Source organism: Stenotrophomonas lactitubi, assembly GCF_002803515.1.
GTDB classification, from domain to species: Bacteria; Pseudomonadota; Gammaproteobacteria; order Xanthomonadales; family Xanthomonadaceae; genus Stenotrophomonas; species Stenotrophomonas lactitubi.
Map to the genome: position 1 here is coordinate 958,302 of NZ_PHQX01000001.1, position 446,588 is coordinate 1,404,889.

Below are 446,588 nucleotides of genomic sequence, written 5' to 3' on the forward strand. Positions count from 1 at the left end.
GGTGACGGCTGGAACCGTAGTGAACTGGATGACCTGCTGCCCCCGGGCCCACCGGTCGAGGCGGCCGTGCTGGCCGGCATCGTCCCGCGCGCCAACGGTGCGCAGGTGATCCTGACCCGGCGTACCGAAACCCTGCGGCAACATGGTGGCCAGGTCGGTTTTCCCGGTGGCCGTACCGAGCCGGATGATCGTGATGCGCTGGCCGCAGCACTGCGCGAAAGCCAGGAAGAAATCGCATTGGCGCCGACGCAGGTGCAGGCACTGGGTTATCTCGATCCGTTCGTGACCATCACCGGCTACCGGGTAACCCCGGTGGTGGCGGTGATCGATCCGGATTTCGTGGCGGTACCGCAGCCCAGCGAAGTGGCCGAGGTGTTCGAAGTGCCGCTGGACTATCTGATGGCCGCCGGCAACCTGCGCCAGGTCGAAATCAACCATCGCGGCCGCGTCCGCCATGTCCTCGAATACGGCTGGCCCGGCCAGCGCATCTGGGGCGCCACTGCGGCCATCCTGTACAACCTGCGTCGCCGCCTGGAGCAAGTGCAATGAAGCGGACCGATCCGCCGTGGACCACCCTCGTCGATGTTGCGACCCTGGCTGCGGTGCTGGGCGATGGGGTACGCGTGGTCGATGCCCGCGCGACCGCAAGCACTGCCGTACGCGTGGTCGATGCACGTGCATCGCTCGCCGATCCGCAGGCGGGCAATGGCCTCTATGCGCAGGGACACATTCCCGGTGCGGTGCATGCCGATCTCAACCGCGACCTGTCCGACCTGACGCGGGTCGGACATGGGCGCCACCCGTTGCCGGACAGCGATGCGTTCGCCACACGGCTGGGGCAATGGGGCATCGGCCCCGACACGCAGGTGGTGGTGTATGACGGCAGCGATGGCAGCATGGCCGCTGCGCGACTGTGGTGGCTGCTGCGCCTGATCGGGCACACGAAGGTGGCTGTCCTTGATGGCGGCATCGCTGCCTGGCAGACCGCCGGCCAGCCGCTGGCGACCGGCAGCAGCGAGGTCGCGGCGTTGCCCGCATATCCGGGGCGTTTCGATACCAGCCAGATTGCCAGCGTCGAAGAGGTCGAGTCGCGCCTGAAGCATGCTCCGGGCTGGCTGGTCGACGCCCGCGCAGGCGAGCGTTTCCGTGGCGAGGTGGAGCCGCTGGACCCGGTCGCCGGCCATGTGCCGGGGGCAGTCAATCGACCGTTCGCATTGAACGTGATGGACGGCCGACTGCGCGACGCACAGGAACTGCGCGCCGAACTGCAGGGCGTGATCGGCAACCAGGACCCGCAGCGCGTGGTCCTGATGTGTGGCTCGGGTGTGACCGCCTGCCATCTGCTGCTGGCGATGGAAAGTGCGGGCCTGTCCGGCGCGCGCATCTATGCCGATTCCTGGAGTGGCTGGGTCAGCGACAGCAGTCGCCCGGTGGCTACCGGCGCCTGAGCGAAGCGGGCAGATCGATTTGACGTTCATCCACGCATGGCGTGGATCTACTGGCCACCGGTTCATATCCGGGGCAGAGCCCCCTGAGTCAGGGGGCGGCCGCGAAGCGGCGGGGGTGTGGGAGCTGGTAAGCGGGGCCCGCGGTTCGCGCAGCGAAGCGTGGGAGCGACAGCGCGTATGCGATGGCGTGCACCCAGGGCGCAGCCCTGCCGATCACCCCAGCGGCTGCAGCGGCACCTTGGCCAGGATCCGCTGCCACGGGAACAACGGGCCCGGATCGCGCTTGCGCGCCACGGTCACGGCCGGGTCGTCACTGGCAGGTACCTGCTCCAGGTCCAGCTGGTCGTGGCCGGCGATCTGCCGTAGCGAGGGGTACTGCAGCACCAGCGCCTGCAGCAACCGCTCCAACGCCAGCAGCTGCGCTTCGGTGTAGGGCTCGTCCATCGCCTGGTGGCGGCTGTCGAGCCAGTGCGGGTAGCGCCCCGAATTGACCAGTTCGATGCCCACCGAATCGGCATTCATGCCGCGCACGTGGTGGGCGATGCGCTCCGGCGCCACGTACTGCACCACGCTGCCGTCGCGGTCGATGTAGAAATGCCCGCTGTTGCCGGCACCGCTGTCGTACAGCACGCGCTCGCCGTACTCCCGGGCAGTCGCCAGGTCGGGCAGTTCGGTGCAGTGGATCACCACCATCGCCAGGCTGGATGGATCGCGCACGGGCAGGCGGTCGTGGTAGGGCAGCGGCTGCAGCTGCAGGCCGGGCAGGAGCGGGTTGGGCATGCGGCGATGCTAGCATTGCCGAATGAAACTGCCTTCCTTTCTGCTGTCGGTCCGCTCCGTGGGAGCGCACGCATGAGCCGCGGTCACTGCATCCTGTCGCACGGCTTCGAGAGCGGCCCGGAGGCGACCAAGGTCGCCGCCCTGGCCGAGGTCGCCGAGCGCCTGGGCTGGACCCATGAACGCCCCGATTACACCGACCTGGACGCGATGAGCGAGGTCAGCCGCGTTGGTGACGTGCGCACCCGCCTGCAGCGCCTGATCGAGCGCACTGCCGCTGCTGCCGCGCAGGGGCCGGTGGTGCTGGCCGGCTCCAGCCTGGGCGCTTACATCTCGGCCATCGCCTCGCTGCAGGTACCGGTGGCCGGTCTGTTCCTGATGGTGCCGCCCACCACCATGGGCCCGATGCCGGCGCTGGATGCCGCACCGGTGCCGACCACGGTGGTGCAGGCCTGGCATGACGAGGTGGTGCCCGCCGCCGGGGTCATCGCCTGGGCGCAGGCGCGCTCGGCGCAGCTGCTGCTGGTGGACGACGGCCATCGCCTGGAGCACCACGTCGAGGCCTCCGCGCAGGCCTTCGAGCGCCTGCTGCGGCAGCTGTGAAGCCCGGGCGCACGGCGCGCCCGCCCGCATTGACTACAATGGCAGCCCCGCCGCCCCCGGCGCGGGCCTGCCGGCCGTGCCTACGGCCCTCCCTTCCGAATGGCCCGGCTCCCTGCCGCGCCTGACCACCTGCGAACCGATCCCGTGAAATTTTTTGTCTCCTGCGCCAAGGGCCTGGAATACCTGCTTGCCGATGAGCTGTCGGCCCTCGGCCTGGAAAAGGCCACTGCCACCATCGCCGGCGTCAATGCCGATGGCGAACTGGAGCAGGCGCTGCGGATCGTCATGTGGTCGCGGCTGGCCAGCCGCGTACTGTGGCCGATCGACGAATTCGAATGCCCGGACGAGCAGGCGCTGTATGACGGCGTGCGCGCGCTGCCTTGGCACGAACACATCAAGCCGGAGATGACCTTGGCGGTGGACGCGCACGTGTCCGGCGACAAGATCACCCATGCCCGTTTTGCCGCGCAGCGGATCAAGGACGCCATCGTCGACCGCATGCGTGACGAAGGGCTCGAGCGCCCCTCGGTCAACACCGATCTGCCGGATGTGCGCGTCAACCTGTCGCTGCGCAAGGGCCGCGCCTCGCTGTCGATCGACCTCGGTGGTGGCCCGCTGCACCGCCGTGGCTGGCGCGGTGCTGCCCATGACGCGCCGTTGAAGGAAAACCTGGCTGCCGCGCTGCTGATGCGTGCACAGTGGCCGCGCCTGCATGCTGCCGGTGGCGGCCTGCTGGACCCGATGTGCGGCAGCGGCACCCTGCTGATTGAAGGCGCGCTGATGGCCGCCGACGTCGCTCCCGGCCTGATGCGCCATGGCAGCCTGCCGCCGAGCCGCTGGCTGGGCTTCGACAAGGCGGCCTGGAAAACCATCCAGAGCGAAGCGCGTGATCGCGAAGCGGCCGGCTTGGCCGCGCTGAAGCCGGTCGTCCACGGCAGCGACATCGACCCGGTGGCGATCCAGGCGGCACGCGAGAACGCGGAAGTGGCCGGCGTCGCCCATGCCATCCGCTTCACCCGCGCCGATGTGGCCGACCTGCCCACCCCGGAGCAGGAGATCGGCGCGGTGGTCTGCAACCCGCCGTATGACGAGCGCCTGGCCGCCGATCCGGCGCTGTATCGCAAGCTGGGCAATGCCCTGCAGAAGGCGGTGCCGCAGTGGCGCGCCAGCCTGCTGTGCGGCAATGACGAACTGGCCTTCGCTACCGGCCTGCGTGCGGGCAAGAAGTACCAGATGTTCAATGGTGCACTGGAATGTGCACTGATCGTCTGTGACCCGATTGCGGTGCCGGGTCGCGATCCGGCACAGGTGCGCGAGCTGAGCGAAGGCGCGCAGATGGTGGCCAATCGCCTGCGCAAGAACCTGAAGAAGTTCAAGAGCTGGCGCGCGCGCGAAGGCATCACCTGTTTCCGCGCCTACGATGCCGATCTGCCGGAATACGCAGCGGCCATCGACGTGTACGAAGAGGATGGAGGTCAACGCCGCACGTTCCTGCACGTGCAGGAGTACGCCGCACCGGCGGCGATTCCCGAGAACGACGTGCGCCGTCGCCGCAATGAACTGCTGGCCGCTGCGCGCGAGGTGTTCGGCGTACCGCCGGAACAGGTGTCGATGAAGTCGCGCGAACGTGGCAAGGGCGGCAGCAAGTACGGCCGTTTCGAGCAGCGTGATGAGTTCCTCGTGGTACGCGAGAACAACGCGCTGCTGCAGGTGAACCTGTTCGATTACCTTGATACCGGCCTGTTCCTCGACCATCGCCCGCTGCGTCGCCTGATGGCCGAGCAGGCGCGCGGCAAGCGTTTCCTCAACCTGTTCTGCTACACCGGCGTGGCCAGCGTGCAGGCGGCGGTGGCCGGTGCGGCCAGCACCACCAGCGTCGACCTGTCGGCCACCTACCTGCAGTGGTGCTACGACAACCTGGCCTTGAACGGGCAGGGCGGCAATCAGCACCTGCTGGTGCAGGCCGATGCAATGGCATGGCTGGAAGGCGATCGCGGCCAGTACGACGTGATCTTCTGCGACCCGCCGACGTTCTCCAACTCGGCCCGCGCCGAGGACTTCGACGTGCAGCGCGAACAGGTGAAGATGCTGCGTGCCGCCGTCGCACGACTGGCGCCGGGTGGCGTGCTGTACTTCTCCAACAACTTCCGCCGCTTCAAGCTGGAAGAGAACGCCATCGCCGAATTCGCCCAATGCCGCGAGATCAGCGCCAGCACCATCGGCCCGGATTTCGAGCGCAACGCACGCATCCATCGTGCGTGGGAGCTGAAGCGCCTGGCGTGAACCGACGTCTGGGGTCGGATCCCCTGCGCCTAGCGCAGGGGCTCTGACCCCATCAAGGTCGGTAGATCCACGCCATATGTCGATGGCGGTACGTACCTGGGGTCAGAGCCCTTGCGCTGCACGCAAGGGATCCGACCCCGGCGGCTTCTGCTACAACAACGCCACCACCAACCCGATTACCGGCAGCGCGACCGCCAGCGGTGCGATCCATTTCGGCCGGTACGGATACAGCGCGAACGCCAGCACGATGCCACCCAGCGTAAGCGCGCCGAGCCACAGCACCGGGCCCATCGCCCAGCCCTGGTCGACCACGCACAGGGCGAACGCCACGGTCAGCAGCACCCAGCCCAGCACCCGCCATTGCATGCGCCGTACCGGTGACGCCGCTGCCTTGCCGTGCAGTTCCTGCTGGTGCTTTTCCATCGCCAGCGACAGCGCGGTGAACGCTGTGAACGACAACCCCAGTACCAGCAGCATCATGCGCTGGCCTCCGCTTCCACTGCATCGGCCGGTGCCTTCGTCGCTGCAGTGGCCGCCGCGCGCTTCTTCTTCTCGGCGGCACTCAGCGGCGGCGTCCAGCGCTGCATGCGCCAGCCGCACAGGGCCAGCATCGCGCCGAAGGCGATCATCGACAGATCGAAACCGGCCAATGCCCAGTCACCGTTGAACAGGGTCACGCCCAGGTGCGCGTGGGTGGTCAGCGCGTTCACTACCGGGATCAGCGCGAACGCGGCCGCGCCGATGTACAGCTGCCACGCCCACATCATCCGCTTGGGCCAGATGAAGGCCGCCAGCAGCGACGCGCCCCACGCGTAGAAGAATACGTTCGCCTCGGCGTTGGAGCGCTCGGCCAGGCCCAGCGGCAGCAGCCGGTTGCCCCAGAAATAGGCGGCAAAGGCGATCGGCAGGCCGGCCACGGCGCCGATGTTCAGTGCATCGACCAGGCGCAGGCCGAAGCCGGTGCGACCGCTCTTGGCATGCTTCGGACGCTCCTTCACCGCCCACAGCACCACGCCGCTGGCCACCATCAGGCAGCCGGTGAGGCCGGACAGGAAGAACAGGGCGCGTACGCCCCAATCGGCGAAGCGTGCCAGGTGCAGGCCATACAGCACGCCACGGGTGGCGGTGGCGCCACCGGAAGGCGGGGTTTCCTGCAGCAGCGCGCCACTGACCATGTCGTAGCGCAGCGCGGGCGTATCGATGGACAAACGCTTGCCGTCGCGCTGGCGGATGTCGATCACCGCATTGGCAGCACCGGGGTTGGCAACGCTGAAACCAGCGACCTCGGTTCCGTGCCAGTGCGTGCGGGCACTGTCCAACAGCTGCCGCAGCGGTAGCGGTGCAGCCTTGCCTTCGGCGGGCGCGGTGACTTCGGGCAGGCCACCGAAGGCCTCCGCGTAGAAGGCATCCTGGTCGGTACCGTAGGCCGCGTTCACTCCCCACGGCAGGTACATGATCATCAACGTGACGATGCCGGTGTAGGTGATCATCGCGTGGTAGGGCAGGGCCATCACCGCGCTGACGTTGTGGAAGTCCAGCCAGGAGCGCAGGCTCTTGTCTTTCCGGAAGGTGAAGAAGTCCTTGAAGATCTTCTTGTGGGTGATCACGCCGGTGATGATCGCCACCAGCATGAACATCGCGCAGAAGCCCACCAGGTAGCGCGCCCACAGTACCGGGATGTAATGCAGGTCGAAGTGCAGGCGGTAGAAGAAGTCGCCGCCACGGGTCTCGCGGGCCTTCAGCTCGGTGCCGGTGTTGGGGTCCAGGGTGGCATCGCCGAAGGCGCCGCGGCGTCCCTTGCTCGGATCGGCCAGTGCCTCTGGCAACCGCCAGAACATCTGCATGGCCGGATTGCGCGGCTGCGGCAGGGTGACGAACCAGCTCTCGGCCTGTGGTGCATTGGCCAGCAGGTAGTCGGCCGCGCGCTGCGCCGCTTCGTCGGTGCTGACCGTGCTGCGCGGCAGTTCCGGGCGCATCCAGCGGCTGATTTCCTCGCGGTAGTAGCTGGCGGTGCCGGCCATGAAGATCAGCAGCAGCAGCCAGCCGACCAGCAGGCCGGTCCAGGTGTGCAGCCAGGCCATGGATTGGCGGAATCCATTCTTCATGCCCACGCTCCCAGCAGGCGCGAAACGCCGGCCATCAGCAGGGTGGGGGCGAGAATGCCGACCCAGGCGCGCAGCGCACTGCGGGTGGCGAACGCCCACAGCGCCGCACAGGCGGCGACCAGGATCGCCAGCAGCATGCCGGTCAGTACGGCCTGGCCGCGCGCGCCCGGCAGTGCCAGCGCGCAGAACACGGTGGTCATCGAGGCAAGCGCGTAGCCGCCGAAGATGGCGGCCAGCGATCGGGACAGCACGCCCCATCGCGGGTTGGCGAAGAAGGTGCTGGGGCGGGGGCTGGCGGTTGCGGGCGAGCGGTCCACGGCGGTCCTGCAGGTTGAATGAAAGAGGACCGGCGCACCGAAGCGCGCCGGGGTTGGCCATCCGTGGCCGGGGCCGGTCGCAGAACCGGCGCCATCCATCAGATCGTCAGAGCTTCCAGCGCAGCGTCATCATCACGTTGCGCGGTTCGCCCCAGTACACGCCGTCGTAGAAACCGACGCGGTTGTAGTACTTCTTGTCCAGCAGGTTGTTCACGTTCACCTGGGCGCTGAAGTTCTCGTTGAAGCGATAGCCGGCCGACAGGTTGAGCAGGTAGATGTCACCCTGTTCGATCGCCACGCGGTCGCGCTTGCCGCTGACCAGGAAGTCCTCGCGCGGCTTGTTGCTCAGGCTCCAGATGCCGCTCTGCCAGGTCGCGCCGCCACCAATCCAGAAGCGGCCTTCGGCACCACCCGGGCGCCAGCTGGCGTTGAGGCGGAACAGATCGACCGGAACGGTGGTGTTCTGGCGAACGCCCAGCGCATTGCGGCTGACGGTGTGGGTGAACCCGGTCGACAGGTTCCAGTGCTCGCCCAGGCTGCCCTGCGCTTCGATTTCCCAGCCCTTCACCTTGTTACCCTTGCCGGTGGAGCGGTAAGCGCTGATGCCACCGGGCAACGAGTTTTCCGGCACCGAATCATCCAGCTCGGCGACGTTGTCCTTCTCGCCCTTGAACACCGCGACCGAGGTGTTGAGCAGGCCATCGAAGAACTCGGCCTTGAGTCCGGCTTCCCACATGTCACCGACGACCGGTTCGAGGTAGTTGTTGGCCTTGTCGCGGTAATTCTGCGGCTGGAAGATGTCGGTGTAGCTGACGTAGCCGCTGAAGTAACGGTTGAAGTCGTAGATGAAGCCCGCGTACGGGGTGAGCGAGTCGTCCGGCTTGTAGCCACCGCGGGTGGTACCGGTCAGGCGGCCGGCGGCGTCGTGGGTGTAGTTCCAGCTGCGCGTTTCCCAGCTGCCGTAGCGGGCGCCGAGCACGGCGGTCAGCGGCTCGGCCAGCTGCAGGCGTGCGGCCAGGTAGGCGGCACGCTGGCGCAGTTCGTCTTCCGAGGCGAGATAGCCCAGGCGGGTGACCTGCAGCGGCGCGACGTCGCCGTTCCAGCTGCGCCAGTCCGGCACACGTTCGTAGTTGGCCGGATAAGCGGCGGTTTCACTCGCAGGCACTTCGCCCTTGCGCACCGACTGGCCGAAGCCGAACACCAGCTCGTGTTCGCGGCCGAACAACTGGAACGGACCGCCGACGTTGAAGTCGAACACCTGCATGTCGCCGTTTTCACCGAAGCTGCCGACGAAGGCAGAGATGCCACTGCCATCGGCACGCGGGTAACCGGACGCGCCGTACCAGACCGCGCCGTCGGTCTCGCGCTTGGAGCGGGTGTAGGCGAATTTCGCGGCCCAGCCATGGCCCAGCTGCTGTTCGAGGCGGGCGAACGCGCTTTTTTCGATGATCGGCCAGCTGCTCCAGCGCGCCGACAGGTTGGTCGAGCGCGGCAGGTTGGCCGGCTTGCCATCGGCGCCCCAGTACGGCACCACGCCCCAGGTCACGCCCGTAGTGCGCGGCGACTGGTACTCGTAGCCGGCTTCCAGCAGGGTGGTGTCGGTGATGTCGGCCTGGACGATGCCGTAGAAGACGTCCTTGTCCAGCTTGTACACATCGCGGAACGAATCGCTCTGCTGCTTGGCAGCGACCACGCGGGCGCGGATGCGGCCATCCAGGGCGATGGGACCGCCGAGGTCGGCTTCCAGGCGCTGGTTGCCCCAGCGGCCGAGCGTCAGGTTGGCGCTCATCTGGAACGTATCGGTGGGGCGCTTGCGGACGAAGTTGATGGTGCCCGACGGATCACCGGCACCGGTGGTCAGGCCGGTGGCACCACGCACCACTTCGATGCGGTCGTAGATCACGCTGTCGGTGTTGGTCTTGATGTAGCCACCGAAGGTGTTGAGCATGCCATCGACCTGGAAATTGGTGATGTTGTACCCGCGCGAAACGTAGTTGATGCGTTCGCTGTCGGTGACCGACACCGCTACGCCGGTGACCTGGCCCATCACATCGGACAGGGAGAACAGGCCCATGTCGTCCAGCCGCTGCCGGGTCACCACGGTCATCGACTGCGGGGTGTGACGCAGTGACAGGCCGAGCTTGGTTGCGGTGCTGGCCCGCTTGACGGTGTAGCTGTCGGCAATGTCGCCATCGGCAGTGACCTGGACGGTGTCCAGGGTGCGCGCAGAGGGGTCGGCAGAACCTTCCTCAGCGTGTGCCAGCGGTGCGATCAACAGTGCGGTCACGGCCAGGGCCAGCAGGGTTGGACGGGGAGTAGTCAGGAGCGATGCCATCGGTGCGATTCCATGCAGGACAAAAAACAGGCGATGGCAAACGCACCCATGGCAGCCATGCGCTCCGCGCACGTCGCCCAGCGTGATTCCCATCGACGGTGCGCCACCTGCGGCAGGCAGGCGACCCAGTGGTCGGGGGATGTACACGGGCGAAGGGGCGGGTGGGCGCGTGCTTCCGTGCCCCGCTTGGCTAAGCGTACAACCGATCAGTAAATGATAGGCATTCGCATTTCGTTAAGCAAGCGTGACAGCCTCGGTCATCCACGCATGGCGCTGATACAACGAGATCGAGGGACACTGTCGAAGGCGGGGCGCTGTGGGGTTGCGGGGTGTGAGCCGCATGGATGCGGCGACCAAGCCCCCAGGGACGGGTTCACGGCGGCCCCGCAACCCCACAGCTCCCCGCCATCCCGCAGGAAACCAGCTGTGGCTGTTGCTCTGGCTCCGGCCTCTGCGGGTGCCGGGCGCAGCCCGGCCGGGAACCCATCTCAGAAACGGAACAACACCGTCGCCGCATGCAGCAGCAGGCCGATCAGGCCGCCGACCAGGGTGCCGTTGAAGCGGATGAACTGCAGGTCACGGCCCACGCTCAGTTCCAGCTGCTCGACCAGGTGGCGCTCGTCCCAGCTCTTCACGGTCTGCGCGATATGGGTGGTGACGCCCTCGCGCAGGCGCCCGGTGAGGCGCTGTGCGCCTTCCAGCAGGTGCTGGTTCAACGCCTCGCGCAACGCCGGGTCCGATTGCAGGCTGTCGCCCAGCGAGGCCAGGCTGCGCTGCAGATGGCCGACCAGTGCCGAATCCTCGCGCTGCAGATCGCCACGCAGGCTGGCCTGGATGCGCGACCACAGGCCCTGTACGTACTCCTGCAGGGCAGGGTGGTCGATCATTTCCTGCTTGAGCTGCTCGATGCGCTCGGCCAGTGCCGGGTCTTCGCGCAGGCGCTGCACGTAGTTGCCCAGCCACTGCTCGTAATCCTGGCGCAGCGGATGCTGCGGCTCGGCCAGCACCTGCTGCAGTTCTTCCAGCACCGCCCGTGCCAGGCGTTCGGCAAGGTTGTCGCCGATCTCATCGATCGGCTTGATCCAGTTCACCGTGCTCGACAGCGTCGGCCATTCGCGCTGGATGTAGCGCACGATCAGCTGCGAAGCGCGTTCCTTCACTTCCGGCTGTTCCAGCCAACGCCCCAACCGTTGCAGGCCTTCGTCCAGCACCCGCTGGTGGCGGCCATCGGCGGTCAGCAGGCCCAGCAGTTCGCCGGCGGTGGCCGCGGCATTCCACTGCCGCAGCTGCTGCACCACGAAGCTGTGCAGCTGCCGTCGCACCGCAGCTTCATCGAAGAAGTCCAGCGCCTGCAGTGCCCAGCCACGGGCCATGTCGGCCAGCATCCGTGACCGCGCGGGATCGGCCAGCCAGCTGCCGAGGCGGCTGGCCGGGTCGAACACCTGCAGCTTGGCCAGCAGCACCGTCGGTTCCAGGAACTGGTCGCGCACGAACAGGGCCAGGCTGTCGCCGATGCGTTCCTTGCTGCGCGGAATGATCGCCGTATGCGGAATCGGCAGGCCCATCGGCCGCCGGAACAGGGCGACTACCGCGAACCAGTCCGCGAGTGCGCCGACGGCGGCAGCCTCGCAGAAGGCCGAGACCCAGGCCCAGATGCCGCGCTCACCCTGCCAGTGGCTGACCGCGAAGCCGGCCAGCATCAACAGCAACAGGCCAAGGGCGAGGGCTTTCAGGCGCCGCAGCTGAGCGCGGCGCGGATCGATGGCAGACGTCATGCCTGAAGTCTACCCGCAGGCCGGTGACGCCTACCTGTAGAGCCGAGCCCATGCTCGGCTGCTCTTTGCCGCGCGCAAGGCAGCCGAGCATGGGCTCGGCTCTACAGCGGCGTGACGCGATCGGTTACAGCGCTTCCAGCTGCTTGCGCAGGTGGGCCAGCTGTGCGCGCAGGGTGTCGTTCTCGCGGGTCAGGTTCACCACGCGACGGCGCAGCGCCGGGGCATCCTCGCCCAGCTGCTCCAGCGCAGCCAGTACCTCGGCATCGCGGCTGGCGATCTCATCCTCGTTGGCTTCTTCGAAGTCCATTTCCGGCGACTCCGTTTCCGGCTTCGGCGCGCGCGGCTTGCGCTTGGATTCACGCACACGCTTTGCAGCCTGCTTCAGCTCATCCTTGCCACCGGCAGCAGCGGCGCGCTGCTCTTCTTCCGGCAGGTCAGCCACGGCAGCAGCGGCGCTGATCGAGATCATGCCGGCCTTCACCGCTTCCACCACCTCGGCGGCGGCCTGGGCGTGGATGCGCTCGATCATGCCGACCTGGCTGGTGCTCAGCTTGGCTTCGCGGGCCAGTTCGGCACGGCTGATCTTCGGCGCCGGTTCCCACGGCGGGCTGTCCTCGCCGGCCTCGTCGGCAGGCTCGGCGGTGCCATCACTTTCCCGCTGCAGCTGCGCCTGCTCGACCTGCTTGCGCGCGGACAGGATGTCGCGCTTGCGCAGGGCCAGCACGCCGCGCTGGAAATCGGAGACGCTGCGCCGGCCCAGGTGCTGCTCGATCATCCACAGGTGCACGTCTTCCATGCTCTGGAAGCGGGTGTTCTGCACGGTATTGAACGGCAGGCCATGCTTCTGGCAGATGCCGTAACGGTTGTGTCCATCCACCAGCACCTCGCCCCACAGCACCAGCGCATCGCGGCAGCCTTCGGCGAGGATGCTGCGCTCCAGCGCCTCGTGTTCGTCCGCGGTGAGCGGGTCGATGTAGGCCTTGAGTTCTTCTTTGACGACGATGTTCATGGGCACGGCAACGGACAGGAGCGGAACCGCCCATTGTACCCGCTCGCCACCACCGCCCCGACCTCAGGCGGTGGCCCGGATCATCTCGCCCAGGGTGTCGGTGATCTGGTCGATCTGTGCCTTGTCCACGATCAATGGAGGTGACAACGCGATGATGTCGCCGGTACAGCGCACCAGCAGGCGCCCGTCGTGGAAGCAGCGGCGGAACACCTCGTAGCCACGGCTGCCGGGGGCGTCCTTGCGCGGCGCCAGCTCCACCGCACCGACCAGGCCGAAGTTGCGGATGTCGATCACGTTCGGCAGCCCCTGCAGGGCATGCAGGCGCTCCTGCCAGTACTCGCCCAGTTCGATGGCACGCTCGAACAGGCGTTCCTCGGCGTAGACGTCCAGCGTGGCCAGCGCCGCCGCGCAGGCCAACGGGTGGCCCGAATAGGTATAGCCATGGAACAGCTCGATGGCCTGTGGCGGACCCTGCATGAAGCTGGCATGCACGCTGTCGCCGACCAGCACGCCACCCAGCGGCACCGCGCCGTTGCTGGCGCCCTTGGCAAAGGTCAGCAGATCCGGGGTGACCCCGAAACGCTGTGCGGCGAATGCCATGCCGACCCGGCCGAACCCGGTGATGACTTCATCGAACACCAGCAGGATGCCGTGCTGGTCGCAGATCTCGCGCAGGCGCTGCAGATACCCCGGTGCCGGCAGGATCACACCGGCCGACCCAGCAATGGGCTCGACGAACACGGCGGCAATGGTGGAGGGATCGTGCAGGGCGATCAGCCGTTCCAGATCGTCGGCCAGCTCGGCCCCCTGGCGCGGCAGGCCCTTGCTGAAGGCATTGCGTGACAGGTCCAGCGTATGCCGCAGGTAGTCCACGCCGCCCAGCTGCAGGCCGAACTGGCGGCGGTTGTTGGGCAGCCCGCCCAAGGCCATGCCGCCGAAGCCGACCCCGTGGTAGGCCTTCTCGCGGCTGATGAAACGCGTGCGTTGGCCTTCGCCACGCAGGCGGTGGTGGGCCAGCACGATCTTCATCGCCGAATCCACTGCCTCCGAGCCCGAGCTGGTGAAGAACACGTGGTTCAGCCCGGCCGGAGCCAGCGCCGCCAGTCGCTGCGCCAGGGCGAAGGCCGGCGGCGAACCCATCTGGAAGGCGGGCGAGTAATCGAGCGTGGCGGCCTGCTCGGCGATCGCGTCGACGATGCGCCGGCGCGCATGCCCTGCATTGCAGCACCACAGGCCAGCGGTGCCATCAAGGATGGCGCGCCCATCCACGTCTTCGTAGTGCATGCCCTCGGCGCGTACCAGCATGCGCGGCGCGCCCTTGTACTGGCGGTTGGCAGTGAACGGCATCCAGTACGCGTCCAGTGAATCGGGGCGCTGGGTGGCCAGGTCGTGCAGGTCGCTTGCAGGGGTTTTCATGCCGGCTCCATCGGGTCCGATGGTTGTGACTCTAGCGCAGCCGCGTCACGGATCTGTCGGCAGGCATGGCCGGGCGCTACCGTTCGGGCCTCGACCTTGTGGTAGCGCCGGGCCATGCCCGGCGAGCGCGCAGCGCGGTCGATCACGGTGGGGTCGCGGCCGCGCCGGTATAAACAAGGATCGTTGATTGCTGGAGCGACCCATGACCCACTTCCCCGACCGCAGCCACTGGCAGGCCCTGTCCAGCCGCGTGGCGATTCCCGGGCAAGCGTTCATCGATGGCCGCTACGTGGATGCCGCCAGCGGCGCGCGCTTTGACTGCATCAGCCCGATCGACGGGCGCGTACTGGGCGCAGTGGCCGACTGTGACGCGCAGGACGTGGACCGTGCGGTGGCCTCGGCGCGCCGCGCGTTCGAGGCAGGCCACTGGTCGCAGGCCAGCCCCGCCCATCGCAAGCGCGTGCTGCTGGCACTGGCCGCGCTGGTGGAGACGCATGCTGATGAGCTGGCTCTGCTGGAAACGCTGGACATGGGCAAGCCGATCCGCGATGCGCGCCGCATCGACCTGCCCGGCGTGGTGCGCTGCCTGACCTGGACCGCCGAAGCGGTGGACAAGCTGTACGGTGAAATCGCGCCCACCGGCCCGCACGAGCTGGGCCTGGTGACACGCGAGGCCGCAGGCGTGGTGGCGGCCATCGTGCCGTGGAATTTTCCGCTGCTGATGGCCTGCTGGAAGATCGCGCCGGCCTTGGCGATGGGAAATTCGGTGGTGCTCAAGCCCTCCGAGCGCTCGCCGCTGAGTGCGTTGCGGCTGGCCGTACTGGCGGCCGAAGCGGGATTGCCCGAGGGCGTACTGAACGTGCTGCCGGGCCACGGTTCACGCGTGGGTGAGCCGCTTGCCCTGCACATGGATGTGGACGTGCTGGCCTTCACCGGCTCCACCGCTACCGGCGCGAAGCTGCTGGAGTACGCCGGCCGTTCCAACCTCAAGCGGGTGTGGCTGGAATGTGGTGGCAAGAGCCCGCACGTGGTGTTCGCCGATGCGCCGGACCTGGATGCGGCGGCCAAGGGCGTGGCGCAGGGCATCTTCTTCAACCAGGGTGAGGTATGCACGGCCGGTTCGCGGTTGCTGGTGCAGCGTTCGATCCGCGATGACTTCGTGCACCAGGTGATCGCCTATGGCCAGCGCATGCAGCCCCGCCATCCGCTGGAGGCAGATGCCCCGATGGGGGCGTTGGTCGATGCCGCGCACGTGGACAAGGTGCTGGCCGACATCGCCCGCGCCGAAGCCGATGGCGCGCGGCTGTTGCTGGGCGGCCAGCGTGCCGAGGTGGAGGCGGGCGGTTGCTATGTGCAGCCGACGGTGTTCGACCAGGTGCGGCCGGAGCAGGCGCTGGCCCGCGAGGAAGTGTTCGGCCCGGTGCTGGCGGTGCTTGGCTTCGACGACGAAGCCGAGGCCGTGCGCGTGGCCAACGACAGCCGCTACGGGCTGGCCGCCGGCCTGTGGACGCGGGATCTCGGTCGCGCCCATCGCGTGGCCCGCCAACTGCGTGCGGGCAGCGTATGGGTGAACGGCTGGGACGGCGGTGACATGACGGCGCCGTTCGGCGGCTACAAGCAGTCCGGCAACGGCCGCGACAAATCGCTGCACGCCTTCGACAAGTACAGCGAGATGAAGGCCACCTGGATCCAGTTGTAGCGCCGCGCCGCGCCGCGCCCGGCTGCCTTTGGTAGACGCCAACCTTGGTTGGCGCCGGGCAGATTCATCCACGCATGGCGTGGATCTACTGTAGAGGCGGCATGGTGGGATTCATCCACGCAGAAAGAATTCGTTGGCGTCGGTGTCGCCTGAAACCATTGCCCCGGGGGGACCGCCAAGCGTGGCAGAATCGGTCGATCCGCCGTTACCCGCCTTGCCGATGTCGACGATCACCGCTGCCGCGCCACCCGTGAATTCTCCCCGCCGTGTCCTGCTGGCCAGCCTGATCGGTACCACCATCGAGTTCTTCGACTTCTACATCTACGCCACCGCCGCGGTGCTGGTGTTCCCGCACCTGTTCTTCCCGGAAAGCAGTGACCAGGCCGCATTGCTGCAGTCGCTGGCGACCTTCGCGGTGGCCTTCATCGCGCGCCCGGTCGGCTCGGCGGTGTTCGGCCACTTCGGTGACCGTATCGGCCGCAAGGCCACACTGGTGGCTGCATTGCTGACCATGGGCCTGTCCACGGTCGCCATCGGCCTGCTGCCGACCCATGCGCAGATCGGCCTGTGGGCGCCGGCGCTGCTGGCCCTGTGCCGCTTCGGCCAAGGTCTGGGCCTGGGAGGCGAGTGGGGTGGGGCGGTGCTGCTGGCCACCGAAAACGCACCGCCGGGCAAGCGCGCCTGGTACGGCATGTTCCCGCAGCTGGGTGCACCGATCGGTTTCCTGCTTTCGGCAGGCATCTTCCTGCTGCTCGGCCGCTGCCTGGGCCAGGACGATTTCCTGCAATGGGGCTGGCGTATTCCGTTCGTGGCCAGCGCACTGCTGGTCGGCCTGGGCCTGTGGGTGCGCCTGAACATCCACGAGACGCCGGATTTCAAGCGCGCGCTGGAGCGCAAGGCACCGGTGCGCCTGCCGATGTGGACCGTGCTGCGCGACCATCCGCTGCCGATGTTGCTGGGCACGCTGGGTGCGTTCGCCACCTTCGTGCTGTTCTACCTGATGACAGTGTTCAGCCTCGGCCACGGCACCGCCGTGCTGGGCTACAGCCGCGAACAGTTCCTGCTGATGCAGATGGTGGCGATGCTGTTCTTCGCCGCCGGTATCCCGCTGTCGGCACGTTACGGCGACCGCTGGGGGACGCGCCGCACGATGGCCATCGCCAGTCTGCTGATCATCGGCTTCGGCGTGCTGTTCGCACCGCTGTTCCAGCCCGGCAGCCCGTGGCTGGTGCTGACGTTCCTGTGCCTGGGCCTGTTCCTGATGGGGCTGACCTATGGCCCCTGCGGCACCTTCCTGGCCGAGATCTACCCGGTGGAGGTGCGCTACACCGGCGCCTCGCTGTCGTTCAACCTGGCGGGCATTCTTGGTGCAGCGCCGGCGCCGTACCTGGCTACCTGGCTGGCCGAGCGCTACGGGCTGGTCGCGGTCGGCTACTACCTGTGCCTGACCGCGGTGGTCACGTTGTGTGCGCTGCTGGCGCTGCAGCGCCGCCAGCACTGATCAGCCGAAGAAGCGCTTGAGCGTGCGGCCCAGCCAGCCGCCGCTCTGGTGTTCGCGGGCAAACTGGTTCAGGTGCTGCTTGACCTGTTCGGCATAGGCCTGGTCGTCGCCGCGGATGTGGTTGAACAGCCAGCGCGAGAGCATGGTGCGCAGTTCGTCACTGATGTCCTCGCCGGCCTGGAAGCGCATGCGGTATTCCGATACCCGCTTGATGAAGACCTCATGCACACGTTTGTGCGCGGCGCAGAACGGATAGCCCGCTTCCTCCATCAGCTCTTCTTCGAATGCGAAGTGCGACATGGTGTAGTCCACCACCTCGTCGATCACTTCGCCCACTGCGGCGCGCTGCAGGCTGGTCTGCGCCACGTGCAGGTGGTTGAGCATTTCGATGATGCGGCGGTGTTGTTGATCGATCACATCGATGCCGATGTTCAGATCGTCCTGCCAGACCAGTAGTGCCATCCCCGGCTCCCCTTCATGCGTATGTCGGGGCCGACTGTAGAGCCGCCGCGCCGGGGCGGCGTTGATCTGGATCAAAGCATGCCGGTCAGGACAGCGCAGCCTCGCGCGGACGCAACGGGCTGGCCACCGTGGTGCAGCTGACCCGGTTGCGGCCGCCGGCCTTGGCCAGGTACAGCTGGCGATCGGCCTCGGAAATCAACCGGTGCAGTGCATCGCGCTGCGGCCGCAGGCAGCACAGGCCGATGCTGACCGTCATGCGCAGGGTGGCGCTGCCGATGTCCACTTCCAGCGCGGCGATGCGCTGGCGCAGCTCCTCGAAATAGAGCAGCGCTTCGTCCTGTTCCATGTCCGGCACCAGCAGGCAGAATTCCTCGCCGCCGAAGCGCGCGATCAGGTCCTGGCTGCGCGCGTGGTCGCCGACGGCACGGGCTACCGCACGCAGCGCATCGTCGCCGGCTTCGTGGCCGTGGGTGTCGTTGATGTGTTTGAAATGGTCGATGTCGATCATCGCCACCGCCACGCACTGGCCATGCAACTGCAGTTGCGGCAGCTGGCGCTGGCTCTGTTCCAGGAAGCAGCGGCGGTTGGGCAGGCCGGTGAGGAAATCGCGGGTGGCCAGGTCCTGCAGCGTGCCGATCAGCTCCAGCTGGTCGACGTTCTGCGACACACGGCAGAAGAACTCTTCGCGCGAGAAGGGCTTGCGCAGGAAGTCATTGGCGCCGTTCTTCAGGAAACGCGGGATCAGCGACGCATCGGTATTGCCGGAAATGCCGATCACCGCCACCTTGTCGCGCGAACGCAGGGTGCGCAGGCGACGGGTGAACTCCACGCCCTGCATGCCCGGCATTTCCTGGTCGACCACGGCCAGGCGGATCGCCGGGTGGGCCTCGATCGCCGCCAGGCCTTCGTTGCCATCGGCCGCTTCGTACACCTCGTGACCGTACATGCGCAGCAGGGCGGCGGCATAGCCACGCGCGGACGGCGAGTCGTCCACCACCAGCGCGGCGATGCGCCGGTTGCGCTCCAGGCGCTGCACCAGCCAGACCAGGTAATCGATGCTGCCCGGGGTGTTCTTCAGTACGTAGTCGATGATCTGCTGCTGCAGCACTCGCTTGCGCAGGTCCTCGTCATACACACCGCTGACCACCACGGTGGGCAGGTTGCGCTTGAGGAAGAACTCGACCACCGCGTCGCGGTCACCATCGGCCAGCACCAGCCCGGTCAGGACCAGGAACCAGCCGTCCTCGGTGCTGAGCAGCCGGTCGGCCTCGGCCAGCGAGCTGGCCACCACCACCGGCAGCTCCAGGCGTTGTTCGATTGCCTCCCGCAGCATGCCGGTGAACGCGCGCGAGTTTTCCACCAGCAGGATCCGCTGAGGCAGGGGATCGGTCAGGTCGCCATCCAGAGCGGCCTGCGACAGGACGGGCATGATGCGGTGGCTCATGTGGGAAAGTCTTGGCACGGATAGCGGCGGTTTCGGGCGTAACTTTAGGACGAAAACGTCCATGCCCGTCGCTTGGCCAATTGATTGGACAGGAAGCGGTTAGTATCTGCTGGAGGTTCCCGACGTTAACTTCGACCTGGAGGTCATTGTGCGATTTTCATGTTTTGGTGCGGCTACTGGATTTCTGATGCTTGCCGCTGCCCCGGCAATCGCGGGCGGTCCGTCGGATTTCCATGGAAAGCCGTTGGCTACGGCTGGATTGGGGCAGGCCAGTCCGGCCGCGATCAATCTCAGCCAGGACCCCAGCTGGCAGCTGTATGGATTCCAGCGTGACGGCATCACCTATCTGCAGGTGAATGACCTGCTCGGAAACGTACAGCTGATCATCGGCAATGCAGGGGGTACCTACTGGGTACTGCCGGCAGGGAACAATGCGGCCCGGGTTTCGCTGCCCCAGCAGCAGATCCAGATACCAGCAGGTGCCAGCCGCTCGCAGATCTACAGTGGCAGTGATTTCTCGCTGGTGCGTTATCGCAGTGGCGGCGACGTCATCTGGTCGGTGGAAACACCGTAAAGACGGTGAAGTGCGCAGCGGCGTCGGGATCTCCCACGCCGCTGCGTTTGCCGCGATGGATGTGGCCGAAGCGCGATATGCGGCAAGGGAGGCCCTCGGCGGATACCGGCCGTCAGGTCTGGGTCTGCGAGTTTCCCTGCCCGAAGGCCGTCACGTGATCCATTGGGTTGAACGACGCCAGGCCGAGGGCAGCGGAATCACCCGTTTCCACCATCGCCATCCGTATCCGGTTCCGATGGCACTGCACCGTTCCGCCATAAGCAATCGTCCGGCCAGCCAAGCGCTCCACTGTGGCGGTGACGGTGGACGGTGCCAGGCTGCGATATGAATCCAGCAGTGCGACCGTCATCAGGATGCCGCGGCGTCCGCCTGCCTGGCCGCAACGCACGCGGATGCGGATCTGGCCTGATTCACTGTTGATCAACAGCGAAACGGCATCGGTGAGGGCGCGATAGGCGGCCAGCTGCAGGCCGACACTGAGCTGACAGGGATCGCCGAGCAGGCGAGGGCGCATCACTCGATGGCTCAGGTCCCAGGTTTCACGTACGCCGCCGGCCTGGAGGGCGACATAGAGCCCAAGATGTTCCAGCGCAGCGGGGTAGACCATGCTGGTCTGTTCCCGGAACTGTCGCGAATGGACCGAAGCCATGTGCAGGAGACTGTTCGCTATCGTGGGATGGCCCTGAGCATTGAGCCAGTTCACCACCTCGCTGAGCGAGGTGTCGATTCCGTCCCCCAGCTTCCTCAGGTGCCGGGCGCGCTCGCGCAGATCAAGCTCGCTTGCCACCAGTGAATTACGCGCATGCTTGAGCGCATCTTTTTCACCCACTTCGCCCAGTCTCGAACGGTGGTAGTAGTGGGTGATGCGCGAGCCCAGCACCAGCAGCGCAGCGCCGGTGACCGCCATGATCTGCTGGGTTGCGAAGGCGGCTGGATCGAACGCACCCGTGTAGGGGCTGGGCGTGGTCAGGCCAATGATCAGGTTGAGCGAGGGCACGCCGATCGCCGCACCTCGCCAGCCGTACAGGCAGGTAAGCACGACGACCGGCAGCGCCATCAGCAGCTGCATCGACGTCTTGGCGTTGACTTCGTCCAGGGGCAGCTGTGCGGCATACAGGCCAATCATCGCCATCAGCGTCAGGGCAGCGAGTGCAGGCGGGGCGAAACCCGACGTCCAGCGGGCGTTGCTGGTCCGTCGTGTCCACAATAATGCGAGTGGCGCAAGGGTCAGAATGCCGATGAAGTCGCCGACGACCAAGCGCGCGATGCTGGCAAGAACCGGCATCTCCGGTGGTGTCGGCCACAGAAGGTGTGCCAGCACCAGATTGAGCGCCGTGACCACCAGCGCCGACGCCGCCGCGACTGAAATCAGCCACGCGTTCTTCGTGTTCAGCATCATCTTCCGGTGCAGATGCACGATCAGCATCACGGCAGGCATCAACAGTGCCGAACCCAGCACGATCCAGGCCAGCCCATACTTCTCGATCATTGGCACGCGCATCTGCGCAAAGTAGGCATATTCGCCCAGCAGCAGATATGGCCACCAGCGAGGGGGGAACAACAACACTGCAGCGACGCGGACGCCGGCAGGCAGATAGAACTGGTCGAGCGACAACTGGCGCGACGCCCAGCATGCGACGGCGTACAGCAGCGCAAGGACCAGCCCCGCCGGGCGGATACGCAACTTCAACTGCAGGCCTTCATTCCACCAGTTCAATCGCACTACCCCTTCACAGTACGTTCCCTGTCAGCATCCATTCGCCGCGGGACCCGGTTCTTACCGACGGTATCGACACACGTTCGATTATGCAATCGCCTCAGTGGTCTGCCCGACAAGTGGGAAAGTCATCACATGATTACCTGCGGCGACGAGTTTCACAGTTTTCGGGGGACGGTATATTCAGCTCGCTTCCCGATGACTCACCACAGCGCATCCCGCAGTTTGTACCAGGACATGGCCGCTACCAGCAGCGGCATGCGCAGCAGGCGTCCGCCGGGGAAGGGCGCATGCTGCAGGCGCTGGAACACGTCCAGACGCTCGCTCTGGCCCGCAATCGCGGCGGCGATGACCTCGCCGGCCAGTCCGGCCGCTGCCACACCGTGGCCGGAGAAGCCCTGCGCGAAGTACAGATTTCCATCCAGCCTGCCCCAGTGCGGGGCGCGGTTGCGGGTGATATCCACGTAACCGCCCCAGACCTGCTGCAGCGGAATGTCGGCCAACTGCGGGAACACCTGGTGCATGCGCCGCTGCATCACCCGGTGCAGGCCGGGCGGGGGCAGCGCGGAATAGCTGGCACGGCCGCCGAACAACAGGCGGTGGTCATGGCTGAGGCGGAAATAGTCCAGCGCCCAGGCGGTATCGGAGACCGCCATGTTGTTGCCGATCAGGGCCTGTGCGCGCTCGGCACCCAGCGGCGCGCTGGCGCCGATATACGTTCCGACCGGCATGATGCGCCGTTCCAGCTCAGGCACCAGCCCCTGCAGCAGGGCGTTGCCGGCCACCACCAGCTGCGGCGCGCGCACGCTGCCGTGGTCGGTATGCAGCACCGCGTGTGCACCACGTTGAATGCGCGTTACCGGCGACTGTTCGTGGATGACCACGCCGGCCGCGCGCGCGGCATCGGCCAGCCCACGGGCGTAGGCCAGCGGATGCAGGTGCGCGCTGAGCGGGTCGAACATCGCCGCGCGGTAGCGCGGGCTGTCCAGCTGCATGCGCAGGGTATCGCGCGGCCACCACTGCATCGGGTAGTCGTAGTGCTGTTGCAGATGCTCGCAGTTGGCGCGCAGGTCCTGCTCGTGGCGTGCGCGGATGGCGACGCTGGCGTGGCCCTGCACCCAATGGCAATCGATGCCATGCCGGTCGATGCGCGCGCGCATCGCCTGTACCGCGTCACGCGACCAGTCGAACAGGTGGCGTGCATCGTCCCGGCCGAGCTGGCGTTCCAGCTCGTCCACCTCACACCCGTAGCCCACCAGCGCCTGGCCACCATTGCGGCCAGAGGCTCCCCAGCCGATCCGTTGTGCCTCCAGCAGCACCACCCGCTGGCCGCGCAGGGCCAGTTCCAGTGCGGCGGTGAGGCCGGTATAGCCGGCGCCCAGTACCGCTACATCGGCCTGCAGCTCACCGCGCAGTGGCGGCAACGCGGGCGTTTCGGGCAGGCTGCTGGCGTACCAGCTGGGCGGGAAGGCGGCGCTCACCGGCGGCCTCGCAGAAGCGGGAAAGGGCGTCGGAGCGGGGGAGGACGGTCGGGCTTCACGCCGATAGTTTGGCCCAAGCGGAGCGCCCGTGGTGTGAGGGCAGCGGCTTGCCGTTGCCAGTGCCGGGCGGGTAACGTGATTGCACGCCAAGGAGTTTTCCCATGCGCCGCCTGCCCTGGGTGGGCCTGCCCACCGACAGCACCGTGCTCGGCCATCATCGTTTCGCGGTGGCCGGGGAAAAATATGTGCGTGCCTTGGTTGACGCTGCGCAGGCAACGCCACTGGTGCTGCCGAGCCTGCAGCCGCCGCTGCCGGCACGCGACTGGTTGCAGGGCCTGGACGGCCTGCTGTTGACCGGCGCGGTCAGCAACATCGAGCCGCAGCATTACGAAGGGGGCCGCACCTGGGAGGGCAACCTGCACGACACGGCCCGCGATGCCACGGCGTTCGCCCTGCTGCACGAGGCGCTGGCGATGGATCTGCCGGTGCTGGCAATCTGCCGCGGATTCCAGGAATTGAATGTGGCGCTCGGCGGCACGCTTCATCCGCAGGTGCATGCGGTGCCTGGCCTGACCGATCATCGTGAAGACCCGCAGGCGCCGGTGGAGGTCCAGTATGGGCCCGCTCATGCGATCACCCTGGCCGATGGCGGTTGGCTGGCACAGTGGTCTGCCGGCGATCGGGTACAGGTCAATTCGGTGCACGGGCAGGGCATCGCGAGACTGGCCGAAGGCCTGCAGATCGAGGCCCGGGCCGATGATGGCCTGGTCGAAGCGGCACGCAGCCAGCGCCATCGATTCGTGCTCGGCGTACAGTGGCATCCCGAGTGGCGTGTGATGCAGACGCCGTTCTATCACGCTATTTTCCGTGCGTTCGGCCAAGCTTGCCGGCAGCACCAACAGAATCGACTGGAATCCCCATGAGTTCGCGAACGCGCCCGCGCAAGACGGCTACGCCCACGCCACCGCAGGAAAGCAGCCTGCTGCGCTGGCTGAAGGAGCGGCGCATCACCGAGGTCGAATGCCTGGTTCCGGACATCACCGGCAATGCGCGTGGCAAGATCATCCCGGCCGACAAGTTCTCGCACGATTACGGCACGCGTTTGCCGGAGGGCATCTTCGCGACAACCGTCACCGGCGAATTCCCGGACGACTACTACGACCTGACCTCGCCGTCGGACTCGGACATGATCCTGCGCCCCGACCCGGACACGGTGCGCATGGTGCCGTGGGCAACCGATCCGACCGCGCAGGTCATCCACGACTGCTACACCAAGAACGGCGAGCCACACGAACTGGCCCCGCGCAACGTGCTGCGCCGGGTGCTGGATGCCTACACCGAGCTCGGCCTGCGACCGGTGGTTGCGCCCGAGCTGGAGTTCTTCCTGGTGCAGAAGAACACCGATCCGGATTTCCCGCTGCTGCCCCCGGCTGGCCGCTCGGGGCGCCCGGAAACGGCGCGGCAGTCGTACTCGATCGACGCGGTCAACGAGTTCGACCCGATCCTCGACCTGATGTACGACTACTGCGATGCGATGAAGCTGGACGTGGACACGCTGATCCACGAATCCGGCGCGGCGCAGCTGGAGGTCAACTTCACCCACGCCAACGCGATGGATCTGGCCGACCAGGTGTTCCTGTTCAAGCGCACCATGCGCGAGTCGGCGATGCGCCACGGGGTGTATGCCACCTTCCTGGCCAAGCCGATGGAGAACGAGCCGGGTAGTGCGATGCACATCCACCAGAGCCTGCTGCGGATCAGTGATGGCCAGAACGTGTTCACCGGCGAGCACGGCGGTGAGGATTTCAGCCCGCTGTTCGCCCACTACCTGGCCGGCCTGCAGAAGTATGTGCCGATGGCCATGGCGTTCTTCGCGCCGAACGTGAATTCCTACCGGCGCCTGGTGTTCGGCGAAGTCTCGCCGAGCAACGTGCACTGGGGCTTCGACAATCGCACCTGCGGCCTGCGGGTACCGCTGGATACGCCGGAAAACATGCGGGTGGAAAGCCGCTTCGCCGGTTCCGATGCCAACCCTTACCTGGCGATGGCCGCAACCCTGGCCTGTGGCCTGCTCGGCATCCGCGAGCGCCTCGCGCCGGATGCACCGGTGACCGGCAGCGCCAAGGAGCTGGGCTACGACCTGCCGCGTTCGCTGGGTGAAGCGCTGGACGGGCTGGAGCAGTGCAGCGAGCTGCAGGCATTGCTGGGCGAGCGCTTCTGCCGCGCCTACATCTCGGTCAAGCGCAAGGAATACGAGACCTTCTTCCGTGTGATCAGTTCGTGGGAGCGCGAGTTCCTGCTGCTGAACGTGTGAAGGCCGCGAATAGAAAAATCCGTCGCCGGGGGGTAGGCTGGCACCCGTCGCCGGCCCGGCCGGCCCCCCTTTCCGCATTCTGGAGCACCCGATGAAGCTGCGTATCCTCACGCTCGGCCTGGCCTCCGCCATGCTTTCCGCCTGTGGCGGCGGCAACGGCGGCGGACAGGACAGCAAGGTCCTGAACGTCTACAACTACAGCGACTACATCGCCGAAGACACCATCCCGAACTTCGAGAAGCAGAGCGGGATCAAGGTCACCTACGATGTGTTCGACAGTGACGAGATGGTCGAGACCAAGCTGCTGGCCGGCAACAGCGGCTACGACGTGGTGGTGCCGACGCTGAACTTCTTCGGCCGGCAGATCCAGGCCGGTGTGTTCCTGCCGCTGGACAAGTCGAAGATCCCGAACCTGGCCAACCTCGACCCGGCGGTGATGAAGCGCATCGCCACCCAGGATCCGGGCAACCAGTACGGCGTGCCGTACATGATCGGCACCACCGGCATCGGCTACAACGTGGACATGCTGAAGGAGCGTTTCGGTGGCAGCGCCGACATCGCCAACAGCTGGGACCTGGTGTTCAAGCCGGAAAACATCAGCAAGATGAAGGACTGCGGCGTGACCATCCTGGACACGCCGGCGGACATGATTCCGATCGCGCTGCACTACCTCGGCCTGGATCCGCACAGCGGCGATCCGGCCGACCTGCAGAAGGCGGCCGACCTGCTGAAGTCGATCCGTCCGTACGTGCAGAACTTCCACTCCTCGCAGTACGTCGGCTCGCTGGCCAACGGCGGCACCTGCTTGGTGGTGGGCTGGTCGGGTGACATCATCCAGGCCCGCGACCGCGCGGCCGAAGCCAGCAATGGCGTGCACGTGGCCTATTCGATTCCCAAGGAAGGCGCGCCGCAGTGGTTCGACATGCTGGCGATTCCGAAGGATGCCAAGCATCCGGAAGCGGCCTACGCGTTCATCAACTACCTGCTGGAACCGAAGGTGGCCGCGGCCAACACCAACTTCATCCACTACGGCAACCCGGTCCCGACTGCGACCCCGCTGGTGGACGAGGCAATCCGCACCGACCCGACCATCTATCCGCCGGCCGACGTGGCCGAGAAAATGTTCACCTATTCGATCAACACGCCGGAGACCGACAAGCTCTACACCCGGCTGTGGACCGAGGTGAAGACCGGCAGGTAAGGGCCGGCTGGCAGGTGGGTGCCGGCCGTTGGTCGGCACGCTTTCCCGGCAGGGCCGACCAACGGTCGGCACCCACCAGATCTGCAGATCCCCCCGGCCCGGTGGGTGCCGCCCGTCGGCCGGCACGCACTTGCGGCCCCCGGCCGTTAGAATGGCGGCCGCTGTCCACCGCCCGCTCCCGGAGCCCCCATGCCCGTTGAAGCCCAGCCGGAAGCCGCCGTCGTCGAAGCGACCGGTGTGCCCGGCTATCTCTCCATTCGTGATCTGCGCAAGGAATTCGATGGCTTCGTCGCCGTCGATGACGTCAACCTGGATGTCCGCAAGGGCGAGATATTCGCCCTGCTGGGCGGCTCGGGCAGCGGCAAATCGACCCTGCTGCGCTGCCTCGGTGGCTTCGAGACGCCCACCAAGGGCAGCATCACCGTCGATGGCCAGCGGATGGATGCACTGCCGCCGTACCAGCGGCCGGTCAACATGATGTTCCAGTCCTACGCCCTGTTCCCGCATATGACCGTGGAGCAGAACATCGCCTTCGGCCTGAAGCAGGATGGACTGGGCCGCGAGGCCATCGGCAAGCGGGTGGGCGAGATGCTCGACCTGGTGCAGATGGGCCACCTGGGCAAGCGCAAGCCGCACCAGTTGTCCGGCGGCCAGCAGCAGCGCGTGGCGCTGGCGCGGTCGCTGGCCAAGGGGCCCAAGCTGTTGCTGCTGGACGAACCGATGGGCGCGCTGGACAAGAAGCTGCGCTCGCAGATGCAGCTGGAGCTGGTCAGCATCATCGAATCCTCGGGCGTGACCTGCGTGATGGTCACCCACGACCAGGAAGAGGCGATGACCATGGCCACGCGCATCGCGGTGATGGACGCCGGCTGGATCCAGCAGGTCGGCAAGCCCGACGAGGTCTACGAGCAGCCGGCCAACCGCTTCGTCGCCGAGTTCATCGGTTCGGTGAACCTGTTCGACGGCGTGATCGACGAGGACCTGCCCGAATACGTGACCGTGCGCTCGCCGCTGTTCCCGGCGCCGGTCTACATCGCCCACGGCATCACCTGTTATGAAGGGCAGCCGGTCGCGTTCGCGCTGCGCCCGGAGAAGGTGATGATCGGCAAGGACGAGCCGGAAGGGCACACCAACAAGGCGCAGGGCGTGATCGAGGACATCGCCTACTTCGGCAGCCATTCGGTCTACCACGTGCGCCTGCCCAGTGGTGCCAAGGTGCTGGCCAACTTCGCCAACTCGCAGCGCTGGGCCAGCGATGGCCTGACCTGGGGCGACGAGGTGTGGGTGCACTGGCGTGACAACGACGGCGTGGTGCTGACCTCATGAGCACGGCGGGCCTGAAGCGCTGGCTGCCGGGCACGCGTGCCACGGTCATCGGCATTCCGTACCTGTGGCTGCTGCTGTTCTTCGCCGTGCCGTTCCTGATCGTGCTGATGATCAGTTTCTCGCACAGCCGGGTCGGCTCGCCGCCGTATACCTGGTTGCTGCAGTACGTCGATGGCGGCCTTTCACTGAAGCTCAACCTCGAGAACTACCTGGCGCTGTTCCGCGATTCGATCTACGCGCAGGCGTTCCTGAGCTCGATCAAGATCGCCGCGATCTCGACCTTCCTCACGTTGCTGATCGGCTATCCGATGGCCTATGCCATCGCCCGCCTGTCGCCGGCCGCGCGCAACGTGGCGATGATGCTGGTGGTGCTGCCGTCGTGGACTTCGTTCCTGATCCGCGTCTATGCCTGGAAGGCGATCCTGGACCGCAACGGCCTGCTCGACCAGTTCCTGCAGTACACCGGCCTGCAGACGCTGATGACCAACATGGGCCTGCCCAAGCTGCAGCTGATCGATACCCCGACCGCCGCCTATATCGGCATCGTGTACTGCTATCTGCCGTTCATGGTGCTGCCGCTGTACGCCAACCTGGTCAAGCATGACCACCGCCTGCTGGAAGCGGCCTACGATCTCGGTGCCAAGCCGTGGCAGGCGTTCCTGCGCATCACCCTGCCGCTGTCGAAGGCGGGCATCATCGCCGGCTGCATGCTGGTGATGATTCCGGCGATCGGCGAGTTCGTGATCCCGGAAATGCTCGGTGGCTCGGAAACGCTGATGGTCGGTCGCCAGCTGTGGAACGAGTTCTTCAACAACCGCAACTGGCCGGGCGCCTCAGCGATGGCAGTGGCGATGATCCTGTTGCTGCTGGTGCCGATCCTGCTGTTCAACCGATCCCAGCAGCGACTGCTGGAAGGGAAGCAGGCATGAGCCCGCGTTCTGCCAAAGGCCTGGGGCTGGGCGTGCTGCTGCTCGGCTTCGCCTTCCTGTACCTGCCGATCCTGCTGCTGATGTTCTATTCGTTCAACAGCTCGCGGTTGGCCATGGTCTGGGCCGGGTTCTCCACCCGCGCTTACAGCGATCTGTTTGCCGACCGCGCGCTGATGGATGCGATGTGGACCAGCCTGGTGGTCGCGTTCTGGACCGCCTGTACCGCCACCGTGCTCGGCACGCTGGCGGCGATGGTGATGACCCGCTTCAAGCGCTTCCGCGGCAAGCCGTTTTTCGGTGCGCTGGTGACCGCGCCGCTGGTGATGCCGGACGTGATCCTCGGCTTCTCGCTGATGGCGCTGCTGGCGTCGATGGGCGCGATTCCGGGCTTCCCGGCGCGCGGCCTGGCCACCATCTGGATCGCCCACGTCACCTTCACCCTGTGCTTCGTCACCGTGGTGGTGTCCTCGCGCCTGCAGGAGATGGACCTGTCGCTGGAAGAGGCGGCGATGGATCTCGGCGCGAGCCGGCTGACCGTGTTCGGCCGCATCACCCTGCCGATCATCGCGCCGGCACTAGTGGCCGGCTGGCTGCTCGCCTTCACCCTGTCGCTGGATGACGTAGTGGTGGCCAGCTTCGTCGCCACGCCGGGCTCGACCACGCTGCCGATGAAGGTGTTCGCCTCGGTGCGCATGGGCATCAGCCCGAAGATCAATGCGCTGGCCACGCTGCTGGTATCGGCGGTGTCGATTGCTGCGGTGATCGGCTGGTACATCAATGCGCGTGCCGAGAAGCGACGCCAGCGCGATCTGCAGCTGGCACGCCAGGACAACGGCTGAGCCAGCAACATCCGGCTCACGGCGGCCGGCGCACAATGGGGGTCACCCTGATGGAGACCCCCAATGACCGTCGAGATCATCAACCCGGCCACCGGCCAGGTGACCTACCGCCATGAGCTGATGGACGCCGCTGCCATCGAGCGGCGCCTGCAGGCGGCAGCCGATGCATTCCCGCGCTGGGCCGAGCGCTCGCTGCAGGAACGTGGGGCGATCCTCAAGCAGATCGCTGGCCAGCTGCGTGCGCGCCGCGACGACCTGCAGCAGGCCATGACCAGCGAAATGGGCAAGCTGAAGGCCGAAGCCCTGGCCGAGGTGGAAAAGTGCGCGAGCACCTGTGAGTTCTATGCCGACCACGCTGCCGACTACCTGAAGCCGCAACTGATCGATACCGAGGCACAGCGCAGCTACGTGCGCTATGAGCCGATCGGCTGCGTGTTCGCGGTGATGCCGTGGAATTTCCCGATCTGGCAGGTGTTCCGCTTCCTTGCTCCGGCGTTCATGGCCGGCAACGTGGCGCTGCTCAAGCACGCCAGCAACGTGCCGCAGTGCGCCGACCTGATCCTGGCGGTATGCCGCGATGGCGGCCTGCCTGACGGCGTGTTCGACGTACTGCACATCGACAACGACCAGGCTGCCGAGGTGCTACGCGACGCACGGGTGAAAGCCGTGACCCTGACCGGCAGCGAGCGGGCAGGGCGCTCGATTGCGTCCAACGCTGGCAGCCAGTTGAAGAAGTCGGTGATGGAGCTGGGCGGCAGCGACGCCTTCGTGGTGCTCGATGATGCCGACCTGGACAAGGCGGTGGCCGCCGCGGTGAAGTCGCGCTTCGACAACAGTGGCCAGACCTGCATTGCCGCCAAGCGGTTCATCGTGGTGGACGCGGTGGCCGATGAATTCACCCGGCGCTTCGTCGAGGCCGCGGGCGAGCGCCAGTATGGTGACCCGAACGAGCGCGGCACCACGCTGGCGCCGATGGCCCGTGCCGACCTGCGCGACGAACTGCACAAGCAGGTGCAGGCCAGCGTCGCCAAAGGCGCCCGCGTGCTGATCGGCGGCGAACCGGTGGCTGGCAGCCACGCCGGCTATCCGGCCAGCGTGCTCGACCAGGTGGGGCCAGGCATGCCGGCCTACGACGAAGAACTGTTCGGGCCGGTCGCCGCCGTCATCCGGGTCAAGGATGAAGCCGAGGCGCTGCGCGTGGCCAACGACACCCGTTTCGGCCTCGGTGGCAGCGTGTGGACGCGTGACCCGGTGCGCGGTGAGTCCTTCGCCCAGCGCATGGAATGCGGCGCGGCGTTCGTCAACGCCATCGTCAAGAGCGACGCGCGGTTGCCGTTCGGCGGCAGCAAGGAATCAGGTTTCGGCCGCGAACTGGCCGACCACGGCATCCATGAGTTCATGAACATCAAGACCATCTACGTGGCTTGATGGATCGTCCAATGCGCCACGACCAACGGTCGTGGCCTACCGGTCTGGTGGGTATCGACCGTTGGTCGATACGCCTTTACTACAACCACTTCACCCGCTTGAACAGCCGGTACAGGCCGACGCAGATGCCACCGACTCCGACGATCATCAGCGGGTAGGCCCACGGCTGGTTCAATTCCGGCATGTGGCTGAAATTCATGCCATACCAGCTGGTGATCAACGTCGGCGCGGCCAGCAGCGCGGCCCATGCACCCAGTCGCTTCACCGTCTCGCCCTGGGCCAGCGTCACCAGTGACAGGTTCACGCTCAAGGCCGTGCCCAGCATCTCGCGCAGGGTGTCGATCACATCGCTGATGCGTACCGCATGGTCGTGCACGTCGCGGATATACAGCTTCACTTCGTCCGGGAACAGTTCGCCCTGATAGCGGCGCAGCTGCGCCAGTACATCCTGCAGTGGCGCCACTGCCATCCGCATCTTGTTCAACTCGCGCTTGAGCTCATACAGGCGCACAACGGTGCTGCGCTTGTAGCTGTCGGCGAAGATGTCCTTCTCCAGCAGTTCCAGGGTGTCGCGGAAACGGTTGGTGATGGGCAGGTAGTTGTCCACCACGAAGTCGGCCACGGCGTACAGGCAGTACGACGGCCCCATCTTCAGCAGTTGTGGTTCGCGCTCGACGCGTGCGCGCACCGGCGCGTACGACAGCGAGGCGCCATGGCGCACGGTCACCAGGAACCGTGGGCCGAGGAAGGCATGGGTTTCGCCGTACTGGATGCGCTCGTCGACCATCTGCGCGGTGGTCACCACCACGAACAACGAGTTGCCGTAGGCCTCCACCTTGGGGCGCTGGTGCGCGTTGCGTGCATCCTCGACCGCCAGGTCGTGCAGGCAGAATTCTTCCTGCAGCTTCAGCAGTACGTCTTCGTTCGGGTCGTACAGGCCGACCCAGACGAAACCGTTGTTGCTGGCGATGACATCGCTGATGGCATCCAGGCTGATGTCGTGGCGTTTGCCGTCGTCATCGTAGTGGACGCAGTTGATGACGCAGGTGGGATTGGCTGCGGCGGAGGCGGCAGCAGGGGCGGGCAATGAGGCGGGCAATGACATGCCCGCCATCGTGCGTCAGTGCTGCGTTTCCGACAAGTGAGGACGGCGCCCCAGCACCCAGGCCAATGCAGCGTGGACCGGCAGCAGCAGCACGATCCACTGCACGTTGTACTGCGCCTGCAGGCTCAGCCAGTGCAGCACCAGCGCGGCCACGGCCTGCACCGCCACCAGCCACAGCACGATCCTGAACATGCGACCGGGCACGCGCCGCCGCAGCAGGCTGATCGCCCCCGGCAACAACAGCAGGCACAGCGGCGAGAGCAGCAGCAGGTTGCGGTTGGCCCAGGCGGCGTAGTGCGTGCTGAAGCCCCACAGGAACACCAGCAGGCCACCGGCGATCGTGCACAGCAGCCACAGCGGCAAGGCCAGGCCGGCCAGCAGGCGCGGACGGTTGCGCAGCGCCAGCACGCCCGCCGCGATCACCAGGCCACACAGCAGCCACGGCCACCAGCGGCGCGCGAACTCCTTCGGCTCAGGGTCGATGCGGTGCGGCAGCAGTTCCTGCTCGGACTGCACCAGCGGGCGGCCGTCACTATTGCGGGCTTGGCGCAGGGCATCGGCCAGGCGCATCGGCACGAACGCTTCCTGCCAGCGCGACAGCGGCTGGTCGGCAAACGGGCCCAGGCCGATATCGAAGCCCAGCCACATCCACGGGGCAGGGGACGCCAGCCGTACCGACTCGCTGCGATAGGTGTTGCCGCGTGAGCGGCCCGACAGCTGTGAATGCAACCCACCGCCAAGTGCCTTGTCCAGCGTGTCGCGCACCATCGTCGCGCAGTTGGCGGTGTAGTAATCGTAGTGGTAGCGCGCGTTTTCCGGCTTGGCCCGTTCGGCCAGGTCGGCGGCCAGCGAGCGTGCCTGGTCAGGGGTGATATCCAGCCACTGTACGCTGGCACCGCGGCCGGTCTCGTCGTAGTACGACAGGTCCTGCTGCAGCGGCAGGGCCACCAGGTAATACATCATGTCGCCGCGCACGAAGCGGCCGATGAAATCCTGTTCGGACGGATCGAAGTAGCCGAAGTTGTACGAGATCGCCTCGCCGCTCACCGGGTCCAGCACGACGATCGCATCGTGGCCGAAGCGCTCGAAGAACACGGTGCCCGGCTGCATGGTGACCACGCCGACACGCGGGGCAGGGGCATCGCTGGCCGTCGGAACGGTCGGCGCCGCCGCCTGCGCGAACGCAGCCAGTGGCAGGGCGGTGGCCAGCAGGCACAACGCCAGCCACAGGGTCAGGATCAGGCCACGGTGTTTCAAGCGTCGTCCTGCGCGTCCGGTGCCAGCACCGTTACATGGAAAGCCTGGACCCGGCGCGCATCGGCGCGGGCCACACGGAACATGAAACGGTCCAGCGCCAGCTCATCGCCGACTTCCGGCAGATGGCCGACGGCTTCGGTCACCAGGCCGCCGATGGTGTCGTAGTCCTCATCGGAGAAGGTGGCACCGAAGCGCTCGTTGAAATCACCGATCGGCGTGAGCGCATCCACCACGTACTGGCCATCGGCCTGGATGGCGATCTGCGCCGAGAAATCCTCGGCCTCGTCGTGTTCGTCGTCGATGTCGCCGACGATCTGCTCCAGCACGTCTTCGATGGTGACCAGGCCGGCGACGCCGCCGTACTCGTCCACCACGATCGCCATGTGGTTGCGCGACAGGCGGAACTCCTTCAACAGCACGTTGAGCTTCTTCGCTTCCGGAATCAGCACCGCCGGGCGCAGCAGTTCACGTACGTTGCCCGGACCATTGTCGGCAACCACGCCGCGCAGCAGGTCCTTGGCCAGCAGCACGCCGAGGATGTCGTCCTTGTTCTCGCCATGCACCGGGAAGCGCGAATGGCCGGACTCGACCACCTGCTTCATCAGCTCCAGGAAGGGCGCCTCCACCGGCAGCGAGACCATCTGCGAACGCGAGATCATCACGTCGCCCACGGTCAGCTCGGCTACCGAAATGGCACCTTCCATCATCTTCAGGGTATCGGCGGCGATCAACCCTTCTTCCTGCGCGGTGTGCAGGACAGCGACCAGCTCGTCGCGGGTGTGGGGTTCGCCGGAAAAAGCGGACGTCAGGCGTTCAAGCCAGCCGCGCTTCTTTTCACTGTGCTCCACGGAGGAGCTACTACTGTCGTCTTCTGACATCTCTGGAAAAAAGGCACCCGGCAGGCCGGGCGATGGCTCCAGTCTAGCAGGATGTGGGGGCCTGTCAGTGACCCTCGCCAGCCGGGGCGGCGGCGGCCGGGCCCTCGCCCTCGGCCGGCAGGTCCAGGCTGTAGGTGCAGCCGGCCAGGGTCTTGCCCGGGTGGCTGGCGACGGTGGATACGCTGAGGATGATCGACTCGATCTGTGCCTCGCCGGACTTCGGGTCGGTCACATCGCGGCTGACCAGCTCGCGCCCGGCCATGAACTTGCCGTCCTGGTCGTAGCCGGTCTCCAGGGCCAACTGCGTGGCCAGCGGCCGCGGGTCGGACTGGTCGAGCACGGCCATGATGCTGGCGCCGGCCACGGCCACGCGCTCGGTCTGCTGGCCGAACACGGTGATCGGGCTGGCCAGCCGGTACTCGCTCATGAACTGGTTGCCCTGCGGCAGCGGCTGCAGGCCGTGGGCCACCGCCTTCAGCGGATCGGCCAGCAGGGGTGCCAGCGCGGCATGCTCGGGCACGCCCTGGCGGCACTCGATCAGTGCAGGCAGGTCCAGCGGCGCGGCGGAAGCGGTGGCGGCAAGCAGGAGCGGCAGGAGCAGGAAGGTACGCAGCAGCACAAGCGAGGTTCCGTGGTAGAGCCGAGCCCGTGCTCGGCTGCTTTTGGGTCGGGTCTGCGGGGCGCAGGGCGTACCACGGCCGAGCATGGGCTCGGTCACGCAGCGCCTGGCCAGGTGTCAGCGCTCGCCGGCGTAGGGATCGTCGATGCCGAGCTCGGCCAGGATCTCGCGCTCCAGCTGTTCCATCGCCTCGGCTTCCTTGTCGTCCTCGTGGTCCCAGCCGAGCAGGTGCAGCACGCCGTGCACGGTCAGGTGCGCGTAGTGGGCATTGAGCGCCTTGCTCTGCTCGTCGGCTTCACGGGCCACTACCGGCGCGCAGATCACCAGGTCGCCCAGCAGCGGGAACTTGACGCCCTTGGGCAGGCCCTCCGGCACGTCCGCCGGGAAGCTGAGCACGTTGGTAGCGTAGTCCTTGCCCCGGTAATGCCGGTTCAGGGATTGGCCTTCCTTGCTGTCGACCACGCGGATGGCGAGGTCGGCCTCGCGGATGCGACCCTTCAGTGCGGCCGCGACCCACTTGCGGAAGCTGACGGCCGAGGGCAGGCCGGCACGCGGCAGGGCATAGCTGACGGCGACATCCAGTCGCACGGGACCACGGGTCATGGAGTCGCTCCAGGTTGGATCTGATGCAGGTCGCGGCGGTCGTAGGCGCTGACGATGCGCGCCACCAGCGGGTGGCGGACCACGTCGCGGGCTTCGAAGAAGGTGAAGCTGACGCCCTCCACATCGCGCAGTACGTCGATGGCATCGCGCAGGCCCGACTTCACATGCTTGGGCAGGTCGGTCTGGGTCAGATCGCCGGTGACCACGGCAGTCGAGCCGAAGCCCAGTCGGGTCAGGAACATCTTCATCTGTTCGATGGTGGTGTTCTGCGCTTCGTCCAGGATCACGAACGCATCGTTGAGCGTGCGGCCGCGCATGTAGGCCAGCGGCGCAATCTCGATGACGTTCTTTTCCAGCAGCTTGAGCACTTTTTCCACGCCCAGCATTTCATACAGGGCGTCGTACAGCGGTCGCAGATACGGGTCGACCTTCTGGCTCAGGTCGCCGGGCAGGAAGCCCAGCTTCTCGCCGGCCTCAACCGCCGGACGCACCAGGATCAGGCGCTGCACACGCGATTCGTTCAGTGCTTCCACCGCGCTGGCCACGGCCAGGAAGGTCTTGCCGGTACCGGCCGGGCCGATGCCGAAGTTGATGTCGTGGCTGACGATCTGGTGCAGATAGCGGCTCTGGTTGGAACCGCGCCCGCGCACGGTTCCGCGCTTGACCTTGATTGCCACGTCCTGCGCTTCGTAGGAGCGATCGGCGATCTGTTCGATGTTCGCCGCGTTCAGGCGCAGGTGGATGCCGTGGCTGTCGAAGGTGGTCTCGGCGGCCTCTTCATACAGCGCCTCGATCAGCTTCTGCGCCTCTGCACTGGCTTCAGTCGGGCCGCTGATACGGAACACGAAGCCGCGGTTGGCGATTTCCACGCCAAGCTTCAGTTCGATCTGGCGAAGGTGGCCGTCGAACGGGCCGCACAGGTTGGCCAGCTGCGCGTTGTCTTCCGGCGACAGGGTGAAGTCTCGATGCTCGATGCTTTTCATTGCTTGGGGTGGGGCGGGGTCGCCGTCCACCGCGATGGCGTCAGGGACGACAAGGGTAACGCGCAAGGCGGCAGGACGACAGTTCTCCACACCGGGTGTGGACCGGCGCCGAAGAAACCTGTGGATAGTCCTTCGCAGCGCTTGTGCCACAAGGAAGATGATGCGGTGGTGAAAATTGCGCCAGTGCCCGCGGGGTTCTCCACATGTGGTGTGGACGGTGTTGCAGCGAACCTGTGGATAGGTGGCAGCGAGCCTTGCGGCAGTGGCGTTGCCGGCGGGTGATCAATTATTGACCAGCCCTGTTCTGGATCATTGCGGGTGCACAGGGAGCATGGCACCGTGGCGCCATCGGAGGAGGTGGCGCATGGCCGTGGGCACGTGGATGCGCAGGATGGGGCTGCTGGGCAGCTGCCTGCTGGCGGGCTGCGGCGAAGCACCGCCGGCGGCACTGGGTACGCTTGAATGGGACCGGATCAGCGTGCCCGCACCGGCGGCGGAAGTGATCAGTGCCGTTGACGTGCGCGAAGGGCAGGCGGTCAAGGCCGGCGCGCTGCTGATGCGCCTGGATCCTGCCCGTGGCGCCGCCCAGTTCGACGCCGCACAGGCCGAAACCGCCCGCGTGCAGGCGCAGCTTGAAGAACTGCAGGTGGGCCCGCGTCCTGAGCAGATCGCCCAAGCGCAGGCACAGCTCACGGCGCTGCGCGCGCAGGCGGCTGAAGCCACTGCGTACTACCGCCGGGTGCAACCGCTGGCCCGCCAGAGGCTGGTCGCTGCTGCCGACCTGGACCGGGCCCGCGCGGCCGCCGACAACGCCGTGGCCAGCGTGCGCGCTGCCGAACAGGCGTGGCTGGAGCTGCAGCGCGGCAACCGTCGTGAGGACATTGCCCAGGGCCAGGCCGCCTCCCGGGCAACGCAGGCACAGGAGGTGGTGCAGGCCGTCAACCTGCAGAAGCTGCAGCTGCGTGCGCCGCGCGATGGCGTGGTCGATGCGTTGCCGTACCGGCAGGGCGACCAGGCACCGATCGGTGCGCCATTGGTGGTGATGCTGGTGGGCGAACGCCCCTATGCGCGCGTGTATCTGCCGCAGCCATTGCGCCTGCGGGTGAAGGTGGGGCAGGGAGCGCAGGTGCAGCTGGATGGTGCCAACACCGTGCTGAAGGGGCATGTGCGGTCGATCCGCAGCGACCCTTCCTTTACGCCGTATTACGCGCTGACCGGTGATGACGTCTCGCGGCTGAGCTACCTGGCCGAGATCGAGCTGGACGACAGTGCCGACATGCAGGCGCTGCCCGCCGGGCTGCCGGTGCAGGTGCGCTTCTGAATCCTGTCGATGACATTGCCGTGCGTGCGCAGGGCCTGAGCCGCCGTTTCGGCGAGCTGCTGGCAGTGGACAACGTCGATCTGCAGGTGCCGCGAGGGCAGGTATACGGCTTCCTCGGCCCGAACGGCTCAGGCAAGTCGACCACCATCCGCATGCTGTGCGGACTGCTTGAACCAAGCGCTGGCGAGATCGAAGTGCTGGGCCTGGCGATCCCGGCACAGGCCGAAGCGCTGCGCCGCCGCATCGGCTACATGACCCAGCGCTTTTCGTTGTACGAAGACCTGTCGGTGCGGGAGAACCTGGAATTCCTGGCCGCCATCCAGGATCTACCGAGGGCGCAAGCACGGCAACGGGTCGACGTGCTGCTGCAGCAGTACCGTCTGCAGGACCGCCAGGTGCAGTTGGCCGGCACCCTCAGCGGCGGGCAGAAGCAGCGGCTGGCGCTGGCCGGTGCGGTGATCCATGCGCCGGAACTGCTGTTCCTCGATGAGCCGACCAGTGCGGTCGATCCTGAGTCGCGGCGCGATTTCTGGGAGGCGCTGTTCGAACTCGCCGATGCCGGCACCACGGTGCTGGTGTCCACCCACTACATGGACGAGGCCGAACGCTGCCATCGGCTGGCGATCCTAGATCGCGGTGCCCTGGTGGCCGATGGAACCCCGGCCGAGCTGTGCGCGCAGCTGCAGGGCCGTACCCTGAAGGTCACCGCCTCGCAGCCCCGGCAGGCCAGCCGCGCGCTGGCGGCGTTGCCGGGTGTGCTCAGCGTGGCCCAGATCGGCACCGAACTGCGCGTGCTGTGCAGCGAGGGTGCGGCCGATACCAGCGTGTTGGCGCAGGCACTTGCCGCCGCCGATCCGCAGGCCAGCATCGAACCGGTGGCACCCAACCTGGAAGACGTATTCGTTGCCGCCACCCGTGGCCGTGGTCGGGAGCCGGCCGCATGAGCGTGCGACGGCTATGGGCGATCATGCTCAAGGAGCTGCGGCAACTGCGCCGTGACCGCATCACCTTGGCGATGATCGTTGGCATCCCGGTGATGCAGCTGCTGCTGTTCGGCTATGCGATCAACCTCAACCTGCGGCACCTGGATGCCGGTATCGCCGATCAGGCCAACAGTGCGGCGTCGCGCGCGCTGGTACAGGACATGGTCGCCACCGGCGTGATCACGCCGCGCGCGCAGGCCTATACGCCCGATCAACTGATGGAGGCGTTGCGACGGGGCCGGATCAGCGTGGGCATCGTCATTCCCTCCGATTTCGAGCGACGCCGCTACGAAGGCCGCGAAGCGGTGCAGGTGCTGGTCGACGGCAGCGACACGGTGGTGCAGAGTGCGGCGATCCAGCTGGCGCAGGTGCCGCTGGACACGCGTCCGGCCAGCAACGCGCGACCACTGCGCGAAGGCAGCATCGCCAGCGGGCAGGTGAGCGTCATCAGTTTCTACAACCCGCAACGGCGCTCAGCGGTGAACATTGTGCCCGGCCTGATCGGGGTGATCCTGACCATGACCCTGGTGATGTTCACCGCAGTGGCGGTGGTACGCGAACGCGAGCGCGGCAACATGGAACTGCTGATCGCCACGCCGGTATCGCGCAGCGAACTGATGGTCGGCAAGGTGTTGCCCTATGCGGCGATCGGTCTGCTGCAGACCACGCTGGTGCTGCTGCTGGGAACCTGGTTGTTCGAGGTTCCGATCCGCGGCAGCCTGGTTGATGTCTATCTGGCCGCGGTGCTGCTGGTGCTGGCCAACCTCGCACTGGGCCTGTTGATTTCAACGCGCGCGCGGTCGCAGTTCCAGGCCATGCAGATGACCCTGTTCCTGTTCCTGCCGTCGATCCTGCTGTCGGGTTTCATGTTTCCGTTCGCCGGCATGCCCAGGCCGGTGCAGTGGCTGGCGGAAGTACTGCCGCTCACCCATTTCCTGCGCCTGGTGCGCGGCATCATGCTGCGCGGGGCCTCGCTGTGGGAGCTGTGGCCGGACGCACTGGCAATGCTGGTGTTCATCGTGGCGATGATGACCCTGGCCATCCTGCGCTTCCGCAAGCGCCTGGATTGAAGCATGCCGACCAACGGTCGGCATCCACACAGTAGGTGCCGACCGTTGGTCGGCATCAACTGCGGTGAGTGCCGACCGCTGGCCGGCATCAATTGCGGTGGGTGCCGACCGTTGGTCGGCACACCTTATTCCGCCACCACGCGGCCGCGCAGCGAATTGGTCAGCGCTTCAGTGATCACCACGTCCACGAACTGGCCGATCAGGCGCGGGTGCGCCGGGAAGTTCACCGAACGCATGTTCTCGGTCTTGCCGGTCAGTTCATTCGGGTTCTTGCGTGAAGGGCCTTCCACCAGCACGGCCTGTACGCTGCCAACCATCCTTTCGGAGATGCTCGCAGCGTGTGCATTGATGCGTTCCTGCAGGCGCGACAGGCGTGCATGCTTCTCCGCATCGCTGATCGTGTCTTCCAGGTCCGCTGCCGGCGTGCCCGGGCGACGCGAATAGATGAAGGAGAAGCTGTGATCGAAGCCGATGTCCTCGATCAGTTTCATGGTCTTCTCGAAATCCGCATCGGTCTCGCCGGGGAAACCGACGATGAAGTCCGAACTGATCGAGATGTCCGGGCGGACCGCACGCAGCTTGCGGATCTTCGACTTGAATTCCAGTGCGGTGTAACCGCGCTTCATCGCTGATAGCACGCGGTCGCTGCCAGCCTGCACCGGCAGGTGCAGGAAGTTGGCCAGCTGCGGCACATCGCGGAACGCATCGATCAGCGAATCGCTGAACTCCAGCGGGTGCGAGGTGGTGAAGCGGATGCGGCCAACGCCATCGATCTCGGCGATGGTGCGGATCAGCAGGCCGAGGTCGGCGAACTCGCCGTCGCCATACGGCCCGCGGTAGGCGTTGACGTTCTGGCCGAGCAGGTTGATCTCGCGCACGCCCTGCGAAGCAAGCTGTGCCACTTCCACCACCACGTCCTCGAACGGGCGGCTGACTTCGGTACCGCGCGTGTAGGGCACCACGCAGAACGAGCAGTACTTGGAGCAGCCTTCCATGATCGACACGAACGCCGACGCGCCATCGGCACGTGGTTCGGGCATGCGATCGAACTTCTCGATTTCCGGGAAGCTGATGTCCACCTGTGGGCGCTGCTGTTCGCGGCGGGCGCGGATCAGTTCCGGCAGGCGATGCAGCGTCTGCGGGCCGAACACCAGGTCGACGAACGGCGCACGCTTGATGATCGCCTCGCCTTCCTGCGACGCCACGCAACCGCCGACGCCGATGATGACCTCACGGCCCTGGTTCTTCAGGCTCTTCCAGATGCCCAGCTGGCTGAACACCTTCTCCTGCGCCTTTTCGCGGATCGAGCAGGTGTTGACCAGGATGACGTCGGCGTCCTCGGGGCGATCGGTCAGTTCCAGGCCATCACTGGCGGCGAGCACGTCGGCCATCTTGGCCGAGTCGTACTCGTTCATCTGGCAACCGTGGGTCTTGATGTACAGCTTGCCTTTCACCTGGTCGGGCTTGCGCGGACCGGCGGGCAGGGCAACGAGCGGGGTACCGCCCGGCGTGGCGGGCGGAAAGACGTCTGGCGTCCCGGTCATGGCGCTTAATCCATTCGGGTGGCGGGAAAGGGGGCGATTCTACCCGCATCCCGTCGCGCTCGCCCTGCACAACGCCAACGGCGCCGCGCTGCGCGCTCGCGGGGCATGGCCCCGCGCTACCCGTATCCCGCGCCGTTCGGTAGCGCCGGCCCGTGCCCGGCGAGTGCCCTTACGCCGCGATCAGCTCCGCATCGATCTGCCGCGAACGATCAAACGCGGTCAGCGCACTCATCCGTTCGATGTAGGCGGCCGTCGCCGGTGCTGGCTGCACCAGGCCGAACGCACTGGTCCATGCCAGTGCATTGCCCCACAACACGTCTGCCGCACTCATCACCTCGCCCAGCAGGTACGGCCCCTGCGCCAGCTGTGCTTCGATCACCTGCAGCACCGTATCGGCGTCGTTGTAGGGCGACATCGCATGCGGCGGCGGGTCGCGACGCATCGCCCGGTCGATCATCGCCGGTTCGAAGCAGGCGCCGTAGAAGGCCATCCAGCGCAGATAGGGGCCGCGCAGGGCGTCGCCGATCGGCGGCGCCAGCCCGGCTTCCGGGTACAGGTCGGCCAGGTACAGGTAGATCGCCACCTGCTCGGTCACCAGGGCGCCGTTGTGCACGATGGCCGGCACCTTGCCCATCGGATTGATCGCCAGATAGGCCGGGGCCAGGTTGGCGCCAGCCTTCAGGTCCAGCACCTGCATGCGGTAGTCGGCGCCCAGTGCTTCAAGCAGGGCCACCGCGCCGCTCGAGCGTGAACGGGCGGCGTGATAGAGGGTGATCTGGCGTGACGTCATGGCATTGCTCCTTGCAGGTGGTGGTGAAGTGGGGGCCATCCTGGGGCACAATTGCGGACGACTTCTGTCCGCGATCCGTCATGCGCCATACCGCCCATCGCCTGCTTCGCCTGATCTCGCTGCTGCAGGCCCGCCGCCACTGGTCCGGTGCCGAGCTCGCCGAGCGCATGGGGGTGGATCGGCGCAGCATCCGTCGCGATGTCGAACGCCTGCGCGAGCTGGGATATCCGGTGCAGGCGTCGGCCGGCGTAGGCGGGGGCTACCGGCTGGGCGCGGGGGCACCGGTGCTGCCGATGCTGCTGGACGAGGAAGAGGCCACCACGCTGGCGATTGCCCTGCGTGCGGCCTCGGCCACGGTCTCCGGCATCGACGACACCGCACGCGGCCTGCTGTCCAAGCTCGACCCGCTGGTGCCGGCGCGTCGCCGCCAGCAGGCCGGCGAAGTGCATGCGGCCACTGCGACCCTGTCCGATCTGCCATCCACCGATGCGCGCCTGCTCGGGCGGCTGGCCCAGCACTGCCGGCAGGCCGCGCGGCTGGCCTTCGAATACCGCAGCGCGCAGGACGCGGTGACGCAACGGCAAGTCGAGGCCCAGCACCTGGTCAACTACGGGCGGCGCTGGTATCTGCTGGCCTGGGACCTGGGCCGGCAGGACTGGCGCACGCTGCGCGTGGACCGGATGGGCGCTGTGCGGCCTCTGCCCGAGCCTGGCCTGCACCGGCGAACCCCGGCGCCGCCCGATGTGATGGTGCGGCAGGCGGTCAGCCAGGCGCCGTTCGCGCTGCAGGCCATCCTGCGCCTGGCCGGCAGTGAAGCGGAGCTGGCCGGCCGCATTCCGCCCTGGTGCGGCGTGCTCGAGGCTGACGGCGCAGACCATTGTCTGTTGCGGATGGGTGCGGAAAGCCGCGGCATGATGCTGGCGCAGATTCTCAGCCTGGATCGCCTGCCGGTGGCACTGTGGACCACGCCGGCCGAGCTGCGCGAGGAGCTGGCCCAGCGTCTGACCGGGCTCAGCCAGGTACTGGCCGTGCCCGCGGTCACGGTCTGAGCCGTCGCCCTTGGCAAGCCGCAGCGAAGCTGGGACACTCGCGGCCATGAAGGGGAGACTGGGGACAACGGCGATCATCATCGCTGCGCTGACCGCTGCGCCGGCCAGCGCCGGCACCCTGTACAAGTGCCTTGGCGCCGACGGGGTCACCAGCTATGTCAGCAAGCGGGTGGCCGGTGCCCAATGCAGCACCATCAGCTACACCCGCAGCGCAGGCAGGGCGGTGCGTGCCCCGGTCGCCACTTCGGTGCCGGTGCCAGCACCTGCTGCAGTGGTGGCCAGTGCCGAGCGTAATCCGGTCGCGGTTGCCGCCAGCGCTGCCAGTCCCGCTGTCGCACCGACTCCGGTACCCGCGGCAGCGTCCACGCCGGCCGCTCCACGCGGCGGCAAGATGGTCAGCGGCCAGGTCTATTCGTACATGCAGGACGGGGTGCGCCACTACACCAGTGCACGCCCGACCCAGGTCGCCAACCTCGGCCCGGTGCGGACCATCCGCTACAGCTTCATGGAGCGCTGCTACGCCTGCGGGGTCAATCCACGCGTCGATTTCGGCAGCGTGCGCCTGAACACCACGGCCTTCCAGAGCGAGATCACCTCGGCTGCACGCGAATTCGGGGTGGAAGAAGCGGTGGTACGCGCGATCATCCACGCCGAATCGGCGTACAACCCGACCGCGCTCAGCCGTGCCGGTGCGCAGGGCCTGATGCAGCTGATGCCGCCCACCGCCGCACGCTTCGGCGTCAGCGATTCCTACGACGCCGGGCAGAACATCCGTGGCGGCGTGCAGTACCTGGCGTGGTTGTTGAAGCGCTTCAAAGGTGATCTGACCCTGGCCGCGGCCGGTTACAACGCCGGCGAAGGCGCGGTCGATCGCCATGGAGGCGTGCCACCCTACAGCGAGACCCAGTATTACGTGCGAAGGGTAGGGCAGCTGGCCGAGCGCTACCGCACCGCCCTGACCCACCAGTAGGTGCCGACCGTTGGTCGGCACACCTTCAAGCGGGTAGGTGCCAACTGTCAGTCGGCACACCTTGAAAAGAGTTGTTGCAATGCGTTGTGTGGCGCGCGACGGTTCCGCTACACTCGACCGAGATTCAATGCGGCTCTGGCCCCCACCGGAACCGCTGGCAGCCTTAAAGCTACCTAATCAATATCGGAGTGCCGGATGGCCAACGATGGGGTACACGATCCAGTCAACACCGGACGTCGGCGTTTTCTTACTGCCACCACAGCCGTGGTGGGCGCCGTCGGCGTCGGATTCACCGCAGTTCCTTTCATCAAATCCTGGAACCCCAGTGCCCGCGCCAAGCTTGCCGGCGCACCGGTGGTGGCCGACATCAGCGCCCTGCAGGAAGGCCAACGCCTGATCGTGGAATGGCGTGGCCAGCCGATCTGGATCGTCAAACGGTCCAAGGCGATCCTCGATGCGCTGCATGGGCTGGATGGCCGCTTGAAGGACCCAGAGTCCGGCGAGAAGGACCAGCAGCCGGAGTACGTGCTCAAGCAGAACCCCGAGCTGCGCTCGATCAAGCCCGAGATCTCGGTGCTGGTCGGTCTGTGCACGCACCTGGGCTGCTCGCCGGAAATGGTGGGTGAAATCCGCCCCGAGCCCTACGACCCACAGTGGAAGGGCGGCTATTTCTGCCCCTGCCACAAGTCGCGCTTCGACATGTCCGGCCGCGTCTTCAAGGACGTGCCCGCACCCATCAACCTGAAGGTGCCCGCGCACCACTACCAGGACGACAACACCATCATCATCGGTGTCGATCCGCAGGGGGCTGCCTGATGTCCAACATCCTCAGCCGTACCGCCACCGGCGTGGCCGACTGGGTCAATGCCCGCGCGCCGGGGTTGATGCCGATCTACCGCAAGCATGTCAGCGAGTACTACGCGCCAAAGAACTTCAACATCTGGTACTACTTCGGCTCGCTGGCGCTGCTGGTGCTGGTCAACCAGATCGTCACCGGCATCTTCCTGACCATGCACTACAAGACGAATGCCGCCGAAGCATTCGCCTCCATCGAATACATCATGCGTGACGTGGAGTGGGGCTGGCTGATCCGCTACATGCACTCCACGGGTGCCTCGCTGTTCTTCATCGTGGTCTACCTGCACATGTTCCGCGGGCTGCTGTATGGCAGCTACCAGAAGCCACGTGAACTGGTGTGGATCCTGGGCATGCTGATCTACCTGGTGCTGATGGCCGAAGCCTTCATGGGCTACGTGCTGCCGTGGGGCCAGATGTCGTTCTGGGGCGCCAAGGTGATCATCTCGCTCTTCGGCGCCATTCCAGTGATCGGCAACGGCCTCACCGAATGGATCATGGGCGATTACCTGCCCAGCGACGCCACGCTCAACCGCTTCTTCGCACTGCACGTGATCGCGCTGCCGCTGGTGCTGCTGCTGCTGGTGGTGCTGCACCTGGGTGCGCTGCATGAAGTGGGATCGAACAACCCCGATGGCGTGGAGATCAAGAAGGGGCCGAAGGGCAACCGCTGGTCACCGAACGCGCCGACCGACGGCATTCCGTTCCATCCCTATTACACGCTCAAGGATGGCGTCGGTGCGGGCTTCCTGCTGATCATCGCGGCCTTCATCATCTTCTTTGCGCCGGCCTTCGGTGGCCTGTTCCTGGAACACGACAACTTCACCGAAGCCAACCGCCTGGTCACCCCCGAGCACATCAAGCCGGTCTGGTACTACACGCCGTACTACGCGATGTTGCGGGTGGTGCCGAACAAGCTGGGCGGCGTGATCGTGATGTTCTCGGCCATCGCCATCCTGTTCCTGGTGCCCTGGCTCGACCGCGCCAAGGTCAAGTCCTACCGCTACCGCGGCTGGCTGTCGCGCGGCCTGCTGGGCATGTTCGTGGTGTGCTTCGCGTGGTTGATGGTGATCGGCTCCGGTCCTGGTACCGATGCGCACGAGACCTATGTCGGGCGGGTGCTGACCTTCCTGTACTTCGCCTTCTTCATCACCATGCCGATATGGACAAGGCTGGACAAGACCAAGCCGGTACCGGAAAGGGTGACCACGCATGACTGAGCGCTGGATGGTCCGGCTGGCCCTGGCGGCCGCCCTGATGCTGGGCAGTACCCTGGCAATGGCCGCCGAGGGCGGCACCAAGCTGCTGCAGGCCGGCAACGACCTGGGTGACCGGGCGTCGCTGCAGCGCGGCGCCCAGCTGTACATGAACTACTGCAGCGGTTGCCACGCATTGAAGTACCTGCGCTATTCGCGGATGGGCGAGGACCTGGGGCTGAGCGAGGAAGAGGTGATGAACAACCTCAACTTCACCGGCTCGGCGGTCGGCGATCCCGTGCCCGTGGCGATGCCCAAGGAGCAGGCCGAAAAGTGGTTCGGCAAGATGCCGCCCGACCTGAGCCTGATTTCGCGGGTACGCGGCAGCGACTGGATCTACACCTACCTGAAGTCGTTCTACCTGGACAGCAGCCGCCCGCTGGGCTGGAACAACGCGCTGTTCGCCAATGCATCCATGCCCAATCCGTTGTGGGAGATGCAGGGCCTGCAGCACGCAGTGCATGGCAAGGCCGAAGCGCCGGGCATGGACCCGCCGGTGACCGGCCTGCGCATTGAAAGTCCGGGCTCGGTCGATGCGGGCCAGTACGACCAGGCCGTGCGCGACATCACCAACTTCCTCGAATACGCCGGCGAACCGGCCGCGCTGAAGCGGCAGCAGCTCGGTGTCTGGGTGATCCTGTTCCTGGCCCTGCTGACCTTCCTGGTGTACCTGTTGAAGAAGGAATACTGGAAGGACGTGCACTGATCCAGAGCCGGCCATTGCATCGGGCCTATTGGCTTTTGTGATGGTCGGTTGCACACTCGGGGAGGAGTCGACCGCCAGCACGGTGCTGGCGGCGCCGATGCGGCAGGCGGTCTCCTGTCGTAGGAGAGCCTTTGATGGCGGCGAGCGTACGCATGCGCAATACACTGACGCTGTTTTCCTCGAACGACGATGTACTGTGCCACCGTGTGCGCCTGGTGCTGGCGGCCAAGGGCGTGAGCTTCGACTTCGTTCCGGTCGATCCACAGAACCCGCCGGAAGACCTGATCGATCTCAATCCGTACCATTCGGTGCCGACCCTGGTCGAGCGCGAGCTGGTGCTGTATGCCGCGTCGGTGGTCAGCGAGTATCTGGACGAGCGCTATCCGCACCCGCCGCTGATGCCGGTTGACCCGCTGTCGCGCGCGCGCATCCGCCTGGCCATGCTGCGTATCGAGCATGACTGGGTGCCGCAGGTGCAGGCGATCCAGCTGGGCAACAAGACCCAGGCCGAGGCAGGGCGCAAGCGGCTGAAGGAACTGCTGACGGCCTCGCTGCCGTTGTTCAAGGCCAGCAAGTTCTTCCTCAACCCGGAAATGAGCCTGGCCGACTGCGCGATGGCGCCGATCATCTGGCGCCTGCAATCGCTGGATGTGCCGTTGCCGAAGGACAGCAAGGCCATCGAGGACTACGGCAACCGGATTTTCCGCCACCCTGGTTTCGTTCGCAGCCTTACCGATCAGGAAAAGAAACTGCGCGATCTGCCGGGCTGATCCGGTATCCGCTTTCCCGTCTGCACGCCGACCGGCGTGCAGGCGATCCGCCCCGGCAGGGGCGTCGGGCGCTACACTTCACGCATGACCGAAGACTTCTTCCACATGACCAGCCACCGCCCGTATCTGTTGCGGGCTCTGGTGGAATGGATCAACGACAACCAGCTGACTCCGCACATCCTGGTCGACGCCGGCGTTCCCGGCGTGCAGGTTCCGCCTTCGGCCGTCAAGGACGGCCGGGTGGTGCTCAACATCGCCGAGCGCGCAGTCGTGCGGCTGGTGATCGACAACGAGTCGGTGAGCTTCTCGGCGCGCTTCTCCGGCACCAGCTATCCGGTGCAGGTGCCGATCAGCGCGGTGCTGGCGGTGTATGCGCGCGAGACCGGGCAGGGCATGGCGCTGCCGGACGACATTCCCGGTGGCGAGCCGGCGCAGGCCAGTGATGAGCTGCTGCACGACGATGAGCAGACGCCGCCTGACGACACGCCGCCCGCTGGTCCGCCGCCCAAGGGCCGCCCGACCCTGCGCGTGGTCAAGTAGTTTCCGCAGCTTTACATCCACGCATGGCGTGGATCTACCGGCGCGCTGTCCAGTAGATCCACGCCATGCGTGGATGATCTTGCTTACACATCCTCGGCATCTTCGTTGTCCGCACGGATCTGGCTGATCCGCGCTGCACCCGGGCCGGTGAAGGAAATCAGCTGGTCGCCGCGCAGCACCATGCGGCCGACATGGCGATCCACGCATGGCGTGGATCTACCGGCGCGCTGTCCAGTAGATCCACGCCATGCGTGGATGATCTTGCTTACACATCCTCGGCATCTTCGTTGTCCGCACGGATCTGGCTGATCCGCGCCGCACCCGGGCCGGTGAAGGAAATCAGCTGGTCGCCGCGCAGCACCATGCGGCCGACATGGCGATCGATGCCGTCGTAGGAATACTCGAACTTGAAGGTGCGCTCGAAACCGAGCCGGCCATCTTCCCCGCGCGACAGCCGCAGACCCGTGGCGTGCACCGCCTGGTCCAGCCACTGCACATCGGCGGCACGGCAGGCATTGCGGCCCAGTTCAACCGCACGTTCGGCGGCCGAACGCGCGGCGTTCCAGAAGAAGTAGACGATACCGCCGGCAATCAGCAGGATCAGCAGGGTGGGCATGGCTTCAGCCGTGAGGTGTCGATCCGCCAAAGATGGCGACGAATGGCGGCCGGATCAAGCGGCATCTGCTCAGCGATCGCTGCCAGGCTCCGTTGCCGGCTGCAGCGGCACCGATGTCGGTGCAGCGGGTGCCGGCGGAGGCGGTGCAACCCGCGGTGCAGTGGCATTCAACTGCAGCAGTGCGGCCCAGTCCTGTCGGTTGAAGCTGCACTCGTCCTCACGACCCGGTGTGCAGGTCGGGTCGATGCCGGTGGTGTCGCGCTCGCGCGGCGGCGGCAGCTTGATCATGCCGGTGCGATCCAGTTGCAGCAGGCGCATCGCCACGGTGTTCATGACGTTGCCGCCCACCAGGTAAAGCGTCTGGTCGCCACCGAGGTTGGCCGCCACCACCACTTCGCAATGCGACTTCCAATGGCCGACCGAGCCGTTGCCCAAAGCCTGCACCAGCCCGCTGTAGCTGAGTGTGCTGCTGCGGTCACGCAGGAAGCACAGCAGGTCGCCCGGTGCCGGCTTGGCGGTGGCCGGGTCCACCAGGCGGTAGGGCACGCCGGAAGGGCCGGCCTGGTAGGCGGCGCGGATGTAGTCGATATGGCGTGGGGAACTGTTGAAGCCGGGTACGCCGGCACGCACCATCACCCAGGAAATGAACGCCGCTGACCATGGATTGTCGATCAGGAACGCGCGGCAATCGCTGTCGGTGTAGCGCGATCCCAACGGGGCCAGGCAGCTGCTGGCACCCGGCTGGCTGCCCAATGCATTCAGCGTGCCGCTTTCGCGCCAGTAGCTGCTGACCCGTTGCCAGGCGATCAGGCCGTTGTCGGCCAGATGATCGCTCTCGGCTTCGGTGACACTGAGGCTGGCGGCGCGGCCGTCACGGTCGATGAAGGGGCGGAACCAGAGGCGATGCTCGTTGCAGGCAGTGTTGCGGATGGCGATCGCCAACGGGCTCAGGCCGAAACGCGGGGGTACATCGCAGGCTTCGACGGCGGCGGCCGAGAAGGGCGCTGCGGCCAGCAGCAGGCAGGCAGGCAAGAGCATCCGGCGCATGCGCGGCTCCTGTGGGGGATGGTCGCAGCGTCGCAGCGCTGTTGTGAACGCTGGGTGTGAGAGCGGTAGTGCCGGCCGCTGGCCGGCAACATCACGATCCGCGAATCCACCCTCAACCTGGCGGTGGACCCAGCTTCAACGACAGATCAATGGCCTGCACGTGCTTGGTCAGGCCGCCGATGGAAATGCAGTCCACGCCATCTTCAGCGATCGAACGCAGGCCGCCGAGGCCGACGCTGCCGGACACTTCCAGAGGAATGCGGCCTTCGGTGATGCGCACCGCTTCGCGCCGCAGCTCCGGGCTGAAGTCGTCCAGCAGGATGCGTTCACAGCCGGCCTGCAGCGCCTGCCGCAGCTGTTCCAGGTCCTCGACCTCGACCACCAGTGGCAGTTGCGGCCATTGCCGGCGGGCGGCCGACACCGCGGCAGCCAGTGAACCGGCCGCGCGGATGTGGTTCTCCTTCAGCATCACCGTGTCGTACAGGCCGAAGCGATGGTTGTCACCGCCGCCGCAACGCACCGCGTACTTCTGCGCCAGGCGCAGGCCGGGCAGGGTCTTGCGGGTATCGAGGATGCGCGTGCCTGTCCCTTCCACCGCAGCCACATAGCGGGCTGTGGTGGTGGCGGTGCCGGACAGGGTCTGCAGGAAATTCAGCGAGGTGCGTTCGGCGCTGACCAGACTGCGGCTGCGCCCATGCAGCAGCGCCAGCACGGTACCGGCGCTGACATGGTCGCCTTCGGCTACCCGCCACTCGATCTGCACGTTGGCATCGAGCGCGCGATGGGTGGCATCGAACCACGGGCGGCCCGCGATCACCGCATCCTGCTTGCACAGCAGGTAGGCGCTGTCGGGCTGGTCGGGCAGCAGGGCGGCGGTAACGTCACCGCTGCCCAGGTCCTCGGCCAACGCGCGCGCGACATCGGCCGCGACGACGGCTGGATCCGGCGTCGGCAGCGCGTTCATGCGGTCGGGAAGTCGGCGATCTGTGCGGTCGGGATGGCCTCTTCGGCCAGCAGCACCGGAATACCGTCGTCGACGCGGAATACCTGCTTGCGGTCGCGGGTGACCAGGGCTTCGCGCAGTGGCTGCGCCAGCGGGTTGCCATCGGCGCGGTTGACGGAACCGGCGGCGATCGCCCGGTTGAGGGCTTCCAGGCCCTTGCCATCCAGCAGGGACAGGGGCTGGCGGGTATCGGGCGACACCAGCAGGTCGAGCAGCTTGCGATCCATGGTTCTTCGTCTTGCGTGGAAGATGGCTAGAATACGTCTTTAAGGCAGGTGACGGCCAATGACCCCCAACCCGATCGCGCCGCTTGTCGGCATCGTCATGGGTTCCCGCTCCGACTGGGAAACCATGCAGCACGCCGCCCAGAAGCTTGAAGCTCTGGGTGTTCCGTTCGAAGTGAAGGTGGTGTCCGCGCATCGGACGCCGGATGTGTTGTTCAGTTATGCCGAGCAGGCGGGTTCGCGCGGGCTGCGCGCGATCATTGCCGGCGCCGGCGGTGCCGCGCACCTGCCGGGCATGATCGCGGCCAAGACCGCGGTGCCGGTGCTGGGCGTGCCGGTGCAGTCCAAGGCCCTCAATGGCATGGATTCGCTGCTGTCGATCGTGCAGATGCCGGCCGGCATCCCGGTCGCCACCTTCGCCATCGGCAATGCCGGCGCCTCCAATGCCGCGCTGTTCGCCGCGGCGATGCTGGCCAGCGACCAGCCGGCGATCGGCCAGGCGCTCGATGCTTTCCGCGCGCGCCAGACCGAAGACGTGATGGCCCACGACGATCCGCGCCAATGAGCCTGACCGTCGGCATCCTCGGCGGCGGTCAGCTCGCCCGCATGATGGTCCTGGCTGGTGCGCCGCTGGGACTGCGCTTCGAACTGTACGATCCGGCGGCCGATGCCTGCAGCGGCCCGCTGGCGCCGCTCACCGTCGGCGCATTCGATGATCGGCAGGCGCTGGCGGACTTCGCTGCCAAAGTCGATGTGGTGACTTTCGATTTCGAGAACGTGCCGGCTGATAGCGCGCAATGGCTGGCCGACCGCGTGCCGGTCTACCCGCCGCCGTCGGCGCTGGCCGTGGCCCAGGACCGGTTGAGCGAGAAGACCCTGTTCCAGCAGCTGGGTATCCCGCTGCCGGCGTTCGCCGATATCCGCAGCCGCGACGAACTGGCCGCCAAGGCCGCCGAATTCGGTCTGCCGTGCATCCTCAAGACCCGCCGCCTGGGCTACGACGGCAAGGGCCAGTTCCGCCTGCGCAGCGAAGCGGACATCGATGCGGCTTGGCAGGCGCTGGGTGCGCAGGTCGAGCGCACCGGCCTGATCCTCGAGGGCTTCGTCGCCTTCCAGCGCGAAGTCAGCGTGGTGGCCGTGCGCGGTCGCGATGGCAGCTTCCAGGCCTGGCCGGTCACCGGCAACTGGCATGTGGACGGTGTGCTTTCGGCCAGCGTGGCACCGGCGGTGCTGTCCGCTGCCGAGCACGAAGCGGCGATCGGCTATGCCCAGCGTGTCGCCGAGCACCTGCAGTACGTGGGTGTGTTCGCGTTGGAGCTGTTCTGCCGCGACGGTGAACTGCTGGCCAACGAGATGGCGCCGCGTGTGCACAACTCCGGTCACTGGACCATCGAAGGCAGCGAAACCTCGCAGTTCGAGAACCACCTGCGCGCGGTGCTCGGTCTGCCGCTGGGCAGTACCCGCATGCTTGGCCATGCCTGCATGCTGAACTGGCTGGGGGCGATGCCTGACCCGACGCCGGTGCTGCAGCAGGCCAGCGGCCATTGGCACGACTACGGCAAGGAATCGCGTGATGGCCGTAAGGTCGGTCACGCCACCCTGCGCGATGATGATGCCGGTGCACTGGCGGATGCGTTGGTGCAGGTTGGGCTGGAACTGGACCGTCAGGCCCAGGTGGCTCCAGCGGTGCACGCGCTGCGCAACGGCTGATCAAACGGGGCCGGCCGGCGGACGCCGCTGATCCAGGTAGTGCCGGCCGCTGGCCGGCAATGCCCACCAAGGTGGGCAGCTACCAGAGCGGTGCCCACCAAGGTAGGCATCCACCACGGCATGGCGTGATGCCGGTAGCGCCGGGCGATGCTCGTCCGTATCAGCGCAGCTGGCTCTCGGCGAACTCCCAGTTCACCAGTTGCCAGAATGCTTCCAGATAACGCGCACGATCATTCTGGTAGTCGGTGTAGTACGCGTGCTCCCAGACATCGCAGCACAGCAGTGGCGTGCTGTCGCCGGTGAGCGGCGTGCCCGCGTTGCGCGTCGCCTGCAGGCCGAGCTGCCCACCCGGGTGCTGTACCAGCCATACCCAGCCGGAGCCGAACAGGCCAAGCGCGGTCCGGTTGAACTCTTCGCGAAGACGCTGGCCGTCGCCGAACTGGCGTTTGACCAGTTCGCCCAGGCGGCCCTGCGGTTCGCCACCGCCACGCGGGCGCAGGCACTGCCAGTAGAAGCCGTGGTTCCAGGCCTGGGCAGCGGCATCGAACAGCGCGCCCTGGGCGTGGCGGACGATGTCCTCCAGCATGGCTTCTTCCCATTCGGTGCCGACGATGGCGGCATTGACCGCGTCGACGTAGGCGCGATGGTGGCGGCTGTGATGCAGTTCCACGGTCTGTGCCGACAGGTGCGGCTGCAGGGACGAGGGCAGGTAGGGCAGGGCGGGCAATTCGACGGGCATGGACAGGTTCGTGGCCAGGGGGCGGCGGCAGCCGGTACCATCGGCTTACAATGGGGGCTACCGTGGGCAGTCTAGCCGACCATCACGGTTGGTTTGTCCGGCGACGCAAGGAGTGAGGTGTGGCGGTAATGCAGCAAATCCAGGCCGAGGTGGATCGTTACCCGCTCGTGCTGTTCATGAAGGGCACCCCGCAATACCCCATGTGCGGCTATTCCAGCCGCGCCGTGCAGGCCTTGATGGCCGCAGGCGCCGTGGCGCTGCGCACGGTCAATGTGCTGGAAGAGCCCGAGATCCGCGCCAACCTGCCGCGCTTCTCCAATCTGCCCACCTTCCCGCAGCTGTTCATCAACGGTGAGTTGATCGGCGGCTGTGACATCGTCATGGAACTGTTCGAAGCCGGCGAGCTCAAGCGCATCGTCGAAGAGGCTGCGCAGGGATGAGCGCCTGGCCATCGACGTCACCGGCAGACGGGGCGCTCGATGGCCGCCCGTTGCAGGATCGCGTGGTGCTCGTTGCCGGCGCCGGTGGTGGGCTGGGGAGTGCCGCCGCTGTGGCTGCCGCCGAGGCGGGAGCGACCGTGGTCCTGCTGGGGCGCAAGCCACGACGGCTGGACCGGGTCTACGCCCAGGTGCAGGCGGTCGGGCCGGAACCCCTGTTGTACCCGTTGGACCTGGAAGGTGCAGGTCCTGACGACTATGCCGAACTGGCCCAGGCCGTGGCGCAGGAGCTGGGACGTCTTGATGGCCTGCTGGTCTGTGCAGCGCACTTTCCCGGCCTGACCCCGTTCGAGCTGGCCGACCCGGCCAGTTTCGCCCGTGCCGTGCACGTCACCCTGACCGCTCCTGCCTGGCTGGCCCAGGCCTGCCTGCCGTTGCTGCGCCAGCGTGAAGACGCGGCACTGGTATTCACCGTGGATGCCCCTGAGCGGGTGGGGCAGGCGTACTGGGGCGGCTATGGCGCCGCCCAGCACGGTCTGCGCGGGCTGATCGGCAGCCTGCATGACGAGCTGGCCCGCAGCCCGGTGCGGGTAAGTGGCCTTTACCCCGGCCCCTTGCGTACTGCCCTGCGGGCGCGGGCCTATTCGATCGACCAGGACCCGGCCGCGCGTGGCCCGGAGGCTGCCGCTGCGGCGGCCGTGACCCTGTTGTCCCACGCTGGACAGGCGTGGCGGGGGCAGGTGTTCGATGCGGGCAATCCGCCATCGACGGGTGAAGACGTTCGTAAAGCGGAATGAAGATCCCGTCACGATAGCGTTGCGATCCGGTGCCGTTTGTCGCACAACCGTCACATTGAAAGCGTAGCGTGTTAATCTAGTGTTAACCGTTGCGGCAGCTGCCGTTCACGGTAGGGAACCCCAGATAAATGTCCGAACAGCCGCCCGCAAGGCTGCTTGGATGCGCTTTTTTCCGCCATCGCCAACTCGCATCGAGGCTACCGAACAATGACTCACCCATTCCGGATGTCCAAGCTCACCCTTGGTCTCGTGGCTGCGCTCGCCGCCGCTCCCGCCTTCGCCCAGAGCACCTCTGCCGGTGTCGGCGGCCAGGTCGTGTCCCGCGCCGGCCAGCCCGTCGCCGGTGCTGAAGTCACCATCACCCACACCGAGTCGGGCACCGTTTCGCGTGCCACCACCGATGCGGCGGGTCGTTACAACGCGCGCGGCCTGCGCGTGGGCGGTCCGTACTCGATCACCATCACCAAGCCGGGTGAAGGCACCAAGACCGAAGATGGCGTCTACCTGGGCGTGAACCAGACCGGCACCATCAACGCCACCTTGGCCGGCGACCTCGCCGCGACCAACCTGGACACCGTGCAGGTCACCGCTGTCGGCGGCGGCTCGGAAGTGTTCAGCGCCACCAAGATGGGTTCGGGCACCAACATCAGCCAGCAGCAGATCGAAGTTGCGCCGTCCATCGGCGGCAACATCCAGGATCTGATGCGTCTGGATCCGCGCGTGACCTTTATCGATCGCGCCTCGGGCTCGATCTCGGCCGGCGGCCAGAACCCGCGCTTCAACTCGATCAGCATCGACGGCGTTTCGGCCAGCGATACCTTCGGCCTGGAAGGCAACAACATGCCGACCCGCCGCCAGCCGGTCGCGATGGAAGCCATCGAAGCGCTGGACATCAACCTGTCCAACTACGACGTCAGCATCGCTGCCGCTGCCGGCGCCACCGTCAACGCGGTGACCAAGTCGGGTACCAATGAATTCCACGGTTCGGTGTACGGCACCTACCGTGACGGCGACTGGTTCGGTGACAACCCGGAAGGCCAGCCGTTCAAGGGCTTCACCAAGGAAGAAACCTACGGCATGACCTTGGGCGGTCCGATTATCAAGGACAAGCTGTTCTTCTTCGCCAACTACGAAAAGTTCAAGCAGGCCGCGCCGGGCGCCGACCTGAGCGGAACCGCGCTGGGTAAGGCCAATGCGCAGTTCACCATGGCCGACGTGACCCGCGCGCAGCAGATCGCGCAGGGCTACGGCATCAACGCCGGTGGCCTGGAAAGCAACGGCGACACGGAGATGGAAGAGTACGCGCTGAAGCTGGACTGGAACATCAGCGAAAACCACCGTGCCAACATCCGTTACAGCAAGATCGACCAGAGCAAGCTGCGCATCAACGGCATGACCACCAGCTCTGCCTCGCTGAGCTCGTACTGGTACCAGCATGACAAGACCAACGAGAGCTACGTCGCCCAGCTGTTCAGCGACTGGACCTCGAACTTCTCGACCGAACTGAAGGCCTCGTACCGCGAGTACTCGGCGATCCGCAACGTGTCCACCGATGCGCCGAGCATCCGCATCTTCTTCGGCGGCAACCAGGGTTCGCCGTCGGGTGACTCGCTGTACCTGGGTACCGAAGTCAACTCGCAGAACAACATCCTGGAAACCAAGGCGTGGAACTACTACGCCGCCGGTACATGGACCCTGGGCAACCACGATGTCAAGTTCGGTGCGTCGTACGACACCAACGACATCTACAACTACTTCGGCGCCAACTCGTGGGGTGCCTACACCTTCTACGGTCTGGACAACTTCGCCGCTGGCCGCTGGAGCAGCTACAACTACAATCCGGAGCGTACCCCGGGCTCGATTCCGGCTGACTACAAGTTCAGCAACCTGGCCCTGTTCGTGCAGGACACCTGGTATGTCAACAACAATCTGACCCTGACCCTGGGCGTGCGTGGCGACCGTGCTGACACCAGTCCGGCCCCAGCCTACAACGCTGCGGCGTCGACGTTCTTCGGTCGCAACAACAGCGATGTGCTGAGCAACAAGTTCCTGATCCAGCCGCGCTTCGGTTTCAACTACACCTTCGACAGCGAGCGCCCGACCCAGCTGCGCGGTGGCGTGGGCCTGTTCCAGGGTGATGCCCCGCAGGTGTGGCTGAGCAACAGCTATTCGGCGACCGGCTTCAACAATTCGGTCTACGCTTACACCTCCAACAACCCGGCGCTGCCGTTCAACCCGAACAAGGACAGCCAGCCGGTCCCGACCACCCCGGGCTCGAATCGTCAGAACGTCAACTTCGTCGGCAGCGACTTCAACATGCCGTCGGTGTACAAGGCCAACCTGGCCTTCGACCATGAGACCCCGTGGTACGGCATCGTGGCTTCGGCCGAGCTGCTGGTCACCAAGGTGAAGGACGCGCTGTACTACAAGAACCTGAACCTGGGTCCGGTGCAGCAGCTGGGTCCGGACGGCCGTGCGCTCTACTACGCAGCGGCACGCAACGGCAACCTCTGGACCAATAACGACGCACGCGCCGGGCGTAATGGTGCCTACGACTCGGTGTACGAAATCGCCAACACCGACAAGGGCCGTACCTCGCAGTTCACCGTGTCGTTGAGCAAGCCGTGGTCGGAAGCCAGCGACTGGTCCTGGAACATCGGCTACACCTACACCGACGCCACCGAAGTGGGCTCGCTGACCAGCTCCACCGCCAGCTCGGGCTGGGGCTACCAGTACGCCTTCAACGCCAACAGCGAAACCGAGAACACCTCGCGCTACGAGATCCGCGACCGCCTGTCGGGCTCGCTGAACTGGAAGCACAAGTTCTTCGGCGACTACGAAACCAAGGTGGGCCTGGTGTACGAAGGCCGTAGCGGCCGTCCGTACAGCTACGTCTACGTCAACGACGCCAACGGCGACAGCCGTAGTGCGAACGACCTGTTCTACGTGCCGAACCGGGGCGATGTGCTGTTCGGTGACATCAACAAGGACACCGGTCGGTTCACCGCCAACCCGGAAATGGAGAAGTCGTTCTACGAGTGGCTGGCCGCCAACCCGCAGCTGGCCAAGTATGCGGGTAGCTACGCTCCGGCCAACCAGTTCCGTACCGGCTGGATCAACACCTTCGACATCCGTATCAGCCAGCAGCTGCCGGGCTTCATGAAGGGTCACAAGTCGGAAGTGTGGCTGGACATCCAGAACGTCGGCAACATGCTGAACAAGAAGTGGGGCAACATCTACGACTACGGCTTCTTTGCCGATGCGCGTGTGGCCACCCTGCAGGGCATGAAGGACGGCAAGTACGTGTACAACTTCCGCGGCGCTGACCTGCCGGCGGTGGCAAACAATGACGCAGACGGCTTTGATGTCGGTGTGTCGCAGTGGTCGCTGCAGCTGGGCTTCCGCTACCAGTTCTGATGAACTGACGTAGCAACAGCTGTGCACGGAAACGGCCGGGGAAACCCGGCCGTTTTCCGTTCAGGCGAAAGTCCTTGCGGGGGTGCCTGCATCGGCGTAGCATCCAGACACGTGCGCGGCGCAGATGCCGCCGAAGCGGTCCCGAAGCGGCGAACGCGGGACGCACCTATCCAACGGTCGGGCTTCCCGGCCGTTTTGCTTTTTAAGGGGGCGGCAGTACAGTCGGACACCTTAAAGGAAGCAGAAAAGTGGATATGACAACGAACGAAAAGGCAGCGCGGACGCTGCCGGTGCAGGACGCGCGGATCTACCCGCGTGGTGGCCTGGATGTGCTGTCGCGGGCTGAGGTTGCGCGCTTGCGCGATGCCTCCGGCGGCGGCATGCACGAGCTGCTGCGCCGCTGCGCGCTGGCCGTGCTGACCAGTGGCAGTGCTTCCGATGATCCGCGCGCGGCGCGCGATCTCTATCCCGACTTCGACATCCAGGTGGCGCAGCAGGATCGCGGCGTGCGCATCGACCTGGCCAATGCGCCGGCGATGGCGTTCGTCGATGGCGAAATCATCCGCGGTGTCGCCGAACTGTTGTTTGCGGTGGTCCGCGACCTGGCCTACATGGCCATCGAGATGGGCCCGGCCTACGCGGCCGAGCTGGAGTCGTCCGAGGGCATCACCAATGCGGTGTTCGGACTGCTGCGCAACGCGCGCATCCTCAACCCGGGTGACCCGAATCTGGTGGTCTGCTGGGGCGGCCACTCGATCTCGCGCGACGAGTACCTGTACACCAAGCAGGTCGGTTACGAGCTGGGCCTGCGCGGCCTGGACATCTGCACCGGCTGCGGCCCGGGCGCGATGAAGGGCCCGATGAAGGGCGCCACCATCGCCCATGCCAAGCAGCGCCGGACGGTGACGCGCTACATCGGCCTGACCGAGCCGGGCATCATCGCCGCCGAGTCGCCGAACCCGATCGTCAACCACCTGGTGATCATGCCGGACATCGAGAAGCGCCTTGAGGCCTTCGTCCGCATCGGCCACGGCATCATCGTGTTCGCCGGTGGCGTGGGTACCGCCGAGGAGATCCTGTACCTGCTCGGCATCCTGCTGCGCGAGGAGAACAAGGATCTGCCGTTCCCGCTGATCCTGACCGGCCCGACCGTGGCCGCGCCGTACTTCGAGCAGATCGACCGCTTCATCCGCCTGACCCTGGGCGACGCCGCGGCCGAGCGCTACGAAATCGTCATCGGCGATCCGGTGGCGGTAGCCAAGAAAATGTCGGCCGGCATCAAGCGCGTGCGTGAGCATCGCTTGGCACAGAAGGATTCGTTCTTCTTCAACTGGTCCATCGAGATTCCGTGGGAATACCAGCAGCCGTTCGTGCCGACCCACGAAGCGATGGCGGCGCTGGACCTGCACCACGGCCGTGCACCGCACGCGCTGGCAGCCGACCTGCGCCGGGCCTTCTCGGGCATCGTCGCCGGCAACGTGAAGGAAGACGGCATGCGCCGCATCGAGGAGTTCGGGCCGTTCCAGATCCATGGCGACCCCGACATGATGCAGGCCCTGGACGCGCTGCTGCGTGCCTTCGTCGAGCAGCGCCGGATGAAGATCTCCGGCGAGTACCAGCCCTGCTACCAGGTGCTGGCGTAAGCCAGGCGAGGGCAGCTGGACGGCGCGGCGGGGACCGCGCCGGACCGGCCGGGGCAGGGCGGGTCGTCAAGCCTTTGACGCCCGTCGCCCGGATCTGACCGTTCATCCTGCCGCCGCTTGCCGGCGGCAGGCCGGTGCGCCATCGTGGCCACCAACACGCTGGGGAGCGTCCAATGTCATCGCGCCGGTCCAATGGCTTCACGCTGGTCGAACTGATGGTCACCATTGCGGTGGTCGCCATTCTCGGCACCATTGCGTTTCCGAGCTTCCAGAGCACGATCCGCTCCAACCGGATCGCTACCGCCGGCAATGAAATCACCGGCCTGTTGTCGCTCGCCCGCAGCGAAGCGGTCCGTAACAAGAGGGGAGGCGGCATCTGCGGCAGCTCCAACGGCACCAGCTGCGATAACTCCTGGTCCTCGGGCATGCTGGCCTGGGCCGACGTCAATGGCGATGGCAGCAAGGGCAGCGGTGAAACCGTGCTCCGTTTCGTCGCCGTCAGCGCAGATTCGGTCACGGTCACCGGTCCGGGTGCCGTGGTCAGCTTCGACAACCGGGGGCGACGCCGCGCGGCCACGACCCAGGAAATCGTGCTGCAGCCGGTCAAGTGCGGCAGCGATACCCTTCGGCGCACCCTGACCATCAACGCGGCTGGCCAGATCACTTCCACCAAGGCTGCCTGCCAATGACCCGTCGTCTCCCTTCTTTTTCGCGGCGGCAGGCGGGTTTCAGCTTGCTCGAAGTGCTGATCGCCATCCTCGTACTCGCGTTCGGCCTGCTGGGCTTCGCCCTGCTGCAGACCATGAATGTACGTTTCGTGCAGAGCTCGAACTACCGTACGCAGGCGACCAACCTGGCTTATGACCTGCTCGACCAGATGCGCAGCAACCGCTACCAGGCCGGTTGGTACACCAATGCCGCGTTCGCAGCCAATTCGATCAAGGCCAGCAGCTGCACTCGTGTCTTGGGTGCTGACCAGGGTGTGGCCAGCAACATCACCCGCTGGCAGTGCCAGGTCGTGCAGGCGCTTGGCGAAGGCGCGAGCGCCACCGTGCAGAACGCCAATGGTCGGGTAACGGTGGGCATCACCTGGGGAGATCAGCGCTGGGATCCCCAGAATCCGGATGCACAGACCACCTTCACTCTGGTGTCGCAGCTATGAGTTGCTCTCCTTCATTCCGCCGCCAGGCGGCCGGCCTCTCGCTCATCGAAATGATGGTGGCCATGGTCATTGGCCTGGTGCTGATGCTGGGTGTGGTGCAGGTGTTCCTTGCTTCCCGCGTTGCGTCGCGGCTGGCTGAAGGCAATGCCCGGGCCCAGGAAAATGGCCGCTTTGCCCTGGAGTTCCTGCAGCGTGACATCCGCATGGCGGGCCACTTCGGCTGCGTGAACGACCAAGCGCATTTCGTCCGTGGTGAGGGCGATCCGACCGTTGACACTGGTGCGGTCACCGGTTCAGGGGATCCGCTGGATTTCAGCGTCAGCATCCAAGGTTATGAAGCACCCAACACCGCACCGGGAGCCACCCTGACACTGGGTGCCGGCTGGGCGACGCCGACCGGTCTGCCTGCGGCGATCACCGCGCTCAAACCACGCGGTGGCAGCGACATCCTGGTGCTGCGCTACCTGGCCAGCGAAGGTGTGCCGGTAACCTCGCTGCTGCCGAGCGCCAACAGCGTGGTGGGCTTCGACGGTACCGCCGGGACGCGCCTCCTCGAGGGGGGCGTCAGCGCCCCCAATCTGTTCGGCGTGGCCGACTGCAGCCACGTCAATGTGTTCAAGGGCACATACGCCGCAGGAAAAGTGACTGCCGCAGGCTCCAACCTGAACCGCTACACGGTGCAACCCACCGGCCAGACCATGATCTATCGAGCCGAATCGGTGGTGTACTTCGTGGGGACCTCGGGCACCACCGGTGAACCGGCGTTGATGCGCGCTCGTTCCGATGGCAACAACGGTTACAGCGCAGCCGAGGAGCTCGTTGAGGGCATCGAGAGCATGCAGTTGCTGTTCGGTCTGGACAGCAATGCCGACATCACATCTGCCTCGCCGCCGACCGGCAACATCACGACGCAGGCCATCGCCAGTGGCGTGACCACCGCGCCAATGCCGCAGGCGCCGGACAGTGGCGGCGTGTCGGCCAGGTGCAGGTCGGCATCCTGGCCCGCAGCCCTCAACCTTCCCAGGCCGAGGCGCCGACCGACGCAGTCAACTATCCGCGTGCGCTGGGCGTGGGCTTCGCGCCGGCGGCGCAGAGCGATACACGCTACCGCGCCACCTACGAATCCACCATCGCCCTGCGCAATCGCCTCTTCGGGAACTGACGCCATGAACACTCGACCCCGTATGCGTCCGATGCCGCGCCAGCAGCGCGGTGCCGTGCTGTATGTGGCGCTGATCATGCTGATCCTGCTGGCGCTGATCGGTATCGCTGGCATGCAGGTGGCGGGCATGCAGGAAAAGATGGCCGCCAACTACCGTGCGACCAACGTCGCCTTCCAGAACGCGGAGGGTGTGACCCGGCGCAGCGAGATGGCGATCGAGAGCATCGCCAACCGTACAGCCGCCGCCAGCAATGCGCCCCTGGTGGCGACCGATATCCAGGAAAACTGCGACATCGCCTTCGATCCGGTGGCCTGGGGGCGCGCGCGCCCGCTGACGACTGCCCAGGCAGTCAACGTGCGTCGCATCGATTCCTGCGTCATCGGTGGCGGGTCACTGTCGATGGGCAAGCCGCTCGACCCGGTTACTCCGATCTACCAGATCACCACCTTCGCCACCGATACCCCGACGGACTCCTCGTCTACGGCATCGGTCGATACCATCTTCAAGCTCTGAGGCCGCCGGCATGTCCCGTCGTACTTCCCGGATCATCGCCGCGTCCGCGCTCGCCATGCTTGGTGCCGGCGGCTACTTCGCCTACAACCTGTTCGCCGCACAGGGGCAGGGTGACCTGGCGCAGGCGCCGCTGAACAACACTACGTCGATCCAGCCAGCCTTCATCATGGCAGTGGATGATTCCAACTCGATGACGTTCGAGCGCATCTTCCGCGGTGGCGACGGCCGGATGCAGTGGAATGGAAGCAGCTTCTTCAGCTCGGCCGGCGTGTTCTACAACGTGGGCGAGGGTTGCTCGAACAACTCCACCGATTGCTATCTCTACCTGTTCCCGCATTCGAACTTCAATACGTCCTACTCGCCCGGGCGCGCCATTCCTCCGATCGATGCGTTCGGTTTTGCCCGCTCGCCGACCTACAACGCCGGTTACTACAATCCGGCGGTGACTTATGAGCCGTGGAGTCTGCCGCAGCGTGATGCCAACAACGCCACTCTCTGGCAGCCGGCGTCCTTCGGTGCGGCGCGCGTGGATCCGCGCGATTCGACGTTGTATGGCAGTGATTTCTACACGGGCTACAACACGGTGTACGACCTTGCCTACCGGCAGGTCAATGGTGAAGCCTTCCAGTTCCTGAGCGGCATGACCATTCCGTCCGGTACCCGATACCGTTCCAACGGCCGCAGCTGCAATTCGAACAGCAGCAATGGCCTGCCCAGCTCCGGCAACAACTGGACCAATCTGGGCAGTGACGTGACGGTGCGTGCGGACTGCACGGTGCAGATCGCCTACGTGCCAGCCACCTTCTACCTGCCGGTCGATCAGGCCGCGCCCGCAGGCTATCTCACCAGCGATGCCAACCGGCCGATCGTCAGCGACGCCTGTGGCCCCGGCTGCAACATGCGCCGGTACCAGATCCTGCCGGAGAACTACGGAGCAAATACGACGCAGCTGGCGGATGCGCAGAAGAACTTCGCCAACTGGTTCCAGTACCACCGCAACCGCATCCTGTCGATGGTGGGTTCGTCCTCGCATGCCATGTTCGGCGTGGAGAACATGCGGGTGGGTTACTTCACCATCAACAACCGCCAGGACGTGACGATGTATGACGTCGCGACCCAGCGTCCAGATCTATTCGGGCAGATCTACCGGCTCAAGCCCAACGGCGGTACGCCGAACCGTCAGGCCGTGGCTTTCCTGGGCGAGCAGTTCCGCCGTACCGACGCCGGGGCTCCGGTGATCCGCGCCTGCCAGAAGAACGGCGGAATGCTGTTCACCGACGGCTACACCAACGTCAACAACTCTGCTGGCGGTTACGGCAACGCTGACTCGGCAGGCGGCACCCACTTCCCCGGTGCGCCCTTTGCTGATGGCTACAGCAATACCATCGCCGATATTGCCGCTTCCTATTACGCAGGGCCCTCGACGCCATTGCGGTCGGGTAGCAGTTTCCAGGCCGGGCTCGTGCCCGTGCCGGAGCAGTGCAAATCGCTCAGCCAGACGTCGCCGGACTGGAAGCGCCTGGACTGCCAGACCAACCTGCACATGAACTTCTACGGCGTCACTCTCGGTGCACAGGGCCTGATTTACGAGGTCAACCAGGCCGCGACCAGTGATCCTTACGCCAATCCGCCAAGCTGGAATTCCAATGGCGATCCGCTCAGTGATGACGATGGCCGCGTGATCGATGAACTTTGGCATGCGGCGATCAACAGCCGTGGTGAATTCATCAACGCGAAGACGCCCTCGGACGTGACAGATGCAATGCGTCGTGTGCTCTCTGCGGTCGGTTCGGGTTCCTCGCCGTCCGGCACGTTTGCCCTCAGCGGCGCGCGTATCGGCGCCGGTTCGCTGACGGTCACACCGATGTACGACGTGCAGAACAATGGCACGGACTGGTACAGCCGCCTGACGGCAAGCAGTGTGTCGGTGAATCCGACCACCCGTGAAGCCCAGTATTCGACGATGTGGGAGGCCAGTGCGCAGATTCCGGCCGCTGCTGCACGCAACGTGTATTTCGACGATGGCAGCAGCGTGCGTAGATTTGACACCAGCACGGTTACGCTGGCTGGGCTGTGTGGGCTGTCCAATAGTCTGTATCCGTCACAGTCGATCTGTACGACGGCCAACCTGACGGCGCTGGGGGCCACTGCCGCATCGGCAGCCAATTATCTTCTGGGCGATACCTCGGGCGAGGTGCGCAACAACGGCAAACTGCGCGACCGTACCACCGTGCTGGGCGACATCGTCAATTCGACCCCGGTCATCAGTGCCCCGGTCGACGACTTCGGCTACCGGGCCCTGGGCGGTACGCTGGCCTCCAGCTACATCACCTACCTGAACTCCAAGCGTTCCAACAATCGCTATGTGGTCTATGCGGGCGCCAATGACGGCATGCTGCACGCCTTCGATGGCGGAATGGACGCGGCGGGTACCACCGGCGGCAATGGTGGTCGCGAACTGTTCGGCTACATCCCGGCCACGTCTTACGGGCACATGGGCAACCTGCTGCTGCCGTATGACCCGGCCAAGAAGAACGCACAGCCGTTCGTCCACAAATACTTCGTGGATGGGCCGCTGACCGTTGGCGATACTTTCTATGGCACGTCCTGGCACACGACACTGGTGGGGAGTACCGGTGCCGGTGGTCGCGGTGTATTCGCGCTGGATGTGACCACGCCGGGCAGCTTCGCGGCCGGTAATCGCCTCTGGGAGATCAACGATCTGGCGGGTGATGCGGCCGTCCGCGCCAACATCGGACACGTTCTGGGCAAGCCGGTGATCGTGCCGGTACGTGCAGCCGATGGCACGGTCAGCTGGAAGGCAATCTTCGGCAACGGCTATTCCAGTGCCAGTGGCAAAGCGGTGCTGTTCGTGGTCGACATCGGCACCGGCGCGCCCACGGTGCGCATGATCGAGGCCAGCGAAGCCAACTCGACGATTGCCGGGCGCAATGGCCTTGGCAACGTCGTGGTCCTTGATCGTGTCAACAATCTGGTCACTGACCCGGCAACGGGTGCGCCGGCGCGCGTGCGCGACGGATACGCCGATACCGTGTACGCGGCCGACCTGAAGGGCGCAGTGTGGAAGTTCGATCTGCTGTCCAGTGCCACCTCGGTGACCGTGCCGGTGTTCACTACCGGTACTTTCGTACAGAGCGGCTCGACCTATCGCCAGCCCATCACCGGCGGCCTGCAGGTTGCGTCGGGTGAAGCAGGGGGCGTGCTGGTGATGTTCGGCACCGGTAGCTTCTCGTTCAACGATGACACCTTGCCGGTGTCCTATACGCAGGTCCAGAGCCTCTATGGGTTCAACGACCAGGTCAATGGCGCGGTGACCACGACGTTGACGCGTGCCAACCTGACCTCCAATTCCGTGGTGACCAGCGGCAGCTCACGTACGCTGCAGGTGGGTACGCGACCGGCAGCGTCGGTCGGCTGGTATGTGGATCTTCCGGCCGGTGAACGCTCGGTAGGCTATCCGGAGCTCGCCTCGGGCATCCTGTTCATCCCGACCTACGCGCCACAGGAAGTCACCAGCGGCTGCAGCACCTCGGGTGCGAACTGGCTATTTGGCCTGAATCCCCGCAGTGGCATCGCCGGGCTCTCCGGCGCCCGTTCGGGGTCTCCAACGGGCATCTCGGCAGCCTCGGGCACCGCGGCGATCGCGTTGGCAACCTCGGGTACCGCACCGATCAAGGATGTGGGCGTGTCCGTCGTGCCGCGCCTGCAACCGCCCACCAATCCAGGCAGTGGCGCCGAGGTTCCGGGTGTGCCGCCGGGAGCGGGTTGCTGGATGGCTGTCAGCGTTTCCGGCGCTCCCCCCCTGTACGTACCGTATCCCTGTGGCCGCCAGTCCTGGCGCCAGATCCAGTAAGCAATGGAGATTCCCGCGATGTCACCGAGTCTTTCCCGGATGCCGGCCCCCCGTTCCCTGCTGGCGCGTGCGCCCGGATTCACCCTGATCGAGCTGATGATCGTAGTGGCCGTGGTGGCCATCCTGGCAGCCGTGGCCTATCCGTCCTACGCCGACCAGGTGCGGAAGTCGCGCCGGGCACAGGCCAAGGCGGACCTGGTGGAATACGCGCAGTCGGCCGAGCGTTCGCACACCACCAACAACACGTATGCCAATTTCCGTTTCAGCAATGGAGCGACCTCCATCCAGTCGCCGCGCGAAGGCGGGACGGCGTACTACACCGTCAGCATCCAGGCGGCGCAGGGGACGTTCACATTGACGGCGGCTCCGCAGGGTACGCAGACCAAGGACAAATGCGGCACGCTCACCGTGAACCAGGCCAATGTGAAGACGCCGGCCGCGTCGACGGTGGCCGGCTGCTGGTGATGGCTGCGTGGGGTGTTGCATCTCTGTGAATCAGCTACTAGAATGCGCGTCCCCGCCCGAATAGCTCAGCCGGTTAGAGCACTTGACTGTTAATCAGGGGGTCGTTGGTTCGAGTCCAACTTCGGGCGCCAGATCCTGCAGAAGCCGCGAGAAATCGCGGCTTCTGCTTTTCTGCGGGCACGCGATGGCAGGGTGAGCGCGGCGCAGTTCAGCAAGGTGCCTGTTCGGTCGAGCGTAGCGAGCGTACGCGGCCGGTGTTGCTGACCACGACTTCAGCACGTATCTGCCCATGCTGGCAGATAACGATGCGGGCGTTGCTGCCTGCACTGCGTCCATTCGCGCGGAACACGATCTGTGGACGGCCATGGGTGGCAAACGCACTCAGTGAGCGGTGGCTGTCCAGTACCCTGGCGGCCAGTGGTTCAGGCGCCGACGCCTCTGCGCCGCGCCAGCGCTCCGGAAGAAGCAACCAGCCGCGACCCCAGTTGTCTCCACAGGTGCGGCCGTCGTCGCTGGGGCAGGCCACAACGCCTTGGCGACGCTCAAGCGCGGTGCTGCGTGCCAGATTCATCGCGCTGTGCAACTGCAGCCGCAACTGATCCGATCGCAGGCGATCCAACATGTCGCTGGCCGGAGCGAACGCCACGCTCGCGAGAATTGCCAAGACGGCAACAGTGACCAGTATTTCCGTGAGGGTATGGCCGCGAAGTCGGGACATCTGCATGGCGGGGTCCAAAGGCTGGCAAGTACCCAGCCTCCGCTGCGCCGCGGGGTTCCGCTATCGGTGCACCCCCTTCCCTGAATCAGAATCTCCATCAACCGGCCGTCACCAATGCGGCCGCTATACTCAACCTTCCCGAGACCTGGCAGCACCATGAGCGACAGTTTTCAACTTGTCTCGCCGTATTCGCCGGCGGGCGACCAGCCCGATGCCATCGCCAAGCTGACCAGCAATTTCGAGGCTGGCGTGGCCAAGCAGACCCTGCTGGGCGTGACCGGCTCGGGCAAGACCTACACCATCGCCAACGTCATCCAGCAGATCCAGAAGCCGACGCTGATCATGGCGCCGAACAAGACCCTGGCAGCGCAGCTGTACGGTGAGTTCAAGGCGTTCTTCCCGCACAACGCGGTGGAGTACTTCGTCAGCTATTACGACTACTACCAGCCGGAAGCCTACGTGCCGTCGTCGGACACCTTCATCGAGAAGGACAGTTCGATCAACGAGCACATCGAGCAGATGCGGCTGGCGGCGACCAAGACCCTGCTGTCGCGACCGGATGCGATCGTGGTGGCGACCGTTTCGGCCATCTACGGTCTGGGCGCACCGGAAGACTACCTGTCGCTGCGCTTGATCCTGTCCAAGGGCGAGCGCATCGACCAGCGCGACCTGATCAATCACCTGACCCAGCTGCAGTACACGCGCAATGAATACGAGCTGCAGCGCGGCACCTTCCGCGTGCGCGGTGAAGTGATCGACGTATTCCCGGCAGAATCGGACAGTGAAGCCCTGCGCATCGAACTGTTCGATGGCGAAGTCGAGAAGATCACGATGTTCGATCCGCTCACCGGCGAGACCATGCGCAACCTGATGCGCTTCACGGTGTACCCGAAGACCCACTACGCCACCACGCGCGAACGGGTGCTGGCAGCGGTGGAGACCATCAAGGTCGAGCTGAAGGAGCGGCTGGAACAGCTGTACGCGCAGAACAAGCTGGTCGAGGCGCAGCGCCTGGCCCAACGCACCCAGTTCGACCTCGAAATGATGGCCGAAGTGGGCTTCTGCAATGGCATCGAGAACTACTCGCGGCACTTGACCGGCAAGAACGCGGGCGAGCCGCCGCCGACCCTGTTCGATTACCTGCCGGCCGATGCGTTGCTGGTGATCGACGAATCGCATGTGACCATTCCGCAGATCGGCGCTATGTTCAAGGGCGACCGTTCGCGCAAGGAAACCCTGGTCGAGTTCGGCTTCCGCTTGCCGTCGGCGCTGGACAACCGTCCGCTGCGCTTCGAGGAATGGGAAGCGCGCTGCCCGCGCAGCATCTACGTGTCGGCGACGCCGGGCCCTTACGAATTCCGTGAGGCTGGCGAAGACATGGCCGAGCTGGTGGTGCGCCCGACCGGCCTGATCGATCCGGTGGTGGAGATCCGCCCGGTCGGCACCCAGGTCGATGATCTGATGAGCGAGGCCAACGAGCGGATCAAGGCCGGTGATCGCGTGCTGGTCACCACCCTGACCAAGCGCATGGCCGAGAACCTCACCGAGTACCTGACCGAGCACGGTATCCGCGTGCGCTATCTGCACTCGGATATCGATACCGTCGAGCGCGTGGAGATCATCCGCGACCTGCGCCTGGGCAAGTTCGATGTGCTGGTCGGCATCAACCTGCTGCGCGAAGGGCTGGACATGCCCGAGGTCTCACTGGTGGCGATCCTGGATGCGGACAAGGAGGGCTTCCTGCGCTCGACTGGTTCGTTGATCCAGACCATCGGCCGTGCGGCCCGCAACGTACGCGGCAAGGCGATCCTGTATGCGGACAGGATCACCCGTTCGATGCAGGCAGCGATTGACGAGACCGACCGTCGTCGCGCCAAGCAGGTCGAGTACAACCAGGAACACGGCATCATTCCGCGCTCGGTCCTGCGGCCGATTGTCGATGTGCTGGAGGGCGCGCGCTCGGATGCTGCCGAGAAGGAAGCCAAGAAGGGCAAGGGCAAGGGCCGTTCCGGTGTGGCCGAAGACACGGCCGACTACCGTTCGCTCAGTCCGGCGCAGCTGGCCGCTCGCCTCAAGGCGCTGGAGCAGCGGATGTACCAGCATGCCAAGGACCTGGAATTCGAGGATGCCGCCCGGGTCCGCGACCAGATCAGGCAGCTGAAGGAAGCCAGCCTGGGCTGAACGCGGTAAAGCGGCTTTTCTTCACAAAAGTATTGCGCTTGCCGGTCGTCGCCCGTAATATACGCGGCCTGCACCGACGCAATCGCGGCGCTGCAGAAGCAACAAACGGGCGGTTAGCTCAGCGGTAGAGCACTACCTTGACATGGTAGGGGTCACAGGTTCGAACCCTGTACCGCCCACCACGAAGTCCCCCAGGGGGCGTCGTGAGCATGAAAAGCCCGGCCCTGGCGCCGGGTTTTTACGTAGAAGCACCAGCCTGCGGGCTGTACGGAATTTTTGGGCGGTTAGCTCAGCGGTAGAGCACTACCTTGACATGGTAGGGGTCACAGGTTCGAACCCTGTACCGCCCACCACCGGTTCCCGGCATCGCCGGAGCAGCGGTGGACACGATGAAAGCCGGCCTTGGGCCGGTTTTTTTGTGCCTGCAATTCGCGCTCGTCTGCGCCTGGCCGGTTGCTGTCATCGTCAACCGCGTTGCTCGACACTGGCGCTGCGCTGCAGCTGCCAATGACCATCCACGCGCTGCCACAGCTGCATGAGGCCCCGGGAGTGCGTTTGCCCGCGCTGTCCCGCAGGCGCTTCAGCGTGCACGCGACCATGGGCCACCTGCAGTACGCGGTCCGCACTCAAGCGCAGGATCTGCACGCTCTGGCTGTCCGTCTGGCCGTGCGTGTCTGGCTCGCTGGCGGCACGCTGGGCATCGGCCTGCAGGATCTGCAATCGCAGCGAATCGCTTCCGTTGTCGGCGTCACGGTTGCATAGACCGGCCATCAACAGCAGCAATGCAAGCATCGGCATGGCACGGTGCTCCGGAGAAGGGAGTCCAGCGTTGCACTGCGGCCTGTGGTGTGAAACCGGTATCCGACGAAGGCGGGAAAAGTGCGTGCCAACGAGAGCCAGCAAGGATGAATCCGGGCTGGGTCGGGGCAGCTGCAGGTCACTGCCATGAAAAAGGCCGGGCCGCCTGTGAAGGCAGTCCGGCCCGTTTGCCCGGAAGTGACCCCGTTGGCCGGGAAGCCTGGGCTCAGGTCACGACATGGCTGGAACCTTCAAGCAGGCTCAGAGCGGATCGCAGCACAGGCGAGGGCCGGACCAATGCCCTGAACCGCCATACGGACAACCCGGGGTGAACTCGCAGCCCGGTGCGAACCCGGCCTTGGCCGGCGTGGCGAAGGCCTGAGCGGCACCGAATGACATGGCGGCAACCACGACGATGCCGGCAATGGACGAGAACAGCTTTTTCTTTCCGATCATCTGTATCTCCTTTGCAGAGCGTCGAGGTGGATCACATGGGATCGCAGCAGACCAGCAGGCCGTGAGAGCCGGCATTGCCGTACGGGCAGCTGGGATGTTCCTTGCAGCCCGGTGCGAAGCCGGTCTTCACTGGAGTGGCGAAGGCCTGAGCGGCACCGAATGACATGGCGGCAACCACGACGATGCCGGCAATGGACGAGAACAGTTTCTTCTTTCCGATCATGTGTATCTCCTTGGAATGGCGATGGAACATGAGGTCACCGCTTGCGGGGCGGTGTCGAAGCGGAATCAGTTGGCGACGCAGCAGATGCGCGTGCCGCCGGCGCGGCCATTGCCGCCGAACATGCACCCGGGGGTATCCACGCAGCCTGGCGCAAAGCCGGTCTTCACCGGTGTGGCGAAGGCCTGTGCGGCACCGAATGACATTGCAGCAACGATGACGATACCGGCGACGGACGAGAACAGCGTTTTCTTCCCGATCATGTGTATCTCCTTCAGTTGGTGTGGCTTCCCGGATTCATTGCGTTGGCGACGGCCTGCACCGTCTCTGTGTCGAGCTGGCCGACATGCTTGTAGGCGACGCTGCCATCTGCGGCGAGCACCATCAGCATCGGTGTCAGCGTGGCGCGGTAGCGCTTGGAGACCTCGCCCTGATCGTCGACGGCGATCGGAAACGCCAGCGCGTGTTTGCCGGCGTACGCGGCAAGCTGATCGTAGGGTGGCAAGCCGACACCGATCAGTTCGGCGCTGCCACGCGCCGCCGCGATCTGCTGCAGTTGCGGCACCGAGGCCAGGCAGTAGCGGCAGGCGGTAGAGAAGAAGTAGAGGATCTGCGGAACGGCGCGGGCGCCACCGATATCGACATGGGCCTGCTGCGTCGTCCGCAGCGTCAACAGTTCAGGCCGGGTGCCGATTGCAGGACCATGTGCATCCAGCTGGGTCTGCTGCAGTTGCGCCGCCATCTGTTCGTTGACCTGCCGCAACTGGCGGTTCTGCCAGGAGAGCATGATGACCAGTGCGGCCAGCAGCAGGGCGACTACGGGAAACAGTGCACGCTTGAGCATCGATCATCCTTGAACGCCGCGTTGCATCGACCATACCGGAAACAGCAACAGGAATGTCAAGCTTTTGTATCATCGGTGACGCAGTTCCCAAACCACAGGACGCCACCATGAGTGACCATGCTCCCGTTTCACGGCCGAACCCGATCATCGATCTGCTGTTCGGCGGCAACATGCTGGAAGGCACCTTCAAAGCGGTGGTGTGGGTCGCACTTTTGTCTGCGGTTCTGGCCTGGACAACCTTCCGCTGACGGAATGCTCAGGCAGCAGTGAAGGCCTGCCGCAGGCTGCGCAGCGTTGCCTGCCGATACTCGGCCGCGCACGGCTCGCCCATCTCCAGTTCCTGCAGGCGCAGGCCGACCAGGGTCATCGACAGGGCATAGCCGCGCGCCGCATCGGCAGCGCGCGACAGGCCAAGTGCACGTCGGGTCAGTGCATCGACATGATCCATGTCCGGCAGCAGGCCGAGGTAGGCGCGCTCGGCGCTGTCCAGATCCGGTGCGCGCAGGATCGCGTTGGCATCGGCGGTGGGGGTGACGGCGGCCATGCGGGATCCTTGTTGTCCGTGGGGCGGATGCTGGTTCGGTCAGAACGCGCGCATCAGCGAGATGAAAGCGGATGTCTGGCTGCTGCGTCGTGCCATCGGGCTGTCCTCGACGGCATCACCGAACCACTGGTTGGCGACCACGCCTGTCGCGCGCCATTTCGTACCCAGTGGCGTGCTGACCGCGATCTGCAGGCTCGGCGAGGTGGCACTGCCGGGTTTGTAGGCTGCCAGCCCGGAGCGCAGGGCCTCCTCGTCGCTGATGCCGTAGTAGTAGTCGAGCAGGCGTGCGCTGGAATGCACCACGCCCACGCGCGGCGCCCAGGTGAAGCGACCGGCCTGGATCGGATAGCTGTAGTGCAGGCTTGATTCAACACCGCCGCCATGCCCGCTCACTTCGCGCTTCACGCTGGCCGCCACCGCGCCCCAGTCCGCACTGTAGTCGGCGTTGATGCCGACCATTGCCGACATCTGCCGGCTGTGCAGGCGGCGCAGCTGCGGATCGTTCACGTCGTCGGTCTTGAAGCGCAACGTGTAGGGCGTAGCCACGGCCGACACGCGCAGGCCATCGGCCTTGTAGAGGTTCATGCCGAGCGAGCCAGGGCTGGCGAAGAAGCGCTTGCCCTGCCAGGACAGCGCCGGCAGCACCAGCGGCTTGTCGTCATAGTGCGCGTAGGCGCCGGTGGTCGCGCCGAAGGTGATGCCGGCCTGCACGCCCGGGCGCTGTTCCTGCGCGTTTGCCAGCAGCGGCGTGGAGAGAACGACGGTGCACAGCAGGGGGCGCAGCAGGGCGGGGGGCAGCGAGGTCATCAACGTACTACTTTGCGGGGATGGCGGTGCATGCTGCGCGCACAACATTGTCGGAACATTGCGCAGGCGCAATCTGCTGCATCGGCGCCACTTGCACGCCGAAGGCACTATGATCGGCTCCGTTTCCGGTTGCCGAGCCCCCGATGCGCATTCTCCTGGTCGAAGATGATCCCGATCTCTCGCGAGCCCTGCAGTCCGGGCTGGAGCGCCAGGGGGTGGTCGCCGACGTGGTTGGCAGCCTGGCCGAGGCGGCGCTCGCCCTGCGTGAGCCGGTGCACCAGCTGATGCTGCTTGATCGGCAGCTGCCGGACGGTGATGGCGTGGGTTTCGTGGCGACCGCCCGTGCCCTGCGGCCGAATCTGGCGGTGATCATGCTCACCGCCAAGGGGGGGCTGTCAGACAAGGTGGAGGGGCTGGATGTCGGTGCCGATGACTACCTGGTCAAGCCGGTAGCGATCGAAGAGCTGATGGCGCGGATCCGCGCCGTATCGCGTCGACCGTCGGCGATGGTGACCCCCCGGTTGCGGCTGGGCCGGCTGGAGTTTGATTTCGAATCGCTGCAGGCGCAGGTGGATGGACAGCCGGTGGCACTGCCACGGCGGCAGGTACTGGTGCTGCAGGCGCTGGCGATGCGGCAGGGTCGTACGGTCACCCGCAGTGCGCTGGAAGCGGCGGTGTACGGGTTTGATGATGAGATCCAGTCCAATGCGCTCGACGCGCATATCTCCAAGCTGCGCAAGGCGCTGCAGCAGGCCGGCGCAGGCGTGGAGATCCACGTGATCCGTGGCGTCGGCTACCTGCTGGCGGAGGCCTGAGATGGCACGACCAATCCGTTCGATCACGCTGGGTCTGGCATGGCGGTTGTTCCTGGCGCAGGCCTTCACGGTGTTGTTCGCCGTGGTTGCGTTGATCCTGACGTGGGGCGACAAGGACACCTGGGGCATGGACATGTTCATGGCCGAGAGCGCGGCCAACGCCGTGCACAGCGAAGGCGGCCGGCTGGTGCTGGATGAAGCACGCTGGCAGAAGCTCGATGCGCGTGCCGGTGGCAACCTGTGGTTCGCGGCGGTCGACGATCGCGGCGCATGGCTGCAGCGCGGCACGCTGCCTGCCATTCACGCGCCGCTGTTGGCCCGCCTGCCGACACTGGGTGCCACCGAGCTGGGGTCGCTGGTACCGCCGTACCTGGACGTGGCCCGGGTGATGATCCGCAACGAGGACGGCCGCCGCATCACGGTGATGGTGGGCGGGGCGCCGAAGGGCGGCCTGCTGGATGGCGCGTTGATGGTGCTGCGGTTGATCGGCCTGTGGTTCTTCCTGCCGTTGATCGTGGTCACGCTGCTGGTGATGCCGACGGTGATCCATCGGGCCATGCGTGGCGTGCGCCGGTCGGCGCAGCAGGCCAAGGAGCTGGATATCGGCCAGCCCGGCGCGCGCCTGGACGCGCAGCTGGTGTCGACCGAGGTGGCGCCTCTGGTCGAAGCGTTCAACGATGCGATCGACAAGGTGCAGCAGGGCTACGCAGCACGCGACAAGTTCCTGGCCGATGCGGCGCATGAACTGCGGGTGCCGATTGCGGTGGTGCAGGCGCGCTTGTCGCAGTTGCCGCAGGGGGAGCTGAAATCGCAGTTGCTGACCGATGTCGCCCGTCTCGGCAACGTCGCCGAGCACCTGCTCGACCTGCAACGCCTGGACAGGAACATCGCCGCGTTGCAGCGGCTGGACCTGGCGCATGTCGTGCGCGAAGCGGCCGCCGACCTCGCGCCGCTGGTCGTTGGCGCCGGCTATGGCTTCGAAGTGGATGCGCCGGAAACGCCGGTATGGATCCATGGCGATGGCCTGGCCCTGGGCAGGGTGATCGCCAACCTGGTGCACAACGCCATCGTCCACGGCGGCGGGCGCGGCACCATCTGCGTGCGTCTGGACCGGCAGGGCCTGCTGGAAGTCAGCGATCAGGGCGCCGGTGTGCCGGTCGGTGACCGCGAGGCGATCTTCGAGCCGTTCCATCGCCTGCGCGCCGCCGGCAGCGGCAGCGGCCTTGGCCTGCATCTGGTCAAGGAAATCGTGCAGCACCACGGCGGCACGGTGAGCGTGGGCGAGGCTGTCGGGGGCGGCGCCAGTTTCCGGGTCAACTTCCACCGCGGCAGCGTGCGGCGCTAGTGGGGCGCTGACAGAAGCACACGGCGTTGCCTGATGGTTGCGTGAGGCTGCTCCTCGGCACGCTGTGGCGATGGTTGTCGACCGGACTCCGTCGCCCTTGCTGGGCCCCGCATGCGCTGCCGCTCTGGTCATTGGCGCGTTGGCCTGCGTGCTGTTGCCGGCGTTGCCACCGCTATGGGCATCTGTTCCGGCCGCCGCCGTGGCTGCGCTGGGCTGGGTGCTGCGCTGGCGCGGGCGCGCGGCGGCTGCGCTGCTGTTCGGCCTGACCTGGACGTGCTGCCATGGGTATTGGGCACTGCAGGCGCAGCTGCCGGCCGGTGCTGCTGCGCAGGATGTGCTTGTCCGGGGTCAGGTTGTCGACCTGCCGAAGCAAGCGCCTGGATACACCCGGTTCGAGTTCCGGGTCGATGCGTCCGATGCGATACCGACGCTGCGTGGCAAGCGGCTGCAGGTGCTCTGGCACGCGCCCCGGGGCGGGCCGGCCGACGCCGGGACTGATCAGAGACATCGCCTGCACGCTGGCGCGGACTGGCAGTTGTCACTACGCGTGCGACCGCCACGCTCACGCATCAACCCGGGTGGCTTCGATGGCGAACGGCATGCGCTGCTGCGTGGGCTGGCAGCGAGTGGCAACGTGCGTGATGCCCACACTACGCGGCAGCTGCGTCCTGCACATGGTCTGCCCGCCTGGCGCGAGCGCACCAGTGCGGCCATCGCCAGGCAGATCGCACATCCCTCGGCGCGGTTCATCCAGGCTCTGGCGCTGGGCGATACGCGTGGCCTGTCCGATATCGACTGGGCGCAGCTGCGCGCGCTGGGCCTGACCCATCTGATCGCGATTTCCGGCTTTCATGTCGGTCTGGCGGCAGGCTTCGCCGCATTGCTGTGTTCTGTTCTCTGGCGATCCTGGCCGGGGCTTGCCGGGTTCTGGCCACGACCGCAGGCGGCGGCCTGCGCGGCGGCGGTGGCAGCGGCCGGCTATGCCGTTGTTGCGGGCAGCGAGCTGCCGACCGTGCGCACCGCGTTGATGATCGCGGTGGTCGCTCTGGCGCGTGTCGTCCGCCGTCCGGTGACGGTGGCACAGGGCTTGGCGCTTGCCGCGCTGGCGATGCTGTTGCCGGCCCCGCTGTCGGTGCTGTCTGCGGGCTTCTGGCTCAGTTTCGGCGGCGTCCTGTGGTTGTTGTGGTGCCTGCCACAGGGACGGCCGAAGGGGTTCGCCGCAATGCTGCGCGGCGCTCTGGCAGGACAGGGGGTGGCCAGCGTCGCTCTGCTGCCGCTGGCAGTGGCGCTGTTTGGCGGCACCGCACGGCTGGGGCCGCTGGTGAACCTGCCGGTCATTCCGCTGTGGAGCCTGCTGGTAGTGCCTTTGGCTCTGCTGGGAACCGCTCTGGAGGCCCTGCGCAGCGGAGCAGGGCAGTGGCCCTGGCGCGCGGCAGCCTGGGTGTTCGATGCCAGTTGGCAGCTGATGCAGCCGTTGGCCGAGCACCCCCAGGCGATGTGGTGGCTGGCGCAGGGGCCCGCCTGGGCGCTGCCGGCGGCGTTGCTGGGGGTGTTCTGGTGGCTGTTGCCACGTGGTGCTGGCGCGGTGCTCGCCGGGTCATTGTTGTGCCTGCCGTTGCTGTGGTCGGCACGATCGGCGCCCCAGCAGGGCGAGCTGGAACTGGTGGTGCACGATGTCGGCCAGGGCACGGCGGTGCTGCTGCGGACCGCCCACCACGCACTCTGGTACGACGTCGGCCCGCCCGCAGGCAGCGAAGGCGAGGAGCGGATGCTGCTGCCGACGTTGCGCGCGTTGGGACAGGTGCCGCCGGCGCGGGTGATGATCAGTCACGACCACCTGGACCACAGCGGCAACCTTGCAGCGCTGCGCCGGCAGCTGCCGGGTCTGCAGGTGCTGGCGCCACGGGGCAGTGCGATTGCCAGTGCCGGCACCTGCCAAGCGGGGCTGCGCTGGCAATGGGACGGGGTGGATTTCCGGGTGCTGCACCCGCCCGCTTTGCCTGCAGTTCCCGCGAAGGGCGCCGACAACGAGGCCAGTTGCGTGCTGCGGGTTGCCGGCACACACGGGGTGGTGCTGCTGCCCGGCGACATCGGCCGGCAGGGCGAGCAGGCCCTGCTGCAGGGCGCTGCCAATGCGCTGCGTGCGGACGTGGTGCTGGTGCCCCATCACGGCAGCGGAGGCAGCTCCACTGGGGCTTGGGTGAAGGCGGTGGCGCCGCAGCTGGCGCTGGTCTCGGCCGGGCACCAGAACCGTTTTGGCCACCCGAAGCGTGACGTGGTGCAGCGCTGGCAGGCGGCCGGCGCCGAAGTGCTGTCCACCGCCGAGTCCGGCGCGATCCGCATATGGCTTGGCGCACAAGGCCTGCAGCTGCGTGAACAGCGTATCCACGCAGCCCGGTGGTGGGATGCCGCTGGGCGGGCACGGTCGGCTGCTATCCTATCGCCGATCGAACAAGCGGCCGTTGGGCCGGAGGGTTGAAACGTGTGGGAACTGGTCAAGGCCGGTGGCTGGCCGATGGTGCCGCTGCTGCTGTTGGGCGTACTGGCTTTGGCGATCGTCCTGGAGCGTTTCTGGTCCCTGCGGCGTAACGAGGTGCTGCCGCCTGGCCTGGGCCAGGAAGTGCGCAACTGGGCCGCGCGCGGCAAGCTCGACCCGGCGCACCTGCAGACCCTGCGGGCCAATTCACCGTTGGGCGCCCTGCTGGCCGCCGCATTGGAAGCGCGCAACCGCCCGCGCGACCAGATCCGCGAGCGCATCGAAGACACCGGTCGCCACCTGGTGCACCGCATGGAGCGTTTCCTCAACGCGCTGGGCACCATCGCCTCGGCCGGCCCGCTGCTGGGCCTGCTCGGCACCGTGGTCGGCATGATCCAGATGTTCCTGGGCATCCTCGACCACGGCGTGGGTGATGTGAACCAGCTTGCCGGCGGTATCGGCAAGGCGCTGGTGTGCACCGCCACCGGCATGATCGTGGCGATCCCGGCGCTGATGTTCCACCGCTTCTTCAAGGGCCGCATCCACGGCTACGTGGTGGAGATGGAGCAGGAAGCCAGTGCATTGCTGGATACGCTGGATGGCCGCCCCGGGGTGATGACCCCGGCTCCTGCCGCGCGCGCGTCCTCCGCCGCCACGGCAAAGGCCTGATCGATGCGTATCGGCAACGACCGGTCCCAGGATGAACCGCATATCGATCTTGTCCCGCTGATCGACGTCATCCTGGTGCTGATCATCTTCTTCGTGGTCACCACCACCTTCGATGCGCGATCAACCCTGCAGGTGCAGCTGCCGACCGCCAGCCAGCAGCAGACCAACGAGCCGCCGCGCTCGCTGAGCGTGCTGATCAACGCTGACGGTCGCTACTTCGTCAACGATCAGGAAGTACTGCGCAGCGATGTCGGGTCGGTCAAGCAGACGATCGCCGCCGTCGCTGGCAGCGATCGCGAACAGACCGTGCTGCTGCGTGCCGACGCACGCGCTCCTTACCAGGCCGTGGTCACCGCGCAGGATGCGCTGGGCCAGCTCGGCTTCCGTCGTATCGCCATTGCAACAGCGCCAGAGGTGCGTCCATGAGTTCCCATCACGCGCCAGTGTGGCCGATCTACAAACGTCTGCTGGGCTATACCCGCACCTACTGGGTGTTCATGGTTGGCGCGGTCATCGCGATGGTGGTCGAAGCGCTGGCCGGCTATCACTTCACCAAGTTGATGGAGCCGCTGGTCAACGAAGGCTTCGTCGATCCGCAGCCCCGCGCGGCAGTGGTGCTGCCGCTCACCATCCTCGGCCTGTTCCTGATGCGCAGCGTGGCGACCTGGGTCAGCGACTACACGCTGGCCAAGACCGGCCGCAGCGTGGTCCGCGACCTGCGCGAACAGGTGCTGCAGAAGTACCTGCACCTGCCGTCCTCGCACTTCGACGCCGAAGCGACGCCGGTGATGGTCAGCCGCCTGAACTTCGATACCGAACAGGTCACCCAGGCCAGTGCCGACGCGCTGAAGACCGTGGTCGCCGATACCCTGACCATCATCGCCATGCTGGCGGTGATGCTGCAGATGAGCGTCAAGGTGACCCTGGCGATGCTGGTGGTGGTGCCGCTGATCGGCGTGATCGTCTCCTACGTGGGCAAGCGCTACCGGCGTATCAGCCGCGGCATCCAGGACGGCATGGGCACCATGGCGCAGACTGCCGAGCAGTCGCTGGCCGCGCAGCAGGAAGTGAAGGTGCACGGCACCCAGCAGCACGAGATCTCGCGTTACTCGCGCCTGGCCAACCGCATGCTGGCACTGAACATGAAGGTGGAAGTGACCCGCGCGGCCGCCTCCAGCGTGGTCCAGTTCCTGGCGGCGCTGGCGCTGGCAGTCATCGTCTGGGTGTCCACCCGCGAGGCACTGGCCGGCAAACTCAATGCGGGCCAGTTCATGGGCCTGATGACCTCGATGATGGCCATCATTCCGTCGCTGCGCCGGCTGACCAGCGTGCAGACCTCGATCTCGCGCGGCGTGGCCGCTGCCGAGCGCCTGTTCGGCATCATCGACATGCCGGTCGAGCGCGACGACGGCAAGCATGCGGTGCAGCGCGTACGCGGCGAACTGGCGTTCGAGCACGTAATGCTGCGTTACCGCGAAGACAGCGGCATCGCCCTGGACGACATCAGCTTCGTTGCCAGGCCGGGTACGGTCACCGCCATCGTCGGTCGTTCCGGCAGCGGCAAGACCAGCCTGATCCGGTTGGTACCGCGCTTCTACGAACCCAACGGTGGCCGCATCCTGCTTGACGGCGTCGCCCTGGATGACTATCCGCTGGCCGATCTGCGCAGGCAGGTGGCCATCGTCGGCCAGAAGGTGATGCTGTTCGACGACACCATCGCGGCCAACATCGCCTACGGCATGGATGCAACCGACGAGCAGATCCGCGCTGCGGCCGAAGCGGCCAATGCCTGGGAGTTCATCGCACGCATGCCGCAGCAGCTGCAGACGCCGGTGGGCGAGAACGGTGCGCTGCTGTCCGGCGGCCAGCGTCAGCGCCTGGCGATCGCCCGCGCGATCCTGCGCGATGCACCGATCCTGATCCTGGACGAGGCGACCGCGGCGCTGGACAACGAATCCGAGCGCCTGGTGCAGGATGCGCTGCAGCGCTTGATGCCCGAGCGCACCACGCTGGTGATCGCGCACCGCTTGTCGACCATCGAGCATGCCGACCAGGTGCTGGTGATGGACCATGGCCGCATCGTTGAACGTGGCACCCATCAGGAACTGCTGTCGATGGGTGGCCTGTACCAGCACCTGCACAACATGCAGTTCCGCGAAAGGCAGGACTGATGGCGGGCAAAGGTACCCAGACCCCGCCGTACTGGTATGACGGCAGCCCGGTTCCGTGGCCGATGCGATTGCTGGCACCGCTGTACGCTGGCGTCACCGCGCTGCGCCGGCGCCTGTACCGGCGTGGCTGGCGCAAGCGCCATGCACTGGCTGTGCCTGTCATCGTGGTCGGCAACATCACCGCCGGTGGCACCGGCAAGACGCCGCTGACCATCGCCCTGGTCGAGCGCCTGCGCGCAGCGGGTTGGAAGCCCGGTGTGGCCAGTCGCGGCTATGGCCGCGAAGAAGCGGACAAGGCACGTTGGGTGGAAGCCGATACGCCGACGGCCCTTGGTGGTGACGAGCCGGTGCTGATCGCCTGGAAAACCGGCGTGCCGGTACGCGTGGACAGCGATCGCGTGGCGGCGGGCAAGGCGCTGATCGCCGCCGGCTGCGACGTGATCGTCTGCGATGACGGCCTGCAGCACTACCGGCTGGCGCGCGACATCGAAATCGAGGTGGTCGATGCCCAGCGTCGCTATGGCAATGGACGGATGATTCCGGCCGGCCCACTGCGCGAGCCGGTCAGCCGCGCCGCCGAATGCGATTTCCGTGTGGTCAACCTTGGCCAGGCGGATGAAGCGACGGCTGCCCAGGCCTGCGGCTTCGGCCAATGGCCGATGGCCCTGAACATCGACAGTGCACAACCACTGGCTGGTGGACGGGCGCGTCCGCTCTCGTACTTCGCGGGCCAGCGCGTGCATGCCGTGGCCGGCATCGCCCATCCACAGCGCTTCTTCGACATGCTGCGCGCGCGTGCGATCGGTGTGGTGCCGCATGCCTTCGCCGACCATCACGCCTACCAGCCGCAGGACCTGTCCTTTGGCAGCCAGTTGCCGGTGCTGATGACCGAAAAGGATGCCGTGAAGTGCCGCGCGTTCGCCAACGACTGGCAGTACGCCGTGCCGCTGCGTGCCGAGATGCCCGCTGCTTTCTGGATCGCGTTGACCGATCGCCTGGACAAGCTGCGACCGAACTGAGGGGCCGTGCGGCGCTTGCAAATGCACGCCGCCGGCCGCATTCCTGCTGTATCGCGCCTGCCGAGTACCGCCCGCATGACCGACTTCGTTGTTGCCATCCCGGCCCGCTACGCCGCTTCGCGGCTGCCGGGCAAGCCGCTGCGCCTGCTGGGCGGAGAGCCCATGGTGCTGCATGTGGCCCGCCGCGCGCTGCAGGCCGGCGCGGGTGAGGTATGGGTCGCCACTGACGACCAGCGCATTGCCGACGCCTTGTCCGGCCTGGAAGAAGTGAAGGTGGCGATGACCGCGGCTTCGCATGCCTCCGGCACCGATCGCCTGGCCGAATGCGCGCGCATCGCCGGCTGGGCGGATGACACCGTCGTGGTCAACCTGCAGGGCGATGAGCCGTTCGCACCCGCCGCCGGCATCCGCGCCGTGGCAGCGGCACTGGTGGAAGGCAGCGCGCCGATGTCGACCCTGGCCACGCCGGTCGAGGACGCGCACACGCTGTTCGACCCGAACGTGGTCAAGCTGGTGCGCAACGTGCGCAACGAGGCCATGTACTTCAGCCGTGCGCCGATCGCCTGGCACCGTGATGGCTTCGCCCGCAGCCGCGAGACCCTGCCCGAGGGCCACCAGTGGCTGCGCCACATAGGCATCTATGGCTACCGAGCCGGCTTCCTGCAGCAGTTCGCCTCGATGCCGCCGGGCACGCTGGAACAGGTGGAATCGCTGGAGCAGTTGCGCGTGCTGGAAGCGGGCTACCCGATCGCCGTGGCGATCTCGCCTGAACCCTTCCCGCCGGGCATCGACACCCCTGAAGACCTGCGGCGCGCCGAAACGCTGCTGCAGGCGATGGCGGCGCGATGAAGCTGCTGGTCGTCTGCCTCGGCAACATCTGCCGCTCGCCGATGGCCGAAGGCGCGCTGCGCGCCCGCCTGGATGCCTCGGCGCTGGCCGGGCGGGTGCAGGTCGATTCGGCCGGTACCGGCGACTGGCATGTGGGCCAGCCACCCGACCGGCGTGCGATTGCGTGCGCAGCCGGGCATGGCGTGGACCTCGGCGGCTTGCGCGCGCGGCAGCTGCAGCCACAGGACTTCGACGCCTTCGACTGGATCCTGTGCGCCGACGAGGCCAATCTGCGTGATGCCGCGCGCCTTGCCACCGCCGCCCAGCGCGAGCGCCTGGCGCTGTACCTGCCGTGGTCGGGCGGGCAGGGCGAACGCGCGATTCCCGACCCCTATACCGGTGGCAGTGATCATTTCGAGCAGGTCTGGTCGCTGGTCGACGCCGCTGCCGAACGTACCGTGGCACGCCTGTTGCATCACGCCCACTCCGGCATAATCGGGCCATGAACATCCAGCCCGTCCCGGACCTGCCCGAGTTCGCCGCCTGGCTCAATGCCGCGCCCTGCACCCTGACCGAACTGCGTGGCCGGCCGGTCGCGCTGTTGTTCGTCAACGCGGCTTCCGCGTGGAGCGCGCAACGGCTGGCCGAGTTCAGCCAGTGGCTGTCACGCCACCCCGGCAAGTTGCAACCCCTGGTGCTGCAGGTACCGCGTTTCGATTTCGAGCGTGATGCCACGGCTGCGTTGAAACTGCTGCGCCGCCAGGGCCTGACCATGCCGGTGCTGCTCGATGCCGATTGGGATGGATGGCGCCGCTTCGGTGTCACCGCCTGGCCGACCATGGTGTTGCTGGACGCGCAGGGGCGCGAACAGCAGCGATTGATCGGCCAGGGCGTGCCCGGCGAGCTGGAGCGGGCCCTGAATGCCCTTTGCGAGGGTGCGCCGTCGGCCCCTTCGCGCGGCGGCAGCGAACTGCACCCCGAGCCGCGCCAGGCGCTGCGATTCCCCATGGGGCTGGCCGTGAACCAGGAACGGCTGTACATCGCCGACAGTGGCCACCACCGCATTCTGGAATGCAGTCATGGCGGCCGTGTGCTGCGTCAGTTCGGCCTGGGCACCGCCGACTTCATGGACGGCAATCTCGCCGAAGCCGCTTTCCACCGGCCGCAGGCGCTGGCGCTGGAGCGCGAGTCGCTGTACGTGGCCGACACCGGCAACCACGCCGTGCGCCGCATCAACCTGCTGACCGGCCTGGTCGACACCCTGTGCGGCAACGGTCGTCCGGGTGCTCCCGAGGAAGGGCCGGTGGCGCAGCCTCGGCAGGTGTCGCTGGATCATCCGGTTGGCCTGGCCATCGCCGAAAACCAGCTGCACATCGCCATGGCCGGCGACAACCGCATCTGGAGCTATCACCTCGGCCAGCGCAGCCTGCAGTGGCGTGCCGGCAGCGGCGCCATCGACGAGCGCGACGGCAGTGGCCACCTGGCCGCGTTCGCCCAGCCCACCGCCGTGGCCGTGGTCCAGCAGGTGCTGTACGTGGCCGACGCGCTGGGGTCTTCGGTCCGTTCGCTGCAGCTGCGCGGCGATCTGGTGCAGACCCTGGTCGGGCAGGGCACCTGGCGTTTCGGTGAAGACGATGGCCCGCGCGCGCAGGCCAGCCTGCAGTTCCCGCAGGCGATCGCGTTGAGCCCGGATGCGCCGTTGCTGTGGATCGCCGATACCGGCAATGGCCGCCTGCGCACGTTGCGCCTGGGCGGCGGCGAACTGACCACCCAGCCATTGCCGCGGCGCCTGCACGGCCCGGCCGGCCTGGCCGTCGGTGCCGGTGCCGTATGGATCGCCGAGACAGATTCCCACACCGTACTGCGTCTGGACCCTGACAGCGGCGTACTCAGCGAAGTGCCGATCAGCGAATGACCGTTGTTCCCGTCCCGTCCTTCGATGGCAAGGCATTCGCGGCCCAGCTGAGTACCGCCCCGGGCGTGTACCGCATGTACGCGGCCGACGATACGCTGTTGTACGTCGGCAAGGCCCGTGCGCTGCGCAACCGCGTAGGCAGCTATTTCAACGGCAGTCCGAAGAACGCGCGCATCATGTCGATGCTCTCGCAGATCGTGCGCATGGACGTGACCGTGACGCGCTCGGAAGCCGAAGCGCTGCTGCTGGAAAACCAGCTGATCAAATCACTGTCGCCGCGCTACAACGTATCCCTGCGCGACGACAAGACCTATCCGCATGTGCTGCTGACCCGCGAGGACTGGCCGCGCATCGCCCTGCATCGTGGCCCGCGCGCCATTCCTGGGCGCTATTTCGGGCCGTATCCGGGCGTCACCGCGGTGCGCGAGACGCTGAACCTGATGCACAAGCTGTTCAAGCTGCGCAGCTGCGAAGACAGCGTGTTCCGCAACCGCTCGCGGCCCTGCCTGCAGTATCAGATCGGGCGCTGCAGCGCGCCCTGCGTGGAACTGGTGCCGGCCGCAGACTATGCCGAGTCGGTGCGCCGCGCGGCGATGTTCCTGGAGGGCAAGAGCGATGAGCTGACCCGGGAGCTGGGCGAGCAGATGCAGGCCGCCAGCGAGGCGCTGGAATTCGAGCAGGCCGCGCGCCTGCGTGATCTGATCACGTCGTTGCGCAGCATGCAGACCCGCCAGTACGTGGACGGCCGTGCGGCCGACCTGGACGTGTTGGCGGTAGCCATGCAGGGCTCGCAGGCCTGCGTGATGCTGCTGGCCTTCCGTGATGGTCGCAACCTGGGCACCCGTCCGTTCTTTCCCCGCACCAACGGCGAGGAAAGTCCGGACGAAGTGCTGGCGGCCTTTGTTTCGCAGTACTACATCGAATTCGAGCCACCGCGCGAGATCCTGCTCGACCGCGAAATTCCTGATGCCGACTTGATTGGTTCGGCGCTGTCGGCCTCGGCCGAGCGCAAGGTGCAGTTGAAGTGGAACGTCCGTGGCGAGCGCGCCGGCTACCTGGAACTTGCCAGCCGCAACGCGCAGTTGACCCTGGCGACCGAGATCAACAGCCGCACCGCGCAGCACGCCCGTAGCGAAGCACTGCGGGTAATGCTGGGGTTGGCCGAACCGGTCAAGCGAGTGGAATGTTTCGACATCAGCCACACCATGGGTGAAGCCACCGTGGCCTCGTGCGTGGTGTTCGACGCCGCCGGCCCGGTGCGCGCGCAGTACCGCCGTTTCAACATCAGCGGCATCGAGCCGGGCGATGACTACGCCGCGATGCGCCAGGCCATCGACCGCCGCTTCCGCCGCGCCGTGGAAGAGCAGGGCGTGCTGCCGGACGTGCTGCTGATCGACGGTGGCGCCGGCCAGCTGGCACAGGCGCAGGCGGCGCTGGCCGATCTGGGCGTGGAAGGCGTGCTGCTGGTGGGTGTGGCCAAGGGGGTGGAACGCCGTGCCGGCCACGAAGCCCTGGTGATGCCCGATGGTCGCGAACTGCGCCCGGGTGCGGCCGATCCTGCTCTGCAGTTCATCCAGCAGGTGCGCGACGAAGCGCACCGCTTCGCCATCACCGGCCATCGCGGGCGCCGGCAGAAGGCCCGGATGACCAGCAAACTGGAAGACATCCCCGGCATCGGGCCGCGCCGGCGCGCCAGCCTGCTGAAGCATTTCGGCGGCCTGGTCGGCCTGAAAGCCGCCGGAGAAGCGGAAATCGCCAAGGTGGAAGGCATCAATGACGCCCTCGCGGCGCGCATCTACGCTAACCTGCACGGGTTGGCCGCGCCGGATCCGGCCGAGTAGAGAGAGAATAAAGCAGCATGACGTTGACCCTGCCCACCTGGCTGACCCTGTTGCGGATCGTGATGATCCCGGTGCTGGTGCTGGTGTTCTACCTGCCCTACACCTGGACCAACTTCGCATCGGCGGCGATCTTCGGCCTGGCCGCGATCACCGACTGGCTCGATGGCTGGATCGCGCGTCGCTACGGCCTGGAGTCGGCGTTCGGCGCCTTCCTCGACCCGGTCGCGGACAAGCTGATGGTGGCAGTGGCGTTGTTCCTGATCGTGCAGGGGCATCCGACCCCGTGGATGGCGTTCTGGGCGGCGGTGATCGTCGGCCGCGAGATCGCGGTGTCGGCGCTGCGCGAGTGGATGGCCGAACTCGGCCAGCGCGCCAAAGTGCGCGTGGCGATGATCGGCAAGGTCAAGACTACTGCGCAGATGGTCGCGCTGCTGTGCCTGCTGTATTCGGTGGCGCCCAACGTGCCGATCAACGACATCTGGATGGGCCCGCCGGTATTCCATATCGGCGACTGGACCCTGGCCATTGCCGCAGTGCTGACCCTGTGGTCGGGCCTGCAGTACCTGCACGCCGCCTGGCCCAGCCTGCGTGACGACGAGCGCGCCGCGCGCGAGCGTTCGCGGCAGAAGAAGCTGGGCAACGGCTGAGGAACTACCGGTGTCGGCTCCCTTTCCGCAGGAAAGGGCTCTGACACCAGGGACACCTCCATCCACGCATGGCGTGGATCTACTGGGTATGCGTTCTACGCGGGATCCCTCATCCACGCATGGCGTGGATCTACTGGGCATGCGTTTTACGCGGGATCCCTCATCCACGCATGGCGTGGATCTACTGGGTATGCGTTCTACGCGGGATCCCTCATCCACGCGTGGCGTGGATCTACGGGAATGTGGGTCTGCGGTAGATCCACGCCATGCGTGGATACGCAATGTCGGCCGCCCCGCAAATTCCTGAAAAAAAGCGCTTGACGCAATCCTTGGAATAGGTAAAATTTCGCCTCCCAAGCGGGAATAGCTCAGTTGGTAGAGCGCAACCTTGCCAAGGTTGAGGTCGCGAGTTCGAGTCTCGTTTCCCGCTCCAAATTCAAGAAAAGCGCTCCCGAAAGGGGGCGTTTTTCGTTTGCGTCCAGCGCGCTTCATACCCACTTCACCGCCACTCCATCGCCTCACCATTCGGAGGCTCGATGCTGCATCTCCCTTCTCAAGTGGTGATGCCGCGATGCCTCACACTCCCGCTGCCTACGACTACGACGTGATCATCGTCGGCGCCAGTTTTGCAGGTGCTGCCTGCGCACTCGCCGCCGCCCAGTACGGCCTGCGCGTCTGCGTGCTCGAACGCAAAGCTGACCCCGGCGAGCGCCTGCATACCACCGGCATCGTGGTGAAGGAGGCCATGCAGCACACCTGGCTTGGTCGCATGCCCGAACAGCTGGTGCAGCGCGTGGCGCGCGTGCGCCTGTACGCACCGAACCTGCGCAATGTGTTGCTGGCCGCACCGGGCTACTACTTCCTCACCACCGATACACCGAACCTGATGCGCTGGCTGGCCAGCGAACTGCGCGCCAGCGGCGTGGACCTGCGGCTCCAGCAGTCGTTTACCGGAGCTTGCCGCGACGGCGACGCATGGCAGGTTGAAGGGGTGGGGCGCACCGCGTATCTGGTCGGCGCTGACGGTGCACGATCGCGTGTCGCGCAGCGCATCGGCCTGGGCCAGGTGCGCGACAACCTGTACGGCGTCGAGCGCGAGTTTGCCGGCGTGCAGCTGCCGGAAGGCGACGCCTTGCACTGCTTCGTCAGCCGCCGCTTCGCACCCGGCTACATCGGCTGGGCCGCGCAGAATCCTACCGGTGTGCAGGTGGGGCTGGCGCTGCGCCACGATCCCGAACATGTCCGTTCGCCGGATATCGAGGGTTTCCTTGAACATGTGCGCGACGTGGTAGGCCTTCCTCGCTCGGCCGAGGCTGCCGGCACCCGCGCGGGGCTGGTGCCCTGCGGGTTGCCGGATGGCCCGATCACTGCGCCGGGCGTGATCCTTACCGGTGATGCGGCGGGTGTTGTCTCGCCGTTGTCGGCCGGCGGCATCCACTCGTCATGGCGGCATGGCTGGGCAGTCGGAGATGCAATCGGCCTGCATCGGCGCGGCAAGGGGCCAGCCGCCGAGCAGGTGGCGCGACAGGCGGCGCCCACCTTTCACCGCAAGCGCGTACTGCGCTGGGCCATGGACCATCTGCAGCGGGACTGGCCGGTCGACGCGCTGCTGTGTACCGGCCCGGTGCGCCGGCTGGCCGAACAGATCTACTTCCACCGACGGGGCGTTCGGGCCTGACCCGGAAGCTGAACGCTGGCCGGTAAAAGGGCTGCAGAATCCTGTTGACGCCGTGCAGCAATATCGACACAATAGCGCTCCTTCGACGCAGGTCGAACGGAATCTGCGGGAATAGCTCAGTTGGTAGAGCGCAACCTTGCCAAGGTTGAGGTCGCGAGTTCGAGTCTCGTTTCCCGCTCCAGATTCAAGAAGAACGCTCCCGAAAGGGGGCGTTTTTCGTTTTGCGCGCCGCCATCCGGATACAGCCTCGCTAGCGGGGGATGCCCCGGCTCGCACTGCACCAGGTGCGCACGTCCGCACGGTCGAAGCCGGCGCAGGTGTTTTTCCGCGGGATGTACAGATAAGGCGCGTCGGCCTGGTAGGTGAAGTGGTAGTAGTAGGTCCGGTCCTGGCCATACAGCCAGTAGTTCGACGAGCCGTTGTTGATCACGTAGGGCTCGAAGGAAAAGATCGACGACTGCGCGGGAATGAAGTTGCTGCGGTCCATCAGCAGCATGGTCGCGTTCGATGCCAGTGGCGTGGCCAGGCAGATCGCCATCGTGCCCACGACAAGCACGGCCATGAAGATGCCGAGCGCGCGGCAAGGACTTAATTTCAAGCGTATAGCCTGCCGGTAGGAGCGTTCAGGCCAATGTGCCGCAGCGCCCGCGAACAGTCCAGCGTTCAGCTTCGCGGCGCCCGTGAAAGGCTGGGGAAAGGCCGAGGGTTCGCAATGCAGGCACCGCATACGCGCTGTAACGCAGCTCCGACTGATTCTCCATGTCCACTCCACAATCGCGGCGTAGCCTCCTCGGCTTCTCTCTCCACGAAGGTGGGCGGGTGGCCAGTTGTTTCACTTTCACCGCGGCGTCCGTCAAACGGTATGCCGCGCTCCCGCGCATCATCGTAGCTGCCGGGGCGGTGCTGACCAGCACGATGCTGGCAGGTTGCATGTCGGTGCCGGTTCCCGATCTGCCCGATCGCACTCCAGTGGTCTGGAATCAAGCCGCCCCTGCGCAGGGCGTCGCGGTCGATGCGCGGCAGTGGTGGAAGGTGCTGGCCGATGCGCGCTTGAACGCACTGGTGGAAGAGGCGATCGCCGGCAATCTGGACCTGCAGCAGGCCACGCTGCGGCTGCAGGCGGTGCGTCTGGTGTCGGGCACCGCCGATGCGCGCTTCCGTCCGGAGATAACGGCCAGTGCAAAGCAGGTGCAGGACGCCGCCGCGGTCGACACTTACTTCCACGCCGGTGTCGAAGCGATCTGGGATCTTGGCTTGTTTGGCGCAGCGGAAAGTGCCCGATTGAGCGCGCAGGCGGCCAACGGAAATGCAGAAGCACTGCGCAATGCCGCACAGGTGGCGGTGATCGCAGATGTAGTGCGCAGCTATCTGGATCTTTCCGTCGCGCAGGCGCAGGCGGATCTGTTGGGCAAGCAACAGGCCGTTGACGCACGCGGCGAGCAACTGGGGCTGGTGCGGCAGCGCCTGCATCTGGACGAGCCTGGCGAACTGGATCGTCTGCGTGCGCGGCAGGCTGCCACACGCGCTGCCATTGCGCAGGCGGATGAAAACGCAGGCAACGCCGCGCGTGCGCTGGCGCTGCTGCTGGGGCGCGATGGGCCGGATCCGGCCTGGAATGCCTACCGCACGCCACCGCACTTGAGCACCTTCACCCTGCAGCAGGTGCCGGCTGATCTGCTACGCCATCGCCCGCAGATCCTGCTGGCCGAGGCCGATGTGCTGCAGGCCACCGCCGAAAAGGGCAGCGCACGCGCGGCGATGTTCCCGAAACTGAGCCTGGGCGGCTCCATCCTGTACGCCTACAACCTCACCCAGAACGCACGCTCCAACTCCGATTCCAGCCCATCGATCGGTCCCTACATCGACATTCCGCTGTGGGATTGGGGCCAGCGGCGCGCGCGCTACCAGTCCGACGACAAGCAGCTGGATGCGGCGTTGCTGGGCTATCGCAAAGCCGTGCTGCAAGGCGTGGCTGAAGTGGAAGGCGCATTGGGCAGCCTGGCCCGCCAGGACAGCAGCATCCAATCGCTGCAGGTGGCCGATGAAACTGCCCGGCAGCAGGTCGCGCGACAGGCCCGGCAGGTGCAGCTTGGCCTCTCCAGTGAGTTCGACGGGCTGGAAAGCCAGCGTGCGGCGTTGTCCGCGCATGCCGATCTGATTGGTGCGCAGGGTGCGCGCGTGCTCGCCTTCGCATCGCTGTATCGCGCAGTGGGCGGCGCACCCTTGCCGGTCGAGCCAGAAGGCGACGCGCAATGATCGCGCTTGCCCGCAAAACGCTGGTTTACGAGTGGCGCAGGTTCCTGCCGGTGGTGCTGGCCATGTGTTTCGCCGGTGTGCTGCTGATCGTGCAGGCAGCGCTGGTGCTGGGCATCTTCGGCACCGCTGCGATCTACGTGAAGGCATCGACCGCCGATGTCTGGGCTGGCTTTGCCGGTACGCAGAGCGTGAACTACGGCCATGCGATCAGCGCGGATGTTGAAAGCCGGCTGCGCATGGACCCGGATGTCACCCGCGTCGAGCCGTACGAATGGGTCGATGGCGAGTGGCGCTCCAGCGCGCAGGGTACCGGCAACGTGTCGGTGTACCTGTCCGGCATCTCGACGGCGAACGACGCGATGATGTTCTCGCGCATCCTTTCGCCTGACCTGCGTGCGCAGTTGCGCGAACCCGGGGCGGTGATCGTCGACAGCGCCGACCTGGACACGCTGGGCGTTGATCTGCGCAGCAACCAGGCCTGGATCAACGGCAAGGCCGTGCGTGTGGTCGCCGCGCAACCCGGCCTGCGTGGTCTTGGCGGCGTCAACGTGCTGGCATCACTGGATACCGCGCGTGCCATCGCCGGAACCGACCCGCATGAAGGCAGCACCTATTTCGTGGCGGGCACGCGATCCCCGGAGCTGGCCGGTCGCGTGCGCGATCGCCTCAACGATTCAACGGGCCGCGCTACGCCTGTCGAATTCTGGACGGCCCCGGAGTTTGCCAGCCGCTCGCAGCAGTACTGGCTGTTCGACACCGGTGCCGGCATCGCGGTGCTGTTCATGGCGGTCATCGTCTGCTTCGTCGGCGCGGTGATCACCAACCAGTCCTTCGCGGCGGTGGTGGCCGGGTCGGTACGCGAGTACGCCACGCTCAACGCGCTCGGTGCAGGCCGCTACGCGCTGGCGCGGGTGGTGTTCGAACAGGCCGTACTGATCGGCGGCGTCGGCATGCTGCTGGCCGCAGCCTTCAGCACGGTGGTGCTGTTGGCGGCGCAGACCCAGCGCGTGCCGGTACAGCTCACGCCGATGGTGGTTCTCGGCTGCGTGGCGCTGGTCGCGGTGATGGCCATGCTGTCGAGCATCATGGCGGTGCGCAGCGTCGTCCGTTCCGATCCATCGTTGCTGTTGCGTTGAGGGGCGACCGATGAAAAACACCTCCATCACGTCCCCGACCCTGCGTGCCGACGCACTGGAAAAGGGCTTCGTGTCCGGCGATGTGCACGTTCCCGTGCTGCGTGGCCTGTCACTGGACATCTATCCTGGCGAACTGACCCTGGTGTCGGGTCCCTCCGGCTGCGGCAAGAGCACGCTGCTGTCGCTGATGTCCGGACTCTCCACGCCCGATGGCGGCCGCGTGCATGCGCTTGGCCAGGACGTCAGCCATATGACCCGCAGTGAGGTGGAGCGCTTCCGCCTGCATCATGTTGGTTTCGTGTTCCAGGGCTTCAATCTGTTCCCGGCGCTGACCGCGCTGGAGCAGGTGCAGCTGCCGTTGGGCTATCGCGGCATGCGCAACCGTGACAGCGAGCCGCTGGCGCGGCAGGCGCTGGACGAGGTCGGTCTCTCGCATCGCAGCCACATGCGCCCGGCGCAGCTGTCCGGCGGCGAAAAGCAGCGCGTGGCGGTTGCCCGTGCGTTCGCCAAGTCACCAACGCTGATCTTCGCCGATGAGCCCACCAGTGCACTGGACGCCGAGAACGGCCAGCGCGTGATCGACATCCTGCACCGCTATGCACGCGCACATCAGGCCACGGTGTTGTGCGTAAGCCACGATCCACGCCTGATCCGCCATGCGGATCGGGTGATCGCCATGGAAGACGGCACGGTCCGCGATGACCGCCGCCAGAACGAAACCGTAGAGCCCAACCGATGACCAGAATGCCGCCGTTGTTCTCCCTCAGCATCTCCTTGGGCGCGGCATTGCTGCTGGGTGCCTGCAGCAAGGACGCACCCGTACCCGCACAGCCGGCCGCATCCACGTCCACCAGCGTGGACAAGGTGGCCGTCGCCCGCGGCATCATCGATGTGGAAGGCGGCCTGATTGCACTGGTCCCAGCAATGGATGGTTCGGTCAGCACCGCGCCGGTGAAGGAAGGGGCGGTGGTCCGCAAGGGCGATGTCCTGCTCACCGTGGATGGCGCACTGCTTGAACAGGAAGTAGGCATGGCCAACGCCGATCTCGCGCTGGCTACCGACCGACTGAAGGGCAGCCAGGCACAGCTGCGCGAGCTGGAGCGCAACGCCACGCGTCTTGCCACCGGCGCCAGCGAAGGCGTCTCTTCCAACCAGCAGGCCGACGCGGCAAAGCAGCAGCTGGCTGGCGTTCGCGCCGATGTCGATGTGGCTGGGGCGCAGGTCGAGATGGCCCAGCACAAGCTGGAGCACGCCAGGCTCAAGCTGCGGCAGATGTCGCTGACCGCGCCGGATTCCGGCACCGTGATTGGCCAGGTGCCGGGCGTCGGGGCATTCGTGCAGGCCGGCAAGCCGGCGATTTCATTGCTGCCGGCGCGGCCCCTGCAGGTGCGCGCTGAGTTGAGCGCCGCCTATGCCGATGCAGTGCAGGTGGGCATGCGCGCGACGGTGGTGATCGATAGCGATGGCACCGAGGGCAAGCCGCTGCCGGTGGCACGCGTGGTCCGCATCAGCCCGGTGTTCGCACCGGCACGGCTGCCGGAGGATGCAGGGCGCGGCGTGGCCAAGGTGGTGGAGTGCGTGCTGGAGTTCGAGAGTGCGGCAAAGGCGCGCGTCGGCCAGCACGTGCGGGTGGAGTTCCGGAAGTAACTGCGCCGCTCTCTATGAGTCTCTATGAGCGCGCGCGGGCTGCCTGCTTCCTTCTGGCCAATGCCCGCCACGCACTGACCAGCGACACCACGCACAGCGCCAGCAGCAACCCCACGTCCAGAAGCAGCAACCACAGCAGGTGCATTCCCTGTACCGGGGGCTGGTGCATCATCGATGCCAGCCACGGGAAGGTCCACGCCAGCAGCAGCACGACGGCGATCAGCAGTCGCAGCCACAAGCGATCGAACTTCCAGGGGCGCACGATCAGCGCAGCGATCACCAGCTCGACCGTACTCAACAGCGCGAACACGACAACGCTGCTGGTGGGGTAGGGCAGGGTTCCGCCATTGAAGTGCCGCAACATCCAGTAGTCCGGCGTGAAGCCTGCATTGACCAGTGCAGCGATCACCGCCAGCCAGGTGAGGGCGACAAGGAGCCAGAACAGGCGGACATGGCGAGGTCTCGTGGCCGGGTTCATCGGGTAGGCTGGCTGTTGACGGCGTGAAGGAATTTCGACACAATAGCGCTCCTTCGACGCAGGTCGGAGAATCTGCGGGAATAGCTCAGTTGGTAGAGCGCAACCTTGCCAAGGTTGAGGTCGCGAGTTCGAGTCTCGTTTCCCGCTCCAAATTATGATCTACAGACTTCTACTGACGTCTGTAAGTCATTGAAAAAAGGGGCTTCGGCCCCTTTTTCCATTCCAGCGAGCGCCACGGAAATCCACCCACAGCTACCGTTTTTGAGTGACCAATTGAGGCACAAGAATACGGGTGGGACGGCTACCGGATAGTTGCTGGGGCTGAGCGGGAACCATGACGAGCATAGGGCCTAAGTCATTACTTAGGAGCCTCGAAATGGCACTCTCTGATCTGACCGTCCGGCAGGCAAGAACCACCGGAAAACGCTACACCCTCTCCGATAATGACTGCCTGGGCCTGATGGTCTCTGCTGCAGGCGGTAAGTCGTGGATGTTTCGCTACTACTGGCTGGGCAAGCAAAAACGTATGTCCCTGGGCGGATATCCTGCCCTCAGCTTGCGCGAGGCCCGCGCCGAGCGGGATAAGGCCCAAGCCCTGCTTGCCAGGGGGGTTGATCCGCAAATCGAGCGTGACCAGCGCCGGCACGCGGCCAAATTGGCGGGTGAATACACCTTTAGGAACGTTTTTGATGCCTGGGTCGAGCATCGCCGCAAGGAACTCAAGGAAGGCCGCCAGAGCACCCTGTCGCAGATTCTGCGCATCTTCAACAAGGACGTGCTGCCCGCCTTAGGGAAGATGTCGATCTACGACATTCGCCGCCCTCAGCTCCTGGGAGTTCTGGCGGCGATCGAGAAGCGCAAAGCGTTCACCACCGCCGAGAAGGTTCGCACCTGGTTCAACCAGATGTTCCGCTATGCCTTGGTCGTTGCCGAGGGCTTGGAGGTCAACCCTGCTGCTGACCTGGATGTGGTGGCCGAACCCAAGCCCCCGGTGACCCACAATCCCTATCTGCACCTGCCCGAGATGCCCGAGTTCCTTCAGAAGCTTCGGCTCTACACCCCCCGCGGCTGGCAGACCCAGCTTGGTGTGCGGCTGCTGTTGTTAACTGGGGTGCGGACGGGCGAATTGCGGCTGGCCGAGCCTGAGCAGTTCGACCTCGACCGCGGCTTGTGGATCATCCCGCCACAATTCGTCAAGCAGCTCCAGGACGAAATGCGCAAGGCCGGTAAGCGGCCGCAGGACGTGCCGCCCTACATCGTGCCCCTCTCTCTGCAGGCCATCGAGATCGTGCGCTATCTTCTGAGCGCGATGCGGCCGGCGCAGAAGTACTTGTTGGCTCATACCAGCGAACTCAAGAAGCGCATCAGCGAAAATACGCTGAACAAGGCCTTGCAGCTCATGGGTTACGAGGGGCGCCTGACCGGGCACGGCATCCGCGGCACCATCTCGACGGCGCTCAACGAAATCGGCTATCCGAAAATTTGGGTGGATGCACAGCTATCGCACTCCGACCCCAACAAGGTCAGCTCGGCCTACAACCACGCCAAATACGTGGAGCCGAGGCGCCGGATGATGCAGGACTGGGCCGATCGCCTCGACCTGCTCGAACAGGGCGAGGTAGAAGCTGCGAGCGCACACCTGACCATCCGCATCGATGGGGTGCCTGCGATGGCAGAAGTGGAAGAGGCGGTGGGTGCGGCCCCCATCGTGGCCGAGCCCCCTGTGCCCGGCGTGCAGTCCCTTGTCGCAACGCCCATTGTCGTCACTTCGAGCAGCGGCGGAATCACGTTCCGGAGACTGTCGCATCTGCCGCCGCCTCCGGTGCATGTCCCAGAGCCGGAAGTGTCCGCGATCCAGCGCGAGCGCGAGGAAATGCTGGCTATCTATGAGTCGCCGAACAGCCTGCCGGTCCCGTTGTTCGGCAAGCTGGCCGGGAAGTCCAAGGACCAGATCAACCGCGAACTGAAAGCCGGAAAGTTGCTGGCTATCAGCCTTGGCAATCGGGGACAGCGTGTTCCGGACTGGCAACTGGTGCCGCTCAAACACAGGCTGGCCCAGGTGCTCATGAACCAGTGCCCGCACGCGGATTCTTGGGGACTTTACCGCATGCTGACCCAGCCGCACCCTGACCTGGGCGATCGCGCCGCCATCGATGCGGTCACGCCGACCAACGTGCCGGCGATCGTACGGGTCATCATGGGCGACTACCAGCATCACGAGGATGTGCCCAAGGCCGTCGCCCCGCAGCCCGTCCCGGAAGATGTGCGGCAGAGCGTTCGTAGGCTAGTGGACAGCGCTGTGGTGATCGAGGGAACCTAATCCACGGGTCAGCCTATGGCCGGGATGACGCTTCCGGCCGTAGGCCCATCACCTTGCACCTTCCCCAGCAATCTGTAGCGCTCTACGCTCGAACCGCTTGGCAGCAGAATCGGCTTGCGCGTGGGGCCGTTGGAGGTACGTCACGATATTGTAGGGGCCATCGGCGAGCGGTCGCATGCCGATCCCCCATTGATGGGCACGCTCGATGCGCGATTGCGCGCATACGCCGATGCCGTAGCCGGATGAGACCCACAGCGCCATCATCTCGAATGAAGTTGCAGACAGGATGTTCTCTTGGTCCACTGGCATGAGGGAGGCCAACCTCTCGTCCAGCAAGGGGCAAGCCTCCACCCGCCAGCGATAGATTGGATAATCCTGAAGATCTGAGATGGTGAGCTTCGCCTGGTTAACTAAGCGGGACCGCGGTGGTATCGCAACGGCCATGCTTTCGCACCATAGCCTCCGGCTACTCGTCAGGTGATCCCCCGCACCGCTAAGAGATAGTCCCGCGTCGTAGCGGCCCTCCTGCAGGCCCGTCATCAACTCTTGATCCGAAACTTCACGCACGGCCATCGCGACGCCCGGCTCCTGCGCTCGCTGCAGTGCAAGCAGCGCCGACAGCCGTGAAGACGGTACACCTGGCGCTATGGCGAGTGTGAAATTCGGGGGCGGACTGATGACGTCATGCATGGATACCCCCAAAGAGGCGGCGGGAGGGGATCGAAAAGATCTACCGACATCATACTAAAGAGATATCTTTAACGTGGTTAAAGATCAGTGATTCCATGACGCTTCTGCGAATGCAGAAGCGCACTATTCGGCCTGGACGGCCCGCCGGAGTAACCACCTATGAGTCCGCACCGGCGTTGGCGTTCGGGCAAGCGGTGCGAGCCGCTCGCCTGGATCAGGGGATTGCTCAGGATGAGTTCGCGGGCTTGGCGGGGATCGCGCGTTCGCACATGGGCAAGATTGAGCGCGGCGAGCACATGCCGACACTCGCTCTCATTCTAAAAATTTCCCTGGCTCTCAAGATCAGCTCGGCCGAACTGATGACGGCCACGGAGCGCAACCTCTACCTTCAGGGCGATGCGTGACGCCGGGTGTGGCGCAGGCGCCGTAGCTAATCGCTCTTTGGCGAACGCAAACGCTCGATGAAGCGCTCTACGGGAACGGATAGTCCGCTACCGCCTTCGGGCCGAAGCAGGTAGGTGATGATGACGGCCGAATCGAGCGCCAACGGCCGGATCACCACGTCGGGACGTTGGCATACCGCGATTCGGGTCGCCGTTGCGAAGCCGATGCCGTAACCAGCTCCGACCAACGTGAGCATCATGTCCAGCGACGAGACATGCTCAACGATGGTGGACTCGCGCTCCAGGGGATGTAGCAGCCGGGTCAATTCGCGGCAGTAGCCCTCGCAAAGCTGCGGATCGCACATCACCAGCGGGTAACTCACGAGTTCACGTAGCGACACTTCCTTGTGGGCCAGCAACGGGTGCCGGATCGGCAAGGTCACCACCAGCGGGTCCTGCCAGATGGGCTCCGTCACCAGTCCGTCGCCGACGTCCGCAGTGTGTGCGAAACCGATCGCGAAGTCGCCGGATCGCAGCCCCCGCAACTGTTCCGCCAGGGTGACCTCGGAGAGCCGTATTTCGATCTCCGGCTCCTCCTGGCGGCACAGGGCAAGAAGTGCAGACAGCCGCGGGTCGATGGCGCCATCGGAGATGGCGATGCGCACGCTGCCTCTTAGGCCTGCGGCGATCGCCCTGACGTTTTCTCGTGCCTGCTCCAGGTTGGTGAACAGCCGGCGAATGTCCTGAAGGAAGGTGGTACCCGCTGGCGTCAACCGCGTTCCCCGCCGATCGCGGTCAAAGAGCAGCACCCCCAGTTCGTCTTCCAATTCCTTGATCGTGCGGGACAGCGGCGGCTGCTCGATGTGCAAGCGCTCCGCAGCACGGGTGAAATGCAGCTCTTCGGCGAGAGCCACGAAGCAGCGCAAATGACGAAGTTCCATGGGCACGTCCTTCAGCAATCCTGGTCATTGGGTTGGCCACGGCGCATTGCTGCCGAAGTGCGCTTAGAGGGGGCGAGGTAGTGCTGGGTCCCTCTTCAGGGCGAGGAAAAAGGCCATCGGTGTATCTGAATAAGAATACATATGTTCATGTATTAACTCAAGTCAAGAGTGGTAGCAACTGTTTCGGAACGTGACGCCGAACCCAACCCGCTCAATGCTTGAGCGGCTAAGGCCGTACTGACGCCAAAGTAGCGCGAGCCCACAGAGGGGCTCGCGAGATGTAGGACCGAAGGCGCTCTGCCTTCATGGAAAAGCCCAAATCAGGCCGGGTTGATTTCCAACGAGCCACGGTTGATCTGGTCGCGTTCCATCGACTCGAACAAGGCGCCGAAGTTTCCTTCGCCGAAGCCCTCGCGGTAGTTGCCCTTGCGCTCGATGAACTCGAAGAACACCGGGCCAAGCAGCGGCTCGGAGAATATCTGCAGCAGCAGGCGGGGCTGGCCGCCTTCGGTCGTGCCGTCGAGCAGAATGCCGCGCGCCTGCAACTCGGGCACGGGCTGGCCATGGCCGGGCAGGCGCTTTTCCAAGTTTGCGTAATAGATGTCGTTGGGGGCGGTCAGCAGCGGGATACCGGCCATCTGCACGCGGTCGAGCGCATCGAGTAGGTTGTCGCACAGCAGGGCGATGTGCTGGATGCCCTCGCCGCTGAACTGCATCAAGAATTCCTCAATCTGGCCGCCGCCCTGGCGTGCTTCCTCGTTCAGCGGGATGCGGATCAGGCCGTCCGGCGCGCTCATCGCCTTGGAAGCCAGGCCGGTGTACTCGCCGTTGATGTCGAAGTAGCGGATCTCCTGGAAGTTGAAGAACTTCGTGTAGAAGTCGGCCCAGTACGTCATGCGGCCGCGATAGACGTTGTGTGTGAGGTGATCGACGATCGAGAAGCCGTGGCCTTTGGGACGGCGATCCACACCGGGTAGGAATTCGAAGTCGATGTCGTAGATGGACTTGCCGTCCTCGAAGCGATCGATCAGGTACAGCGGCGCGCCGCCGATGCCCTTGATCGCCGGTAGGCGCAACTCCATCGGGCCAGTGGGAATGTCCATCGGCTGCGCGCCCAGCTCCAGCGCGCGGTGGTAGGCCTTGTGCGAATCCTTGACGCAGAACGCCAGCCCGCAGGGGCTGGGGCCGTGCTCGCCCGCGAAATACGCCGCCTGGCTTTTAGGCTCGCGGTTGACGATGAAGTTGATGTCGCCCTGGCGGTAGAGCGATACGTCCTTGGAGCGATGCCGGGCCACCTCGGTGAAGCCGAGCTTCTCGAACAGCGGCTCCAGCACGCCGGGCGTCGGCGAGGCGAACTCGACGAATTCAAAGCCGCACAGGCCCATCGGGTTGTCAAAAAGGTCGGTCATCAGGGGTGTCTCTCTTGGGTTTGGGGTGGAAATCTGGACACCCTAGATGGTAAGAAAAAGCCCGCACATCATTTCTGCAAAATCAATTGCAAATAGACTTCTTGATGCCTGATTCCTGCGTGGTGAAAGAAATGAGCACAGAAATAGTCCTTGATGGTACGGATAGACGCCTTATTGATGCATTGCAACGCAATGGAAGGTCCACCTTCGACGAACTGGCCGAACACGCAAGCCTGTCGTCCTCGGCCACGCTGAGGCGGGTGCGCCGCCTCGAAGAGGCTGGCGTCATCGCCGGCTATGTGGCCCTGGTGCACCCCGAACGCATCGGCCTCACCCTCACGGCCTACCTGAACGTGCGCCTCGAAAAGCACTCTGATTCGCACAAGCGCAACCCCATGGACGTGTTCCGCGCGTCGGTTCAGAACTGGCCCGAGGTGGTGGAGTGCCACGCGCTGACCGGCGACATGGACTACCTGTTGCGGGTGGTCGTCAGAGATATGGCCCACTACTCCCGCTTCGTGCTCGATACGCTGCTCAAGCACCCCAGCGTGCAAGACTGCAAGACCAGCTTCGTGCTGGACCGCGTGAAGAGCACCACGGCCTTGCCCCTATGAACATTCGGCAGGTTGGTGTGGCGGGGATGCAAATAGCGCTTGACCTTCCAACCGTGGCAAGGATCAAACTTTAAGCATCCCAACCCGAAAGGAGTTTTCCATGCAATTCCATCTCGAAGACATGACCTGCGGCGGCTGCGCCCGCACTGTGACGAAAACGATCCAAACGATCGACCCCAACGCCAAGATCGTTACGGACCCGCCGACCCGCCGTGTCGAGGTCCAGACCTCGGCCTCGCAAGAGCAGATCGCCGCGGCCCTGAGCGAAGCTGGCTTCCCGCCGCGCGCGCAGTAACACCGCGTCGTGGCCGGCATGCACACAGGACGGCCGATGCGAGCACGTGCGCTGCGCCATATCTGGCGCGGCGCTCAGTGCATCCCAAGGTAGGCGACCTTGGCCCACATCCACAGGGCCATCGCCACCATCATCAGGTTCTCGGTCAGGGACACGAAGTCCAGCGGCACGTTGCTGTCCCCGCCCACGCAGGCGCACTTGAGTTCCCGGCGATCGACATAGACCGCCTTGAAAACCGACACGGCCCCGACGGTCCCGATGAACAGCGCCAACGGAATCGACACCCACATCCCCACGCCCGCGACCATCAGGACGCCTGCGATGGCCTCCGCGAACGGGTAGAAATAGGCATACCGAACCCAGCGCTTGGCCAGCAGGTCGTAGTTGAGGAACATCGTCGCGAAGCCGTCCACGTCCTTGAGCTTCTGCAGCGCCAGGAGACACATGGCAAAGGCCACGAGCCACTCTGCCGCCTGAATGCTCCAGAGCTGGCCGAAGGCCGCCCAGCTCGCCGCCAGCGCCATCGCGGCCGCCATGGCGAACAGCGCGATCACAGGGGTGTAGGTCACGGCGTTCTTGTCCTTCACGGACATGCCGAAGAATTTGCGTAGGTCGTCGTAGCCGCCCACGCGCCGCCCGTTTATGAAGACCTGGGGCGTGGTCTCGACGCCATGCTCCTTCTTGAACGCATCCGTCTGCTCGCGGCTCGCCAAGTGTTTGTCCTCGACCTCGTAGCCCTTGCGTTTGAGCAGATCGAGCGACTTCAGCCCGTAGGGGCAGGTATGGCCGGGCATGACCATTCGGTAGAGCGTGGCTAGCTTGGGCGCAGACATGCAGGACTTCTCCTGTGTGACTTTCCATGGGCCGGCCGTCACGGATTTAAGGACGTTGATGACCTTTCCAGCCTAACCGACGACCGTGCAAAGGGAGTGTAGACACCTGGCTCGCGGGTTGGTCTGGCCCACGGGTTGGTTATCTGGCTGCAATGCCGTCAGTCCTCCATCTGCCAGAGCAACCCTGCCGCAGGCCGGTGCGCCTGAGGCAGCACGCAGGCTCCTAGTGGTTCTCCTTGGCATGGTTGATCGTGTACTTGGGGATCTCGACGGTCAGGTCTTCGGTCGCAACGATGGCCTGGCAGCTCAGCCGCGACTGCGCCTCCAGTCCCCAGGCCCGGTCGAGCAGATCATCCTCGCACTCCTCGACTTCGTTTAGAGAATTAAACCCCTTGCGCACGATGCAGTGACAGGTCGTGCAGGCACAGCTCATGTCGCAGGCATGCTCGATCTCGATGCCGTTGTCCAGCAGGGCCTCGCAGATCGAAGTGCCTGCTGGCACGTTCAGTTCGGCTCCCTCGGGAGCCAGTTCAGGATGGGGCAAGACTGTGATTTTGGGCATATCTCTCCTGGCTGCTCAGTGCGCACGCGGCTTTTTTCCTGCTGCGTTGGCTCGCGCGCGGCGCGGCACTGCGCCAGTGCGCGCTTCGGGCTTGTTGTCACTGGTATCGGGCTGCTCCAGCGTGTGCAGGATCGGGCAGTCGGGCCGTTCGTCGCCGGCGCAACACCGGATCAGCGCCTTGAGCGTCGCGGCCATCTCCAGCATGCTCTCGATGCGCCGGTCCAACTCGTCGATGTGTTGCTGGGCCAGACGCTTTACATCAGCACTCTGGCGCGACTTGTCATTCCACAGTCCCAGCAAGTCCGTGATCTCGGCTACCGAGAAGCCGAGGTCGCGCGAACGCCGGATGAAATGCAACCGGTGAACGTCGTCCTGGGTATAGGCGCGGTAGCCCGAATCGGTGCGGTCAGCCGGAGGGATCAGACCGATTTGCTCGTAGTAGCGGATCATTTTGGCCGAGACCTTCGAGGCCTTGGATGCTTCACCGATGTTCATGGTGTTCCTCCTTTCTCAATGAGCGGTATCCGCCGCCAGCGGCGGCTGGAAGCGGCGCAGGCGCAGCGCGTTTCCGAGCACGAACACGCTGGACAGCGCCATCGCGCCAGCCGCGAAGATCGGCGACAACAGCACACCGTATGCGGGGTACAGGACGCCAGCGGCCACCGGGATCAGGGCCGTGTTGTAGCCAAACGCCCAGAACAGGTTCTGGCGGATGTTGCCGATGGTCGCCTTGGACAGCGCGATGGCGTTGGGCACGCCCTGCAGGTTGCCCGACATCAGCACTACGTCGGCCGACTCCACCGCCACGTCGGTGCCGGTGCCGATGGCCAGGCCCACGTCGGCCTCGGCCAGCGCCGGGGCGTCGTTGATGCCGTCGCCCACGTAGGCGATCTGGCCGTGGCTGGCTTTCAGCCGGCGCACGGCTTCGACCTTGCCCTCGGGCAGCACTTCGGCCACCACCTCGTCGATGCCCAGTTGCTTGGCGATGGCCTGCGCGGTACGCGCGTTGTCGCCGGTGATCATCGCCACCTTCAGGCCGAGCTGGTGCAGCGCGGCAATGGCCGCGGGCGTGCTGGACTTGATCGGATCGGCCACCGCGATGATGGCGGCCAGCCGGCCGTCGATCGAGGCGTACAGCGGCGACTTGCCCTCGTTGCCTAGGCGCTCGGCCGTGCGAGCGAAGCCGCCCACGTCCAACCCCAGCTCACGCATGAAGCGATCGGCACCGACCTCGACACGCGCGCCGTCCACGGTGGCGCGCACGCCCATGCCCGTGACCGAATCGAAGTCTGTCATCGTCGGCAGCGCGATGCCACCTTCCACGGCCGACTCGACGATGGCGCGTGCGATCGGATGCTCCGAGCGCGATTCCACGGCGGCGACCTTCGCCAGCACCTGGTTGCGGTCAAAGCCGTCGGCAATCTCCAGGTCGGTCAGGACCGGGCGGCCCTCGGTCAGCGTGCCGGTCTTGTCCACGGCCACCACCTTGGCGTCCTTGAGCAGTTGCAGGGCTTCACCCTTGCGGAACAGCACGCCCATCTCAGCGCCCCGGCCCGTGCCGACCATGATGGAGGTCGGCGTCGCCAGACCCATGGCGCACGGGCAGGCAATGATCAGCACCGCCACGGCATTGACCAGCGCGAAGGACAGCGCGGGCGACGGGCCGAACACCAGCCAGACCAGGAAGGTCAGCACGGCGGCCAGCATGACGGCGGGCACGAACCACAGCGTCACCTTGTCCACCACGGCCTGGATCGGCAGCTTGGAACCTTGCGCCTGCTCGACCATGCGGATGATCTGCGCCAGCATGGTCTGACCGCCCACGGCGGTGGCACGCAGCGTCAGCGCACCCTTCTGGTTGACGGTGCCGCCGACCACGGTGCTGCCTTCCGCCTTTTCGACGGGAATCGGCTCGCCGGTGATCATCGACTCGTCCACGAAGCTGCGGCCCTCGGTCACTTCACCATCGACCGGCACGCGCTCGCCGGGGCGCACTTCCACGATGTCGCCCTGCGCCACGTCGTTGATCGGGATGTCCACGATGCGGCCGTCGCGCAGCACGTGCGCCTCCTTGGCCTGTAGGCCGACCAGGCGCTTGATGGCCTCGGAGGTGCGGCCCTTGGCCCGTGCCTCAAGAAAGCGGCCCAGCAGGATCAGCGCCACGATGACGGCGGCCGCCTCGTAGTACACGTTCACCGTGCCGGCCGGCAGCAGACTGGGCGCGAACGTGGCGACCATCGAATAGCCGAAGGCCGCGGCCGTGCCGACCGCGACCAGCGAGTTCATGTCGGGACCCAGGCGGAACAGCGCCGGGAAGCCCTTCTCGTAGAAGCGCCAGCCCGGAATGGCGAGCACCAGCAGGGTCAGCACGAACTGCAGATACCAGCTCTGCTGGATGCCGATGGTGGAAGCCACCCACTCGTGCATGCCGGGAATCATGTGCGAGCCCATTTCGAGCACGAACACAGGCAGCGCCAGCACGGCGGCCAGGGTCAGGTCGCGCTTGAGTTCGGCGCGCTCGGCGTCCTTTTTCTCGGCGGCTTCCTCGTCGGCCTGCATGCTGGTATCGACAGGGCTGGCCTCGTAGCCGACCTTATCGACAGCCGCGATTAGATCCTGCACGGATGCCACACCACGCACGGTAGCGCGCTCGGTCGCCAGATTGACCACAGCCTCAGTGACGCCCGGCACCGCCTTGAGCGCCTTCTCGACGCGGCCCACGCACGAAGCGCAGGTCATGCCTCCGATCGCCAGCTCGATGGTGCCCTGAGGCACGTCGTACCCTACCTTCTCGATCGCCTGGATCAGCGCCATGCGATCGACAGCACGGTTCAGGCGAATGTCCGCTCGCTCGGTGGCGAGATTGACAGACACGCTTGCCACGCCCTCGACCTTGGCAAGGGCGGCCTCGACTCGGCCGACGCAGCTTGCGCAGGTCATGCCCTCGATGGGCAGGCTGATTGCCGCTGCTTGGCCGCCAGCACTACTCGTTGTTGCCATGCTCATGGTGTGCTTCCCATAGTTGAAATTCGACATGGAGGGAGCTTAGGGTTTACCATCGTGGGAAGGTCAAGCGCTTTTTCGGATGCTGTCAGGTTTCAGAAATGACCCGGTGCACGGGGAGCGGAGGCCTTGCCTGCCAGGCTCGCACTGGTTCTTTGCTGCGCGCGCCTAAGCGGCTGCTGCCTTGTTAATTCTGAAGGGCGAAAACAGCCATTCGAGGTTAGGAAATATTTTAAAAATGAATACAAGTAAGCCATTCAGTACCCCACCGAAGGATCCCAGCGCCAATTTGGAATCGCTGTCACAGAATGACGTGACCATCTTGGCTGAGACATTCCGCCTCCTGGGTGACCCGTCCCGGCTGAGAATCATGCTGTGCTGCATGAAGGGCTCATCCTCGGTCGGGGATATCGCTGAAACCCTCGAACTCTCGCAGTCGCTGGTGAGCCACCACCTGCGGCTGCTGCGCGGTGCTCGCCTGGTCAAGGGCGTGCGCCAGGCCAAACAGATCTTCTATGAGGTGGCGGACAAGCACGTGAACCAGGTGCTGCTGGATATGGCCACCCACATCGCGGAAGACCACAACGACGAGTAACTGTTGGGCATAGCATGCCGTTGCAGCGTGGCCTACGTTCCATGGCGATATGCGCCCCACCGCCCGCAGCTGCGTTCGGTGAGGCGGTTTGGATGCCGCTTCCGATCAATCAGAAGTTGAGCGCGCGCTTGTCCACTGCCAGCGAGGCCTCTTTGAACGTCTCGGAGAGGGTCGGATGGGCAAAGCAGATGCGGGCGATGTCTTCGCTGCTGGCCTTGAACGCCATGGCGATCACGGCCTCGGCCACCAGTTCGCTGGCCTGCGGGCCGACTACATGCACGCCGAGTATCTCGTCCGTGGCAGAATCGGCGATCACCTTGACGAGGCCCGTCGTGTCGCCCAGTGCACGCGCGCGGCCATTGGCCATGAACGGGAAGGAACCGATTCGATAGGCGGTGCCCTGCTCTTTGAGCTGCTGCTCGGTGCGGCCTACCCAGGCAATCTCCGGGCTGGTGTAGATGACGTTGGGGATCGTGTTGAAATCGACGTGACCGTGCTGGCCGGCAATGCGCTCGGCCACTGCGACACCTTCCTCTTCCGCCTTGTGCGCCAACATCGGGCCACGCACCACGTCACCGATGGCCCAGATGCCGGGCACACTGGTGCGGCATGCATCGTCCACCACCACGGCGCCGCGCTCATCCAGTTGGAGTCCCACGGCGGCCGGATTCAGGCCTTCGGTGTTGGGCACACGGCCGATAGCCACGATCACTTTGTCTGCCTGCAAGGACTGCGTCTGGCCCTGGCTGTCGGTGTAGTGAATAGTCACGCCGGCCTCGGTTGCATTGACTTCGCGAACCTTCGCACCTAGTTCGATCTTCAGGGCTTGCTTGTCGAACGCCTTCTTCGCCTCCTTGGCGATGGCTTGGTCGACGATTGGCAGGAAGCTGGGCAAGCCTTCGAGGATCGTGACATCCGCCCCCAGGCGGCGCCAAACGGAGCCCAGCTCCAGGCCGATCACGCCGGCACCGATGACGGTCAACCGATTGGGCACGGCCGCGATGTTCAGCGCGCCGTCGTTGGAGAGCACGACCCGCTCATCGAACGGTAGGTTGGGGAGCGGCCGCACGTTGGAGCCTGTGGCAACGATGATCTGCTTGCCCACCAAGGTAACAGCCTCATCGGCGGCGACGCTCACCTCGAAGCCACCATCGACAGTCCTGGTGAAAGACGCCAGGCCGTTGAAGAACTGGACCTTGTTTTTGCGGAACAGATAAAGGATGCCTTCGTTGCTGGACTTCACCACCTGATTCTTACGTTCCAGCATCGTGGTCACATCCATGCGCAGATCACCCGTGGAGATGCCGTGCGTGCCAAAGTGGTGCTTGGCTTGTTCAAAGTTCTCTGACGACTGCAGTAGCGCTTTCGAAGGGATACAACCGATGTTGTTGCAGGTACCGCCAGGTGCTGGCTTTCCGTCCTTGTTCTTCCAGGCATCTACACAAGCGACCTTCATGCCTAATTGGGCAGCGCGAATGGCCGCGATGTATCCGCCAGGGCCGGCACCGATAACAATGACGTCGAAATGCATGTCCATGATTTACATCTCCAAAGTTTTTGAGGAAATAGTGAGCGCCTATGTCGCGCCTTTTGTCAGGTGGTCGCCAGATTACAGCTCGTTCCCTGACGATCACGTTGAACACTACGGAAGAACGAACCGGGCGCTCGCGGTATTGCCCCCACGTTCGACTTGGACAACGGCCTTCGTGCCCTTGGCTGCGGCGAAGGTCCCGCTGCCTTCGAGGCGGCTTCCGTCCGCGGCAGGCGTGAGTTGCACCTCCTGCTTTTGTGAGCCGGTCAACAGCGTGAGCTTGGCTTTGGTGTTGCTTACGTTGACCTGCTTGCCGTGGTCGCGCAGGTAGAGTTGCGCTGCTGCGGGCTGAACGACCAACTCGTAGTCCACGTCCCGGACTTCGGTCACGACGCCACCATGCAGCGGCTTGTGGTCATGCGCGTGGTCATGGTCGCCTGCGGCGAAGGCGGTGACGGATGCCAGGGCGAGGGCGGTGCCAGCCGTGAGGGAACGAAATCGAACAGACATGAAAGCTCCTATAGGGTTACGGTGGTTGAAATCGGGTGACAGAAGGCGTTGCATCAGAATGCCCCCGCGTCGCGGTCGTCCAGCAGGCGTTCGGCAGGCTTGCGGCCGAACAGCCAGAACATGGCGGGTGTAAGGAAGGTGTCCAGCAGCGTGGAGCTGACCAGCCCCGAGAAGATCACCACCGCGACGGGGTGCAGGATCTCAGTACCGGGTCGTGACGCCTCGAACAACAGCGGGGCCAGTGCGAAGGCCGTGACCAGCGCGGTCATCAGAACCGGGGAAAGCCGTTCGAGCGAGCCACGCACGATCATCTTCTGGTCGAAGTCCTCGCCCTCCATGCGCATGAGGTTGAGGTAGTGGCTCACCTTCAGGATGCCGTTGCGCACAGAAATACCCGCGAGCGTGATGAAGCCGACCAGAGCGGCCACGGACAACGGCTGGCCAGACAGCCACAGCCCCAGCACGGCGCCGACCAGGGCCAATGGAATGTTCACCATGATGAGCGCCGATAGGGCGACCGACTTGTAGCGCGTGTACAACACCACGAACATGAGCGTCAGGGAGACGATGGACAGCAGGCCCACCAGTCGCGAGGCTTCCTCTTGTGCCTGGAACTGGCCGCCCAGCGTGATGAAGTAGCCTTCGGGCAAGCGCACTTCTTGGACGACGCTGCGTATGTCGGCCACTACTTCGGACAGCGGCCGTCTCTGAGCGTTGGCCGACAAAACTATGCGCCGACGGCCATCGTCGCGGCTGACCTGGTTGGGGCCGTCGCTGTCTTCGATGGTGGCAAGGCGCGACAACGGGACCCGACCCATGGGCGTGTCGATGAGGATGCGGCTCAAGCCCTCAATCGACCGCGCCTGCTCGGGCAGGCGAACCACCAGCGCGAAGCGGCGGTTGCCCTCGATGACCTCGGTGATCTTTTCGCCTTCGACCAGGCTTTGTAGCGTGGACAGAATTTGCGGTGCGGCCACGCCGTAGCGTCCCGCCGCCGCATAATCCACGCGGATTTTGATCTGCGGCGCAAGGACCTGCTTTTCGATCTCCAGGTCAGCAAGCCCCGGAATTCCGGCCAGCTTGGCGCGCAGCAGATCCGCCTGCCCGCGCAGGACGTCCAGGTCCTCGCCGAACACCTTGATGGCGATCTGCGAGCGCACCCCCGACAACATGTGGTCGATGCGGTGCGAGATCGGCTGGCCAATGCCGATGGAGCCGGGCAAGTGAGCCAGACGCGAACGGATGTCGGCGGTGATCTCCTCCATGGAGCGCTTTAGCTCTGAGGCAGGCAGCAGACCCACGTCCAGTTCACTGACATGCACACCTTCGGCATGCTCGTCCAGCTCGGCCCGTCCGCTGCGCCGGCCCACGTGCTGCACCTCCGGCACCTGCGCGACCAGCAGCTCGGCTTGCTGGGCAAGCGCCGAAGATTCGGCCAGCGTCACACCGGGATTCAGGCGCAGGCCCACCAGCAACGTTCCTTCATTGAACGGGGGCAGGAACGTGGTCGGGAAGAATGGCACCGCGGCGACAGCCAGTGTGACAGCCACAGCGGCCATGCCAAGGGCGGCACGCGGCCGCTGCAAGACCCGCTGCAGGCCGCCCTGATAACGCGCCTTAAGCCAGGCTAGAATCCGAGTGTCGCCATGGTCCAGCGTCCTCATCTTGGGCAGCAGGTAGTACGACAGCACCGGAGTGACCGTCACAGAGACCAGCAGCGAGGCTAGCGTGGAGACGATGAAAGCGATGCCCAGCGGCACGAACAAGCGCCCTTCCATCCCCGGCAGCGCGAACAGGGGCAGGAACACCAGCACAATGATCATCGTGGCGTAGAGAATCGCCGAGCGAACCTCCATCGAGGCCCTGGCAACGATGACCAGGGGCGTCAGCCGGTTCTCAGGGTGGCGGGCGCGGTTCTCCTTGAGCCGCCGCATGATGTTCTCCACATCGACCACAGCATCGTCCACGAGACCGCCGATGGCGATCGCCAGCCCACCGAGCGTCATGGTGTTGATTGACAGGCCGAAATAGTGGAACACCAGCCCGGTCACGAAGATCGAGGCAGGAATCGCGGTCAACGCGATCACCAGGGGGCGCAAAGTGCCCAGGAAGAAGAACAGGATCACCGCCACGAAGACCGATGCGCCGATGAGCTTGCCTTGCAGCGTGCTGATGGACGCCTCGATGAAGTTGGCTTGTCGGAAGGTCACTTGCGGCTCGGCCATGCCAGCCGGCAGTGAGCCCTTCATGTCCGCTAACGCTGACTCGATCGAGCGGGTCAGTGCAATCGTATCGGCCGTGGGCTGCTTTTGGATGCCCAGGATCACGGCTGGCAGGCCCTCGAAGCCCGCATCGCCGCGCTTGATGGCTGGCGCAAACTGAACATCGGCGACCTGGTGGATCAGGATGGGTTGGCCCGCACGCACCGCGAGAGGCAGGTTACGCAGGTCGTCGAGTCGGGACGTGCGGCCCAGGTTGCGGATCAGGTACTCGCGGCCATTGATCTCCAGGAAGCCGCCGGAAGTGTTCGCGGAGAAGCCCTTGAGAGCCGCATCCAGATCGGACGCAGTCACGCCCAGCTCTGACATTCGCGTGGTGTTGGGCTGGACCTGGAACTGACGGACCTCGCCTCCGATCGGGATGACTTGGGCAACGCCAGGTATGGCCATCAGCCGGGGGCGTAACACCCAGTCCGCGTACTCGCGCGTGTCCATGGCCGACAGCGGCGGGGCTGCGTTCTTCTGCCCTGAGGGCTTGGCACCGATGGGGATTGCAATCTGCATGATCTCGCCCATCACTGAGCTGATTGGCCCCATCGTGGGCGTCACGCCCGGGGCTAGCCCTTCCTCCATGGACGTCAGGCGTTCGGAGACCATCTGGCGCGCCCGGAAGATGTCTGTCTTCCAGTCAAATGTCACGTAGATGAAGGAAAGCCCGGCGCTGGAGACCGAGCGCACGCTTTCGACGCTGGGCAGGCCGTTCATGGCCGTTTCGAGCGGGAACGTGATGAGCTGCTCGACTTCTTCGGCAGCCATGCCGCCAGCCTCCGTCATGAGAGTGACGGTCGGCTTGTTGAGATCGGGAAAGACATCTACCGGCGTGCGCGTCAGGGTGAACGCGCCATACGCCATCAGCACCAGCGCCCCGATGATGACCAGGAGCCGGTTTCGTAAGCTATTTTCGAGAAGCCACTTGAACATGGAATGGTGCCCCTCAACGAACTTGATTGATCAGGGACGCGCCCTCGACAACCACGCGGTCGCCGTCCGCCAGGCCCGAAGTGACAGCGATGGATGCACCATCCAAAGGAGTGATGTTCACGACACGTGGCTCGAAGCGCTCGGCCTGGTCTTTGACCCAGACGATGTTCTGGTTGGCAGGGTTCTTCATCAGCGCACCGGAAGGCACGCGGTAGCCAGGTACCGTCGTCGCCTCTTGCACGAAGACCACCACCGGCATACCGACCGCCAAGCGCGAGAGGCTTTCGCTGGTGCCCTTGAACAGCATGGGCAGGGCCTGCTCGCGCAGGCTGCTGGCGGCCCCGACGAAGCTCAGCGGCACCTTCTGACCGCCTACTGCGAGTGCAGCACCGGCCAGGTTCTGTGCCATTGCCGGATCGTAGGCAAGCGCCTCGATGCGCAGTTGGGTCGGATCGACCACCTCAAACACCAGTTCGCGCGCATCCACGACCTGCCCGGCAACTGCGGGGCTGGATGCGATGACGCCGCTGACTGGGGCCTTTAGTACGTCCCTGCCGGCGAGGCCCCCGCTCAAGGCGCGGGCGCGTTCGGTCAGGCTGTTTACTTCGCTTTCGGCTGCTTCGATCTCCTTGCGGGGCACGGTCTCCGACAGCTCGCGCAGCCGGGCCAGGCGCTTCTGCGCGAGCGCTTGGCCCGCACGCAGCTCGGCAACCTGGGCCATCTGGCCTGAGCGCTCCAGCACACCGCTGGCCGGTTCGATGTAAGCCAGCACCTGGCCCTTGCGCACGGATTGGCCGATCTGCGGCAGACCATCCGGCCCGGGCACCAGCCGGCCCATTACCATTGCCTGGACCTTGCCGCCTGTCGTCGGGTCCATGATTACTTTGCCAGCCAGTTCATGGCTGCGGGCCAAGGGCTCCTGCTTGATCAGCTGGGTGCGTACACCGATCTGACGTTGTGACGGTTTCGGAAGAAACACGCTGCCATCAGGCTGGCGCTGGGGGCCATTGGAAGACGCAGCCGGCGCTTCGTCGCCGTGGTCGTGACCGTCGTGAGCGAACGCGGGAGCAGCCAGAGCCAATGCAGCCGCCATGGCCGTCGTCATTAGGAAACGGAAGTTGCGCTTCATGCTGCACCTCGCAGTGCACCGTTGGTGCGTGTACGTCTGCGCAGCGCCCACGCTAGGACACCGACGCCGAGGACTGCGGCACCGCCACCTAGTACGAGCACACGGCCGGATGCGACGGCATGCTCGTGTTCGGCGTCTTCGCTATGAACATCGAGAACGCCAGTCAACAGGTCCGATTGGCTCTGCGCAGTAACAGTGGCCATGATTGAGGTCTCGCCATCGGATAGCGGCTCAGTCAGATCGGCCTCGAACTCTCCAACCCCGTGTGGGCTGACCTTTACCTGTCGACCACCCAGCTCGAGGGTCAGCTCGCCATTGGTCACCGGCCGGTTGTCGGCAGCATGGTCGAGGTAGAGTGTGAGACGCTGGCCGTTCAGCACACCCACCAGTTCGAAGTCATCGGAAACTGCGGCAAAGCGCGGAAGCGCGGCCGCTGCGGGGGCAGGAGCGGCTTCGCCATGGTCATGGCCGTCGCCGGCCCACGTTGCGCTGGTGCCAAGCAGGAGGCTGGACAAGGCAGCAGCACGCCAGAAAGAGGATTGCGACATTTCTAAGGTTCCAGGATGGTTGAGCGCGCGCTGATCAGCGCGTGCCGGAGATGTCAGTGAAAGTCTCGGTCGGCTGCGGCAGCGTGCCTTGAGCCTGCAACAGGGACGAGATGGCCGCGGCATGCTCCACCTTGGCGAGCAGCGCCGCGCGCTCGGCCTCGGTGGCCTCCTGCTCGATGCGAAGGCGTGTCGGCATGTCCGTCTCGCCCATCGCGAACGACTTTTGGTAGAAGGTGCGCGTTTGTTGGGCTAGTCGCTGGCGCTCCGAAGCGGCCTGCATCTGGGTGCTGGTTGCCAGTTCGCGCGATTGGGCAGTTCGAATTTCCGAGAGTAGCCGGGTGCGCTGGGCCGCGAGTGCCGACTCAGCCTCCAGTGCCTGCGCATTGGCGCTGGACAATTGCTCGGTATGACGGCTACCCGTACCGAAGGGAATGCGCACACCCACCGTGATCGTCTGGTTGTAGCGTTCGCCGTAGCCGCCCCGATCCCGCGTGGTCGCCAGGGTCAGTTCGGGGTTGGCGTACTTCTGATGGGACACCAGTTCCGCAGAGCGGCGGGCCGCCAGCGCCTTGTGCTGCAGTTCCAGCAGCGCAGGGTGGTTACCCAACAACGCGCCGGACGGCTGTGCCGATGCCGGTTGAACTCGGACACCTGACTGCTCCGGCTGCGCGGAATCGGCCTGCGACGGGATACTCTCGATGCCGGTCAGTGCCAACAACGCCTCGCGCTGCGTGACTTCTTCGGCCTGAGCAATGGCCAGGGCACTACGAGCCGACGCCAAGGCGCCATCGGCCTGGTTTCTGTCGGCTTGCGCCAGGTCGCCCGCGCGAACCCGGCGAGCCACATCTTGCGCCAACTCGTCCGCGCTGCGGGTGCGATCCTGCGCCGCCATCAATTCGGCCTGGGCACGCTGCCATGCCCACCATGCCTGGCGAACCTGTCCGGCCGTGCGTAGCTTGGCGGCCAGCATCCGGCTGGATAGAGCGAGGCTTTCCGCGTCCGCCCAGCGTGCCGACGAGGCGCGCTCACCAGGCATCCAAAGGGGAATAGCCACCCCGACTTCATATTCGCGCTTTCCGTTGCGGTTGTTGAACCGATCAGTTTTGGTGGAGGCTTCCAGCGCCATCGGACCTGCCACCCAACTACCGGCCGTCTCTTGGCGTGCTTGGGCGGCCTGCTGCCAGGCGCCTTCTCCAGCGGCTTCTGGCTGCCGCTGCCAAGCTGACTCCCACAATTGGGCGACCATGTGGCTGTCTGGTCTGGATGGGACGTGAGGGGCGGCTACTGGCTGGGCTAGCACGGTGCCGGCCCAAAGCGTGGATACCGCCCATATCCATCCCTTGCGTATGTCTTTGCGAAGCATTCAATTCTCCATCGGTGTTGCATCAGTACTTACCCCCGGCTGGGTGTTCTCTTTCCGAGCAAGTGCTTGTCGTTGAAAAGCCACTGTCTACTGGCTTAGATATGAACAATTGTATATTTATTCATATGAATGGGAAAGAAAACCTTACCTCCTTTGAGCACCAATCGCCTTAGAGAGGGCGTCGGGCGCAAGACATCGAGAGGCGAGGTGGGGCTAATCCACTGCGCAAACAGCTATGCAGACTCCTTGAGCATATCCCCCAGGGGGGGATATGATTGCTGCATGAAAGAGATGCACAAGCACACCAGCCACCCAGATCTCGTGAAACGGCTCAAGCGCGCCGAGGGTCATCTGCGACACGTCATCGGGATGATCGAAGGAGAAGAAACCTGCCTGGACATCGCTCGCCAGCTCGCTGCGGTGGAGAGCGCCGTCACAGCGGCCAAGCGCGTCCTGATCCATGACCACATCGACCACTGCCTGTCTCATGATGAGGACTCCGTTCTGGCCGAAATGAAGGCACTAACCAAACTGCTCTGAGGTCTCTCGATGCTCTCCGTCCTAAAGAACCGCACCTACCGCCACCTGTTCACCGCGCAGGTGATCGCACTCGTCGGCACAGGCCTTCGCCGACCAGTTCCCGCGACGGTCATTACTCGTAGCGCTGGACCTGGTACGAGCGGTTGTCGCGATCTGTTTGCCATTTGTCACCGAGGTCTGGCAGATCTATCTGCTGATCTTTGTCCTGCAAGCGGCATCCGCCGGCTTCACGCCGACTTTCCAAGCCACTATCCCGGACATCCTTCCCGATTAAGAGGACTACACGAAGGCGCTGTCGCTGTCCCGGCTGGCCTATGACCTGGAAAGCCTGATTTCCCCGATGCTGGCTGCTGCGCTGCTGACCGTCATCAGCTTTCACAACCTGTTCGCGGGAACAGTGCTCGGTTTCCTCGTTTCAGCCGCGCTCGTGGTCAGCGTGCGGTTGCCCACAACTATTCCCGGACCGCGCCGCGGCATTTGGGATCGCACGACCCGCGGCACACGCATCTATCTCGCTACGCCACGCCTGCGGGGCCTGCTGGCGATCAGCTTGGCCGTCTCGGCGGCGGGCGCCATGGTGATCGTGAACACGGTGGTTCTCGTGAAGGCGCGCTTTGGCCTAGGCGAGGTCGAAGTGGCGTCGGCACTGGCGGCATTCGGAGGCGGTTCGATGGTGGCAGCCTTCGTTCTGCCATCCTTACTGGAAAAGGTGGCCGACCGAACCGCGATGCTCACCGGCGCTACCGTACTGGTCGTGGGCACGGGGATCGGCGCACTGCTGCCGAGCTATGCATTGTTGCTGCCGCTGTGGTTGATCATCGGCTTTGGCTACAGCGTGGCGCAAACGCCATCCGGCCGTCTTCTGCGCCGCTCGGCCCATGCCGAGGACCGTCCTGCGATCTTCGCGGCACACTTCGCGCTGTCGCACGCCTGTTGGCTCATCTGCTACCCACTTGCCGGCCGCTTCGGCGCGGTCATGGGCTTGCCATCGACCTTCATTGTCATGTCCCTGGTCGGCTTGGCCGGCGTGGCGCTGACGCTCTGGCTGTGGCCGGCCAGCGACCCTTCTGACGTGGCGCATGACCACCCCAGCTTGCCGCCGGATCACCCTCATTTACGCACACACGCAGACCAAGGCAGGCACCATCACCAGCTGATTCTGGATGACCTGCACCGTATCTGGCCGAAAGGATAGGCACATTTTCTCGTTGCGGCATCACAACGCATGGCTTCGGAGGCTGAGAAGGGTGAGCCAAAATATATCAAATGAACACATATTCATGTGTTATATTTCACCATAGTCAAACACTCAACCAGCAGAGGCGCCCATGTCCCAATCCAATGCACATGATCATGGTCACGACCATGATCACGACCACACCCCCACAGTGACCAGCGCCAACGAGCGCAAGGTTCTGGTTTCCTTCTTCCTGATCTTCGGCTTCATGCTCGTGGAAGCTGTCGGCGGCGTGCTGTCGGGCTCGCTAGCCCTACTTGCCGATGCTGGCCACATGCTGACCGACGCCGTGGCACTTGCCCTGGCTTACGCTGCCTTCCGATTCGGTCGCCGCGCAGCCGACAGCAAACGCACATTCGGTTACCTGCGCTTCGAGGTCATCGCCGGCTTCCTGAACGCCGTGACCCTGTTCGCGATCGTCGCATGGATCGCCTACGAGGCGTGGGAGCGGCTGCAGGCGCCGCCCGTCATCCTCGCCGGCCCGATGATGATCGTCGCCGTGCTCGGCTTACTGATCAACGTCCTCGTGCTGTGGATCATGACCCGCGGCGAAACCGATCACGTCAATGTGAAAGGTGCCATCCTCCACGTGATGGGTGACCTGCTCGGCTCTGTCGGCGCCATCGTTGCAGCGATCGTCATCTACTTCACCGGCTGGACTCCGATCGACCCCATCCTGTCGGTTCTAGTAGCGGCGTTGATTCTGCGCAGCGCCTGGAAGCTCCTGGCCAAGTCGATCCATATCCTGTTGGAGGGTGCGCCAGAGGACGCTTCGCCGGAAAAGGTGGAACAAGGCCTGATGAGCACTGTGCCCGGCCTGGCGGCTGTCAGCCATGTTCACGTGTGGCAACTCACTTCCGGTCGCACGATGGCCACGCTACACGTTCGACCCAACGTGGACGAGGAGGCGCGAGCTGTGGTCAAGCGCGTCGAGGCGGTGCTGCGAGAGCAGTTCAGCATCGAACACGCCACAGTCGGAATCGACTGGAACTCGGAGGCTGACGAGAACATCTGCAGCCTGCAACCCACGACAGGCCGTCAGGACCACAGCGGCCACGACCACAGTGAGCACAATCATGACCATGACCATGACCACTCCGCTCCCGGTCACAAGCATTGAGGCCGTGCTAGACGGTTCGCAGTTCACTTGAGGGTTTGAATCCATGACATCCCGCAAAACCACCAGCGCCGCTATTGTGCAATGTTCGACCTCTAACCACGGCACGACCACTGATGTCCTCGCACTATCGCAAAGTGACGTCGCTGTTCTGGCAGAGACCTTCCGCCTGCTGGGCGACCAATCGCGATTGAAAATCCTGTTGCTGTGCATGCGCGGATCGGTCGCAGTGGGCGACATTGCTGGCTCGCTAGACCTGTCGCAGTCCTTGGTCAGCCATCACCTGCGCCTGTTGCGCGGCGCGCGCCTCGTGCGCGGCGAGCGCCAAGCCAAGCACATCTTCTACGGCATTGCCGACCAGCACGTCAGCCAGGTACTCCAGGACATGGCGGTTCACATTTCGGAGGACAGACACGACGATTGACTGAACATGTGAGTGCGCGCCGGCCTACTCCTTCAAGGGGTAGGCTTTTTTTGGCTATCAATCTAGAGAGACACCGGCGCGCCTTGCTGAATGCCTAGAAGACCCCACAAGCAAAAAGCACTCTAAAAATAAACACTTGAACATATCTTCATGTGTGTTATTATTTGTCTACGGGGTATCCGAAAGGCGTAAGGACCACGCCATTATTTTTAACGTCAAGGAGTATTGACCATGTCCAAGAAAATTCGCTTTGCTGTTCTGCTTTCCGCACTTTTTGCTGCTGGAGCAAACGCTCAACCGTTCGCCGCAGATATGACACGGCAACAGGTCCAAGAAAATCTGACTGCTTGGAGGCAATCTGGGCTGGAAGCGTTGTCTCGCGGCGAAAGCGGCCCGGATACGTCCAGCCCTCAATACCAGGCTGCCTTTCAGCGCTACTTGCAATTGACCCAAGGTGATATGTATCAGGCGCCCTCAGCAGGAAAGACTCGTGCTGAAGTGATGGCTGATTTGGAACTGTGGAAAATCTCCGGCATGCACGCGCTCACCTCGCGCGGAATCACCACCGCTTCGCACACCCAAGCCTACCAACAAGCCTACGAGAGCTACCTCCAGCTCAAGCTGGGTGCGGCTTACAAGGCTCCGGTGGCATTGACTCGTGCTCAAGTAAAGAGTGATTTGGCAGATTGGCAGGTTGCGGGAATGGCTGGATTCTGGGCTGGTGAGCAGACGCCTGATACCTATAGTGATGCCTACCGCACCGCATTTGAAACCTACCAGATGCTGCGCAACAAAAAATGACTTAATGGCAGCAGCATAAAGCAGCGGTCGGATGGTTCAGCCAGAAAGAGATTCTTTCTTTTTTTTGAATAAACATACAAACAAGTGTTCATTTGTTTGTATAACATTCCGATCGCTGATTTGTGCGTCCTGCCACGGCGATTACTCAGAGAACCAGGAGATTGATATGTCTTTGGAAACAAAGGACGGCACAGGAGCGCAGGACGAACAACTGGGCTTTCGGGTCGAAGGTATGGATTGCGCCAGTTGCGTCGGCAAGATTGAAACAGCGCTTGGTCGAATTGATGGCGTATCAAATGTACAGGTTAATTTTACAAATGAGACGCTGACGTTGACGCGCAGCACAAGTAGCCGAAATACTGCACGCGACATTGCCAAGAAAATCCGGTCCCTGGGCTTCGACGTGCAGGCACTGCCCGCGTCCGAAATGTCCGCAGCACCTGCACCGCGCCATGCGGCCCACGCGCATGACCACGCCGGCTGCGGCGGCCACCATGACCATGGGCATGCCCACGACCACGGGCACGATCATTCGCACGGCAAAGCGTGCGGTGATGACCATGGGCATGCCCATGGTCACGGCCATGCCCATGACCACGGTCACGATCACGGGGCCTGCAGTGGGCATGACCATGCGCCGGCCTCTGCCTCCCGTGGAGCACCCAGCACGCCCCCCAACGTGTCCATGCGCGTCGAGGGCATGGACTGCGCCAGTTGCGTCGGCAAGATCGAAACGGCCCTCGCTCGCATGGATGGCGTGTCCGATGCCCGCATCAACTTCACCGCAGAAACGCTGGAATTGACGCTCGCGTCTGGCGGCCCCACGCAGCTCGGCCACATCGAGAAGACCATCAAGAGCCTGGGCTTCGGCGTCTCCGACGTGCGCCGCCATGATGGCTCAGCACCCGCGGCCCCAGCAGCAGCATCGACGGCGCGCCATCAGCGCTGGTGGCAGACGAAGAAAGGCAGGCACGTGCTGGGCCTGGGCGGCCTGATGGGCTCGGCCTACGCGATCGCGCAGTTCGTTCCTGGCTACGCTGAATGGATCTTCGCCGCTGCGGTGATCGCGGGCGTGCTGCCGTTCGCTCGCAAAGCCTTCGCGCTGGCTGTGTCAGGCTCGCCGTTCTCTATCGAAACGCTGATGGTCGTCGCCTCGCTGGGCGCGCTCGTGATAGGCGAGGCCGAGGAAGCTGCTGCCGTGGTGTTCCTGTTCGCGATCGGCGAGCTGCTGGAAAGCGTGGCCGCCGGCCGCGCGCGCGCCGGCATCAAGGCGCTGGCCTCCCTGGTGCCTAAGACGGCGGTACTGCTCGATGCCGCGGGCGGGCAGCGCGAAGTGCCCGCCGCTTCCCTGCGCGTGAGCGACCGCGTGCTGGTGCGCCCTGGTGACCGGGTGCCTGCGGACGGCAAGATCCTCCGCGGTGAAAGCAGCCTGGACGAGTCGCCTATCACCGGCGAGTCCGTACCGCGTCAAAAGGCTATCGGTGCCGACGTGTTCGCCGGCTCCATCAACGTCGATGGCGTGCTCGAAGTACAAGTCGAGAAGACGGCATCGGACAACACCATTTCTCGCATCATCCAACTGGTGGAGCAGGCGCAGTCCTCCAAGGCGCCCACGGCTCGCTTCATCGAAAAGTTCAGCCGCTACTACACCCCTGCCGTCATGGCCATCGCGGCGTTGATCGTGGTGGTTCCGCCACTTGCCATGGGTGGCGACTGGGGTACCTGGCTGTACCGCGGCCTCGCACTGCTGTTGATTGCCTGCCCATGTGCGCTGGTGCTCTCCACACCGGCGGCCATCGCCTCGGGCCTTGCGGTGGCCACACGACGGGGCCTGCTGATCAAGGGTGGCAACGCGTTGGAAACCATCGGCCGCGTGCGCGCAATTGCCTTCGACAAGACTGGCACGCTGACCGAGGGCAAGCCGCGCATCACCGAGGTCCTGCCCTTCGGGCTGTTCAAGCATCAACAGGTCCTTGCGCTTGCCGCCGCTGTCGAGTCCGGCTCAAACCATCCCTTGGCGAAGGCCATTGTCGCCCATGCCAAGAGCCTGGACGTGGCGATTCCCCAGGCCACGGGCGCATCGGCCATTGCCGGCAAGGCGGTGCGCGCCACCGTGAACGGCAGTGCGCTCGCTGTCGGATCGCCCGCCCATGCGGAACAGACGGCCACGCTGACAGCCGCGCACCGCAGGGAAATCGACAAGCTGGAGGATGGCGGCAAGACCGTGGTGGTCCTGTTCGACGAAGCCAGCAAGAACGTTCTGGGCCTGCTGGCCCTGCGCGACGAGCCCCGCCGCGACGCGCGCGAAGGCGTGGCCCAGCTCAACGCCATGGGCGTGCGCTCGGTCATGCTGACCGGCGACAACCGCCGCACCGCGCAGGCGATCGCCGGCAAGCTGGGCATCGAGTGGGAGGCCGAGCTGCTGCCGCAGGACAAGCTGCGCTTGGTCAACGAGATGAAGCGTGATGCCAAGGTGGCGATGGTCGGCGACGGCATCAACGACGCGCCGGCCTTGGCGACCGCCGACGTGGGTATCGCCATGGGCGGCGGCACGGACGTGGCGCTGGAAACCGCCGATGCCGCGCTGCTCAAGAGCCGCGTCACGGACGTGGCCCACCTGGTGGCCCTGTCGCGGGCGACGATGGCCAACATCCACCAAAACGTCGTATTCGCCATTGGCCTCAAGGGCTTGTTCCTGGTCACCACCGTGTTGGGTATCACCGGCTTGTGGGTTGCCGTGCTGGCCGACACCGGCGCCACGGCCCTGGTCACGCTGAACGCACTGCGCCTGCTGCGCTTCAAGGGCGCGCCGGAGGCCAACCACGGCGACGACGCCGGGCGTCCCACCACCTTGCCCGTGCCGTCTGCCCGCTGAGGCAACAAGAGGGCTTGACCTTGCCGTCGTTGTAACGCCTAGCCTCCACACAAATGTCTGCAGAGCGCTTCGGAAGGGCCGGAGTCCTGCATCCAAGAAAGGGTCACTTCCATGCGTAAAAAAATCAGAATCATTGTGGTGGCAGGCGTCATCGCAGCCGTCGGGGGGATAGCGATCGCTGCCCGCGACGCCAAGGACGAGGGCAAGGCCGCGGCGCCCCCGGCGGGCGCGCCGATGGCGCCGCAGGTGCCCGTGGCCGAGGTCATTACCCGCACGGTCGCGCCATCGGCCGAGTAGACCGGCTTCCTGGCCGCGCCCAAGACCGTCGAGCTGCGCTCGCGGGTCGGCGGCGCCGTCGATGCGGTGAGCGTTCCCGAAGGTAGCCTCGTGCGCAAGGGCCAACTGCTGTTCCAGATCGACCCGAGGCCGTTCCAGGTTGCGCTCGACACGGCCGTGGCGCAACTGCGTCAGGCCGAGGTGCTGGCCAGCCAGGCCCAGGCCGACTTTGACCGCGCCGAGCGCCTGGTGGCGACCGGCGCCGTCGCGCGCAAGACCTATGACGATGCCGCCTCCGCACGCAACGCGCGCCAGGCTCAGGTGCAGGCGGCTAAGGCCGCCGTTGCTGCGGCTCAGCTGGACCTGTCCTACGCCCGCGTCACTGCGCCCATCGCCGGGCGCGTCGACCGCGTGCTCGTGACCGAGGGCAACTTGGTCAGCGGTGGCGGCGCCGGCGCGGCCACGCTGCTGACCACGATCGTATCCATCGACCCGTTGCACGTGTACTTCGACATTGATGAGGCCACCTATCTCAACGTCGTCAGCCGCTCGCGGCCCGCTGCGGGCGCCGGTAGCAAGGCTTCGCTGCCCGTGCAGGTCGGGCTGACCACGGACAAGGGTTTCCCGCACAAGGGCGCGCTTGACTTCGTCGGCAACACCATTGACCGAAGCACCGGCACGATCCGCGCGCGCGCCGTTGTGCCCAACCCGGATGGGCGCATGGCACCCGGCATGTTCGCCCGGGCCAAGCTGTCCACCGGCGCGGCGCGCGAGGCCGTCCTGATCGACGATCAGGCCGTGGGCACCGACCAAGGGCGCAACTACGTGCTGGTTGTGGGCGAGAACAACCAGGCCCAGTACCGGCCCATCGAACTGGGGCCGGTGGTGGACGGGCTGCGCGTCATCAACGGCGGCCTGCAGGCCGGTGAGAAGATCATCATCAAGGGCCTCGTGCGCCCCGGCATGGCGGTCACGCCGCGCATGGTGCCCATGCAGGCGCCCGCGGCACCGGCCGCCGGCGCGGCCGGCGCGACCAAGGCTGCGGCAAACGCTCCGGCTCCCGCTGCGGCGCCTGCCAAGGCCGGTGGCGCGGACCCCGCCAAGGCTGACGGCGCGGCCGGCTCGGCGGAGGCCCGCAAATGAATTTCCCCCGCTTCTTCATCAACCGGCCGATCTTCGCCATCGTCCTGTCGGTGCTGATGCTGATCGCAGGCGCGATCAGCTACTTCCAGCTGCCGCTGAGCGAATACCCGCAGGTCACGCCTCCCACGGTGCAGGTCACCGCTAGCTATCCCGGTGCCAACCCGCAAGTGATCGCCGATACCGTGGCATCACCGCTGGAGCAGGCGATCAACGGCGTAGAAGGCATGATGTACATGCAGTCTCAGATGTCCACCGACGGGAAAATGGTGCTCACCGTCTCCTTCGAGCAGCATATCAACGCCGACATTGCGCAGATCCAGGTGCAAAACCGGGTCTCGCGGGCGTTGCCGCGCCTACCGCCTGAAGTTCAGCGCATCGGTGTTGTCACCGAGAAAACGTCGCCGGACGTTCTCATGGTGGTGCATTTGCTTTCGCCTGGAGGTCGATATGATCCGCTGTACGTCTCCAACTACGCCACACTTCATGTGAAGGATGAGCTGGCTCGTACGCCAGGCGTCGGCGATGTCCTAGTCTGGGGCGCCGGGGAGTATTCGATGCGGGTCTGGCTCGAACCCGCCAAGGTCGCTGCTCGTGGGCTGATCGCGAGCGACGTGGTTGCCGCCATCCGCGAGCAGAACATACAGGTTGCCGCTGGTTCGGTTGGTCAGCAGCCGGATGCCTCGGCGGCGTTCCAGGTCACGGTCAACACTCTGGGCCGACTGTCGAGCGAGGAGCAATTCGGCGAGATCGTCGTGAAGACGGGCGCCGACGGCCAGGTAACTCGCCTGCGGGATGTCGCCCGCATCTCGATGGGGGCCGATTCCTACTCTTTGCGCAGCCTGCTCAATGGCGAGCCGGCGGTGGGGATACAGATCATCCAGAGCCCGGGCGCGAACGCGCTGGATGTGTCTAGCGCGGTGCGCGCGGCAATGGACCGACTTCAAGCCAAGTTCCCCGACGGCATTGAGTATAGCGTCGCCTACGACCCCACGGTCTTCGTGCGCGCCTCGCTCCAGTCCGTCGCCGTCACGCTGCTGGAGGCCATCTTCCTGGTGGTGATCGTGGTGGTGCTGTTCCTGCAATCCTGGCGCGCGTCGATCATCCCGCTGATCGCCGTGCCGGTCTCGCTGGTCGGCACGTTCGCGGTGATGCACATGTTCGGTTTCTCGCTGAACACACTGTCGCTGTTCGGACTGGTGCTGTCCATCGGCATCGTGGTGGATGACGCCATCGTGGTGGTGGAGAACGTGGAGCGCCACATAGCGCTGGGCGAATCACCCAAGGACGCGGCGCGCAAGGCGATGGATGAAGTGACTGGCCCGATCCTGGCCATCACCTCGGTGCTGGCAGCGGTCTTCATCCCCTCGGCGTTCCTGTCGGGGCTGCAGGGCGAGTTCTATCGCCAATTCGCGCTAACCATCGCGTTCTCGACCATCCTGTCGGCGATCAACTCGCTTACGCTGTCGCCAGCGCTGGCCGCCATCCTGCTCAAGCCGCACCACGGCGCGGCCAAGCCCGATCGCGTCACGCGCATCATCGATGGCGTGTTCGGCGGCTTCTTCCGCCGCTTCAACAGCTTCTTCGACCGCGCCTCGAATTCCTACGTCGGGGGCGTGCGCCGCGCGGTGCGCGGCAGCGCCATCGTGCTGCTGCTCTACGTCGGCTTCCTGGGCCTGACCTGGCTGGGCTTCCACAAGGTGCCTGCGGGCTTCGTGCCCGCCCAGGACAAGTACTACCTCGTGGGCATCGCCCAGCTTCCGACCGGCGCCTCGCTGGATCGCACCGAGGCGGTCGTCAAGGAGATGACCAAGATCGCACTGGCTGAGCCGGGCGTCGAGAGCGTGGTGGCCTTCCCGGGCCTGTCGGTCAATGGACCGGTGAACCAGCCGAACACCGCGCTGATGTTCGCCATGCTCAAGCCCTTCGATGAGCGCAAGGACCCGTCGCTGTCGGCCTTCGCCATCCAGGGCAAGCTCATGGGCAAGTTCAGCCAGATCCCGGACGGCTTCGTCGGCATCTTCCCGCCGCCGCCGGTGCCGGGCCTGGGTTCTATGGGCGGCTTTAAGCTGCAGATCGAGGACCGGGCGGGCCTGGGTCCCGAGGCGCTTGCACAAGCACAGGGCCAGATCATGGGCAAGGCCATGCAGGCGCCCGAGCTGGCGAACATGCTCGCCAGCTTCCAGACCAATGCGCCGCAGTTGCAGGTGGACATCGACCGGGTGAAGGCCAAGTCGCAGGGCGTGTCGCTGACCGAGGTGTTCGACACCCTGCAGGTCAACCTTGGCTCTCTCTACGTCAACGACTTCAACCGCTTCGGTCGCACCTACCGGGTAATGGCCCAAGCCGATGCGCAGTTCCGCATGCAGGCTGAGGACATAGGCATGCTCAAGGTGCGCAATGCAGCGGGCGACATGATCCCGCTGAGCGCGATCGCGACCATCGAGCGCAGTTCCGGCCCCGACCGGGTGATGCATTACAACGGCTTCCCCTCGGCCGACATCAGCGGCGGGCCAGCGCCGGGCTACTCATCCGGCCAGGCCACCGCCGCGATTGAGAAGATCGTGAGCGAATCGCTGCCGGACGGTATGACCTACGAATGGACGGACCTGACTTTCCAGGAAAAGCGAGTTGGCAATACTGCTATCTATATCTTCGCGCTGGCGGTGCTGCTCGCCTTCCTGTTCCTGGCGGCCCAGTACAACAGTTGGTCGCTGCCGTTCGCTGTGCTGCTGATTGCACCCATGGCGCTGCTCTCGGCGATCGCCGGCGTCTGGCTCTCTGGGGGGGACAACAACATCTTCACGCAGATCGGTTTCGTGGTGCTGGTCGGCCTGGCCGCCAAGAACGCGATCCTGATCGTGGAGTTCGCCCGCGCGAAGGAAAGCGAAGGGGCCGATCCGCTGGCAGCCGTGCTCGAAGCCGCGCGCTTGCGGCTGCGCCCGATCCTGATGACGTCGTTCGCCTTCATCGCTGGCGTGGTGCCGCTGGTGCTGGCCAGCAGTGCGGGCGCCGAGATGCGCCACGCCATGGGCATCGCGGTGTTCGCCGGCATGCTGGGCGTGACGGTATTCGGCCTGGTGCTGACGCCGGTGTTCTACGTCGTGGTGCGCAAGCTGGCGCTGCGCCGCGAAGCGCGCCATGCCCGTGTCGGCATGACCGACCAGCACGCATGACGGCCAGGAGGACATACGACATGAAAACATCTTTCGCATTCACACGACCCGCCAGGACGCTGGCGCCGCTCGCCCTCGCGGCGGCGTTGACTGGCTGCTCCATGGCACCGAAGTATGACCGGCCCGCAGCGCCGATCGACACGGCTTATCCCTTGGGCGCGGCCTATGTGGAACCGGCGGCCGCGACGCCCGACGACGCGATCACGGCCGAGATCGGCTGGCGGGACTTCTTCCGCGACCCGCTGCTGCAGCAGTTGATCGGCATTTCACTGGAGAACAACCGCGACATGCGCAAGGCCGCGCTCAACGTGGAGGCGGCTCAGGCGCTGTACCGTATCCAGCGTGCCGAGATGCTGCCGAACCTGGGCGTTTCCGCCCGCGGCGCGTCAGAGCGCGTACCGGCCGACCTCAGCACCACGGGGCAAAGCGACGTGCTCCGGCGCTACGACGTGGCCGGGGTGACGGCCGCCTGGGAACTGGACCTGTGGGGCCGCATCCGCAGCCTCAGCGACCGGGCGCTGGCGTCCTACCTGGCCCTCGACGAGACCCGCATCGCCACGCAGATGAGCCTGGTGTCCGAGGTGGCCAGCGCCTACCTCACGCTGCGTGCCGACCAGGAACTGCTGCGCCTGACGAGCGACACCCTCGCCACGCAGAAGCGCTCCTACGGGCTGACCACCCAACTGGTGGAAGCGGGCAACTCCACGCAGCTCGACCTGCGCCGCGCAGAGATCGCGTTGCGCACCGCCGAGGCCAACCATGCCGCCTACACACGGCAGGCGGCCAAGGACCGCAACGCGCTGGTGCTGCTGTTGGGCCAGCCGCTGACGCCGGAGCTGTCCCGGCAGCTTGACGAGGCCATGGCGCTGCCGGACGACATCGTGCCGACCGGCCTGCCGAGCGGCCTGCCGTCCGAACTGCTCGCGCGCCGGCCGGACATCCGCGCCGCCGAGCAGATGCTGATCGGCGCCAACGCCAACATCGGCGCGGCGCGGGCCGCGTTCTTCCCGACGATCAGCCTTACGGGCTCGGCGGGCACGGCCAGCGCTTCGCTGGACGGCCTGTTCGATTCGGGCTCGCGGGCCTGGAGCTTCCTGCCGCAGATCACGCTGCCCATCTTCCGCGGCGGCGCGCTGCGCGCCAACCTGGACGTGGCGCACGTACAGAAGCGCATCGAGATCGCCAACTACGAGAAGTCCATCCAGGCGGCCTTCGCCGAGGTGGCCGACGGCCTGGCGGGCAAGCGCACGCTCGATGAGCAGATCCGCGCGGAGCAGCTCCTGGTGGCGGCCAGCCAGAAGGCCTACGAGCTGGCCGAGCAGCGCTTCCAGGAGGGCGTGGACGACAACCTCACTGTACTCGACGCGCAGCGCACGCATTACGGCACGCAGCAGACCCTGGTGCGCACGCGCCTGACGCGGCTGAACAACCTCATCCATCTGTACAAGGCGCTGGGCGGCGGCTGGACTGAGCACACGGTGCAATCGGGCGCCACGGCGCAGCAGCCCGCCCGGTCGCCGGGATGAGGGCCGGCGCGCAGCGGTGGCGTCCCCCATCGCTGCGCGCGGAGAGCTGGATGAGGATTGGTGAACTCGCGCGCTTGACCGGCACGCCCCCTGAGAACATCAGGTTCTACGAACGGGAGGGCCTGCTGCCCGCTCCCGAGCGGTCCCGCAACAACTACCGGCGCTATGGCCCGGCCCATGTCGAGCGGCTTTACCTGATTCGCAACTACCGCGCGTCGGGCATCGGCCTGGATGACATGCGCAACTTGCTGGGCTGGACGCATCGCGAGTCCCCGGAACCCGAGCTGCTGACGCAGGCTGTCCGGGACCATCTCGCCTATGTCGAGGAACGCATGGCGCAACTGACCCGGGTGAAAGAGCACCTGCTCGCATTGGAACGGCAGGCTGTTCCTTCTGCCGCTCGGGAGATTTGCGAGGAGCGACCAGGTTGCGGCGGTTCATGAGCATCGCATGGCCGAATCATGGTCGGATAACTGAACATATATTCATGCGTGTAATATTTCCGGCCAGACAAACGAACAAGAAAGACCGCCCATGACCGACCAGAGCATCACGCGCCGAAACATCGGCGTTCTCACCGGCGCGCAGGCGCTCGGTGGCGCCAGCGCGCCCATCGTGATGTCGCTGGGCGGGCTGGTCGGCCAGCAGCTTGCCAAGGACTCGGCCTGGATCACCTTGCCCGTGAGCCTGTTCGGCCTGGGTCTTGCCATCGGCACCTTGCCTGCGGCGTTCATCATGCGGCGCCATGGCCGCCGCAACGGATACGTGGTCGGGGTCGGCTTCGGCGTGGCCTCGGGCCTGATCGCCGCGCTGGGCATCATGCTGGCCTCGTTCTGGATCTTCTGCGCCGGCACCTTCCTGGCGGGCTTCTACGGCGCGTATGTGCAGAGCTACCGCTTCGCAGCCGCCGACACCGCCGAGGACGCGCTCAAGGCCAAGGCGATTTCCTGGGTGATGGTGGGGGGTCTCGCGGGTGCCATCATCGGGCCGCAGTTGGTGATCTTCACGCGCGACGCGGTAGCGGGCACGCCCTACGTCGGCAGCTTCCTCAGCCAGGCGCTGCTGCCGCTGATCGCCCTGCCGATCTTGCTGATGCTGCGCACGCCGCGCCAGACCCCGGCCGAAGCCGCCGCCGACAGCGGCCGCACGGTGCTGCAGCTCCTGGCGATGCCGCGCTACGCGCTGGCCGTGGCCGCGGGCGTGGTGTCCTATGGGGTGATGGCGTTCGTGATGACCGCCGCGCCGGTGGCGATGGTCAACCACGGGCATTCGGTGGACAACGCCGCCCTGGGCATCCAGTGGCACCTGCTGGCGATGTTCGGGCCGAGCTTCTTCACTGGGCGGCTGATGGTGCGCTACGGCAAGGAGCGCGTGACCGCCGTGGGCATGGTGCTGCTCGCCGCCTCCGGGGTGGTGGCCCTGGGCGGGCTCGGCCTGTCCCACTTCTGGGGCTCGCTGGCGCTGCTGGGCATCGGCTGGAACTTCAGCTTCATCGGCGCGACGGCGGTGGTCACCGATTGCCACACCCCGGCCGAGCGCAGCAAGGCGCAGGGCATGAACGACTTCTTCGTCTTCGCCGCCACGGCGGCCGTGTCGTTCCTCGCGGGCTCGATCCTGCATAGCTCGGGCTGGCAAGCGGTCAACTGGATGATCTTCCCGGCCTTGGCGCTGATCCTGGTGCCGCTGCTGTGGCAGGCAGCGCGAAAGCCGGTGCGATCAGATCCAAGATGATCGAGCCGATGCGGGAGGCGTACCGTCTAGCGGGCGCCCCAGTCGCTACATCACCTGCTTCCACTGCCGCATCTTCGACAGTGCGTCGTCGTAGGCCGTAGCGGTGAAGAACTGAATCCTGCGCCCGAGGGTTTGCATCGGGCTCGTCGTGGGATCGAAAAGCCTAACGTCCGAATGGTGCGCCACGATGTCGAGCACCCGGTTCTGGCCCTCTGCAAGCATGGTTTCCAGCTCGCAAAGGTCCCTGTTTGCGAAACGGCGTTGGAACATCCCTGAAAGACCTTCGGCGCGCTTAATCATTGTGTCCGCTGAGAAGAACGAAGCCGAAGGTCCAGGTGTATGAACGTGTGCGAGCTGCAGAATCATCGTATTCCAGAGGATCACGTCCACCAGGATCATTGCAGCGCTGGTGTGACGGCGCTGTTCTTGCCAGATCATGGCGATGTGCCTGTAGTGGTCCGCGGGGACCGTGGCGGTTACCACCTCCAGCTTTCGGTGGCTGGTGCGAACCTTATCTAGGAGTTCTTGTTTTGTAGTCGGTAGCTTCATTCGGAATCCTTAATCCATTGAGAATGCGCGTGTTTGTTGGTCGGCATGCGCTCCCCTATTCGAGTGTTGAGATAACGCATGCGTAACACTGAGTATTCCGACGTGGCTAGTTGCGCTCCCTGCGACTAATAAGCCACTGATGGCACTATGGGGCTTGCCATCGTTGTAACGTCAAGCGGGTGATGCGCGACTGCTCGGCGAGGTCAGCTATTCATGGAACGCCGAATGCACGGGTCCGACTTGTGCTACGGCTGAAGCTGCTTCTGCATGGTGTTGTGGTTGTAGTAATCGCTTGCGTAGACAATTTTTCCGTTCAAAACGCGGAAAAAACTCGCACCGAAATAACTGATATTCGTGCTGGAGGGTGACGTCTCGCCACTGTTTCTCTTGGTGGCGGTGAATTCCCATTCAATCGCTACGCCATCGTCGGATGAAATCGGTTGCGAGCGGATTTTCATTTTTCGATCAGGCAAAATTTGCTTCAGAAACTGCGAGACTTCGGTGATGGATTCCGGCCCGGTGCGGGGTACTTCATTACTAGTATTGAAATAGACGACGTTGGAGTCGAGAACTTTTTTCATATCATTGGTTTTCCCGCTATTCCAAGCTTCAAGGTATTGTCGAACCACTTTCACATTCTCTGGCTCTTGTGCTTCCTGCGAGGTGGCGCTATAGGCGAACGGGGCCAGGATAAGAAACATGGCTCCCAACGCCTGCACTGAGCGATGGCGCAGGCCCTTTGACGATTGAAATGAATGGGATGCCCAAGTGTGCTGCATGTGTTTCATAGCCGAGATTTTCTAAAGTCTGTTGAAATGAAGCCCGATTCAAAAAAATCGGTAGGTAATTTCTCTGCCATTAAGCTAATAAGGTTATGCTGTGATTGACTCCGAGTTGCTGTAACGGGACAACGGATTTCTATATGTACTTCGGTGAATAATGTCGGTTAATAGCGTTGGTGAGATGGTGTATCCCTGTGTCGGTAATTGGCTCGAGACTTGGGCTAATTGATTGTGCTCTGCTTGGTGGATTGCGCGGTTTCGGAAGGGGTTTCTGGATAAGCCGTTTGCCACCCCCCACCTAATGCCTTGGCTAGGCTGACCATGTTGAGCGCTTTCTTGGCCTTACTTTCGATCAACTGGTCTTCAGCCAAATAAAGCGACCGTTCGGCGGTTAGCAACGTTAGGTAATCAATCGTTCCAACCTTGCGTTCTCTCAAGGCGCGATCGTAGGTCAGTTGGCTGTCTTCCTGTGCCCTCATCAAGGACTCCTCGCGAACACCTTCCTGATGGGTTTGGGTCAACGCATCTTCGACATCGCGGAAAGCGATCTGGACCTTTCGCTGGTAGTCCAGCCTTTGGCCTTCCGTGGTTGCCTTCGCGGCACGAATGCGCGCCTCGCGTTGCCCTGAGTCAAACAAAGTTTCCGAGCCTGCCAGCGTCACGCTCCAGATCAGGCTCCCGGCTGAAAAAAGTGAACCGTAACCGCTCGCCGCTGTTCCCAGTGTCAGTGGGATCCGGAAGCGGGGAAAGAGATCGGCAACGGCGACATTGGCTTTGGCTGTTGCCGCGGCAAGTTTTCGTTCCGCTGCCCGAATGTCGGGTCGATCCCGTAGAACCTGGGAGGGAATGGACACAGGCAACGCTGGGGGGGCGGGAACCGGAGAGGTGGATTGCGCCAACTCGACTTGCCAATCGCCGGGAAATCCGCCGACGAGAACGGCAATTGCGTGAGAATGTTTGCTCACCCTGGCATGCCAGATCGGCAACTGCGCGACCGCGGCCTGCCATTCCGCGTGTGCCTGCGTGAGACTAGATGCGTCAACGATCCCTGCACTGCGAAGACGCACATTCGTGTCGTAGGTGGCCTTAGTACGTGCGACATTGCGTTCAGCGATCGCCAAGCGCTGTTGCTCCGAACGCAGCTCGATGTAGTTTGACGCAATTTCGGCCAGCAGGCTCGTGAGAATGGCCCGCCGATCCTCCTCAATGCTTCCTGCGGTAGCATCAGCCGCCTCAATAGACTGCTTGATTCGCCCGAACAGATCAGGCTCCCAACTTGCCTCAAACTCGACTGTTTGGGCGTTAGACACGCCAATTCCTCTAGGCCAATCAACGAGTGGACTACTGCGTTGATCCAAGGTACTCGCTGCAATGCCTAACTTCGGCCCACGATCCGCAGAAATGGCATCGCGCTCGGCGCGCGCTGCCAGCAGGCGCTGCGAGGCGATTTTGAGGTCAAGATTGTTTGCAAGCGCGCGGTCAACGAGACGATTGAGTAGAGGGTCGTTGAAGGCTTTCCACCACGTCTGAAGCTCGGCCACATTGTCGGAGGCATGCTGCATTTTCTCCTGCTCGGCCCAAGCGTTCGGCACGAGTGGTACCGGCTTTTCGTAGCGAACGGCGTGAGGAACTGCACAACCGGATAACAATGCGAGGACGATGGCAGCTGTAATTGGAATTCGCATGGCAACCTCACAGGACCTGTTGAGCCCAAGCGAGCAGACGCCCCTTGGGGATTGACGTGCCCACGGCAACACTGCACGTCATGCCGGCAGCAAGCCTCACGTCGGGAGGCACCTTGTCGATATGCACACGCACCGGGATGCGTTGGGCCAGTCGAATCCAGGTGAAGACTGGACTGACGCTCGGCAGGCCATGCTGATCGGAGTAGTCGTTGGTGTCCGCCACGCCGCGACCAATACTGGAAACGTGACCTTGGATCAGTGAATCGAAGCCCATGAGACGAATTTGCGCTTGGTCTCCGGGAGCGATATGCCTGAGCTTGGTTTCCTCGAAATATCCGGTAATCCAGAAACTGTCCGGATCTAGGATCGCGACCTTGCTGGTACCCTTGGTCGCATAGTCGCCAGTGCGTAGGTGGAGATTTGTGATATAGCCGTCAACGGGTGCCACGACCGTCGCTCGCCTGACATCTAGCTCGGCTTTGGCCAGCTCAGCTCGTACACGATCCACTGCCGCCCGCACTGCACGCACGTCACCGTTGGCTTGATCGATTCTTTCGTTGGCGATGATGTCGCCACCGAGCGTATTGCGCCGTTTAGCAAGATTCATCTTAATTGCGAGGTCGGCTTCATGCTGCTCAAGCTCAGCCTTCTTCTCCATAACTTCAAGTTCGAGATCCTCAGTGTCAAGCCGGTAGAGCACGTCTCCCCGGTTCACATGCTGGTTGTCCTTGATCGCGACTTCGACAACGGTGCCGGAAACTTCCGGGGCAATCTGTACAACTTCGGCACTCACGCGCCCGTCGCGCGTCCAAGGGGAAACTACATACTCGCGCCATAGCACCGAGATCAGCCATGCCATTCCAGCGACTGCCAGAAGCGTGAGAGAAATCCTGAATAGAGGTTTTAATGTCATTTTCATAGAAGACTCGGAATCAGAATAAAAGGACGAAGGCTGTGATGATCGATACGAGTAGGGAGAACTCAAACAATGCCGGATGCCAAAAAAGCCGTATCACGCCTGTCCTCGCCAGCACCGGGCGGATTCCGAGAAATAGCAGCCACGCTACGACGATGTAGAAGAGCAGCGGAGGCATGTAAATGCCCGCGACTGAAAATTCACTTAACATTGCGAGTTTCTATCGTTGGTGGCGAACCAGTCGCCGTGAAGTTCGACTAACCCACCCATATCTCGGATGCAGGCGGAAATACGATGGATAGCCCTTCGATTCGTCTGGTGGGTATCTGCAGAAGCGTGGACGACTTCACTGATAACGGCCAGACGCTTGCCCGTCCCTTGCGTGGGATTCCCGGCCTCGTTCAACGCCTCGGACGCTTGTTGTCGCACCGAGGCGGGCACCTCAGTATCCTGCAGCGTTAGGTGCAGCCTCGCCGAGGACCGACCTAAATGCAGCACACCAACACACTTGCTCAGCAGCGTAGAGGCGTAATCTTTATCTCCTTTTAGGTTCGCCACAATCCCGGCCAATCGATGGTGCTGCAGGTGTTCCCACACTAGCCGCGGCCCGCTGTATCCGCTACTGATCAACTGGCGGACATCGTTGCGAATCGCATTGCTTAAGCGGCCGGCATTTCTGCGCGGATCGTGCGGTAGGATCAGTTTTAGGACATAGACGGTTGCGATAACTGCGATCATCCAGCCAAGCGCGTAATTGAAGAACGCTGACATGTCGTAACTCATCAGGTTTTTCTCTCCAATCAGCGTGTTGAAGGCGACCAGGTATCCCATTCCGGCAAACGCATAGTTTGGTTTCGTGATTGCGTAGAAGCCAGCGATCCAGAATGGCAGCATCACAGCGATCATCAACGGAAAGCCCTGCACATGTGGTAGCAGGAAAAATCCGCATAAGAAGGCAGGCGCTATGGCTGCCGCCGTACCTTTGACGAAGGACACTGCGCCTGCAACCGGGTTGCCTGTCATCGCCATGAGAATGCCGTAAGGAGCAAGCAGCAAGATCGCAGTTTGCCAATTGCGCCAGCCCGTCAGCAAACCCAGTTCGCCGACGAGAGTGATGAAGATCAGTGCGCGGATTCCGTTTTTGATCGCGCTATGCCAGTCCCGATGAAAGCGAAAGCTGGCAGTACGGTGCGCACGCGGGCTGTGCAGTTGGACCAACCCGATGAGTGCAGCCTCCCAGTCGCTGATCACTTCTATCAGACGGTCCAGTTTGATGAGTGCGGTGGAACTTCCTCCTTGCGACTCGGTCTCGTCCACCATCCGGTTTAGCCTTCGACGAAGCTGAGCCACTTTTTTAAGGGCCTCTTTAAGTTGGCTTTCTTCGCCACTCTCGACCAGCTCGATGGCTTGGGCTAGCAACTCGACAGTTTGGCCCGCTGCCGCGCGCTGGGTGTGGTCTTCCATATCCAGTCGTATGGAGGACTCCGTCGCTCCTAGGAGTGCGCCAAAGAGTGCGGCCAGGCCATCCCTGACGGCAACGGCACGAACGGCGACCTCCGGTGACTCCGCGCGGCTGACTTCGAGGAGGTCGTCAATGGCAAACAGTGCGGCGATCTGCTCGGGTGTGGCTTGGGAGGCAGGTTCGCCGCCATTACGAGTCCGCGCAAGGATGAGCCGACCCACTTTCCCCAATTGCAAAGCGATGGCCGACTCCAGCTTCTCACGTGTTGCACGGCGTGAGAACAGGGCGCTGACCACGCCAAGACAGACGACACCGACTGCAACAGTCGCTATACGGGCTGCCACACCGTTGAAGGCATGTGCGGGATTTTCCAGTACCTCATAAGCCGCGAACCCAACGGTGTAGCCAAGGACCGCAAAGGTGGTCGAGCGGAAGTGGCGCGATACGGTCGCCGCAGCGCTGCACATGCCCAGCCACAGGCCATAGCCGATCAGAAAGAGTGCCGGCGCCTGAATGGTCAGACCCAGCAGAACGATAGCGGCAATCCCGCCAATGATCGTTCCGGCCAGGCGCGACGCGCCCTTGCCGAGCGTGGCACCTTGACTTGCGCTGGCGACGAGCATGACCGAGTTCGCCGCTGAATAGGCGCGGTCTAGTTGGAGCGAATAGGCCACGGCATAAGCCAGCGCGACCGCAGCCGCGGAGCGGAATACATAGGCCCAACCCGGCGTAAGCACGTTCACAGAAGTCAGCGCCGTGAGCGCATGTTGCGCATAGCTCCGACCTTTCAGAAGCAACATGTTCATTGATATTTAGATCCGTGGGCTCGAGGCTCAGGCAAGCCAATCGTTAGGAGTCGTTGAGCAATATGAATGATTGCAACTATTGCTATTTAAACATACTAACATCCTATGTATAGGAAGGGAAGTGACAGCCTAGGAAGGGGGGCATGGCGAGATCGCCACACGTGTAGCGCTGCGTTTGGGGGCGGCTTTCACAGCCGAGGCATTCGAATGTTTGCGGTCGCCGGAGGCCGTGTGGAAACCCCTTGTCAACTTGAAGATACGTCCGGTAAAGTTTGCGGACGTATTGAACGCAGAGGTCAACATGCCCAGATACATCGAGAGTCAAGACAGGCAGCAGGTCATGCTGCTGCCGGAGTGCCTGGGCGGCTCATGAACGAGTTGGAGTTGCGGCCTTGGAGTTCAGCGGCATACAGCCCCCCTCCAACGCCCCTCTGCGCTGTTGAAGCTCCACCTATGCGGTTAGATGCATCACCAGATGCGAATGCGCTATTATTGGGTGAATCCATGTTGGATGATCCTATCTTTTGAGTATTACCGAATCGCGATGACTGATGGCACCACACTTCCGCACGCGCCGAGGCGCTCCCTGGTCGACACGACGATTGAGCTGATCCGCCGTCAGATCGAGAATGGCGTCTGGCCGGTGGGTGAGAAGATTCCGAAAGAGCAGGAACTGGCTGACATGTTGAACGTAGCTCGCAACACCGTGCGGGAAGCTATTCGCGTGCTGTCGCATGGGCAGGTGCTTGAAGTTCGGCAAGGAGATGGCACCTATGTGCGCACCAATGTCGATCCTGTCGAGGTCATGCGTCGTATTGGCCGTTCGAGCCTGCGCGAGCACCTTGCGCTACGCTGCATGCTCGAAATCGAATCCGCGCGGCTGGCAGCTATCAACCGCTCCAAGGCGGACTTGGCGATGTTGCGCCGTCTCCTGAAGGCGCGCGGGGAGCAAAGCGATCATGAATCGCGCGCCTTGTTCGTGGACGCCGACACGGCCTTTCACTGTGCCATTGCGCGGGTATGCGGCAATAATGCGCTGTCCGAGTTGTACCGCTACTTTTCGAACTCCGTTCGAATGAACACTTTGGCCGTACTGGAGGATGAAGACTTGCCTGAGCCTGGCCTGGATGTCCATGAGGCGATCGTCGATGCGATCGAATGCCAAGACCCAGACGGAGCCGCAGAGGCTGTGCGTAATGTCTTGGCACCGCTGGTCACCGCGCTGAATCATCGTTCGGCGTAAGGCGAACTGCCCCCGTTTCACCCCAATACGGAGCCTTGCCGATCCTTCGCCGTCGACACGCCGGGTGCTCAGGTTAGTCGCGCCTTTAAGCAGTTTTGTTCAGAACGATCCGGAAGACCACATCCAGCTTGTCGTGGGGCAGGAAGCAGCATCACGAGACTTCTATCGGGCGATAGGATTCACTGCAGCTTGCACATTTCTCGCTCCATCGTCAGGCTATCTTGTCGCCCGACGATGGATAGCGAGGGATAGATCGTGCAGTCAGAGCTTGTAGCTCAGCGTCAGCATAAAGTTGCGCGGCGCGCCATAGACGACTTGGTTGTAGAACCCGCTCATAAGCGTGTAGCGCCGATCGGTTAGGTTGTTGACGGTCAGCATCAGGTCTATGTTGCGTGTTGCCCGATACTTGGCCATCAGGGATGGCTAGTGCGTAAGATTTCTGTTCCACATTGACGCTGGCACCTTGCGGGTTTGTTGCGCTCTGGTAAGTGCCGCTTTGCCACGTCACCCCCCCGCCAACGGTCAACTTAGACCAATCGCCGGGAAGCCGATAGGTGGTGAATAGACGCGCAGTTGTGCGCGGAAGGTACGCACTTAGCCGCTCGCCCGTAGCGTCAGTGGAATTGAAGTGGGCAACGCCCCCATAGATGTTCCAGTCATCGGCCAGTTCCCCCTGGAGGTCGAATTCGACACCTCTCGACTTTGTCCCATTCACGGTGTGATACGCCCACGTACCATTTGGTAGTGCGTAGTTTTCCGCCTGCGCCAAGTTATCGAGCCGCGTTTCAAACAAGGCGATCGAAGCATTCAGGCGCCCGTCTAAATATTCACCCTTCAACCCGACTTCGGTGTTTTTCCCATTGGTTGGCGGGAGCACCTGGTTGTTGACATTCCGGTAAGACGACTGCGGATTGAAAATTTCCGTGTAACTCGCATAGGCTGAGTAAGTGTCGTTGATGTCGTACACGACACCTGCATATGGGGTGAACTTGGCAGTCTTTTTGTAATGCGTAGATGTGATGCCGTCGAATTCGTCGAGTTTATAGTTGTTGAATCGCCCGCCTAGAATAGCTTTCAGGGAATCCGTTAGGGAAAGGCGCACGGCGCCATAGACGCCGCTTTGTTCGATAGTGGTATGCGTGCTGGTGAAACCGTTCGCTGCGAAATTTGGTTCAGGATACTGGCCGTCATAGCCGAAAATACTCGGCATAGGCGTTAAAGGATAAACAAATCCACTGTTGTATTCATCCTCCGTTCGACGAGACGCCAGAACCCCTAGGACCAGTTCATGCTTGCGGCCAAGTAACTCGAATGGACCACTGACCATTGTATCGAAGCTGTTCTGCCTGGACGGAGTTGAATCAGAGATCGCCAGCGGGATCATCCCCAAGCCAGTGTCTCGGTCTGGATAACCGAGTGGCGAGAGGAGTCGAGCATTGGACTTCGACCGCTGATTGGTAATGGTCGCGTTCAGTTTCCAGCCATTTTCGAATCCGTGTTCGATACCAATGAACGCGTTTTCTAACCGGTTGTCCCAGCGGGCCCAATCAGGCGCCATGGATTTCGAGCGCGACCAATTTGTGTTTGATCCATCGCTAAACCAAAGCGGCACGCCGCCCCAGGTGACGCCTTTGGGCTTGATGTCCTGATAGTCATAGCCCATGCTCAGCACGGTATCGGGAGTGAGATCGACCTCGACTAAACCAAAGAAGGCGTTCTTCTTCTGCTGGTATCGATCTTGATATGAATGCCGATCTTGAGTGACGCCCACGATTCTGGCGCGAACACGGCCATCCTCGGTCATCGGAGTGGAGACATCTAGCATGCTGCGATAGTTGTCCCATGATCCTGCGCTCACCGAGGCATTTGCTTGGAACTCGCGCGTCGGCCTCTTTCTCACCAGGTTGATCGATGCAGACGGGTTGCCTGCGCCCGTGAGCAAGCCCGTGGCGCCGCGCACGATTTCGATGCGGTCATAGAAGGCCGTGTCTAGAAAGCTTGCGCCATTGACGAAGCCGGTCGGGATACCGTCGTATTGGAAGCTATCAATAGAAAAGCCCCTTGCATGGAAAGTCACTTGCTCGCTGCCCAAGGTGCGAGAGCCGACGCCTGTTGACTGTGCTAAGGCATCCTGAATTGTGTTGAGCTGCTGATCCTCCATGTGCTGCCGGGTTATGACAGTTACAGCCTGGGGCGTGTCCCTGATGGCAAGTGGCAGTCGCGTGGCGGCAGACGTGCGTGGTGTGGTGTAGGAATTTGAACCTTCGGTGGTCTCCGAGGAGGTTTCCCCGGTGACCGTTACCGCTGGGAGCGTTACAGCCTCAGGCACCTCGCCCTTTCCCGGGTCACCCAGCCCTTGTGCATCTGCCCCTGGCGCGGCCAGCACCAGCGCGAGACTGAACGGGCCGATGACCTTGCGACCCACGTAATTCGTGCTTGTAGCACGCGATTTATGTTCTGACTTTTTCATGGCGCGGGCCGCTCATACCGAATCGTTCATGCGACCACCGGCGAGAACGTGCCGGCCCAGACTCTCTGCCTCGTCACGGCTGGCGCGCGCGGCTTGCGGCGTGCCAAAGGCCTTTACGAGCATCGGCAGCATTTCCTCCAACTGCGCTCGCTTGGTCGGTTCGGGTTCTACATGTATGAGCGCCAGCAAGATGCCGTCCAGCATCTCCTTGTGGCTTTTCAGCCAAGCACCGCGCATGACGCGATCGTCGTGTGCCTCGTCCGGCCCGCCTGCGACGTAGATGAGGACAAAGGGCTTGCCGCGAGCGAGGAACTCATCCATCTCCGCGCACCAGGGGGCGCCGTAGCCTTCGTAGATGCTGGAGCCTTCGAATCGGACTATAGGGAAGTCGCTGGCGTCGTGAACTTTTGGCTGTTGCTGTTGCGACATGGTCTATTCCTTTCAGTTGATTTACATCCTAACATCCTACCTTATATTGAGATCTATTCGCAATTGGAAAATGGTTACTTGTCCTAGTGTTGCATCCGGGCACATGTGAGTCCGCCATATTGACCTTCCAACCATTGGAAGCAATACAGTGACCACATCATCAAGGTCCAAGGAGAATTTTCATGAATCTAAACAAGCTCAGTCTCATGTTCATTGCTGGCGCCGTGCTGGTTGCTGGAGGTTTGACAGTCGTCCAAAGCGGCCTGGAGTCCTCCGGCAAAATTGAACCGCCGACCAGTGCCAGCGGCGGACATGGGCATGACATACCTTCCAGCATGTCCGCGATCAATAGCCCCTCCACCATTGCCTATCGTGCCGTGACCAATGAGATGCACGCGGGAATGGGAGCGCAGTTCACTGGCAACGCCGACGGCGATTTCATGCGCGGCATGATCCCGCATCACCAGGGCGCGATCGACATGGCCAAGGTGGCGCTGCAGTACGGCAAGGACCCGGAGGTTCGCAAGCTCGCCCAGGACGTCATCACCGCGCAGGAAGACGAGATCGCCATGATGAAAAAGTGGCTGGGCGACAACGGCCAGCAGGCGACGACCGGCAGCTCGGGCGATGCCTCGACGGCCGCCTATCGTGCCGGCAACGACCGCATGCATGCGGACATGATGATCGACTTCAGCGGCGACGCAGATGTGGATTTCATGCGCGGCATGATCCCACACCACCAGGGCGCGATCGACATGGCCAAGGTGGCGCTTCAATACGGCAAAGATCCAGAGGTCAGCAAGCTGGCCCAGGAAGTCATAACCGCGCAGGAAGGCGAGATTGCCATGATGAAGAGCTGGCTAGCCGCTCGGGGCAAGTGAAGGTGCGACTATGCCCCAGGCCAACACCCCGTACATCCTCATCTACAGCACTCCGACGTGCCCGGACTGCCGGGCGCTGAAGGCGTGGCTGTCCCAGCAGGGCATCGCGTTTGAAGAGCGCGACCTGACCGACCCGAAGATTTCCGCGGAGGCTAAGTCACGAACCGGCGTGCGTGTGGCCCCGATCACGATCGTCGGCGACGACGTGTTCTATGGCACCTTCGCGAGCCAGAAGCCGAGGCTGATGAAGGCGCTCGGTCTTCAGTGAACCGCTGAAGGAAGACCGTGGTCACAGGCGGAGTCGCCGGTGCGGACCCCAGACCCTGTAAGCGCTGTTGCGGACGCGTCTGCACGCAAAGTCCAAGACCGTGGGGCATTCTTCGCCGACGACGCTCGGAGCTTTCACCTGCGGTCGTTGACATCACGAGAGGAAGTTTTATGCGATCGATATCATCAGCCACCTCCCTGCACGTCGCCATTTCGGAGGGCATCACAGTCGCCAACGACCTGCCGTTCGTGCTGTTCGGCGGCATCAACGTCATCGAGGATCTCGATACGACCCTGGCTGCGGCCGAGCACTTCGTGGAGGTGACGCGCAAGCTGGAAATACCCTTCGTTTTCAAGGCGTCATTCGACAAGGCCAATCGCTCGTCGATCCATTCTTTCCGAGGTGTCGGCCTGGACGAAGGGTTGCGGGTCCTCGATGCGGTCAAGTCGCGGTTCGGATGCCCAGTCTTGACCGACGTGCATGAGGTTGAGCAGGCCGTGCAGGTCGCAGCCATTGCCGATGTACTGCAAGTTCCGGCCTTCCTGGCCCGGCAGACCGATCTGGTGGTCGCCATTGCTCGCACCGGTCGGGTAGTGAATGTCAAGAAGCCGCAGTTCCTGAGCCCGGGCCAGATCAGGCATGTCGTCCACAAACTGCACGAGGCTGGCAACCCGCGCGTCCTGTTGTGCGAGCGTGGCACGCAGTTCGGCTACGACAATCTCGTCGTGGACATGCTGGGCTTCCGCGAAATGAGCCTTGCCAGCGGTGGCCTGCCACTGGTGTTCGACGTCACCCATAGCCTGCAGCGGCGAGAAGCGGATGCGTTGGCTTCGGGTGGGCGTCGCCAACAGTTGCCCGAACTCGCGCGGGCCGGCATGGCGGTCGGCATCGGCGGTTTGTTCCTCGAAGCACACGCCGACCCGGCGCATGCACGCTGTGACGGACCCAGCGCTCTGCCACTGGACGCGCTCGAACCGCTGCTGCGGCAGGTCAAGGTGGTGGACCAACTCGTCAAGTCGTTCGAGCCTCTTCGGATCGACTGAAGCCTGCCACCCGCTCAAACAGAACGTGTGGCACTTCCCCCTTAGTCGGCTATTTGAGCGACAGATAAGGATTGTTCGGTGGAACGGCATCGAATATGTGCGATGGATCTTCGAGCAAATATCCATGCACCTGGCGCGTTTTGCGAGGCCCCATGACCTCGCACGTCCTGATGTTCAGACCCGATGGCTGTTTCCTGTGGAGTCCGAGTTTTTCAAAGCGCTTCTGCACCCACTGCCAGTTCTGCAGGGCCGCGTCCTTTGCAAGCGGCCCAATGTTTGGATGCTCTTGTGCGTAGCGCTGGAAAATACCAGGGCTGATCAGGTAAACCGTGTCGGACACGGTATGTACCAGGGCCTTGGCGTCATTGATGATGAGCTTGCGGGTCTGGACGGCCTGTTTCAGCCAGGCCATGAAATGCTCGCCCGATGGCCGCCCGGTAAATGAGGCGGAATCGTGCGCGGCAGGCGCGGCGGTCGGCGCCGAAGGACCAGGGGCCGATGCGGGATGGTCGAGCGGCGCCGCTGCATCGTCGGCACCCTCTGGCGGGGCTTCGACGGACTGCTCCGGCTCAGGCGTTGCCTCGAACATCGCCAGCATGCTTTCCAGCGGGTCGGCCGGATTGCGCTGCGGGCTGGGAGGTATGGCGCGACTCCCGCCCGACTGATCTGGATGGCTGCTTGCTGCAGGCTCCTTCTCTGTTGCCGCCGCTGTTCCGGGTCGCAGTGCAGCGTCGTGCGCGGACGGGCGCGGCCCGTCCTCGGCCTCGCCGGCGTTGTCCACGGTCACGGTTCCCGCAAATGGGCTGGGTCGCTCCGAGGGCTCCCAGATCAGCGCCGGGGCCAGGCGCAGGAGCGTGAAGGCATGGGACCAGCCACTCTCACTGGTAATAGTTGCGCGCCAGATGGCCTTGCCGGAGGCGGTGGGCTGCAACATGGCATGATCCTGTAGCACGTTGAACACGGCCGTGTTGTTCGCGGGGATGCCATCGACCCCCTGGGACAGCAGGTGCGCGCGCAGCTTGTCCGAGACTGTCTTGCTCACCAGCCACAGCGCGTCCTCGGTGAGCCAGCCATCGGAGGCTTCGGGCTGGTTCAGTTTCAGCTCTTCCTTGAGCAGGTAGCGCAGCCCGTTGACCAGCTTGCGTTGGAGCGAGTGCTTGGGCGCGGCCATGGCACGCGCGGGATCGCCGCCCAATTCCTGAGCGACGGAGGCGCGGTCAGCCTGCACGACCAGCTCGCCCAGTACCCCGGCGTGCTCGTACTGCCCGGCCAGAACGTAGAGTAGCGGCGCCCACAGGGAAGGATAGCCACTGAGCCAGTCCAGCAGATCGCGGTCGAGCAGTTGCCGGTAGAGCAAGCCTGTCGCGGCGCTATGGAGCCGGTACTCGCGGTCGTCGCGGTAGCGGAAGCGGTACGGTTGGCGCAGCGGGCCGTGCCATGGGTGCCAGGTGCTCCCGTCGGCCAGCTCGACGTGCAGATCGACGGCAACCTTGCCGATGTCATGAAGCAGTGCGGCATAGGCGACGGCCGCAGTCCAGGCTTCGGCCTGCGCCGCTTGGTCTTCGGGGCTGGCCCCGATGGGCAGCAAATGGGACTGCCGCAGCTTCAGGCTGTAGGCGACGATTTCGAGGCCGTGATCGAGCATACCGCCCGGGTAGGCGTGGTGGTGCGCTTCGGAGGCCGGGAAGACCTGGACCAGCTCGGCGTATCGCTCCAGTGGCGCGCGGTACAGGGTGGCGAACTGCCGGCGCGAGAGCGAGGTGCGCTGCCAGATGTGTTCCAGCAGCTTCTGCCGGCGCGGGGTGGCCAGCAGCGATGCGGCCGACTCCGGCCGCATCAACCCTTTCGGGAGGTCGATGGCGGGGGCTGGAGACGTCGCGGCAGCGACCGGAGGCCGTTTCCGCTGGAACAGGGAGAGCATGTCGATGTCCTGATAGCGGGCCGGGCGGGAGGCCTTTTTGCCTTTTCGGGATAGGGCCTTTCCCCTTGCATCCCATTCCCTTGCCGTTTCGACCCTTTGGCCTTTCACCGTTTCGGTATAGCTGGGCCTGAGTTGCGGCTCCAGCGTCAATGCGGAACCCGCACGAATGGATTGGACGGCGAATTGGCGCTGGCCCCGGCCTATGCTGCCGGGACGCTACACCGCCAGGTGGGCTCCCACTCAGGCGATCAAGTTGACAAAGGCGACAAAGGCGACTAGAGTGAGTCTTGTCTCAAACCTACCTGGGAGTTGACCATGCCCACTGCGATCGAATTCATTGCCGACCGGCTGCCGCGCGTCACGGTGGAGGATGTGCGACGCTTCGCCGATACCGTCGAAATCCGGGATGCCCCGGCTTTCGCGGCCGAGTTGCAGGCGTTCATCCACGAGCGCGTGGAGGCTGTGACGCTGCCCGCTAACCTGGAAGGTGAAACGGTGGCGCAGGCCTTGCAGCGCAAGGCGGCCGCGTTGCGCTCCGACACGCGCTGGGCACCGACTGAAACCGACGTCCAGAGAGGCCGCGCCGTGCTGCTGGAAGCCTTCAATCAGCCGGACAACCTGCCGCCTGCCGAGTTCGCCAAGCTGGCGGACAAGTCGCGCCAGCAAATCTACAAGGACATCCTCGCCCGTCGGCTACTGGCGCTGAACGTGGGGCCGCGCGGCCAGAAGCTGCCCGACTGGCAGCTCGACCCGGTGAAGCAGCAGTTGACCCAAACCGTGCTCCAGGAGGTCGAGGGCATCGACCACTGGACGATCTACAGCGCGCTGTCCGAGCCGCTCGAAGGCTTGGGCGGTCGCTCGCCGGTGGATGCGGTGACGCATGGCACGATCGATGACGTGGCCGAGGCCGTGTTCAACGTGCTGGGCGTCCAGGTGCATTGAAGCGAGATCGCCATGAGCCACGAGCTGCCTTCGTTCCTGATCGATGACGGTGAACTGCTCCAGCATGTGAGCCGCGTCGTCTATCGGGGCAGCCCGCTGTACTATGGCCGCAGCAGCACGAATCGCTACGATGACCCGGCGGGGGCCTACGGCGTGCTCTACCTGGGGCGCGACCTGCCCACGGCGCTGATGGAGTCGGTGTTTCACAAGCACCAGTGGCTTGCGGACACGCAACGCTCGATCGCGCTGAAAGAAGTCCAAGCCCGGATGGTGCGCGCAGTAGGCGTGATGGACGACGTGCTTCTGGCCGATATCACGACGCCGGGCGTCATGGCGGGCTACTTCGGCCTGAACCTAGAGCAGTTGGCCAGCCGCGACTACACGCACACGCAGCAGGTGTCCGCCCAGGTGCATGCGATGCTCGCAGATGACGGCCAGGCGCTGTTCGACGGGGTGCTCTATCCGTCGCGCAACAACTATCCCGCTAAGAGCATCGCCCTGTTCGAGCGTGCGGGAGCGAAGGTTGGCGTCATCGAGGACATCGACCTGGTGGACCACGTGGACTGGCCGCATTTTGTTGCCACCTACCGCATCGGCGTTGAACCTGACCCCGGCCCGGTGGGGCCGGATGACGAAGCGTCCTGAAGCAGCAAGAAAACACATTGAAGCCGCAAACCGAATGAAGTGGAGCAAACTGGAATAGGCATTCCTTAACAGCAGGATACGACCATGAACACGACGACCCGCACCAGCACCGCAGAACGCCTCGGCCGCGCCTTTGGCCGCGGATGGCGCGCCTATGCGCGCGGCGAACGGCGGGCGTCGAATTGGCTGGTATTCAGGGGTGTGCCGCGAGCTGGTGCTACCGCACTTGTGTGGGTCTTCAAGCTGGCTGTGCTCGGGGTGCTGCTCTACGTTGCTTTCTGGTTCGCACTCGTGCTGCTGGGCGTGGTGGTGGCAGGATGGGCTATGAATCAGCACCATCCCGATGAAGAAGGGTTTGAACTGCAGTACCCAACCATTGAGGAACTGCGGGCCACGCCTGGCTACGATCCCAACCTGTACAACGATACCTCCCACGAGATGTACCAAGACGACTGACGCCGAAGGTCATTCGATCATTTGAGCTTGCCGCCTGAGACAGCACCTGCTCCTTTGCCGCCAGCGCTTCCTGCATCCTTTGTGGCAGTGGCGAAGGTGTTGGCGATTGCACCGGCACGTACACCGACCCAGGTGAGTGCGCCAATCCAGAACGTAGGCAGGACGATGAACATGGTGCCCATGACGAACATCAGAAGCATGTCGCCAAAGGCATTGTTCAATCCCACCAGCGGGTCGAAGTTGGTGTGCGGCCGATTCCACCCGAAGCCCCAGCCGTAAAGCGCATCGAGGATGGTGCTGTCGATCCAGCGGGCGAGCTGGAACCAGAAGTCCACGAAGAACAGCGCGAACTGCACGACGCTGACGGTGACGACCGTTTTCAGGTCATAGGTGCCGATGACCAGCACGAGCGGGATGCAGATGACCAGCGCCATCTTGAGCAAGGCGAGGACCATGGGCAGAGCCTGTCTCACGACGTCCATGGCAGGAAACGCGGCAATCGCGCCGACTGCCATGCCGACGTCGCCCGTGGCGCGCGTCACGATGTTCGGCAGGGTCTTGTCGATCTGGCCGCCGTAGTCCGTATAGACGCTGCCCTGGTTCAACTTCTGCTGCCGCGGGGAGGCGATGGCGCGGATCACCGAGTCGTCCACCTCGGCCCGGCTCAGGAACCCGGCCCAGCCCGCCAGGCGATTCAGCAGGCTCGGGTCCACCTGTCCCAGCAGGCGTGCCCGCAGGCCGTTGCTGCCATCGGCCCACCACTGCCTACAGTTCGGATAGCCGCCGCCGCTGGCCACCTGCGCAAGCCCGGCATCGCGGTTGCTGTCGTAGGGCCAGTCGTCGCGCGGCGTGCTGGAACGGTACGTGTCGTAGTAGCCGTTGGTGTCGGTGAAGAACCTCGATCCGATCCAGGTCACGTCGTGCATCTGCTGCTCATCGAGCTGAGGGCGCTGCATGAACAGTTTGGCCCGCGCAGGCCCATAGCAATCCCGCGAGAAGTCCGCCACTTCCTGGGCCAGCACCGGGTCGTCAATGCGGGTCGCGTCGATCTCCATGCGCATTTGCCGCAGGTCCGTACCACATGGGATCGCCGCCACCGAGGCGCTCGTGACAGCGCGCGAGAGCGCGTGCATGAAGGCCCACCAGACCGGCACCTTCGCGGACTGGTTGTTGATGGTGCTGAAGGACTGTGACCAGCCGGTATCCGTGGGCTGTGGCACGCTGACCTGGCACTGGGCCGAGCGCGAGCTGTCGTACTGGATGGTGTTGAGGTCCACGTCGATGAACGGAATGCCCGCGAACATCACCACCACGATGGCGACGAAGACCCGGTTCTCGATGCGGACGGCCGAGAGCAAGCCCTTGTTGCCTTCGTCGGCACCTTCCGCACGGGCCTTCAGCCACTCCTGCACGATGATGGCGACGAAAGGCAGCGCGAATACCCCGCTGGACACCAGCACCGCCCAGATGCCGTTGTTGACGATCCAGGACACGAGGGTGAGGTAGTACTCCAGATAGTCGGTCGTGAAGAGCGTCATGGTCCCGATCTCCCCTCAAGCGGCCTCCATCAACAGGCTGGTTTCCAGCGCGACGATGGCGACGACGCTGGCGACCTCGGTGCGGATCAGCCGGCGCCGCGCCTGCCCATCTGTCCCGCTTTGGTCTTCGCGGGCGAGCACCCGGCGGCGCATCCAGAACCATCCATAGGCCGTTGCCGCGTACACGCACAGCCGCCAGATGAAGAAATACCCTGCGGAGGCCGTCAGCCACCGTTCCCAGCCTGCAACGCTGCCGACTAGGTAGATGCCCGCGACGTTCGCCCCCACGGCGGCGGCAACGATCAGCACCAGCCACAGCAGCGTCTTCGCCGCGCGCCGGCTGAACAACCAGCGCAGCGGCCGCCAGGCCATGCGCGCCGGGCTCATGGCCGACTCCCCGGGTTGCCCTTCTGGAGCTGGTCGAGACGGTCCGGCACAGGATCGCCCTCGTAGATGCCGCGCGAGCCGGCCGCACGTGCGCCGTGGCGCTGGATGATCGCCATGGGTGAGTTGTTCGCCAGCTCGCGCCGCAGCTCCAGTTCGGTCTTGAGGTTGCGAATCTCACGGTCGAGCGTGTCGCTCTCGTGGTTCACCGCCTCAACGGCAAGCTCGTTGGCCGCGACGTTGGGCTCCTTCTTGCCCGTGAGCAGCGTGCGCTGCAGCAGCAGCGCTTTCTCCAGCACGGACGCCAGCGCGACTTCGGACGCCAAGCGCTGCGACAGCAGGTGCTGGTCGGGCTCGTCGCGCAGCGCCTCGATCACGCCGCGCGTGATCGGCAGCGACGCGCTGCCAGCTTCGCGCAGGTTCTCCGGCGTCGTGTTCTTGGCCTTGGTCACCAGGTCCTGGAGCGCCTGCAGCTTGGCGTCGTACTCCTCCTGGATCAGCGGCGTGAGCCCGACGCCCGGCGTCGTCTCGGTCTTGGTGCAGGCATCGCACGTGCGCTGCTCCTTCTCGCCGAGCACGCGCGTGGCCCACTCGACGGCGGCCTGCGGAGAGGCCCAGGTCTGGCACGAGAGGCTGCTGCAACTGGCCGGCGCGATGGATGAGGTGTCGGTCACGCCGCGGCCGTTGACCAGGTTGTAGCCGGCGCGGGTGACATCGCCGACGACCTTGATCGCGGGCTGGCCGGAGCCGCCCGCGTTGCTGCCCCCGACCCACGGCACGCCGTCATTGCCGCGGCGCGTCTCGGCTTGCTCGATGGCCGAGACCGCATCCGTGCTCGACACGGCATCGCGCAGCGCCAGCCCTTCGGCCATCTGGCTCCAGCCGAGCTGGCCGCCCGCCATTTCGGCCATCTTCTCGGCCATGGCACGGCACGTCAGCTTGCTGCGGTCGAAATCGAGTCGCGCCTGCAGCACGCCATTGGTGAGCAGGTTGTACAAACCGGGATCGGCCCGCTGGATGATCAGCGCGGGCAACGATGCCACCGCACTGGTGGCACTCTGGATCACCGACGACATGATTTGCTGGAAGCCGTTGGTGATGCCGTTAAGTTGGTTCTTCAACGTGGTCTGGATGCTCATGTCGCCGCAGATCAAGTTGCTGTTCCAACCCACGCCGACACCGAGAGAGCGCATGCCGGCCGCACGGCCCATCGACACGGCGTTGCCGCCACCGATCGAGTACATGACGTCATCGCCGATGACACTGCCGCTGGTCTGGTAGCCCAGTTGACCCCAGGCCACGCCGCTGCCCAGCGCGAGGGCGCCGGCCAGCGCCAGGACGATCTCCGTGCGACGTGCCCGGCGGGAGAACGGATTGAATGCAGGACGGAACTTCATGGCACCACCTCAGAGAAAATCGACGCTGCCCAGGAACACTTGGCCCCGGCGTTCGCAGCAGGCATACGGCCGCCACAGCGCCCATGCGTAGTCGCCTTGCTGCGCCTGGGTAAGAAAGCCGCTGCGCGGGAAGACCGTGCAGGACGACGACAGGACGGGCGTGAGTTCTTGCCACTTTCCGGTCGAGGCATCGCCCTCCATCAGCGCGCCTGCCGGCCAGTAGCCGTCGCGGGAGTTGGCAAGCAACGGCTGATAGACGTGGATCTGCCCCCGGCGCGTGACCACATCGCCTGCACGCTGGGCCACCACTGCGCCGGCCTTGAAGTCGTCGGTCTGGTGCAGGAAGCCGCCACGGGGATACACGTTGCCCCACAGGTTCATCGTGGTGCGTGCGCCGACCTCACGCCGGCCCGGAATCAGCGCTTCCGGGTAGGCCATCTCGGGCACGTTGTAGCGCCAGGCCAGCGTGTCCAAGGTGCTGAGCAAGTACGGCATGAACGCCGTGCCCGCGCCCTCGCAGAAGTAACCCGACGACGAGACGAACTGGTTGAACACCTCGACGCCGGGGTGGCCGATAACGTCCGAGTTTTTGAACTTGGCGAGGTTGTTTTCGTGATCCTCGTTCGTGGTTCCATCGCCGCCCGCTTGGGCGGACGGGTTGGGCGTGCTCATTGCCCGGACCTCGACCCAGGGGTTTTCGCCGGTATTCGAGTACGACGACACCACCGCATCGGGGATGTAGTGGCGCACCTTGATGGACGTGCGCACCGTGCAGCCGGTCCAGGTGCAATAGAGCCAGTAGCAGATGCCAACGACGCGGTATTCGAGGCAGTCGGGTGACGCTACCGAGCCGACGATGGTGGCAGTGTTGAGGGCGTAGCTGCCCGTGGCGCTGAGCAGCAGCAACGAAGCCACGCCAGCATGCAGACGGCGCATCAGGTCGAATGGTCGGGTCACGGCTGGGTCCTCCGGTGCTGCTCGATGCGCGCGACAGCGCGAGCCACATCCGACTCGCCATAGACCACATAGCGCCTGTCCACCACCACGGCCGGGAGGCTGGTGATGCCGAGACTCCATGCGTCGGTAACGCTTTGGTATGCGGAAGCGATGCGTCGCTGCAGATCGGCACCGCCGCCATTCAGCCGGCGCTTGACGATGGCCGTCGCCTGTTCGGGGTCGGTGGGCAGTCCCGCGGAAAGCTCCGCTTCAATCCTGTGGGCTTCGTTCAGTTCGATCAGCCGCTCGCCGCCCATGGTCTTGACCGGGTGGCGGCTGTCGGTGACGACCACCACGTCGGCGGCGAAGGTGGCCGGGCTGAAAACGGCCAGGGCTGCCGGCAGCGCCACGGCCAGGCCGAGGGTTCGCCAGCCCGGCGCGAACCTGGAAAGAGATGCTGGCATGTCGCGTGCCCTTGAAGTTGATCAGAGCAGTAGTCAAACGCGAAGCCGACGCGGCCCCAACAAACAATGCGCATCGCGCACTGCCCGCATACCTGCTTGTCTCGCGCCCATGAAAAAGCGGAGGCCGAAGCCTCCGCGTGGATCAAGGAGCGGGCTACAGCAGACCGGATTCCGCGAACGAGTATGGAGCGCCTTGGCCGACGATGATGTGGTCCAACACTCGCACATCGATGAGCGCCAACGCAGCCTTCAGTCGGTCGGTCAAAGCGCGATCCGAGCTCGACGGCTCAGTGCATCCCGAGGGATGCTGGTGCGAAAAAATCACCGCGCCGGCATTCAGCTCCAATGCACGCTGCACGACAGCGCGCGGATAAACTGCAGTCGAATCGAGCGTGCCCTTGAACATCGGCTCATAGGCCAACACCCGGTGCTGGCTGTTCATGAACACGATGGCGAACACTTCGTTCGGTTCTGCGACGAGTTTCAGACGCAGATAGTCCTTCACGGCCTGTGGCTGGCCAAGAAGCGGCCCGGCCTTGAAAACACGTTGTTCCAGCAGCGCGATGGCCTGCCGGATGATCCAATCATCAGATTGGGACGCTGGGGCAAAACGTGGCTCCACGCAGGAGTCATTTACGACGAGAGACATGGCGGACCTCCAGAATGTGAACGGAGGACGCCACCCCAGGAGGGCAAGCCCTCCTGGGGATGGAAACAGCGGAACAAGGTGCATCCACCACCGCGCAGCGGTGATTGTTCGCAGCCAGGATGCGAAGCGAACGGGTAGCGGTCAGTGCGGCAAGCCGCGCCGTAGCCTCCAAGACCGAGGGCTACCTGGGCATGTCGCCGACAACGTCGGCAGGCATTTCGGATGTGGGGATGGTGGGTGCGGCCGCCGTGTCGCTGGCCGAGTTCCCGGTCGCCAGCATGTCAATGGCCGACAGCAAGGCATCGCCCTCGATCGGCCCCTGCAGCAGGATGGTCTGACCCGTCTGGCGATCGAGCAGCCGCAGCGACGGCGTGGCGGTCACACCGCTCTTGGTGGCTTCAGCGGCCTGGGCGCGAATAAGCACATCTGGCCGCTCGCTCGCCAGGCACCGCTCGACGGCCGGCGTCGATGCGGGGTAGCGCAGGCCATCGGGCAAGCCCTGGCCGTCGCTGCGCGTGTGGGCATAGACCCATTCGATCGCCTGCCAGAACGCCGCATGCCCGCCACCTTCGGCGGCGCACTCGGCCAGACGCGCCTCGGCCGACGCGGCGGGCTCGTGTGCGGCCAGCGGCTGGTGGTGCCATTGCAGGGCCACGTCGGTGTTGTTGCCGACCCAGCGCTTGAGCTGCGGGAAATACTCCCGGCAGAACGGACATTCCAGGTCGGCATAGAGCGTCAGCGTGAAGCGGCCCTCTGGGTTGCCCATCTGCCAGGGTGACCCCGGCGTCTGCGTCATGCTGACCGGCGAGGGCGACGGCGCTGAGGATTCATCGGGCGACCGGGGGACGAGCCAGATCAACAGCAATGCGACCAATGCAGCGGCCAAGGCCCAGGGCCAGCGGGGACGCCCGTTGCGACGGCGGAACACCTGGACCTGCATCGGAATGGAAGGACGTTTCGGTTCCATGGCGTTCTCCGGCTTAGTAGGGCAGTTCCAGGGCTGGCGAATCGATGCCGCGTGCCTGGTCGATCTTCTCGGCCACCTTGAAGGCCGCCTCCAGTTCGGAGCAGCCGTATTGCTGCATGAGCTGGTAGCGCTCGGCCTTCTCTTCGGGTTCGGTCTGCGCGAGCGCGAGGTACAGGCTCGGCGGCACGGCACGGAACAGCACTTCCATGCTCTTGGAGAGGATGACGCCCTCGGTGAATTTCCCCGCCTCTTTGCGCGCCGACAACATTAGCGCCTTCTGTGCTGGGCTGAGTTCGCGGAACCGCGCGATCTTCTCCACCTCATCCGGGGGCATCGACAAGCAGATCCACCACTCGATCATGTTGAGCATGGGCTCAGCTGCGCGCGGCAGATCGTCGATGTTCTGCGTGGCCAACCAGAACCATGCGCCCAGCTTGCGCCACATCTTCGTGATCTTGACCACGTAGGGCGCGAGCAGTGGGTTCTTCGTGATGATGTGTCCTTCGTCGGTGACGTTGATGATCGGGCGTCCAAGGTATTGGTCGCGCTCGGCGATGTTGTTCACCGTGCTGATCAGGCTGATGTAAGCGATGGAGAGCTGCGCGTTGTAGCCCTCGCGGGCGTATGTCGCGAGGTCAACCAAGGTGATGTCGGCTTCGGGCCACGGCGTGCCGTCGCGGTCGAACATTTCGCCGTCCGTGCCTTGACAGAACATGTCCATCGCATCCGCCATCTCCAGCAGCCGCACGCGGCGCATTTCGGGCAGCGTCGGGTCCTGGCCGCGGGCGCGCAACGCGTTGCGCACGTCGCGCGTAAGCACCGTGCGTTTGTCGGCCACGCAGTGCTCGGCGGCGTCGAGGATGCACTGACGGATCAGCGAGCGGTCAGCCCGTGTCATCCGGGCTTCCTCCTTGTCCTCTCCGCCCGTGATCATCAGCCGCGCCGTGATCTCCAGTTCGCCGAGCACGTCGCGCTGCTCGTCCGCCTCCATGGCCGAGGCATCTGGTGGCGGGTCTTCATCCAGCGCGTCGGCGTCGAGCGTCTGCACGTCGCTGGGCGTCTCGATCAGCCGACGCGCGTCTGCGAATGGCGCGAGGCTGATGCCCGAACCTGGGGCCAGCTTGACCCGGTTTACCGTCAGCCCGAGCCTGCGTGCGAAGTCGCTGAACAGGCCGAAGCTGTTGCCAGCCTCCACGATGAACAGCCGCGGTCGGTAGATGGCCGTGACCTGATTCAAGAGGTTGTTGAGCGTGGCGCTCTTGCCGGAGCCGGTGGGGCCGAACAGGAACAGATGGGCGTTCATCTGCCGATCCAGGCGGCTGAGCGGGTCGAAGGTGATCGGCCCGCCACCGCGGTTGAACATCGTGATGCCCGGGTGCCCCGTACCTTGAGCGCGGCCCCACACCGGCGACAGGTTCGCCGCGTGCTGAGCGAACATCAGTTGGGTGTACCACTTGCGCCGATCCTGGCCGGGGTTGTAGCAGCATGGCAGCCACCGCAAGTAGCTGTTGAGCGGCGCCACCTCGTCGTCCTCGCGCACCGGCTGCAAGCCAGCATTGAGCATCACGTTCGCCAGGTCCAGGCCGCGCCGGTCCAGTTCCGCTTCGTCGCGTCCGCGCAGGTAGAATGCCAGCGTCCCCCGGTAGAGCTTGTGCGCGCTGCCGATGAGGGAGCGGGCTTCCTGCACGTCCTTCAACGTCTGCTCCGACGCCAGCGTCTCGCCCACGGCCTTCTTCGCCAGGTGGTTGAGATCCGCTTCCAGGACATCCTGCGGCGTGGCGACCATCGTGAGACACAGCAAGGTGTCTTCCGGCATCTGGTCGAACAGCGTGTTGATGGCATCCCCTTTGCGGGTCTCGCCGGTCAGGTGTCCGGTGCCGGGCGGCATGCGCAGCCGGTCGGTGATCAGCACGCGGTGCGGCATGCCGTCGAAATACCAGGTGCCGTGCTCCACGTCGGAGCGTGGCTGGCCGAAGAACAGCCGCTGACTGAAATCCCGCCCGCTCGCCAGCTCGATTTCGCCGGCCTCGCTTTCTTCGGTGCTGTCGGGGTAGCGCGCCAGTGCATAGAAGCGCTCCTGATCCTCGGCTCCAGGCCCGAGCATCGCGGGGCGCGGATTGAACCACCGCAGCAGCCAGTCGTGGACGTCGGCTGCGACCATGCGCCGTGCCTGGATGCCGGCGTTCGCCAGGCCGCCGCACAGGCGGTCGCAGACGATGTTCAGCATCTGCTCGGGCGTCTGGCCGCGGCGGCTTGCCTGCCCGGTGGCACGGCGATAGATCACCATGCGCACCCGCCGCGTCTGGCCGCGCCAGCGCAGCCGCGTGACCACCGTGTCCTCGAACAGGCCGCCCGGCTTGGCGACCGCGCGCAGATGGTGGCCGAAGAAGCGCAGGTAGAACTCGGTGAACGCAGTATCGCGGGCGCGCGGCTGCACATAGTCGCGCAGGGTCTGCATGTACTGGTCGAAGCTGGGCTCGTCCTGGGCGTAGAGCTGGAGCACCCAGGGGTTCTCGTCCAGCTCATCGAACGAGTCCTGGAGCGCGTTCTCCAAGGCATCGCGGGCATGCGCGAGCCAGCCGGGCTCCCGCCCCTCGGTGCCCAGCGGCACCAGCTCGTAGAAGGCAGCGACCGACTGCCCATCCTCCAGCAGCATGGACTTCGACTGCGGCAAGAACTCCACCCAAGGCAGCAGTTCCGCGAACGACGGCGCGACGTCGTACAGCGCCTGCTCGTCGGCTACCGTCGCCGGCCTGCGGCCCTGGACCGCTGCGCCGGGTTCAGGGACGCCGGCCTGGCGCAAGGCCTCGACGTGGCGCTGCCAGCCGTCCGGCTTCTCTTCGTCGCCGGTGCCGGATGCGGCCAGCTTCGGCCAGGGAAGTTTCCAGCGCATCAATAGTCCTCCAGCCGTTCACCGGGCATGGCGTACTGCACGCGCTGGTACAGCGGGAAGACCGTCGTGTAGCCCGGAACCGGCACGGGGTCCGTGCCCGCTAGGTGCGGGTACACATACATGACGAGATCGGGGTTGGGCAGGCGCTGGAACTGGCGATAAACCTCGTTGCGCGCCAAGCGCGTGTAGCGCATCTGCTCGACGGGCGCAGCCTGCACATCGGCGTCGGTCAGCGGCCGGCGCAGGCTCTGGCGCGCGTCGAGCAACTGCCGGCGCGCGACCTGGCCGGTGCCACTGCCGCCGCCACCCGTTTCCTGCTGCCAGATGTCCATCATGGTGCGGTCGCTATGGGTCAGCAGTTCTTCCTTGCTGGTGGCGCAACCGCCGAGCACGGCGACGGCCGCGGCCAGCGCGAGGCCCTTAATCGAGTTCGAGCGCATGGCTTTCTCCTGCACGGTGATCGACGCGCCGGCCTTCGGGGTCGTGATCGATGGCCAGCGGCTTTTCGAGGTGGACGGCAACCTTGGCACCAGGCTGGACATAGACGGAGGCGAAGGCCTGGCCGTAGAGCTTGTTGACCCAGGCCGACATGTCCCGGACGCCGCCCGCGAGGATCTGGCCGACTGCTTCCTTGCCGCTGATGCCCACGGTGCCGATGGCGCCGTCCGAGCCGACGTAGGACATGCGGCCGCTGTCGCTCTCGATGAGCGAGGCCACGCCGGCACCGGCCGCCGTGATCAGGGCCTGCGAGCCGAGGTACTGCTGGGCGTTGCTGCGCCGTTCGCCACTGACGCAGGGGATGCCGTGCGGATCGCTGATCCAGCCCAGGCCGTCGCGCTGCTGGTTGTTCTGCTGGTTGCCTTCGCGGTCTTCGGGGATGGTGCGGATCGTGCCGTCGTTGAAGACGAAGGTGATGCTGCGTACCTGGCCGCGCACGCACGAGAGCGTCCAGTCACCCGATGCGGTTCCGCTGAACACGGCGCCGGCCACGTCGGGAATATCAATCCCGTTGGCCGTGAGGTTGTCCGGGCCGACCAGCACCTTGAAGGGGTACGGATCGTTCACCGTCCCGTCGATCGGCACACGACCGATCAGCGCGGTCATCGCGACCGACCCCATCAGCGTTGAGTTGGTTGGCACGGTATAGACCGGCTTGGCGCTCTTGACGCCTGCCGCACGTGCGCCGGCGTTCGCCACGGTTTCCGCGGTCGTTTCCAGCGTGCTTTGCGCCGGGCCGAAGCTCGTCGGGAAGCTCATGCCGCTGCCCGTGCCACGACTGCCGTTGCGTCCCTCGGCCTTCTTCGCGTCGTCCGGTTCGACCCAGCGCATGCCGCCTTCCATGTCGGCCTCGTCGCCATCGCGCAGCCCCAGGCCCACGGGCAGATCGGCATGGCCGCCGCCGCGCCCGCCGATGCTGTCCAGACGCCGCTGCAGGTCGGCGAGCAGCCCTTCGGTCTGCTGGCGCGCGCTGGCCGCCTGTTCCTGGTCGCGGCGCAGGTTGGAGCGCTCGGATTCGAGGGCCGAATTGATGCGCTGATCGATGGAGTTCTCGCGCTGGCGCAGCCGCTGGTTTTCCTCGCGCTGCGACTTGTTGTCGGTCAGCGCGGTCTGAAGCTCGGTGCGCAACTGCTTTACCTGGGCGACGAGCGTTGCCACTGTATCGCGGGGGGTATCGCCTTCGATGCCCAACGCCTTCATTTCCTCGGGTGTGAGCTTGGCGCCGGCATCCGGGGCGAGCGGCGCCGACGAGCTTCCACCCGAAAACAACCGGATGGCGACGAACAGCACTAGCAAGGCGACCGGGATCATCAGCCACTTGAGCAAGCCGTTACTGCGCATGGCGGGCCTCCTTGCCGTCGCCGGCTTCAGCTTCCGGTTGCGGCAGATGCACGGCCGGGTCGAAGCGGTGGATCGCCGGCAGCAGCGACTGCGCCAGGCCGTGCCCTCGCGTCACCAGGTACAGGACGGTCGTGTCCTCGGGCGTTCCGCGCGGGCCGAGCGCCTCGTGCTGGAAGGTGGCGGTGAGGAAGTCGCCTTGCAGCACGCGCGGGTCGAGCGTGATCCTGCCCGCGCCGGTGTTGGTCAAGCGCACGGCAGTGACCCACTGGTCTTCCAGACGCCACGACGCGAGCGCGACCGCGCGCACCGGCAGCGTCGGCATCAGCGTGCCGAGGTCGAGGTCACGGCGCAGGTTGACCCGCATGACACCCGGCAGCGGCTCCACGGTGCGCAGCGGCGCATAGAGGTTCTGCGCAGCGAAGCGCGTCAGGACGACCGGCACGGGGGTTTCGCGCCGCGCCGCTTGAGCGCCTGTCTGATCCTGGGCGCGTGCCGGGGCCTCATCGGCACCGCCTGCCTGATCGCCGTAGCGCGCCGGGGTGCTGCTGCCCTCGACGATGCGCACCGGCTCCAGCTCGGCCTCGCCGTCCTTGGGCGGCTCGGCCGCGATGTCGAGCAGGATCAGCGCGCCCGTGTCGGCGTCCTGCAGTTGCAGCCGCGTGGGCTCGATCGGTTCGCTGGCGCGCAGGTACACCGCGCCGCCCGCGCTCTGCACGCGCAGGCGTTCGCCCGCGCCCGCAGGCACGCCCACGCGGACGTTCCGGTCGATGAACACGATGCGCTCTTGGCCCACCCTCAGCGGCACCGCGAGCGGCATGCGTTCCCAGCGCAGAATTTCGACCGCCTGGACAGCGGCGGGCATGGTGGCCGAGGCAGCCACGGCTAACAGCCCAAGCAGCGTGAATACAGGATGCTTCATGGGGTGTTTCCTCCTTGGGGCGCTTGCGGAGACAGGCCGCCAGGCGCCGGGCGCGACGGCTCCGGGGCGCTGATGCGCTGGGGGGCACCGTCGTAGCAGTCAAGCGCCAGACCGAACGGGTTGCGGGCGGGATCAACGTCCACCCGCGTGACCTTCACCGGGTAGCGCACCAAGGCCCGCTTGACCTGCTCGGCGCCGTAGTACTCGTCGGCGGTGATGTCCAGCCTCACCACCCAGTCGCGGTCGGAGACCACGCGCACGCGCGCCGTGGGGTCGTCGCCGTAGCCGCGGCCGGGGATTTCGTAGATACCGCGCACGCGCTGGCGCAGCTCGCCCGTGCTGCGGCGATAGTCGTAGTCCGCCCGCAGGAAGGCCTGGCAGGACGGGGTGAGGTACGGCGAGAGCGTGTGGAGGTTGCGCGCGTAGTCCTCTTCGCCGTTCGTCGGCCAGCGGTTGAGGGTCTGGAACACGTAGAACGTGAACGCATAGACCGATTCGGGCGGAACTTCCCACCACTTGCGGGTACTGCCGGAGCGCAGGTCGGGCGGGACGTGGATGGTTAGGTCGCGCGGCGCGCTCCACCAGCCGCCGCCCATGACCAGAGCGACGATGACCAGCGCGCCGGCACCCAGGCGGAGCGTCTTGATGTGCGCCTGCAGATGGGTGATCTCGTTCTTGAAGCGGCTCATCGCATGCTCCTGCGGGTGGACCAGAAGCCCGAGCGCGAGATCAGCACGTGGCCGCCCACCCAGCCGGCCATCAGCGGATGGCGCGTTGCGATGCGCCACTGCAACTGTCGATACAGCCAGGTGTCGGGGCGCCCACGCTTGAGGCGGCGCAGGATGCCGCCGCCGATGAACACGCCCAAGGCCACGCCCAGGACAACGAACGTCGGTGCGATGGCGATCGTGCGGAACACCCACGAAAGCGGCGCGCCGACCAGCAGGCCGGCCGCGCCGGACAGGCCGCAGCAGATCCACAGCTCGTCGGCGGTGAGGCCGCGCACGACCACGGGATGGCGGTTGAGCCGGTGCGGAAGGAACGTGACCGTCCCGTCCGCACGGACGTGCTGCTGCTCGGACATACCAGCCTCGCCTTACAGGATGCCGGTGGCTTCGGTGAGCAGCCAGATGCCGATCACGAGCAGCACGGCGCCGATGGCGACCGTGAGGCCGAACTGGCCCCACGTCTTGCGGCCGGTGTGGATCTCCGCGTAGGTGCCGTAGGCGTGGTAGCAGACGCCGATAAACATCGACGCCACGACCAGCAGGGCCACGAGCATGATGATGTCGTAGCCGTAGTTGCGGATCGTTTCCATGATGCCGTTGCCGGTGCCGCGGGTCGGGTTCTCCAGTTGCGGCAGCCCCTGCGCGAACGACAGCGCGGGCAGCGCGGCGGCGCCCAGGGCCACGGCGGCACGCTGGGAAAAACGGGACGTGAGGATGCGGTTTTGCATGGTCAGGCCTTTCAGGTCAGGAGAGGAGGAAGAAACTCAGGACGAGGTACATCGCGACAAAGCGGATGCAGACGCCGAGGAACTGGCGCTGGTTGAGGCGGCTCTCTGACCACCCCACGTAGGCCGTTCGGATGGCCCAGACGCCCCAGACGAGCAGGACCGCGAACACGACGCCGACCAGGACGGTCGCCATCGCCGAAGGCGCGATGCCGCTGTTGGCTTGAAATGCCGAGACCTGGGCGCCGTTCATGGCTTGGCCTCCGCGGTCGTCGGCGATGGAGCGACGGTCCGCTCGGTGCGGTAGTCGCCAGCCAGTTCAGCGGGGTCGCGCGGCTGGGCACGCGACGGTGTGAGGTGGGCCTGGATGCCGGCGCGCACGCGCGCCAAGTCAGCCAGCAGCCGCGGGTAATCGAAGTGGTAGCGCTCGCCCGGCTGGATGGGGGCATGCGCGGCGCTGTTGGTGACGGTGCGCTCCAGCGCGTCGAGTTGACGCAGCGCGGCGACCAGCTCCTGGCGCTGCGCGGGGGGCTCGGCCAATGTCATCGGGGACTGGCCCAGCAGGAGGGCCGTCACGAAAAAAGTGGGCACGCCGCGATGCGCGGCGCGCTGCCAGATCGGAGCCAACATCGCGCCATTCCTGTGTGATCAGCAATGGGTTGATCGTGGGCAACGAGGGGCTTTTAGGCCGCAAACAATAGGAACCTGCGGATGACCGGATTGATGGTCTAGAGGTACTTCTTGAAGCTGCCTGCGGTCAGGCTCACGGCCAGTCCCAGCAAGGCGGCGCTCGGCAGCAGGATCAGGAGTGGATGCACCGAGATCGGCAAGGCCAGGTACGTGACCCACGGCAACACGGCCAGCGGCATCAGGCTCGCCTTCGCCCGGTGGTAGATGAAACCGGATTCCCGGCCCGCGCCGAACCGGCGCACGTCCCGCCGTACCAGGCCGTCGATCAGACCGACGAATGCCGCGGTGAAGATCAGCGGCAGCGTGAGCACCAGGACCAGCAGGCGCACCAGGAAAGTGAGCGTCGTGAAGGCCGCAGCGATCAGGTAGCTCTCGGTCCAGACATAGACCTGGCTGATGTAGTACCGGAAGTTGCGGGTCTGCCCATGGCTGGGCGCGCGGGCGCGCTCGGCGGTCTGGCTCATGCGCTCCAGCAGCCCCGAGCGCACGAACACCCATTCGTAGCCGGTATCCACCAGCTCGTGCGCCGTTCGGCCCGGCTCCTGCACGACGACGCTGCGCGTGAAATGGTTGGACAAATGCCCCAGCTCGTACTGCAACATCTGCTGGGAGTGGCGCCAGCCTTGGTCCTTCCAGAACAGGTGCATGCCGACGCACTCGACCACGATCGAGAACAGCAGCGAGCCGATCAGCACCCCGAGCAGCCGGAACGGCAAGGTGATGGTGCCGACGATCAGGCCCTGGCGCTGGTTCTGCTCCCGCTGCGCGGTCGAGGCGGCGTCCTTCATGACGAGGCCTCGTTGCCGGCGCTGTCGTCGGTGGCTGCCGGGCCAGCTTCGGTCGGCGTAGCCTCATCCAGCAGGTCCTTGGGCAAAGCCCCGTCCTGCGGGGCCGGAGAACTGGTGAACTCCCACCACTGCGTGGCTTCGCTGTAGCTCTGGCGCATGTACCCGGCCAGTTGCTGCAAGTCCGCCGGCATCACCTCGTCCGGGTCCGGCGCCGGCAGCGGCATGCGCACTTTCCAAAGCTGACCACCCTGCAACAACGCGAAGCACTGGCCCTTGGGCAAGCCGACGACGTGCGACGGCTCGATCATCGGCACGCTGGACATGCTGATGCGGTCCTGGGTGTTCGACGTGAAATCCGTCGCCCCGCGAATGTCCGAGCTGTCGGTCGCGCCGCTGACGATGGTGGTCGTATAGACCTCGACCTTCGGTAGTTGCCGGGTCAGCAGTTCAGCGGTCGCGGTCTCGCGCACGCGCAGCATGAACAGGTTGTTGAAGTTGCCGATCACCTGACCGGCCTTGGCGCGGTTGCCAATGCGGGCCTCGATGTCCGAGAGGGTCTGCGTGTACGCGGTGACCTGGAGGCCTGCGCCACCGCCCTTGTTGATCAATGGGATGAACTCGTCGCCCATCAACTCGTTGAACTCATCCGCATGGACATTGATCGGCACGCGCGCACCGGCTGAAGCGCCCGGCAAGCCATCGTCAATCCCGTGCTTGTAGATGTGGCCTGCGACCGAAACCAGGTCGGAGAACATGGAATTGCCGACCGCTGCGGCGACCTCGGCGTCGGACAGCGCGTCCAGGCCCACGTAGACGACGGCGCGCTTTCGGATGACCTGCATCCAATCGAAGATCGGGCGCGGGTCGGCCAGGTCGGAATAATTCGGGGCCAGAAGCTGGGAAATCTTCCCGCTGGTGAGCTTCTCCAGCAGCGGCAGCAGGCTGGCGACGATCTTGTCGAAGTACGTCTTGTCGTAGCGGACGGCAGAGCGCAGGCCGTCCAGCACCGGGTCGTAGTTGCGGGCCTGGGAGAGGTACTGCTCCAGCGCCACCACGCGCTTCTCGCGCCCGATCATGTTGCGCGGGATGTTCTTCTCATTGAGCTTGGCCTCGATCTGAACGATCACCTCCCAGGCCTTGGGCTCGGTCTTGGCGAAGTAGTGCTGGGCGTACTCGATGAACAGCGCGTCGATGTTGATGACGTGCCGCTGGATCAGCATGTAGTCCGGGCGCTGCCCCAGTTCCACCAGGGCGCGGGCGATGATGTTGACGAAGCGCCACGCGAACTCCCTGAAGGCTGCGCTGTTGCCTTCGCCGGAGAGCTGGCCCGCGATGCGGGTGGCGACTTCCGAGATGCGACCGAAGCGGCCTACGGCGTTGTAGCGCGCGGAAATGTCCGGCCAGCCCAAATGGAAGACATAGAACTCGCCTTCGCGGCCCGCGCGCTTGGCCTCGACATACATCCGCTTCAGGAGATCGGCATCTCCTTTGGGGTCGATGAAGATCACGACCTCGTGCTCGCCCGCAGAGTTCGTGCGCCGGATGTCCTGCGTGACGAACAACTCGGCCAACCGGGTCTTGCCCACGCGCGTGGTGCCCAGTACCAGCGAGTGCCCGACGCGCTCGCCCAGCGGCAGGCTGACGTCCACCTCCTCCGGTTCGATTCCGTGCAGGCGCGGCAGGCCGCCCACTGGCGGCAGCGGCCGCACCGGGTTGCAAGGTACGTCCCAGCCGGTGAGTTTCGACAGCCGGGACAGCGGGAACGGCGCGAACTCCAGCCGTTCCTCCAGCCTGCGCGCCAGCCGATAGGCCGGCGTCGGCTCGACGTAGCGCCGAAACTCCGGCCGGTACGTCTGCATGAGCCTATGGGTGTGTTTCTGCTCCCACAGGAACCCGCGCCCCACGAACAGACGCTGCTGGCTGACCGGCACGTCCTTGCTGGTCATCACGTACCGAGGCAACCTGCGGATGTTGCGCCGGTAGCGCAGGATGATGCGAGCGTCGCGGTAGCGGATCGCGCCGTAGGCACCAAACGCCAGGGCGCTGCCGATGCCCATGGCCGGGCTTAGCGCGATCGACCACGGGGCCACCAGGGACAGAAACGCGGCGCCTGCACACGCCGCGACGGTGTATAGCTCCACTGCGGGGCGTAGCAGGACCTCGACGGGCTGTTTCCCCGACATGGCTTCATTGCTCGATGCCGGTGGCCGTGATCAGCGCCGGGTAGTGCCGCAGGCCCAGGCGCTCGGCCAGGTCGTCGCCGGACACGGGCGCGAGGGGCACGCCATGCACCAGGGCGCGCAGCCGCGCCAGGCCTTGCACGGTCTCGACGTTGACCACCAGACCGACCGCGCCGCGCTCGCGCAATGAGGCTGCATGGCGGCGCAACCAGGCCTGGGAAGTCTCGTCGTCGCCCACGACCACGAAGGGACGCAGGCCCGGCGCCTCGATCACCCGCCGCGCGACGGTGCCGGACGTGAGCTTGGCGCTGCGCACCGGCAGCATCGCGGCCTCGTCCGCCGGTGTGGCAGGGATCTGAGGCGTCAGGATGGGCGACCGGGCCGGCGCGTTGGCGCGCGGCTGAAGGTTCAGGGCTTCGTAGTACGGCAGCGCCGACGTGCCGCCACGGTCTTCGACCACGATCAGCGGCTCGCCGGCACGCGAGGCCAGCGGCAGACCCGCCAACAGCACGAGCAGGCCTTTCGCCGCGAGATGAGCCAGATGGGATTTCGTCATGGTGAGGTCTCCTGGCGCGCGGCGAGGACCGCCGGGGTTGAGCGCGTGCCTTGCACGCGCGCGAGGTGGCGCGACACGCTGCGTCGATAGCGGGCGGCGGGCTCGCCTCCCGCGGGGCGGTGGTAACGGCCGATCGCCACCAACCAATCCTCCCCGGGGCTGTGCTGCTCTTTCAGGATCTCGGCGGCGATGGCGAGGTTGCGGTACGGGTCAAGCAGGTCGCACGCGGTGCTGTAGCGCTGCTGGTGGTAGCCGAGGTTGATCTGGCCCAGGCCCGCGTCGATGCGCGTGTGCGGCGTGGAGCGCATCGCCTGGTGCAAACCGGCACAGGCGTCGGATCGGGTCGCGTAGCGGCGCGACTGGCCGGCGACGTTGAGGGACCACGGCCACGGGACGATGCGCCCGTTGCGCCGGATGCCGCTCTCTTGCAGGGCTACGGCATAGAGCACCGTCGAGGGAATGCCCGCGCGCTGGGCGGCAAGCTGATAGGCCGGTGGTGGAACTTCCTGGGCCTGGGCAACGAAGGCGCAAAGGCCAGCAACGAGTACCAGTGCGCGCAACGGCGCCGTCAGGGTTGGCGTTGCCATTGGCCATTCACCTCGCGCACGGCGGCGGGCAGATCGCCGGGCAGGCCCAGTGACAGCCAGCGGCCGCCGTCGTGGTTGAGCGTGATGCTGCCGGCGCGCACGCGCGCCGGGTCGATCTGCGCGCGCTTGGCCCAGTCGCGGATGCGCGCGTCATCCTGGCGGCTGCCCACCATGTACAGGTCGAACTCCGCGCCCGAGGATTGCAGGCGCTGCACGAGCTGTCCGCAGGCTGCGCAGCCGTCCTTGACGAACACCGCCATGCGGCCGCTGCCGCGCAAGGGACTGCTGGATGTGCCGGCGCCCGGCTTGTCGTCGGGCAGGTTCACGCGCTGCATCCCCGGATTCAGGCGCTGCCAGGCCTCGTCGTAGGCCCTCTGGTAGGCGAGCAGCTTCTCGACGCGGCGCGCCTCAACCTGCACCTGCAGCTCTGCGTAGCGGCGCCTTTCCTCGTCGGTGCGGGCTTCGATGCCCAGGGCCGACAACGGGTCCAGATTGGGCGAGTAGATGCCCAGCGGCCCGTCCATCAGTTCGCGGTAGCGCGCCCACTCCTGCGGTTGCAGGCCCCAGTCGCTCGCCACCCGGTCGTCCAGAACGCGAGCGGCCAGCGAGCGCTCCTGGCTCTGCGCATTGCGGACGGGAGCCGCAGGCGGCTGCTGCGCCAAGGCGGGCCACTGGGCGGACGCCAGCAGGAGCGCGGAAAGGATGATCGGCGGCTTCATGCGCTGTACTCCAGTCAGGGAATCGCCATGCGACGGGTCTGGTCGCCGGTCTGGAACAGCGCGGTGTTGCCCTCGACCGCCTGCAAGCGCCACGGGCCGACCGCATCACCTGGCAGCAGCACCTGAAGTTGGTCGGGCGTGAAGTCGCCACTGCTGGGCGCGACAGACACGCTGCGCTCGCCGGCGCGCAGTTCGGCACCGACGACCCGGAACGGCAGCGGCGGAGGTTCGGGCTTGGCGGATGACTTGCTCGGTGCGCGCGGCTGGGCGGGTACTGCGGCGCGTGCGGTGGTCTGGCGCGCCTTGACCTGCTCGACTTCGGCGCGCAGTGCCTGAAGGTCGTCGGCAGCGGCATAGGCGCTCAGCGATTTCTCGACCTGGGCCGCGCGTGCTTCCAGGATTTGGCGGGTGTCTTTGAGGTCTGCCGCCGTGGCAACGGCCGGCCGCTGCTGGATGGCCTCGACGGTCTCGGCCAGGCCTGTCGCCTGCGCTTCGAGGCGTTGCAGCCGGGAATCGAGGCGATCCTGGTCGGCTTGGTCGTTCATGGCCTGGTAGCCCAGGGCCAAGAGGACACTGAGGCCAAGCAGCCAGAGCCACATCAGGCTCTGCACCACCACGGCGGCGGTTGAACGCTGGGCGGATTGCGGAGCGTTCATGGCTGGCCTCCCGAAACTGCGGGTGCCAGCGGGAACGTCTGCACCGCCTCGATGGGGGGCGGCGCGGGTGTGTTGTCGGCGGTCATGCTCTCGCCGGGCCGCTCAAAGCAAATCTGTCGTGTGAGGTCATCCGCGTGCAGTTCCCAGGCCGGGCCAGCCAGCGTGAGCAGCGCATCGCGCAAGGTCATGGGGCCGAGGTGCAGGTGCGCCGCCGGCAGCGGCAGCGCGTACAGCTCGATCACCGCATGCGCTGTCTGGCACAGGCCGTAACCGCTGCGCTTGAGCACATGCCGCAGCCCATCGCCGACGGTGGCGCGCGCATCCTCGGGGATGGACACGTCGATGGTCTGCAACAGCAGGTCGCGCTGCGCCACCGTGGGCGCCAACTCGACCAGGGTGTAGCGGCCGTAGCGCACGACGGGGATGTACTCGGGAGCCTCGGGCTCGGACGCGGGCGAGACTTCCTCGAAGGCATCGGGTGCGTGCGGCGAAGTCGTGGTCGCGCAGCCGCTAGCCAGCACCGTCCAGAGCAGACCGAGGATTCCCGCCAGCAGGCGGCGTTCGGGGTGGTGAAACCAGGGTGGAGAGGGGCACATAGCTCGGCGTCCTGAAACATCGAGCCCTCACCATCGCCTCTAACGCCCCGGGGCAGCAGCAAACAATGCGAACCACGCTGTGTCCGATTTGCCGGCAGCGGTCTAGTCGAACAAAAGCGGCCTTGAGGGGGCCGTAACGGAAAAGCTCAGTCGCGGTCGGCGGATGGAGGCCGGCTGCTTGACTGCTACTATTTGTTAAAACACCAGTGGACGGGGGCGTAAATGAGGGTTTCTCGGGTCAGGTTGATCAATTTCGCCAATTTCTCGGATGTTGATGTCGAGACGGGGGAAAGCATCGTCATCGTGGGAGAGAACAAGGTTGGCAAGAGCAATTTCATTCGCGGCCTGCAGTTGATCCTTGATCCGGGCTTGTCTGAACGCGATCGACAACTGGGGCTTGAACATTTCTGGGACGGACTTGGCGAAGACAAGGTTGGTGCGACCATTGAGGTCTCTGTGGATCTAACGGACTTCACAAACGATCCCCGGCTGATGGCTCACCTCAACGATTGCGTGATTGATCCTGGCCCACCCATGGTGGCCCGACTCACCTACCGCTTCCAGCCTAAGGCGGGCCTGGGGCGCGCCCCGGAATCGTTGAAGGACTATGAGTATGTGATCTTCGGTGGCAACGATCCCGAAATGCGTATCGGCGGCGGACTTCGCCGGATGTTGCCAATAGATGTTCAGGTAGCCCTGCGTGACGCTGAGAAGGACCTTGCGAGCTGGCGCAATTCGCCATTGAGGCCGCTCATTGAGGATCTTGCCGCGTCGTTGGATGATGACGCCCGTGAGGAGATTCAGAATCAGGTCGACCAAGCACAGCGAGAGCTGGCTGGACACGAGGAAGTGGTAGCGACAGCAGAACGGATCAGCGAACGGCTGATCGCAATCGCCGGGGGGCAACATGCTGTCCCGGTATCGCTCGGACTTGCACCTACACGAGTGGATGCATTGCTGCGTAGCCTTCGGCTGCTCATCGACAACGGTGTTCGCGGTGTCGGCGATGCCAGCCTAGGAACGGCGAATCTGATCTTCCTGGCCTTGAAGAGCCTCGAACTCGACCGTCTCGTCTCCGAGGGGGAGCGCGACCACACATTCTTCGTCGTCGAGGAGCCCGAAGCGCACCTGCATCCGCATGTCCAGCGTCTTGTCTATCGCTACTTTCTCGGCACAAGTGCGGAAGATGAGGACGAAGCCCCTCCGCTGACGACAATTCTCACTACTCACTCGCCGCAAATCGCAAGCGTTACACCGATTAGGTCCATCGTTCTCCTGCGTCATAACGCAACGGACGGGAAAACCGTCGCGGTTTCGACCGCGAACGCACCTTTCACACAGAGGGATGAAGACGACCTCCAGCGCTACATCGACGTCACTCGCGGAGAAATATTATTTTCCCGGGGAGTGATTCTGGTTGAAGGGGACGCCGAGCGCTTCATCATCCCCGCGTTCGCCGACGCCCTCGGGATTCCTTTCGACATACTTGGAATCACTGTGTGCTCGGTCGGGGGGACGAACTTCACTCCTTATGTGAAGCTTTTGGGCCCTAAAGGGCTAAATATTCCACATGTAATTTTGACAGATCGCGACCCGGTCAATGGCAAACCTCCACTAGCCCACAGGCGGTTAATTAATCTCTTAAACGAGGTCGATGACGAATATGGTTACGATGACCTGGATATAGATGATGTGCTCAAATACGCCGCAGAGTTTGGATACTTCGTCAACGAGAGCACGCTGGAATCCGACCTATTTGCCGCCGGAATGACCGAGGCGATGAAGTCGGTAATCGAGCAGGAGTTGCCGCTGAGGCAAGTCACCCGGGACGCACTGCAAGAGTGGGTGGATGATCCGGATCAGGTCGATGAAGACCGGCTGCTGAAGTTGATTGAACGGATTGGCAAGGGGAGATTTGCACAGGCACTTGCGCCGTCGGTGTCTGAGGACGTTTGCCCGGCCTACATTCGCTCTGCGCTGGAGCATATCCGCGATGCCGTCGCGTAACGTCGGTACAGCCTACCTGGCGCAGGCTGCCGAGTTGGCTGGAAATCCAGGGCAGTTGGCAGCTTACAACTCTCAAGGACATTGTGTGGTACTCGCTGGTCCCGGGAGCGGTAAGACCAAGACACTCGTCCTAAAGCTCGCCCGCATCCTGGCCGAAGACGTCGAGGCCCCACGTGGCGTTGCGTGCATCACTTATAGCCAGGAGTGCGCTCGCGAACTCGCTCGCCGAATTGAAAGCTTGGGACTTCAGCAGGCACCTAATCTTTTCATTGGTACGGTCCATGGGTTCTGTCTGCGTCATCTCTTGATGCCGTATGGACGCCTGGCCGGCCTGCCCATATCTTTCCCACTCTCGGTGGCCACTCAACGAGTCAGTGATCGGTTGTTGAAGCAAACTGGAGATGCGCTTTTCGGCCAGAACCATCCGTACAAAGTTATTGACCTCGGGCGGCATCGCCGTTCCGTGCTCAATCGAAATAGCGTCGCTTGGCGTAGCGAGGAGGAACTCGCTGCCTGGGCCGAGGCCTACGAGGCCGCTCTGCGCGACGATGGGCTGATTGACTACGATGACATGGTTGTCTTCGGCCAACGTTTGATCGCCGAGCACGACTGGGTACTACCTCTGGTTCAGGCAAAATTCCCCGTGCTCGCGGTGGATGAGTACCAGGATTTAGGCGTGGCACTGCATCGCATCGTCAAACGCCTTGCCTTCGACGGGGGTGTCCGACTTTTCGCTGTCGGGGATGCGGATCAGTCGATATATGGATTTACGGGAGCTGATGGCGCGTTGCTCATGGAATTGGCGGCTCGCAGAGACATTGAGCCTGTCCAGCTTCAGTTAAATTACCGTTCTGGTGCAGGGATCGTGACTGCGTCAGAGATGGCGCTTGGAGAAGCCCGAGGCTATCAAGCGAGCGATCCTGCGCGACAAACGACCATCGAATTTGTCCTGCGCCCGGGTGGTATGGCGGACCAGGCTGCGCACGCCGTCGCGCAGATCATTCCGGCGGCCTTAGCCTCCAAGCCGGGACGAACACTGGGCGATATCGCGATCCTATACAAAGACTATCGCGCAGGCGATATCGTGGCTGAAGCTGTGGCAACCGGTGGTCTCGATTACATCCGTGTGGATACCGCAGCACCTTACCGCAAGGTTGCCCTAACAAGTTGGGTAGAAGATTGTGCGGCGTGGTGCGCGGGTGGCTGGCGTGTTGGACGCCCACAATTGCGCGGACTACTCGACCGCTATCGCGCATTTCATCGGGCGAGCTTGGACGATTCACAGGCCAAGCGCGAAGAGCAAGAGCTAACCGCCTTGCTATGGGAGCTGCGTGCTGACCAGCAACCTGCGCGAGAATTTGTTGCTTCGCTGCGCAACGGTGTAGTGGATCATCTGCTGGCGGCTGAATTGGCGCTCGCTGATCAGAAGGAGCAACTGGATCGCATGACGGCAGCGCTCGCTGAAGGAGGTGCACTGGCTTCGCTAGACATCACGAGTTTGGGCGGCCGGGACGGTTCGCCCGATCACCTGAATCTGCTGACACTGCATTCCGCAAAGGGCTGTGAGTACGACGTCGTCATCATGGTTGGACTCGACCTCGGAAATCTGCCGTGGCGCAATGAAACTCCAGAGAAGTTGCGCGAAAGTCGCCGGCTCTTCTATGTGGGACTCACACGTGCTCGCGACGAGGTCCACATGCTGTATTCGGGCTTCGTTGATGGCCGCTATGGCCCTATGCGCTTTGGGCGCTCGCCATTCCTTGATGAGCTGGAGGCGCGAATGCGTGCCGCTGGCATTTGAGTGTGAACCCGAGAATCTGGAGTGTCGGTGCTGCGTCGGCGCATGTCGAGCAACACCACAGTCGAGCTACATCTTTGCAGCCAAGCGATTGGCTGCGAAACGCTCGCGCGAGAGTCTGGCGGCGTTATTCATCGAGTCTAGGTTATCGATACACCATAGACCGTTGATGCAAAGAAAGCGCTCACTAAGCACTGCTTCAAGTATGTTTGGAAGGGTTGCGTTGAAGAATCCGGCACCCTTGACCGTTGGGGCCGGATCTAGCTCAAGCATCGCGACCGGCAGGTCAGAAAGGCACGGGCCGAAGTGGCCAGCCGAAGGGAACTTGCCCCCAAACTCGGTGCGCAGACGCTCCTTTCCCATGCTCTTGGTGAGAGTGCTATATCGCTCCTGCCGCAGCAACCAAAGAGACTTGATGCCCGCCTCGCGGTACCGCTCTTGGCGTTTACGGTAGTCACGGAGCGACTGATACGATCTTTGGATCTCGACAGCCAACCTAACCCCATTGCGCTCACCCCAGACATCAGCCTGCCAGCGACCTGCATCACCCGAACCCGGCATTTCAACCGAGGCACGGAATCCAAGATCTTCAAGCACGCTGCGCACAAGTATCTTGGCCGCCAGGTGCCATTGGCTTTCTTCGGAAGTACTGCACGCACCTCCTAGATGCGCGAAGAAGGGGTACCCATTAGCACTAACCTTGGGAATCGCTGGAGCGTTGCAGCAAGGCATCAGCAGATCACCGATGCAGTACGCCCGTTGCAACTCTTCCCACTGCGCCTGAGACATATGCAGTGCGTTGGCTGCACCAGTACCATCTGCATATGCTGCTTCGATCACCATAGCCATAGTGCCTCCTTGAGTCTCGGTATTGTCTAATCAGTTTAGCCTTCCCCGCGCTGGGACCGGGGCGGTGATCGAATCCTCCGAACAGCAATTTCCTAGAAAAATGCCGGCACCCCCGAAAGGATGCCGGCAGACAGCAGATCACGCAGTTACCAATTGCCGGGCCAATGCGACCTCCACGGAATCACCATCCTGGTTCAGGACATCGAGCCCCGATTCGGGTACATCGCCCGAAGTGGACTGCGAGACCATGATCTTCTTGGCCATCAGCTCCAGGCAGGTCATCTGCGAGGAGCCGGCGTAGCCCAGGTAGATCACGCGCACGGACAGCTTCTGCCCGATACGCCAGGAGCGGCGTGCCGCCTGCTGGAGCGAGTACACGTTGTAGCCCGACTGCATGAACACGATCGTCGGAAACTCCAACAGGTCCAATCCCGTCTTGACAAGCTCGGGATTGGTGATGAGCACGTCGATGCCACGGTCCAACTGCTCGGCGATCCAGTCCTCGCGGCGGCTGGCATCCACGCTTGCGCGCAGTACCGCCACTTTGAAGCCTTCCTGCTCCAGCAATACCTTCAACCGGCTAGTCGTGTCGCGCGTGCCGGTATAGACCGTGTAGGCCAGAACCTTGCGGCCCTGTGCTTTCTCTTCCCTGCAGATGTCGATCAGCTCACGCTCCTTGGGGCTGATCTCGAACTCGTTGAACTGAGCCGGGACGAACGCCAAGGTATTGCGTGTACGCGGATGCACCACGGTCTCCGACCGGAAGCAGCAGTCCGGCCAGGCCAGCAGCACGTTGAGGACCACACCCAGCAAGGTCGTATCGCGTCGCGCCAGAGCCTGTTTCAGCTCCGCGGTCAGCCGACCCGCCAAATCGCGGTAGGCCGCGGCTTGCGCCGTGTCCATCGCGACTTCACGGAACTCCTCGTCATACGGTGGCAGAACGTTGCCGCCGATGTCTCTGAGCTTGAGGAAGATCGTGAACGGCAGGATGCAGCGCAGCACGCCCTTGGGGCCGAAGCCCGGAGCTTTGACCGTTCTGACACTGACTTTCGTGCCTTTCGCGGTCTTGTGCGCCGTGCCGGTGCTCTCGGAATAGATGTCCTTGAGGACTCCGTGATCGCGCATGAACGCCATCGCGGCCGAGGTCATGCTGCCGCTCGTGGTCGGGCGGTAGCCGTCTTCGATCATCCGCCCGGGAAGGGCTCGGAACAACAGGTAGAACAGATCGTCGCCGTAGCCGCCCATCAACGTGCCGGTCAGCAGCAAGGTCTTGCGAGCCTTCGCTGCCAGCACGCCCATGGCCTGGCCCTGGGCGCTGCCGCCGTTCTTGTACTCGTGCGCCTCGTCGGCGATGAGCAGGTCGAACGTGCCTTGCGGCAGGTAGCGCTTGATGAACTCGGACGGCTGATAGCCGCCCTCGCCAAAGCCGAACTCCATGTTGGCCATCGCACGTTCCATGCGTGTGGCCTGGCGGTCGGAAAACACCAGCTCGCCGTTGCCGTCCATGAGGTTGATGAACTCATGTACGTTGTCTCCCAACATGGAGGCGAGGAAACCATCACCGAAGCGTTTCATGAGCTTCTGCGCGGTGACTTCGCCGATCGTCGGGATGCGCTTCAAGGCTTTGAGAACGGCCGAAGACTGATCGCTGCCGGGCAGACTTCTCGGGCGGATCAACGTCCACAGGGGTGCGGCGCAATGGCTGCACTTCCTGCGGTACTCCTCGGCTTCGAGCGCGACCGGGTTGACCGGCTCGCCGTCGAGGTCGGTGATGACCGTGCCGCAGTCAGGGCACGCTGCCACGTCGCCATGGCGGTTGCGCCGCGTGGTGAAGACGGGCTTCCAGTGGAATCCCATCCGCATCCTGACGCGCCCCAGGACAAAGAACTCCTGGCCCGTGGGCTGCACACCTAGCTGCTCGCGCAGCTTGATGAGCTTGACCAGCGTATCCGGCCCGTTGAGCACCCACACCTTGGCGCCTGCCACCGTTTCCTGGATCTCGCGCCGCCACTTGTAAACAAGGTGTGGGGGCGAAAGAACCAGGGTGCGGCGGTAGCCTTCGGCGTTGAGCACGGCGGCCGTGGCGATGCCGACGGTCGTTTTGCCGCAGCCCATTTCGCCATTGACGATCGCGGCGCGTTCGCCATGATCAATCAGCAGCTCGGCAGCGGCATGGACGACTTCGGTCTGGGCCTCAAACAGCTTGCGCTTGAGGCTGGCGACGACGAGTTGCCGGTGCGCCTGTGGCTGACCGGTATAAACCGGCGGGTTGGCACGGTTGAGGGAGTCGAGCAGTTCGTCGCCGAACTCACCGACGAAATCCTGAAGGCTCTGGGTCAGAGGGGAAGATTCCGCATCGAGCAGTTCGCCCTGTACGGGCGTTGCTTCTTTGGCAGTGGTATCGAGATCGAGGGACATGGTGATGCTCCAAGGAAAATGGGGCATCACCACCCCAGCGGGCAATGGGATGCCCCGAGGTGGGAAGAAAGATGCGACGCGAGGCCGCTGGATGAGGATCAGTACTCGCTCGGAAGCAGCAACGTTGTGACGCTGCGATCCCATTCGGTGATGATCCAGAGCTTCAGGTCAGGCGCGACCTGGTAGGACGAAAACAGGCGATCCTCGCCGGACTGCAATGCCACGTCGTTCTGGCGCCGGTCGTTGTCGAAAAGGTCGCCCCAGTCGCCGCTGAGGTGGCGGCGCAAGTACTCGGTCGGATTGAGCCGGCCTTGCCGGATAAGCGCATCGACGCCGGCCGTCGCGACCAGATGTCCGGTCGGGAATAGAGGCCGAGGAACGACGCTGGCGAAAACAACTTCTTGTGCCATGGGTTTTTCCTAAAGAAATGGAAAGGCCACGGCCCCACGGGGCGCGTGACCCCGGTTGGGTGGATGAATGCAGGAACAGGCGCTGGCGGCCTGCCTGAAGGAAACGGCTACGCGGCCGGAGGACAGTCCTCGGACGGCAGCACGATGTGGGTGGCGCTGCGATTCGCTTCGGTGACGACGCGGATGGTCAGCTCGCGGGTGACGATGAAGAGCGAGTCGAGGCAATCGCCGGACAGCAAGGCGGCATTGTTCTGTTGCCACTTGTCGTCGGTGACGTCGCCCCAGTCGCCCCTGACATGGCGCTGGAAGTACGGTATCGGGTCGAGCCGGCCTTCACGCATCAGGCGGTCGATGCTTTCGCTGAAGATCAGTGCGCCGATCGGGAACAACAGATTGCGGCGGTTGCGGTCAGGAACGTCGTGGGCCATGGGTTCTACTCCTTTGCAGGTTAGTCGGGCCACGGGCCCACCGGGGCAGCGTGACCCCGTTGGGTGGATGAGAACGACGGCGAACCGTCATCGATAAACAGCGATCAGCGGATGGTTAACACCTCGCCCCGCGTTGCGGAGCCAGGCGTCATGTCCCACGCGCGGATGACAGGCACGAACTTGTCGGTGAGGATGCGGGTCTCGGCGATGGAGCCGTCTTCGCGTTCGGTGAATTCCCGCTGGAGCGTCTTGTCCTTGTGGGTGTCACCTTTGACGATGAGCACGCGCCCGGTCTTGGAGCGCACAACCCCCGAGATCGCGCCCGCGGCCAGAGCCAGGGCGAGATGCCAGTGGGACAAGGCACGCGCGGGCGGACGCAGCGACTGCTGCGCGGCTCCCAGGTGCGTATCCAGCGACGGCCAGAGGCCTTGGAGCCGACCAACCTCATCGGCGAACTGCTCCGGCTCCATCGTCACGCGGAAGAAATGCTCCGGCTCGGCCGGACTGGCGGGGATGATGTACGGCAGGAACGGCCATTCGCTCGGCAGTTCCTCGGCTTCGACTTCGCCAAGCCCAACCTGCAGCAGCAGATTGCGCACGGCCTTGACGCCATCGGGTGCCTGCTCGCGCTGACGCACCCTGCGACCGAAGATCACCACCTGCTTGAACTGCGTTTCCACCGCTCGGTAGATCCGCAGGTCGGTGTAGTGGCGCGTCAGCCAGCCGACCAGCTCCGCGTCGAGCACGTAGCCGGGGACGATGAAGACCAGCACGCCGCCGTACTGCAACAGCGACAGGCTGCGCTGATAGAACAGTTTTTCGAGGCGGGCACGGCCCTGTCCCTGATAACCGATATTGCCGTTGACGTCCTTGGACAGGTCGCCATACGGTGGGTTGAGCCAGAGCAGCCCGAACGACTGCTTGGAGATCATCGCGTCCATGAGGTCCGCATGCAGGCAATGATCGACCAGGCCGCGGGCATGGCGTGCCCGCTCGGCGTCGAACTCGACCGCGAACGCCTTTACCTGCTCGCGCCCGAGGGCATGAGCAGCTTCGGCGATCGCCACGCCTTCGCCTGCGCAGGGATCGAGGATGCACATCGACCCGTCGCTGGGCATCATTGCGTTGAGGGCTCTTTCGAGCGTGGGTTCATCCGTGGGGAAGTATCCGTTTTTCACGAAATTGCGGGCGAGCCGCGGGAACATGAGGGCCATGGAAGTCTCCTGGTTGGCGGGGATGAAAGGCGGAAGCACGCAGAGGCGTGCTTCCGCGGGTGGGTCAAGCCGCTACCGCTTCCGGCGTCCAAATCTTGGCCGGAAAGGATAGGCGGTGAGTACGTCACTGCGGATCAAGGAGCCCAGCGCCAGGGTCAGCGCCGGCACGTCGATGGCGAGCCGATGACCTTCCAGTGGCCCGAGGGCGAACGGAAGGCGGGCCAGCATCTCGCGGGTTTGCAGCAGTTCCAGCACGGTCTCGCGCCAGTGATCGAGCAGCGGCAACGGGCAGGTGTCCCGCACCAGCGTCCACATGCGGTCAAGCCGGTGGGCGTTGCCGCGTGGCAGCAGTGCGAGCGCGCTGGCGTTGGCCTTGTCGGGCTTCACGCAGCGGCGATCGAACAGCCACACGTTGGAGAGCGATCCGAACAGCGTTCGTCGGTAGGCGCGAGTCATGCGCTTTTCCAGACGATCGACGTTGCCGATGAACACCGGGACGCTGCCGCCCTGGTCGGTGATGACGTGGAACTGGTCCAGTTCCTGCTCGTCGCGCCCGAGGGTCAGGCGAGCGAGGAACTGCTGGACGGCGGTGTCCCGCGCCCAGATCGAGAGGAAGACGAGGTTGCCTTGGTCATCGCCGACGCAAGCGTCGGCCATCACGTCGGAGCATTCGTCGATGCGGTAAAGCGTGGTGGAAGAAGTGTCTGCGGGCATGGTGGTGTCCTCGGATGAACGGGAACAGCACCGCCCGCTGGGGCAAGTACTGCCCCAAGGGGTGGAAGAAAACCGCTCAGTCCGGCTCGAACTGCCGGGTGTGCGGGTTGAAGTGAAGTGCCTCGTCCACCGCGGTAATCGGCGTGAAGCCGTCCAGGTAGATGTTGTTGAGGTACTGGTCGCGGTAGGTCAGTGCCCGCCGCGCCTGATCCTCGGTGAGGCCGTCGCTGATGAAGTACGCCAGCATTTCCTCGTCGGAAGAAACTTCGTCGTTGGACAGACTCCCTTCGACGAGCTTCAACAACGCGGGCGGGAGCGCAGCCAGGATCGGGTCCATGTCGGTTCCTCCTGGCTCAGACCAACAGCGCTGCGGCGGGTGCCGTGGAAGCCGTCGGTGTGCGCCGCTGCGCGTGGTGGGCGCGAACGCCTGCACGCCATTCGGCGGACTGCTCCGGTGCGAGATCCAGATAGGACAGCGGGCACGAGTAGTAGTACGGGTGCATGGACTCTTCCAGCGGCTTGTAACCCCACTGGCTTCCACTGCGTTCAAGCAGATCGCAGCGGATGTAGCGCAGGGATTGACCCGGTGCGAGATCACGATGCACGCCTTCGACCTTGGCCGTCACTTCCGCGACGGACCAGAGGACGTTGCCACGCAGCGCGTGGGCGATGACCTTGACGCTGGCGCGCTCGGTCTCCTGCGGTGTGATCAGTTCCGCGATCAGTTCAGATCGCGATTGGGGGGAGAAATACCTGCCCATGAAAGGCCTCCTGAAAAGTGGAGCCGGAGGCCTCCCCGCGGGGGAGAACCCCCAGCGGGTGATGGAATGCCGCGTTAGCAGCGATGAAGTCGCGTGTCAGTACTCAAGATCACCGCAACCGGCCGGGCAGCAATCCCGATCGATGCCGTGCATGCAAATGCCGTTTTCGGCATTCCAGTCCTGAGTCTCATGCCTTTCGGCGGGTGTTGCGTAGTCCCCGTATTCCTCTGCTATCTGCAGGGCATATGCCTGCTGATGCTCGGGTAACCGATGTACTTGCGCGTCAACTTCTGAACTGAACCGTTCCACGTACCAGTCGTGAGACTGTCCGCAGCCATGGATGGCTTGCTTGGCAGCCGTCTCGCAGACAGCCCGCCACGCGGTTTCATCCAGTGCGGAACGGTGGGTATCTGAAGCGATGTTGGACATGATGGAGACCTCCAAAGAAAAGGCCGGGGTCTCCCCCGCATGGGGAAAGAACCCCGGCGGGTGGATGAAGAACACCGCGGATGCGGCGTCCGCGATCACGCAGGTTGCAGTTCGGCCTGGCGGCCCCACTCCTGCGTCTTGAAGTCCAGCGCGTAGCCAAGTTCGCCCAGGCGGACGATCTGCGCGCGCAGGGTGAGGCGGTCGATGGTCGAATCCAGTTTCACGGACTCTCCCAGCGGCCAGAGCAGCCTGAACAGTGCGGCGTCGCCATCTTCGGTGCTGCCGGGGGCAGCAGCCACAGCGGGCGTCGGCGCATCCATGCCGAAAGGCGTGGTATCGACCAGCGGGTCCGCGGACGCCTGCACGGATGCGGGCTTGGCGGGCCTGGATGCCTTGGTGGGCTTGGCCGGCGTTGCCGCAGGCTGCGCCCCCAGTTCTTCATCGAGCGGATCAATATCCTGGGTTGAAAAGCCGCGAATATCCTCGCGGCTCAGTTTGTCAACGCCGAAGAGCGTCATGCCATCGAGGTTGCAACGAATCTCGAACTTGATACCGCCCCGCATGGGGATCGGATTCGGAAAGATGTAGCGGATCACGAACTCCCCGTCGTACTTGCCTTCAGGGTATTGCTCCAGTTCCGCGTCCTTCACCGCGAAGTTTCCGATAGGGGTGACGAGGTAGCCGACGCAGAACGGACCATTGCGGCCGTGGATTGTGCGGATCGAAAGCTGGCCCGATACGACGATGGGTGGGACTGACCTTGCGGATGCCGATGTGGCTGTCATGATGGTTCTCCTTGGGGAGCAGGGAAAAGGCAGGGCCCCGTGAGGGGCCATGCCGGATCAGAACGAAGCAGCCAATGCCGGCTCCTGCTCTTCGGCTTCACCTGCGGGCTCGCGCTCGGCGGACTCGATAAGCTGGTCGATAGCGGTGTCGGCAGCAACCTCGGCTTCGGGCGCGGATGCGTCCTCGGCCTGCGGCGCCTCGGCTTGCGCCTGGCTCGTCGGATAGACCTGGGTGCCGTCGATCTTGATGAGACCGATGTGGACCAGCGTCGATTCCAGGCTCGCTCCCGGTTCCCCGGCGCGCTCGCCCTTGGTGCGGATGTACGGATCGATCTTCATGTCGTTCAGACGGAAGGCGATCAGCACCTTGCGGTCCCCTTCGATGGCCTGCACGCATCGGCGAACCAGATGCTCGGCTTCAGGGGTGGAGACGATGGTGTCGATGTACCGATAGTCCGGCTCATCGACGGGGCCGGCCAGTGCGGCGATCGAGCACGACAGGAAGGGGTCGCCATCCTTCGGGGTGACGTCCTTCGGACGGTTGAGGTAGCCGATGCCGTGGGTGACCAGTTCATGCTTCTCGATCGAGGCCAGTTCGGCCCGGTCGATCAGCTCGGCCTTGAGCAGTCGCGCCTTGAGGGACGCGGCGGCCTGGCCTTTCTGCTCACCCTTGTCGCGGATGTACGCATCGCCCCACAGATCGCCGAGGCGGAAACGCACCAGCGGGCGCTGCTTGGGATCGTCAACGCCGATGTAGCGCTGAACGAGCTTCTTGGCCTCGGCACCCGAGACCTTGACGTCGAAGTAGCGGTAGCTGGGGTCCTTAGCGGAGCCGACCAACGCGGCGATGGTGCATGCCAGGAAGGGCTGCGCACGGCGGCCGCCCCGGACGGGAACCTCGCGGGCACGTTGGACATAGCCGATGCCCGAGGTGTGGAGGTCGAAATATGATTTCTCGTTGGAAGTGGTGTTCATGGTGAATCTCCATTGGAAGAAGCGGAGACACACCAGGCCCACACATGCGGGGAAAGGTGCGTAACCCCGCGGTGGGTTGATAAGGCGAAAGCATCCGCCACCAGAGACTGGTGGCCGCTCGCGGACGGATGCGGTGCGAGCTGGCTCGGTCACACAGTGGAAACTGCGCCGCAACCTCGAAGACCGATGGTTGCCTGGCATGTCGCTGACAACGTCAGCAGGCATGGGGTCAGCATGGCCGGGCCTCGCGCGCGCGACAGCAATCAATCGGCATCCGGGTGTTTCCCTTTGCCCGTGCCGCCCGGCGCTGCCAAAAAGAAAGCCCCCAAACGGGGGCTGCGAGGGCCGAGCGGTGAATGCCGCGTCAGGCGGGAGGTACCACTTCCAAGGACAGATGCGTGTCAGAAGCGAAGAGCATCAGGTCATCCGTGCTGTGCAGAATGCAAGTAAAGACGCTATCGGCCGGATCGAAGAACTCGGCAAAGTCGTCGGCACCTAGCATATGCTTGGCCAGGTACCACCAACCCTCGAATGGATCGGAATCCGGGTTGCAGCCGACGGCATATGCTAGAAGCTTCATTCGGCCATCGGGATAGCGCTCCCCGCGCTCGGCGAGGAAGTACACGCCCTGATCCTTGGCGAGGACGACGCGGCATTGGTTGGCGACGGCCTCGGCCAGCACGGGGCGAAGGTCGGAACCTTTGAATCGCAGTGACATAGTTGAAATCTCCTGTATGGATAAGAAAAAAGGCCCTCCATCCAAATGGATGGAAGGCCTGTGGGGTAGGCTGCTCACTCAGCCGTAATACCGCTGGGCTTCCTGAGATGGAACGAAGCGCGCGTTGCGACCAGTGGAGATCGGAAGCTGCAAGCGCCCGGTCTCTTCCGTCGAGAAGCGCGTCGCCGGGCCGAACTCGTTGGACCAGAAGCCAGCGCGGTCGCTGATGGCCGACGCTTTGGGCGAATACACCACCCAGCAGCCGTTTGCCTTGGACGTCATGCCGGCACCGCCTGGCGCCGCTTGGTGGCCTTGGTGTCGATCACACTCACGTCGATCAGGCGCCAGCGCCCGTCGTCGATAAGCCGCTCCAGCACTTCACCGAGCATGTCGAAATACACCTCGTCGTGCCGATCGACCAGCTCACCGTCGTGGCGCAGCTCCACCACGTAGGTGTCGCCGCCGCGGTCGTAGAGGATCGTCACCTGGCCCTCGAACTTCGCGGTCGAAACCGTGAAGCTGATCGCCGGAGGCGTTTCGATGATCTTGGACGGCGTGGGATCGACCCAGGTGAAGTCGCGGGCGCCCGCATCGACCAGCATGTGGGTGATGCGACGGAACCCGTCTGGCGCCGGCATTTCCTCCAACTGCTGGATGAGCTGGCCCAGTTCCATGCACTGCGGCTCGGGGATGGGCAGCTTGGCAGGCGCGGAGCCGAGGATGTGCTTGGTGATGGTGTAGGGAACACCGTCCGCGGTCTTCTCGGTGATCACCTCCGGGGTGTCCGCGCGCAGGCCGTCGAAGCGGCGGCGGGCATACGGTTGGACATGCACCTTGGCGCCTTCGCTGGGAACGGTAGTCACCAGGTCGGGATCGAGCACCGCAAACTCGCTGGGCTTGAGCTTGACGACAATGGCGTCGTCGTTGGCCGAGACAACCTTGCCGTCGAAGGGCTTGGGGTCTATGGCGAAGCCAAGCGTCGAGGACTGCGGCTGATCATCGAACACGCGGTACTTGAACGACCGCACGTTGCGAGGCACATGGCCTGCGACAAGCGAAGGCATCATGGATTTGATGAGGGTACGATCCATGGGAATCTCCTTGAGGAAGAACAAGGGATTCCCGCCCGCAAGGGAGAGATCCCTTGTGGGTGGCGTGGATGGACGCGGAACGTCCGATAAGAAAAAAGACCAGCACGGTTTCCCGCACTTGCAGCCTTGAAGGTCTCGGCTGCCTGGGCATGTGTCGGCAACGCCGACGAACATGGGGCAAGAATGGCCCTGGGCCGCGCTACCCGCCCGCATGAAACGGCACTGCGCCGCGCCCAGTTTCCTGCGCTACGGGCAAGAAAAAGCCCCTCGAAAGGGGCTGGATGGATCAGGCTTCGTACACGAAATAGTGTTCGCGCTGACGTGGAAAGAACACGTGCTTCCACGTGTCGCCGCTGGTGTTGCCACCGTCGAAGACGACCATTTCGTAGTCGTCAATGTCGCTGTCCACCAGGTCGGCGCTGGCGATATGGCGCATGTGTAGCATGCCTCTCGTGCGCTCGAATACCAGGATCTGGCCGATGGCGTCGTCCTGGCTCATGGCGTTGACGCAGGCTCCGAGCTGGTGCTCGAAGTCGGGTGCATGCGAGATGAGGTCGGGGAACATGAGGTTGCTCCTATGAAAATGGATCAGCCCAGCTCCGGGTGGGAGACGGGCTGACATGGGGAAGAACAAAGAGGAAGAATGGTGCGTGGCGCGACTGCTAGGACTCGGCCAGCGGCAAGCCCAGTAGCGCGGGCGCATCAGCGTCGAGGATGAGAATGCGCACATCGGCCTGGCCAGCCAGTTCAAGGATGTTCGCCAGGTCGTCCGGCATGCCCTTGTTCCGGTGCTCTTGTCGAAGCTGCTCCGCGCCGATGCCCTCGGCATGCTCCAGGTTCTGGTCCGTCCAGGGCGTGGAAATCAGCTTGACGCCGATCGCCGGGCTGTACGGAACCCGGAAGGCGATGAACAGAAAGGCCTCCGGCGTGGCGAGGTCTGCCAGGTTGGCGAGGTACTGGCCGGTTTTCCGGCTGATGTGCGCGCTGCTGATTTCCCAGCATCGGCTGTAATAGCCGGTCTCGAAACTCAACCGCTGCACCACGTCTCGCGCGGCTTCGGCCGAATAGGTGTCACCGACGTGGATCGGGCGGCCGTCGAAGTCGTCCCCGTGAATGGCATAGACCACGGCACCAACTACGCCTTCGCCGCTGACGCCTTCAACAGCATTGCATTCGGCCATCAGTTCGGCGCTGACAGGTTCAGTGCCATTCCTGACCACCGCGAACTCGCTGGTGACGATGCAGGGGGAAGAAACCAGTTCCTCATCGGAGAGATGCTGTTGGCTCACGTGGATGGCTCGCCAGACATGCGGGCTTCCGTCCTCGTAGCTGATGGACAGCGTGCGGACGATTTTCAGATTCCAGTAGCCGCGGACAAAGGGATTGGGATTTTGGGACATGGGATTTCTCCAGATTGAATAATGGAGCCAATCCCCGCCACCGGGAATTGGACCCGGTGGGTTGAAAAGAGAAAATGCGTCAGTCGGCACTGATCGTTGGCGTCTGGGCCAGCCGTTCGGCGATGCGATGGCGCACATTCAGGCGGAAATGCTCGTCGTTGATGCCCGCGAGCAGATTGGCGGCCTCCAGTGCGATCAACGCCGAGGCCTCTTCGATGTCGCTGGCCTTAATGGCTTTGCGCAGTTGGTCGCCGAGTTGGAGTGCCTGCGAGGACGTTCTGAAGACCTGGACCTCGCGGCTCAGGTAGCAGCCGCTGCCGCCGAACTCGAACAGCCTTGGCTTGCTGCAATACCAGCAGCCCTCGAACTGGATGGCGGTCAGGTCATGGCCGTCGTCGAAGCAGGTTGCGATCAGAAGTAAGGCCTCCAGATCGGCGCTGTCCTCGAACTGGTGTTGTTCGATCAGGTTCTGCAGTTCCTGATCCTGGTCGGCTCCGAAGTGCACGGCCAGCAGTTCGAGCAGTGGAGGAATCGACAAGCCTTCGTCGTCGGGCATGGGTATGCCGAGTTGCGCTGCGAGGTCTTCCAGACCGCCCAGCACATTTGACCATTGCGGATCATTGGTCTCGGCGATCCTGGCGATGTAGGCATGCCCGTTGCCGGGATAGCTTTCATCCAATGCGAAGACGCCGAACAGCGCCTGGATGACGGGGGTAACACGATCAAGCATGAGAACGCCCGTGCCCTCGTAGTAGTTGTTTGCCATGGTGGCTCCTTTCGAGAAGTGAGCGGAGCCAGCCCATGCGGACGGTGGCATCCGCAAGTAATAGCCCGAGGCCGTTGGCGCTGGGCGATGGCGAAGAAATTGAGGGACATGGCTTTGTGGGCGCATGTCCCTCTCGGGGGGAACGAAAAGCAGTGGTGCGCCGGGGACCGGCTCACCAGCCGTTGTAGTTCACCAGCAGGTCGGCGATGACCTTGCGGCGTTGCAGATCGAGACCGTCGAAGTCCGACAGTCCGTTGAAGTGGCAGCGCTTGAGCATGGCACCGCCCTCACGCGCGTTGTAGAAGCTGACCATGGCGGACAGGAACATGCGTTCGCCGCTGCTCAGGACGCCGAGGGCATCGTTGAGCTGCAGCATGTTGGGACGCAGATCCCACTTGCTCTTGGCCTGGTTCAGACCTTCACGGGTGCCGTCACCGAACCATTCGGGGCCAGCGATCTCGACACCGCGCTTCCAGGCCTCGAAGAAGGCTTGGGGCGCGGCAGCGAAATGCTGTTCTTCCCGCATGATCTGATCGACAACTTCCCGGGGCAGTAGCTGGTTCATGACGTGATTCCTCCAGTTGGATCAGGGAATGGCGAGCTGGGACCAGCCGCCTCTTTCGAGGGCACGTTGAGCCGCGGCATAGCTGCGGAAGTACTCGCGGGATTCCCGCGAAACAGGGCCTTCGGTATCGCGCGTGCCGATGTAGTGACCGGCGGCGCTTTGCAGGACTTCGAGCGGCAGGAACTTGCCGCAGTAGGTCGAGGCTAATTCGCCAAAAGAGGCTTGCTGGGACATGGACGGGCTCCTTGGAAAAGCGGGGCCTTGTCCCTCACGGGATGGCAGCTCCCGCACGCGGTGGATAAAAAGCATCGACGTCACGGGGACGCGCGTCCGCAGACCTGATGCGATGCGGACTGGTGGGCAACGCGGGAGAGACCCGCGGCAGCCTGGAACCCTGGCTGCTGGCATGTGCTGACCGGAATCAGCGAACATGCGGGCAGCTTCGTGCGCGGGCCGTGCCGCGTCAGTTGGAAAACGGCATCCGGTCCAGCCCCGATTGCTGGGCTCGGAGAAAGAAAAAGCCCTGCACGAGTGCAGGGCTGTCAGGAGGGTGCGGTGGCGCTGGGTCAGTCGGGCTTGTCGCCCAGGACATGCTGCTTCCACAGGTCAAATGCCTGCTCGGGCGAAAGCTCGGCGAGGATGACGATGGGCTGGGCCTGCCTGGCGCGCAGCGAAGCGAAGTACGCCTTGCGGTCGGCGATGGCCTTGAGCTTGATGCCTTTGATGAACAGCAGTTTGCCGTCCTTGATGAACAGCACCTTGTTGCCGATGTCGCGGTTGAACGCGGCTCGCACCTTGCGTTCTGCGTGCATGGCATCGGCCAGTTCATCGACCAGGAAGTCGAGCGTCATGTCGATGTAGTGAGGGTCTTCACCCTCCTGGCCGAGGTCGAGCGGCGCAGGCGGCAGTCCCTTGGCGAAGGTTTCGGCCTGAGCCAGCAGCGCCGCCTTGCCATTGAGCGCGCGCAGGAACGTCGAGCCGCCGTGGCCGTCGTTGCGGGCCTCGGCGATGGGAGTACCGTCGAACACGACGGTGGCGCTGAAGCACATCGTTTCCTCGCTGGCAAAGTCGGCCACCTTGAGGTTCTTCAGCGTGATGCGGTCTTGCTTGGTGATGTTGTCCATGGGAAGTCCTGAAATCGACCGGGTGGCGACATGCCCCTGACGGGACGTGGCGGCCATCCCGTGGGTTGGAGAAAAAAGAGGCATCAATGCCCCGGTGGGCAGCGTTCGCCGGTGAGATGCCGAGGCGAACTGGCGGGTGGCGCGGTTGGAACCCGCGGCAGCCTTGACACCCTGGCTGCGGGCGGCTGCCGGTACATCGGCAGTGCAGGAGGAAGAATGGCGCGGGCCGCAGGCTGCGTCGCCGATCAATCCGAAGCGGTTGAGCCCGTCTTGTGTAGGCACTGCACCAGCCGCTGGCCCAGCCATGCCATGCACGGGACGGCCATGGAGTTGCCGATCGCCTTGTAGCGCGGCGCATCCGCGGCGGGCTTGCCGCGGTACGGGATCAGCGTGTAGTCGTCGGGCATGCCTTGCAGCCGCTCGCACTCCACGGGCATCAGCCGCCGCACGCGCCAATGCGACCAGTCGCCGGGGCCGGGGTCGTTCCAGTCGTAGCGGAAATGCGCCTCGAAGTCGGGGGTCAGCACATGGGGCTTGTCCGCGCCCCCGCCGCTGGTGCGCAGGGCGGCCGATACGTTGCCGCCCAACTCGGCGGCAAGACCCTGCTCCCGGCCGCGCAGGGACACGCAGGCCACCATCGGCACCCCGTAGCCCGGCTTGCCGTTGGACAGGACGGTGCAAGCGACCTGGCCATGACCTGACTCGAAGCGCACTTCACCGCGATTGTTCTGCGCGAAGGCAATCGCGGGCACGACACCCGCGTTCGCATGGCTGTTGCGGTGGCCGCCAGCGCGCAGCGTCGGCGTCAGGTCGAGCGTGGCATCGGCGCCGCTGCCCTGAGCGGTGAAGGCGATGATCGGAACTCCCTTGCCGGTGCCATCCTCGCTGCTGCCCTTGCCGTTGTTGGCGGTGTCGAGGGTGTGGGCGATGCTGCCAGCGACCGACTGCACCATGAACGTCTCGGTGCGAATGTCGTGCTTAGGGCCAGCGGCTATGAGGCATGCCGCCACATCGACGGGGCCAATGCCGCCGCTGAATCCGAACGTCGTCGTGACCTTGCCGTAGAACTGCTTCAGTCCTGCGAATCCTGCGAGGCCTGCGCCTGCTGATTCAGTACCCGGTCCAGCAGCGCTGGCAACTTCTTGCCACGGCGCGCGGCCCGCACAAGAATCCCCGAGCAGGCCTGCGCGCTCAAAAAGTACTTCTGCGGGATCGAGGTCATCTCCACCACTTGCCACAAGAAACACGCGCTTGCGGCGTTGGGCGACGCCGAAATATTGAGCGTCGAGCACGCGCCAGGCGATGCGGCGGCGGGGTCCAGACACACAACCAGCGTGCGCCCATTTTTCCCCTGGCGGCTGGAGCGCACGGCTTTCTCCGGCCAATGCGCCCAGGAAATGCCCGAAGGCATTGCTGCGGTCGTTGAGGACGCCTGGGACGTTTTCCCAGACGAGCGTTGCCGCCGGGCGGCGGTCTTGATGGCGGGTTTGGTCGATGGCATTTGCAAGCTCCACATAGGCAAGGGAAAGGGCTCCGCGCGGGTCATCCAGCCCGCGGCGGCTACCTGCAACGCTGAACGACTGGCACGGCGTGCCGCCGACCAGGATGTCGGGCGCCGGCACGGTGCCGGCACGCACCTGGCGGGCGATCGCGGTCATGCCGCCCAAATTGGGCACGCGGGGGTAACGGTGGGCGAGCACGGCGCTCGGGAACGGCTCGATCTCGGCAAACCATGCGGCTTCGAGGCCGAGGGGTTGCCAGGCGAGGCTCACGGCCTCGATGCCGCTGCACACGCTGCCGTACAGCAGTGGCGCGGGCTGGGGCGCACCGCGTGGGGTGCGAGGTTGCGGGTTCATGGCGTGTCTCCTGTTCGTGTGGCCCTGGACCGTTTGGCCGGGCCGGGACGTTGATCGGCAGGAGAAAGGCGCCGAAGGCCCAGCGGCCTTCGGCTCGGGAGGACAGAACCACCCGTGGGCTGATTGGCAGGCCCGGTCGTCGCTAGAACCGTCTGCTGTCAGCAATCGCACCCGGCGCATGTCGTGGTTGGCGCCGGTATCTTCTGGCGCACATCCGCGCACAAAAGGAGCCCAGTTTTTCGCCGTTGGGCACGGCATCGAATACCGCTGACCGTGAAGGGTCTCCGGGTGGCTCGCAGCCTGGCAAGCCATCGGGGGACCCTTCGCAGGGGCGGAAAAATGCAGATCAACAGAAGGCGCCGGGAAACCCCGAGCATGGTTCGCGGAGAAGCTACCTTCAGGTCCCGCAGCCGGGTACGGCTGGGCGGGACGCGCACACGGACAAGAGAAGGCGTTGCGCGCTGGGCATCCCGCAGGGCGTGCGGGACATTGGCCACGCCGCCGATGGCGGGCACGGCTCTCGGGAAACGGGGTCGGTCAAGAGCCTTTGCGGCCGCTACTGCGCGGGCGCGAGGCACCGCGCTTGGACGCGCCGGTTTCGACCGGCAGCGTGCCTTTGCAGTCGGGGTAGCGACTGCACGACCAGAAGGGGCCGGTCTTGCCGGTGCGTTGGCGCGTCGGTGCGCCGCACTGCGGACAAGCAGGCCCCTGGGGAACCTTGATGGACAGCGAGGTGCTGCCGTACTGCGCGATCAGTTGCGAAATCCATGCGGCCTGCTTGCCGATGAACACGTCCAGGGTGAGTTGTCCGGCCTCGATCATGTCGAGCGCCTGTTCCCACACGGCGGTGGTTCCGGGGTCGGCAATCGCCGCGGGTACGGCATCGATTAAGGTGAACGCCGCATCCGATGCGCGAATGGAGCGCCCCTTCTTCACGATGTAGCCGCGGGTGATCAGCCCGCTGATGATGTTGGCCCGTGTCGCCTCGGTGCCGATGCCGACCGTATCCTTGAGCTTCTGCTTCAGGCGCGGGTCTGTCACCAGCTTGGCGACCCCCTTCATGGATTTGACCAGTTCGCCTTGCGTGTAGGGCTTGGGCGGCATCGTCTTGAGCGCCTTGATCTCGGCCTCGGCCACCTGGCACGCCATGCCCTGGCGCAGCGCGGGGAGTACCTGGCTGCGCGCGGTGGTTTCCCTGTCCTCGTCCGCTTGCGGCTCGGCCAGCACCAGGCGCCAACCCTGGGCGGCCACCTGCTTTCCGGTGGCCACCAGCTTCTGCTGGCCGCAGGACAGCTCGGCGATCGTGCGGTCGAACTCGTGGTGAGGGAGGAACTGCGCCAGGTAGTGCGCGCGGATCAGCCGGTACACCGCCAGTTCCTTCTCGCTCATGGCCGAGAGGTTCGCGGGTTCCAAGGTGGGAATGATGCCGTGGTGCGCCGTCACTTTGCCGTCGTTCCAGGCGCGCGAGCGCTGGGAGCGGTCGAGCTGGTCCATGATCGGGCGCAGCGAAGGATCGGTCTTGAGCAGACTGTCGAGAACCGTGGGCACCTCGGCGAACATGCTTTCGGGCAGGTAACCGGAATCCGAACGCGGGTACGTCGTGGCCTTGTGGGTCTCGTACAGGGCCTGGGCGATCTCCAGCGTCTCTTGAACATCCAGCCCAAGCTGCTTGGAACAAACCTCCTGGAGCGTTCCCAGGTCGAACAGCAGCGGCGGGCCTTCGCGCACGCGCTCGGTTTCGACCGACACCACCTGGGCAGCACCTGCGGCGCGGATCTGCTGCGCGGCCTGCTGGGCGATGGGCTGGTGCAAGCAGCGGCCGGCGTCGTCGGTGCAGCCATCGGGCGGAACCCACTGCGCGCTGAAAGCCTGACCGCCCGCGGACAGGGACACGTCGATGGCCCAGAACGGCACCGACTTGAAGGCCGCGATCTCGCGGTCGCGGTCCACGACGAGCTTGAGCGTCGGCGTCTGGACGCGCCCGACCGAGAGCACGCCGTCATAGCCCGCCTGCCGCCCGAGCACGGTGAACAACCGGCTGAGGTTCATGCCCACCAGCCAGTCGGCGCGTGAGCGCGCCAGCGCCGAGTAGTACATCGGCAGCGTGTCGGACGATGGCCGCAGCTTGCCGAGCGCGGTGCGGATGGACGCATCGTTGAGCGCGGACAGCCACAGGCGTTCAATGGAACCGCGGTAGCCGCACAGGTCGATGATCTCGCGGGCGATCAGCTCGCCCTCGCGGTCGGCATCGGTGGCGATGACCAGATGGGTCGCCTTTGCCAGAAGCGCCTTGACGACCTTGAATTGCGTGGCAGTCTTCGGTTTGACCTCGACCCGCCATTGCTGGGGAATGATGGGCAACTGCTCCAGCGACCAGCGCTTGAGGGCCGCGTCATAGACCTCGGGGGTTGCCGCTTCCACGAGATGGCCGATGCACCAGGTGACGGTGACGCCGGAGCCGCTGAGACAGCCTTCACCGCGCTGCGTCGCGCCGAGAATCCGGCCTATGTCCTTGCCCTGGGAGGGCTTCTCGCACAAAAACAGCCGCATGTCCGTCCATCCGAATTCCGTGGTTCATGGAGTTGCTGGAATCGAGGATGCCGAGCGCCACCAGGGGCAGCAGCAAACAAGCCGCATGCGGTGGCGACCACTTTCACGGGGTGGGATGGCTGGGAGGGGAGTAGCGTGCGGCCGGGGGTACGTGGGCCGGGAGTCGCGATTTTCGGGGGCGCGTGGAAGTTGGTGGACGTTGATGGAGCTATCCCCTGGGGATAGCTCGCGAGGGCATGGGGCGACGGACAACCGCCGCCGCCCCATGTCGGGTCACTTCCTGCGCTTCGGCTCCTTCGGCGCGGTCGGTTCCTGGGCGGGCTGGGGTTTCGGCTGCACGTCCTGTGCGGTCTCCTGCTGCCTGGGGCTGAGGGTCACGGACTCGATGCGGAACGGCAGGATGCCGACGCTGCGCGCGTTGATCTGCCAGGTCTCGCGCGGCTGATCCTCGTTGTCCGTCCAGGGTTCGCGCTCCATGCGGCCGACGACCAGCACGCGCATGCCTTTCTGGTACAGGTCCTTCCAGTGCGCGGCGTCGCGGTGCCAGATTTCCACCGGCGCCCAGAAACCGCCGCGGTCCTCGAAGTCGCCGCCCTTGGTGGGGACGGGGTTGTCGAAATAAACGTTCAGCCGCAATAAGCGCCGCGGCTCGTCGTTGCCGTTGGGGAATTCGCGGTACTCCGGTGGCGAGCCGATGTTGCCCTCGCCAGAAAAATGCGTGCTCATGGTGTGATCTCCGTGGTGGTTGAAATACCCGCACCTGGTCGGCGTCGGGCGCGTGCTGGGATACCTGGCGCAATCACCGATCGCGCATGGCGGCGGGAATGGACTTGAGCCGGCGCAGGTAGGCGCCTTCCGCCTCGGCCGCCTTGCTGGCGCACTCCTGCGCCTGCCTGCCCAAGGTGTGCAACAGGCTGATCTGCATGTTCAGCGTGATGCGCTGAAGCTCGATCGCGTGCAGGTCTGCCAGCAGGTTGACCGGCGTGCTGGTGCTGGCCATCAGCTCCTGCCACAGGGCCACGCCCATGGCCGACCTGTCGTGCTTGCGCCAGCGCAAAAACGCCGTGCCTGCGCCAGTGGTCTGCAGGGCCAGTTCGATGGGCAGCAGGTGGAAGGGATGCCCGGCGGCCTGTGGCAGCACCTGTCGCTGCGCCAAGCCAATCAACTCGTCGCGCATGGCGAAGCACTGGCTGGCCCAGGCCTCCAAGTCCCCTTTACCTTTAAAGGGCTTTAAAAGGCCTTTTAGAGAGGCGGCGTGTTCCAGCCGCATGAAGGCGGTCTGTTGCAGCGGACGGAAGTAGCGGGTGTCGCAGTTCGGGTCGCTCATGCCTGCGCGTCCTCGCCCGCAGTGGTCTCGGGTGCCTCGGTGGTGGTGGCCTCGTCGGTGGGGGCATCGGCTGCGGCAGGAGCCTCACCGCGCTGCTGCAGGCCACGGCGCACGATGGGCGGCGCGAACTTCGAGCGGCGCGTGCCTTCCAGCACGTCCTGCGGCAGCTCGCCGAACTTCTCCAGCGCCGCGCGTGCTGCTGCGTTCTTCTCCGCGAAGTCGTCGCGGGTGCAGCCCGAATAGCGGTACTGCTGGGCCAACGAGAACAGGCTGCGCAGTGCATGCGCGCCTTCGTTGAGCCAGCGTTCGAGCGTCGAGCGATCGATCAGCGCGGTGTGGTGCGCGAGGATCAGCTTGCGGGCGATATCGTCGTAGTCGGCGAGCAGGTACACGGCGGCAAAGCCGAGCTGCGCATTGACGAACAGCGGCAGCTTGACCGGCTGGACGTTGAGATTTTCGCCCAGGGTGAGTGCCGGCGGCACGCTCGCCAGGGCCTGGTCCACCTGTTCGCGCAGCGATTGCAGCGTGGCCTTGGTCTGGTCGAGCTTGTCCTCGATGCGGAGCATCCAGAAGTCGCTGTACGGGTCGTCCTGCTCCGAGCCGCGCCGCATCTTGTTCATCTGGGCGATGTAGCCGTTCAGGCCGACGATGCCCGGTCGCCCTTCGGCGGCGGCGCGGCCGTGCCAGATGCGCGAGGCGTGGTGCGTGTGCAGCGTCAGCGACATCGCGCTGCGCAAGGAGCCGAGATTCAGTTGCAGGGGTTCGTTGGTGGTTGCCATGGTGTCCGCTCGTTGTTGGAAAAGAGCGGACAGCTTCGGCAGGTAGCGGAAGGCAGTCAGTCAACAAACCGAAACCCGCCCGTCCCCGGTTCACGGCGCGGTGGGTGCATGCGTCGCGAGCTATCCCCTGGGGATAGCGCCATGGAGCGCCAAGGAACGCTGCACACCCGGATCAGCGCGAACAAGGCCGATCCCGCTGCAGGCGATCGAGGCCTGGCGTGCAGCGGTTCGACGTGTAGCCGTCAGTGGAACTATCCCCAGGGGATAGCTCTACTGGAAGCCACCGGCATCCACTTCACCACCTTGCAGGCCCGCTCACTTGCTGGCGAGCAGGTTGCGCAGCCGCTCGATGTGCTGCCTGGCGACTTCTGGCGGCACAGGCTTGCCCTGCGGCTGGGATGGTGGCGGTGCTGGTGGTAGCGGCCGCTCGTTCGGCGCAACGGGCGCCGATGGCGCGTCCTTCTTGGCCCAGGCGTTGAACTCGCCATGGATGGCCCGCTGGATGATGCCGAACAGATACCCTGCAGGATTGCGGATGCCATGGTTGCTGCATCGTGCAGCCCATTCGTCCAGCACGGCCTGCCTCAGCGCAGCATCGACCTGCTGTAGTGCCACCCTCGCACCTGTCTGCTGCTCTGCCTTCAGTTCCGCGAAGCGTTTGGGCCATTGCAGGTCGCCCAGCGCGCGCGCATGCGCTTGTGCCTGCGCGGTAGTACGTACTTCATTAATACGACTACTACGTACTGTACGGGCCTGCTTCGGATTCCGAAGAGAGGCCTCTGGCGCGGGTTTCGACCCTGCTTCGTATTCCGAAGTGGGATCGTCAGGATTCCGAAGAAGGCTCGTCGCCCCTTCTTCGGATTCGTGCGTGGCGTCCTCCTGTGGATAACTTTCGTGCGCCCCGACGCCCTGGCTGGCGAGGCGTTCGGCCAGGACTTGCAGCCTCGATGGCAGGGTGCGCCCGGCCAGCATCGGGTCTTCGCCGATTTCCTTGAGGGTGTGCAGGCCTACGATCTGCACGGCTTTGGCCGAATGGCCGAGAGCCTGGCTGACGAGTTGCAGGTAGTCCGGGTCGAGCTGCATCGCTTCAAAGGGGGTCAGCGGCTCGTCGTGCAGGACATAGAGGTTGCCGAGGATGCGGCCGGTCTTGGCGTCGCGCCGTCGCCGCACCAGGCTCAGCCATCGAGTCAGCCGCAGCAGCGTCAGTGCTCGCGCCACGGTTTCGTGCGAGGCTTGCCCGGCGCAGGGCATCGACGCCAGCCAGGGCCGAAGCTGTTCATACGTCGGGAACGCCGTCACGCCATCGTCGTTGAGCATCAGCCGGAAGACCTGCCAGGCATTGCGCTCCAGCGGCGTCAGGCGACGGTCGAGGAACAGCCGTCGCGGTACGGTCTCGTGCCGGTTGCCGCTGAACAGGAAGGCATCGCCAGACGCCGGACCAGTGGGCATCGCGACAGGTGTAGGTGTGGGCGGGGGCGCGTCGGCGTTGGGCTTGGGCACAAGGTCTTTCAGCGCAGCGTCGAACAGGTCTGCGAGTGCGATGGGGCCACGACGTGGTGCGGTGTCGTCCACGGCCATGGTTACCCCAATCCTTGATCGACCCAGCTCTTGATCGAAGCCCAGACCACCGACAGAGGCAGCGACATGCCTTCGGCGAGGTCCATGGCGGCATCGAGGATGGAGGTTTCGTCTTCGAGATCGACGTTCCTGCTGCTGGTCACGGCCTTCCATTGCCGCCACAGCTCCGTGTCCTGCTTCTCGTCCAGCACGGGATGGCGACCCTTGCGCTTGGGCAGGCCGAGGATTTCGCGGCGAAGCGCCACTTCCTGGTGGGTCAGGCCGTAGAAGCGGCTGACCATTTCGGTGCTCGCGCCGAGGCGCAGCATGCGATCGACCGTGGCGATCTCCTTCTCCACATCCTGCGCCTGCCTGAGCAGACGCCGGAGCACTTCGCGGTTGACCGTCACCGAGCACCACGAGACGTTGGCGTTGGCCAGCACGCTGATCAGCGCGGGATGCTTGAGGGCGTCCAGCTCTTCCTCGCCAAACCCCATCAGCTTGCAGCGGCGCAGTTGCCCATTGCGCAGGTCATAGAGGGCCTGGGCGATGACGGCCTGGTTGAGTGGGTGTGGTGCGGACATGCTGGTCTCCCTCGGTCACGTTCCAGGGTCCGCAGCGCCGGCGTCCAGGTCGAGCAGACGGCGGGCCAGCCGCAGCAGCCGGAACAGCTTGACCAGTGCGGTGTCGCTCAGGCGCCGGGTTGCGTCGCCTTGTCCGTGCAGCAACGCCGACAGGTCGATGACGAATTGCCTGTTATCCAAGCCGACGTCGGCGAGCTGCTGACCGGCCATGCATGCCAGCAGCGCCAGGACGGCACGGCCCAGCGGCTCCAGGTCTTGGGCGTGGGCACGGCAGGCGAAACCGATGCCGTCTGGACGGTCATCGATGCACTCGTCCAGGCGAGCCTCGCCCGCGATCTCGCGGGCGAACTGCGCGACGTGGATGCGCAGGCGCTCGGGCGTGTCCAGGCTCGCGTCGATGTGCCAGACGTCGGAAATCGGGTAGAGACCGCCTGCTTGGACGGGAATGGACTGCAAGACGTTGGCCGAGAAATCGGGCAGCGCATCCCCCAGCTCGTCGGCGACCATCCGCTGAATGGATTGCAGCCGCTCCGTCGTCGGTGCAGGCGAAACGATGTGCCCCTGCAGCCGATCACCAGGAGCAGCCATGGGGCTTCCTGCGGGTGAGCCGTCCGACCCTGAGCCGCCCTCGCGCTCGCGCGACCCAGGTGTGGCTGCCGGCGTCGGGGCCGATGGGGCCGGCGCCGCGGGCGGGCGTGCCATGGTGTCAGGCTCAGGCAGCGTGGGCGGTGCCGTTGGTGGGGTCGGATCGCTGACCAGGGCGCGATGGCGGCTTTCGGATTCGGTGAGGTCGAGCGCCAGTACGTCGTAGTCGATGCCGAGCAGTTCGGACATTTGGCCGATCAGCTCGTCCTGCACGCGCTGGGGGGCGAACTCGTCGGCCTGCGTGTCGAACTGCGACAGCACCTCCTGAAAGAAGTCATCGAAGTCCTGTACCAGTAGTGTGCGGCCTTTGGCGTAGCGCTCCCACGCGAGCATGCAGGCCTTGCGCATGACCGACAGGCGTTCGACCTGGTGGCGGCCGAGCCCGCCATAGAGCACGGTCGGGATCGCCGGCAGGAGGTAGCGCACCGCGTCGTTCATCCGGCTGATGTGCGACTGCTGGACCGGGAAACCATCGGCGGCGAGGCGGCGTGCCAGTTCGGACTGGCTCAGGGCGGCGCCGCTTTCCTGCTCGTAGAACTCGCGCGCCTTCTCGACGCCGAGGGCGCGCTCGATGAACGTCAGGCCTCCACGCAATTCGTTCTCGGCCAGGTGGCCGGTCAGCATGACGACTTCGCCGCGGCTAGGCCACGGCCGGAACAGGCACGATATGCGAAAGAACCGCTCGTCCTTGGTCTCCGACCACAGTTCGCGCAGGATCGCTAGGCGCGTGTTGCCGCCGTTGCGAATGATGTAGTGGTCCTCGCCCGGGCGCCGGGTGATCGCCGGGGCTGCGTCCAGGCCGCGCTCGCGGATGGACGCCTTGATGTCCTCGTAGGCCGGGTTGCGCTTCTTCCTGGGATCGTGGTCGTAGGGGCGCAACTGGTCCAGGGTCACGACCATGGGCGTGTCGGCGATCGGGTCGCTCAAGGCCGAGGTGGACGGGCCGCTGCGCTCGAACCCGGCCGCGAGCAGCTTGCCGGCCATCTGCTGGGAGGTCATTTCAGCCATGGCGGCCTCCCTGCACTGGGGACCGGGCCTCGCGCTCGGCGCGGCGGATTTGCGCGCGGGCGTTGAGGGCGGCCCGGTGGTCACTGGCCGTCGAACTGGTGTAGATCGCGGCGCAGCCGGCCTTGGTGAATTTGAGGTGGCCGCCCGGCGTGCGCTTGACGTGCCAGCCCTCGCCGACGGCGAATTCGATCAGGGCGCGCAGCCGCTTATGGCCTCGGGCCAGTTCATGTGCGCTCGCCATGGGGCCTCCCGGTATCCAGAGGAAATGGCGGGCGGCCGGACACCGTGGCAAATCGGTGCTGCCATTGCGGGAACAGTTCGCCGGCGAGGCCGCGGATGGTGTCGAGTGCGGCGGGGGCGACTCTGCCCGGTGGCTGGCGGTATTCGACCCGATGCACTGGCAGGCCGCGCGTCGCGGCGCGCGGATAGGCTTCGATGGCCGGCACGTCGGTGGTCAGCACGCGGATGCCGGCGTGGTCCTGGAACAGTTCGCGCAAGGCCTGTTGGATCAGCCGGGCGTTCGCCGACACCGGGTGGACCCGGTTGATGAGCAGATGCAGCGGCGGCGGCTCGATGCCCAGGTGCCGGTACGGAGCGATGTCCTCCAGCAACTGCATGGTGCCGCGCCGCAGTTCGCGGGCGGCGAGGATTTCCGGGGTCACGGGTGACAGCGCGAGATCGGAAGCGAGCACCGCCATCTCCAGCGTCACCGAACGCGCGCCCTGGGTGTCGATCAGCACCAGGTCGTAGAGAGGAGCCAGCATGGGCAGCAGGTGCCGCAGCCGCAGGCGCCCATCCGGCGCGTGCAGCAACAAGGTGCTCAGCTCGCCCCGGTGGTCGTTGGACAGCACCAGGTCCAGGCCCGTAATGATCGTGCGGGACACGAGCTGGCCGAGGTCGCGCTCGTTGAAGGCCAGCAGCTCATAGATGCCACCAGGCGCACGGTGTCCCAGTTCGTAGTAGGACGACAAGGTGGGCTGCACGTCGAGATCGAGCAGCAGCACGCGCAGCCCCGCGTCGGCGACGAGCCCGCCCAGGTTCGCGGCAGTGGTGGTCTTGCCGACGCCACCTTTCGTTGAAATGATGGATACAACCTGCATGGCGTTCTCCGTGTGAGGATGGAAGGTCCGCGGGAGAATGGGTCAGGCCCGGTTGTTGACGCGCTCGGCGATCCACTGATCGATTTCGATGGAATCCCAGCCGACGGCGCGCACACCCAGGCGCAGCGCCTTGGGGAACTTGCCCGCGCGCATCAGGTTGTAGAGGTGGGCGCGCTTGAAGCCGGACTTCGATTCGACTTCTTCCAGGCGCAGGATGCGGCGCTCGTTGGGCGGCAGAACAGGTGTTTGCGACATGGCGGTCACTCCTGAACGCTCAGTGGCGTTTGTTGGCGTGACCTCTATTCAATAGACATGGCTACGGAAAGACATTGCAAATGCAATCTCCGCGACTGCACATACAAGCTGGCAATCCTCAGAGGGTGGCGCTATGCAGCCGGCGTCTGGCCGTGGCGAACTTGCCGTTCAACGTCCGCTCGGCGATCCCCATGACGCCATGGTGATGGGCGACCAATGCGCTTACGACAGCCTCTTGCGTTTTGAAGCTGGAGTACGGTGTGCCCGAGGGCGATTGGCCGAGCATCAGCTCCAATATGCCGCCGATGATGTTCAGGTAGGTGGCTTCGGCCCGATCACTGATTGGGTACTGCGCGCAGGCCGGGATGATTTTGGACTGTTTGAGCAGTGCGTCGTGCTTGTCTTGCAGCTCGCGGAGTTGGCGCTTGGACTGCTCCAGGGCAGATTTGAGGGCCAAGCGCTCGACCAGCATGGCCTGCCCGGTTTCCAGAGAGATGGAGGGATGGGCGATGCGCTCGCTGCGCGAGAAGAGAAAGCCGGGGCGCTGTTCGGGGTAGTGCTGGCGCATCCAACGCTTCAGATCGACGTGACGGACAGTGAGATCAGGGGAGTCGATCAGCGCGGTGTCGTGCGTCGTGATGCCGTTCCTCCCGAAAGGAAGTTCCGCATTGAGGATGCCATCGTAGATGCGTTCGGTATACAGCCTCAGCTCACCCCAACGTGGGCAATCCAACGACTGTGGCAGGTTCCTTGACGACGAGACCGAAGTGAGGATGACATGCTCAAACCGCAGAAGCCCAGCCCACCGGAGGGAGGCTTCGATCGGACGATAGAACACCTTCGATGCTGGTGCATTGTGGTTCATGCTCCCATCTCCTTCCAGGAGAACTACATGGCCGACTCCTTTGGCGCCAACCTCATGGCCGGGCAGTTGTCTGTGGATGAAGCGAGTCCCGAGTCTCGCTTCTCCATGAGCCGCGAGCACTTTTCAGTAGCTCAAGTCAGTGGTAGCCGCCATGTGCTCAATGTGTAAGAATCCGTGAGTGGTAGGTTGATCGGTCCTGTCGCTGATCAACACGAAGAATGGCGCTCACACTGGCAGCGTCATGCGTTACCGCAATCTCATCAAGAGCAATTTGTCATGGTGTGATACCCCTGCGGTTTCACAGGGCGCAATAGGCGCGCAGTGGCTTCTAGATGCCAAGGCAGGCGTACTGATCCCGAGCCTGTCATGCGTTCCCAGGTATCCTGATATACCGATAAAGAATCGCGCATCCAGTCCCAGTGACTAGCGTATGGGTTCTTCCCGCGCAACTCGCGCAGACGGGTATGGGTGGTCGCTTCTGCAGCGAGCCGGTGTGCCGAACAGCCCAGGCACGGCGAGAGCCATGCAGTCCAACCTTGGTCGCCGGGAGGCGCTAACGACGACAGGCGTCTGCCGCCAGACAACAACCGCGTCGAGAGGCAAATTCGTCCAGTGGCACTTCAAAGGGCGAACCAGTTGTTCGTCGGTAGCTTGCGTGCCGGTCAGCGCGCTGTTTCGGTGATGAGCCTGGTGCGCTCGGCTCGGCCCAACGGGCATGACCTCTATGCGGACTTGCGTGACGTGCTCGAATGCCTTTCGACGCAGCTAGCCAAGCATATGGAAAGGTGATCATTGGTGAGTTCGAGACCACCGTAGCCGGCGATGAACGAGGTGTGGGGACGATGCGCTGAGGAGGTGTCCTTGGACCTTACTGGAAGTTTCTGGACGAACTTGTTGCCGAGGGTGAAAAATGAGGCTACAATTAAGGTCTTCGCTAGTCAAGCCAGCGAAGAAAGTGATTGGGAAACAACGGCTTACGGTCTTAGTAAACGTCTCGTTTCCCGCTCCAGATTACACAGGGCCCCGGTTGGGGCCTTGTTTTTCTCCCGCCACGGCAAGGCGGGGCACGTTGAGCCACAAGGCTTTGCGCGCAGTCAGAAAAGTGAAAAGTGTTGTGAAATGGCTGGTGTGTGTCCCGGGCTTCCGGTACCATGACGGCTTATGCGGGAATAGCTCAGTTGGTAGAGCGCAACCTTGCCAAGGTTGAGGTCGCGAGTTCGAGTCTCGTTTCCCGCTCCATGTTCCGACAGGCCCCATCGCGGGGTTTTGTCATGTCAGGGGCGTCGTTCCTGATCGCAGTACGTTGGCCTCATGGCAGAGTGGCTATGCACCGGATTGCAAATCCGTTTACAGCGGTTCGATTCCGCTTGAGGCCTCCAATTGAAAAGCCCTGATTTCGATCAGGGCTTTTTCTTTGCGCGCAATCCGGCGCCGGCAGGCTGTACCAAAATGCACATGCGACCCGGCGGGGGCGGCTGCTAACGTCGCCGCACTTCTCTTCAGCAGTGGTGACCGCAGTGCGAAACCTGGCGATCCAGCAGGCCGTGTACATCCCCCTCGGCGCGATGCTGGCACTGATCGCTTTTGCATTCACCGTGCCCGGCTACCACTCGCTCTCGCAGCACCTCAGCGAACTTGGCCTGCTGCCGGGGCTGCAAGCCAAGGCGGTGCAGGCCGGCCCGGTGGCTAGTGGCTCGGCCATCATCCTCTTCAGCCTTGCGTTGCTCGCCCAGGGCCGCCGTTTCGCGCTCACTGCGCTCACCTCCACCCTGTTCGGGGTGTCCATGGTCAGCAATGGCGTCTTCACCATCGGCAGCCCCATGCATGGCCTCTATGGCATCGGCATCTTCTCGATCCTGACCCCGCTGCTGTTCCTCGCAGAGCTGGGCCCACAGGCGTCAACGCGGATGGCATGGTTTGCGCGCGCCAGCTCGCTGCTGGGCATGGCCTATCTGTGGCTGATGATGTCCGGCTTCGATCCGGAGCCCTATCGCGGCCTCACCCAGCGCCTTGCGCTGCTGCCGGCGTTCGGCTGGTACACCCTGGCGGCGCTGGAGCTGCGTTCATTCCGGCGCTGATTCGCCGGGCGTGAGGGCATTTGCCCGGACACACGATCAGTCGTAGCGTATGGCCAAACGGGCCGCAGGGCCCGGGACAGGAGGTCTTGGCATGAACATGAAACCTGGCATCGCGCTGGCGTTGCTGCTGGTCGCGCCGCTGGCATCGGCGCAGGTCTACAAGTGCAAGGGTGCGTCCGGTGAGACCACCTACTCGCAGAACGCCTGTGCCGCGGGCGCGGAGCCGATGAAGCTGCGCTCCAACCGCGCCGCATCGGAATCGGTTGGCGAGCTTGCCAACCGCACCGCGGTCTACCGCACTGCCGAAATGAATGACGCCGGCATTGCCGAGCGCAACTGCCTGCAGAGCGAGCAGTCGCGCATCTATGGCCCGTTCGAATCGCGCAGCCAGGCGGTCAATCGGCAGGTGGCCGATCTGAACCGGCAACTGGCTGCTGCCAGCAGCAATCTGGCCGGCGCCACCAGCGAATCTGGCATCCGCGCGCAGATTTCCAGTCTGCAGCAGTCGTTGAGCTCGGAACGGACCTCGGCCGACAGCCAGATGTCGACAGCGCGCGAGCGTTGTTCGAGCGCGCGTCGCGACCGCGAAAAAGAGGTGCACGAGAAGTACTCGAACGCGCCAGCGTCTTCTTCCTGATCGCAGCTGTCATGCAGTCAGCTGCGAAGGAGCGTCAGCACGGAAATTGCGCGCCACCGGAATGGTGGTGCCCACATAGTGGCGGAACAGGTAGATCAGCGGTGCCCAGCGCTGCACGTCGATATGCTGGGTACCTGCAATGGTGATCGCCTCGTGTGCATGTACCCGGCAGATCCGTCCTTCGACGATCATGAAGCCCTGATCCTGCGTTCCGCTGGGTCGATGCGAGGCAAGCAGCGCGACCTCCACCTGCAGCGGGCATTCGGCGATCGCCGGTGGTGCAACCTGCACCGAGTCGACGCGGGTGAAGCCGCCCAGTGCGAACTTGTCACGCACATGCACGTAGCCCCTATCACGCTTCGAATCCGGCACAGGGGTGCGCGCGGTGGCGCGGGCGATGGCTTCAACCTGCGTCGCCTGGGTGGCCTCGGCAAAGTTCAGGACGCATTCGCCGCGTGCCAGAAGATTGCTGCAACCCTGGCCCTGTTCGCCGATGCCGAGCACCACGCGGTCGGCCAACGCCCAGAATGAAGAAAGCGGGCTGATGTTCGCGCTGCCGTCTTCGTTCAGCGTGGTCATCAGCACCACCGGCGTTCCCGGATAGAGCACGGAGGGAGTGATACAGCGGCGTTGGATGTCTTCTGCTCGCATGCTGGAAGTTGTGGGTTGCGGGCGATCACTGTGCCCTGTGCAAGCGCGCGGAAGCTTCGATCCAGGTCGAATGATGCGTGGCAGGACGCATGCCACAATGCGGCCATGGTCCAGACCTCCCGCGCTTTCATCAATGTCGGCACATTGGTCGGTGACCACGCACGCGCGGCCATGCTGTTGACGTTGATGGATGGCCGCGCACACACGGCATCCGAGCTGGCTGGCGTGGCCGGCATCTCGCCGCAGACGGCAAGCAGTCATCTGCGGCGGTTGCTCGATGGCGGCATCCTGGCCGTGGCGGTGCAGGGACGCCACCGTTATCACCGGCTCGCCTCGACCGAAGTCGCCGACATGCTGGAAGGCATCCTGCGTTTCAGCGATCAACGGCCGCCGCTCTCTCCACGAAGCGTGCGGGTCGATGCCGGCTTCCGCCGGGCGCGTACCTGCTATCGGCACCTGGCCGGTGAATACGCCGTCGCCATCTCCGACCACCTGCTGAGCACCGGAGCGATCACCGCGGCGGCAGACCACTGGCAGATCTCGGCTCATGGCGCCGACGTCCTGCGCGCCGTGGGCGAGCCGCTGGCAGAGCTGATCGCGCGATCACCGCAGGTGAAGCCCGAGCGCTACTGCCGAGGGTGCCTGGACTGCACCGAACGTCGCCCGCACATGGCCGGCATGGTCGGCGAAGCCCTGTTGGAGAGCTTCCTGCAGAACCGCTGGCTGCATTGCCTCGAGGGGCGTCGCGAACTGCGGCTCACACCCGCCGGGCAGGAAGCGTTCCGTAGGCTGTTCGAGCTAAGCACCTGAGACCCACCATGTGCCCCTGTCAGTCTCAGCCGGCCACGACATGGCGACGGGGTATGGTCGAGTTCTGGTCTTCGGGAGCAGCAATGGCAGGCAAGGACATGAGGGGCTGCATGCACGATGCAGCTGGCGGGCAATGAGCAGATCCACCGCAGATGTGCGCTGGCTTACATTCCGGTTGAAGAACGGGCAGTCCATCGGCCCCGATCAACTGAAGGACGGCTGGGTCCTCGCCTCGGAGAGCCGTCATTGTGATGTGCGCCGCGAGCGCATCGAGGGCGCTGGCGTGGTCTATGCGCTGTATGGCCCGCCGGATCTTCCGTCGCCCCGCCGCGCCGAGCTGCGCATGCGCGACTTCCTCATGCGCTCCGGGTATACCTTCACCATGGGTACGCTCGGCCACTGATCCGTTCGGCCATTGCCACGCTTGGATCTGTCGCCGGTGCGGACGGCACCGACAGCAACGGAAGGCGCGAACCGGCTCCCGGGCTGGGAGCCGGCCGGAGTGCAGGTCAGGGCGACGGGCAATCCGTTTCCCTGCAGAGGCGATACTGGAGGTCGCACTGTGCAGAAGTGGGGCCACCGGGATTATGGGTGGCACGCAGGCACTGCTGATACTTCAGGTCGCAGAATTCGCAGGTGCCGGCAGCGAATGCGAAACCTGAAACTGCTACAGCAAGGAACATCATGGTCTTCAAGGTCGTCTTGATCATCACGTCAGTCCTTTGTCTGCCCTTCAATGGGCGAGGCAACAATAGCAGTGGTTGCCCGGCACGCCTGGTGCGCTGCGGCAAGGTACGGATCACAACGACGTTCTTGCTGCCCTCAGCGCCTCGACTACCTGTGAATCCGTAAAGCCGCAGTGGCCTTCGCCCACCACAGGCAGGACGCGCAACAATGCCGTTGCACCTGCGCGCCTGGCCAGTTGCGGATACACCGTCTGCATGCGCGGCACGATGCTCGTGTCATTGTTGTTGAACTGGATCACCAGCGGTCGCCTGACCGCGCCGGTCAATGCCAGCTTGCCGCGCATATATCGCTGTGCCAGCGTGACCGCCGCGCGCCGCTGCACGCCTGCGTTGAACGCGTTGTCGTCACCGAATCCGCGGTAGACCGTCGCAAGGTTGCCGACCGGCATGCCGCCAGCGCGCTTCGCCAGTTCGTGCAGGATCATCGCGTGCAGGCTGATCGTGCCCGGCAATGCCTCGGCGCTTACCTGCAGCCGTGTGGCCAGTTGCGCAGCGACGGCCGGTCGAGTCTGAAGCGCGGCAGCGATGCCTTGATACAGCGGCATCTGCGATAGCGCCGCCGCTTCTGCCGATGCCAGCCCCTGGCGGGGCAGCCCTTCGGCCTCGGGGAAGAAATAATCGAACGCCACCAGTGTGGTCAGCAGGTCATTGGCCAACTGCTCGCCGGGCAGGTTGGCGCCGCACAGCGACACGCCGCCGCTGTAGTGCTGCGGCAGGCGTTCGAGGGTGGCGATGGCTACTGCGCCACCCATCGAAAAGCCGAGGATCCAGGTGCGATGTACGTCCTTCAATTCGGACAGGGCCTGCACGCGCAGGCGTTCCATGTCGTCGATCGCATCTGCCACTGCCCAGCCCTGGCTGCCATAGGCGCTCTGGGCAACGGCGTAGCCCGCTGCAAGCAGGCCGGCGGTGCTGTCGTTGGCCGGCATCGGTGAAGGCTGCGGCGAGCCGACTGGCTCATAGCCATGCGCCAGCATCACCAGTTCACCGTTCCAGCCGGCGGGCACGTCCAGGCGCCAGCGTGCGCCCTGCAGTTCGCCGCTGGAGGTGCGCGGCGTGGCTGCGGGCGCGGCAGACAGCAGGGGGTGCGGCAGCAGCAGGGCAAATGCCAGGGCGAGTCGGTGGAGCGTGCGTGTCCTGGGCATCGCTGGGGCGGGTGTGGTTGGCATTGGCTTTGCCCCTCGGTGCGATCAATTGCCGGCTTGCCGGCAGGATGTGTCGCTTGTATAGCGCCGCCCCGGCACGGCGGCCAGTGCCGCGCACAGCAGGGTCGAATCCGATACGATCTGGCATATCTGTCTCCTTTCGTTTGACCTGGAGTCCCGTCATGGCCGATCGTCTCGCCATCCTGCTCGAACGCTTCGCAGTCACCGCCTCGGTGTTCCATGCCGGCGCGCTGTGTGGCATCAACAGTCTCGAAGGAGAGGGCGAGGCCGGCCAGCTGCATCTGGTGCGGCGCGGTCCATTGCAGGTCAGCCATGGCGGGCAGACGGTGCAGGTCGATGTTCCCAGCCTGCTGCTGTATCCGCGCCCGATGCCGCACCGCTTCCATACCGATCCCCAGCACGGCGCCGACATGGCCTGCGCCAATCTCCATTTCGAAGGTGGCAGGCTCAACCCGATCAGTGCGGCGCTGCCCGATTTCATCTGCCTGCCCTTGGCCGATCTGTACGGCGGCCATGCCGCCCTGGAGCTGCTGTTCGAGGAGGCATTCGAGCAACGTTGCGGTCGAGCGGTGATGGTCAACCGCCTGTTCGAGGTGGTGATGATCCAGGTGCTGCGGCAGCTGATGGAGGGGGGCGAGATGCGCGGCGGCCTGTTCGCCGGGCTCGGCCACCCACGCCTGCGGTTGGCGCTGGTGGCGATGCATGAGGCACCGGCCCAGGCCTGGACACTGGAGGATCTGGCTGACGTTGCAGGCATGTCACGCAGCGTGTTCGCCGCCAGTTTCCGCGAGGCCATGGGAACCACCCCCGGGCATTATCTGCAGGGGTGGCGGGTCGGCCTGGCGCAGCAGGCGTTGCGCCAGGGCCGACCGTTGAAACGGATCGCCGACGAGGTCGGCTATGGCAGCGAGGCGGCGTTGTCGCGAGCGTTCAAGGCGCACACCGGGCAATCGCCACGGCAGTGGCGGGGGCAGGCGCGCGTCGCTGCCGGTTGAGTGTCACCCCAGCGCGAGCCGGGTCAGCTTCATGCCGGCGAACAGCCCGGCCAGGCCCAGGGCTACCGAGCCGCCCGCGTAGAGTGCGGCCAGGCCATGCTGGCCCCGCTGCAGCAGCAGGCCGGTTTCCAGGGAAAAGGTGGAGAACGTGGTGTAGCCGCCAAGAATGCCGGTGGCCAGCAGCAGGCGCAGTTGCGGCGAGGCGCCGTTGCGCAGGGCAAATGCCTCCACCACCACACCCATCAGCAAGGCGCCGCTGATGTTGACCAGAAAGGTCGACCAGGGCCACGAACTGCCGACGGCGACGCGGGCGCCGATCAGATTGCAGGCGTGACGTAGACAGGCGCCGACACCGCCGCCCAGGAATACCAGCACATAGTTGTTCAACGTCTGCATTGCTTGCCTCGAGTGCGTGTTCGCAGGTTCGACGGCGTACGCAATGGCGGGCAATGCCTGCCATCGACGAACGCCGGGTTCGTCGCAGCAGGAGCCATCAGCCATCTCAGGCGGTTATCGGGGGAGCCCCATCCCCATCGGCAGCCATGCTACCAGCGCGCGATGGGTCAGGGCAGGGCAGTCATCACCACGCGTGCGACCTTGCCGCGGCTGACGCCCTCCATCAGCAGGTCATGGGCCATCAGCCCCAGCGTGGCCTCACGCCGGTAGCCGACCTCCAGGCCTCGCTCGGCAAGGATGTGGGCGACCAGCTCATAGGCCGCTTGCCAGACATCCAGATGGGCTTCGCTGGGCATGTGCATGTAGGCCGTGCCGCGTTCGCCGACACCCCGTCCCAACGGGCCGAACAGCAGCTCCCGCGGGTCCAGCTTCACCGCATCGGCGATGCGGAACAGCTGTTCGGCTTTCACGTGGTTGGCTTTGACGTGGTCGTTGAGCCAGTTGCTGACCGTTGCCGTCGTCGTTTCGGCGGCACGCGCCAGGTCGGCCGGGCGTGCATGCCCGGCGTCCTTCATGGCGACCGCGAGTCGTTGTCCAAGAGTATTCATCTATGCAAGCCAGCTTAACGCGTGGAATCGAAAGAGGCCTTGGCGCAAGAATAAGTTTGATGATGAAAGGGATCGAAAATGGACGAATTCTGGAGCAAGCGGCAGGTCCGCACGCGGCTGGGCTTTTCCACCGACGCAGAGCTCGCCAAGCTGTTTGGAATCAGCAGATCCGCTGTCTCGCAATGGCCCAGAGGCTTTCCCATTCCGCCGCTGAGGCGCTACATCCTGCAGCAGCGGTACCCGGCGCTGTTCCCTCTGGATCAGGACCCGAACGATGAAACCGCTTGAGATGCGTCCAAGGCTGTCGCAGACAGACCGCTAAGGTCAATTTGCTAAGCATGCTTAGCAATATAGGCAGAATCGATCGCCCCCGCTCGCAGCGATGGCCTGATCTGTGATGGGCACCCGGGTTCGTTGGCGAGCAGTGTCGACATCGGCACGGAGATTCCCGATCCCCTTCGTCACGGCCTTTCATGAACGATTAATAATTTCAATCGCGAAAGTCGTGCCCTGTAATTGACGTGTCGTGAAATCTATGACTAATTGGCATCAACCGGTTGTGAAGGCCGGGAGTCTTTCAGTAGCTCGCAAGTGAATTGGTCGACCGTCAACGATGCAGAACAAGTCAAACGGAGGTCGTATGGAATACGGCATGCATGGCTTGGCTGAACGGGTACGCCGCGAACTGGAAGCCAGTTATCACAAACACGGATGCGGTCCGGCGTTCTGGGATACCTACCAGCAGGTGCTTGATCGTCTGGTTCCGCAGGGGACCGGGCGGACCGATGTCACCAACGAAATGGCGCTGATCATCGAACAACTGGGCATCGTCCGTCGCGCCCAGCTGGTACCGCCGCGCCCGGGCGACCCGGGCTGACTCAGAACAGGCGCCAGACGCCACAGGCCAACAGCGCCAGCAGCATCGATGCGAGGACAGTGGTGCGGGGGCGCCACCACCGGCGCGGCTGGCCTGCCATCACCTGCGGGCTGCAATAGCGCACCAGGCCGGGACCGAAGCCCGCCTGATGCTGCTGCCGGGTGCAGGCTTCCAGACAGGCGCCGCAGGCCAGGCAATCGGCCTGTGGACCATGGCGGATGTCCAGTTGCATCGGGCAGGCGCGTACGCAGGCCATGCAATCGATGCAGTCGCCCAGCCGATCCGCACTGAAGGTCGGCATCGGTCCGGCCAGCAGTGGATGTGCGGCACGGAAAACGTAGTCCTGCGCGGTGGTCGGGTCGAGCAGGCCACGACCGCGCCCGAGCACACCGCCCAATGCCGGCGGGCGGGCGCCGCGTGGCTCGCCACGGCGTGGGTCATACAGCATGCGCGGGGTGTGCGGGTCGGTCAGCAACGGCTGCATGCGCGCGAACGGACAGAGCGATCGGCACACCTGTTCGCGCAGGAACCCGGCGTTGCCCCAGGTGGCGCCGGCATAGAACAGCACCCAGAAGGTCTCCCAGCCGCTCCAGCTGCCATCGAACGCGCCGGCGACCAGTTCGCGGATCGGACTGAACAGTCCTACGAAGGTGATTCCGGTCCACAGCGACAGCAGCAACCAGACCACGTGGGTGAGCGGCCGCGCTGCCTGCGCGGGCAGGACGCGGGCCAGGGCCTGCGCGATCCCATCGAAGGCCCGTGTCCACAGTGTCTGTGGGCAGGCATGCCCGCACCACACGCGGCCGGCCAGATGGGTGAGCAGGGCCAGACCCACCGCCATCACCGCCAGCAGGCCCAGCAGCACGCCGATGTCATCCGGCCACAGGGTCCACGCGAACAGGTCGAAGCGGCGCGCGTTGAGGTCCAGCAGCAGGGCCTGCCGCCCATTCCATTGCAGCCACGGCAGGGCATGGAACAGGATCAGCAGTGCCAGGCCCAGCGCACGGCGCCAACGCCATGGGTGCGGTGGCGGGCTAGTGGCGACGCTCATCCCAGTGGCTCCTCATCCTCTTCGCTCGGCATCGGCCGCAGCAGGTAGCCGGTCACCGCGCTGGAAAGTGCGGTGACGGCCCAGAACATGAAGAACCCTGCGGTGTAGCCCAGCTCACGGCTGATGGCCGTACCCGGGAAGCTGATTGCCTGCAGCCGCAGTGGATCGACGAAGGCGAAGAACACCACGCAGGCCAGGCCGGCGGCGATGAAGCTGGGCCACAGGACTGCGCCCCACTGCTGGATACGCCGCTGGCGGCTGGAAAACGGTGTGTTCATGCGGGTTCGGGTTGAAGAAGAGGGCGGCGCGTATACTTCGCCGTGGTTGGCGCAGCATCCGCAGGGCATGCTTCCTGCAAGCGTGCCAGCCTAGGTGCGCCCCCGTGCGCTGACATTGATCTGGATCAACAGTAGTGGTGGCGGCCTGCGGCACACTGCCGATCCGCATTTGGTGCCCTGATGAACGCAACGCCCAAGACCGATATTCCCGTTGCTTCACCAGAGCTGTGCAGCGAGGAGGAAGTGACCCGGCTGGTTCACGATTTCTACGCGCGCGTGCGTGACGAGGAGCGACTGGGGCCGGTGTTCGAAGGTCACGTGAAAGACTGGCCGGAACACCTCGCCCAGCTCGTGGATTTCTGGTCGGCGATGCTGCGCGGGACGCGCCGGTTCAAGGGTTCGCCGATGTCCAAGCACATGGCGATCGATCTGGAAAAGGATCTGTTCGACCGCTGGCTGGTGCTGTTCCACATCACCACGGCGGAATGCAACAACCCGCCGATGCAGGCGCTGGCCGACGATGTGGCCGCCCGCATCGCCGAAACCTTCTGGCGCCGCTACCAGATGCTGCGCTGGCCGCAGGTCATGCTGCCGGTGCTGGGCGCCCCCGCCAAGGATTGATCTGGGTCAAGGCGCACCGCCTGGCTTGGCGCGATGCTGGCGCCATGGACACGTTCTCTCCCGCTGCCGGTGGCCTGGCCTGGACCTTCGATCCCGATCTGCTGCGTCGGCATGACCGGCCCGGCCCGCGCTACACCTCCTATCCCACCGCACCGCACTTCCACGACGGCTTCGATGCACCGGCGCTGCGCCAGGCGATCGCCGACAGCAACCCGCTGGCGCGTGCGTTGTCGTTGTACGTCCATGTGCCGTTCTGCTCCAGCCCCTGCTTCTACTGCGGCTGCAACCGGGTGATCACCCGCGACCGCGGGCGTGGCCACAGTTACGTGTCACGCGTGCTGGCCGAGGCAGACCTTTTGGCACCGCAGTTCGCCGACGGCCGTGAAGTGATCCAGCTGCACCTCGGCGGTGGCACACCGAATTTCCTGGATGCCGATGCGATGACTGCGCTGGTCGAAGGCCTGCGCCGGCGCTTCGATTTCAGCGATTCATCGCAGCGTGATTTTTCCATCGAACTGGACCCGCGCTTCATCGATACCAGTGACGTGGCGATGCTGGCTCGGCTCGGCTTCAACCGCGCCAGCCTGGGTGTGCAGGATTTCGACCCGCAGGTGCAGGAATCGATCAACCGCGTGCAGGGCGTGCGGCAGACACTGGACATCCTGCGCGCGTGCCGCGACAGCGGCATGCGTTCGGTCAACGTCGATCTGATCTACGGCCTGCCTGGGCAGAGCTTGGAGGGCTTCGGCCGTACCCTGGAACTGGTGCTGGCGCTGCGTCCGGATCGACTGGCGGTGTACGGCTATGCGCATCTGCCACACCTGTTCCGCGCGCAGCGGCAGATCGACGAAAGCCGCATGCCTTCGCCGGAAGACAAGCTCGCGCTGCTGGGCCTGGCGGTGGAGCGCCTGTCCGCAGCCGGCTACCAGTACATCGGCATGGACCACTTCGCATTGCCGGAAGAGGATCTGTCGCGTGCCCAGCGCGCCGGCCAGCTGCATCGCAATTTCATGGGCTATACCACCCATGCCGACACCGATCTGATCGGTCTTGGCGTAAGTGCGATCAGCCATGTGGGTGCCACCTACAGCCAGAATCCGCGCGACCTGCCGTCGTGGGAGAACGCAGTGGACCAGGGGCAACTGCCGGTCTGGCGCGGCGTCGCGCTCAGTGCCGACGACGAGCTGCGTGCCGAGCTGATCCAGCAGTTGATGTGCCAGGGTGAAGTGGACGGAACGTCACTGGCGCAGCGCCATGGCATCGACTTCGAGGCCTACTTCGCCGAAGACCTGCAGGCCGTGCAGCGTCTGCAGCAGGATGGCCTGGCCGAGTACCGCGACGGCGTGGTGCGCACCAGCGAGCCCGGACGGCCGTTGCTGCGCCTGCTGGCGATGTGCTTCGATCCCTATCTGCGTGTCGCCCAGGAGCAGCCTCGCTACTCGCGGGCGATCTGAGCGCAGGCCTCAGCGATTGCCAGCATTGCGACGAGCAGCCATGCCGCCGCTGGTCGTGGTGTGGGTGTGGCCGACGTCCGTGCGCGAGGTCGAGAAATTCCTCACAGCTACAGGCAATCATATTGGCCGGAGGTGAGACGCTTGACGAAAGGGTTGGAAGCAGCTTCTGCGACAACAACACCAATTCATTGACAGGCAAAAACTATCGAACCTTATATGGGAGATGGTACGACGAGAACGTGGGCGTACAATGCCTTTATGGCACGGAGGTCTGAACTATGAAGACCAGCATTCTCACCGCCCTGTCGGCGTTGGTGATACTTCATGTGGTGCCCTTGCACGTGCGAGCGGTGGGCACGGATCTATCCATTCCGAAGCCCTCAGAGCCAGCTTCTCGTGAAGACCAGAAGGCTCTGTGGAAGAAGGTGGAACAACTCTCATTTGCCGCCGTGGCGGGTGCGGAAAGCGTCAAGCGTGCTGTTGCGCTGGAGCAGGACCGTCTGCCTGACGGGGAAGTATCCGGCCTGGCTATAGGTGACCGACTCACCGGAACAAATGTTGCGCTACAACTCGATCCTGCGGGAAAGCTGGAAGAACTCTCATTCGACCTTCGCGGAGGCTGCATCTCGACGCGAACTCTTCTGTCGCAGTATCCCAATCTGCTTGTTCTTCAGGTTCCGCACGACCCGCAGGCCAATTCGCTTGTCGGCACCACTATTGGAGGTGCTCTGGCCACATTCACAATGGCCTCGGGCCCCGGACCATGCGCGCTCAGCGTGACCGTTCAGACGGTTGAGATGGCCAAGGCGCAGCTTCTGCTGCGTTGAGGTAAAAGCGCCGCCGGTAGTCGCATGACGGCGGCGCCCAACGCAGGACGCAACTCGGCCTCGCGCTCGGGAACCCACTTCGCAGCTTCCTGCTTTGTGTGTTTGGTAGTGGAGTCGCGAACGCCCGCCACGTAAACCTGCACGCGCCACTTGTTCCCTGATCGTTGGATGCTGCCCATCGCCGCATCATATGGGGAAACTCTGGGGAGAGTAGCCGGGCAGGTCCGGGCAGGTCCGGGCGAATCGGGGTGTGTGCGGATTCTTGTGCGAGTCCAAGCGGCTGATTCTTTGCCGATTTTTGGCGAATCGCTGTAAACGCGAAGTCTCCCTGGAACGTGCAGTGGTGCCCGGAGCCGGAATCGAACCGGCATGGGGTTTCCCCCGGCGGATTTTAAGTCCGATGCGTCTACCAGTTTCGCCATCCGGGCCTGCAGCGCGCGCCGATTGTAACGGAATCGCCGCCGCTGCCGCCGGCTAACGCTGCTTTTACGCAGTCGGGCGCGGGGCTGGGTACAGTCCGCCAACGTTTCCGGGAATGGCGATATGCGTGCACGTGGCAAGCGATGGATCGGATGCAGTGCCGTGCTGGGGCTGATGCTGGCGATAGGCCCGGCCGCCGCGCAGCAGGCACCAGCGTCCACTGGCCCGGTGGTGGACATGGACACGGTGCAGGTGACCGGTGAACAACCCGGCCCCGGGCTCTGGAAGGTGACCGCTCCACAGGGGCATGTGCTGTGGATCCTGGGAACGGTCTCGCCGTTGCCAAGCGGCGTGCAATGGCGCTCGGATGAAGTCGAACGGACCATCGCCGGTGTCGACCATGTGCTGGGCGATCCGGGTTTCAGCCTCGATGCGAAGATCGGTGTGTTCAAGGGCCTGACCCTGCTTCCGCTGGCGATGAAGACCGCTCGCGATCCGCAGGGGCGCACGCTGGATCAGATCCTGCCGGCGGCAACGTACGCACGCTGGCTGGGGCTGAAACAGACCTACATGGGCAATGACCGTGGCGTGGAAAAGGACCGTCCGCTGGTGGCCTCCGGTCGCCTGTACCAGGCGTTCCTCAAGCGCAACGGCCTGCGTGACGGCAAGCAGGTGAAGGAAGCGCTCGGGCGCGCCTACAAGGCCCGCGATCTGACGCCGGAAGATGTGCAGGTGAAGCTGAAGGTCGACGACATCCGTGGCACGTTGAAGGAACTGCAGGCCACCGAAGTCGATGACCGTGCGTGCTTCGAACGCACGCTCGACACCGTGGAATTCCAGGCGCCGGTGTTGCGTGAGCGGGCCAATGCCTGGGCACTCGGCGATGTCGCCGCACTGCGTCGGCTGTCGGGCTCGGCGATGGCCCAGACCTGCCGCGAACTGCTGCAGGATTCGGCCTTCGTGCGCAGGCGTGGCTGGAGCGACATGCCACAGCAGGTGCGCACACGCTGGCTGCAGGGCGTGGATGCGGCGCTGACCCATCACGCTGGCACGTTCGCGACGGTGCCGGTCAGCCTGCTGCTGGGCGAAGGCTATCTGGATGCACTGGTGCAGCGCGGCTACCAGGTCGAGGCGCCGCCGGAATAGCCAACGCTTGAAGTCCTCGTGCTTCCTGTCATATTCCTCTGCACTCAGGAGGGGAGTGATGGACATGCCATTGCATGCGTACGCCTATGTCAGCACGGCCAGGGAGGGACTGGACGTGCCTGAGCTCGATGCGCTGCTGGCCGATGCGACCGCGTTCAATCGCATGGCCGGAGTGACCGGGGTGCTGATGTTCGATGGCAGCCGTTTCCTGCAGTACATCGAAGGCCCACGCGATGGGCTGGCCTCGGTGCACGCGCGCATCGGCAACGCGCGGCGCCACGGCAGCATCACCCAGCTTGCCGCAGGCCCGATCCAGAGCCGCTGGTTTCCGCGCTGGACGATGGCCAACCGGCAGGTGGATGCGGCGACGCTGGCCAGCATCGTGGCGGCCCCGTGGAATGGTTTCAGCCTGGAGCAGAATCCCCCGGATCATGGCTTCTGCCTGTTGTTGCGGGCCTGGACGGGAGGGCACGGCGAGCTCGAGCCGGCCGCCGTCAGCCTTGGATCCTGAGTCTGGCGTGGTCTGGCGGCGCTGCCGCGGTTAATCTTGTCGGCATGTTTGCCTGCACCCGGACCCTCGCATGACCCACTGGACACCGTCGCCAGCTGCTGGACGCCGCGCGTGAGCGCGCCGATCGGCGCAGCACAGATGCCGTCCCCGGCCATCATCGGCCTGGGGTATGTCGGGCTGCCGTTGGCGGTAGCTTTCGGCCGGCAGCTGCCCACGCTGGGGTACGACATCGACGCTGCGCGCATCGCCGAACTGGCTGGCGGGCAGGACCATACGCTGGAGATGGAGCCGGACGAACTGGCCAGCGCGTCGCTGCTGCGCTACAGCAGCGATCCGGCGCAGCTGGACGCCTGCAACGTGTACATCGTCACCGTGCCCACGCCGATCGATGCCTACGAGCAGCCCGATCTGGAGCCATTGCGCTCGGCGACGCGACTGATCGCCAGCCATCTTCGCGCCGGTGATCTGGTGATCTACGAATCCACCGTCTACCCAGGCACCACCGAAGAAGTCTGCGTACCACTGCTGGAGCAGGGCTCGGGCCTTCGCTTCAACGAGGATTTCTACTGCGGCTACAGCCCAGAGCGGGTCAGCCCTGGCGATCGTCAACGGCGCCTGGCCGACATCCGCAAGATCACGTCCGGTTCAACGCCACAGGTGGCTGCGGTGGTCGACGGCCTGTACCAGCGGATCATCACCGCTGGCACCTTCCCGGTGCCGTCGATGCGGGTCGCCGAAGCGGCCAAGGTGGTGGAGAACATCCAGCGCGACGTCAACATCGCGCTGGTCAACGAGCTGGCATTGATCTTCGACCGCCTCGGCATCGACACCCAGGATGTGCTCGACGCGGCAGGCAGCAAATGGAATTTCCTGCCGTTCCGTCCGGGGCTGGTGGGAGGCCACTGCATCGGCGTGGACCCGTACTACCTGTTGCACAAGTCCGAAAGCGTGGGCTACCACCCCGACCTCATCCATACCGCGCGGCAGGTCAACAACCGGGTGGGCGAACATGTGGCCAATCGTGTGTTGGCGATGCTGGCCGAACGCGGTCGCTCACCGGCGCACTCGCGCATCCTGGTGCTGGGCGTGACCTTCAAGGAGGACTGCCCGGACCTGCGCAACAGTCGCGCGCTGGAACTGGCCCAGCGGCTGGCCGACGGCGGCGCGCAGGTGGACGTCAGCGATCCGTGGGTGGGGCCGGCCGCACTGGCGGACGAGGGTGTGAACTGGCTGGCTGAGCCGACGGCGGGGAGCTACGACGCAGTGGTGCTGGCGGTGGCTCATGAGAGCTTCAAGGCGATGGACGATGCCCATATCCGCAGCCTGCTGGCGCCCGGTGGACTGGTCTACGACGTGAAGTCTGCCTGGCCGCGCAGCGTGGTCGACGATCGCCTGTAGGTGCTTGCGCGGTAGACTCGGGGGCAGTTGCAACCGAGGAACGCCATGCACCGGTATATCGTCTACCTGCTCGCCATCCTGATGTTTCCGATCTGCCTGTGGCTGGCCACGATCTGGCCGGCCTGGTATTGGGGCGTCGGCCTAACAGCTGCGATGGTGGCGCTGGGGACCTGGGACCTGCTGCAGAAGCGCAGCACCCTGCGCCGCAATTATCCGGTGATGGCGCACTTCCGCTACGGCTTGGAATCCATCGGCCCGGAGATCCGCCAGTACTTCGTGCAGAGCGATCTGGAAGATGTGCCGTTCTCGCGGCAGCAGCGCGCGCTGATCTACCAGCGTGCCAAGAACCAGATGGATACGGTGCCCTTCGGCACCCTGCGCAGCACCTATGCGGTGGACTACGAATGGATCAACCATTCACTGGCGCCGACCACCATCGCCAAGCACGATTTCCGCGTGCTGATCGGCGCGAACTGTGCCAAACCCTATTCGGCCAGCGTGTTCAACATCTCGGCGATGAGTTTCGGCTCGCTGTCGGCCAACGCGATCCGCGCGTTGAACGAAGGCGCGCGCCGCGGTGGCTTCTACCACGACACCGGCGAAGGCTCGATTTCACCGTATCACCGTGAGATGGGCGGCGACCTGGTCTGGGAGATCGGCTCGGGCTACTTCGGTTGCCGTGACGAGAAGGGCGGCTTCAGCGAGGAACGCTTCGCCATCAACGCCGCGCTCGAGCAGGTCAAGATGATCGAGATCAAGCTGTCGCAGGGCGCCAAGCCGGGCCACGGCGGCGTGCTGCCGGCGCCGAAGGTGACGGCCGAGATCTCGGTGACGCGTGGCGTGCCGATGGGCGTGGACTGTGTTTCTCCGTCACGCCATTCGGCGTTCTCCACACCGGTTGAACTGCTGCAATTCGTCGTCCGCCTGCGCGAGTTGTCCGGTGGCAAGCCGGTCGGCTTCAAGCTGGCCATCGGCCACCCGTGGGAATGGTTCGGCATCGCCAAGGCGATGCACGAGACCAGTCTGCTGCCTGACTTCATCGTCGTCGATGGCGCCGAAGGCGGCACCGGTGCGGCACCCGCCGAGTTCGTCGATCACGTGGGTGTGCCGATGCACGAGGCGTTGCTGCTGGTGCACAACACCCTGGTTGGCCTGGACCTGCGCGAGCACATCCGTATCGGCGCGGCCGGCAAGATAACCAGCGCGTTCGATATCGCCCGCACCATTGCGATGGGTGCTGACTGGTGCAATGCAGGGCGCGGTTTCATGTTCGCGCTGGGCTGCATCCAGTCGCTCAGCTGCCATACCGGCAAGTGCCCGACCGGCATCGCTACCCAGGATCCGGCGCGCTGGAAGCATCTGGATGCACCGGACAAGGCTACGCGCGTGTACAGCTTCCACGAGCACACCCTGCATGCGCTGAAGGAGCTGCTGTGTGCGGCAGGCTTGAATGATCCGGCCGAGCTTGGCCCGGAACACATCCTGCGCCGGGTGTCGCCGGTCGAGATCCGTTCGCTGGCTTCGTTGTACCGCTACCTGGAGCCGGGCGAGCTGCTGCACAAGGTGCCCGACCACGCGGTGTTCCATTCGTTCTGGGCCGATGCGCGCAGTGATTCCTTCCAGCCGCCGCCGAAGATCCAGGCGCTGCGGGCCAGCAAGTCGCGATGATCGCGTAGTAGAGCCGAGCCGGTGCTCGGCTGTACGAAAGCCAGAAACATACGGAGGCTGCATGCAGTTCAGGACCGGCACCAACGATGATGTAAGCACGCTGTGGGCCCTGCGAACGCGCTGCGTACGTGAGCTGTGCAGCAGCCACTATCCGCCAGAGGTGATCGCGCCGTGGTCGGCATCGCCACCGCCGGTGCAGTATTCGCGGCTGCTGGGGCAGGGTGGCTGTGTCGTCGCCGAGGATGATCGGGGCGAGGTGCTGGGTTTCGGTGTGCTCGATGCCGAGGGCAACGAGATCGACGCGCTGTTCGTCGATCCGGCTCAGGGCGGGCAGGGGATTGGCCAGGCGCTGATGCAGCGGTTGCTGGCCCTGGCCGATCCAATGCGCGAGGTGGTGTTGTCGGCCTCGCTCAATGCCGTGCCGTTCTACCAGCGGCAGGGCTTCGTTGCCGAACGCGAGGAACTGTATCCGCATCCCAGTGGCGTGGCATTGGCTTCGGTGAAAATGCGCCGGCCAGCCTGATGTGCCCGGCGCTACCGCACGTTGATCAACGCGTGGCCAACCACGCCGTTACGCCCTCTGCCGCGCGCCGTCCGCTGGCATAGCACGCCGTCAACAGGTAGCCACCGGTCGGGGCTTCCCAGTCCAGCATCTCTCCCGCGCAGAACACGCCCGGCACGGCACGCAGCATCAATCCATCGGTCAGCGCATCCAGGCGCACGCCACCGGCCGTGCTGATCACCTCGGCCATCGGTCGCGGGCGCAGCAGGCGCAACGGCAGGCGCTTCAATGTGGTGACTACGGCGGACAGATCGTTGCCGGCATCCTTGCCCAGCGTTTCGAATACCAGTGCGGTCTTCACGGCGTCCAGCCCAGCCTGGCGGCGCAGGTGCTCGCCGAAGCTGCGGCCCTTGCGCGGCTGCGAGAGATCGGCCTGCAGGCGTGCCTCGTCGCGGCCCGGAACCAGGTCCAGCCACAAAGTGGCGTGGCCGTCGCGGTTGATGGTGTCGCGCAGGTCGGCCGACAGGGCGTAGATCAGGCTGCCTTCGATACCGTACTCGCTGGCCACGCATTCTCCCTGCAGCGAGCGGGGCTCACCGTCCAGGCCATGCCAATGTGCGACAACCGGCTTCAGCGGCGCGCCCGCATGGCGCTGTGCGAAGAACGGTGTCCACGCCACGTCGAATCCGCAGTTGGCCGATTGCAGCGGCGCGACATCCACGGCGCGGGCCTGCAATACCGGAACCCATGCGCCGTCGCTGCCGAGCTGCGGCCAGCTTCCGCCACCCAGCGCCAACACGGTCGCGTCGGCGCGCACGTCCAGCACACCCGTCTCGGTGGCAAAGCGCAGTGCGCCGTCTTCGCTCCAGCCCAGCCAGCGATGGTTGACGTGCAGGCGCACGCCCTGTTCCTTCAGCCGGCGAACCCAGCCGCGCAGCAGCGGTGCGGCCTTGCGGTCAACCGGGAACACGCGGCCGGAACTGCCGACGTAGGTTTCCACGCCGAAGCCTGCTGCCCAGTCGCGCAGCGCCTGTGCGTCGAAGCCGTCCAGCCATTGGCCGACGCTGGCGGCCTGCTCGCGGTAGCGGCTGTCGAACAGCGGACGCGGGTCGGAATGGGTGAGGTTGAGCCCACCCTTGCCTGCGATCAGGAACTTGCGGCCCGGCGAGCCCTTGGCCTCGTACAGATCAACGTCGATCCCAGCCGCGCGCAGCCTCTCAGCGGCAAACAACCCCGCCGGGCCGCCGCCGATGACGGCGACGCGGCGCGGCGGGCGTACTTCACTGCTGGACATTGAGCAGCTCGACATCGAACACCAGCGATGAACCCGCCGGGATCGGGCCGACCTGGCGGTCGCCATAGCCGAATTCCGGCGGAATCATCAGCGTGCGCTTGCCTCCGACCTTCATGCCGGCCACGCCTTCATCCCAACCGCGGATGACCTGGCCGGCGCCCAGCGTGAAGGTGAACGGCTCGCCGCGTTCGACCGAACTGTCGAAGGTCTTGCCGTGCTTGTTGTCGGCGCGCTCGTCGTAGATCCAGCCGGTGTAATGCACGCTGACCTTCTGGCCCGGCACGGCCTCGGCGCCGGTGCCGGGCTGGGTATCGATGCGCTCGAAAGCGGCGATGGTGCCTCCCGGGGGCGGGCCAGGCGGTTCCGACGAGCAACCAACGGCGGCGAGGGACAGCAGCAGGGGAAGCAGCAGGCGGCGCATCGGCGTCTCCGTTGGTGATGAGTCAAGGGCGGCAAGGTTAGCGCATCGGCGCCGGGTATCATGGGCACATGGCAAAACTCCTGCTCAATCTGCGCAATGTCGGCAACGACGAATATGCCGATGTCTGCACGCTGCTCGACCAGCATGGCATCGCCTGGTACCGCACCGAACCCAGCCCCTGGGGCATCTCCAATGGTGGCCTGTGGCTGCGCGAGGATACCGACCAGCCGCGTGCCAAGGCGCTGATGGCCGAGTACCAGGCGGCCCGCGGCGTACGGGTACGCGCCGAGCGCGAGCAGGCCCTGCGCGATGGTACTGCCGAGACCTTTGGCAGCCTGTTCCGGCGTCGCCCTGGGTTCGTGGTGCTGGTGCTGCTGGGGATGGCGGTGGCGGCGGCATTGGTGCTGTTGCCGTTCATGCTGCTGCGGGGGTAGGGGTGTTCGGCCGGGTTGCACCCGGCACCCGCAGAGGCATTCAAGCAACATCACAAGCGGCTTTCCGTGGGATGGCGGGGCAGTGTGGGCTTGCGGGGCCGCCGTGAACCCGTCCATGGGGGCTTGGTCGCCGCATCCATGCGGCTCACACCCCGCAAACCCACACTGCCCCGCCTTCGACAGTTTCCGGCGTCTGTAGATCCACGCCATGCGTGGATGAACGGTGGAGGCTGATACGGGGGCGGTCAGGCGGTAAAATGGCGGGATGATCGCCAATACCGCTGCTTATCATTTCGCCGTCATCGACGCTCCGCAGGCCCTGTGTGACCAGCTGCAGGCGCGTGCCGAGGCGTCCGGCCTGCAGGGCACGATCCTGGTGGCGGGCGAGGGGCTGAACCTGTTCCTGGCGGGGGCACCGTCTGCTATCGATGGCTTCTACGCGGAACTGCGTGCAGATGCGCGCTTCGCCGACATGCGGGTCAAGACCAGCTTCAGCGAGCACCAGCCGTTCGCGCGGCTGAAGGCCAAGGTCAAGGACGAGATCATCAGCTTCCGCCGGGACGATGGCCAGCCGCTGGACTACCCGCGCGCGCCGGCGATCGATCCCGCCACCGTGCAGCGCTGGCTGCGGCAGGGGCACGATGATGCCGGCAAGCCGGTAGTGATGCTCGATACGCGCAATCTGCAGGAGATCGAGTACGGCACCTTCAAGGATGCGCTGGTTCTGCCCATCCACAAGTTCACCGATCTGCCTGAAGCACTGGCGCCTCATCGCGAGGCACTGAAGGACAGCACTGTGGTCAGTTTCTGCACCGGCGGCATCCGTTGCGAGAAGGCAGCGCTGTGGATGCTCAACGACGGCATGGACAACGTGCTGCAGCTCGATGGTGGCATCCTCGGCTACTTCGAGGAAGTGGGCGGCGAGGGCTACGAAGGCCGCTGTTTCGTGTTCGACGAACGCGTGGCGCTGGATGCCGAACTGAAGCCGCTGGTGGACGAACCGCTGGCTGCGCCGCGCCCCAGCGCGTTCTGACCCGCCTTGTGTAGAGCCGAGCCCACGCTCGGCTGCTGTGCACCGGGGAAATGCAGCCGAGCGTGGGCTCGGCTCTACACAGTCCGGTGGCGCTGAATCCGTCCCACAGGAATCAGCGTCCCGCTACCGGCACTGGCCGCCGGGGCGGGGCGACCCCATCAACAGGGGATCCTGTGACGGAAAACCGCCTGATGATCCCATTGTCGATCCTCGACCTGGCCCCGGTCTGCGAGGGCAGCGATACCACTGCCGCCTTCGCCAACATGCTCGAGCTGGCCCAGCATGCCGATGCGCTGGGCTACCGCCGCTATTGGTTGGCCGAACACCACAACATGCCTGGCATCGCCAGTGCCGCTACCGCGGTGCTGATCGGCCATGTCGCCGGTGGTACGAAACGCATTCGTGTCGGCGCCGGCGGCATCATGCTGCCCAACCACGCGCCGCTGCAGGTGGCCGAGCAGTTCGGCACCCTGGCCTCGCTGTACCCGGATCGCATCGACCTGGGCCTGGGTCGTGCACCGGGTACCGACCAGCCGACGGCGCGCGCCCTGCGCCGCTATTTCGACAGCGCCGACCAGTTCCCGCAGGACGTGCGCGAGCTGCTGCACTACTTCGAACCGGTGCAGCCCGGCCAAGCGGTGCAGGCGGTACCGGGTGGCGGCCTGCGGGTGCCGACCTGGATCCTCGGTTCCAGCCTGTTCGGCGCGCGCATGGCCGCCTCGATGGGCCTGCCGTACGCCTTCGCCTCGCACTTCGCGCCCGATTCCATGGACGAAGCGCTGGCGGTGTATCGCCGCGAATTCCGCCCTTCGGCCACGCTCAAGCAACCGCACGCGATGCTGGCGTTGAACGTGGTGGCCAGTGACAGCGAGGCCGAATCGCGCCGGCTGTTCACCAGCCAGCAACAGAGCTTCGTCAATCTGCGGCGCGGCCGTCCGGGCAAGATCCCGGCGCCGATCGATGACATCGAATCGTTCTGGGAACCGCACGAGAAGCTGGGCGTGGAGCGGGCGCTGGCGTGCACCGTGCTGGGTGATCCGCAGCAGGTGGCCGACGGCATTGCAGCGTTCGTTGAACGCCACCAGCCCGACGAACTGATGCTTACCGCCAACCTGTACGACCACCGCGCGCGTCTGCGCTCGTTCGAGCTGGCGATGCACGCCTGGCACGCCCGCCACGCGGGCTGAACAATTGCGTCACGGCAATTTGCGGCGCAGGCGCGTCTGATGGGGACTCACACCTCCGGAGTCCCCCATGGACCAGTCCCGTACCGAACACATTGCCCAGCTGGCCGAACTGATCAAGGACGTGGAGGTGGCGATGTTCACCACCCGCGGTGTCGACGGGCGTCTCTACAGCCGCCCGCTCGGCACCCAGCAGGTCGCCTTCGATGGTGATCTGTGGTTTGCCACCGCTGCCGACAGCCCGAAGGTGGCGGAGATCGCGCTCGACCCGCGGGTCAACGTGGCCTATGCCTCACCGTCGAAGAATACGTATGTCTCGGTGGCGGGTGTGGCGCGCATTGTCGATGACCGCGCCAAGGTCGAAGAGCTTTGGTCGCCGGCGATGAAGCTGTTCTTTCCCGGTGGTCCCGATGATCCGAAATTGCGGTTGATCCGCGTGCGTGCGGAGACCGCCGAATACTGGGACGGTCCGGGCACGCTGCTGGGCTCGGCCCTTAGTTTCGTGTTGTCGGCCGTGCAGGATGAGCCGGCACAGTTGGGCGACAACGGCTTCATCGACCTGCGTTGAGGTGCCGCATCCACGCATGGCGTGGATCTACTGGGTTCAAGGTAGATCCGCGTCAGTCGTGGATGCGCGCGATCCGAAGTAGATCCACGCCATGCGTGGATGCACCCGGTCCGAAGTAGATCCACGCCATGCGTGGATGCAAGTGATTCGAAGTAGATCCACGCCATGCGTGGATGCAAGTGATTCGAAGTAGATCCACGCCATGCGTGGATGCAAGTGATCCAAAGTAGATCCACGCCATGCGTGGATGCACCCGGTCCGAAGTAGATCCACGCCATGCGTGGATGGGAATCGCGCGGTAATTGCCTGCGCTCAGAACCAGCGCTGGAACAGTTCGACGGTGTAACCCACCAGTTGCCCGGAACTGAAACCAAAGAACGCGATCGCCACCACTGCAGCCACCCAGTTGAACAACATCAGCGCACCGTCGCGCTCGAGCAGCGCCAGCGCGAACAGCAGCAACTGGAAACCGAACAGGTAGTTGGTGAACGGGATCGGCAGCGACAGCAGCAGGCCGAGCAGCACCAGCAGCAGGCCGCTGAAGGCGTGGGCCGGGGCAGGCGTCAGCAGCTGTGGCATGCGCGGCTTGAGCATGCGGTCGAGCCGGCGCAGGGCACCGTCGATGCGGTCCAGGAACCGGTGCATGGTGCCGCGCTTGGGCCCGCGACGGGCGATGAACCCAGGCATCCAGGGCCGGCGCATGCAGAACAGCATCTGCAGGCCGATCAGGATCACCAGCGGCCCGCTGACCGCACCGCCCAGCCCCGGGATGGGGATGAAGGCGGGCAGGATGGCGACGAACAGGAACACACCGAAGGCACTCTGCTGCAGGTCCTGCAGGATCTGCCCCAGCTTCATGTGCTGGGCGGGGTCACCGAAGGCGAACATCGCCAGCAGGGTGCGGATGCCCTCGTTGCGGTACTCCGGCGGCGCAGCGCCGGGGCCGGACTCAGGCGGTGAGCTCATCGGCCTGCTCGTCGGACAGGGTGCGAAGCAGCAGCTTGTCCACGCGCGCACCGTCCAGATCGACCACCTCGAAGCGCCAGCCGGCCCAGTCGAAGTACTCGCCCGCGTGCGGGATGCGGCCGAAGAAGTGGATGCACATGCCGGCCAGGGTGTAGTAATCGCCATCCTCGGCGTCGGGCAGGTCGTTGCTGCCGATCAGCTCGCGCAGATCCTCGATCGGCAGCGAGCCGTCCACCAGCAGCGAACCGTCTTCACGGGTCACCACCAGCGCGTCTTCGTCGGCATTCTCCGTCGCCTGCAGGCGGCCGACCACTGCGCCCATCAGGTCACTGATGGTCACCAGGCCCTGGATCTCGCCGTACTCGTCCACCACCAGCGCCATCGACTGCTGTTCTTCGCGGAAGATCTCCAGCAGCTTCATCGCATGGGTGGATTCAGAGACGTACAGCGGCTCGCGCAGGGTCTGGAACAGCGCGTTGTCGCCGCGCGCCATGCGCGTGGCCAGCGATTTCAGCTCAAGCACGCCGACCACGTCCATGTCGTTGTCGCGGTACACCGGGTACCGCGAGAACTCGTGCTCGGCCATGATCTCCAGGTTCTTGTCCAGGCCACCCAGTGTGTCCAGCCAGGCGATCCGGTTGCGCGGGGTCATCAGGCTGTCGGCGGTACGGTCGCCCAGGCGCATCACGCGGTTCATCATGTCGCGTTCGTGGCTGTCGATCACGCCGGCCTCGTGGCTCTCGGCCACCAGCATGCGGATCTCTTCTTCGGTGACCGACGCGACCTCGTCCTTGCCCAGGCCGAACAGGCGCAGTACCAGCTGGGTGGTCTTTGACAGCAGCCAGACGAAGGGGAAGGCCAGCTTGGCCAGCCAGCTCATCGGCAGCGCCACCAGTCCGGCGATGTCCTCTGAACGGGTCAGGGCCAGGCGCTTGGGTACCAGTTCGCCGAAGATCAGCGTGATGAAGGTGATGAAGGTGACCGCCAGCGCCTTGCCAACGGCACCGGCATAGGCGAAGCCCGGCATCAGCCCCTGGATCCAGCCGCCGATGGCCTCGCCCAGTGCTTCGCCGCCGAGGAAGCCGGTCAGCACGCCGATCACGGTGATGCCGATCTGTACGGTGGACAGGAACGCTTCCGGCTTCTCCGACAGCTCCAGCGCCTTGGCCGCGCGCTTGGAGGTGCCGGCCAGCTGCTTCAGCCGGCTCTTGCGCGAGGTCATGACCGACATCTCGGACATGGCAAAGAAGCCGTTCAACAGAACGAGCGCGAAGACAATCAGGATCATTTCAAACACGGGCATCGTCCCCGGTTGGTGACAGGGAGGGCGGGTGCTTGCGATGGCGGCAGGCGCTCAGGAACAGGGTCCGGCGCGGCGCTGGGGGATAAGGGTCGTCGTCCATAAGGTGCGCCCGAAGGCGCGCTGGCATCTTAGCAAAGGGCCGTGGCTGGGTGGCAAATGCCTGTTCAGTTTTGGGCCTCCCGGCCCCGAAAAGGGGGCAGGGATACCCGTGATGGTCATCTAGCCGTCATAATTCGCACTGGTGCCGTCCTTCCCGCGACGGCTGACAGGTTTCTCAATGTTCTCTCTGCAGACCATTTTCGGTTCCGGCAAACAGTTCTACACCCTGCTTGATGAGGCTGCCGTCGCGGCTTCCGATGCCGCCAAGGCACTGCATTCGATGCTGCGCGACGCCGATCGCCAGCCCGCCCTGGATGCCTTCAAGCTGGCCCGACTGCGCGAACGCGCGGCCTCGGACAAGATCAGCCAGGCGCTGGTGGACAGCTTCATGACCCCGATCGAGCGCGAAGACATCGAAGCGCTGGGCTCGGCCCTGTACAAGATTCCCAAGCAGATCGAGAAGTTCGCCGATCGCTATTCGCTGGCCACGACCCACCTGGAGCACATCGACTTCGCGCCCCGCGCGGCGATGCTCGAGCAGGCCGCTGGCGTGGTGGTGGAGATGGTCGCCGACCTGCGCCACATGAACCTGGACCGGATGACCGCGCTCAACGAGCGCCTGCGTTCGCTGGAAAACGAGGCCGACCGCCTGATGCTCGAGCTGTACCGCGACATCTACTCCGGTCGCTTGGACAACCTGCAGATGTTCCTGCTGAAGGAATTCTTCGAGATCCTGGAAAAGGCCATCGACCGCTGCCGCGAAGCCGGCGTGGTGGCCTACCAGATCGTGTTGAAGAACAGCTGACGGACGCCACAGCATGCTGACCCTCGTTCTGGTGGTGATCCTGGCCGCGCTCGTTTTCGAGTTCATCAACGGCTTCCACGACACCGCCAACTCCATCGCCACCGTGGTGGCGACCAAGGTGCTCTCGCCCGGTTGGGCGGTGATGCTCGCCGCGTTCATGAACCTGCTGGGTGCGCTGACCGGCACCGCCGTGGCCCTGACCATCGCGTCGGGCCTGCTCAACACCAACGTGGTCGATGTGACCCCGCAGGTGATCCTGTGCGCGCTGCTCGGCGGCATCATCTGGAACCTGATCACGTGGTGGAAGGGCCTGCCGTCCTCGTCCTCGCACGCGCTGATCGGCGGCCTGTGTGGTGCCGGCCTGGCCGCAGCCCACAACAACTGGGATGCGCTGATCTGGTCGGAACGCTTCGGCAGCTGGGCGCAGAACAAGGGCCTGCTGTGGAAGGTGTTCGTGCCGATGATCACCTCGCCGATTGCCGGCTTCCTGCTCGGCATCGTGGTGATGGTGCTGCTGTGGGCGCTGATCGCCGGCCTGGCCAAGATCGGCGGCGCGATCGGCCGACTGGCGCGCCCGCGCATCGTCAATGCGTTCTTCGGCAAGGCGCAGATCGCCTCGGCGGCCTACATGGGCTTCGCCCACGGCCACAACGATGCGCAGAAGACCATGGGCATCATCGCGATGACCCTGATCGGGGCCGAAGCGACCGGTGCGTTGAACGACCTGCCGTCGTGGCTGGCCTTCATGCATCCGGACGCGCACGCCGGTGATGGCATCGCCATGTGGATCGTGCTGACCTGCGCCGTGGTGATGGCCGCCGGTACCGCCTCGGGCGGCTGGAAGATCATCAAGACCCTGGGCCACAAGATGGTCAAGCTGCATCCGATCCACGGTTTCGCCGCGGAAACCAGCTCGGCCACCGTGCTGACCGTGGCTGCCCACTTCGGCATGCCGGTGTCGACCACCCACAGTATCTCGACCGCGATCATGGGCGTCGGCTTCGCCAAGAACCCGCGTTCGCTGCGCCTGGGCGTGATCGAGCGCATCGTCTGGGCCTGGATCCTGACCATCCCGGCGGCAGGCGGCTGCGCCTACCTGATCCTGAAGCTGTTCGAGCTGTTCGGCTGGGCCTGAAGCCCGAGGCATTGGGGTCAGAGCCCTTTCCCTACGGGAAAAGGATCTGACCCCGGCAAATCAAAAAGCCCGCCGGATTCCGGCGGGCTTTTTTCATGGCAGATCATTTCCCCGTATCCACGCATGGCGTGGATCTACTGCAGGTCGCGTGAACCTGTCAGCGACGGGGTGGGGTGGGTGTGCAGGACCGTTGGCGCCATGGATGGCGCCATCGAGCCCCCAAGGACGGGTTCACGGCGTGTCCTGCACACCCACCCCATCCCGCCGCCCTCCAGAGGCCGAGCCTTTGCCGTTGCTCTGGCCTCTGCGAGTGCCGGGCCGCAGGCCCGGCCCACACACCCCTCAATTACGCTGGAACAGCGCCTGCACATCCCTGCGGAACGCCGCCTGGCTGTCAGCCCTGCTGTAGAACATGTGCCCGCCTGGATAGCTGCGCACCTGCACGCGGTCCGGATTGCTGCCCATCGTCGGCATCTGGTCCACCGTCAGGATCGAGCCCATGAACGGGCACGACAGGTCATTCCAGCCATGCACGATCAGCACCTGCAGATGCGGGTCGATCGCCACCGCCTGGCGCAGCTGGGTCACTGCACCCTCGCGCAGGTCGCCATTGCGATCCCACAGACGGTTCACGTCGTAGTTCAGCGCCTGGTAGCGCGCATCCACCTTCCAGCCGACCTCGCGGGTGACGAAGTCGACCATCGCCGTGGTGGTCGGCGCGATGATGCTGTCCAGCAGCGGATCGTTGGCGCGCTGCTCCGGATCGTTCGGGAACGGATCGAATGCCGTGACGTTGGAGTCGTAGCGGCTGCCCAGCGTGCCCTTGTCGCGGAACACCTCGCGCAGGTAGGCCTGGGTTTCCAGGCGACCGCCAGCGCGGCGCACGAACTGCGGGTCAAGGCCGGTCAACTCGGCCACCCGGCGCAGCATCGCCTCGGTCGCCTGCGGATCACTGCGGCCCTTCATCAACGCAGTGGCGTAGTCGCCGCGGGTGTACTCGACCACCTCGCGCATCGCCGCGTCGGTCAGTTTGCCCTGGCGCTCCAGGTGCGCGGCCGCGATCGAGGGCAGGGTCTGCATCCACGCCATCGGCGAAACATCGGCGTTGTCTTCCAGGGTCGGGCTCAGGTACGGCGACACCAGCACCAGGCCGTTCATCGCCACGCCCAGGCGGGTCTGCAGGAAGTGGGTGATGCGCGGGCCGCGATAGCCGCCATAGCTCTCGCCGGTCAGGTACTTGCGCGCGCCCATGCGCTGGTTGCGCAGCAGCCAGTCGTAGATCGAGCGCGACAGGTACTCGATGTCGGCGCTGGGGTTGTACAGCTGCTTCTTCGCTTCGTCATCGCCGATGCGGGCGCGGCTGAAGCCGGTTCCTACCGGATCGATGAACACCAGGTCGGTGAAATCCAGCCAGGTGCCAGGATTGTCGTGCAGCTTCGCCGGCGCCGATGCGCTGTCGCCTTCCGAACCGAAGGTCACCACCTTCGGGCCGATGGCGCCCAGGTTGAGGTACACCGACGACGCGCCGGGGCCGCCATTGAGCGCGAAGGTCACCGGCCGGTCCTTGCCCGGCATGGTGTAGGCGGTGAACACCACATCGGCGATCACCTTGCCCTTCGCATCGCGTACCGGCAGCGTGCCGACGGTGGCGGTGTAGTCGAGGGTGCGGCCCGCCAGGCGCATGCTCTGGCGAGCCGACGCATCGGCCGGCAGCGGAGCGGCCTCGGTCTTTTCTTCTTTCGTTTCGGAGGCGCTGTCAGCAGCAGGAGCGGCCAGTACGCAGACAGGGGCGATCAGCAGGCCGACGCAGAGCGCGGCAGAGTGCAGCAGGAACTTCATGGCACCGGAACGGCAGCGGAAGGGACCCCGATGCTAGGACGGGGTGTCGCCTGCCGTATGTGTCCAAAGGCATGGGCCGGCGTTGCGGCCTGATCCGGTCAAGCCGAGGTGGCAGCTGGCGCAGCGTCGTCGGCCAGCAGCCCATACACGGCCGAGTCCGCCAGTTCACCGCGGATACGCCAGCGCTGCCGCAGCAGGCCTTCGCGGTGGAAACCCAGGCGTTCGAGCACATGTGCCGAGGCCTCGTTGCGTGGATCGATCTCGGCTTCCACCCGATGCAGTTGCAGGGTGTTGAACAGATAGGCCAGCACCCGCTGCAGCGCTTCATGCATGTAGCCGTGGCCCTGCCTGCCAGGTGCAAGCAGATAGCCTATTTCGGCGCGGGCGGCGTCGCGATCCAGCGCAAACACCACGCAGATGCCCAGCAGCGGGCCGTCCACCGATTCGCGCAGGGCCAGCTTCAACTGCGTGCCGGTAGCCTGTGCGGCCAGGTCGTCGTCGATCTGCGCACGTGCTTCGGCGGGGCGCGTCCATGCCGGGTGGTTCCACCAGTGCATCACGTCCGGGTCGGACTGCAGGGCGAACAGGGCCGCGGCGTCATCGCGGCGGATGGGACTCAGCACCAGGCGCGCGCTGTGCAGCGGCAGCCCGGGAAACAGCAGCGAGTTGGCGGGCAATGGGGTCGTCCACGCGGATGAGCGCGCATTATGGACCCGCAGGGTTTGCCGATGGGGGCGTGATGTCTGTAGAGCCGAGCCGATGCTCGGCTGCCCGGCACGGCGCGAAATGCAGCCGAGCGTGGGCTCGGCTCTACAGGAGGGCCGCGAGCGTCAGGCTTCCAGCGAAGCCAGATCGCCCTTGCTCTCCAGCCAGCCCTTGCGATCCGACGCGCGCTTCTTGGCCAGCAGCATGTCCATCAGCGAGCTTGTCTGCTCGCGATCGTCGACGGTCAGCTGCACCAGGCGACGGGTGTCCGGGTGGATGGTGGATTCACGCAGCTGCGGCGGATTCATCTCGCCCAGGCCCTTGAAGCGGGTCACGTTGATGGCGCCCTTGATCTTCTCGCGTTCGATCTTGTCCAGCATCGAGCGCTTCTCTTCCTCATCCAGGGCGTAGAACACCTGCTTGCCCACGTCGATGCGGAACAGCGGCGGCATCGCCACGAACACGTGGCCGGCATCGACCAGCGCCGGGAAGTGCTTCAGGAACAGTGCGGTCAGCAGGGTGGCGATATGCAGGCCATCCGAGTCGGCGTCGGCCAGGATCACCACCTTGCCGTAGCGCAGGCCGGTGATGTCATCCTTGCCCGGGTCGCAGCCGATGGCCACTGCCAGGTTGTGTACTTCCTCCGAGGCCAGCACGCTGTTGGAGGACACTTCCCAGGTATTGAGGATCTTGCCGCGCAGTGGCAGGATCGCCTGGAAATCCTTGTCGCGGGCCTGCTTGGCGCTGCCGCCTGCCGAGTCGCCCTCGACCAGGAACAACTCGGTGCGCGACAGGTCCTGGCTGATGCAGTCGGCCAGCTTGCCGGGCAGGGCAGGGCCCTGGGTGACCTTCTTGCGGACAACCAGCTTCTCGGTCTTCAGGCGCGCGCTGGCGCGCTCGATGGCGATCTGCGCGATCTTTTCGCCCAGCTCCACGTTCTGGTTCAGCAGCAGGCTGAACGCATCGTGCGCGGCGCCTTCGACGAAACCTGCGGCCTGGCGCGAAGACAGGCGTTCCTTGGTCTGGCCGCTGAACTGCGGGTCGGTCATCTTCAGCGACAGCACGAACGACACGCGGTCCCACACGTCTTCCGGGGCCAGCTTGACGCCACGCGGCAGCAGGTTGCGGAAGTCGCAGAACTCGCGCAGCGCTTCGGTCAGGCCGGTGCGCAGGCCATTGGCGTGGGTGCCGTGCTGCGCGGTCGGGATCAGGTTGACGTAGCTTTCCTGCACCAGTTCGCCTTCCGGCAGCCAGGCCACGGCCCAGTCCACGATCTCGGTGTCTTTCTTCAGGTTGCCGACGAACAGATCGGCCGGCAGCGACTCGCGATCGCCCAGCTCCATCTTCAGGTAGTCGCGCAGGCCGTCTTCGTAATACCAGGTATCGACTTCACCGGTGGCTTCGTCGGTCAGCTTGACGGTCAGGCCCGGGCACAGCACGGCCTTGGCGCGCAGCAGGTGCTTGAGCGCACGCACCGCGAACTTGGGCGTATCGAAGTACTTCGGGTCCGGCCAGAAACGCAGGCGCGTACCGGTGTTCTTCTTGCCGACGGTGCCGACCACTTCCAGCGGCGAGGCGCGGTCGCCGTTGCGGAAGGTGATGCGGTGTTCGGCACCTTCGCGCTTGATGTGGATTTCCACCAGGGTCGACAGCGCATTGACCACGCTGACGCCGACGCCATGCAGGCCGCCGGAGAAGGTGTAGTTGTTGTTGTTGAACTTGCCGCCGGCATGCAGGCGGGTAAGGATCAGCTCGACGCCCGGGATCTTCTCTTCCGGATGGATGTCCACCGGCATGCCGCGGCCGTCATCGCTGACCTCCACGCTGCCGTCCTTGAACAGGGTGATCTCGATCGAGCGGGCATGGCCTGCGAGGGCCTCGTCCACCGAGTTGTCGATCACTTCCTGCGCCAGGTGGTTCGGGCGCGCGGTGTCGGTATACATGCCGGGGCGGCGCTTGACCGGGTCAAGGCCGGACAGGACTTCAATATCGGCGGCGTTATAGCGGGCGTTCATCTGTCTTCGAAAGCGTGGAGCGACGGGCAAGTGTGCGGTCTGGACCGGGAATTTGCACGCCTGCGGTTCAGCCTCGTTGGCGGGGAGGGGGTAAAATGGCAACCGCTGGAACCGAACACCGGCGCCCCCCATATCCGAGCCATACCGCGAGGAGGACTCCATGAAGAAGTTGCTGACCATTGCGATCCTGGCTGCCGCCGCTGTTGCAGTGCCGATGGTGCTGGCGCAGAACGCCGGCCAGCCTGCTCCGCAGCAGGGTGACCAGGCCGACAAGGCGCAGTCCGAAGCCGACGCCAAGGCCAAGCGCCGCGCGCAGGCCAATGCCGAGATGAAGGCCAAGGGCCAGCCGGTGCCGCAGCAGGAAGAAGAGGAAGAGGCACGCAAGAAGAAGTAATTCTTCTGCCCCTCCGAAGCCCTTGCCACAAGGGTTTCACCCTTGAACGCCCCGCCCAGCGGGGCGTTTCTTTTTGCCGATGGCGTCATCTGCCCCTTGGGTTGGCGGCCATCTATCTGTAAACTATGGCTTTCCGGGAGTAAGTGCGTGTCCACCATTTGCGAATGGGCTGGCACGGCCAAGCGTGGCCTCCAGCAAAGCGGGTCGCAGGTGACGGTCGAAGTGACCGGCACGGCCGCCCCGACCTCGCAGGGTGGTTCCCCGTTGGCGCCTGGCGCTGGCCGGGCCCGCACCTCCCTCGCTGCTCCAGCGAACCGGAAAACCCCCTTTCTGCTCCACGCCCGCCCCCCGGGCAGGCGTGGCGCTGCCGTTTTCCATTTCCAGACAGGATGCTTGCAGCCATGACTCCCTTGATTTTCGTAACCGGCGGCGTGGTGTCCTCGCTCGGCAAAGGTATTGCCGCCGCGTCACTGGCCGCCATTCTCGAAGCGCGTGGCCTGAAGGTCACGATGATGAAGCTCGATCCGTACATCAACGTCGACCCGGGCACCATGAGCCCGTTCCAGCACGGTGAGGTGTATGTCACCGACGACGGCGCCGAAACCGATCTCGACCTGGGCCACTACGAGCGTTTCGTGCGCACCCGCCTGAGCCGCAAGAACTCGGTCACCACCGGTCGCATCTACGAAGAGGTGATCCGCAAGGAGCGCCGCGGCGACTACCTGGGCGCGACCGTGCAGGTCATTCCGCACATCACCGATGAGATCCGTCGCTGCATGGACGAAGCCACCGAGGGCTTCGACGTGGCCCTTGTGGAGATCGGTGGCACCGTCGGTGACATCGAGTCGCTGCCGTTCCTGGAGGCGATCCGCCAGGTGCGCACCGAGCGTGGCCCGGAAAAGGCACTGTTCATGCACCTCACCCTGGTGCCGTACATCGCCGCCGCGGGTGAACTGAAGACCAAGCCGACCCAGCACTCGGTGAAGGAACTGCGCTCGATCGGCATCCAGCCGGATGTGCTGCTGTGCCGCTCGGAACAGCCGGTGCCGGATTCGGAGCGTCGCAAGATCGCCCAGTTCACCAACGTCTCCGAGCGCGCGGTGATCAGCGTGCCCGACGTCGATGTGCTGTACCGCATTCCGATGGGCCTGCACGCACAGGGCCTGGACGAGATCGTCATCAACCAGCTGAAGCTGGCCGACAAGGCCGGCCCGGCCGACCTTTCGATGTGGGAAGACGCCGTCGATGCCACCCTGCATCCGCTGGATGCGGTGACCATCGCGGTGGTTGGCAAGTACATCGACCACCAGGACGCCTACAAGTCGGTCGGCGAGGCGCTCAAGCACGGTGGCCTGCGCCAGCGCACCAAGGTCACCCTGAAGTGGCTGGAAGCGCAGGACCTGGAAGGCAGCGACATGTCCGCGCTGGCTGATGTCGACGGCATCCTGGTGCCGGGTGGTTTCGGCGACCGTGGCTTCGAAGGCAAGGTCCTCACCTCGCAGTACGCCCGTGAGCAGAAGGTGCCGTACTTCGGCATCTGCTACGGCATGCAGGCTGCCGTGGTCGACTACGCGCGCCACGTGGTGGGCCTGGAAGACGCCAACAGCACCGAGAACGATCGCCAGTCGCCTAACCCGGTGATCGGCCTGATCACCGAGTGGCGCACCGCCACCGGCGACGTGGAAAAGCGTGACGACAAGAGCGACCTGGGCGGCACCATGCGCCTGGGCCTGCAGGAGCAGCGCCTGAAGCCGGGCACGCTGGCCCGCGAGCTGTACGGCAAGGACGTGGTCGCCGAGCGTCACCGCCACCGTTACGAGTTCAACAACCGCTACCGCACCCAGCTGGAAGACGCGGGCCTGGTGATCGCCGGCAAGTCGATGGATGACACTCTGGTGGAAGTGGTTGAGCTGCCGCGCGACCAGCATCCGTGGTTCCTGGCCTGCCAGGCGCACCCGGAATTCCTGTCCACCCCGCGTGATGGCCACCCGCTGTTCATCGGCTTCATCCGTGCCGCGCGCGAGCGCAAGGCCGGTGGCAAGCTGCTGCAGGAAGTGCGCGCCTGACTTGTCATGGGGGCCGCCGGCCCCCATCTTGCTCGCTTCAACCCCAGCGCACCGGCACTGCCGGTGTAGCGGACAACAAGGAAACGCCATGAAACTGTGTGGATTCGAGGTCGGGCTGGACCAGCCCCTGTTCCTGATCGCCGGCCCCTGCGTGATCGAGTCGATGCAGCTGCAGCTGGATACCGCCGGCAAGCTGAAGGAAGTGACCGACAAGCTCGGTGTGAACTTCATCTTCAAGTCCAGCTTCGACAAGGCAAACCGCACCTCCGGCACGGCCTTCCGTGGCCCGGGCATGGAAGAGGGCCTGAAGGTGCTGGCCGAGGTCAAGAAGCAGATCGGCGTGCCGGTGCTGACCGACGTGCACGAGTACACCCCGATGGACGAAGTGGCCTCGGTGGTGGACGTGCTGCAGACCCCGGCGTTCCTGGTCCGCCAGACCGACTTCATCCGCAAGGTGTGCTCGGCCGGCAAGCCGGTCAACATCAAGAAGGGCCAGTTCCTGGCGCCGTGGGACATGAAGCCCGTTGTCGAGAAGGCCAAGGCCACCGGCAACGAGCAGATCATGGTCTGCGAGCGTGGCGCCAGCTTCGGCTACAACAACCTGGTCAGCGACATGCGTTCGCTGGCGGTGATGCGCGATACCGGCTGCCCGGTGGTGTTCGATGCCACCCATTCGGTACAGCTGCCGGGCGGGCAGGGCACCAGTTCCGGCGGCCAGCGCGAGCATGTGCCGGTACTGGCTCGCGCCGCGGTTGCCGTGGGCATCTCCGGCCTGTTCGCCGAGACCCATCCGGACCCGTCCAAGGCGTTGTCCGATGGCCCCAATGCGTGGCCGCTGGATCAGATGGAAGCCCTGCTCGAGACCCTGATGGAGCTTGACGCGGTGACCAAGAAGCACGGCTTCTCGCGCTTCGCGTGAGTCAGCACCCGCAGGCGGCGCTGGAGATCCAGCGTCGTCGCCGGCACTGGCGGCAGTGGCCGTGGGGCCCGATTGCACTCGGTCTGGCCTTGCTTTCGGTATCCGGCGTATTCGCCATCGGCATGCTGTTCGGTGCCGGTATGCGTCCGTCCAGTGCGGGCGGTCCGGTAGTGAACCTGCTGCCTTTCGTCATCGCGCTGGCGGTGGCCGAAGTGCTGATCATTTCCGCAGGGCTTTTCGCCGCGGTGCTCGGCTGGCGCCTGAACCGGGGCAGGGTCACCGCTGCACTGGCGATGGTCCTGCTGTCGCTGTGGGTGGGCATCCTGCTGCACGATCTGCTTTGATGAATACGACGCCTGAACCCTCGCGCAGTCGCCCCTGGGGCCTGATCGCCCTGTTGCTGTCGGTGCTCGCCTGGGGCGCGTTGCTGCTGGGCGTGCTGGCCTTCGCCGCCAGCTTCCGGCCGCCGGGGGATGGCAACAACGGCGTGCAGGCTGTGCAGTACTGGATGCTGGGCGCATTGGTCACGCTGGTGCTGTCTTTCGTGGGCAGCCTGGGCGCGATGGTGATGGCCTGGCGACGGGGACGCGGGCCGGTATGCGCGGCCATTGCCGGTGCGCTGCTGGTGATGCTGGTGTCGCTGGTGATGATCGTGATCGGGTCCAGCTGGGGCTGATGCCGCTCAGGCCATTTGGCAAGTGAGGGGTAGCCGGGGATAATCACGCGGCATTCGTTTTTGTCGCCCCCTCTCCATACAGGTAACCGGCCCGACCATGAGTACGATCCGCAGCATCCATGCCCGTGAAATCCTCGACAGCCGTGGCAACCCCACGCTGGAAGCCGAAGTCACCCTGGAGGACGGTTCGTTCGGTCGCGCCGCGGTTCCCTCCGGCGCATCGACCGGCACCAAGGAAGCGGTGGAGCTGCGTGACGGCGACAAGACCCGTTACCTCGGCAAGGGCGTGCGCAAGGCCGTCGACAACGTCAACGGCGCCATCGCCAACGCACTGAAGGGCTTCGAGGCCACCGACCAGGCCGGCCTGGACCGTCGCCTGATCGATCTGGATGGCACCGAGAACAAGGGCCGCCTGGGCGCCAACGCACTGCTGGGTGTTTCCATGGCCGCCGCGCACGCCGCCGCTGCCTCCAGCAAGCAGGCACTGTGGCAGTACCTGGCCAGCAAGACCGGCGCGACCCCGTCGCTGCCGGTGCCGATGATGAACATCATCAACGGCGGCGCGCACGCCGACAACAACGTCGATTTCCAGGAATTCATGGTGCTGCCGGTCGGCTTCACCTCGTTCTCCGAAGCGCTGCGTGCCGGCACCGAAATCTTCCATTCGCTGAAGTCGGTGCTGAAGGGCCACGGCCTGAGCACGGCGGTGGGCGACGAAGGCGGCTTCGCGCCGGACTTCCGCAGCAACGTCGAAGCGCTGGACACCATCCTTGAAGCCATCGGCAAGGCCGGCTACACCGCCGGTGAAGACGTGCTGCTGGGCCTGGACGTGGCCTCCAGCGAGTTCTTCGAGAACGGCAAGTACAACCTGGTCGGCGAGAACAAGCGCCTGACCTCCGAGCAGTTCGTCGACTTCCTCGCCGACTGGGCCGCGCAGTACCCGATCATCACCATCGAAGACGGCCTGGCCGAGAACGACTGGGCGGGCTGGAAGCTGCTGACCGATCGCATCGGCAAGAAGGTGCAGCTGGTCGGCGACGATCTGTTCGTCACCAATCCGAAGATCTTCCAGGAAGGCATCGATTCGGGCACCGCCAACGCGATCCTGATCAAGGTCAACCAGATCGGCACCCTCAGCGAAACCCTCGAAGCGATCGCCATGGCCGACCGTGCCGGTTACGCCGCCGTGGTCTCGCACCGTTCGGGTGAAACCGAAGACACCACCATCGCCGATATCTCGGTGGCCACCACTGCCACCCAGATCAAGACCGGCTCGCTGTGCCGCAGCGATCGCGTGGCCAAGTACAACCAGCTGCTGCGCATCGAGGAAGCTCTCGGTGCCGGCGCGCGTTACGCTGGTCGTGACGCGTTCGTGTCGCTGAAGCGCTGAGCCGATGCGCGACTGGCGCTGGCTGCTGTTGTTGCTGGCCCTGCTGCTGGCATGGCTGCAGTACCGTTTCTGGTTCGGCCCGGGCAATTCGGGTGAAGTGATGATGCTCGAAGCCCAGGTCGCCAACCAGGAGCGGGACAATGACGGTCTGCAGCAGCGTAACGATGCGCTTGCTGCTGAAGTGAAGGACCTCAAGGAAGGCCAGTCCGCCATCGAAGAACGCGCGCGCAGCGAGCTGGGCATGATCAAGCCCGGCGAGAAGTTCTATCGCGTCGTGGAAGATGCACCAACGCGTCCGGCGCAGCCTGCGCCGGTCACGGCCCAGGCCGGTGACCATCCGGCAGACGTGCCATGAGCGCGGCGATCTGGGTGGTTGTTCCGGCCGCAGGGCGCGGCACGCGTTTTGGTGCGCCGTTGCCCAAGCAGTACCTGCAGGCTGGCGGGCAGACCCTGCTCGCCCATACCCTGGACACGCTGCTGGCACACCCGGCCGTGGCCGGGGCGATGGTGGTGATCGGTGCGGACGATGCTGACTGGCCGGGCTGGACCGAATGGGCCGGCAAGCCGGTGCTGACCTGCACCGGTGGCGCCACCCGCGCCGCCTCGGTGCTGGCGGGGCTGCAGGCCCTGCCGGACAGTGTGCGTGCCGATGAATTCGTCCTGGTGCACGACGCGGCGCGTCCGAACCTGTCGCAGGCCGATCTTGGCCGCCTGCTGGAAGTAGGGCGTACCGACCCGGTCGGCGCCATTCTGGCCGCGCCGGTGCGCGACACGCTCAAGCGTGCTGGCGACGATGGCGGCATCGATGGCACCGAACCGCGTGAGCGCCTGTGGCGTGCACTGACGCCGCAGCTGTTCCGCCGTCACCAGCTGATCCGCGCCTTGTCCGAAGCGGCCGCCGCCGGTATCGACGTCACCGACGACGCCATGGCCATGGAGCGCCAGGGCCAGCGCCCGCTGCTGGTGGAAGGCAGCGAGGACAACTTCAAGGTCACCACCCCGGCCGATCTCGATCGTTTCGAATTCGTACTCTCCCGCCGCGCCGGCTGATCGCCCGCGCGGCCCTGCTGCAAGGGCTGCATCCATGAGCACCTCCCCGTTCCCGCCCGTCCGTATCGGTCAGGGCTACGACGTCCATGCCTTCGGTGAAGGCGACCACATCATGCTCGGCGGCGTTGCGGTACCGCACAGCTGCGGCGTGCTTGCGCACAGCGATGGCGACGTGATCCTGCATGCGCTGTGCGACGCCATGCTTGGCGCGATCGCGCTGGGTGACATCGGCCAGCACTTCCCGCCCAGCGACGACCGCTGGAAGGGCGCGGACAGCAGCGAGTTCGTGCGCCACTGCGACAGCCTGCTGCGCGAGCGCGGCTGGCGTGTCGGCAACACCGACATCACCGTGATCTGCGAGCGGCCCAAGGTCGGCCCGCATGCCCTGGCCATGCGTGAGCGCATCGGTGAACTGCTGCAGCTGCCGTTGGATGCGGTCAGCGTCAAGGCCACCACGTCCGAGAAGCTGGGCTTCACCGGCCGCGGCGAAGGCATCGCCGCGCAGGCAGTCGTCCTGCTGGTGGCCGCATGATCCCGCTGCCGCTGGCCTTCGGCGCGCCGCTGCTGCAGGCGCGCATCCGCACCACGCCGGAAGACTTCCAGGTCGATGAACTACCGGCCTTCGAGGCGACGGGTGAAGGTGAGCATCTGCTGCTGCATATCCGCAAGCGTGGTGCGAACACGATGCACGTGGCCAAGGTGCTGGCCAAGTGGGCGGGTCTGCCGGAAATGGCGGTCAGCTATGCCGGCATGAAGGATCGCAATGCGGTCACCACCCAGCGCTTCAGTGTGCATCTGCCCAAGCGCGTCGCGCCGGACCTGGCCGAACTGGCCAGTGACGAGATCGAGGTGATCGAGTCCACCTGGCACAACCGCAAGCTGCAGCGCGGTGCGCTGGCGGGCAACCGCTTCAAGCTGGTGCTGCGCGATGTGCAGGGTGACGCCGCGGCAATCGACGAGCGCCTGCAGCAGATTGCCACGCGCGGCCTGCCGAACTGGTTCGGCGAGCAGCGCTTCGGTCGTGATGGCGGCAATGTACCGGCCGCGCTGGCGATGTTCGGGGGCCGCCGCATGCGCAAGGACCAGCGTTCGCTGCTGTTGTCGGCCGCCCGTTCGGCGCTGTTCAACCGGGTGCTGGCCGCGCGCGTGGAGCACGGCAGCTGGGACCAGCCGCTGCAGGGTGAAGTGTGGATGCTGGACGGCAGCCGCAGCGTGTTCGGTCCCGAGCCGTACAGCGACGTGCTGGCCGAGCGCCTGGCGCGCTTCGACATCCACCCCAGCGCCCCGCTGTGGGGCGAGGGTGAGCTGCGCAGCACTGACGCCGCCCGTGAGCTGGAACTGGCAGCGCTGGATGATGACGAATCCAAGGCGCTGCGTGTCGGCCTGGAAGAGGCGCGGCTGAAGCAGGAGCGACGCGCGCTGCGGCTGCGTCCGGCACTGCTGCAGCACCAGTGGTTGGCCGCTGACGTGCTGGAGCTGTCCTTCGCGCTACCGCCGGGCTGCTACGCCACGGCCGTCCTGCACGAGCTCGGGCCCATCGAAGACGCGTCGCAGGCCTGAAAGAAAATGGGGGCGGAGGCGAAGTGCATCCACGCATGGCGTGGATCTACTTGCTTCCGCTCGCCCCAGTAGATCCACGCCATGCGTGGATGAATCCAGCCGCCAGAACGTCAGCGCCGCGCCAGCAGCACCAGCACTGCGCCGGTGCCACCTTGCCCGGTTGGGGCGGAATGGAACGCCAGCACGTCGTTGCGCAGGCGCAACAGCCGGTCCACCAGGTTCTTCAACACGGGCGCACTGCCATCGGACTGCAGGCCCTTGCCGTGGATGATGCGCACGCAGCCGTACTCGTGGGCGTGCGCCTCCAGCAGGAACTGGCGCAGCATCGTCTCGGCCTGCGCGGCAGTGGCGCCATGCAGGTCCAGTTCGTCCTGCACCGAGTACTGCCCGCGCTTCAAGCGCTGGAACAGGCGTGGCGGCAGGTTGTCGCGCCGATAGCTGGCAACGTCGCCCGCTTCGAGGGGAGTGTTGTCGCGCAGCAGCCGGGCGAACTCACCGGCCGCTTCGGCGTCGTCGCGCTCGGCCATGCGCGCGCGCGGCTTGGGGCGCGGCGCGGCAGGCGCGGGCTCCACTTCCTTGCGCAGCGGCGTCACTTCGCCGATGGCTGCACGGAACAAGGCAGCCGGATCTTCGTCTTCAGGGTGCGACATGCGCACAGGTTAAACCGGCTGCGCGGGTCTGCCTATGACCGTTTGATGCCGGCCGTGACCGCAGACAGGGTAGGACCCAGCGCCCGCTTGCGGCACAATAGTCGGCGCACTTGCGGAGCTGCCTCCTCCTTGGAGGAGACGGGTCGGCTTCGCCCACGATGCAAGGTGACGGGATCGAATTCTTGGAAAATCAAGCGGTTAAATCGAAGATGCGCATCCTGGTCAGCAATGATGACGGTGTCGACGCGGCAGGCATCCGGATGCTTGCGTCCGTGCTGCGCGAGGCCGGGCACGAAGTCACGGTGGTCGCACCCGACCGCGACCGCTCCGGCGCCAGCAATTCGCTGACCCTGGATCTGCCGATCCGGCTCAAGCGCATCGACCACTACACCGTGTCGGTGGCCGGCACGCCTACCGATTGCGTGCATCTTGCGCTGACCGGCCTGCTGGAGTTCGAGCCTGACATTGTCGTGTCCGGTATCAACAACGCCGCCAACCTCGGCGACGACGTGATCTATTCCGGCACCGTGTCGGCGGCGATGGAAGGTCGTTTCCTCGGCCTGCCCGCTGTCGCAGTGTCGCTGGTGACCCGCAACCACGACCCGAAGCATTTCGAGACGGCGGCGCGTGCCGCGGTGGAGATCGTTGCCCGGCTGAAGGCCGATCCGCTGCCGGCCGACACCATCCTCAACGTCAATGTGCCGGACCTGCCGTGGAGCGAGGTCAAGGGCTTCGAAGTCACCCGCCTGGGCAATCGCCATCGCGCCGAAGGCTGCATCGCGCAGAAAGACCCGCGCGGCAACGAGGTGTACTGGATCGGTCCGGCCGGCCGCGAGCAGGACTCCGGCCCGGGCACTGATTTCCATGCGGTGCGCACCGGCCACATTTCGATCACCCCGATCCAGGTCGACCTGACCCGCTACCAGGCGCTGGAAAAGGTCGCCAGCTGGGTCGGCGGCCTTACCGCCGCGCTGGACCAGCCGGCATGAGCCCACGCCTGCGCCTGCAGCCGGAAGCGGTCGGCATCGGCATGACCTCGCAGCGCGTGCGTGACCGCCTGGTCGACCGCCTGCGCGAGGCCGGCATCGTCGACGAGTCGACGCTGAACGCGATCCGGGTGGTGCCACGTCATCTGTTCATCGACGAGGCCCTGGCCTCGCGCGCGTATGAAGACACCGCGCTGCCGATCGGCCACGGCCAGACCATTTCGCAGCCGTGGGTGGTCGCGCGGATGACCGAGGCCGTGCTGCAGGTGACACCCAAGAAGGTGCTCGAAGTGGGTACCGGTTCTGGCTACCAGGCGGCGGTGCTCGGCGCGCTGGGGCTGGAGGTCTATACCGTCGAGCGCATCGGCGACCTGCTGCGGCAGGCGCGCAAGCGCTTCCGCGCGCTGGGCATGAACATCCGCACCAAGCACGACGACGGCCGCGTTGGCTGGGCCGAGCATGGCCCGTTCGACGCCATCGTGGTCACCGCCGCCGCACCGGCGCTGGTCGATGCCCTGGTCGAGCAGCTGGCCGAAGGGGGCCGTCTGGTCGCCCCGGTCGGTGGCGCGGGCGCACAGTCGCTGGTGCAGCTTGACCGCAAGGACGACGGCAGCATCGAACAACGCGTGCTGGCGCCGGTCACCTTCGTGCCGCTGCTGTCTGGCATGCTCGATTGAATCCACGGAGCAGGGTCGCATGAAGATTTTCGGGCCGCTGTACGAGCGGGCGATGAAGTGGGCCGCGCACGAGCGCGCGCCGACCTATCTGATGGTGCTGAGCTTTTTCGAAGCCATCATCTTCCCGGTGATGCCGGAAGTGATGCTGGCGCCGATGTGCGTGGCCCAGCCCAAGCGCGGCTGGTGGTTCGCCACCCTCAGCCTGGCCGGCTCGATGGTCGGCGCGGTGGTCGGTTACGCGCTGGGCCACTACGCATTCGAGGCGGTCAAGCCGATGTTCGAGGCGCTGGGCATGCTGCCGGCGATCGAGCAGGGCATCGCTACCGTGCAGGCCAAGATGGTGGAGTCGCCCTGGGCGGTGTTCACCTTCCTGGTGCTCGGCGGCTTCATGCCGATTCCGATGAAGGTCTTCACGTGGGCATCGGGTATCGTCGGCGTGCCGATGCCGCAGTACCTGTTGAGCATGTTGATCGGTCGTGGCAAGCGCGTGTTCGTGCTGGCCGCGGTCATCCGTATCGGTGGTGCGCGCGCCGAAGCAGCGCTGCGCCGATGGATTGAACCGCTGGGCTGGATCGCCACCGCGTTGGTGGTGGTGCTGATCGCCTGGCTTGTATGGAGGTCGAAGTTCGCATGAGTGCAGATCGTCTGAGCAAGGGAGTGCGCATCGGCGCACTGGCGTTGCTGGTATCCACCCTGGCCGCCTGTGGCACCGCCACCGTGGTCCGGCCCAGTGGCAGCGGCGGTAGTGGCGTCAGCACGCCGAAGACGTCGGTGCCCAAGCCGGGGCAGAACGTGGTTGTGCGCAAGGGCGACACCATCTACGCACTGGCCCGCATCCACGACATCACCCCGGCCGACCTGATCGCCTGGAACAACCTGGACAATCCGTCGACCATTTACCCGGGGCAGGTGATCCGCCTGTATCCGGCTGGGTCCGGTGGCGGCCGTGCGCCGACCACCGTGGTCACCGCACCGCGTCCGGGTGGCAGCACGTCCGGCGGCAGTACCGCGCCGACGCCGGGTCCGGCCGGTCCGGTCAAGAGCAACATCGCCTGGCGCTGGCCGGCCGATGGCGCAGTCGTCGGCCGCTACGTGGCTGGCGATGCGACCAAGCAGGGCGTGGACATCGCCGGCACCAGCGGCGCACCGGTGAAAGCCACCGCCAATGGCGTCGTGGTGTATTCCGGCGCCGGTCTGGTCGGCTATGGCGAGCTGATCATCATCAAGCACAGCGACCAGTGGCTGTCGGCCTATGGCCACAATCGCAAGCGCCTGGTCAATGAAGGGCAGAGCGTGAAGGCCGGCGAGCAGATCGCCGAGATGGGCCGTACCGGTGCCAACCGCGACATGCTGCACTTCGAGATCCGCTACAACGGCAAGCCGGTCGACCCGCAGCAGTATCTGCCGGCGAAGTGATCGGACATTCGCCTTCCGGGCGGATCCCCGGCCCGGCGCAGCGCGCCGGGCCATGCCCGGCATGCTGATCTGTAGAGCCGAGCCAATGCTCGGCTGCCTTTCCGTCGCTGCACGGCGCCGCGCGAGTATCGGCTCGGGCGCTACGAATGGGGCGTGATCCAGGCGAGCGCCGGGCCATGCCCGGCGGCTTCAGGCCTCAGCCTTCCAGAATGAAGGCGGCCGCCACCTTGCGGCCTTCGCCGGCAAGGATGTTGAAGGTGCGCGCGGCAGCCGGATTGTTCATCACTTCCAGGCCGATACCACGCGACAGGCAGGCGGCCATCACAACCGCCGGCGGGAACGCCTGGCGCTCGCCGGTGCCGAGCAGTATCAACGCCGGCTTCAGTGCCAGGATCGGCTCCAGGTCAGCCACCTGCAGCGCCGTGACGTCGGTCACCGGCCACAGCTCGACCAGCTGGTCTGGCGTCAGGAAGAAGCTGCGGCCCAGAACGCGATCATTCACCCGTGCCGAGCGACCGTCAGCGGCGCGCAGGCTGTAGGCGTAGTCGGGCAGTTCGTGGTTCAGCTGCATGGCAGGGACCGATCAGCCGCGCGGCAGCACGATCTGGCGGTGTTCCTTGCTCGGGCGATACAGCACGGCCACATGGCCGATACGCTGCACCAGCGCACTGTCGGTGGCCTGCACGATCTCGCCGATCATCACGTCGCGGGCGTCACGGTCTTCGGCGGCAACCTTCACCTTGACCAGTTCGTGGCGCTCCAGCACTTCGTTCAGCTCGGTCAGGAAGGCCGGCGTGACGCCCTTGCCGCCGGTCTGCAGCAGGGCCTTCAGGTCGTGGGCTTGGCCGCGCAGGAAACGGGTCTGGGAAGGGGTCAAGGCAGTGGGCATGCAGAAAACACGGTTGAATGGGACGATCAGGGTATCATGGCGACCCCCTCAGCCCCTATTTACAATGGCTACCCGCAGCAAAAGCAGCCAGCGCTGGCTCAAGGAACACTTCTCCGACCCCTTCGTGAAGAAGGCCCAGGCCGAAGGCATGCGCTCCCGTGCGGCCTACAAGCTTGAAGAGCTGCTCGAACGTGACCGGCTGCTGAAGCCGCATATGGTGGTGGTTGACCTTGGCGCGGCGCCGGGCGGCTGGTCTCAGCAGGTTCGGAGACAGATTGGCGATACCGGCCGCGTGCTTGCCCTGGACATCCTGGACATGCCGCCGCTGGCCGGTGTGGAGTTCCTTCATGGTGACTTCAGGGAAGAAACCGTCCTATCGGAGTTTGAAGCCATGCTCGGGGATCAGCCGGTAGACCTTGTGCTGTCGGACATGGCCCCCAATAAGAGTGGTGTGGGCGCGGTCGACCAGCCGCGGATGATGCACCTGGCGGAGCTGGCCATGGATTTTGCCGACAACCACCTCAAGACCGGTGGGGCATTCCTGATCAAGCTGTTCCAGGGCGAAGGCTTTGACGACTACGTGCGTGATATGCGCCGCCGGTACGACAAGGTCTCCATCCGCAAGCCGGAAGCCTCGCGCAAGCGCTCTCCCGAGGTGTATGCCTTGGGTCAGGGAAAACGCGCCCACATGAAGTAAGCTCGACCCCGTAAGTTCGACCCCAACGCAACGCCAGCACTAAGAGGAACACCGGAGCCAATGAGGATGAACGACTTGACCAAGAACCTCCTGCTATGGGTGGTCGTCGCCGTCGTGCTGATGGTGGTCTTCCAGAGCTTCTCACCCAAGACCTCAGGGGCCGGGGCGCAGGGCGCTTCGTACTCGCAGTTCCTGGACCAGGTGGACACCGGCAACGTGCAGAAGGTCGCCTTCGGCGGCGATACGCGCGGTGGTACCAGCCAGATCACCTACACCACCCGTGGTGGACAGTCGTCCACCATCACCGCGCCGTTCGATCGCGACCTGATCAACGTGCTGCGCACCAAGAATGTCGAGATCGTGCAGGAAGAGCCGTCCAGCGGCATCTCCCTCGGCGCGATCCTGATGAATTTCCTGCCGGTCATCCTGATCATCGGCTTCTGGTTGTTCATCATGCGGCAGATGCAGGGCGGTGGCGGCGGCGCCAAGGGCGCGATGTCCTTCGGCAAGTCGCGCGCCAAGCTGCAGGGCGAAGACCAGATCAAGGTCACCTTCGCCGACGTTGCCGGTTGCGACGAGGCCAAGGAAGAAGTCGGCGAACTGGTCGACTTCCTGCGTGACCCGTCCAAGTTCACCAAGCTCGGCGGCAAGATTCCGCGCGGCGTGCTGATGGTTGGCCCGCCGGGTACCGGCAAGACGCTGCTGGCCAAGGCCATCGCCGGCGAAGCCAAGGTGCCGTTCTTCTCGATCTCCGGTTCGGACTTCGTGGAGATGTTCGTCGGCGTCGGCGCCAGCCGTGTGCGCGACATGTTCGAGCAGGCCAAGAAGCACGCGCCGTGCATCATCTTCATCGATGAAATCGACGCCGTCGGCCGTCACCGTGGTGCCGGCCTGGGCGGCGGTCATGACGAGCGCGAGCAGACCCTGAACCAGCTGTTGGTCGAGATGGATGGTTTTGAGGGCGGCGAAGGCGTGATCGTGATCGCAGCCACCAACCGTCCGGACGTGCTGGACCCGGCGCTGCTGCGTCCGGGCCGCTTCGACCGCCAGGTGGTGGTCGGTCTGCCTGACGTGAAGGGCCGCGAGCACATCCTCAAGGTGCACATGCGCAAGCTGCCGCTGGCCGACGACGTCGTGCCGATGGTGATCGCGCGTGGTACCCCGGGCTTCTCCGGTGCCGACCTGGCCAACCTCTGCAACGAGGCCGCCCTGTTCGCCGCCCGTGGCAACGAGAAGGAGGTCCGCATGGACCACTTCGATCGTGCCCGCGACAAGATCCTGATGGGTGCCGAGCGCCGTTCGATGGCCATGAGCGAGGAGGAGAAGACCCTCACCGCCTACCACGAAGCCGGTCACGCCATCGTCGGCCGCCTGGTGCCGGAACATGACCCGGTCTACAAGGTCACGATCATTCCGCGCGGCCGTGCGCTGGGTGTGACCATGTACCTGCCGGAAGGCGACAAGTACTCGATCAACCGCGTGGCGATCAACTCGCAGCTGTGCTCGCTGTATGGCGGTCGCGTTGCCGAAGAACTGATCTTCGGGCCGGACAAGGTCACCACCGGTGCGTCCAACGACATCGAGCGTGCCACCAAGATGGCCCGCAACATGGTCACCAAGTGGGGCCTGTCGGAGACCCTGGGACCGATCGCCTACGGTGAAGAGGACGATGAAGTGTTCCTCGGCCGTTCGGTCACCCAGCACAAGAGCGTGTCCAACGACACTGCGCGCCGCATCGATGAGGAAGTGCGCAGCATCCTGGACAAGGCCTATGCCCGGACCACCGAGCTGCTGACCGCCAACGTCGACAAGCTGCATGCGATGACCCAGCTGCTGCTGCAGTACGAGACCATCGACGCGCCGCAGATCGACGCCATCATGGAAGGCCGCGATCCGCCGCCGCCGATGGGTTGGACCAAGTCGAGCAAGGACGATGGCGGCAATGACAAGGGTGGCGACGCCCGTCCGCTGCCGCCGATCGCCGGTCCGGCCGAATCGATCTGACGGCCTGCCGTACGCAATGCAAGACGAGGCCGGGGCAACCCGGCCTTGTTGTTTCCGGGCCCCGGCCCATCCGATCCCGACAGTCCGCTGGAGTCCGCATGTCCGCCCCCAAGCCTGAACCGATTTCCCACACTGCCGAGATGGTGATCGCCACCGTGGTCGGCGTCGCCGTCGGCCTGACCGTGGACAATCTGCTGCTGGGCTGTGGCGTGGGCATCGCAGTGGGCATCCTGCTGAGCATCATCAAGACGCTGTACGTAGACCGGAAGCGTCGGCGCAAGTAGGGTTCTGCGGCAGGGCTGCGCCCTGCACCCGCAGAGGCGGTAGTGCCGGCCGCTGGCCGGCAACCTCAACAGCAACAGCAACAGCCGGCTTTCCGTGGGATGGCGGGGCGGTGTCGGATTGCGGGGACGCCGTGAACCCATCCCTGGGGGCTTGGCAGCCGCATCCATGCGGCTGACACCCCGCAATCCGACACCGCCCCGCCTTCGACAATTTCCCGCTGCTGTTGGGCTGCTGTTGGTAGGTGTCGACCTTGGTCGACACGTAGATCCACGCCATGCGTGGATGCTCTTCGTTCAATTGTCGACATATTCGATTCCGATGGAGATTCATCCACGCATGGCGTGGATCTACCGGCCACCGGGAAACTGTCGAAGGCGGGGCATTGTGGGTTTGCGGGGTGTGAGCCGCATGGATGCGGCGACCAAGCCTCCATGGACGGATTCACGGCGTCCCCGCAAACCCACAGTGCCCCGCGATCCCACGGAATGCAGCCGTTGCTGTTGCTCCAGCCCTGGCCTCTGCGGGTGCAGGGCGCAGCCCTGCCGCCGTAAACTAACCTTCGTTGCCCGCAGGATCTGCCATGTTCGATATCTCTCCCCAGCTCGATTGCGCCGGCCGCATCCTGCGCCTGGACCGTGCCCGGGTCATGGGGATCGTCAACGTCACCCCGGATTCGTTCTCCGACGGCGGTGCCCATGACACCACCGAAGCGGCGGTCGCGCATGGCCTGAAGCTGGTGGAGGAGGGCGCCGACCTGCTCGACATCGGCGGCGAATCCACCCGCCCGGGTGCGGCGCCGGTGTCGATCGACGAAGAGCTGCGTCGTGTCGTCCCGGTCATCGAGCAGCTGGCGGCGCGCACGTCGGTGCCGATCAGCATAGACACCTTCAAGCCGGAGGTGATGCGTGCCGCAGTGGCTGCAGGGGCCGGGATGATCAACGACATCTTCGGCCTGCGCCAGGATGGCGCGTTGGAGGCCGCGGCAGACACTGGCGTGCCAGTGGTGCTGATGCACATGCAGGGCGAGCCGGGCCACATGCAGGCCGACCCGCAGTACGACGATGTCGTCACCGAGGTGCATGGCTTCCTGGTGCAGCGCTTGTTCGCCGCCGAGATGGCCGGCATCGCCAAGAAGAATCTGCTGATCGATCTTGGCTTCGGCTTCGGCAAGAGCACCGCGCACAACATCACCCTGCTGGCCCGTTCCGAGCGCTTTCTCGAGCTGGGCGTGCCGATGCTTGCCGGGCTGTCGCGCAAACGCAGCCTGGGCGAGCTGACCGGTCGCGAGTCGCCGGCAGAGCGGGTCGCTGCATCCGTGGCCGCACACCTCATCGCCGTGCAGCGCGGTGCCCGTATCGTGCGCGTGCACGATGTGGCGGCGACGGTCGATGCCTTGAAGGTCTGGCAGGCGGTCGACGCGGTGCCCGCTGTCCGGGTGGATGCCAAGCCGACCCTCCGCTGGCCGGACGAAGACTGATGGCAGTGGATCAGCGGCCGCTGGCGATCGCCGTGATGGGCCCGACCGCCAGCGGCAAGACCGCGACCGCGATCGCGCTGGCGCAGCAGCTGGATGGTGAAATCGTCAGCGTCGATTCGGCGCTGGTCTATCGCGGGCTGGATATCGGTTCGGCCAAGCCTGATGCCGGCGAACGCGCGCTGGCAGCGCACCACCTGCTGGACCTGCGCGATCCCTGGCAGACCTATTCGGCCGCTGAGTTCGCCGCCGATGCCGGCCGCGTGGTGGCCGACATCGTCGCCCGGGGCAAGACGCCGATCCTGGCCGGCGGCACGGGCCTGTACTTCCGTGCGCTGCTGCAGGGACTGTCGCCGATGCCGGAAGCAGACCCGGCGATGCGCGACGTGCTGAGCGCCGAGGCTGCCGAGCGTGGCTGGGCGGCCCTGCATGCCGAACTTGCCACCGTCGATCCCGCCGCCGCTGCACGCATCCATGCCACCGATCCGCAACGCATCCAGCGGGCGCTGGAGGTCTACCGGCTGACCGGCACGCCGATCAGTGAATGGCAGCGCCGCCCCGGCGTCGCCCCGTTGCCGGTGCGTACATTGAAGCTGATTCTGGCGCCGCGCGACCGCGCCGTGCTGCACCACCGCATCGAGGCGCGCTTCGACGCCATGCTCGCCCAGGGCTTTCTCGATGAAGTGCGCGCGCTGCGTGCGTTGCCGGACATGCAGGCGGTCGCCACGCCGCTGGACCTGCCAGCCGTCCGCGCGGTCGGGTATCGCCAGGCCTGGGAGTACCTGGACGGCGAGGGGGACGAGGCCCGCTTCCGTGACAAGTCCATTTTCGCCACCCGGCAACTGGCCAAGCGCCAGCTGACCTGGCTGCGCGGCGAGCTTGATGCGCGCTGGTTCGACCCCCATATGGATGGGGAGCGCCTGGCAGGCGCGGTGTCGACCTTCGTTGCACGCTGAACCGACGCTGGCCGTGTACCATCATGGGCCGGCAAGCGGCTCGGGGGCCGCGGCAACCGCCGGCTACCAATAAGAACAATAATCAGGAGTGTGCAATGTCCAAGGGGCAATCGCTGCAGGATCCTTTCTTGAATGCACTGCGGCGCGAGCGCGTGCCGGTTTCGGTGTACCTGGTCAACGGCATCAAGCTGCAGGGCACGATCGAATCGTTCGATCAGTTCGTGGTCCTGCTGCGCAACACCGTCAGCCAGATGGTCTACAAGCACGCCATTTCCACCGTGGTGCCGGCGCGCAACGTCAAGGTCGGCCCGGGTGGTGGGTACGTGCAATCAGGTGAGGATGGTCAGGCGGGTGATGAAGCAGACGAATGATGTTGGAGCGGTGAATGTTTGACCGCTCGAAAAAGGGCGAACACGCCCTGTTGATCCAGCCGCATTTTGGCAAGCTGGAAGACGATGTGCTGGAAGAATTCGGTGATCTGGCCCGGTCGGCTGGGGCCAGCATCGCGGTGACCATCACCGCGCGCCTGGATCGCCCGAACCCATCGACCCTGCTCGGCAGCGGCAAGCTGGATGAGATCAAGGCCGCCGCCGAAGCAACCGGCGCAGACCTGATCCTGGTCAACCACGCGTTGAGCCCGGGTCAGGAACGCAATCTGGAACGTTTCCTGGAGCGCCGGGTTATCGACCGTACCGGTCTGATCCTGGACATCTTTGCCCAGCGTGCGCGCAGCCATGAAGGCAAGCTGCAGGTCGAGCTGGCCCAGCTGCGCCATATGGCGACACGGCTGGTGCGCGGCTGGACCCATCTGGAGCGCCAGCGTGGTGGTTCGATCGGCCTGCGCGGCCCGGGTGAAACCCAGCTGGAAACCGATCGTCGCCTGCTGCAGAAGCGGGTTGAACAGCTGCAGAAGCGGCTGGAAAAAGTCGAAGTACAGCGCACCCAGATGCGCCGTGCGCGTGTGCGCAGCGAGTTGCCGCGCGTGGCCCTGGTGGGCTACACCAATGCCGGCAAATCGACCTTGTTCAATGCGATGACCGGCGCCGAGGCCTATGCGGCTGACCAGTTGTTCGCGACCCTGGATCCGACCGTGCGCCGGATCGCCGTGCCCGGTGGCAACGTCGTCCTGGCCGATACGGTGGGTTTCGTACGCGACCTGCCGCATGACCTGGTGGCGGCCTTCCGCTCGACCCTGTCTGAAGCGCGGGAAGCGGATTTCCTGCTGCACCTTGTCGATGCCGCCGATCCGCACCGCGAGGAGCGCATCGCCCAGGTCGACGAAGTGCTGACCGCCGTCGGTGCTGGCGACCTGCCGCAGTTGCTGGTGTTCAACAAGATCGACCGCATCGAGGGTGCCGACGTTCGCCACGATGGCCAGGACGGCGTGCCGGATGAATCGCGGCGTGAGCGGGTGTGGATTTCCGCACGCGACGGGCAGGGCATCGAGCTGTTGCAGGCCGTGCTCGGCAAGCGCTTGGGTCTGCAGCACGTCACCGGCGAGCTGCGCCTGCCGCCCAGTGCCGGCCGTCTGCGCGCGCGCCTGCACCAGCTGGAAGTGGTCCGCAGTGAACAGGCCGATGAAGAAGGCTGGCTGTTGCAGGTCGATCTTCCCATCGCCGAGGCCGAGAAGCTGGCGGCCAGCGCCGATGGCGAGCCGATCCGGGCCCTGCTGCCGGAAAAGCTGCCCGAATGGTGAGGTAGTGCCGGCCGCTGGCCGGCAGTTCCTGCGGCCCCGTGCCGCGACACCACCTTGCGATCTGCGGTACAACGTGCAGGTTCTTCACCTTTCAGCTACCCCGATGTCCTTCCCGACCGACACCGAACTCAACGCCCAGGCCGCTGCGCTGGGCCAGCGCCTGCAGCAGGCTTCGCTGCAGCTGGTGACTGCTGAAAGCTGCAGCGGTGGCTGGATCGCCAAGTGCATGACCGACATCGCCGGTTCCTCGGCGTTCTTCGACTGCGGCATGGTGGTTTACAGCTACGAAGCCAAGCAGCGCCTGCTCGGCGTGCGCGCGCAGACGCTGGAACAGTTCGGTGCGGTCAGCCGCGAAGCCGTGCTGGAGATGGTGTCCGGGGCGCTGGTCAATTCCGGCGCCGGCATCGCGGTGGCCGTGACCGGTATCGCAGGGCCGGGCGGTGGCAGCCCGGACAAGCCGGTTGGCAGTGTCTGGATCGGCTGGAAGCGCCGCGGCGGCTATGCCCGTGCCGAACTGTTCCAGTTCGACGGTGACCGTGAAGCCATCCGCCGGCAAACCGTAGCGGCGGCATTGCACGGTATCGACGCCCAGCTGTGACATGCTGCTCCGGCAATCAACCGGAGTAGGCAACGATGTGGGAGACGCTGGGCACCGTCCGTGACCTTGGCCGGCTGCAGGAAATCGCCGCCGTCCTGATCCGCTACGGCTTCGGCGACGTCGTGCGGCGCATCGGCCTGGCCACGGTACTGGAACGTACCGGCCGCCTGCTGCACTGGAACGAGGAGCGGCAGGAGATGCTGCGGATGACCGCGCCGGTGCGCGTGCGCAGCGCCCTGCAGGATCTCGGGCCGACCTTCGTGAAGCTGGGCCAGGTGCTCGCCACCCGCGTCGACCTGCTGCCGCCGGACTGGATCGCCGAACTCTCCGAGTTGCAGAACGCGGTCCCTGCATTGCCCTACGAGAAGATCCGCGAACAACTGGAGGCCGATCTCGGTGCGTCTCCGTCGCAGGTGTTCGCCTTCCTTGATGAAACCCCGATGGCCGCTGCTTCGTTGGCCCAGGCCCACCGTGCGCGGCTGCGCGATGGCCGCGAAGTGGTGTTGAAGGTGCGTCGCCCGGGTATCCGTGACGTGGTTGAAGCCGATCTGCGGTTGCTGGCACGGCTGGCCGAGATCGTCGAAGCCCGGCTGCCGGACCTGCGCCGTTACCGGCCCGCCGAGGTGGTGCAGCAGTTCACCGTGTCGCTGCGGCGCGAGCTGGATTTCGCCGCGGAGTGCCGCAATGCCGAGCGCATCGCGCGCAACTTCGAGGGACGTGACGACATCCTGATTCCGGCGGTGCACTGGCAATGGACCTGCGAAAGCCTGAATGTGCAGGACTTCGTCGACGGCATCGCCGGGCGTGATCTGGCCGGTGTCGATGCGGCCGGCCTCGACCGCCGTGAACTGGCCCGGCGTGGTGCCGACATCGTATTGAAGATGGTGCTGGAGGACGGCAGCTTCCACGCCGATCCACACCCGGGCAACATCATCTACCTGCGTGATGGCCGCATCGGTGTGATCGATTTCGGCATGGTTGGCGCCTTGTCGGAGGTACGCCGCTTCCAGGTCGCACAGCTGCTGCATGGCCTGGTGGAACAGGACCCGCAGGGCGTGGCCGATGTGCTGCTGGACTGGGCGGGCGGCGTGGAGGTGGACGAGAACCGGTTGCAGCACGACATCAGCCTGTTCGTCGACCAGTACCGTGGCGTGCCGCTGAAGGACCTGCGCATCGGCCTGATGCTGGGCGACATCACCCAGCTGCTGCGCAGCTACAACCTGACCCTGCCGGCGGATCTGGCATTGATGATCAAGGCCTTCCTGACCCTGGAGGGCATGGGCCGCCAGCTCGACCCGGATTTCGACATGGCCAGCGCCGCGCGCCCGTTCCTGGAGCGGGTGGTACTGCAGCGCTATGCGCCGCGGGCGCTGTTCAAGCGTGGCCGACGCAGTCTGCTGGGCATGATCGACTTTGCCGGTGAACTGCCGCGGGATCTGCGCAAGCTGGTGCAGGCTGCACGTCGTGGCCGCCTGCAGTTGAAGGTCGAGACCAGCGCGCTGCAGGGGTTTGGCGACCAGGTCAATCGCGCCGCGAACCGGATGGTGATGGGGATCGTCACCGCGGCCCTGATCATCGGTTCTTCGATCGTGATGCACAGCGTAGGCGGCGTCTCCAGTCGCTGGCTGCTGGCGCTGGGCGTGTGCGGTTTCATCGGCGCAGGGTTCTGCGGGGTGTGGATCCTGTTCTCGATCTGGCGCAGCGGCAAGCACACGTAGTGTGCCTGCCGCGGCGGTTCCCACCAGGAACCGCGGAATCGCGCAGCGATTCCTGTAGAGCCGACCGCTGGTCGGCTGCTTTCGGCTTGTCGCCCCCGGCACTTGCAGTCCAAGGTGTTAGTAGTAATACTACTAACCATGGACCTGACCGACACCCAGCAGGCGATCCTGCAGTTGATCGCCGAGCGTATCGAGAGCGAAGGGGCACCCCCTTCGCAGACTGAAATCGCACGTGCCTTCGGCTTCAAGGGGGTGCGAGCAGCGCAGTACCACCTGGAGGCGCTGGAGCAGGCCGGGGCGATCCGCCGCGTACCGGGCCAGGCACGCGGCATCCGCCTGGTGCAGGCGCCATCGGTGGAGAAGGTTGCCGAGCCGGGCCTGCCAGACAGCGTACTGCGCCTGCCGATCCTGGGACGGGTCGCGGCGGGTCTGCCGATCGGCGCCGACATCGGCTCGGATGATTTCGTGGTGCTGGACCGGGTGTTCTTCTCGCCGGCGCCAGACTACCTGCTGAAGGTGCAGGGCGACTCGATGATCGACGAAGGCATCTTCGATGGCGACCTGATCGGTGTGCACCGCACCCGTGACGCCCATTCGGGGCAGATCGTGGTGGCCCGCATCGATGACGAGATCACCGTCAAGCTGTTGAAGATCGCCAAGGACCGGATCCGGTTGCTGCCGCGCAATCCCGATTACAAACCGATCGACGTGCTTCCTGACCAGGATTTCTCGATCGAGGGCCTGTACTGCGGGCTGCTGCGACCGAACCGTTGACGATTCACCCTGCATTTCCCGCGGTCTTTTGTGGCGATTCTCTGGTTCTGCTGAGGTTGGTACGGATGTCCGATAATTTTTTTCCGAACGCCGGGCAGAATCTCAGCCTGTGCGATACGCCAGCCTTAAAGTGAACCCATGGCCAAGAAGACTTCCAAAGACAGCACCTCCAACGACGTGACCTCTGCAAGGACCAATCCGATGGACGAGAACAAGAAGCGCGCCCTCGCTGCAGCTCTGGGCCAGATCGAAAAGCAGTTCGGCAAGGGCTCGGTGATGCGCATGGGCGACCGTGTGGTCGAGCCCGTCGAGGCGATTCCGACCGGTTCTCTGATGCTGGATATCGCATTGGGCATTGGTGGCCTGCCCAAGGGGCGCGTCGTGGAAATCTACGGTCCGGAATCCTCCGGCAAGACCACGTTGACCCTGCAGGCCATCGCCGAGTGCCAGAAGCTGGGTGGTACGGCCGCCTTCATCGATGCCGAGCACGCGCTGGACCCGATCTACGCAGGCAAGCTGGGCGTGAACGTCGACGATCTGCTGCTGTCGCAGCCGGATACCGGTGAGCAGGCGCTTGAAATCGCCGACATGCTGGTCCGCTCCGGCTCGGTCGACATCCTGGTGGTCGACTCGGTGGCCGCATTGACCCCGAAGGCTGAAATCGAAGGCGAGATGGGCGACCAGCTGCCAGGTCTGCAGGCCCGTCTGATGAGCCAGGCGCTGCGCAAGCTGACCGGCAACATCAAGCGTTCCAATACGCTGGTGGTATTCATCAACCAGCTGCGTCACAAGATCGGCGTGATGATGCCGGGCCAGAGCCCGGAAGTGACCACCGGCGGCAACGCGCTGAAGTTCTACGCTTCGGTGCGCCTGGACATTCGTCGTATCGGTGCGATCAAGAAGGGCGACGAGATCATCGGCAACCAGACCAAGATCAAGGTCGTCAAGAACAAGCTGGCTCCGCCGTTCAAGCAGGTCATCACCGAGATCCTGTACGGCGAGGGCATCAGCCGCGAAGGCGAACTGATCGACATGGGTGTGGAGGCCAAGCTGGTCGAGAAGGCTGGCGCCTGGTACAGCTACGGTGAAGAGCGCATCGGCCAGGGCAAGGACAACGCCCGCGGCTATCTGCGCGACAACCCGCAGGTTGCGGCCAAGCTCGAGGCCGAGCTGCGCGAGAAGTTCCAGCCGAGCGAAGCCGCCCGCGAGCAAGGCGACGACGAAGACGGCGACGACGAGTAAGGCTTGCTGTGGGGCAGGGCGGCGCCGTCAGTGACGTCGCCCTGTCCTGCAGATTCGGTTTCCCCGACGGGGGACGCGCCAGGGACGGCGCATTTGATTGAAGGCGAGCATGAACGATTCCGACGCCCCGGAACCCGGCCGCAAGCGCCGCGTACGCGAACAGACGCCTGTCCAGCGCGCCCTGGGGTTGCTGGTGCGGCGTGAGCATTCGCGCAAGGAGTTGACCCGCAAGCTGACCTCCCGTGGTATCGAGGGCGAGGCGGCACAGGCCGCGGTCGACAAGCTGACCGAGGCTGGCTGGCAGGACGACACCCGGTTTGCCGAGAATCTGGTGCGTATGCGCGCCAATACCGGCTACGGCCCCATCCATGTGCGGGCCGAACTGGGTACCCATGGACTGGACAGCGAGCAGATCGCTGCCGCCATGGAGACCTTTGAAGGCGACTGGACAGAGAACGCCCGGGATCTGGTCCGACGCCGCTTCGGTGAGGCTGGCCCGCAGGACCTGGCGCAGCGTCGCAAGGCCGCCGATCTGCTGGCTCGCCGGGGCTTTGATGGCGACAGCATCCGCCGTGCGACCCGATACGATCCGGACGACTGAGACTGATGGCGCCGGGCCTGATACCCTTTGGGGTTTCGGCGGTCCGTTCGACCCTGGCCACTGCGGCCGGCGGCACGGGCCCCGGCCCGCAGACTGCCAGCCCCCATGAACGCATCCGCCAAATTCACGACATCCCAGATCCGCAGCGACTTCCTTGAGTTCTTCAAGGGCAAAGGCCACACCATCGTGCCGTCGGCGCCGCTGGTGCCGGGCAACGATCCGACCCTGCTGTTCACCAACTCCGGCATGGTGCAGTTCAAGGACGTGTTCCTGGGCGCAGAGAAGCGCAGCTACGTGCGCGCGGCCGACGTCCAGCGCTGCCTGCGTGCCGGTGGCAAGCACAACGATCTCGACCAGGTGGGCTACACCGCCCGCCATCACACCTTCTTCGAAATGCTGGGCAACTGGTCCTTCGGCGATTACTTCAAGAAGGATGCGATCGCCTGGGCCTGGGAGCTGCTGACCCAGGTCTGGAAGCTGCCCGCCGAGCGCCTGCTGGTCACGGTCTACCAGACCGACGACGAGGCCTACGCGCTGTGGCGCGACATGATCGGCATTCCGGAAGAACGTATCGTTCGCATCGGCGACAACAAGGGTGCGCCTTTCGCCTCGGACAACTTCTGGCAGATGGCCGATACCGGTCCGTGCGGTCCGTGCACCGAGATCTTCTACGACCACGGTGACCATATCGCCGGTGGCCCCCCGGGCTCGCCGGATGAGGACGGTGACCGCTTCATCGAAATCTGGAACCTGGTGTTCATGCAGTTCGATCGCCAGCAGGACGGCACGCTGATGCCGCTGCCGGCGCCGTGCGTGGACACCGGCATGGGCCTGGAACGCCTGGCCGCGATCCTGCAGCACGTGCATACCAACTACGAGATCGACCTGTTCCAGGCGCTGATCCGCAAGGCATCGGAGCTGACCGGCACCGCCGATCTGGAAAACAAGTCGCTGCGGGTGATCGCCGACCATATCCGCGCCTGTTCGTTCCTGATCGTCGATGGCGTGCTGCCGTCCAACGAAGGTCGCGGCTACGTGCTGCGCCGGATCATCCGCCGCGCGCTGCGACACGGCTGGATGCTGGGCGTGCGCCAGCCGTTCTTCAGCAAGCTGGTGCCGACCCTGGTCGAGCAGATGGGCGAGGCCTATCCGGAACTGCCGGCGCAGGTCGATACCGTCGTGCGTGCACTGCAGGCCGAAGAAGAGCGTTTCGCTGAAACCCTCGACTCGGGCATGAAGATCTTCGACGACGTCGCCGCCAAGGTCAGCAATGGCGTAATTCCGGGCGTGGACGCCTTCCGCCTGTACGACACCTACGGCTTCCCGCTCGACCTCACCCAGGACATCGCCCGCGAGCGTGACCTGACCGTGGACATCGAGGGCTTCAACGCCGCGATGGAAACGCAGCGCGAGACCGCGCGTGCCGCCGGCAAGTTCGGCGGCGGCGTGACCCTGTCGGCCGATCTGGTCGCCACGCTCAAGCCGACCGTCTTCCTCGGCTACGACCGCCTGCAGGCCGACGATCTCCGCGTGGTCGCGATCCTCAAGGATGGCCGCCCGGTGGACGCTGCCCAGGCCGGTGACGAGGTCATCGTGCTGACCAGCCAGACCCCGTTCTACGCCGAGTCCGGCGGCCAGGTCGGCGACACCGGCATCTTGTCCGCTGCCGGCGTGCAGGTGCAGGTGAGCGACACCCAGAAGTTTGCGGGCCAGTTCCATGGCCATGTCGGCAAGCTCACCCAGGGCAGCCTGAAGATCGGTGATGTGCTGTCCGGCCAGGTTGATGGCGAGCGCCGTGGCGCCACCATCCTCAACCACTCGGCCACCCACCTGTTGCATGCCGCCCTGCGCGAAGTGCTGGGCACCCACGTGCAGCAGAAGGGCTCGCTGGTGGCGCCGGACCGCCTGCGCTTCGACTTCTCGCATTTCCAGCCGATCAGCGCCGAGGAACTGGCGATCATCGAGCGCAAGGTCAACCAGCAGGTGCGCGTCAACAATGCTGTGGAAGTGCACAACATGGGCATGCAGGAGGCGCTGGACTTCGGCGCGATGGCCCTGTTTGGCGAGAAGTACGGCGAGAACGTGCGCGTGCTGAAGATGGGGGACTACTCCACCGAGCTGTGTGGTGGTACCCACGTCAACCGGACCGGTGACATCGGTCTGTTCAAGATCACCTCCGAGGGCGGTGTATCGGCCGGTGTGCGTCGTATCGAGGCCGTCACCGGCCAGGGCGCGCTGGACTACGTGGACGCCGAGGAGGCACGCCTGGCCGAGGCCGCTGAACTGCTGGGTGGCAGCGCAGCCGACGTGGTCGAAAAGATCCGTGCGCTGGGCCTGCGCCAGAAGCAGCTGGAGCGCGAGCTGGAGGCCGTGAAGGCCAAGGTCGCTGCCGGCGCCACGGCTGATCTGTCCGGCCAGGCCGTCGAGGTCGCCGGCGTGAAGGTCCTGGCCGTCCGCCTGGAAGGCTTCGATGCCAAGGCCCTGCGCGATGCCATGGACCGCCTGAAGCAGCAGCTGGGCAATGCGGTGATCGTGTTGGCCGGTGCCCAGGACGGCAAGGCAGCCCTGGTCGCGGGCGTGAACGGCAGTGCAATGGGCAAGGTCAAGGCCGGGGAACTGTTGTCCCATATCGCCGGTCAGATCGGGGGCAAGGGCGGCGGACGCCCGGACCTCGCCCAGGGTGGTGGCGAGGACGGGCCCGCCCTTGCCACCGCGCTGGCTGCGGTCGTCGAATGGGTCAGCCCCCGCCTGTGATGAACCCTTGCCGTCCCCCTCCTTGTAGGAGCGGGACGGCTGACGGTACCATTGCGAATCTTTTCCCTTTGTCGTGGGCGCGCTTCTTGACGGAGCGTCAAGCCGGTGGGGGATACCCTTCCACACGGTTCCATGGAGACTTAAAAAAATGTTGATCCTGACTCGCCGCGTCGGCGAAACCCTGATGATCGGTGACTCGGTGAGCGTCACCGTGCTTGGCGTCAAGGGTAACCAGGTGCGTATCGGCATCACTGCGCCGAAGGACGTCGCTGTGCATCGCGAAGAGATCTACCAGCGCATCCAGCGTGGTGACGAAGCCGGCAGCACCGGTGGTGAAAATTCTGCGGAATAAGGCTTTACCTTCGCGCGTGATTAACGTTATGATTCACGCCCCGCTGAGGTGCAACGCACCAGACGCGGAGAAAACCCCGGAGCGATGCCCGAGCGGCTGAAGGGGCTCCCCTGCTAAGGGAGTATAGGGTCAAAAGCTCTATCGAGGGTTCGAATCCCTCTCGCTCCGCCAGATACAAAGAAGCGCCTGCAGATCCTCGATCTGCAGGCGTTTTTCTTTTCAGCTCCCTCAAAGCTTCACGGTGACACCGACCTGGAACCCGCGACCGGGCAGCGGTGCGATGTACTTCAACGGCGAGTTGTGTGGGCGGGCGTCGTCATCCAGAAGGTTGCTGCCGTTGACGAACACTTCCATCCCAGCGATGTAGGCATTGCGTACTGGCAGCTCGCGGCTGACCTGCAGATCGACCAGGTTGAATGCATCCAGCGGAATCTCTTCGCTGACGTTGCGACCCAGGTACTTCTGCTTGTCGTAGTAGGTGCTGGAGAGTTGCACCTTCCAGCTGTCGCGCTGCCATTGCAGGTTGGCGCCATAGCGGTTGGTCGGCATGTTCGGCAGGTACTCGCCGTCGTTGTGCGCGCGCAGCGTGTCCGGGCGATCGGCGTGGTTCCTGACCAGATCGGCGAAGGCGGACAGATTCAATTTTCCGTAACCGCCAAGATCGAGCGCCTGCGACGCATCGATCTCGAATCCCTTCACCGTGGTGTCGGTCTGCTTCCAGTACTTCAGCGGCAGGCGATTGGCCATCTGCATGCCGGAGTGGCCCTGGTAGAGGTAGTTGTCGTACTTCATCCGGTAGCCGGTGGCCGACAGCGCGAAGCCGCCAAGATGAAACAGTCCGGTCAGCTCCAGGTTCTTCGCGCGTTCCGGCTCCAGGTTCTGGTTGCCTTCTTCCTGGGTCATCACCGAGTAATGCGCGTTGCTGGCATACAGCTCGTTGATCTCCGGTGCGCGCTGCGAGGACGAATAGCGCACCTTGGCGGCGAACAGCGGGCCGAGTTCGACATACGAACCCAGGCTGTAACTGTTGAGACGATAGGAGCGATCCTGCAGCGTGGTGTTGGCAGCATTGCGCGAGGTCTTGAAGCGGCTGGGCTGCAGGTCATGGTCCACGCGTTCATGGCGGACACCGGCATCGAAGGAAACCCAGCCGAAGTCGAGGGTTTCCTTCAGGAACACGGCGTTGCTGCGCGTTTCCACATCAGGCAGGTAGCGCAGCGTGCCGCTGCCGGTGACGTCGCGCGCCTGATGGCTCAGGCCCAGCACGCCGCTGAGCGGCCCGACGGGTTGATGTGCCAGCAGCAGTTCGGCCTGGGTGCTCTGGAAGTCGTAGTCGTTGGCCCTGGTCGAGCCCAGGCGCTCGCCCGAGGTGTTGTCCAGTTTTGAAACCCGCAGTTCGGCACGTTCGACGTACGGCAGCGGGTCTCGCAGCAATGCTTCCAGGGCGTAGCGCTGCTGTTTGATCACCACGCCCACCGGCAGGCCGTCGGCAGGGTTCGCGCCGAAGGACAGGTTCTGCATCGAGAAGCCCGGCACACCGTATTCGCTGTCCTTGGCATCGATGCTGACGCCGACGTAACCGCGATCGAAGAACCAGGTCGAGCCGAGTGCCACCTGCGAACTGCGTGAGTAGCTGTTACCCAGCCGATGGTGGTAATCGGGGGTCACATCGTTGTTGATCTGCTTCTGTACGTACGAAGGCGTGCCGGCGACATAGGCCGGGTTGACTGGATTGATGTAAGTGCGGCGCTGCCAGACCGAGGTCGGACTGTTGGTGTAGAAGGAAAAATCGCCATCGGCCCAATCGGGGTTCTCGGTCATGAACTGGTCGATGTAGGGTTGCGAGGCCTTGTTGTAGAGCTGCTGGACGCGCGCTTCCTTCTGGCAGCTGTCGGCCAGCGCCGAATTGACACCGCCGGTGGCCGGGAACAGCCGGGTGTTGCAGACGCTGGCCTTGCTGTTGCCGGGAATGTCGTAGTACGAGATGCGTTGCCGCGAGACCTGCAGGTTCGTCGAGACATTCCGCTGGTTGTTGAAGTTCATGCGGAAACCCTGCGCATCGGCCGCGTTGAAACCTTTGCGCAGGACCAGTTCCATCGACTGGTCCTTGTCCTCCATCGTGCGCGAGATCAGGCCGGAGTCGATGTCGACGCTGCCGCCGATGGCGTTGCCGCCGTAGCGGACGGTATCGGAGGATTTGTTGACGGTGACGCTGCGCACGAACAGCGGATCGAACGGAATGTTGATGTCACCGCTGAAGGCGTTCATGCCAAGGATGGACTGGCCATCTTCCAGGATCTGCACGCGGTTGCCGCTGAGGCTGCGGATGACCGGTGCACCGGCATTGGGCCCGAAGGCGCTGTTCTGCACGCCGGAGACATGTTCAAGCATGCCGCCGAGGGTGCGGTTCTGGGCCTGCGAGGCCTCGACAGTGACGATGCTGTCGATCCGGGAGGGCTTGCTTGCCTCGACCTGGACGACGGGCAGGGTGGGGTCGTCGCTGGCATGGGCGCTGTGGACGACGAACAGGATGGCTGCAGCAAGCAGGTGACGACGCATGACACACTCCGTGAAAAGAATGTGAAATGTTATAACGTAACTATTTAGGTTCACAAGCCGGAGGGGGACGGCGCAGGGGGGGGATTGGGCCTGGCCATCGCCGGCAGCGTGGTCGCTTGCACGACCGGACTTTGGCGCGCAGCATCGGCCATTGCCGGTACCCCAGACCGCACTCTGCAGCACTTTCTCCACTCGAAAGGAGCCTCGCATGAAGCTGTTGTCCGCCGCGTTGCTGTCCGTGGCCCTGCTGCAGGCGATGCCTGCCCTGGCCGAGAGCCCGAAGTCCTCGCCGCTGCTCGGCCGCTGGTCGCTGGATATCGCCACGTCCGCGCTGCCTGAAGCACAGCGTCCGCAACAGGTCGTGCTGGAATTCAAGGATGCCGGCGCGGGCAGGTGGAGCTCGCACGTGGATATCGTCCTGCATGACGGCAAGACGATGAAATCCGACGGTACGCTGGCGTTGGATGGCACGCCCGCATCGCTGATAGGCAGCTACGGCGCCAACCAGGCGACGCTGAAACTGCCGGCGCCGAATACGCTGGTGATGCAGCTGGTCGATCACGGTGCGCCGGCGTCCACCCGTGTGTATACGGTGGCCGCCGATCGCTCAACGATGACCGAAACCAAGGCGTTCTTCGGTCATGACGGCACGCCGATCCTGCAGACCAACCTGTTCAAGCGCTTGCCGTAGCCGTGTGATGCAGCGACACCCGCAGAGGCGGGCTCTGCGGATACCGTTGCTGCGGGCTCATGCGGCGGCGGGGTCGCGCTTGCCGGTATCGATCCCGTACCGGTCGATCGCCTGCTGCAGCAGGCTCCGTTCGACATGTCCGTCATCGGCCAGGGCCTTCAGTGCGGCCAGCACGATGAAGTGGCGATCGACCTCGAAGAACGTCCGCAGCGATTCGCGTGTATCCGAGCGGCCGAAACCATCGGTGCCGAGTGCGATGAAGCGACGATCGCTGATGAAGGGGCGGATCTGGTCGCCGACGATCTTCATGTAATCGGTCGCCACCACCACTGGGCCAGCGTGGTCCTGCAGGCACTGCTGCACGTAGGGAACGCGCGGCTCGTCGGCCGGATGCAGCAGATTCCAGCGCTCGACAGCCAGGCCGTCGCGGCGCAGTTCGGTCAGGCTGGTAGCACTCCAGACGTCGCTGGCGATACCGAAATCCTGCTGCAGAAGATCGGCGGCGGCCAGCACTTCGCGCAGGATCGAGCCACTGCCCATCAACTGCACGCGAGGCCGTGCAATGGTGTCGGCAGCGGCGGGGCGCAGCAGATAGAGGCCCTTCAGGATGCCGGCTTCGGCGCCGTCGGGCAGGGCCGGGTGCGGGTAGTTCTCGTTGAGCAGGGTGATGTAGTAGTAGATGTCTTCCTGGTCCACGTACATGCGGCGCAGGCCGTCGTGGATGATCACCGCCAGCTCGAAATTGTAGGTCGGGTCATAGGACACGCAGCTGGGAATCACCGAAGACAGCACGTGGCTGTGGCCATCGTCGTGCTGCAGGCCTTCGCCCATCAGCGTGGTGCGGCCCGAGGTGGCGCCAAGCAGGAAGCCACGGGTGCGCGCGTCGGCGGCGGCCCAGGCCAGGTCGCCGACGCGCTGCAGGCCGAACATCGAATAGAAGATGTAGAACGGAATCGTGGCCAGGCCGTGGTTGGCGTACGCGGTACCGGCGGCGATCCACGAACAGATCGCGCCGGATTCGTTGATGCCTTCCTGCAGGATCTGGCCATCCTTGGCCTCCTTGTAATAGCTCAGCTGGCCAGCATCCTGCGGCGTGTACAACTGCCCGAGGTAAGAGTGGATGCCGATCTGGCGGAACAGGCCTTCCATGCCGAAGGTGCGCGATTCATCGGGCACGATCGGGATCACCAGCCTGCCCAGCTCGGGATCCTTGAGCAGGGTGGTGAGGATGCGCACGAAGCCCATGGTGGTGGACTGGCCGCGATCACCACTGCCCTGCAGTTGGACGTTGAACGTGGACAGTGGTGGCAGTGGCAGCGGATCGAGCTGTGCCAGTCGTGCCGGCAGCTGGCCACCCTGCGCCTGGCGACGCTGCGCGAAGTAGATCGCCTCCGGGCTGCCCGGTTGCGGGCGCAGGTACGGCATCTCTTCCAGTTGTTCATCGCTGATCGGCAGATCGAAACGGTCGCGGAAGGCGCGCACCGCATCGGTGCTCATCTTCTTCAACTGGTGATTGATGTTCTGGCCTTCGCCGGCCTCACCCATGCCGAAGCCCTTCACCGTCTTGGCCAGCACCACGGTCGGCCGGCCCGTGGTGTTCACTGCCTGCCGGTAGGCGGCGAATACCTTCTGCGGATCGTGGCCGCCGCGTGCCAGTGCCCAGATCTCGTCGTCGCTCATGTCCGCCACCAGCGCCAGCAGTTCCGGGTAGTGCCCGAAGAAGTGTTCGCGTACGTAGGCGCCGCTCTGCGACTTGAAGGTCTGGTAGTCGCCATCCACGCACTCCATCATGCGCTGGCGCAGCAGCCCGCTGTGATCGCGTGCCAGCAGCTCGTCCCAGCCACCGCCCCAGATCACCTTGATCACGTTCCAGCCGGCGGCACGGAAGGTACCTTCCAGTTCCTGGATTACCTTGGCGTTGCCGCGCACCGGTCCGTCCAGGCGCTGCAGGTTGCAGTTGACCACGAACACCAGGTTGTCCAGGCGCTCGCGCCCGGCCAGCGAGATGGCCGCCAGCGATTCGGGCTGGTCCATTTCGCCATCACCGAGGAAGGCCCAGACCTTGCGACCCTGATGCTGCTTCAGCCCGCGGTATTCCAGGTAGCGCATGTAACGGGCCTGATAGGCCGCGGTCAGCGGGCCCAGGCCCATCGATACGGTGGGGAACTGCCAGAACTCCGGCATCAATCGTGGGTGCGGATACGAGGACAGGCCCTCACGACCGGCTTCGCGGCGGAAGTTGTCCATGCGCTCGGCGCTGATGCGGCCTTCCACGAAGGCACGGCCATAGATGCCGGGTGCGGAATGGCCCTGGATGTAGATCATGTCGCCGTCGAAGGTGTCGGTACGGCCACGGAAGAAGTGATCGAAGCCTACGTCATACATGACCGCTGCGGACTGGTAGGTGGCGATGTGGCCACCGACGTTGGAATGCTTGCCGGCGCGCAGCACCATCACCATGGCGTTCCAGCGGATCATCGCGTTCAACCGACGCTCGATGGCCAGGTCGCCCGGGTAGGTGGGCTGGCGTTCGGGGGGGATCGTGTTGGTGTAGGCGGTCCATGCGCGGGTGTGCAGGTCGCCATGCTGCTGCACGTCGAGGTCATCGAGCTGGTCCAGCAGATAGTGCGCGCGGGGGCGGCCGCCAGCCTCGATCACCGCGTGCAGCGACTCGCGCCATTCGCGGGTTTCCTGCGGATCGGTGTCGAGAGGGAAGTGTGCCTGGTTCATGCTGCGTCTCCAGAGAGCGCCGGTCGGCATCTGCGCGACACCGCCGGCAGGGCGACAGCTCTGGAGCGGAGTCGCGCCGGCAGGGCCGTGGCGCGGGGGCGGCCTTGGTGGCTGCCGGGGAGACAAGCGTAGGCGGCGCATGGGTTGGCCGGTAGACAGGTGAGGGTTGGGTCTGCGCGAACCTGCGCTTTGCCCGGCGGCGCTGCAATGCGGTTGTCATCGTCGGTGTGCACCCTGCTGGGTTTTCCAGCCTCGGGGTGGTTGGTCGGTTGTGAACAGCGTCAGGATCTGGGAGAAGAGCTACGCCCTGCGGCGCCGCCTGCTGCGTGGCTTCTTCCTTCGGCGTGGTTCACAGGCTGCCGATGCCGAGGATCTGGCGCAGGAGGTCTACCTGCGCCTGCTGCGCAGCACCGGCGAAGACGCCGCGGCGATCGAGAACCCTGAAGCCTATCTGTTCGCGGTGGCAGCCAACCTGGCCCGTGAACAGGCACGTTCGCGCTCCGGCCTGCCGCAGATCGAGGATGTTGATCTGCTGGCCGAGGTGCTCAGCAGCGAGGAGGACATCGAGGGTGATTTCGAGCGTGCGCAGCGCTGGAGCGGGATCCGCGGCGCCATCGCGCAACTGCCACCCACGACGCGGCGGGTGATGGAACTGCACTACCGCGAAGGATTGGATTGCCAACAGGTTGGGGCGCAGCTGGATGTGTCGGTGCACATGGTGCGCAAGCACATCGGCAAGGGCCTGGATGCCTGCAGGAAGGCGCTGGGCGCCGGGAAGGACGGATGAACCGGCAGGAGCCTGCAGCGATGGATGACGAGGTGGCCGAACAGGCTGCGCAGTGGTTCCTGTGCAACCGCGAGGGTGAGCTGAGCGCCGTGCAGCGCGCCGAGTTCATGGCGTGGATGAAGGGCTCGCCCGAGCACGTGCGCGCGTACCTGCATGCCCTGCATCTGCACCGGCAGGTGGGCGCGGCGATGTCGGTGCACCCGCAGGAACAGGGAAGCAGGGCAGTGCTGCCGATGCTGCCGGCAACGGCGAAAGTGGTGCCGTTGTTTGCCGCGCCCGTGTCCGCGCCGCGCGCCGTGGTTGCAACACGAACGCGCCGGCCGCTCTGGAGGCGGGTGGCTGCGGTGGCGTGCGGACTGTTGCTGGTGGCCGGTCTGCTGCCGTGGCTGATGCCGCGCGAACAGATGCTGGTCGCCGGGCACGGGCAACTGCGTGAGGTGGTGCTGGCTGACCAGACCCAGGTGCGGCTGAATGCAGACAGCCGTCTGCGGGTGACCATCGGCTGGTTCAGCCGCCGCGTCGAACTGCTGCAGGGCGAGGCCACGTTTGATATCGCAGCGGATCGCCGGCCCTTCGAGGTACGGGTCGGTGATCTGCAGATCCGTGACATCGGCACCGTGTTCGATGTGTCGCGCCGGTTGCAGAGCACGCGTATCGGCGTGGTATCCGGCCAGGTGGAGGTCTGGACCGCCGGTGATGGGCAACGCCGGCTGGCGCAGCTGCCCGCCGGGCGGGTGGTCCAAGTCGATCATCTCAGCCATGCGGTGCAGCCGCTGGAAATACCGATGTCCATGCTGCTGGACTGGCAGCAGCGCCGGGTGTCGTTCCGTGATGAGCGGCTGGACGAGGTGGCGGCTGCGTTCAACCGGCACAACCAGGTGCAGGTGCGGGTGACCGATGACGTGGCGCGGGCGGCGCGCCTGTCGGGCAGCCTGGAGGCGCACCGGGTCGCTGCGCTGCAGGCATTCCTGCAGCGGGACGCGCGCTTCGTCATCCGCCGCGAACAGGACACGGTATGGGTCTCCAGCCGCTGATCCCGGTTGGGCGATGGGCTGTCAGAAAAAATTCATCGAATCGGCGTTCTCCACTTCCGCCGATGCCGGCTCTTACTTGGGAGAAGCCGCTGTCGAATGTCGACGCAGCAGCAGTCCTCTCTCCTGCAAGGAACCGTGATGCGCAAGAAGCTCTATCTGTCGGTGGTACTGGCCTTGTCTCCCTGCCTGGGCGCACATGCGCAGGCGGTGTCGTCCAACGGGCTTGAGACCAAGGTTACTGCAGCGATCGCCGCGCAGCCTTTGAGCCAGGCACTGGAGCAGCTGTCACGCAGCTCCGGCGTGCAGTTCCTGTATGCCGGCGCGGGCAATGCACCCATGGCGGGCGCGGTACCGCGGGGGGCCACCGTCAAGCAGGCGCTGGACACGCTGCTGGCCGGCACCGGCCTGCGCTACACGGTGCTGGACGGCAACGTGATCGCCATCGATGCGGCACCGGCACAGCGCGAAACCGGGCCGGCCGCACCGGCACCGCAGCAGCCGCAAGCCGTGGTCGCTCCGACGCTGGGAACGATCAAGGTGATCGCCGCCCATGAGGTGATCGATCAGAAGAAAACCTCGCCGGTGATCAAGGATTCGGTGATCTACGATGAGATGGACAGCTACGGCGATGAGACGCTGGCCGAGAGCCTGATGGCCGCGCCCGGTCTGAGTGCGGTGGAAGATGCGGGCGAACCGCGCTATGTGACCGTGCGCGGCGTGCAGGCCAATCTCAACTACACGACCATCGACGGCATCGCGATCGCAAGCGTGGGTGGCAGTGGCTCCGGCGAGCGCATGAACAACCTGCAGCTGATTCCCAGCGACATCGGCACCCGCACGGACATCTACAAGAGTTTCAGCGCCGAGCAGGCACCGGATGCCATTGGTGGTGTGATCGACATCATCAGCCGCAGTGCCTTTGACCGCTCCGGCAAGTATGTGTTCGCCGACGTGGCCGGCATCTATTCCACGGCCGAGACCAATGTGGGGCGCAGCGCGGGCGGCGACCACAAGACCCTGGGCCACTTCGGCAAGAGCGCCAAAGCGGTGTTCTCCAACCAGTTCGGTGCCGATGACCAGTTCGGCATCGTCGCTGTTGCGCGCTATGAACAGCGCTCGCGCAACAGCGTCAAGCGCTGGGTGGAATCGAACTATTACTACAACGATGCCGGCAAGTACCTCACCGATGGCACTACCGGCCCGGACGAGGCGAAAGGCTGGAACGGCCTGCGCGCGCCGGGCAACTTCAGCACCGGCACCTACACCAACTACATCACCAACTTCGGTGGTTCGGCCAAGCTGGAATGGAAGCCGTCGGATGATCCGTTCTATGCCTCGCTGCTGTTGTACTCGTACCGGTTCTACGAGAACTCGACGATGAACAAGACCGATCTGTATGGCAATGCCAAGTTCCCGATACGCAACCAGACCGAGGACGGCGGCACCACCCAGATCAACAGCATCTACATCAAGAATCGCCATGACCGCTGGGACCGCAGCAACCGCGGTGCGATCGCCAGCTTCAACTGGGATATCGGCGACCTTTCGCGGCTGACGCTGCGCGCCGGCCACACCGAAGAGACCTTCCACAACACCCAGGTCTACTGGGGCGTACGCGCGTACCCGAGCAACCTGTTCGTCGACTATGCCAACGACAGCCATGGCTTTCCGAACGCGGTGGGCGTCTCGGACTCCAGTCTGCTGACCAGCTCGGCGTTCAAGCTCAATCCCGCGCAGGCCTACATCTCGCCGCGTGACGCCAAGGAGAGCATCGACAACCTGCGTGCCGACTTCAGCTACAACATCGATGCCGATGCGAGCGGCTTCGGTCTCGCCGCCGGTGCCGAGTATCGCCACCTGAAGATCTGGCAGGACATCGATTTCGATTACTACAAGACCAGCGCGACCTTGAACGACTATCTGTATCCCGGTTCGACGCTGCTGGGCAGCGTCCCCGGCTTCCCGCTGATCGACAACCGCAAGTGGCATGACGAGCTGTACCCGAAGCTGGGCAACAACGATGCGGCCTACCCGAATGCCGATTTCACCAGCGACTACAAGTACGTGGAAGACATCGCCAACGCCTACGTGTCGGCGCATTACGCCTGGGACCGGCTGCTGCTGATCGGTGGCCTGCGCTATGACCATACTTCCTTCGATGCGTTCAGCCCGTTCAGCGACGATGGCGGTACCACCTACACCTCGGCATTCCGCAAGAGCAGCGGTGGCTACAACAACCTGCTGCCGTCATTGAACGCGACCTTCAAGCTGAGCGAGAACCAGCGCCTGCGTTTTTCCGCCAGCCGCACGCTGGGCCGGCCGACACCCAGCAACATCGCCCAGGCCACCAGCACCAGCTGTGGCGATGACGAGCTGGGCGGAGGTTTCTGCACCATCAAGCAGGGCAATGCCTCGCTGCAGCCGCGCCGCTCGACCAATCTCGACCTGGCCTGGGACCTGTATTTCAACGGCAACAACGGCCTGGTGTCGGTCGCGTTGTTCGACAAGGTCATCAAGGACGACATCTACACCCTGACCACGTTCGAGAACATCGGCGATGTCCGCTATCGCGTCACCCAGCCGATGAACACCGATGAGTCCACGCTGCGCGGTGTCGAATTCGCGGTGGCAAACCGAAATCTGCAATGGGGCCGCCACCGCTTCGACATGTACCTCAATGCCACCCGACTGGACGGACAGACCAACTACCGTATCAGTGATGGCAGCGAGCGCCGCCTGGACCGCCTGCTGTACCAGCCGGACTGGTCGGTGAACGGCTCGGTGATCTGGCGCATGCCGTGGAAGAGCTCGCAGCTGCGCGTGTCCGGTACTTACCGCAGCCGCATGCTGGTCGACTTCGGCGATACCCAGTGGCTGGACTCGTACTACGACCCGTACATGACCTTCAACCTGGCCTTCAGCCACAAGGTCAGCAAGCACGTGACGCTGAAGTACGAGGCGAAGAACCTGTTCAATACCCAGCCAACCTACAGCACCGGTCCGAACGGACGCTTCCGCACCGAGATCGATGACTACGGTCGCTTCTTCTACTTCCACATCATCTACAACTGAGGGCGGCCGTCTTGGATACGATCAATCGCAGGCGCTTCCTCGCCCTGTCGGGACTTTCCGCATTGGGTGCGTGGGCCGGGACAGCGCGTGCGCTGGCTACGCAGAACGATGCGGCGGCGTTGAATCCGCGCAATCTGCTGGCCTCGCCGCGCTTTGCCAGTACGCCGTTCACCCTCGGTGTGGCATCCGGTGATCCGTCAGCCGACGGCATGGTGTTGTGGACGCGGCTGGCCACCGAGCCCCTGATGTTCGGTGGCGGCATGCCCACCCGGCCGATGGTGGTGGGATGGCAGGTGGCCGCCGACGAGACCATGCGCACCGTGGTGCGGCAGGGAACCTCGCTGGCCCACCCCGAACTTGGCCATGCGCTGCACGTGGAACTGGACGGCCTGCTGCCTGGGCGGCCGTACTGGTACCGCTTCACCGTGGGAGGCCATGCCAGTGCGATCGGACGCACCCACACCCTGCCTGCGGCGAACGCGCCGATCAAGCGCGTACGCTTCGCGGTGGCCGGTTGCCAGCATTTCGAGGAAGGGCACTACACGGCCTGGCGGCACATTGCCGAGCAACCACTCGATTTCGTGTTCCATTACGGCGACTACATCTACGAGGGCGAAAGCCAGACCGGCGTGCGCAAGATGAACGGTCAGCCGTTCACCAACCTGCGCAACCACGTTGGCCCACAGACCTATACGCTCGACGACTATCGCCGCCGCTATGCACAGTACAAGACCGATGCGGACCTGCAGGCCGCGCACGCCGCGTCACCGTGGTTCATGACGTTCGACGACCATGAAGTGGACAACAACTGGGCGGGTGCCGAAGACCAGGACGGTACGCCCAGCGAACTGTTCCTGCTGCGCCGCGCACAGGCGTTCCAGGCGTATTACGAGAACATGCCGTTGCGCGCTTCGTCGTTCCCGCGCGATGGTCATATGCAGATGTTCCGTCGCGCACGCTACGGCACGCTGCTGGACCTGCACCTGCTCGATACCCGCCAGTACCGCAGCAAGCAGGTGGACATGGCGCAGCGCGGACAGGTGGAATCTGTCGAGCGCAGCATTGTGGGTGCGAAGCAGGAGCAATGGCTGTTCGATGGCCTGGCCGATGCCGCGCCACGCTGGCACGCGATCGCGCACCAGGTCTCATTGGGCAATTACATGCGCGAGAAGGACGGCGTGGTGCAATCTTCCGATGACCAGTGGTCCGGCTACCTGTCCAGCCGCCGGCGCCTGCTCGATCACATCCAGAAGGTGGGCTTCGGTAACGTGGTGACCGCCTGTGGCGATGCACACCGTCACTATGCCAGCGACCTGGTGCAGGACAACGTCGATTCCGGGGTGATTTCCAGCGAGTTCCTGGCGACGTCGATCAGCTCGGGCGCTGACGGGCAGGGCGTGGATGCCTATGCAGAGAACCAGCTGCGGCACAGCCCCCACTTGAAGGCGACGACGGACAAGCGCGGTTACGTGCTGTGTGATGTCACCCGTGATGCCTGGATCGGTGACATGAAGACGCTCGATACGGTCATGCGGCCGAACGGCGCGCTGCAGAGCTGGAAGCGCTATGCGGTGGAGCACGGCCGACCGGGGTTGCAGGAGGCCTGAGCCGGCTGTCCTGCCCTGTAGAGCCGGGCAAGCGCCCGGCTCTACGGAAGTACTTTCAGCCGTGTTCGAAGCGCAACGGTGCGGTGCCCATGGCGGGGTCGCTCGTACCAGGACGGCCATCTTCGGCACGGCCGGCCAGGCGTTGCTCGACGCCCTCCGAACGCACGATCAGGTCGTACCAGCCTGCGGTCGGTGTCGGGTCCCAGGCCAGTACGGTTTCCGCGCCGGCCACCAGCTGCAGTTCCTGTACCGGCATGTGGCCCGCGTAGGCGCCGCCCTGCACCTTGACCCTGCGCGCTGAAGGCGATGGATTGCGCAGCACCAGCCGCAGCTGGCCGTCCGCGCGTTCCACCTGTGCATACAGCGGCGCGAGCGTGCCCGCGCCGCGATAGTGGCGATGGAACCCATTCGGCCCCAGCAGCCAGAGGTCGTAACGACCCTGTGCATCCAGCGGCCAACGATCCTGCAACGGGGCACCCGGTACTACGGTGTAACGGCGCGGGATGGCGTCCAGCTGCAAGCGGTCGTAGACATGCAGCACGGCCGTGGCGCCATCGCTGGCCAGCTGCAGGGTGAGGCCCTCGCCATCCACCGACGTGGCCTGCACCTGCGGCCGATAGGGCAGTGCCCGCGCCGGACGCACGCCCGGCTCCTGGCGGGCCGGATGCAGGCCATCGGGCAGCGCAGGCACGGTGCGGCCGGGCAGGGCGGCGGCGCGCGCTGCGACGGCGGTGACATCCGGCAGCGCCTTGACGAAGGGGCGGGTGTCGCGCTGGGCGAAGTCGAAGGCGTTGCTGAGATCACCGCAGACCGCACGCCGCCACAGCGAGATGTCCGGCGCGGTCACGCCGAAGCGACGCTCGATCAGGCGCAGCACCGAGGTGTGGTCGTAGACCTGCGAGTCGACCCAGCCGCCACGGCTCCACGGCGAAATCACATACAACGGGACACGCGGGCCGAGACCATAGGGGCGGCCGCGCAGCTCGGCGGCATCGTATTTCCCGTCGCCCGGTGCCGGGTTGCGGTGGTACTCGCCCTCGGTGCTGACCGCCGATGCACCGGCCCAGCCATCGCCAAGCGGAGAGGGCGGTGCCGGCGGCGGTACATGGTCGAAGAAGCCATCGTTCTCATCGAACATCAACAGCAGGGCGGTGCGGCTCCAGACCTCGGGATCGGCGGTCAATGCATCAAGCAGGCGCGCGGTATAGGCGGCGCCCTGCGCGGGGCTGGACGGCCCCGGATGCTCGCTGCCGGCCGCATCGGCGATGATGAAACTGACCTGCGGCAGGCGGCCGCTGACCGCGTCCTCGCGCAGCTGCGCCAGACCACGGGTACTGACGCCGCGTGCGCGCAGCTCCGGGTCATGCCCCGGGTCGCCGCGATGCGCCTGGCGGAAGGCCTCGAACCCGGCCAGCGGGTTGTCGGTGAAGTTGTCGGCCATGTCCTGGTAGATCTGCCAGGACACGCCGGCCTGCTGCAGCCGCTCGACATAGCTGGTCCAGCGATATGACTCCGGATAGCCGCCCTGCTCGGGGAAATTGTCGTGCGAATTGGCGATCACCGGGCCGCCTGCGCGGGCCTGGGCATCGTTGTGGCCGGTCCACAGGAACACGCGGTTCGGGTTGGTGCCGGCCTGCATCGCGCAGTGGTAGGCATCGCAGAGGGTGAACGCATCGGCCAGGGCGAACTGGAACGGCATGTCGCTGCGCTGGAAGTAGCCCATCGAATGGTTCTGCTTGGCCTTGGGCCAGTGCGCCATGCGTCCGTGGTCCCACGCCTGCTGTGCGTCAGGCCAGGTGTGGGGCGTGCCTTCCACCCGCATGTAGCCGAAGTGCGCAGCGGTATCCAATGGGAAGGGGGCGATCGCGCGTTGCCCACTGGCGTCGGGCTGCAGCCACAGGCTGCGCGGGCGGTCGCTGCCAGGCAGGGGCGACGCTGGGGCCACGAAGCGGTCGCCGAAACCACGAACGCCCGGCAGGGTGCCGAAGTAGTGGTCGAACGAACGGTTCTCCTGCATGAACACCACGATGTGCTGCAGGTCCTGCAGGCTGCGCGTGCGTGAGGCGGGGGCGATCGCTGCCGCCCGGGCGATGCTGGGCAGCAGCGGCGAAAGGCCGGCGGCGACGCCGGCCTGCAACAGTCGGCGTCGGCCGGTATCGGTCACAGGGTCACACTCACAAGTCCACGCGGAAGGAGATGCCGACGGTGCGCGGGGCGCCGATGAAGGCGTTGTCGCGGCCGTCCACCCCTGCAAGATAGCGCTTGTCGGTCAGGTTGCTCACCACCAGGTTGGCGCCCATCCCCTTCAGGCGCGGCGACAGGGCCTGCAGGTCGAAACCGATGTTGGCGTTGAACACGGTGGCCGAAGGCAGCTTGTTGACGTTGGCCGCATCCAGGTAGCGCTCGCCGAGGTAGCGACCGGACAGGCCGAAGTTCCAGCTCTCACCCTGCCAGTCGGCCGACACCACCAGGATCTGCTCGGGCTGGCCGATCACCTTGGCGCCGTCGACGATGCCCAGCTGCCTGTCGCGCGCGTCGTTGCCACTGCCCAGGTACTTGGAGCGGTTGTAGGTGTAGGCGGCATTGATGCGCCAGCCATTGTCCCAGCCGTAGCCGAAGGCCGCTTCCAGGCCGTTGCTCTCCACGCCGCCGAAGTTCTCGTAGACGCCATCGGTCTCGCCGAGGTAGTCGATGCCGCTGACCAGACCGGCCGGCAGGTAGACGATGCGGTTGTCGAACTTGATGTTGTACAGGGTGACCGAAGCGGTCAGCGGCCAGCGGCTGATGCGCATGCCCAGTTCGATGTTGTCGGCGGTTTCCGGTTCGACATTGCGGAAGCGCTGCGGATCGGTTTCACCCAACACCCCGGAGGGGATCGCCGCGAAGTTCTGCGAGTAGCCGGCGAACAGCTCCATGCCCTCCACACCCGGGGCCCAGGTAAAGCCGGTGGACAGCAGCGGATCGGACTTCGAATCGGACTTCACATTCTCGGTGGCGCCGATCACACGGCGACGGGACTGGTCGACGAAGAACTGCTTCACGCCGAGGCGCGCGCTGAACGGGCCGAAGCGGGCCACGTCCTCGACGTAGTACATCTGCTCATCGACCTTGTACTTGTCTTCGAACTGCACCCAGTAGGGCTGGTGGTCGAAGGCGATGTCCTGGCCGACGTTGAGCAGGCGGTGCCAGTCGCGGCGCACGGAACGGTCGAGCTTCTCCACCCACAGGCCACCGCGGATCGTATTGTCGATCGCGCCGAAGGTCTGCCGCCATTCGACGTCGGCGGTGACGCCCATGCGATCGTTGTCGTAGTGGGAGTGGCGATAGGACTGTGCGCCCTGCACATTGCCGGCGTAGCAGTTGGGGTCGTACTCGGCGCTGAAGCCGAGTCGCGGCGTGCAGTTGGCCAGACGCTGGGCGGAACTGCCATCGGGGTTCACGAAGTAGATCTGGCCGCGGTTGCTGCCGCCGTAGACCGTCCTGCCGCCAAGGTATTCCGACTGCGGGCGACCGGCGCCATCGTCGCTGACATCGGCCAGGTACGGCGGCAGCCAGTCACCGCGGCCCTGCATGCGGTGCCCGTAGGCAGCCATCGAGGCTTTGAAACCGTTGCCGCCATCGAACGCCGCGCGCAGGTAGCCGAAGGTGTTCTCGCGCAGTGCGCGCGAACCGGAGCGGTAGTTCTGGTCCAGATACGGAATGCCGGTCAGGGTGCCGACCAGGCCGTCGCGGTCCGGGTTGGTGGCGAAGCCCTTCGGTGAAACGCTGGTGTACTCCGGCTCGTCGGCATCGTTGTAGGACAGGTAGCCGGTCAGGGTCCAGCGGTCCAGTTCGGTGATGAACTTGCCGGCGATGTTGTCGTTGCTGGTGTGACCGGTGCCATCGATCCAGTCATGCACGCGCGCCGACGATGCGCTGATCCATGCGCGGGTGTGTCCGCCCAGCAGGCCTGTGTCGTAGCGTACGTAGTACTTGCGTGCTTCATTGTCACCGGCACCCACCACCATGCGCAGGCGCTGTTCCTGCAGTGGATCGCTGGTGAGGAAGTTCAGGGTGCCGCCCAGCGCTTCGTTCGAGCGCGAGGAGATGTCGGCCGTGCCCTGGCTCACCTCCACCGTTTCCAGATCGAGCGTGTCGATGTAGCGGTTGGCCAGCGAGCCGCCGCCATAACCGGAACCACCATTGGGCAGGCCGTCGATGGTGGTGCCGATCTGCTGGGTATCGCGGTTGGTGACGAAGCCGCGCATGCTGATCTGCGTGCCCCAGACCGACGAGCCAGTGGCATCGGCTTCGCTGACGACCACGCCGGGCACTTCGTTGAGCGCGCCATTGACGCTGCTCAGCACGGTCTGCCGGTTCAAGGTTTCCTGGCGCACCGAGGTCTTGGCATAGCTGGTGGCCTGGCCGATCACCTGCACCTGGTCCAGGGTCCGCGCGTCGGCGCTTCGCGTATCGGCGGCATCGCCCTGCGGAGCTTCAGCCAGGGCATCCAGTGCGGGAGCAATCAGCAGGGCAAGCAGCGAGATACGGGGAAAGCGCGCAATCGTTCGCATCGAAACCGGACCTTCAGGGGAGGAAAGTCCGGGAGTGTCGGCAGTGCCGATGACATGGCGGTGACGCGCAGATGCAGGGAGTGTGTTGTGTGACGGCCGGCAACACCGGCGGCGCTCCTCAGTAGCGCGCGTCCTTCGGTTTCGGGTCGCGCGGCCAGTCCTTGGTCTTGCCGGCGAAGTCCGGGCGCGGCTGGTTGATGAAGTAGCTGGCGATATCCACAGCATCCTGCTCGGGCATCACCTGCTGGCCCAGTGGCGGTTCACGGGTCACCGCCGGTGGCATGTTGTGCTTGACGAAGCCTGCGGCCTTGTACAGCCGCGCCATGCCGGCACCGATGTTGAAGCTGTGCTCCCCCCACAACGGCGGGAACGCGATATCGCCGCTGGCATCGCGCTGACCTTCTCCGTTGTCGCCGTGGCAGGCAGCGCACTGCGCGGCATACAGCGCCTGCCCTCGTATCGGGTCCGGCGTCAGCGTGCTGTCGATCGGCCCTTCGCTGGGCGCGGCCACGCGTGCACCCTCCGGTACCGGGCGGCTCAGCCACGCCATGTATTCCAGCATCGCGCGCATCTCCGGTGCGTCCTTCGGCAGCGGTTTGCCGTTCATCGAACGCTGCAGGCAGCCGTTGATGCGCTCGGCCAGACCGATTTCCCTGCCCGGGCGCGGCATGTAGCGCGGGTAGCTGCCGCCGCCGGTGTTGAAGTAGTGATTGCCGAACGGTCGCTTGCCCTCGGCCATGTGGCAGGAGTTGCAGTTCAGATCGTTGCCGACGTTGTCCGGCAGCAGGCGTGCGGTCTCGTTGAGCAGGCGACGGCCGAACATCACCGCATCTGCGTTGCCGAGGCTGGCGATCTCTTCGGCACTGGGCACGTGGTACTGGCCCACCACCTGGCCGTGGCCGTCGAGGATATCCAGGGTCCTTGCCACCTCCGCATCCAGGTCCGGGTACAGGTGCTGGTACAGCAGCGTACCGGCACCGGCCAGCAGCACCGCAACCACTGCGCTGGCGACCAACGCTCTGGAACGCTTCTTCGAACGCCTCATTGCGCCGTCTCCTGCGGGACCACATGCACCGGCTTGTCACGCACTACCCGGCGCATGCGCGCCACGTCCAGTTCACTGACCGCACTGGCCTGGTTGCCCCAGCTGTTGCGGATGAAGGTGAGGATGTCGGCGAGCTGCGCATTGGGCAGTTGCTCGAAGCCCGGCATGGTGAATGCCATCCGGTCATGCGGCGTGTGCGGTGTGCGTCCACCGATCAGGGTTACCTGCACCAGCGAGCTGGGATCGTCGGCGAACACGATGGAGTTGCCGGCCAGGGCAGGGTAGATCCGTGGCATGCCACGGCCATCTGCACGATGGCAGGCCTGGCAGTGTTCGGCGTAGGCCAGCGAACCGGCCACCCGATAGTCGCCGCCGCGCAGTGCGGCGGTGGTGGTGTCGCTGCCCGGCGTCCACTGCGCGCTGCGGCCTACCCGTGCTGGCAGCTGCTTCAGATACCGCGCCATCGCCAGCAGATCGGCGTCGGACAGGTACTGCGTGCTGTGCTCGACCACATCGGCCATACCACCGAAGGCCGCGGAACGATCGGTACGGCCGGTGCGCAGGAACTCGACGATCTCGGCTTCGCTCCAGCTGGCGAGGCCAGTTGATTCGTTGCGCAGGTTCTTCGCATACCAGCCTTCCAGCACCGATCCGGACAGGAACTGGCGGCTGCCGTCATCGGCCATCGCTTTTTCCTGGAAGGCCAGCCCGCGTGGGGTATGGCACGCGCCGCAATGGGCCAGGCCTTCGACCAGTTCGGCGCCGCGTTGCTGGCCGGCATCCAGGGTTGGATCAGGGATGAAACTGCGCGGGCGCGCGAACAGCAGCTGCCACCAGGCAAGCGGCCAGCGCATGTTGGCCGGCCATGGAATGGTGCTGTCAGCGTTGTCCTGCCGGACCGGCTGCACTGCGCCCATGAAGTAGGCATACAGCGCCTTGATCTCGGCATCGCTGGCGATCACGTACGAGGCGTAGGGCATTGCCGGATACAGCGGCTGGCCGTCATGGCGGATGCCACGCCGCACCGCGCGCTCGAAATCCGCATAGTCGTACGCGCCGATGCCGGTATCCGGGTCCGGGGTGATGTTGGTCGAATACAGCGTGCCCATCGGTGTCTGCATGCCAAGCCCACCGGCGAAGGGCTTGCCGCCGGGTGCGGTATGGCAGGCGGCGCAGTCGGCGGCACGCGATAGATACCGGCCCTGCTCGATCAGGGTCGGGTCGTGGATATCGACCTCGGCCTGTTGCCGTGGGGCGAACCAGTACGGTGTGCTGCGGGCGATGCCGTAGGCGGCGGCCAATGTGGCGGCCAAGGCAATGGCGAGCTTGAGCGGGGTGCGCATGCTGGCACTGTGGCCATTCGTGCGAAGGCGTTCATTGATCCGGATCAATGCTTTGGCCGGTCGCTACATTGTGACAAGCTGAATCGATCCTGCGCTGTCATCAACCCGTCATCCAGCTGCGATAGATGGCGTCGGGCGCGACCGCTAATCTGCCACGCTGTCGCACTTTTCCCCTGACTGCCCATGAAGCGCCTGCTGCTGCTTTTGCTGGCGTGCGCCGGCCTGTGGCTGGCTGCATGCTCTTCTTCGATGACCGCCTCGTCCACCTCGCTCAGCGACCGCCTGATCGCGCCCGGTGGCGTTTCGACCCTGCTTGATCAGCCGCGTATCGCCGCAGCGGTGGCTGCGTTGCCGAACCGGCATGGTTTCGCTGCGGGCCGTGATGGCGTGCCGATCTTCTGGCGTGCTTTCGACCCGGGCGACTATGGCGCGCGCTACCACTACCTGCCGCAGCAGCACCAGAACGGCCTGCCGCTGGATACCGGGCTGAGCCTGGCGGTACCGCAGCCGTTCCGCGCGCAGGCGCCGCGTGGCACCGTGGTGCTGCTGCACGGCTGGATGATGAACGGCGATTCGATGCTGCCGTGGTCGCTGCAGCTGGCCGAGTCGGGCTACCGCGTGGTCACCCTGGACCTGCGCAACCATGGCCAGTCCGGCGCCGGCCCCTCCGGCTACGGCACCTATGAATCGGACGATGTGGTGGATGTCATCGCTGCGCTGCGCGCGCGCGGCGAAGTGACTGGCCCGCTGTACCTGTTCGGCGTTTCCTATGGCGCTGCCACCGCACTGTTCACCGCCGACAAGCTGGGCGACCAGGTTGCCGGCGTGGTGGCGATGGAATCGTTCGCCAATGCCGGCGTAGCGATCCGCACCATGATTCCGCATCTGATGGCCCTGCAGCCGGAAGGCTTGAAGGCACAGGCCATCGCTTCGTATGCACGCTGGCGCTACGGCGGCCAGGACATCAACCAGGTGGTGGCCGCCGCCAGCCGCCGCATCGACGTGGACCTGGACCAGGTGGACGTGGCACGCGCGCTGGCCGATACCCGTGCCTGCGTGCTGCTGCTGCACGGGCAGGGCGACCAGCACATTCCGGTCAGCCAGGGGCGTGCGCTGGCACAGGCCAACCCGCGTGCGCACTACATCGAGATGCGCGGCGAAGATCACATCACCCTGCCGCTGCGGCTGGACCTGCTGGCCGGCGTGGTGGATGACTGGATGGCGCGGGACGAGCACCACCCGAAGTCCGCGTGCCCAGCGCCCCAATTGCCCGCACAGGCCGAGTGGCTGGTGCACGGCGTCGATGCACCGGCAAAGACCCCAGCGCGCAGCTGAGCCTTCAAAAAAGGGGACGGAGGGGATTAAGTCGCATTCGGCCTGCTAGTGCAGGAAACGACTTAATCCCCTCCGTCCCCTTTTCTTCTTCAGGGCAGGCGGCGGGCCAGTGAACGCGCCGATGCCGCCACGCCCAGCAGCATCGCTGCCACGCACAGGAAGGCAAAGCCCAGGCTGGTGGCATGGGCGAGCGCGCCGATCGCTGCAGGGCCTGCAAGGATGCCGGCGTAGCCCAGGGTGGTGACTGCGGTGATCGCAATGCTCTCCGGCATCGCGCGCTGCTGGCCGGCCATCGAGAACAGGGCGGGCACGATGTTGGCGCAGCCCAGGCCCACCAGCACGTAGCCGAACAGCGCCATCGCGAAGGAGGGCACCAATGTGGCCAGTGCGAAACCGCCCGCAGCGGTGATGCCACCAATGACGATGGTGCGGGTGCGGCCAAGGCGCTCGACGATGCCATCGCCGAACAGGCGCATCGCGGTCATCGCCAGCGTGAACACGGCAAAGCCGGCACCGGCCTGGTCGCGCGGCACCTGCCGCACTTCGGCCAGGAACACCGCACTCCAGTCGAGCATCGAGCCCTCGGCCAGGAACACTACGAAGGCGAGCACACTGATGAACAGCACGACGCCATGCGGCACGGCCAGCATCGGGCCGTCATGCAGGATGCGCTGCGGGCGCCAGTGCGGTGCCGACAACAGGGCCACCAGCAGCATCGCCGCCACGGCAACCAATGACGCCAGCCACAGCGGAGTGCCGAGCACCAACAGGCCGGTCATGCAGCCTGCGCCGACGAAGCCACCAATGCTGTAGAACGCGTGGAAGCCGGACATCATCGGGCGTCCCGCATCGCGCTCGACGGCCACCGCCTGCATGTTCATCGTGCAGTCCATCGCGCCCACACCCGCACCGAACACGAACAGCGTCGCCCCCAGTGCCAGCGGCGTGGGGGTGAGCGTCAGCAGCGGCAGCGCGAGCAGAATCAAGGCCGTGGTGGTGATCATCAAGCGGCGCGAGCCCAGGCGCGCGGTCAACGCACCTGCCAGCGGCATCGCCAGCAATGAGCCCAGCCCCAGGCACAGCAGCAACCCGCCGAGGCTGGCATCGGACAACCCGGCCTTGGCCTTGGCGTAGGGCACCATCGGTGCCCAGGCAGCGGTGGCAAAGCCGGGGATGAAGAACGCAGCGCGGGTGGCGTGCTGCTGGGCGCGGGGAGAAGAAGGCGTCATGCGCGAGGAAGGCTGCAGAGGATTGCTTTATGAAAACGTTTTCACGGGGCCCGGGCAAGTGCCATGCATGACATCGAATGTCGAATACGAATGCATTGGTCCGGATGCGTCACCAGTGATTAACGCCATCAGTGGAGAGTAGCCCGACGGTCGGCATTCCGCCCGGCCGCTGCCGGAGATCAGCGCATGAGCACCACACCGACCATCCTCCTCGTCCATGGGTTCTGGGGCGGGGCCGCACACTGGGCCAAGGTGATCCTGGAACTGCACCGCAAGGGCCACGACCAGGTGAAGGCGGTCGAGCTGCCGCTGACCTCGCTGGTCAACGACGCCGAGCGGACGCGCCGGATGATCCGCCAGATCGATGGCCCGGTCGTGCTGGTCGGGCACTCGTATGGTGGCGCGGTGATCACCGAAGCCGGCAACCAGCCCAACGTGCAGGGCCTGGTCTACATCGCCGCGTTTGCGCCGGACAGTGGTGAGAGCCCCGGCGGCATTACCCAGCAGCACCTGCCCGAAGCGGCACCGAACCTCGCCCCGGACAGCGATGGCTATCTGTGGCTGCGTGCCGACAAGTTCCATGAGAGTTTCTGCCAGGACCTGAGCGCCGACGAAGGCTGGGTGATGGCCGTGACCCAGAAGGCGCCGCTGGCCAGCACCTTCGGTGATGCGATCAGCGACCCGGCGTGGAAGCACAAGCCGAGCTGGTACCAGCTTTCCAGCCAGGACCGGATGATCTCGCCACAGAACCAGAAGGCCATGGCCGAACGCCTGCAGCCCAAGCGCCTGCTGCAGCTGGAAGCGAGCCATGCCTCGCTGGCCTCGCATCCGGCCGAGGTGGCGGCACTGATCCTGGAGGCGGTGGCGGCCGTCGACGGCTGACGTTTGCCACGGGGCAGCGCCTGCTCAGGTCCGGGCGCCACCCACGACAGCGGAAGCGCAGGAGAGTAAACTCCTGCGCCTGCGGCCCTTGGCCGCCATTCCCCCTTTCCCTCGAGCCGCCGCCAGAGGATCCCACCCCTTCGTGGAGGTCCCGTCGTGTCGTCCGTGCCTGTTCGTTTTTCCGTCCTCTCCCTGCGTCGTCGCCCGTTGGCGAGGGCTCTTGCCCATGGTCTTCTGCTGACCTCAGTGGCCGCTGCCGGCGCCGCCTCGGCGCAGTCCGCACCGGCTGAAGAAGAGGGCAGGACGACCTCGCAGACCCTGCAGACCGTGCAGGTCACCGCCAACCAGCTGGGCACCATCACCGAAGGCAGCGGCGCCTACACACCGGGCACCATCGCCACCGCCACCCGCCTGGTACTGACGCCGCGGCAGACCCCGCAGACCATCAGCGTTATCACCCGTGCGCAGATGGATGACTTCGGCCTGGACGGCATCGATGATGTGATGCGGGTGACCCCGGGCATCAGCATCGTTACCTACGACAGTGAGCGTACCGAGTACTACGCACGTGGTTTTGCCGTGCAGAACTTCCAGTACGACGGTATTCCGATGTCGCGCGATTCGGCCTACTCGGCCGGCAATACGCTCAGCGATACCGCGATCTACGACCGCATCGAAGTGCTCAAGGGTGCCACCGGCCTGCTGACCGGCATGGGCGATCCCGGCGCGACCATCAACCTGGTGCGCAAGAAGCCGGGCAAGGAATTTGCCGGCAGTGCGACGCTCGGCGTCGGCCGCTGGGACGACTACCGCGCCGAAGTCGATGTCGGCGGACCGCTGACCGCTGATGGCCGCGTGCGTGGTCGCGCGGTAGGTGCCTGGCAGGACAAGCATTCCAATCTGGACTTCTACCAGCGCACCAGCAAGGTCGGCTATGCCGTGCTGGAGGCCGATCTGGGCGAACGCACGCTGCTGACCGTGGGTGGCGACGTGCTGGAGAGCGACCCCAAGGGCTCGACCTGGGGCGGCATTCCGTTGCTGGACAGCCAGGGCAATTTCAATGACATGCCGCGCTCGTTCAACAACGGTACCCGCTGGAGTGGCTGGCGCCAGTACGTGCGCACCGGCTTTGCCACGCTGGAACACACCTTCGACAACGACTGGGTGGCCAAGCTGCAGCTCAACCACCAGGTCAACGGCTACGATGCGGCGCTGGCCGGTGCGGCCGGTGGCAATCCCGATCCGGTCACCGGCGAAGGCGTTTCGTTGTGGCTGGGCAAGTATGTCGGTAAGACCGTCAGCAACGCTGCCGACTTCTACCTGAGTGGCAACTTCGGCCTGTTCGGTCGTCAGCATGAACTGGTGGTCGGCGGCAGTGCGTCGCGCAAGCGCTGGACCAACACCGGTTATTCGCCGCAGCCCGGCTATCCGACCGCCGTTGCCGACTACAACAGCTGGAAGGGTGATATCCCGGAACCGGAATGGCAGCGCGGTTACGGCAACAATGAAGTGACCCGCGAGAACGGCCTGTACGTGGTCGGTCGCTTCGATGTGGCCGACCCGTTGAAGGTGATCGTCGGCAGCCGCCTGGCCAGCTACCGTTCGCCGCAGACGCGCGAGACCGGTGTGTTCGTGCCGTATGCCGGCGTGGTCTACGACCTTGGCGAGCACTATTCGGTGTATGCCAGCTACAGCACCATCTTCAAGCCGCAGGGTGAGCGCGACGAACAGGGCAAGGCACTGGATCCGCTGGAAGGCCGCAGCTATGAAATGGGTCTGAAGGCGGAGTTCTTCGACGGCCGCTTCAATGCCAGCGCGGCGCTGTTCCAGCTTGACCAGGACAACTTCGCCCAGCCTACCGGTGGCAAGACGCCGACCGGCGATATCGCCTATCGCGGATTGATGGGGGTGCGCACCAAGGGCTACGAACTGGAGTTGTCCGGACAACTGGCCGAGGGCTGGCAGGTGCAGGGCGGCTTTGCGCACAAGATCGCCCGCCAGGCAGGGACCAAGGTGTCCACGCTGGAGCCGGAAAACCAGTTCAGCCTGCACACCAGCTACCGCCTGCGCGGCGACTGGCAGGGGCTGACCGTCGGTGGCGGCGCGCGCTGGCAGGATTCCACGTTCGGCACCATCACCAACCCGGCCAATGGTGCGTCGGTGGTCCATCGCACCCAGCCGTACTGGCTGCTGGATGCCATGGCGCGCTACCAGTTCAACGATCGCCTGTCGGCCACCGTCAACGTCAACAACCTGCTGGACAAGCGCTATTACACGATCTTCAGCTGGTACAGCACCTACACCTGGGGCGAGCCGCGCAACGTGCGGCTGGCGGTGACGTACAAGTTCTGATCGCGTTGCCACATGACACGCCCGCGATGCCGGACGGCATCGCGGGCGTGTGGGTTACAGCGGCAGGTCGAACACCAGCACTTCGGCGTCGTTGCCGTTTTCCAGGGTCAGCTGTGCCTCGTCGCTGACCTGCAGCGCGTCACCCGCTTCCAGGGTGATGCCGTTGACCTGCAGCTGGCCCCGCGCCACCTGCACATACGCGCCGCGGCCGGCAGCCAGGGCGTGATGCAGCTTCTGCTCGCCATCGAGGATGGTGGCGAAGATGCGCGCATCCTGATGGATGTGCAGCGAGCCATCGGCGCCATCTGGCGAGGCGATCAGGCGCAGCTGGCCGCGCTTGCTCTCCGGCGTGAAGTGGGTCTCCTCATACGACGGCGTGATGTTCTCGGTCTGCGGGAAGATCCAGATCTGCAGGAAATGCACCGGATCGGTGGCCGAATGGTTGAACTCGCTGTGGCTGACACCGCTGCCGGCGCTCATGCGCTGCACGTCGCCGTAGCGCAGCACCGAACCGGTGCCCATCGAGTCCTTGTGCTCCAGTGCGCCACCCAGCACGTAGGAGACGATCTCCATGTTGCTGTGGCTGTGGGTGCCGAAACCCTGGCCGCCGGTCACCTTGTCTTCGTTGATGACCCGCAGCGGGCCGAAGCTCACATAGCGGGGGTCGTAGTAGCTGGCGAACGAGAAGGTATGGCGCGAGGACAGCCAGCCATGCTCGGCCAGGCCACGGGTAGCGCTCTTGCGGATCTGCAGCATGATGGAATCTCCTTGTTCGATGGTTTCGATGGGGCGGGATGGGCTGGCAGCCGCTGTGTTTTCCCGTTGAGGAGAAGTATCCGCTTGCACCTTGGGTTTGAAAAACGGATAGTTTTGACAGCCATCATCGAAAATTTCGAATGCTCAAGCTCAGCCTCGATGCCCTGCAGATCCTGGACGCGATCGACCGCCGAGGCTCATTCGCCGGCGCCGGCAAGGCCCTGCACAAGGTGCCCTCGACCATTTCCTACACCGTGGCCAAGCTGGAAGAGGACCTTGGGGTGCAGCTGTTCGACCGGATCGGCCCGCGGGCGGAGCCGACCGAGGCCGGGCGCGCGTTGCTGGAGGAGGGCAGGCACCTGCTGCGAGCGGCCCGGGAGCTGGAACTGCGGGTACGGCGCGTAGCCTCGGGTTGGGAGGCGGAATTGACCCTGGCGGTGGATTCGGTGTTCCCGACCTGGCTGTTGGGGCCGGATATTGCTGCATTCCGTGAGGTGGCGGCGCCGACCCGATTGCGCCTGTTCGGCGAGGCGTTGTCCGGCACCTGGGAAGCGCTGCTGGACCGGCGCGCCGACCTGCTGGTCGGTGCACCGGGCGAGGGTCCCAGTGGCGGGGGCTACGTGGTCGAGCCGCTGGGCAGCGTGGGTTTCGTGTTTGCGGTGGCGCCGGAGCATCCACTGGCGACCGTGCCGGGTGTGCTGGGCCGCGAGCAGTTGGCGCCGTATTGCGCGATCGCGGTATCCGACTCGGCACGGCGGCTGCTGCCACGAACGGTGGGCCTGTTGATGGGCCAGGAGACGTTGACCGTGCCGGACATGGCCAGCAAGTTGAAGCTGCAGTGCCAGGGGCTGGGATTCGGTTTCCTGCCCGAGCCCTGCGCGCGCGCGGCGGTGGCACGTGGCCAGCTGGTGATCCGTGAGGTCGAGGAGCACAAGCCGGAAGAGACCTTCTGGCTGGCGTGGCGCACCGGCGAAGATGGCGCGGCCCTGCGCTGGTGGCGCGAACGCCTGCGACGGCCGGAGCTGCTGGCGCAGTGGTGGCAGACGATGGCAGAGGGGTAGGGTTCGGCAGGGCTGCGCCCTGCACCCGCCGAGGCAACAGCAACAGCAACAGCAACAGCAACGGTAACAGCCAAAGCCAAAGCCAAAGCAACAGCGGGTATTCCGTGGGATGGCGGGGTGGGTCCGGTTGCGGGGGACGCCGCAAGTACGTCCCTGTAGGCTTGGGCGCGCCATCCATGGCGCTTACACCCCCGCAACCGGACCCACCCCGCCTTCGACAGATTTCCGCAATCTGTCGGGATGGCGTTCTGTGCGGCTGGTAGGTGTCGACCTTGGTCGACACGTAGATCCACGCCATGCGTGGATGCTCTTCGTTCAATTGTCGAAGTATTCGAATTTGATGGAGTCATCCACGCATGGCGTGGATCTACCAGACATCGGAAACTGTCAGAGGTGGGGCGGTGTCGGATTGCGGGGTGTCAGCCGCATGGATGCGGCTGCCAAGCCTACAGGGACGTACTTGCGGCGTCCCCGCAATCCGACACCGCCCCGCCACCCCACGGAATGCCAGCTTCTGCAGTTGCTGTTGCCTCTGCAGGTGCAGGGCGCAGCCCTGCCAAAAAACACAAAAAAAACAGCAGGCCGAGGCCTGCTGTTTCGGTGTAATGGTGCGCCCGGAGAGATTCGAACTCCCGACCGCCTGGTTCGTAGCCAGGTACTCTATCCAACTGAGCTACGGGCGCCAATTACATAAACTCGTTGTGTTGATCGTGTGTGGTGCGCCCGGAGAGATTCGAACTCCCGACCGCCTGGTTCGTAGCCAGGTACTCTATCCAACTGAGCTACGGGCGCGCGGTACACAATCAACTTACTTCTCTATTTTACTGCACTTCCAGCGGCGGATGCTGAAGGTCTGTCGAGTGGTGCGCCCGGAGAGATTCGAACTCCCGACCGCCTGGTTCGTAGCCAGGTACTCTATCCAACTGAGCTACGGGCGCCCTGCGACAGGAGCGGAATTATGCGGATGTCGGCGCGAGTCGTCAACGCTTTTGTGAAAATTTTCACCCAACTGAATGAAAAACGCCTCTGCGACAGCCTCCGGGTGTTTCATCCACGCGAAGTGGTCAGCTCGCGTACCCAGGTCCTGCGCAGAAAGCACGCGCAGCTGTGAGGCGACATTCGGCAGTTTCGCCAGCAGCGCCTGCATCGATCCGATAGGCGCCAGCCAATCGTGTTCCATCAGCACCGCCTGCGCACTGCCATGCACACGCGCCATCTGCGCGTCCAGATCCTCGTCCATGCCGACGGCAGCGTAGTGATTGTTCAGCCCTACGCGCGCCCAGTCGGCGATCAATCCACGTGCTTCGGTGCCGCCGAAGCCCAGCCGGCGCCCGTGCAGCACGCCCTGGCGTCGCGCGATCCATGGCAGGAAGCGATAGATCAGGGGCAGCAACCAGCCACGCGGTGGCGGGAACGTGCGCCAGAAGGGTGTACCGCTGGCGGCCAGCCACAATCGATCGAATGCCTGCGGCTGGCGCCCGGCGTGCACGCAGGCCAGTTGGCCGCCCAGGCTGTGACCACCGATGATCCATGGCAGCGCGTTCTGGCCAGCATCGGCATCGGCGAGCAGGGCCTGACTGGCCGGCAGGTCGCGGTCGAGAATCTGCCGGTAGCCCCAGTCCTCGGTGCGCGACGGGCGCAGCGAGCTGCTGCCATTGCCGCGCCATTCGTGCAGGTAGACCGCCACGCCCCTGGCGGCCAGTGCCTGCGCAAGGGGCAGGTAATGGCGTGCGGCCACGCCCAGCGCCGGCAGCCACAACAACCGCGCCAGCGGCTGTGCAGGCACGCAGGCGATGACCTCGTAACGGTGGCCATCGCCGCTGTCCACGGCGAGTGCGCGTGGCGAATCGCTCATGCGTGCGGTGCCGCGCCGAAGTGGTCGAGTACCAGCACCTCGCTGCGGCCGGGCGCGTAGCCCTGCTGCAAGCCGCGCGCTACGTAATCGATGCCGGCTTCGCAGGCGTTGGCCAGGCTCAGCCCGTTGCACAGCTGCGCGGCGATGGCCGAGGCCAGCGTGCAGCCTGTGCCGTGCGCATCCAAGGGCAGGCGGGCATGGATGAATTCTTCGCTGCTGACGCCATCGAAGTAACGGTCGACCACGCGGTTGCCTTCATGCAGGTGGCCGCCCTTCAGCAGCACCGCGCCGGCACCCAGATCAAGGAGTGAGGCGGCGGCCTGCTCTGCGTCGTTGCCATTGGTGATGCTGCGGCCGACCAGCAGCTCCGCTTCCGGTGCATTGGGGGTGACCAGGGTGGCCAATGGCAGCAGCCGTTCGCGCATTGCCTGCAGCGCGCTGTCCTCCAGCAGGCGAGCGCCGCTGGTGGCGACCATCACCGGGTCGAGCACCACGTGCGGTGGTCGATGGCGTTCCAGTGCATCGGCCACGGTGTGGATCACCTCGGCGTTGGCCAGCATGCCCAGCTTCACTGCATGGATGTCGAAGTCGTCGAAGCAGGCCTCGATCTGCGCGCGCAGGAAGTCGATCGGTGGTACGTGCACGGCGCTGACGCCGCGGGTGTTCTGCGCGGTCAGTGCGGCGATCACCGACAGGCCGTGCACGCGATGGGCGGCGAAGGCCTTCAGGTCGGCCTGGATGCCGGCGCCGCCGCCGGAATCGGAGCCGGCGATGGTCAGGGCGGAAACGGGGGTAGTCGGGCTCATGCAGTGATTGTGCCGTGCTGCCCAGTGTGGGGGTAGTGCCGGCCGGGTTGCACCCGGCACCCGCAGAAGCCGGGGCAACAGCAACAGCAACAGCAACAGCGGCTCTGGATTTCTGCGCGGGAGGCGGGGCGGTGTCGGATTGCGGGGACGCCGCAAGTACGTCCCTGTAGGCTTGGCCGCGCCATCCATGGCGCGGACACCCCGCAATCCGACACCGCCCCGCCTCTGACGGCTTCCTGCAGTAGATCCACGCCATGCGTGGATATCGCGGAAATGATCGGAGGGACAACGTAGATCCACGCCATGCGTGGATGACGCCATGCTCAGCGCCGCCAGCGTGCCCATTGCTGGTAGAACACATAGCCCAGACCGGTCAGTCCGGTCAGCAGGGCGGGGGCGAGCAGGGCGTCGTACTGCCAGCGCACGAACAGCCAGGCGCCGATGACGCCGCCTGCAAGGAAGCCGCTGATGATCAGGCCGCTCAGGGTCAGGCGTCGTATCTGCAGCGGCAGTCCGCGCAGCAGGTGGCCGAGGCCGATGCCGAGGTCGGTGAACATGCCGCTGAGATGGGTGGTGCGTACGACGGCACCACTGAAGGTGGTGGCCATCGCATTCTGCAGTCCGCAGGCCATCGCGGCTGCCAGTGCGCCCCAGATCTGATGCTGCTTGAACAGCGGAATGGCCACCAGCAGCAACAGCGATTCCAGCGCCAGTGCTACACCGTAGCGGCGGCCCAGCTGCAGTGCGCTGTCCTGGATCAGCAGCCCGCTGACCATCGCGCCCAGTGAGAACGCGATCAGCAGACCCCACAGGTGGCCGACCGCGCGCCAATCCCCCTGCGCCAGCGCCATGCCAAGCTGGCTGGTGCTGCCGGTCATGTGGCTGACCGCCTGGTGTTCAAAACCCAGGAAGCCGACCACATTGACCATGCCGGCCACGCACGACAGCGCGACCGCGCCGATCCAGACCCAGGTGGGCAGGCGGATTCCCATGGCAGGCCCTCAGGGCCCGCCGAAGCCGCCGTTGAACTGCAGCTCGTTGAAGGTGCCGCTGGCCGGATCGAAGACCGCGCCCCAGAACTGCGCGCCACCATCGCAGACCCGCACCGCTTCGCGGGCGGGCCGCAGACTGTTGTCTTCAGGCAGGTGGAACGCGTTGATGTAGATCACCCGCTTTCCGTCCAGTTCGATGCCGACGTACTGGCGATCGAAGTCCATGACATGCGGCACCTGCGTTTCCAGCGCTGACAGCTTCGCTTCCAGCTGGTCCACCTGCTGCCGGCTCGGTGCCCAGTAGCCGCTGACCCGCCCGGCCTCGCGGCCGGGGCTGGGGCGCGAGCAGGTGTCGAGCACCTGCGCGGCGATGATCGGGCGGGTGACCACCCAGGACTGGCCACTGCGTTCGGTGGTCGGCACGCTGGCCGGTCCCTGCGTGGTCGCGCAGGCACCGAGCAGCGTGGTGATGGCGACCGCCATCGATGGCAGCAGCAGACGGGTGCAACGGTTCACAACACCTCCGACGCGTAATCGGCCAGCCGCGAGCGTTCACCGCGACGCAGCGTGATGTGCGCGCTGTGTGGCCAGTTCTTGAAGCGGTCCACGGCGTAGGTCAGGCCCGACGTGGTTTCGGTCAGGTAGGGGGTGTCGATCTGTTCGACGTTGCCCAGGCAGACGATCTTGGTGCCGGGGCCAGCACGGGTGATCAACGTCTTCATCTGCTTGGGCGTCAGGTTCTGCGCCTCGTCCAGGATCAGGTAACGCGACAGGAACGTACGGCCGCGCATGAAGTTCATCGAGCGGATCTTGATGCGGCTGGCGAGCAGGTCGTTGGTCGCCTGGCGGCCCCAGGTACCGCCTTCCTGGTTGTGCGTCAGCACTTCCAGGTTGTCGGTCAACGCGCCCATCCACGGCGTCATCTTCTCTTCCTCGGTACCAGGCAGGAAGCCGATGTCCTCGCCGACGCTGACCGTGGCGCGGGTCATGATGATCTCGCGGTAGCGCTGCTGGTCCATTGTCTGCGCCAGGCCGGCGGCCAGCGCCAGCAGGGTCTTGCCGGTGCCGGCGGTGCCGAGCAGGGTGACGAAGTCGATTTCCGGGTCCATCAGTGCGTTGAGCGCGAAGTTCTGCTCGCGGTTGCGCGCGCTGATGCCCCACACGGCATGGCTGCCGTGGCGGAAGTCATCGACCAGGGACAACACCACCTTGCCATCGCCGACGATCTTGCTGACACGCAGCTCGACTTCGTCTTCGCCCGGCAGGTAGACGTACTGGTTCGGGTACCACTCTTCGCCGTCCTGGGCGAGGACTTCGTAGTGGGTGCGGCCCTTGTCACTCCAGCTACGCAGATCGTCGCCGTGGCGCTTCCAGAAGTCTTCCGGCAGCTCGGTGGCGCCGGTGTAGAGCAGGCTGAAATCGTCCAGCGCACGGTCGTTCTCGTAGTCTTCCGAAACGATGCCGGCGATGGCCGCCTTGATCCGCAGGTTGATGTCCTTGGAGACGAACACCACCGGGATTTCCGGCGTTTCTTCCTTCAGCGCCAGGATCGCGCCGAGGATGGCGTTGTCCGGGATGACCTTGCCAAAGCTCTTGCCCGCGTCGAAATGGCTGGTCTGGAAGCGCAGCTTGCCCACGCTCTGTTTGCCGCGCAGCTGCAGGCCCTGCGGCCGCTGCAGCGGAATGCCCTCGGCCAGGTTGTCCAGGCCCGAAGCCTGCACCAGCTCGTTGAGGAAGCGGCTGACCTGGCGCGCATTGCGGCTCGCTTCGGTCGTGCCCTTCTTGCCGTTGTCCAGCTCCTCGATCACCTGCATGGGCAGGTAGACATCGTGCTCCTCGAATTTGAACAGCGCGGTGGGATCGTGCATCAGCACGTTGGTATCCAGCACGTAGATGCGCTTGCCTCGGGTCATCATCGGTTCCTGGTTACGGACAGGGAAAAACCACCACGACCTGCTGCAGGGCAGGGTGGTGGCGGACAAAGTGGGCGATGGGACTCACTTGGAGGGATGGGCCTTCAGTTCGGCAAGCACGGCGTCGGCATGGCCGGCGACCTTGACCTTGCGCCATGACTGCACGATGCGGCTGTCGGGGGAAATCAGGAAGGTGCTGCGCTCTATGCCACGTACCTGTTTGCCGTACATGTTCTTCATCTTGATGACGTCGAAGGCGGTGCACAGCGCTTCGTCGGCATCACTGACCAGCGGGAACGCGAAGCCCTGCTTGGCACAGAAGTTGTCGTGGGACTTCACCGAGTCGCGGGAGACGCCAAGCACGGCCGCGCCCGCCTTCCTGAAGTCGGGCAGCAGTGCGTTGAAGTCGATGCCCTCGGTGGTGCAGCCCGGGGTGCTGTCCTTGGGGTAGAAGTACAGCACCAGCCACTGGCCGGCGTAATCGCCGAGGGTGGCGTGGGCGCCGCCGGACAGGGCCAGCGGCAGGGAGAGGGTGGTGCTGTCCAGGGTATCGCCGTTGTTCATGAGGTCCTTCTGTCGAGCCTGGGTTCTTTCTACGACAATTGCATGAAACGCCACGCGCCCGTGAGGAGCGCGCGAAAAATCCGGGTTTCAATCAGAACTTCATCGGGTCCATGATCGCGTCCAGGTTCAAGTGGTCGCAGAACTCGAGGAAATCGTCGCGCAGGGCAGCGATGTGCATGTTGGCCGGCACGCCGATGGTGACCTGTGCGCTGAACATCTCCGCACCGGTCTGCATGGCGCGGTAACGCGTGCTCTGCAGGGTCTCGATGGTGATGCCCTGGCGGTCGAAGAAATCGGCCAGCTGGAACAGGATGCCCGGCTTGTCGGCGGCGATCACCTCGACGATGTACGGCAGCAGGTTGGACTGCGCCTGCTTGGCTTCGGTGCGGTACCAGACCAGCTTCAGGCCTTCCTCGCGCTCGAGCCGGGTCAGCATCGCTTCCAGCTTGGCGACCGAATCCCAGGAGCCGGTGGCCAGCGCGGTCACCGAGACATCGCGGCCCACGGTGGCCAGGCGTGCATCCACCAGATTGCACCCGCTGTCGGCGATGCGGCGGGTGACGGACAACAGGGGGGACTCCGGATGCGTCGTATAGGCGTTGATCAGGAGGTGGTTTTCGCTCGGCGCTGGGCGCGGGGTGGTGTCGGTCAAGGCGATTCCGGGTAATGCATGCGTTAGTCTGAATGCCCGCCAGAGGCGGGGATCCACCGGTGTCCAGCATACTTGCCCGTGCTTTCGCGCCGCAAGTAACATTCAGATCGCCCCCGGCCTTTCGTGGCGGGCGTTTTCCCTCCCCAGCCAAGAGCAGCACGTCCTTGTCCCTTTCCGGCCTCATCACCGCGCTGGCGACCCCCTTCCGGGCCGACGGTGCACTCGACCCCGACGGTTGGCAGCGCCTGCTGCACCTGCAGCTGGAGGGCGGCGTCCAAGGCGTTGTCGTTGCCGGCTCCACCGGCGAGGCAGCCACCCTGTCCGATGCGGAGTACGACCAGCTGCTGGCCAGCGCGGTCGAACGCATCGCCGGCCGCGTTCCGGTCCTGGCCGGCACCGGCCTGTCCGGCACCGCCAAGACCATCGAGCAGACCCGCCGCGCCGCAGCGCTCGGTGCCACCCACGCGCTGGTGGTCACCCCGCCGTACGTGCGGCCGACCCAGGCTGGCCTGATCGCGCATTACCGCGCGGTCGCTGACCAGGCCGGATTGCCGGTGGTGCTGTACAACGTGCCCGGCCGTACCGGCTGCGACATGCTGCCGGAGACCGTGGCCGAGCTCGCCAGCCATCCGAACATCGTCGGCATCAAGGAAGCGGTGGGCGATACCGGCCGCGTGCGCGCGCTGCTGGACCTGCGCAGCGCGACCTTCGCCGTGCTCACCGGCGATGACGGCACTGCCGCACGTTCGATCCAGGCCGGCATGGACGGCCTGATCTCGGTCGGCTCCAACGTGCTGCCCGGCGCCTACCGCCGGATGTGCGACCTGGCCGCTGCCCGTGACCATGAAGCCGTCGAATCCTGGGATGCGCGCCTGCAGCCGTTCCACGACTTCTGCGGTGTCGAATCCAACCCGATTCCGGTCAAGGCGCTGTTGCGTCGGATCGGCATCGGTCATGATCTGCGCCTGCCACTGCTGCCGCTTTCGGCTGCACACACGCCTGCCGCCGACCATCTCGCCGGCGATATCGCCGCCCTCGAAGCCCTTTCCAGCCACTGACCTTCCGTCTTGGTCTGATCCAGGAGATTCACATGCGCCAATCCGTTTCCGCCGTTCGCGTGCTGTCCTTCGCGCTCCTTGCCGTCGCCACTGCTGCTGGCACCACCGGTTGCTTCAAGCGTGGCGTCAAGGGCGACTACGCCCTGGCCCCGGAAGTGCGTCCGCTGGAAGTGCCGCCGGACCTGAACCTGCCGGCAGGCGCCGGCAACAACCAGGTGCCGACCCTGAGCTCGGCGACCAAGCCGGCCGCTCCGGCCGCCGCCGCTCCGGCGGTCAGCGCCACCGGCTTCACCATTGCCGGCACCAAGGAAGACGCCTTCGCCAAGGTCGGTACCGCGCTGGAAGGCGTGGAAGGCCTGACCATCGCCACCCGCGCGCAGCTGCTGGGCTCGTACGACGTGGCTTATGAAGGCAGCAACTTCCTGGTCCGCGTGGTCGCCGTCGACGCCGGTGCGTACATCTCCGCAGTCGACCCGCGTGGCCTGCCGGCCACCGCCGCAGCGCCGGTGAAGCTGATTGCCGCACTGAAGGCGAAGCTGGCCCCGTAATGGCCGGGCCGGTGGGTACGGACCTGCGGGTTCGTGCCTGCCGTGGTAGAGGCTGACCTTGGTCGGCGCTTTGTGCCAACCAAGGTTGGCAGCTACCAAGGCAAGAACGGAAAAGGGCGCCCTGGGCGCCCTTTTCATTGCCTGCTGGTTGTACCTGTCGTGGTAGAGGCCGACCTTGGTCGGCGCATTGTGCCAACCAAGGTTGGCAGCTACCAAAGCAGCGTTGCCGGCGCCTCAGCGCTCCAGCAGCTTCAGCTTGTCCGGCTTGCCGTCCCACTCACCGGCGTCGGCCGGCGGGTCCTTGCGCACGGTCAGTACCGGCCACTCCTTCGCCAGCTCGGCGTTGAGGGCGACGAAGCCTTCCTGGCCAGCGGGAACATCGTCTTCCGGGAAGATCGCGTTGACCGGGCACTCGGGTTCGCAGAGGGTGCAGTCAATGCACTCGTCCGGGTCGATCACCAGGAAGTTCGGGCCTTCGTGGAAGCAATCCACGGGGCACACTTCCACGCAATCGGTGTGTTTGCACTTGATGCAGTTTTCGGTGACGACAAAGGGCATGGGTAGGGGGCGAATCGCTTTCTGAACCTGCCAATTCTAGAACAGGTTGGCCCCCGGTGTCGGTTGCCGTGTGAAAGTGGGGCAGATTGGCGCCCCTAATGCCCATTTGGCGGCATGCCCGCCCTGTGCGACGCTGCCAGGGCCGCCGGCCCGCTTCGGTCGGCCCCCTTCCTTGCAGGATCCTTCATGTCGCCAATCCAGCCCGGTGCCGCCTCCAACGGCGGTGAGAACACGGCCTTCATCGTCCTGATCAGTTGCGCCGCCACTCTTGGTGGTTTCCTGTTCGGCTTCGACAGTGGCGTCATCAATGGCACCGTCGACGGTCTGCGCCAGGCCTTCAACTCCAGCGAGGCCGCGCTCGGCTTCGAGGTGGCCTCGATGCTGCTGGGGTGCGCGATCGGCGCGTTCGCAGCCGGTTGGCTGGGCGACCGGCTGGGACGTCGCGGCGTGTTGATCGTGGCGGCCGTGATGTTCCTGGTGTCGGCGCTGGGCGCCGGCGCTGCACACGCGTCCTGGCTGTTCGTCTGCGCACGCGTGCTCGGCGGATTCGCCGTCGGTGCGGCCAGCGTGATGTCGCCGGCCTACATCGCCGAAGTCGCGTCGGCGCGCTATCGCGGCCGGCTGGCGACCGTACAGCAGATGGCGATCATCTGCGGCCTGTTCGCAGCGTTCCTCAGCAACTATCTGCTGGCCCGGGCGGCGGGCGCCTCGACCGAGCCGCTCTGGCTGGGGCAGCAGGCATGGCGCTGGATGTTCTGGATGCAGGCACTGCCGTCGCTGCTGTTCCTGCTGCTGTTGCTGGTGATTCCGGAGAGCCCGCGCTTCCTGGTGATGAAGGGCCGGCCGGCGCAGGCGAGGGCGGTGCTTGGCCGGTTGTACGGTGAACGCGCCGCGGTGAACAAGCAGGCCGAGATCGAAGCGAGCCTGGCCCAGGACCAGCACAAACCGCGATTCGGCGACCTGCTCAACAGGGCTACCGGCAAGTTGCGCCCGATCGTCTGGGTCGGCATCGGCCTGGCGATGTTCCAGCAGCTGGTCGGCATCAATGTGGTGTTCTATTACGGCGCCGTGCTGTGGCAGGCGGTGGGCTTTTCGGAAAGCGATGCGCTGCTGATCAACGTATTGTCCGGTGCGCTGAGCATCGGCGCCTGCCTGCTGACGGTGCTGCTGATCGATCGCATCGGCCGCAAGCCGCTGCTGTGGGTCGGGTCGGTCGGCATGTCGGTGGCGCTGGTGCTGATGGTGGTCGCCTTCGCCAGTGGCAGCCTGGCCGATGGTCGCCTGCAGCTGTCCGACGGCATGGGCCGGTTGGCGCTGGTAGCGGCCAACGTCTACGTGGTGTTCTTCAACATGTCCTGGGGCCCGGTGATGTGGGTGATGCTGGGCGAGATGTTCCCGAACCAGATCCGCGGCCCAGCGTTGGCCGTGGCCGGTGCGGCGCAGTGGACGTCGAATTTCGCGATCACCGTGACCTTCCCGATGCTGCTGGCCGGCATCGGCCTGGCCGGTGCGTACGGCATCTACACCGTCGCCGCGATCCTCTCGATCATCTTCGTCGTCCGCTACGTGCGCGAGACCAAGGGCAAGGAACTGGAGCAGATGGAAGGCTGACGGCTCGGCCTGGGTTTCAGCGCCTCCCTGTTCCGAGGGGAGGCGGCAGGCCAGCCGCTCCAGGACACGCCGTAAACCCATCCATGGGGGCTCGATGGCGCCATCCATGGCGCCAACGGTCCTGGAGCGGCCGGCCTGCCGCCTCTCGACAGATCGCGGATGGCGGACGCAGGCAAGCGCGTCGGGGTTGAATTTGTTTCGGAGGGGCGAGGCTGCCCTGGGTGACCCCACCGGCTCAAGCCGATAGCAGGGAGGCGCTCAAGCGACCAGCCCCGTCGATGACACGATTCCGGAAAACAGAAAAGCCCGCACAAGGCGGGCTTTTTCGGTTCCTGCTGCGGCGACTGGTGCTCCCTAGGGGACTCGAACCCCTGTTTTAGCCTTGAGAGGGCCACGTCCTAACCACTAGACGAAGGGAGCAGTGTGTCGCTGCCGGTGCAGGAGCGCTAGTATATGCACCTCGATGCCATTGGGCAATCCCGAAACTTCAACCGGAAGCGCCAACATCATTTCCTCTGCTACATCACCGTTCAGCCTGCGCGTCATCCCGCGCGACCAGCACACGATCTCCCGCAAGGACATCAGCCCGAATGCTTTGCGCGTGCTTTATCGACTGCGCGATGCCGGCTTCGGCGCCTACCTTGTCGGCGGCGCGGTGCGCGATCTGCTGGTCAATGGCCAACCCAAGGATTTCGACGTGGCCACCGATGCCACGCCCGAACAGGTCAAGCAGTTGTTCCGCAACTGCCGCCTGATCGGCCGCCGTTTCCGCCTGGCCCATGTTGTGTTCGGCCGCGAGATCATCGAAGTCGCCACCTTCCGTGCCAACATCGATGACGGCAGCGGCGACCGCGAGATGGAAAACGGCATGCTCGTGCGCGACAACGTGTACGGCAGCATCGAAGACGACGCCATCCGCCGCGACTTCACCTGCAATGCCCTGTACTACGCCATCGAGGACTTCTCGGTGCGTGACTACACCGGCGGCTTCGAAGACGTGCAGGCACGCCTGATGAAGCTCATCGGCGACCCGGTGCAGCGCTACCAGGAAGACCCGGTGCGCATGCTGCGTGCGGTCCGCCTGGCGGCCAAGCTCGGCTTCCAGATCGAAGAGGGCACCGCTGCACCGATCCCGCAGCTGGCCGGCCTGCTCAATGAAGCCGCACCGGCGCGCCTGTTCGAAGAAGTCCTGAAGCTGTTCCTGTCCGGGCACGGCGTGGCCAGCTTCGAAGGACTGGAACGCTATGGCCTGTTCGACGTGTTGTTCCCGGAAAGCGCCAAGGCGCTGAAGTCGAACCGTACCGGCGCGCTGCGCCGCATGCTGATCGAGGGCCTGGCCAACACCGACGCACGCGTGGCCAACGACGAGCCTGTGTCGCCGGCGTTCCTGTTCGCGCTGTTGCTGTGGCCGGCCTATTGCCGCGCGCAGGCAACCCTGCTCAAGCAGGGCGTGGCACCGGAAGAGGCGCAGCGTCGCGCCGCCGACCGCGTCACCGTGCAGCAGTTGAGCACCATTGCATTGCCGCGCCGTTTCTCGCTGCCGATGCAGGAGATCTGGCTGCTGCAGGCGCGCTTCAGTTCGCGCCAGCGCAAGCGCGTGATGCGCACGCTCAGCCATCCCCGTTTCCGTGCCGCCTTCGATTTCCTGGCCCTGCGCCAGGTGGCATCGGCAGAGCACGAAGCCGACGTCGCGTTCTGGCGCGAAGCGCAGGCGCAGTCCGGGCATGAGCTGGATTCGTCGCTGGATTCGCTGCACAGCGAGGCCGGCGATGAGGAGGGTGGGGCGCCGCGCAAGCGTCGTCGTCGCCGTCGTCGTCCGGACGGCGCAGCTGCCGGTGCTGCCGAGTAGTCCATGACCGGTGCCTGGATCGGGCTGGGCGCCAATCTTGGCGACGCAGCCAACACCGTCCGCGCGGCCATCGCCGCGCTGGGCGACCTGCCCGGAACCCGGCTGACGCAGGCGTCGCGGTTGTACGCGACGCCTGCATGGGGAAACGAGGACCAGCCACCCTTCGTCAACGCAGTGGCCTCGGTCGACACTGATCTTTCCGCTGTCGAACTGCTGCAGGCCATGCTCGCGCTGGAGCAGCGCTTCGGCCGCGTACGCGACCCCACCGTGCACTGGGGCCCGCGTGCGCTGGATCTGGACCTGCTGCTGTTCGGCGAGCAGGTGCTGGACCTGCCCGAGCTGAAAGTGCCGCATCCCTACCTGCACGAGCGTGCATTCGTGTTGGTGCCGTTGGCCGAAATCGCCGCTGATCTGGCCATTCCCGGCCATGGCCGCGTGCGGGATGCAGTGATGCGGGTGGATGCCTGCGGGATCGCGCCGTTAGGGTGATAATGCCCGGGTTATCTCCCCCGGTTATCAGCACATGAGCACCCACGCAGACAGCAAGCCCTGGACCGTTCCCGCCCTGGCCGAGGCCAAGCGCAATGGCCAGAAGCTGGTCATGTTGACCGCCTACGACGCAGGCTTCGCCCGCACGTTCGATGCCAATGGTGTCGACCTGATCCTGATCGGCGATTCGCTGGGCATGGTCGTGCAGGGCCACGATTCGACCCTGCCGGTGACCGTCGCCGACATGGTCTACCACACCCGCGCGGTCGCCCGCGTGCTGCAGCGCGCGCTGCTGATCGCTGACCTGCCGTTCGGTGCCGATGCGACCCCGGAACGCGCGCTGGATGCTTCGCTGCAGCTGCTGCAGGCAGGCGCGGAGATGGTCAAGATCGAAGGTGCAGGCTTCAAGGTCGACATCATCCGTTACCTGGTCGAGCGTGAGATTCCGGTCTGCTCGCACCTGGGCCTGACCCCGCAGTCGGTGCTGCGCCTGGGTGGCTTCAAGATCCAGGGCCGTGGCGATGCCGCGCGCCAGCTGGTGGAAGACGCCAAGGCCGTTGCCGAGGCGGGCGCCAGCATCATGGTGCTCGAATGCGTGCCGACGCCGGTTGCCGCTGCCGTCACCGCTGCCGTTCCCGTGCCGACCATCGGTATCGGTGCTGGCCCGCAGTGCGATGGCCAGGTGCTGGTGCTGCACGACTTCCTTGGCCTGGACAGTGGCCACCGTCGTCCGAAGTTCGTCAAGGACTTCCTGGCCGAAGGTGGCTCGGTGGCCGGTGCCACCCGCGCTTACGCCGATGCCGTGCGCGATGGCAGCTTCCCCGACGAAGAGCACGCGTACGCCCAATGATCCAGACCTTCAACGAACTCGGTGCACTGCGCGCGCAGATCGCGCAATGGAAGGGCGAGGGCCTGCGCGTGGCGCTGGTGCCGACCATGGGCAACCTGCATGGCGGGCACCACGCGCTGATCACCCTGGCAAAGCAGTACGCCGACAAGGTGGTGGCCAGCATCTTCGTCAACCCGACGCAGTTCGGGCCGAACGAGGATTTCAGCCGCTATCCGCGCACCCCCGAAGCCGATGTGGCCGGGCTGGAGCAGGTAGGCTGCGATGCAGTGTGGCTGCCCAGCGTCGAAGCGATGTACCCGCTGGGCGTGGACAAGACCACGCAGATGCATGCGCCCGGCGTCAGTGAAGTGCTGGAAGGCGCCAGCCGCCCGGGCCATTTCGATGGCGTGTGTACGGTGGTGGCGCGGCTGTTCCTGCAGGTGCAGCCGGACGTCGCCGTGTTCGGTCGCAAGGACTACCAGCAGCTGGCGGTCATCAAGCAGATGGTGGCCGAGCTGTCGTTCCCGATCCAGATCGTCGGTGCCGAGATCGTGCGTGATGAGGATGGCCTGGCCAAGAGCTCGCGCAACCAGTACCTCAGCGCCGAGCAGCGCCCCTTGGCGACCACCCTTCATCGCACCCTGCTGGGCATGCGCGAAGGTTATGTCGCCGGGCACGACCGTGAACGCATCGAGGCCGACGCCGTCGCTGCGCTGCAGGCGGCCGGCTTCCAGGTGGATTACGCGGTGCTGCGCACCCCGGAGCTGGCCGAACCGACCTTTGATGGCGGTGGCCGCGTGGCCCTGATCGCCGCCCGCCTGGGCACCACCCGGTTGATCGACAACCTGGAGTTCTGAGCCGCATGCGGCTCAGGGGCGCCCGCAGCGGGCGCCTCTCACCTTCCCATGGACGGGAGACCGGAAATGAATACCCCCACCACTACCGGCTGTCTTGCCCGGGCCTCGATCCTGGCGGTACTGGCCGCCGGCATGGTGCCTGCCCAGCTGATGGGCGCCCTGTTGTTCGCGCTCGACTTCGCGCGTACGCCCGTACCGGCACTCACCGGCGGTGCGCTGATGTTCGTGCTGGGCGTGTGCAACGCCATCGCGGTGTTGCTGCCGATGGCGCTGATCCTGCAGTCCCAGCGGCGTCTGCGCCGGACCGCCTTCCTGCTCGTGGGGTTCGGTCTGGGCGCGCTGGCCATGGCGACCTGTGCCTGGCCGGGCGCGGACAATGGTCCGCTGCTGCAGCGCCTGCGCTATGTCGATACCTTCGACGTGATCAGCTACGGCCTGTCGGTGCTGGCCGCGGGCGGCTTCGGCCTGGTCGCCGGGCTGGCCTTCCATACGGTGTTCGGCCTATCACTGCAGGGCGCCTGCGGGCATGCCCCGTCAGCGCTACCGGTCGAGGGCGCCTGAACGGTCTTCAGCGTCCCGTCCCAGCCCCCTGATGACGGCCAAGCGGGTGCTAGAATCCGCTCTTTCCTTTGCCGTTGCAGCGCCCCCATGCACCTGTCCCTGCTCAAGACCAAGATCCACCGCGCCACCGTCACCCATTCCGAGCTGAACTACGAAGGCTCGATCGCCATCGATGACAACCTGCTGGCCGCCACTGGCATCCGTGAATTCGAGCAGGTGCACATCTGGGACGTGACCAACGGTGCGCGCTTCTCGACCTATGCGATCCGCGCCGAAGCCGGCAGCGGCATCGTCTCGCTCAACGGTGGCGCCGCGCGCCACGTGCAGGTCGGTGACATCATCATCATTGCCGCCTTCGCCAGCATGACCGAGCAGGAAGCCGACAGCTTCAAGCCGAAGCTGGTGTACGTTGATGGCAACAACCAGATCTCCCACACCAACGACACGATCCCGACCCAGGCCGCATGACAACGAACAACGGATTCGACTCGCTGCATTCCCACGCCCAGCGCCTGAAGGGCGCAAGCATTCCCAACCTGCTCGCCGCCGAACCCGGCCGTGTGCAGGACCTGGCGCTGCGGGTCGGTCCGTTGTATGTCAACTTCGCCCGGCAGAAATACGATGCCGCGGCGTTGCAGGCGCTGTTGGCGCTGGCTGCCGAACGTGATGTCGGCGGCGCGATCACGCGCCTGTTCCGTGGCGAGCAGGTCAACCTGACCGAAGGCCGCGCCGCGCTGCATACCGCGCTGCGCGGTGATGTGGTCGATGCGCCGGTGGCGGCCGAGGCCTATGCCACCGCGCGCGGCATCCGCCAGCGCATGGGTGTGCTGGTGCGCGCGCTGGAAGACAGTGGCGTGACCGATGTGGTCAGCGTCGGTATCGGCGGTTCCGATCTCGGTCCGCGCCTGGTCGCCGACGCGCTGCGTCCGGTCACGGGTGCACGCCTGCGCGTGCATTTCGTGTCGAACGTGGACGGCGCCGCCATGCAGCGCACGCTGGCCACGCTGGATCCGGCGAAGACCGCCGGCATCCTCATTTCCAAGACCTTTGGTACCCAGGAAACCCTGCTCAACGGCCAGATCCTGCACGATTGGCTGGGTGGCAGCGAACGCCTGTACGCGGTCAGCGCCAATCCGGAACGCGCCGCCAAGGCCTTCGCCATTGCCGCCGAGCGCGTGCTGCCGATGTGGGACTGGGTGGGCGGTCGCTATTCGCTGTGGTCGGCCGTCGGTTTCCCGATCGCATTGGCCATCGGCTTTGAGCACTTCGAGCAATTGCTGGAAGGTGCCGCGCAGATGGATGCGCATGCACTGGACGCGCCGCTGGAGCGCAACCTGCCGGTACTGCACGGCCTGACCGACATCTGGAACCGCAATCTGCTGGGCTCTGCCACGCATGCGGTGATGACCTACGACCAGCGCCTGGCGCTGCTGCCGGCCTACCTGCAGCAGCTGGTGATGGAAAGCCTGGGCAAGCGCGTGCAGCGCGATGGCCAGCCGGTCACCACCGACACCGTGCCGGTGTGGTGGGGCGGTGCCGGCACCGACGTGCAGCACAGCTTCTTCCAGGCCCTGCACCAGGGCACCAGCATCATTCCGGCCGATTTCATCGGCTGCGTGCACAACGACGATCCGTATACGGTCAACCACCAGGCGTTGATGGCCAACCTGCTGGCGCAGACCGAAGCGCTGGCCAACGGCCAGGGCAGCGACGATCCGCACCGCGATTACCCGGGTGGCCGCCCGAGCACGATGATCCTGCTCGACGCGCTGACCCCGCAGGCGCTGGGCGCCTTGATCGCGATGTACGAACACGCGGTGTACGTGCAGTCGGTGATCTGGAACATCAACGCCTTCGACCAGTTCGGTGTCGAGCTGGGCAAGCAGCTGGCCAGTGGCCTGCTGCCCGCTCTGCAGGGTGAGGATGTCGAGGTCAACGACCCGCTGACCCGTGAGCTGCTGGCCCAGCTGAAGGGCTGACGCGGGCGGGGAATGCCGCCGGGCATGGCCCGGCGCTACCCTTCGTTACGCCGGTAGCGCCGGGCCATGCCCGGCGGATACGACGCCGCCTCACCGGCTCGGATCGCGCTCCGGGCTCGGCCGCTTGGCCAGCTTGCGCTGCAGCGAACGCCGGTGCATGCCGAGCAGGCGCGCGGCCGCCGACACGTTGCCGCCGGTTTCATGCATCGCCTGCTGGATGTGCTCCCACTGCAGGCGGCTGATCGGGGTCATCGCATCGGGCACTTCCATCTCGCCGTCATCGGCCGGGCCATCGTCTTCCTCGCCCAGCGCGCGCAGGATCATCGGCACCGTCGACGGCTTGGGCAGGTAGTCGTCGGCGCCGAGCTTGATCGCCTCCACCGCGGTGGCGATGCTGGCATAGCCGGTCACCAGCAGGATCCGCATGTCCGCACGCAGCGCGCGCAGCGGCTGGATCAGCGCCAGGCCGGAATCGCTGCCCAGCTTCAGATCGATCAGTGCGAACGCTGGCGGATGCTGGCGCGCCAATGCCAGTGCGCTGGCGGCATCCTGTGCGGTCTGCGTCTCCAGCCCTTTGCGGGCCAGGCTGCGCTGCAGCGTGCGCAGGTAGAGTTCGTCGTCGTCGACCAGCAGGCCGAGGGTAGAAGCAGTCATGGTCATTCCTCGCGGGGGGCCAACGGCAGGCGGAAGCCGACGCGGCTACCGGCCCCTTGGGCCGGGCGCATCCACATCTCGCCGTCCAGGCGTTCGATGGTGGCATGGGACAGGGCAAGCCCGACGCCCATGCCTTCACTCTTGCTGCTGCCGAACAGCTTGCCCGGCAGGACGGCGGCGCGGGCATCGAAGCCATGGCCGTAATCGCGTACTTCGCCGATCAAGTCGTCGCCTTCGATGCGCAGGCTGAGGTCAACGCGCGGTCGTCCAGCCTGCTCGCCGGCATCGGCAGCATTGTTCAGCAGCACCATCAGCAGGTGGCCGACGCCCGGGTCCAGCGGCAGGCGCAGCGGTGCGTCGTCGTTGCGATGCAGGTCGATGGTCGGGCGCACCAGCCGCCACTGCTCCAGCACCTGCTGGGCCGTGGAGTGGGCGCGGCCGGGGCGGTCGTTGGAGGCCGGCGCGGCCAGTGCCAGCACGCGCTCGCGGCACTGCACCAGCAGCTCGCGCAGGGTCTCCATGTCCTCGCGTACTTCCGGCTCTTCGCTGCGCTCGGCCACGTCGTCGGCAAGCAGGGTCATCGTCGCCAGCGGCGTGTTCAGTTCGTGCGCCACCGAGGCCGCATGCGTGGCCAGGGCGACGATGCCTTCGTTGCGCGCGAAGCGTTCGCGCAGCGCCGACAGTTCCAGCTCGCGCTCGCGCAGGGCGATCGCCAGCCGGGTGGAGAAGATCAGCACCACCGCAGCGGACAGCAGGAAGGTGGCGATCACGCCCCAGCGATTGAGGTCCAGTGCGTTGAAGTAGCCGGCCGGCAGCGGTTGGCCGAACAGTCCGCTGGCGGCATAGCCCAGCAGGCAGGCGCTGGCCACGGCCAGGGCCCAGCGCAGGGGCAGGGCGAAGGCGGCCAGGGCGATCAGGATCAGGAACAGCGAGCCGAACGGATTGGCGATGCCGCCACTCCAGCTGACCATCCAGGTGAGGATGATCACGTCAACCAGGATGTGGCCGAAGGCGGTCAGCGGCGCGGTATCGGCCGGCTCCGGCCGCAGCTGCGTATACAGGTTGAACACGGCAAGCACGGCCACGCCCGACCACAACGGCAGTTGCGGCAAGGGCAGTCCCAGCACCCAGGTGGCGACCAGGATGGTGGCCGCCTGGCCAGCCACGGCCAACCAGCGCAGGCTGCACAGGGTTCGGAGAAACGGGGCGTCGGGACCGGTCATTCGCGCCCATCGTATGCGTTCGCAGGCAAGCCTGCCTGCGACAATCGGCCGCAGCCGCACTGCCGCCTGAATGCGACACACCCGCAAGGTCGGGGCGGGCGTTAGAATGCCCGCATGCATGACGCCGTCACCCGCCCTACAGCCCCCTCCGATGCCACTGCCTGGCCCCGTCGCCTGACCCAATCGGTCCAGATCGGTGGAGTCACCGTGGGCGGTGGCAAGCCGGTGGTGGTGCAGTCGATGACCAACACCGACACCTCCGATGTGGCGTCCAGCGTGAAGCAGGTCGCCGAGCTCTGGCGCGCCGGCTCGGAAATGGTGCGCCTGACCGTCAACACGGTCGAAGCGGCCGCGGCGATCCCGCGCATCGTCGACAAGCTGGCGATGATGGGCATCGATGTACCGCTGATCGGCGACTTCCATTACAACGGCCATCAGCTGCTGACGGCCGAACCGGCCTGTGCCGAAGCGCTGGCCAAGTACCGCATCAACCCGGGCAACGTGGGCTTCGGCAAGAAGAAGGACCTGCAGTTCGCCCAGCTGATCGAGTTCGCCATCCGCTACAACAAGCCGGTGCGCATCGGCGCCAACTGGGGATCGCTGGACCAGGCCCTGGCAGCGAAGCTGATGGACGAGAACAACCATCGCGAGCAGCCCTGGGATGCCGGCCGCGTGCTGCGCGAGGCACTGATCCGTTCGGCGCTGGATTCGGCCGAGCAGGCCGTCGAGCTGGGGCTGCCGCGCGACCGCATCATCCTTTCGGCCAAGGTCAGCGGCGTGCAGGAACTGATCGCGGTCTACCGCGACCTGGCCCAGCGTTCGGACTTCGCCCTGCACCTGGGCCTGACCGAAGCCGGTATCGGCAGCAAGGGCATCGTCGCCTCGGCGGCGGCGCTGAGCGTGCTGCTGCAGGAAGGCATCGGCGACACCATCCGCATTTCGCTGACGCCCGAACCGGGCCAGTCGCGTACGCAGGAAGTGATCGTCGCCCAGGAACTGCTGCAGACCACCGGCCAGCGCGCGTTCACCCCGCTGGTCACGGCCTGCCCGGGCTGCGGCCGTACCACCTCGGAGTTCTTCCAGGAACTGGCCAAGGTGGTGCAGAACCACGTGCGCGAAAAGATGCCGCTGTGGAAGATCCAGCACCCGGGTGCGGAGAACATGACCCTGGCGGTGATGGGCTGCGTGGTCAACGGGCCCGGTGAGTCGCGGCATGCCAACATCGGCATCTCGCTGCCGGGTACCGGCGAAGCACCGTCGGCACCGGTGTTCGTCGATGGCGAGAAGAAGGTGACCCTGCGTGGCGAGAACATCGCCCAGGAATTCGTCGCCCTGATCGATGATTACGTTGAACGCACCTATGTCCGAAGCGCCGGGTAAGCCGACGATCCTCGCTGCGCCGGAGCCAGCCTCCGGTTTCCGCCACTGGATGGCGCGCAATGCCTGGCGGCTGCTGTTGCTGTTTGCCGGTGTGCTGCTGCCGCTGGCCGGATTCGTCGCCCTCGCCGACGAAGTGCACGAGTTCGAGTCCTTCCACTTCGATGCGCCGCTGCTGTGGCAGATGCACGGCCTGCATTCGCCGTGGCTGGACCGCATCTTCGTGCTGCTGTCGAAACTGGGTTACGAGTGGTTCCTGATCCCGGCCGACGTGCTGATTGTCGGCGCATTGGCCTGGCACCGGCGTTGGCGTGAAGCGACCTTCGTGGCCGTGAGCTTCGTCGGGTCGGCGCTGCTGAACATGGGCAGCAAGCACTTCTTCCAGCGCGACCGGCCCAGCCTGTGGGAATCGATCGCGCCGGAATCCACGTTCAGTTTCCCCAGCGGCCACGCGATGGGCTCGATGACCCTGGCGGTCACCCTGGTGCTGCTGGCCTGGAATACCCGCTGGCGCTGGCCGGTGCTGCTGTTGGCGCCGTCGTTCAGCCTGCTGGTAAGCGTTTCCCGGGTCTATCTGGGGGTGCATTACCCCTCGGACATCCTGGCCGGATGGTGTGCCGCGCTGGTTTGGGTGGTAGGGTGCTATCTGGTCATGTTCAGCCGCCGTCATCCATGGCGACGGCACGGTTCGCCGCCAGCGACGGCCAGCGAAGCGATCACGCAAGGGGAGTGACGTGGATGCCCTCCCAAGGGCGTCTACCTGAGGGACGGGTTGTTTCGTTGTAACGGGTTCTGCAGGGCAAGGGGCACGATCAGTGCGTGAAGAATGTGATGCGCAAGGCAGAACGCCGGAATTGCGCAACATCCGCGCTTGCAGTGGTCAGGTGCTCCTGCCTAGGTTGACCCGTATTGGCCGCATTCGAAGAGGTACGTGAATGACGATTCGAGTCTACCTGGTGGATGACCACGCGTTGGTCCGCACCGGGATGAAGATGATACTGTCGAGTGAAACCGACATTGAAGTGGTGGGCGAGGCCGAGACGGGCGAAGACGCGCTGCCCGCGATCCGCCAGCTGCAACCGGACGTGGTGCTGTGTGATCTGCACCTGCCCGGGGTGAGCGGAATGGAAGTGACCGAGCGCATCGTCCGTGGCCACCGCAGCACGCGGGTGGTGATCGTGTCGGTGCTGGAGGACGGTCCGCTGCCCAAGCGCCTGCTCGAAGCCGGCGCTGCCGGTTATATCGGCAAGGGCTGCGATGCGCAGGAACTGCTGCGCGCGGTGCGTGACGTGGCCGCCGGACGGCGTTACCTGGGCACGAGCATCGCGCAGAACCTGGCGTTGTCCACCGTGGAAGGCAACGGCTCGCCGTTCGACAACCTGTCGCCGCGTGAGCTGGAAGTGGCATTGCTGCTGACCCAGGGCCTGCGCCAGGAAGACATCGCGCGGCGCCTGAGCCTGAGTGCGAAGACGGTGAACACGCACAAGGCGCGGTTGTTCGAGAAGATGGGAATCCACGACAACATCGCGTTGGCGCGGATGGCCAGCCAGTATGGGTTGGTGGATCCGGCACGGCCGCTGTAAGGGTTTCGGCCAACGGCTGAGCCCCTCGCGGTTGTGCGGTTGGTCATGGGGTTGGCCGGGCGGATGGGCTGCGCAGGGGACGCTGCAAGTACGTCCCTGTAAGCTCGGTCGCCGCATCCATGCGGCTCACGCCCCTGCGCAACCCATCCGCCCGGCCACGGACAGGTTCCGTGCACCGCAACCGCGGAATGAAGAAAAGAACGGCAGGAGCGGGTCGCGCGCTGTGCGCGCTCGTAGACTGGGGTCGGGTCCCTTTTCCGGCGGGAAAGGGCTCTGACCCCGTAGTGCATCAGTGGCCGCGTACGCGCTTGACGATCTTCGCGGCCTGCGCCGCGCTCTCGCGCACCTTGTCCCACTGGCCGGCGTCGATCCAGTTGCCCGGCACCATCCACGAGCCACCGATGCAGACCACGTTCTTCTGCTCGAGGTATTCGGCCGCCGTGTTCTCGGTGATGCCACCGGTCGGGCACAGCTTGAGATCGGCAATCGGGCCGGCCACGCCCTTGATCATGGCCAGGCCACCCACGGCCGTGGCCGGGAACAGCTTGCAGACACGGAAGCCGCGCGCGTAGAGCGACAGCAGCTCGGTCGGCGTCGCCGCACCCGGTACTACCGGCAGCGGTGCCGCAGCCAGTGCATCGGCCAGCAGCGGCGGCGTACCCGGGGTCACTAGGAAATCCGCGCCCGCATCGATGGACTGCTGCATCTGCTCCACCGTCAGCACCGTACCGGCGCCGACCACCACATCCGGCAGTTCGCGCTTGAGCATCGCCAGCGCTTCCATCGCCACCGGCGTCCGCAGGGTCAGCTCGATGGCCGGCAATCCGCCTTCCAGCAACGCCGCACTGACCGCACGCGCCTGGTCCAGCGTATGAATCGTCACCACCGGCAGGATGCCGGCCGCATGCAGCAACTCCGCCGCCCGCACCTGATGTTGTTCGATACCCATAGCTCTGCTTCTGCCTTTGCTTTCGCTCTTGTTGTGCTTTCAATGATCGCTTCGCGGCGTTGAAGCGCCGGAGAGTGTCAGGAGGGCGCGGTCAGCCCCAGACGGGACCGTGAGCGGCATGGATGCCGCGACCGAGCCCCCATGGATGGGTTTACGGCGTGTCCCGGCTGGGGCTGACCGCGCCCTCAGCCAGGAAATCTACCGCTGCGACATACCCGCAACGCTCTTCAATCCCTCAGGCGTCCTTCGCCTCATGCGGCGCCGCCGCCGCCGCCGCATCGTGCCCCAGCTCATACTCCGCGTCGTAATCCCACGGCCCACCGTCAGCCGCCGCCGGACCGCACGAAATCGAGATCGCACCCTGATCCGCCGGACCCACCACACGCCGGTTGATCGCGAACAGGTTGCGGCCCAGGTCATTGGCGGCCGGCGCCGTATTCGGCGCATGCGTACGCGCCGCCCATTCGGCCGCGTCCACCAGCACTTCCAGCGTGCCGGCCTCACCATCCAGGCGGATGATGTCGCCCTCGCGCACCTTGCCCAGCGGACCACCGCGTGCGGCTTCCGGGGTCACGTGGATCGCCGCCGGAATCTTGCCCGACGCGCCGGACAGGCGACCATCGGTGACCAGTGCCACGCGCCGGCCCTGGTTCTGCAGCAGGCCCAGCAGCGGTGCCAGCGAATGCAGTTCCGGCATACCGTTCGCACGCGGGCCCTGATAACGCACCACGGCTACGAAATGCTCGGGCAGCAGGCCGCCGGCGTGCAGCTTGTTCAATACCTGCGGTGCATCAACCACCACGGCCGGGGCCTCGATGGTGCGGTACTGCGGCTTCACCGCCGACAGCTTGATCAGCGACTTGCCGAGGTTGCCGCGCAACAGGCGCAGGCCGCCCTGGCTCTCGAACGGGTTGTCGACACCGCGCACCACTTCTTCATCTGCGCTGCGTTCCAGGCCCGGCAGATACACCAGCTTGCCCTCGCGCAGCTGCGGTTCGCGGGCGTAGTCGGCCATGCCGCCACGGGCCACGCTGACCAGGTCGCCATGCATCAGGCCGGCCTTGATCAGTTCGCCGAACACGAACGCCGGGCCACCCGCAGCGGCGAAGCGGTTCACGTCGGCTTCGCCGTTCGGATAGACGCGCGCCAGCAGCGGAATCAGCTGCGACAGCTCGTCGAAGTCATCCCAGGTCAACACGATGCCGGCCGCACGGGCCACGGCAATCCAGTGGATGGTGTGGTTGGTCGAGCCACCGGTAGCCATCAGCGCGATGATCGCGTTGATGATCGCGCGCTCGTCGATGATCCGGCCCAGCGGACGGAAATCGTCGCCCAGCGCGGTGATGTCCAGCGCACGCTCGGTGGCTTCGCGGGTCAGTGCATCGCGCAGCGCGGTGTCCGGATTGACGAACGACGCGCCCGGCAGCTGCACGCCCATCGCCTCCAGCAGCACCTGGTTGGAGTTGGCGGTGCCGTAGAAGGTGCAGGTGCCCGCGCCGTGGTAGGAGGCCGATTCGGCTTCCAGCAGTTCTTCGCGGGTGGCTTCGCCGGCGGCGTAGCGCTCGCGCACTTCGGCCTTCTGCTTGTTGGGAATGCCCGGCGTCATCGGGCCGGCCGGCACGAACACCGCCGGCAGATGGCCAAAGGCGAGGGCGCCGATCAGCAGGCCCGGCACGATCTTGTCGCACACACCGAGGTACACGGTGGTATCGAACATGTCGTGGCTGAGCCCGATCGCGGTGGCCTGGGCAATGACATCACGCGAGAACAGCGACAGCTCCATGCCGCCACGGCCCTGGGTGACACCGTCGCACATCGCCGGCACGGCACCGGCCACCTGTGCAGTCGCGCCGAGTTCGCGGGCCACCGCACGGATCTGTTCGGGATAGGTCTCGAACGGCTGGTGTGCCGACAGCATGTCGTTGTAGGCGGTGATGATGCCCAGGTTGGCCGTCACGCCGCCGCGCAGGCGGCTCTTGTCGGTGCCACCGCAGGCGGCGAAACCGTGGGCGAGGTTGCCGCAGCTGAGGCGGCTGCGGAACGGGCCATCGCGCAGGGAGGCGTCGATCGCTGCCAGATAGGCGGCGCGCGAGGCGGCGCTGCGGCGGATGACGCGCTCAGTGATGGCTTGCAGTTGCGGATGGAGGCTCATTGGCTACCGGCGTTCGAGGTGGCGAGAGGCGGGCGACGGCAGGGCGCCGCCGCCGACATCAATCAGCCCAGTGGACGCGCAGGCGCGCGCCGTCCAGGTTGATCGCGTTGAGGATCGGATACTGCTGGGGGTCGTTGCTGTCCAATGCCTGGCGCAGCACCTGCAGCTTCTGCTTGCCGCGCAGCAGCAGCAGGCGCTGGCGGCACTGGCCGAGGCCGCGCGGGGTCAGGGTGATGCGCAGCGGCCACTGGTTGGCACCGGGGCAGCCGGTGGCATCAAGCGCGGCATACGGCAGGGTGCTTTCCAGCGCGCGGGTCAGGTCCTTCGAGCCCGGGAACAGCGAGGCGGTATGGCCGTCATTGCCCATGCCCAGTGCGACCAGGCTTGGCCGCTGGCTGTGCTGGGCCTGCAGGTTGGCGGTGTACACGCACTCCGGCAGCGGCTTGCCGATCCGCACCAGCGGATCGAAGTGCGCACCTTCGGCACGTGTAAGCAGGTTCTCGCGCACCAGCCACGCATTGCTGTCGCGATCCTGCGGCGACAACCAGCGCTCGTCGGCCAGGCTCACTTCAACGCGGTCCCAATGCACGTCCAGCTCGGCCAGCGCCTGGTACACCGGTGCCGGCGTGGTACCGCCGGACAACAGGATGCGTGCGCGGCCCAGCTCGTTGATGTCGTGGTTGATCGCCTGTGCCATTTCGGCAGCGACCGCTTCGATCCAGCCATCGGCATCGCCATGGTTGATGAACTCGATACGGTCGTCGTGGAAGGTGGGGCTCATGCGGCAACTCCTGGTGCGTCACGTTCGGCGTCGGCGGCATAGGCAGCGGCGCCCAGCAGTCCGGCGTGGGGATGCATCACGGCCAGCGACGGCACCCGCGCCATGATCGAAGAGAACCGGCCCTTGTGTTCGAAGCGCTGGCGGAAACCGGAGTGCTGCAATGAATCGAGCATCTTCGGAGTCAGCCCGCCGGTCAGGAACACGCCGTCCCAGGCGCCCTGGGTCAGCACCAGATCACCGGCAATGGCGCCGAACACCGCGCAGAACACATCCACGGTACGCATCGCCTGTGGATCGCCGTGCAGGGCGCGGGCGGTCACGTCCACCGGTTGCAGTTGGCCCGGGTCGATACCCGCCATCTCGCAGATTGCGCGATGGATGTTGACCAGGCCGGGGCCGCAGATCAGCCGCTCGTTGGAGACGCGCCCGAACTGCTCGGACAGGATCTCCAGGATGCGGATCTCTTCCGGCGTTCCCGGCGGGAAGCTGACATGGCCGCCTTCGGTTTCCAGCGGATAACAGCGGCCGTGGCGAAGGATCAGGCCGCCGACGCCGAGGCCGGTCCCCGGCCCGATCACTGCGTAGTTGCGCGGCTGGCCCGGCTTGCCCGGAACCCAGGCGGCACCGCCGACCTGGACCACGTCATCGGGCTGCAGCAGCGAGATCGCCATCGCCTGCGCGGCGAAGTCGTTGATCAGGTGCAGTTCGTTGAAACCCAGCATCGCGGCTGTGCGGCTGCGCGAGATCACCCACGGATGGTTGGTGATGCGGGCTTCGTCACCATCGACACGACCGGCGACTGCGAACACGCCACGGCTTGCGGTGGCGCCGATCTGTTCCAGATGGTGTCGCGCGGCATCACCCAGCGACGGGAACTCCGCCACTGCGTACTCGCGGATGCTCTCTTTCAGCAGCGGGGCGTCCTGCGAGGTGTCGGCCAGGGCGAAGCGGGCATTGGTGCCACCGATGTCGGCGACCAGCACGGGCTGGCTGCTGGCGCTCATTCCGACGCTCCGCTATCCGGCGCATCCACGCCCTGCGGCAGGAAGTCGACCGCGTTGGCCGGGCCCCACTGGCCGGCAGGGTAGGGTTCCAGCGGCAGGTCGGCCGCCTTCCATGCATCGGCGACGCTGTCGATCCAGGCCCAGGCGGCGCGCACTTCGTCATCGCGCACGAACAGGGTGTGGTTGCCGTTGAAGGCGTCCAGGAACAGGCGTTCGTAGGCGATACGGCGATGCAGGCCAGTCGGCACCGACAGTTCCAGTTCCAGCGGCTGCAGTTCCAGCGCGCCCCATTCCGGGCCGGCCAGGCTGCTCATCAGGCCCAGCTCGATGTTCTCCTGCGGCTGCAGCTGGAACACCAGGCGGTTCGGTGCGGCCTGCGCACGCTGCGGACGCTCGAACAACCAGTGCGTGACCGGCTTGAGGGTCACCACCACGCGGGTGGTGCGCTCGGGCAGGCGCTTGCCGGTGACCAGGTGGAACGGCACGCCGCTCCAGCGCCAGTTGTCGATGTGCGCGGTGACGCCTGCGAAGGTTTCCACATCGCTACCTTCCGGTGGCTGATAGGCCTGTGCGGGCTGGCCGTTGATGCTGCCGGCGGTATAGCGGCCACGCACGCTGTCACGCGCTGCGTGCTTGGCATCCAGCGGGCGCAGCGCACGCAGCACCTTGACCTTCTCGTCGCGGATGCGGTCGGCTTCCAACGACGCCGGCGGCTCCATCGCCACCATGCACAGCAGCTGCAGAATGTGGCTCTGCACCATGTCGCGCAGGGCGCCGGAGCGCGCGTAGTAGGCATCGCGGCCATCCACGCCTTCGCTTTCGGCGACCAGGATGTGCACCGATTCGATGTAGTTGCGGTTCCATACCGCTTCCAGCAGCGTGTTGCCGAAGCGCAGCGCGATCAGGTTCTGTACCGCCGCCTTGCCCAGGTAGTGGTCGAGGCGGAACACGCGGTCTTCGTCGATCCACTGGCCGATGGTGGTGATGATCTCCTCGGCGCTTTCGCTGTCGCTGCCGATCGGCTTTTCCAGCATCAGGCGCGCCGGTGCGGCCAGTGCGCCGCCCTTGGCCAGGCCTTCGCAGGTGGAGATGTACAGGCCCGGCGGGATCGCCAGGTAGCTCACGCAGCGGCGGTCGACGAGGTCGGATACCGCAGCGGCGACCGAGTCGACGTCGCGCAGGTCGACCGAGCGGTAGTCGATGCGACGCAGCAGAGAGGCGATGTCCTCCTGGCTGGCCATCGGCATCGCCTGCTGCAGTCGTGGCCGCAGGATGTCATGGAAGGCTTCGGTGTCGTGGCCGGACAGGGCCAGCGCACGGATGCGGAAATCCTCCGGCAGCAGGCCGTCGCCGAGCAGGCGCAGCAGCGAAGGGAACAGGTAGCGCTGGGCCAGATCACCTGTGGCACCAAACAGGAAGAGTGTGTCGTGCATCGCTCGAGTTTCAGATCCGGGTGACATCGTTGTCAATCGCTTCATGGCTGGGTTCGGGGGACATCCGCGCAACTGCCTGTCCGAGGCTCATCTGGATCGGCTTTCCGGGTTGCCGGAGCACCGTTCCAATCGAAACCACTACAGCGGCAACCCTTCGTTCGGTCGACGATGCAGGTCGGCGCGCACCGACGTTCGGATAGTGCCACGTGAAAACGTTTACATGGCAGAATGGGCAACTGTATTCGATTGCAGTGGTCGCCGTCATGCGGCAACCGCGCAATCATCACTGCCATCGGGAGGGCCGAGGCAGTCCCAAAAGACAGCCCGGCGTCGGGCGGACTGGATGAGTGAAATGGCAAAAGTGCAGTTGCAGGGTGTGCGCAAGGTCTACGACAACGGCCAGGTGGCGGTGAAGGACGCCACGTTCGAGGTGGCCGACGGCGAACTGATGGTGCTGGTCGGCCCGTCCGGGTGTGGCAAGTCGACCCTGCTGCGGATGGTGGCAGGGTTGGAAGAGATCAGCGGCGGCACGCTGACCATCGGTGATCGCGTGGTCAACGACGTGGCGCCCAAAGATCGCGACATCGCGATGGTGTTCCAGAGTTACGCGTTGTACCCGCACATGACCGTGGCCGAGAACCTGGCCTTTGGCCTGAAGCTGCGCGGGCATGACAAGGCGACCATCGACAAGCGCATCAGCGAAGCCGCGCAGACGCTGGGCCTGACCGAGATGATGGACAAGCTGCCCAAGGCGATGTCCGGCGGCCAGCGTCAGCGTGTTGCACTGGGCCGTGCGCTGGTGCGTGAGCCGGCGGTGTTCCTGCTGGACGAGCCGCTGTCCAACCTTGACGCCAAGCTGCGCCACAGCGTGCGCACCGAGATCGCGCAGCTGCACCGCAAGCTGGGCACCACCATGATCTACGTGACCCACGATCAGGTTGAAGCGATGACCCTGGGCCAGCGCATCGTGGTGCTGAAGGACGGCATCATCCAGCAGATCGACACGCCGATGGCGCTGTACGACCGTCCGGCCAACCTGTTCGTGGCCGGCTTCCTCGGCAGCCCGGCGATGAACGTGCTGCGCGGTACGCTGCAGGGCGATGCCGGTGGCGTGACCGTGGTTGATGGCGCGTGGCAGGCTCCGCTGGGGCAGGCGACGATCGATCCGGCGTGGCTGCAGAAGCCGATCGCGGTGGGCGTGCGTCCCGAACACCTGCAGCCGGCAGGCAGCGAAGACACGCATGCGTTCACCGCGCGCATCGAAGGCATCGAGCCGGTCGGCAACGAGATCTTCGTCAACATGAGCAGCGGCCAGCACGCGCTGACCATGCGCGTGGCGCCGCAGTCGCTGCCGGGCGTGGGCGAGGACATCCGGGTGGCGATCCACCCGCAGGGCCTGCATTTCTTCAACCCGGAAACCGGCGAGCGCCTGTAGTCCTGTAGAGCCGAGCCCACGCTCGGCTGCTTCATCGCAGTGCGGACCGACGGTCCGCACCCACCGGAACAGGGTCTCGGGCTCGGTAGATCCACGCCATGCGTGGATGACGTACCGGATCGGCGCCTCAGCGCGCCAACCCGTCCAGCAGCGGCATCCGCTGCGCGGGCGCATCACCCACCTGCAGTTCGCTGTCGCCGGTCTCCAGCGGCAGCACGGCCAGTGCCAGATCGCCGGCCACGCTGGCCAGGGTGCCGAGCGCGGCGCCATCCTGCTGCACGCCATCGCCCGCCTGCGCCGGTGCTGCGGTATGCAGCAGCTGCACCGCGCGTTTGGCCTTGCCGAGGAAATGGGTGCGCGCGACGATTTCCTGACCGGGGTAGCAGCCCTTCTTCACGCTGTAGCCGTTGAGGCGGTCCAGGCCCAGCTGCTGCGGGGTCCACACCTCGCGCTGGCTCGCTTCCAGTCGCGGCAGGCCAAAGCGCAGGTCGGCCTGGCGCCAGGCCAGAGCAAAGGCGGCGTCCCCGGCTTCGTCGCTGGCCTCGAAGGCCTCGACCGGATCAATGCGCAGCGTGCGGGGAAGTGCGTCGCTGCCCAGGTCCAGCTCCCAGCCGTGGCTGCCGGCCAGCGCGATGGCAGCGCCGGTAGCGGCTTCCGGCGCAGTAAAGGCCCCGGCCACTGCCAGGTCGGCATGCACCTGCAATTTCACTTTGCGGCGGAACACGAAACGCTGCAGTTGCGACGCAATCGCATCGGCATCGCCGTCGGCGAGCACCAGCAGCACATGGTCATCGGCCAGCCGCAGCAGCTGAAACACTGCCAGGGTGCGGCCTTTGGCGCTCAGCCACGCGCTCCACTGCCAGTGCAGCAGGGGCAGGGCGGTCACATCGCTGCTGAACTGGGCATGGGCAAAAGCCGCCGCATCCACGCCCTGCAGGCTCAGCAATTGATGGCCGGGCAGGCGCGGATATGCGACGAAAGCAGGGGGAAGGTTGTCAGGCACGTGAACGAGGTCTAAAATTTGTGCGTTGCGAGACCCATCATGATAGGCCAAACAACCCCCACTCCCGACGCCGAAGCTGAAGCCCCGCTGGTTCCCCCGGTCCCTGTGCCCGTGGAACAACCAGAGGTGGAAGAAGAATTCGGTGGCCGCGGCGGACTCGATCCGGTGCGGTATGGCGATTGGGAAAAAAACGGACGCTGCATCGATTTCTGATCCAGCATTGAGCCAACGCGGCCTTATGCCGCCCAGCCGAGACAACGAGCCCAGCGAATGGCGACCAGACAACGTCCCCTTTCTCCGCACCTTCAGGTGTATCGCTGGCAGATTCAGATGGCCACCTCGATCCTGCATCGAGCCACTGGCGTCTTTCTGTCTGTTGGTGCCCTCATCATCGCCGGAGGCCTGTTGGCTCTGATGATGGGGCCCGAATCCTGGAACTGCTTCACCGGCCATGCCGGGGCCTGGTATGGCCGCGTGTTCCTGTTCGCGTGGACATGGTCGTTCGCCTATCACCTGTGCAATGGCATCCGCCATATCGTGCAGGACTTCGCGATCGGATTCCGCATTGCCACCTTCATCCGCAGCAGCTGGATGTCGGTGATCGGCAGCCTGCTGATCACCCTGGCGGTGTGGGCCTATGTGATGTTCGGAGGTGCCGCGTGAGCAAGTTCCGTACCCCGTTGAAGGGCGTGCGTGGTCTCGGTTCAGCCAAGACCGGCACCGAGCACTTCGTGCATCAGCGCCTGACCGCCGCCGCACTGGTTGTGCTGGGCATCTGGTTCCTGGTGTTCGTGCTGGGCCTGCTGGGCTCGGATTACGTGACCGCCACTGCCGCGATCGCCAAGCCGTGGAACGCCGTTCCGCTGATCGGCCTGCTGATCGCCATGTTCTGGCACGCCCAGCTCGGCCTGCAGGTCGTGCTGGAGGACTACATCCACGAATCGCTGCTGGCCCTGGTGCTGCAGACCGCGGTGAAGTTCGTCGCCGTGCTCGGCATGATCGTCAGCGTGTTTGCGGTGGGCCGCATCGCCCTCGGCGTTGCCTGAGCCCAGGCGCCAAGACAGGAATCCAGACTAGATGTCCGCTTACAAGATTACCGAACACAAGTACGATATGGTCGTGGTGGGCGCCGGCGGCGCCGGCCTGCGTGCCACGTTCGGCCTGGCCGCCAAGGGCCTGCAGACCGTGTGCCTGACCAAGGTCTTCCCGACCCGGTCGCACACCGTCGCCGCCCAGGGCGGTATCTCCGCTGCGCTCGGCAACATGGGCGAGGACGACTGGCGTTACCACTTCTTCGACACCATCAAGGGGTCGGACTGGCTGGGCGACCAGGACGCCATCGAGTACATGTGCCGTGAAGCGATTCCGGCGATCATCGAGCTCGAGCACTACGGCGTGCCGTTCAGCCGCACCGCCGAAGGCAAGATCTACCAGCGTCCGTTCGGTGGCATGACCACCCAGTACGGCGAAGGCCCGGCGGCGCAGCGTACCTGCGCGGCGGCCGACCGTACCGGCCACGCGATGCTGCACACGCTGTACCAGCAGTCGCTGAAGCACGACGCACGCTTCATGATCGAGTACTTCGCACTCGACCTGATCTTCGATGACGAAGGTGCCTGCCGCGGCGTGCTGGCGTTGGACATGTCCGACGGCACGCTGCACCTGTTCCGCGCCCAGGGCGTGGTGCTGGCCACCGGCGGCTACGGCCGTGCCTACTTCAGCGCCACCTCGGCGCACACCTGCACCGGCGACGGTGGCGGCCTGGCCATGCGCGCCGGCATCGCCATGCAGGACATGGAGTTCGTGCAGTTCCATCCGACCGGCATCTACGGCGCCGGCTGCCTGATCACCGAGGGTGTCCGCGGTGAAGGTGGCATCCTGCGCAACAGCAGCGGCGAGCGCTTCATGGAGCGCTACGCACCGCACTACAAGGATCTGGCGTCGCGTGACGTGGTCAGCCGTTCGATGACCATCGAAATCCGCGAAGGCCGCGGCGTCGGCGAGCACAAGGACCACATCCTGCTCGACCTGACCCACCTCGGCCCGGGCGTGATCGACGACAAGCTGCCGGGCATCGCCGAGAGCGCCCGCATCTTTGCTGGCGTCGACGTGCACAAGCAGCCGATCCCGGTGATCCCGACCGTGCACTACAACATGGGCGGCATTCCGACCAACTACCACGGCGAAGTGGTGCGCAAGGACGGCGAGAACCCCGATGCGGTCGTGCCGGGCCTGTACGCCATCGGCGAAGCGGCCTGCGTTTCGGTGCACGGTGCCAACCGCCTGGGCTCGAACTCGCTGCTGGATCTGGTGGTGTTCGGGCGTGCGGTGGCCAATCGTTGCGCTGCGACGATCACCCCGGGCGCGGCGCACAAGACCCTGCCGGCCGACGCCTGCGACAAGGCGCTGGGCCTGCTGGACAAGTTGCGCCACGCCAACGGCGATACGCCGACGTCGGTCATCCGCGATCGCATGCAGCGCACCATGCAGGCTGACGCGGCGGTCTTCCGTACCAGCCAGACGCTGAAGGAAGGCTGCGAGAAGATGGACAAGATCTTCGACTCGTTCCAGGACGTAAAGGTCTCCGACCGTTCGCTGGTCTGGAACTCGGACCTGATCGAGACCTACGAGCTGAACAACCTGCTGCTGAATGCGGTGGCGACGATCAACTCGGCCGAGCAGCGCAAGGAAAGCCGCGGCGCACACGCGCACGAGGACTTCCCGGACCGCGACGACGTCAATTGGCAGAAGCACACCCTGGTCAGCGTGGACGAGAAGGGCAAGTGCAGCTTCGACTACCGTCCGGTGCACATGTACACGTTGACCGATGACGTGTCCGTGGTGCCGCCGAAGCCGCGCGTGTACTGATCCGACCCCGCCTAACATGCAATCCGCGCCCTCGGGCGCGGGCCGCCTGAGCCAACGAGAGCAGCCATGGCCGAGTTTTCACTCCCCAAGAATTCCAAGATCACGAAGGGCAAGCACTTCCCCGCCAAGACCGGCGGCAAGAACGTGCGCACCTTCAAGATCTACCGCTGGAGTCCGGACGACGACAGCAATCCGCGCACCGATACCTATGATGTCGATCTGGACGCCTGCGGCCCGATGGTCCTGGACGCGCTGATCAAGATCAAGAACGAGATCGACCCGACCCTGACCTTCCGCCGCTCGTGCCGCGAAGGCATCTGTGGTTCGTGCGCGATGAACATCGACGGCACCAACACCCTGGCCTGCACTCGAGCCATCTCGGACTGCGGCAAGAAGGAAGTGCCGATCTACCCGCTGCCGCACATGAACGTGGTCAAGGATCTGGTTCCGGACCTGACCCACTTCTATGCGCAGTACGCCTCGATCAAGCCGTGGATCCGCACACAGACCCCGGCACCGCCGGACCGTGAGCGCCTGCAGTCGCCGGAAGACCGCAAGAAGCTTGATGGTCTGTACGAGTGCATCCTGTGCGCGTGCTGCTCGACCAGCTGCCCGAGCTACTGGTGGAACGGCGAGCGTTACCTGGGCCCGGCGATCCTGCTGCAGGCCTACCGCTGGATCATCGATTCGCGCGACGAGGACACCGGTGCGCGCCTGGACGATCTGGAAGATCCGTTCAAGCTGTACCGCTGCCACACCATCATGAACTGCGCCCGGACCTGCCCGAAGGGCCTGAACCCGGCACTGGCGATCGCCGAGATCAAGAAGCTGATGATGGAACGCCGCGCCTGATACGGCGCCGGGTAGCTGCATGACCCCAGCAAAGCCACGCCATGCGTGGCTTTGCTGTATCTGGAGAAACACGATGGAAGAAGATGTTCTGCTGAAGAAGCTGCGTTGGCGTTGCCGGCGCGGCATGCGCGAACTGGACCAGTTGTTCGGTCGCTACCTGGACCGCGAATGGAGCAGTGCGCCGACCGAAGAGCGCGAGGTTTTCCTGTTCCTGCTCGACTGCGAGGACGATAAGTTGTGGCGCTGGTTCATGGGCTACGAGGCCTGCCCGCATGCGCACGCCATCCCCCTCATGCACAAGATCCTCGCCCTCAAGCCTTGAGTGGCGCCCGTCGCGGCTTCAGGCCGGTGCTCAGTTGGCCGTACTGCTCGCCGCGCCGTGGCTGCTGCGCGCCTCGGATCTGCCGCCGGAGCACCTCGTTCCCGTACTGATCGGGGTCTGGGTGCTGGGCCTGGCCGAACTGGCCTGGCGCCTGCGGCGGCCCCGCGCGTTGCTGCAGCTGCCGCCCCTGCCTGAGCCGCTGCGCGTGGACGGGCAGGACATTGCCGAGCCGCGACTGGTGGTGCGCGGGCCCTGGCTGCTGCTGCAGTGGCGCGAGGGCTGGCACCGTCGACGGCTGTTGTTCTGGCCGGACGTGCTCGATCGCGGGCAGCGACGTGAACTGCGACTGGCCGTATCCGCACGCGGCGTTTCCCGTCAGCCCCGGTCGGTGGCACCATAGGCTGAATCGACTGGCGTGCCTGCATGTTCAAACCCATTCCCGTGGCCATTGGCCTGCGCTACCTGCGCGCCAAGCGCCGCAACGGCTTCATCTCTTTCATATCGATGGCATCGATCCTGGGCATCGCGCTCGGGGTGACGGTGCTGATCACCACGCTGGCGGTGATGAGCGGTTTCCAGAAGGAGATCCGCAGCCGCCTGCTGCAGATGACCGCACACACCACCATCAGCCGCGACGGCGAACCGATGCCGGACTGGATGCGCGTGGTCGATGTGGCCAGCAAGGATCCGCGCGTGGCCGGTGCTGCGCCGTATATCGAGATCCAGTCGATGATCAGCGGCCCGCGTGTGCAGGGTGCGATCATCCAGGGCATCGACCCGGCGCTGGAGCCGAAGGTGTCGGTGATCGACAAGAAGGTCACCAAAGGCAGCTACGGCAGCCTGACCCCGGGCAGCTTCAACCTGCTGCTGGGCAAGGAACTGGCCGTCTGGCTGGGCGTGGACGTCGGTGACCAGGTACTGGTGACCTTCGCGGAAGTGCAGGGCACGCCGGCCGGCGCGGTGCCGCGGATGAAACGCTTCACCGTCAGCGGCATCTTCGAGGCCGGTTACAACGAAGTCGATCGCGGTGTGGGTTTTGCCAACATGAAGGACCTGGAGCGCGTACTGCGTTCCGATGGCGCCACCGGCGTCCGCCTGAAACTGCATGACATGGACCGCTCGCTGGAGGTGGGCGTGGACCTGGCGCAGAACCTCGGCGGCGCGTATCGGGTCAGCGACTGGACCCAGCAGAACGCCAACCTGTATCACTCGCTGCGCATGGAAAAAGTGGTGATGGGCATCCTGCTCTCGCTGATCATCGCCATGGGCGCGTTCAACCTGGTGTCCTCGCAGGTGATGCTGGTGACCGACAAGCAGGCGGACATCGCGATCCTCCGCACCCTCGGCCTGACCCCGGGCGGAGTGATGCAGGTGTTCATGGTGCAGGGCTCGCTGATCGGCATCTTCGGCACCCTCGCAGGCCTGATCGGCGGCATCACCCTGACCTTGAACCTGGAGCGCATCCTCGGCGCGATCGAAGCGGTGTTCAAGATCAAGCTGCTGCCGGAGGATGTGTACTACATCACCGGCCTGCCTACCGACATGCAGACCAGCGACATCGTGGTGATCACCCTGATCGCGCTGTTGATGAGCTTCCTGGCCACTTTGTACCCCGCTTGGCGGGCAGCACGCACCCAGCCGGCGGAGGCCCTGCGCTATGAATAAGGTCTTCAACCGCGGCGATGAAGTGATCCGTGCCGAAGCGCTGGGCAAGACCTACGCTGAAGGGCGCATGCAGACCCCGGTGTTCGATGGCCTGGACCTGACGGTGACCGCAGGCGAGACGGTTGCGATCATCGGCGCCTCCGGTGCCGGCAAGAGCACGCTGTTGCACCTGCTGGGCGGGCTGGATACGCCGACCGCGGGCGAGGTCTATGTCACCGGCCAGCGCATGTCCGCGCTGTCGGACACCTCGCGCGGCCTGCTGCGCAACCAGGCGCTGGGTTTCGTCTATCAGTTCCACCACCTGCTGCCGGAATTCACCGCGCTGGAAAACGTGATGATGCCGGTGATGCTGGCCGGTACCGCAGTGGCGGAGGCCAGCACGCGTGCGACTGCGCTGCTGGAATCGGTCGGCCTCGGCCATCGCCTGGATCACAAGCCCGGCGAATTGTCCGGTGGCGAACGCCAGCGTGCTGCAGTGGCGCGCGCGCTGGTCAATCACCCGGCCTGCGTGCTGGGTGACGAGCCGACCGGCAACCTGGATGACCGCACGGCGGCGACAGTGTTCGAGTTGATGCTCGAGCTGAACCGTGCCCGCCACACCAGCCTGGTGCTGGTCACCCATGACCGCTCGCTGGCGCGGCGCCTGGACCGGGTGCTGGAACTGCGCGAAGGGCGCCTGCACGCGCTGGCCCACGCCGACGTCTGAGCGCCAACCAAGGTTGGCGACTACCGGAGTCCGGCGCGGGATCTGCTTTGGTAGATGCCGACCTTGGTCGGCTGCGGATGGCCCACGCAGGCCAAGCGCCAACCAAGGTTGGCGACTACCGGATTCCGGCGCGGGACCTGCTTTGGTAGATGCCGACCTTGGTTGGCTGCGGATGGCCCACGCAGGCCAAGCGCCAACCAAGGTGGGCGATTACCGGAGTCCGGCGCGGGATCTGCTTTGGTAGATGCCGACCTTGGTTGGCTGAAGATGGCCCACGCAGGCCGAGCGCCAACCAAGGTTGGCGGCTACCGAATTGGATGCCGGCCCTGGTCGGTTGGGATGCCGCCGACCAACGGCTGAACTGGGCTGCCGGCCGTTGCGCCGGCACCACCCCGGCGGGTGCATGATCGGCACAGTTCCCCCGTGGAGATCGCCATGAAGACCCCGTTGTTGATCGCCGGGCTGTGCCTGGCCCTGGCTGGCTGTGCAACCACTGGCCGCTTGGGCAGTGCCGAGAAGCTGGAGCTGTATCGTGCCCACGCCGGCGCACCGCAGAAGGACATGCAGTTCTTCGGCAGCCTCAATGGCTGGACCGAACTGGGCGACAGCGCGCTGGCGGTCTGGACCAAGCCCAGCGAGGCCTACCTGCTGGAGCTGAGCGGGCCGTGCCCGGATCTGTCCTACGCGCCAGCGATCGGCTTGACCAGCCACATGGGCCGTGTCTCGGCACCGTTCGACAAGGTGCTGGTGCGCGACCCGACCAGCGGCCCGCGCATGCCGTGCTTCATCAAGACCATCCGCAAGCTGGACGTGAAGTCGCTGCGGGCGGAGGAGAAGGAGATGCGCCAGGCGCAGGTGCAGGAGCGCGAAGAGTCCACGAACTAGGCCGGTAGCGCCGGGCCATGCCCGGCGGATGCGGGAACGCCGGGCATGGCCCGGCGCTACCTCCAGATCAGGCTTCCGGGGTGAAACCAGCAGGTTTCTCCGCGTCCTTCTCGAACAGGAACTTCACCAGTTCCGTTTCCAGCAATGCGCGATGCTCCGGCTTGCGCGGGGAGAGGCGGTTCTCGTTGATCAGCATGGTCTGGTGTGCCAGCCATGCGGTCCACGCCGGCTTGCCGATGTGGTTGAACACGCGCTGGCCCAGCTCACCCGGGTAAGGCACGAAGTCCAGGCCCTCGGCATCGCGTTGTTCGTACTGGCAGAAGACGGTTCGGGGCATGGCACTCACTCGTGGTTGCGGGATTTTGCGGAGGTTCGCTTCGGGGCCTTGATGGGCGTGCCATCAAGCAGTTTTCGGATGGGGGCCGGCAGGCCCAGTGCAGACAGTTCGGCGGCGCCGACCCAGCGCAGCGTGGGTTCTTCCACGCGCAGGCCGTGCACCTGCCGTGACAATACCTGCAGATGCAGCTTGTAGTGGCTGAAGGTGTGCTGCAGCACCGGTAGTTCCTCGGCATCTTCCAGTGAACCATCGACGTGCACGTCGAACCAGTCCTGGAGCTCGCTGCCCGCATCTGCCTGCGGAAGCGTCCAAAGCTGCGCCCAGATGCCGGTATCCGGCCGCTTCTGCAGCAGCACGCGCTGCTGCTTGTCGCGCAGCAGCAGGGCCACCGCCTCGCGTTCGGGCAGCACCTTGCTCGGCTTTGCTGTTGGCAGCTCGGCCGTGCGGCCTTCGCGACGGGCCACGCAATCGGCCTGCAGCGGGCAGATCACGCAGGCCGGTCTGGACCGGCTGCAGACCGTCGCACCGAGGTCCATCTGCGCCTGGGTGTAGTCCGCCATGCGCCCGGCCGGTACCTGGGCGACCTGCGCTTCTGCGATGGCCCACAGCTGCTTTTCGATGGCGGGCAGGCCGGGGAAGCCTTCGACGCCGTGATAGCGGCTGAGCACGCGCTTGACGTTGCCGTCGAGGATCGCGAACGGGTCGTTCCAGGCCTGGCTGAGGATCGCGCTGGCGGTGCTGCGGCCGATGCCGGGGAGGTTGTGCAGGGCATCGAAATCACGCGGCAGGTCGCCCCCGTGTTCGCTCACGCAGCGCTTGGCGGCCGCATGCAGATTGCGCGCACGGGCGTAGTAACCCAGCCCGGCCCACTGCGCCATCACCGCGTCGTTGCTGGCGGCGGCAAGGTCGGGCAGGGTGGGGAAGTGCTGCAGGAAACGGTGGAAGTACGGAATGACCGTTGCCACCTGGGTCTGCTGCAGCATGATCTCGGACAACCAGACCCGATACGGGCTGCGCGGATGCTGCCAGGGCAGATCGTGGCGGCCGTGGTCGTCGAACCAGTGCAGCAGGCGGGCGACGAAGCCGTGCTCAGGAGCGGGCGTGGCGCTGGCGTTCGGCTGGCGGGGCATCGGTACTCCAGGAGGCAGCCACCCATGGGGTGGCTCTACTACGGCAGCGGCCGGTCACCCATGGGGTGGCTCTACCGGGTTGCAGTAGAGCCACGCCATGCGTGGCTGCGCGGTGTATCAGGCACCCAGCGCTTCGGGCAACAGTGCGTCGACGAAAGCTTCCGGATCGAACACGCGCAGGTCTTCCGGACGCTCGCCGATGCCGGCGAAACGGATCGGAATGCCGAACTCACGGGCCAGCGCGAACACCACGCCGCCCTTTGCGGTGCCGTCCAGCTTGGTCACCACCAGGCCGGTCACCTTGACCGCGGCATTGAACTGGCGCAGCTGCGAAAGCGCGTTCTGGCCAGTGGTACCGTCGATCACCATCAGCACTTCGTGCGGCGCGTTTTCGTCGATCTTGCCGAGCACGCGGCGGATCTTGCCCAGCTCGTTCATCAGCCCGGACTGGGTGTGCAGGCGGCCGGCGGTATCGGCGATCAGTACCGACGTGCCACGGGCCTTGCCGGCCTGCAACGCGTCGTAGGCAACCGAGGCGGCATCGGCGTTCTGCCCCTGCGCGACCACGGCCACGCCGTTGCGCTCGCCCCAGATCTGCAGCTGGGCCACGGCGGCAGCGCGGAAGGTATCGCCAGCGGCCAGCATCAGGCTATGGCCCTCGTCCTTGAAGCGCTTGGCCAGCTTGCCGATGGTGGTGGTCTTGCCGACGCCGTTGACGCCAACGGTCAGCACCACGAAGGGCTTGGCGTTGCGGTCGATGACCAGCGGCTTGGACACCGGCTGCAGGATCGCGATCAGATCGGCGCGCAGTGCCGCCAGCAGGGCGTTGGCATCGATGAATTCGCGCGCCTTCATGCGCTTGCGCAGGTCGGCGATCAGCTCGGTGGTGGCGGCAACACCGACGTCGGCGGTCAGCAGCGCGGTCTCGATCTCGTCCAGCAGGTCGTCATCGAGCTTGGGATTGCGCGAGAACAGGCCGCCGAAGCTGCGGGCGAATGCGCTGTTGCGCAGGCGCTCGCGCCAGCCGGGCTTGCCGGCCGGGGCAGGCGGGGCATCGACCAGCACCGGCAGGTCGGCGGCGGGGGCGGCCGGTTCCTGCGCGGGGATGACCGGGGCCAGCGGAGCGAGGACCGCAGCGGCGGCGGCCGCTTCGGCGGCGAAGTTCTCCGGTGCCAGCACGCGTTCCGGCAGGGCTTCGGCAGTGGTTTCCTGCGGCGCTTCCAGCGTTGCCTGCGAGGGCGGCGCTGCTGACGTTGCGGGCGCGACGACTTCGGCCGTGGCGGTTGGCACCGGCGCTTCTGCCACGGGCGGGGCTACCGGTGCGGCCGGGGCCTGCTCGGGCGGCGCGGCCGACGGGAATGCCGCCGCCAGCTCTTCAGCCGAGTAGTGCTGGGTCTTGGGCGCGTCCGGTGTGGCGGCGTCCTGGGGCTTCTTGCGGCGGAAAAAACTGAGCATTGGCAAAAGGCGCTGAAATCAGAGGGATATGCTACCACCCGGGCCTGTCTGGCCGGCGTGGACTCAAGGTCGCAGCCGCGCGGCCGTTAACCGGTGCGGAAGGCTGCGTTGGGTGGCCTGGGAGACCCCCGATGAACGATGTGACCGGTGTTGCCCTCAGCGGGATGCGTGCAGCCCAGCGGGGCGTGCAGGTGGCCGCGCACAACGTGGCCAACCTGGCGACCGCGGATGCAACGCGCCTGCAACTGCAGCGCGAAGCCGCAGCGCAGGGCGGGGTGGACTCCCGCGTGATCTCCACTGGCGACACAGACCCGTCCGCGCCGCTGGGTGACCTGTTGGCCGCCAAGGCCGAGGTGGTGGCCTTTGCTGCCAACGCGGCGGTGATCCGCCGCGGGGACCAGATGCTGGGCTCGCTGCTGGATCGACTGGCCTGATCCGACCGGCTCTGGGCGGGCCCGGTGGCTGGCCTTGAGGGCAATCGTGGCCTGCTTCTGCGCAATATCAACCTCGCCGTGCTTCGGGTGACAACCGCGATCCGCTCTGGTGGGTGCCAACCTTGGTTGGCACGCTTTTGCAGTCGAACCAAGCGCCAACCAAGGTTGGCACCTACCAGGGCAATGGCGGTGCCAACCGGGGTTGGCACCCACCAGGGCAATGGCGGTGCCAACCGGGGTTGGCACCCACCAGTCTGGGCGATACCGGCGTCAATCAGGCCGACAGCTCCAGCAGCAGCTTGTTCAGACGGGCCACGTACGCACCCGGATCCTTCAGGCTGTCGCCGGCGGCCAGCGCAGCCTGGTCGAACAGCACCCGGCCCAGGTCGTCGAAACGTGCGCCATCGGCTTCGGCGTCCAGCTTGGCGATCAGCGGGTGACCCGGGTTGATCTCCAGTACCGGCTTGCTGTCGGGCACCTTCTGGCCGCTGGCTTCCAGGATCTGGCGCATCTGCAGGCCCAGGTCCTGTTCGCCGATGGCCAGCACCGCCGGTGAATCGGTCAGCCGGTGCGACACGCGCACTTCGGCCACGTCATCGCCGAGCACGGTCTTCAGTCGTTCGACCAGGCCCTGCTTGTCCTTCGCTGCAGCTTCCTGTTCCTGCTTGTCGGCTTCGCTCTCCAGCGAGCCCAGGTCGAGGTCGCCGCGGGCGATATCGACGAAGCCCTTTCCGTCGAAATCGGTCAGGTAGCCCATCAGCCACTCGTCGATGCGATCGGTCAGCAGCAGGACTTCGATGCCCTTCTTGCGGAACACTTCCAGGTGCGGACTGTTGCGCACCTGGCTGTAGCTCTCGCCGGTCAGGTAGTAGATCTTGTCCTGGCCTTCGGCCATGCGGCCGATGTAGTCGGCCAGTGACACGGTCTGTGCATCGGCCTCGCCACGGGTGGAGGCAAAGCGCAGCAGGCCGGCGACCTTTTCGCGGTTGTTGTAGTCCTCGGCCGGGCCTTCCTTCAGCACCTGGCCGAATTCCTTCCAGAACGTGGCGTACTGTTCGGGCTTGTCGTTGGACAGCTTCTCCAGCATGTCCAGCGAACGCTTGGTCAGCGCGGCCTTCATCGAATCGATGACCGGGCCGGACTGCAGGATTTCGCGCGAGACGTTCAGCGACAGGTCGTTGGAATCGACCACGCCCTTGATGAAACGCAGGTACAGCGGCAGGAACTGCTCGGCCTGGTCCATCACGAACACGCGTTGCACGTACAGCTTCAGGCCCTTGGGCGCATCGCGGTGGTACAGGTCGAACGGCGCACGGCCCGGCACGTACAGCAGCGAGGTGTACTCCAGCTTGCCTTCAACCTTGTTGTGGCTCCAGGCCAGCGGATCGCTGTGATCGTGGGCGACGTGCTTGTAGAACTCGGTGTACTCCGAATCGCTGATCTCGGTACGCGGGCGGGTCCACAGCGCGCTGGCGCGGTTGACGGTCTCCCATTCGACGGCAGCACCTTCTTCGCCGCCTTCCTTGGGCATCTGGATCGGCAGGCCGATGTGGTCGGAGTACTTCTTGAGGATGCTGCGCAGGCGCCAGCCGTCGGCGAAGTCGTGCTCGCCATCCTTCAGGTGCAGCACGATGCGGGTGCCGCGCTCGGCCTTGTCGATGGTGGCGACATCGAAATCGCCTTCGCCACGCGAGGTCCAGCGCACGCCTTCACTGGCAGCCAGGCCGGCGCGACGCGAGGTGACTTCGACTTCGTCGGCGACGATGAAGGCGCTGTAGAAGCCGACGCCGAACTGGCCGATCAGCTGCGAGTCCTTCTTCTGGTCGCCGGACAGCTGGCGCAGGAAGTCGCCGGTGCCGGACTTGGCGATGGTGCCAAGGTGGGTGATGGCATCGGCGCGGCTCATGCCGATGCCGTTGTCTTCGATGGTGATGGTGTGCGCGGCCGGATCGAAGCTGACGCGCACGCGCAGTTCGCTGTCGCCTTCCAGCAGCTCGGGCTGGGTCAGGGCTTCGAAGCGCAGCTTGTCGGCGGCGTCGGCGGCATTGGAGACCAGCTCGCGGAGGAAGATCTCCTTGTTGGAGTACAGCGAGTGGATCATCAGCTGCAGCAGCTGCTTGACTTCGGTCTGGAAGCCAAGGGTTTCGGTCTGGACAGTTTCGGTCATCGGGTAGGGCTCCATGTGCGGTGCCGCGTCAGCGCGTGCGGCCTCGCCAAGGGGTAAGGGTGATTGTCCCGAAATCAAGGGGTTGGTCGGGCAGGGCTGCGCCCTGCACCCGCAGAGGCCAGGGCAACAGCAACAGCGGCATTCCGTGGGATGGCGGGGCACTGTGGGTTCGCGGGGACGCCGTGAACCCGTCCATGGGGGCTTGGTCGCCGCATCCATGCGGCTCACACCCCGCGAACCCACAGTGCCCCGCCTTCGACAGTTGGCCGGTGGCCAGTAGATCCACGCCATGCGTGGATGGAAATCTGTCAGATTCGGATTGCGTCTGGGGCAGAGCCCCCTGAGTCAGGGGGCGGCCGCGAAGCGGCGGGGGTATGGGCGTTGGTAAGGGGGGCCCGCGTTTCGCGCAGCGAAGCGTGGGAGCGACAGCGCGCATGCGTTGGCGCGTACCCGGGCGCAGCCCGGCCGAACTACAATCCCGCTCATGCTGAAATTCTCGAATACCTCCCGCCGGGGGCGCCGATGAGCGGCCGTACTGCGAATGACGGCCAGGTCCGCATCATCGGCGGGCGCTGGCGCAATACCCGGCTGCCGGTGCCGACCCTGCCGGGCCTGCGGCCCAGCAGCGACCGCGTGCGCGAAACCCTGTTCAACTGGCTGATGCCCAAGCTGGGTGGGGCACGCGTGCTGGACCTGTTCGCCGGCAGCGGCGCGCTGGGGCTGGAAGCCGTCTCGCGCGGTGCCGCGCACGCCACCCTGGTCGAGCGCGACGCGCAACTGGCGCGCAATCTGTCCGCTGCCGTGGTCAAACTGCAGGCGGGCGACAGCGTCACGGTCGCTCAGGCCGACGCGCTGCGCTGGCTGCAGGCCGCGCCGGCGCAGCAGGCCGATCTGGTGTTCATCGACCCGCCGTTCGCCGACGGCATGTGGCAGGACGTGCTGGCCCAGCTGCCGCGGCATCTGGCCGCCGATGCCTGGCTGTACCTGGAGTCGCCGTCCAGCCACGTGCCGGTGCTGCCCCCGGAATGGCTGCTGCACCGCGATGGCAGCACCCGCGAGGTGCGCTTTGCCCTGTACCGCCGTGCCGCTGCTACACTTTGACCTCATCTGAACATCTGCAACCGCCCATGACCGTGGCCAACCGCCGCATCGCCGTCTATCCCGGCACGTTCGACCCCATCACCAACGGTCATATCGACCTGGTGAGCCGGGCCGCGCCGCTGTTTGAAAAGGTCGTGGTGGGCGTGGCGCAGAGCCCCTCGAAGGGACCGGCATTGCCGTTGGAACAGCGCGTGCAGCTGGCGCGTGGCGCCCTGGGCCACCACAGCAACGTCGAGGTCATCGGCTTCGATACGCTGCTGGCTCATTTTGTACGTTCGGTGCAGGGCGGCGTGCTGCTGCGCGGGCTGCGCGCGGTGTCCGACTTCGAGTACGAATTCCAGATGGCGAGCATGAACCGCCACCTGATTCCGGAGGTCGAGACCCTGTTCCTGACCCCGGCCGAGCAGCACAGCTTCATCTCGTCCTCGCTGGTCCGCGAGATCGCACGCCTGGGTGGCGATGTGTCCGGCTTCGTGCCGGCCGCCGTGCTCGAGGCGCTGCGCAAGGTCCGCGAAGCGAAGTCGGCGCAGTCGTAAGCCCTGCCCAGCAGTAGATCCTGTAGTACCACGCACCCCATTACGCACACCAACACGCAACATTCCGGGAGGAAACCCATGAACAACACCATGCGCGCGATGCTGATCGCCTCGTTTGCCCTGGCTTTCACCGCCTGCAAGAAGGAAGAAGCCGCTCCGGTCGACGAAGCCAAGCAGGCGCTGGTCGCCCCGGCCAAGGAAGACGACGCAGGCTGGAAGAAGTACCTGCAGGAAGTGGCCATCCAGAACATGGGCAACATCACCAACAGCCCGTTCCTGTACTACCTCTCGCCGGAAACCGACCCGGACTTCCAGGCCAAGTACGAGCGCCAGACCGAAAGCGCGACCCAGGCCGTGGCCCGTGGCGTGCAGCCGGGCAACATGCTGGCCTTCGGTTCGTCGGCCTCGGGCAAGATGGCTGACATGATCCAGGTCGTGTTCAAGGACGTCTCGCCGGATTCCATGAAGGGCGTGCGCGTCGTCTTCATCGGCCAGTCCGCCGACAACGCCCGCGTCCAGGCCGTGGTCCAGCCGACCGGTGCCGAGTACATTTTCGTCGAAGCCAAGTAAGACCGAGCCGAGGCGGTCGTGCTTCGGCACGACCCGGGCGGTGCCCTGCGATGGGCGCCGCTGATGACCTGACCGGCCCGCGCGCCCGCGCAGGCCGGTCCTTGTCCCAAGGCGCGGGCGTGGAGTATCGCCATGTCGCTGAAAATCAATGAGCTCTGCGTCAACTGTGACGTATGCGAGCCGGCCTGCCCGAACCAGGCCATCACGATGGGTGAAACCATCTACGTGATCGACCCCGCCCGCTGTACCGAGTGCGTGGGTCATTTCGACGAACCGCAGTGCGTGGTCGTCTGCCCGGTCGAATGCATCGACCCCGATCCGGACATCGTCGAAACCGAAATCGAGCTGCTGGCCAAGCTGCGCCAACTGCAGCACGATCATCCCGAACTCTATGCGGAGCCCCCATCCGAATGAAGCCGTTCGCCCGCCCCTTGTTGTTGCTCGGCCTGCTGCTGAGTTCCGTCGCCTGGGCTGATGCCCCGGTCCGTGCCGAGCGCCCTGATGGCGCGGCCATCGCCAGCGGCCACGCTTTGGCCACCCAGGCCGGTGTCGACATCCTGGCCCAGGGCGGCAACGCCTTTGATGCGGCGGTGGCGGTGTCCTCGACCCTGGCCGTGGTCGAGCCGATCAGTTCTGGACTGGGCGGCGGCGGCTTCTTCCTGCTGCACGATGCGGCGACCGGCAAGGACGTGATGCTGGACGCGCGCGAGACCGCCCCGGCCGCAGCCACGCCGCAGGCCTTCCTCGACAAGAAGGGCGACCTGGACCGCGATCGTTCGGTCAATGGTCCGTGGTCGGCCGGCATTCCCGGCCTGCCGGCGGCGCTGGTCGAACTGTCAGCCAAGCACGGCAAGCTGCCGCTGGCGGCCTCGCTGCAGCCTGCGATCCGCATCGCGCGTGAAGGCTTCCCGGTCTATGAGCGCATGGCCAAAGGCTATGCCTCGCGCCGCGAAGTGATGGAGCGCTACCCCGGTACGCGCGAGGTCTACCTGCGCAATGGCAAGCCGATCGCCACCGGTGACCTGTTCAAGCAGCCGGAGCTGGCGCAGACCCTGGAACGCCTGGCAGCCGGCGGCTTCGATGGCTTCTACAAGGGCCAAACCGGCAAGCTGCTGCTGGCCGGCGTGAAGCAGGCCGGTGGCAAGTGGACCGCCGAGGAACTGGCCGGCTACCGCGTGAAGCAGCGCGCGCCGATCGTCTTCAACTACAACGGCTGGAAGATCACCACCGCGCCGCCGCCGTCCTCCGGTGGCATCGCCCTGGCCAGCATGCTGCAGATCCTGGAAGGCTGGGACATCAAGCAGATGGATGCGGCGCACCGCACCCATCTGGTGGTCGAGTCGATGCGCCGTGCCTACCGTGACCGCACCTTCTTCCTCGGCGATCCGGATTTCGTGCAGATCCCGCAGAAGGTGCTGGCCAGCAAGGATTACGCGCAGGGCCTGCGTGCGACCATCCACCCGGAAAAGGCCACCCCCAGCGACCTGCTGTCGGGCAACCCGACGCCGCTGGAAGATGACGAGACCACCCATTTCTCGATCATCGACCGTGACGGCAACCGCGTCGGCGCCACCCAGACCGTCAACCTGCTGTACGGCTCGGGCCTGATTCCGAAGGGAACGGGTGTGCTGCTGAACAACGAGATGGACGACTTCGCGCTGAAGCCGGGCACGCCAAACGCCTTTGGCGTGATGGGCTACGCCGCCAATGCACCGAAAGCGGGCAAGCGCATGCTCAGCTCGATGACGCCGACGTTCATGGAGAACGACGACAAGGTGATCGTGCTGGGCACGCCCGGTGGCAGCCGCATCATCACCATGGTGCTGCTGGGCATCCTCGGCTACGACGCTGGCCTGGATGCGCAGCAGGTCGCCGCGCTGCCGCGCTACCACCACCAGTGGCTGCCGGACCTGATCGAAGCCGAGAGCAACGCTTTCGACGCTGGCACCATCAAGCAGCTGCAGGCGATGGGCCACAAGATCGACCTGCCGGGCGAGGTCGCCGCCGGTGGCCGTGGTTCCAGCCATGTGTGGGGCAACCTGCAGACGGTGGAGTGGGACCGCAAGGCCAACAAGCTGTTTGGCGGCAGCGATCCGCGTAACCCGGTCGGCAGCGCCCAGGTCGTGCCGGCTCCCTGATCCGGCGATAGCGCCGGGCCATGCCCGGCGCACGCGGATCTGAGAACCCCGCCTTTACCGGCGGGGTTTTTGTTTTCCCGCTAGCGACTATTTAACGAGCGGCGGCCGATAATTGCGCCATGAAACTATGGTCGATCCGCGGTAATACCCAGCGCCTGGATGGCGGTGCGATGTTCGGCAACGCACCGCGTGCGTTGTGGGAAAAATGGGCAGCACCGGACGAGCTCAATCGCATTGAGCTGGCCTGTCGTGCGTTGTTGGCGAGCCCGCTTGAGGGCAAGACGGTGCTGTTCGAAACCGGCATCGGCGCGTTTTTTGATCCGCGCATGCGCGAGCGCTATGGCGTGCAGGAAAGCCAGCATGTGCTGATCGATTCACTGCGCGAAGCCGGTTTCGAGCACGAAGACATCGACGTGGTGGTGCTCAGCCATCTGCATTTCGACCATGCTGGCGGCCTGCTGGCCGCGTGGCGCGAAGGCCGTGAACCGGAACTGCTGTTCCCCAATGCGACGTACGTGGTCGGTGCGCAGCATTGGCAGCGCGCGTTGCAGCCGCACCCGCGCGATCGCGCCAGCTTCATTCCGGAACTGCCGGGCCTGCTGCAGGCCAGTGGGCGCCTGGAAGTGGTGGACGGTGAGTATTCGAAGGTGCTCGGCCACAGCGTGCGTTTCAGCTACAGCGACGGCCACACGCCGGGGCTGATGCTGGCCGAGATCGTGGGGCAGGGGCGCGCAGGCGCAGGGGCGCACGGCGGCGTGGTGTTCTGCGCCGATCTGATTCCCGGTCGTTCGTGGGTGCACGTGCCGATCACGATGGGCTACGACCGCAATGCCGAGCTGCTGATCGACGAGAAGCGGCAGTTCCTGGAGGACAAGCTGGCGCGCAACGTACATCTGTTCTTCACCCATGACCCGCAGGTGGCGCTGGCGCAGGTCGGGCGGGATGAGAAGGGGCGTTTCGTTACGCTGCATGAGCAGGGCGAGCTGAAGGCGCGGGCGTTGGGGTGAGGTTTGCCGGCAGGGCTGCGCCCTGCACCTGCCGAATCAACGGCAACGGCAACGGCAACGGCAACAGCAACAGCGGGCTATCCGTGGGGTGGCGGGGCGGTGTCGGATTGCGGGGACGCCGCAAGTACGTCCCTGTAGGCTTGGCAGCCGCATCCATGCGGCTGACACCCCGCAATCCGACACCGCCCCGCCGCTGACAGATTTTCGCGATCTGTCGGGGGTCGGATCCCGTTGCCGGGCAACGGGCTCTGACCCCATTCGACGGACAGATTCCAAATGACGGTCAGTAGATCCACGCCATGCGTGGATGGGCCTTTCTTCGCTGCTTTTACAATGCCTTGAGGCAGCTGCTCATGAAGGTCTTGCGGGCGTCGCCGGCGAGCTTTTTGGTGGCGGCGTCGGCATTGCACTTCTTCATGCGTTCCTGCGGCGTGGTGGGGGCTGCCGGGGCGGCTGCGTGCGAGCTCAGGCACGTGCTTTGCGCGGACTTGTAGGCGTCGCCCTTCAGTCCTTTGTTCTTGGCCGAACAGTCGGCCATGCGCTGCTGCTGCGGGGTGGCTGCGTTGGCGGCAAGCGGGAGGCTGAGCAGCAGGGCGGCGGCGAGCAGGAATGATGCTTTCATGGTGGCTCCAGGGCAGGGCGGGTGCGCGGAGCATTCGCCCGTCGCCGCAAAGCCGGCGTGAAGGTGCCTGGAGCAGGTGGAGCACTTCCTTTCGAAAGCGCTCCGACCCCGGTCGATCTCAGCCCACGCGGGTACCGAAGATGCGGTCGCCGGCATCACCCAGGCCCGGCAGGATGTAACCCTTTTCGTTGAGCTGCGCGTCGATCGCGGCGGTGTAGATCTCCACGTCCGGGTGCACGGCCGTCACCGCTTCGATGCCCTCCGGTGCGGCAACCAGGAAGATGCCCTTGATCCGGCGGGCACCGGCGCGCTTGAGCATGTCGATGGTGGCGATCAGGGTGCCGCCGGTGGCCAGCATCGGGTCGAGGATCAGCGCATCGCGCTCTTCCAGGCGGCCGGTCAGGCGCTCGAAGTAGGGCACCGGCTGCAGGGTTTCTTCATCGCGCTGCAGGCCGACCACGCTGACGCGGGCGGCCGGGATCAGCGACAGCACGCCGCTGAGCATGCCCAGGCCGGCGCGCAGGATCGGCACCACGGTGATCTTGGCGCCGGCGATGCGCTGCACGGTGACCGGGCCGGACCAGCCCGGCAGGGTGTGCGGCTCGGTTTCCAGGTCGGCGGTGGCCTCGTAGGCCAGCAGCGTGCCAAGTTCGTTGGCCAGTTCGCGGAAATCCTTGGTGCTGAGCGCGGCGTTGCGCATCAGGCCGATCTTGTGCTGCACCAGCGGGTGGCGCACTTCGACGATCTTCATGGGAGGGTCTGGCAGAAGGGGAGAACCCCATTTTAAGCGGAATGCGCGGTGCTGCCGAGCCGGGTCCGGCAGGCTAGGCTCCACCGGTGTCATGCCCATGCAACCTCGCGGACATACCGTGCTGACCCAATCTTTACACCGTTGGGGATAGCTGTGCAGAAGAAGAACACGTTGGGCCTGGCAATCAGCCTCTCACTGCTGGTGACGGCCAGCCCGTCGGTGCTGGCGGCCGAAACTGCTGCAGCGGCCGGCGGCGGCGCTGCGGCGACCGATCTGGACCGCATCGAAGTGCGTGCGCAGCTGGAATCGCAGGTACGCGCGGTTGACCTCAAGCGCAGCAGCGACGCCATCGAAGACGCCGTGTCCTCCGATGCGCTGGGGCAGTACCCGGACAAGAACGTGGCCGAGTCGCTGCAGCGCCTGCCGGGCATCAGCGTGACCCGCGACCAGGGCGAAGGCCGTTTCGTGGTGGTGCGTGGCCTGGATGCCAACCTCAACAGCGTCAGCGTCGACGGCATCGCTATCGGCACCCCGGAAGATTCCAGCCGTGCCGCGCCTCTGGATGTGATTCCGTCCGATTCGACCGAGCGCCTGCGCGTGGTCAAGTCGCCAACCCCGGACATGCCGGGCGACGCCATCGGCGGCGCGATCCTGGTTGAATCGGCCTCGGCCTTCGATCGTGACGGCCGCAGCCTGCGCGGCAAGATCGAAGCCAGCCACCAGCAGCTGTCCGGCGAAACCAGCCCGAAGGCCGCTTTCAACTACAGCGAAGTGTTCAATGACACCTTCGGCGTGGCGCTGGGCGTGAACTACCAGAAGCGCAAGTTCGAATCGGATAACACTGAAGTGGAGTACGACGGCGAAGACGATGCCGCGCCGGGCGACGTCACCGCGATCAACCTGCAGCACCGCAAGTATGAGATCGAGCGCAAGCGCATCGGCGCCAACCTCAACCTGGACTGGCGCCCGAACGAGGACAGCAAGTACTACCTGCGTGCGCTGTACAGCCAGTTCGATGATGCCGAAACCCGCCAGCGCGTGATCTTCAATTTCGACGACGCGAAAATGGTCAAGACCGGTACCGACCAGTACCGTCTGGATGGCATGCCGAAGGATTCCATCGACAAGCGCATGCGTTACCGCACCAAGGAAGAGAACACCTTCGCGGCCAGCCTGGGTGGCGAGAACAAGCTGACCAACGCCGTGGTTGATTACAAGGTTGGTTTCACCCGTACCGAAGAGCGGGTGAACGATGAAATGGAGGCGCGCTTCAAGCTCAACGGCAAGGCCTTCAACGGCACGCTGGACCAGAGCAGCCGCCTGCCCAGCTACAGCTTCGACAATGCGCAGTGGCTGGACAACGCGAACTACGCGTTCGATCGCATCGTGCTTTCGCCCAAGCAGGTGAACGACAAGGAACACAGCGCGCAGGTCAACGTGCGCTTCGACGGCGACAACAGCAGCATCAAGTTCGGCCTGCTGGGGCGCTGGCGCGACCGCGACGTCAACGTCGACGAAAGCGAGCTGCGCGTCGGCCCGAAGATTGCCTTGTCCAGCTGGACCACAGGCTCGCCCGATCACCGCCACGGCACCCTGGGTGACGGCATGGATTCGGATGCCATGCGCGCGTACTGGGCGGCCAACGGCGGCCAGTTCAGCGCCCGTCCGCAGGACGTCGGTGCCAATGCGATGACCTCGCTGGAAGAGGACTACACCGCCAGCGAAGACATCTTCGCCAGCTACGCCATGGGCACCTGGGATGTCGGTGCGCTGCGCATCATCGGCGGCGTGCGCGTGGAGAACACCCGCTTCAAGGCCGAGGGCAACCAGGTCGATGTGGCTGCCAACGGCCGCAGCTACACCGTGACCCCGCGCGTTGCCAACAGCAGCTACACCAACGTGCTGCCGGGCCTGCACCTGCGCTACGACGCGGCCGATGACTGGGTGCTGCGTGCCTCGGCCAACAAGACTGTTTCGCGCCCGTCCTTCGGCGATATCTCGCCGCGCGTCGGCTACAGCCGTGGTGACGAGGAAGTGCGCCTGGGTAACCCGGAGCTGGACCCGTACGAGTCGAAGAACATCGATCTGTCGGTGGAGAAGTACCTCGGCAGCACCGGCATCGTCTCGCTCGGTCTGTTCCACAAGTCCATCGACGGTTACATCGTCGAGACGGTACGCACCAACGATCCGGCGTACGGCGGTTTCGACGTGACCCAGCCGATCAACGGCCGCAAGGCGACGGTGCGTGGTGCGGAGCTGAACTGGCAGCAGCAGCTGGCCTTCCTGCCCGCCGGCCTGGACGGCCTGCTGGTGGGCGCCAGCGGCACCTGGCTGGACACCGAATTCGACGCGGGCATCGAGGATCGCGCCGGAGAGGACTTCACCTTGCCGCGCGCCTCCAAGCACGTGTACAGCGCACACATCGGCTATGAAAAGTACGGCCTCAGCACGCGCCTTGCGGCGGTGTACCGCAGCGAGTATCTGGACACCATCGGCAAGGGCCGTGCATTCGATATCTACGTGGCACCCAACACCCAGCTCGACTTCTCGCTGGACTACAAGTTCAACGCGAACGTGAGCCTGTACTTCGAAGCGCAGAACCTGCTGGACAAGCCGTTGGAGCTGTACCAGGGCACGCGCTCGCGCACCCTGCAGCTGGAAGAGTATGGCCGTACCTACGCCGTAGGCCTGAAGGTGGCGCTGTGATGGTGCGCGGCATGACCCTGATGGCCGCCTCGCTGGCCGCCGTTCTTGCCGCCGGCTGCACGCCGGCAGCGGACAAGGCGCCGGCCGTGGCTGCAGCGACGGGCGCTGTGGCACCCGTCGAGCGCAAGGTGGCGACCATCGCCGAGGCGTTCCTGACCCCGATGACCCCAGCCGACAACATCGATTCACCGGCTTCCTGGCAGGCACCGGATGGCAAGACCTGGCTGATCGCCACGGCCAAGGCCACCGACAAGCTGGTGGTCTACGACGGCAGCAATGGCCAGCACCTGCGTGATGTCGGCAGCACCGGCACCGGCCTGGGCCAGTTCGATCGTCCCAATGGCATCGCAGTGACCGATGACCTGCTGTGGATCGTCGAGCGCGACAACCATCGCGTGCAGGTGCTGTCACTGCCGGACTTCGCTCCGTTGGCCACCTTCGGTGCCGACGACCTGCGCAAGCCCTACGGCCTGTGGGTGGACCGCCGCGCCGATGGCTACAGCGTCTACGTCACCGACTCCTGGGACAACGGCGAGGACGCACAGGGCAAGGACATCCTGCCGCCGCTGGCCGAGCTGGACAAGCGCGTGCGCCAGTACCACGTGACCCGTGACGGTACCAAGGTCCAGGCAACGCTGTCGGCCAGCATCGGCGATACCAGCGAAGCCGGCGCGCTGCGCGTGGTCGAATCGATCTGGGGCGATCCGGCCAATGATCGCCTGTTGATCGCCGAAGAGGACGAAAGCTACTCCAGCGAATTCAAGGTCTACACCCTGGCGGGGCGCTTTACCGGCACCACCTTCGGTCGCGACGTGTTCAAGGCGCAGGCCGAGGGCGTGATGCTGCGCACCTGCGGCAAGGACGGCTGGTGGATCACCACCGAGCAGGGCAAGCAGCGCAGCGTGTTCCATCTGTTCGACCGCCATACGCTGAAGCCGGTGGGCGCGTTCCAGGGCAATACCGTGGCCAACACCGATGGCATCTGGATGATGCAGCAGCCGACGCCGCGGTTCCCGCACGGCGCCCTGTACGCGGTGCACGATGACCAGGGCGTGGTGGCCTTCGACTGGGAGAGCATTGCCAAGCAGCTGGCTCTGCCGCTGGAGTGCGGTTCGTGAGCGCGCGTTTGATGCGTGTGCTTGCGGTCGGCCTGCTGTTGGCATTGCCATCGGTGGCGATGGCGGCAGCCGAGCCCAACACCCAGGTGCCGTCGGGCAGCCGTTACTACGCAGCCGCATCGGTGCCGGACCGCATCGTCGCCTCTCCGTCGGTCGACCCCAGCCACGGTTTCGCGGTGGCCTGGCGCACCGATGGCAGCGTGCAGTCGCCGCTGCTGGAAATCGCACTGGCCGACGATTCGCCGGCCATCGAGGGCATCCGCCAGGTGCGCGCGAAGACCCAGGTGCTGCAGACCGAGAACGGCCTGTCGCATCATCATCGTGCCGACATCGATGGCCTGCAGCCGGACACCCTGTACGTCTATCGCGTACAGGGCAATGGCAGCTGGAGCGCGTGGAACCAGCTGCGCACGCTGGCCGCTGCCGACCAGCCGCTGACCCTGCTGTATTTCGGCGATACCCAGAACAAGAACGTGAGCCATGTCAGCCGCGTGGTGCGGGCTGCACAGAAGGCTGCACCGGATGCGCGGATCAGCCTTTTTGCCGGTGACCTGGTCAGTGGTGGCGACAACATGGACGACAGCGAATGGGGCGAGTGGTTCGCCGCCACCAGCTGGCTGGCGCAGGAGACGCTGGTGGCGCCGGCGATCGGCAACCACGAGTATTTCGAGGAATTCGAGGATACCCCGCAGGAGCGCCGCGTGCTGGGCCGTCATTGGCCGGTGACCTTCGCCCTGCCGGGCAACGGTGCCAATGCAGCGGCGGGTACCAGCTACTGGTTCGATGCGCAGGGTGTGCGCGTGGCCGTGGTCGATGGCACTTCGGCGCTGGATCTCGGCACCGCCAAGGCGCAGGCGCAGTGGCTGGACAAGGTGCTGGCCGGCAACCGGCAGCCGTGGACCATCGTGCTGCTGCACCAGCCGTTCTATTCGCCGCGTGAGGGCCGCGAAAATGCAGCCCTGCGCAAGGTGCTGCTGCCGGTGGTGCGACGCCACAAGGTGGATCTGGTGCTGCAGGGGCATGACCACACTTACGGCCGTCGCGGTGAAGGGCAGGCGGCAACGCCGCAGTACGTGGTGACCGTAGCCGGGCCGAAGCAGTACCGGCTGTCGGACGAAGCACGCAGGACGATGGAACCTGTAGGCGAGGACACCCAGCTGTTCCAGGTGTTGCGCATCGACCCGCAGCATCTGCGCTACGAAGCGCGCACGGTCACCGGACGCCTGTACGACGCCTTCGAGTTGAAGCGCGATGATAGTGGCAGCAAGCAACGGGTGGAGTTGCAGGAGGGGCGGATTGCTCCGCGTGACTGCGCGCGCGCCCAGACCGCCAAGGGTCGCACCGATCGCTGCTGGGAGTGAGGACAGACCGATGAGCACGCGCCCGCGCATGGTTCCGATAGCCGCCATTGCCGTTGCCTTGCTGCTGATGGGCAGCGCGGTGGCCGCAGCAGACTCGGTGCTGCACCCGTTCCTGACCGCACTGCTGAAGCAGGCGCCGCAGGAAAGAGAGACGGGCGGGTGATCAGGGAAGGCATGAAGTAGATCCACGCCACGCGGGGATTGAATCTTCCCGCACACCATCCACGCACGGGGTGGATCTACTGCATCGCGTCCAGGAACAGTTCTGCCTCGTCCGTGCCGCCCAGCAGCGCTGAAGCAGGCACCGCTGGAAAGAGAGACGGGCGGGTGATCAGGGAAGGCATGAAGTAGATCCACGCCATGCGTGGATTGAATCTTGCCGTACACCATCCACGCATGGCGTGGATCTACCGCATCGCGTCCAGGAACAGTTCTGCCTTGTCCGTGCCGCTCAGCACTGCTGAAGCAGGCGCCGCTGGAAAGAGAAACGGGCGGGTGATCAGGGAAGGCATGAAGTAGATCCACGCCACGCGTGGATTGAACCTTCCCGCACACCATCCACGCATGGCGTGGATCTACTGCATCGCGTCCAGGAACAGTTCTGCCTCGTCCGTGCCGCCCAGCAGCGCCGAAGCAGGCACCGCTGGAAAGAGAGACGGGCGGGTGATCAGGGAAGGCATGAAGTAGATCCACGCCATGCGTGGATTGAACCTTCCCGTGCACCATCCACGCACGGCGTGGCTCTACTGCATCGCGTCCAGGAACAGTTCTGCTTCGTCCGTGCCGCCCAGCAGCGCTGAAGCAGGCGCCGCTGGAAAGAAAGACGGGTGGGTGATCAGGGAAGGCATGAAGTAGATCCACGCCATGCGTGGATTGAATCTTGCCGTACACCATCCACGCATGGCGTGGATCTACTGCATCGCGTCCAGGAACAGTTCTGCTTCATCCGTGCCGCCCAGCACTGCAGCGACAGCGCGCAGTGCCGCTTCGCGATGTTCGGGACGGATCCCGCCATCATCGTCATCGCTGTACAGATCCTCATCGGCCTCGAGGTAAACGCTGCCGGCTGCCGCCAGTGCGGCCATCAAGGTCGGTACGTCGGCGACGAACTCGTCGGCGTTCCAGTGGCCCGTGCCATGACGGGCGAACAACACGCGGCCATCGTTGATGTCGAGGATGAGAGGATCGGCGCCACGGTCGGCGATCACCAGCCAGTGTGCTGGCCAGTCGCTGATCGGTTCGCCATCGATGCCGTTCCAGCGGTAGCCCGCCTGATACGCCCACAGGCGCTGCAACGGCGGCAGCCACACCTCTAGCCCCGGAACGGTGATGCCGCCGGGGCCTTTGGCAGGATTGAACACCTCACCGAACGGGCCGACGCGTACATAGAACGCGGCCAGATCGCTGGGCAGCGGGAACGGCCCTTGCCACGCGTCGGCGGATTGCGGTTGCAGAGGGCCGAAGCGGGCAAACGTGGCGCGAAGATCATCCATGACGAGGGCAGGGCGGAGGCGGAAGAGCACGCAGCCTAGCAGAGCCGGTCGCACGCATCGCCTTCACCGCCACTGGCTATCATGGCTGCCCAGCAACAGAGAGGCAGTGCACGTGTCGGTAGCGTTGGTATGGTTCCGTCGGGACCTGCGGTTGCAGGACAATCCGGCGCTGCAGGCGGCGCTGGACGCGGGCCACGATGTGGTGCCGGTCTATATCCACGCCCCGCACGAAGAGGGCGACTGGGCGCCGGGCGCCGCGTCGAACGCATGGCGCCACCGCTCGCTGGCGGCGCTGGATGCCGACCTGCGTGCACGCGGCTCCTCGCTGGTGCTGCGTGCCGGCGACAGCCTGCCGACCCTGCAGGCGCTGATTGATCAGACCGGCGCCGAGGCGGTGTACTGGAACCGCAAGTACGAACCGGCGACACAACCGCGCGATGCCGCCATCAAACGCACGCTGCGCGAGCAGGGCATCGACGCGCAGAGCTGCAACGGCAGCCTGTTGTTCGAGCCCTGGGACATCGCCACCCAGCAAGGGCAGCCCTACAAGGTATTCACTCCGTACTGGCGCAACGTGCTCAGCCATTGGCGATTGCCGGCCCTGCAGGAGGCGCCGCGCACGTTGACCGCACACACGGTTGAAGGCCTGGCGCTGGACGCGTTGCAGCTGGCGCCGCCATTGCAGTGGGATTCCGGCTTCTGGGAACACTGGCAGCCGGGTGAGGCCGGCGCGCTTGAGGCGCTGTCCGTGTTCGAGGATGGTGCGCTGCGCGGCTATCGTGAGCAGCGCGATCTGCCGGACCGGGTCGGTACTTCGCGGCTGTCGCCGCACCTGCATTTCGGCGAGATCGCTCCTTGGCGCATTGCCCACGCGCTGGAGGGCCTGCGCAGCGCTGGCACCGATGCCGACATCGACGGCTACCTGCGCCAGCTCGGCTGGCGTGATTTCGCCTACCACCTGCTGCACCACTTCCCGAAGACGCCCACGGACAATCTCAACCCGCGTTTCGACCGTTTCCCCTGGGCCAACCCCAGTGCCGCCCAGCTGCACGACTGGCAGCGCGGCAACACCGGTGTGCCCATCGTTGATGCTGGCCTGCGCGAGCTCTGGCAGACCGGCTACATGCACAACCGGGTGCGGATGATCGTCGCCAGCTACCTGTGCAAGCACCTGCGTGCGCATTGGCTGCACGGCGCGCACTGGTTCTGGGACACGCTGGTGGATGCGGACCTGGCCAACAACACGATGGGGTGGCAGTGGGTGGCCGGCACCGGCGCCGATGCGGCTCCCTATTTCCGGGTGTTCAATCCAGTCACCCAGGCCGAGAAGTTCGATCCACAGGCGCGCTACATCAGCCGCTGGGTGCCGGAGCTGGCGGAGCTGCCGGTAAAGGCGCGGTTCGCTCCCTGGCAGCACCCGCAGCTGTTGGCCGAACGCGCGCCCGGGTATCCGCGCACGCCGCTGGTGGACCTGGCGGCAGGTCGGGACGCGGCACTGGCTGCTTACCGCCAGTCGGCGGCGGGGTAAAGCGCTGGCTGAGCGGTCCAGACAGCTAGCTGAACACGTCCCTGTCGGCCGGTGCGATCATCATGCCGACATCGCGTCCGGCTGTTTATCCTCGTTGCCGCCCGCAAGCCGCCGGCCCGACCGGAAACCAAGGAGAACACCATGATCCGCAATACCACCCGCAACGTCGCACTGGCCCTGATGAGTGCGGCCGTCCTGTCGGCCTGCGCCACCGGCGGCTCCTACGTGCAGAGTGATCCGTACGGCAACCCGACCGAGCAGCAGAACCGCACCGGCCGTAATGCCCTGATCGGTACCGCCATCGGCGTGGCCGCGGGCCTGCTGACCGGCGACAGCGCCACCGAGCGTCGCCAGCACGCGCTGATCGGCGCGGGTATTGGTGCACTCAGCGGCGCCGCCGTGGGTCAGTACCAGGATCGCCAGGAGCGCGCGCTGCGCGAGCGCACCGCCAACACCGGCATCGATGTGCAGCGTCAGGGCGACAACATCACGCTGAACCTGCCGGACGGCATCACCTTCGACTTCGGCAAGTCGGCACTGAAGCCGCAGTTCTACGGCTCGCTCAATGGCGTTGCCGGCACCCTGCGCGACTACAACCAGACCATGATCGAAGTGGTCGGCCACACCGACAGCATCGGCAGCGACGCGGTCAACAACCGCCTGTCCAAGGAGCGTGCTGATTCGGTGGCGCAGTACCTGATCGGTCAGGGCGTGCAGAGCGTGCGCATCGAGACCCTGGGCGCCGGCAAGTCCTATCCGATTGCCGACAACAGCACCGATGCCGGCCGTGCCAAGAACCGCCGTGTCGAGATTCGAGTGATTCCCCTCAAACAATAATGCCTAGCGTTGTTGCTTGAGCCGGTCAGGCCATCGGCCGGAACGAAAATGCCGCCCTTGAAGGCGGCATTTTTGTGGGTGCCGGTCTTGCCCGGCACGCCGATAGCGCATGTGGAGAGCCGTGCCGACCGAGGTCGGCACCTACCAGGATGGGCAGGTAGACCCATGCCGACCAAGGTCGGCGACTACCAGGAGATTGCGGGCGGTATTGTTGGGGATTACGCCGCCGACGCAGCCACCTTCTCCAGAATCCGCTTGCCGCTGCTCGCCAGCGCTGCCTCTTCCTGTTCCTGCTGCTGCCGCGCCAGCTTCGCACCGGGGCACTGCGCCAGCATGTAGTTGGCGTCGAAGTTGAGCTTCTCCACCAGGAAATCGACGAACGCGCGCACCTTCGGCGAGACCAGGCGGCCACCGGCGAACACCGCATTGAAATCCACTTCCGGCCCGGTCCAGCCGGCCAGCACGCGGCGCACCATGCCCGACTCGACGAACGGCTTGGCCATCACGTCGCCGGTCAGCAGCAGGCCTTCGCCACACACCAGTGCGCCATTCAACGCAGACATGTCGTTGGCCGTCATCAGCGGCGTTACCGGGAAGTCGCGCAGTTCGCCACCGTTCTCGCCCAGCTGCCAGGTAAAGCGTGGCGAATTGCCCGTGTGGTACGGCTTGCGCATGGCCAGGATGCGGTGGAACTGCAGCTCTTCCGGATGCAGCGGCTCGCCGTAGCGCTCGATGTAGGCCGGGCTGGCGAACACCTGCGTGCGCAGGCTGCCAAGCTTGCGCGCCACCAGGTTGGAATCGGGCAGGGCACCCACGCGCAGGGCGAGATCGGCCTCGCCGGCGATCAGGTCCAGCTTCTCGTTGCCCATGTGCATGTCCAGGCGGATCTCCGGGTACTGCGCATGGAACTGGCCCAGCAGCGGCGCGATCCAGGTGATGCCGATCGAATAGGGCACGGTGAAGCGCAACCAGCCGCGTGGGCCGGACTGCAGCTGGCTGACCGCGCTTTCGGCTTCTTCAAGCTCGCGCGCGATGCGCTGGCAATGCTCGTGATAGATCGAGCCGGCCTCGGTGAGGCCGAGGCGGCGCGTGGTCCGGTGCAGCAGGCGCGCACCGAGGCGCGTTTCCAGTTCCTGCACCTTGCGGCTGACCGTGGTCTTGGGCAGGCCGAGCGATTTGGCAGCCGCGATGAAGCTGCCTTGCTCGACCACTTTGACGAAGATCAGCGTCTCGTTGAGATCGTGGGACATGGTCAGGAATCCTGGACGTCGGGGATGGGGCAATCGTGACAGAACGATTGGACCGGGGACGGGATGATTATTCCCCTTAATCAGGACTAATCAAGTAGGGGTTTGAGGTCTATCGTGGCGCCATTCGCTAATTGGAGCCCGTCCGCCATGAGCCTGCGCAACATTCTTGCCCGCTTCCGGATCGCCGGCCAGAACGCCCTGGACCTGGCGATGACCGTCGAATCCCGCCCTAGTTCCTTGGTACACAAGGACTTTCGTGAGTTTACCGCACCCATGCGTCAGCAGCGTGGCGGTGCCTTGCGCCTTGCTTCGCAGAAGGGTGACCGACTGCGTCGAATCGGGACTATCCCGGATTTGGGAGGAAATGTCCCGTGAATGGGATTCTGACCCCCGAAGTCCTGGTTCTCGGCGGCACCGGTGCCGTCGGCCAGGGTGTGGTCGGCGCCCTGCTGGAGGCCGGCAGCCCCGTGCTGGTGGTCGGTCGCGATCCGCGCCGCCTGGCGGCATTGCACGAGCAGTTCGCCGATGAGCCGGGCCTGCAGACGATGCTGGGTTCGCTCAGCGATGACAGCTCTGCGCGTGTGGTGGCCGAACGCGTGGCGCAGCGTCCGCGTCCGCTTGCGGCAGTGATCGCGGCAATGGGGGGGCCGTACAACCGCGGTCGTGTGGTCGAGCGCGGCGGTGACGCACTGGCGGCGGCATTGCAGGCTGACCTGATGCCGCATGTGCACGCGGTGCGGCATCTGTTGCCGCTGCTGCAGGACAACGTGCACGCCCGTCGCTACGTGATGATCGGCAGCCCGGCCGGGCTGAAGCCCTGGGCCGGTTATGGCGAGACCTCGATCACCACGGCCGCGCTGCGCATGTATGCGCAGGTGGTGCACCAGGAAGCGCAGGCCGTGGGCGTTCGCGCGCAGATGCTGGAAGTGTGCAGCCCGGTATGCACCCCGGCCAACGCCGCCAACGCCTGCATCGAATGGCCCAGTTCGCTGCTGGTCGGTCGCCGCGTGGTGTCCCTGCTCGATGGTTGCCGCGACAACCGCGCGATCGTCCGTTGCGACAGCAGTGATGCCGAACTGCCGCGCGGGCTGCTGCACCTGGAAATACCGCCGCTGTGGCGCGACACCGCAGGCGTTGCTTGACCTCAGCCTTGGTTGAGGTCGCAGGATACGCCGCCAAAAGTTGATAGCAATTCTCAAATAGCTGTACCACCCCTCCGTACGGATGCATGCCATGACTTCCCCCAACACCACTCCACATCGTTTCCGTCATCGCCTGGCGATGGCTGGCGTGTCGATCCTCGCTGCCGCCGTTCTGGCTGCCTGCAGCGGTGGCCATGCCGAAGAAGCTGGCGCATCGCCCCCGCCGCAGGTCTCAGCTGCCCCCGTACTGCTCAAGCAGGTCAGCCAGTGGGACGAATTCAGCGGTCGTGTCGAGGCCGTGCAGAGCGTCGAGCTGCGCCCGCGCGTGTCCGGCTACATCGACAAGGTCAACTACGTTGAAGGCGAAGAAGTGAAGAAGGGCGCCGTCCTGTTCACCATCGATGCCCGCAGCTACCAGGCCGAGTACGATCGCGCCAACGCCGAACTGGCCCGTGCGCGCACCCAGGCGGTGCTTGCCCGCAGTGAGTCCGAGCGTGCCAAGCGCCTGGCCGAGCAGCAGGCGATCTCCACCGAGACGGCTGAACAGCGTCGCGCAGCCGCCGACCAGTCCGGTGCGGCAGTGCAGGCTGCGCAGGCCGCGCTGGATGCAGCCCGCCTCAACCTTGAGTTCACCAAGGTGCGTGCGCCGATCGACGGCCGTGCCGGTCGCGCGATGGTCACCGCCGGCAACCTGGTCACCGCCGGCGACAGTGCCAGCGTGCTGACCACGCTGGTCTCGCTGGATACGGTGTTCGTCTATTTCGATGCCGACGAAAGCACCTTCCTGCGGTACGCGCAGATGGCACGCAAGGGCGAGCGCCCGAGCGAGCGCGACAGCGAGCTGCCGGTGAAGGTCGGCCTGTCCGGTGAAGATGGCTACCCGCACACGGGCAAGGTCGACTTCCTCGACAACCAGGTGACCCGCAGCACCGGCACCATCCGCGTCCGCGCGCTGCTGGACAACGCCGATCGCCAGTTCACCCCGGGCCTGTTCGCCCGCGTGCAGCTGCTCGGCAGCGGCCAGTTCCAGGCGATGCTGATCGACGACAAGGCCGTGCTGACCGACCAGGACCGCAAGTACGTCTACGTGGTCGACAAGGATGGCAAGGCCCAGCGCCGCGACATCCAGCTTGGCCGCACCGCCGAAGGCCTGCGCATTGTCGAGAAGGGTCTGGCCGCCGGTGACAAGGTGATCATCGATGGCGTGCAGAAGGTCTTCATGCCCGGTATGCCGGTGCAGGCGAAGGCGGTGGCGATGCAGCCCACCGCTGCGCCGGCGCCGGGTCGCGATGCAACTGCCGCACTGAACCACTGATCCGCCGGCTCCTGATCCGCGTCCCCGCTTAGCTGCCGGTGCCAGCGGCAGACGTCACTGCCTTCACCAGATTGGTGAGGGGCAGGGCGGCTGTTGCCCGCCGACGGCCTTTTCCAGGAATTCTTCCATGGACTTTTCCCGTTTCTTCATCGACAGGCCGATCTTCGCGGCGGTGCTGTCGATCGTGATCTTCGCCGCCGGCCTGATCTCGATTCCGATGCTGCCCATCGGCGAGTACCCCGAAGTGGTGCCGCCGTCGGTCGTGGTGCGTACCGTGTATCCCGGCGCCAACCCCAAGGTGATCGCCGAAACCGTGGCCACCCCGCTGGAGGAGGCCATCAACGGCGTTGAGGGCATGATCTACCTCAAGTCGGTGGCCGGCTCTGACGGCGTGCTGCAGATGACCATCACCTTCCGCCCGGGCACCGACCCGGACGAAGCGGCGGTGAAGGTGCAGAACCGTGTCGCCCAGGCCCAGGCGCGACTGCCCGAGGACGTACGCCGGCAAGGCGTGACCACCCAGAAGCAGTCGCCCACCTTCCTGATGGTGGTGCACCTGACCTCCCCCAACGGCAAGTACGACACCCTGTACCTGCGCAACTATGCCCGCCTGCACGTCAAGGACGCGCTGGCACGTATCCAGGGCGTGGGCGACGCGCAGATCTTCGGTGGTGGTGACTACGCCATGCGCGCCTGGCTGGACCCGGACAAGGTTGCCTCGCGCGGCCTGACCGCCAGCGACGTGGTGCGCGCCATGCGCGAGCAGAACGTGCAGGTCTCGGCCGGCCAGCTCGGCGCCGAGCCGATGCCCAACAGCCAGTTCCTGACCCTGATCAACGCCCAGGGCCGCCTGCGCAGCGAGCAGGAGTTCGGCGACATCGTGCTCAAGAGCGGCGCCGACGGTGAAGTGGTGCGGCTGTCGGACGTGGCCCGGGTCGAACTGGGTGCCGGCGACTACACGCTGCGCTCGCAGCTGGACGGCAAGAACGCGGTGGGTATCGGCATCTTCCAGGCCCCCGGCGCCAACGCGCTGGAGATCCGCGATGCGGTGATGGCCAGCATGGACGAGATGCAGAAGACCATGCCTGCCGACGTGAAGTACGAGGCGGTGTATGACACCACCATCTTCGTGCGTGACTCGATCAAGGCCGTGGTCTCCACCCTGCTGGAAGCCATCGCGCTGGTGGTGCTGGTGGTGATCCTGTTCCTGCAGACCTGGCGTGCCTCGATCATCCCGCTCATCGCGGTGCCGGTGTCGATCGTCGGTACGTTCGGCGCGCTGTACCTGCTGGGCTTCTCGATCAACACGCTGAGCCTGTTCGGCCTGGTGCTGGCGATCGGCATCGTGGTCGATGACGCGATCGTGGTGGTGGAAAACGTTGAACGCAACATCGAAGAAGGCCTGACCCCGCTGGCCGCTGCGCATCAGGCGATGCGCGAAGTGTCCGGGCCGATCATCGCCATCGCGCTGGTGCTGTGTGCGGTGTTCGTGCCGATGGCGTTCCTGTCGGGCGTCACCGGTCAGTTCTACAAGCAGTTCGCGGTCACCATCGCCATTTCCACGGTGATCTCGGCGATCAACTCGCTGACCCTGTCGCCGGCCCTGGCTGCCCGCCTGCTGAAGCCGCATGGCGCGCCGAAGGATGCCCCGACCCGCATCATCGACCGTCTGTTCGGCTGGGTGTTCCGTCCGTTCAACCGCTTCTTCAAGTCCAGCTCGGAAAAGTACGAGCGTGGCGTGTCGAAGATCCTCGGTCGTCGTGGCGCGGTGTTCGTGGTGTACGCGGTGCTGCTGGTGGGTACCGGCTTCATCTTCAAGCTGGTGCCGCCGGGTTTCATTCCGACCCAGGACAAGCTGTACCTGATCGCGGGTGTGAAGCTGCCGGAGGGCTCGTCGATCGCGCGTACCGATGAAATGCTGCGCAAGGTCGCCAAGATCGCCCAGGAAACCGACGGTGTGGCGCACACCATCTCGTTCCCGGGCCTGAATGCCCTGCAGTTCACCAACACCCCCAACACCGGTGTCGCGTTCATTCCGCTCAAGCCGTTCAGCGAGCGCCATGGCCGCACCGCCGCGCAGATCAATGCGGAGATCAACCAGAAGATCGCCGGCCTGCAGGAAGGGTTTGCCTTCGCCATGATGCCGCCGCCGATCCTTGGCCTCGGTAACGGCAACGGCTACCAGATGTTCATCCAGGACCGTGGCAACCTCGGCTATGGCGCGTTGCAGAACGCGGTGCAGTCGATGCAGGGTGCGGTTGCGCAGACCCCGGGCATGGCCTTCCCGATCACCAGCTACCAGGCCAACGTGCCGCAGCTGGATGCCGAGGTGGATCGTGTCAAGGCCAAGGCGCAGGGCGTACAGCTGACCGAGTTGTTCGACACGCTGCAGACCTATCTGGGTTCGGCCTACGTCAACGACTTCAACCAGTTCGGGCGTACCTGGCAGGTGATCGCACAGGCAGATGGCCAGTTCCGTGACAGCGTCGAGGACATCGGCAAGCTGCGGACCCGCAACGATCGTGGCGAGATGGTGCCGATCGGCTCGATGGTCACCGTCAAGGAAACCTACGGTCCGGACCCGGTGCTGCGCTTCAACGGCTACCCGGCCGCTGACCTGGCCGGTGAAGCCGACCCGCGTGTGCTGTCCTCGGCCGAAGCGATGAACAACCTCACCGCCATCGCCGCCAAGGTGCTGCCGGTCGGCATGGCCACCGAATGGACCGACCTGAGCTACCAGCAGGCGACCCAGGGCAAGGCTGCCTTCATCGTGTTCCCGGTGGCGATCATGCTGGCGTTCCTGGTGCTGGCCGCGCTGTACGAAAGCTGGTCGCTGCCGTTGGCGGTGATCCTGATCGTGCCGATGACCCTGCTGTCCGCGCTGTTCGGCGTGTGGATGACCGGCGGCGACAACAACGTGTTCGTGCAGGTCGGCCTGGTGGTGCTGATGGGCCTGGCGTGCAAGAACGCGATCCTGATCGTCGAGTTCGCCAGAGAGCTGGAGATGGGCGGCAAGGGCATCGTCGAAGCGGCACTGGAAGCCTGCCGCCTGCGTCTGCGCCCGATCGTGATGACCTCCATCGCCTTCATCGCCGGCACCGTGCCGCTGGTGCTGTCGCATGGTGCTGGCGCCGAAGTGCGCTCGGTGACCGGTATCACCGTGTTCGCCGGCATGCTGGGCGTCACCCTGTTCGGCCTGTTCCTGACCCCGGTGTTCTACGTGGCACTGCGCAAGTTCGTCACCCGCAACGGTGGTGGCCAGCTGGTGCAGCACGGCGAGCCGACCATCCACCACTGACATGGAAAACAGCGGCGCCGGCAACCACCGGCGCCCGCTTCCCCCTACCAAGGCAATGAATCCATGAACACCCATCAGAACAAGATCGCGCTGGTCACCGGCGCAACCCGCGGCATCGGCCTGGAAACCGTGCGCCAGCTGGCGCAGGCCGGCGTGCACACGCTGCTGGCCGGGCGCAAGCGCGAGACCGCCGTCGAACTGGCACTGAAGCTGCAGGCCGAGGGCTTGCCGGTGGAGGCGCTGCAGCTGGACGTCAATGATGGCGCCAGCATCGCCGAGGCGGTCGAGCAGGTGCGCCAGCGCCATGGCCGTCTGGACATCCTGGTCAACAACGCCGGCATCATGATCGAGAACCCCGCACAGCTGCCGTCGGAGCAGTCGCTGGATACCTGGCGTCGCACCTTCGACACCAACGTGTACGCGCTGGTGGCGGTGACCCAGGCCTTCCTGCCGCTGATCAAGCAGGCCAAGTCCGGCCGCATCGTCAACGTCTCCAGCATGCTCGGCTCGCAGACGCTGCATGCCGATCCGACCTCGGGCATCTACGACTTCAAGATCCCGGCGTACAACGCGTCCAAGGCCGCAGTGAACAGCTGGACCCTGGCCCTGGCCCATGAGCTTCGCAGCACGCCGATCAAGGTCAACACCGTGCACCCCGGCTACGTGAAAACCGATATGAACGGTGGCAACGGCGAGATCGAAATCGCCGAGGGCGCACGCTCCAGCGTGCAGATGTCGCTGATCGGCGAATCCGGCGCCAGCGGCAGCTTCACCTACCTGGGCGAGGTGCTGCCATGGTGATCCGCACCCTGGCGATGGCCGTCTCCAGCCTGGTGCTGGCGGGCTGTGTCAGCGTCGGCCCCAATTACAAAGCACCGGTGCAGGAGCCCGTCGTCCTGCAGGGCGCGCAGCAGCCGGTCTTCAGCACCACCTCACCGGTGGCCAGCTGGTGGGCGCAGTTCGATGATCCGGTGCTTGAAGAACTGGTGCATGGCGCGCTGTCGGACAACCTGGACCTGCGCGTGGCTGTCGCCCGTGTCAGCCAGGCCCGTGCAGTGTTCGTCGAGAGCCGCTTCGACCAGGCGCCACACGTTACCGCTGGCGGCAGCTACGATCGCCGCAAGCAACCCGATCCGCAGCTGGGTGGGCAGCGGGTGTTCAGTGAAAGCTACCAGCTCGGCTTCGATGCGGGCTGGGAGCTGGATCTGTTCGGCCGCAAGCGCCGTGCTGCAGAGGCGGCGCGTGCCGACCTGGACGCCGAGCAGGCCAACCTCGCCGACGCACAGGTGCTGATCGCTGCCGAAGTGGCACGCAACTACTTCGAGTTGCGTGGCACCCAGAAGCGCATCGCGGTGGCCCAGCGCACCCTGGTCAACCTGCGCGATACGCAGCGGCTGACCGAGGCGCGTTGGGAACTGGGTGCCGGCAGCGAGCTGGACGTGCAGAGCAGCCGCGCACGGTTGAAGGCCATCGAGGCCGACATCCCGCTGCTGGAAGTGGCCGAGACGCAGTCGCGCAACCGGCTTGCCGTCCTGCTTGGGCAGCGCCCGGAAGTGCTGACGGCCATGCTTGCGCCGCACGAAGTACCGGCGTTTGCCAAGGCATTGCCGCTGGGCGATACCCGCGAACTGCTGCGTCAGCGTGCCGACGTGCGGGTCGCCGAGCGTCGCCTGGCTGCCGCCACCGCACGTGTCGGCGTTGCCACCGCCGATCTGTTCCCGCGGCTGTCGCTGTCTGGTTTCGTCGGCTTCCTCGGTGGCGATGCCAGTGGTCTGGTCAACGGCAACAACAAGGCCTGGTCGCTGACTCCGTCGCTGAGCTGGGCGGCATTCGACTTCGGTACGGTCAAGGCACGCCTGCGTGCCAGCAAGGCCGAGGCCGAGGGCGTAGCCGCGCAGTACGAACAGGCGGTGCTGCTGGCGCTGGAAGACACCGAAAACGCGTTGACCCGCTATTCCAAGCAGCAGGCGCGGCTGGCCATCGTGGTCGAGCAGGCGCAGGCGGCGCGACGTGCCGAATCGCTGGCGCAGATCCGCTACCGCGAGGGCTCGGAAGACTTCCTGACCCTGCTTGACGCGCAGCGCACGCAACTGGTGGCCGACGATGCACTGGCGGCCGCCGAATCGGAGGTCAACGTCAGCGTGGTGGGCGTGTACAAGGCACTCGGTGGCTGGGGCCAGTCACCACAGGCGCCGAGCGTCGCCCAGGCGCGCTGATCGGCAGGGGACGGGAGCATCTGCTTCCGTCCCCTTTTTTCGCTATGGCCAGAGGTTGGCCGGGGCATCGTGGTCGCGCATGCGCACGATGCAGAAACGATGGCCGGTGGGCGCTTCCATCACCCACCAGCGTTTGACGAAACCGACCCGGCGCGCACCGAGTTTTTCCAGCCGTTCGGCTTCGGCGTCGATGTCGTCGCTTTCGATATCCAGATGCACCCGCGACGGGTGATCGACCCGCTGCACCTCTACGTTCAAGCCTGCCGGCGCACCTGTCAGGTCGGCGTACTCTGCGTCGCCTTCGCCACGGGCGGGCTCAGCCTGCAGGCCCAGCGCTGCGGCCCAGAAGCGGGCGCTGTCTGCGGCAGGCGTGTCCTGGCAATCGATGATGAATCCGGCCAGTCGGCTGCGATGGGTCATGTGCCGTCTCTGCTCACTGAGGGTGCCGGCAGGGTAGCGCGTGCGCCGCCGCGCGCGTTGTCGCGGTCATGACGTTTCTGACTCTGCCGGAACTGCGGCCCACCGTGTAACTAGTGGGGAAACCAAGGGAGGACGGGACATGAGCGAACAGAAGCAATCGACCCAACGGACGCTGCTGGGCGATCCCGGCCTGCCGGGGGCCGGCCTGTCGGTGGCCGTGGTGATGCTGCTGGTACTGGCGGCAATGGCTGCGGTGATCGGCTTCCTGCGCCTGCCCGATTCAATGCTGGGTATTGGCCTTGTCGGCATTGCGGTGTTCCTCGCCGTCGGCGCACGCATCTGCCAGGCGCGCGACCAGCACCAGGCGCTGTACCGCCTGCTGGGCAAGCGACCCCCGCCGTAGCGAGGGTCGCTGCAGTGCTCAGTGCTTCGGCCAGTCCAATTCAACGACCAGCGGGAAGTGGTCGGAGGGCAGCACGCCGTCGATGCGGCGGTCGTCAGTCAGGAAGCTGCGTGCGTGGAAGCCGCGTACCAGCACCCAGTCCAGCTGCGAAGTCGCCGTGCCGGTGAAGTCGTGGAAGGTCAGGCGCGGACCCTGCGGTGTTTTGACCTGGGGCCGGGTGTCCTGAAGCACGCGAGTGAAGGCTTGGTAGGTGCCGCCGCCGGGCTCGCTGTTGAAATCACCGGTCAGCACCACCGGCAGATCGGAAGGCAGCGCGGCCACGCGCGTGGCGATCAGTTCTGCACCCTTGATCCGTCGCGGTTCGTCCTCGTCGCGGTAGGGCAGGTGGGTGTTCATGAAGTAAAAGCGACGGCCATCATCCAGGCGGCGGAACACTGCCCAGGTGACCATGCGCGGGAACAGGTTGCCCCAGCTGATGCTGCCTGCGACCCCGGGTGTATCGGACAGCCAGAAGTTGCCGGATTCTTCCACCGCCAGCACCTTGCTGTCGTAGAACACGCCCATGTGTTCGTCGCCACTTCCACCGCGCCGGCCTTCGCCGAACCAGCGATAGTCGGGCAGGTGCTCGGCCAGGTAGTTGGCCTGCTCCAGCACCAGTTCCTGGGTGCCTATCACCGCCGGGTGCGCCTGCTGGATCACCTTGACCATGGCATCGCGGCGGTCTTGCCAGCGCTTGCCAGGGTCGGTGTCGGCGGGGGTGCGTACGTTGAAGGACATCACCTTCAACGGGGCGGGCGAGGCTGCCCAGGTGACGGCGGGCAGAGCAAGGACCAGCAGTGCGCAGAGCGCGGATCTGCGGAAACGTGACAGCATCGTGGAATCCCTCCATTCCGTGAAAACGATTTCACGGAGGATGCCACGGAAAGAGAGGGTGGAGGTATGCCGGAGCGGGCGATTTCCGTGCGCCCGCCCCGGCGTGACCGTCGGCTGCAGCAACGTTGCCGTTAGGGTTCGTTGCTCAGATCAGGTAGGGATTGCCGTACTCGTCGATCCAGTATTCAGAAACGAAGACGCTGCCCGTTTCATCGACGAAGGTCACCGTGCAGTGCTGGTGGATGCGGTAGCGCTCCACTTCCACCGGTACGCATTCGGTGGTGCTGCCGGGTGGCGATGGCACACCGGCGACGGCACTTCCGGCCGATGCCATGCTGCCAATCGCCAACATCAATGCGGCCATCGAGGCCAGTTGCAGTTTCATCAGCATCATCCTTGCTTCTGCAATCGCGCACATGCGCCTGGCCTGTTTAGCATGCGACCGCAGCAGCCGGAAGTGTCGCGCCTCGTTCAGTCGCCGATCTCACCGCGCCGGCTGGCCGCGCGCACTGCCTGCGCCGTGGTCGCCACGCCCAGCCGCTGGCGTGCCCTGCGCAGGTGGTTTTCCACCGTGCGTGTGGACAGCCCCAGGGTGGCAGCAATATCGGCCTGGCGACGACCGGCCGCAACCCAGCGCAGGACCTCACGCTCGCGCGCGCTGAGTGTGCCGGCAGGCACAACCGCCGGGGCGACAGAGAGCCGATGCGCCGCACGGAAGGCGGCGGTGCCGATCAGCTCCAGCAGCAACCGTGCCGATGGAGATGCGTCGATCGTGCGCCCGCCCCAGCTGACCGCCCCTTCCAGGCCGGTTGCACCGAACACCGGCACCTGCAGGCCGTGCAGTCCTTCGCCCCGCGGTTGCCGCACGACCCGGTAGCGCTCGCCGCGCACGCCTTGCTGCTTGCTCCAGAAGAAGGGCGCATCGCTGTCCAGCACATGGCGATTGACCGGGCACGCATGCAGGTAGTGCGCCACGTCAGTGCTGGCACCCTCACCGAACCAGTCGCCATCGATCCAGTACAGGCGCTGCGCGCCGCGTTCCAGATCGGTGCCGGTGGCGAACATCAACGTGCGGTCATAGCCCAGTGGCGCGCCGGTGCTGCGCAGCAACGCGCCGATCGCCGCCAACGAAGGTGCGCGTTCCAGCACCAGCAATGACTGCACGGTGGTGTCCATGCCGGTCAGCGCGTTGCCAACGCATCCAGCAGGGTGCGTGCGGCCAGCTTGCCCAGCGCATTGCCCGCCAGCGGGCTGTCGCCGGTCAACAGCAGGCGGTCCTGCATCACGCTGCCATCGATGCCTTCGTTGACGATCTGCACGCCCTGCTGGGCCAGGCGTTCACCGAAGAACCACGGCAGTTGACCAGGCATGTAGCCGATATCCGGTGTCTGCCGGTCCATCGCATCGGGGAACGCGCAGATCCGATGGCCGCGGAACAATGAGCCGCCATCGGCTTCATCCACGCCGGCCGCCAGCAGCGCGGCAGGGCCGTGGCAGAGGGTGATGATGTGGCGCTGATTGTCCATCGCCCACTGCAGGGTGGCCTTCACTGCGCGACTTTCCGGCAGGCCGATCAACGCACCGTGACCACCGGGAATGAACACTGCGGCATAGTCCGAACCGGCGTCGAGCGCGGCCGCTACGTCGTCCAGACGCAGGGGCTGGCGGAGGCGGGGCTCGTAGCGTTCGTACAGGCCACCGATCTCGCGGTCCTCGCGCGGGAACGCCCACCATTCAAACTTCACCGGATTGCCCGACAGCGTTGCCACGTCGATCTCGAAACCGGCCTTGTGCAGGTGATACATCGGCAGCAGCGTCTCCACCGGATGGTTGCCGGTCGAGAACAGATGGCCGTTGGCGGTCGGCAGATAACGTTCGTCGGCGGCGATCATCAGCACCTTCCAGCGTCCGTCACGGCGGGCATCGGGATAGTCCGCGCCGGACAGATCGGTGGTTGCCGAAGTGAACTGGGACAGCGAGTACGGCGACGGGAAAAACGCATCGCGCTCGGCCGGATCGGGGCTGGGCTGGCGGCTGGGCTCTGACGTGTTCATGTGGACCTCCTGCGGAAGAGAGTGGCCAGCTTAGCCAGAGCGATGCGCAGGAACGATGAGGGTTTTCCCTCAATAGGGCCGCCAGTTGGCAGATGCCAGTCCCATCAGCGTGGGACTGGCGGTGCCGATCCGTCGTTTCACCGGGATACTGGATCGACCGGAGTGCGCAGTCAGTAGGGTGTGTTACATCCGCTGGAATTTTTCAGGCACCGGGATAGTGCGCCGTAACACCAGATCTCGCTTTTGCCTTGCGACAGGCAGATCTGGTAACCGCGGTAGCACTCATCGCAGGGGGTCGGCTCGGCCGCGACAGCGTTCAATCCGAACACCAGCGCCACGGCACCGATAGCAACAGACAGCCTGAACATCCTCTTCATGCGTGTTCTCCGTTGTAGCCCGAATGGGCAGCTGCAACGCTACAGACCCCAGTCCGTTCATTCAATGCGGCGTTGCCGCCATGGGGACGAACTCCACTTCCCGCACCCGAAGATGGGCAAGCGCGGGCCACGGTTGCTGGACTTCGTGCACTACTTCGCCGGCAGCGGATGCGCCTCCATGTCCTCATGCAGGATACGGCGAAGCTCGACGATGGCCGGTGTAGCTTCCTGCACGCTGTGACCGGACACGATCACCTTTTCCGAGACGGCATTGGGCAGGTGCGAGCTCCAGTACGGGACCAGTCCATCGTCGGTCTTTTCCAGCGGACCTTCAGCCTGGGTACGGGCGATGATCGAGTGGTAACGCACCTTCGGCGATATCGGCAGATCGGCCACGGCCTTGACGAAGGCATCGTCCTTGTCCAGGTTCTGGATGCTGTTCATCTGGTAGCCGTGCTTGTCATCGTTGCGCTCGACCTTGCCGTCGTTTGCCAACGTTGCGACATCCTCCAGCACGGTCAGCGGCAGGCGCACGAAGCGGCCCAGCCAGCGTCCCAGCCGCGTGCCGGCGACATCGGTGCCGCGATGCGGGGTAGCGATGAACACCACCCGTGAAACTTCCGGTTCCGGCTGGAATGTCAGCACCGGCGCGCCCTTCGTGCGCAGCAGTTCGCGCTGCGCCGGGGTCATCTGCGCGGTCGCCAACAGGGTGTCGACCAGATGATCACCAGAGGAGGACACCATCAACCGCGAAATCACCCCGCCCATGCTGTGCGCGACCACCACCATGTCGTGCGATGCGAGCGCCTGGCCGCTCGGGTCGTAGTGCTGCAGCGTGGCGTGCAGGATCCGCCGGATCTCATCGTGGCTGAGTGCGATCGGCATGTTGGTCGGGTAATAGAACTGCCAGATCTGGAAATCACCGCGGATCTCATCGTCGCGCATCAGCTCGTTGGCCACGTTGACCCACGCTTCCGGGCTGCTGGCCAGGCCATGGATCATCAGCAACACGCGGCGGTTCGGATCGTACGGCTGCATCATGAACAGATGCGGCTTTTCGATGCCACCCTTGCCACCGAACAACGAACGCAGCGATTGCCGGCTGAAGTTGGAGCGGGCCAGCCACAGCGCATAGCCCGCGGTGAAGTTCGCCGCCAGCGGTACCTGCTCGCCGTGCAGTTCCACCACCGCCACCTGGTAGGGGTCGTGGATCTCCAGTTCCGGTTCGTCGTCGTGCAGCACCTCCCACAGGTTTTTGCCCGAGAAGCGCAGCAGTACGGTCATCGACGGCGACGGCATCTCGCTCCAGTCGCGCTCGGCCGCGGGTGCGGTGCCTGCAGCGGCCGCTGCCAGCCCGGTGCTGGCCGGGTCGGCCATCACTGCCACCAGTTCGGCACCGAAGCCATCGCGGCGATGCACGCTGCGCAGGGTGCCGGTGAAGGACATCGATGCCGCCGGTACCAGTTCGATCGGTTCGCGCGTGTCCGCGGCCGCGCCATCGTCGGCAGGCGCCAGCACGAAGGTCCACCGACCCAACTGGAATCGCCCGTTGTCGTTGCGCACCTGCTTGCTCGAATAGGCCTCGAACAGCAGCACGGCGGATTCCTGCACGGCCAGGTTGTAGTAGTCGCGAACCTGGGTCTGGCGGTCTTCGAAGCCACGCTGGTTGGCGGTGCGTTCGGTGAAGAACAGATACGCATAGGACTGCCGTGCGATCTGCATCCACGCATCCAGGCGCGGTTGCAAGGTCGGGTCGGGCTGGGCAGCCGCGGCCTTGCTGCGCGCCACCGACGCTGACTCGCGCTTCGGCGCCGGCATCGTCATCGCGTACTGCACCCACAGCTCGGCCAGCGACGAGCGCTTGTCCTCCTCGCGGACGACGATGCTGGCCTCCATTGCTTCGATGCACTGCGGGCCCGGCTTGGCGCAGGCGCCTTCGTCCAGGCCTGCCACGCGCAGGGTCTCCATCGTGGCCGCGCTGAGCTTGCCACTGGTGAGGATGTCACCGCGCTTGAGTGCGATGTACTGGCCCGGCGTGACCGTGCCCACCTGCACCGATGGGCCGAACTGGCGCAGCGTCGCGCACCCGCTGAGGGTCAGCAGGGCAATGAGGACGAAGGTGGTGTGGCCGATGAAGCCGATGCCTGTTCTTGCCATGTGGACTCCCTGCGCTGGCGCCACTCTAGCGGCAGGCGTGTCAACGCGGAAGCAGGGCGCAGCTCGGTCATTGCTGGCCGATGTGCGACTCCAGCATCCGCGTGTGACACTGGTTCGGACATCCGATGCCGGGACGGCCGATGCGATTGCTGGAAACCCGTATTCCTCCACCTCTTGTAATGCTGCTGTGCGGTCTGCTCGGTCTCGGCATCAGCCGCTGGCTGCCCGCAACGGAACTGCCCACGCCATGGTGGGCTGCGGTGGCGGTGATGGCCGCGGGTCTAGTGATGAACCTGTTGCCCAAGTTGGCATTCCAGCGTGCGGGTACCACGGTCAATCCGATGCGGCCGGCGTCATCCACGGCTCTGATCACCAGAGGGGTCTATCGCTATACGCGCAACCCCATGTATCTGGGGCAAGCCGCGTTCCTGCTCGGAGGCATGCTGTATCTGCAGAACCTCCTGGCACTCGCAGTGGTGCCGTTGTTTGTCCTGTACATCACGCGCTTTCAGATCCATCCGGAAGAGCGCGTTCTTGGCGAGCGTTTCGGCGCCCAGTACAAAGCGTTCCGGCAGCAGGTCCGGCGCTGGCTGTAGCGCCGGCAGGCGCTTAAGTCGATAGCCGATCCGGTCACGAATGGATCTGGCAGGTCACCGAGGCCGAATAGCCTTCGTAGTCGTCAGCGGCGCCGACATGCAGGGTGTGCCTGGCATCAACCTTCTTGAGGTAGGAGGGCGCTTCGGTCTCGGCCTCCTCGTTGACCGTCGTCACTCCCCAGGATCGGGCCAAACGCTGGTGATCGACACCCTTCAGATACACATGCAGGCTCTTGTAGGGATTGGAAATGCTCACATCCGCGCTGGCCACGGTTCCACCGAACAGCGCCACGGGCTTGTCCTTCGGCTCGAACACGCTACCGGGGTCGCGGCTCAGGCCGGCGGCATGGAATGCCTGGTCCACCTGCGCTTCAGTGAAGTCGGAGCCGGCCTTGCAGGCCAGCAGGGCTTCCAGTGCAGCGGTGCTGGAAGCAGGAGGTGCGGCAACAGCGGCGGTCGATACGGTCACACCCAGCAGCAGGGCGAGTAGCGGCGTGTTCATGGCAGATCCTTCTTGATGTCGTGGACGACGGGAGATATGGCCCTAGTGTGGGGTAGGGCGGGGCTGCCGGCCAAGAGCATGGTGAACTGCAACAATCCCTGCCGTTGTGCTCAAAAACGGACAACAAAAAAGCCAGATCCCAATCGACGGGAGATCTGGCTTTTCGTGCCCCGAAGGGCGGTACAAATGGTGGAGGTGGGCGGAATTGAACCGCCGTCCGAAGGCACTCCATCCCCAGCACTACATGCTTAGCTCACCGTTGAATCTCATCCCGGGACAGCACGGCGTGCAAAGCGCATCCAAGGACCAGCCTGTTGTGTTCTTGTGCCGGACTGACAGGCAGCCGCCCAGCGCGATTCCATGATAATGACTCTACGCTGCGAGCATGGACACAAGCAGTTTCGAGGCTCCGCCTAAGTCGGCAGAAGGTCACGCACCGCAGTTTTTAGGCTGCGAGGGCGACCGGAGCGTAGTTGTCGTCGTTGGCAACTAGAGTTTTGCAGCTGGATTTACGAGGAAAGCTACCCCCTCGGCATGCGCCAGGCGACTTCACAACCCCCGTCGAAACCAATGCACCCCCGGTTTCTTCAAGTATTGCAAGGCTTTCAGGCCCTTGGTTGACCAAATGTTGACCAAGAACCCGCCTAACGGTCCGGATTCTACTCGAAATTTGCTGAACAGTCATCCTTCCTGCACTATTCGTTCAGCAAGCGGCGAAAGGCCACTCTCGCACTGGCCGCGCTGTGCGTGCATGGATCGCAACCTGAAAAGGGGGGGGTATGTCTCAAGTGCAGGAAATTAGCATCCAGCTGGATGGGATCAGCAACGTTTTAAAGACACGTCGATTTCACGTTCCGGCCTACCAGCGATCCTATGCTTGGGAAGCTGAGCATGTGGGCGCCTTGCTGTCGGACATCGGGGATGCGATCAAGAACAGCGAGAAGGAGTACTTCCTGGGCTCGGTGGTCATCACAGGGCCAGTTGATCGTCGCTTCGACGTCGTTGACGGTCAGCAGAGACTGACCACAGTCAGTCTGCTAATCGCGACGATTCGAAACAAGTTTGTCTCCGAAGGAGATCTGGAGGCGGGGACTTCCATTAGGAATGACTTCCTGGCGAGCGTTGATCGCAAAACGAAAGAGCGCGAGCCGAAGCTCACGCTAAACGAAGTGGACAACGAGCTCTATCAAGAGTTGATTGAAGGGCAAGGACTGATCGATGAGGCTAGGTATCCCCGCCAGTCTCACAAGAGGTTGCTGTCCGCGTCCGCTGTCATGCGAGACTTCATCGATAACCTTTACGCGCTCTCGCATGAGCCGGACGATGAGCTACATGAGTGGCTGGACTACTTGGAGTCAAATCTCAAGGTGATTCTGGTAATTGCTCCGGATGACAGCAACGCGTTTGTTATTTTTGAGACTCTCAATGACCGTGGTCTGGAGCTCGCGATTTCTGACCTTCTGAAGAACTACCTGTTTCATAGGTCGGCCGATAAGATTGAAGAGTCCAAGAATCGATGGTTGACGATGGTGACGATCTTGGAGAGCGTCTCTGACGACCCCTTGGTGGTTACATATCTTCGACACTTCGCGATGTCGCGGTATGGCCTTGTCAGAGAGAAAGAGCTGTTCGGGCTAATCAAGCGAAAGGTGACGACCAAGAAGGCCGCTCTCCAGTTTGCATCCGATTTGAGCATGACCGCGCGCACGTATGCTGCCTTGATCAATACCGAGCACGAGCTTTGGCTTAAGTACGACTCAGGAATCAGAGATGCAGTCGCTACGTTCAACCTGCTTGGTATGGTCCAAGTTCGTCCGCTCTTGCTCGCGATCGTTGACAAGTTCTCAGTGTCCGCCGCAGCTAGAGCTTTCAAAACCTTGGTGGCTGTCGCCGTGCGCTTCCAGATAGTCGGAGGTGCAGGTGGCGGTACGTTGGAGAGGATCTATGCGGATGCGGCCAAGGGTGTGACGGAAGGGCGGCTGAAAAACATTGATGAGATTCTCAAGGAATTCTCTGTTTTGCCGAATGATTCCTCGTTCATGTCAGCATTCGCCGTCGCAACGATCTCCAAGCAGTCGCTGGCGCGCTACTACCTTCGGATGCTTGAGGGTGCATCTAATTCAGAGCTGGTCCCAAATCCTGATGTTACGAAAGTGAACCTTGAACACGTTCTTCCTCAGACTCCTGCAGATAAGTGGTCTGGCTGGAGTCAGGAGGATGCGCGTGCATACGTAAAACGGCTCGGGAATCTTGCAATTGTCTCGCAGAAGATTAATAGCACCATAGGAAACGAGGGGTTCGACAAGAAGCGTAAAGAGCTCGAAAAGTCGAGCTTTGCTTTCACCAAGATGATCTCAAACTACTCGCAGTGGACTCCAAAAGACGTGGAAGACCGGCAGTTTAAGATGGCGGAGGCCGCTGTGAAGGTGTGGTCCATCAAGTAACAGGGGATCGCATGGCACGCCCTCACGGGCGTGCCAGCGGCTAACCGGTAAGGCGGGCGCTTCATCCATATTGCTATGCAGCTCTAGGCGGCGACCCACAACGCAGCAGCCTTGGCGCCGGCATCGGGCACTATTGACGGGATCCACCGGCCGTACTTCTTGGCGGTGATCGTCCAGTCCCGGTGCCCCATCTGCCGCGCCACCCACATCACGTTCTCACCGGCGCTGAGCGCCTGGGAGGCGAAGGTGTGGCGCATCTGATACGGGTACCGATACCGCACCCCTGCCTTGCGCAGCGCGCGCTGCCATTCGCCGGCGCGGATGCTCTGATCCGACCCCCACCGCGAGTTGGTCCTGGGATCGTGGAAGACGAACTCGCCGGCGGTGGCGGTGTGGGCCCGCTGAGCCTTCAGGGCATCGATCGCCGGCTGCAGCAGCTGCACCTCGCGCACGCCGGACTCGGTCTTGGGGGCTTTCATCTTGCCCATGACCCATGCGCGCCGGATCTTGACGGTGCCCTTGCGCCAATCGATGTCCGACCAGCAGAGACCAATCATTTCCGAGGTCCGCAGGCCCGTGGCGAAGTTGAACTGGCAGTAATTGCGGACCTGGTCCTCGCGGCAGGCGGCAAGGATCGCCTGGACTTCCTCCGGTGTGAAGGGATCGACCTCTTCCCGCGCGTTGGCCTTGGCACGCCGCTTCACCCTGAAGCCGTCCAGAGGGTTGCTCGGGATCAAGTCATCGGCCACGGCCTCATCGAGGGCACCGCGGAGCGGGCCCAGGACGTTGTTGATGCGCTTGGCCGAGGTCGACTCGTCGAATGTGGCCACCAGTTCCTTCAGCGCGATACGATCGAAGTCACGCAGCGCGATCGTTCCGCATCGCGGCACCAGGATGTTGTCGACGATGCGGCGGTACCCAATCAGGCTGCTGTGCTCGAGCTCAGGCTCCTTCTGTGCCAGCCACCGTGTCAGCACCTGCTCCAAGGTATCCAGAGCCGCCGGCTTCGCCGCCACCTGCACCGCGCGCTTGCTGCCGGGGAAGTGGGCGGCATAGTCGAACGTGCCCTTCTCGATCTCGACCTTGATCTGACCCAGCAGGTTCTCGCAGTACCGAAGGTTCCGTGCGGTCGGAGGGAGTTTGATCCGCTCACGGCACCGCTTGCCCCGGTAGTAGAAGTCTATTGCGATGCTGCTCTGTGTAGCTGGCCTGACGCCGCCTTGCCGTGCATTACCCACTCTTCGTACCCCTCCAGGTCGATCAGGTTTCTTCCATCTGGCGCCTTGAAGAACACGGCGCCCTCCAGCCAATCGCCACGCTTGATCTTCGAGTTGATGGCATCGACCGTGTAGCCGGTCAGTGCCTCGAACTGCTTCAGCGTGACGAATCGGACCGGCCGCAGGTTCGCGGGGGATCCGGTCCTCGACAATCCTCGTGACGAGGGTCCGTGGTTACTCATGGGGCGACACCTGCAGGCTCCAGAGGACCGATGGGCGCTCGTCAGGGCCATGGAAGGGCGCGCGCTGCACCCGGCCGGTCTTGGCCAGCTGGTGCAGGTAGCTGCTGACGCGGTTCGAAGGCAGCTGCAGTTCGGCGGCGAGCTCGCCGGCCAGGCCCGGCCCCTCCTGCAGCAGCTGCAGAATCCGGGTGGCAGTGCCATCGGCAATGCCTGCATCAGCCATGGTGTGCCTCAGCTGCTGCCAGATGGCCCGGGCAACCGGTGCCGGTGTAGTCGAAGCCCTCACAGGGAGCGAGCGGGATGACCCTGCGGCCATTGGCCAGGTGGTCGGTCAGCACCCGGCGAGCTTCGGCTGCAGTTACCGGCTCACCGGGGGGATTCCGCTGGAAGAGCCCGTCCAGATCCTGATCGGTCATGTTCGACAGTGCGCCGGCGACGTCCAGGTGCACGTGGTAGTGCACGGGGAGGCGGTCAGAAGTACTCATGCGGTGGGCTCCTGGTCTTCGGTGTTGCGCTCGGCAGCATTCAAGGCGGCGCGCCGCTGGGCGAAGCCGCGGCAGGCGCTGATGGTGTTGCCGTGCTCGTCGACGGCTTCGTGGCAGAAGAAGGGGCACTCACCCGGGGTGGAGCAGTAGTCGGCGTCTTCCGTGGTCGGGAGGCACTGGTTGGCCACGGTGCCGGCGCGGAACGCACAGCCGCCGCAGAGCGGGCCAGGGTCGATGCCGGCGGCCAGCACGATGCCGTTGAGGGCACCCAAGATGCAGGGCATGTTGACGCGCTCGGCCTCGTGCGGCCACACGTGGCCGTGCAGCACCAGCAGATCCTTGGCCTGCTCGCTGGCGTTGAAGGCGACCTGGTTGGCCAGGCCAATGAACTCGCCGAACAGATCGATCATGGCGACGTTGCCGATCTGCTCGGCTAAACGCCGGAGCGCCGGCCGGCGCAGATCCATTGGAACCGCCGCGATCGTGCGCAGCTCCTTGGCCAGGTCAGGATGGATGTTATGGTCGGCGGCGGCGCCGGCGTGCGTTGCGGTGTCAGCCATTGGGCTTCTCCTTCGCAATGGCGATCATGTGCGTGGATCCCATGATCTGAACGCTCTTGACGTACCGATCGCCGGCGCAGACCACCGCATAGTCGTTCATGAGGATCCGCTTCTGCAGGACTTCACCCGTACTGGGGTTGGTGACGGTCACCTTGATTGGCTCAGCCATGCTCGGCCTCCGCCAGCGGCGCAGGCGCGGCAATGTCGCAGGGCAGGCCCGTCGGCTCGGCAGCGTCGGCGGCATCGTCGTATGCCCGGACCGCTCCGGCGATCGCGTACAGGCGCCAGAGGAAGTGGAACGTGTACTGCTGCAGGGACGATGCGTATTCCCAGGCGTCGGTGATCCGGAAGTCGCTGTAGTCCGGGTCGGTTGGCTCGAAGTCCGACATGGCCCTGATCGCGTTTCTCAGGGCATCGTGATCTTCCGAGTCGCTCAGCACTTCGCGCTCAAGCTCCTGCCACAGCCGGGCCACCCATTCCGGGGTCGACTCGTCCGGATCCGCCAGATCGTCTGGGTCCACGCGTTCCTCGACGTATTCCTTGAACAGGCGCGTCACCAGGTCACGGAAGAGGCGCGCGCTGAACTCCTTCTTCTCGCCGTCGTTGGCCACGCACTTCTCGGCCCAGTAGCCATCGTTCACGAACAGGCCGCCGGCCTTTTCGTGCTCCGCGGGCTTGGCACGGAAGTACTCGAACATGTCGCGCAGGCGGTTGAAGACTGCGGTGCCCATGTCGCCGGAGATCGCCAGGTGCCCGGGCCAGGTCACGATGTCGAAGCCGTAGCAGTAGGTGCCAGGGCGCCGGAACTGCAGGTGGCGGTGCACGCCGTCATTGACCACAACGCGCAGCTCGTGCGTGGCCGTATCAGCGAGAAAGCGGGGGAGGACGTCACTGCGGTTCATGGGTATCTCCGGACTTTGCGGGTGAGGGCTGGGCAGCCTTCAGGGCGGTTTGCCAGGCAGGCACTGGGCTGTCATCGGCGTCGAGCAGCTGCAACAAGCCCGGGCGGTGCCCCGCGACGATGCGGCCGCCGGCGTGCATCACCTGCAGAACCTGCGACTTCTTGGTGAGCGGCGGCCGATGGGCTTGGGCCTGTTCCATGGTTGCCTCCGTTTCGCAGAGGCCAAGGTCGGACGAACAGCCGCCTCCGCCCTGCTGTTGAAAGAAGATGTCGTACTGCCTTCCACCCCGGCTGGTGCGGCTCCACTCCACGAGGGTGTCGATCCGCGAATAGGTGCCAGGGCGATCCACGTCGGTTGGATCTGTCACCGCTGGGAAAAAGGTGGCACTGCCCCGCTTGTTGGCCGCGGCGACCACGGCCTCCCAGTCGCGGATCCTGTCGATGTGGTGAGGGAAGAGGTCAGCGATGTTGCGGAGCTCCGATTTCCGGCAGTTGATGCAAGGCATGCAGCCGACGCGCCCCATCCCGAGGGCATAGAGTGGGTTGGGCTCGATGCCATGCCGGCGGTGCTGGTCCCACACCTGCTGGACAGTCCAGTCGAAGATCGGACGCCACACGTGACAGCCGGACTCATGGCGATTGAAGCGGGGTTGCTTGGCGCGGTGGGCTGATTCCTCAGCGCGAATCCCGAGCCATTGCAGAACTGGCCCAGCCTTCAGCATGGGACCGACTACCTGTGTCGTAATCGGAAGGGTCTTCAGTTCCTCGGTGCAGAACTGGGCCATGCGGGACGGGAATCGGCCTTTGCTGATGCACAGATCGAGAAACGGATTGCCGGTAGGCTCGTGTAGCGCCGCAGCCTGGCGCACCACGTCGCCGGGGATTCCTTGCGTTGGCCATTTCTCCAGGATGTATTCGCGGTGCTGGGCTAGCTGTCGTGTGAAGTCAGCACGGACGGTTTCGACTTCCGGGCCCCCCGTCTTGTGAGCCAGCTCTGCCACGTAGTCGTAGACGCGCTGGTCTTCGTTGCCGGTGTCGGCAAACACGGCGCGGAACGGCCTGCCCAGCTCCAAGGCACGCAGATACACGGCGGTGCTGTCCTTTCCGCCGGATACGTTCACCAAGTGCTGTATGCCCGCCATGCCGTCAGCGCCTCGGGCCTGCGGGCAGCGTGGGCAGCTGTTGGGGCTCGGCCACCGCTGCGGTCAGATTTCCGGTTTCATGGGCCAACCGGATTGCGTCGAGCTCGACCTTTACCGCGCCGATGTAGGTGGTGGCCACGATGGTTGTAGCCTTGGCGCGCTCGATGACCTGTCCCATCTGCTCGGCGCTCAGGTCGTCATCGCCCAGGCGTTCGAGCATGGCAACCAGGTGGTCGCGGACATCACTGACCTTGTTCTTCATCATCTTGCTCCTTGATTCGCCTCCTGACTCGGCGGGTGATTCGCGCCTTCAGGTGGACAAGTTCTTTCAGTTCCGGCGGGAACCGGTTGTGGTAGCTGTTGCGCCGCATGTTCTCGGCGAGGGTTACGGTCTCGAGGCGATCAGCAGTGATCTCTGCGGCGACCAGCGTCTTCAGGCCCGGCCGGAACACCACGATGTGTCCCTCCGGTACCGGGCCGTTCGCTGCCTGCCAGACCATCACGTGCACTGGGCGCCAGCGATTGACCGGGAACAGGGCTGGGTCGTCTGTGACCTTGCGCATCAGCACCTTCCGTTTCGGATCGACCTTCTCGGTCCCGATCGGCACGTAGTTGCGCGCCTCGCTGGCTGGCCGACCCTTCTTGAATTGGGTGTCGCGCATGCGGCCTGCGTACCAGCCAGGACGGCGCAGCCCCTTGTTCGGCGGGGTGCTGCCGGGCTTGATTCGCGAAGCGATCGATCCCGGTTCCTGCGTACCGTTCCAGAGCGCGGCCAGCGGCTGGGTGTGGAAGTCCTCGGCCTTCTGCAGCCCCAGCGCTGCGGCGCGTCGATACACCGCTGCCTTGGGCCTCTCCAGGACGTGCGCGATCAGGAAGGCGGGGAACCGCGGCCAGTTCAGCCGCAGGGTCTCGTCCTCGTCCGCCGTCCAGCGCCGGCGCGCGTTGGGGTGTGACGTGCGCGCCATGGGTCACGGGTTCCACCCGGAACGCCCTGAAACGTGGGTCTGCTGCCGCGCGCGCTGCCGAACGGCTTCCTTCCGGAAGTACGCGCGGTGCTCGATCTTGTGGCCGCGGATGCGGAAGCCCCAGCTGCAGGCGCGCGGCGGCAGGGTCAGCACCAGCGTCCAGGTGCCTTCAGCCTGCAGGTCCTCGGCCAGCGCGATGCGATGCCAGCCCTCAGCACGGCGGAACAACAGCTGGCCAGCGCCGTACCAGGTCGACGAATACGGTTCCTCGGCGATCGCGGACGGCACCGCGTCAGGTACTGCCGGCAGCGGCCCGTCGTAGGGCCGGTGCTCGAAGTATCCGCCGCGCAGGATCAGGCTGAAGAACGACCAGGGGTGATCATGGAAGACGCCGCCGTGGTCACTGCTGCGGATGTGGTGCAGGCGCAAGGCCAACCAGGGCCGGGGCTGGCCACGGTCGTCGACGCCGGCGCGGCAGATGCGCAGCAGCCAGAAGCGATCCATGTACGGCGTGCCGTCGGCGTTGACCAGGTGGAAGTAGGGCGTGCGGGCGCCGCGTCGAATCAGTGCGGTGGCAAGGCGGTCCAGCACGCGGCGGCCCATCGTGCGCGGCGGCGCCTGCAGATCCAGGTAACTACCGCAGCGGCCGCACGACTCCATATCCGGCCAGTCGCGCGCGCAGCCGAACAGGGCACACAGGAAGGCGCGAACGCGGTTCATGAGTGATCCCCCGTGTATGTGGGGATCAGGCCATTGGCCGCAGTCAGCGAGCCGGCCTGGATCTGGCGTACGCGGCGCGCGCGCTCGGCGTGGCCACCACCGGCCGGCGCCCAGGTTGTGCGGTGGCGTGGCGCAATGCGGCGCAGGTGCCTTGCCAGTTCCGGGCTGGCCACGCGTGCCTGAGCCAGCGCATGAGCCAGCAACATGTTGAGAGGGAAACGGCCGGTGATCAGGGAAGTCGGGTGCATGGCAACCTCATGCGTAGGTGGTGAGGCGGAACTGCTCGCGGATCAGGTCGTACAGCCGGCCGACCTCGGCGATCTGCAGAGCGAAGCGGGCGTCGAGCTCGGCGCGCCGGCCTTCTTCGTCCCCGTGCTGCAGCTGCTCGACGGCGCCGTCCAGGAAGCGGAGCTTTCGAACGATCAGGTCGTCGCCGAGGACGAAGGACAGGTGGTCCTCCAGCACCAGGGCGAGCTTGGTGACCTGCTTGCCCGTCTCCAGGTGCAGGTCGACCTCGTCGCATCGCAGTTCGTGGTGCTGGCAGCGAACGATTGCGCCGCCTTCGACCGGGTCGCGCAGTTCGCATTCCTCGCCCAGGGTCAGGCCATCCGGAAGGGGCTCACCGGCAACCCAACTGGTCAGGATCGCCCTCGGCGACACCTCTGCGTTCAAGGGCAGGGCAGGGAAGCTGCCGACCACGTTGCGCAGTTGGCTGATGGCGTTCTCGCCCGTCCTGCGGCTGCTGGTGTCGACGAGCACAACGCCACGCTGGTGGTCCAGATAGAGGTCGGTGCGAGTGGGGCGAACGAAGGCGCGGGGCAGCAGCTCGTGCAGCAGGTCGTCCTTGATGCGTTTCCGCTCGCGACCGCCGGGACGGCGTCCCTCCTGTTCCTCGATGTCCTGCAGCTTGAGCTCGAGCAGGTTGTTCACCACCGCGGGCGGCAGGATCTTCTCTTCGGTGCCGATGGTCATCCACATGCAGCGGCCGATCTCGTGCGACAGCTGCTCCTTCTCTTCGCGGCCGAACGGCGAAATGAAGCCGGCCGAGCACATTTCCAGCGGACCAACCGGTTTCAGCGCGCGCGCCTGCAGGCCGTCCTGCCAGTCGAACATCTGCAGCTGCGGATAGGTGAACATCGTGAGGTTGCGGAAGAACATCAGGTGTCTCCGGTCTGTTCAGAAGTGACGCTGCTGCCTTCGGGCAGCTCGGAAAGCCCCAGGGTGTAGAGCGCGTCGTCGATCGCGGCCTGTTCGGCTTCTGCGATGACGCTGTGCGGTCCAGCCACGCCCGGGATGTGGACGTGGAAGAGCCTCATGGTTGGCAGGCCTCGGCGATGCGCTTGAACTTCCTTGCCCAGGTGGCCAGGTCCGGCTTCAACCCCGCGCCCCAGGCGATCTTGAAGATCGAGCCGAAGCGGATCCGCAGCGCGCGCCACTGGTCCGGCGGCGCGACGCACACCGCGCGCTGGTAGCGCTGCACGCGCGCTGCAGGGGTGATCGCCGGCGGCATGCGGTCCAGGTCGTGCTGCACAATGGCGTCGACGCCATGGCCAAGCAGGTGCAGGTCGGCGGTCATGACATGGCCCTCCCGTGCACCATCCAGAACAGGTCGGCCAGTGCCGGCGGCACGGTGGACATCGCGCGCAGCTCGTTGAACGCGGCTTCGATGATCTGCTCGAACGTGCGGCCATCTGGCGCGCGCGCGGCTTCGCCTTCGACCTTCAGGAGGCCGGCGAGGTAATCCTTGCTGGCGGAGCCTAGATTGCCAATCAGGTCATCGAGGTCGATCTCTGCATCGACGGTCATGGTTACCGAGCTCATGACAGCACCGCCCGAGATCCAAGGGTTGCCAACACGCCCAGCACGAAGCCGGCGGCGGTGCCGATGGCCAGCACGCGCCGGAACAGCGCACCGGTGGCCTCGGCGATCATCTCTTCCGTCTTCATGCTGCACCTCCGGTGTGTGGGAGGCAGACGGGGACGGGGGCCTCCAGAAACGCTGCGCAATCCGGACAGCTGTAGACCGGCGCACCGCCTGAATCGAGGTCGAGACCGATGACCCAACCAGCTTGTCCAGCCTTGCTCACGCAGAGACTGCTGTTCGCCGCCCCTGGGCTCTGTTCACCGCAGTTGAAGCAGTCGAGGCTGCAGTCCTGGTCCTGAAGCGCGCTCACGCGGCACCGCCTTTGACGCGGGCGAGGGCGGCGCGGAGGTCAGACAGATCGCCGGTGCCAGCACAGCATCGGCGCGCTTCGTCCATCAGCTCGTTGATGGCTGCACCGGCCTCCTGCAGAGCATCGGCGTAACGACGAGTGTCTGCACCGTCGTCAGCGGCGCCGTGCAGCGCGCTGACTGCGTGGCGGATTGCCGCGATGTTGGAGGGGGCGCTCATGCGACACCGCCTTGGGGCATCACGAAGCGGTAGCCGCGCAGGCGGATGGTCTCGATGGCGTGCTTATGGCCAGCGGCAGCGAGCTTGCGGCGCAGGCGCGACACCAGCACCTGCAAGACGTTGGACTCCCGCGACGGCGGCTTGCTGCCCGGGTACATCGCGGCATGCAGCGCGTCGACTTCCACCAGGCAATCCGGGGCCGCGACCAGGACCTGCATCACCACGGCCTCGGTGCGGCTGAGCTTGATGCTGCTGCCGGCGATCAGCAGGCGCTGGCGCACGACGACGGCCATGGCGCTTTCGGCGCCCGGGCCAGCGGCCGCCGCGCAGCTGCTGCACAGGTCGGCGTCCACCCAGGAGCAACCACCGGGGCAGGCCCGCAGGTCGGTGCAGCCGCAGTCGCGGCAGCGACGTTCGGTGGCGGCCATCAGTGCACCTCCACGAAAGCCAGGTCATAGATGACGCACCGCGCCCGGGCCACCACAGGGAAGGTGGCTTCCGTCGACAGGGGGACGACGGTATTGGCCCGGGCGCAGGCGTCAGGGGAAACGGAATAGCTGCCGCTGGCCACGGCGTCGACGGCGTCGAGCGCAAGCTGCCAGCGGTAAGAGGAGAAGTCCTTGGCCAGCGCCGCAGAGACGCCGGCGGCGCAGTCCGGCACGCGGCCGGTCTCGTTGAAGCCGTTGAGCACTGCCTGAGCGATCGTGGCCCGCAGGCCCCAGTCGTTCTCGTTGGCCAGGGTGTAGACCTCCAGCGCCGCGCAGATGCGCGGGCTGGTGATCACCAGCGCAGCTGGTGCCCGGACGGTCTGGCCGGGTTCGTCTGTGGAAGGGGACGATGGGGAGAAGAACGCGCCAAGGCCGGTGGCTCCGAGAGCCCCCAGTGCCAGGTACAGCGACGAAGACAGTGCAGACATGTGCTCAACCATCCGTGCTTGGGATGTTGAGCAAAGTATTGCGCAAAAATTAACGTGTCAAGCAAAAGTTTGCTACAGATATAGTTTAAGAACTATCTTGCCCGCCTGGCGGCCTGCGCGGCCCAACAGGGCATAGAGAATCCAGCCGGTGCTGACCGCTTCCGGCGTGAAGCCCGCCACGCGCTCCAAGGCGTCGAATGGCAGGGGCCAAGTCAGCGCTTGGTTGCCGGCCTCACGGGCCAGTGCACTCTCCCAAACGCTGAGATCCGCGTGGCGAATGACATCGACGGTTGGCACGGAGAATGCGGGTGCAGGGCCTCGGTCCACCGTGAACTGAGCGAAATCGTCAGTGCCGATCCACCATTCCCGTCGGTCGTAGATCACCGAACCGTGCTGGTGCCGGGCGCGTCGAAAGGCTTGCTCGACACCGGCGCGCATTGCTTCCGTTGTTCGCTCGCCCCCGAACAGGAACTGGACCAGGCTCTCGACGAGCTCACCGGCTTCCGTATCAGTGTTGGGGGTGAAGGCCAATTTAGCCGGCCTTCGTCGAAAGCGCCCCGGTCGGCAGACCCGCGTACCGCACCTCGGCGTTTGCAACGCGCTCAATGTTGGTTCGGCCCGGCTCAGGTGCTGCTATGTAGTCCTGGATGACCTGGTTGAGCCGTTGCGCGGTGAGGACTTCGAGCGGGACATCCTGAATAAACAGCATCCATGCTGGTACTCCGAACGCCGCCGCTAGGCCGTCCACCGTGCGGACGGTAGGGGAGGTCTCGTGGGTCTTTCCGTAAGTGACGACGTTGCCAACGTTGCGCTGGGATAGTCCCGCGCGCTTGGCGACCTTCGCCTGAGTCTCGCCGCCCGCTTCCATAAGCCGGCGGACGTTGTCGGCGAGGACCAGGTTCGAATCAATGTTCATGTAAGCAGAATATTGATCGGCCTCGGCAAAGTACTGCTTTCCACCTGAGCAAACTTTTGCTATATCTAGGGGCATGGACGCCGATACCCTCTTGCATCAAACCGTGGTGCGCCTGCGTGCGCATGAAGGGAAGTACGCCGAGATCGCCCGGCAGAACCCGGACATCGGCTATTCGTGGCTGACAAAGCTGGCGCACGGGCAGATCACCAACCCGACGATCGCCAGCCTGCAGCAGCTGATCGAGGCGCTGAACGCCTTCGAAGGCCTGGAGCGGGGCGGCCTGGCCGAAGTGGCCGCGCAGGCGGATCCGGTTATGGATCCGGTTATGGAACTGCGCGCCGAGCCGAGCGGTGACGTGGACGCCGGCCGCATCGTGCCGCTGGAGACAGCCTGATGGCCCGTCGACACCTCAGCAACCCTCGCGAAGGGGAGGGCAAAGGCCACGGGCGGGATCGCAGGGAACTGCGCGCGCTGCGTCAAAGGGTGCGCGACCTGGAAGCCCAGGTCGCGACGTACCAGTTGCCTGGCAACGAGTTGATCCAGAAAGCGCAGGCAGAGTCCAATGCCAGCATCGCCCTGCTTGAGCAGCAGGCCGCGCGCTTGATCACTCCGCGGCAGGCGCTAGCTCAATGCCAGGAAAAACTGAGCGCGCAGCGATCAAAAATTGTTCAAGAAACGCTGGATCGGAGCCCTGCGCGGCGAACGCTTCGTACGCGACTTGCAGACCTGCTTCGACGTTTCGTCGGGTGGCTTGATCAGCATTCGCAAGGAGGCCATCCGTGATGGTGCGTTGGGCTGCTTGCATCCCGCCGGACATGTGCTCCTTCAGGAGGAGCTGTTGGAATGAGCTGTGGTTGGCATTGGCGAAATTGCCGATGACACCAGCTATTCGTGCGTTCTGCTCATTCAGCTGGACGACGGCAGCCTCGAGCCCTGCGAGTCGCTGGGCAATCTCTTGGTCCATGGTGATCTCCGTGGTACGTGTGGTTGGGTGGTACCACCAAGCCTACCCGGAGATCGCCGCCAATTCGGTGGTGCTGCCATGACCGGCGAGCGCCGCGGCCCCAAGGTGGCCAGGGAAATGGCCCTGCCACCCAACACCCCGACAGTCATGCTCGCGGTGCTGCAACGAGTCGGTGCGCTCGAACGCAAAGTGCGCGCGCTGGAGAAGCAGCAGGCGGCTGCTACCGCTCCCGCTCCGGTTCGGGCTCCTGCGCCTGCTCCGCCTTCTTACGACCCAGGACCCGTTCACGCGCCACCATCGCCTGAAGAACCGTCGATTCGGCTTCAAGCAGCTGCTGCAGGATCCGCTCGCACGAAGGGTCGTGGGCTGCGCTGGCGCTTCTGTCGCGCATTCCTTGGATGGCGCGGCGAATCATTCCGAGCAACAGCTTCAAGTTGGGATGACTGCCAATGAGCGCCGTGATCGTCCACTTCTGCGCTTCGTGGGCATCTTCCAAGGCTGCGATGCGTTCGTCGTACTTGGCGAAGCGATCTTCGATTTCAGCGGGGGTCATACGGTCTTCCAGGGGAGGCTGAGAGCTCCCGATTCTGCCATCCGTTCAGAAGTTTGTCTGCGCGTAAATTGCACCCCTTTTGCGCGCATTTTGCACATATCTCGCACATATCTCGCACACGGCGCGCGCTGCATCTACCTGTATCGCGCGGCTATCAAAACCCCGAGGACTCCCATGCCCTGGATTGAAGAAACCTGGTTGCAGGACGCTCTGGCCGCTCTGAAGGCGACCTGTGACGTCGACGCCCACACCCGCAACGAAATGATCCAGTTCCTCCTGGACAACGGCTTCTGGGACAAGGAGAAGCTGAAGGACTGGGCCAGCGCGGTTGCCAAGTTCAACAGCTGCCTCAACCCGAACAAGGCCGAGTTCTTCAAGATCGGCGAGCTGTGGGCACTCATGCGTCGATTTGATCGCCACCAGCTCTTCCTGGCCATGGCCGCCGACCTCGGCTACGAGGTGCGCGCCATTCCGACGGAGCAACGCCGGCAGCAGCTGCTGCAGCAGCTGCTCGATGCACAGCTGCAGTGCGCGGTGACGGCGGAGCGTGTCTCCAGCCAGTTGGAACGCCTCAATACGCCAGCGCCGGAGCCGCGCCAAGGTGCCATCCATGGACAGGTTCGTGCGCAGTTCAGCAGCCCCAACGAATGGACCGCGCCTAGCAGGGCAAACGCCGTCGTCATGGTGGGCTGCCCGTAACGGGATAGGCCTGCGCAATGAGCAACGAAATCACGAAGCTCTGCTGGCCACTGCAGATGCCACCGCCCGCAAAGGCGGTGCTGATGGCGATTGCGTGGCATGCAGATGACTTCGGCATGGCCTTTCCGGGCCTCACCACGCTGATCGAGAAGACCTGCCTGAGCAAGACAGCACTGCTCAGCGCGATCGCGTGGCTGGAAGACAACCAGGTGCTGACCATTCGCCGCGGCGGCAGTGATGCCGGCGGCACCAAGTACAGCAACCGGTACAGCCTCAACCTTGGCCGTCTGGACAAGAACGCGTTCGCGTCGAAGCCGCGGCGCGCATCTAAACCGGTTCGCCAGACGGACCGGTCCGAGAACGTCGAAGGTGCTGACCGGTCCGCCACACACACCGGTACGGATGCCGAACCGGTCCGCGACACGGACTGGTCGGATGAGACTGAAGACGCCGACCGGTACGCGGGAAACACCGGTACGCAAGAACGACCGGTACGTCTCGCGAACTCGACCGGTACGTCTGACGGACCTGACCGGTCCGTCTCACGTACTCAACCGGTACGCGAGACGGACCCTAAAGGTCATGAAAGATCAGTAAAGGTCATTGAATCGTCAAACGCGCAAGCACGCGACGACGAAGCGGTGATGCCGCAGCTCAGCGCCGACGAGGTCGATCGCGAGCTGATGGGCATCCCCCGTTTGCCGCCGGGTCTGGACCCGCAAGTCCTGGCCAGGTTCGTGCGGCACCGCCGCGTGCTGGGCAAGCCGATGACGATCAGCAGCTGGTTGGAGCTGCAGCCGCGGTTCCGCCAGCTCACGGCCGACGGCCACGACCTCAACCGTTCCCTGCGCCAGACGATGGCTGCAGGCCTGGCACTGCCCGTAACACCGAAACCCGAGGGGACCGATCATGCCAACAATTCAGGCTCTGCTGCCGAACGAGTCCGACGTCGAGCAGAAAAGGACGAGCTCCGTGACGCCGCTGCAGAGGCAGACGCAGCCGCCGGCGCAGCAGGCGCCCTTGACGGCCCGGGCTACGCGAACGCTGTGGGTGCGCATGGCTGAGATCTACGGGTACCGCTGGACCAGCGCCTACGGTGAGGATCCCAGTGGCGGCGCGGCCGCGACGTGGGCGAAGGGGCTTGCCGGGCTCACCGGTGAGCAGCTGGCCGCTGGCCTGGGGTCGAGCATCGCCTCGGCTGACCCATGGCCACCAACCCTGCCGGAATTCCGCCTGCGCTGCCTCGGTGTGCCGAGCTTCGCCGCGGTTCGCAACGACACCGGCCGCCGGGATGGCTTCACGCGCCTGGTGTGGCAGTACCTGGACGGTCACCGGTACCGCACCTCGAGCGCGGACAAGAGCGACCGCCTGCTGCGCGAGGCCTACGACCAGGCACGCGAGTACGTGATGCGCGGCGGGAGGCTGCCGGAAGAGCCAGTAGCGGTGCTCGGCCAGGCCGCAGCGTCGCCGCCGGTACCGGCCAGTCCTGAAGCCCTGCGTCGTGCTGAGCGGGAGATCGCGGAGATCTTCGGCAAGGGATCCGCAGAGCCTGGCAACGACGACCATCCGCCGGCGACGGGCAAGATGGCTGCTGCAGGGCTGGACCGATGATCGACCCGGACCAGCTGCGCAACTACCACCGCCAGCAGGTGCTGTACGCCCTGCAACAAGGCGGTGAGCCGATGACTGCCTCGGAAGTGCATGAAGGCATGACCACCCTGGCCCTGGCCATGGGCCATCCCAGGGAGTGTGCAGCGATCACACCGGCGGCGGTGGCCGGCATCCTGCGCGGCATGCTCGGCGAGGTCCTTGTCGTCCAGGGCGAGGATAGACAGAACCCGAGGTACGGCCGTGGGGAACCGACGTGGACTGCTGTCGCGGGCCTGGCGCGCGTGGAGCGACCACTGGCACCTGGCACGCGAGCCGTTGGAGCTGGCGATTCTGTCGCGGCGCAGCCCCTGCCGGCGCAACACCAGTTCCGTCAGATCACCGTGGACCAGCGGCTGGCATTCCTGCAGGCCGAGTGCAAAATCCTGCTCGCCGATATCGCACGCGACTACACCGCGTTCGAGCAGCGTGTCCGCGTTCAGATCTCCGCGTTCGAGCAGCGTGCCGCGCGACTGTTGAACCAGGGCGAGGACGCTGGCGCATGAGCAACCGCGGGTTGAGATATAGCCGTGTCGAGGACATGCCTGCAGGAATGCAGCAGCTGCTGCAGAAGGCGCGCGCTGTCGAGAGCAAACCGGCGCCGGCGCTGCGCCCGGAAGAAGTGGCTGCGGCACCGAAGCGATCGAAGTACGGCAACGTGGTCACGATGGTCGATGGGATTCGGTTCGACTCCAAGCGGGAGGCGCGCTACTTCGAACAGCTGAAACTGCGGCAGCAGGCCGGCGAGGTGCACTACTGGTTGCGTCAGGTGCCGATGCACCTTCCCGGCGGCACGAAGTACGTCTTGGATTTCCTGGTGTTCTTGCGGACCGGTGATGTCGAGTTTGTCGACGTGAAAGGCAAGCAGACCAAGGAATTCCGGATCAAGAAGCGCGAGGTCGAGCACCACTACCCGATCAAGGTGCTCCTGGCATGAGCGGCTGGAGATCGAGCGGCAGCGCAGCCGGCACCCGCGTCGACCTCAGCGCGGTGTCCACCACGGCCCTGCTGCAGGAGATCGAGCGCAGGTGTTCGGCTGGCGGACTGCCGAACGTTGATCGGGCGGCCAAGGAACGGCCGCTCGCGACAAAGGCGCTCTGGGCCCAGGACAAGGCCAACCAGGCACGCGCCAGGCTCGAAGAGCTCCGAGCGCAGCCGCTACCGGCGTGCGAGGCAGAGCTCGCCGCCCGTGCTGCTCAGGACTCGCAACTGGTCGCCGATGTCGTGAAGTACGACGGCATGGCCAAGGCATTCAAGAGGAAGGGCCAATGAAACCTGCAGAGCTGAAGGCGCAGTTCCCGACCGAGGCTGCCCTGTGCAGGTGCCTGATCGACTCCCTGACCGCGGCTGGCGGCTGGGAGATATACCCCGAGACGGCCGGCTTCGACATCCTCGCTGTCTGGAAGACGACCGGGCACCAGCTCGGCATCGAGGCCAAGCTGCAGCTCAACTCCAAGGTGGCCGATCAGATCCTACCGGTGCACTGGAGCAACGCCGACCAGCGGGGCCCGGACTTCAGGGCGGTGCTGGTTCCCTGTACGACGGCAGCAAACTACGGCATTGCACGCATGCTCGATGCGCTGGGCGTTCAGGTCCTGGTCCCGGACAGCTGCACCGCCCGGTGGAAGACGGAGCCCGGGCAGCAGATCCAGCGCGAGGTGCAGCGGCATGGCCTGCACCAGCCCGCCCCGTGGGACCGCGCATCCGGTGATCTCCGCGAGTGGGGACCCACAGCATGGTTCGATTGGAACCCCACCGAGCGCTGTGAGCTGCCTGAGTTCGTGCCGCGGGTTGCCGCGGGTGTGCCGGCGCCGATCCAGCTGACACCCTGGAAGGTTGGCGCGCTGAAGGTGCTGGCCGACCTCGAACTCGATGGCTTCACGACTGCGAAGGGCGTCCGGGCCCATGGCGTGGATCCGCGCCGCTTCTGTGCGACCGACGGGTGGCTGAAGCAACTGGGCGAGGGGAGGTGGGCCCGCGGGACTCTCCCTGCATTCGATGAGCAGCACCCCGAGGCCTATTCGCAGGTGCTGGCCAAGGCGCGCGCCGCGCGCGCTGCAGCGGTGGCAAAGAAGATCCAGGAACAGGCGCCATGAACGAAGCTGCAGTCGGCACCAACGCACTCGCCGTCGCGCGCGAGCTCGAGGCGACGCTACTCAAGGGGACGAAGATCCCCTCCTGTGCCAACTGCAACGGCAGGGCGAGGGTGTGCTGGCCTGGCCGCGAGTCGCAGCCAGTGCAGTTCCAGTGCCGGCACTGCGGGCCGCGGAGCGCAGTGTTCGACAGCGCCGCGCCTCTCGAGTGTGGTCGGTGCGGCACCGTCCCGGCCAGCCTGTTTCCCCGCGGTGCACAGATCCAGTGCTGCAGCTGCGGGGCATCCTCAGCCGTGTTCGTCGGCCCCGATCCCGCCGGTGCTCTGGCCGCTGCGTTGGACGCCTGGTGCCGGCGCGCACCCATCCTGCCGGTTCTGGACGATGGCACAGCACAGCGGCGCCGGGGCGCAGCGCCGGATGGATTCGATGACGACGGCAAGGGCGACGTCCTGGAGATGCTGTCTCGCCTGCTGGTTGGCGGGAGCTACCGCATGCCCGTGGAGGGGCGCAGCACGTTGGCGCCACTGGGCAGCAGCGACATCGCCGGCGCGGTCGGCTACATGCGAAACCCCCTTGAGAAGCACACCGCGCTGGCTGTCGCGACTCGGATGGGGCCATCGGCGTTCGCCAGGCTGTCCCTTGCTGCATACCGACAGGTGGCCAAGGACATCCGCGCTATGCGACCGCGGCCGCTGGATCTTGGCAAGCCGGCTGATCGCTGGCGCCTGCGTCTGGTGATCTACGACGCAGCCCACGAACTGGTGTGGCCCGAGCGGCGGCAGCCGTTCGCCGGGCTGGCCAAGTCAGCGAAGATGCGCAAGGGCAACTACATCAAGGCACACAAGTGCGCCAGCGCCGTATTACAGGAGGCGCTTCACGGAGGCCGACGGGGGTTCCGGCAAGCGATGTGGTGACCAGAGCAGCTTTGGCGCCCTTATTCGGATAGGGTCAATTCAGCAGTGCAAAAGTCGTGAAGCACTGACAGCTTGGGGTCGAGAAGCGCGCTGAAGAGCTGGTACTTCCTGGCCATCTCCTGTCGCTTGTACGGGTCTACATGGGGCAAGTTGAGGTCATTCCGGAGATTGGCCAGGTCCGTGGCCATTTCGCCGAGTTCCACGGCGGCCATGTACGCGTCGTTTCCGAAGAGGTAACGGAATCGCCGCGCACCGGTTCGCACTCTGACTGCTCTGGTGTGGTCTGGCACATCCTTCAGGATCTCGATAATGGGGCTTTCCACCTCGTTTAGCGCAGCCATGCGCTTATCGAAGAGGTCCGCCTTCAGCTTCTTCTTCGCCGTAGCGGCCTGCTCACGGGCAGTCAGCCATTGCCGCAGGGCGACGTAGAAGACGCCGCCGGCCAAGCTAAGTTGACCTATCGCGGTGAACAGTCGTAGCTGCAGGTCCGTCATTCCCCAAACCGTCTCAACCATTGCGACATCCTCCCTGTATTGGCCGGGATTATCACATTTGTTAAGGTTTGTTAGGGCCATGTTGGCCAGAACAGGGAGCAGCAATGTCGGGACAGTTCTTCAACCTGCAGGGGCAAATCGTTACAGCGGAGGAGGCCTTGCGTGCAGCCGCGAGCTTCATCGGAACAGATCTCAAGACGCGTGGCGACGTCCTTGATGGTCGGGTCGCTTGGGAGTACGTGCTCCGGATGGATACGGGTCACGGCCGACAGTTCGATCTGCGGGTGAAAATCTGGTGGTCGGACATCGCCGCAAGCCCATACCATTTCGCTCGCAGTGTCCATGTCAAAGCCCCGCATATGTTGAGTCCCTATGTAGGGAATGGTTTGGCGGATACGGTAGTGGAGGCCTTACTTACGGCTATCCGTGACACGATGTACCCGATCGAGGAAGGGCGGAAACAGGGATTGCAGTTCGACATCACTTGGCTCCACCCAAACCATGATTACGCCACAACACCCGGTTACAAAGACTGATCGGCGGCAGAGGAAACGTTTATCTAGATGACCTCAGTCGTTCCTCATGAGGAAGATTTCTTCCTCATGAGGAACCGCAGTTGCCTCGGGAACCGAAAGTAGGGTTGAATTCCTACAGTGGGCGTTCTTATGGGCGCCTCAATTCAAAGGCCGTTGATTGACCAGGACGTGGGAGTCCACTGGTTGATCAGCGGCTTTCTTGTTTGCGGGGTAGAGCAGTCCGGCAGCTCGCGTGGCTCATAACCACGAGGTCGGTGGTTCGAATCCACCTCCCGCTACCAAACGGCCGGTAGTCATGGCCACCACTCAAGCCAGCACATAGGCCGTCGTGAGACGCGCCGCTGGTGTCCGCGCGACCTTGCAACCGCGGTAGTGGTGGGCCATGCCGGCCTCCTTTCATTGGGGGAACCGCGGTGGGCATCAAAGAGCAGATCACTACGGACCTGGCGGTCGCGGGTTCGAAGATCGGGGCGGCAGCCAGCGTCACCGCAGCGACCTACTCGCCGGGCTACACGTTGAGCGACTGGGCGCTGATCGGCACGATCGTGTTCACCGTCGTCCAGACGTTCACCGTCATGGTGAAGAACTGGGGCGACTGGTCCGCCTGGTGGTCCGCGCGCATGGGCAATGCCAGGCGCTTCTGGGCATGGATCCGCCGCCGTGGCTGACACCACGCTCAGTACCAAGCAGCGGATCGGCTTCGCCGCTGCACCACTGGCGCTGATTGGCGCGCTGGTAGCTGCCCTGGGAACGAACGATTCGGCCCACGAAGGGCGGCGCTACACGCCGTACGACGACTCGGCCGGCATTCTGACCGTCTGCGCCGGTATCACCGGCCCGGCAGTGGTGAAGGGCAAGCGCTACACCGACGAAGACTGCACCAGGCTCGAGACGGCCTACGTGCGGACGATGCTGGGCCACATGGGGCGGTGCGTTCGCGGTGATTTCGAATTCCACGAGATCAAGGCCTGGGGCCACTTCGCCTACAACATCGGGACACCGGCCTTCTGCGCCAGCACCGCGGCGAAGCGGCTCAACGCCGGCGAGCGCCAGCCTGCCTGCACCGAAATGTGGAAGTGGCGGTACGTCACCATCGGTGGCGCAAAGCGTGACTGCGCTCTGCCTCAGTGGAGCTCGAAGTGCGGCGGAATCATCGATCGCCGGCAGTGGGAAATGGCCACCTGCCAGGGCCGCCTGCAGTGATCACCAGGGCGGCGGTCAGTGCCTGGTGGGCAGCCTGGAAGTGGGTGGCCATCTTGGCCGGCCTACTGGCCCTGTCGCTGTGGCTCAACGTCAGGCAGTACGGCGATCGCCGCGCGACTGCAGCTGCAGCGCGCGCCGCCACCCTCGAAGACACGCTCGGGGTGACGGCGGAGATCGCGCGCCAGGCTCAGACCGACAACGCCCAGCTGCTGCAGCGGCTCGAGACGATCGCCGCACGCGGCGAGCGAACCAGAACCATCTACCGAGCAGCAGCTGCAGCGCAGCCGCTGCCAGCCAACTGCGCCCCGGGCCAGGCCCGGGTCGATGCCATCAACCAGGCCCTCGGGCCGACCAGCAGGACCGCGAAGTGACCCAGAAACCAGCGATCGGGCGGATCGTCCACTACACCCTGAGCAATACCGACGCGCTCCGCATCAATGCGCGCCGTACCGATGGCCCGGCCATCCAGGAGCGCCTGCTCGACAACACCTGGCCAGTCGGTGCCCAGGCGCACATTGGTAACAAGGCCGCCGCCGGCGACGTGCTGCCCGCGATGGTTGTGGCGGTCCAGCCGAACGGCCAGATCAACGCTCAGGTGTTCCTGGATGGCAATGACGTGCTGTGGGTCACCAGCCGGGACGAGGCCAGCGAGGAATCCGGCAGCCACCCCGGTCGCTGGCACTGGCCGCAGCGCTGACGTCATGCAGCTGCGCCACGCTCTCGCGATCGCGGCACTGATGGTGCTGGCCGGCTGCGCGCAGCACCTGCAGCGCGTGCCGGCCCAGTGCGACGCGATGTGCTTCCGCCCGTGTGTCGATGCAGGTGAGGACACCGGCGTGCGTGTGACTGCAGATCCTGCCGCCGGTGACGCCTGGGACAACATCGGTGGTGACGTGGTCGGCCAACTGGCCGACAAGCTCCGTACCTGCGACGTGCGGCGAAAGGCCTGCGAACAGTGCCTGCGTCGGCTCGACGCCAAGAACGTAATCCAGCTTTGAGCGCCATCCCGGCGCCATAGGAGAGCAGCATGTTGAACCAGCAAGCCGGTGCCACCCCACTGGCGGATCCGCAGACTCCGATCGAAGCCGCCGTGAAGGACCTGGCGCGCAATCAGCGGGATCTGCACATCGCTATCGAGCAGCTGGCGCGTCGCCTCGCGCCGGTGTTGGCAGATGCGAAGCCGGACGCCCCCCCATCGACGGGGCGCGCCATCGGTGCCTCGCCGCTGCTCGAGGACCTGTTCCAGCAGCGGGACGCAGCGGCGGTGACCCTTGACCTCATCAACGCGCTGCACGCCCATCTGACCCTGTGAGCAGGACGCCCGCCAGCTTCAGCCTCACGGTCGTGCGCGGCGCGACCTGGGAGGACGACTTCACCTACACCAACCCGGATGGGAGCCCGTTCGACCTGACCGGCTACCAGGCGCGAATGCAGGTGCGGACGCTGGCGGGCCAGTTCGGGCTGACACAGGCGGACACCCTGGTGATGGAGCTCAGCACCGCGAGTGGGTCGCTGGTCATCGCTGATCCAGTGGATGGCGTGGTTTCGATCACCGTGTCCGCCGTGGCCACCGAGGTCCTGAATCCAGCCAACGAGCGCAAGGTGAAGCATTGCTACAGCCTGGAGCTGTTCAAGCCTGAAGGTGCGGATCCGGAGTACGTGATCCCGCTGGTGGCCGGCAAGGTCACAGTCCAAGGCGAGACCACCCGCTGATGCCTGTTATCCGAGCCACTGAAGGGGCGGCGCGCGTGATCGTGGTTGAGCGCCGCGGCGCCGTCGCCATCCGGGATCCTCGCACCCCGGTCGTCGCAGCAGCAAAGCCCACCCAGGTCGAGGCGATCCAGGCCGACACACGAACGGTCGAGGTCGCAGCACGCGGTGGGCAGGGCCCAGCTGGCCCGGCCGGCCGTGATGGAACCTCACCGGAAGCGACGTATCCGGTAGGTCAGCAGATCCATGGCCACCGCGTGGTCCGTCTGGACAGCGGCATGGCCTACCACCCGGACACGGCAGTGCTGGAGCACGCCCAGGCATGCGTCGGCATCGCCTTGCAGTCAGTGAACACCGGTGACGTCACGGTGCGCCTGGCCGGCACGATCGAGGAAGCCAGCTGGGCCTGGCACGACGGCGCGGTGTGGTGCGGCGCCGACGGCACGCTGACGCAGAACCCAGGCACAACCGGATGGCTTCTGTGCGTTGGCCGCGCGCTCAACTCCACCACCCTGATGATCGACTTCGACTCACCTATCGCGCGGATCTGAACCCATGGCCGACAAGACCCTGCAGCTCAAGAACAACATCACCACCGAGGTCGAAGGCGTCACCGCGTCAGCTGGCGCCGCCGACGCCGGCAAGATTGCGGCCCTCGGCCCGGACGGCCGCTTCGACGACTCGCTGCTGCCGGCCGGCATTGGCGCGGACACCAAGATCTACCCGGCCAGCGAGGTGCTGGCCGCCGGCGACTACGTGAACATTTGGGACGACGCCGGCACCGCCAAGGTGCGCAAGGCCGATGCCAGCGCCGCCAATGCCGGCAAGCGCGCCCATGGATTCGTGCGCGCCGGCGTCGGCGCCATCGGCAGCGACGCTACCGTGTACTTCGAAGGGCCGAACAGCTCGCTTTCGGGGCTGACCCCGGGCGCGACCTACGTGCTGAGTCACACCACCCCCGGCGGTGTAGTGCCGCTGGCATCGGGTACCACCACGGCGGGCCACATCCTGCAGATCCTGGGCGTGGCCACCGACGTGGGCGAGATCAACGCCGAGATCGGTAATCCGGTCGTCCGGGCCTGATATGGCAGCACGGCGTCCGCTCGTCCTCGATGCGAGCAACCGCACCAGGGAGCTGCCCGCCGGTGACATCTTGGTCGGTGTTCCGCTGCAGCTCGCGATTGGGCTCCGGGCTGGCGGGGTGTTCAACGTCGCCCTGACCTCGACCTACGAGATGGCGATTGGCCTGCGGGCTGGCGGCACGTTCAACGTACAGGCGACGACCTGATGGCTACTCGAATTCCACTGATCCTCAACCAAGCTACGGCCCGTATCGAGGAACTCGCTGCGGCGGATACGTTGCCCGGATCGGCAGTTTCCGGGTTTCTTGGAAAAAATCGGCTCATCAACGGGAACATTGCATTCACTCAGCGTGGCAATAGCGGCACCGTGCAAAACGCAGCGGTATACACCGCCGACCGTTGGCGATGCTCTGCTGTTGGCGGCTCCGCAAGTAATTGGGGGGTCGGTGGGCATGCAGTCGGCGAAGTTCCTGACGCTACCCGATACCTCGGCTTCAATGTTGTTTCTGGAACTACTTCGGCATGGATCGGTCAGCACATCGAAGGTGTCGAAACCCTCGCAGGCCGAGAAGTTACGATTTCTTTCTACATGCGAAGCAACGTGGCTGGGAAAAGAGTAGGCGTTACCTGCCAGCAGATTTTCGGAACCGCAGGCTCTTCGCTTACGAATGTGGATGGAGGGATTGTCACGCTCGGCACCGCGTTCCAAAAGTTCTCAGTAACGCTCACCCTCCCATCTATCGCGGGCAAGACTATTGGAACCAACAGCAACGTATTGCTGGTGTTTTGGCTTTGCGATACCACTGCCCACGGCGGGCAGTTGGCGGGCCAAATTGGACTGTTTGAGATTTCAAGCATGCAGCTTGAAGAAGGCGCGACGGCTACTGCCTTCGAGATGCGCTCTCAGGCTTTGGAACTTCTCCTGTGCCAGCGCTACTACCAAAAGTCGTTCCCTGTAGCAGAAGCCCCGGCCAACAATAGCTTGACTTGCCTTCACCGCCCCGCTGTCAGTTTCGCAACAACTGCTATGCGCGCCAGTATTTGTTTCCCGACAACTATGCGCGCGCCCCCAACTTTGCGCTTCTTCATGGGTGCGGAAGTTTCAGGTGGTCTTGCAGGCCGCTGGGGGTACTACAACCCGGCCGCAAGTAGTTGGCTCTCTTCTACAAATGCACCAAGTGTCGTACAAGTCACCGACAGTGGTTTTATTGTGGATATTGAAGGTAGTGGATTGGCGAATCCATCCTCTTACATCATTACCGGCCAGTACACAGCAGATGCAGAGATTTAATGTGTACCAGCTGACTAAAAATCCTGATGTTCTCTACTGTGTGGAAACTGACACTTTCATTTCGCGCGGCCATTACTTGTGGCCGACCGAATGGCTGGAGTCGAACACACCGCTGCCGGTTCTTCCACCCTATGAGCCGAACACACCAGCCCACCATCGCGCCATCCGCGACGCAGCATGGGCGTGGATGACAGGCGTGGTTGTTGAGCGCGGTTACGACAGCATCGAGAGCTGCGTTGGCTACTTCAACAGCGGCGTGGAGCGGTACCGGCTGGAGGCGCGGGCCATGGTGGCATGGCGCGACGCGGTCAACGAGAAACTGGTGGCGCTGGTGCTAGATCCGCCAGCCGGGGTCGTGACCTGGGATCAGGTGCGCCCGTTGCTGCCGCAACCGTCCCAGTTCAATTGGCCGTCCAGCGTAGAGCTCCCGCTCGGGGTAGATGACGGCCCTGCAGTTCAGCTTTGATCCAACCTGAGAGGAACCCAGCCAGTGGCCGGAAAGATTGACCCGGCGACGGGGCTGCAGGACCAGCAACGGCGGTTCGCGGACGAGTACCTGGTCGACTTCAATGGCACCGCGGCCTACATGCGCGCCGGTTACAAGGCCACCGGCGCCGCGGCCAGCGCCGCCGCCGCGAGGCTGTTGGCCAACGCCAAGGTGCAGGCCTATCTGGCCAGCAGGAAGGAAGAGTTGCTGCTGTCGCAGCGGGTCGACCAGGAAGCGGTGCTGGCTCGCTTGGCATTCATGGCTCTGGGCGACATCCGGACCCTCTTCGACCAGCACGGCAACCTGAAGCCAATGAGCGAGCTCACGGTCGAAGAGGCCAGCCTGGTCCAGGGCGTGGAGGTGTTCGAAGAGTGGGAGGGACGGGGCGACGAGCGCCGCGCAGTCGGGCTGACCAAGAAGATCAAGCTGGTCAGCCGCCTCGATGCGGTGAAGACCCTGGGCACGCATTTCGGCATGTTTGCCAAGAAAGTCGAGCACACCGGCAAGAACGGCGGCCCGATCGAGAGCCAGACGCGGATCCTGGGCGATGTGATGGATCTCATCGATGGATCCGACACCGGCCCCGGGCCTTCGAGCTCGCGGAGCAAGTAAGCCGTGGAGGAACTGAGCGACCAGGACGCCAGCCGAATCATTGAGAAGCTGGGTGATCGGTGGTGGCGGCTGAACAACCTGTACTACATCACCGACAAGTTCGGTCGACGGGTGCAGTTCAAGCTGAACGAGGTGCAGGCCGATCTCGACGACAACCTGCACACGTTGAACCTGGCGCTGAAGTCGCGCCAGCACGGCATCACGACCTGGGCCTGCATCCGTGCCCTGGACATGGCGCTGTTCAAGAAGAACACGAAGGCCGGTGTGGTCGCACACACCGCCGGCGATGCCGCCAAGTTCTTCCGTAGCAAGGTGCTGTACGCCTATGACAACCTGCCGGACTGGCTGAAGAAGATCCGGCCGGCAGTCAGGCGCGACATGCGCGATGGCGTCCTGGAGCTGGCGAACGGCTCCAGCATCGAGGTCTCCGTGTCCCATCGCGGTGGCACGCTGACCTTCCTGCACATCTCCGAGTACGGGCCGATGTGCGCCATGTATCCGGAGCGGGCAGGGGAGGTGGCATCAGGTGCACTGAATGCGATCGCCTCCGGCAACATCGTGGTGATCGAGTCGACCGCCTATGGCGCCGCCGGCGACTTCTACGAGCGCTGCCAGACGGCGATCGAGCTGGACCGACAGATCCGGGCCGGCACCGCCAAGCTGACCACGATGGACTACCGCTTCCACTTCTATCCGTGGTTCCGGGATCCCATCAACGAGCTCGACCCGGACGGTGTCACGCTCACGGCCGAAGACGAGGCCTACTTCGCCAAGGTCGAGGCGGAGATGAACTACACGCTGCGGCCTGAGCAGAAGGCCTGGTACGTCAAGAAGGCGGCCGAGCAGCGCGACAAGATGAAGCGGGAGCACCCCAGCACGCCGGAAGAGGCCTTCCAGGCGAGCACTGAGGGTGCGTACTACGGCAAGGAGATGGCCGCCGCCGACAGCAGCGGGCGGATCACCGATCTCCCGATAAACCCGCAGGTGCCCATCCACACCTTCTGGGACATCGGGCGCAGCGATGCGACGAGCATCTGGTTCATGCAGGAGAACGGGCCCTGGCTGGACTTCGTCGACTTCTACGAAAACTCGGGCTTCGGCGTGGCGCACTACGCAAAGGTGCTGAAGGAGCGCGGCTACCTATACGGCAAGCACTACTGGCCGCATGACGGCGCCAACGAGGACTGGTCGGCCAACGAGAACCGCGTGCAGGTGGCCGGCAAGCTGGGGGTCAAGCCAGTTGTCGTCGTGCCTCGGATCAACGACATCACCGAGGGCATCGACATGGTCCGCAACATGTTGCCGCGCTGCAGGTTCGACAGGGTTCGCTGCGGTCCGCCCAAGGCGGGCGAGGGCCGAGGCGGGCTGGAAGCCCTGCGCCGTTACACCAAGGTCTGGAACGACAAGACGGAAACGTACTCCGACCTCCCATTCCACAACTGGGCCAGCAATCCCGCCGACGCGATCCGGCAGGCGGCTCAGGGCTACGTCAGCAGCAGCGGCCGTCGCGTCGGCGAGTCGCGCGGCACGGCCAACGACAACTGGAGAACTGCATGAACGTTTCCCCGCGCGAGCGGAACACCCCCACGGCGGTCGAGCTGGTCGACCTGCTGTCATTGCTGGTCGCTGCCGCAGACGAGGGGCAGCTGGTCAGCATTGCATTCATGCTGCGCTCGCCGTCCGGCGACACGATGGTCGACTACCGGGGCAGCCACGAGATGAGCGAGCTGACGGCCCGAACGGTCCTGCAGCGCATTGCCCAGGACGTAGCGGGCACCCATCCGGCGATCGCCGCCCAGATTCACTCCGATCTCGGTAGGAAGGCGAACTGACGTGAAGAATCGCACGGTCGAGCAGCTGGCCATCCACCTGCAGCAGGCCCGCAGCTACGCGCGCTACCTGCCAGGTGGCGAGAACCACGGCACCGTTGTCGAGGACCATGTCCTGTCGCCCGACCAGGCCGTCGCGGCGGTAGTGGAAGAACTCGACGCCGCGCTGGCGCTGCTGGGAGCGGAAGCATGAGCGTCGAGGTCGAGCTCGCACCGGATGGCTTCGTGTGGTGCGGCAAGAAGGGGGATCTCACCCTCTACCTGACCCACATCGTGCGCGACGGCGACGACGATGCCGCCCTCTACATCCGCAACGAGAACCGCCGGGTCGAGGGCGTGAACCCGGTGACCGGGGCGATCGCCTACGGCAGCCCGGCCTACCTGGTGCCGTTCCGCGACTTCTGGATCTTCCGGCCGGAAGACAAGGACCGTGGCCGGCATCACCACATCGGCGACATGGTTGCCCGCCTGCAGAACGCCTCGGTCGCGCTCTATGGCCTGGACGTTCCTGCATACCGGCACCGCATCCACGACGCCATCCTCGAATTCTGCGACGACGTAAAGAACCTTCGCCCGCCGGCGGAGCAAAGCCGCGAGCAGTGGCTTGGCGGGATGGCCAGCATGGGGATCCAGATCAAGATCAACGGGCAGAAGGTGAACTGATGCAGACGATCGAGAACTTGCGCAGCGAGCCGGCCTACGACCCTGGTGCTGCAGACGTGGCCACCGCGGCTCCGCCCGACGTGGAAGGCCACTCGCTCGACAGCCTGGAGAACCGCCGTCTCCACGCGAAGGTGCTGGACTACTGGTACACCGCCCTCGATGCGTTCTACGACAACCGCATCGAGCAGATGCTCGACTATGACTTCTACGACCACATCCAGTGGTCGGAAGAAGACCGGGCGGTGCTGGCAGCCCGGCACCAGGCGCCGCTGACCTACAACAAGATCAAGATGGCCATTGACTGGGTCATTGGCACCGAGCGTCGCACCAGGATCGACGGGGTGGTGCATCCGCGAGCCGAGGACGATGTCGATATCGCCGCGGTCAAGTCGGAGCTGATGAAGTACCTCAGCGACACCAACCGCGTGCCCTGGGCGCGCAGCCAGGCTTTCAAGGACGCCGCGATCGCCGGCTGCGGGTGGACCGAGGAATCGATCCGGACGGACCGCGCTGAAGAGCCGGTGATGATCGGGCATATTCCCTGGCGGCAGATGCGTCGCGACCCGGTAAGCCGCGCCCTCGATCTGAGCGATTGCCGCTTCCTGCTGCGGGAGAAGTTCGCAGATCTGGACTATGCGGAGGCCATGTTCCCCGACCGGGTCGAGCTGGTGAATCGAGCGGCCCAAGACCACTACGACGGCGACAATGGTGCGTTCGACGAGGAACTGGACCTGCCGCAGGTGTTCCGCCGCTACGACAGTCGCGGTCACACGGTCACCGGCCGACGCATCACGGGCCGTGCGTCCCTGGACAGCCGTTGCCGGCTGCGGGTACGCCTGATTGAGTGCTGGTTCAAACGCCCCGTAGCGCATAAGCGGCTGTGGGGTGGCGAGTACCGCGGCGATCGCTTCGACCCTAGCAACGCCCAGCACCAGCAGGCGCTGGCGGCGATGAAGAGCGAAGCTGCGCCGGTCTACTCCCTGTCCGACGCCGTGGTCGAGGAAATGTGGTGCGCGATCTTCACCGAGGGCGGACTGCTGCAGCTCAAGCGCAGCCCGTTCCGACATGGGAAGTTCCCCTACACCCCGTACTGGTGCTATCGCCGCAACCGGGACGGCATGGAGTACGGCCTGGTCCGCGGTGTGCGCGACTCGCAGGAAGATCTGAACAAGCGGATGAGCAAGCTGTTGTGGGCCCTGAGCACTAACCAGCTGTTCTATGAGGATGGCGCCATCGATGAGGACCGCATCGAGGAAGTGAAGCGCGAGATCGCCAAGCCCAACGGTGTGATTGCACTGAACAATGGCGGTCTGAAAAAAATCAAGGTGGAGCGAAACCTCGATGTGGCAGAGGCGCAGATCCAGCTGCTCGAGTTGGACGCCGCTCACATCCACGACGGTACCGGCGTGAACCGCGAGCTGTTGGGCCGCGAGACCAACGCGGCCAGCGGCCGGGCGATCCTTGCCAAGCAGCAGGAAGGTGCGGTGGGAACAGCAGAGCTGTTCGACAATTACCGCTTGGGGATCCAGCTCAGCGGTGAAAAGCAGCTGTCGCTGACCGAGCAGTTCATGACCGAGGAACGGCAGTTCCGGATCGTCGGCGAACGCAAGGGTCTGGACTGGCGTGTGATCAACCAGCTGCGCCTGGACACGCTCAACAACGTCTGGGTGGTCGACAACGACATCAGCCGCAACCAGGCCGACTTCATCGTGGACCAGCAGGACTTCCGCGAATCCATGCGCCAGGCTTTCGCCGAGCAGTTCTTCGACATGCTGGGCAAGCTGCCCCCGGATATGTCCATCCAGCTGCTGGACCTCGCTTTCGACATGATCGACATGCCCGGCAAGGACGAGGTCGTGCAACGAATCCGGAAGATCACCGGCCAGTCGGACAACGACCAGGATGTCGACAGTCCCGAGGCGCAGGCCCGCCAACAGCAGGAATCGCAGGAGCGAGACGTGACCCTGCGCGAGCGCATGGCGAAAGTGGGCCTGGATGAAGCCAAACGCGAAGAGGTCATGGCCAAGGCCAAGGCCCTTCAGATCAAGACCAAGGGCGACGCGCTGAACGTTGCCGAGCTGATCGAGCTCCTGCTCCCCCTCGCTCCGGCGGCAGACCGCCTCCTGAGCACCCAACAGCCCCCAGAGGAAACCGCTCATGCAGCAGCCTGACAACGCGGGCCAGCAGTCGCTGGCAGCGAACGAACTGGAAATGACCGAGGGCGAGCGCGCGGCGCTTGCCAGCGCTGACGAGACCACCCCCGGCGCCGCAGCCGCGGCAACCGGCGCGGCCGAGCCGGCCGCCGCCGCTGGCGGTGCAGCGACGCCGGCAGCTGACGCCTCAGCTGCTGCCGCTCCCGTTGAAGGAGCGACCCCGCCTGATGCGGCAGCCGCTGCAGAAGGTGCGCCTGCAGCACCGGCTGCAGTATCCGAGCCGGCGCCTGCGACGCCGTTCGTTCCCACGTACGCGGCCGACGAGCGCGACTACGGCAAGGAAATCGGGGACATCAACGGCAAGCTGCAGGCCCTGAAGGAGAAGTACAAGGCCGGCGACGTCGAGGACGAAGCCTACGAGCAGCAGTACGAGGATCTGCGAGACGAGCGCAGCCGCGTCGAGCGTGCCCAGGACATGGCCACCCTGCAGCAGCAGATGAGCCAGCAGAACGCCGACCAGTCCTGGGCGTACCTGCAGCGCCAGTTCCTCTCCCGCCCGGAGAACGCCGGCATTGCCGCCAGCCCGATGCGCTTCGCCGCGTGGGAGCAGGCCATGCAGAGCGTGGTAAACGAAGCCGCCGCTGCAGGGCGGCAGGTCACCGACTGGGACATCCTGGCTGGCGCGCGGGATCTGCTGGTGAGCGAGGGCCTGCTGCAGGCCTCGACCGCCGCGACCGCGCCGCCCGTGGCGCAGCCGCCGGCGAAGCCGGATCGTGCCGCACCGCTGGGCGCTGTCCCGGCTACCCTGAGTACCGTGCCCGCCGCTGCCGACCCGACCTCCCGATCGACGGCTGACGCCGCTGCCGGCATGGACAACATCGAGGACATCGAGTCGTTCCTGGCCGGCAAGTCGGAGAGCGAACGCGATCGCATCCTGCGTGACGTGCCCGGTTCCTTCGTGGCGGACAACTGAGCCCCATGCCCAAGCTGCACACCACCTTGGAGCCCGGCGACGTGGTCCTGATCCCCTCCGGGTCGGGTGCGTCGATCACCTTCACCGAGAAGAGCGGCAAACGCTCGCGGGTGATCATCGAATCCAACACGCCGGTGACCATCACCCGAGCCGGTGAGCAGCAACCAACTGGCGGCGCGCTGCAGCGAGTAGCGCGTCGGCCAACGCCCACAACGGGCTGAACATCCTCAAAAACCTGCGCAGTAGTGCGGGTCAACGACAGAGGCGCAGAAGTGCCGTGATCTCCCTGGAGAAGCAACATGGCACAGACGATCGTGGGTCTGAACGACCCGAAGGCCCGGAAGCTGTGGTCCGCGGACCTCATGGTTTCGGTATCCAAACAGTCCTACTGGACGCGCAAGATGATGGGCAAGGGGTCGGAGACCTCGATGCCGGTGATGCTGCAGACCGACCTGGAGCAGGAAGCCGGCGACACCATCAGCTACGACCTTTCCGTGCAGCTGACCGGTGGCGTCATCGAAGGCGACCAGAAGGCCGAGGGCAGGGGCGAGAAGCTCGACTTCTTCACCGACAAGGTCTTCATCGACCAGGCCCGCAAGCCGGTCAGCTGCGGTGGCCGTATGAGCCGCAAGCGCACCGTTCACGACCTGCGCAAGGTCGGCCGCAACCGCCTGACCGAGTTCTGGGCGCGCTTCTACGACGAGCTCTTCTTCATGTACGGCTCGGGCGCCCGCGGCATCAATGAGGACTACAACGTCCCGCTGAACTACACCGGTCGTGCGGGCAACGCGTTCGAGGCACCGGACAGCTCGCACATCCTGTTCGGTGATGGCGCCAGCAAGGCTTCGCTGACCTCGGCCGGCAAGATGAGCCGTGTCCTGATCGAGCGCGCCAATACCAAGGCGGCATCGCAGGGTGGCGGTTCGACCCAGGTGGCGGAGATCCAGCCGATCACCATCGCCGGCGGCGAGCACTTCGTCACCGTCATGCACCCCTTCCAGGCGCATGACCTGAAGACCTCCACGGATCCGGGCAACTGGTTGGACATCCAGAAGGCTGCTGCAGCCTCCGAAGGTGCCAGCAACCCGATCTTCAAGGACAACCTGGGCATGATCGGCAACACGATCCTGCACAAGCACAAGTCCGTGGTGCGCTTCGGGGACTATGGTGCCGGCGGCAACGTCGCAGCGGCCCGCGCGCTGTTCCTTGGCCGCCAGGCCCTGGTGCTGGCCTTCGGTTCGCCGGGCAATGGACTGCGCTTCGACTGGTCCGAGGTTCCGCTCGATCACGGCAACGACATCGAGATCTGCGCCGGCGCGATCTTCGGCATCAAGAAGACCCGCTTCAACGGTAAGGACTTCGGCACGATCGCCCTGGATACCGCCGCGGCCGATCCGAACCCGCAGTAAACGTCACTGCAGGAGCCCCGGCATGTCGGGGCTCCTGCGTTCAGAACCCACATCCTTCGCAGGAGAAATCCATGTCCACGAAACTCGCAACTGGCCGCAACAGCGGCGCATCGTCGCCGGCCGCCGGCCTGGTGGTGGTCAACGACTACAGCTGGCCCGTCGAGGCCGCCGCGGATGGCGACCTGGTGCTGATCGGTGAGCTGCCGGCCAACCACAAGCTGCACAGCCAGGGCTCGGGCCTGTTCGCCAAGCTGGACGCCGCCGACAAGCTGGCGGCCCAGAACGTCACCGTTTTCATTCCCGACGCAATCGACGGCGCATCGGCGGCCGGCAACACCGTCATCGCCCCGACCGCGGTGGTTGCGGACACCGCGGCATTCACCCCGGTGGCCCTGCACCTGATCGCGGAGGCCCTGGGCTCCAAGCCGGTGAATCGTCCGGTTTACGTGAAGCTCAATACCGCCCCGGGTGCCCAGCAGGGCGAGCTGATCCTGCGCCTGGCCAGCTTCCCGGCCTGAGCCCCCAACCGTAGCGGGGCTGCGGCTGCAGCCCCGCCTACCAGGAGCATCCAATGCTGATTGCATGCAAATTCAAGCGTCCGAAGGCGCCTGTTGAGCTGGAAGGCACCGTGTATTTCTTCGTGCCGATTGATCCCGCCAATGCCGACTCGGAGCACGTCGCCGACATCGAAGACTCTGACCACATCCAGCGCCTGCTGGGCATTCCCGAGGCGTACTACATCGCCCGGGCACAGAGCCTGCAGACCGTCGCCAAGCCAGCACCGCCGACCGGCCAGGCCGCAGACCAGCTTCCGCCGCCGCCGGCAGGCGGCAGCATCGGTACCGATGCCGGTGGCTCGGGCACTGATACCAGCACCAGCAGCACCAGCAGCAGCAGCGAGCCGCCGGCGGGCGCGAACGTCGCAGCTGCTCTGCCGCCGGAGATCGTTGAAGCCGCGGCCCATCTGAACGGGTTGACCTGGCAGAAGCTGAAGGCCGAACTGGCCAAGGGTGGTATCGACAAGGTCGTCATCAAGGCCGCCCTCGACCTGGAACTGGCCAAGCCGGAACCCGACCAGCGCGGCACCACCCTGAAGGTGCTTGGCCAGGCGCTCGAGGAAGCCTGACGTGGAGGCGCGCACCCTCAGCCAATTGATCGAGGAATGCCGGGAAGAGCTCGACGACGACCGCGCTCCATATCTGTGGAGCAACGACGCGTTGACCCGGCACCTCAACGAAGCTGTGGAAGAGGCGTGCATTCGGGCGCGGTTGCTCGTGGAGAGTGGCCGCCCCGAAATCTGTCACATCAACCTGGAGCCCGGCCGGGCCGACTATCCGCTTCATCCGACCGTTTACGTGATCCGACGTGCGGTGTTGGCCAGCAACCTGTCCGACCCACTCTGCAGGACCACCAGCGCCGCCCTGGATGGAAGGCATCACCACTGGCGCACTGAGGCAGGGTGCCCCGCGTACCTGGTGCGCGATCGACAGGCCCGCGAGGTGTCGGTGAGCCCGGTACCTACAGAGGTCGACGTCCTGCAGCTCACGCTGTGGCGCGTGCCGCAGGCAGCCGAGGCGATGGAGGACGGCGAGGACGAGCCGGTGATCGACGCCATCCATCACCGGAAGTTGGTGCACTGGGCCTGCTGGCGTGCCCTGAACAAGCGCGATTCCGAGCAACGGAGCACTGCGGACGCCGACCGCCACCTTGCACTGTTTGAGAGCTACTTCGGCGAGCGCCCGACCGCGCGCGCGCTGCAGCAGCTGTCGATCGACCCCACCACCGGCACCCAACCCATGTGGTTCTGACATGCCCGTTCGCGATGACGACCTTCGCCCGGGTGGCCCTTGGCCACTGGGCATCAACAACGTCGCCGGGGAAGGGGCGTTGCCGACCGATGATGACGGGATCCCGCGCGCCCTTCGTGAGGCTGACAATGTCGACCTCGACGCCGCTGGCAGGCCGCAGCGGCGCCGCGGGCACCAGCGCTTCCGCCCCGGTGCATTGACCCACTCGTTGTGGAGCCATGGGCACCTGCAGTACGGGCTCTTCGTCGATGGTGGGCAGCTGCATGCCCTCCACGAGGATGAGCAAGTGGAAGCGCTGGGAATCGACGTTGGCCTGGATCCGCTGAGCTACGCGCTGATCGGCGATCGCGTCTTCTTCAGCAACAGCACGGCCAGCGGTGTCCTCGACATCGACCTGCAGGGACATCCTTGGTCGCCTGAGCACCCCGCGGGCCAGCCGGTACTGACACCGTCCGCCGCAAGTGCGCTGGCTCCAGGGCAGTATCAGGTCGCGGTGACGTTCATGGATCGGCTCGGCCGCGAGTCGGGCAGCACCCTGGCCGCGGCGATCGACATTGCCGAGGGCGGCGGGTTCGAGCTGAGCGATATTCCGCTGCCAGTGGCACCGGATACGGTTTCGGTTGCGGTGTACGTCTCGGGGCCGAATGATCAGGTACTGCGGCAGTACGCCGTGCTCCCGGCCGGCACCCGCTCGGCACCCGTGCTGTCAGCAGGCGAGGGAAGGGCGCTCACCACACAGTTTCTGCGGCCGCTGCCCTCGGGCCACATCGTGCGCGGCGGCCACGGCCGGCAGTTCGTTGCCTGTGGCCAGGAGGTGCTGTGGTCGGAGGCACTGCGCTACGGCATGTTCCGGCCAGCGGCCAGCCGCATGCGCTTCAATGCCCCGATCGATCTGATGGAGCCTATCGGCGACGGATTGCCGGACCGTGCTGGCCTCTACGTTGCAGCAGGTGCGCGTACCTATTGGTACGCCGGCGCCGACCCCAAGGACTTCAGCCAGGCAGTGGCGCGCGGCAGTGGCGCTGTGCCGGGCTCGGCCATGGTCGTCAACGGTGACGTGCTCGGGCTGCAATCCGCAGCACCGGTGCTGGTCTGGCTCGCCCGTGACGGGTACTTCTGCGTCGGGTTGCCTGGCGGCCAGGTGCAGGTGCTGAAGAAGGGGGAGGCGGTCGTCGATGATGCCGACCATGCCGCACTGCTGCTGCGCGACCAGGGTGGCCTCAGCCAACTCGTGGCAGCGCTGCGGGCACCCAAGGGCCAATCGCTGGCCGTCACCGACCGGGCAGTCGCCCACGTCATCCACCGAGACCCCTGAGCCATGGCTGTGTTGGCCAAGCCGGACGACGTGAAACGTCGCCTGGAGATCTGCCGTGCCTGTCCGAACGCCGAACGGCTGGGACGTCGCCTTTTCCTGCGCTGCAGTCTCTGCAGCTGTCCCCTGGCAAGCAAGACCCGATTCCAAGGGGCTTCCTGCCCCGCGGGCAAATGGTAACCACCGAAGGAGAAACCCGATGAACGTCATGAAGGCCCTGCAGAACCTGGGCACGGTGGGGCGCGACGCCGTTCGCGCCATCCGCCAGCACAGTTACGAAGTTACCGAGGCGGGCATCTACCTTCCCCGCGCGCGCGCGACCATCGGCGGTGTCTTCCGACATGCCCATGCGCCGGCCGGCGGTGCGTTCGGGCCGTGGCAAGTCGATCCGAACCGACTGGTCAGCGAAGGCCTGAACTACATCCTGAACAGCGCACTCGGCGCTGCCAGCCAGCAGACCGCCTTCTACCTGGCGCCGTTCTCCGGCAACGTGACGCCGGCAGCGGACTGGAAGGGATCCACCTTCAAGGACGTGGCCACCGAATTCACGGCCTACACCAACGCCAGCCGTCTGCCGTGGACTACCACGCCTTCCACGGCCGAGGCCATCGGCAACAGCGCCGCCCTGGCTGCGGCGACCCTGATCTATTCGGCTGGTGGACCGTACAACCTCTACGGCATCGGACTGCTGACTGGCTCGGCCAAGGGCGCGACGGCGAACATCCTGGTCGCTGCCACCCGCTTCGCCACGCCTCGCACCAACCAGCTCGCTGGCGACAAGCTGGCGCTGGAGTATGTGCTGTCCGCCAAGGACGAGGGCGACGTCAGCTGATGAGCGGGTCGCGGTACAGCGGGTGGACGCCAATCGTAGTTGTGGGCGATCGAGAGGTCGCAGCTCAACACGTGCCCGAAGCAAGGAAGCTGCTGGGCTTCGTGATCGACGAGGCCAAACGGAATGGCCTCGGGATCGCGAACCTGCGGCGGGAGTTGGAGGACGGCACGGTGCTGCTGGCAGAGAAGATCGGCGAGCTCCCGCGGGTCACGATCATTACTCCGGGCCCGCCACCGGAAGAGGAACCGCCGGAGCCCCGCGGGGGCTTCATTGTTTGGCCACGATGGGATGTGCCCACGGGCGATCCCGCGCAACGCGGTACGCAGGTGGACCCGACAGGCAATGACCCGACCGCGTGGCTGGAGTTCGCCGGCAGCCGGGTGGTGACCCGGTACTGGCGCCGATGGGACGTGGTCGACCAGATCCAGGGCGCCCGCTACGAGAGCTACAACCGGCCGGATCTGTATCCCGATGGGTTGTACTTCTTCGGGAACATCGACTGGAAGGACGGCGAGGATCTGGCGCTTTCGTTCTACGGATTCTGCTCGCGGTACGTGCACGACGTTGCCTTGCTCGACATCGGCGCGCGCTGGGTGCTGCAGCAGGGCCAGGCCCTGTTCGACCGGATTGCCTACCGCGACGAGCTGCAGCAGGATCCGCCGGAATACCTGTCGTGGCGGATCAACTCCGCCTGCGTGCGCAAGACGTCGGCTGGCGTTCAGGAGCTGGTGGTGGCATTCACCAACTACGCCCAGGGCCAACCCACCACGGCGCAGTCGGCCTTCGTGGCCTTCAGGCTCCGTCGGAACGAGGGGACGCCGCAGAAGGGTGACTGGGTCATCGAGCCCGGCAGCCACCGCCTACTGGGCATGACCCCAGGGCAGATCAACCCAGAAGGCAGCACGTCGGGGAACACTTTCGCCGATGCGGCCATGGCCTGGTTCTTCAATGGCGACGGAACGCGAGCGATTCGCACCGTCAACAGTGAGCAGACAGCGGGCGTTCCGCTGATCAACACGATGACCCAGGAGGTGGAGATCTCCGACAGCAGCATCACCCACACAGCGGTCCAGGCTGCCTACCTGCAGGGCAATTACGCAGGGAGCGGCGGCAACTTCGCCTTGGTCGCACCCACACGTGGCCTGGTCGTGTCCGACTTCGCCGGTATGGAGCGGAAGGACGCTTACCTGGCGCTGCGGCGGAGCGAGGGGCGGTTTGCTGTGGAGGCCAACAACTACCAGGGAATGGTGCGCGTGTCGGTGGTACTGGAGTTCGACGGTGGCGAGATCACCCTGATCGATCGGGACTTCGCGGTCGGCAATGATCGCCAGGACTATCACCTGATGGCTTACATGGACGTGCGCCACAACCTGTTTTCAGGGTGGCGGATCCAGGGATTCAACGGGGCGCACACGATCCAGCCCTTTGCCTACATGGCCGGCCGGATGGTGTATGGCGAAGCAGAGGCGGTGGCATGGGATCCGAGCTCCGGTACCGCAGCGCCTTTCCCTGGCTTGGACACACGTGCACCTGGCGCGGTCACCGACGGCTTGGTGTTCGGCAGCTACTGGGTCGGCGCCGGCGGGTCTGGATGGGGACCGCGCACACCGAACCAGTCCGGCGTCCTCTGGAACAAGCACCCTCGAGAGGGATTGATTGCGTTCGCCGGGTCTTCGCTGCTGGTCCCGCTGATGATGGACCAACAGGGCGTCTACGACTTCCTGGGGTTCCCTTGGGCCGGCGGCTGGAACTACAGCAAGGGGCGCTACTGCGTCTCGATACCCGGCGCCTACACCGGCGCTCTGAACTACGTGACGGGTCACGACCTGGGGGCCTTGCTCGGCGTTACCGCTGACGACCGGCGCTTCTACCCCCTGACCGTCTTACCCAAGCCCATTTAGGAGCCTTCATGGCAGTGAACACTTCCACGGGGTTCGAGGCGTCGATCCTCGGCCCATCGGCATTCGAAGCGATCTTCCGAGGCGGCTGTATCGAGATCCGCACCGGGCCCCAACCTGAGACGGCAGATATGCCGGCGACAGGGGCGCTCCTGGCCCGTATCACGCTCGACGGTGGTGCCTGGCAGGCCGGCGTGTCGACCAATGGCCTGAGCTTCGTGCGCAACGGCCGCTACGTCTACAAGGACGCTGCCCAGCGCTGGGTTCTGCGTGGTCTCGCTGCCGGCACTGCAGGTTGGTTCCGGCTGGTCGGCAATGCGCCCGATGCCGGCGGAGTCTCCTTCGATTCCCCGCGGATCGACGGCGCGATCGGTCTGGACGACGACAGCCCGGGCGACTTCCAGATGCGCCTGCCCACTTTGGCCATGGCCACCGACACCGGTATCGAAATCGGTGAATGGTGGTTTGCGATCCCCCCACTCTGACGAAGGAATAAGCACCATGACGATCTCCATCCCGCTCGCGCAGGCCCTCCTGGGTCAGGTCAAAAATGCTCTGGACGAGGGCTTCCTGTACGTGTTCGCCGGCCCGGTACCGGCCAGTGCCGATGCTGCCTTGGACATGGTTGGCAGCCACACGCAGCTGGCGAAGCTGTCGGTCGACGGCGACGGCCTCACTTTCTCCGCGCCCGTTGGCAACGTGCTGCCAAAGGCCCCGAGCGAAGAATGGGAGGGGTTGATCCAGTTCGACGGCGCCAATGCCGGCGCGCCGAGCCTTTCGCCGACGTTCTATCGCTTCTGCGCCGCAGGTGATGACGGGCGCGGGGCTTCCACCGGTGTTCGCCTGCAGGGCACAGCGGGCGGGCCCGCCTCGAATGCTGCAGTTTTGTTCAGCAGTGACGTGATGACGGCCAACGGCAGCAACAGCACGGGCGTGAGCATCTTCAACGTGGTTGCCGATCAGGCCAGCTGACATGTTGTCCAAGCCGCCAGTCTCCAGGTACGTCCCTCCTCAGCCCGCGAAGCCGGCGGTGCCGTATCGGGCGTCCTACACCATCTGCGGCGCATCGCCGGCCCAGGGCTACTGGCGGCAGGAATGCAGCGAGGGTCGGATGCCAGCGCCAAAGGACAGCGCCGTGCAGCTGCCGAAGGACGCCACCATTCTCGGCTATGAAGAGCAGAACGGGGTCACCTACGTTCGGTACATGATCTGCAGGAGCGTGTTCGTGCAGACCGCGCCACCCGGGCCTGTCACCTGCACGACCTACCCGGAACAGAAGGCAGAGCCGGCGATGCCGGCCGTACCTCCGCGCGTGGAATACGACTCAGTCTTCCAGTGGAACGCCGGCGCCGACAGCGCCGACGAGCTCGATGGTGATGTCGCTATGCGGTTGACCATGAGTAGGGCAGTGGGGGTCGTCGTAGGGCTTTCCGTCCTGGACGAAGCGGAGGTGTCCGATCCAGCCAGAATCCGCCACGGCTTGTACTTCCATCAAAGCGAGGGAGGGCGCCTGCAGGCTTGCGTTCTAGAACGCGGGCGTCGCATGACGCCTATCCGCTTCTATGACTCCCAGGACACGTGGGAGGTAAGGCGCGTCGGTGGCAGCGTCGACTACCTGCACGACGGCCATCGCTTCTACACGTCGCAACAAACCAGCCACGGGCTCGTGGTTGTCGGTTGCGCGATCTATGCGACTGGAGATTTCATCGAATGACCATCGAGTTCCTGCAGCTGGAGCACACCACCACGGATGGGCGTGCCGCGGCCCTGTTGGCACTGCGGGTCGTAGGGGTTGGCCAAGGAGTTGGTGCCGCCGGAAGTGTCGTGCTAAGCCTGGGCTCGTCGGGACGTGGTCAGATCTACTTCGGCGGCGGCGTGGACCCGGTTATCCCTGCCAACGGCGCTGCCGCATTGAACCTGGGCACTTCCGGGCGGGGCTACTACCGGGACGTCGGCGGCGGTGCAGCGGCCATCCGATTGCGTGCCCGAGGCTTCCAGACTGCGTCGGGGCGCGGCGCCGGCGGGGCGCGCCTGGTCCTTCATGACAGTGGTCGGCAGGTCACCGCGCCGATGGCCTACGCGGGCCTTTCTGCCCGACCGCGGATGATCTCCGCCTTCGGCGGGCGCTGGTTCGCTTCGCCGCGTTCATCGCTGGCCGTCGGAGAGACCCGGAGCAGCATGCCAACGCACGTGCTGAACGAAGTGCTCTCCATCGATGAGAGCCGGCGCAGCGCGCTGCTGGCCAGCTGCAGGACGGTGGACACGCTGAGCCTGGAAGACGCAGCGGCAGTGGTGTTCATGCTGCTGGTCGAGGAGGGAGTCAGCTTCAGCTCCGAGATCCACGCTGATGCGATCAAGCTGGAGCGCGTCATTGATCGCCTGCTGGTGCTGGGGATCGCCAATTCCTACGCAGACGCGCTCAATGCCCTGGTCGGCGGCCTCTGGTTCGGCGCCCTGACCGAGGCGCTACGCACTGAGACAGTCATCGATGGACTTCTGGGCACGGAAGTGGTGGCCAGCCTGCAGCGCGCCGCAGAGCGCGTGGTGGACGGCATGTTGGCAGACACCGCGGCATTCGAGGTCGGTACCGGCGTGGTCATGGTGGACGAGCAGCTGCTCGTCGGCGCCGCCGGCGGCGCCACGGCCGAGCTGGCCCAACTGCTGAGGGATGGGGTGGGATTCGTGACCCGACTGGCGCTGGACACTGGCGAGTACGTGGCATGGGTCATGAACACCGAAAGCCGCGCACTGAGTCGTTACACCCAGTATCCATTCAACAGCTTCGCCAAGATCGGCGGTCGCTACTACGCCGCGGCTGCGGACGGCTTGCATCGGCTTGATGGCGACGACGACGACGGCACACCGATCGCTGCGCGGCTGCGGCTGGGCCTTTCTGCTCTGGGCACGCGCCGCCTGAAGCGACTGCCCGAGGCATTCGTCGGTTACACCGCTTCGGGGGCTCTGCTGCTGCATGTGATCACGGTCAACGAGCAGAGCGGTCAGAAGGAAGCGGCCATATACCGAATCCTGGAGCGTCCGGCGTCGAGCGAGCGGGAAACCCGCTGGAAGCTGGGAAAGGGGATCAAGGCCGTCGACTTCGACTTCGTGATCGAGAACGTTGACGGCGCCGACTTCGAGCTCGCAGCCATCGACTTCAGGCCGATCTATCTTGATCGCCGGACCAGGGGATGACCATGGCAGGACCTTGTTTCTGGCGCGAGCCATTCAACCTTGTTCAGGACTGCGGTGAAGACCCTCAGCCCAGCGACTGGATTCTCACCTTCAACAACGGATACGTGGACGGCGAAGAGGCGGCCTTGCTTCCAGGCTTCGTCCCAGGTGGCGATTTCATGCTGACGATTGAAGGCGACGTGGACGGTCGCACGCTCGAGATGCGCTATCTCAATGCCAGCGACCGCTATGACTCGTACTACATGGGCAACCCGACCAGCTACAACGGCCCCGATGGGGCCGCCGCCGTAGCAACGCAGGGTTCGAATAGTTGGGACGTATCGATCTACGTCCTGTGGAGCTGACCGGAGAAGCATGAATGGCAACTACCTGGTGTCCTGACCTGTCGGCGGATGCCGCAATCACGCTGGTCGGTAGCGCGCATGACAAGTTCATGGAGCTGGGCTCGACCACGTACAACATGGCCGTGTCCAACCTGCAGGGCCTCAACAGCGTCCGGCTGGATCCGATCGACTTCAACGTTGACTTCCGCTTCGCGGATCCGCAGGCCACGTTCCAGCGGCCGCGCCGCCCCGACCTGGATGAAGGGGCCCTGGAATTCCGCGCCCCGGATGTGCCCCTACCCAGCGCGCCGGGCTTCGTTGCCGCCCCGATCTCGATCAGCGAAGCGCCCGAGCTCGACGCCCAACCACCGACGCTGGCGTTTGGAGCGAAGCCCACCACGCCGAACGTGGTCGAGCCGACTCTTCCTGTGGACCCGGCGCCGATCGTGCTGCCGATGGAGCCCACCTATGTCCTGCCGCAGGTGCCGACGTTCGAGGCACTGAACCTGCCCGATGTGCCGAACATTGCCTTGCCGGAGTTCGACGCGGAGAAGCCCATCTTCATCGAGCCGCCGTTCAACGACACCTGGCAGTTCGAGGCTGCGCCCTACGTCAGCACGCTGGTGGATACGCTCACCGCCACGCTGAAGCCCATGATCGTCGGCAGCCAGGCGCTACCAAGGATCATCGAAGACGCGATCTTCCAGCGTGCCCGCAGCCGCATCGAGTTGGACACCCAGCGGAACGTGGATCAGGCCGTATCGGAGTTTGCCGCCCGTGGCTTTGCCGAGCCCCAGGGCATGCTGGCCGGAAGGATCCTGGAGGTCCGGCAAACCGGGCAGGGCGCCGTGGCCGAGGCCTCTCGTGATGCGGCGATCAAGCAGTTCGAAGAATCGCTGGCCAACCAACGTATGGCCATAGCTCAGGGCGCGGCGCTGGAAGGGACGCTGGCGCAGCTGCACACCGACGAGCAGAAGCTGATGCTGCAGGCGGCGACGTTCCAGCGCGAAACCGTCATCGCCGTGCTGAACGCCAGGATCTCGGTCTTCAACGCACGCCTGCAGGCCTACCAAACCGACGCCCAGGTGCTGCGCGATCGCATCCAGGCGGAGCTGGCCAAGGTCGAGGTGTTCCGGGCCCAGATCGAAGGTGAGCGAGCACGCGGTGAGATCAATGAGCAGCGGGTGCGCCTCTACGAATCGCAGCTGCGCGGCGTCACCACCTTGGCCGACTTCTATCGCACCCGCGTCGAGGCGGTGAAGGTGCAGGCCGACATCAACCGTTTCGGCATCGACAAGTATCGCGCGCAGGTTGACGCCTATGAGGCGCGCTGGCGTGCCCACGTCGCCGAGTGGCAGGGCTATACGGCGAGCGTGGAGGGTGAGGGCAAACGGGCGGATCTGTATCGCACGCTGGTCGACGCCAACGCCAAGCGGGTCGATGCCTGGACGGCCAGCAACAACATGCAATTTGAGGCCGAGCGCCTGCGCATGGCTCAGCACGGGGTTGACCTGGACGTGTGGCGCGCCGGCATCACCCGTTGGGACGCGACGCTGAGCGGCGAGCGCGCTCGACTGGCAGCTGTCGGCCAGGCCTTCGACGCGAAGGCGCGGATCTACAGCGCCGACGCCGGTGTGGAGCAGACGGCCTCGGCCGCGGCCGATCGCAGTTTCGAGCTCGGACTGGCGAGGGAACGCGCCGACGTCGACGTTCAGCTGCAGCAGGCCCAGATGCGCGTCCAGCAAATGCTCGGCCTGCTGGCGCAGTCGGCGGAGATCCAGCGGGCAAAGGCCCAGATCTCCAGCCAGCTCGCCGCAAGCACGATGAGCGCCGTCAACTACGGGGCCAGCGTTTCCAGCGGCCGCAGCAAATCCAACTCCTGCTCGCAGAACTACAGCTTCCAGGGCGAGATCGCGGACGCCTGATCCGCCTCAACTTTCAAAAGGGGAATCGCATGGCCATCAACGATCGAGACGAACTGAACCCCGCCGGCGCCGCGCCCGGGCAGCCACGCATTGCACCCCGCCCGAGCCCAGGCACTGCGTTTGGCTCGGCGTTGCGGAGCGGTGTCGCTGGGACCGCCACGATGGCGCGGCAGGCCGCCGGTGCAGGCCTGCGCGCGGCCGGCACCGTCGCCGACGCCGTGACGGCACCAGGTCGCGAAGCTGCAGGGTTCGTGCGTGATGCAGGCCGCGCCGCCGTCGGCGCTGCGCCGTCGCCACAACAGGGCCAGCCGTTGAGGGCGCCCAGCCAGCTCAATCCGATTGGTGGCGCTGGCAGCGCGCTGAGCCGCATCGCGCCGGTGGGACTCGGCGGCGCGGCGAAGCCGAAACCGACGTTCGGCGGCGTGACCTCGAGCGTCGACTCGACTGCAGGTCTCGCTGGTTCGCGCCTGGCTGGGCGTCCGTCGATCGGGGCGAACTTCACCGGTGTCAGTTCCAGCGTGAGTTCCACGGCGCCTCTGGCGGGTGCTGCAGGTGCTGCAGCTCCCCGGGCGGCCACCGCTCCCGCAGCAGCTGCCCCGAGCACCTACACGACGCAGGACGGCCGCACCGCCACGTTGCCGGCGGGCATCTCCCGCACCGTGGATGCCAACGGCAATTCGGTGTTCACCGGGTCCGCCGCAACGATCGCAGCCAGCGGCGGTGCTGCTGCCGCGCCGACCAGCGGCACCTTGGCACCTACGGTGTCACCCCTTGCGGCTGCACCTGCAGCACCGACAGTGGTGGCACCGCGGCCAACCCCGCAGATCGTGCAGCGAGGGCGTCAGGGCGGGATCATCGAGAATCCCGCCGACACCACGGTGGACAAGCTCACCCGAGCCATGGGCAGCGCCAGCCTGAAAGGCAGCCCGAGCGGCCGCGCCGCAGTAGCGCAGGCAATCCTCGGCGAGGCCGGCGCGCGCCAGGGCGAGCGCGCATCTGCACTCCGCACACAGGATGAGGCCGACCTTGCTGCTGGCCAGGTCAACGCGGTCGCGGCTCAGGGCGACGCCAACCGCGCGCTGCAGAGCGGTCAGTTCAACGCACAGATGCAGGACAACGCTGCCAGCCGGCAAGCGTCGCTGGAAACCGCCCGCATTGCTCGCCGGCCAGAGATCTCGGTGGCGGCCGACGGCAGCATGGGTGTTGTAGGTGGCGACGGTAGTTGGCGGGCCGTAACGGGCGCCGACGGCCAGAACGTGCGTGCCGCCCAGGCACCGCGCCAGACCGGCGAGCTCACCGATGCCGACCGCCTGAAGTCCTACACCGATCGATTCAACGCCATTTCCGGGAACGTCACGATGGACGAAGCCGCGAAGACGGCCGCTCTGTCCCAGCTCGATGCGGATCCACTGTATGCGGGGCTGCGCCCACAAGAAGCCGCGCCCGTGGCTGGAGCGCGTAAGGCCCCAGACGGGAACTGGTACGTGCAGAACAATGACGGAAGCTACTCGAAGGTGAATCTCTGATGGCAACGTTCGAAAAGGTCGATGGGAATCCCTTTGGCGCCGGAGCAGCAGCAGCGGCGCCAGCACCCGCCCCCGCAGCCACCGACAAGGTTGCGCGCCGACCGACGCTTTCCCCCGTGCAGGGTGACCCGTTCCAGAAGGTTGCCAAGCGTCCGGAGCGCTCTTGGGGCGAGGCCATCAAGGACACCGGCCTGGGGATCGCCGCCGGCGCGGCCAACATCATCGGCGGCGCCGTGGAGCAGCGGAACGCCATGGAGCCGACCAACATCGTGCGGCAGGGTCTTCGGGTTCTGGACCGGCTGGGCGTAAAGGGTGCCTCAGAGACTGCAGCGCTGGTGCCCGGTACGCCTTCTGAGATCGTCGGTCGCCGCCGCGCAGGATCCGACAGCGCCGGCTTGTCGAAGGCGACGCAGATGGCCACCGAGTACCTCGGGGAGAGCCAGTCCGACGCGCTTAAGCAGGAAAAGCAGGAACTGCAGGACACCAAGGGCTTCTTCGCCAGCGCTGGCAAGGTGCTGTCCTCCCCGCGGCTGATCGGCAACTTCCTGGCCGAGCAGGTGCCCAACGTCGCCGCGATGGGAGCCGGCACGCGCGCTGCAGCCGCGCAGGCGGGCGAGCGAGCGTTGGCGGGTGCGTTGGCCAAGGGCCTCGGTACCGAGGCTGCTGAAACCGCCGCCACTGCGGCAGGACGTCGCGCAGCGACCACCGCTGCCACTGGCATGACGACGATCATGGAGACCGGATCGGCGGGCCAGCAGACCTACCAGCAGGCAATGGCACAGCCGCAGTCGGTGTGGGATGCCAACCCGGAGTACAGGCGCATGGTCGCCGCCGGCGGTGACCCGCAGACCGCGAAGGAAACCATCGCACGCGGTGCGTCGATGGAGGCACAAGCCATCACCGCTCCGATCGCAGCGGTTGCCGGCCGCATTGCAGCGCCGTTCGAAGCCGACGTCTTCACCCGGGGTCTGGCGCGGAAGCCAAAAGCGATGCTGGCAGGCGCCGCGCGCGAGACTGTGGAAGAGGGCATCCAGGAGGGCGGCTCGCAGCTGGCCGGCAACCTTGGCCAGCGCCAGGTCGACCCGACCCAGGCAGCGTGGGAGGGTGTCCCTGAAGCGGCCGGTACCGGTGCGGCGATCGGCGGCCTGCTCGGCGGCGGCATGGCCGCCGGCGGTGCGGTGGCCAGCCGCGGCGACAACCAGGCCGCGGTGGCAGCCGATGCGGAGCGGGAACGCCTGGCACGCCGCCCGCGCGCCACACCGCCGTCGCTGCCGCCACCGCCGATTCCGCCGCAGGTCCTCGCACTGCCGCCACCGGAAACAATGACGGTCGCACCGGATGGCACGGTGACCAGCGGCGGCCTGCGGCCGGAGGTATTGGCCGAACCTGAGATGCGCTTCCCGCAGGGCCGCGGAATGTCCGCACCTTTCGATGCTGGCCGCGTCGCAGCACGACCGCGGCCGATCGTGCCGTTCCCGGATGCAGCGCCTGACTCCATGGCGGGCATCGCCAATCTGGTATCCCAGGCGCGGCAGTCAGCGGAATCGGATCAGGTCTCAGCGCCGGTGCCCACGCAGGACAATTCAGGCGTCGGCAGCGCTCCTGCGCAAGACGCGCAGCAGGGCCTTCAAACCCCGGAACTTCCGGCCGCCGCTGTATCAGCGTCAACTCCGAACGTCGCGCCGCCATGGGTCGACCGGGAGACTGGCGAAGCGCTGCGCGAGCCGTCCAAGGTCGACATCAAGCAGCTGCTGCACAACGGCCTGCAGTACCAGGTGGAGACACACGGTGGAATCAATACGCCGACGCTGCTGCGTTCCATGCGCGATCAGTACGGCCTGGCAAGCAGCCGCGTGCGGCCGCTGCTGGAAGAGGTGAAGGCGGAACGCCGTCGCGGTTTCACGGAGCCGCCGGCCGAGAACAGCAGCACGCCGGCGATCGACGGAGCAGATGCGCTGGCGCGTGAGCCCGCAACCGAGTCGGCAGCGCCGCAGGCCGCCCTGCAGCAGGCCGATGCGGTGACTGTAGATCGCGCAGCACGGCAGACACGGCTGGACGAAGGTGGTGCGCTGCAGGTCGCAACGGGCGATGCGTTGGCGCAAGCTGAAACCGGTGCGTCTGGAGCACCGGTAGTTGAGCCGCGTGCCGACAGCGCGCGCCTTGCCCCCAGCACGATCGAACCAACGTCGGTCATCCCGTCCGCAGGTCAGGCTGTGGCGGCTCCGGAGCCTGCCCAGGACAACTCACCTGCACCGGCTGCGGCGCCCAGAGTGGCGGCTGCAGCTGCAGAGGCGGCCACCAACCCGCAGAACGATCTGCCGACGCCCACCGATGCACAGAAGGAGGCTGGCAACTACAAGAAAGGCCACGTCCGCATCAACGGACACGACATCAGCATCGAGAACCCTGCTGGCAGCCAGCGCGATCCGCGTTGGCCAGCGCTGAAGAACCACTACGGTTACTTCAAGGGCACGGTCGGCAAGGACAAAGACCATGTCGACGTCTTCATGACCGATCGCTCGGAGGATCCAGCGCTGCCAGTGTTCGTGGTTGATCAGGTCAACAAGGATGGTTCCTTCGACGAGCACAAGGTGATCATGGGCACCGCCAACGAGCAGGAGGCGCGTGACACCTACCTTGCCAACTATTCGAAGGGCTGGACTGGCCTCGGTGGGATAAAGGAGATGTCCCAGGAACAGTTCAAGGCGTGGGTGCGAGATCCGAAGAAGACCACGCGTCGCGTCACCAGGCCACAAGCGGCCCCGGCGGCGAGCGGCACCGGCCCGAGCGAAGTCGCACAGTCGGTGGCGCAAACGGCCGAAAATGTGGTTGAAAACGACCAGGCCGTGAGCAAAAAGGCGCAAAGCGTGAGCAGTGCGGGCGAAACCGAAAGCGTCACGCCGCAACCGATCTACACGCCCAAGGTCCGCCGCATCGCTGGATCACCCCACTACGACCGCGGTGATGCGGGAACACTGGGCGCGTACTTCACACCGGGCCGTATCGTGAATGGATACGCCAACACCCGGGACCGCGTTCTGGCATTCGAGCCGCCACGCGAGGGTGGCAACTGGTCCGTGCAGGTCCAAGGCGTTGACGCCGCGGGCAATCCGCTGCCAGGCGAGGGGCCGCGCTGGCACAACACCCTCCCGAGTCCCCGCGACCTCGAGCGGGTCCTCGGCAAGCCGGTACCGAAGCCGCGGAAGGCGGCAACGGCAGCTGCAGCTGCCGCGCCAGCTGCCAAGGGTGCGGCGAAGACCGACGCCGGGACGGTGAAACAGCCGTCTCAGGAGACTGTCTCGGGCCCCATCGAAGACCTGGGCGAGAAACTGGGCGGCGCGCGAAAGGACTTGGCCAAGCCAACTGGTGCTCGCGCGCAGCGCCGGGCAGATCCGGAAGCGGGCCCTGCCTGGTCGAAGAAGTACCTGGCTATGGAGGACGCGCGCAACCCCGGGACCTGGCGTCTGTTCAAGTCGAAGAAGGGTACCTTCGGCAATCCGCTGGCCAGCAGGCAGACCTATGCCAGTCAGGCCGAGGCCGAAGCGGCAATCCCAATGGTCGAGCTGGCTCGCAATCACCGCGCCGTAGAGCGCGAGCCTGGTAGCTGGGCGATCGCGCGGGACGTCACCGACCGCAAGCGCGTGTACCTCAAGGACGGCTTCGACACCCGCGCTGCCGCGCTGCAGTACATGGCCGAAAACGCGCCAGCACTGATCGATACCAAGACCACCGTGGGCGAGGACGCACTGCCGCGGCCGGACAAGGTCATGCGCGTCGGTGAGGCCCGGCGCGATGGCGATGTCCAGGGCCAGCAGTTCATGGACACCTTCGGCTTCCGAGGCGTTGAGTTCGGAAAGTGGAACAACCAGGACGAACGCCAGGAGGTGATGAATCATGCCTTCGATGCGCTGGTCGACCTGTCCGAACTGCTGAACCTGCCTCCGCGGGCGATGAGCCTGGACGGCCAGATCGGCCTGGCCTTCGGTGCACGTGGCCACGGCCTCAGCGGCGCTCGGGCGCACTACGAGCGCGACTACGCGGTGATCAACCTGACCAAGCTCAAGGGTGCCGGGTCGCTGGCCCACGAGTGGATGCACGCGCTGGACCACTACCTCGGCCGGCAGGATGGCCGGGGATCAGATCAGATCACCAACAGTCGCGGCGACAAGGTCATGAAGGCGTCGGGCGTTGATGACTACCTGAGCAATGCAAGCCGCTTCCGGGGGAACGTCCGTCCGGAGCTGCGCGCGGCATTCCAGGAGCTGATGGACACCATGCGAACCCGTGCCGAGCAGTATGTCGAGGACACGGCGCGCGCTGAATCCTTCCTGGGCAAGGCCCGTGACCAGGTGCAGAAGCAACTGGGCGATTTGCGCGCTCACATCGAGAAGGAGCGGGCGTGGGGATCGCGGAAGCGACCGGCAACACAGCAGGAGCTGGCGACTTTCGACGCTGCAGCAGATAGGTTGCTCAACGGTGAGGCGTTCAGCACCGACGCGAAGCCGACCAAGGGCGGCGGGGTACGGTTCACCAACGAAGAGCTGGACACCCTCGATGGCGTCCTGAAGGCGGTTACCAACCGCACCGGCTTCAACTCCGAGCGCACCGGCTCGCTCGATCGATTACGCGATGCGATGGGCACGTACCAGCGTCGGGTGGAACTGTGGCAGTCGGCAGACGCCGGCGCGGCAAAGACCAAGAACGTGCCGACCTCGTTCATGACCGAGGCCCGAAAGCTGGACGATGGCCGCGTGGGCAACTACTGGACCACGCCGCACGAGCTCCTGGCACGTGCGTTCAGTTCCTACGTTGAGGACCGCCTGCAGGGCGCCGGCCGGGCCAGCGCCTTCATGTCCTTCGGATCGGATCCGCGTTTTGCGGTGCCGGTCGGTACCGAGTTCGCGCGGCCGTTCCCCGGCGGTGCCGAGCGCCAAGCCATGAACGCAGCGTTCGATCGTTTCTTCGCAGAGGTCAAGCACGAAGAGAGCCCGACAGGCAGTGTCCGTCTCTTCTCCCGCCGTGGGTGGGACGCCGACTTCCCCGATGTCGTCACAGCCCATCGCCCCGGGCGCCTGAGCGCGCATGCCGACTACGCGGCAGCCAAGGCTGGTGACGACACCGCGGCGCTGCGCGTGGCGCGCGACGTCATCACCCCGGTGTTTGTCGAGGACGTGCGTGCTGCGCTGCCGGAGGGCAGCAAGCCCCTGGTGGTGGCTGTGCAGTCCCAGGAAGCGACGGGCAACAACCGCATCCCGCGGATGGCCGCCGAGGTGCTGGCCCAGCGGCTGGGACTGCAGGTGTCCGAGGACATCGTCCAGGCCGCGAAGGTCAACCGCAGCGGCGGGGATGCACTGCATCGGCTGGCCAACCAGCCCCCGTTCACCGGCAAGGTCGAGAAGGGCCGCGACTACGTCCTGATCGATGACACGCTGACCCAGGGAGGCACCCTGGCCCAGCTGAAGACCCACATCGAGGACAACGGCGGCAAGGTGGTGCTGGCCACCGCTTTGACCGGCAAGGACTATTCGCGGAAAATCGCCCTCAACTCCCAAAGCCTGGCCGATGTCCGTGAACGTTTCGGATCAATCGAACCCTGGTGGCGCGACCAGTTCGGCTACGGCTTCGAAGGCCTCACCGAGTCCGAAGCGCGCACCATCCTCACCCTCGACAAGGGACGTCTCGATGCTGACGCCCTCCGAGATCGAGTCGCTGCAGGCCGAGTACCGGGCCTCCGGCCAGTGGGCGAAGGAGCAGCTGGCGAAGGATCCGGAGCTGAAGCACCTGGGCCCGGCGGGCGGGTAAACCGGTCCGCAGCTCCGGCCGCCAGCGGCGGCCTGGACTTCGACCGCGCGCTGCAGCTCAAAACCGACCTGACCCAACATTGGGGCGAGAACGCGCCCAGCGTGGTCGTGGTGCGCTCGGCCGAGGACTTCCCGGCCAGCGCCAAGGTCGATCCGGGCTATCGCCGCGCCGAGGGTGTGTACGACGGGCGCCCCACGGTCTGGATCAACGCCGGCAACATCGCCACCGAGCAGCGCTTCGCGCAGGTGCTGGCGCACGAGGCAATCGGGCACTACGGCGTTGAGTCCGTGGTGGGCGCCAAGGACTGGACCCAGATCGTGGATGCGATCGACAAGCTGGCAGCGGACGGATCCGGCACCGCCGCACTGAAGTCGGTGCTGGCCGACGTGACCAGGCGCTACGGCACTGTCGATCGCGAGACCTTCGCCAAGGAAGCGATCGCCGTCATGGCCGAACGCGGGATCCGCAACAGCTTCACCAGCCGCGTCGCCGCCGCAGTCCGCCGCTTCCTGCGGCGCGTCATGCCGTCGCTGAAGTGGTCCGAGGCTGAGGTTCGGGACCTGTTGAGCCAGGCCGACGGCTTCCTGCGTGCCGGCATGTCGGCGCAGGCACAGCGGGAAATGGTGCGGTCGTACTCGTTCGCACAGCCGCAGATCGACGGCCGCGGCGAGGCCTTCCTCGAGCAGAACGGTGGCCGATTTCTCCGCCGCAACGATCAGTGGTACCTCGCCGACGAGCGCGGCCGACCGGCTGACTTCCTGACCCTTGGTGCCGCGCGCGCTGAGGCGGAGCGCACCGGTGGCCAGGTTCTGGCCGATCCGGTTGAGAGTGGGCCGCGCACCTGGAGCGTAGTGCTGCCCAACGGTGCCGAGGTTACGCGGGCGGCCCGCGGCCGCCTCTTCAGCATGCCGCCGACAGACGCGCTCGAGGACATCGATGCGATCCAGAGGGGAATTCAAGGCGAAGGCGTGCTGGCGCGCGCCCGGCAGAAGCTGGAAGACCTCAGCCTGAGCAAGGTGAAAGACTCGTTGCGGTCCACCTGGCTCGGTGCGCTGGCCACCCGGCACCTAACCGAGCTGGGGCGTGACTACTTTCCGACCATCGATCGCTATTCGGACTACCTGGCCGAGATGCAGGCCGATCGGAACAAGCTACAGGCGGAGGCGGACACGATCGCAGAGGCGGCGCGCCAGTGGGCCAGCAAGAACAAGGCGGAAAGCCGGCGCCTCTTCGATCTGATGCACCAGGCCACCATGGACGGCGTAGATCCGTCCCGCGAGTACCAGCCCCTGCAGTTCCGGATGCCCGGCGAGAAGGGGCTGCAGGTGGTCAACCGCAAGAACGTGCTGCATGCCATCAAGGTGAAGCAGCAGCAGATGCGGGAGCGCAGCGGCGACTCCAAGACCAACATCATGAATGAGATCAAGGCACTGAAGGCCATGCTGAAGGCAGAGCCGCGGCGGCGCCGACAGTACGCTCCGTTGGTTGAGCAGTGGTCACAGCTGTCGCCTGAAGCGCAGAGGCTCTACAGCCAGTTCCGTGATGCCTATCGATCCAGGTCCGACGCGGTGGAAGAGGCCTTGGTCCAGCGTATTGAGGACCTAAAGGGCGGTGATTTGGTGGGCGGCCAGGTCATAAGCGACAGCAGCCGTCGGATGCTGGTGCACAAGATCCGTGAGCAATTCGAATCTGCGCGGCTGCAGGGCGTCTACTTTCCCCTGCAGCGCTTCGGCAAATTCTTCGTTGCAGCGGAGAAGGACGGCACCAACACCTTCCTGATGTTCGAATCGCAGAACGAGCTGGATCGGGCTGTAAAGGATCTGGAGCGCAGAGAGTGGGCTATTACGGCCCGCGGCATGAAGATGGAGGGCAAGGCGACGGACGCACCGAGCGGTACCTTTGTTGCCGATGTGATCGACCAACTACGGACGGCGCATGTGTCCGACGCGGTCCAGGACCAGGTGTACCAGCTGTATCTGCAGACCATGCCGGAGCTGTCGATGCGCAAGCACCAGATCCACCGCAAGTCGGTGCCTGGATTCGACCCTGATGCCGTGCGCGCGTTCGCCTTCAACATGCAGCACGGGTCGCACCAGCTCGCCCGACTGCGATACGCGCACAAGCTGCAGGGTGTTCTGACCGACCTGAAGGACGCACAGAAGAAGATTCAGGCATCCCCCAGCGTCGACACGCGAAAGATCGTGGCCGGCGACGCTCTCCTGGAAGAGCTGGGGAAGCGGCACGAATGGATCATGAACCCGACCGACTCGGCGCTGACCAACCTGATCTCGTCCTTCGGCTTCACCTACTACCTGGGTGCCACGCCGGCGGCGGCGCTGGTCAACGTGACCCAGACCGCCCTGGTCAGCTACCCCTACCTGGCCGCACGACACGGCGGGATCAAGGCCATGAACTACCTGCTGGCCGCCAGCCGCGACGCCGTGCGCACTGTGGGCAACATCCAGAAGACCCTGACCGACCCCGACGAGCTCCGCGCCTACCAGGCGCTTGAAGCCTCCGGTGCCATCGAGAAGACGCAGGCCCACAACCTTGCCGGCATCGCCGAGGGCGGCCTGACGGGGTACAACCCGGCCTGGAGCAAGGCCATGGAGATCATCGGCTGGGGCTTCCACAAGACCGAGGTGGTCAACCGCGAGGCAACCGGCATGGCCGCCTACCGCCTGGCGCGCGCGGATGGCAAGTCGTTCGACGAGGCGGTGAAGTTTGCCCGCGACGCGATCTTCGACACGCACTTCGACTACAGCAACGCCAACCGCGCCCGCTTCATGCAGAGCGGCACCGCCAAGGTGCTGCTGATGTTCCGGCAGTACAGCCTGAACATGACCTGGGCGCTCGGGCGGATGGTGTGGCAGGCCACCAAGGGCCAGGACCCCGAAGTGCGCCAGGTGGCACGTCGCAACTTGACCGGCCTGCTGGGCATGAGCGCACTGTTCTCCGGCGCCATGGGCCTGCCGATGATGGGCATGATCATGGGGGCGCTCAATGGTATCCAGGCCACCTTCGGGGATGACGACGAACCGTGGGATGCAGAGACCGAGCTGCGGGCTTTCCTCACCGGCATGCTGGGGCAGGGCGGCGCGGATCTACTGCTGCACGGGCCGGCCGACAAGCTGACCGGCGCGAACATTTCCGGCCGAGTTGGACTGGACAGCCTGTGGATCCGCGACGCCGATCGCGAGCTCGACGGCCGCGGCATGTTCAACAACCTGCTCGAGCAGGCCGCGGGGCCGATGGGCGGCGTCCTGAAGAACGTGCTGGTCGGCAAGCAGCAGGTGGATGAGGGTCACATCATGCGCGGCGTCGAGACCATGCTGCCCAAGGGGCTCAAGGACATGATCAAGGCTGGCCGTTACGCCACCCAGGGCGTGAACACCCTGCGCGGCGATCCGGTCGTCGAGGATCTGTCGCCCTGGGAGATCCTGCTGCAGGCGAACGGCTTCGCTCCGGAGAAGGTGTCCAGGCAGTACGAGACCACCCGCGCGCTGAAGAACTACGAGCAGCACATCCTCGACCGCCGCAAGTCGCTCGTGAACGCCTTCGCCATGGCCCTGCGCAACGGCGATGCCAGCGACCGGGCTTCGGTGCTCAGCAAGATCGGCGCATTCAACAAGGCCAACCCGGAGCTGGCGATCACCTCGAGCGGTCTGCAGCAGTCCATCAAGAACCGGGCACGCTACAGCGCCAGGGCCGAGGCCGGCATCATCCTCAACCCGAAGTTGGCCGCTCGCCTGAACAAAGCCGTCACGGAGTAGCTGCTGCAACGTTCTGACCCGATCGGATCTGCTTGGGTGAAAGCAGTGTGAAGACGCCGGCGATGGTGCCGGCTCTACCGATACAGGGGTCAGTAACCGATGGACAAGAAGGACTTTCAGGCGGTGGCCATTGGAGAAGGAAAGCAGGAGAACGCCCAGCCCATGGACAGTGGTGCTGGTTTTCTTTCCCCTGCAACAGGCTTGGACGTGGGGCCCAAGGCATCCAGGGGGCGGCACTCCCGCCGCCAGATGCTGGAGAAGGGCATGGAAGATGAGCGCTATAAGGCTCAGGTAGTCTCGATGGAGGCCTTCAAGGCAGGCCGGGTAGGGCAGGTCCCCCCGGAGGTGCTCCAGATGTATGACGAGCTGACCCGCGACCAGCATGCGCTGGTGCGGACCTCGACCGTGCTTCTGGCCGCTCTGCGTAGACGATTGGGCCTGCCGGACCTGTAAGGTCCACGGGGCCGCCGCGGCGGCCCCTTTCAGCGGCCTGGGACTCTCACAGCGCGATAAGGCCGGCGTGCTGTAATCCGCCCATGTGCTATTCCGCCCAGATCACCGCCGCATACCAGAAGCTGGTCCGCATGACCGGTGCCACCGTGTCGCTGCAGGAGTTCGCGGCGCTCTACGCCCACGACCCGGGCAAGAAGCGGCCCAAGACCCCGAAGGCGATGGATGATGCGTTCCGGGCCGGCACCAGCGCGGCAGAGCGAGCGGTGTGGGCAGAGATCCAGCAGTGGAACCAGGCCGAGGCCGCCATTCTGGAGCAGGAGCTTTTCGCCAACCGGAAGCGCCTGGCCGATGCGGAGCGATCGCTGCAGGCCAAGGAGACGAAGAAGGCCCGAGAAGACGTGCGGATCGCCGGCAACAAGATCGAGCGCGCCATGGGCAAGCTGGCCGACCTCAAGCGCGCCGACGGCAAGGACCGGGACAGCCGGATCTTCCCCGGGGTCTACGCCCCGGTGATCGTCTCTGAGGGCGGCAAGCTTACGATCAAGCCGATGCGCTATCAGTGCCGACTGGCCGGGAAGCCGGCCAACTACGACCAGCGTTTCCCCGGCACCTACAACGCCCGCCGCGACAGCCTGGAGAAGTTCTGGGCGCCGGCCTTCGGTCACACTCATGGCCTGATGGTGGTCGACACCTTCTACGAGAATGTGGAGGGGCCGGACGGCAAGAACCAGGTGGTGCAGTTCACCCCGCGCACGCGCGAGCCAATGCTGGTGGCCTGCCTGTGGTCGCACTGGGTGGACCCGGCCGGCAAGGAACCGGATCTACTGTCGTTCGCGGCCATCACCGACGACCCGGAACCCGAGGTGGCCGCCGCCGGCCACGACCGGACGATCATCAACATCAAAGCTGAGCACGTCGACGCTTGGTTGAACCCGGATCCCGCCGACCTGGCCGAGCTCTATCGGATCTTCGACGACAAGCGGCATCCCTTCTACGAGCACCGATTGGCAGCGTAGGGCGGCTGGACGACGCGTGGCAATAAAGTGCTCACAATCGCAGGCGCTGCGACCGCCATTCGTATCCTTCCGTCCATGTCACTTCCCGAATCCTTCTACTGGACAACAAGCTCCGCCGGCAAGGCGGACGAACCCCTGACCGTGATCGCGTGCGAGGGCGTGTGGTTGGTGAGCATGTCCCAGCGTGTAGACGACAACACGTGGATTGCGTCGCTGGATCGCCATCGGCATGGGCCCGGAGGGCCTTTCCGCAGATGCAGCAGTTACGAGCAAGGTCGTGCCGGCGCCGAGATGTGGGTGACCAGGCACGAGGCGAGGCTGCGGCAGGATGTGGCTGAGATCTCTCGCTGGAGGGAAGCCGTAAGAGCGAACCGACTGGCCAAGGAGACCCTCAAGCGACCATTTGCCTGGATGGAGTAGGGGCCTGCTCGCCGTCCCTCGGCTGCTTTGGCGATTTGCTCAAACCGCCGATTTGATCAAATCGTCAAATCGTTCAGGCAAACTTGTGACAGGACCCAGGGGAACTGAAGATGCTGGAAGCTCTTTTCCTGGCGACCGCCAAGGCGGCGCCGGCATCTACTGCAGCGGCGAGTGCTGGCTACGACTGGAAGTGGCTGGTGCCGGTAGCTACGCTGATTCTGGGCTTCGGTTTGAAATGGCTCCAGGACCACATCACCGAGAAGGACCGCAGACGGCACGCAGAAATCCTGCGCCGGGAGCAGCGTTACGACGCCCTGCGCATGCGCAGGTTGGATGCGGAGCGCGAGAACTTGCTAGCGCTCCAGCCAATGGTGATCGCCTTCATGCGGGCCGCCACCGATGCGTACAAGCTGAAGGTGAAGTCCTTCGGGGAAGGCAGTGGCGCCGCACAGTACCTGCCGGAAGGCGCGCAGGCACGTGAGGACAGGCATCTGGCATTGGCCAAGGTTGAGGACGAATTGCGCGAATCCTCCGCAGCTATCATCCCTTTGCACGCCCGAATACATTCCGAGGAAGTGCGAGCGGCGCTCAACCATCTCGTCGACATCGTCTGGGAGGCCATGGGCGCCAAGTCAAGCCTGCGGATGACGAGGATCTGGGGCCAGGTGGATCAACCACATAACGAACTGCATACGGTCATGGGTCGGGTCATCAAGCACCTTGAGGACGAGAACCAGCAGCTTGGGGATCCGCCGGCGCGTTGAGGGTGGCAACGGTCAACATCAAATGTTGACCAAGAAGTTGACCAAACGCTGCCAATCGATGCCCATTTCAGCCCATGTGGCAGGCATGAACGAAAAAGCCCATCAAGCTAAAGCATTGATGGGCTTCGTTATTCTGGTGTCTGCGAAACCGGCGCCGATGGCGTCACGGGGACAATGCACCCCCGGTTTCTTCAAGTATTGCAAGGCTTTCAGGCCCTTGGTTGACCAAGGGTTGACCAAAAGCCCGCCTAACGATGGGAATGATACGGCAATCTTCCTGAACAGTCACGCGCGCGCCGACCTGGCGCCGAGGCCGTTCAGTCGCTGGCAGCGTCCAGCACCAGGCTACTGGGCCTGCCGGACCTTTGAGCCCCTCAGAGCTGCCCGGCGGCCTATCCGCAGAAGCCGGCTACCTTCAGGCATGACCTCTCGGGTGGCACATGGCGCCTTCGTAAATGCGATTGACAATCAATCGCATTGGGGTTAAAAAATACATGGGCAGGTATGGATTTGCCTCAACTCGAGATCGACTATGCATCTGAAACGGAAAGGCTCCCTCGTAGTTCTTTTAAGCTTAGTTGCGCTGTGGTTCTTCGCAGCGGCAACGGTCGCCCTGGGGAATTTGTTCTGGATTTCCATAGCTATTTCGTTACTTACCACCACGTTAGCCGCTTTCGCCTTCAATGACGTGTCTCGCCCAATCAGGGCCCTCTCGATAGCGGTTTTTGTCGTGGTGCTGCTTGGGGTGGGTTGGCTCCTATTCGGAAACTAAGGAAGGTTTTAAATGCTCAAGAAAGCGATATTCGCTTCAGTTATTTTCTTCGCGTCTACTGGCGCTGCAAGCGCTCAGGCTGTTGCCGCTGCCCAGTGCGAAGGGTGTAGTGATCAGCAGATGCAGGAAGCAGCGAGGGGGGAAATTGACTTCGGACCCGTTTCTGTCTTCAGCCTGTCAACTGGCGACATCAGAAGCTACCTGATCATGCCCAATCTGAAGATGTCGGAAATTGCGACACCTGCGGACCTCGCTGAGTATTACGCTCAGCTGGTTTACCTTTACCAAAGCAACGGGAATTCGCTTGAATTCCGGGTGACGGTCAACCAGCTTTTTGGCGCAGGGCAAATTTCAGCGAGGTCAGCCAGAGTCGCCGCAGCCGCTGCTACCGAGTATCCGCAAAGCGCTTATGAAGCTCTCGCCGATTCTTCGAAGATGAACAGTATCCATGAAATGATGCGTTGGAAATATCCATCGCTCATTGCCGGGGCCAACAGCGTCTATCGAGTATTCAATCCCGTCGCGTGGCTGAACCCGCAGTCTGCGCAGGTCACCGTTCGGTTGGAGTTCCCAGACCAGTCGTCAATGATGATCACGTACAACTACGGCACCAAACTCTGGGAAAAGATGCCGAATACCGCTCGTGACGCGCATAACAATTCAATTCCCGAAGACACGTCTGCATTTGCTGGTGGTGGTGTGAGGGAGTACAACTTTAATGGCGCACCGTCCAGCGATCTTGTAAATTTCCTGTATTGGGCAGACCGGCACGGTATTCATGTGTCCGGTGCTACGCGTAGGGACAGGCTGGCGTGCAGCATCGTCGTCGGCGGCACCACGCGCTGCGTCTCGTTCTGAGTTCTTCGGCTTAATGGAAAGTTGAATAAGTGCCCCGCAGCTTGGACTTGGTTTGCGGGGCACCTCGCTGGGCCTGTTGTTCATCGACCTGTTCTACCTGCCGCCCGCACAGCGCGGCAACGGTCTGGGGTCGCAGATGCTTGCCGCCGACGAAGAGGAGGCGCGCAGGCGCGGCTGCCGTTCCGCCGTGCTCTACACCATCAGCTTCCAGGCGCCAGACTTCTACGTGAAGCATGGCTGGACCGTGTTCGGCCAGGTGCCTTGCGATCCGCCGGGCACCAGCCGGGTCTTCCTCAGCAAGGATCTGTCTGTCGCCTGAGCGGCAGGGGCCCAACCGTTACCACGTCAATCCGCAACATGTTGTAGAGCCACCGTCATAGCGGATTGCTAACGTCGTTGGCACGAATTTGCGACACACTGGCCACGACCATTCGAGCCATCACAGAGACGGAGACGGCCGGTGACCGAAGCAATGCAACAGCGCAGCCTGCGTCAGCTGGTTGGCCCGGTAGGGGCCGATTATCAGCGGCGGGCACTGCCGCCCGGCTGGGTCTGGGCGGTGCTGGCGGTGTTGCTGGCTGGAACGTGGGCAACCGAGCTCCCGGCCACGGCTGCAGCTGCGCTGATCGCCAGTGCGGTGGTGGTGCACTGGCCGCGGCGTGGCCGCTTCCACTGGCTGGGTTGGCGGCTGCCGGCGCTGGCGGTGCTCGCCGCGCTGCTGTGGGGCCCGGATGTGCTGTCACAGTGGTTCGAGCACGGCCTGGCCCTGACCCTGATGTCGCTGGCCAGCCTCAGCATCGGCGTGCACGTGTGGCAGTCGCGGCAGTTGGCCCGGCAGCTGCAGGCCTCTGCCGATGCGCTGGATGATGCCCAGCTGCTTGCCCTGCTGCCGGTCGACGCCGCCCGGTTGGCGCAACAGTGGCGGGCCGGCGACGATCGTCATACTCCGGAGCTGTCGGTGGTGATGCACCTGGCGGTGATGCACGCGGCGCTGTCACCACGCCTGCGCGGGCAGGGCCTGCTGGCGGGTTGATCAGCGTCTTGTAGAGCCGGGCCTGCGCTCGGCTGCTTCTTTGCCGAAGCCGAGCATGGCTCGGCTCCTCACGAAATCGGGCCGGCGTCCTTATGCGTCGCGGTTGCCGCGACGCATCACCCGCTGCTTCTCGATCGCCCAGTCACGATCCTTGGCGGCATCGCGCTTGTCGTGGGTCTGCTTGCCCTTGGCCAGCGCCACTTCCAGCTTGATCTTGTTCTTGCTCCAGTACATCGCGGTGGGCACGATCGTGTAGCCATCGCGCTCCACCTTGCCGACCAGCTTGTCGATCTCGCTCCGGTGCAGCAGCAGCTTGCGCTCGCGCCGGTCGTTGGCCACCACGTGGGTGGACGCCTGGATCAGCGGGGTGATCTGCGCGCCGATCAGGAAGATCTCGCCATCCTTCACGTAGGCGTAGGCGTCGACGATGTTGCCGCGGCCTGCGCGGATCGACTTCACTTCCCAGCCCTGCAGGGCCAGGCCGGCTTCGAAGCGGTCTTCGATGTGGTACTCGTGACGGGCACGCTTGTTCAACGCGATGGTCTTGTTGGCCGTCGCGCTCTTTGCTTTATCCTTGCCGGTGTTCTTGCTCATTTCCGTATTGTCTCCGATTCGGGCCCGCCCGGTCGATTGCCGAAGCGTCCTGTATTCATGCCTACTATCCGCCGCAGTGCCCTGGTCGAACATTCGGCCGCGCGCATGTTCGATCTGGTCAACGATGTCCAGGCCTATCCGCGCCGTTTCCGCTGGTGCTCCGACGCCCGCATCCTCGAGCAGGGCGAAGACCGGCTGGTCGCTCGCCTGGACCTGGGCCTGGGTTCGTTCAGCACCTGGTTCCAGACCGAAAACACCCTGCAACGTCCGCACAGCATCGATATGCAGCTGCGCGAGGGGCCGTTCAAGCAGCTGCACGGCCGCTGGGAATTCCATGCCCTGGCTGAAGATGCCTGCAAGGTCACCCTCACCCTGGACTTCGAGCCGAGCTCACGCCTGCTGGGCCCCGCGCTGGCGATCGGCTTCCAGGGGTTGGCCGATCGCATGGTCAACGATTTCGTCCGCGTCGCCGACGAGGACTGAACGATGATCGAGGTCGAGGTCGTGCTGGCCTGGCCACAACAGGTGCTGTCGCGCCGGCTGCAGCTGGAGGAAGGGGCGACCGTGGCTGATGCGGTGGCAGCGGCCGGGCTCGAAGGCAGTGCCGACTGTCCGGCGGCTGCAGTGCATGGCGTACTGGCGCGGCCGCAGCAGCTGCTGCTGGATGGCGATCGTGTCGAGCTGCTGCGTGTCCTGCAGGCCGACCCGAAGGACAACCGCCGGCGACGCGCGCGCGGCGGTTGATCCTCAACACCCGTCCCGAAGGACGGGCAGGGTGGCTCAGCGGCCGCCCTTCTTCTTCTTGTCCTTCGGCAGATTGCGGCCGAACTGGCGCACGGTCTGCTGGGCAAGGGCCTTGTCGTTGGCCGGGAAGTAATCGCCATCCCAACGGGTGACCACGTCATTTTCGAAGTACACGACGAAATTCTTCACGTCGGTACGGCCCAGGCGGTTCACGCGCTCGGTCGAGGTGTAGTCCCAACGCTGGGCGTGGAACGGATCCGGCACCGACGGGGTGCCCAGCAGGGCAGTGACCTGCTGCTTGCTTTGCCCGACCTGCAGTTTGGCAACGGCATCTTCCCGGATCAGGTTGCCCTGGTAGATGGGTTGCTTGTAGATGATGCCGCACCCGGTGGTGGACAAGGCGACGGCGGCGACCAACAGGAGATTGCGCATCGGGACTGGCGGTTGGGGAAATCAATCCGATGATACACTCCCGGCGTGCCACCGCGACCCAATCCGAGGCAGCTGGCGCTAAATCGCCAATGAACGGAGACCTATGGAAACCCACGACCTGCGTAAAGTCGGCCTGAAGGTGACCCATCCGCGGATGCGGATCCTGGCGCTGCTCGAGCAGCGCAATGCCCAGCACCACATGACCGCCGAAGACATCTACCGCCAGCTGCTGGAGCATGGCGACGAGATCGGCCTGGCCACGGTGTACCGGGTGCTGACCCAGTTCGAGGCTGCCGGCCTCGTGCTCAAGCACAATTTCGAAGGCGGCCAGGCCGTCTACGAACTCGACCGCGGCGGCCACCACGACCATATGGTCGACGTGGACAGCGGCAAGATCATCGAGTTCGAAAGCACCGAGATCGAAGAGCTGCAGCGCAAGATCGCCGCCGATCACGGCTACGAGCTGGAAGAGCACTCGCTGGTGCTGTACGTGCGCAAGAAGCGCAAGTAAGCCCCGCAGCCAGCTGATTGCGACGAAACCCCGGGCATGCCCGGGGTTTTGCTTATGTGGGCTCAGCGCCGCAGTAGATCCACGCCACGCGTGGATGGCCCCATCAGGACCTCCAGATCCACCGCCTCGGCCATCGCCCGGTTCCCCGCATCGCCCGGGTGCAGGTGGTCGCCGGAGTCGTAGGCAGCCGCCATCCGTGAAGGATCGGCCGGATCGCGCAGAGCGGCGTCGAGGTCGATCACCGCATCGAACGGACTATCCGTGCGCAGCCAGGCATTGAGCTGCCGGCGCTGGGCATCCTTGCCAGGGGCGTAGTAGTCGTCCAGCGGGGTGCCGGGCAGGGCACCGGCAAACGGCGTCAGGGTCGCGCCGAGGATACGCAGGCCGCGGGCATGGGCGCGTTCGGCCAGGACGCGGTAGCCGGCCTGCAGCTCGGCCAGGGTCGGCCGCGTCTCGCCGCGGGCGAAGGCCGTACCTGGCCAACTTATGTCGTTGATGCCGATCAGCACGATCACACTGGCGACGCCGGGCTGGTCGAGCACGTCACGCTGGAAGCGCTCCAGCGCCGATTGGCCCATACCATCGCGCAGCAACCTGCCTCCGGAAATGCCGGCATTGACCGCCGCTACGCCCTCCGGCGCCAGCCGCGCGGCGAGGTGATCGGTCCAGCGCTGGTCCTGGTCAAGGCTGGCGGTGGCGCCATCGGTGATCGAATCGCCGATCACCACCACACTGCGCGCGCTGGTCGCCGCCTCCACGTCGATACCCGACAACAGCAGGCGGGCCGTGGTGCTGTTGGCGCCATGCAATGCAGGCAGCCGATGCTGGTCACCCGGCGCAATCCAGCTGGTCTGCCGCCCGTCCCAATGGAAGGTCTGCAGCGGCGTGGGGTCGGGAAGATAGACGCTGACCTGCAAGGCCTGCCGATCAGCCGTGGGAAGGGGGAGCGGATCGCTCAGGCGGTCCTGCCCCGGCGCAATCACGACCCCGGGCTGGCCGTCGAAGCGCAGCGGCTGCGGCGTGTCACCCGTATGTGCAGCCACGCTGGCAGCGCCGATCCGCAACGGTTGGGTGCCATAGGCATTGCTCAGCCGGACCCGCAGGCGCGCCCCGCCCAGGCTGATGCGAGCGCTCTGCCGGAAGGTCTGGTCCTGCAGTTGGCCAGGGATGAGGGTAGGGAACAGGAAATCAGCGCTCCATACCGGCTGCGGGCTGGCTTGCCAGCTGGCGACCCAGTGCGGCGCGGGTGACGCGGGTGACGCGGCGGCGGCGGCGCCGGACAGGGCAAGCAGGGCGGTGGCGGTCAGTTGGCTCAGACGATTCATCGGAATGACCCGGTGGGAGGGACGGCCATGGTGCGTCCGCGTTCACCTGTGAACTAGACTGCGCATGGATAATCATCTGTGAATCAAATTCATTGCCATGGCACGTACCGACATCAACCGATCCGGCGAACTGGAAGTGTTCGTGCGGGTCATCGAGACCGGCGGCTTTTCCGCTGCCGCCCGCAGCCTGGAGATGACGCCGTCGGCGGTCAGCAAGCTGGTTGCGCGCCTGGAGCAACGGCTGGGTACGCGCCTGCTGCAGCGTTCTACCCGCCAGCTGCAGCTGACCCCGGAGGGCTGTGCGTTCTATGAGCGTGGCCTGCGCGTGCTGGCTGATCTGGAAGAGGCCGAACGCTGCGCCAGCGCCCACGCCGAGCCGCGCGGGCGGCTGCGGGTGAATGCCAACGTGCCGTTCGGCCAGCACTTCCTGCTGCCGCTGCTGCCGGAATTCCTGCAGCGGCACCCGCAGGTGGGGGTGGACCTGACCCTGACCGACGAGGTGATCGATCTGCTGGAGCAGCGCACCGACGTGGCGGTGCGGGCCGGCCCGTTGAAGAGTTCCAGCCTGGTCGCACGCCGGCTGGGGGCGACGCGGATGATGATCGTGGCGGCACCGGCCTATGCGGCACGACATGGATTGCCGGGCAATGTCGACGCGCTGCTGGCGCACAACCGGCTGGATATCGGCCACGCACGGTCGGTGCAGGGCTGGCCGCTGTTGCAGGATGGCCAGCAGCAGCGGGTACTGCCCAGCGGAAATGCGCGCGCCAGCAATGGCGATGCGCTGCGTCAGCTGGTGCTGGGCGGGCTGGGCATGGCCCGGCTGGCGGCGTTCCAGGTGCAGGCCGACCTCGCGGCAGGGCGGTTGTTGCCGGTACTGGAGGACGCCAACCCGGGCGACCTGGAAGAGGTGCACGCCGTGTTCCTGGGGCAGGGCGGCTACCTGCCGCTGCGGGTGCGTGCGTTCCTCGATTTCCTGGTGGAAACGGTGGATCTGGCGCGACCGCTGGGGTGACATGCGCCGCGCTGCCGCGCGGAAGCCGAGCATGGGCTCGGCTCTACACGTCGGTTCCGTTCGAGATTCCTGTAGAGCCGAGCCCACGCTCGGCGCCACCAGCCTCAGGCCTGCAACAGCTTGCGCGCGGCGGCGCGGGCTTCCTTGCTCACTTCCACGCCACCCAGCATGCGCGCCAGCTCTTCCTCGCGCGCCTTGGTGTCCAGCTTCTCCACCGAGCTCTGGGTCATGCCTTCCACCGGTGCCTTGCTGACCCGGTAGTGCGCGTGGCCCTTGGAGGCAACCTGCGGCAGGTGGGTCACGCACAGCACCTGACGCTTTTCGCCGAGGGCGCGCAGCTTCTGGCCGACGATGTCAGCCACTGCGCCACCGATGCCGGAATCGACTTCGTCGAACACCATGGTCGGTACCGCGTCCAGGTCGAGCGCGGCCACCTCGATGGCCAGCGAAATGCGTGACAGCTCGCCGCCGGAAGCGACCTTGCGCAGCGCACGCGGCGGCTGGCCGGCATTGGCCGCGACCAGGAATTCGACGCGCTCGGCACCCTGTGGGTCCGGCTTGCCGTTGTCCTGCGGCTCCAGCTCGATCAGGAACTGGCCGCCGCCCATGCCCAGCTCGGCGATGATGCCGGTGGTGGTGGCCGACAGCTCGGCAGCAGCGGTGCGGCGGCTGGTGGTCAGCACCGCGGCCTCGACACGCCAGGCCGCTGCGGCCTTTTCAATCTCGCCGGCCAGGCGCTGCAGGCGTTCGTCGGCGCCGCGCAGCTGCTCCACTTCGGCATGCATGCGTTCGCGCTGCGCACCCAGCTCATCCATCGGCACGCGGTGCTTGCGTGCCAGATCGTGCAGGCGGCCCAGACGCCGCTCGTTCTCCTCGAACTGGTCCGGATCGGCATCCAGGTCGTCATGTACCCGGTCGAGCAGGGCCAGGGCTTCGTGCAGCTGGATGGAGGCGCTGTCGATCAAGGCATCGACGTCGCCCAGGCGCGGGTCATGTTCGGCCACCCGCGCCAGTTCATGCCGCACCTGCTGCAGCAGATCGAGCGCCGAGTGGCCTTCGTCACCGTTGAGCTGGTCCGTAGCTGTCTGGCAGGCGCTCAACAGGGCGCTGGCATGGGCCTGGCGGCGATGGCTGGCGCCAAGCGCGGTGATCGACTCCGGTTCCAGATCCTCACGGTCCATTTCGCGCAGCTGGTGTTCGAGGAAGCCGATGCGGTCACTCACATCGCCCTGTTGCGACAGTGCCAAGGATTCATCGACCAGCGCCTGCCAGGTGGCGGCAGCGCGGCGTACCTGGCGGCGTTCGCTTTCGTTGCGGGCATAGGCGTCCAGCAGGGCCAACTGCGACGGGCGCGTCAGCAGGGCCTGCTGCTCGTGCTGGCCATGGATCTCCACCAGCAGGCCGGCCAGGTCGGCCAGCTGTGCCAGCGTGACCGGACGGCCGTTGATCCACGAACGTGAGCCGCCGTCGGCGCGGATCACGCGGCGCAGCTGGCATTGGTCTTCATCGTCCAGCTCGTTGCTGGCCAGCCACTGGCGGGCGGCCTGCAGCTGGTCCAGCGCGAACTCGGCCGACAGTTCGGCCCTGGCGGCGCCATGGCGCACCACGCCGCTGTCGGCGCGCAGGCCGGACAGGAAGCCCAGGGCGTCGACCATCAGCGACTTGCCCGCGCCGGTCTCGCCTGAAACCACGGTCATGCCCGGCCCGAACTCCAGTTCGGTGGCGCGGACGACGGCGAAATCCTTGATTGAAAGATGTCTGAGCATGGGTAAGGGGGTGTCTGCAGCCGCGCAACGCTAGCACGCGCGGCGGGGTCGTCCAATGACTTGCCAAGGGGATGCGTCGCCATTATCTAATGTCCCTGTCTCACAGGTTGATTCCATGCACGGTTCTCCCGACCAACTTGCCCCACGCGCGCGGCACCTGCTGCGCACGCTGATCGCGCGCTACATCCAGGACGGCGAACCCGTGGGCTCGCAGACGCTGGCGCGCGTGGCCGGCCTGGAGGTCAGTCCCGCCACCATCCGCAACATCCTCGGTGACCTGGAAGATCTTGGGTTGCTGGCGTCGCCGCATACCTCGGCGGGCCGGATTCCGACCGCGCATGGCTATCGGGTGTTCGTCGACAGCCTGCTGCAGATGCAGCCGCCGGGCGAAGGTGAGCTGGCCCGGCTGCGTCAGGAGCTGGCCGGAGGCGGCAGTACCCAGGCCCTGCTCGGCAGTGCCTCGGAGCTGCTGTCGGCGATGAGTCATTTTGTTGGCGTGGTCAGCGCGCCGCGGCGTGAGCAGTTCGCCTTCCGCCAGATCGATTTCGTGGCACTGGACGGGCGCCGGGTGCTGGCGATCCTGGTGTTTGCCGACAATGAGGTGCAGAACCGGGTGATCGAGACCCGCCAGGACTTCGCACCGGGGCAGCTGGAGCAGGTGGCCAACTACCTCAATGCCCACTTCGCCGGACTGCCCCTGGCCGAGATCCGTACCCGCCTGCTTCTGGAGCTGCGCGACGCGCGGTCCGAGCTGGAACAGGTGCTGGCGCACAGCATCGAGCTGGCCGAGCAGGCCCTGCAGCCGCCGGCCGACGACATGCTGGTGGCCGGCCAGACCCGTCTGATGGGGGTGCAGGACCTGTCCGACCTGGAGCGCCTGCGCGAACTGTTCGAGCTGTTTTCCAGCAAGCGCGAGATCCTGCAGCTGCTGGAGCGGACCATCCAGGCCCCCGGCGTGCGCATCTTCATCGGCGAAGAAACCGGCGTGGTGCCGCTGCAGGGCGTCTCGCTGGTCACCGCGCCATACACCGCCAATGGCCAGGTACTGGGTGTGCTGGGCGTGATCGGGCCGAAACGGATGGCCTACGACCGCATGATCCCGCTGGTGCAGGCCACCGCCGATGTGCTCGGTGCGGCCTTTTCGCCCGGCGGGCGAAGTCCAGGTGCATCGGACGCTTGAAACGCAGCATCCCGCCCACACTAGGGTGGGTGGAGGCGGAGAGTGACCGCCAGGGACCCAGACATGAATCAAGATCAGCCAGACATCGCCGCCCAGCAGGCCGCCGCCGACGCAGCTGCCGCCGAGGGCGTCAACGAACAGATCGAACAGCTCCGTGCCGAAGTGGAGCAGGTCAAGGTCGAAGCGCTGCGTGAGCGCGCCGACCTCGACAACCAGCGCAAGCGCGTGGCCCGCGATATCGAGCAGGCCCGCAAGTTCGCCAACGAAAAGCTGCTGGGCGAGCTGCTGCCGGTATTCGACAGCCTCGATGCCGGCCTCAAGGCCGCCGGCGACGATGCCCATCCGCTGCGTGAAGGTCTGGAAATGACCTACAAGCAGCTGCTGAAGGTTGCCGCCGACAACGGCCTGGTCCTGCTGGACCCGACCGGCCAGCCGTTCAACCCGGAACACCACCAGGCGATCAGCCAGGTCGCCGCCCCCGGCGCCGCCCCGGGCAGCGTGGTGACCGTGTTCCAGAAGGGTTACCTGCTCAACGAGCGCCTGCTGCGGCCGGCGCTGGTGGTGGTTGCCGCCGATTGACCCCGCGCGCCGGGCCAGGCCCGGCGAGGGTGTCCTCGCCCCGGACGGGGCATCGGCACGACCGACGCTGAACGTGTTGGGCGAGCGGAAACACAGCGTTCGGGGGATGGCTTGAATGTTCCACGAGCCTCCCCCACATCCCATTCATCCACCGGCCGAACGGCCGGACTGACAAAAACAACATCCTTCAAGGAGTCCCCCATGGGCAAGATCATTGGTATCGACCTCGGCACCACCAACTCGTGCGTGGCGATCATGGACGGCGGCAAGGCCCGCGTCATCGAAAATTCGGAAGGCGATCGCACCACCCCGTCGATCGTCGCCTACACCAAGGACGGCGAAGTCCTGGTCGGTGCCTCGGCCAAGCGCCAGGCCGTGACCAACCCGAAGAACACCTTCTACGCGGTGAAGCGCCTGATCGGCCGCAAGTTCACCGACGCCGAAGTGCAGAAGGACATCGCGCACGTCCCGTACGGCATCCTGGCCCATGACAATGGCGATGCCTGGGTGTCCACCAGCGATGCCAAGAAGATGGCGCCGCAGGAAATCTCGGCCAAGGTGCTGGAGAAGATGAAGAAGACCGCCGAGGACTTCCTCGGTGAGAAGGTCACCGAAGCGGTCATCACCGTGCCGGCCTACTTCAACGACAGCCAGCGCCAGGCGACCAAGGACGCCGGCCGCATCGCCGGCCTGGACGTCAAGCGCATCATCAACGAGCCGACTGCGGCCGCGCTGGCCTATGGCCTGGACAAGGGCGACAACAAGGATCGCAAGATCGTTGTGTACGACCTGGGCGGCGGCACCTTCGACGTTTCGGTGATCGAGATCGCCAACGTCGACGGCGAGAAGCAGTTCGAGGTGCTGGCCACCAACGGCGACACCTTCCTGGGTGGTGAAGACTTCGACAACCGCGTCATCGAGTACCTGGTTGAAGAGTTCAACAAGGACCAGGGCATCGACCTGCGCAAGGATCCGCTGGCCCTGCAGCGCCTGAAGGATGCTGCCGAGCGCGCCAAGATCGAGCTGTCCAGCGCCCAACAGACCGAAGTGAACCTGCCGTACGTCACCGCTGACGCGTCGGGTCCGAAGCACCTGAACATCAAGCTGACCCGCGCCAAGCTGGAATCGCTGGTGGAAGAGCTGATCAAGAAGTCGATCGAGCCGTGCCGCGTTGCGTTGAATGACGCCGGCCTGCGTTCGAGCGATATCAGCGAAGTGATCCTGGTCGGTGGCCAGACCCGCATGCCGAAGGTGCAGCAGGCGGTCACCGAGTTCTTCGGCAAGGAACCGCGCAAGGACGTCAACCCGGACGAAGCCGTGGCACTGGGTGCTGCGATCCAGGGCGGCGTGCTCGGCGGCGACGTCAAGGACGTGCTGCTGCTGGACGTGACCCCGCTGTCGCTGGGCATCGAAACCATGGGCGGTGTGTTCACCAAGATCATCGAAAAGAACACCACCATCCCGACCAAGGCCTCGCAGGTGTTCTCCACCGCCGAGGACAACCAGTCGGCCGTGACCGTGCACGTGCTGCAGGGTGAGCGCGAGCAGGCCCGCTTCAACAAGTCGCTGGCCAAGTTCGACCTGTCCGGCATCGAGCCGGCCCCGCGCGGCCTGCCGCAGGTGGAAGTGTCCTTCGACATCGACGCCAACGGCATCCTGCACGTGTCGGCCAAGGACAAGAAGACCAACAAGGAACAGAAGGTCGAGATCAAGGCCGGTTCGGGTCTGTCCGAGGAAGAGATCGCACGCATGGTCGCCGACGCGGAAGCCAACCGCGAAGAAGACAAGAAGTTCCAGGAGCTGGTGCAGGCCCGCAACCAGGCCGACGCCCTGATCCACGGCACCCGCAGCGCGATCACCGAGCACGGCAGCAAGGTCGGCGGCGAAGTGATCGGCAAGGTCGAAGCGGCCCTGGCCGATCTGGAAACCGCGATGAAGGGTGACGACAAGGCACAGATCGAAGCCAAGTCGAAGGCGCTGGAAGAAGCTGGCCAGTCGCTGTTCGCTGCGGCTTCGGCCGACCAGGGCGGTGCAGCCCCGGGTGCCGACGCCGGCAATGCGGGCAAGGCACAGGATGACGTGGTGGACGCGGAGTTCACCGAAGTCAAGGACGACAAGAAGTCCTGATCCGGACCGACGCGGGACGCTGCTTGCCAGCGTCCCGTTGTCGTATCAGGGTCCTGACCGCCCTCTGGCGCGTCGGGGCGCCCGACGCAAGAGCGGACCTGGTTCCGCTCTTCCGCTTTGACGAATCCCGACTTTCCGGAATGCGATCCACGATATGAGCAAGCGCGATTACTACGAAGTGCTGGGCGTTGCCCGCACCGCCACCGACGAAGAACTGAAGAAGTCCTATCGTCGTTGCGCGATGAAGTTCCACCCGGACCGCAACCCGGGTGATGCGGCGGCCGAAGCCTCCTTCAAGGAGTGCAAGGAAGCCTACGAAGTACTGTCCGACGGCAACAAGCGTCGCATGTACGACAGCCATGGCCACGCCGCGTTCGAACACGGCATGGGCGGTGGCGGTGGTGGTCCGGGCGGCCCGGACATGAACGACATTTTCGGTGACATCTTCGGCAACATCTTTGGTGGTGCCGGCGGCGGCGGTCCGCGCCAGGCGCGCCGCGGCGCCGACATCGGTTACGTGATGGAGCTGGACCTGGAAGAAGCGGTGCGTGGCGTCGAACGCCGCATCGAGATTCCGACCCTGGCCGAATGCGGCGACTGCGATGGCAGCGGCTCGGAAGATGGCAAGGTCGAGACCTGCAATGTCTGTCATGGGCGCGGCCAGGTGCGCATCCAGCGCGGCATCTTCGCCATGCAGCAGGCCTGCCACAACTGTGGTGGCCGTGGCCAGATCATCGCCAAGCCCTGCAAGACCTGCCACGGCAACGGCCGTGTCGAAGAAGACAAGGTGCTGTCGGTGAAGGTGCCGGCGGGCGTGGATACCGGCGACCGCATCCGCCTGGCGGGTGAGGGCGAGGCTGGGCCTGCGGGGACGCCGCCGGGCGATCTGTACGTGGAAGTGCGCGTGCGTGAGCACCACATCTTCCAGCGCGACGGCGACGACCTGCACTGCGAAGTGCCGATCCGCATTTCGCAGGCCGCGCTGGGTGACACCGTGCGCGTAGCCACCCTCGGTGGCGAAGCGGAAATCCGCATCCCGGCCGAGACCCAGACCGGCAAGCTGTTCCGCCTGCGCGGCAAGGGTGTTCGTTCGGTGCGCAGCCGCAGCGAAGGCGACCTGTACTGCCGCGTGGTGGTGGAGACCCCGGTCAATCTCACCAGCGACCAGCGCAAGCTGCTGGAGCAGTTCGAGGCCACCTTCAACGGCGAGGATGCGCGCAAGCATTCGCCGAAGTCGGCCACCTTCATCGATGGGGTGAAGGGCTTCTGGGATCGGATGACGTCCTGATCTGTCAACGGACATGTTGAACGACAGCGCCGGGCTCTGCCCGGCGTTTTCGTTTGCGGTTGCTTTACAGGATTTCCCAATCAGCTTTTCCGTACAGCCGGCGCCCCTCGAACAGGAGCGTTCCGCGATCACCCACGACATCCAGCTCGAACCAGGGGTGCCCATCCCGTTCTTTGGGCCGGACGTAGAAGCGTTTCTGGGCGCGGTTCATTTCGACGTAGTACGGGTTCCGCAGGGCGGCATCCTTGGGCTGTCCCTTCCAACGAACATGGATGTAGCCATCGTCGCTTCGACCTTGGATCTCGAGAAAGAAATGAAAACCGTCCTTCTGTTCATCCGAGTAGAAACGGAACTGCGTGCCGCTCGCATATGCGGATGGTTGCATTGCCGTCAGGGCCAGCAACACAGCAACCGCAAGCCATCGGGTGATACTCCATGCTTTCGTCACAAGCCCTTCCTCTTCCGTGGGGCGCTATCGGAACATGGATGCGGTTGCGAGAATGAGACGGATTTTCCACTTGCGTCCTGACAAGCAGAATCCCTACCTGTAGGTAGCGCAGTAGATCCACGCCATGCGTGGATGCCGTTCAACGGCTCAACGGAAAAACGCCGCCGGCGTCTGACCCAGCTGGCGCTTGAACATGCTGGTGAACGCACTCGGGCTTTCATAGCCCATCGCCAGCGCCACATCGATCACCTTCTCGCCGCGGGCCAGCCGTTCCATCGCGGCCAACAGGCGTGCCTGCTGCCGCCATTGGCCGAAGGTCATGCCCAGTTCGCTGGCGAAGTGGCGCTGGATGGTTTTCACGTCGATCGCCAGCGCCTGCGCCCAGTCCTGCAGAGTAGCCTCGTCGCCGGGATGCTTCTGGATGTGCTGGCAGATCCTGTGCAGGCGCGGGTCGACGGGCTCGGGCAGGTGCAACGGCAGTACGTCCATGCGGTGCAGCTCGTCGAGCATCAGTCGCACTACGCGGCCATCGCGGCTGTCCTCTTCATGCGGTCCGTCGATCAGGCTGGCCGCCTGCAGCAGTTCGCGCAGCAGCGGCGCCACCTGCACGGCGAACGCCTCTGCCGGCAGGTGCGGGGCGAATGCCGGTTCGATGTACAGGCTGCGCATGTGCACGTCGGCGATGCAGTCCACCGCATGTGCCATGCCCGCCGGCATCCAGATGGCGCGAGTGGAGGGCACCACCCAGCGACCGACCTCCGATCGCACCACCATCAGCCCGGACATGGAATAGACCAGCTGGTGTCGGCGGTGCTTGTGCGCCGAGACATGGGTGCCGGCGCGGTAGTCGCGTGCGCGGCAGGTCACCGGACGATGTACCGGCACGTCGTTCCACGGCGCGGTTTCGCGGATGGGGCAGGGGGTGTCCTTTTTGCGATAGGCCATGACCAGAACGCGGCAGAAGGGAGCGGGTGGCCACCGTAGCATGCACGGCTCGCCCCCATCCTGACCGTGCGCAATGTCGACTCTGGCTTCTCCCGCCGTATCCGCCCGCCCCGTATCGCCAGGAGTGCTGGCGGCGATCTCCAGCTCGCACATGGTCAACGACATGATGCAGTCGCTGATCCTGGCCATCTATCCGGTGATCAAGGGCGGCTTCAACCTCAGCTTTACCCAGATCGGCCTGATCACGCTGACCTACCAGCTCACTGCCTCGATCTTCCAGCCGCTGGTCGGGCTCGCCACCGACCGCCGGCCCGCCCCGTATTCCTTGCCGATCGGCATGGCCTCGACTTTGTGCGGCATGCTGCTGCTCGGCTTCGCGCCCAATTACGCGATGGTGCTGCTGGCCGCCGCGCTGGTCGGCATCGGTTCGGCCATCTTCCATCCGGAAGCCTCGCGCATCGCGCGCCTGGCCTCCGGCGGCCGTCATGGCCTGGCGCAGTCGGTCTTCCAGGTAGGGGGCAATTTCGGTACGGCACTGGGGCCGCTGATCGCCGCAGCGGTGATCGTGCCCTACGGCCAGCATTCCGCATCGTGGTTCGCCGGTGCAGCGTTGATCGGCATTGCCCTGCTGACCTATGTCGGCCGCTGGTACTCGCTGCATCTGGGCGCTCCCCGCCCAGCAACACATGGCGTGATCGCCGCGCGCCATCCACCGCGCACGATTGCCCGGGTGCTGGCGATCCTGCTGGTGCTGATCTTCAGCAAGTACTTCTACATGGCCAGCATCGGCAGCTATTTCACCTTCTACCTGATGCATCATTTCGGCATTCCGGTGGCGCAGGCGCAGCTGCATCTGTTCGCCTTCCTGGTGGCGTCCGCAGCGGGCGGCTTCTTTGGTGGGCCGCTGGGTGATCGTATTGGCCGCAAGCCGATCATCTGGGCCTCGATCCTGGGCGTGGCACCGTTCGCGCTGATGCTGCCGCATGCCGATCTGCTGTGGACCACGATACTGGCGGTGCTGATCGGCTTCGTGCTGTCTTCCGCATTCTCGGCCATCGTGGTCTACGCGCAGGAAATGATGCCGCACCGGATCGGCATGGTGTCCGGTCTGTTCTTCGGCTTCGCCTTCGGCATGGGCGGCCTCGGCGCGGCGGTGCTGGGTCTGTTGGCCGACAAGACCAGCATCGAATTCGTTTACCAGCTGACCGCGTTCCTGCCGCTGCTGGGCATTGTGGCGGCATGGCTGCCGCCGTCCAGGCCTGCTGCACACTGAGGGTGTTCTTCTGCAGGGCTGCGCCCTGCACCCGCCGAGGCAACGGCAACGGCAACGGCAACGGCAACGGCAACGGCCGAAGCAAAAGCTGGTTTCCTATGAGTTGGCGGGGTGGGTCCGGTTGCGGGGGACGCCGTGAATACGTCCCTGTAGGCTCGGTCGCGCCATCCATGGCGCTCACGCCCCCGCAACCGGACCCACCCCGCCCTCGACAATTGCCCGCTGCTGTTGGTGGGTGTCGACCTTGGTCGACACGTAGATCCACGCTATGCGTGGATGCTCTTCGATTCAGATTTGAGATATTCGATTTCGACAGAGATTCATCCACGCATGGCGTGGATCTACTGCTCGCGGGGAACTGTCGAAGGCGGGGCACTGTGGGTTTGCGGGGTGTGAGCCGCATGGATGCGGCGACCAAGCCTCCATGGACGGATTCACGGCGTCCCCGCAAACCCACAGTGCCCCGCCATCCCCCGGAGTGCCGCTGTTGCTGTTGCTGTTTAGGTTGCCGGCCAGCGGCCGGCACTACCGCTTCGGCGGGTGCAGGGCGCAGCCCTGCCGAAAACCCCCTTGGGCGTAGAATGCGGGCATGAGCGAATCCCTCGACAACCACCTGGTCCACGGCCGCCGCCAGCGGCCCGACGGCCCTTCGCCGATCGATGTCATTTCGGTCCAATCACAACTGGTCTACGGCCATGCCGGCAACAGCGCCGCGCTGCCCCCGATGCGCGCGCTTGGCGTGCGCGTGGCCTCGATCCCGACCACGCTGCTGAGCAATGCGCCGTTCTACGAGACCACCCGTGGCCGTGTGCTGCCCAGCGACTGGTTTGCCGACCTGCTGCTCGGTACGCGCGAACGTGGTCTCCCGCAGCGGGCGAAGATGCTGGTGTCCGGCTACTTCGGCAGCGCCGCCAATGGTGCCGCGTTTGCTGATTGGCTGGACGAGATCCTGCCCGCATGCCCGCAGCTGCGCTACTGCCTGGACCCGGTGATCGGCGATACCCACACCGGTCCCTACGTGGAGCCAGGCCTGGAAGCGATCTTCGCTGAACGCCTGCTGCCGCATGCCTGGCTGGTCACCCCCAATGCCTTCGAACTCGGTCGCCTGACCGGCATGCCCGCGCTGGCCGAAGCCGATGCCATTGCTGCCTCGCGCGCGCTGCTGGCGCGCGGCCCGCAGTGGGTGCTGGCCCACAGCGTCGGCGGCAATCCGGGCGAGCTGGTGACGCTGGCTGTGGGTCGCGAGGAAACCTGGCGCTGGACCTCGCCGCTGCTGCCGGTCGACGTGGCCGGTACCGGCGATGTGCTGATGTCGCTGATGGTGTCCTTCCTGCTGCGCGGTGAGCCGATGCAGATGGCCATCTCGCGCGCCATTGCCGGCACCCATGCGGCGTTGGAGGCGACTCTGGCCCATGGTTTCGAGGAGTTCGACGTGATCGCGGCCGCACCGGCGGCGTTGGCCGACGGGATGCGCTTCCGCGCTGAACGGCTGGCATGAGCGGGCTGCACGAACGCACGCCGCGCACGGTCGGCATCGTCGGCAGTGCCGGCGCCTATGGGCGCTGGCTGACCCGGTTCTTCGAACAGCATATGCAGGTTCAGGTGATCGGCCACGATCCGGCCGATCCGGATTCGCATGCGCCGGAGCAGCTGCTCGAACAGGCCGATGTGCTGGTGTTCTCCGCACCGATCCGGCACACGCCCGCGTTGATTGCCGAATACGCGCGCCTGTCGGCTGGCCGCGAACAGGAACGCTTGTGGCTGGATGTGACCTCGGTGAAGGAAGCGCCAGTGCAGGCGATGCTGGCCTCGCGCGCCGAGGTGGTGGGCCTGCATCCGATGACGGCGCCGCCCAAGGCGCCGACTCTGAAAGGCCGGGTGATGGTTGTCTGCGAGGCGCGTCTGCAGCACTGGCGGCCCTGGGTGGACGCGCTGTGCCTGGCACTGCAGGCAGAGTGTGTGCGGGCCACGCCGCAGCACCATGACCAGATGATGGCGCTGGTGCAGGCGATGGTGCATGCGACCCATCTGGCCCAGGCGGGTGTGCTGCGCGAGTACCAGCCGCAGTTGGGCACGCTGGCAGCAATGTTGCCGTATCGATCAGCTTCGTTCGAACTGGATACGGCGATCATCTCGCGCATCCTGTCGTTGAATCCGGCGATCTACGAAGACATCCAGTTCGGCAATCCCTATGTGGCGCCGATGCTGCAACGCCTGATCGGCCAGCTGCAGACGCTGCAGGCGCAGGTCGGGCAGGGCGACGATGCCGCGCGCGGCGCATTCCGCGAACACCTGCTTGGGGCCAACCGGAGTGCCTTCGGTGATCAGGCGCTGGCTGCGGGAAATTACACCTTCGAGCGCGTCGGCTATCTGCTGGCCGACCTGACCGAGCGCAACGCACTGTCGGTGCATCTGCCTGAAGACCGCGCGGGGTCGTTGCGCGAACTGCTCAACGTGTTCGAGCAGCATGGCATCAGCCTGGCCTCGATCCATTCCTCGCGCACGCCCGCCGGCGAGGTGCATTTCCGCATCGGTTTCGTGGCAGGCAGCGAACCAAGGGCTATTGCGGCGGCCGCCGCCGAGGTGGATGCCAGCGGGATCGGCCGGGTGCTTGCATAGAACATTCATCCACAGGGCGTGTGGATGGCTTCTGCGCAAACATGTGGATAACCGGCTGCAGGCATTGGCGGGCAAGGCTGTCAAGATGGTTGGTCAAAAAATGACCAACATTTTTTTGACGGAGCCAACGGCTGAGGCGAGCTGGGCTCGGCGCTACAGCGGACCGCTAGATCGACAGCCTGACCTCACCACCGCTGGTGGTGAATTCGCGGCCGTTGCGCACCAGCTGGCGGCCGTCGTCGAGTTCATAACGCGGCGTCGTCTCGGAGCCATGCCCGCTGCCGCTGGCTTCGGGCTTGAACTCGATGATGATGTGGCTTTCACCATTGCTGTCGACAGCAGGGAACTGACGGAACGACATGTTCGACCTCCTTCAGTGGTTCATCGCTACGACGTCAGAGTGAGCCGGCCGGTGTTAGCCGGCCGTCATCAATCGATGAACTGCAGGCGTGCAAGCTCGGCATACAGGCCGCCTTCAGCCAGCAGCTCCGCATGCGTGCCCTCGGCCACGATGCGACCGTGGTCCATCACCACGATGCGGTCGGCCTTCAGCACGGTCGCCAGCCGGTGGGCGATGACCACCGTGGTGCGCCCGGCCATCAATCGTTCCAGTGCCTGCTGCACGCCGTATTCGCTCTGCGCGTCCAGCGCACTGGTGGCCTCGTCGAGCAGCAGGATCGGTGCGTCCTTCAGCAAGGCACGGGCGATTGCCACGCGCTGCTGCTGGCCACCGGACAGGCGGGCACCGCGCTCGCCCAGTTCGCTGTCGTAGCCCTCCGGCAGCGCACGCAGGAAGGCATCGGCCTCAGCGGCGCGGGCTGCATCTTCCACCTCGGCGTCGCTGGCCTCCAGCCGGCCATAGCGGATGTTGTCGCGTGCACTGGCGGCGAACAATGTCGGCTGCTGTGGCACCAGCGCGAGCTGTGCGCGAAGCTCAGCCGGATCGACGTCGCGCACATCGATGCCGTCCACGCAGATGCGGCCGGCTGCCGGATCGTGGAAGCGCAGCAGCATCGACAGCACCGTGCTCTTGCCGGCGCCTGACGGGCCGACCAGAGCGACGGTTTCACCCGGTCGCACGTGCAGGTTGAAATGGTCCAGTGCGGCCTGGTCCGGTCGCTGCGGGTAGTTGAACACCACATCGTCGAAGTGGATTTCGCCACGCAGCGGCTGCGGCAGCGCACGCGGCTTGGCCGGCGCACGGATCTCGATGTCTTCCTGCAGCAGCTCGCCGATGCGGCCCATGCCGCCGGACGCGCGCTGCAGTTCATTCCACACTTCGGCCAGCGCGCCGACCGAACCACCGCCGATCAGTGCGTACAGCACGAACTGGCCCAGCGTACCGGCGCTGAGGCGCCCGTCGATGACGTCGTGTGCGCCCAGCCACAACACACCGACAATCGCGCCGAACACCAGCAGGATGGCGCTGGCGGTGACCAGCGACTGCGCACCGATGCGCCGACGCGCGGCACGGATCGCATCGCCCAGCGCATGGTCGAAACGGCCGCGTTCATAGGGCTCGCGCGCATGCGCCTGCACCGTGCGCACCGCACCCAGCGTTTCGCTGGCCAGGCTGTTGGCATCGGCGATGCGGTCCTGGCTGCTGCGCGCGATGGTGCGCAGCTTGCGCGCGCCGATGATGATCGGCAGCACCGCCAGCGGGATGCCGAGCAGCGACCATGCGGCCAAGCGCGGGCTGGTGACGAACAGCATCGCCAGGCTGCCAACTACGGTGACGCTGCTGCGCAGCGCCACGGACATGGTCGAGCCGACCACGCTGCGCAGCAGTTCGCTGTCGGCGGTCAGGCGCGAAACCAGTTCGCCGCTGCGGCTGCGGTCGTGGAAGCCGGCGCCGAGCTGGATCAGGTGCGCGTACAGGCGGCTGCGCAGATCCGCCACGACCTTTTCGCCGAGCAACGAAACAAAGTAGAAACGCGCGGCCGTCGCCAACGCCAGCACCACCGCGACCAGCATCAGCAGCGCAAAGGCACGGTTGATCTGGCCACCGCTGCTGAAGCCGTGGTCGATCATCTGCTTCACGGCCGGCGGCAGGCTCAGCGTCGCCGCCGAAGAAACGGCCAGGGCCAGCAGCCAGGCGCTGAACAAGCCGCTGTGGCGGCGTACGAACGGCCACAGCGTGCGCAGGCTGCCGAGGCGGCGCAGCGGCGGGGTGGCCGGGTCGGAGGCCGGTGCGTCCTTGTCAGTCATCGAGGGGGTCATCTTGGATACGGATACGATCACGGGTGGCGTCGCGCAGGCGGATTTTCAATGCGTCGACCTGGTCTGCGGGCAATTCCACCCGCAATCTCACGCCATTGGCATCGAATTGTTCATCGCGCTTCTCGGCGGCGTGGGCGGGCAGGGCAGCGTGCAGCGCGCCCAGGTCCTCGAATCCAGCCAGCAGCTGCAGCCGCGCCATCGCCACCAAGGGCAGGCGCGGCGCGGTGCGCAGGCATTCGGCAGCGGCGCCGCCGTACGCACGGACCAGGCCGCCGGCACCCAGCTTGATGCCCCCGAACCAGCGGGTGACCACCACCATCACTCGGTCGAATCCCTGGCCATCAATGGCTGCCAGGATCGGCCGGCCAGCGGTGCCGGCCGGTTCGCCATCGTCGCTGGAGCGATAGTCCTGGCCGTGCCGGTAGGCCCAGCAGTTGTGGGTCGCATCGGCCACGGCCACCTCCTGCAGAAATGCCAGCGCAGCAGACGCACCCTCGATCGGCGCGGCATGCGCGATGAAGCGGCTGTGCTTGACGTCCAGGGTGTGGCTGACCGGTTGGGCGAGGGTATCGGGCATTCCCTTCATTCTACGGGCTTGCCGCCGACGTGCTTCAGTCGTCCAGCAATGGCCGCACATCCTTTGGCAGGCGCGCCTCTGGATAGGTCTGCAGGTAACGCTCCAGGCTCGCCCGGGCCAGGTCGCGCTGGCCGGCATCGCGACGCTCGCGGATCTTCTGCAGCCATTGCCGGCGGGGCAGCCCGGCGTCGGCCTGCACTTCAGCCTGCACGGCCTCCGCGCTGAGGCCGGCATCGCTGGCGCGGCGCATGACGCCAGGTGCGGTTCTGCCGGCCGCGTCCTGCTTGGACGCAGTGAGCGTGATGCGGTCTTCGGCCGTGGCCTGTGCGGAGGACATTGATTCCGCCGTCGCCGCAGTGGCCTTGCGCGCCCTCATCGCGGCGGCAGGAGCCGCAGGCGCGGCGGCCGGCGCAGGCGCCGAATAGGCTTCCGGTGCGGGCGGCGCTGCCGCAGGCATCGCAGGCGCGGCAAAGGCCGTGTCGGCTGCGGGCGCAGGTGGCGGTGCCGGCGCCATCATCGGGGCAGGCAACTGCCGCGGTGTCACGGGCGCAGGTTTCGGCACGTCTGCGATGGCCGCTGCCGGAGCAGGTGCTGCCTCAGCGGCCGCAGGTGCTGCTGTCGGTGCAGGTGCCGGTTCGGTGGCTGCGACATCGGCGGCCGCGCTGTCGTAGGACATGCCTTCGGCGTTCGCATCGGCCGCCATTTCCTGTGCAGCCGGCGCGGTGGCAACTGCCTCCGCAGGGGCCGACGGCGGCTCTGGACGCATCTGCCAGGCGATGCCAACGGCGAACACCGTCGATGCGGCCACGCCGAAGACGGCCGGCCAGCGGCGGCGCGGGCGCAGCGTGCGCGGTGCCGCCGGCAGCGGAGTCGCCTCAGAGGCCGGCGCCTCCACGGCCGCACGCGCAGCGGCCAGGATCGCCGCGTCGAGCGCCGGCGGAGGGCCCTGTTCGGCGCGTCGCCCAAGCAGGCGTGCCAGCTCGCGTTCTTCCGGGGTCAGGGGATCATCTCGGTTCATGCGTTCAGTCCCGCACGCAGCTTGTCCATCGCATAGCGCAGCCGCGATTTCACGGTTTCCCGGCCAACGCCGGTGATCTGGCCGATCTCCTCCAGGCTCAGTTCCTGTTCCAGCCGCAACTGCAGCACTTCACGCTGTTCTGCGGGCAGCTCTTCCATCGCCAGTTGGATGCGGCGACGTTGTTCGAATTCGGACAGTTCCGCTTCCGGGGTCTGCCCATCCTCCAGCGCGGCCAGGCGCAGATCGGCATCGGCCGGTGCAGCAGGGCGATGGCGGGCGGCACGCCAGTGGTCGTTCAGGCGGTTGTGGGCAATGCGGAACAGCCAGGTGCTGAAGGCCGCGTCGGCCTGCCAGCCGGCCCGTGCGCTGATCACCCGTTGCCAGACATCCTGGAACATCTCCTCGGCCAGCGCGGTGTCGCGCAGCTGCCGCAGCAGGAAGCCGAACAGGCGCTTGCGATGACGTGCATACAGGCTTTCGAACGCGTGCACGTCACCGGCGGCCCAGGCCAGCATCAAGGCTTCATCGGTTGGCAGGGCGCTGGCATCCACGCCGTACAGGGTAAGCCCTGCAGGCGGTGGCGCATAGCCGGCGATGGCGTGGGACAGGGCGACGGTCACGGCGGGAATCAGGAGAGGATCGACAGGAAAAACGCCCGACGGCACGTTTCGGGGTTACCGGGCTTCCATTGCCCCCCGGGTGGCGCGTTATGCTCGGTAATTCAGGGGAGGCGGCGCTCAGGCGGCGCCAAGAGAACGTCATTTGTCCACCGAAGCCGACCGCGCGCTGGAAGCGTCACACAACGAGCCTGTGCTGAGCGCGGCGCTGGTGCGCGCGCTGCATGCGCTGCTGCCGGAAACGGCGGTCGTGCGCGTCGGTTGGGACGATCCGCAGCTCGGCAGCGGGCAGGGCGGTTGGCCGATCGGTGGCGGCGGCGAGGACGTCTGGCAGCCCTTGGCCGACCATGCCGAAGGCCGTCATGGCTGGGAGTACGACGGCGCCCGCTTGTTGCTGTCGGTGCGCGGGGCGACACCCTCTCCGGCCTGGTGGGGGCTGGCCCGGCAGGCGATGGAGCTGGCCTTGCAGCGCGACCGCCAGGCGGGTCAGATCAAGGCGCTGGAACAGGCCGAGCGGTTGCAGCAGGCCTTGTTCCAGATTGCCGACCTGGCCGGTGCCGACCTGGAAATGGGCGAGATGCTGCGCCACGTGCATGGCGTGCTGGGCACGCTGATGTATGCGCAGAACTGCTACATCGTCGAGTATGACGATGCCCGCCGGCAGATCCGCTTCCTGTACTTCGCCGACCAGGTCGATGACTTCGTTGCCGATCCTGCACAGAGCTACGACATCGACCAGATGCCGCGCAGCCTGACCGTGGCGTTGCTGCGGCATGGCCGGCCGCTGAGCGGGCCTTCGCGCGAACTGCTGGCGCGGGTAGACCAGGAGCACGACCCGCAGCGCGGCCCCGAAAGCCTGGACTGGCTGGGCGTGCCGATGCTGCGCGATGGCCGCGTGTGTGGTGCGATCGTGGTGCAGAGTTACGAGCACGCCGACCGCTACGGCGAAGCCGAACGGGCGCTGCTGGGTTTTGTCGCCCAGCACGTGCAGACCGCCATGGATCGTCGCCAGGCGCAGGTGCGGCTGGAGCAGCAGGTGGAACGGCGCACGCAGGAGCTGCAGCGCGCCAATCTCAGCCTGCAGGATGAAGTGGCCGAGCGCCGTCGTGCAGAGCAGCTGCAGACCGCGCTGTACAACATTGCCGAGATGGCGATGTCGGCCGACAGCCTGGCGCAGTTCTACGGGCAGGTCCACGGCGTGGTCGGGCGCTTGCTGGATGCGCGCAACTTCTACATCGCGCTGGTCAATGCCGAGGGAGATGGGCTGGATTTCGTCTATTCGGTAGACGAGCACAACGCGAGTCGTGCACCGCGCGCGTTCAGCCGAGGGTTGACCGAATATGTGGTCCGCCATCGGCGACCCCTGCTGGCCTCGCGTGCACAGATCGATGCGCTGCTGGAAACCGGCGAGGTGCGCGAATCCGGCGCACGTTCGCAGTGCTGGCTCGGCGTGCCGCTGCTGCGCGACGACGAAGTGGTCGGCGCGATCGTGGTGCAGAGCTACACCGAGCAGATCGCCTTCAGTGTGCATGACCAGCGCCTGCTGATTTTCGTCGCACAGAACATCGGCACCGGTCTTGCGCGCCAGCGCGACCAGCAGCGCCTGCGCTCGGCGCATGCCGAGCTGGAAAAACGGGTGGAAGAGCGCACCCGCGAACTGGGCGAGGTCAACGAAAAGCTGCTGGGCCAGATCGGCGAACGCCTGCGCGCCGAGCAGCGCCTCACCCACCAGGCCATGCACGACGCGTTGACCGGGCTGCCCAATCGCCTGCACCTGCTGGACAGGCTGCAGGATGCGCTCGCGCTGGCCCGGCGCGAAGGCGGCCCGGTGTTCGCGGTGCTGTTCCTGGACCTTGACCGCTTCAAGCTGGTCAACGACAGCATCGGCCACGCCGCCGGCGATCGCATGCTGGTGGAAGTGGCCAAGCGCATCGTATCGATGGCGGGTGACAACGACGTGGTTGCGCGCTTGGGCGGCGATGAGTTCGCCGTGCTGCTGCAATGCCCGGACGGGCTGGCGCAGGCGCTGGATTTCGGCCAGCGGTTGTTGTTGGCACTGCAGGAGTCGATGTGGATCGCCGGTCGGGAGCTGTTTCCCTCCGGCAGCCTGGGCATCGCCCTGTGGAACCCGCGTTATCGCACCGGTGAAGAACTGCTGCGCGACGCCGATGCGGCGATGTACCGGGCCAAGGCGCAGGGCCACGACCGCTGCTCGATCTTCGACGAGGAGATGCGCGAGCAGGCGCTGCGCAGTCTGGATCTTGAGGCTGACCTGCGGCGCGCGATCAACAACCGTGATTTCGTGCCGTTCTACCAGCCGATCGTGCGCCTGTCCGATGGCGAAGTGGTTGGCCACGAGGCCCTGCTGCGCTGGAAGCATGAGCGCCGCGGCCTGCTGCTGCCGGGCGCGTTCCTGGAACTGGGCGAGGAAAGTGGCCTGATCGAACAGGTCGACTGGCTGATTTACGAGCAGGTCATTGCCGGCCTCGCCGACGGCGGACGTGGCTATGTTTCAGTCAACGTGTCGCCACGGCATTTCCGCTCCGCCGAGTTCAGCGGACGGCTGTATGGATTGCTGGAGGCGTGCAACGCGGACCCACAGCGGCTGCGCCTGGAAATCACCGAGGTCGCGCTGCTCGACGATGGTCCGCATACGCTGCACATCCTCAAGGGCCTGCGCGAACGCGGCATCCAGGTGCAGCTGGACGATTTCGGTACCGGCTTCTCGGCGCTGTCCTACCTGCACCGCTTCCCGATCAGCACGTTGAAGATCGACCAGAGCTTCATTGCCGGCCTGCACGGGCCGGAGGCGCAGAGCACGCGCGCGCTGGTGGAGGGCGTGCTGTCACTGGCACGCACGCTGGGCATCGAGACAATTGGCGAAGGCATCGAGACCGAGGCGCAGCGTGACACGCTGTTTGAGCTCGGCTGCGACTACGGCCAGGGT

General features: G+C 65.3%; 456 protein-coding genes, 15 tRNA genes, 1 other RNA gene, 5 pseudogenes and 1 riboswitch (2 of these 478 cut by a window edge). Of the genes and pseudogenes, 261 read left to right on the forward strand and 216 right to left on the reverse strand.

Annotated features, from left to right (window positions below; genetic code table 11):
* Both CR156_RS04500 and CR156_RS04505 read left to right on the forward strand, forming a co-directional pair.
* A protein-coding gene (locus CR156_RS04500; protein WP_100552048.1) for a CoA pyrophosphatase crosses the window boundary here: on the forward strand, positions 1-549 show its 3' portion. 255 nt of this gene lie to the left of the window's left edge; the window shows 549 of its 804 coding nt (coding positions 256-804); its start codon lies beyond the left edge, outside the window; it ends in the stop codon at positions 547-549.
* Positions 546-1,448 (forward strand): sulfurtransferase, encoded by a 903-nt coding sequence (locus CR156_RS04505; protein ID WP_100552049.1) that lies wholly within the window; start codon positions 546-548, stop codon positions 1,446-1,448. Before CR156_RS04500 ends, CR156_RS04505 begins: the two co-directional genes overlap by 4 nt.
* A 213-nt stretch (positions 1,449-1,661) precedes the next feature.
* Here CR156_RS04505 and CR156_RS04510 read toward each other — a convergent pair whose 3' ends face one another.
* Positions 1,662-2,228 carry an N-acetylmuramoyl-L-alanine amidase gene (locus tag CR156_RS04510; RefSeq protein WP_089239939.1) on the reverse strand — a complete coding sequence of 189 codons (567 nt, stop codon included), beginning with the start codon at positions 2,226-2,228 and terminating at the stop codon, positions 1,662-1,664.
* Between the two features lie 72 nt (positions 2,229-2,300).
* Here CR156_RS04510 and CR156_RS04515 point away from each other — a divergent pair, with 72 nt between their 5' ends.
* Together CR156_RS04515 and rlmKL are read left to right on the forward strand one after the other, a co-directional pair.
* Entirely contained in the window at positions 2,301-2,828 is a 528-nt protein-coding gene (locus tag CR156_RS04515) for a hypothetical protein (RefSeq protein ID WP_100552050.1), read from the forward strand.
* 144 nt (positions 2,829-2,972) lie between these two features.
* Positions 2,973-5,111 (forward strand): bifunctional 23S rRNA (guanine(2069)-N(7))-methyltransferase RlmK/23S rRNA (guanine(2445)-N(2))-methyltransferase RlmL, encoded by a 2,139-nt coding sequence (gene rlmKL / locus CR156_RS04520; protein ID WP_100554076.1) that lies wholly within the window; start codon positions 2,973-2,975, stop codon positions 5,109-5,111.
* 150 nt (positions 5,112-5,261) lie between these two features.
* Here the strand turns inward: rlmKL and CR156_RS04525 are convergent, their stop codons facing one another.
* The 7 genes from CR156_RS04525 to CR156_RS04555 all read right to left on the reverse strand — a co-directional run bounded on the left by CR156_RS04525 (position 5,262) and on the right by CR156_RS04555 (position 14,068).
* Positions 5,262-5,591: a DUF3325 domain-containing protein gene (locus tag CR156_RS04525; protein ID WP_100552051.1), complete on the reverse strand. Its 330-nt coding sequence runs from the start codon at positions 5,589-5,591 to the stop codon at positions 5,262-5,264.
* Positions 5,588-7,216 carry a PepSY-associated TM helix domain-containing protein gene (locus CR156_RS04530; protein ID WP_100552052.1) on the reverse strand — a complete coding sequence of 543 codons (1,629 nt, stop codon included), beginning with the start codon at positions 7,214-7,216 and terminating at the stop codon, positions 5,588-5,590. The genes CR156_RS04525 and CR156_RS04530 overlap by 4 nt, the downstream gene beginning before the upstream one ends.
* On the reverse strand, positions 7,213-7,533 hold the full coding sequence (locus CR156_RS04535; protein WP_100552053.1) for a DUF3649 domain-containing protein: 321 nt from the start codon (positions 7,531-7,533) through the stop codon (positions 7,213-7,215). The genes CR156_RS04530 and CR156_RS04535 overlap by 4 nt, the downstream gene beginning before the upstream one ends.
* 106 nt (positions 7,534-7,639) lie before the next feature.
* On the reverse strand, positions 7,640-9,868 hold the full coding sequence (locus tag CR156_RS04540) for a TonB-dependent siderophore receptor (protein WP_100552054.1): 2,229 nt from the start codon (positions 9,866-9,868) through the stop codon (positions 7,640-7,642).
* Between the two features lie 488 nt (positions 9,869-10,356).
* On the reverse strand, positions 10,357-11,643 hold the full coding sequence (locus tag CR156_RS04545; RefSeq protein WP_100552055.1) for a DUF445 domain-containing protein: 1,287 nt from the start codon (positions 11,641-11,643) through the stop codon (positions 10,357-10,359).
* 124 nt (positions 11,644-11,767) lie between these two features.
* Positions 11,768-12,652: a ParB N-terminal domain-containing protein gene (locus tag CR156_RS04550; RefSeq protein ID WP_099819997.1), complete on the reverse strand. Its 885-nt coding sequence runs from the start codon at positions 12,650-12,652 to the stop codon at positions 11,768-11,770.
* A 63-nt stretch (positions 12,653-12,715) separates the two neighbouring features.
* A complete protein-coding gene (locus tag CR156_RS04555) occupies positions 12,716-14,068 on the reverse strand; it encodes an omega-aminotransferase AptA (protein WP_100552056.1) in 1,353 nt (450 codons plus the stop codon).
* Between the two features lie 202 nt (positions 14,069-14,270).
* Between CR156_RS04555 and CR156_RS04560 the strand changes: the two genes are divergently transcribed.
* Together CR156_RS04560 and CR156_RS04565 are read left to right on the forward strand one after the other, a co-directional pair.
* Positions 14,271-15,767 carry an aldehyde dehydrogenase gene (locus tag CR156_RS04560; RefSeq protein ID WP_100552057.1) on the forward strand — a complete coding sequence of 499 codons (1,497 nt, stop codon included), beginning with the start codon at positions 14,271-14,273 and terminating at the stop codon, positions 15,765-15,767.
* A gap of 220 nt (positions 15,768-15,987) precedes the next feature.
* Positions 15,988-17,268, forward strand: a complete 1,281-nt coding sequence (locus CR156_RS04565) for an MFS transporter (RefSeq protein ID WP_100552058.1) — start codon at positions 15,988-15,990, stop codon at positions 17,266-17,268.
* On the opposite strand, the gene CR156_RS04570 is transcribed toward CR156_RS04565, so the two are convergent.
* Both CR156_RS04570 and CR156_RS04575 read right to left on the reverse strand, forming a co-directional pair.
* Positions 17,269-17,730, reverse strand: coding sequence for a bacteriohemerythrin (locus tag CR156_RS04570; RefSeq protein ID WP_025875341.1), 462 nt, complete (start codon positions 17,728-17,730; stop codon positions 17,269-17,271).
* Positions 17,731-17,815: 85 nt separating this feature from the next.
* Entirely contained in the window at positions 17,816-19,159 is a 1,344-nt protein-coding gene (locus CR156_RS04575; protein WP_089239961.1) for a diguanylate cyclase, read from the reverse strand.
* Between the two features lie 202 nt (positions 19,160-19,361).
* Between CR156_RS04575 and CR156_RS04580 the strand changes: the two genes are divergently transcribed.
* Positions 19,362-19,748 carry a hypothetical protein gene (locus tag CR156_RS04580; protein WP_223880014.1) on the forward strand — a complete coding sequence of 129 codons (387 nt, stop codon included), beginning with the start codon at positions 19,362-19,364 and terminating at the stop codon, positions 19,746-19,748.
* 112 nt (positions 19,749-19,860) lie between these two features.
* On the opposite strand, the gene CR156_RS04585 is transcribed toward CR156_RS04580, so the two are convergent.
* Positions 19,861-21,471 (reverse strand): MASE1 domain-containing protein, encoded by a 1,611-nt coding sequence (locus CR156_RS04585; protein WP_243381702.1) that lies wholly within the window; start codon positions 21,469-21,471, stop codon positions 19,861-19,863.
* A gap of 197 nt (positions 21,472-21,668) precedes the next feature.
* The gene (locus CR156_RS04590; RefSeq protein WP_100552061.1) at positions 21,669-22,946 is read right to left on the reverse strand and encodes an NAD(P)/FAD-dependent oxidoreductase; all 1,278 of its coding nucleotides are present in this window, start codon (positions 22,944-22,946) and stop codon (positions 21,669-21,671) included.
* Positions 22,947-23,107: 161 nt separating this feature from the next.
* On the opposite strand from CR156_RS04590, the gene CR156_RS04595 reads away from it, so the two are divergent.
* The 7 genes from CR156_RS04595 to CR156_RS04625 all read left to right on the forward strand — a co-directional run bounded on the left by CR156_RS04595 (position 23,108) and on the right by CR156_RS04625 (position 30,983).
* A complete protein-coding gene (locus CR156_RS04595) occupies positions 23,108-23,869 on the forward strand; it encodes a gamma-glutamyl-gamma-aminobutyrate hydrolase family protein (protein WP_100552062.1) in 762 nt (253 codons plus the stop codon).
* Positions 23,866-25,260: a glutamine synthetase family protein gene (locus CR156_RS04600; protein WP_089239973.1), complete on the forward strand. Its 1,395-nt coding sequence runs from the start codon at positions 23,866-23,868 to the stop codon at positions 25,258-25,260. Before CR156_RS04595 ends, CR156_RS04600 begins: the two co-directional genes overlap by 4 nt.
* 91 nt (positions 25,261-25,351) lie before the next feature.
* Positions 25,352-26,461: a polyamine ABC transporter substrate-binding protein gene (locus tag CR156_RS04605; protein WP_100552063.1), complete on the forward strand. Its 1,110-nt coding sequence runs from the start codon at positions 25,352-25,354 to the stop codon at positions 26,459-26,461.
* 189 nt (positions 26,462-26,650) lie between these two features.
* Positions 26,651-27,787 carry an ABC transporter ATP-binding protein gene (locus CR156_RS04610; RefSeq protein ID WP_089239975.1) on the forward strand — a complete coding sequence of 379 codons (1,137 nt, stop codon included), beginning with the start codon at positions 26,651-26,653 and terminating at the stop codon, positions 27,785-27,787.
* The gene (locus CR156_RS04615) at positions 27,784-28,716 is read left to right on the forward strand and encodes an ABC transporter permease subunit (RefSeq protein WP_089239977.1); all 933 of its coding nucleotides are present in this window, start codon (positions 27,784-27,786) and stop codon (positions 28,714-28,716) included. Before CR156_RS04610 ends, CR156_RS04615 begins: the two co-directional genes overlap by 4 nt.
* On the forward strand, positions 28,713-29,555 hold the full coding sequence (locus tag CR156_RS04620) for an ABC transporter permease subunit (RefSeq protein WP_100464457.1): 843 nt from the start codon (positions 28,713-28,715) through the stop codon (positions 29,553-29,555). The genes CR156_RS04615 and CR156_RS04620 overlap by 4 nt, the downstream gene beginning before the upstream one ends.
* Before the next feature lie 63 nt (positions 29,556-29,618).
* The gene (locus CR156_RS04625) at positions 29,619-30,983 is read left to right on the forward strand and encodes an NAD-dependent succinate-semialdehyde dehydrogenase (protein WP_100552064.1); all 1,365 of its coding nucleotides are present in this window, start codon (positions 29,619-29,621) and stop codon (positions 30,981-30,983) included.
* A 79-nt stretch (positions 30,984-31,062) separates the two neighbouring features.
* Here CR156_RS04625 and CR156_RS04630 read toward each other — a convergent pair whose 3' ends face one another.
* The 6 genes from CR156_RS04630 to CR156_RS04655 all read right to left on the reverse strand — a co-directional run bounded on the left by CR156_RS04630 (position 31,063) and on the right by CR156_RS04655 (position 36,428).
* Positions 31,063-32,097: a magnesium and cobalt transport protein CorA gene (locus CR156_RS04630; protein WP_089239983.1), complete on the reverse strand. Its 1,035-nt coding sequence runs from the start codon at positions 32,095-32,097 to the stop codon at positions 31,063-31,065.
* A 6-nt stretch (positions 32,098-32,103) separates the two neighbouring features.
* A complete protein-coding gene (locus CR156_RS04635; protein WP_100552065.1) occupies positions 32,104-33,345 on the reverse strand; it encodes a lipoprotein N-acyltransferase Lnb domain-containing protein in 1,242 nt (413 codons plus the stop codon).
* Positions 33,342-34,223 (reverse strand): HlyC/CorC family transporter, encoded by an 882-nt coding sequence (locus CR156_RS04640; RefSeq protein ID WP_089239987.1) that lies wholly within the window; start codon positions 34,221-34,223, stop codon positions 33,342-33,344. The genes CR156_RS04635 and CR156_RS04640 overlap by 4 nt, the downstream gene beginning before the upstream one ends.
* Before the next feature lie 64 nt (positions 34,224-34,287).
* Positions 34,288-34,842, reverse strand: a complete 555-nt coding sequence (locus tag CR156_RS04645; RefSeq protein ID WP_409349541.1) for a hypothetical protein — start codon at positions 34,840-34,842, stop codon at positions 34,288-34,290.
* 117 nt (positions 34,843-34,959) lie between these two features.
* On the reverse strand, positions 34,960-35,445 hold the full coding sequence (gene ybeY / locus CR156_RS04650) for an rRNA maturation RNase YbeY (RefSeq protein ID WP_100552066.1): 486 nt from the start codon (positions 35,443-35,445) through the stop codon (positions 34,960-34,962).
* Positions 35,442-36,428, reverse strand: coding sequence for a PhoH family protein (locus CR156_RS04655; protein WP_100552067.1), 987 nt, complete (start codon positions 36,426-36,428; stop codon positions 35,442-35,444). The genes ybeY and CR156_RS04655 overlap by 4 nt, the downstream gene beginning before the upstream one ends.
* A gap of 364 nt (positions 36,429-36,792) precedes the next feature.
* Between CR156_RS04655 and CR156_RS04660 the strand changes: the two genes are divergently transcribed.
* The 3 genes from CR156_RS04660 to CR156_RS04670 are packed head-to-tail and all read left to right on the forward strand — an operon-like array spanning position 36,793 to position 39,802.
* Positions 36,793-37,749 carry an HlyD family secretion protein gene (locus tag CR156_RS04660; RefSeq protein ID WP_100552068.1) on the forward strand — a complete coding sequence of 319 codons (957 nt, stop codon included), beginning with the start codon at positions 36,793-36,795 and terminating at the stop codon, positions 37,747-37,749.
* 20 nt (positions 37,750-37,769) lie between these two features.
* Positions 37,770-38,693 carry an ABC transporter ATP-binding protein gene (locus CR156_RS04665; protein ID WP_100552069.1) on the forward strand — a complete coding sequence of 308 codons (924 nt, stop codon included), beginning with the start codon at positions 37,770-37,772 and terminating at the stop codon, positions 38,691-38,693.
* Complete coding sequence (locus CR156_RS04670; RefSeq protein WP_100552070.1) at positions 38,690-39,802, forward strand: ABC transporter permease; 1,113 nt, start codon at positions 38,690-38,692, stop codon at positions 39,800-39,802. The genes CR156_RS04665 and CR156_RS04670 overlap by 4 nt, the downstream gene beginning before the upstream one ends.
* Before the next feature lie 125 nt (positions 39,803-39,927).
* On the opposite strand, the gene miaB is transcribed toward CR156_RS04670, so the two are convergent.
* Together miaB and CR156_RS04680 are read right to left on the reverse strand one after the other, a co-directional pair.
* A complete protein-coding gene (gene miaB, locus CR156_RS04675; RefSeq protein WP_100552071.1) occupies positions 39,928-41,346 on the reverse strand; it encodes a tRNA (N6-isopentenyl adenosine(37)-C2)-methylthiotransferase MiaB in 1,419 nt (472 codons plus the stop codon).
* A gap of 169 nt (positions 41,347-41,515) precedes the next feature.
* Positions 41,516-42,136: a glutathione S-transferase family protein gene (locus CR156_RS04680; RefSeq protein ID WP_100552072.1), complete on the reverse strand. Its 621-nt coding sequence runs from the start codon at positions 42,134-42,136 to the stop codon at positions 41,516-41,518.
* An 80-nt stretch (positions 42,137-42,216) separates the two neighbouring features.
* Between CR156_RS04680 and CR156_RS04685 the strand changes: the two genes are divergently transcribed.
* From CR156_RS04685 to CR156_RS04715, 7 genes are all read left to right on the forward strand, one after another.
* The gene (locus CR156_RS04685) at positions 42,217-43,185 is read left to right on the forward strand and encodes a helix-turn-helix transcriptional regulator (RefSeq protein ID WP_100552073.1); all 969 of its coding nucleotides are present in this window, start codon (positions 42,217-42,219) and stop codon (positions 43,183-43,185) included.
* A gap of 46 nt (positions 43,186-43,231) precedes the next feature.
* Entirely contained in the window at positions 43,232-44,155 is a 924-nt protein-coding gene (locus CR156_RS04690; protein WP_100552074.1) for a lytic transglycosylase domain-containing protein, read from the forward strand.
* A gap of 195 nt (positions 44,156-44,350) precedes the next feature.
* On the forward strand, positions 44,351-44,971 hold the full coding sequence (gene petA, locus CR156_RS04695; protein WP_025875286.1) for a ubiquinol-cytochrome c reductase iron-sulfur subunit: 621 nt from the start codon (positions 44,351-44,353) through the stop codon (positions 44,969-44,971).
* Positions 44,971-46,230: a cytochrome b gene (locus CR156_RS04700; RefSeq protein ID WP_025875284.1), complete on the forward strand. Its 1,260-nt coding sequence runs from the start codon at positions 44,971-44,973 to the stop codon at positions 46,228-46,230. Before petA ends, CR156_RS04700 begins: the two co-directional genes overlap by 1 nt.
* Positions 46,223-46,972 (forward strand): cytochrome c1, encoded by a 750-nt coding sequence (locus CR156_RS04705; RefSeq protein ID WP_100552075.1) that lies wholly within the window; start codon positions 46,223-46,225, stop codon positions 46,970-46,972. Before CR156_RS04700 ends, CR156_RS04705 begins: the two co-directional genes overlap by 8 nt.
* 134 nt (positions 46,973-47,106) lie before the next feature.
* A complete protein-coding gene (locus CR156_RS04710; RefSeq protein ID WP_089240017.1) occupies positions 47,107-47,742 on the forward strand; it encodes a glutathione S-transferase N-terminal domain-containing protein in 636 nt (211 codons plus the stop codon).
* An 84-nt stretch (positions 47,743-47,826) separates the two neighbouring features.
* A complete protein-coding gene (locus CR156_RS04715) occupies positions 47,827-48,282 on the forward strand; it encodes a ClpXP protease specificity-enhancing factor (RefSeq protein ID WP_100464519.1) in 456 nt (151 codons plus the stop codon).
* An 83-nt stretch (positions 48,283-48,365) separates the two neighbouring features.
* Here the strand turns inward: CR156_RS04715 and CR156_RS23340 are convergent.
* From CR156_RS23340 to CR156_RS04740, 5 genes and pseudogenes are all read right to left on the reverse strand, one after another.
* Positions 48,366-48,485 (reverse strand): annotated as a pseudogene (locus CR156_RS23340) (DUF3301 domain-containing protein); the annotation flags it as partial.
* 62 nt (positions 48,486-48,547) lie between these two features.
* Positions 48,548-48,898 carry a DUF3301 domain-containing protein gene (locus tag CR156_RS04725; RefSeq protein WP_089241240.1) on the reverse strand — a complete coding sequence of 117 codons (351 nt, stop codon included), beginning with the start codon at positions 48,896-48,898 and terminating at the stop codon, positions 48,548-48,550.
* Positions 48,899-48,967: 69 nt separating this feature from the next.
* A complete protein-coding gene (locus CR156_RS04730) occupies positions 48,968-49,945 on the reverse strand; it encodes a DUF2272 domain-containing protein (protein WP_100552076.1) in 978 nt (325 codons plus the stop codon).
* 112 nt (positions 49,946-50,057) lie between these two features.
* A complete protein-coding gene (gene nadC / locus CR156_RS04735; RefSeq protein WP_100552077.1) occupies positions 50,058-50,909 on the reverse strand; it encodes a carboxylating nicotinate-nucleotide diphosphorylase in 852 nt (283 codons plus the stop codon).
* Complete coding sequence (locus CR156_RS04740; RefSeq protein ID WP_099820028.1) at positions 50,906-51,175, reverse strand: Trm112 family protein; 270 nt, start codon at positions 51,173-51,175, stop codon at positions 50,906-50,908. Before CR156_RS04740 ends, nadC begins: the two co-directional genes overlap by 4 nt.
* Positions 51,176-51,233: 58 nt before the next feature.
* On the opposite strand from CR156_RS04740, the gene purE reads away from it, so the two are divergent.
* Both purE and CR156_RS04750 read left to right on the forward strand, forming a co-directional pair.
* The gene (purE, locus tag CR156_RS04745) at positions 51,234-51,737 is read left to right on the forward strand and encodes a 5-(carboxyamino)imidazole ribonucleotide mutase (RefSeq protein WP_099820029.1); all 504 of its coding nucleotides are present in this window, start codon (positions 51,234-51,236) and stop codon (positions 51,735-51,737) included.
* A complete protein-coding gene (locus CR156_RS04750) occupies positions 51,734-52,882 on the forward strand; it encodes a 5-(carboxyamino)imidazole ribonucleotide synthase (protein ID WP_100552078.1) in 1,149 nt (382 codons plus the stop codon). Before purE ends, CR156_RS04750 begins: the two co-directional genes overlap by 4 nt.
* 160 nt (positions 52,883-53,042) lie before the next feature.
* Here CR156_RS04750 and CR156_RS04755 read toward each other — a convergent pair whose 3' ends face one another.
* Entirely contained in the window at positions 53,043-53,621 is a 579-nt protein-coding gene (locus CR156_RS04755; RefSeq protein ID WP_100552079.1) for a superoxide dismutase, read from the reverse strand.
* Positions 53,622-53,740: 119 nt separating this feature from the next.
* Here CR156_RS04755 and grxD point away from each other — a divergent pair, with 119 nt between their 5' ends.
* The 11 genes and pseudogenes from grxD (at position 53,741) to CR156_RS04810 (ending at position 67,223) form a co-directional block, all read left to right on the forward strand.
* Positions 53,741-54,061 (forward strand): Grx4 family monothiol glutaredoxin, encoded by a 321-nt coding sequence (grxD, locus tag CR156_RS04760; protein ID WP_025875264.1) that lies wholly within the window; start codon positions 53,741-53,743, stop codon positions 54,059-54,061.
* Positions 54,058-54,855, forward strand: a complete 798-nt coding sequence (locus tag CR156_RS04765) for an SDR family NAD(P)-dependent oxidoreductase (protein ID WP_100552080.1) — start codon at positions 54,058-54,060, stop codon at positions 54,853-54,855. The genes grxD and CR156_RS04765 overlap by 4 nt, the downstream gene beginning before the upstream one ends.
* 225 nt (positions 54,856-55,080) lie before the next feature.
* Positions 55,081-58,272, forward strand: coding sequence for a TonB-dependent receptor (locus tag CR156_RS04770; protein WP_100552081.1), 3,192 nt, complete (start codon positions 55,081-55,083; stop codon positions 58,270-58,272).
* Between the two features lie 254 nt (positions 58,273-58,526).
* Positions 58,527-59,915, forward strand: coding sequence for a nucleotide 5'-monophosphate nucleosidase PpnN (ppnN, locus tag CR156_RS04775; protein ID WP_089240035.1), 1,389 nt, complete (start codon positions 58,527-58,529; stop codon positions 59,913-59,915).
* Between the two features lie 173 nt (positions 59,916-60,088).
* On the forward strand, positions 60,089-60,604 hold the full coding sequence (locus tag CR156_RS04780; RefSeq protein WP_100552082.1) for a GspH/FimT family pseudopilin: 516 nt from the start codon (positions 60,089-60,091) through the stop codon (positions 60,602-60,604).
* Positions 60,601-61,077: a type IV pilus modification protein PilV gene (gene pilV, locus CR156_RS04785; protein WP_100552083.1), complete on the forward strand. Its 477-nt coding sequence runs from the start codon at positions 60,601-60,603 to the stop codon at positions 61,075-61,077. Before CR156_RS04780 ends, pilV begins: the two co-directional genes overlap by 4 nt.
* Positions 61,074-62,239: pseudogene (locus CR156_RS04790) on the forward strand (PilW family protein). The gene pilV and the pseudogene CR156_RS04790 overlap by 4 nt, the downstream one beginning before the upstream one ends.
* 4 nt (positions 62,240-62,243) lie before the next feature.
* Entirely contained in the window at positions 62,244-62,753 is a 510-nt protein-coding gene (locus CR156_RS04795) for a pilus assembly PilX family protein (protein ID WP_100552084.1), read from the forward strand.
* Between the two features lie 10 nt (positions 62,754-62,763).
* Positions 62,764-66,627, forward strand: a complete 3,864-nt coding sequence (locus CR156_RS04800) for a pilus assembly protein (RefSeq protein ID WP_100552085.1) — start codon at positions 62,764-62,766, stop codon at positions 66,625-66,627.
* A gap of 39 nt (positions 66,628-66,666) precedes the next feature.
* Positions 66,667-67,092 (forward strand): type IV pilin protein, encoded by a 426-nt coding sequence (locus tag CR156_RS04805; RefSeq protein ID WP_279324068.1) that lies wholly within the window; start codon positions 66,667-66,669, stop codon positions 67,090-67,092.
* A 54-nt stretch (positions 67,093-67,146) separates the two neighbouring features.
* Positions 67,147-67,223, forward strand: a tRNA-Asn gene (locus tag CR156_RS04810).
* Positions 67,224-67,300: 77 nt separating this feature from the next.
* Here CR156_RS04810 and CR156_RS04815 read toward each other — a convergent pair.
* Entirely contained in the window at positions 67,301-67,816 is a 516-nt protein-coding gene (locus CR156_RS04815) for a GspH/FimT family pseudopilin (RefSeq protein ID WP_100552087.1), read from the reverse strand.
* A 150-nt stretch (positions 67,817-67,966) separates the two neighbouring features.
* On the opposite strand from CR156_RS04815, the gene uvrB reads away from it, so the two are divergent.
* The 3 genes from uvrB (at position 67,967) to CR156_RS04830 (ending at position 70,344) form a co-directional block, all read left to right on the forward strand.
* Positions 67,967-69,991, forward strand: coding sequence for an excinuclease ABC subunit UvrB (gene uvrB / locus CR156_RS04820; protein WP_100552088.1), 2,025 nt, complete (start codon positions 67,967-67,969; stop codon positions 69,989-69,991).
* A 107-nt stretch (positions 69,992-70,098) separates the two neighbouring features.
* A tRNA-Val gene (locus CR156_RS04825) sits at positions 70,099-70,173 on the forward strand.
* A 96-nt stretch (positions 70,174-70,269) separates the two neighbouring features.
* Positions 70,270-70,344: transfer RNA gene (locus CR156_RS04830), tRNA-Val, on the forward strand.
* 112 nt (positions 70,345-70,456) lie between these two features.
* Here the strand turns inward: CR156_RS04830 and CR156_RS04835 are convergent.
* From CR156_RS04835 to CR156_RS04855, 5 genes are all read right to left on the reverse strand, one after another.
* Complete coding sequence (locus CR156_RS04835) at positions 70,457-70,789, reverse strand: hypothetical protein (RefSeq protein ID WP_100552089.1); 333 nt, start codon at positions 70,787-70,789, stop codon at positions 70,457-70,459.
* 261 nt (positions 70,790-71,050) lie between these two features.
* A complete protein-coding gene (locus CR156_RS04840) occupies positions 71,051-71,245 on the reverse strand; it encodes a hypothetical protein (protein WP_099820043.1) in 195 nt (64 codons plus the stop codon).
* A 31-nt stretch (positions 71,246-71,276) separates the two neighbouring features.
* Positions 71,277-71,468 carry a hypothetical protein gene (locus CR156_RS04845; RefSeq protein ID WP_032975717.1) on the reverse strand — a complete coding sequence of 64 codons (192 nt, stop codon included), beginning with the start codon at positions 71,466-71,468 and terminating at the stop codon, positions 71,277-71,279.
* Between the two features lie 65 nt (positions 71,469-71,533).
* Positions 71,534-71,728, reverse strand: a complete 195-nt coding sequence (locus CR156_RS04850) for a hypothetical protein (RefSeq protein WP_025875233.1) — start codon at positions 71,726-71,728, stop codon at positions 71,534-71,536.
* 11 nt (positions 71,729-71,739) lie between these two features.
* On the reverse strand, positions 71,740-72,309 hold the full coding sequence (locus CR156_RS04855; protein WP_100552090.1) for a TlpA family protein disulfide reductase: 570 nt from the start codon (positions 72,307-72,309) through the stop codon (positions 71,740-71,742).
* Between the two features lie 107 nt (positions 72,310-72,416).
* On the opposite strand from CR156_RS04855, the gene CR156_RS22880 reads away from it, so the two are divergent.
* A complete protein-coding gene (locus tag CR156_RS22880) occupies positions 72,417-72,557 on the forward strand; it encodes a hypothetical protein (protein WP_165780968.1) in 141 nt (46 codons plus the stop codon).
* An 8-nt stretch (positions 72,558-72,565) separates the two neighbouring features.
* On the opposite strand, the gene CR156_RS04860 is transcribed toward CR156_RS22880, so the two are convergent.
* Both CR156_RS04860 and CR156_RS04865 read right to left on the reverse strand, forming a co-directional pair.
* Complete coding sequence (locus CR156_RS04860) at positions 72,566-72,853, reverse strand: hypothetical protein (RefSeq protein ID WP_025875229.1); 288 nt, start codon at positions 72,851-72,853, stop codon at positions 72,566-72,568.
* Between the two features lie 39 nt (positions 72,854-72,892).
* A complete protein-coding gene (locus CR156_RS04865; RefSeq protein ID WP_100552091.1) occupies positions 72,893-73,660 on the reverse strand; it encodes a MipA/OmpV family protein in 768 nt (255 codons plus the stop codon).
* Positions 73,661-73,803: 143 nt separating this feature from the next.
* Between CR156_RS04865 and CR156_RS04870 the strand changes: the two genes are divergently transcribed.
* The 15 genes from CR156_RS04870 to CR156_RS04940 all read left to right on the forward strand — a co-directional run bounded on the left by CR156_RS04870 (position 73,804) and on the right by CR156_RS04940 (position 89,245).
* A complete protein-coding gene (locus CR156_RS04870) occupies positions 73,804-74,475 on the forward strand; it encodes a response regulator transcription factor (RefSeq protein WP_025875225.1) in 672 nt (223 codons plus the stop codon).
* 1 nt (position 74,476) lies between these two features.
* Positions 74,477-75,820, forward strand: a complete 1,344-nt coding sequence (locus CR156_RS04875) for a sensor histidine kinase (protein WP_089240065.1) — start codon at positions 74,477-74,479, stop codon at positions 75,818-75,820.
* A gap of 70 nt (positions 75,821-75,890) precedes the next feature.
* The gene (locus tag CR156_RS04880; RefSeq protein ID WP_100552092.1) at positions 75,891-78,299 is read left to right on the forward strand and encodes a DNA internalization-related competence protein ComEC/Rec2; all 2,409 of its coding nucleotides are present in this window, start codon (positions 75,891-75,893) and stop codon (positions 78,297-78,299) included.
* A 3-nt stretch (positions 78,300-78,302) separates the two neighbouring features.
* On the forward strand, positions 78,303-78,965 hold the full coding sequence (locus CR156_RS04885; RefSeq protein WP_025875219.1) for a MotA/TolQ/ExbB proton channel family protein: 663 nt from the start codon (positions 78,303-78,305) through the stop codon (positions 78,963-78,965).
* A 3-nt stretch (positions 78,966-78,968) separates the two neighbouring features.
* Positions 78,969-79,391, forward strand: coding sequence for an ExbD/TolR family protein (locus CR156_RS04890; RefSeq protein WP_100552093.1), 423 nt, complete (start codon positions 78,969-78,971; stop codon positions 79,389-79,391).
* Positions 79,388-81,136: a lipid A export permease/ATP-binding protein MsbA gene (gene msbA, locus CR156_RS04895; RefSeq protein ID WP_100552094.1), complete on the forward strand. Its 1,749-nt coding sequence runs from the start codon at positions 79,388-79,390 to the stop codon at positions 81,134-81,136. Before CR156_RS04890 ends, msbA begins: the two co-directional genes overlap by 4 nt.
* Positions 81,136-82,155 carry a tetraacyldisaccharide 4'-kinase gene (lpxK, locus tag CR156_RS04900; RefSeq protein WP_100552095.1) on the forward strand — a complete coding sequence of 340 codons (1,020 nt, stop codon included), beginning with the start codon at positions 81,136-81,138 and terminating at the stop codon, positions 82,153-82,155. The genes msbA and lpxK overlap by 1 nt, the downstream gene beginning before the upstream one ends.
* 75 nt (positions 82,156-82,230) lie before the next feature.
* Positions 82,231-83,004 carry a 3-deoxy-manno-octulosonate cytidylyltransferase gene (kdsB, locus tag CR156_RS04905; protein ID WP_100554078.1) on the forward strand — a complete coding sequence of 258 codons (774 nt, stop codon included), beginning with the start codon at positions 82,231-82,233 and terminating at the stop codon, positions 83,002-83,004.
* On the forward strand, positions 83,001-83,489 hold the full coding sequence (locus CR156_RS04910) for a low molecular weight protein-tyrosine-phosphatase (RefSeq protein WP_100552096.1): 489 nt from the start codon (positions 83,001-83,003) through the stop codon (positions 83,487-83,489). Before kdsB ends, CR156_RS04910 begins: the two co-directional genes overlap by 4 nt.
* Positions 83,486-84,898 carry a hypothetical protein gene (locus CR156_RS04915; protein WP_100552097.1) on the forward strand — a complete coding sequence of 471 codons (1,413 nt, stop codon included), beginning with the start codon at positions 83,486-83,488 and terminating at the stop codon, positions 84,896-84,898. Before CR156_RS04910 ends, CR156_RS04915 begins: the two co-directional genes overlap by 4 nt.
* On the forward strand, positions 84,895-86,739 hold the full coding sequence (gene uvrC, locus CR156_RS04920) for an excinuclease ABC subunit UvrC (protein ID WP_100552098.1): 1,845 nt from the start codon (positions 84,895-84,897) through the stop codon (positions 86,737-86,739). The genes CR156_RS04915 and uvrC overlap by 4 nt, the downstream gene beginning before the upstream one ends.
* Before the next feature lie 17 nt (positions 86,740-86,756).
* Positions 86,757-87,386: a CDP-diacylglycerol--glycerol-3-phosphate 3-phosphatidyltransferase gene (pgsA, locus tag CR156_RS04925; RefSeq protein WP_100552099.1), complete on the forward strand. Its 630-nt coding sequence runs from the start codon at positions 86,757-86,759 to the stop codon at positions 87,384-87,386.
* A gap of 357 nt (positions 87,387-87,743) precedes the next feature.
* Positions 87,744-87,819, forward strand: a tRNA-Gly gene (locus tag CR156_RS04930).
* A gap of 138 nt (positions 87,820-87,957) precedes the next feature.
* Positions 87,958-89,064, forward strand: a complete 1,107-nt coding sequence (locus CR156_RS04935) for an NAD(P)/FAD-dependent oxidoreductase (protein WP_100552100.1) — start codon at positions 87,958-87,960, stop codon at positions 89,062-89,064.
* Between the two features lie 105 nt (positions 89,065-89,169).
* Positions 89,170-89,245, forward strand: a tRNA-Gly gene (locus tag CR156_RS04940).
* 69 nt (positions 89,246-89,314) lie between these two features.
* On the opposite strand, the gene CR156_RS04945 is transcribed toward CR156_RS04940, so the two are convergent.
* Entirely contained in the window at positions 89,315-89,662 is a 348-nt protein-coding gene (locus CR156_RS04945; protein WP_243381705.1) for a hypothetical protein, read from the reverse strand.
* A gap of 317 nt (positions 89,663-89,979) precedes the next feature.
* Between CR156_RS04945 and CR156_RS04950 the strand changes: the two genes are divergently transcribed.
* Genes CR156_RS04950 through CR156_RS04965 form a run of 4 tightly spaced genes read left to right on the forward strand, consistent with a single transcriptional unit; the run spans position 89,980 to position 94,103 of the window.
* Positions 89,980-91,320, forward strand: a complete 1,341-nt coding sequence (locus tag CR156_RS04950) for a TolC family protein (protein ID WP_331273729.1) — start codon at positions 89,980-89,982, stop codon at positions 91,318-91,320.
* On the forward strand, positions 91,317-92,456 hold the full coding sequence (locus tag CR156_RS04955) for an ABC transporter permease (protein WP_100552102.1): 1,140 nt from the start codon (positions 91,317-91,319) through the stop codon (positions 92,454-92,456). The genes CR156_RS04950 and CR156_RS04955 overlap by 4 nt, the downstream gene beginning before the upstream one ends.
* A 10-nt stretch (positions 92,457-92,466) precedes the next feature.
* A complete protein-coding gene (locus CR156_RS04960; RefSeq protein WP_100552103.1) occupies positions 92,467-93,195 on the forward strand; it encodes an ABC transporter ATP-binding protein in 729 nt (242 codons plus the stop codon).
* Entirely contained in the window at positions 93,192-94,103 is a 912-nt protein-coding gene (locus CR156_RS04965; RefSeq protein WP_100552104.1) for an HlyD family secretion protein, read from the forward strand. Before CR156_RS04960 ends, CR156_RS04965 begins: the two co-directional genes overlap by 4 nt.
* 22 nt (positions 94,104-94,125) lie before the next feature.
* Here CR156_RS04965 and CR156_RS04970 read toward each other — a convergent pair whose 3' ends face one another.
* The gene (locus CR156_RS04970; protein ID WP_100552105.1) at positions 94,126-94,581 is read right to left on the reverse strand and encodes a hypothetical protein; all 456 of its coding nucleotides are present in this window, start codon (positions 94,579-94,581) and stop codon (positions 94,126-94,128) included.
* 74 nt (positions 94,582-94,655) lie between these two features.
* Here CR156_RS04970 and CR156_RS04975 point away from each other — a divergent pair.
* Both CR156_RS04975 and CR156_RS04980 read left to right on the forward strand, forming a co-directional pair.
* Positions 94,656-94,731: transfer RNA gene (locus tag CR156_RS04975), tRNA-Gly, on the forward strand.
* Positions 94,732-94,957: 226 nt separating this feature from the next.
* Positions 94,958-96,901: a tyrosine-type recombinase/integrase gene (locus tag CR156_RS04980; protein ID WP_017642575.1), complete on the forward strand. Its 1,944-nt coding sequence runs from the start codon at positions 94,958-94,960 to the stop codon at positions 96,899-96,901.
* 48 nt (positions 96,902-96,949) lie between these two features.
* Here CR156_RS04980 and CR156_RS04985 read toward each other — a convergent pair whose 3' ends face one another.
* The gene (locus CR156_RS04985; protein WP_023110687.1) at positions 96,950-97,591 is read right to left on the reverse strand and encodes a substrate-binding domain-containing protein; all 642 of its coding nucleotides are present in this window, start codon (positions 97,589-97,591) and stop codon (positions 96,950-96,952) included.
* Positions 97,592-97,701: 110 nt separating this feature from the next.
* Between CR156_RS04985 and CR156_RS04990 the strand changes: the two genes are divergently transcribed.
* Positions 97,702-97,995 carry a helix-turn-helix domain-containing protein gene (locus CR156_RS04990; RefSeq protein WP_003821173.1) on the forward strand — a complete coding sequence of 98 codons (294 nt, stop codon included), beginning with the start codon at positions 97,702-97,704 and terminating at the stop codon, positions 97,993-97,995.
* Between the two features lie 26 nt (positions 97,996-98,021).
* On the opposite strand, the gene CR156_RS04995 is transcribed toward CR156_RS04990, so the two are convergent.
* The gene (locus CR156_RS04995) at positions 98,022-98,915 is read right to left on the reverse strand and encodes a LysR family transcriptional regulator (RefSeq protein ID WP_003821171.1); all 894 of its coding nucleotides are present in this window, start codon (positions 98,913-98,915) and stop codon (positions 98,022-98,024) included.
* A gap of 320 nt (positions 98,916-99,235) precedes the next feature.
* Positions 99,236-100,324 carry a 4-hydroxyphenylpyruvate dioxygenase gene (hppD, locus tag CR156_RS05000; RefSeq protein WP_100552106.1) on the reverse strand — a complete coding sequence of 363 codons (1,089 nt, stop codon included), beginning with the start codon at positions 100,322-100,324 and terminating at the stop codon, positions 99,236-99,238.
* A gap of 131 nt (positions 100,325-100,455) precedes the next feature.
* On the opposite strand from hppD, the gene CR156_RS05005 reads away from it, so the two are divergent.
* Together CR156_RS05005 and CR156_RS05010 are read left to right on the forward strand one after the other, a co-directional pair.
* Positions 100,456-100,938: an Lrp/AsnC family transcriptional regulator gene (locus tag CR156_RS05005; RefSeq protein WP_033471055.1), complete on the forward strand. Its 483-nt coding sequence runs from the start codon at positions 100,456-100,458 to the stop codon at positions 100,936-100,938.
* Positions 100,939-101,038: 100 nt separating this feature from the next.
* Entirely contained in the window at positions 101,039-101,233 is a 195-nt protein-coding gene (locus CR156_RS05010; protein ID WP_003821167.1) for a heavy-metal-associated domain-containing protein, read from the forward strand.
* 74 nt (positions 101,234-101,307) lie between these two features.
* Here the strand turns inward: CR156_RS05010 and CR156_RS05015 are convergent, their stop codons facing one another.
* From CR156_RS05015 to CR156_RS05030, 4 genes are all read right to left on the reverse strand, one after another.
* A complete protein-coding gene (locus CR156_RS05015) occupies positions 101,308-102,066 on the reverse strand; it encodes a MauE/DoxX family redox-associated membrane protein (RefSeq protein ID WP_017642570.1) in 759 nt (252 codons plus the stop codon).
* A gap of 223 nt (positions 102,067-102,289) precedes the next feature.
* Positions 102,290-102,628 (reverse strand): ISC system 2Fe-2S type ferredoxin, encoded by a 339-nt coding sequence (fdx, locus tag CR156_RS05020; RefSeq protein WP_003821165.1) that lies wholly within the window; start codon positions 102,626-102,628, stop codon positions 102,290-102,292.
* 15 nt (positions 102,629-102,643) lie between these two features.
* Entirely contained in the window at positions 102,644-103,123 is a 480-nt protein-coding gene (cueR, locus tag CR156_RS05025; protein ID WP_003821164.1) for a Cu(I)-responsive transcriptional regulator, read from the reverse strand.
* Positions 103,124-103,138: 15 nt separating this feature from the next.
* Entirely contained in the window at positions 103,139-105,634 is a 2,496-nt protein-coding gene (locus CR156_RS05030) for a heavy metal translocating P-type ATPase (RefSeq protein ID WP_033471058.1), read from the reverse strand.
* Positions 105,635-105,869: 235 nt separating this feature from the next.
* Between CR156_RS05030 and CR156_RS05035 the strand changes: the two genes are divergently transcribed.
* Positions 105,870-106,226: an ArsR/SmtB family transcription factor gene (locus CR156_RS05035; protein WP_003821162.1), complete on the forward strand. Its 357-nt coding sequence runs from the start codon at positions 105,870-105,872 to the stop codon at positions 106,224-106,226.
* Positions 106,227-106,335: 109 nt separating this feature from the next.
* Here the strand turns inward: CR156_RS05035 and lpdA are convergent, their stop codons facing one another.
* The 6 genes from lpdA to CR156_RS05065 all read right to left on the reverse strand — a co-directional run bounded on the left by lpdA (position 106,336) and on the right by CR156_RS05065 (position 114,507).
* Positions 106,336-107,763, reverse strand: coding sequence for a dihydrolipoyl dehydrogenase (lpdA, locus tag CR156_RS05040; RefSeq protein WP_003821161.1), 1,428 nt, complete (start codon positions 107,761-107,763; stop codon positions 106,336-106,338).
* 105 nt (positions 107,764-107,868) lie between these two features.
* Positions 107,869-108,267, reverse strand: a complete 399-nt coding sequence (locus CR156_RS05045) for a hypothetical protein (RefSeq protein ID WP_015912828.1) — start codon at positions 108,265-108,267, stop codon at positions 107,869-107,871.
* A gap of 53 nt (positions 108,268-108,320) precedes the next feature.
* Positions 108,321-111,467, reverse strand: a complete 3,147-nt coding sequence (locus CR156_RS05050; RefSeq protein WP_039016762.1) for an efflux RND transporter permease subunit — start codon at positions 111,465-111,467, stop codon at positions 108,321-108,323.
* A 13-nt stretch (positions 111,468-111,480) separates the two neighbouring features.
* Positions 111,481-112,596, reverse strand: a complete 1,116-nt coding sequence (locus CR156_RS05055; RefSeq protein ID WP_003821159.1) for an efflux RND transporter periplasmic adaptor subunit — start codon at positions 112,594-112,596, stop codon at positions 111,481-111,483.
* Complete coding sequence (locus CR156_RS05060; protein WP_039016763.1) at positions 112,593-113,144, reverse strand: hypothetical protein; 552 nt, start codon at positions 113,142-113,144, stop codon at positions 112,593-112,595. Before CR156_RS05060 ends, CR156_RS05055 begins: the two co-directional genes overlap by 4 nt.
* A gap of 34 nt (positions 113,145-113,178) precedes the next feature.
* Positions 113,179-114,507 (reverse strand): TolC family protein, encoded by a 1,329-nt coding sequence (locus CR156_RS05065; RefSeq protein ID WP_058201276.1) that lies wholly within the window; start codon positions 114,505-114,507, stop codon positions 113,179-113,181.
* Between the two features lie 282 nt (positions 114,508-114,789).
* Here CR156_RS05065 and CR156_RS05070 point away from each other — a divergent pair, with 282 nt between their 5' ends.
* From CR156_RS05070 to CR156_RS23435, 6 genes and pseudogenes are all read left to right on the forward strand, one after another.
* Positions 114,790-115,047 (forward strand): metal-sensing transcriptional repressor, encoded by a 258-nt coding sequence (locus tag CR156_RS05070; protein ID WP_039016764.1) that lies wholly within the window; start codon positions 114,790-114,792, stop codon positions 115,045-115,047.
* 340 nt (positions 115,048-115,387) lie between these two features.
* Positions 115,388-116,242, forward strand: coding sequence for an MFS transporter (locus CR156_RS05075; protein WP_279324069.1), 855 nt, complete (start codon positions 115,388-115,390; stop codon positions 116,240-116,242).
* Between the two features lie 133 nt (positions 116,243-116,375).
* Positions 116,376-117,404 carry a cation diffusion facilitator family transporter gene (locus CR156_RS05080; RefSeq protein ID WP_021205762.1) on the forward strand — a complete coding sequence of 343 codons (1,029 nt, stop codon included), beginning with the start codon at positions 116,376-116,378 and terminating at the stop codon, positions 117,402-117,404.
* Between the two features lie 43 nt (positions 117,405-117,447).
* Complete coding sequence (locus tag CR156_RS05085; protein WP_023110690.1) at positions 117,448-117,825, forward strand: ArsR/SmtB family transcription factor; 378 nt, start codon at positions 117,448-117,450, stop codon at positions 117,823-117,825.
* Between the two features lie 231 nt (positions 117,826-118,056).
* A complete protein-coding gene (locus tag CR156_RS05090) occupies positions 118,057-118,626 on the forward strand; it encodes a DUF4148 domain-containing protein (protein ID WP_021204993.1) in 570 nt (189 codons plus the stop codon).
* Between the two features lie 232 nt (positions 118,627-118,858).
* Positions 118,859-118,972: pseudogene (locus CR156_RS23435) on the forward strand (cation transporter); the annotation flags it as partial.
* Here CR156_RS23435 and CR156_RS23440 read toward each other — a convergent pair.
* Positions 118,919-119,236 carry a hypothetical protein gene (locus CR156_RS23440; RefSeq protein ID WP_432758036.1) on the reverse strand — a complete coding sequence of 106 codons (318 nt, stop codon included), beginning with the start codon at positions 119,234-119,236 and terminating at the stop codon, positions 118,919-118,921. The pseudogene CR156_RS23435 and the gene CR156_RS23440 overlap by 54 nt on opposite strands.
* A gap of 75 nt (positions 119,237-119,311) precedes the next feature.
* Between CR156_RS23440 and CR156_RS05095 the strand changes: the two genes are divergently transcribed.
* From CR156_RS05095 to CR156_RS05120, 7 genes are all read left to right on the forward strand, one after another.
* Positions 119,312-121,501, forward strand: coding sequence for a heavy metal translocating P-type ATPase (locus CR156_RS05095; RefSeq protein WP_039016766.1), 2,190 nt, complete (start codon positions 119,312-119,314; stop codon positions 121,499-121,501).
* A 111-nt stretch (positions 121,502-121,612) separates the two neighbouring features.
* A complete protein-coding gene (locus CR156_RS23250) occupies positions 121,613-121,798 on the forward strand; it encodes a hypothetical protein (RefSeq protein ID WP_279324070.1) in 186 nt (61 codons plus the stop codon).
* A 9-nt stretch (positions 121,799-121,807) separates the two neighbouring features.
* Entirely contained in the window at positions 121,808-122,920 is a 1,113-nt protein-coding gene (locus CR156_RS05100) for an efflux RND transporter periplasmic adaptor subunit (RefSeq protein WP_279324089.1), read from the forward strand.
* Positions 122,917-126,093: an efflux RND transporter permease subunit gene (locus CR156_RS05105; protein ID WP_024069209.1), complete on the forward strand. Its 3,177-nt coding sequence runs from the start codon at positions 122,917-122,919 to the stop codon at positions 126,091-126,093. The genes CR156_RS05100 and CR156_RS05105 overlap by 4 nt, the downstream gene beginning before the upstream one ends.
* A 20-nt stretch (positions 126,094-126,113) precedes the next feature.
* Positions 126,114-127,619, forward strand: a complete 1,506-nt coding sequence (locus tag CR156_RS05110; protein WP_024069210.1) for an efflux transporter outer membrane subunit — start codon at positions 126,114-126,116, stop codon at positions 127,617-127,619.
* A gap of 50 nt (positions 127,620-127,669) precedes the next feature.
* Positions 127,670-128,062, forward strand: a complete 393-nt coding sequence (locus CR156_RS05115; RefSeq protein WP_019396549.1) for a MerR family transcriptional regulator — start codon at positions 127,670-127,672, stop codon at positions 128,060-128,062.
* 91 nt (positions 128,063-128,153) lie between these two features.
* The gene (locus tag CR156_RS05120) at positions 128,154-129,350 is read left to right on the forward strand and encodes an MFS transporter (protein WP_058201275.1); all 1,197 of its coding nucleotides are present in this window, start codon (positions 128,154-128,156) and stop codon (positions 129,348-129,350) included.
* Positions 129,351-129,395: 45 nt separating this feature from the next.
* Here the strand turns inward: CR156_RS05120 and CR156_RS05125 are convergent, their stop codons facing one another.
* The 6 genes from CR156_RS05125 to CR156_RS05150 form a co-directional block, all read right to left on the reverse strand.
* A complete protein-coding gene (locus CR156_RS05125) occupies positions 129,396-129,899 on the reverse strand; it encodes a ClbS/DfsB family four-helix bundle protein (RefSeq protein ID WP_058201274.1) in 504 nt (167 codons plus the stop codon).
* A 245-nt stretch (positions 129,900-130,144) separates the two neighbouring features.
* Positions 130,145-130,687 carry an ester cyclase gene (locus tag CR156_RS05130; RefSeq protein WP_058143955.1) on the reverse strand — a complete coding sequence of 181 codons (543 nt, stop codon included), beginning with the start codon at positions 130,685-130,687 and terminating at the stop codon, positions 130,145-130,147.
* A gap of 215 nt (positions 130,688-130,902) precedes the next feature.
* A complete protein-coding gene (locus CR156_RS05135) occupies positions 130,903-132,366 on the reverse strand; it encodes an efflux transporter outer membrane subunit (RefSeq protein WP_063893102.1) in 1,464 nt (487 codons plus the stop codon).
* Between the two features lie 7 nt (positions 132,367-132,373).
* Positions 132,374-133,225: an efflux RND transporter periplasmic adaptor subunit gene (locus tag CR156_RS05140; RefSeq protein WP_207764188.1), complete on the reverse strand. Its 852-nt coding sequence runs from the start codon at positions 133,223-133,225 to the stop codon at positions 132,374-132,376.
* Positions 133,226-133,298: 73 nt separating this feature from the next.
* Positions 133,299-133,493, reverse strand: coding sequence for a DUF1656 domain-containing protein (locus CR156_RS23375; protein ID WP_058143958.1), 195 nt, complete (start codon positions 133,491-133,493; stop codon positions 133,299-133,301).
* The gene (locus tag CR156_RS05150) at positions 133,487-135,550 is read right to left on the reverse strand and encodes an FUSC family protein (RefSeq protein WP_058201273.1); all 2,064 of its coding nucleotides are present in this window, start codon (positions 135,548-135,550) and stop codon (positions 133,487-133,489) included. The genes CR156_RS23375 and CR156_RS05150 overlap by 7 nt, the downstream gene beginning before the upstream one ends.
* A 544-nt stretch (positions 135,551-136,094) precedes the next feature.
* On the opposite strand from CR156_RS05150, the gene CR156_RS05160 reads away from it, so the two are divergent.
* A complete protein-coding gene (locus CR156_RS05160; RefSeq protein ID WP_100554080.1) occupies positions 136,095-136,793 on the forward strand; it encodes a FadR/GntR family transcriptional regulator in 699 nt (232 codons plus the stop codon).
* A 211-nt stretch (positions 136,794-137,004) separates the two neighbouring features.
* Here the strand turns inward: CR156_RS05160 and CR156_RS05165 are convergent, their stop codons facing one another.
* On the reverse strand, positions 137,005-139,218 hold the full coding sequence (locus CR156_RS05165; RefSeq protein ID WP_207764189.1) for a TonB-dependent siderophore receptor: 2,214 nt from the start codon (positions 139,216-139,218) through the stop codon (positions 137,005-137,007).
* A 57-nt stretch (positions 139,219-139,275) separates the two neighbouring features.
* Complete coding sequence (locus CR156_RS05170; protein WP_058143960.1) at positions 139,276-139,692, reverse strand: hypothetical protein; 417 nt, start codon at positions 139,690-139,692, stop codon at positions 139,276-139,278.
* 182 nt (positions 139,693-139,874) lie between these two features.
* Between CR156_RS05170 and copM the strand changes: the two genes are divergently transcribed.
* From copM to kdsA (CR156_RS05185), 3 genes are all read left to right on the forward strand, one after another.
* Positions 139,875-140,573 carry a CopM family metallochaperone gene (gene copM, locus CR156_RS23260; protein WP_058143961.1) on the forward strand — a complete coding sequence of 233 codons (699 nt, stop codon included), beginning with the start codon at positions 139,875-139,877 and terminating at the stop codon, positions 140,571-140,573.
* A 10-nt stretch (positions 140,574-140,583) separates the two neighbouring features.
* The gene (locus CR156_RS05180) at positions 140,584-140,841 is read left to right on the forward strand and encodes a glutaredoxin family protein (protein WP_058143962.1); all 258 of its coding nucleotides are present in this window, start codon (positions 140,584-140,586) and stop codon (positions 140,839-140,841) included.
* Between the two features lie 170 nt (positions 140,842-141,011).
* On the forward strand, positions 141,012-141,884 hold the full coding sequence (gene kdsA, locus CR156_RS05185) for a 3-deoxy-8-phosphooctulonate synthase (RefSeq protein ID WP_058143963.1): 873 nt from the start codon (positions 141,012-141,014) through the stop codon (positions 141,882-141,884).
* Positions 141,885-141,933: 49 nt separating this feature from the next.
* On the opposite strand, the gene mobH is transcribed toward kdsA (CR156_RS05185), so the two are convergent.
* A complete protein-coding gene (gene mobH / locus CR156_RS05190) occupies positions 141,934-143,805 on the reverse strand; it encodes a MobH family relaxase (protein ID WP_058143964.1) in 1,872 nt (623 codons plus the stop codon).
* Between the two features lie 315 nt (positions 143,806-144,120).
* Between mobH and CR156_RS05200 the strand changes: the two genes are divergently transcribed.
* The 3 genes from CR156_RS05200 to CR156_RS05210 all read left to right on the forward strand — a co-directional run bounded on the left by CR156_RS05200 (position 144,121) and on the right by CR156_RS05210 (position 145,848).
* Positions 144,121-144,747: a hypothetical protein gene (locus CR156_RS05200; RefSeq protein ID WP_047219624.1), complete on the forward strand. Its 627-nt coding sequence runs from the start codon at positions 144,121-144,123 to the stop codon at positions 144,745-144,747.
* Positions 144,748-144,759: 12 nt separating this feature from the next.
* Positions 144,760-145,392 (forward strand): RES family NAD+ phosphorylase, encoded by a 633-nt coding sequence (locus CR156_RS05205; protein WP_058130708.1) that lies wholly within the window; start codon positions 144,760-144,762, stop codon positions 145,390-145,392.
* Positions 145,393-145,476: 84 nt separating this feature from the next.
* A complete protein-coding gene (locus tag CR156_RS05210) occupies positions 145,477-145,848 on the forward strand; it encodes a DUF3742 family protein (protein WP_058130706.1) in 372 nt (123 codons plus the stop codon).
* Between the two features lie 17 nt (positions 145,849-145,865).
* Here CR156_RS05210 and CR156_RS05215 read toward each other — a convergent pair whose 3' ends face one another.
* From CR156_RS05215 to pilL2, 23 genes are all read right to left on the reverse strand, one after another.
* A complete protein-coding gene (locus CR156_RS05215) occupies positions 145,866-147,386 on the reverse strand; it encodes a conjugal transfer protein TraG N-terminal domain-containing protein (RefSeq protein WP_047219618.1) in 1,521 nt (506 codons plus the stop codon).
* A gap of 15 nt (positions 147,387-147,401) precedes the next feature.
* Positions 147,402-147,773, reverse strand: a complete 372-nt coding sequence (locus CR156_RS05220) for a hypothetical protein (RefSeq protein WP_047219619.1) — start codon at positions 147,771-147,773, stop codon at positions 147,402-147,404.
* Positions 147,770-149,167: an integrating conjugative element protein gene (locus CR156_RS05225; RefSeq protein ID WP_039016603.1), complete on the reverse strand. Its 1,398-nt coding sequence runs from the start codon at positions 149,165-149,167 to the stop codon at positions 147,770-147,772. The genes CR156_RS05220 and CR156_RS05225 overlap by 4 nt, the downstream gene beginning before the upstream one ends.
* 9 nt (positions 149,168-149,176) lie before the next feature.
* Positions 149,177-150,103 carry a TIGR03756 family integrating conjugative element protein gene (locus tag CR156_RS05230; RefSeq protein WP_222934056.1) on the reverse strand — a complete coding sequence of 309 codons (927 nt, stop codon included), beginning with the start codon at positions 150,101-150,103 and terminating at the stop codon, positions 149,177-149,179.
* Positions 150,104-150,120: 17 nt separating this feature from the next.
* The gene (locus tag CR156_RS05235; RefSeq protein ID WP_026083770.1) at positions 150,121-150,567 is read right to left on the reverse strand and encodes a TIGR03757 family integrating conjugative element protein; all 447 of its coding nucleotides are present in this window, start codon (positions 150,565-150,567) and stop codon (positions 150,121-150,123) included.
* 154 nt (positions 150,568-150,721) lie between these two features.
* The gene (gene radC / locus CR156_RS05240) at positions 150,722-151,216 is read right to left on the reverse strand and encodes a RadC family protein (protein WP_017640437.1); all 495 of its coding nucleotides are present in this window, start codon (positions 151,214-151,216) and stop codon (positions 150,722-150,724) included.
* 181 nt (positions 151,217-151,397) lie between these two features.
* Complete coding sequence (locus CR156_RS05245) at positions 151,398-152,183, reverse strand: DsbA family protein (RefSeq protein WP_017640436.1); 786 nt, start codon at positions 152,181-152,183, stop codon at positions 151,398-151,400.
* Positions 152,184-152,196: 13 nt separating this feature from the next.
* Positions 152,197-155,076 carry a conjugative transfer ATPase gene (locus CR156_RS05250; protein ID WP_017640435.1) on the reverse strand — a complete coding sequence of 960 codons (2,880 nt, stop codon included), beginning with the start codon at positions 155,074-155,076 and terminating at the stop codon, positions 152,197-152,199.
* Positions 155,076-155,516, reverse strand: a complete 441-nt coding sequence (locus CR156_RS05255) for a TIGR03751 family conjugal transfer lipoprotein (protein WP_017640434.1) — start codon at positions 155,514-155,516, stop codon at positions 155,076-155,078. The genes CR156_RS05250 and CR156_RS05255 overlap by 1 nt, the downstream gene beginning before the upstream one ends.
* Entirely contained in the window at positions 155,497-156,915 is a 1,419-nt protein-coding gene (locus CR156_RS05260; protein WP_047219621.1) for a TIGR03752 family integrating conjugative element protein, read from the reverse strand. Before CR156_RS05260 ends, CR156_RS05255 begins: the two co-directional genes overlap by 20 nt.
* Positions 156,905-157,834, reverse strand: a complete 930-nt coding sequence (locus CR156_RS05265; protein ID WP_017640432.1) for a TIGR03749 family integrating conjugative element protein — start codon at positions 157,832-157,834, stop codon at positions 156,905-156,907. The genes CR156_RS05260 and CR156_RS05265 overlap by 11 nt, the downstream gene beginning before the upstream one ends.
* Complete coding sequence (locus tag CR156_RS05270; protein ID WP_017640431.1) at positions 157,831-158,523, reverse strand: PFL_4703 family integrating conjugative element protein; 693 nt, start codon at positions 158,521-158,523, stop codon at positions 157,831-157,833. The genes CR156_RS05265 and CR156_RS05270 overlap by 4 nt, the downstream gene beginning before the upstream one ends.
* A complete protein-coding gene (locus CR156_RS05275; RefSeq protein ID WP_003105639.1) occupies positions 158,520-158,918 on the reverse strand; it encodes a TIGR03750 family conjugal transfer protein in 399 nt (132 codons plus the stop codon). Before CR156_RS05275 ends, CR156_RS05270 begins: the two co-directional genes overlap by 4 nt.
* A gap of 12 nt (positions 158,919-158,930) precedes the next feature.
* On the reverse strand, positions 158,931-159,290 hold the full coding sequence (locus tag CR156_RS05280; protein ID WP_017640430.1) for a TIGR03745 family integrating conjugative element membrane protein: 360 nt from the start codon (positions 159,288-159,290) through the stop codon (positions 158,931-158,933).
* A 16-nt stretch (positions 159,291-159,306) separates the two neighbouring features.
* Entirely contained in the window at positions 159,307-159,540 is a 234-nt protein-coding gene (locus CR156_RS05285) for a TIGR03758 family integrating conjugative element protein (RefSeq protein WP_003050225.1), read from the reverse strand.
* Complete coding sequence (locus CR156_RS05290; RefSeq protein ID WP_017640429.1) at positions 159,537-159,917, reverse strand: integrative conjugative element protein, RAQPRD family; 381 nt, start codon at positions 159,915-159,917, stop codon at positions 159,537-159,539. The genes CR156_RS05285 and CR156_RS05290 overlap by 4 nt, the downstream gene beginning before the upstream one ends.
* Before the next feature lie 98 nt (positions 159,918-160,015).
* Complete coding sequence (locus CR156_RS05295) at positions 160,016-160,765, reverse strand: TIGR03747 family integrating conjugative element membrane protein (RefSeq protein ID WP_017640428.1); 750 nt, start codon at positions 160,763-160,765, stop codon at positions 160,016-160,018.
* Positions 160,762-162,948: a type IV conjugative transfer system coupling protein TraD gene (gene traD, locus CR156_RS05300; RefSeq protein WP_100552107.1), complete on the reverse strand. Its 2,187-nt coding sequence runs from the start codon at positions 162,946-162,948 to the stop codon at positions 160,762-160,764. Before traD ends, CR156_RS05295 begins: the two co-directional genes overlap by 4 nt.
* A 4-nt stretch (positions 162,949-162,952) precedes the next feature.
* Positions 162,953-163,501 (reverse strand): integrating conjugative element protein, encoded by a 549-nt coding sequence (locus CR156_RS05305; protein WP_017640426.1) that lies wholly within the window; start codon positions 163,499-163,501, stop codon positions 162,953-162,955.
* Entirely contained in the window at positions 163,498-164,088 is a 591-nt protein-coding gene (locus tag CR156_RS05310; RefSeq protein ID WP_017640425.1) for a transglycosylase SLT domain-containing protein, read from the reverse strand. The genes CR156_RS05305 and CR156_RS05310 overlap by 4 nt, the downstream gene beginning before the upstream one ends.
* Positions 164,070-164,807: a TIGR03759 family integrating conjugative element protein gene (locus CR156_RS05315; RefSeq protein WP_100552108.1), complete on the reverse strand. Its 738-nt coding sequence runs from the start codon at positions 164,805-164,807 to the stop codon at positions 164,070-164,072. Before CR156_RS05315 ends, CR156_RS05310 begins: the two co-directional genes overlap by 19 nt.
* Before the next feature lie 14 nt (positions 164,808-164,821).
* Positions 164,822-165,463, reverse strand: a complete 642-nt coding sequence (locus CR156_RS05320) for a hypothetical protein (protein WP_017640423.1) — start codon at positions 165,461-165,463, stop codon at positions 164,822-164,824.
* Complete coding sequence (gene pilL2, locus CR156_RS05325; protein ID WP_017640422.1) at positions 165,460-166,059, reverse strand: PFGI-1 class ICE element type IV pilus protein PilL2; 600 nt, start codon at positions 166,057-166,059, stop codon at positions 165,460-165,462. The genes CR156_RS05320 and pilL2 overlap by 4 nt, the downstream gene beginning before the upstream one ends.
* 243 nt (positions 166,060-166,302) lie before the next feature.
* Between pilL2 and CR156_RS05330 the strand changes: the two genes are divergently transcribed.
* Positions 166,303-168,066 carry an ATP-dependent nuclease gene (locus tag CR156_RS05330; protein ID WP_234029208.1) on the forward strand — a complete coding sequence of 588 codons (1,764 nt, stop codon included), beginning with the start codon at positions 166,303-166,305 and terminating at the stop codon, positions 168,064-168,066.
* Positions 168,053-169,867, forward strand: a complete 1,815-nt coding sequence (locus CR156_RS05335; protein ID WP_026083768.1) for an ATP-dependent helicase — start codon at positions 168,053-168,055, stop codon at positions 169,865-169,867. The genes CR156_RS05330 and CR156_RS05335 overlap by 14 nt, the downstream gene beginning before the upstream one ends.
* Positions 169,868-169,933: 66 nt before the next feature.
* Here CR156_RS05335 and CR156_RS05340 read toward each other — a convergent pair whose 3' ends face one another.
* From CR156_RS05340 to CR156_RS05500, 32 genes and pseudogenes are all read right to left on the reverse strand, one after another.
* Positions 169,934-170,713 carry a competence protein CoiA gene (locus CR156_RS05340; RefSeq protein ID WP_017640418.1) on the reverse strand — a complete coding sequence of 260 codons (780 nt, stop codon included), beginning with the start codon at positions 170,711-170,713 and terminating at the stop codon, positions 169,934-169,936.
* A 138-nt stretch (positions 170,714-170,851) separates the two neighbouring features.
* Positions 170,852-173,131, reverse strand: a complete 2,280-nt coding sequence (locus tag CR156_RS05345) for a helicase-related protein (protein ID WP_017640417.1) — start codon at positions 173,129-173,131, stop codon at positions 170,852-170,854.
* Between the two features lie 98 nt (positions 173,132-173,229).
* Positions 173,230-173,541 (reverse strand): hypothetical protein, encoded by a 312-nt coding sequence (locus CR156_RS05350; protein WP_017640416.1) that lies wholly within the window; start codon positions 173,539-173,541, stop codon positions 173,230-173,232.
* A gap of 107 nt (positions 173,542-173,648) precedes the next feature.
* Positions 173,649-173,969, reverse strand: a complete 321-nt coding sequence (locus CR156_RS05355; protein WP_017640415.1) for a hypothetical protein — start codon at positions 173,967-173,969, stop codon at positions 173,649-173,651.
* 104 nt (positions 173,970-174,073) lie between these two features.
* On the reverse strand, positions 174,074-175,207 hold the full coding sequence (locus tag CR156_RS05360) for a DUF6094 domain-containing protein (protein ID WP_256204535.1): 1,134 nt from the start codon (positions 175,205-175,207) through the stop codon (positions 174,074-174,076).
* A 40-nt stretch (positions 175,208-175,247) separates the two neighbouring features.
* A pseudogene (locus CR156_RS05365) lies at positions 175,248-175,897 on the reverse strand (hypothetical protein).
* Between the two features lie 76 nt (positions 175,898-175,973).
* Positions 175,974-176,234, reverse strand: a complete 261-nt coding sequence (locus CR156_RS05370; protein WP_003290203.1) for a hypothetical protein — start codon at positions 176,232-176,234, stop codon at positions 175,974-175,976.
* 16 nt (positions 176,235-176,250) lie between these two features.
* Positions 176,251-176,658, reverse strand: coding sequence for a hypothetical protein (locus CR156_RS05375; protein WP_017640413.1), 408 nt, complete (start codon positions 176,656-176,658; stop codon positions 176,251-176,253).
* A gap of 96 nt (positions 176,659-176,754) precedes the next feature.
* Positions 176,755-177,186 carry a hypothetical protein gene (locus CR156_RS05380; protein WP_017640412.1) on the reverse strand — a complete coding sequence of 144 codons (432 nt, stop codon included), beginning with the start codon at positions 177,184-177,186 and terminating at the stop codon, positions 176,755-176,757.
* Positions 177,183-177,872 (reverse strand): DUF3275 family protein, encoded by a 690-nt coding sequence (locus tag CR156_RS05385; protein ID WP_017640411.1) that lies wholly within the window; start codon positions 177,870-177,872, stop codon positions 177,183-177,185. The genes CR156_RS05380 and CR156_RS05385 overlap by 4 nt, the downstream gene beginning before the upstream one ends.
* A 57-nt stretch (positions 177,873-177,929) precedes the next feature.
* Positions 177,930-178,847 (reverse strand): DUF3577 domain-containing protein, encoded by a 918-nt coding sequence (locus CR156_RS05390; RefSeq protein WP_100552109.1) that lies wholly within the window; start codon positions 178,845-178,847, stop codon positions 177,930-177,932.
* Positions 178,848-179,211: 364 nt separating this feature from the next.
* Positions 179,212-179,565 (reverse strand): DUF3085 domain-containing protein, encoded by a 354-nt coding sequence (locus tag CR156_RS05400; protein WP_017640409.1) that lies wholly within the window; start codon positions 179,563-179,565, stop codon positions 179,212-179,214.
* A gap of 78 nt (positions 179,566-179,643) precedes the next feature.
* Positions 179,644-179,847, reverse strand: coding sequence for a hypothetical protein (locus tag CR156_RS05405; RefSeq protein WP_017640408.1), 204 nt, complete (start codon positions 179,845-179,847; stop codon positions 179,644-179,646).
* Positions 179,844-180,656, reverse strand: coding sequence for a hypothetical protein (locus tag CR156_RS05410; RefSeq protein ID WP_017640407.1), 813 nt, complete (start codon positions 180,654-180,656; stop codon positions 179,844-179,846). The genes CR156_RS05405 and CR156_RS05410 overlap by 4 nt, the downstream gene beginning before the upstream one ends.
* A 286-nt stretch (positions 180,657-180,942) precedes the next feature.
* Positions 180,943-181,221, reverse strand: coding sequence for a hypothetical protein (locus CR156_RS05415; protein WP_003290191.1), 279 nt, complete (start codon positions 181,219-181,221; stop codon positions 180,943-180,945).
* A 97-nt stretch (positions 181,222-181,318) separates the two neighbouring features.
* Entirely contained in the window at positions 181,319-182,056 is a 738-nt protein-coding gene (locus tag CR156_RS05420) for a DUF5983 family protein (protein ID WP_011489289.1), read from the reverse strand.
* 79 nt (positions 182,057-182,135) lie between these two features.
* Positions 182,136-182,822 (reverse strand): hypothetical protein, encoded by a 687-nt coding sequence (locus CR156_RS05425; RefSeq protein WP_017640406.1) that lies wholly within the window; start codon positions 182,820-182,822, stop codon positions 182,136-182,138.
* 172 nt (positions 182,823-182,994) lie between these two features.
* Positions 182,995-183,387, reverse strand: coding sequence for a hypothetical protein (locus CR156_RS05430; RefSeq protein WP_003290188.1), 393 nt, complete (start codon positions 183,385-183,387; stop codon positions 182,995-182,997).
* Between the two features lie 21 nt (positions 183,388-183,408).
* Positions 183,409-183,621 carry a hypothetical protein gene (locus tag CR156_RS05435; protein ID WP_017640405.1) on the reverse strand — a complete coding sequence of 71 codons (213 nt, stop codon included), beginning with the start codon at positions 183,619-183,621 and terminating at the stop codon, positions 183,409-183,411.
* A 332-nt stretch (positions 183,622-183,953) separates the two neighbouring features.
* Positions 183,954-184,511 (reverse strand): hypothetical protein, encoded by a 558-nt coding sequence (locus CR156_RS05440; protein WP_017640404.1) that lies wholly within the window; start codon positions 184,509-184,511, stop codon positions 183,954-183,956.
* Between the two features lie 245 nt (positions 184,512-184,756).
* Positions 184,757-186,367 carry a DNA cytosine methyltransferase gene (locus tag CR156_RS05445; protein ID WP_017640403.1) on the reverse strand — a complete coding sequence of 537 codons (1,611 nt, stop codon included), beginning with the start codon at positions 186,365-186,367 and terminating at the stop codon, positions 184,757-184,759.
* Between the two features lie 537 nt (positions 186,368-186,904).
* Positions 186,905-188,917: a DNA topoisomerase III gene (locus CR156_RS05450; RefSeq protein WP_058130698.1), complete on the reverse strand. Its 2,013-nt coding sequence runs from the start codon at positions 188,915-188,917 to the stop codon at positions 186,905-186,907.
* 273 nt (positions 188,918-189,190) lie between these two features.
* On the reverse strand, positions 189,191-189,643 hold the full coding sequence (locus CR156_RS05455; protein WP_017640401.1) for a single-stranded DNA-binding protein: 453 nt from the start codon (positions 189,641-189,643) through the stop codon (positions 189,191-189,193).
* 73 nt (positions 189,644-189,716) lie between these two features.
* Positions 189,717-190,244 (reverse strand): DUF3158 family protein, encoded by a 528-nt coding sequence (locus CR156_RS05460; RefSeq protein ID WP_026083766.1) that lies wholly within the window; start codon positions 190,242-190,244, stop codon positions 189,717-189,719.
* Positions 190,241-191,023, reverse strand: coding sequence for a PFL_4669 family integrating conjugative element protein (locus tag CR156_RS05465; protein ID WP_017640399.1), 783 nt, complete (start codon positions 191,021-191,023; stop codon positions 190,241-190,243). The genes CR156_RS05460 and CR156_RS05465 overlap by 4 nt, the downstream gene beginning before the upstream one ends.
* A gap of 315 nt (positions 191,024-191,338) precedes the next feature.
* Complete coding sequence (locus tag CR156_RS05470) at positions 191,339-192,601, reverse strand: STY4528 family pathogenicity island replication protein (RefSeq protein WP_017640398.1); 1,263 nt, start codon at positions 192,599-192,601, stop codon at positions 191,339-191,341.
* A 2-nt stretch (positions 192,602-192,603) separates the two neighbouring features.
* On the reverse strand, positions 192,604-193,164 hold the full coding sequence (locus tag CR156_RS05475) for a DUF2857 domain-containing protein (protein ID WP_003821054.1): 561 nt from the start codon (positions 193,162-193,164) through the stop codon (positions 192,604-192,606).
* A 15-nt stretch (positions 193,165-193,179) separates the two neighbouring features.
* The gene (locus CR156_RS05480) at positions 193,180-194,817 is read right to left on the reverse strand and encodes a ParB family protein (RefSeq protein WP_017640397.1); all 1,638 of its coding nucleotides are present in this window, start codon (positions 194,815-194,817) and stop codon (positions 193,180-193,182) included.
* Positions 194,810-195,058 (reverse strand): hypothetical protein, encoded by a 249-nt coding sequence (locus CR156_RS05485; protein WP_003821044.1) that lies wholly within the window; start codon positions 195,056-195,058, stop codon positions 194,810-194,812. The genes CR156_RS05480 and CR156_RS05485 overlap by 8 nt, the downstream gene beginning before the upstream one ends.
* The gene (locus CR156_RS05490) at positions 195,042-195,917 is read right to left on the reverse strand and encodes a ParA family protein (protein WP_017640396.1); all 876 of its coding nucleotides are present in this window, start codon (positions 195,915-195,917) and stop codon (positions 195,042-195,044) included. Before CR156_RS05490 ends, CR156_RS05485 begins: the two co-directional genes overlap by 17 nt.
* Before the next feature lie 42 nt (positions 195,918-195,959).
* Positions 195,960-196,172 (reverse strand): AlpA family transcriptional regulator, encoded by a 213-nt coding sequence (locus tag CR156_RS05495; RefSeq protein WP_003821041.1) that lies wholly within the window; start codon positions 196,170-196,172, stop codon positions 195,960-195,962.
* Positions 196,173-196,290: 118 nt separating this feature from the next.
* Positions 196,291-197,037 (reverse strand): hypothetical protein, encoded by a 747-nt coding sequence (locus tag CR156_RS05500; protein ID WP_003821040.1) that lies wholly within the window; start codon positions 197,035-197,037, stop codon positions 196,291-196,293.
* 27 nt (positions 197,038-197,064) lie between these two features.
* On the opposite strand from CR156_RS05500, the gene CR156_RS22885 reads away from it, so the two are divergent.
* From CR156_RS22885 to CR156_RS05525, 6 genes are all read left to right on the forward strand, one after another.
* The gene (locus CR156_RS22885; RefSeq protein ID WP_017640395.1) at positions 197,065-197,205 is read left to right on the forward strand and encodes a hypothetical protein; all 141 of its coding nucleotides are present in this window, start codon (positions 197,065-197,067) and stop codon (positions 197,203-197,205) included.
* Between the two features lie 300 nt (positions 197,206-197,505).
* Positions 197,506-197,826 (forward strand): IS66 family transposase, encoded by a 321-nt coding sequence (locus CR156_RS23380; RefSeq protein ID WP_071577144.1) that lies wholly within the window; start codon positions 197,506-197,508, stop codon positions 197,824-197,826.
* Positions 197,827-198,200: 374 nt separating this feature from the next.
* Positions 198,201-198,276 (forward strand) — tRNA-Gly (locus CR156_RS05510).
* A 66-nt stretch (positions 198,277-198,342) separates the two neighbouring features.
* Positions 198,343-198,416: transfer RNA gene (locus CR156_RS05515), tRNA-Cys, on the forward strand.
* A 129-nt stretch (positions 198,417-198,545) separates the two neighbouring features.
* Entirely contained in the window at positions 198,546-199,115 is a 570-nt protein-coding gene (locus tag CR156_RS05520) for a DUF998 domain-containing protein (protein ID WP_100552110.1), read from the forward strand.
* 91 nt (positions 199,116-199,206) lie between these two features.
* Complete coding sequence (locus CR156_RS05525; RefSeq protein ID WP_223880015.1) at positions 199,207-199,752, forward strand: DUF4124 domain-containing protein; 546 nt, start codon at positions 199,207-199,209, stop codon at positions 199,750-199,752.
* A 9-nt stretch (positions 199,753-199,761) separates the two neighbouring features.
* Here CR156_RS05525 and CR156_RS05530 read toward each other — a convergent pair whose 3' ends face one another.
* Positions 199,762-200,403 carry a flavin reductase family protein gene (locus tag CR156_RS05530; protein ID WP_100552111.1) on the reverse strand — a complete coding sequence of 214 codons (642 nt, stop codon included), beginning with the start codon at positions 200,401-200,403 and terminating at the stop codon, positions 199,762-199,764.
* A gap of 105 nt (positions 200,404-200,508) precedes the next feature.
* Between CR156_RS05530 and CR156_RS05535 the strand changes: the two genes are divergently transcribed.
* The gene (locus tag CR156_RS05535) at positions 200,509-201,213 is read left to right on the forward strand and encodes an ArsR/SmtB family transcription factor (protein ID WP_100552112.1); all 705 of its coding nucleotides are present in this window, start codon (positions 200,509-200,511) and stop codon (positions 201,211-201,213) included.
* Positions 201,214-201,346: 133 nt separating this feature from the next.
* Positions 201,347-201,616 carry a hypothetical protein gene (locus CR156_RS05540; protein ID WP_089240177.1) on the forward strand — a complete coding sequence of 90 codons (270 nt, stop codon included), beginning with the start codon at positions 201,347-201,349 and terminating at the stop codon, positions 201,614-201,616.
* Positions 201,617-201,722: 106 nt separating this feature from the next.
* Here the strand turns inward: CR156_RS05540 and CR156_RS05545 are convergent, their stop codons facing one another.
* Positions 201,723-201,923, reverse strand: coding sequence for a hypothetical protein (locus tag CR156_RS05545; protein WP_100552113.1), 201 nt, complete (start codon positions 201,921-201,923; stop codon positions 201,723-201,725).
* Positions 201,924-202,012: 89 nt separating this feature from the next.
* Positions 202,013-203,104 carry an alpha/beta hydrolase family protein gene (locus tag CR156_RS05550; protein ID WP_100552114.1) on the reverse strand — a complete coding sequence of 364 codons (1,092 nt, stop codon included), beginning with the start codon at positions 203,102-203,104 and terminating at the stop codon, positions 202,013-202,015.
* A gap of 182 nt (positions 203,105-203,286) precedes the next feature.
* Between CR156_RS05550 and CR156_RS05555 the strand changes: the two genes are divergently transcribed.
* Positions 203,287-204,120 (forward strand): AraC family transcriptional regulator, encoded by an 834-nt coding sequence (locus tag CR156_RS05555; protein ID WP_100552115.1) that lies wholly within the window; start codon positions 203,287-203,289, stop codon positions 204,118-204,120.
* A gap of 3 nt (positions 204,121-204,123) precedes the next feature.
* Here the strand turns inward: CR156_RS05555 and crcB are convergent, their stop codons facing one another.
* Together crcB and CR156_RS05565 are read right to left on the reverse strand one after the other, a co-directional pair.
* Entirely contained in the window at positions 204,124-204,516 is a 393-nt protein-coding gene (crcB, locus tag CR156_RS05560; protein WP_100552116.1) for a fluoride efflux transporter CrcB, read from the reverse strand.
* An 81-nt stretch (positions 204,517-204,597) separates the two neighbouring features.
* Positions 204,598-204,661, reverse strand: a riboswitch (Fluoride riboswitch).
* A gap of 22 nt (positions 204,662-204,683) precedes the next feature.
* Positions 204,684-205,124, reverse strand: a complete 441-nt coding sequence (locus tag CR156_RS05565; protein WP_223880016.1) for a helix-turn-helix domain-containing protein — start codon at positions 205,122-205,124, stop codon at positions 204,684-204,686.
* 78 nt (positions 205,125-205,202) lie between these two features.
* Between CR156_RS05565 and CR156_RS05570 the strand changes: the two genes are divergently transcribed.
* Both CR156_RS05570 and CR156_RS05575 read left to right on the forward strand, forming a co-directional pair.
* The gene (locus CR156_RS05570; RefSeq protein WP_100464659.1) at positions 205,203-205,412 is read left to right on the forward strand and encodes a helix-turn-helix domain-containing protein; all 210 of its coding nucleotides are present in this window, start codon (positions 205,203-205,205) and stop codon (positions 205,410-205,412) included.
* A 352-nt stretch (positions 205,413-205,764) separates the two neighbouring features.
* Positions 205,765-206,001, forward strand: coding sequence for a hypothetical protein (locus CR156_RS05575; RefSeq protein ID WP_025875165.1), 237 nt, complete (start codon positions 205,765-205,767; stop codon positions 205,999-206,001).
* Position 206,002: 1 nt separating this feature from the next.
* Here CR156_RS05575 and CR156_RS05580 read toward each other — a convergent pair whose 3' ends face one another.
* Together CR156_RS05580 and CR156_RS05585 are read right to left on the reverse strand one after the other, a co-directional pair.
* The gene (locus CR156_RS05580) at positions 206,003-207,052 is read right to left on the reverse strand and encodes a 4Fe-4S dicluster domain-containing protein (protein WP_100552117.1); all 1,050 of its coding nucleotides are present in this window, start codon (positions 207,050-207,052) and stop codon (positions 206,003-206,005) included.
* Positions 207,049-207,330: a hypothetical protein gene (locus tag CR156_RS05585; RefSeq protein WP_100552118.1), complete on the reverse strand. Its 282-nt coding sequence runs from the start codon at positions 207,328-207,330 to the stop codon at positions 207,049-207,051. The genes CR156_RS05580 and CR156_RS05585 overlap by 4 nt, the downstream gene beginning before the upstream one ends.
* A gap of 180 nt (positions 207,331-207,510) precedes the next feature.
* Here CR156_RS05585 and CR156_RS05590 point away from each other — a divergent pair, with 180 nt between their 5' ends.
* The 3 genes from CR156_RS05590 (at position 207,511) to CR156_RS05600 (ending at position 210,232) form a co-directional block, all read left to right on the forward strand.
* Positions 207,511-207,951 carry a group III truncated hemoglobin gene (locus CR156_RS05590; RefSeq protein WP_100552119.1) on the forward strand — a complete coding sequence of 147 codons (441 nt, stop codon included), beginning with the start codon at positions 207,511-207,513 and terminating at the stop codon, positions 207,949-207,951.
* A 44-nt stretch (positions 207,952-207,995) separates the two neighbouring features.
* Entirely contained in the window at positions 207,996-209,405 is a 1,410-nt protein-coding gene (hemN, locus tag CR156_RS05595) for an oxygen-independent coproporphyrinogen III oxidase (RefSeq protein WP_100554082.1), read from the forward strand.
* A gap of 278 nt (positions 209,406-209,683) precedes the next feature.
* The gene (locus CR156_RS05600) at positions 209,684-210,232 is read left to right on the forward strand and encodes a hypothetical protein (protein WP_100552120.1); all 549 of its coding nucleotides are present in this window, start codon (positions 209,684-209,686) and stop codon (positions 210,230-210,232) included.
* A 341-nt stretch (positions 210,233-210,573) separates the two neighbouring features.
* On the opposite strand, the gene CR156_RS05605 is transcribed toward CR156_RS05600, so the two are convergent.
* Positions 210,574-210,660 (reverse strand) — tRNA-Leu (locus CR156_RS05605).
* 115 nt (positions 210,661-210,775) lie between these two features.
* Here CR156_RS05605 and CR156_RS05610 point away from each other — a divergent pair.
* The 5 genes from CR156_RS05610 to CR156_RS05630 all read left to right on the forward strand — a co-directional run bounded on the left by CR156_RS05610 (position 210,776) and on the right by CR156_RS05630 (position 215,898).
* Positions 210,776-211,798 carry a TraB/GumN family protein gene (locus CR156_RS05610; protein WP_100552121.1) on the forward strand — a complete coding sequence of 341 codons (1,023 nt, stop codon included), beginning with the start codon at positions 210,776-210,778 and terminating at the stop codon, positions 211,796-211,798.
* A gap of 58 nt (positions 211,799-211,856) precedes the next feature.
* Positions 211,857-212,309, forward strand: coding sequence for a BLUF domain-containing protein (locus tag CR156_RS05615; protein ID WP_223880017.1), 453 nt, complete (start codon positions 211,857-211,859; stop codon positions 212,307-212,309).
* A gap of 111 nt (positions 212,310-212,420) precedes the next feature.
* Positions 212,421-213,707: a nucleotide sugar dehydrogenase gene (locus CR156_RS05620; protein ID WP_100552122.1), complete on the forward strand. Its 1,287-nt coding sequence runs from the start codon at positions 212,421-212,423 to the stop codon at positions 213,705-213,707.
* Positions 213,708-213,752: 45 nt separating this feature from the next.
* Positions 213,753-215,375, forward strand: a complete 1,623-nt coding sequence (locus tag CR156_RS05625; RefSeq protein ID WP_100552123.1) for an FMN-binding glutamate synthase family protein — start codon at positions 213,753-213,755, stop codon at positions 215,373-215,375.
* 61 nt (positions 215,376-215,436) lie between these two features.
* A complete protein-coding gene (locus tag CR156_RS05630; protein ID WP_100552124.1) occupies positions 215,437-215,898 on the forward strand; it encodes a GNAT family N-acetyltransferase in 462 nt (153 codons plus the stop codon).
* 25 nt (positions 215,899-215,923) lie between these two features.
* On the opposite strand, the gene CR156_RS05635 is transcribed toward CR156_RS05630, so the two are convergent.
* A complete protein-coding gene (locus CR156_RS05635; protein ID WP_100552125.1) occupies positions 215,924-217,171 on the reverse strand; it encodes a TIGR03862 family flavoprotein in 1,248 nt (415 codons plus the stop codon).
* Complete coding sequence (locus tag CR156_RS05640) at positions 217,158-217,592, reverse strand: FKBP-type peptidyl-prolyl cis-trans isomerase (RefSeq protein ID WP_100552126.1); 435 nt, start codon at positions 217,590-217,592, stop codon at positions 217,158-217,160. The genes CR156_RS05635 and CR156_RS05640 overlap by 14 nt, the downstream gene beginning before the upstream one ends.
* 68 nt (positions 217,593-217,660) lie before the next feature.
* On the opposite strand from CR156_RS05640, the gene CR156_RS05645 reads away from it, so the two are divergent.
* The 4 genes from CR156_RS05645 (at position 217,661) to CR156_RS05660 (ending at position 220,811) form a co-directional block, all read left to right on the forward strand.
* Positions 217,661-218,026: a DUF6164 family protein gene (locus CR156_RS05645; RefSeq protein ID WP_100552127.1), complete on the forward strand. Its 366-nt coding sequence runs from the start codon at positions 217,661-217,663 to the stop codon at positions 218,024-218,026.
* A gap of 265 nt (positions 218,027-218,291) precedes the next feature.
* On the forward strand, positions 218,292-219,059 hold the full coding sequence (locus CR156_RS05650) for a sulfurtransferase (protein ID WP_100552128.1): 768 nt from the start codon (positions 218,292-218,294) through the stop codon (positions 219,057-219,059).
* A 191-nt stretch (positions 219,060-219,250) separates the two neighbouring features.
* Entirely contained in the window at positions 219,251-220,246 is a 996-nt protein-coding gene (locus CR156_RS05655; RefSeq protein WP_100552129.1) for an LLM class flavin-dependent oxidoreductase, read from the forward strand.
* A 67-nt stretch (positions 220,247-220,313) separates the two neighbouring features.
* Entirely contained in the window at positions 220,314-220,811 is a 498-nt protein-coding gene (locus CR156_RS05660; protein WP_100552130.1) for a pyridoxamine 5'-phosphate oxidase family protein, read from the forward strand.
* Positions 220,812-221,123: 312 nt separating this feature from the next.
* Here CR156_RS05660 and CR156_RS05665 read toward each other — a convergent pair whose 3' ends face one another.
* Together CR156_RS05665 and CR156_RS05670 are read right to left on the reverse strand one after the other, a co-directional pair.
* A complete protein-coding gene (locus CR156_RS05665; protein ID WP_100552131.1) occupies positions 221,124-221,777 on the reverse strand; it encodes an exopolysaccharide biosynthesis protein in 654 nt (217 codons plus the stop codon).
* Positions 221,761-223,065: a hemolysin family protein gene (locus CR156_RS05670; protein WP_223880018.1), complete on the reverse strand. Its 1,305-nt coding sequence runs from the start codon at positions 223,063-223,065 to the stop codon at positions 221,761-221,763. The genes CR156_RS05665 and CR156_RS05670 overlap by 17 nt, the downstream gene beginning before the upstream one ends.
* A 292-nt stretch (positions 223,066-223,357) precedes the next feature.
* Between CR156_RS05670 and CR156_RS05675 the strand changes: the two genes are divergently transcribed.
* Together CR156_RS05675 and CR156_RS05680 are read left to right on the forward strand one after the other, a co-directional pair.
* Complete coding sequence (locus CR156_RS05675) at positions 223,358-223,984, forward strand: DUF47 domain-containing protein (protein WP_025878890.1); 627 nt, start codon at positions 223,358-223,360, stop codon at positions 223,982-223,984.
* Between the two features lie 13 nt (positions 223,985-223,997).
* Positions 223,998-225,119: an inorganic phosphate transporter gene (locus CR156_RS05680; RefSeq protein ID WP_089240221.1), complete on the forward strand. Its 1,122-nt coding sequence runs from the start codon at positions 223,998-224,000 to the stop codon at positions 225,117-225,119.
* 342 nt (positions 225,120-225,461) lie between these two features.
* Here CR156_RS05680 and CR156_RS05685 read toward each other — a convergent pair whose 3' ends face one another.
* From CR156_RS05685 to parE, 3 genes are all read right to left on the reverse strand, one after another.
* A complete protein-coding gene (locus CR156_RS05685) occupies positions 225,462-226,958 on the reverse strand; it encodes a S10 family peptidase (RefSeq protein WP_089240223.1) in 1,497 nt (498 codons plus the stop codon).
* Positions 226,959-227,056: 98 nt separating this feature from the next.
* Complete coding sequence (locus tag CR156_RS05690; RefSeq protein WP_100552132.1) at positions 227,057-227,635, reverse strand: GNAT family N-acetyltransferase; 579 nt, start codon at positions 227,633-227,635, stop codon at positions 227,057-227,059.
* A gap of 153 nt (positions 227,636-227,788) precedes the next feature.
* Complete coding sequence (parE, locus tag CR156_RS05695) at positions 227,789-229,678, reverse strand: DNA topoisomerase IV subunit B (RefSeq protein WP_100552133.1); 1,890 nt, start codon at positions 229,676-229,678, stop codon at positions 227,789-227,791.
* A 160-nt stretch (positions 229,679-229,838) separates the two neighbouring features.
* Here parE and CR156_RS05700 point away from each other — a divergent pair, with 160 nt between their 5' ends.
* The 10 genes from CR156_RS05700 (at position 229,839) to truD (ending at position 237,733) form a co-directional block, all read left to right on the forward strand.
* Positions 229,839-230,072 carry a hypothetical protein gene (locus CR156_RS05700; protein ID WP_089240228.1) on the forward strand — a complete coding sequence of 78 codons (234 nt, stop codon included), beginning with the start codon at positions 229,839-229,841 and terminating at the stop codon, positions 230,070-230,072.
* A 401-nt stretch (positions 230,073-230,473) separates the two neighbouring features.
* Positions 230,474-232,138: a CTP synthase gene (locus CR156_RS05705; protein ID WP_100464696.1), complete on the forward strand. Its 1,665-nt coding sequence runs from the start codon at positions 230,474-230,476 to the stop codon at positions 232,136-232,138.
* An 88-nt stretch (positions 232,139-232,226) separates the two neighbouring features.
* Complete coding sequence (gene kdsA / locus CR156_RS05710) at positions 232,227-233,057, forward strand: 3-deoxy-8-phosphooctulonate synthase (RefSeq protein WP_014036736.1); 831 nt, start codon at positions 232,227-232,229, stop codon at positions 233,055-233,057.
* The gene (locus CR156_RS05715) at positions 233,054-233,401 is read left to right on the forward strand and encodes a hypothetical protein (RefSeq protein WP_100552134.1); all 348 of its coding nucleotides are present in this window, start codon (positions 233,054-233,056) and stop codon (positions 233,399-233,401) included. Before kdsA (CR156_RS05710) ends, CR156_RS05715 begins: the two co-directional genes overlap by 4 nt.
* On the forward strand, positions 233,401-233,733 hold the full coding sequence (locus CR156_RS05720) for a hypothetical protein (protein ID WP_100552135.1): 333 nt from the start codon (positions 233,401-233,403) through the stop codon (positions 233,731-233,733). The genes CR156_RS05715 and CR156_RS05720 overlap by 1 nt, the downstream gene beginning before the upstream one ends.
* Positions 233,734-233,830: 97 nt before the next feature.
* Entirely contained in the window at positions 233,831-235,123 is a 1,293-nt protein-coding gene (gene eno / locus CR156_RS05725; protein WP_089240235.1) for a phosphopyruvate hydratase, read from the forward strand.
* 4 nt (positions 235,124-235,127) lie between these two features.
* A complete protein-coding gene (ftsB, locus tag CR156_RS05730; RefSeq protein ID WP_089240237.1) occupies positions 235,128-235,478 on the forward strand; it encodes a cell division protein FtsB in 351 nt (116 codons plus the stop codon).
* Positions 235,475-236,173: a 2-C-methyl-D-erythritol 4-phosphate cytidylyltransferase gene (ispD, locus tag CR156_RS05735; RefSeq protein WP_100552136.1), complete on the forward strand. Its 699-nt coding sequence runs from the start codon at positions 235,475-235,477 to the stop codon at positions 236,171-236,173. Before ftsB ends, ispD begins: the two co-directional genes overlap by 4 nt.
* A 34-nt stretch (positions 236,174-236,207) precedes the next feature.
* A complete protein-coding gene (ispF, locus tag CR156_RS05740; protein WP_089240241.1) occupies positions 236,208-236,705 on the forward strand; it encodes a 2-C-methyl-D-erythritol 2,4-cyclodiphosphate synthase in 498 nt (165 codons plus the stop codon).
* Positions 236,702-237,733 carry a tRNA pseudouridine(13) synthase TruD gene (gene truD / locus CR156_RS05745; RefSeq protein ID WP_100552137.1) on the forward strand — a complete coding sequence of 344 codons (1,032 nt, stop codon included), beginning with the start codon at positions 236,702-236,704 and terminating at the stop codon, positions 237,731-237,733. Before ispF ends, truD begins: the two co-directional genes overlap by 4 nt.
* Positions 237,734-237,843: 110 nt before the next feature.
* On the opposite strand, the gene CR156_RS05750 is transcribed toward truD, so the two are convergent.
* Positions 237,844-238,383, reverse strand: a complete 540-nt coding sequence (locus tag CR156_RS05750; protein WP_100552138.1) for a Smr/MutS family protein — start codon at positions 238,381-238,383, stop codon at positions 237,844-237,846.
* Positions 238,384-238,592: 209 nt separating this feature from the next.
* Here CR156_RS05750 and surE point away from each other — a divergent pair, with 209 nt between their 5' ends.
* The 4 genes from surE to CR156_RS05770 are packed head-to-tail and all read left to right on the forward strand — an operon-like array spanning position 238,593 to position 241,462.
* Complete coding sequence (gene surE / locus CR156_RS05755; RefSeq protein WP_089240247.1) at positions 238,593-239,372, forward strand: 5'/3'-nucleotidase SurE; 780 nt, start codon at positions 238,593-238,595, stop codon at positions 239,370-239,372.
* Positions 239,369-240,046 (forward strand): protein-L-isoaspartate(D-aspartate) O-methyltransferase, encoded by a 678-nt coding sequence (locus CR156_RS05760; RefSeq protein ID WP_100552139.1) that lies wholly within the window; start codon positions 239,369-239,371, stop codon positions 240,044-240,046. Before surE ends, CR156_RS05760 begins: the two co-directional genes overlap by 4 nt.
* 19 nt (positions 240,047-240,065) lie before the next feature.
* Positions 240,066-240,680, forward strand: a complete 615-nt coding sequence (locus CR156_RS05765; RefSeq protein WP_100552140.1) for a YqaA family protein — start codon at positions 240,066-240,068, stop codon at positions 240,678-240,680.
* The gene (locus CR156_RS05770; protein ID WP_100552141.1) at positions 240,677-241,462 is read left to right on the forward strand and encodes a peptidoglycan DD-metalloendopeptidase family protein; all 786 of its coding nucleotides are present in this window, start codon (positions 240,677-240,679) and stop codon (positions 241,460-241,462) included. The genes CR156_RS05765 and CR156_RS05770 overlap by 4 nt, the downstream gene beginning before the upstream one ends.
* Positions 241,463-241,658: 196 nt before the next feature.
* On the opposite strand, the gene CR156_RS05775 is transcribed toward CR156_RS05770, so the two are convergent.
* Together CR156_RS05775 and yhbY are read right to left on the reverse strand one after the other, a co-directional pair.
* On the reverse strand, positions 241,659-242,033 hold the full coding sequence (locus CR156_RS05775) for an Mth938-like domain-containing protein (protein ID WP_100552142.1): 375 nt from the start codon (positions 242,031-242,033) through the stop codon (positions 241,659-241,661).
* 12 nt (positions 242,034-242,045) lie between these two features.
* A complete protein-coding gene (gene yhbY, locus CR156_RS05780) occupies positions 242,046-242,351 on the reverse strand; it encodes a ribosome assembly RNA-binding protein YhbY (RefSeq protein ID WP_025878910.1) in 306 nt (101 codons plus the stop codon).
* A gap of 64 nt (positions 242,352-242,415) precedes the next feature.
* Between yhbY and rlmE the strand changes: the two genes are divergently transcribed.
* The 15 genes from rlmE to CR156_RS05855 all read left to right on the forward strand — a co-directional run bounded on the left by rlmE (position 242,416) and on the right by CR156_RS05855 (position 257,673).
* Positions 242,416-243,048, forward strand: a complete 633-nt coding sequence (gene rlmE, locus CR156_RS05785; protein WP_100552143.1) for a 23S rRNA (uridine(2552)-2'-O)-methyltransferase RlmE — start codon at positions 242,416-242,418, stop codon at positions 243,046-243,048.
* Positions 243,049-243,114: 66 nt separating this feature from the next.
* Entirely contained in the window at positions 243,115-245,052 is a 1,938-nt protein-coding gene (ftsH, locus tag CR156_RS05790) for an ATP-dependent zinc metalloprotease FtsH (protein WP_162292006.1), read from the forward strand.
* Between the two features lie 98 nt (positions 245,053-245,150).
* The gene (locus CR156_RS05795; RefSeq protein ID WP_100464731.1) at positions 245,151-245,336 is read left to right on the forward strand and encodes a hypothetical protein; all 186 of its coding nucleotides are present in this window, start codon (positions 245,151-245,153) and stop codon (positions 245,334-245,336) included.
* A gap of 581 nt (positions 245,337-245,917) precedes the next feature.
* Positions 245,918-246,814: a dihydropteroate synthase gene (gene folP / locus CR156_RS05800; RefSeq protein ID WP_100552144.1), complete on the forward strand. Its 897-nt coding sequence runs from the start codon at positions 245,918-245,920 to the stop codon at positions 246,812-246,814.
* Positions 246,814-247,767, forward strand: a complete 954-nt coding sequence (miaA, locus tag CR156_RS05805; RefSeq protein ID WP_100552145.1) for a tRNA (adenosine(37)-N6)-dimethylallyltransferase MiaA — start codon at positions 246,814-246,816, stop codon at positions 247,765-247,767. Before folP ends, miaA begins: the two co-directional genes overlap by 1 nt.
* 95 nt (positions 247,768-247,862) lie before the next feature.
* Entirely contained in the window at positions 247,863-248,138 is a 276-nt protein-coding gene (hfq, locus tag CR156_RS05810) for an RNA chaperone Hfq (RefSeq protein WP_025878916.1), read from the forward strand.
* A 14-nt stretch (positions 248,139-248,152) separates the two neighbouring features.
* Entirely contained in the window at positions 248,153-249,463 is a 1,311-nt protein-coding gene (gene hflX / locus CR156_RS05815) for a ribosome rescue GTPase HflX (RefSeq protein WP_089240267.1), read from the forward strand.
* Between the two features lie 103 nt (positions 249,464-249,566).
* Entirely contained in the window at positions 249,567-250,061 is a 495-nt protein-coding gene (locus tag CR156_RS05820; RefSeq protein ID WP_100552146.1) for a CinA family protein, read from the forward strand.
* Between the two features lie 35 nt (positions 250,062-250,096).
* Complete coding sequence (ubiB, locus tag CR156_RS05825; RefSeq protein WP_100552147.1) at positions 250,097-251,779, forward strand: 2-polyprenylphenol 6-hydroxylase; 1,683 nt, start codon at positions 250,097-250,099, stop codon at positions 251,777-251,779.
* A 138-nt stretch (positions 251,780-251,917) separates the two neighbouring features.
* On the forward strand, positions 251,918-252,553 hold the full coding sequence (gene lexA, locus CR156_RS05830; protein ID WP_100552148.1) for a transcriptional repressor LexA: 636 nt from the start codon (positions 251,918-251,920) through the stop codon (positions 252,551-252,553).
* 201 nt (positions 252,554-252,754) lie between these two features.
* The gene (recA, locus tag CR156_RS05835; RefSeq protein ID WP_089240273.1) at positions 252,755-253,795 is read left to right on the forward strand and encodes a recombinase RecA; all 1,041 of its coding nucleotides are present in this window, start codon (positions 252,755-252,757) and stop codon (positions 253,793-253,795) included.
* Between the two features lie 109 nt (positions 253,796-253,904).
* Positions 253,905-254,396 (forward strand): recombination regulator RecX, encoded by a 492-nt coding sequence (recX, locus tag CR156_RS05840; RefSeq protein WP_099820106.1) that lies wholly within the window; start codon positions 253,905-253,907, stop codon positions 254,394-254,396.
* A gap of 105 nt (positions 254,397-254,501) precedes the next feature.
* On the forward strand, positions 254,502-257,150 hold the full coding sequence (alaS, locus tag CR156_RS05845; protein WP_100552149.1) for an alanine--tRNA ligase: 2,649 nt from the start codon (positions 254,502-254,504) through the stop codon (positions 257,148-257,150).
* A 148-nt stretch (positions 257,151-257,298) separates the two neighbouring features.
* Entirely contained in the window at positions 257,299-257,502 is a 204-nt protein-coding gene (gene csrA / locus CR156_RS05850; RefSeq protein WP_025878924.1) for a carbon storage regulator CsrA, read from the forward strand.
* Between the two features lie 78 nt (positions 257,503-257,580).
* Positions 257,581-257,673, forward strand: a tRNA-Ser gene (locus CR156_RS05855).
* 57 nt (positions 257,674-257,730) lie between these two features.
* On the opposite strand, the gene CR156_RS05860 is transcribed toward CR156_RS05855, so the two are convergent.
* The gene (locus tag CR156_RS05860; protein WP_100552150.1) at positions 257,731-260,061 is read right to left on the reverse strand and encodes a TonB-dependent receptor; all 2,331 of its coding nucleotides are present in this window, start codon (positions 260,059-260,061) and stop codon (positions 257,731-257,733) included.
* Positions 260,062-260,269: 208 nt separating this feature from the next.
* Here CR156_RS05860 and CR156_RS05865 point away from each other — a divergent pair, with 208 nt between their 5' ends.
* Complete coding sequence (locus CR156_RS05865) at positions 260,270-260,752, forward strand: LuxR family transcriptional regulator (RefSeq protein ID WP_100552151.1); 483 nt, start codon at positions 260,270-260,272, stop codon at positions 260,750-260,752.
* Between the two features lie 57 nt (positions 260,753-260,809).
* On the opposite strand, the gene aceE is transcribed toward CR156_RS05865, so the two are convergent.
* Positions 260,810-263,482: a pyruvate dehydrogenase (acetyl-transferring), homodimeric type gene (gene aceE / locus CR156_RS05870; protein ID WP_100552152.1), complete on the reverse strand. Its 2,673-nt coding sequence runs from the start codon at positions 263,480-263,482 to the stop codon at positions 260,810-260,812.
* Positions 263,483-263,753: 271 nt separating this feature from the next.
* Here aceE and CR156_RS05875 point away from each other — a divergent pair, with 271 nt between their 5' ends.
* The 4 genes from CR156_RS05875 (at position 263,754) to CR156_RS05890 (ending at position 269,982) form a co-directional block, all read left to right on the forward strand.
* Complete coding sequence (locus tag CR156_RS05875) at positions 263,754-264,269, forward strand: RNA polymerase sigma factor (RefSeq protein WP_089240285.1); 516 nt, start codon at positions 263,754-263,756, stop codon at positions 264,267-264,269.
* Positions 264,266-265,303: a FecR family protein gene (locus tag CR156_RS05880; protein ID WP_100552153.1), complete on the forward strand. Its 1,038-nt coding sequence runs from the start codon at positions 264,266-264,268 to the stop codon at positions 265,301-265,303. The genes CR156_RS05875 and CR156_RS05880 overlap by 4 nt, the downstream gene beginning before the upstream one ends.
* Positions 265,304-265,441: 138 nt before the next feature.
* Positions 265,442-268,375 carry a TonB-dependent receptor gene (locus tag CR156_RS05885; protein ID WP_100552154.1) on the forward strand — a complete coding sequence of 978 codons (2,934 nt, stop codon included), beginning with the start codon at positions 265,442-265,444 and terminating at the stop codon, positions 268,373-268,375.
* Between the two features lie 11 nt (positions 268,376-268,386).
* A complete protein-coding gene (locus CR156_RS05890; RefSeq protein WP_100552155.1) occupies positions 268,387-269,982 on the forward strand; it encodes an alkaline phosphatase D family protein in 1,596 nt (531 codons plus the stop codon).
* A gap of 55 nt (positions 269,983-270,037) precedes the next feature.
* Here CR156_RS05890 and CR156_RS05895 read toward each other — a convergent pair whose 3' ends face one another.
* The 4 genes from CR156_RS05895 to CR156_RS05910 all read right to left on the reverse strand — a co-directional run bounded on the left by CR156_RS05895 (position 270,038) and on the right by CR156_RS05910 (position 276,923).
* Positions 270,038-272,146: a phosphocholine-specific phospholipase C gene (locus CR156_RS05895; protein WP_100552156.1), complete on the reverse strand. Its 2,109-nt coding sequence runs from the start codon at positions 272,144-272,146 to the stop codon at positions 270,038-270,040.
* Between the two features lie 10 nt (positions 272,147-272,156).
* A complete protein-coding gene (locus tag CR156_RS05900) occupies positions 272,157-274,535 on the reverse strand; it encodes a TonB-dependent receptor (protein WP_100552157.1) in 2,379 nt (792 codons plus the stop codon).
* 118 nt (positions 274,536-274,653) lie between these two features.
* The gene (locus CR156_RS05905; RefSeq protein ID WP_100552158.1) at positions 274,654-275,580 is read right to left on the reverse strand and encodes a c-type cytochrome; all 927 of its coding nucleotides are present in this window, start codon (positions 275,578-275,580) and stop codon (positions 274,654-274,656) included.
* The gene (locus tag CR156_RS05910) at positions 275,577-276,923 is read right to left on the reverse strand and encodes a c-type cytochrome (RefSeq protein ID WP_100552159.1); all 1,347 of its coding nucleotides are present in this window, start codon (positions 276,921-276,923) and stop codon (positions 275,577-275,579) included. The genes CR156_RS05905 and CR156_RS05910 overlap by 4 nt, the downstream gene beginning before the upstream one ends.
* Before the next feature lie 183 nt (positions 276,924-277,106).
* On the opposite strand from CR156_RS05910, the gene CR156_RS05915 reads away from it, so the two are divergent.
* A complete protein-coding gene (locus CR156_RS05915) occupies positions 277,107-278,258 on the forward strand; it encodes an alpha/beta hydrolase (RefSeq protein WP_100552160.1) in 1,152 nt (383 codons plus the stop codon).
* An 89-nt stretch (positions 278,259-278,347) separates the two neighbouring features.
* Here CR156_RS05915 and CR156_RS05920 read toward each other — a convergent pair whose 3' ends face one another.
* Positions 278,348-279,487 carry an MFS transporter gene (locus CR156_RS05920; RefSeq protein WP_100552161.1) on the reverse strand — a complete coding sequence of 380 codons (1,140 nt, stop codon included), beginning with the start codon at positions 279,485-279,487 and terminating at the stop codon, positions 278,348-278,350.
* A gap of 186 nt (positions 279,488-279,673) precedes the next feature.
* On the opposite strand from CR156_RS05920, the gene CR156_RS05925 reads away from it, so the two are divergent.
* On the forward strand, positions 279,674-280,369 hold the full coding sequence (locus tag CR156_RS05925) for an alpha/beta hydrolase (RefSeq protein WP_100552162.1): 696 nt from the start codon (positions 279,674-279,676) through the stop codon (positions 280,367-280,369).
* 156 nt (positions 280,370-280,525) lie between these two features.
* Complete coding sequence (locus CR156_RS05930; RefSeq protein ID WP_100552163.1) at positions 280,526-282,721, forward strand: TonB-dependent siderophore receptor; 2,196 nt, start codon at positions 280,526-280,528, stop codon at positions 282,719-282,721.
* A gap of 54 nt (positions 282,722-282,775) precedes the next feature.
* Here CR156_RS05930 and CR156_RS05935 read toward each other — a convergent pair whose 3' ends face one another.
* Entirely contained in the window at positions 282,776-283,477 is a 702-nt protein-coding gene (locus CR156_RS05935) for a pirin family protein (RefSeq protein ID WP_099820122.1), read from the reverse strand.
* A 140-nt stretch (positions 283,478-283,617) separates the two neighbouring features.
* Between CR156_RS05935 and CR156_RS05940 the strand changes: the two genes are divergently transcribed.
* Positions 283,618-284,538, forward strand: coding sequence for a LysR family transcriptional regulator (locus tag CR156_RS05940; protein WP_100552164.1), 921 nt, complete (start codon positions 283,618-283,620; stop codon positions 284,536-284,538).
* Positions 284,539-285,144: 606 nt separating this feature from the next.
* Here CR156_RS05940 and CR156_RS05945 read toward each other — a convergent pair.
* The 10 genes from CR156_RS05945 to CR156_RS05990 all read right to left on the reverse strand — a co-directional run bounded on the left by CR156_RS05945 (position 285,145) and on the right by CR156_RS05990 (position 291,320).
* Positions 285,145-285,221 (reverse strand) — tRNA-Arg (locus CR156_RS05945).
* A gap of 32 nt (positions 285,222-285,253) precedes the next feature.
* Positions 285,254-285,330 (reverse strand) — tRNA-Arg (locus CR156_RS05950).
* A gap of 69 nt (positions 285,331-285,399) precedes the next feature.
* A tRNA-Arg gene (locus CR156_RS05955) sits at positions 285,400-285,476 on the reverse strand.
* Complete coding sequence (locus CR156_RS05960) at positions 285,467-286,393, reverse strand: alpha/beta hydrolase family protein (RefSeq protein ID WP_100552165.1); 927 nt, start codon at positions 286,391-286,393, stop codon at positions 285,467-285,469. Before CR156_RS05960 ends, CR156_RS05955 begins: the two co-directional genes overlap by 10 nt.
* The gene (gene thiD / locus CR156_RS05965) at positions 286,390-287,199 is read right to left on the reverse strand and encodes a bifunctional hydroxymethylpyrimidine kinase/phosphomethylpyrimidine kinase (protein ID WP_100552166.1); all 810 of its coding nucleotides are present in this window, start codon (positions 287,197-287,199) and stop codon (positions 286,390-286,392) included. The genes CR156_RS05960 and thiD overlap by 4 nt, the downstream gene beginning before the upstream one ends.
* A 323-nt stretch (positions 287,200-287,522) precedes the next feature.
* Positions 287,523-288,191 (reverse strand): YoaK family protein, encoded by a 669-nt coding sequence (locus tag CR156_RS05970; RefSeq protein ID WP_100552167.1) that lies wholly within the window; start codon positions 288,189-288,191, stop codon positions 287,523-287,525.
* A 9-nt stretch (positions 288,192-288,200) separates the two neighbouring features.
* Complete coding sequence (locus CR156_RS05975; protein WP_409349565.1) at positions 288,201-288,674, reverse strand: hypothetical protein; 474 nt, start codon at positions 288,672-288,674, stop codon at positions 288,201-288,203.
* 29 nt (positions 288,675-288,703) lie between these two features.
* A complete protein-coding gene (locus CR156_RS05980) occupies positions 288,704-290,104 on the reverse strand; it encodes a PhoH family protein (RefSeq protein WP_100552169.1) in 1,401 nt (466 codons plus the stop codon).
* Between the two features lie 84 nt (positions 290,105-290,188).
* Positions 290,189-290,668, reverse strand: a complete 480-nt coding sequence (locus CR156_RS05985; RefSeq protein WP_100552170.1) for a peroxiredoxin — start codon at positions 290,666-290,668, stop codon at positions 290,189-290,191.
* A 91-nt stretch (positions 290,669-290,759) separates the two neighbouring features.
* Positions 290,760-291,320, reverse strand: a complete 561-nt coding sequence (locus CR156_RS05990) for a glycine cleavage system transcriptional repressor (RefSeq protein WP_025879444.1) — start codon at positions 291,318-291,320, stop codon at positions 290,760-290,762.
* A gap of 164 nt (positions 291,321-291,484) precedes the next feature.
* Here CR156_RS05990 and dapA point away from each other — a divergent pair, with 164 nt between their 5' ends.
* On the forward strand, positions 291,485-292,378 hold the full coding sequence (dapA, locus tag CR156_RS05995; RefSeq protein ID WP_100552171.1) for a 4-hydroxy-tetrahydrodipicolinate synthase: 894 nt from the start codon (positions 291,485-291,487) through the stop codon (positions 292,376-292,378).
* Positions 292,379-292,410: 32 nt separating this feature from the next.
* On the forward strand, positions 292,411-292,926 hold the full coding sequence (locus tag CR156_RS06000; RefSeq protein ID WP_100552172.1) for a hypothetical protein: 516 nt from the start codon (positions 292,411-292,413) through the stop codon (positions 292,924-292,926).
* Between the two features lie 234 nt (positions 292,927-293,160).
* On the opposite strand, the gene fdxA is transcribed toward CR156_RS06000, so the two are convergent.
* A complete protein-coding gene (gene fdxA, locus CR156_RS06005; protein ID WP_005409054.1) occupies positions 293,161-293,484 on the reverse strand; it encodes a ferredoxin FdxA in 324 nt (107 codons plus the stop codon).
* A 186-nt stretch (positions 293,485-293,670) separates the two neighbouring features.
* Here fdxA and CR156_RS06010 point away from each other — a divergent pair, with 186 nt between their 5' ends.
* Entirely contained in the window at positions 293,671-295,095 is a 1,425-nt protein-coding gene (locus CR156_RS06010) for a sugar porter family MFS transporter (protein ID WP_100552173.1), read from the forward strand.
* 345 nt (positions 295,096-295,440) lie between these two features.
* Here the strand turns inward: CR156_RS06010 and CR156_RS06015 are convergent.
* Positions 295,441-295,515, reverse strand: a tRNA-Glu gene (locus CR156_RS06015).
* Between the two features lie 49 nt (positions 295,516-295,564).
* Here CR156_RS06015 and pcnB point away from each other — a divergent pair.
* From pcnB to pgi, 7 genes are all read left to right on the forward strand, one after another.
* The gene (pcnB, locus tag CR156_RS06020; RefSeq protein WP_100552174.1) at positions 295,565-296,944 is read left to right on the forward strand and encodes a polynucleotide adenylyltransferase PcnB; all 1,380 of its coding nucleotides are present in this window, start codon (positions 295,565-295,567) and stop codon (positions 296,942-296,944) included.
* Between the two features lie 3 nt (positions 296,945-296,947).
* Positions 296,948-297,433: a 2-amino-4-hydroxy-6-hydroxymethyldihydropteridine diphosphokinase gene (folK, locus tag CR156_RS06025; RefSeq protein WP_100552175.1), complete on the forward strand. Its 486-nt coding sequence runs from the start codon at positions 296,948-296,950 to the stop codon at positions 297,431-297,433.
* 34 nt (positions 297,434-297,467) lie between these two features.
* Positions 297,468-298,283: a 3-methyl-2-oxobutanoate hydroxymethyltransferase gene (gene panB, locus CR156_RS06030; protein WP_089240331.1), complete on the forward strand. Its 816-nt coding sequence runs from the start codon at positions 297,468-297,470 to the stop codon at positions 298,281-298,283.
* The gene (gene panC / locus CR156_RS06035) at positions 298,280-299,119 is read left to right on the forward strand and encodes a pantoate--beta-alanine ligase (RefSeq protein WP_100552176.1); all 840 of its coding nucleotides are present in this window, start codon (positions 298,280-298,282) and stop codon (positions 299,117-299,119) included. The genes panB and panC overlap by 4 nt, the downstream gene beginning before the upstream one ends.
* 66 nt (positions 299,120-299,185) lie before the next feature.
* Positions 299,186-299,680, forward strand: coding sequence for a hypothetical protein (locus CR156_RS06040; protein ID WP_100552177.1), 495 nt, complete (start codon positions 299,186-299,188; stop codon positions 299,678-299,680).
* A gap of 87 nt (positions 299,681-299,767) precedes the next feature.
* The gene (gene panD / locus CR156_RS06045) at positions 299,768-300,148 is read left to right on the forward strand and encodes an aspartate 1-decarboxylase (protein ID WP_100552178.1); all 381 of its coding nucleotides are present in this window, start codon (positions 299,768-299,770) and stop codon (positions 300,146-300,148) included.
* Entirely contained in the window at positions 300,145-301,659 is a 1,515-nt protein-coding gene (pgi, locus tag CR156_RS06050; protein ID WP_100552179.1) for a glucose-6-phosphate isomerase, read from the forward strand. Before panD ends, pgi begins: the two co-directional genes overlap by 4 nt.
* A gap of 90 nt (positions 301,660-301,749) precedes the next feature.
* Here pgi and CR156_RS06055 read toward each other — a convergent pair whose 3' ends face one another.
* Both CR156_RS06055 and CR156_RS06060 read right to left on the reverse strand, forming a co-directional pair.
* Complete coding sequence (locus CR156_RS06055) at positions 301,750-302,319, reverse strand: response regulator transcription factor (protein WP_032952096.1); 570 nt, start codon at positions 302,317-302,319, stop codon at positions 301,750-301,752.
* A complete protein-coding gene (locus CR156_RS06060) occupies positions 302,316-303,536 on the reverse strand; it encodes an ATP-binding protein (RefSeq protein ID WP_089240341.1) in 1,221 nt (406 codons plus the stop codon). The genes CR156_RS06055 and CR156_RS06060 overlap by 4 nt, the downstream gene beginning before the upstream one ends.
* 114 nt (positions 303,537-303,650) lie before the next feature.
* Between CR156_RS06060 and ispG the strand changes: the two genes are divergently transcribed.
* From ispG to CR156_RS06075, 3 genes are all read left to right on the forward strand, one after another.
* Complete coding sequence (gene ispG, locus CR156_RS06065; protein ID WP_100552180.1) at positions 303,651-304,916, forward strand: flavodoxin-dependent (E)-4-hydroxy-3-methylbut-2-enyl-diphosphate synthase; 1,266 nt, start codon at positions 303,651-303,653, stop codon at positions 304,914-304,916.
* Positions 304,897-305,646 (forward strand): phosphatase PAP2 family protein, encoded by a 750-nt coding sequence (locus CR156_RS06070; protein WP_089240345.1) that lies wholly within the window; start codon positions 304,897-304,899, stop codon positions 305,644-305,646. The genes ispG and CR156_RS06070 overlap by 20 nt, the downstream gene beginning before the upstream one ends.
* A 202-nt stretch (positions 305,647-305,848) precedes the next feature.
* Positions 305,849-306,496 (forward strand): response regulator, encoded by a 648-nt coding sequence (locus CR156_RS06075; protein ID WP_025878804.1) that lies wholly within the window; start codon positions 305,849-305,851, stop codon positions 306,494-306,496.
* Between the two features lie 289 nt (positions 306,497-306,785).
* On the opposite strand, the gene eda is transcribed toward CR156_RS06075, so the two are convergent.
* The 5 genes from eda to zwf all read right to left on the reverse strand — a co-directional run bounded on the left by eda (position 306,786) and on the right by zwf (position 312,815).
* Positions 306,786-307,445: a bifunctional 4-hydroxy-2-oxoglutarate aldolase/2-dehydro-3-deoxy-phosphogluconate aldolase gene (gene eda / locus CR156_RS06080; protein ID WP_100552181.1), complete on the reverse strand. Its 660-nt coding sequence runs from the start codon at positions 307,443-307,445 to the stop codon at positions 306,786-306,788.
* A gap of 235 nt (positions 307,446-307,680) precedes the next feature.
* A complete protein-coding gene (gene edd, locus CR156_RS06085) occupies positions 307,681-309,597 on the reverse strand; it encodes a phosphogluconate dehydratase (RefSeq protein ID WP_100464861.1) in 1,917 nt (638 codons plus the stop codon).
* A 58-nt stretch (positions 309,598-309,655) separates the two neighbouring features.
* Positions 309,656-310,378 carry a 6-phosphogluconolactonase gene (gene pgl / locus CR156_RS06090; protein WP_100552182.1) on the reverse strand — a complete coding sequence of 241 codons (723 nt, stop codon included), beginning with the start codon at positions 310,376-310,378 and terminating at the stop codon, positions 309,656-309,658.
* Positions 310,375-311,382: a glucokinase gene (glk, locus tag CR156_RS06095; RefSeq protein ID WP_025878808.1), complete on the reverse strand. Its 1,008-nt coding sequence runs from the start codon at positions 311,380-311,382 to the stop codon at positions 310,375-310,377. Before glk ends, pgl begins: the two co-directional genes overlap by 4 nt.
* On the reverse strand, positions 311,379-312,815 hold the full coding sequence (gene zwf, locus CR156_RS06100) for a glucose-6-phosphate dehydrogenase (protein WP_089240355.1): 1,437 nt from the start codon (positions 312,813-312,815) through the stop codon (positions 311,379-311,381). Before zwf ends, glk begins: the two co-directional genes overlap by 4 nt.
* Before the next feature lie 352 nt (positions 312,816-313,167).
* Between zwf and CR156_RS06105 the strand changes: the two genes are divergently transcribed.
* Positions 313,168-314,250 (forward strand): ABC transporter ATP-binding protein, encoded by a 1,083-nt coding sequence (locus CR156_RS06105; RefSeq protein ID WP_100552183.1) that lies wholly within the window; start codon positions 313,168-313,170, stop codon positions 314,248-314,250.
* Positions 314,251-314,377: 127 nt separating this feature from the next.
* On the opposite strand, the gene ygfZ is transcribed toward CR156_RS06105, so the two are convergent.
* Positions 314,378-315,253 (reverse strand): CAF17-like 4Fe-4S cluster assembly/insertion protein YgfZ, encoded by an 876-nt coding sequence (gene ygfZ / locus CR156_RS06110; protein WP_100552184.1) that lies wholly within the window; start codon positions 315,251-315,253, stop codon positions 314,378-314,380.
* 39 nt (positions 315,254-315,292) lie between these two features.
* Between ygfZ and CR156_RS06115 the strand changes: the two genes are divergently transcribed.
* The 10 genes from CR156_RS06115 (at position 315,293) to CR156_RS06160 (ending at position 322,551) form a co-directional block, all read left to right on the forward strand.
* A complete protein-coding gene (locus CR156_RS06115; protein WP_080149151.1) occupies positions 315,293-315,466 on the forward strand; it encodes a DUF1674 domain-containing protein in 174 nt (57 codons plus the stop codon).
* Between the two features lie 57 nt (positions 315,467-315,523).
* A complete protein-coding gene (gene sdhC, locus CR156_RS06120) occupies positions 315,524-315,916 on the forward strand; it encodes a succinate dehydrogenase, cytochrome b556 subunit (protein WP_089240360.1) in 393 nt (130 codons plus the stop codon).
* Positions 315,913-316,299, forward strand: coding sequence for a succinate dehydrogenase, hydrophobic membrane anchor protein (gene sdhD, locus CR156_RS06125; RefSeq protein WP_025878813.1), 387 nt, complete (start codon positions 315,913-315,915; stop codon positions 316,297-316,299). The genes sdhC and sdhD overlap by 4 nt, the downstream gene beginning before the upstream one ends.
* 31 nt (positions 316,300-316,330) lie before the next feature.
* On the forward strand, positions 316,331-318,121 hold the full coding sequence (gene sdhA / locus CR156_RS06130; RefSeq protein ID WP_025878814.1) for a succinate dehydrogenase flavoprotein subunit: 1,791 nt from the start codon (positions 316,331-316,333) through the stop codon (positions 318,119-318,121).
* 66 nt (positions 318,122-318,187) lie between these two features.
* Complete coding sequence (locus tag CR156_RS06135) at positions 318,188-318,973, forward strand: succinate dehydrogenase iron-sulfur subunit (protein WP_025878815.1); 786 nt, start codon at positions 318,188-318,190, stop codon at positions 318,971-318,973.
* 73 nt (positions 318,974-319,046) lie between these two features.
* Entirely contained in the window at positions 319,047-319,295 is a 249-nt protein-coding gene (locus CR156_RS06140) for an FAD assembly factor SdhE (RefSeq protein WP_100552185.1), read from the forward strand.
* Positions 319,246-319,695, forward strand: a complete 450-nt coding sequence (locus CR156_RS06145; RefSeq protein ID WP_100552186.1) for a hypothetical protein — start codon at positions 319,246-319,248, stop codon at positions 319,693-319,695. Before CR156_RS06140 ends, CR156_RS06145 begins: the two co-directional genes overlap by 50 nt.
* A 23-nt stretch (positions 319,696-319,718) precedes the next feature.
* Complete coding sequence (locus tag CR156_RS06150) at positions 319,719-320,960, forward strand: lipoprotein-releasing ABC transporter permease subunit (protein WP_100464876.1); 1,242 nt, start codon at positions 319,719-319,721, stop codon at positions 320,958-320,960.
* Complete coding sequence (lolD, locus tag CR156_RS06155; RefSeq protein ID WP_089240372.1) at positions 320,953-321,666, forward strand: lipoprotein-releasing ABC transporter ATP-binding protein LolD; 714 nt, start codon at positions 320,953-320,955, stop codon at positions 321,664-321,666. Before CR156_RS06150 ends, lolD begins: the two co-directional genes overlap by 8 nt.
* A gap of 435 nt (positions 321,667-322,101) precedes the next feature.
* Complete coding sequence (locus CR156_RS06160; RefSeq protein ID WP_100552187.1) at positions 322,102-322,551, forward strand: DUF6491 family protein; 450 nt, start codon at positions 322,102-322,104, stop codon at positions 322,549-322,551.
* A 67-nt stretch (positions 322,552-322,618) separates the two neighbouring features.
* Here the strand turns inward: CR156_RS06160 and CR156_RS06165 are convergent, their stop codons facing one another.
* The 3 genes from CR156_RS06165 to ftsY form a co-directional block, all read right to left on the reverse strand.
* Positions 322,619-322,888: an oxidative damage protection protein gene (locus tag CR156_RS06165; protein WP_093820188.1), complete on the reverse strand. Its 270-nt coding sequence runs from the start codon at positions 322,886-322,888 to the stop codon at positions 322,619-322,621.
* A gap of 5 nt (positions 322,889-322,893) precedes the next feature.
* Entirely contained in the window at positions 322,894-324,018 is a 1,125-nt protein-coding gene (mutY, locus tag CR156_RS06170; protein ID WP_100552188.1) for an A/G-specific adenine glycosylase, read from the reverse strand.
* Between the two features lie 117 nt (positions 324,019-324,135).
* Positions 324,136-325,473 carry a signal recognition particle-docking protein FtsY gene (gene ftsY / locus CR156_RS06175; RefSeq protein ID WP_100552189.1) on the reverse strand — a complete coding sequence of 446 codons (1,338 nt, stop codon included), beginning with the start codon at positions 325,471-325,473 and terminating at the stop codon, positions 324,136-324,138.
* Between the two features lie 131 nt (positions 325,474-325,604).
* Here ftsY and CR156_RS06180 point away from each other — a divergent pair, with 131 nt between their 5' ends.
* Positions 325,605-325,907, forward strand: coding sequence for a hypothetical protein (locus CR156_RS06180; protein WP_100552190.1), 303 nt, complete (start codon positions 325,605-325,607; stop codon positions 325,905-325,907).
* Between the two features lie 274 nt (positions 325,908-326,181).
* Here the strand turns inward: CR156_RS06180 and htpG are convergent, their stop codons facing one another.
* Positions 326,182-328,074, reverse strand: coding sequence for a molecular chaperone HtpG (gene htpG / locus CR156_RS06185; protein ID WP_100552191.1), 1,893 nt, complete (start codon positions 328,072-328,074; stop codon positions 326,182-326,184).
* A 522-nt stretch (positions 328,075-328,596) separates the two neighbouring features.
* On the opposite strand from htpG, the gene rsmD reads away from it, so the two are divergent.
* From rsmD to CR156_RS06215, 6 genes are all read left to right on the forward strand, one after another.
* Positions 328,597-329,175, forward strand: coding sequence for a 16S rRNA (guanine(966)-N(2))-methyltransferase RsmD (gene rsmD, locus CR156_RS06190; protein ID WP_100552192.1), 579 nt, complete (start codon positions 328,597-328,599; stop codon positions 329,173-329,175).
* Positions 329,176-329,201: 26 nt separating this feature from the next.
* Entirely contained in the window at positions 329,202-329,711 is a 510-nt protein-coding gene (gene coaD, locus CR156_RS06195; RefSeq protein WP_008267036.1) for a pantetheine-phosphate adenylyltransferase, read from the forward strand.
* Between the two features lie 78 nt (positions 329,712-329,789).
* Positions 329,790-330,281, forward strand: a complete 492-nt coding sequence (locus tag CR156_RS06200) for a hypothetical protein (protein ID WP_089240385.1) — start codon at positions 329,790-329,792, stop codon at positions 330,279-330,281.
* A gap of 132 nt (positions 330,282-330,413) precedes the next feature.
* Positions 330,414-330,695: a YfhL family 4Fe-4S dicluster ferredoxin gene (locus CR156_RS06205; protein WP_025878828.1), complete on the forward strand. Its 282-nt coding sequence runs from the start codon at positions 330,414-330,416 to the stop codon at positions 330,693-330,695.
* Entirely contained in the window at positions 330,692-332,419 is a 1,728-nt protein-coding gene (gene ggt / locus CR156_RS06210; RefSeq protein WP_100552193.1) for a gamma-glutamyltransferase, read from the forward strand. Before CR156_RS06205 ends, ggt begins: the two co-directional genes overlap by 4 nt.
* A 119-nt stretch (positions 332,420-332,538) precedes the next feature.
* Complete coding sequence (locus CR156_RS06215; RefSeq protein ID WP_089240389.1) at positions 332,539-333,426, forward strand: MBL fold metallo-hydrolase; 888 nt, start codon at positions 332,539-332,541, stop codon at positions 333,424-333,426.
* A 328-nt stretch (positions 333,427-333,754) separates the two neighbouring features.
* On the opposite strand, the gene CR156_RS06225 is transcribed toward CR156_RS06215, so the two are convergent.
* Complete coding sequence (locus CR156_RS06225) at positions 333,755-334,048, reverse strand: PsiF family protein (RefSeq protein ID WP_100552194.1); 294 nt, start codon at positions 334,046-334,048, stop codon at positions 333,755-333,757.
* 118 nt (positions 334,049-334,166) lie between these two features.
* On the reverse strand, positions 334,167-334,799 hold the full coding sequence (upp, locus tag CR156_RS06230) for a uracil phosphoribosyltransferase (protein WP_100552195.1): 633 nt from the start codon (positions 334,797-334,799) through the stop codon (positions 334,167-334,169).
* Between the two features lie 153 nt (positions 334,800-334,952).
* On the opposite strand from upp, the gene CR156_RS06235 reads away from it, so the two are divergent.
* The 4 genes and pseudogenes from CR156_RS06235 to CR156_RS06250 all read left to right on the forward strand — a co-directional run.
* The gene (locus CR156_RS06235) at positions 334,953-337,505 is read left to right on the forward strand and encodes a TonB-dependent receptor (protein WP_100552196.1); all 2,553 of its coding nucleotides are present in this window, start codon (positions 334,953-334,955) and stop codon (positions 337,503-337,505) included.
* Positions 337,505-338,623: an NHL repeat-containing protein gene (locus CR156_RS06240; protein WP_100552197.1), complete on the forward strand. Its 1,119-nt coding sequence runs from the start codon at positions 337,505-337,507 to the stop codon at positions 338,621-338,623. Before CR156_RS06235 ends, CR156_RS06240 begins: the two co-directional genes overlap by 1 nt.
* 11 nt (positions 338,624-338,634) lie before the next feature.
* Entirely contained in the window at positions 338,635-339,984 is a 1,350-nt protein-coding gene (locus tag CR156_RS06245) for a purple acid phosphatase family protein (protein WP_100554084.1), read from the forward strand.
* Positions 339,985-339,994: 10 nt separating this feature from the next.
* Positions 339,995-340,129 (forward strand): annotated as a pseudogene (locus CR156_RS06250) (inorganic diphosphatase); the annotation flags it as partial.
* A gap of 94 nt (positions 340,130-340,223) precedes the next feature.
* Here the strand turns inward: CR156_RS06250 and CR156_RS23265 are convergent.
* The 4 genes from CR156_RS23265 to CR156_RS06255 form a co-directional block, all read right to left on the reverse strand.
* Positions 340,224-340,346, reverse strand: a complete 123-nt coding sequence (locus CR156_RS23265) for a hypothetical protein (protein WP_279324071.1) — start codon at positions 340,344-340,346, stop codon at positions 340,224-340,226.
* A 213-nt stretch (positions 340,347-340,559) separates the two neighbouring features.
* Positions 340,560-340,682, reverse strand: a complete 123-nt coding sequence (locus tag CR156_RS23270; RefSeq protein WP_279324071.1) for a hypothetical protein — start codon at positions 340,680-340,682, stop codon at positions 340,560-340,562.
* A gap of 45 nt (positions 340,683-340,727) precedes the next feature.
* Entirely contained in the window at positions 340,728-340,850 is a 123-nt protein-coding gene (locus CR156_RS23275; RefSeq protein WP_279324072.1) for a hypothetical protein, read from the reverse strand.
* A 45-nt stretch (positions 340,851-340,895) separates the two neighbouring features.
* On the reverse strand, positions 340,896-341,477 hold the full coding sequence (locus CR156_RS06255) for a hypothetical protein (RefSeq protein WP_100552198.1): 582 nt from the start codon (positions 341,475-341,477) through the stop codon (positions 340,896-340,898).
* 112 nt (positions 341,478-341,589) lie between these two features.
* Between CR156_RS06255 and CR156_RS06260 the strand changes: the two genes are divergently transcribed.
* Both CR156_RS06260 and CR156_RS06265 read left to right on the forward strand, forming a co-directional pair.
* Complete coding sequence (locus tag CR156_RS06260) at positions 341,590-343,005, forward strand: cryptochrome/photolyase family protein (RefSeq protein ID WP_100554085.1); 1,416 nt, start codon at positions 341,590-341,592, stop codon at positions 343,003-343,005.
* Between the two features lie 141 nt (positions 343,006-343,146).
* A complete protein-coding gene (locus tag CR156_RS06265; RefSeq protein ID WP_100464910.1) occupies positions 343,147-343,842 on the forward strand; it encodes an OmpA family protein in 696 nt (231 codons plus the stop codon).
* A 218-nt stretch (positions 343,843-344,060) separates the two neighbouring features.
* Here CR156_RS06265 and CR156_RS06270 read toward each other — a convergent pair whose 3' ends face one another.
* Entirely contained in the window at positions 344,061-345,092 is a 1,032-nt protein-coding gene (locus tag CR156_RS06270) for a LysR family transcriptional regulator (protein WP_025878839.1), read from the reverse strand.
* 147 nt (positions 345,093-345,239) lie between these two features.
* On the opposite strand from CR156_RS06270, the gene CR156_RS06275 reads away from it, so the two are divergent.
* From CR156_RS06275 to CR156_RS06300, 6 genes are all read left to right on the forward strand, one after another.
* Entirely contained in the window at positions 345,240-345,467 is a 228-nt protein-coding gene (locus CR156_RS06275) for a hypothetical protein (protein ID WP_100552199.1), read from the forward strand.
* Complete coding sequence (locus CR156_RS06280; protein WP_100552200.1) at positions 345,464-346,234, forward strand: SDR family NAD(P)-dependent oxidoreductase; 771 nt, start codon at positions 345,464-345,466, stop codon at positions 346,232-346,234. Before CR156_RS06275 ends, CR156_RS06280 begins: the two co-directional genes overlap by 4 nt.
* 91 nt (positions 346,235-346,325) lie before the next feature.
* Positions 346,326-347,549 carry an efflux RND transporter periplasmic adaptor subunit gene (locus CR156_RS06285; RefSeq protein WP_100552201.1) on the forward strand — a complete coding sequence of 408 codons (1,224 nt, stop codon included), beginning with the start codon at positions 346,326-346,328 and terminating at the stop codon, positions 347,547-347,549.
* Between the two features lie 127 nt (positions 347,550-347,676).
* Positions 347,677-350,847 carry an efflux RND transporter permease subunit gene (locus CR156_RS06290; RefSeq protein WP_089240410.1) on the forward strand — a complete coding sequence of 1,057 codons (3,171 nt, stop codon included), beginning with the start codon at positions 347,677-347,679 and terminating at the stop codon, positions 350,845-350,847.
* Positions 350,848-350,910: 63 nt separating this feature from the next.
* The gene (locus CR156_RS06295; RefSeq protein WP_089240412.1) at positions 350,911-351,648 is read left to right on the forward strand and encodes an SDR family oxidoreductase; all 738 of its coding nucleotides are present in this window, start codon (positions 350,911-350,913) and stop codon (positions 351,646-351,648) included.
* Complete coding sequence (locus CR156_RS06300) at positions 351,642-353,063, forward strand: efflux transporter outer membrane subunit (protein WP_025878845.1); 1,422 nt, start codon at positions 351,642-351,644, stop codon at positions 353,061-353,063. The genes CR156_RS06295 and CR156_RS06300 overlap by 7 nt, the downstream gene beginning before the upstream one ends.
* Positions 353,064-353,105: 42 nt before the next feature.
* Here the strand turns inward: CR156_RS06300 and CR156_RS06305 are convergent, their stop codons facing one another.
* A complete protein-coding gene (locus tag CR156_RS06305; RefSeq protein WP_100552202.1) occupies positions 353,106-353,483 on the reverse strand; it encodes a VOC family protein in 378 nt (125 codons plus the stop codon).
* Positions 353,484-353,622: 139 nt separating this feature from the next.
* Between CR156_RS06305 and CR156_RS06310 the strand changes: the two genes are divergently transcribed.
* Positions 353,623-353,886 (forward strand): hypothetical protein, encoded by a 264-nt coding sequence (locus tag CR156_RS06310; protein WP_100552203.1) that lies wholly within the window; start codon positions 353,623-353,625, stop codon positions 353,884-353,886.
* An 18-nt stretch (positions 353,887-353,904) separates the two neighbouring features.
* On the opposite strand, the gene CR156_RS06315 is transcribed toward CR156_RS06310, so the two are convergent.
* The 6 genes from CR156_RS06315 to CR156_RS06340 form a co-directional block, all read right to left on the reverse strand.
* Complete coding sequence (locus CR156_RS06315; protein WP_100552204.1) at positions 353,905-354,759, reverse strand: endonuclease/exonuclease/phosphatase family protein; 855 nt, start codon at positions 354,757-354,759, stop codon at positions 353,905-353,907.
* Between the two features lie 145 nt (positions 354,760-354,904).
* Positions 354,905-355,144, reverse strand: a complete 240-nt coding sequence (locus CR156_RS06320) for a hypothetical protein (RefSeq protein WP_223880184.1) — start codon at positions 355,142-355,144, stop codon at positions 354,905-354,907.
* An 86-nt stretch (positions 355,145-355,230) separates the two neighbouring features.
* Positions 355,231-355,935 carry a PA1136 family autoinducer-binding transcriptional regulator gene (locus CR156_RS06325; RefSeq protein WP_100552206.1) on the reverse strand — a complete coding sequence of 235 codons (705 nt, stop codon included), beginning with the start codon at positions 355,933-355,935 and terminating at the stop codon, positions 355,231-355,233.
* Positions 355,936-355,940: 5 nt separating this feature from the next.
* Positions 355,941-356,813 carry a glyoxalase III HchA gene (gene hchA, locus CR156_RS06330; protein ID WP_100552207.1) on the reverse strand — a complete coding sequence of 291 codons (873 nt, stop codon included), beginning with the start codon at positions 356,811-356,813 and terminating at the stop codon, positions 355,941-355,943.
* A gap of 170 nt (positions 356,814-356,983) precedes the next feature.
* Positions 356,984-357,190: a hypothetical protein gene (locus tag CR156_RS06335; RefSeq protein WP_100552208.1), complete on the reverse strand. Its 207-nt coding sequence runs from the start codon at positions 357,188-357,190 to the stop codon at positions 356,984-356,986.
* Between the two features lie 150 nt (positions 357,191-357,340).
* Positions 357,341-359,347, reverse strand: coding sequence for an esterase/lipase family protein (locus tag CR156_RS06340; protein ID WP_100552209.1), 2,007 nt, complete (start codon positions 359,345-359,347; stop codon positions 357,341-357,343).
* Between the two features lie 140 nt (positions 359,348-359,487).
* On the opposite strand from CR156_RS06340, the gene CR156_RS06345 reads away from it, so the two are divergent.
* On the forward strand, positions 359,488-359,943 hold the full coding sequence (locus CR156_RS06345; RefSeq protein WP_100552210.1) for a methyltransferase family protein: 456 nt from the start codon (positions 359,488-359,490) through the stop codon (positions 359,941-359,943).
* Between the two features lie 34 nt (positions 359,944-359,977).
* Here CR156_RS06345 and CR156_RS06350 read toward each other — a convergent pair whose 3' ends face one another.
* Positions 359,978-360,445, reverse strand: coding sequence for a hypothetical protein (locus CR156_RS06350; RefSeq protein WP_100552211.1), 468 nt, complete (start codon positions 360,443-360,445; stop codon positions 359,978-359,980).
* Between the two features lie 187 nt (positions 360,446-360,632).
* Positions 360,633-361,025, reverse strand: a transfer-messenger RNA (tmRNA) gene (gene ssrA, locus CR156_RS06355).
* Positions 361,026-361,224: 199 nt separating this feature from the next.
* Here ssrA and CR156_RS06360 point away from each other — a divergent pair.
* A complete protein-coding gene (locus CR156_RS06360; protein WP_100552212.1) occupies positions 361,225-362,889 on the forward strand; it encodes a DUF262 domain-containing protein in 1,665 nt (554 codons plus the stop codon).
* Between the two features lie 83 nt (positions 362,890-362,972).
* Here CR156_RS06360 and CR156_RS06365 read toward each other — a convergent pair whose 3' ends face one another.
* From CR156_RS06365 to CR156_RS06455, 22 genes are all read right to left on the reverse strand, one after another.
* Complete coding sequence (locus CR156_RS06365) at positions 362,973-364,127, reverse strand: site-specific integrase (RefSeq protein ID WP_100552213.1); 1,155 nt, start codon at positions 364,125-364,127, stop codon at positions 362,973-362,975.
* The gene (locus CR156_RS06370) at positions 364,070-364,348 is read right to left on the reverse strand and encodes an excisionase (protein ID WP_095377434.1); all 279 of its coding nucleotides are present in this window, start codon (positions 364,346-364,348) and stop codon (positions 364,070-364,072) included. The genes CR156_RS06365 and CR156_RS06370 overlap by 58 nt, the downstream gene beginning before the upstream one ends.
* Positions 364,341-364,571, reverse strand: a complete 231-nt coding sequence (locus tag CR156_RS06375; RefSeq protein WP_100552214.1) for a winged helix-turn-helix domain-containing protein — start codon at positions 364,569-364,571, stop codon at positions 364,341-364,343. The genes CR156_RS06370 and CR156_RS06375 overlap by 8 nt, the downstream gene beginning before the upstream one ends.
* Positions 364,564-364,833 (reverse strand): hypothetical protein, encoded by a 270-nt coding sequence (locus tag CR156_RS22890; RefSeq protein WP_100552215.1) that lies wholly within the window; start codon positions 364,831-364,833, stop codon positions 364,564-364,566. The genes CR156_RS06375 and CR156_RS22890 overlap by 8 nt, the downstream gene beginning before the upstream one ends.
* Positions 364,830-365,393 carry a hypothetical protein gene (locus tag CR156_RS06385; RefSeq protein WP_100552216.1) on the reverse strand — a complete coding sequence of 188 codons (564 nt, stop codon included), beginning with the start codon at positions 365,391-365,393 and terminating at the stop codon, positions 364,830-364,832. Before CR156_RS06385 ends, CR156_RS22890 begins: the two co-directional genes overlap by 4 nt.
* A complete protein-coding gene (locus tag CR156_RS22895; RefSeq protein WP_165780969.1) occupies positions 365,386-365,562 on the reverse strand; it encodes a hypothetical protein in 177 nt (58 codons plus the stop codon). Before CR156_RS22895 ends, CR156_RS06385 begins: the two co-directional genes overlap by 8 nt.
* Complete coding sequence (locus tag CR156_RS06390; RefSeq protein ID WP_100552217.1) at positions 365,555-366,295, reverse strand: hypothetical protein; 741 nt, start codon at positions 366,293-366,295, stop codon at positions 365,555-365,557. The genes CR156_RS22895 and CR156_RS06390 overlap by 8 nt, the downstream gene beginning before the upstream one ends.
* Positions 366,282-367,382 (reverse strand): phosphoadenosine phosphosulfate reductase domain-containing protein, encoded by a 1,101-nt coding sequence (locus CR156_RS06395; RefSeq protein WP_243381716.1) that lies wholly within the window; start codon positions 367,380-367,382, stop codon positions 366,282-366,284. Before CR156_RS06395 ends, CR156_RS06390 begins: the two co-directional genes overlap by 14 nt.
* Before the next feature lie 58 nt (positions 367,383-367,440).
* Positions 367,441-367,698 (reverse strand): hypothetical protein, encoded by a 258-nt coding sequence (locus CR156_RS06400; protein ID WP_100552218.1) that lies wholly within the window; start codon positions 367,696-367,698, stop codon positions 367,441-367,443.
* A complete protein-coding gene (locus CR156_RS06405) occupies positions 367,679-368,401 on the reverse strand; it encodes an HNH endonuclease (protein ID WP_100552219.1) in 723 nt (240 codons plus the stop codon). The genes CR156_RS06400 and CR156_RS06405 overlap by 20 nt, the downstream gene beginning before the upstream one ends.
* A 3-nt stretch (positions 368,402-368,404) precedes the next feature.
* Positions 368,405-369,121 carry a cyclin family protein gene (locus CR156_RS06410; protein ID WP_100552220.1) on the reverse strand — a complete coding sequence of 239 codons (717 nt, stop codon included), beginning with the start codon at positions 369,119-369,121 and terminating at the stop codon, positions 368,405-368,407.
* Entirely contained in the window at positions 369,118-369,369 is a 252-nt protein-coding gene (locus CR156_RS06415) for a hypothetical protein (RefSeq protein WP_100552221.1), read from the reverse strand. Before CR156_RS06415 ends, CR156_RS06410 begins: the two co-directional genes overlap by 4 nt.
* Positions 369,370-369,376: 7 nt before the next feature.
* Positions 369,377-370,279 carry a recombination-associated protein RdgC gene (locus CR156_RS06420; RefSeq protein WP_100552222.1) on the reverse strand — a complete coding sequence of 301 codons (903 nt, stop codon included), beginning with the start codon at positions 370,277-370,279 and terminating at the stop codon, positions 369,377-369,379.
* Positions 370,279-370,437 (reverse strand): hypothetical protein, encoded by a 159-nt coding sequence (locus tag CR156_RS22905; RefSeq protein ID WP_154344339.1) that lies wholly within the window; start codon positions 370,435-370,437, stop codon positions 370,279-370,281. Before CR156_RS22905 ends, CR156_RS06420 begins: the two co-directional genes overlap by 1 nt.
* Positions 370,434-370,697 (reverse strand): hypothetical protein, encoded by a 264-nt coding sequence (locus tag CR156_RS06425; RefSeq protein WP_095377419.1) that lies wholly within the window; start codon positions 370,695-370,697, stop codon positions 370,434-370,436. The genes CR156_RS22905 and CR156_RS06425 overlap by 4 nt, the downstream gene beginning before the upstream one ends.
* On the reverse strand, positions 370,694-370,942 hold the full coding sequence (locus CR156_RS06430) for a hypothetical protein (RefSeq protein ID WP_133120058.1): 249 nt from the start codon (positions 370,940-370,942) through the stop codon (positions 370,694-370,696). Before CR156_RS06430 ends, CR156_RS06425 begins: the two co-directional genes overlap by 4 nt.
* Entirely contained in the window at positions 370,939-371,067 is a 129-nt protein-coding gene (locus tag CR156_RS23280; RefSeq protein WP_279324073.1) for a hypothetical protein, read from the reverse strand. The genes CR156_RS06430 and CR156_RS23280 overlap by 4 nt, the downstream gene beginning before the upstream one ends.
* Positions 371,068-371,290: 223 nt before the next feature.
* Positions 371,291-371,512 (reverse strand): hypothetical protein, encoded by a 222-nt coding sequence (locus CR156_RS06435; RefSeq protein ID WP_100552224.1) that lies wholly within the window; start codon positions 371,510-371,512, stop codon positions 371,291-371,293.
* Complete coding sequence (locus CR156_RS06440; RefSeq protein ID WP_100552225.1) at positions 371,509-371,940, reverse strand: helix-turn-helix domain-containing protein; 432 nt, start codon at positions 371,938-371,940, stop codon at positions 371,509-371,511. The genes CR156_RS06435 and CR156_RS06440 overlap by 4 nt, the downstream gene beginning before the upstream one ends.
* Positions 371,940-372,428, reverse strand: a complete 489-nt coding sequence (locus tag CR156_RS06445) for a hypothetical protein (protein WP_100552226.1) — start codon at positions 372,426-372,428, stop codon at positions 371,940-371,942. Before CR156_RS06445 ends, CR156_RS06440 begins: the two co-directional genes overlap by 1 nt.
* A 72-nt stretch (positions 372,429-372,500) precedes the next feature.
* On the reverse strand, positions 372,501-372,959 hold the full coding sequence (locus tag CR156_RS06450) for a hypothetical protein (RefSeq protein WP_100552227.1): 459 nt from the start codon (positions 372,957-372,959) through the stop codon (positions 372,501-372,503).
* Position 372,960: 1 nt separating this feature from the next.
* Positions 372,961-373,344, reverse strand: coding sequence for a helix-turn-helix domain-containing protein (locus CR156_RS06455; protein WP_095377413.1), 384 nt, complete (start codon positions 373,342-373,344; stop codon positions 372,961-372,963).
* Positions 373,345-373,417: 73 nt separating this feature from the next.
* Between CR156_RS06455 and CR156_RS06460 the strand changes: the two genes are divergently transcribed.
* Positions 373,418-373,738, forward strand: coding sequence for a hypothetical protein (locus tag CR156_RS06460; protein WP_095377412.1), 321 nt, complete (start codon positions 373,418-373,420; stop codon positions 373,736-373,738).
* Between the two features lie 210 nt (positions 373,739-373,948).
* Here the strand turns inward: CR156_RS06460 and CR156_RS06465 are convergent, their stop codons facing one another.
* Both CR156_RS06465 and CR156_RS06470 read right to left on the reverse strand, forming a co-directional pair.
* Complete coding sequence (locus CR156_RS06465; RefSeq protein WP_100552228.1) at positions 373,949-374,308, reverse strand: hypothetical protein; 360 nt, start codon at positions 374,306-374,308, stop codon at positions 373,949-373,951.
* A gap of 220 nt (positions 374,309-374,528) precedes the next feature.
* Positions 374,529-374,861 (reverse strand): hypothetical protein, encoded by a 333-nt coding sequence (locus CR156_RS06470; RefSeq protein ID WP_100552229.1) that lies wholly within the window; start codon positions 374,859-374,861, stop codon positions 374,529-374,531.
* 174 nt (positions 374,862-375,035) lie between these two features.
* Between CR156_RS06470 and CR156_RS06475 the strand changes: the two genes are divergently transcribed.
* The 8 genes from CR156_RS06475 to CR156_RS06510 are packed head-to-tail and all read left to right on the forward strand — an operon-like array spanning position 375,036 to position 380,214.
* The gene (locus CR156_RS06475; protein WP_100552230.1) at positions 375,036-375,560 is read left to right on the forward strand and encodes a hypothetical protein; all 525 of its coding nucleotides are present in this window, start codon (positions 375,036-375,038) and stop codon (positions 375,558-375,560) included.
* A gap of 17 nt (positions 375,561-375,577) precedes the next feature.
* The gene (locus tag CR156_RS06480) at positions 375,578-376,624 is read left to right on the forward strand and encodes a helix-turn-helix domain-containing protein (protein ID WP_100552231.1); all 1,047 of its coding nucleotides are present in this window, start codon (positions 375,578-375,580) and stop codon (positions 376,622-376,624) included.
* A complete protein-coding gene (locus CR156_RS06485) occupies positions 376,617-377,171 on the forward strand; it encodes a hypothetical protein (protein ID WP_032977757.1) in 555 nt (184 codons plus the stop codon). Before CR156_RS06480 ends, CR156_RS06485 begins: the two co-directional genes overlap by 8 nt.
* Positions 377,168-377,713, forward strand: coding sequence for a hypothetical protein (locus CR156_RS06490; protein ID WP_065195871.1), 546 nt, complete (start codon positions 377,168-377,170; stop codon positions 377,711-377,713). The genes CR156_RS06485 and CR156_RS06490 overlap by 4 nt, the downstream gene beginning before the upstream one ends.
* Before the next feature lie 47 nt (positions 377,714-377,760).
* On the forward strand, positions 377,761-378,144 hold the full coding sequence (locus tag CR156_RS06495) for a DUF1064 domain-containing protein (protein WP_231113991.1): 384 nt from the start codon (positions 377,761-377,763) through the stop codon (positions 378,142-378,144).
* Positions 378,141-378,479 (forward strand): hypothetical protein, encoded by a 339-nt coding sequence (locus CR156_RS06500; RefSeq protein WP_100552232.1) that lies wholly within the window; start codon positions 378,141-378,143, stop codon positions 378,477-378,479. Before CR156_RS06495 ends, CR156_RS06500 begins: the two co-directional genes overlap by 4 nt.
* Positions 378,476-379,303 carry a hypothetical protein gene (locus CR156_RS06505; RefSeq protein ID WP_100552233.1) on the forward strand — a complete coding sequence of 276 codons (828 nt, stop codon included), beginning with the start codon at positions 378,476-378,478 and terminating at the stop codon, positions 379,301-379,303. Before CR156_RS06500 ends, CR156_RS06505 begins: the two co-directional genes overlap by 4 nt.
* On the forward strand, positions 379,300-380,214 hold the full coding sequence (locus CR156_RS06510) for a hypothetical protein (RefSeq protein WP_100552234.1): 915 nt from the start codon (positions 379,300-379,302) through the stop codon (positions 380,212-380,214). Before CR156_RS06505 ends, CR156_RS06510 begins: the two co-directional genes overlap by 4 nt.
* Positions 380,215-380,234: 20 nt before the next feature.
* Here CR156_RS06510 and CR156_RS06515 read toward each other — a convergent pair whose 3' ends face one another.
* A complete protein-coding gene (locus CR156_RS06515; RefSeq protein ID WP_065195876.1) occupies positions 380,235-380,729 on the reverse strand; it encodes a hypothetical protein in 495 nt (164 codons plus the stop codon).
* A gap of 83 nt (positions 380,730-380,812) precedes the next feature.
* Here CR156_RS06515 and CR156_RS06520 point away from each other — a divergent pair, with 83 nt between their 5' ends.
* From CR156_RS06520 to CR156_RS06740, 43 genes are all read left to right on the forward strand, one after another.
* Positions 380,813-381,244: a hypothetical protein gene (locus CR156_RS06520; RefSeq protein WP_100552235.1), complete on the forward strand. Its 432-nt coding sequence runs from the start codon at positions 380,813-380,815 to the stop codon at positions 381,242-381,244.
* A gap of 204 nt (positions 381,245-381,448) precedes the next feature.
* Positions 381,449-381,525 (forward strand) — tRNA-Met (locus tag CR156_RS06525).
* Positions 381,526-381,657: 132 nt separating this feature from the next.
* Entirely contained in the window at positions 381,658-381,912 is a 255-nt protein-coding gene (locus CR156_RS06530; protein ID WP_164186119.1) for a hypothetical protein, read from the forward strand.
* On the forward strand, positions 381,905-382,447 hold the full coding sequence (locus CR156_RS06535; protein ID WP_100552236.1) for a lysozyme: 543 nt from the start codon (positions 381,905-381,907) through the stop codon (positions 382,445-382,447). The genes CR156_RS06530 and CR156_RS06535 overlap by 8 nt, the downstream gene beginning before the upstream one ends.
* Positions 382,448-382,491: 44 nt before the next feature.
* Positions 382,492-382,818, forward strand: coding sequence for a hypothetical protein (locus tag CR156_RS06540; RefSeq protein WP_133120059.1), 327 nt, complete (start codon positions 382,492-382,494; stop codon positions 382,816-382,818).
* The gene (locus CR156_RS06545) at positions 382,815-383,144 is read left to right on the forward strand and encodes a hypothetical protein (RefSeq protein WP_100552238.1); all 330 of its coding nucleotides are present in this window, start codon (positions 382,815-382,817) and stop codon (positions 383,142-383,144) included. The genes CR156_RS06540 and CR156_RS06545 overlap by 4 nt, the downstream gene beginning before the upstream one ends.
* 4 nt (positions 383,145-383,148) lie before the next feature.
* On the forward strand, positions 383,149-383,445 hold the full coding sequence (locus CR156_RS06550) for a hypothetical protein (RefSeq protein ID WP_100552239.1): 297 nt from the start codon (positions 383,149-383,151) through the stop codon (positions 383,443-383,445).
* Between the two features lie 29 nt (positions 383,446-383,474).
* Positions 383,475-383,759, forward strand: a complete 285-nt coding sequence (locus tag CR156_RS06555) for a hypothetical protein (RefSeq protein ID WP_100552240.1) — start codon at positions 383,475-383,477, stop codon at positions 383,757-383,759.
* Entirely contained in the window at positions 383,756-384,160 is a 405-nt protein-coding gene (locus CR156_RS06560) for a hypothetical protein (RefSeq protein ID WP_100552241.1), read from the forward strand. The genes CR156_RS06555 and CR156_RS06560 overlap by 4 nt, the downstream gene beginning before the upstream one ends.
* A gap of 35 nt (positions 384,161-384,195) precedes the next feature.
* Positions 384,196-384,708, forward strand: a complete 513-nt coding sequence (locus CR156_RS06565; protein ID WP_243381718.1) for a hypothetical protein — start codon at positions 384,196-384,198, stop codon at positions 384,706-384,708.
* A gap of 4 nt (positions 384,709-384,712) precedes the next feature.
* Positions 384,713-385,240, forward strand: a complete 528-nt coding sequence (locus CR156_RS06570) for a hypothetical protein (RefSeq protein WP_100552243.1) — start codon at positions 384,713-384,715, stop codon at positions 385,238-385,240.
* A gap of 1 nt (position 385,241) precedes the next feature.
* Positions 385,242-385,445, forward strand: a complete 204-nt coding sequence (locus tag CR156_RS06575) for a hypothetical protein (protein WP_100552244.1) — start codon at positions 385,242-385,244, stop codon at positions 385,443-385,445.
* Entirely contained in the window at positions 385,445-386,530 is a 1,086-nt protein-coding gene (locus tag CR156_RS22680; protein WP_133120060.1) for a carbohydrate binding domain-containing protein, read from the forward strand. The genes CR156_RS06575 and CR156_RS22680 overlap by 1 nt, the downstream gene beginning before the upstream one ends.
* Position 386,531: 1 nt before the next feature.
* On the forward strand, positions 386,532-386,996 hold the full coding sequence (locus CR156_RS22685) for a hypothetical protein (protein ID WP_133120061.1): 465 nt from the start codon (positions 386,532-386,534) through the stop codon (positions 386,994-386,996).
* Positions 386,997-387,020: 24 nt separating this feature from the next.
* Complete coding sequence (locus CR156_RS06585) at positions 387,021-387,629, forward strand: terminase small subunit (protein WP_100552246.1); 609 nt, start codon at positions 387,021-387,023, stop codon at positions 387,627-387,629.
* 111 nt (positions 387,630-387,740) lie between these two features.
* Positions 387,741-389,186, forward strand: a complete 1,446-nt coding sequence (locus tag CR156_RS06590) for a DNA packaging protein (protein WP_243381720.1) — start codon at positions 387,741-387,743, stop codon at positions 389,184-389,186.
* A complete protein-coding gene (locus CR156_RS06595) occupies positions 389,183-389,461 on the forward strand; it encodes a hypothetical protein (protein WP_100552248.1) in 279 nt (92 codons plus the stop codon). Before CR156_RS06590 ends, CR156_RS06595 begins: the two co-directional genes overlap by 4 nt.
* A gap of 1 nt (position 389,462) precedes the next feature.
* Positions 389,463-389,651 (forward strand): hypothetical protein, encoded by a 189-nt coding sequence (locus CR156_RS06600; RefSeq protein ID WP_100552249.1) that lies wholly within the window; start codon positions 389,463-389,465, stop codon positions 389,649-389,651.
* The gene (locus CR156_RS06605) at positions 389,648-390,121 is read left to right on the forward strand and encodes a hypothetical protein (protein WP_100552250.1); all 474 of its coding nucleotides are present in this window, start codon (positions 389,648-389,650) and stop codon (positions 390,119-390,121) included. Before CR156_RS06600 ends, CR156_RS06605 begins: the two co-directional genes overlap by 4 nt.
* Entirely contained in the window at positions 390,121-392,292 is a 2,172-nt protein-coding gene (locus tag CR156_RS06610; protein ID WP_100552251.1) for a portal protein, read from the forward strand. The genes CR156_RS06605 and CR156_RS06610 overlap by 1 nt, the downstream gene beginning before the upstream one ends.
* Complete coding sequence (locus CR156_RS06615; protein WP_100552252.1) at positions 392,279-393,247, forward strand: hypothetical protein; 969 nt, start codon at positions 392,279-392,281, stop codon at positions 393,245-393,247. The genes CR156_RS06610 and CR156_RS06615 overlap by 14 nt, the downstream gene beginning before the upstream one ends.
* 5 nt (positions 393,248-393,252) lie before the next feature.
* The gene (locus CR156_RS06620) at positions 393,253-393,468 is read left to right on the forward strand and encodes a hypothetical protein (RefSeq protein ID WP_005409207.1); all 216 of its coding nucleotides are present in this window, start codon (positions 393,253-393,255) and stop codon (positions 393,466-393,468) included.
* A gap of 78 nt (positions 393,469-393,546) precedes the next feature.
* Entirely contained in the window at positions 393,547-394,656 is a 1,110-nt protein-coding gene (locus CR156_RS06625; RefSeq protein ID WP_100552253.1) for a N4-gp56 family major capsid protein, read from the forward strand.
* Positions 394,657-394,727: 71 nt separating this feature from the next.
* Positions 394,728-395,174 (forward strand): hypothetical protein, encoded by a 447-nt coding sequence (locus CR156_RS06630; protein WP_100552254.1) that lies wholly within the window; start codon positions 394,728-394,730, stop codon positions 395,172-395,174.
* Between the two features lie 53 nt (positions 395,175-395,227).
* Positions 395,228-395,782 carry a hypothetical protein gene (locus CR156_RS06635; protein ID WP_100552255.1) on the forward strand — a complete coding sequence of 185 codons (555 nt, stop codon included), beginning with the start codon at positions 395,228-395,230 and terminating at the stop codon, positions 395,780-395,782.
* Between the two features lies 1 nt (position 395,783).
* Entirely contained in the window at positions 395,784-396,464 is a 681-nt protein-coding gene (locus CR156_RS06640; protein ID WP_100552256.1) for a phage adaptor protein, read from the forward strand.
* A gap of 1 nt (position 396,465) precedes the next feature.
* Complete coding sequence (locus tag CR156_RS06645) at positions 396,466-397,779, forward strand: hypothetical protein (RefSeq protein WP_100552257.1); 1,314 nt, start codon at positions 396,466-396,468, stop codon at positions 397,777-397,779.
* A gap of 196 nt (positions 397,780-397,975) precedes the next feature.
* On the forward strand, positions 397,976-398,608 hold the full coding sequence (locus tag CR156_RS06650; protein ID WP_100552258.1) for a hypothetical protein: 633 nt from the start codon (positions 397,976-397,978) through the stop codon (positions 398,606-398,608).
* Positions 398,609-398,679: 71 nt separating this feature from the next.
* On the forward strand, positions 398,680-400,509 hold the full coding sequence (locus CR156_RS06655; protein ID WP_243381722.1) for a hypothetical protein: 1,830 nt from the start codon (positions 398,680-398,682) through the stop codon (positions 400,507-400,509).
* An 8-nt stretch (positions 400,510-400,517) separates the two neighbouring features.
* A complete protein-coding gene (locus tag CR156_RS06660) occupies positions 400,518-400,991 on the forward strand; it encodes a hypothetical protein (RefSeq protein ID WP_100552260.1) in 474 nt (157 codons plus the stop codon).
* Between the two features lie 16 nt (positions 400,992-401,007).
* Positions 401,008-401,478, forward strand: a complete 471-nt coding sequence (locus CR156_RS06665) for a hypothetical protein (RefSeq protein WP_032977681.1) — start codon at positions 401,008-401,010, stop codon at positions 401,476-401,478.
* A 163-nt stretch (positions 401,479-401,641) separates the two neighbouring features.
* Entirely contained in the window at positions 401,642-402,220 is a 579-nt protein-coding gene (locus CR156_RS06670; RefSeq protein WP_243381725.1) for a hypothetical protein, read from the forward strand.
* On the forward strand, positions 402,217-403,698 hold the full coding sequence (locus tag CR156_RS06675) for a hypothetical protein (RefSeq protein ID WP_100552262.1): 1,482 nt from the start codon (positions 402,217-402,219) through the stop codon (positions 403,696-403,698). Before CR156_RS06670 ends, CR156_RS06675 begins: the two co-directional genes overlap by 4 nt.
* Positions 403,699-403,856: 158 nt before the next feature.
* Positions 403,857-404,042, forward strand: a complete 186-nt coding sequence (locus tag CR156_RS22690; protein WP_133120062.1) for a hypothetical protein — start codon at positions 403,857-403,859, stop codon at positions 404,040-404,042.
* 14 nt (positions 404,043-404,056) lie between these two features.
* Positions 404,057-405,946, forward strand: a complete 1,890-nt coding sequence (locus CR156_RS06685; protein WP_100552264.1) for a hypothetical protein — start codon at positions 404,057-404,059, stop codon at positions 405,944-405,946.
* Positions 405,947-406,107: 161 nt separating this feature from the next.
* Positions 406,108-407,472 (forward strand): hypothetical protein, encoded by a 1,365-nt coding sequence (locus CR156_RS06690; protein ID WP_100552265.1) that lies wholly within the window; start codon positions 406,108-406,110, stop codon positions 407,470-407,472.
* Positions 407,472-417,047, forward strand: a complete 9,576-nt coding sequence (locus tag CR156_RS23125) for a PLxRFG domain-containing protein (RefSeq protein WP_243381727.1) — start codon at positions 407,472-407,474, stop codon at positions 417,045-417,047. The genes CR156_RS06690 and CR156_RS23125 overlap by 1 nt, the downstream gene beginning before the upstream one ends.
* Positions 417,048-417,146: 99 nt before the next feature.
* Positions 417,147-417,500 (forward strand): hypothetical protein, encoded by a 354-nt coding sequence (locus CR156_RS06705; protein WP_100552266.1) that lies wholly within the window; start codon positions 417,147-417,149, stop codon positions 417,498-417,500.
* 83 nt (positions 417,501-417,583) lie between these two features.
* On the forward strand, positions 417,584-418,516 hold the full coding sequence (locus CR156_RS06710; RefSeq protein ID WP_100552267.1) for an SOS response-associated peptidase family protein: 933 nt from the start codon (positions 417,584-417,586) through the stop codon (positions 418,514-418,516).
* Between the two features lie 530 nt (positions 418,517-419,046).
* The gene (locus tag CR156_RS06720; RefSeq protein WP_100552269.1) at positions 419,047-419,700 is read left to right on the forward strand and encodes a hypothetical protein; all 654 of its coding nucleotides are present in this window, start codon (positions 419,047-419,049) and stop codon (positions 419,698-419,700) included.
* Between the two features lie 784 nt (positions 419,701-420,484).
* On the forward strand, positions 420,485-421,330 hold the full coding sequence (locus tag CR156_RS06730; RefSeq protein ID WP_100552271.1) for a hypothetical protein: 846 nt from the start codon (positions 420,485-420,487) through the stop codon (positions 421,328-421,330).
* Positions 421,331-421,406: 76 nt separating this feature from the next.
* Positions 421,407-421,649 (forward strand): GNAT family N-acetyltransferase, encoded by a 243-nt coding sequence (locus CR156_RS06735; RefSeq protein ID WP_243381729.1) that lies wholly within the window; start codon positions 421,407-421,409, stop codon positions 421,647-421,649.
* 141 nt (positions 421,650-421,790) lie between these two features.
* Positions 421,791-422,363 (forward strand): hypothetical protein, encoded by a 573-nt coding sequence (locus CR156_RS06740; protein ID WP_100552273.1) that lies wholly within the window; start codon positions 421,791-421,793, stop codon positions 422,361-422,363.
* A gap of 90 nt (positions 422,364-422,453) precedes the next feature.
* Here CR156_RS06740 and smpB read toward each other — a convergent pair whose 3' ends face one another.
* On the reverse strand, positions 422,454-422,957 hold the full coding sequence (gene smpB / locus CR156_RS06745; protein ID WP_025878861.1) for an SsrA-binding protein SmpB: 504 nt from the start codon (positions 422,955-422,957) through the stop codon (positions 422,454-422,456).
* A 57-nt stretch (positions 422,958-423,014) separates the two neighbouring features.
* Here smpB and CR156_RS06750 point away from each other — a divergent pair, with 57 nt between their 5' ends.
* A complete protein-coding gene (locus CR156_RS06750; RefSeq protein WP_080149115.1) occupies positions 423,015-423,440 on the forward strand; it encodes a type II toxin-antitoxin system RatA family toxin in 426 nt (141 codons plus the stop codon).
* A gap of 3 nt (positions 423,441-423,443) precedes the next feature.
* Entirely contained in the window at positions 423,444-423,701 is a 258-nt protein-coding gene (locus CR156_RS06755; protein ID WP_100552274.1) for an RnfH family protein, read from the forward strand.
* A gap of 36 nt (positions 423,702-423,737) precedes the next feature.
* On the opposite strand, the gene CR156_RS06760 is transcribed toward CR156_RS06755, so the two are convergent.
* Positions 423,738-424,133, reverse strand: coding sequence for an outer membrane protein assembly factor BamE (locus CR156_RS06760; protein WP_025878864.1), 396 nt, complete (start codon positions 424,131-424,133; stop codon positions 423,738-423,740).
* Positions 424,134-424,236: 103 nt separating this feature from the next.
* On the opposite strand from CR156_RS06760, the gene fur reads away from it, so the two are divergent.
* Positions 424,237-424,644, forward strand: coding sequence for a ferric iron uptake transcriptional regulator (fur, locus tag CR156_RS06765; RefSeq protein WP_100552275.1), 408 nt, complete (start codon positions 424,237-424,239; stop codon positions 424,642-424,644).
* Positions 424,645-424,706: 62 nt separating this feature from the next.
* Here fur and CR156_RS06770 read toward each other — a convergent pair whose 3' ends face one another.
* Positions 424,707-425,969, reverse strand: coding sequence for an SGNH/GDSL hydrolase family protein (locus CR156_RS06770; protein ID WP_100552276.1), 1,263 nt, complete (start codon positions 425,967-425,969; stop codon positions 424,707-424,709).
* A 97-nt stretch (positions 425,970-426,066) separates the two neighbouring features.
* Here CR156_RS06770 and CR156_RS06775 point away from each other — a divergent pair, with 97 nt between their 5' ends.
* Positions 426,067-426,984, forward strand: a complete 918-nt coding sequence (locus CR156_RS06775) for a LysR family transcriptional regulator (RefSeq protein ID WP_100552277.1) — start codon at positions 426,067-426,069, stop codon at positions 426,982-426,984.
* Between the two features lie 104 nt (positions 426,985-427,088).
* Here the strand turns inward: CR156_RS06775 and recN are convergent, their stop codons facing one another.
* Positions 427,089-428,750, reverse strand: a complete 1,662-nt coding sequence (gene recN / locus CR156_RS06780; protein WP_100552278.1) for a DNA repair protein RecN — start codon at positions 428,748-428,750, stop codon at positions 427,089-427,091.
* A gap of 115 nt (positions 428,751-428,865) precedes the next feature.
* Between recN and hrcA the strand changes: the two genes are divergently transcribed.
* The 4 genes from hrcA (at position 428,866) to dnaJ (ending at position 433,924) form a co-directional block, all read left to right on the forward strand.
* On the forward strand, positions 428,866-429,930 hold the full coding sequence (gene hrcA, locus CR156_RS06785) for a heat-inducible transcriptional repressor HrcA (protein ID WP_089240450.1): 1,065 nt from the start codon (positions 428,866-428,868) through the stop codon (positions 429,928-429,930).
* A gap of 63 nt (positions 429,931-429,993) precedes the next feature.
* Positions 429,994-430,509, forward strand: a complete 516-nt coding sequence (gene grpE, locus CR156_RS06790; RefSeq protein WP_100552279.1) for a nucleotide exchange factor GrpE — start codon at positions 429,994-429,996, stop codon at positions 430,507-430,509.
* Between the two features lie 201 nt (positions 430,510-430,710).
* Positions 430,711-432,636 carry a molecular chaperone DnaK gene (gene dnaK, locus CR156_RS06795; RefSeq protein ID WP_100552280.1) on the forward strand — a complete coding sequence of 642 codons (1,926 nt, stop codon included), beginning with the start codon at positions 430,711-430,713 and terminating at the stop codon, positions 432,634-432,636.
* Between the two features lie 154 nt (positions 432,637-432,790).
* Positions 432,791-433,924, forward strand: a complete 1,134-nt coding sequence (gene dnaJ / locus CR156_RS06800; protein WP_025878872.1) for a molecular chaperone DnaJ — start codon at positions 432,791-432,793, stop codon at positions 433,922-433,924.
* Between the two features lie 64 nt (positions 433,925-433,988).
* Here dnaJ and CR156_RS06805 read toward each other — a convergent pair whose 3' ends face one another.
* Positions 433,989-434,372 carry a hypothetical protein gene (locus CR156_RS06805; protein ID WP_133120063.1) on the reverse strand — a complete coding sequence of 128 codons (384 nt, stop codon included), beginning with the start codon at positions 434,370-434,372 and terminating at the stop codon, positions 433,989-433,991.
* A 147-nt stretch (positions 434,373-434,519) separates the two neighbouring features.
* Positions 434,520-435,317, reverse strand: coding sequence for an AraC family transcriptional regulator (locus CR156_RS06810; protein ID WP_100552282.1), 798 nt, complete (start codon positions 435,315-435,317; stop codon positions 434,520-434,522).
* Between the two features lie 73 nt (positions 435,318-435,390).
* On the opposite strand from CR156_RS06810, the gene CR156_RS06815 reads away from it, so the two are divergent.
* The 3 genes from CR156_RS06815 (at position 435,391) to CR156_RS06825 (ending at position 439,209) form a co-directional block, all read left to right on the forward strand.
* Positions 435,391-436,590, forward strand: coding sequence for an MFS transporter (locus CR156_RS06815; RefSeq protein ID WP_100552283.1), 1,200 nt, complete (start codon positions 435,391-435,393; stop codon positions 436,588-436,590).
* Positions 436,591-437,179: 589 nt separating this feature from the next.
* On the forward strand, positions 437,180-438,088 hold the full coding sequence (gene pdxY, locus CR156_RS06820) for a pyridoxal kinase (RefSeq protein WP_099820190.1): 909 nt from the start codon (positions 437,180-437,182) through the stop codon (positions 438,086-438,088).
* Entirely contained in the window at positions 438,085-439,209 is a 1,125-nt protein-coding gene (locus CR156_RS06825) for a prephenate dehydrogenase (protein ID WP_100552284.1), read from the forward strand. The genes pdxY and CR156_RS06825 overlap by 4 nt, the downstream gene beginning before the upstream one ends.
* A 166-nt stretch (positions 439,210-439,375) precedes the next feature.
* On the opposite strand, the gene CR156_RS06830 is transcribed toward CR156_RS06825, so the two are convergent.
* The 5 genes from CR156_RS06830 to CR156_RS06850 form a co-directional block, all read right to left on the reverse strand.
* The gene (locus tag CR156_RS06830; protein WP_088101408.1) at positions 439,376-439,570 is read right to left on the reverse strand and encodes a hypothetical protein; all 195 of its coding nucleotides are present in this window, start codon (positions 439,568-439,570) and stop codon (positions 439,376-439,378) included.
* A gap of 68 nt (positions 439,571-439,638) precedes the next feature.
* Positions 439,639-441,417 carry an ABC transporter transmembrane domain-containing protein gene (locus tag CR156_RS06835; protein WP_100552285.1) on the reverse strand — a complete coding sequence of 593 codons (1,779 nt, stop codon included), beginning with the start codon at positions 441,415-441,417 and terminating at the stop codon, positions 439,639-439,641.
* Complete coding sequence (locus CR156_RS06840) at positions 441,410-442,006, reverse strand: IMPACT family protein (RefSeq protein ID WP_100552286.1); 597 nt, start codon at positions 442,004-442,006, stop codon at positions 441,410-441,412. The genes CR156_RS06835 and CR156_RS06840 overlap by 8 nt, the downstream gene beginning before the upstream one ends.
* Before the next feature lie 34 nt (positions 442,007-442,040).
* The gene (locus tag CR156_RS06845; protein ID WP_100552287.1) at positions 442,041-443,024 is read right to left on the reverse strand and encodes a hypothetical protein; all 984 of its coding nucleotides are present in this window, start codon (positions 443,022-443,024) and stop codon (positions 442,041-442,043) included.
* Positions 443,021-443,539, reverse strand: a complete 519-nt coding sequence (locus tag CR156_RS06850) for an RNA polymerase sigma factor (RefSeq protein ID WP_218946912.1) — start codon at positions 443,537-443,539, stop codon at positions 443,021-443,023. The genes CR156_RS06845 and CR156_RS06850 overlap by 4 nt, the downstream gene beginning before the upstream one ends.
* Positions 443,540-443,786: 247 nt before the next feature.
* On the opposite strand from CR156_RS06850, the gene CR156_RS06855 reads away from it, so the two are divergent.
* Positions 443,787-446,588, forward strand: the 5' portion of a protein-coding gene (locus CR156_RS06855; protein ID WP_100552289.1) for a bifunctional diguanylate cyclase/phosphodiesterase. The gene runs 45 nt beyond the window's last position; the window shows 2,802 of its 2,847 coding nt (coding positions 1-2,802); its start codon is at positions 443,787-443,789; the stop codon falls past the right edge of the window.

Bases quoted from the DNA above. Each gene is read 5' to 3' on its own strand.
- CR156_RS06145 (WP_100552186.1), top strand. From the start codon at position 319,246: ATGCGCACGCCATCCCCCTCATGCACAAGATCCTCGCCCTCAAGCCTT.
- CR156_RS05015 (WP_017642570.1), bottom strand. From the start codon at position 102,066: ATGTCTGCGCCCAAGCTAGCCACGCTCTACCGAATGGTCATGCCCGGC.
- folP (WP_100552144.1), top strand. From the start codon at position 245,918: ATGTTCGATATCTCTCCCCAGCTCGATTGCGCCGGCCGCATCCTGCGC.
- CR156_RS05410 (WP_017640407.1), bottom strand. From the start codon at position 180,656: ATGGATCGTACCCTCATCAAATCCATGATGCCTTCGCTTGTCGCAGGC.
- surE (WP_089240247.1), top strand. From the start codon at position 238,593: ATGCGCATCCTGGTCAGCAATGATGACGGTGTCGACGCGGCAGGCATC.
- CR156_RS06675 (WP_100552262.1), top strand. From the start codon at position 402,217: ATGACCATCGAGTTCCTGCAGCTGGAGCACACCACCACGGATGGGCGT.
- recN (WP_100552278.1), bottom strand. From the start codon at position 428,750: ATGCTCAGACATCTTTCAATCAAGGATTTCGCCGTCGTCCGCGCCACC.
- CR156_RS05655 (WP_100552129.1), top strand. From the start codon at position 219,251: ATGATCCCATTGTCGATCCTCGACCTGGCCCCGGTCTGCGAGGGCAGC.
- CR156_RS04705 (WP_100552075.1), top strand. From the start codon at position 46,223: ATGACTGAGCGCTGGATGGTCCGGCTGGCCCTGGCGGCCGCCCTGATG.
- CR156_RS05960 (WP_100552165.1), bottom strand. From the start codon at position 286,393: ATGAGCGATTCGCCACGCGCACTCGCCGTGGACAGCGGCGATGGCCAC.
- CR156_RS05255 (WP_017640434.1), bottom strand. From the start codon at position 155,516: ATGCGCTCGAACTCGATTAAGGGCCTCGCGCTGGCCGCGGCCGTCGCC.
- lpdA (WP_003821161.1), bottom strand. From the start codon at position 107,763: ATGGACATGCATTTCGACGTCATTGTTATCGGTGCCGGCCCTGGCGGA.
- CR156_RS04970 (WP_100552105.1), bottom strand. From the start codon at position 94,581: ATGAACCCGGCCACGAGACCTCGCCATGTCCGCCTGTTCTGGCTCCTT.
- CR156_RS06830 (WP_088101408.1), bottom strand. From the start codon at position 439,570: ATGTCGTTCCGTCAGTTCCCTGCTGTCGACAGCAATGGTGAAAGCCAC.
- CR156_RS06000 (WP_100552172.1), top strand. From the start codon at position 292,411: ATGCGCCAATCCGTTTCCGCCGTTCGCGTGCTGTCCTTCGCGCTCCTT.
- CR156_RS06685 (WP_100552264.1), top strand. From the start codon at position 404,057: ATGGCAACTACCTGGTGTCCTGACCTGTCGGCGGATGCCGCAATCACG.
- CR156_RS04990 (WP_003821173.1), top strand. From the start codon at position 97,702: ATGCAGAAGCGCACTATTCGGCCTGGACGGCCCGCCGGAGTAACCACC.
- CR156_RS05220 (WP_047219619.1), bottom strand. From the start codon at position 147,773: ATGAGCCCGGCGCGCATGGCCTGGCGGCCGCTGCGCTGGTTGTTCAGC.
- CR156_RS06055 (WP_032952096.1), bottom strand. From the start codon at position 302,319: ATGACCATGACTGCTTCTACCCTCGGCCTGCTGGTCGACGACGACGAA.
- CR156_RS22690 (WP_133120062.1), top strand. From the start codon at position 403,857: ATGCTGACGATTGAAGGCGACGTGGACGGTCGCACGCTCGAGATGCGC.
- CR156_RS06010 (WP_100552173.1), top strand. From the start codon at position 293,671: ATGTCGCCAATCCAGCCCGGTGCCGCCTCCAACGGCGGTGAGAACACG.
- purE (WP_099820029.1), top strand. From the start codon at position 51,234: ATGACCCCCAACCCGATCGCGCCGCTTGTCGGCATCGTCATGGGTTCC.
- dnaK (WP_100552280.1), top strand. From the start codon at position 430,711: ATGGGCAAGATCATTGGTATCGACCTCGGCACCACCAACTCGTGCGTG.
- CR156_RS05470 (WP_017640398.1), bottom strand. From the start codon at position 192,601: ATGGCCGTGGACGACACCGCACCACGTCGTGGCCCCATCGCACTCGCA.
- CR156_RS05405 (WP_017640408.1), bottom strand. From the start codon at position 179,847: ATGACGTCCAAGGCAAACGGCTGCTGGGTGGTGTATTCGCCCAAAGCG.
- ubiB (WP_100552147.1), top strand. From the start codon at position 250,097: ATGTGGGAGACGCTGGGCACCGTCCGTGACCTTGGCCGGCTGCAGGAA.
- CR156_RS06215 (WP_089240389.1), top strand. From the start codon at position 332,539: ATGAAACTATGGTCGATCCGCGGTAATACCCAGCGCCTGGATGGCGGT.
- CR156_RS05435 (WP_017640405.1), bottom strand. From the start codon at position 183,621: ATGTCCCAGCAAGCCTCTTTTGGCGAATTAGCCTCGACCTACTGCGGC.
- CR156_RS05650 (WP_100552128.1), top strand. From the start codon at position 218,292: ATGATCGCCAATACCGCTGCTTATCATTTCGCCGTCATCGACGCTCCG.
- CR156_RS06305 (WP_100552202.1), bottom strand. From the start codon at position 353,483: ATGACCCATCGCAGCCGACTGGCCGGATTCATCATCGATTGCCAGGAC.
- CR156_RS05230 (WP_222934056.1), bottom strand. From the start codon at position 150,103: ATGCGCCGTCTGCATGCTGGCGTGGCTTCGTTGCTGCTGCTCAGCGCC.
- CR156_RS06840 (WP_100552286.1), bottom strand. From the start codon at position 442,006: ATGCCCGATACCCTCGCCCAACCGGTCAGCCACACCCTGGACGTCAAG.
- CR156_RS05285 (WP_003050225.1), bottom strand. From the start codon at position 159,540: ATGAACGGCGCCCAGGTCTCGGCATTTCAAGCCAACAGCGGCATCGCG.
- CR156_RS04515 (WP_100552050.1), top strand. From the start codon at position 2,301: ATGAGCCGCGGTCACTGCATCCTGTCGCACGGCTTCGAGAGCGGCCCG.
- CR156_RS05635 (WP_100552125.1), bottom strand. From the start codon at position 217,171: ATGTCCAGCAGTGAAGTACGCCCGCCGCGCCGCGTCGCCGTCATCGGC.
- CR156_RS04625 (WP_100552064.1), top strand. From the start codon at position 29,619: ATGACCGTCGAGATCATCAACCCGGCCACCGGCCAGGTGACCTACCGC.
- CR156_RS04545 (WP_100552055.1), bottom strand. From the start codon at position 11,643: ATGACGTCTGCCATCGATCCGCGCCGCGCTCAGCTGCGGCGCCTGAAA.
- CR156_RS04580 (WP_223880014.1), top strand. From the start codon at position 19,362: ATGCTTGCCGCTGCCCCGGCAATCGCGGGCGGTCCGTCGGATTTCCAT.
- pdxY (WP_099820190.1), top strand. From the start codon at position 437,180: ATGAGCGAATCCCTCGACAACCACCTGGTCCACGGCCGCCGCCAGCGG.
- traD (WP_100552107.1), bottom strand. From the start codon at position 162,948: ATGTCGGGGAAACAGCCCGTCGAGGTCCTGCTACGCCCCGCAGTGGAG.
- zwf (WP_089240355.1), bottom strand. From the start codon at position 312,815: ATGCACGACACACTCTTCCTGTTTGGTGCCACAGGTGATCTGGCCCAG.
- CR156_RS23270 (WP_279324071.1), bottom strand. From the start codon at position 340,682: ATGGCGTGGATCTACTTCATGCCTTCCCTGATCACCCGCCCGTCTCTC.
- CR156_RS05580 (WP_100552117.1), bottom strand. From the start codon at position 207,052: ATGAGCGTCGCCACTAGCCCGCCACCGCACCCATGGCGTTGGCGCCGT.
- CR156_RS06205 (WP_025878828.1), top strand. From the start codon at position 330,414: ATGTCGCTGAAAATCAATGAGCTCTGCGTCAACTGTGACGTATGCGAG.
- CR156_RS06570 (WP_100552243.1), top strand. From the start codon at position 384,713: ATGGCCGACAAGACCCTGCAGCTCAAGAACAACATCACCACCGAGGTC.
- CR156_RS06375 (WP_100552214.1), bottom strand. From the start codon at position 364,571: ATGGCTGATGCAGGCATTGCCGATGGCACTGCCACCCGGATTCTGCAG.
- CR156_RS06625 (WP_100552253.1), top strand. From the start codon at position 393,547: ATGGCACAGACGATCGTGGGTCTGAACGACCCGAAGGCCCGGAAGCTG.
- CR156_RS05935 (WP_099820122.1), bottom strand. From the start codon at position 283,477: ATGCTGCAGATCCGCAAGAGCGCTACCCGTGGCCTGGCCGAGCATGGC.
- CR156_RS06385 (WP_100552216.1), bottom strand. From the start codon at position 365,393: ATGGCTGACACCGCAACGCACGCCGGCGCCGCCGCCGACCATAACATC.
- CR156_RS23280 (WP_279324073.1), bottom strand. From the start codon at position 371,067: ATGAAGACGGAAGAGATGATCGCCGAGGCCACCGGTGCGCTGTTCCGG.
- aceE (WP_100552152.1), bottom strand. From the start codon at position 263,482: ATGAACCAGGCACACTTCCCTCTCGACACCGATCCGCAGGAAACCCGC.
- CR156_RS05720 (WP_100552135.1), top strand. From the start codon at position 233,401: ATGAATACGACGCCTGAACCCTCGCGCAGTCGCCCCTGGGGCCTGATC.
- panC (WP_100552176.1), top strand. From the start codon at position 298,280: ATGATCCAGACCTTCAACGAACTCGGTGCACTGCGCGCGCAGATCGCG.
- CR156_RS06620 (WP_005409207.1), top strand. From the start codon at position 393,253: ATGCCCAAGCTGCACACCACCTTGGAGCCCGGCGACGTGGTCCTGATC.
- ispD (WP_100552136.1), top strand. From the start codon at position 235,475: ATGAGCGCGGCGATCTGGGTGGTTGTTCCGGCCGCAGGGCGCGGCACG.
- CR156_RS05675 (WP_025878890.1), top strand. From the start codon at position 223,358: ATGTTCTCTCTGCAGACCATTTTCGGTTCCGGCAAACAGTTCTACACC.
- CR156_RS05970 (WP_100552167.1), bottom strand. From the start codon at position 288,191: ATGGGAATCCGCCTGCCCACCTGGGTCTGGATCGGCGCGGTCGCGCTG.
- CR156_RS06270 (WP_025878839.1), bottom strand. From the start codon at position 345,092: ATGTCCCACGATCTCAACGAGACGCTGATCTTCGTCAAAGTGGTCGAG.
- CR156_RS05315 (WP_100552108.1), bottom strand. From the start codon at position 164,807: ATGAAGCCGCCGATCATCCTTTCCGCGCTCCTGCTGGCGTCCGCCCAG.
- CR156_RS06645 (WP_100552257.1), top strand. From the start codon at position 396,466: ATGCCCGTTCGCGATGACGACCTTCGCCCGGGTGGCCCTTGGCCACTG.
- CR156_RS04505 (WP_100552049.1), top strand. From the start codon at position 546: ATGAAGCGGACCGATCCGCCGTGGACCACCCTCGTCGATGTTGCGACC.
- CR156_RS06720 (WP_100552269.1), top strand. From the start codon at position 419,047: ATGCTGGAAGCTCTTTTCCTGGCGACCGCCAAGGCGGCGCCGGCATCT.
- CR156_RS04525 (WP_100552051.1), bottom strand. From the start codon at position 5,591: ATGATGCTGCTGGTACTGGGGTTGTCGTTCACAGCGTTCACCGCGCTG.
- ispF (WP_089240241.1), top strand. From the start codon at position 236,208: ATGAGCACCTCCCCGTTCCCGCCCGTCCGTATCGGTCAGGGCTACGAC.
- CR156_RS05045 (WP_015912828.1), bottom strand. From the start codon at position 108,267: ATGTCTGTTCGATTTCGTTCCCTCACGGCTGGCACCGCCCTCGCCCTG.
- CR156_RS06160 (WP_100552187.1), top strand. From the start codon at position 322,102: ATGAAGACCCCGTTGTTGATCGCCGGGCTGTGCCTGGCCCTGGCTGGC.
- pilV (WP_100552083.1), top strand. From the start codon at position 60,601: ATGACCCGTCGTCTCCCTTCTTTTTCGCGGCGGCAGGCGGGTTTCAGC.
- rlmE (WP_100552143.1), top strand. From the start codon at position 242,416: ATGGCTACCCGCAGCAAAAGCAGCCAGCGCTGGCTCAAGGAACACTTC.
- CR156_RS05615 (WP_223880017.1), top strand. From the start codon at position 211,857: ATGGACATGCCATTGCATGCGTACGCCTATGTCAGCACGGCCAGGGAG.
- CR156_RS04780 (WP_100552082.1), top strand. From the start codon at position 60,089: ATGTCATCGCGCCGGTCCAATGGCTTCACGCTGGTCGAACTGATGGTC.
- CR156_RS05010 (WP_003821167.1), top strand. From the start codon at position 101,039: ATGCAATTCCATCTCGAAGACATGACCTGCGGCGGCTGCGCCCGCACT.
- CR156_RS22895 (WP_165780969.1), bottom strand. From the start codon at position 365,562: ATGGCTGAGCCAATCAAGGTGACCGTCACCAACCCCAGTACGGGTGAA.
- CR156_RS05110 (WP_024069210.1), top strand. From the start codon at position 126,114: ATGAAAACATCTTTCGCATTCACACGACCCGCCAGGACGCTGGCGCCG.
- CR156_RS06245 (WP_100554084.1), top strand. From the start codon at position 338,635: ATGCGTGTGCTTGCGGTCGGCCTGCTGTTGGCATTGCCATCGGTGGCG.
- CR156_RS05665 (WP_100552131.1), bottom strand. From the start codon at position 221,777: ATGAGCTCACCGCCTGAGTCCGGCCCCGGCGCTGCGCCGCCGGAGTAC.
- CR156_RS05125 (WP_058201274.1), bottom strand. From the start codon at position 129,899: ATGAAGCTACCGACTACAAAACAAGAACTCCTAGATAAGGTTCGCACC.
- CR156_RS06690 (WP_100552265.1), top strand. From the start codon at position 406,108: ATGGCGCGGCAGGCCGCCGGTGCAGGCCTGCGCGCGGCCGGCACCGTC.
- CR156_RS06575 (WP_100552244.1), top strand. From the start codon at position 385,242: ATGGCAGCACGGCGTCCGCTCGTCCTCGATGCGAGCAACCGCACCAGG.
- CR156_RS04620 (WP_100464457.1), top strand. From the start codon at position 28,713: ATGAGCCCGCGTTCTGCCAAAGGCCTGGGGCTGGGCGTGCTGCTGCTC.
- CR156_RS23250 (WP_279324070.1), top strand. From the start codon at position 121,613: ATGCGTAAAAAAATCAGAATCATTGTGGTGGCAGGCGTCATCGCAGCC.
- CR156_RS05005 (WP_033471055.1), top strand. From the start codon at position 100,456: ATGAGCACAGAAATAGTCCTTGATGGTACGGATAGACGCCTTATTGAT.
- CR156_RS06630 (WP_100552254.1), top strand. From the start codon at position 394,728: ATGTCCACGAAACTCGCAACTGGCCGCAACAGCGGCGCATCGTCGCCG.
- CR156_RS04730 (WP_100552076.1), bottom strand. From the start codon at position 49,945: ATGCGCCGGATGCTCTTGCCTGCCTGCCTGCTGCTGGCCGCAGCGCCC.
- CR156_RS04740 (WP_099820028.1), bottom strand. From the start codon at position 51,175: ATGGATCGCAAGCTGCTCGACCTGCTGGTGTCGCCCGATACCCGCCAG.
- CR156_RS04640 (WP_089239987.1), bottom strand. From the start codon at position 34,223: ATGTCAGAAGACGACAGTAGTAGCTCCTCCGTGGAGCACAGTGAAAAG.
- CR156_RS05440 (WP_017640404.1), bottom strand. From the start codon at position 184,511: ATGGACAACATCACCAAGCAAGACCGCATCACGCTGAAGAACCTCAAG.
- smpB (WP_025878861.1), bottom strand. From the start codon at position 422,957: ATGAGCAAGAACACCGGCAAGGATAAAGCAAAGAGCGCGACGGCCAAC.
- CR156_RS04565 (WP_100552058.1), top strand. From the start codon at position 15,988: ATGTCGACGATCACCGCTGCCGCGCCACCCGTGAATTCTCCCCGCCGT.
- CR156_RS06460 (WP_095377412.1), top strand. From the start codon at position 373,418: ATGGACGCCGATACCCTCTTGCATCAAACCGTGGTGCGCCTGCGTGCG.
- petA (WP_025875286.1), top strand. From the start codon at position 44,351: ATGGCCAACGATGGGGTACACGATCCAGTCAACACCGGACGTCGGCGT.
- CR156_RS05290 (WP_017640429.1), bottom strand. From the start codon at position 159,917: ATGTTGGCTCCGATCTGGCAGCGCGCCGCGCATCGCGGCGTGCCCACT.
- nadC (WP_100552077.1), bottom strand. From the start codon at position 50,909: ATGAACGCGCTGCCGACGCCGGATCCAGCCGTCGTCGCGGCCGATGTC.
- CR156_RS23275 (WP_279324072.1), bottom strand. From the start codon at position 340,850: ATGGCGTGGATCTACTTCATGCCTTCCCTGATCACCCACCCGTCTTTC.
- CR156_RS04835 (WP_100552089.1), bottom strand. From the start codon at position 70,789: ATGCCGATGCTTGCATTGCTGCTGTTGATGGCCGGTCTATGCAACCGT.
- CR156_RS06060 (WP_089240341.1), bottom strand. From the start codon at position 303,536: ATGACCGGTCCCGACGCCCCGTTTCTCCGAACCCTGTGCAGCCTGCGC.
- CR156_RS05585 (WP_100552118.1), bottom strand. From the start codon at position 207,330: ATGAACACACCGTTTTCCAGCCGCCAGCGGCGTATCCAGCAGTGGGGC.
- CR156_RS06660 (WP_100552260.1), top strand. From the start codon at position 400,518: ATGGCAGTGAACACTTCCACGGGGTTCGAGGCGTCGATCCTCGGCCCA.
- CR156_RS05085 (WP_023110690.1), top strand. From the start codon at position 117,448: ATGACATCCCGCAAAACCACCAGCGCCGCTATTGTGCAATGTTCGACC.
- CR156_RS22880 (WP_165780968.1), top strand. From the start codon at position 72,417: ATGAGTGACCATGCTCCCGTTTCACGGCCGAACCCGATCATCGATCTG.
- CR156_RS06610 (WP_100552251.1), top strand. From the start codon at position 390,121: ATGCAGACGATCGAGAACTTGCGCAGCGAGCCGGCCTACGACCCTGGT.
- crcB (WP_100552116.1), bottom strand. From the start codon at position 204,516: ATGCAGACGTTGAACAACTATGTGCTGGTATTCCTGGGCGGCGGTGTC.
- CR156_RS05630 (WP_100552124.1), top strand. From the start codon at position 215,437: ATGCAGTTCAGGACCGGCACCAACGATGATGTAAGCACGCTGTGGGCC.
- CR156_RS06105 (WP_100552183.1), top strand. From the start codon at position 313,168: ATGGCAAAAGTGCAGTTGCAGGGTGTGCGCAAGGTCTACGACAACGGC.
- CR156_RS04935 (WP_100552100.1), top strand. From the start codon at position 87,958: ATGCCTCACACTCCCGCTGCCTACGACTACGACGTGATCATCGTCGGC.
- hrcA (WP_089240450.1), top strand. From the start codon at position 428,866: ATGCACGGTTCTCCCGACCAACTTGCCCCACGCGCGCGGCACCTGCTG.
- CR156_RS05625 (WP_100552123.1), top strand. From the start codon at position 213,753: ATGCACCGGTATATCGTCTACCTGCTCGCCATCCTGATGTTTCCGATC.
- CR156_RS04510 (WP_089239939.1), bottom strand. From the start codon at position 2,228: ATGCCCAACCCGCTCCTGCCCGGCCTGCAGCTGCAGCCGCTGCCCTAC.
- eda (WP_100552181.1), bottom strand. From the start codon at position 307,445: ATGGGTATCGAACAACATCAGGTGCGGGCGGCGGAGTTGCTGCATGCG.
- CR156_RS05205 (WP_058130708.1), top strand. From the start codon at position 144,760: ATGAGCCACGAGCTGCCTTCGTTCCTGATCGATGACGGTGAACTGCTC.
- CR156_RS06255 (WP_100552198.1), bottom strand. From the start codon at position 341,477: ATGGATGATCTTCGCGCCACGTTTGCCCGCTTCGGCCCTCTGCAACCG.
- CR156_RS06225 (WP_100552194.1), bottom strand. From the start codon at position 334,048: ATGAAAGCATCATTCCTGCTCGCCGCCGCCCTGCTGCTCAGCCTCCCG.
- CR156_RS04610 (WP_089239975.1), top strand. From the start codon at position 26,651: ATGCCCGTTGAAGCCCAGCCGGAAGCCGCCGTCGTCGAAGCGACCGGT.
- CR156_RS05200 (WP_047219624.1), top strand. From the start codon at position 144,121: ATGCCCACTGCGATCGAATTCATTGCCGACCGGCTGCCGCGCGTCACG.
- CR156_RS05445 (WP_017640403.1), bottom strand. From the start codon at position 186,367: ATGAACCCGCAACCTCGCACCCCACGCGGTGCGCCCCAGCCCGCGCCA.
- CR156_RS06435 (WP_100552224.1), bottom strand. From the start codon at position 371,512: ATGAGCGCCCCCTCCAACATCGCGGCAATCCGCCACGCAGTCAGCGCG.
- CR156_RS05305 (WP_017640426.1), bottom strand. From the start codon at position 163,501: ATGACGAAATCCCATCTGGCTCATCTCGCGGCGAAAGGCCTGCTCGTG.
- CR156_RS04605 (WP_100552063.1), top strand. From the start codon at position 25,352: ATGAAGCTGCGTATCCTCACGCTCGGCCTGGCCTCCGCCATGCTTTCC.
- CR156_RS05820 (WP_100552146.1), top strand. From the start codon at position 249,567: ATGTCCTTCCCGACCGACACCGAACTCAACGCCCAGGCCGCTGCGCTG.
- CR156_RS04850 (WP_025875233.1), bottom strand. From the start codon at position 71,728: ATGATCGGGAAGAAAACGCTGTTCTCGTCCGTCGCCGGTATCGTCATC.
- CR156_RS06310 (WP_100552203.1), top strand. From the start codon at position 353,623: ATGAGCGAACAGAAGCAATCGACCCAACGGACGCTGCTGGGCGATCCC.
- CR156_RS05050 (WP_039016762.1), bottom strand. From the start codon at position 111,467: ATGTTCAAGTGGCTTCTCGAAAATAGCTTACGAAACCGGCTCCTGGTC.
- hemN (WP_100554082.1), top strand. From the start codon at position 207,996: ATGGACACGTTCTCTCCCGCTGCCGGTGGCCTGGCCTGGACCTTCGAT.
- CR156_RS04755 (WP_100552079.1), bottom strand. From the start codon at position 53,621: ATGCCCGTCGAATTGCCCGCCCTGCCCTACCTGCCCTCGTCCCTGCAG.
- CR156_RS05170 (WP_058143960.1), bottom strand. From the start codon at position 139,692: ATGTCGCAACAGCAACAGCCAAAAGTTCACGACGCCAGCGACTTCCCT.
- ftsY (WP_100552189.1), bottom strand. From the start codon at position 325,473: ATGCTCAGTTTTTTCCGCCGCAAGAAGCCCCAGGACGCCGCCACACCG.
- CR156_RS04690 (WP_100552074.1), top strand. From the start codon at position 43,232: ATGAAGGGGAGACTGGGGACAACGGCGATCATCATCGCTGCGCTGACC.
- CR156_RS05210 (WP_058130706.1), top strand. From the start codon at position 145,477: ATGAACACGACGACCCGCACCAGCACCGCAGAACGCCTCGGCCGCGCC.
- CR156_RS05055 (WP_003821159.1), bottom strand. From the start codon at position 112,596: ATGAAGCGCAACTTCCGTTTCCTAATGACGACGGCCATGGCGGCTGCA.
- CR156_RS04655 (WP_100552067.1), bottom strand. From the start codon at position 36,428: ATGAAAAGCATCGAGCATCGAGACTTCACCCTGTCGCCGGAAGACAAC.
- CR156_RS05775 (WP_100552142.1), bottom strand. From the start codon at position 242,033: ATGCAGCTGAACCACGAACTGCCCGACTACGCCTACAGCCTGCGCGCC.
- CR156_RS05760 (WP_100552139.1), top strand. From the start codon at position 239,369: ATGAGCCCACGCCTGCGCCTGCAGCCGGAAGCGGTCGGCATCGGCATG.
- CR156_RS04555 (WP_100552056.1), bottom strand. From the start codon at position 14,068: ATGAAAACCCCTGCAAGCGACCTGCACGACCTGGCCACCCAGCGCCCC.
- grpE (WP_100552279.1), top strand. From the start codon at position 429,994: ATGAATCAAGATCAGCCAGACATCGCCGCCCAGCAGGCCGCCGCCGAC.
- sdhA (WP_025878814.1), top strand. From the start codon at position 316,331: ATGTCCGCTTACAAGATTACCGAACACAAGTACGATATGGTCGTGGTG.
- hfq (WP_025878916.1), top strand. From the start codon at position 247,863: ATGTCCAAGGGGCAATCGCTGCAGGATCCTTTCTTGAATGCACTGCGG.
- CR156_RS05130 (WP_058143955.1), bottom strand. From the start codon at position 130,687: ATGAAACACATGCAGCACACTTGGGCATCCCATTCATTTCAATCGTCA.
- mutY (WP_100552188.1), bottom strand. From the start codon at position 324,018: ATGCCCCGCCAGCCGAACGCCAGCGCCACGCCCGCTCCTGAGCACGGC.
- CR156_RS04805 (WP_279324068.1), top strand. From the start codon at position 66,667: ATGCCGGCCCCCCGTTCCCTGCTGGCGCGTGCGCCCGGATTCACCCTG.
- CR156_RS06070 (WP_089240345.1), top strand. From the start codon at position 304,897: ATGTCCGAAGCGCCGGGTAAGCCGACGATCCTCGCTGCGCCGGAGCCA.
- CR156_RS04575 (WP_089239961.1), bottom strand. From the start codon at position 19,159: ATGCCCGTCCTGTCGCAGGCCGCTCTGGATGGCGACCTGACCGATCCC.
- CR156_RS05645 (WP_100552127.1), top strand. From the start codon at position 217,661: ATGGCAAAACTCCTGCTCAATCTGCGCAATGTCGGCAACGACGAATAT.
- CR156_RS05770 (WP_100552141.1), top strand. From the start codon at position 240,677: ATGAGTGCAGATCGTCTGAGCAAGGGAGTGCGCATCGGCGCACTGGCG.
- coaD (WP_008267036.1), top strand. From the start codon at position 329,202: ATGACCGTGGCCAACCGCCGCATCGCCGTCTATCCCGGCACGTTCGAC.
- CR156_RS04980 (WP_017642575.1), top strand. From the start codon at position 94,958: ATGGCACTCTCTGATCTGACCGTCCGGCAGGCAAGAACCACCGGAAAA.
- ispG (WP_100552180.1), top strand. From the start codon at position 303,651: ATGCATGACGCCGTCACCCGCCCTACAGCCCCCTCCGATGCCACTGCC.
- CR156_RS05555 (WP_100552115.1), top strand. From the start codon at position 203,287: ATGGCCGATCGTCTCGCCATCCTGCTCGAACGCTTCGCAGTCACCGCC.
- CR156_RS05035 (WP_003821162.1), top strand. From the start codon at position 105,870: ATGAATACAAGTAAGCCATTCAGTACCCCACCGAAGGATCCCAGCGCC.
- CR156_RS05375 (WP_017640413.1), bottom strand. From the start codon at position 176,658: ATGGGCAGGTATTTCTCCCCCCAATCGCGATCTGAACTGATCGCGGAA.
- CR156_RS04995 (WP_003821171.1), bottom strand. From the start codon at position 98,915: ATGGAACTTCGTCATTTGCGCTGCTTCGTGGCTCTCGCCGAAGAGCTG.
- CR156_RS05880 (WP_100552153.1), top strand. From the start codon at position 264,266: ATGAACCGGCAGGAGCCTGCAGCGATGGATGACGAGGTGGCCGAACAG.
- CR156_RS06730 (WP_100552271.1), top strand. From the start codon at position 420,485: ATGCTCAAGAAAGCGATATTCGCTTCAGTTATTTTCTTCGCGTCTACT.
- CR156_RS05370 (WP_003290203.1), bottom strand. From the start codon at position 176,234: ATGGACCCGATCCTGGCTGCGCTCCCGCCCGCGTTGTTGAAGCTCGTC.
- CR156_RS05600 (WP_100552120.1), top strand. From the start codon at position 209,684: ATGAAGACCAGCATTCTCACCGCCCTGTCGGCGTTGGTGATACTTCAT.
- CR156_RS06335 (WP_100552208.1), bottom strand. From the start codon at position 357,190: ATGAAGAGGATGTTCAGGCTGTCTGTTGCTATCGGTGCCGTGGCGCTG.
- CR156_RS04950 (WP_331273729.1), top strand. From the start codon at position 89,980: ATGCTGGCAGGTTGCATGTCGGTGCCGGTTCCCGATCTGCCCGATCGC.
- yhbY (WP_025878910.1), bottom strand. From the start codon at position 242,351: ATGCCCACTGCCTTGACCCCTTCCCAGACCCGTTTCCTGCGCGGCCAA.
- folK (WP_100552175.1), top strand. From the start codon at position 296,948: ATGACCGGTGCCTGGATCGGGCTGGGCGCCAATCTTGGCGACGCAGCC.
- CR156_RS05030 (WP_033471058.1), bottom strand. From the start codon at position 105,634: ATGAGCATGGCAACAACGAGTAGTGCTGGCGGCCAAGCAGCGGCAATC.
- CR156_RS05610 (WP_100552121.1), top strand. From the start codon at position 210,776: ATGCGTGCACGTGGCAAGCGATGGATCGGATGCAGTGCCGTGCTGGGG.
- CR156_RS04660 (WP_100552068.1), top strand. From the start codon at position 36,793: ATGGCCGTGGGCACGTGGATGCGCAGGATGGGGCTGCTGGGCAGCTGC.
- CR156_RS05320 (WP_017640423.1), bottom strand. From the start codon at position 165,463: ATGAACGCTCCGCAATCCGCCCAGCGTTCAACCGCCGCCGTGGTGGTG.
- CR156_RS06555 (WP_100552240.1), top strand. From the start codon at position 383,475: ATGTTGAACCAGCAAGCCGGTGCCACCCCACTGGCGGATCCGCAGACT.
- CR156_RS06635 (WP_100552255.1), top strand. From the start codon at position 395,228: ATGCTGATTGCATGCAAATTCAAGCGTCCGAAGGCGCCTGTTGAGCTG.
- CR156_RS06345 (WP_100552210.1), top strand. From the start codon at position 359,488: ATGCGATTGCTGGAAACCCGTATTCCTCCACCTCTTGTAATGCTGCTG.
- CR156_RS06775 (WP_100552277.1), top strand. From the start codon at position 426,067: ATGGCACGTACCGACATCAACCGATCCGGCGAACTGGAAGTGTTCGTG.
- CR156_RS05340 (WP_017640418.1), bottom strand. From the start codon at position 170,713: ATGGCTATGGTGATCGAAGCAGCATATGCAGATGGTACTGGTGCAGCC.
- CR156_RS05465 (WP_017640399.1), bottom strand. From the start codon at position 191,023: ATGGCAACCACCAACGAACCCCTGCAACTGAATCTCGGCTCCTTGCGC.
- CR156_RS05180 (WP_058143962.1), top strand. From the start codon at position 140,584: ATGCCCCAGGCCAACACCCCGTACATCCTCATCTACAGCACTCCGACG.
- mobH (WP_058143964.1), bottom strand. From the start codon at position 143,805: ATGCTCTCCCTGTTCCAGCGGAAACGGCCTCCGGTCGCTGCCGCGACG.
- CR156_RS06290 (WP_089240410.1), top strand. From the start codon at position 347,677: ATGGACTTTTCCCGTTTCTTCATCGACAGGCCGATCTTCGCGGCGGTG.
- CR156_RS04530 (WP_100552052.1), bottom strand. From the start codon at position 7,216: ATGAAGAATGGATTCCGCCAATCCATGGCCTGGCTGCACACCTGGACC.
- CR156_RS06510 (WP_100552234.1), top strand. From the start codon at position 379,300: ATGAACGAAGCTGCAGTCGGCACCAACGCACTCGCCGTCGCGCGCGAG.
- CR156_RS06755 (WP_100552274.1), top strand. From the start codon at position 423,444: ATGATCGAGGTCGAGGTCGTGCTGGCCTGGCCACAACAGGTGCTGTCG.
- CR156_RS06550 (WP_100552239.1), top strand. From the start codon at position 383,149: ATGCAGCTGCGCCACGCTCTCGCGATCGCGGCACTGATGGTGCTGGCC.
- CR156_RS04600 (WP_089239973.1), top strand. From the start codon at position 23,866: ATGAGTTCGCGAACGCGCCCGCGCAAGACGGCTACGCCCACGCCACCG.
- CR156_RS05640 (WP_100552126.1), bottom strand. From the start codon at position 217,592: ATGCGCCGCCTGCTGCTTCCCCTGCTGCTGTCCCTCGCCGCCGTTGGT.
- ggt (WP_100552193.1), top strand. From the start codon at position 330,692: ATGAAGCCGTTCGCCCGCCCCTTGTTGTTGCTCGGCCTGCTGCTGAGT.
- CR156_RS04550 (WP_099819997.1), bottom strand. From the start codon at position 12,652: ATGAACATCGTCGTCAAAGAAGAACTCAAGGCCTACATCGACCCGCTC.
- CR156_RS22680 (WP_133120060.1), top strand. From the start codon at position 385,445: ATGGCTACTCGAATTCCACTGATCCTCAACCAAGCTACGGCCCGTATC.
- CR156_RS06370 (WP_095377434.1), bottom strand. From the start codon at position 364,348: ATGAGTAACCACGGACCCTCGTCACGAGGATTGTCGAGGACCGGATCC.
- hppD (WP_100552106.1), bottom strand. From the start codon at position 100,324: ATGACCGACCTTTTTGACAACCCGATGGGCCTGTGCGGCTTTGAATTC.
- CR156_RS05660 (WP_100552130.1), top strand. From the start codon at position 220,314: ATGGACCAGTCCCGTACCGAACACATTGCCCAGCTGGCCGAACTGATC.
- CR156_RS04855 (WP_100552090.1), bottom strand. From the start codon at position 72,309: ATGCTCAAGCGTGCACTGTTTCCCGTAGTCGCCCTGCTGCTGGCCGCA.
- eno (WP_089240235.1), top strand. From the start codon at position 233,831: ATGAGTACGATCCGCAGCATCCATGCCCGTGAAATCCTCGACAGCCGT.
- dnaJ (WP_025878872.1), top strand. From the start codon at position 432,791: ATGAGCAAGCGCGATTACTACGAAGTGCTGGGCGTTGCCCGCACCGCC.
- CR156_RS05115 (WP_019396549.1), top strand. From the start codon at position 127,670: ATGAGGATTGGTGAACTCGCGCGCTTGACCGGCACGCCCCCTGAGAAC.
- CR156_RS04865 (WP_100552091.1), bottom strand. From the start codon at position 73,660: ATGACCTCGCTGCCCCCCGCCCTGCTGCGCCCCCTGCTGTGCACCGTC.
- CR156_RS05590 (WP_100552119.1), top strand. From the start codon at position 207,511: ATGAACGCAACGCCCAAGACCGATATTCCCGTTGCTTCACCAGAGCTG.
- CR156_RS06315 (WP_100552204.1), bottom strand. From the start codon at position 354,759: ATGCTGTCACGTTTCCGCAGATCCGCGCTCTGCGCACTGCTGGTCCTT.
- CR156_RS05160 (WP_100554080.1), top strand. From the start codon at position 136,095: ATGACTGATGGCACCACACTTCCGCACGCGCCGAGGCGCTCCCTGGTC.
- CR156_RS06470 (WP_100552229.1), bottom strand. From the start codon at position 374,861: ATGACCCCCGCTGAAATCGAAGATCGCTTCGCCAAGTACGACGAACGC.
- pgsA (WP_100552099.1), top strand. From the start codon at position 86,757: ATGACGTTGACCCTGCCCACCTGGCTGACCCTGTTGCGGATCGTGATG.
- CR156_RS06420 (WP_100552222.1), bottom strand. From the start codon at position 370,279: ATGTTCTTCCGCAACCTCACGATGTTCACCTATCCGCAGCTGCAGATG.
- CR156_RS06150 (WP_100464876.1), top strand. From the start codon at position 319,719: ATGTTCAAACCCATTCCCGTGGCCATTGGCCTGCGCTACCTGCGCGCC.
- CR156_RS05495 (WP_003821041.1), bottom strand. From the start codon at position 196,172: ATGTCGCAAACACCTGTTCTGCCGCCCAACGAGCGCCGCATCCTGCGC.
- CR156_RS05920 (WP_100552161.1), bottom strand. From the start codon at position 279,487: ATGACGCCTTCTTCTCCCCGCGCCCAGCAGCACGCCACCCGCGCTGCG.
- CR156_RS04680 (WP_100552072.1), bottom strand. From the start codon at position 42,136: ATGACGTCACGCCAGATCACCCTCTATCACGCCGCCCGTTCACGCTCG.
- CR156_RS23375 (WP_058143958.1), bottom strand. From the start codon at position 133,493: ATGTTAAGTGAATTTTCAGTCGCGGGCATTTACATGCCTCCGCTGCTC.
- CR156_RS05415 (WP_003290191.1), bottom strand. From the start codon at position 181,221: ATGTTCCCCGACCTCATCTCGCATGCACCCGACTTCGAGCACCAGCTC.
- CR156_RS05485 (WP_003821044.1), bottom strand. From the start codon at position 195,058: ATGGCGAGCGCACATGAACTGGCCCGAGGCCATAAGCGGCTGCGCGCC.
- CR156_RS06495 (WP_231113991.1), top strand. From the start codon at position 377,761: ATGCAGCAGCTGCTGCAGAAGGCGCGCGCTGTCGAGAGCAAACCGGCG.
- CR156_RS06515 (WP_065195876.1), bottom strand. From the start codon at position 380,729: ATGGTTGAGACGGTTTGGGGAATGACGGACCTGCAGCTACGACTGTTC.
- CR156_RS05500 (WP_003821040.1), bottom strand. From the start codon at position 197,037: ATGAACCACAATGCACCAGCATCGAAGGTGTTCTATCGTCCGATCGAA.
- CR156_RS04700 (WP_025875284.1), top strand. From the start codon at position 44,971: ATGTCCAACATCCTCAGCCGTACCGCCACCGGCGTGGCCGACTGGGTC.
- CR156_RS06825 (WP_100552284.1), top strand. From the start codon at position 438,085: ATGAGCGGGCTGCACGAACGCACGCCGCGCACGGTCGGCATCGTCGGC.
- parE (WP_100552133.1), bottom strand. From the start codon at position 229,678: ATGAACGCCCGCTATAACGCCGCCGATATTGAAGTCCTGTCCGGCCTT.
- kdsA (WP_014036736.1), top strand. From the start codon at position 232,227: ATGAAACTGTGTGGATTCGAGGTCGGGCTGGACCAGCCCCTGTTCCTG.
- CR156_RS05070 (WP_039016764.1), top strand. From the start codon at position 114,790: ATGAAAGAGATGCACAAGCACACCAGCCACCCAGATCTCGTGAAACGG.
- CR156_RS05705 (WP_100464696.1), top strand. From the start codon at position 230,474: ATGACTCCCTTGATTTTCGTAACCGGCGGCGTGGTGTCCTCGCTCGGC.
- CR156_RS05680 (WP_089240221.1), top strand. From the start codon at position 223,998: ATGCTGACCCTCGTTCTGGTGGTGATCCTGGCCGCGCTCGTTTTCGAG.
- CR156_RS05400 (WP_017640409.1), bottom strand. From the start codon at position 179,565: ATGTCACTGCGATTCAAAGGTTCCGACCTTCGCCCCGTGCTGGCCGAG.
- CR156_RS05765 (WP_100552140.1), top strand. From the start codon at position 240,066: ATGAAGATTTTCGGGCCGCTGTACGAGCGGGCGATGAAGTGGGCCGCG.
- CR156_RS05535 (WP_100552112.1), top strand. From the start codon at position 200,509: ATGGTCCAGACCTCCCGCGCTTTCATCAATGTCGGCACATTGGTCGGT.
- CR156_RS04725 (WP_089241240.1), bottom strand. From the start codon at position 48,898: ATGCCCACCCTGCTGATCCTGCTGATTGCCGGCGGTATCGTCTACTTC.
- CR156_RS06285 (WP_100552201.1), top strand. From the start codon at position 346,326: ATGACTTCCCCCAACACCACTCCACATCGTTTCCGTCATCGCCTGGCG.
- CR156_RS05900 (WP_100552157.1), bottom strand. From the start codon at position 274,535: ATGCGAACGATTGCGCGCTTTCCCCGTATCTCGCTGCTTGCCCTGCTG.
- CR156_RS04595 (WP_100552062.1), top strand. From the start codon at position 23,108: ATGCGCCGCCTGCCCTGGGTGGGCCTGCCCACCGACAGCACCGTGCTC.
- CR156_RS05065 (WP_058201276.1), bottom strand. From the start codon at position 114,507: ATGCTTCGCAAAGACATACGCAAGGGATGGATATGGGCGGTATCCACG.
- upp (WP_100552195.1), bottom strand. From the start codon at position 334,799: ATGAAGATCGTCGAAGTGCGCCACCCGCTGGTGCAGCACAAGATCGGC.
- CR156_RS05095 (WP_039016766.1), top strand. From the start codon at position 119,312: ATGCGCGTCGAGGGCATGGACTGCGCCAGTTGCGTCGGCAAGATCGAA.
- CR156_RS05915 (WP_100552160.1), top strand. From the start codon at position 277,107: ATGAAGCGCCTGCTGCTGCTTTTGCTGGCGTGCGCCGGCCTGTGGCTG.
- CR156_RS05975 (WP_409349565.1), bottom strand. From the start codon at position 288,674: ATGGCGGTCGCCATCACCACGCTGCTCGGTGCCTGCGCGACCACGCAG.
- CR156_RS06165 (WP_093820188.1), bottom strand. From the start codon at position 322,888: ATGCCCCGAACCGTCTTCTGCCAGTACGAACAACGCGATGCCGAGGGC.
- CR156_RS06615 (WP_100552252.1), top strand. From the start codon at position 392,279: ATGCAGCAGCCTGACAACGCGGGCCAGCAGTCGCTGGCAGCGAACGAA.
- CR156_RS06595 (WP_100552248.1), top strand. From the start codon at position 389,183: ATGAACGTTTCCCCGCGCGAGCGGAACACCCCCACGGCGGTCGAGCTG.
- CR156_RS04880 (WP_100552092.1), top strand. From the start codon at position 75,891: ATGGTTGTCGACCGGACTCCGTCGCCCTTGCTGGGCCCCGCATGCGCT.
- recX (WP_099820106.1), top strand. From the start codon at position 253,905: ATGAACGATTCCGACGCCCCGGAACCCGGCCGCAAGCGCCGCGTACGC.
- pilL2 (WP_017640422.1), bottom strand. From the start codon at position 166,059: ATGTGCCCCTCTCCACCCTGGTTTCACCACCCCGAACGCCGCCTGCTG.
- CR156_RS04915 (WP_100552097.1), top strand. From the start codon at position 83,486: ATGAACATCCAGCCCGTCCCGGACCTGCCCGAGTTCGCCGCCTGGCTC.
- CR156_RS06710 (WP_100552267.1), top strand. From the start codon at position 417,584: ATGTGCTATTCCGCCCAGATCACCGCCGCATACCAGAAGCTGGTCCGC.
- uvrB (WP_100552088.1), top strand. From the start codon at position 67,967: ATGAGCGACAGTTTTCAACTTGTCTCGCCGTATTCGCCGGCGGGCGAC.
- CR156_RS23265 (WP_279324071.1), bottom strand. From the start codon at position 340,346: ATGGCGTGGATCTACTTCATGCCTTCCCTGATCACCCGCCCGTCTCTC.
- CR156_RS05245 (WP_017640436.1), bottom strand. From the start codon at position 152,183: ATGGAACCGAAACGTCCTTCCATTCCGATGCAGGTCCAGGTGTTCCGC.
- ftsH (WP_162292006.1), top strand. From the start codon at position 243,115: ATGAACGACTTGACCAAGAACCTCCTGCTATGGGTGGTCGTCGCCGTC.
- CR156_RS06200 (WP_089240385.1), top strand. From the start codon at position 329,790: ATGAACAACACCATGCGCGCGATGCTGATCGCCTCGTTTGCCCTGGCT.
- CR156_RS22890 (WP_100552215.1), bottom strand. From the start codon at position 364,833: ATGAGTACTTCTGACCGCCTCCCCGTGCACTACCACGTGCACCTGGAC.
- CR156_RS06850 (WP_218946912.1), bottom strand. From the start codon at position 443,539: ATGCTGGCCTGGGCCGCCGGTGACGTGCACGCGTTCGAAAGCCTGTAT.
- CR156_RS04860 (WP_025875229.1), bottom strand. From the start codon at position 72,853: ATGGCCGCCGTCACCCCCACCGCCGATGCCAACGCGATCCTGCGCGCA.
- CR156_RS05865 (WP_100552151.1), top strand. From the start codon at position 260,270: ATGAAGCTGTTGTCCGCCGCGTTGCTGTCCGTGGCCCTGCTGCAGGCG.
- CR156_RS06405 (WP_100552219.1), bottom strand. From the start codon at position 368,401: ATGGCGCGCACGTCACACCCCAACGCGCGCCGGCGCTGGACGGCGGAC.
- CR156_RS22885 (WP_017640395.1), top strand. From the start codon at position 197,065: ATGGCCGACTCCTTTGGCGCCAACCTCATGGCCGGGCAGTTGTCTGTG.
- CR156_RS05260 (WP_047219621.1), bottom strand. From the start codon at position 156,915: ATGCGCAGTAACGGCTTGCTCAAGTGGCTGATGATCCCGGTCGCCTTG.
- CR156_RS04965 (WP_100552104.1), top strand. From the start codon at position 93,192: ATGACCAGAATGCCGCCGTTGTTCTCCCTCAGCATCTCCTTGGGCGCG.
- CR156_RS05250 (WP_017640435.1), bottom strand. From the start codon at position 155,076: ATGCGCTGGAAACTTCCCTGGCCGAAGCTGGCCGCATCCGGCACCGGC.
- CR156_RS05670 (WP_223880018.1), bottom strand. From the start codon at position 223,065: ATGATCCTGATTGTCTTCGCGCTCGTTCTGTTGAACGGCTTCTTTGCC.
- CR156_RS06320 (WP_223880184.1), bottom strand. From the start codon at position 355,144: ATGAAACTGCAACTGGCCTCGATGGCCGCATTGATGTTGGCGATTGGC.
- CR156_RS04840 (WP_099820043.1), bottom strand. From the start codon at position 71,245: ATGATCGGAAAGAAAAAGCTGTTCTCGTCCATTGCCGGCATCGTCGTG.
- CR156_RS05550 (WP_100552114.1), bottom strand. From the start codon at position 203,104: ATGCCCAGGACACGCACGCTCCACCGACTCGCCCTGGCATTTGCCCTG.
- CR156_RS06605 (WP_100552250.1), top strand. From the start codon at position 389,648: ATGAGCGTCGAGGTCGAGCTCGCACCGGATGGCTTCGTGTGGTGCGGC.
- CR156_RS05575 (WP_025875165.1), top strand. From the start codon at position 205,765: ATGGAATACGGCATGCATGGCTTGGCTGAACGGGTACGCCGCGAACTG.
- CR156_RS05280 (WP_017640430.1), bottom strand. From the start codon at position 159,290: ATGCAAAACCGCATCCTCACGTCCCGTTTTTCCCAGCGTGCCGCCGTG.
- CR156_RS05795 (WP_100464731.1), top strand. From the start codon at position 245,151: ATGTCCGCCCCCAAGCCTGAACCGATTTCCCACACTGCCGAGATGGTG.
- lexA (WP_100552148.1), top strand. From the start codon at position 251,918: ATGGACCTGACCGACACCCAGCAGGCGATCCTGCAGTTGATCGCCGAG.
- CR156_RS05385 (WP_017640411.1), bottom strand. From the start codon at position 177,872: ATGACAGCCACATCGGCATCCGCAAGGTCAGTCCCACCCATCGTCGTA.
- CR156_RS04710 (WP_089240017.1), top strand. From the start codon at position 47,107: ATGGCGGCGAGCGTACGCATGCGCAATACACTGACGCTGTTTTCCTCG.
- ybeY (WP_100552066.1), bottom strand. From the start codon at position 35,445: ATGACCCGTGGTCCCGTGCGACTGGATGTCGCCGTCAGCTATGCCCTG.
- CR156_RS05140 (WP_207764188.1), bottom strand. From the start codon at position 133,225: ATGGCATGGCTGATCTCGGTGCTATGGCGCGAGTATGTAGTTTCCCCT.
- CR156_RS04770 (WP_100552081.1), top strand. From the start codon at position 55,081: ATGTCCAAGCTCACCCTTGGTCTCGTGGCTGCGCTCGCCGCCGCTCCC.
- CR156_RS05905 (WP_100552158.1), bottom strand. From the start codon at position 275,580: ATGAGGCGTTCGAAGAAGCGTTCCAGAGCGTTGGTCGCCAGCGCAGTG.
- CR156_RS04870 (WP_025875225.1), top strand. From the start codon at position 73,804: ATGCGCATTCTCCTGGTCGAAGATGATCCCGATCTCTCGCGAGCCCTG.
- CR156_RS05490 (WP_017640396.1), bottom strand. From the start codon at position 195,917: ATGCAGGTTGTATCCATCATTTCAACGAAAGGTGGCGTCGGCAAGACC.
- CR156_RS06455 (WP_095377413.1), bottom strand. From the start codon at position 373,344: ATGAACATTGATTCGAACCTGGTCCTCGCCGACAACGTCCGCCGGCTT.
- CR156_RS05310 (WP_017640425.1), bottom strand. From the start codon at position 164,088: ATGGCAACGCCAACCCTGACGGCGCCGTTGCGCGCACTGGTACTCGTT.
- fdx (WP_003821165.1), bottom strand. From the start codon at position 102,628: ATGCCCAAAATCACAGTCTTGCCCCATCCTGAACTGGCTCCCGAGGGA.
- CR156_RS04670 (WP_100552070.1), top strand. From the start codon at position 38,690: ATGAGCGTGCGACGGCTATGGGCGATCATGCTCAAGGAGCTGCGGCAA.
- CR156_RS06265 (WP_100464910.1), top strand. From the start codon at position 343,147: ATGATCCGCAATACCACCCGCAACGTCGCACTGGCCCTGATGAGTGCG.
- CR156_RS06115 (WP_080149151.1), top strand. From the start codon at position 315,293: ATGATAGGCCAAACAACCCCCACTCCCGACGCCGAAGCTGAAGCCCCG.
- CR156_RS05480 (WP_017640397.1), bottom strand. From the start codon at position 194,817: ATGGCTGAAATGACCTCCCAGCAGATGGCCGGCAAGCTGCTCGCGGCC.
- hchA (WP_100552207.1), bottom strand. From the start codon at position 356,813: ATGAACACGTCAGAGCCCAGCCGCCAGCCCAGCCCCGATCCGGCCGAG.
- CR156_RS05910 (WP_100552159.1), bottom strand. From the start codon at position 276,923: ATGCGCACCCCGCTCAAGCTCGCCATTGCCTTGGCCGCCACATTGGCC.
- CR156_RS05860 (WP_100552150.1), bottom strand. From the start codon at position 260,061: ATGCGTCGTCACCTGCTTGCTGCAGCCATCCTGTTCGTCGTCCACAGC.
- CR156_RS06295 (WP_089240412.1), top strand. From the start codon at position 350,911: ATGAACACCCATCAGAACAAGATCGCGCTGGTCACCGGCGCAACCCGC.
- htpG (WP_100552191.1), bottom strand. From the start codon at position 328,074: ATGACCGAAACTGTCCAGACCGAAACCCTTGGCTTCCAGACCGAAGTC.
- CR156_RS05215 (WP_047219618.1), bottom strand. From the start codon at position 147,386: ATGACGCTCTTCACGACCGACTATCTGGAGTACTACCTCACCCTCGTG.
- CR156_RS23125 (WP_243381727.1), top strand. From the start codon at position 407,472: ATGGCAACGTTCGAAAAGGTCGATGGGAATCCCTTTGGCGCCGGAGCA.
- CR156_RS05345 (WP_017640417.1), bottom strand. From the start codon at position 173,131: ATGTCCCTCGATCTCGATACCACTGCCAAAGAAGCAACGCCCGTACAG.
- panB (WP_089240331.1), top strand. From the start codon at position 297,468: ATGAGCACCCACGCAGACAGCAAGCCCTGGACCGTTCCCGCCCTGGCC.
- CR156_RS06500 (WP_100552232.1), top strand. From the start codon at position 378,141: ATGAGCGGCTGGAGATCGAGCGGCAGCGCAGCCGGCACCCGCGTCGAC.
- CR156_RS04800 (WP_100552085.1), top strand. From the start codon at position 62,764: ATGTCCCGTCGTACTTCCCGGATCATCGCCGCGTCCGCGCTCGCCATG.
- CR156_RS05235 (WP_026083770.1), bottom strand. From the start codon at position 150,567: ATGCCAGCATCTCTTTCCAGGTTCGCGCCGGGCTGGCGAACCCTCGGC.
- CR156_RS06650 (WP_100552258.1), top strand. From the start codon at position 397,976: ATGAACGTCATGAAGGCCCTGCAGAACCTGGGCACGGTGGGGCGCGAC.
- CR156_RS04630 (WP_089239983.1), bottom strand. From the start codon at position 32,097: ATGGCGGGCATGTCATTGCCCGCCTCATTGCCCGCCCCTGCTGCCGCC.
- csrA (WP_025878924.1), top strand. From the start codon at position 257,299: ATGTTGATCCTGACTCGCCGCGTCGGCGAAACCCTGATGATCGGTGAC.
- CR156_RS05075 (WP_279324069.1), top strand. From the start codon at position 115,388: ATGCTGGCTGCTGCGCTGCTGACCGTCATCAGCTTTCACAACCTGTTC.
- CR156_RS06425 (WP_095377419.1), bottom strand. From the start codon at position 370,697: ATGACCGCCGACCTGCACCTGCTTGGCCATGGCGTCGACGCCATTGTG.
- pgi (WP_100552179.1), top strand. From the start codon at position 300,145: ATGACAACGAACAACGGATTCGACTCGCTGCATTCCCACGCCCAGCGC.
- CR156_RS06275 (WP_100552199.1), top strand. From the start codon at position 345,240: ATGAGCCTGCGCAACATTCTTGCCCGCTTCCGGATCGCCGGCCAGAAC.
- CR156_RS04845 (WP_032975717.1), bottom strand. From the start codon at position 71,468: ATGATCGGAAAGAAGAAACTGTTCTCGTCCATTGCCGGCATCGTCGTG.
- CR156_RS05570 (WP_100464659.1), top strand. From the start codon at position 205,203: ATGGACGAATTCTGGAGCAAGCGGCAGGTCCGCACGCGGCTGGGCTTT.
- CR156_RS06400 (WP_100552218.1), bottom strand. From the start codon at position 367,698: ATGAAGAACAAGGTCAGTGATGTCCGCGACCACCTGGTTGCCATGCTC.
- CR156_RS05350 (WP_017640416.1), bottom strand. From the start codon at position 173,541: ATGGCACAAGAAGTTGTTTTCGCCAGCGTCGTTCCTCGGCCTCTATTC.
- CR156_RS06750 (WP_080149115.1), top strand. From the start codon at position 423,015: ATGCCTACTATCCGCCGCAGTGCCCTGGTCGAACATTCGGCCGCGCGC.
- CR156_RS05265 (WP_017640432.1), bottom strand. From the start codon at position 157,834: ATGAAGCATCCTGTATTCACGCTGCTTGGGCTGTTAGCCGTGGCTGCC.
- CR156_RS04910 (WP_100552096.1), top strand. From the start codon at position 83,001: ATGAAGCTGCTGGTCGTCTGCCTCGGCAACATCTGCCGCTCGCCGATG.
- truD (WP_100552137.1), top strand. From the start codon at position 236,702: ATGATCCCGCTGCCGCTGGCCTTCGGCGCGCCGCTGCTGCAGGCGCGC.
- CR156_RS04815 (WP_100552087.1), bottom strand. From the start codon at position 67,816: ATGCAGATGTCCCGACTTCGCGGCCATACCCTCACGGAAATACTGGTC.
- kdsA (WP_058143963.1), top strand. From the start codon at position 141,012: ATGCGATCGATATCATCAGCCACCTCCCTGCACGTCGCCATTTCGGAG.
- lpxK (WP_100552095.1), top strand. From the start codon at position 81,136: ATGGCGGGCAAAGGTACCCAGACCCCGCCGTACTGGTATGACGGCAGC.
- CR156_RS22905 (WP_154344339.1), bottom strand. From the start codon at position 370,437: ATGAGGCTCTTCCACGTCCACATCCCGGGCGTGGCTGGACCGCACAGC.
- glk (WP_025878808.1), bottom strand. From the start codon at position 311,382: ATGAGCGCCAGCAGCCAGCCCGTGCTGGTCGCCGACATCGGTGGCACC.
- CR156_RS06135 (WP_025878815.1), top strand. From the start codon at position 318,188: ATGGCCGAGTTTTCACTCCCCAAGAATTCCAAGATCACGAAGGGCAAG.
- CR156_RS05275 (WP_003105639.1), bottom strand. From the start codon at position 158,918: ATGTCCGAGCAGCAGCACGTCCGTGCGGACGGGACGGTCACGTTCCTT.
- copM (WP_058143961.1), top strand. From the start codon at position 139,875: ATGAATCTAAACAAGCTCAGTCTCATGTTCATTGCTGGCGCCGTGCTG.
- ftsB (WP_089240237.1), top strand. From the start codon at position 235,128: ATGCGCGACTGGCGCTGGCTGCTGTTGTTGCTGGCCCTGCTGCTGGCA.
- CR156_RS06340 (WP_100552209.1), bottom strand. From the start codon at position 359,347: ATGGCAAGAACAGGCATCGGCTTCATCGGCCACACCACCTTCGTCCTC.
- lolD (WP_089240372.1), top strand. From the start codon at position 320,953: ATGAATAAGGTCTTCAACCGCGGCGATGAAGTGATCCGTGCCGAAGCG.
- CR156_RS06760 (WP_025878864.1), bottom strand. From the start codon at position 424,133: ATGCGCAATCTCCTGTTGGTCGCCGCCGTCGCCTTGTCCACCACCGGG.
- CR156_RS06350 (WP_100552211.1), bottom strand. From the start codon at position 360,445: ATGAACACGCCGCTACTCGCCCTGCTGCTGGGTGTGACCGTATCGACC.
- CR156_RS06705 (WP_100552266.1), top strand. From the start codon at position 417,147: ATGGACAAGAAGGACTTTCAGGCGGTGGCCATTGGAGAAGGAAAGCAG.
- edd (WP_100464861.1), bottom strand. From the start codon at position 309,597: ATGAGCCTCCATCCGCAACTGCAAGCCATCACTGAGCGCGTCATCCGC.
- CR156_RS06665 (WP_032977681.1), top strand. From the start codon at position 401,008: ATGACGATCTCCATCCCGCTCGCGCAGGCCCTCCTGGGTCAGGTCAAA.
- CR156_RS05295 (WP_017640428.1), bottom strand. From the start codon at position 160,765: ATGAAGGACGCCGCCTCGACCGCGCAGCGGGAGCAGAACCAGCGCCAG.
- CR156_RS06485 (WP_032977757.1), top strand. From the start codon at position 376,617: ATGGCTGAGATCTACGGGTACCGCTGGACCAGCGCCTACGGTGAGGAT.
- panD (WP_100552178.1), top strand. From the start codon at position 299,768: ATGCACCTGTCCCTGCTCAAGACCAAGATCCACCGCGCCACCGTCACC.
- CR156_RS04960 (WP_100552103.1), top strand. From the start codon at position 92,467: ATGAAAAACACCTCCATCACGTCCCCGACCCTGCGTGCCGACGCACTG.
- thiD (WP_100552166.1), bottom strand. From the start codon at position 287,199: ATGAGCCCGACTACCCCCGTTTCCGCCCTGACCATCGCCGGCTCCGAT.
- CR156_RS05390 (WP_100552109.1), bottom strand. From the start codon at position 178,847: ATGAACACCACTTCCAACGAGAAATCATATTTCGACCTCCACACCTCG.
- CR156_RS06325 (WP_100552206.1), bottom strand. From the start codon at position 355,935: ATGGACACCACCGTGCAGTCATTGCTGGTGCTGGAACGCGCACCTTCG.
- miaB (WP_100552071.1), bottom strand. From the start codon at position 41,346: ATGACCGGGACGCCAGACGTCTTTCCGCCCGCCACGCCGGGCGGTACC.
- CR156_RS06445 (WP_100552226.1), bottom strand. From the start codon at position 372,428: ATGTCTGCACTGTCTTCGTCGCTGTACCTGGCACTGGGGGCTCTCGGA.
- CR156_RS06505 (WP_100552233.1), top strand. From the start codon at position 378,476: ATGAAACCTGCAGAGCTGAAGGCGCAGTTCCCGACCGAGGCTGCCCTG.
- CR156_RS06770 (WP_100552276.1), bottom strand. From the start codon at position 425,969: ATGAATCGTCTGAGCCAACTGACCGCCACCGCCCTGCTTGCCCTGTCC.
- CR156_RS05685 (WP_089240223.1), bottom strand. From the start codon at position 226,958: ATGAAGTTCCTGCTGCACTCTGCCGCGCTCTGCGTCGGCCTGCTGATC.
- cueR (WP_003821164.1), bottom strand. From the start codon at position 103,123: ATGAACATCGGTGAAGCATCCAAGGCCTCGAAGGTCTCGGCCAAAATG.
- CR156_RS05420 (WP_011489289.1), bottom strand. From the start codon at position 182,056: ATGTCCCAAAATCCCAATCCCTTTGTCCGCGGCTACTGGAATCTGAAA.
- CR156_RS05105 (WP_024069209.1), top strand. From the start codon at position 122,917: ATGAATTTCCCCCGCTTCTTCATCAACCGGCCGATCTTCGCCATCGTC.
- CR156_RS04560 (WP_100552057.1), top strand. From the start codon at position 14,271: ATGACCCACTTCCCCGACCGCAGCCACTGGCAGGCCCTGTCCAGCCGC.
- CR156_RS05135 (WP_063893102.1), bottom strand. From the start codon at position 132,366: ATGCGAATTCCAATTACAGCTGCCATCGTCCTCGCATTGTTATCCGGT.
- uvrC (WP_100552098.1), top strand. From the start codon at position 84,895: ATGACCGTTGTTCCCGTCCCGTCCTTCGATGGCAAGGCATTCGCGGCC.
- CR156_RS06845 (WP_100552287.1), bottom strand. From the start codon at position 443,024: ATGAACCGAGATGATCCCCTGACCCCGGAAGAACGCGAGCTGGCACGC.
- CR156_RS06480 (WP_100552231.1), top strand. From the start codon at position 375,578: ATGAGCAACGAAATCACGAAGCTCTGCTGGCCACTGCAGATGCCACCG.
- CR156_RS05455 (WP_017640401.1), bottom strand. From the start codon at position 189,643: ATGAGCACGCATTTTTCTGGCGAGGGCAACATCGGCTCGCCACCGGAG.
- CR156_RS06075 (WP_025878804.1), top strand. From the start codon at position 305,849: ATGACGATTCGAGTCTACCTGGTGGATGACCACGCGTTGGTCCGCACC.
- CR156_RS05940 (WP_100552164.1), top strand. From the start codon at position 283,618: ATGCTCAAGCTCAGCCTCGATGCCCTGCAGATCCTGGACGCGATCGAC.
- fur (WP_100552275.1), top strand. From the start codon at position 424,237: ATGGAAACCCACGACCTGCGTAAAGTCGGCCTGAAGGTGACCCATCCG.
- CR156_RS05475 (WP_003821054.1), bottom strand. From the start codon at position 193,164: ATGTCCGCACCACACCCACTCAACCAGGCCGTCATCGCCCAGGCCCTC.
- CR156_RS05565 (WP_223880016.1), bottom strand. From the start codon at position 205,124: ATGAATACTCTTGGACAACGACTCGCGGTCGCCATGAAGGACGCCGGG.
- CR156_RS06810 (WP_100552282.1), bottom strand. From the start codon at position 435,317: ATGGCCTATCGCAAAAAGGACACCCCCTGCCCCATCCGCGAAACCGCG.
- CR156_RS05150 (WP_058201273.1), bottom strand. From the start codon at position 135,550: ATGAACATGTTGCTTCTGAAAGGTCGGAGCTATGCGCAACATGCGCTC.
- pgl (WP_100552182.1), bottom strand. From the start codon at position 310,378: ATGAGCCCCACCTTCCACGACGACCGTATCGAGTTCATCAACCATGGC.
- CR156_RS05355 (WP_017640415.1), bottom strand. From the start codon at position 173,969: ATGGCCCACGACGTTCCTGACCGCAACCGCCGCAATCTGTTGTTCCCG.
- CR156_RS04985 (WP_023110687.1), bottom strand. From the start codon at position 97,591: ATGCATGACGTCATCAGTCCGCCCCCGAATTTCACACTCGCCATAGCG.
- CR156_RS05530 (WP_100552111.1), bottom strand. From the start codon at position 200,403: ATGCGAGCAGAAGACATCCAACGCCGCTGTATCACTCCCTCCGTGCTC.
- alaS (WP_100552149.1), top strand. From the start codon at position 254,502: ATGAACGCATCCGCCAAATTCACGACATCCCAGATCCGCAGCGACTTC.
- CR156_RS06180 (WP_100552190.1), top strand. From the start codon at position 325,605: ATGAACGATGTGACCGGTGTTGCCCTCAGCGGGATGCGTGCAGCCCAG.
- CR156_RS06835 (WP_100552285.1), bottom strand. From the start codon at position 441,417: ATGACTGACAAGGACGCACCGGCCTCCGACCCGGCCACCCCGCCGCTG.
- CR156_RS06360 (WP_100552212.1), top strand. From the start codon at position 361,225: ATGTCTCAAGTGCAGGAAATTAGCATCCAGCTGGATGGGATCAGCAAC.
- CR156_RS06240 (WP_100552197.1), top strand. From the start codon at position 337,505: ATGGTGCGCGGCATGACCCTGATGGCCGCCTCGCTGGCCGCCGTTCTT.
- CR156_RS06440 (WP_100552225.1), bottom strand. From the start codon at position 371,940: ATGGCCGCCACCGAACGTCGCTGCCGCGACTGCGGCTGCACCGACCTG.
- radC (WP_017640437.1), bottom strand. From the start codon at position 151,216: ATGTCTCTCGTCGTAAATGACTCCTGCGTGGAGCCACGTTTTGCCCCA.
- CR156_RS04765 (WP_100552080.1), top strand. From the start codon at position 54,058: ATGAGCGCCTGGCCATCGACGTCACCGGCAGACGGGGCGCTCGATGGC.
- CR156_RS04795 (WP_100552084.1), top strand. From the start codon at position 62,244: ATGAACACTCGACCCCGTATGCGTCCGATGCCGCGCCAGCAGCGCGGT.
- CR156_RS04615 (WP_089239977.1), top strand. From the start codon at position 27,784: ATGAGCACGGCGGGCCTGAAGCGCTGGCTGCCGGGCACGCGTGCCACG.
- recA (WP_089240273.1), top strand. From the start codon at position 252,755: ATGGACGAGAACAAGAAGCGCGCCCTCGCTGCAGCTCTGGGCCAGATC.
- kdsB (WP_100554078.1), top strand. From the start codon at position 82,231: ATGACCGACTTCGTTGTTGCCATCCCGGCCCGCTACGCCGCTTCGCGG.
- CR156_RS06410 (WP_100552220.1), bottom strand. From the start codon at position 369,121: ATGAACCGCGTTCGCGCCTTCCTGTGTGCCCTGTTCGGCTGCGCGCGC.
- CR156_RS05225 (WP_039016603.1), bottom strand. From the start codon at position 149,167: ATGAAGTTCCGTCCTGCATTCAATCCGTTCTCCCGCCGGGCACGTCGC.
- CR156_RS05335 (WP_026083768.1), top strand. From the start codon at position 168,053: ATGCCGTCGCGTAACGTCGGTACAGCCTACCTGGCGCAGGCTGCCGAG.
- CR156_RS04750 (WP_100552078.1), top strand. From the start codon at position 51,734: ATGAGCCTGACCGTCGGCATCCTCGGCGGCGGTCAGCTCGCCCGCATG.
- CR156_RS05750 (WP_100552138.1), bottom strand. From the start codon at position 238,383: ATGTCGCACCCTGAAGACGAAGATCCGGCTGCCTTGTTCCGTGCAGCC.
- fdxA (WP_005409054.1), bottom strand. From the start codon at position 293,484: ATGCCCTTTGTCGTCACCGAAAACTGCATCAAGTGCAAACACACCGAT.
- CR156_RS05060 (WP_039016763.1), bottom strand. From the start codon at position 113,144: ATGTCGCAATCCTCTTTCTGGCGTGCTGCTGCCTTGTCCAGCCTCCTG.
- ppnN (WP_089240035.1), top strand. From the start codon at position 58,527: ATGACAACGAACGAAAAGGCAGCGCGGACGCTGCCGGTGCAGGACGCG.
- CR156_RS05980 (WP_100552169.1), bottom strand. From the start codon at position 290,104: ATGACCCGAGGCAAGCGCATCTACGTGCTGGATACCAACGTGCTGATG.
- CR156_RS05120 (WP_058201275.1), top strand. From the start codon at position 128,154: ATGACCGACCAGAGCATCACGCGCCGAAACATCGGCGTTCTCACCGGC.
- CR156_RS04875 (WP_089240065.1), top strand. From the start codon at position 74,477: ATGGCACGACCAATCCGTTCGATCACGCTGGGTCTGGCATGGCGGTTG.
- CR156_RS06430 (WP_133120058.1), bottom strand. From the start codon at position 370,942: ATGAGCTCGGTAACCATGACCGTCGATGCAGAGATCGACCTCGATGAC.
- rsmD (WP_100552192.1), top strand. From the start codon at position 328,597: ATGAGCGGCCGTACTGCGAATGACGGCCAGGTCCGCATCATCGGCGGG.
- CR156_RS05430 (WP_003290188.1), bottom strand. From the start codon at position 183,387: ATGAACCAGCTACTGCCCCGGGAAGTTGTCGATCAGATCATGCGGGAA.
- CR156_RS04570 (WP_025875341.1), bottom strand. From the start codon at position 17,730: ATGGCACTACTGGTCTGGCAGGACGATCTGAACATCGGCATCGATGTG.
- CR156_RS05700 (WP_089240228.1), top strand. From the start codon at position 229,839: ATGAAGAAGTTGCTGACCATTGCGATCCTGGCTGCCGCCGCTGTTGCA.
- CR156_RS05540 (WP_089240177.1), top strand. From the start codon at position 201,347: ATGAGCAGATCCACCGCAGATGTGCGCTGGCTTACATTCCGGTTGAAG.
- CR156_RS06040 (WP_100552177.1), top strand. From the start codon at position 299,186: ATGAATACCCCCACCACTACCGGCTGTCTTGCCCGGGCCTCGATCCTG.
- msbA (WP_100552094.1), top strand. From the start codon at position 79,388: ATGAGTTCCCATCACGCGCCAGTGTGGCCGATCTACAAACGTCTGCTG.
- CR156_RS06465 (WP_100552228.1), bottom strand. From the start codon at position 374,308: ATGGACCAAGAGATTGCCCAGCGACTCGCAGGGCTCGAGGCTGCCGTC.
- CR156_RS06520 (WP_100552235.1), top strand. From the start codon at position 380,813: ATGTCGGGACAGTTCTTCAACCTGCAGGGGCAAATCGTTACAGCGGAG.
- sdhC (WP_089240360.1), top strand. From the start codon at position 315,524: ATGGCGACCAGACAACGTCCCCTTTCTCCGCACCTTCAGGTGTATCGC.
- CR156_RS04540 (WP_100552054.1), bottom strand. From the start codon at position 9,868: ATGGCATCGCTCCTGACTACTCCCCGTCCAACCCTGCTGGCCCTGGCC.
- CR156_RS05925 (WP_100552162.1), top strand. From the start codon at position 279,674: ATGAGCACCACACCGACCATCCTCCTCGTCCATGGGTTCTGGGGCGGG.
- CR156_RS05450 (WP_058130698.1), bottom strand. From the start codon at position 188,917: ATGCGGCTGTTTTTGTGCGAGAAGCCCTCCCAGGGCAAGGACATAGGC.
- CR156_RS06390 (WP_100552217.1), bottom strand. From the start codon at position 366,295: ATGAACCGCAGTGACGTCCTCCCCCGCTTTCTCGCTGATACGGCCACG.
- CR156_RS04890 (WP_100552093.1), top strand. From the start codon at position 78,969: ATGCGTATCGGCAACGACCGGTCCCAGGATGAACCGCATATCGATCTT.
- CR156_RS06490 (WP_065195871.1), top strand. From the start codon at position 377,168: ATGATCGACCCGGACCAGCTGCGCAACTACCACCGCCAGCAGGTGCTG.
- CR156_RS06415 (WP_100552221.1), bottom strand. From the start codon at position 369,369: ATGCACCCGACTTCCCTGATCACCGGCCGTTTCCCTCTCAACATGTTG.
- CR156_RS05885 (WP_100552154.1), top strand. From the start codon at position 265,442: ATGCGCAAGAAGCTCTATCTGTCGGTGGTACTGGCCTTGTCTCCCTGC.
- CR156_RS05460 (WP_026083766.1), bottom strand. From the start codon at position 190,244: ATGAGCGACCCGAACTGCGACACCCGCTACTTCCGTCCGCTGCAACAG.
- miaA (WP_100552145.1), top strand. From the start codon at position 246,814: ATGGCAGTGGATCAGCGGCCGCTGGCGATCGCCGTGATGGGCCCGACC.
- CR156_RS06475 (WP_100552230.1), top strand. From the start codon at position 375,036: ATGCCCTGGATTGAAGAAACCTGGTTGCAGGACGCTCTGGCCGCTCTG.
- CR156_RS05985 (WP_100552170.1), bottom strand. From the start codon at position 290,668: ATGAACAACGGCGATACCCTGGACAGCACCACCCTCTCCCTGCCGCTG.
- CR156_RS06815 (WP_100552283.1), top strand. From the start codon at position 435,391: ATGTCGACTCTGGCTTCTCCCGCCGTATCCGCCCGCCCCGTATCGCCA.
- CR156_RS04715 (WP_100464519.1), top strand. From the start codon at position 47,827: ATGACCGAAGACTTCTTCCACATGACCAGCCACCGCCCGTATCTGTTG.
- CR156_RS05545 (WP_100552113.1), bottom strand. From the start codon at position 201,923: ATGATCAAGACGACCTTGAAGACCATGATGTTCCTTGCTGTAGCAGTT.
- CR156_RS05425 (WP_017640406.1), bottom strand. From the start codon at position 182,822: ATGGCAAACAACTACTACGAGGGCACGGGCGTTCTCATGCTTGATCGT.
- CR156_RS05270 (WP_017640431.1), bottom strand. From the start codon at position 158,523: ATGAGCCGCTTCAAGAACGAGATCACCCATCTGCAGGCGCACATCAAG.
- CR156_RS06300 (WP_025878845.1), top strand. From the start codon at position 351,642: ATGGTGATCCGCACCCTGGCGATGGCCGTCTCCAGCCTGGTGCTGGCG.
- CR156_RS05080 (WP_021205762.1), top strand. From the start codon at position 116,376: ATGTCCCAATCCAATGCACATGATCATGGTCACGACCATGATCACGAC.
- CR156_RS06140 (WP_100552185.1), top strand. From the start codon at position 319,047: ATGGAAGAAGATGTTCTGCTGAAGAAGCTGCGTTGGCGTTGCCGGCGC.
- CR156_RS05525 (WP_223880015.1), top strand. From the start codon at position 199,207: ATGAACATGAAACCTGGCATCGCGCTGGCGTTGCTGCTGGTCGCGCCG.
- CR156_RS04685 (WP_100552073.1), top strand. From the start codon at position 42,217: ATGCGCCATACCGCCCATCGCCTGCTTCGCCTGATCTCGCTGCTGCAG.
- CR156_RS04955 (WP_100552102.1), top strand. From the start codon at position 91,317: ATGATCGCGCTTGCCCGCAAAACGCTGGTTTACGAGTGGCGCAGGTTC.
- CR156_RS05090 (WP_021204993.1), top strand. From the start codon at position 118,057: ATGTCCAAGAAAATTCGCTTTGCTGTTCTGCTTTCCGCACTTTTTGCT.
- hflX (WP_089240267.1), top strand. From the start codon at position 248,153: ATGTTTGACCGCTCGAAAAAGGGCGAACACGCCCTGTTGATCCAGCCG.